The 461373-nt window shown below is 71.2% G+C and carries 398 protein-coding genes, 7 tRNA genes, 3 rRNA genes and 1 other RNA gene (2 of these 409 running past the window's edge); 293 read left to right on the top strand and 116 right to left on the bottom strand.

The genetic code is table 11. The features are described 5' to 3' along the window. Positions 1–719: the 3' portion of a stage II sporulation protein M gene (locus tag FFG40_RS14260; protein ID WP_138803726.1), read on the top strand. Its footprint begins 280 nt before the window's first position; only the last 719 of its 999 coding nucleotides appear in the window; its start codon lies beyond the left edge, outside the window; it ends in the stop codon at positions 717–719. Positions 720–732: 13 nt separating this feature from the next. Here FFG40_RS14260 and FFG40_RS14255 read toward each other — a convergent pair whose 3' ends face one another. From FFG40_RS14255 to FFG40_RS14235, 5 genes are read right to left on the bottom strand one after another with little or no spacing between them, the layout of a single operon-like run. After that, complete coding sequence (locus FFG40_RS14255; protein WP_138803725.1) at positions 733–2085, bottom strand: DUF58 domain-containing protein; 1353 nt, start codon at positions 2083–2085, stop codon at positions 733–735. Then, positions 2085–3092, bottom strand: coding sequence for an AAA family ATPase (locus FFG40_RS14250; protein ID WP_371836761.1), 1008 nt, complete (start codon positions 3090–3092; stop codon positions 2085–2087). Before FFG40_RS14250 ends, FFG40_RS14255 begins: the two co-directional genes overlap by 1 nt. A gap of 5 nt (positions 3093–3097) precedes the next feature. Continuing rightward, the gene (locus tag FFG40_RS14245; protein ID WP_138803724.1) at positions 3098–4366 is read right to left on the bottom strand and encodes a DUF4350 domain-containing protein; all 1269 of its coding nucleotides are present in this window, start codon (positions 4364–4366) and stop codon (positions 3098–3100) included. Further along, positions 4363–5046, bottom strand: coding sequence for a DUF4129 domain-containing protein (locus FFG40_RS14240; RefSeq protein ID WP_138803723.1), 684 nt, complete (start codon positions 5044–5046; stop codon positions 4363–4365). The genes FFG40_RS14245 and FFG40_RS14240 overlap by 4 nt, the downstream gene beginning before the upstream one ends. Further along, positions 5001–6209 carry a glycerophosphoryl diester phosphodiesterase membrane domain-containing protein gene (locus tag FFG40_RS14235; protein ID WP_185974193.1) on the bottom strand — a complete coding sequence of 403 codons (1209 nt, stop codon included), beginning with the start codon at positions 6207–6209 and terminating at the stop codon, positions 5001–5003. Before FFG40_RS14235 ends, FFG40_RS14240 begins: the two co-directional genes overlap by 46 nt. Positions 6210–6526: 317 nt before the next feature. Here FFG40_RS14235 and mtrA point away from each other — a divergent pair, with 317 nt between their 5' ends. From mtrA to secA, 6 genes are all read left to right on the top strand, one after another. Beyond that, positions 6527–7201 (top strand): MtrAB system response regulator MtrA, encoded by a 675-nt coding sequence (gene mtrA / locus FFG40_RS14230; protein ID WP_017888813.1) that lies wholly within the window; start codon positions 6527–6529, stop codon positions 7199–7201. Positions 7202–7206: 5 nt separating this feature from the next. Next, a complete protein-coding gene (mtrB, locus tag FFG40_RS14225) occupies positions 7207–8964 on the top strand; it encodes an MtrAB system histidine kinase MtrB (RefSeq protein ID WP_260678885.1) in 1758 nt (585 codons plus the stop codon). Beyond that, positions 8964–10646 carry a GerMN domain-containing protein gene (locus FFG40_RS14220; RefSeq protein ID WP_138803721.1) on the top strand — a complete coding sequence of 561 codons (1683 nt, stop codon included), beginning with the start codon at positions 8964–8966 and terminating at the stop codon, positions 10644–10646. The genes mtrB and FFG40_RS14220 overlap by 1 nt, the downstream gene beginning before the upstream one ends. A 97-nt stretch (positions 10647–10743) precedes the next feature. After that, complete coding sequence (locus tag FFG40_RS14215; RefSeq protein ID WP_138803720.1) at positions 10744–11406, top strand: ComF family protein; 663 nt, start codon at positions 10744–10746, stop codon at positions 11404–11406. A 158-nt stretch (positions 11407–11564) separates the two neighbouring features. Next, positions 11565–12281 (top strand): ribosome hibernation-promoting factor, HPF/YfiA family, encoded by a 717-nt coding sequence (gene hpf / locus FFG40_RS14210; RefSeq protein WP_138803719.1) that lies wholly within the window; start codon positions 11565–11567, stop codon positions 12279–12281. Between the two features lie 170 nt (positions 12282–12451). After that, complete coding sequence (gene secA / locus FFG40_RS14205; protein ID WP_138803718.1) at positions 12452–15232, top strand: preprotein translocase subunit SecA; 2781 nt, start codon at positions 12452–12454, stop codon at positions 15230–15232. Between the two features lie 68 nt (positions 15233–15300). On the opposite strand, the gene FFG40_RS14200 is transcribed toward secA, so the two are convergent. After that, positions 15301–15741, bottom strand: coding sequence for an Rv3235 family protein (locus tag FFG40_RS14200; RefSeq protein WP_138803717.1), 441 nt, complete (start codon positions 15739–15741; stop codon positions 15301–15303). A gap of 118 nt (positions 15742–15859) precedes the next feature. On the opposite strand from FFG40_RS14200, the gene FFG40_RS14195 reads away from it, so the two are divergent. Then, a complete protein-coding gene (locus FFG40_RS14195; RefSeq protein ID WP_138803716.1) occupies positions 15860–17359 on the top strand; it encodes a sensor histidine kinase in 1500 nt (499 codons plus the stop codon). A 169-nt stretch (positions 17360–17528) separates the two neighbouring features. Here the strand turns inward: FFG40_RS14195 and FFG40_RS14190 are convergent, their stop codons facing one another. Next, complete coding sequence (locus tag FFG40_RS14190; RefSeq protein WP_017888820.1) at positions 17529–17777, bottom strand: WhiB family transcriptional regulator; 249 nt, start codon at positions 17775–17777, stop codon at positions 17529–17531. A gap of 261 nt (positions 17778–18038) precedes the next feature. On the opposite strand from FFG40_RS14190, the gene FFG40_RS14185 reads away from it, so the two are divergent. After that, positions 18039–18470, top strand: a complete 432-nt coding sequence (locus tag FFG40_RS14185) for a hypothetical protein (protein ID WP_138803715.1) — start codon at positions 18039–18041, stop codon at positions 18468–18470. Between the two features lie 79 nt (positions 18471–18549). On the opposite strand, the gene bcp is transcribed toward FFG40_RS14185, so the two are convergent. Beyond that, complete coding sequence (gene bcp / locus FFG40_RS14180) at positions 18550–19020, bottom strand: thioredoxin-dependent thiol peroxidase (protein ID WP_138803714.1); 471 nt, start codon at positions 19018–19020, stop codon at positions 18550–18552. Between the two features lie 95 nt (positions 19021–19115). Here bcp and FFG40_RS14175 point away from each other — a divergent pair. Beyond that, positions 19116–19188: transfer RNA gene (locus FFG40_RS14175), tRNA-Lys, on the top strand. Between the two features lie 105 nt (positions 19189–19293). Here FFG40_RS14175 and FFG40_RS14170 read toward each other — a convergent pair. Beyond that, complete coding sequence (locus FFG40_RS14170; protein WP_302468277.1) at positions 19294–19944, bottom strand: YigZ family protein; 651 nt, start codon at positions 19942–19944, stop codon at positions 19294–19296. Positions 19945–20045: 101 nt separating this feature from the next. On the opposite strand from FFG40_RS14170, the gene FFG40_RS14165 reads away from it, so the two are divergent. From FFG40_RS14165 to FFG40_RS14135, 7 genes are all read left to right on the top strand, one after another. Beyond that, on the top strand, positions 20046–20486 hold the full coding sequence (locus FFG40_RS14165) for a hypothetical protein (RefSeq protein WP_051596928.1): 441 nt from the start codon (positions 20046–20048) through the stop codon (positions 20484–20486). Continuing rightward, positions 20483–20944, top strand: coding sequence for an ImmA/IrrE family metallo-endopeptidase (locus FFG40_RS14160; protein WP_027466515.1), 462 nt, complete (start codon positions 20483–20485; stop codon positions 20942–20944). Before FFG40_RS14165 ends, FFG40_RS14160 begins: the two co-directional genes overlap by 4 nt. Beyond that, positions 20941–21867 carry a hypothetical protein gene (locus tag FFG40_RS14155; protein WP_138803712.1) on the top strand — a complete coding sequence of 309 codons (927 nt, stop codon included), beginning with the start codon at positions 20941–20943 and terminating at the stop codon, positions 21865–21867. The genes FFG40_RS14160 and FFG40_RS14155 overlap by 4 nt, the downstream gene beginning before the upstream one ends. 161 nt (positions 21868–22028) lie before the next feature. Beyond that, positions 22029–22241: an SCO4848 family membrane protein gene (locus FFG40_RS14150; protein ID WP_027466517.1), complete on the top strand. Its 213-nt coding sequence runs from the start codon at positions 22029–22031 to the stop codon at positions 22239–22241. 48 nt (positions 22242–22289) lie between these two features. Beyond that, a complete protein-coding gene (locus FFG40_RS14145) occupies positions 22290–22967 on the top strand; it encodes a response regulator transcription factor (RefSeq protein WP_110865386.1) in 678 nt (225 codons plus the stop codon). Next, positions 22960–24360: a cell wall metabolism sensor histidine kinase WalK gene (locus tag FFG40_RS14140; RefSeq protein WP_138803711.1), complete on the top strand. Its 1401-nt coding sequence runs from the start codon at positions 22960–22962 to the stop codon at positions 24358–24360. Before FFG40_RS14145 ends, FFG40_RS14140 begins: the two co-directional genes overlap by 8 nt. A 49-nt stretch (positions 24361–24409) precedes the next feature. Continuing rightward, positions 24410–25066, top strand: a complete 657-nt coding sequence (locus FFG40_RS14135) for a PepSY domain-containing protein (RefSeq protein WP_185974192.1) — start codon at positions 24410–24412, stop codon at positions 25064–25066. A 79-nt stretch (positions 25067–25145) separates the two neighbouring features. Here the strand turns inward: FFG40_RS14135 and FFG40_RS14130 are convergent, their stop codons facing one another. Next, the gene (locus tag FFG40_RS14130) at positions 25146–25445 is read right to left on the bottom strand and encodes a hypothetical protein (protein WP_138803709.1); all 300 of its coding nucleotides are present in this window, start codon (positions 25443–25445) and stop codon (positions 25146–25148) included. A gap of 77 nt (positions 25446–25522) precedes the next feature. Further along, a complete protein-coding gene (locus tag FFG40_RS14125) occupies positions 25523–27055 on the bottom strand; it encodes an amino acid permease (protein WP_138803708.1) in 1533 nt (510 codons plus the stop codon). 138 nt (positions 27056–27193) lie between these two features. Here FFG40_RS14125 and FFG40_RS14120 point away from each other — a divergent pair, with 138 nt between their 5' ends. Continuing rightward, the gene (locus FFG40_RS14120; protein ID WP_035808876.1) at positions 27194–28357 is read left to right on the top strand and encodes a mechanosensitive ion channel family protein; all 1164 of its coding nucleotides are present in this window, start codon (positions 27194–27196) and stop codon (positions 28355–28357) included. Between the two features lie 124 nt (positions 28358–28481). Here FFG40_RS14120 and FFG40_RS14115 read toward each other — a convergent pair whose 3' ends face one another. Continuing rightward, positions 28482–28670 carry a hypothetical protein gene (locus tag FFG40_RS14115; protein ID WP_027466522.1) on the bottom strand — a complete coding sequence of 63 codons (189 nt, stop codon included), beginning with the start codon at positions 28668–28670 and terminating at the stop codon, positions 28482–28484. Between the two features lie 93 nt (positions 28671–28763). Between FFG40_RS14115 and FFG40_RS14110 the strand changes: the two genes are divergently transcribed. Continuing rightward, positions 28764–29915, top strand: coding sequence for an SLC13 family permease (locus tag FFG40_RS14110; RefSeq protein WP_111056266.1), 1152 nt, complete (start codon positions 28764–28766; stop codon positions 29913–29915). A gap of 45 nt (positions 29916–29960) precedes the next feature. Here the strand turns inward: FFG40_RS14110 and FFG40_RS14105 are convergent, their stop codons facing one another. After that, positions 29961–30932, bottom strand: coding sequence for a magnesium transporter CorA family protein (locus FFG40_RS14105; protein ID WP_138803707.1), 972 nt, complete (start codon positions 30930–30932; stop codon positions 29961–29963). A gap of 99 nt (positions 30933–31031) precedes the next feature. Next, positions 31032–33785 (bottom strand): hypothetical protein, encoded by a 2754-nt coding sequence (locus FFG40_RS14100; protein ID WP_138803706.1) that lies wholly within the window; start codon positions 33783–33785, stop codon positions 31032–31034. 228 nt (positions 33786–34013) lie between these two features. On the opposite strand from FFG40_RS14100, the gene otsA reads away from it, so the two are divergent. From otsA to FFG40_RS13975, 25 genes are all read left to right on the top strand, one after another. Further along, positions 34014–35606 carry an alpha,alpha-trehalose-phosphate synthase (UDP-forming) gene (gene otsA, locus FFG40_RS14095; protein WP_071246399.1) on the top strand — a complete coding sequence of 531 codons (1593 nt, stop codon included), beginning with the start codon at positions 34014–34016 and terminating at the stop codon, positions 35604–35606. Further along, entirely contained in the window at positions 35599–36381 is a 783-nt protein-coding gene (gene otsB, locus FFG40_RS14090; protein ID WP_138803705.1) for a trehalose-phosphatase, read from the top strand. The genes otsA and otsB overlap by 8 nt, the downstream gene beginning before the upstream one ends. A gap of 70 nt (positions 36382–36451) precedes the next feature. Next, a complete protein-coding gene (ilvD, locus tag FFG40_RS14085) occupies positions 36452–38146 on the top strand; it encodes a dihydroxy-acid dehydratase (RefSeq protein ID WP_138803704.1) in 1695 nt (564 codons plus the stop codon). 45 nt (positions 38147–38191) lie between these two features. Then, positions 38192–40015, top strand: a complete 1824-nt coding sequence (locus tag FFG40_RS14080; protein ID WP_027466529.1) for an acetolactate synthase large subunit — start codon at positions 38192–38194, stop codon at positions 40013–40015. Then, complete coding sequence (gene ilvN / locus FFG40_RS14075; protein WP_017888842.1) at positions 40012–40512, top strand: acetolactate synthase small subunit; 501 nt, start codon at positions 40012–40014, stop codon at positions 40510–40512. Before FFG40_RS14080 ends, ilvN begins: the two co-directional genes overlap by 4 nt. 71 nt (positions 40513–40583) lie before the next feature. Then, positions 40584–41609, top strand: a complete 1026-nt coding sequence (ilvC, locus tag FFG40_RS14070; RefSeq protein ID WP_027466530.1) for a ketol-acid reductoisomerase — start codon at positions 40584–40586, stop codon at positions 41607–41609. Between the two features lie 209 nt (positions 41610–41818). Then, positions 41819–43009 (top strand): mannitol-1-phosphate 5-dehydrogenase, encoded by a 1191-nt coding sequence (locus FFG40_RS14065; protein ID WP_111056057.1) that lies wholly within the window; start codon positions 41819–41821, stop codon positions 43007–43009. 59 nt (positions 43010–43068) lie between these two features. Further along, positions 43069–43533 (top strand): hypothetical protein, encoded by a 465-nt coding sequence (locus FFG40_RS14060; protein WP_027466533.1) that lies wholly within the window; start codon positions 43069–43071, stop codon positions 43531–43533. A 41-nt stretch (positions 43534–43574) separates the two neighbouring features. Further along, positions 43575–43913, top strand: a complete 339-nt coding sequence (locus tag FFG40_RS14055; RefSeq protein WP_027466534.1) for a hypothetical protein — start codon at positions 43575–43577, stop codon at positions 43911–43913. Between the two features lie 157 nt (positions 43914–44070). Continuing rightward, the gene (gene serA / locus FFG40_RS14050) at positions 44071–45660 is read left to right on the top strand and encodes a phosphoglycerate dehydrogenase (RefSeq protein ID WP_027466535.1); all 1590 of its coding nucleotides are present in this window, start codon (positions 44071–44073) and stop codon (positions 45658–45660) included. A gap of 13 nt (positions 45661–45673) precedes the next feature. After that, a complete protein-coding gene (locus tag FFG40_RS14045) occupies positions 45674–46747 on the top strand; it encodes a 3-isopropylmalate dehydrogenase (protein WP_138803703.1) in 1074 nt (357 codons plus the stop codon). Positions 46748–46762: 15 nt separating this feature from the next. Further along, a complete protein-coding gene (locus FFG40_RS14040; protein WP_138803702.1) occupies positions 46763–47872 on the top strand; it encodes a branched-chain amino acid aminotransferase in 1110 nt (369 codons plus the stop codon). A 30-nt stretch (positions 47873–47902) separates the two neighbouring features. Continuing rightward, on the top strand, positions 47903–48673 hold the full coding sequence (locus tag FFG40_RS14035) for a fumarylacetoacetate hydrolase family protein (RefSeq protein WP_138803701.1): 771 nt from the start codon (positions 47903–47905) through the stop codon (positions 48671–48673). A 520-nt stretch (positions 48674–49193) separates the two neighbouring features. Then, positions 49194–50715 (top strand): 16S ribosomal RNA (locus tag FFG40_RS14030). Between the two features lie 426 nt (positions 50716–51141). Then, positions 51142–54269, top strand: a 23S ribosomal RNA gene (locus FFG40_RS14025). A gap of 156 nt (positions 54270–54425) precedes the next feature. After that, positions 54426–54542 (top strand): 5S ribosomal RNA (gene rrf / locus FFG40_RS14020). Together the 16S, 23S and 5S rRNA genes form the textbook arrangement of a ribosomal RNA operon. 115 nt (positions 54543–54657) lie before the next feature. Beyond that, on the top strand, positions 54658–56145 hold the full coding sequence (gene gltX, locus FFG40_RS14015) for a glutamate--tRNA ligase (RefSeq protein ID WP_138803700.1): 1488 nt from the start codon (positions 54658–54660) through the stop codon (positions 56143–56145). Between the two features lie 6 nt (positions 56146–56151). Next, positions 56152–57183: an NAD(P)/FAD-dependent oxidoreductase gene (locus FFG40_RS14010; protein ID WP_138803699.1), complete on the top strand. Its 1032-nt coding sequence runs from the start codon at positions 56152–56154 to the stop codon at positions 57181–57183. 45 nt (positions 57184–57228) lie between these two features. After that, positions 57229–57300: transfer RNA gene (locus FFG40_RS14005), tRNA-Gln, on the top strand. 361 nt (positions 57301–57661) lie between these two features. Beyond that, complete coding sequence (locus FFG40_RS14000) at positions 57662–60445, top strand: AMP-binding protein (RefSeq protein ID WP_138803698.1); 2784 nt, start codon at positions 57662–57664, stop codon at positions 60443–60445. A gap of 427 nt (positions 60446–60872) precedes the next feature. Continuing rightward, the gene (locus FFG40_RS13995; RefSeq protein WP_260678884.1) at positions 60873–61817 is read left to right on the top strand and encodes a glycosyltransferase family 2 protein; all 945 of its coding nucleotides are present in this window, start codon (positions 60873–60875) and stop codon (positions 61815–61817) included. Further along, complete coding sequence (locus FFG40_RS13990) at positions 61814–62779, top strand: glycosyltransferase family 2 protein (RefSeq protein ID WP_071246821.1); 966 nt, start codon at positions 61814–61816, stop codon at positions 62777–62779. Before FFG40_RS13995 ends, FFG40_RS13990 begins: the two co-directional genes overlap by 4 nt. Then, a complete protein-coding gene (locus tag FFG40_RS13985) occupies positions 62776–66339 on the top strand; it encodes a glycosyltransferase (RefSeq protein ID WP_138803697.1) in 3564 nt (1187 codons plus the stop codon). Before FFG40_RS13990 ends, FFG40_RS13985 begins: the two co-directional genes overlap by 4 nt. A gap of 58 nt (positions 66340–66397) precedes the next feature. After that, complete coding sequence (locus FFG40_RS13980; protein WP_185974191.1) at positions 66398–68710, top strand: PIG-L family deacetylase; 2313 nt, start codon at positions 66398–66400, stop codon at positions 68708–68710. Next, positions 68695–69663 carry a glycoside hydrolase family 16 protein gene (locus FFG40_RS13975; protein ID WP_111056285.1) on the top strand — a complete coding sequence of 323 codons (969 nt, stop codon included), beginning with the start codon at positions 68695–68697 and terminating at the stop codon, positions 69661–69663. The genes FFG40_RS13980 and FFG40_RS13975 overlap by 16 nt, the downstream gene beginning before the upstream one ends. 20 nt (positions 69664–69683) lie before the next feature. On the opposite strand, the gene FFG40_RS13970 is transcribed toward FFG40_RS13975, so the two are convergent. The 4 genes from FFG40_RS13970 to FFG40_RS17170 all read right to left on the bottom strand — a co-directional run bounded on the left by FFG40_RS13970 (position 69684) and on the right by FFG40_RS17170 (position 73646). After that, positions 69684–70895: a glycosyltransferase family 4 protein gene (locus FFG40_RS13970; RefSeq protein WP_185974190.1), complete on the bottom strand. Its 1212-nt coding sequence runs from the start codon at positions 70893–70895 to the stop codon at positions 69684–69686. After that, a complete protein-coding gene (locus FFG40_RS13965; RefSeq protein ID WP_138803694.1) occupies positions 70892–72418 on the bottom strand; it encodes a lipopolysaccharide biosynthesis protein in 1527 nt (508 codons plus the stop codon). Before FFG40_RS13965 ends, FFG40_RS13970 begins: the two co-directional genes overlap by 4 nt. Then, on the bottom strand, positions 72415–73359 hold the full coding sequence (locus tag FFG40_RS13960; protein ID WP_138803693.1) for a beta-1,6-N-acetylglucosaminyltransferase: 945 nt from the start codon (positions 73357–73359) through the stop codon (positions 72415–72417). Before FFG40_RS13960 ends, FFG40_RS13965 begins: the two co-directional genes overlap by 4 nt. Positions 73360–73472: 113 nt before the next feature. Then, a complete protein-coding gene (locus FFG40_RS17170; protein WP_155896838.1) occupies positions 73473–73646 on the bottom strand; it encodes a hypothetical protein in 174 nt (57 codons plus the stop codon). 157 nt (positions 73647–73803) lie between these two features. On the opposite strand from FFG40_RS17170, the gene FFG40_RS13955 reads away from it, so the two are divergent. After that, positions 73804–75117: a glycosyltransferase family 2 protein gene (locus tag FFG40_RS13955; protein WP_185974189.1), complete on the top strand. Its 1314-nt coding sequence runs from the start codon at positions 73804–73806 to the stop codon at positions 75115–75117. 143 nt (positions 75118–75260) lie between these two features. Here FFG40_RS13955 and FFG40_RS13950 read toward each other — a convergent pair whose 3' ends face one another. Beyond that, complete coding sequence (locus tag FFG40_RS13950) at positions 75261–76589, bottom strand: glycosyltransferase (RefSeq protein ID WP_138803691.1); 1329 nt, start codon at positions 76587–76589, stop codon at positions 75261–75263. Between the two features lie 294 nt (positions 76590–76883). Here FFG40_RS13950 and FFG40_RS13945 point away from each other — a divergent pair, with 294 nt between their 5' ends. From FFG40_RS13945 to FFG40_RS13920, 6 genes are all read left to right on the top strand, one after another. Continuing rightward, positions 76884–78167 carry an ABC transporter substrate-binding protein gene (locus tag FFG40_RS13945; protein ID WP_138803690.1) on the top strand — a complete coding sequence of 428 codons (1284 nt, stop codon included), beginning with the start codon at positions 76884–76886 and terminating at the stop codon, positions 78165–78167. Between the two features lie 157 nt (positions 78168–78324). Then, positions 78325–79302 carry a carbohydrate ABC transporter permease gene (locus tag FFG40_RS13940; RefSeq protein WP_027465915.1) on the top strand — a complete coding sequence of 326 codons (978 nt, stop codon included), beginning with the start codon at positions 78325–78327 and terminating at the stop codon, positions 79300–79302. Between the two features lie 65 nt (positions 79303–79367). Then, positions 79368–80210 carry a carbohydrate ABC transporter permease gene (locus FFG40_RS13935; protein WP_051596808.1) on the top strand — a complete coding sequence of 281 codons (843 nt, stop codon included), beginning with the start codon at positions 79368–79370 and terminating at the stop codon, positions 80208–80210. A gap of 5 nt (positions 80211–80215) precedes the next feature. Next, complete coding sequence (locus FFG40_RS13930; RefSeq protein ID WP_138803689.1) at positions 80216–80713, top strand: hypothetical protein; 498 nt, start codon at positions 80216–80218, stop codon at positions 80711–80713. Between the two features lie 21 nt (positions 80714–80734). Beyond that, positions 80735–81751: a LacI family DNA-binding transcriptional regulator gene (locus FFG40_RS13925; protein WP_138803688.1), complete on the top strand. Its 1017-nt coding sequence runs from the start codon at positions 80735–80737 to the stop codon at positions 81749–81751. Between the two features lie 10 nt (positions 81752–81761). Further along, positions 81762–82397: an MBL fold metallo-hydrolase gene (locus FFG40_RS13920; protein WP_138803687.1), complete on the top strand. Its 636-nt coding sequence runs from the start codon at positions 81762–81764 to the stop codon at positions 82395–82397. A 112-nt stretch (positions 82398–82509) separates the two neighbouring features. Here the strand turns inward: FFG40_RS13920 and FFG40_RS13915 are convergent, their stop codons facing one another. Continuing rightward, on the bottom strand, positions 82510–83406 hold the full coding sequence (locus FFG40_RS13915; RefSeq protein WP_138803686.1) for a DUF72 domain-containing protein: 897 nt from the start codon (positions 83404–83406) through the stop codon (positions 82510–82512). 103 nt (positions 83407–83509) lie between these two features. Between FFG40_RS13915 and FFG40_RS13910 the strand changes: the two genes are divergently transcribed. The 5 genes from FFG40_RS13910 (at position 83510) to FFG40_RS13890 (ending at position 85233) form a co-directional block, all read left to right on the top strand. Then, positions 83510–83585: transfer RNA gene (locus tag FFG40_RS13910), tRNA-Glu, on the top strand. 33 nt (positions 83586–83618) lie between these two features. Next, a tRNA-Glu gene (locus FFG40_RS13905) sits at positions 83619–83694 on the top strand. Positions 83695–83798: 104 nt separating this feature from the next. Further along, positions 83799–84245: a CrcB family protein gene (locus FFG40_RS13900; RefSeq protein WP_138803685.1), complete on the top strand. Its 447-nt coding sequence runs from the start codon at positions 83799–83801 to the stop codon at positions 84243–84245. Beyond that, positions 84242–84631 carry a fluoride efflux transporter CrcB gene (gene crcB, locus FFG40_RS13895; protein WP_111056297.1) on the top strand — a complete coding sequence of 130 codons (390 nt, stop codon included), beginning with the start codon at positions 84242–84244 and terminating at the stop codon, positions 84629–84631. Before FFG40_RS13900 ends, crcB begins: the two co-directional genes overlap by 4 nt. Continuing rightward, positions 84628–85233, top strand: a complete 606-nt coding sequence (locus FFG40_RS13890) for a histidine phosphatase family protein (protein WP_027465908.1) — start codon at positions 84628–84630, stop codon at positions 85231–85233. Before crcB ends, FFG40_RS13890 begins: the two co-directional genes overlap by 4 nt. A gap of 407 nt (positions 85234–85640) precedes the next feature. Here FFG40_RS13890 and FFG40_RS13885 read toward each other — a convergent pair whose 3' ends face one another. After that, on the bottom strand, positions 85641–86708 hold the full coding sequence (locus tag FFG40_RS13885) for an FUSC family protein (protein WP_138803684.1): 1068 nt from the start codon (positions 86706–86708) through the stop codon (positions 85641–85643). A 180-nt stretch (positions 86709–86888) separates the two neighbouring features. On the opposite strand from FFG40_RS13885, the gene leuC reads away from it, so the two are divergent. The 6 genes from leuC to FFG40_RS13855 all read left to right on the top strand — a co-directional run bounded on the left by leuC (position 86889) and on the right by FFG40_RS13855 (position 93374). Then, positions 86889–88346, top strand: coding sequence for a 3-isopropylmalate dehydratase large subunit (leuC, locus tag FFG40_RS13880; RefSeq protein ID WP_111056299.1), 1458 nt, complete (start codon positions 86889–86891; stop codon positions 88344–88346). Beyond that, positions 88346–88942 (top strand): 3-isopropylmalate dehydratase small subunit, encoded by a 597-nt coding sequence (gene leuD / locus FFG40_RS13875; RefSeq protein ID WP_071244876.1) that lies wholly within the window; start codon positions 88346–88348, stop codon positions 88940–88942. The genes leuC and leuD overlap by 1 nt, the downstream gene beginning before the upstream one ends. Beyond that, positions 88942–90309: a UDP-N-acetylglucosamine 1-carboxyvinyltransferase gene (murA, locus tag FFG40_RS13870; RefSeq protein WP_071244875.1), complete on the top strand. Its 1368-nt coding sequence runs from the start codon at positions 88942–88944 to the stop codon at positions 90307–90309. The genes leuD and murA overlap by 1 nt, the downstream gene beginning before the upstream one ends. A 5-nt stretch (positions 90310–90314) precedes the next feature. Then, positions 90315–91139 carry a 1-acyl-sn-glycerol-3-phosphate acyltransferase gene (locus tag FFG40_RS13865; RefSeq protein WP_111056300.1) on the top strand — a complete coding sequence of 275 codons (825 nt, stop codon included), beginning with the start codon at positions 90315–90317 and terminating at the stop codon, positions 91137–91139. A gap of 79 nt (positions 91140–91218) precedes the next feature. After that, entirely contained in the window at positions 91219–92232 is a 1014-nt protein-coding gene (locus FFG40_RS13860; protein ID WP_138804022.1) for an NAD(P)H-dependent glycerol-3-phosphate dehydrogenase, read from the top strand. Between the two features lie 59 nt (positions 92233–92291). After that, positions 92292–93374: a D-alanine--D-alanine ligase family protein gene (locus tag FFG40_RS13855; protein WP_138803683.1), complete on the top strand. Its 1083-nt coding sequence runs from the start codon at positions 92292–92294 to the stop codon at positions 93372–93374. A 6-nt stretch (positions 93375–93380) separates the two neighbouring features. Here the strand turns inward: FFG40_RS13855 and FFG40_RS13850 are convergent, their stop codons facing one another. Continuing rightward, entirely contained in the window at positions 93381–93866 is a 486-nt protein-coding gene (locus FFG40_RS13850) for a DUF3515 family protein (RefSeq protein ID WP_027465901.1), read from the bottom strand. A 24-nt stretch (positions 93867–93890) separates the two neighbouring features. On the opposite strand from FFG40_RS13850, the gene thiL reads away from it, so the two are divergent. Next, positions 93891–94886 (top strand): thiamine-phosphate kinase, encoded by a 996-nt coding sequence (thiL, locus tag FFG40_RS13845; protein ID WP_138803682.1) that lies wholly within the window; start codon positions 93891–93893, stop codon positions 94884–94886. 93 nt (positions 94887–94979) lie between these two features. Here the strand turns inward: thiL and FFG40_RS13840 are convergent, their stop codons facing one another. After that, the gene (locus FFG40_RS13840; protein WP_138803681.1) at positions 94980–95540 is read right to left on the bottom strand and encodes an RsmD family RNA methyltransferase; all 561 of its coding nucleotides are present in this window, start codon (positions 95538–95540) and stop codon (positions 94980–94982) included. A 97-nt stretch (positions 95541–95637) separates the two neighbouring features. Here FFG40_RS13840 and FFG40_RS13835 point away from each other — a divergent pair, with 97 nt between their 5' ends. The 7 genes from FFG40_RS13835 to FFG40_RS13805 all read left to right on the top strand — a co-directional run bounded on the left by FFG40_RS13835 (position 95638) and on the right by FFG40_RS13805 (position 104810). Further along, positions 95638–97866 (top strand): ATP-dependent DNA helicase RecG, encoded by a 2229-nt coding sequence (locus FFG40_RS13835; RefSeq protein ID WP_260678883.1) that lies wholly within the window; start codon positions 95638–95640, stop codon positions 97864–97866. Between the two features lie 38 nt (positions 97867–97904). Further along, positions 97905–98390 (top strand): pantetheine-phosphate adenylyltransferase, encoded by a 486-nt coding sequence (gene coaD / locus FFG40_RS13830; RefSeq protein WP_071244868.1) that lies wholly within the window; start codon positions 97905–97907, stop codon positions 98388–98390. A 116-nt stretch (positions 98391–98506) separates the two neighbouring features. Continuing rightward, the gene (locus tag FFG40_RS13825; protein WP_071405664.1) at positions 98507–99079 is read left to right on the top strand and encodes a DUF177 domain-containing protein; all 573 of its coding nucleotides are present in this window, start codon (positions 98507–98509) and stop codon (positions 99077–99079) included. A 55-nt stretch (positions 99080–99134) separates the two neighbouring features. After that, positions 99135–99338 (top strand): 50S ribosomal protein L32, encoded by a 204-nt coding sequence (gene rpmF / locus FFG40_RS13820; protein ID WP_017888273.1) that lies wholly within the window; start codon positions 99135–99137, stop codon positions 99336–99338. A 13-nt stretch (positions 99339–99351) separates the two neighbouring features. After that, positions 99352–100077 carry a ribonuclease III gene (gene rnc, locus FFG40_RS13815; RefSeq protein ID WP_221935172.1) on the top strand — a complete coding sequence of 242 codons (726 nt, stop codon included), beginning with the start codon at positions 99352–99354 and terminating at the stop codon, positions 100075–100077. Between the two features lie 4 nt (positions 100078–100081). Continuing rightward, positions 100082–101053, top strand: a complete 972-nt coding sequence (gene mutM, locus FFG40_RS13810) for a bifunctional DNA-formamidopyrimidine glycosylase/DNA-(apurinic or apyrimidinic site) lyase (protein ID WP_138803679.1) — start codon at positions 100082–100084, stop codon at positions 101051–101053. A 31-nt stretch (positions 101054–101084) separates the two neighbouring features. Continuing rightward, positions 101085–104810 (top strand): AAA family ATPase, encoded by a 3726-nt coding sequence (locus tag FFG40_RS13805; RefSeq protein WP_138803678.1) that lies wholly within the window; start codon positions 101085–101087, stop codon positions 104808–104810. A gap of 97 nt (positions 104811–104907) precedes the next feature. Here the strand turns inward: FFG40_RS13805 and FFG40_RS17165 are convergent, their stop codons facing one another. Continuing rightward, positions 104908–105066 (bottom strand): hypothetical protein, encoded by a 159-nt coding sequence (locus tag FFG40_RS17165; protein WP_171907827.1) that lies wholly within the window; start codon positions 105064–105066, stop codon positions 104908–104910. Between the two features lie 83 nt (positions 105067–105149). Further along, positions 105150–106019: a signal recognition particle-docking protein FtsY gene (gene ftsY, locus FFG40_RS13800; protein WP_027465892.1), complete on the bottom strand. Its 870-nt coding sequence runs from the start codon at positions 106017–106019 to the stop codon at positions 105150–105152. A 217-nt stretch (positions 106020–106236) separates the two neighbouring features. On the opposite strand from ftsY, the gene FFG40_RS13795 reads away from it, so the two are divergent. After that, the gene (locus tag FFG40_RS13795; RefSeq protein ID WP_138803677.1) at positions 106237–107262 is read left to right on the top strand and encodes a TerC family protein; all 1026 of its coding nucleotides are present in this window, start codon (positions 106237–106239) and stop codon (positions 107260–107262) included. Positions 107263–107460: 198 nt separating this feature from the next. On the opposite strand, the gene lipA is transcribed toward FFG40_RS13795, so the two are convergent. Together lipA and lipB are read right to left on the bottom strand one after the other, a co-directional pair. Then, the gene (lipA, locus tag FFG40_RS13790; RefSeq protein ID WP_138803676.1) at positions 107461–108444 is read right to left on the bottom strand and encodes a lipoyl synthase; all 984 of its coding nucleotides are present in this window, start codon (positions 108442–108444) and stop codon (positions 107461–107463) included. Continuing rightward, complete coding sequence (gene lipB, locus FFG40_RS13785) at positions 108441–109184, bottom strand: lipoyl(octanoyl) transferase LipB (protein WP_138803675.1); 744 nt, start codon at positions 109182–109184, stop codon at positions 108441–108443. Before lipB ends, lipA begins: the two co-directional genes overlap by 4 nt. Positions 109185–109268: 84 nt before the next feature. On the opposite strand from lipB, the gene FFG40_RS13780 reads away from it, so the two are divergent. Together FFG40_RS13780 and ffh are read left to right on the top strand one after the other, a co-directional pair. After that, positions 109269–109970, top strand: coding sequence for a VOC family protein (locus FFG40_RS13780; RefSeq protein WP_138803674.1), 702 nt, complete (start codon positions 109269–109271; stop codon positions 109968–109970). A 44-nt stretch (positions 109971–110014) separates the two neighbouring features. After that, positions 110015–111565, top strand: a complete 1551-nt coding sequence (gene ffh / locus FFG40_RS13775) for a signal recognition particle protein (protein ID WP_027465889.1) — start codon at positions 110015–110017, stop codon at positions 111563–111565. A 257-nt stretch (positions 111566–111822) separates the two neighbouring features. Here ffh and FFG40_RS13770 read toward each other — a convergent pair whose 3' ends face one another. Continuing rightward, the gene (locus FFG40_RS13770) at positions 111823–112962 is read right to left on the bottom strand and encodes a glutamate--cysteine ligase (RefSeq protein WP_027465888.1); all 1140 of its coding nucleotides are present in this window, start codon (positions 112960–112962) and stop codon (positions 111823–111825) included. Between the two features lie 119 nt (positions 112963–113081). On the opposite strand from FFG40_RS13770, the gene aroA (FFG40_RS13765) reads away from it, so the two are divergent. The 8 genes from aroA (FFG40_RS13765) (at position 113082) to trmD (ending at position 122648) form a co-directional block, all read left to right on the top strand. Further along, complete coding sequence (aroA, locus tag FFG40_RS13765; RefSeq protein WP_138803673.1) at positions 113082–116339, top strand: 3-phosphoshikimate 1-carboxyvinyltransferase; 3258 nt, start codon at positions 113082–113084, stop codon at positions 116337–116339. Beyond that, positions 116336–117514: an acyl-CoA dehydrogenase family protein gene (locus tag FFG40_RS13760; protein WP_138803672.1), complete on the top strand. Its 1179-nt coding sequence runs from the start codon at positions 116336–116338 to the stop codon at positions 117512–117514. The genes aroA (FFG40_RS13765) and FFG40_RS13760 overlap by 4 nt, the downstream gene beginning before the upstream one ends. 67 nt (positions 117515–117581) lie before the next feature. After that, positions 117582–118427: an SDR family oxidoreductase gene (locus FFG40_RS13755; RefSeq protein WP_138803671.1), complete on the top strand. Its 846-nt coding sequence runs from the start codon at positions 117582–117584 to the stop codon at positions 118425–118427. Between the two features lie 4 nt (positions 118428–118431). Further along, positions 118432–120567: an FAD-dependent oxidoreductase gene (locus FFG40_RS13750; RefSeq protein WP_138803670.1), complete on the top strand. Its 2136-nt coding sequence runs from the start codon at positions 118432–118434 to the stop codon at positions 120565–120567. A gap of 164 nt (positions 120568–120731) precedes the next feature. Next, positions 120732–121145 carry a 30S ribosomal protein S16 gene (gene rpsP, locus FFG40_RS13745; RefSeq protein WP_027465884.1) on the top strand — a complete coding sequence of 138 codons (414 nt, stop codon included), beginning with the start codon at positions 120732–120734 and terminating at the stop codon, positions 121143–121145. Between the two features lie 3 nt (positions 121146–121148). Continuing rightward, positions 121149–121385: an RNA-binding protein gene (locus FFG40_RS13740; protein WP_017888258.1), complete on the top strand. Its 237-nt coding sequence runs from the start codon at positions 121149–121151 to the stop codon at positions 121383–121385. A gap of 19 nt (positions 121386–121404) precedes the next feature. Next, the gene (gene rimM, locus FFG40_RS13735; protein ID WP_171907871.1) at positions 121405–121950 is read left to right on the top strand and encodes a ribosome maturation factor RimM; all 546 of its coding nucleotides are present in this window, start codon (positions 121405–121407) and stop codon (positions 121948–121950) included. Between the two features lie 5 nt (positions 121951–121955). Then, a complete protein-coding gene (gene trmD / locus FFG40_RS13730) occupies positions 121956–122648 on the top strand; it encodes a tRNA (guanosine(37)-N1)-methyltransferase TrmD (protein ID WP_071244857.1) in 693 nt (230 codons plus the stop codon). A 158-nt stretch (positions 122649–122806) separates the two neighbouring features. Here trmD and map (FFG40_RS13725) read toward each other — a convergent pair whose 3' ends face one another. Continuing rightward, a complete protein-coding gene (map, locus tag FFG40_RS13725) occupies positions 122807–123598 on the bottom strand; it encodes a type I methionyl aminopeptidase (protein WP_027465881.1) in 792 nt (263 codons plus the stop codon). Positions 123599–123766: 168 nt separating this feature from the next. Between map (FFG40_RS13725) and rplS the strand changes: the two genes are divergently transcribed. From rplS to FFG40_RS13680, 9 genes are all read left to right on the top strand, one after another. Continuing rightward, entirely contained in the window at positions 123767–124123 is a 357-nt protein-coding gene (gene rplS / locus FFG40_RS13720; protein WP_017888254.1) for a 50S ribosomal protein L19, read from the top strand. A 122-nt stretch (positions 124124–124245) separates the two neighbouring features. Then, positions 124246–124989, top strand: a complete 744-nt coding sequence (gene lepB / locus FFG40_RS13715; RefSeq protein WP_138803669.1) for a signal peptidase I — start codon at positions 124246–124248, stop codon at positions 124987–124989. Next, entirely contained in the window at positions 124986–125693 is a 708-nt protein-coding gene (locus tag FFG40_RS13710) for a ribonuclease HII (protein WP_111056311.1), read from the top strand. Before lepB ends, FFG40_RS13710 begins: the two co-directional genes overlap by 4 nt. 45 nt (positions 125694–125738) lie before the next feature. Then, the gene (locus FFG40_RS13705) at positions 125739–126062 is read left to right on the top strand and encodes a DUF2469 family protein (protein ID WP_017888251.1); all 324 of its coding nucleotides are present in this window, start codon (positions 125739–125741) and stop codon (positions 126060–126062) included. A 117-nt stretch (positions 126063–126179) separates the two neighbouring features. After that, positions 126180–126530, top strand: a complete 351-nt coding sequence (locus FFG40_RS13700; RefSeq protein ID WP_017888250.1) for an Lsr2 family protein — start codon at positions 126180–126182, stop codon at positions 126528–126530. Between the two features lie 164 nt (positions 126531–126694). Further along, the gene (locus FFG40_RS13695) at positions 126695–127072 is read left to right on the top strand and encodes a YraN family protein (RefSeq protein ID WP_035808666.1); all 378 of its coding nucleotides are present in this window, start codon (positions 126695–126697) and stop codon (positions 127070–127072) included. Beyond that, entirely contained in the window at positions 127069–128592 is a 1524-nt protein-coding gene (locus tag FFG40_RS13690) for a YifB family Mg chelatase-like AAA ATPase (protein ID WP_138803668.1), read from the top strand. Before FFG40_RS13695 ends, FFG40_RS13690 begins: the two co-directional genes overlap by 4 nt. Next, entirely contained in the window at positions 128592–129827 is a 1236-nt protein-coding gene (gene dprA / locus FFG40_RS13685) for a DNA-processing protein DprA (RefSeq protein ID WP_138803667.1), read from the top strand. The genes FFG40_RS13690 and dprA overlap by 1 nt, the downstream gene beginning before the upstream one ends. A gap of 25 nt (positions 129828–129852) precedes the next feature. Continuing rightward, positions 129853–130785 carry a tyrosine recombinase XerC gene (locus tag FFG40_RS13680; protein ID WP_083404146.1) on the top strand — a complete coding sequence of 311 codons (933 nt, stop codon included), beginning with the start codon at positions 129853–129855 and terminating at the stop codon, positions 130783–130785. 74 nt (positions 130786–130859) lie between these two features. On the opposite strand, the gene FFG40_RS13675 is transcribed toward FFG40_RS13680, so the two are convergent. After that, positions 130860–131417 (bottom strand): murein hydrolase activator EnvC, encoded by a 558-nt coding sequence (locus FFG40_RS13675; RefSeq protein ID WP_138803666.1) that lies wholly within the window; start codon positions 131415–131417, stop codon positions 130860–130862. Between the two features lie 260 nt (positions 131418–131677). Between FFG40_RS13675 and FFG40_RS13670 the strand changes: the two genes are divergently transcribed. The 10 genes from FFG40_RS13670 (at position 131678) to FFG40_RS13625 (ending at position 140467) form a co-directional block, all read left to right on the top strand. Next, positions 131678–133120 carry a sugar porter family MFS transporter gene (locus tag FFG40_RS13670; RefSeq protein ID WP_260678882.1) on the top strand — a complete coding sequence of 481 codons (1443 nt, stop codon included), beginning with the start codon at positions 131678–131680 and terminating at the stop codon, positions 133118–133120. A gap of 322 nt (positions 133121–133442) precedes the next feature. Beyond that, entirely contained in the window at positions 133443–134360 is a 918-nt protein-coding gene (gene rpsB / locus FFG40_RS13665; RefSeq protein WP_027465874.1) for a 30S ribosomal protein S2, read from the top strand. An 88-nt stretch (positions 134361–134448) separates the two neighbouring features. Continuing rightward, positions 134449–135276 carry a translation elongation factor Ts gene (gene tsf, locus FFG40_RS13660; protein WP_027465873.1) on the top strand — a complete coding sequence of 276 codons (828 nt, stop codon included), beginning with the start codon at positions 134449–134451 and terminating at the stop codon, positions 135274–135276. 127 nt (positions 135277–135403) lie between these two features. Continuing rightward, positions 135404–136123: a UMP kinase gene (gene pyrH / locus FFG40_RS13655; RefSeq protein WP_027465872.1), complete on the top strand. Its 720-nt coding sequence runs from the start codon at positions 135404–135406 to the stop codon at positions 136121–136123. A 46-nt stretch (positions 136124–136169) separates the two neighbouring features. Further along, on the top strand, positions 136170–136724 hold the full coding sequence (gene frr, locus FFG40_RS13650) for a ribosome recycling factor (RefSeq protein WP_027465871.1): 555 nt from the start codon (positions 136170–136172) through the stop codon (positions 136722–136724). Between the two features lie 50 nt (positions 136725–136774). Next, positions 136775–137734 carry a phosphatidate cytidylyltransferase gene (locus FFG40_RS13645; RefSeq protein ID WP_260678881.1) on the top strand — a complete coding sequence of 320 codons (960 nt, stop codon included), beginning with the start codon at positions 136775–136777 and terminating at the stop codon, positions 137732–137734. 76 nt (positions 137735–137810) lie between these two features. Next, complete coding sequence (locus FFG40_RS13640; RefSeq protein WP_138803664.1) at positions 137811–138359, top strand: DivIVA domain-containing protein; 549 nt, start codon at positions 137811–137813, stop codon at positions 138357–138359. Positions 138360–138506: 147 nt separating this feature from the next. Next, complete coding sequence (locus FFG40_RS17325) at positions 138507–139406, top strand: lytic transglycosylase domain-containing protein (protein ID WP_260678880.1); 900 nt, start codon at positions 138507–138509, stop codon at positions 139404–139406. Between the two features lie 12 nt (positions 139407–139418). Continuing rightward, positions 139419–139721: a hypothetical protein gene (locus FFG40_RS13630; protein WP_111056315.1), complete on the top strand. Its 303-nt coding sequence runs from the start codon at positions 139419–139421 to the stop codon at positions 139719–139721. Next, positions 139718–140467: an alpha/beta hydrolase gene (locus FFG40_RS13625; protein ID WP_138803663.1), complete on the top strand. Its 750-nt coding sequence runs from the start codon at positions 139718–139720 to the stop codon at positions 140465–140467. Before FFG40_RS13630 ends, FFG40_RS13625 begins: the two co-directional genes overlap by 4 nt. An 87-nt stretch (positions 140468–140554) precedes the next feature. Here FFG40_RS13625 and FFG40_RS17235 read toward each other — a convergent pair whose 3' ends face one another. Then, positions 140555–142396, bottom strand: coding sequence for a hypothetical protein (locus FFG40_RS17235; RefSeq protein WP_138803662.1), 1842 nt, complete (start codon positions 142394–142396; stop codon positions 140555–140557). Positions 142397–142578: 182 nt separating this feature from the next. Here FFG40_RS17235 and FFG40_RS13615 point away from each other — a divergent pair, with 182 nt between their 5' ends. Next, the gene (locus FFG40_RS13615) at positions 142579–144321 is read left to right on the top strand and encodes a hypothetical protein (RefSeq protein ID WP_138803661.1); all 1743 of its coding nucleotides are present in this window, start codon (positions 142579–142581) and stop codon (positions 144319–144321) included. Then, positions 144318–145328 carry a tetratricopeptide repeat protein gene (locus FFG40_RS13610; protein ID WP_138803660.1) on the top strand — a complete coding sequence of 337 codons (1011 nt, stop codon included), beginning with the start codon at positions 144318–144320 and terminating at the stop codon, positions 145326–145328. Before FFG40_RS13615 ends, FFG40_RS13610 begins: the two co-directional genes overlap by 4 nt. 250 nt (positions 145329–145578) lie before the next feature. On the opposite strand, the gene glgB is transcribed toward FFG40_RS13610, so the two are convergent. The 3 genes from glgB to FFG40_RS13595 all read right to left on the bottom strand — a co-directional run bounded on the left by glgB (position 145579) and on the right by FFG40_RS13595 (position 152411). After that, entirely contained in the window at positions 145579–148131 is a 2553-nt protein-coding gene (glgB, locus tag FFG40_RS13605) for a 1,4-alpha-glucan branching protein GlgB (RefSeq protein ID WP_138803659.1), read from the bottom strand. Beyond that, positions 148128–150128, bottom strand: coding sequence for an alpha-1,4-glucan--maltose-1-phosphate maltosyltransferase (locus tag FFG40_RS13600; protein ID WP_027465863.1), 2001 nt, complete (start codon positions 150126–150128; stop codon positions 148128–148130). Before FFG40_RS13600 ends, glgB begins: the two co-directional genes overlap by 4 nt. A gap of 174 nt (positions 150129–150302) precedes the next feature. Continuing rightward, positions 150303–152411, bottom strand: coding sequence for a glycogen-debranching protein (locus FFG40_RS13595; RefSeq protein ID WP_138803658.1), 2109 nt, complete (start codon positions 152409–152411; stop codon positions 150303–150305). Positions 152412–152470: 59 nt separating this feature from the next. On the opposite strand from FFG40_RS13595, the gene FFG40_RS13590 reads away from it, so the two are divergent. The 3 genes from FFG40_RS13590 to FFG40_RS13580 all read left to right on the top strand — a co-directional run bounded on the left by FFG40_RS13590 (position 152471) and on the right by FFG40_RS13580 (position 154648). Beyond that, positions 152471–153652, top strand: a complete 1182-nt coding sequence (locus FFG40_RS13590) for a cysteine desulfurase family protein (RefSeq protein ID WP_138804019.1) — start codon at positions 152471–152473, stop codon at positions 153650–153652. Between the two features lie 108 nt (positions 153653–153760). Then, a complete protein-coding gene (locus FFG40_RS13585) occupies positions 153761–153970 on the top strand; it encodes a hypothetical protein (RefSeq protein WP_138803657.1) in 210 nt (69 codons plus the stop codon). Between the two features lie 183 nt (positions 153971–154153). Beyond that, a complete protein-coding gene (locus FFG40_RS13580) occupies positions 154154–154648 on the top strand; it encodes a GNAT family N-acetyltransferase (RefSeq protein WP_221935171.1) in 495 nt (164 codons plus the stop codon). A gap of 210 nt (positions 154649–154858) precedes the next feature. Here FFG40_RS13580 and FFG40_RS13575 read toward each other — a convergent pair whose 3' ends face one another. Continuing rightward, positions 154859–155881: a LacI family DNA-binding transcriptional regulator gene (locus tag FFG40_RS13575; RefSeq protein ID WP_071244843.1), complete on the bottom strand. Its 1023-nt coding sequence runs from the start codon at positions 155879–155881 to the stop codon at positions 154859–154861. A 68-nt stretch (positions 155882–155949) separates the two neighbouring features. On the opposite strand from FFG40_RS13575, the gene FFG40_RS13570 reads away from it, so the two are divergent. The 10 genes from FFG40_RS13570 (at position 155950) to FFG40_RS13525 (ending at position 164715) form a co-directional block, all read left to right on the top strand. Further along, positions 155950–156837: a sugar phosphate isomerase/epimerase gene (locus FFG40_RS13570; protein ID WP_138803655.1), complete on the top strand. Its 888-nt coding sequence runs from the start codon at positions 155950–155952 to the stop codon at positions 156835–156837. 2 nt (positions 156838–156839) lie between these two features. Next, positions 156840–157835 (top strand): Gfo/Idh/MocA family oxidoreductase, encoded by a 996-nt coding sequence (locus tag FFG40_RS13565; protein WP_138803654.1) that lies wholly within the window; start codon positions 156840–156842, stop codon positions 157833–157835. Positions 157836–157879: 44 nt separating this feature from the next. Continuing rightward, positions 157880–158989, top strand: a complete 1110-nt coding sequence (prfB, locus tag FFG40_RS13560; RefSeq protein WP_071244840.1) for a peptide chain release factor 2 — start codon at positions 157880–157882, stop codon at positions 158987–158989. Between the two features lie 61 nt (positions 158990–159050). Continuing rightward, complete coding sequence (gene ftsE / locus FFG40_RS13555; RefSeq protein ID WP_017888215.1) at positions 159051–159806, top strand: cell division ATP-binding protein FtsE; 756 nt, start codon at positions 159051–159053, stop codon at positions 159804–159806. After that, positions 159803–160717, top strand: coding sequence for a permease-like cell division protein FtsX (gene ftsX, locus FFG40_RS13550; RefSeq protein WP_027465852.1), 915 nt, complete (start codon positions 159803–159805; stop codon positions 160715–160717). The genes ftsE and ftsX overlap by 4 nt, the downstream gene beginning before the upstream one ends. A gap of 131 nt (positions 160718–160848) precedes the next feature. Continuing rightward, positions 160849–161325 (top strand): SsrA-binding protein SmpB, encoded by a 477-nt coding sequence (gene smpB, locus FFG40_RS13545; RefSeq protein ID WP_027465851.1) that lies wholly within the window; start codon positions 160849–160851, stop codon positions 161323–161325. Positions 161326–161420: 95 nt separating this feature from the next. Beyond that, positions 161421–161797: a transfer-messenger RNA gene (gene ssrA, locus FFG40_RS13540) on the top strand. A 162-nt stretch (positions 161798–161959) separates the two neighbouring features. Continuing rightward, positions 161960–162820 carry a hypothetical protein gene (locus tag FFG40_RS13535; protein ID WP_138803653.1) on the top strand — a complete coding sequence of 287 codons (861 nt, stop codon included), beginning with the start codon at positions 161960–161962 and terminating at the stop codon, positions 162818–162820. 48 nt (positions 162821–162868) lie between these two features. Then, positions 162869–164062 (top strand): sensor histidine kinase, encoded by a 1194-nt coding sequence (locus FFG40_RS13530; protein ID WP_138803652.1) that lies wholly within the window; start codon positions 162869–162871, stop codon positions 164060–164062. Continuing rightward, entirely contained in the window at positions 164059–164715 is a 657-nt protein-coding gene (locus tag FFG40_RS13525; RefSeq protein ID WP_138803651.1) for a response regulator transcription factor, read from the top strand. The genes FFG40_RS13530 and FFG40_RS13525 overlap by 4 nt, the downstream gene beginning before the upstream one ends. Positions 164716–164796: 81 nt before the next feature. Here the strand turns inward: FFG40_RS13525 and FFG40_RS13520 are convergent, their stop codons facing one another. The 6 genes from FFG40_RS13520 to FFG40_RS13495 form a co-directional block, all read right to left on the bottom strand. Then, positions 164797–165360: a heme-binding protein gene (locus FFG40_RS13520; RefSeq protein ID WP_138803650.1), complete on the bottom strand. Its 564-nt coding sequence runs from the start codon at positions 165358–165360 to the stop codon at positions 164797–164799. Between the two features lie 147 nt (positions 165361–165507). Then, complete coding sequence (locus FFG40_RS13515) at positions 165508–166812, bottom strand: LLM class flavin-dependent oxidoreductase (protein ID WP_138803649.1); 1305 nt, start codon at positions 166810–166812, stop codon at positions 165508–165510. Next, positions 166813–168198, bottom strand: coding sequence for an O-acetylhomoserine aminocarboxypropyltransferase/cysteine synthase family protein (locus FFG40_RS13510; RefSeq protein WP_138803648.1), 1386 nt, complete (start codon positions 168196–168198; stop codon positions 166813–166815). Between the two features lie 88 nt (positions 168199–168286). Next, positions 168287–169000: a M50 family metallopeptidase gene (locus FFG40_RS13505; protein ID WP_185974188.1), complete on the bottom strand. Its 714-nt coding sequence runs from the start codon at positions 168998–169000 to the stop codon at positions 168287–168289. Between the two features lie 163 nt (positions 169001–169163). Beyond that, positions 169164–170978 carry a glutamine--fructose-6-phosphate transaminase (isomerizing) gene (glmS, locus tag FFG40_RS13500; RefSeq protein ID WP_027465844.1) on the bottom strand — a complete coding sequence of 605 codons (1815 nt, stop codon included), beginning with the start codon at positions 170976–170978 and terminating at the stop codon, positions 169164–169166. 421 nt (positions 170979–171399) lie between these two features. After that, positions 171400–174099, bottom strand: coding sequence for a LuxR family transcriptional regulator (locus FFG40_RS13495; RefSeq protein WP_138803646.1), 2700 nt, complete (start codon positions 174097–174099; stop codon positions 171400–171402). Between the two features lie 525 nt (positions 174100–174624). On the opposite strand from FFG40_RS13495, the gene FFG40_RS13490 reads away from it, so the two are divergent. Beyond that, positions 174625–176157, top strand: coding sequence for an MFS transporter (locus tag FFG40_RS13490; protein ID WP_138803645.1), 1533 nt, complete (start codon positions 174625–174627; stop codon positions 176155–176157). A gap of 6 nt (positions 176158–176163) precedes the next feature. On the opposite strand, the gene hisN is transcribed toward FFG40_RS13490, so the two are convergent. From hisN to aroA (FFG40_RS13470), 4 genes are all read right to left on the bottom strand, one after another. After that, the gene (hisN, locus tag FFG40_RS13485; RefSeq protein WP_138803644.1) at positions 176164–176952 is read right to left on the bottom strand and encodes a histidinol-phosphatase; all 789 of its coding nucleotides are present in this window, start codon (positions 176950–176952) and stop codon (positions 176164–176166) included. A 19-nt stretch (positions 176953–176971) separates the two neighbouring features. Further along, a complete protein-coding gene (locus tag FFG40_RS13480; protein ID WP_138803643.1) occupies positions 176972–178144 on the bottom strand; it encodes a hypothetical protein in 1173 nt (390 codons plus the stop codon). A gap of 415 nt (positions 178145–178559) precedes the next feature. Continuing rightward, positions 178560–179606, bottom strand: a complete 1047-nt coding sequence (rsgA, locus tag FFG40_RS13475; protein ID WP_138803642.1) for a ribosome small subunit-dependent GTPase A — start codon at positions 179604–179606, stop codon at positions 178560–178562. A 3-nt stretch (positions 179607–179609) separates the two neighbouring features. After that, complete coding sequence (gene aroA, locus FFG40_RS13470; protein ID WP_138803641.1) at positions 179610–180995, bottom strand: 3-phosphoshikimate 1-carboxyvinyltransferase; 1386 nt, start codon at positions 180993–180995, stop codon at positions 179610–179612. Positions 180996–181076: 81 nt separating this feature from the next. Here aroA (FFG40_RS13470) and FFG40_RS13465 point away from each other — a divergent pair, with 81 nt between their 5' ends. Both FFG40_RS13465 and FFG40_RS13460 read left to right on the top strand, forming a co-directional pair. Next, positions 181077–181928, top strand: coding sequence for a sigma-70 family RNA polymerase sigma factor (locus FFG40_RS13465; protein ID WP_138804018.1), 852 nt, complete (start codon positions 181077–181079; stop codon positions 181926–181928). After that, complete coding sequence (locus tag FFG40_RS13460; protein ID WP_027465838.1) at positions 181925–182167, top strand: zf-HC2 domain-containing protein; 243 nt, start codon at positions 181925–181927, stop codon at positions 182165–182167. Before FFG40_RS13465 ends, FFG40_RS13460 begins: the two co-directional genes overlap by 4 nt. Before the next feature lie 28 nt (positions 182168–182195). Here FFG40_RS13460 and FFG40_RS13455 read toward each other — a convergent pair whose 3' ends face one another. After that, positions 182196–183644: a LamG-like jellyroll fold domain-containing protein gene (locus FFG40_RS13455; protein WP_138803640.1), complete on the bottom strand. Its 1449-nt coding sequence runs from the start codon at positions 183642–183644 to the stop codon at positions 182196–182198. A 68-nt stretch (positions 183645–183712) separates the two neighbouring features. Further along, entirely contained in the window at positions 183713–184294 is a 582-nt protein-coding gene (locus FFG40_RS13450) for a hypothetical protein (RefSeq protein ID WP_138803639.1), read from the bottom strand. A 114-nt stretch (positions 184295–184408) separates the two neighbouring features. Between FFG40_RS13450 and FFG40_RS13445 the strand changes: the two genes are divergently transcribed. After that, positions 184409–184849 (top strand): GNAT family N-acetyltransferase, encoded by a 441-nt coding sequence (locus FFG40_RS13445; RefSeq protein WP_027465835.1) that lies wholly within the window; start codon positions 184409–184411, stop codon positions 184847–184849. Between the two features lie 79 nt (positions 184850–184928). Here the strand turns inward: FFG40_RS13445 and FFG40_RS13440 are convergent, their stop codons facing one another. Beyond that, complete coding sequence (locus tag FFG40_RS13440; protein ID WP_185974187.1) at positions 184929–188675, bottom strand: multifunctional oxoglutarate decarboxylase/oxoglutarate dehydrogenase thiamine pyrophosphate-binding subunit/dihydrolipoyllysine-residue succinyltransferase subunit; 3747 nt, start codon at positions 188673–188675, stop codon at positions 184929–184931. 177 nt (positions 188676–188852) lie between these two features. Between FFG40_RS13440 and FFG40_RS13435 the strand changes: the two genes are divergently transcribed. Further along, a complete protein-coding gene (locus tag FFG40_RS13435; protein WP_110864009.1) occupies positions 188853–190292 on the top strand; it encodes a GuaB1 family IMP dehydrogenase-related protein in 1440 nt (479 codons plus the stop codon). A gap of 84 nt (positions 190293–190376) precedes the next feature. Here FFG40_RS13435 and FFG40_RS13430 read toward each other — a convergent pair whose 3' ends face one another. The 4 genes from FFG40_RS13430 to FFG40_RS13415 form a co-directional block, all read right to left on the bottom strand. After that, a complete protein-coding gene (locus tag FFG40_RS13430) occupies positions 190377–191414 on the bottom strand; it encodes a hemolysin family protein (protein ID WP_027465832.1) in 1038 nt (345 codons plus the stop codon). Further along, complete coding sequence (locus FFG40_RS13425; protein ID WP_111087819.1) at positions 191411–192811, bottom strand: hemolysin family protein; 1401 nt, start codon at positions 192809–192811, stop codon at positions 191411–191413. The genes FFG40_RS13430 and FFG40_RS13425 overlap by 4 nt, the downstream gene beginning before the upstream one ends. A 156-nt stretch (positions 192812–192967) precedes the next feature. After that, positions 192968–194050, bottom strand: a complete 1083-nt coding sequence (locus FFG40_RS13420) for an NADH:flavin oxidoreductase/NADH oxidase (protein ID WP_027465830.1) — start codon at positions 194048–194050, stop codon at positions 192968–192970. Between the two features lie 9 nt (positions 194051–194059). Next, positions 194060–194692, bottom strand: a complete 633-nt coding sequence (locus FFG40_RS13415) for an HAD family phosphatase (RefSeq protein WP_138803638.1) — start codon at positions 194690–194692, stop codon at positions 194060–194062. A 24-nt stretch (positions 194693–194716) separates the two neighbouring features. Here FFG40_RS13415 and FFG40_RS13410 point away from each other — a divergent pair, with 24 nt between their 5' ends. Further along, positions 194717–195577, top strand: a complete 861-nt coding sequence (locus FFG40_RS13410) for an ADP/ATP-dependent (S)-NAD(P)H-hydrate dehydratase (protein ID WP_138803637.1) — start codon at positions 194717–194719, stop codon at positions 195575–195577. A 214-nt stretch (positions 195578–195791) separates the two neighbouring features. Here FFG40_RS13410 and FFG40_RS13405 read toward each other — a convergent pair whose 3' ends face one another. Beyond that, entirely contained in the window at positions 195792–196502 is a 711-nt protein-coding gene (locus FFG40_RS13405) for a YceI family protein (RefSeq protein ID WP_138803636.1), read from the bottom strand. Between the two features lie 83 nt (positions 196503–196585). Between FFG40_RS13405 and FFG40_RS13400 the strand changes: the two genes are divergently transcribed. The 4 genes from FFG40_RS13400 (at position 196586) to FFG40_RS13385 (ending at position 199888) form a co-directional block, all read left to right on the top strand. Further along, positions 196586–197899 (top strand): glycosyltransferase 87 family protein, encoded by a 1314-nt coding sequence (locus tag FFG40_RS13400; RefSeq protein WP_138803635.1) that lies wholly within the window; start codon positions 196586–196588, stop codon positions 197897–197899. After that, complete coding sequence (locus tag FFG40_RS13395) at positions 197896–198204, top strand: thiamine-binding protein (protein WP_138803634.1); 309 nt, start codon at positions 197896–197898, stop codon at positions 198202–198204. The genes FFG40_RS13400 and FFG40_RS13395 overlap by 4 nt, the downstream gene beginning before the upstream one ends. Before the next feature lie 114 nt (positions 198205–198318). Further along, positions 198319–198498: a hypothetical protein gene (locus tag FFG40_RS13390; RefSeq protein ID WP_027465825.1), complete on the top strand. Its 180-nt coding sequence runs from the start codon at positions 198319–198321 to the stop codon at positions 198496–198498. Between the two features lie 124 nt (positions 198499–198622). Further along, entirely contained in the window at positions 198623–199888 is a 1266-nt protein-coding gene (locus FFG40_RS13385) for an MFS transporter (protein WP_071404571.1), read from the top strand. A gap of 168 nt (positions 199889–200056) precedes the next feature. Here FFG40_RS13385 and FFG40_RS13380 read toward each other — a convergent pair whose 3' ends face one another. The 6 genes from FFG40_RS13380 to FFG40_RS13355 form a co-directional block, all read right to left on the bottom strand. Then, positions 200057–200728 carry a response regulator transcription factor gene (locus FFG40_RS13380; RefSeq protein WP_017888182.1) on the bottom strand — a complete coding sequence of 224 codons (672 nt, stop codon included), beginning with the start codon at positions 200726–200728 and terminating at the stop codon, positions 200057–200059. Between the two features lie 87 nt (positions 200729–200815). Beyond that, complete coding sequence (locus FFG40_RS13375; protein ID WP_138803633.1) at positions 200816–202138, bottom strand: hypothetical protein; 1323 nt, start codon at positions 202136–202138, stop codon at positions 200816–200818. Continuing rightward, positions 202135–203292, bottom strand: a complete 1158-nt coding sequence (locus tag FFG40_RS13370; protein ID WP_111033735.1) for an ATP-binding protein — start codon at positions 203290–203292, stop codon at positions 202135–202137. Before FFG40_RS13370 ends, FFG40_RS13375 begins: the two co-directional genes overlap by 4 nt. A 133-nt stretch (positions 203293–203425) precedes the next feature. Continuing rightward, positions 203426–204628 carry a homoserine O-acetyltransferase gene (locus tag FFG40_RS13365; protein ID WP_138803632.1) on the bottom strand — a complete coding sequence of 401 codons (1203 nt, stop codon included), beginning with the start codon at positions 204626–204628 and terminating at the stop codon, positions 203426–203428. A 258-nt stretch (positions 204629–204886) separates the two neighbouring features. Further along, complete coding sequence (locus FFG40_RS13360) at positions 204887–206218, bottom strand: bifunctional o-acetylhomoserine/o-acetylserine sulfhydrylase (RefSeq protein WP_071404574.1); 1332 nt, start codon at positions 206216–206218, stop codon at positions 204887–204889. A gap of 177 nt (positions 206219–206395) precedes the next feature. Continuing rightward, complete coding sequence (locus FFG40_RS13355; protein ID WP_138803631.1) at positions 206396–207484, bottom strand: acyltransferase family protein; 1089 nt, start codon at positions 207482–207484, stop codon at positions 206396–206398. A 123-nt stretch (positions 207485–207607) separates the two neighbouring features. Here FFG40_RS13355 and FFG40_RS13350 point away from each other — a divergent pair, with 123 nt between their 5' ends. The 5 genes from FFG40_RS13350 (at position 207608) to FFG40_RS13330 (ending at position 211057) form a co-directional block, all read left to right on the top strand. Further along, entirely contained in the window at positions 207608–208381 is a 774-nt protein-coding gene (locus tag FFG40_RS13350; RefSeq protein WP_110895087.1) for an SDR family oxidoreductase, read from the top strand. 128 nt (positions 208382–208509) lie between these two features. After that, positions 208510–209037, top strand: coding sequence for a phosphoribosyltransferase (locus tag FFG40_RS13345; RefSeq protein ID WP_051596753.1), 528 nt, complete (start codon positions 208510–208512; stop codon positions 209035–209037). Next, a complete protein-coding gene (locus FFG40_RS13340; protein ID WP_111056349.1) occupies positions 209034–209753 on the top strand; it encodes a Type 1 glutamine amidotransferase-like domain-containing protein in 720 nt (239 codons plus the stop codon). Before FFG40_RS13345 ends, FFG40_RS13340 begins: the two co-directional genes overlap by 4 nt. A 5-nt stretch (positions 209754–209758) precedes the next feature. Continuing rightward, complete coding sequence (locus tag FFG40_RS13335; RefSeq protein ID WP_138803630.1) at positions 209759–210442, top strand: uracil-DNA glycosylase; 684 nt, start codon at positions 209759–209761, stop codon at positions 210440–210442. A gap of 9 nt (positions 210443–210451) precedes the next feature. Next, the gene (locus tag FFG40_RS13330) at positions 210452–211057 is read left to right on the top strand and encodes a GNAT family N-acetyltransferase (protein WP_138803629.1); all 606 of its coding nucleotides are present in this window, start codon (positions 210452–210454) and stop codon (positions 211055–211057) included. Between the two features lie 124 nt (positions 211058–211181). On the opposite strand, the gene FFG40_RS13325 is transcribed toward FFG40_RS13330, so the two are convergent. After that, on the bottom strand, positions 211182–211880 hold the full coding sequence (locus FFG40_RS13325; protein WP_185974186.1) for a FadR/GntR family transcriptional regulator: 699 nt from the start codon (positions 211878–211880) through the stop codon (positions 211182–211184). Positions 211881–212087: 207 nt separating this feature from the next. On the opposite strand from FFG40_RS13325, the gene FFG40_RS13320 reads away from it, so the two are divergent. Continuing rightward, positions 212088–213650 (top strand): GntP family permease, encoded by a 1563-nt coding sequence (locus FFG40_RS13320; RefSeq protein ID WP_216852362.1) that lies wholly within the window; start codon positions 212088–212090, stop codon positions 213648–213650. Continuing rightward, positions 213647–214219, top strand: a complete 573-nt coding sequence (locus FFG40_RS13315; RefSeq protein ID WP_138803627.1) for a gluconokinase — start codon at positions 213647–213649, stop codon at positions 214217–214219. Before FFG40_RS13320 ends, FFG40_RS13315 begins: the two co-directional genes overlap by 4 nt. Positions 214220–214235: 16 nt before the next feature. On the opposite strand, the gene FFG40_RS13310 is transcribed toward FFG40_RS13315, so the two are convergent. Together FFG40_RS13310 and FFG40_RS13305 are read right to left on the bottom strand one after the other, a co-directional pair. Beyond that, entirely contained in the window at positions 214236–215147 is a 912-nt protein-coding gene (locus FFG40_RS13310; protein WP_138803626.1) for a L,D-transpeptidase, read from the bottom strand. Between the two features lie 24 nt (positions 215148–215171). Next, a complete protein-coding gene (locus FFG40_RS13305) occupies positions 215172–216845 on the bottom strand; it encodes an ABC-F family ATP-binding cassette domain-containing protein (RefSeq protein WP_138803625.1) in 1674 nt (557 codons plus the stop codon). Positions 216846–216897: 52 nt separating this feature from the next. On the opposite strand from FFG40_RS13305, the gene FFG40_RS13300 reads away from it, so the two are divergent. Then, entirely contained in the window at positions 216898–217314 is a 417-nt protein-coding gene (locus FFG40_RS13300; RefSeq protein ID WP_185974185.1) for an HIT family protein, read from the top strand. A gap of 36 nt (positions 217315–217350) precedes the next feature. Here FFG40_RS13300 and FFG40_RS13295 read toward each other — a convergent pair whose 3' ends face one another. Then, entirely contained in the window at positions 217351–217650 is a 300-nt protein-coding gene (locus tag FFG40_RS13295; RefSeq protein WP_027465808.1) for a hypothetical protein, read from the bottom strand. A gap of 40 nt (positions 217651–217690) precedes the next feature. Here FFG40_RS13295 and FFG40_RS13290 point away from each other — a divergent pair, with 40 nt between their 5' ends. After that, entirely contained in the window at positions 217691–219136 is a 1446-nt protein-coding gene (locus tag FFG40_RS13290; RefSeq protein ID WP_138803623.1) for an amidase, read from the top strand. Positions 219137–219798: 662 nt separating this feature from the next. On the opposite strand, the gene FFG40_RS13285 is transcribed toward FFG40_RS13290, so the two are convergent. From FFG40_RS13285 to FFG40_RS13260, 6 genes are read right to left on the bottom strand one after another with little or no spacing between them, the layout of a single operon-like run. Further along, a complete protein-coding gene (locus FFG40_RS13285; protein ID WP_138803622.1) occupies positions 219799–220584 on the bottom strand; it encodes an ABC transporter ATP-binding protein in 786 nt (261 codons plus the stop codon). Continuing rightward, entirely contained in the window at positions 220581–221453 is an 873-nt protein-coding gene (locus FFG40_RS13280; RefSeq protein WP_260678879.1) for an ABC transporter ATP-binding protein, read from the bottom strand. The genes FFG40_RS13285 and FFG40_RS13280 overlap by 4 nt, the downstream gene beginning before the upstream one ends. Beyond that, complete coding sequence (locus FFG40_RS13275; protein ID WP_138803621.1) at positions 221450–222364, bottom strand: ABC transporter permease; 915 nt, start codon at positions 222362–222364, stop codon at positions 221450–221452. The genes FFG40_RS13280 and FFG40_RS13275 overlap by 4 nt, the downstream gene beginning before the upstream one ends. After that, on the bottom strand, positions 222361–223314 hold the full coding sequence (locus tag FFG40_RS13270; RefSeq protein WP_138803620.1) for an ABC transporter permease: 954 nt from the start codon (positions 223312–223314) through the stop codon (positions 222361–222363). Before FFG40_RS13270 ends, FFG40_RS13275 begins: the two co-directional genes overlap by 4 nt. Before the next feature lie 46 nt (positions 223315–223360). Then, complete coding sequence (locus tag FFG40_RS13265) at positions 223361–224905, bottom strand: ABC transporter substrate-binding protein (RefSeq protein WP_138803619.1); 1545 nt, start codon at positions 224903–224905, stop codon at positions 223361–223363. Continuing rightward, a complete protein-coding gene (locus FFG40_RS13260; protein WP_138803618.1) occupies positions 224902–225912 on the bottom strand; it encodes an alpha/beta fold hydrolase in 1011 nt (336 codons plus the stop codon). The genes FFG40_RS13265 and FFG40_RS13260 overlap by 4 nt, the downstream gene beginning before the upstream one ends. Before the next feature lie 66 nt (positions 225913–225978). On the opposite strand from FFG40_RS13260, the gene FFG40_RS13255 reads away from it, so the two are divergent. Both FFG40_RS13255 and FFG40_RS13250 read left to right on the top strand, forming a co-directional pair. Then, positions 225979–226881 carry a siderophore-interacting protein gene (locus FFG40_RS13255; protein WP_260678878.1) on the top strand — a complete coding sequence of 301 codons (903 nt, stop codon included), beginning with the start codon at positions 225979–225981 and terminating at the stop codon, positions 226879–226881. Beyond that, positions 226881–227699 carry an ABC transporter ATP-binding protein gene (locus tag FFG40_RS13250; protein ID WP_138803616.1) on the top strand — a complete coding sequence of 273 codons (819 nt, stop codon included), beginning with the start codon at positions 226881–226883 and terminating at the stop codon, positions 227697–227699. The genes FFG40_RS13255 and FFG40_RS13250 overlap by 1 nt, the downstream gene beginning before the upstream one ends. Before the next feature lie 428 nt (positions 227700–228127). Here FFG40_RS13250 and FFG40_RS13245 read toward each other — a convergent pair whose 3' ends face one another. The 5 genes from FFG40_RS13245 to FFG40_RS17380 all read right to left on the bottom strand — a co-directional run bounded on the left by FFG40_RS13245 (position 228128) and on the right by FFG40_RS17380 (position 233533). Next, positions 228128–228484: a Fe-S oxidoreductase gene (locus FFG40_RS13245; protein ID WP_185974184.1), complete on the bottom strand. Its 357-nt coding sequence runs from the start codon at positions 228482–228484 to the stop codon at positions 228128–228130. Positions 228485–228486: 2 nt separating this feature from the next. Continuing rightward, a complete protein-coding gene (locus FFG40_RS13240; protein ID WP_027465800.1) occupies positions 228487–229890 on the bottom strand; it encodes an NAD(P)/FAD-dependent oxidoreductase in 1404 nt (467 codons plus the stop codon). A gap of 55 nt (positions 229891–229945) precedes the next feature. Then, a complete protein-coding gene (locus FFG40_RS13235; protein WP_138803615.1) occupies positions 229946–230767 on the bottom strand; it encodes an arginase family protein in 822 nt (273 codons plus the stop codon). A gap of 44 nt (positions 230768–230811) precedes the next feature. Continuing rightward, positions 230812–231537 (bottom strand): PspA/IM30 family protein, encoded by a 726-nt coding sequence (locus FFG40_RS13230; protein WP_110859024.1) that lies wholly within the window; start codon positions 231535–231537, stop codon positions 230812–230814. A gap of 85 nt (positions 231538–231622) precedes the next feature. After that, complete coding sequence (locus FFG40_RS17380) at positions 231623–233533, bottom strand: TPM domain-containing protein (RefSeq protein WP_185974183.1); 1911 nt, start codon at positions 233531–233533, stop codon at positions 231623–231625. A 305-nt stretch (positions 233534–233838) separates the two neighbouring features. On the opposite strand from FFG40_RS17380, the gene FFG40_RS13220 reads away from it, so the two are divergent. Together FFG40_RS13220 and FFG40_RS13215 are read left to right on the top strand one after the other, a co-directional pair. Next, positions 233839–234042: a hypothetical protein gene (locus tag FFG40_RS13220; protein ID WP_017885770.1), complete on the top strand. Its 204-nt coding sequence runs from the start codon at positions 233839–233841 to the stop codon at positions 234040–234042. Positions 234043–234114: 72 nt separating this feature from the next. After that, a complete protein-coding gene (locus tag FFG40_RS13215) occupies positions 234115–234669 on the top strand; it encodes a 4'-phosphopantetheinyl transferase superfamily protein (protein WP_138803613.1) in 555 nt (184 codons plus the stop codon). Here the strand turns inward: FFG40_RS13215 and map (FFG40_RS13210) are convergent. After that, positions 234653–235420, bottom strand: a complete 768-nt coding sequence (map, locus tag FFG40_RS13210) for a type I methionyl aminopeptidase (RefSeq protein WP_027465797.1) — start codon at positions 235418–235420, stop codon at positions 234653–234655. The two genes, FFG40_RS13215 and map (FFG40_RS13210), sit on opposite strands and share 17 nt — an antisense overlap. 32 nt (positions 235421–235452) lie before the next feature. Here map (FFG40_RS13210) and FFG40_RS13205 point away from each other — a divergent pair, with 32 nt between their 5' ends. Then, on the top strand, positions 235453–235722 hold the full coding sequence (locus tag FFG40_RS13205; RefSeq protein WP_138803612.1) for a helix-turn-helix domain-containing protein: 270 nt from the start codon (positions 235453–235455) through the stop codon (positions 235720–235722). Positions 235723–235764: 42 nt separating this feature from the next. On the opposite strand, the gene FFG40_RS13200 is transcribed toward FFG40_RS13205, so the two are convergent. The 5 genes from FFG40_RS13200 to FFG40_RS13180 all read right to left on the bottom strand — a co-directional run bounded on the left by FFG40_RS13200 (position 235765) and on the right by FFG40_RS13180 (position 243418). Beyond that, on the bottom strand, positions 235765–237084 hold the full coding sequence (locus FFG40_RS13200) for a M1 family metallopeptidase (protein ID WP_260678877.1): 1320 nt from the start codon (positions 237082–237084) through the stop codon (positions 235765–235767). 14 nt (positions 237085–237098) lie between these two features. Beyond that, positions 237099–240995: a Pls/PosA family non-ribosomal peptide synthetase gene (locus FFG40_RS13195; RefSeq protein ID WP_138803610.1), complete on the bottom strand. Its 3897-nt coding sequence runs from the start codon at positions 240993–240995 to the stop codon at positions 237099–237101. A 44-nt stretch (positions 240996–241039) separates the two neighbouring features. Continuing rightward, entirely contained in the window at positions 241040–242101 is a 1062-nt protein-coding gene (locus tag FFG40_RS13190; protein WP_260678876.1) for a Gfo/Idh/MocA family protein, read from the bottom strand. Between the two features lie 164 nt (positions 242102–242265). After that, positions 242266–242337: transfer RNA gene (locus tag FFG40_RS13185), tRNA-Arg, on the bottom strand. Between the two features lie 505 nt (positions 242338–242842). Further along, complete coding sequence (locus FFG40_RS13180; RefSeq protein WP_138803609.1) at positions 242843–243418, bottom strand: hypothetical protein; 576 nt, start codon at positions 243416–243418, stop codon at positions 242843–242845. Positions 243419–243477: 59 nt separating this feature from the next. On the opposite strand from FFG40_RS13180, the gene argS reads away from it, so the two are divergent. From argS to prmC, 9 genes are all read left to right on the top strand, one after another. Continuing rightward, a complete protein-coding gene (gene argS, locus FFG40_RS13175; protein WP_056068838.1) occupies positions 243478–245148 on the top strand; it encodes an arginine--tRNA ligase in 1671 nt (556 codons plus the stop codon). A gap of 130 nt (positions 245149–245278) precedes the next feature. After that, on the top strand, positions 245279–246034 hold the full coding sequence (locus tag FFG40_RS13170; RefSeq protein ID WP_138803608.1) for an LmeA family phospholipid-binding protein: 756 nt from the start codon (positions 245279–245281) through the stop codon (positions 246032–246034). A 58-nt stretch (positions 246035–246092) separates the two neighbouring features. Beyond that, a complete protein-coding gene (gene lysA, locus FFG40_RS13165) occupies positions 246093–247514 on the top strand; it encodes a diaminopimelate decarboxylase (RefSeq protein WP_138803607.1) in 1422 nt (473 codons plus the stop codon). 65 nt (positions 247515–247579) lie between these two features. Next, positions 247580–248887 carry a homoserine dehydrogenase gene (locus FFG40_RS13160; RefSeq protein ID WP_027465790.1) on the top strand — a complete coding sequence of 436 codons (1308 nt, stop codon included), beginning with the start codon at positions 247580–247582 and terminating at the stop codon, positions 248885–248887. A gap of 87 nt (positions 248888–248974) precedes the next feature. Beyond that, positions 248975–250054 carry a threonine synthase gene (gene thrC, locus FFG40_RS13155; protein ID WP_027465789.1) on the top strand — a complete coding sequence of 360 codons (1080 nt, stop codon included), beginning with the start codon at positions 248975–248977 and terminating at the stop codon, positions 250052–250054. A gap of 32 nt (positions 250055–250086) precedes the next feature. Beyond that, complete coding sequence (gene thrB / locus FFG40_RS13150) at positions 250087–251070, top strand: homoserine kinase (protein WP_051596800.1); 984 nt, start codon at positions 250087–250089, stop codon at positions 251068–251070. Between the two features lie 179 nt (positions 251071–251249). After that, complete coding sequence (gene rho, locus FFG40_RS13145) at positions 251250–253565, top strand: transcription termination factor Rho (protein ID WP_138803606.1); 2316 nt, start codon at positions 251250–251252, stop codon at positions 253563–253565. Between the two features lie 3 nt (positions 253566–253568). Next, a complete protein-coding gene (gene prfA, locus FFG40_RS13140; protein WP_017885756.1) occupies positions 253569–254651 on the top strand; it encodes a peptide chain release factor 1 in 1083 nt (360 codons plus the stop codon). A gap of 25 nt (positions 254652–254676) precedes the next feature. After that, entirely contained in the window at positions 254677–255552 is an 876-nt protein-coding gene (prmC, locus tag FFG40_RS13135; protein ID WP_138804013.1) for a peptide chain release factor N(5)-glutamine methyltransferase, read from the top strand. 475 nt (positions 255553–256027) lie between these two features. Here prmC and FFG40_RS13130 read toward each other — a convergent pair whose 3' ends face one another. Continuing rightward, positions 256028–256681: an HAD family phosphatase gene (locus FFG40_RS13130; RefSeq protein ID WP_185974182.1), complete on the bottom strand. Its 654-nt coding sequence runs from the start codon at positions 256679–256681 to the stop codon at positions 256028–256030. Positions 256682–256718: 37 nt separating this feature from the next. Here FFG40_RS13130 and FFG40_RS13125 point away from each other — a divergent pair, with 37 nt between their 5' ends. The 22 genes from FFG40_RS13125 to FFG40_RS13020 all read left to right on the top strand — a co-directional run bounded on the left by FFG40_RS13125 (position 256719) and on the right by FFG40_RS13020 (position 284390). Continuing rightward, the gene (locus FFG40_RS13125; protein WP_027465784.1) at positions 256719–257393 is read left to right on the top strand and encodes an L-threonylcarbamoyladenylate synthase; all 675 of its coding nucleotides are present in this window, start codon (positions 256719–256721) and stop codon (positions 257391–257393) included. Then, a complete protein-coding gene (locus tag FFG40_RS13120; RefSeq protein WP_027465783.1) occupies positions 257390–258616 on the top strand; it encodes an MraY family glycosyltransferase in 1227 nt (408 codons plus the stop codon). Before FFG40_RS13125 ends, FFG40_RS13120 begins: the two co-directional genes overlap by 4 nt. Continuing rightward, positions 258613–259104 carry a hypothetical protein gene (locus tag FFG40_RS13115; RefSeq protein WP_260678875.1) on the top strand — a complete coding sequence of 164 codons (492 nt, stop codon included), beginning with the start codon at positions 258613–258615 and terminating at the stop codon, positions 259102–259104. The genes FFG40_RS13120 and FFG40_RS13115 overlap by 4 nt, the downstream gene beginning before the upstream one ends. A 107-nt stretch (positions 259105–259211) precedes the next feature. Further along, on the top strand, positions 259212–260072 hold the full coding sequence (atpB, locus tag FFG40_RS13110) for a F0F1 ATP synthase subunit A (RefSeq protein WP_027465782.1): 861 nt from the start codon (positions 259212–259214) through the stop codon (positions 260070–260072). 61 nt (positions 260073–260133) lie between these two features. Next, positions 260134–260370, top strand: coding sequence for an ATP synthase F0 subunit C (gene atpE, locus FFG40_RS13105; protein WP_027465781.1), 237 nt, complete (start codon positions 260134–260136; stop codon positions 260368–260370). 9 nt (positions 260371–260379) lie between these two features. Beyond that, positions 260380–260934 (top strand): F0F1 ATP synthase subunit B, encoded by a 555-nt coding sequence (locus tag FFG40_RS13100; protein WP_138803604.1) that lies wholly within the window; start codon positions 260380–260382, stop codon positions 260932–260934. A gap of 2 nt (positions 260935–260936) precedes the next feature. Continuing rightward, a complete protein-coding gene (locus FFG40_RS13095) occupies positions 260937–261731 on the top strand; it encodes a F0F1 ATP synthase subunit delta (protein WP_138803603.1) in 795 nt (264 codons plus the stop codon). Positions 261732–261839: 108 nt separating this feature from the next. Then, on the top strand, positions 261840–263468 hold the full coding sequence (atpA, locus tag FFG40_RS13090; protein WP_027465778.1) for a F0F1 ATP synthase subunit alpha: 1629 nt from the start codon (positions 261840–261842) through the stop codon (positions 263466–263468). Continuing rightward, positions 263469–264371 carry a F0F1 ATP synthase subunit gamma gene (locus tag FFG40_RS13085; RefSeq protein ID WP_027465777.1) on the top strand — a complete coding sequence of 301 codons (903 nt, stop codon included), beginning with the start codon at positions 263469–263471 and terminating at the stop codon, positions 264369–264371. 47 nt (positions 264372–264418) lie between these two features. Then, positions 264419–265873 carry a F0F1 ATP synthase subunit beta gene (gene atpD / locus FFG40_RS13080; RefSeq protein WP_017885744.1) on the top strand — a complete coding sequence of 485 codons (1455 nt, stop codon included), beginning with the start codon at positions 264419–264421 and terminating at the stop codon, positions 265871–265873. A 1-nt stretch (position 265874) separates the two neighbouring features. After that, positions 265875–266138, top strand: a complete 264-nt coding sequence (locus tag FFG40_RS13075) for a F0F1 ATP synthase subunit epsilon (RefSeq protein WP_027465776.1) — start codon at positions 265875–265877, stop codon at positions 266136–266138. Beyond that, positions 266135–266905 carry a peroxide stress protein YaaA gene (locus FFG40_RS13070; protein ID WP_313900878.1) on the top strand — a complete coding sequence of 257 codons (771 nt, stop codon included), beginning with the start codon at positions 266135–266137 and terminating at the stop codon, positions 266903–266905. Before FFG40_RS13075 ends, FFG40_RS13070 begins: the two co-directional genes overlap by 4 nt. 107 nt (positions 266906–267012) lie before the next feature. Beyond that, positions 267013–267570, top strand: a complete 558-nt coding sequence (locus FFG40_RS13065) for a hypothetical protein (protein ID WP_138803601.1) — start codon at positions 267013–267015, stop codon at positions 267568–267570. 25 nt (positions 267571–267595) lie between these two features. After that, complete coding sequence (locus FFG40_RS13060; RefSeq protein ID WP_138803600.1) at positions 267596–268429, top strand: FHA domain-containing protein; 834 nt, start codon at positions 267596–267598, stop codon at positions 268427–268429. A gap of 3 nt (positions 268430–268432) precedes the next feature. Beyond that, a complete protein-coding gene (locus FFG40_RS13055; protein WP_017885739.1) occupies positions 268433–269254 on the top strand; it encodes a PP2C family serine/threonine-protein phosphatase in 822 nt (273 codons plus the stop codon). Between the two features lie 130 nt (positions 269255–269384). Beyond that, entirely contained in the window at positions 269385–270797 is a 1413-nt protein-coding gene (locus FFG40_RS13050; RefSeq protein ID WP_138803599.1) for a serine/threonine-protein kinase, read from the top strand. Beyond that, positions 270794–276649 (top strand): Ig-like domain-containing protein, encoded by a 5856-nt coding sequence (locus FFG40_RS13045; protein ID WP_138803598.1) that lies wholly within the window; start codon positions 270794–270796, stop codon positions 276647–276649. Before FFG40_RS13050 ends, FFG40_RS13045 begins: the two co-directional genes overlap by 4 nt. A gap of 59 nt (positions 276650–276708) precedes the next feature. Beyond that, entirely contained in the window at positions 276709–277680 is a 972-nt protein-coding gene (locus tag FFG40_RS13040) for a MoxR family ATPase (protein ID WP_027465773.1), read from the top strand. 98 nt (positions 277681–277778) lie between these two features. Next, complete coding sequence (locus FFG40_RS13035; RefSeq protein ID WP_260678874.1) at positions 277779–279092, top strand: DUF58 domain-containing protein; 1314 nt, start codon at positions 277779–277781, stop codon at positions 279090–279092. After that, entirely contained in the window at positions 279089–281572 is a 2484-nt protein-coding gene (locus FFG40_RS13030) for a DUF3488 domain-containing protein (protein WP_138803596.1), read from the top strand. The genes FFG40_RS13035 and FFG40_RS13030 overlap by 4 nt, the downstream gene beginning before the upstream one ends. After that, a complete protein-coding gene (locus FFG40_RS13025) occupies positions 281569–283533 on the top strand; it encodes a zinc-ribbon domain-containing protein (protein WP_138803595.1) in 1965 nt (654 codons plus the stop codon). The genes FFG40_RS13030 and FFG40_RS13025 overlap by 4 nt, the downstream gene beginning before the upstream one ends. 65 nt (positions 283534–283598) lie before the next feature. Then, positions 283599–284390: a hypothetical protein gene (locus FFG40_RS13020; RefSeq protein ID WP_138803594.1), complete on the top strand. Its 792-nt coding sequence runs from the start codon at positions 283599–283601 to the stop codon at positions 284388–284390. Positions 284391–284424: 34 nt separating this feature from the next. On the opposite strand, the gene FFG40_RS13015 is transcribed toward FFG40_RS13020, so the two are convergent. Next, a complete protein-coding gene (locus FFG40_RS13015) occupies positions 284425–285417 on the bottom strand; it encodes an asparaginase (protein ID WP_138803593.1) in 993 nt (330 codons plus the stop codon). Between the two features lie 34 nt (positions 285418–285451). Between FFG40_RS13015 and FFG40_RS13010 the strand changes: the two genes are divergently transcribed. The 12 genes from FFG40_RS13010 to rbfA all read left to right on the top strand — a co-directional run bounded on the left by FFG40_RS13010 (position 285452) and on the right by rbfA (position 299948). Beyond that, complete coding sequence (locus tag FFG40_RS13010; RefSeq protein ID WP_138803592.1) at positions 285452–285961, top strand: OsmC family protein; 510 nt, start codon at positions 285452–285454, stop codon at positions 285959–285961. Between the two features lie 6 nt (positions 285962–285967). Beyond that, entirely contained in the window at positions 285968–286939 is a 972-nt protein-coding gene (locus FFG40_RS13005) for an FKBP-type peptidyl-prolyl cis-trans isomerase (RefSeq protein ID WP_138803591.1), read from the top strand. 2 nt (positions 286940–286941) lie between these two features. Beyond that, entirely contained in the window at positions 286942–288054 is a 1113-nt protein-coding gene (gene dxr, locus FFG40_RS13000) for a 1-deoxy-D-xylulose-5-phosphate reductoisomerase (protein WP_138803590.1), read from the top strand. Between the two features lie 124 nt (positions 288055–288178). Further along, positions 288179–289513, top strand: coding sequence for an RIP metalloprotease (locus FFG40_RS12995; protein ID WP_185974180.1), 1335 nt, complete (start codon positions 288179–288181; stop codon positions 289511–289513). 26 nt (positions 289514–289539) lie between these two features. Further along, positions 289540–291054: a cytosine permease gene (locus tag FFG40_RS12990; RefSeq protein ID WP_138803588.1), complete on the top strand. Its 1515-nt coding sequence runs from the start codon at positions 289540–289542 to the stop codon at positions 291052–291054. Further along, positions 291051–291611 (top strand): cysteine hydrolase family protein, encoded by a 561-nt coding sequence (locus tag FFG40_RS12985; protein WP_138803587.1) that lies wholly within the window; start codon positions 291051–291053, stop codon positions 291609–291611. The genes FFG40_RS12990 and FFG40_RS12985 overlap by 4 nt, the downstream gene beginning before the upstream one ends. Before the next feature lie 56 nt (positions 291612–291667). Continuing rightward, entirely contained in the window at positions 291668–292822 is a 1155-nt protein-coding gene (gene ispG, locus FFG40_RS12980) for a flavodoxin-dependent (E)-4-hydroxy-3-methylbut-2-enyl-diphosphate synthase (protein ID WP_173034028.1), read from the top strand. A 284-nt stretch (positions 292823–293106) separates the two neighbouring features. Next, positions 293107–294858: a proline--tRNA ligase gene (locus FFG40_RS12975; RefSeq protein ID WP_138803586.1), complete on the top strand. Its 1752-nt coding sequence runs from the start codon at positions 293107–293109 to the stop codon at positions 294856–294858. Positions 294859–295061: 203 nt separating this feature from the next. Continuing rightward, positions 295062–296057, top strand: a complete 996-nt coding sequence (gene nusA, locus FFG40_RS12970; protein ID WP_027465762.1) for a transcription termination factor NusA — start codon at positions 295062–295064, stop codon at positions 296055–296057. Between the two features lie 68 nt (positions 296058–296125). Further along, on the top strand, positions 296126–296437 hold the full coding sequence (locus FFG40_RS12965; protein ID WP_031259737.1) for a YlxR family protein: 312 nt from the start codon (positions 296126–296128) through the stop codon (positions 296435–296437). 74 nt (positions 296438–296511) lie between these two features. Then, positions 296512–299361 (top strand): translation initiation factor IF-2, encoded by a 2850-nt coding sequence (gene infB, locus FFG40_RS12960; protein WP_138803585.1) that lies wholly within the window; start codon positions 296512–296514, stop codon positions 299359–299361. Between the two features lie 113 nt (positions 299362–299474). Further along, entirely contained in the window at positions 299475–299948 is a 474-nt protein-coding gene (gene rbfA, locus FFG40_RS12955) for a 30S ribosome-binding factor RbfA (protein ID WP_071244776.1), read from the top strand. On the opposite strand, the gene FFG40_RS12950 is transcribed toward rbfA, so the two are convergent. Further along, positions 299945–300871 carry an A/G-specific adenine glycosylase gene (locus tag FFG40_RS12950; protein ID WP_395876409.1) on the bottom strand — a complete coding sequence of 309 codons (927 nt, stop codon included), beginning with the start codon at positions 300869–300871 and terminating at the stop codon, positions 299945–299947. The genes rbfA and FFG40_RS12950 overlap by 4 nt on opposite strands. 52 nt (positions 300872–300923) lie before the next feature. Here FFG40_RS12950 and FFG40_RS12945 point away from each other — a divergent pair, with 52 nt between their 5' ends. From FFG40_RS12945 to FFG40_RS12925, 5 genes are read left to right on the top strand one after another with little or no spacing between them, the layout of a single operon-like run. Next, positions 300924–301370 carry a hypothetical protein gene (locus FFG40_RS12945; protein ID WP_138803584.1) on the top strand — a complete coding sequence of 149 codons (447 nt, stop codon included), beginning with the start codon at positions 300924–300926 and terminating at the stop codon, positions 301368–301370. A 22-nt stretch (positions 301371–301392) separates the two neighbouring features. Further along, positions 301393–302355 carry a tRNA pseudouridine(55) synthase TruB gene (truB, locus tag FFG40_RS12940; RefSeq protein WP_071244775.1) on the top strand — a complete coding sequence of 321 codons (963 nt, stop codon included), beginning with the start codon at positions 301393–301395 and terminating at the stop codon, positions 302353–302355. Continuing rightward, positions 302352–302717, top strand: a complete 366-nt coding sequence (locus FFG40_RS12935) for a hypothetical protein (RefSeq protein WP_138803583.1) — start codon at positions 302352–302354, stop codon at positions 302715–302717. The genes truB and FFG40_RS12935 overlap by 4 nt, the downstream gene beginning before the upstream one ends. A gap of 45 nt (positions 302718–302762) precedes the next feature. After that, a complete protein-coding gene (locus tag FFG40_RS12930) occupies positions 302763–303218 on the top strand; it encodes a hypothetical protein (RefSeq protein ID WP_138803582.1) in 456 nt (151 codons plus the stop codon). An 8-nt stretch (positions 303219–303226) separates the two neighbouring features. Next, positions 303227–304189, top strand: a complete 963-nt coding sequence (locus tag FFG40_RS12925; protein WP_138803581.1) for a bifunctional riboflavin kinase/FAD synthetase — start codon at positions 303227–303229, stop codon at positions 304187–304189. Between the two features lie 99 nt (positions 304190–304288). On the opposite strand, the gene FFG40_RS12920 is transcribed toward FFG40_RS12925, so the two are convergent. Together FFG40_RS12920 and FFG40_RS12915 are read right to left on the bottom strand one after the other, a co-directional pair. Continuing rightward, on the bottom strand, positions 304289–305521 hold the full coding sequence (locus FFG40_RS12920; protein ID WP_027465754.1) for a DUF349 domain-containing protein: 1233 nt from the start codon (positions 305519–305521) through the stop codon (positions 304289–304291). Between the two features lie 113 nt (positions 305522–305634). Beyond that, on the bottom strand, positions 305635–306447 hold the full coding sequence (locus FFG40_RS12915; RefSeq protein ID WP_138803580.1) for a peptidylprolyl isomerase: 813 nt from the start codon (positions 306445–306447) through the stop codon (positions 305635–305637). Between the two features lie 129 nt (positions 306448–306576). Here FFG40_RS12915 and FFG40_RS12910 point away from each other — a divergent pair, with 129 nt between their 5' ends. The 23 genes from FFG40_RS12910 (at position 306577) to FFG40_RS12800 (ending at position 333425) form a co-directional block, all read left to right on the top strand. Then, complete coding sequence (locus FFG40_RS12910; protein ID WP_083404133.1) at positions 306577–307929, top strand: replication-associated recombination protein A; 1353 nt, start codon at positions 306577–306579, stop codon at positions 307927–307929. A gap of 234 nt (positions 307930–308163) precedes the next feature. After that, positions 308164–308793 carry a 30S ribosomal protein S4 gene (gene rpsD / locus FFG40_RS12905; protein WP_017887166.1) on the top strand — a complete coding sequence of 210 codons (630 nt, stop codon included), beginning with the start codon at positions 308164–308166 and terminating at the stop codon, positions 308791–308793. Positions 308794–308916: 123 nt separating this feature from the next. Beyond that, positions 308917–309099 carry a hypothetical protein gene (locus FFG40_RS12900; protein ID WP_027465751.1) on the top strand — a complete coding sequence of 61 codons (183 nt, stop codon included), beginning with the start codon at positions 308917–308919 and terminating at the stop codon, positions 309097–309099. 59 nt (positions 309100–309158) lie between these two features. Further along, positions 309159–311816, top strand: a complete 2658-nt coding sequence (gene alaS, locus FFG40_RS12895; protein WP_111023067.1) for an alanine--tRNA ligase — start codon at positions 309159–309161, stop codon at positions 311814–311816. 8 nt (positions 311817–311824) lie between these two features. Further along, complete coding sequence (gene ruvX, locus FFG40_RS12890; protein ID WP_185974240.1) at positions 311825–312268, top strand: Holliday junction resolvase RuvX; 444 nt, start codon at positions 311825–311827, stop codon at positions 312266–312268. Positions 312269–312361: 93 nt separating this feature from the next. Then, a complete protein-coding gene (gene mltG / locus FFG40_RS12885; RefSeq protein WP_260678873.1) occupies positions 312362–313924 on the top strand; it encodes an endolytic transglycosylase MltG in 1563 nt (520 codons plus the stop codon). A 43-nt stretch (positions 313925–313967) separates the two neighbouring features. Next, a complete protein-coding gene (gene aroC, locus FFG40_RS12880) occupies positions 313968–315188 on the top strand; it encodes a chorismate synthase (protein WP_027465748.1) in 1221 nt (406 codons plus the stop codon). Next, entirely contained in the window at positions 315185–315856 is a 672-nt protein-coding gene (locus FFG40_RS12875) for a shikimate kinase (protein ID WP_185974179.1), read from the top strand. Before aroC ends, FFG40_RS12875 begins: the two co-directional genes overlap by 4 nt. Beyond that, entirely contained in the window at positions 315853–316950 is a 1098-nt protein-coding gene (gene aroB / locus FFG40_RS12870) for a 3-dehydroquinate synthase (RefSeq protein ID WP_027465746.1), read from the top strand. Before FFG40_RS12875 ends, aroB begins: the two co-directional genes overlap by 4 nt. A gap of 328 nt (positions 316951–317278) precedes the next feature. Beyond that, complete coding sequence (locus tag FFG40_RS12865; RefSeq protein WP_138803578.1) at positions 317279–318970, top strand: AarF/ABC1/UbiB kinase family protein; 1692 nt, start codon at positions 317279–317281, stop codon at positions 318968–318970. 110 nt (positions 318971–319080) lie between these two features. Beyond that, complete coding sequence (efp, locus tag FFG40_RS12860) at positions 319081–319644, top strand: elongation factor P (protein WP_027465745.1); 564 nt, start codon at positions 319081–319083, stop codon at positions 319642–319644. 11 nt (positions 319645–319655) lie between these two features. Then, positions 319656–320108, top strand: a complete 453-nt coding sequence (nusB, locus tag FFG40_RS12855) for a transcription antitermination factor NusB (protein WP_027465744.1) — start codon at positions 319656–319658, stop codon at positions 320106–320108. A 24-nt stretch (positions 320109–320132) separates the two neighbouring features. Beyond that, the gene (gene pyrR, locus FFG40_RS12850) at positions 320133–320732 is read left to right on the top strand and encodes a bifunctional pyr operon transcriptional regulator/uracil phosphoribosyltransferase PyrR (RefSeq protein ID WP_017887177.1); all 600 of its coding nucleotides are present in this window, start codon (positions 320133–320135) and stop codon (positions 320730–320732) included. Next, a complete protein-coding gene (locus FFG40_RS12845; RefSeq protein ID WP_027465742.1) occupies positions 320732–321706 on the top strand; it encodes an aspartate carbamoyltransferase catalytic subunit in 975 nt (324 codons plus the stop codon). The genes pyrR and FFG40_RS12845 overlap by 1 nt, the downstream gene beginning before the upstream one ends. Further along, a complete protein-coding gene (locus FFG40_RS12840; protein WP_138803577.1) occupies positions 321703–323061 on the top strand; it encodes a dihydroorotase in 1359 nt (452 codons plus the stop codon). The genes FFG40_RS12845 and FFG40_RS12840 overlap by 4 nt, the downstream gene beginning before the upstream one ends. Next, positions 323058–323621 (top strand): hypothetical protein, encoded by a 564-nt coding sequence (locus FFG40_RS12835; protein WP_051596738.1) that lies wholly within the window; start codon positions 323058–323060, stop codon positions 323619–323621. The genes FFG40_RS12840 and FFG40_RS12835 overlap by 4 nt, the downstream gene beginning before the upstream one ends. Further along, entirely contained in the window at positions 323618–324817 is a 1200-nt protein-coding gene (gene carA, locus FFG40_RS12830) for a glutamine-hydrolyzing carbamoyl-phosphate synthase small subunit (RefSeq protein ID WP_027465740.1), read from the top strand. Before FFG40_RS12835 ends, carA begins: the two co-directional genes overlap by 4 nt. Further along, positions 324817–328110: a carbamoyl-phosphate synthase large subunit gene (carB, locus tag FFG40_RS12825; protein ID WP_138803576.1), complete on the top strand. Its 3294-nt coding sequence runs from the start codon at positions 324817–324819 to the stop codon at positions 328108–328110. The genes carA and carB overlap by 1 nt, the downstream gene beginning before the upstream one ends. Continuing rightward, the gene (gene pyrF, locus FFG40_RS12820; RefSeq protein ID WP_138803575.1) at positions 328107–329006 is read left to right on the top strand and encodes an orotidine-5'-phosphate decarboxylase; all 900 of its coding nucleotides are present in this window, start codon (positions 328107–328109) and stop codon (positions 329004–329006) included. Before carB ends, pyrF begins: the two co-directional genes overlap by 4 nt. Further along, positions 329003–329926 carry a guanylate kinase gene (gene gmk / locus FFG40_RS12815; protein ID WP_232536487.1) on the top strand — a complete coding sequence of 308 codons (924 nt, stop codon included), beginning with the start codon at positions 329003–329005 and terminating at the stop codon, positions 329924–329926. The genes pyrF and gmk overlap by 4 nt, the downstream gene beginning before the upstream one ends. Positions 329927–329953: 27 nt before the next feature. Continuing rightward, positions 329954–330217, top strand: coding sequence for a DNA-directed RNA polymerase subunit omega (rpoZ, locus tag FFG40_RS12810; RefSeq protein ID WP_017887186.1), 264 nt, complete (start codon positions 329954–329956; stop codon positions 330215–330217). A 5-nt stretch (positions 330218–330222) separates the two neighbouring features. After that, a complete protein-coding gene (gene metK / locus FFG40_RS12805) occupies positions 330223–331434 on the top strand; it encodes a methionine adenosyltransferase (protein WP_110858970.1) in 1212 nt (403 codons plus the stop codon). Between the two features lie 8 nt (positions 331435–331442). Continuing rightward, a complete protein-coding gene (locus tag FFG40_RS12800) occupies positions 331443–333425 on the top strand; it encodes a primosomal protein N' (protein ID WP_138803574.1) in 1983 nt (660 codons plus the stop codon). Positions 333426–333549: 124 nt separating this feature from the next. Here FFG40_RS12800 and FFG40_RS12795 read toward each other — a convergent pair whose 3' ends face one another. Next, positions 333550–334005, bottom strand: coding sequence for a DUF4383 domain-containing protein (locus tag FFG40_RS12795; RefSeq protein ID WP_071403720.1), 456 nt, complete (start codon positions 334003–334005; stop codon positions 333550–333552). A gap of 134 nt (positions 334006–334139) precedes the next feature. On the opposite strand from FFG40_RS12795, the gene fmt reads away from it, so the two are divergent. Further along, entirely contained in the window at positions 334140–335075 is a 936-nt protein-coding gene (gene fmt, locus FFG40_RS12790) for a methionyl-tRNA formyltransferase (RefSeq protein ID WP_138803573.1), read from the top strand. Beyond that, positions 335072–336640 carry an RsmB/NOP family class I SAM-dependent RNA methyltransferase gene (locus FFG40_RS12785; RefSeq protein WP_260678872.1) on the top strand — a complete coding sequence of 523 codons (1569 nt, stop codon included), beginning with the start codon at positions 335072–335074 and terminating at the stop codon, positions 336638–336640. Before fmt ends, FFG40_RS12785 begins: the two co-directional genes overlap by 4 nt. Before the next feature lie 24 nt (positions 336641–336664). Here the strand turns inward: FFG40_RS12785 and FFG40_RS12780 are convergent, their stop codons facing one another. After that, entirely contained in the window at positions 336665–337318 is a 654-nt protein-coding gene (locus FFG40_RS12780) for an NAD(P)-dependent oxidoreductase (protein WP_138803572.1), read from the bottom strand. A 62-nt stretch (positions 337319–337380) separates the two neighbouring features. Between FFG40_RS12780 and FFG40_RS12775 the strand changes: the two genes are divergently transcribed. From FFG40_RS12775 to FFG40_RS12695, 17 genes are all read left to right on the top strand, one after another. After that, the gene (locus FFG40_RS12775; RefSeq protein WP_138803571.1) at positions 337381–337983 is read left to right on the top strand and encodes a TetR/AcrR family transcriptional regulator; all 603 of its coding nucleotides are present in this window, start codon (positions 337381–337383) and stop codon (positions 337981–337983) included. Between the two features lie 47 nt (positions 337984–338030). Next, entirely contained in the window at positions 338031–338690 is a 660-nt protein-coding gene (rpe, locus tag FFG40_RS12770; RefSeq protein WP_138803570.1) for a ribulose-phosphate 3-epimerase, read from the top strand. A gap of 101 nt (positions 338691–338791) precedes the next feature. After that, on the top strand, positions 338792–339055 hold the full coding sequence (locus FFG40_RS12765; RefSeq protein ID WP_111084162.1) for a phosphoribosyl-ATP diphosphatase: 264 nt from the start codon (positions 338792–338794) through the stop codon (positions 339053–339055). Positions 339056–339125: 70 nt separating this feature from the next. After that, positions 339126–339965 carry an ATP phosphoribosyltransferase gene (hisG, locus tag FFG40_RS12760; RefSeq protein ID WP_027465727.1) on the top strand — a complete coding sequence of 280 codons (840 nt, stop codon included), beginning with the start codon at positions 339126–339128 and terminating at the stop codon, positions 339963–339965. Continuing rightward, a complete protein-coding gene (gene hisF, locus FFG40_RS12755; protein WP_138803569.1) occupies positions 339962–340732 on the top strand; it encodes an imidazole glycerol phosphate synthase subunit HisF in 771 nt (256 codons plus the stop codon). The genes hisG and hisF overlap by 4 nt, the downstream gene beginning before the upstream one ends. A gap of 25 nt (positions 340733–340757) precedes the next feature. Then, positions 340758–341156, top strand: a complete 399-nt coding sequence (gene hisI / locus FFG40_RS12750) for a phosphoribosyl-AMP cyclohydrolase (RefSeq protein ID WP_138803568.1) — start codon at positions 340758–340760, stop codon at positions 341154–341156. After that, positions 341153–342697: an anthranilate synthase component I gene (locus FFG40_RS12745; RefSeq protein ID WP_138803567.1), complete on the top strand. Its 1545-nt coding sequence runs from the start codon at positions 341153–341155 to the stop codon at positions 342695–342697. Before hisI ends, FFG40_RS12745 begins: the two co-directional genes overlap by 4 nt. Then, positions 342694–343392, top strand: a complete 699-nt coding sequence (locus FFG40_RS12740) for a Trp biosynthesis-associated membrane protein (protein WP_110858960.1) — start codon at positions 342694–342696, stop codon at positions 343390–343392. Before FFG40_RS12745 ends, FFG40_RS12740 begins: the two co-directional genes overlap by 4 nt. After that, positions 343389–343628 carry an HGxxPAAW family protein gene (locus FFG40_RS12735; RefSeq protein WP_017887200.1) on the top strand — a complete coding sequence of 80 codons (240 nt, stop codon included), beginning with the start codon at positions 343389–343391 and terminating at the stop codon, positions 343626–343628. The genes FFG40_RS12740 and FFG40_RS12735 overlap by 4 nt, the downstream gene beginning before the upstream one ends. 19 nt (positions 343629–343647) lie before the next feature. Beyond that, positions 343648–344433 (top strand): indole-3-glycerol phosphate synthase TrpC, encoded by a 786-nt coding sequence (gene trpC, locus FFG40_RS12730; protein WP_027465722.1) that lies wholly within the window; start codon positions 343648–343650, stop codon positions 344431–344433. A 127-nt stretch (positions 344434–344560) separates the two neighbouring features. Next, a complete protein-coding gene (gene trpB, locus FFG40_RS12725; RefSeq protein ID WP_071244754.1) occupies positions 344561–345775 on the top strand; it encodes a tryptophan synthase subunit beta in 1215 nt (404 codons plus the stop codon). Next, positions 345772–346566, top strand: a complete 795-nt coding sequence (gene trpA, locus FFG40_RS12720) for a tryptophan synthase subunit alpha (RefSeq protein WP_027465720.1) — start codon at positions 345772–345774, stop codon at positions 346564–346566. The genes trpB and trpA overlap by 4 nt, the downstream gene beginning before the upstream one ends. Before the next feature lie 96 nt (positions 346567–346662). Beyond that, the gene (lgt, locus tag FFG40_RS12715; protein WP_182066407.1) at positions 346663–347649 is read left to right on the top strand and encodes a prolipoprotein diacylglyceryl transferase; all 987 of its coding nucleotides are present in this window, start codon (positions 346663–346665) and stop codon (positions 347647–347649) included. A gap of 224 nt (positions 347650–347873) precedes the next feature. Continuing rightward, complete coding sequence (gltB, locus tag FFG40_RS12710; protein WP_395876399.1) at positions 347874–352478, top strand: glutamate synthase large subunit; 4605 nt, start codon at positions 347874–347876, stop codon at positions 352476–352478. 53 nt (positions 352479–352531) lie between these two features. Continuing rightward, positions 352532–353989 (top strand): glutamate synthase subunit beta, encoded by a 1458-nt coding sequence (locus FFG40_RS12705; protein WP_110858958.1) that lies wholly within the window; start codon positions 352532–352534, stop codon positions 353987–353989. Between the two features lie 179 nt (positions 353990–354168). Next, on the top strand, positions 354169–355614 hold the full coding sequence (gene pyk / locus FFG40_RS12700; RefSeq protein ID WP_017887208.1) for a pyruvate kinase: 1446 nt from the start codon (positions 354169–354171) through the stop codon (positions 355612–355614). A gap of 130 nt (positions 355615–355744) precedes the next feature. Then, the gene (locus tag FFG40_RS12695) at positions 355745–356839 is read left to right on the top strand and encodes a VIT1/CCC1 transporter family protein (RefSeq protein ID WP_138803566.1); all 1095 of its coding nucleotides are present in this window, start codon (positions 355745–355747) and stop codon (positions 356837–356839) included. A gap of 23 nt (positions 356840–356862) precedes the next feature. Here the strand turns inward: FFG40_RS12695 and FFG40_RS12690 are convergent, their stop codons facing one another. Continuing rightward, a complete protein-coding gene (locus FFG40_RS12690) occupies positions 356863–357402 on the bottom strand; it encodes an HdeD family acid-resistance protein (protein WP_163343589.1) in 540 nt (179 codons plus the stop codon). A gap of 151 nt (positions 357403–357553) precedes the next feature. Between FFG40_RS12690 and FFG40_RS12685 the strand changes: the two genes are divergently transcribed. The 6 genes from FFG40_RS12685 (at position 357554) to FFG40_RS12660 (ending at position 362198) form a co-directional block, all read left to right on the top strand. After that, complete coding sequence (locus FFG40_RS12685) at positions 357554–359095, top strand: aldehyde dehydrogenase family protein (protein WP_138803564.1); 1542 nt, start codon at positions 357554–357556, stop codon at positions 359093–359095. Further along, positions 359095–359493, top strand: coding sequence for a DUF779 domain-containing protein (locus FFG40_RS12680; RefSeq protein ID WP_138803563.1), 399 nt, complete (start codon positions 359095–359097; stop codon positions 359491–359493). The genes FFG40_RS12685 and FFG40_RS12680 overlap by 1 nt, the downstream gene beginning before the upstream one ends. Positions 359494–359545: 52 nt before the next feature. Then, positions 359546–360715, top strand: coding sequence for a helix-turn-helix domain-containing protein (locus tag FFG40_RS12675; protein WP_138803562.1), 1170 nt, complete (start codon positions 359546–359548; stop codon positions 360713–360715). Positions 360716–360770: 55 nt separating this feature from the next. Next, positions 360771–360852, top strand: a tRNA-Leu gene (locus FFG40_RS12670). Positions 360853–361012: 160 nt separating this feature from the next. Then, positions 361013–361618 (top strand): ANTAR domain-containing response regulator, encoded by a 606-nt coding sequence (locus tag FFG40_RS12665; RefSeq protein ID WP_017887240.1) that lies wholly within the window; start codon positions 361013–361015, stop codon positions 361616–361618. Positions 361619–361727: 109 nt separating this feature from the next. Next, complete coding sequence (locus tag FFG40_RS12660; RefSeq protein WP_111056409.1) at positions 361728–362198, top strand: GNAT family N-acetyltransferase; 471 nt, start codon at positions 361728–361730, stop codon at positions 362196–362198. Positions 362199–362222: 24 nt separating this feature from the next. Here FFG40_RS12660 and FFG40_RS12655 read toward each other — a convergent pair whose 3' ends face one another. Further along, on the bottom strand, positions 362223–362591 hold the full coding sequence (locus tag FFG40_RS12655) for a PaaI family thioesterase (protein ID WP_051596794.1): 369 nt from the start codon (positions 362589–362591) through the stop codon (positions 362223–362225). 128 nt (positions 362592–362719) lie between these two features. On the opposite strand from FFG40_RS12655, the gene polA reads away from it, so the two are divergent. The 7 genes from polA to FFG40_RS12620 all read left to right on the top strand — a co-directional run bounded on the left by polA (position 362720) and on the right by FFG40_RS12620 (position 373272). After that, a complete protein-coding gene (gene polA / locus FFG40_RS12650; RefSeq protein WP_260678871.1) occupies positions 362720–365362 on the top strand; it encodes a DNA polymerase I in 2643 nt (880 codons plus the stop codon). Positions 365363–365412: 50 nt separating this feature from the next. Then, positions 365413–367092, top strand: a complete 1680-nt coding sequence (locus tag FFG40_RS12645; RefSeq protein ID WP_138803560.1) for a DUF885 domain-containing protein — start codon at positions 365413–365415, stop codon at positions 367090–367092. A gap of 158 nt (positions 367093–367250) precedes the next feature. Continuing rightward, positions 367251–368726, top strand: a complete 1476-nt coding sequence (gene rpsA / locus FFG40_RS12640; RefSeq protein WP_027465699.1) for a 30S ribosomal protein S1 — start codon at positions 367251–367253, stop codon at positions 368724–368726. A 92-nt stretch (positions 368727–368818) separates the two neighbouring features. After that, positions 368819–369421, top strand: a complete 603-nt coding sequence (coaE, locus tag FFG40_RS12635; protein ID WP_138803559.1) for a dephospho-CoA kinase — start codon at positions 368819–368821, stop codon at positions 369419–369421. After that, on the top strand, positions 369418–370461 hold the full coding sequence (locus tag FFG40_RS12630; RefSeq protein ID WP_138803558.1) for a BPSS1187 family protein: 1044 nt from the start codon (positions 369418–369420) through the stop codon (positions 370459–370461). Before coaE ends, FFG40_RS12630 begins: the two co-directional genes overlap by 4 nt. 22 nt (positions 370462–370483) lie before the next feature. Continuing rightward, a complete protein-coding gene (locus FFG40_RS12625) occupies positions 370484–371980 on the top strand; it encodes a class I adenylate-forming enzyme family protein (RefSeq protein WP_138803557.1) in 1497 nt (498 codons plus the stop codon). After that, entirely contained in the window at positions 371977–373272 is a 1296-nt protein-coding gene (locus FFG40_RS12620; RefSeq protein ID WP_138803556.1) for an acyltransferase, read from the top strand. Before FFG40_RS12625 ends, FFG40_RS12620 begins: the two co-directional genes overlap by 4 nt. Before the next feature lie 135 nt (positions 373273–373407). On the opposite strand, the gene FFG40_RS12615 is transcribed toward FFG40_RS12620, so the two are convergent. Beyond that, entirely contained in the window at positions 373408–374736 is a 1329-nt protein-coding gene (locus FFG40_RS12615) for an MFS transporter (protein ID WP_138803555.1), read from the bottom strand. A 170-nt stretch (positions 374737–374906) separates the two neighbouring features. Between FFG40_RS12615 and uvrB the strand changes: the two genes are divergently transcribed. The 11 genes from uvrB to FFG40_RS12560 all read left to right on the top strand — a co-directional run bounded on the left by uvrB (position 374907) and on the right by FFG40_RS12560 (position 389087). Continuing rightward, entirely contained in the window at positions 374907–376979 is a 2073-nt protein-coding gene (gene uvrB / locus FFG40_RS12610) for an excinuclease ABC subunit UvrB (RefSeq protein WP_138804005.1), read from the top strand. Further along, positions 376969–377886, top strand: a complete 918-nt coding sequence (locus FFG40_RS12605) for an SDR family NAD(P)-dependent oxidoreductase (protein ID WP_138803554.1) — start codon at positions 376969–376971, stop codon at positions 377884–377886. Before uvrB ends, FFG40_RS12605 begins: the two co-directional genes overlap by 11 nt. 48 nt (positions 377887–377934) lie before the next feature. Further along, positions 377935–380991 carry an excinuclease ABC subunit UvrA gene (gene uvrA, locus FFG40_RS12600; RefSeq protein ID WP_138803553.1) on the top strand — a complete coding sequence of 1019 codons (3057 nt, stop codon included), beginning with the start codon at positions 377935–377937 and terminating at the stop codon, positions 380989–380991. Next, entirely contained in the window at positions 380992–383022 is a 2031-nt protein-coding gene (gene uvrC, locus FFG40_RS12595) for an excinuclease ABC subunit UvrC (protein WP_138803552.1), read from the top strand. Between the two features lie 103 nt (positions 383023–383125). Further along, positions 383126–384025, top strand: coding sequence for an RNase adapter RapZ (gene rapZ, locus FFG40_RS12590; RefSeq protein ID WP_027465691.1), 900 nt, complete (start codon positions 383126–383128; stop codon positions 384023–384025). 75 nt (positions 384026–384100) lie between these two features. Then, positions 384101–385081: a DNA-binding protein WhiA gene (gene whiA / locus FFG40_RS12585; protein WP_027465690.1), complete on the top strand. Its 981-nt coding sequence runs from the start codon at positions 384101–384103 to the stop codon at positions 385079–385081. A gap of 269 nt (positions 385082–385350) precedes the next feature. Continuing rightward, positions 385351–386355, top strand: a complete 1005-nt coding sequence (gene gap / locus FFG40_RS12580) for a type I glyceraldehyde-3-phosphate dehydrogenase (RefSeq protein ID WP_027465689.1) — start codon at positions 385351–385353, stop codon at positions 386353–386355. Positions 386356–386358: 3 nt separating this feature from the next. Continuing rightward, positions 386359–387576 carry a phosphoglycerate kinase gene (locus FFG40_RS12575; protein WP_071244734.1) on the top strand — a complete coding sequence of 406 codons (1218 nt, stop codon included), beginning with the start codon at positions 386359–386361 and terminating at the stop codon, positions 387574–387576. Beyond that, entirely contained in the window at positions 387573–388352 is a 780-nt protein-coding gene (tpiA, locus tag FFG40_RS12570; protein ID WP_138803551.1) for a triose-phosphate isomerase, read from the top strand. The genes FFG40_RS12575 and tpiA overlap by 4 nt, the downstream gene beginning before the upstream one ends. Positions 388353–388463: 111 nt before the next feature. Then, complete coding sequence (secG, locus tag FFG40_RS12565; protein ID WP_017887256.1) at positions 388464–388715, top strand: preprotein translocase subunit SecG; 252 nt, start codon at positions 388464–388466, stop codon at positions 388713–388715. 3 nt (positions 388716–388718) lie between these two features. Then, positions 388719–389087 carry an RNA polymerase-binding protein RbpA gene (locus FFG40_RS12560; protein WP_027465686.1) on the top strand — a complete coding sequence of 123 codons (369 nt, stop codon included), beginning with the start codon at positions 388719–388721 and terminating at the stop codon, positions 389085–389087. 789 nt (positions 389088–389876) lie between these two features. On the opposite strand, the gene pgl is transcribed toward FFG40_RS12560, so the two are convergent. From pgl to tkt, 6 genes are all read right to left on the bottom strand, one after another. Then, entirely contained in the window at positions 389877–390647 is a 771-nt protein-coding gene (gene pgl / locus FFG40_RS12555) for a 6-phosphogluconolactonase (protein WP_027465685.1), read from the bottom strand. A gap of 100 nt (positions 390648–390747) precedes the next feature. After that, complete coding sequence (locus tag FFG40_RS12550; RefSeq protein WP_071244913.1) at positions 390748–391692, bottom strand: glucose-6-phosphate dehydrogenase assembly protein OpcA; 945 nt, start codon at positions 391690–391692, stop codon at positions 390748–390750. Beyond that, a complete protein-coding gene (gene zwf, locus FFG40_RS12545; RefSeq protein WP_027465683.1) occupies positions 391689–393227 on the bottom strand; it encodes a glucose-6-phosphate dehydrogenase in 1539 nt (512 codons plus the stop codon). Before zwf ends, FFG40_RS12550 begins: the two co-directional genes overlap by 4 nt. 22 nt (positions 393228–393249) lie before the next feature. Beyond that, entirely contained in the window at positions 393250–394848 is a 1599-nt protein-coding gene (locus tag FFG40_RS12540) for a glucose-6-phosphate isomerase (RefSeq protein WP_138803550.1), read from the bottom strand. Continuing rightward, the gene (gene tal, locus FFG40_RS12535; protein ID WP_027465681.1) at positions 394848–395960 is read right to left on the bottom strand and encodes a transaldolase; all 1113 of its coding nucleotides are present in this window, start codon (positions 395958–395960) and stop codon (positions 394848–394850) included. The genes FFG40_RS12540 and tal overlap by 1 nt, the downstream gene beginning before the upstream one ends. Before the next feature lie 138 nt (positions 395961–396098). Further along, positions 396099–398192 (bottom strand): transketolase, encoded by a 2094-nt coding sequence (gene tkt, locus FFG40_RS12530; RefSeq protein WP_138803549.1) that lies wholly within the window; start codon positions 398190–398192, stop codon positions 396099–396101. 424 nt (positions 398193–398616) lie between these two features. Between tkt and FFG40_RS12525 the strand changes: the two genes are divergently transcribed. Beyond that, positions 398617–399543, top strand: a complete 927-nt coding sequence (locus tag FFG40_RS12525; RefSeq protein WP_071403755.1) for a heme o synthase — start codon at positions 398617–398619, stop codon at positions 399541–399543. Between the two features lie 353 nt (positions 399544–399896). Here FFG40_RS12525 and FFG40_RS12520 read toward each other — a convergent pair whose 3' ends face one another. Beyond that, a complete protein-coding gene (locus FFG40_RS12520) occupies positions 399897–400871 on the bottom strand; it encodes a heme A synthase (RefSeq protein WP_051596734.1) in 975 nt (324 codons plus the stop codon). A gap of 251 nt (positions 400872–401122) precedes the next feature. On the opposite strand from FFG40_RS12520, the gene sufB reads away from it, so the two are divergent. The 5 genes from sufB to FFG40_RS12495 are packed head-to-tail and all read left to right on the top strand — an operon-like array spanning position 401123 to position 405327. Next, complete coding sequence (gene sufB / locus FFG40_RS12515; RefSeq protein WP_071403757.1) at positions 401123–402541, top strand: Fe-S cluster assembly protein SufB; 1419 nt, start codon at positions 401123–401125, stop codon at positions 402539–402541. Next, positions 402542–403837, top strand: a complete 1296-nt coding sequence (gene sufD, locus FFG40_RS12510; protein WP_260678870.1) for a Fe-S cluster assembly protein SufD — start codon at positions 402542–402544, stop codon at positions 403835–403837. Next, positions 403837–404163 (top strand): non-heme iron oxygenase ferredoxin subunit, encoded by a 327-nt coding sequence (locus tag FFG40_RS12505; RefSeq protein WP_017887268.1) that lies wholly within the window; start codon positions 403837–403839, stop codon positions 404161–404163. The genes sufD and FFG40_RS12505 overlap by 1 nt, the downstream gene beginning before the upstream one ends. Before the next feature lie 58 nt (positions 404164–404221). Then, complete coding sequence (gene sufC, locus FFG40_RS12500) at positions 404222–404998, top strand: Fe-S cluster assembly ATPase SufC (RefSeq protein WP_017887269.1); 777 nt, start codon at positions 404222–404224, stop codon at positions 404996–404998. Then, positions 404998–405327, top strand: a complete 330-nt coding sequence (locus FFG40_RS12495) for a metal-sulfur cluster assembly factor (protein ID WP_017887270.1) — start codon at positions 404998–405000, stop codon at positions 405325–405327. Before sufC ends, FFG40_RS12495 begins: the two co-directional genes overlap by 1 nt. 303 nt (positions 405328–405630) lie before the next feature. Here FFG40_RS12495 and FFG40_RS12490 read toward each other — a convergent pair whose 3' ends face one another. Beyond that, positions 405631–406230, bottom strand: a complete 600-nt coding sequence (locus FFG40_RS12490) for a biotin transporter BioY (protein WP_111023032.1) — start codon at positions 406228–406230, stop codon at positions 405631–405633. Positions 406231–406345: 115 nt separating this feature from the next. Between FFG40_RS12490 and FFG40_RS12485 the strand changes: the two genes are divergently transcribed. Further along, positions 406346–407944 carry an ABC-F family ATP-binding cassette domain-containing protein gene (locus tag FFG40_RS12485; protein WP_138803548.1) on the top strand — a complete coding sequence of 533 codons (1599 nt, stop codon included), beginning with the start codon at positions 406346–406348 and terminating at the stop codon, positions 407942–407944. A gap of 742 nt (positions 407945–408686) precedes the next feature. On the opposite strand, the gene FFG40_RS12480 is transcribed toward FFG40_RS12485, so the two are convergent. The 3 genes from FFG40_RS12480 to FFG40_RS12470 are packed head-to-tail and all read right to left on the bottom strand — an operon-like array spanning position 408687 to position 410379. Next, on the bottom strand, positions 408687–409652 hold the full coding sequence (locus tag FFG40_RS12480; protein ID WP_138803547.1) for an SURF1 family protein: 966 nt from the start codon (positions 409650–409652) through the stop codon (positions 408687–408689). After that, positions 409649–409957: a hypothetical protein gene (locus FFG40_RS12475; RefSeq protein WP_371830589.1), complete on the bottom strand. Its 309-nt coding sequence runs from the start codon at positions 409955–409957 to the stop codon at positions 409649–409651. Before FFG40_RS12475 ends, FFG40_RS12480 begins: the two co-directional genes overlap by 4 nt. Next, positions 409957–410379 carry a DUF3099 domain-containing protein gene (locus FFG40_RS12470; RefSeq protein ID WP_051596733.1) on the bottom strand — a complete coding sequence of 141 codons (423 nt, stop codon included), beginning with the start codon at positions 410377–410379 and terminating at the stop codon, positions 409957–409959. Before FFG40_RS12470 ends, FFG40_RS12475 begins: the two co-directional genes overlap by 1 nt. Before the next feature lie 165 nt (positions 410380–410544). Here FFG40_RS12470 and fabG point away from each other — a divergent pair, with 165 nt between their 5' ends. Beyond that, the gene (gene fabG, locus FFG40_RS12465; RefSeq protein ID WP_027465673.1) at positions 410545–411258 is read left to right on the top strand and encodes a 3-oxoacyl-ACP reductase FabG; all 714 of its coding nucleotides are present in this window, start codon (positions 410545–410547) and stop codon (positions 411256–411258) included. Positions 411259–411270: 12 nt separating this feature from the next. Here fabG and serB read toward each other — a convergent pair whose 3' ends face one another. Then, entirely contained in the window at positions 411271–411909 is a 639-nt protein-coding gene (gene serB, locus FFG40_RS12460) for a phosphoserine phosphatase SerB (RefSeq protein WP_138803546.1), read from the bottom strand. A 98-nt stretch (positions 411910–412007) separates the two neighbouring features. Beyond that, the gene (locus FFG40_RS12455) at positions 412008–413249 is read right to left on the bottom strand and encodes a glucose-1-phosphate adenylyltransferase (protein WP_071244725.1); all 1242 of its coding nucleotides are present in this window, start codon (positions 413247–413249) and stop codon (positions 412008–412010) included. A 47-nt stretch (positions 413250–413296) separates the two neighbouring features. Here FFG40_RS12455 and glgA point away from each other — a divergent pair, with 47 nt between their 5' ends. The 3 genes from glgA to FFG40_RS12440 all read left to right on the top strand — a co-directional run bounded on the left by glgA (position 413297) and on the right by FFG40_RS12440 (position 415639). Beyond that, positions 413297–414496: a glycogen synthase gene (gene glgA / locus FFG40_RS12450; protein WP_138803545.1), complete on the top strand. Its 1200-nt coding sequence runs from the start codon at positions 413297–413299 to the stop codon at positions 414494–414496. A gap of 9 nt (positions 414497–414505) precedes the next feature. Next, on the top strand, positions 414506–415288 hold the full coding sequence (locus FFG40_RS12445) for an ABC transporter ATP-binding protein (protein ID WP_017887279.1): 783 nt from the start codon (positions 414506–414508) through the stop codon (positions 415286–415288). Between the two features lie 102 nt (positions 415289–415390). Beyond that, the gene (locus FFG40_RS12440) at positions 415391–415639 is read left to right on the top strand and encodes a type B 50S ribosomal protein L31 (RefSeq protein WP_017887280.1); all 249 of its coding nucleotides are present in this window, start codon (positions 415391–415393) and stop codon (positions 415637–415639) included. Positions 415640–415838: 199 nt separating this feature from the next. On the opposite strand, the gene FFG40_RS12435 is transcribed toward FFG40_RS12440, so the two are convergent. Continuing rightward, positions 415839–416585, bottom strand: a complete 747-nt coding sequence (locus FFG40_RS12435) for a 3'-5' exonuclease (RefSeq protein WP_027465668.1) — start codon at positions 416583–416585, stop codon at positions 415839–415841. Between the two features lie 35 nt (positions 416586–416620). Continuing rightward, positions 416621–418330: a maltose alpha-D-glucosyltransferase gene (treS, locus tag FFG40_RS12430; RefSeq protein WP_027465667.1), complete on the bottom strand. Its 1710-nt coding sequence runs from the start codon at positions 418328–418330 to the stop codon at positions 416621–416623. A gap of 113 nt (positions 418331–418443) precedes the next feature. Here treS and FFG40_RS12425 point away from each other — a divergent pair, with 113 nt between their 5' ends. Both FFG40_RS12425 and FFG40_RS12420 read left to right on the top strand, forming a co-directional pair. Further along, a complete protein-coding gene (locus FFG40_RS12425) occupies positions 418444–419436 on the top strand; it encodes an alpha/beta fold hydrolase (protein WP_250895647.1) in 993 nt (330 codons plus the stop codon). Between the two features lie 5 nt (positions 419437–419441). Next, the gene (locus tag FFG40_RS12420; RefSeq protein ID WP_027465666.1) at positions 419442–420512 is read left to right on the top strand and encodes a glycosyltransferase family 1 protein; all 1071 of its coding nucleotides are present in this window, start codon (positions 419442–419444) and stop codon (positions 420510–420512) included. A gap of 156 nt (positions 420513–420668) precedes the next feature. On the opposite strand, the gene FFG40_RS12415 is transcribed toward FFG40_RS12420, so the two are convergent. The 3 genes from FFG40_RS12415 to FFG40_RS12405 all read right to left on the bottom strand — a co-directional run bounded on the left by FFG40_RS12415 (position 420669) and on the right by FFG40_RS12405 (position 422996). After that, the gene (locus FFG40_RS12415) at positions 420669–421400 is read right to left on the bottom strand and encodes a hypothetical protein (RefSeq protein ID WP_138803544.1); all 732 of its coding nucleotides are present in this window, start codon (positions 421398–421400) and stop codon (positions 420669–420671) included. Positions 421401–421449: 49 nt separating this feature from the next. Next, on the bottom strand, positions 421450–422088 hold the full coding sequence (locus FFG40_RS12410) for a histidine phosphatase family protein (RefSeq protein WP_111192616.1): 639 nt from the start codon (positions 422086–422088) through the stop codon (positions 421450–421452). Positions 422089–422162: 74 nt separating this feature from the next. Next, positions 422163–422996 carry a Sir2 family NAD-dependent protein deacetylase gene (locus tag FFG40_RS12405; protein ID WP_138804003.1) on the bottom strand — a complete coding sequence of 278 codons (834 nt, stop codon included), beginning with the start codon at positions 422994–422996 and terminating at the stop codon, positions 422163–422165. A gap of 205 nt (positions 422997–423201) precedes the next feature. On the opposite strand from FFG40_RS12405, the gene FFG40_RS12400 reads away from it, so the two are divergent. Next, positions 423202–424020, top strand: coding sequence for an RNA methyltransferase (locus FFG40_RS12400; protein WP_138803543.1), 819 nt, complete (start codon positions 423202–423204; stop codon positions 424018–424020). Here FFG40_RS12400 and FFG40_RS12395 read toward each other — a convergent pair. Genes FFG40_RS12395 through FFG40_RS12385 form a run of 3 tightly spaced genes read right to left on the bottom strand, consistent with a single transcriptional unit; the run spans position 424017 to position 427389 of the window. After that, a complete protein-coding gene (locus FFG40_RS12395; protein WP_138803542.1) occupies positions 424017–425606 on the bottom strand; it encodes an AtzH-like domain-containing protein in 1590 nt (529 codons plus the stop codon). The genes FFG40_RS12400 and FFG40_RS12395 overlap by 4 nt on opposite strands. Further along, positions 425603–426715, bottom strand: a complete 1113-nt coding sequence (locus FFG40_RS12390) for an acetamidase/formamidase family protein (RefSeq protein WP_138803541.1) — start codon at positions 426713–426715, stop codon at positions 425603–425605. The genes FFG40_RS12395 and FFG40_RS12390 overlap by 4 nt, the downstream gene beginning before the upstream one ends. Further along, positions 426712–427389 (bottom strand): FadR/GntR family transcriptional regulator, encoded by a 678-nt coding sequence (locus FFG40_RS12385; protein WP_138803540.1) that lies wholly within the window; start codon positions 427387–427389, stop codon positions 426712–426714. Before FFG40_RS12385 ends, FFG40_RS12390 begins: the two co-directional genes overlap by 4 nt. Before the next feature lie 146 nt (positions 427390–427535). Between FFG40_RS12385 and FFG40_RS12380 the strand changes: the two genes are divergently transcribed. Genes FFG40_RS12380 through FFG40_RS12365 form a run of 4 tightly spaced genes read left to right on the top strand, consistent with a single transcriptional unit; the run spans position 427536 to position 432076 of the window. Next, positions 427536–428849: an amidohydrolase family protein gene (locus FFG40_RS12380; protein ID WP_138803539.1), complete on the top strand. Its 1314-nt coding sequence runs from the start codon at positions 427536–427538 to the stop codon at positions 428847–428849. Beyond that, a complete protein-coding gene (locus tag FFG40_RS12375) occupies positions 428842–429441 on the top strand; it encodes a DUF1097 domain-containing protein (protein ID WP_138803538.1) in 600 nt (199 codons plus the stop codon). The genes FFG40_RS12380 and FFG40_RS12375 overlap by 8 nt, the downstream gene beginning before the upstream one ends. Positions 429442–429466: 25 nt before the next feature. Next, positions 429467–430699, top strand: coding sequence for a D-alanyl-D-alanine carboxypeptidase family protein (locus tag FFG40_RS12370; RefSeq protein WP_138803537.1), 1233 nt, complete (start codon positions 429467–429469; stop codon positions 430697–430699). 42 nt (positions 430700–430741) lie between these two features. After that, on the top strand, positions 430742–432076 hold the full coding sequence (locus FFG40_RS12365; protein ID WP_185974238.1) for a serine hydrolase: 1335 nt from the start codon (positions 430742–430744) through the stop codon (positions 432074–432076). Between the two features lie 28 nt (positions 432077–432104). Here the strand turns inward: FFG40_RS12365 and FFG40_RS12360 are convergent, their stop codons facing one another. After that, entirely contained in the window at positions 432105–432899 is a 795-nt protein-coding gene (locus tag FFG40_RS12360) for an SGNH/GDSL hydrolase family protein (protein WP_138803535.1), read from the bottom strand. Between the two features lie 23 nt (positions 432900–432922). Between FFG40_RS12360 and FFG40_RS12355 the strand changes: the two genes are divergently transcribed. From FFG40_RS12355 to FFG40_RS12325, 7 genes are all read left to right on the top strand, one after another. Beyond that, positions 432923–434086: an acyl-CoA dehydrogenase family protein gene (locus FFG40_RS12355; protein ID WP_138803534.1), complete on the top strand. Its 1164-nt coding sequence runs from the start codon at positions 432923–432925 to the stop codon at positions 434084–434086. A gap of 396 nt (positions 434087–434482) precedes the next feature. Continuing rightward, the gene (gene dinB / locus FFG40_RS12350) at positions 434483–435727 is read left to right on the top strand and encodes a DNA polymerase IV (RefSeq protein ID WP_027465653.1); all 1245 of its coding nucleotides are present in this window, start codon (positions 434483–434485) and stop codon (positions 435725–435727) included. A gap of 236 nt (positions 435728–435963) precedes the next feature. Next, entirely contained in the window at positions 435964–437754 is a 1791-nt protein-coding gene (locus FFG40_RS12345; protein ID WP_138804002.1) for a DEAD/DEAH box helicase, read from the top strand. Positions 437755–437761: 7 nt separating this feature from the next. Next, entirely contained in the window at positions 437762–437971 is a 210-nt protein-coding gene (locus tag FFG40_RS12340; protein ID WP_017887301.1) for a hypothetical protein, read from the top strand. A 32-nt stretch (positions 437972–438003) separates the two neighbouring features. Further along, on the top strand, positions 438004–439332 hold the full coding sequence (locus FFG40_RS12335; RefSeq protein ID WP_138803533.1) for an NAD(P)/FAD-dependent oxidoreductase: 1329 nt from the start codon (positions 438004–438006) through the stop codon (positions 439330–439332). A gap of 156 nt (positions 439333–439488) precedes the next feature. Continuing rightward, positions 439489–440628 carry a zinc-dependent alcohol dehydrogenase gene (locus FFG40_RS12330; protein ID WP_138803532.1) on the top strand — a complete coding sequence of 380 codons (1140 nt, stop codon included), beginning with the start codon at positions 439489–439491 and terminating at the stop codon, positions 440626–440628. A gap of 11 nt (positions 440629–440639) precedes the next feature. Then, a complete protein-coding gene (locus tag FFG40_RS12325) occupies positions 440640–441224 on the top strand; it encodes a hypothetical protein (RefSeq protein WP_138803531.1) in 585 nt (194 codons plus the stop codon). A gap of 418 nt (positions 441225–441642) precedes the next feature. Here the strand turns inward: FFG40_RS12325 and FFG40_RS12320 are convergent. Further along, a tRNA-Leu gene (locus FFG40_RS12320) sits at positions 441643–441728 on the bottom strand. Positions 441729–441889: 161 nt separating this feature from the next. Here FFG40_RS12320 and FFG40_RS12315 point away from each other — a divergent pair. The 3 genes from FFG40_RS12315 (at position 441890) to mshC (ending at position 445352) form a co-directional block, all read left to right on the top strand. Next, positions 441890–443218, top strand: a complete 1329-nt coding sequence (locus FFG40_RS12315; RefSeq protein WP_138803530.1) for a M20/M25/M40 family metallo-hydrolase — start codon at positions 441890–441892, stop codon at positions 443216–443218. 62 nt (positions 443219–443280) lie between these two features. Next, entirely contained in the window at positions 443281–444111 is an 831-nt protein-coding gene (locus FFG40_RS12310) for an undecaprenyl-diphosphate phosphatase (protein WP_111055572.1), read from the top strand. After that, the gene (mshC, locus tag FFG40_RS12305) at positions 444108–445352 is read left to right on the top strand and encodes a cysteine--1-D-myo-inosityl 2-amino-2-deoxy-alpha-D-glucopyranoside ligase (protein ID WP_138803529.1); all 1245 of its coding nucleotides are present in this window, start codon (positions 444108–444110) and stop codon (positions 445350–445352) included. The genes FFG40_RS12310 and mshC overlap by 4 nt, the downstream gene beginning before the upstream one ends. A 229-nt stretch (positions 445353–445581) precedes the next feature. Here mshC and FFG40_RS12300 read toward each other — a convergent pair whose 3' ends face one another. After that, entirely contained in the window at positions 445582–446505 is a 924-nt protein-coding gene (locus tag FFG40_RS12300; RefSeq protein ID WP_027465645.1) for a proteasome assembly chaperone family protein, read from the bottom strand. Between the two features lie 147 nt (positions 446506–446652). Between FFG40_RS12300 and FFG40_RS12295 the strand changes: the two genes are divergently transcribed. The 9 genes from FFG40_RS12295 to FFG40_RS12255 all read left to right on the top strand — a co-directional run bounded on the left by FFG40_RS12295 (position 446653) and on the right by FFG40_RS12255 (position 457548). Then, complete coding sequence (locus FFG40_RS12295; RefSeq protein WP_260678869.1) at positions 446653–447402, top strand: HAD family phosphatase; 750 nt, start codon at positions 446653–446655, stop codon at positions 447400–447402. Continuing rightward, positions 447399–448535 (top strand): tRNA (adenine-N1)-methyltransferase, encoded by a 1137-nt coding sequence (locus FFG40_RS12290; RefSeq protein WP_138803366.1) that lies wholly within the window; start codon positions 447399–447401, stop codon positions 448533–448535. The genes FFG40_RS12295 and FFG40_RS12290 overlap by 4 nt, the downstream gene beginning before the upstream one ends. A 42-nt stretch (positions 448536–448577) precedes the next feature. Beyond that, the gene (locus FFG40_RS12285) at positions 448578–449498 is read left to right on the top strand and encodes an FKBP-type peptidyl-prolyl cis-trans isomerase (RefSeq protein ID WP_138803365.1); all 921 of its coding nucleotides are present in this window, start codon (positions 448578–448580) and stop codon (positions 449496–449498) included. A gap of 71 nt (positions 449499–449569) precedes the next feature. Continuing rightward, positions 449570–450622, top strand: a complete 1053-nt coding sequence (locus tag FFG40_RS12280) for a YafY family protein (RefSeq protein WP_138803364.1) — start codon at positions 449570–449572, stop codon at positions 450620–450622. Continuing rightward, positions 450615–451586 (top strand): YafY family protein, encoded by a 972-nt coding sequence (locus tag FFG40_RS12275; protein ID WP_027465640.1) that lies wholly within the window; start codon positions 450615–450617, stop codon positions 451584–451586. The genes FFG40_RS12280 and FFG40_RS12275 overlap by 8 nt, the downstream gene beginning before the upstream one ends. 709 nt (positions 451587–452295) lie before the next feature. Next, positions 452296–453048, top strand: coding sequence for a twin-arginine translocase subunit TatC (tatC, locus tag FFG40_RS12270; RefSeq protein WP_138803527.1), 753 nt, complete (start codon positions 452296–452298; stop codon positions 453046–453048). Continuing rightward, positions 453045–455483, top strand: a complete 2439-nt coding sequence (locus FFG40_RS12265) for an RNA helicase (RefSeq protein WP_071244709.1) — start codon at positions 453045–453047, stop codon at positions 455481–455483. Before tatC ends, FFG40_RS12265 begins: the two co-directional genes overlap by 4 nt. Before the next feature lie 11 nt (positions 455484–455494). Then, on the top strand, positions 455495–457087 hold the full coding sequence (gene lnt / locus FFG40_RS12260; protein ID WP_260678868.1) for an apolipoprotein N-acyltransferase: 1593 nt from the start codon (positions 455495–455497) through the stop codon (positions 457085–457087). A gap of 110 nt (positions 457088–457197) precedes the next feature. After that, positions 457198–457548, top strand: coding sequence for an RNA polymerase-binding protein RbpA (locus tag FFG40_RS12255; RefSeq protein ID WP_027465636.1), 351 nt, complete (start codon positions 457198–457200; stop codon positions 457546–457548). 72 nt (positions 457549–457620) lie between these two features. Here FFG40_RS12255 and FFG40_RS12250 read toward each other — a convergent pair whose 3' ends face one another. Together FFG40_RS12250 and FFG40_RS12245 are read right to left on the bottom strand one after the other, a co-directional pair. Further along, positions 457621–458826, bottom strand: coding sequence for an SPFH domain-containing protein (locus tag FFG40_RS12250; RefSeq protein ID WP_138803362.1), 1206 nt, complete (start codon positions 458824–458826; stop codon positions 457621–457623). Continuing rightward, positions 458823–459296: an NfeD family protein gene (locus FFG40_RS12245; RefSeq protein WP_071244706.1), complete on the bottom strand. Its 474-nt coding sequence runs from the start codon at positions 459294–459296 to the stop codon at positions 458823–458825. Before FFG40_RS12245 ends, FFG40_RS12250 begins: the two co-directional genes overlap by 4 nt. 154 nt (positions 459297–459450) lie before the next feature. Between FFG40_RS12245 and FFG40_RS12240 the strand changes: the two genes are divergently transcribed. The 3 genes from FFG40_RS12240 to FFG40_RS12230 form a co-directional block, all read left to right on the top strand. Beyond that, the gene (locus tag FFG40_RS12240) at positions 459451–460212 is read left to right on the top strand and encodes an SDR family oxidoreductase (RefSeq protein ID WP_138803361.1); all 762 of its coding nucleotides are present in this window, start codon (positions 459451–459453) and stop codon (positions 460210–460212) included. Between the two features lie 10 nt (positions 460213–460222). Next, complete coding sequence (locus FFG40_RS12235; protein ID WP_027465632.1) at positions 460223–460675, top strand: NUDIX hydrolase; 453 nt, start codon at positions 460223–460225, stop codon at positions 460673–460675. 91 nt (positions 460676–460766) lie between these two features. Beyond that, positions 460767–461373, top strand: the beginning of a protein-coding gene (locus FFG40_RS12230) for an excinuclease ABC subunit UvrA (protein WP_138803360.1). The gene runs 1787 nt beyond the window's last position; 607 of the gene's 2394 nt are visible here — the first part of the coding sequence; its start codon is at positions 460767–460769; the stop codon falls past the right edge of the window.

The raw sequence follows: 461373 nt of genomic DNA, 5'->3' as shown, positions 1-461373 counted from the left end.
CGCTCTACCGGATCCGCTGGGTGACCATCTGGGTCGCGCTCGCGACGGTGGCGATCGCGGCGATCGTCGCCGTCTGGATCACCACCACCCCCGGTGCGACGGCGACGTTCGGCAGCGACGAGGCCCTGCGCCGGTACGCCACGCAGGACTTCGTCGACTACTACTCCGACCGTGGCCTCGGGGCCTTCACCGCGCAGGTCTGGACGAACAACGCCTACATCGCCGCGACGATGGTGGCGTTCGGCATCACCGGCGTCTTCGTGCCGTTCTCGATCATGCAGAACGCCGTCAGCCTCGGGGTCTCCGCGGCGATCATGCACTCCCAGGGGCGCCTGGCCGACTTCTTCCTCTACATCTCCCCGCACGGGCAGCTCGAGCTCTACTCGGTGTTCCTCGCCGGCGGCGCGGGGCTGATGATCTTCTGGTCGTGGGTGGCACCGGGGCCCGGACGCACCCGCGCCCAGGCCCTCGCCGAGGACGGCCGTGCACTCATCACCATCGCGATCGGCCTGACCCTGACCCTGCTGCTGTCCGGCATCGTCGAGGGCGTGGTGACGCGGCAGGACTGGCCGTGGCCGATCAAGATCGGCATCGGTACCCTCGCCCTGGTCGCGGTGCTCGCCTACCAGTGGGTGCTCGGCGGCCGCGCGTACCGAGCGGGGGAGCGCGGCGACCTCGAGGAGTTCGAGCGCGGCTCCACCGCTCTGGTCGCCGGTTAGCGTCCGTCCTGGTTCAGAGCCGGCCGGTGGCCTTCGCCCGGATGTACGCGTCCGCGACGAGCGGCGGGACGTCCGCCGGTGCGCCGCGCACGACCTCGGCGCCGGAGCGCCGTGCGACGTCCGCCGCACCGTCCGCGTCGAGCAGGGTGCGTTCGGCGGCGGCGCGTCGGTAGACGTCGCGCTCCGCGCCGGTCGGGAGGCCCGGCACCCGTCCGCCTCGCGCGGTCCGGATCGCCGTGGCCGGGTCCACCCCGCGGCGCGCCATCCGCTGGACGGCCGGGTCCTCGATGCTCGTCACGACGACCGCGTGCCGTCGGGACAGCCGGGGGAGCACGGCGAGCAGGTCGCCCGAGGCACCGACGGAGTCGAGGCTCGAGGCGAGCACGACCAGGGCGCGCGAGGTCGTGATCGAGTCGACGAGTGCGGGCACGGATGCCCAGTCGGTCGCGGCGAGCCCGGGTTCGGCCATCGCGAGCGCCTCGCCGAAACGCTGCACGACGTCGGTGCGGGTGGCGCCGTGCACCCGGTCGTGTGCCGTGTCGTCGAGCACCACCAGGTCGACGCGGTCACCGGCGGCTGCCGCGAGGGCGCCGAGGAGCAGCGCCGACTCGATGAACGTGTCGAGTCGGGGTTCGTCGGCGACCCGGCCGGCACCCGCCCGGCCCGCGTCGACCACGACGACGACGCGCCGGTCGCGTTCCGGCCGCCAGGTGCGGACGACGAGGTCCTGCCGTCGTGCGGTGGCGCGCCAGTCGATGGACCGCACGTCGTCACCGCGCACGTAGTCGCGCAGCGAGTCGAACTCGGTGCCGTGCCCACGGAGCTGCAGCGTGGTCTCGCCGTCGAGCTCGCGCAGCCGAGCCAACCGTGACGGCAGGTGCCGCCGCGAGCGGAACGGCGGCGTCACGACGAGTTCGCCCGGTGCCGCGACGACCCGCTGCCGTGCGGCGAGGCCCAGGGGACCGAAGGACCGCACGGCGACCCCGGTCGTGCGGCGTCGACCACGACGGAACGGTGTGAAGCGCATCCGCGCCGTCCGTCGTTCCCCGGCGGGGACCGCCATCCGGATCCGGCGGGGACGGTGGCCGGCCGACGGCTCCCACATGTCGCGGACCACACCGCGGACGGTCCGGGAGCCGTCGTTGGCGAGCACGAGGGTGCCGTCCGCGGTGCTGTCGCGTCGAGCGAGCCGGGGCATCCGCCGCTCCACGCGGACCCGTCGCGGGTCGGCGGCGAGCACGACGTCGAGCGCCGCGGCGAGCAGCACCACCCCGACCCACGCCAGACCGGCCCACCCGCTGCCGAGCAGCACGGTGGGCACGAGGGCGACGGCGAGGAGCGCGACGAACCGGCCGGAGACCGCCACTAGATCGGCACCCGCACCTGCTCGAGCACCTGCTGGAGCACGCCGTCGGCGCCGACGCCCTCGAGCTCGGCGTCGGCGGCGACCCGCAGGCGGTGCCGCCAGACCGGCAGGGTCATGGCCTGCACGTGGTCCGGGGTGATCGCGTCGTAGCCGGTGAGCCAGGCCCAGGCCTTGGCTGCCGCGAGCAGTGCCGTCGCACCGCGGGGGCTGACACCGACGCGGACGGACGGTGCCTGCCGGGTGGCCCGGGCGAGGTCGACGATGTAGGCGAGCACGTCGTCGCGGGCGCCGACGGCGCGCACGGCACGCTGTGCACGGACCACCTCGTCGACGCCGACCACGGGGGTGATGCCGGCCGACCGGACGTCGCGCGGCACGAACCCGTCGGCGTGGCGACGGAGCACCTGCCACTCGACGTCGCGCGGTGGGATGTCGAGCGTGAGCTTCATCAGGAACCGGTCGAGCTGCGCCTCGGGCAGCGTGTACGTGCCCTCGAACTCGATCGGGTTCATCGTCGCGGCGACGAAGAACGGGTCCGGCAGCGCCCGGGCGTCACCGTCGACGCTCACCTGGCGTTCCTCCATCGCCTCGAGCAGCGCCGACTGGGTCTTCGGCGGCGTGCGGTTGACCTCGTCGGCGAGCAGGACGTTCGTGAAGACGGGACCCTCGCGGAACGGGAACGTGCCGGTCGAGGCGTCGTAGACGAGCGATCCGGTGACGTCGCCGGGCATCAGGTCCGGCGTGAACTGGATCCGCTTCGTGTCGAGCGTCATCGCGGCGGCGAGGCTGCGGACGAGCAGGGTCTTCGCGACACCGGGGACGCCCTCGAGCAGCACGTGCCCCTGCGCGAGGAGTCCGACGATCATGCCGGAGACCGCGCCCTCCTGGCCGACGACGGCCTTCGCGACCTCGGTGCGGACCCGGCCGAACGCGTCGCGCAGGTCGGAGACGGCCGCGGTCGTGGGGTCGTGCTCCGGCGCGGTGTGCTCGGTGGTGGCAGGGGGCAGGTCGGTCACGGTCGTGCTCCTGGTCGGTCGGGGTCAGAGGTCGGTCGGTCGCCGGAGGTCGCCCGGCGCACGGCGCGTTCGAGGTCGTCGAGCGCCGCGGTGCCGTCGACGAGCGCACGGTCGTCGGCGGTGGTCCCGCCGACGAGCACGGCACCGACACGGGTGTGCGGGATGCCGGTGGCCTGGGCTGCGGCCCGGACGACCTCGTCGACGTGGGCCGAACGGGGGAGTCCGAGCATCCGGCCGATGCGGCGGACGGCGGCGACGCGCAGGGTGTCGAGGGCGTGGGTGCGGTCACGGGTGCGGGCGTACATCCGGGCACGCCCCTCGGTGGTCTCGGCAGCACGGACGACGACGGGCAACCGCTCGACGACGAGCGGGCCGAGCCGTCGTCCCCGCCAGACACCGGCCGCGACGGCGACGAGGGCGAGCAGTGCGAGGGCGCTCGGGACCCACGGCGGGGCGAGCTCGCCGAGGGTCGGGGCGGCGTCGGGGGTGCCGACCGCCGGGGTGTACCAGACGAGCCGCTCGTCGGCGCCGAGCAGCCCGAGGGCGAGCGCGGCGTTCCCGGCGGTGGCGATCGTGTCGTTCCGGAACGCCGAGGTCGTGCCGAGCAGGGTGACGTCGCCGCCCGGCGTCGCGGTGCGCACGAGTCCCCAGACGCGCGAGCCGCCGTCGCCCGTCGGCGCGCACCGTTCGGCGGCGGCGTCGTCGTCGTCGTCGTCGTCCACTCTGTACCCGGAGCCGGCGGTGGTGACCCGGGCAGCCGAGGCCGCCGCCGGGATCCCGCACGAGGCCGTCGAGACGGTGGCGTCCCCGTCGACCTGGACGGCCGGGTCGACCGGGAACCCGAGCAGTGCCTCGAGTCCGGCGCCGCTCGTGCCGACGACCACGACGTGCCGCGCCGTGCGGGCGATCCGTTCCGCGACGTCGGGGTCGAGCGCCCCGTCGGCGTCGTCGATGAACACCGTGCCGCCGTCGATCCCACCGACGCCGTCGACGGTGTCGGTGACGGAGACAGCGGTACCCCGCTGCTCGAGCACCCGGACCAGGGCGGCCGAACCACTGGCCGTCGTCGAGGCCGGGTCGAGCGCGCGCGGTGCGTCCGGGTCGGTGCCCTGCACGAGGGCGGTCAGGGCGGCGAGCAGGACGCCGACCAGGACGATGGCGACCCAGAACACGACGCGGAACCGGCGTCCCTCGGCCGGGACCGGAACCGGAACCGGAGCCGGAGTCGGCCTGGTGCTCGTCCGCGTGGCGGTGTCGGTCGTCATGCCGGTACCACCGGTCCCTCGGCCCGGGCGGGGCGGGCCTGCCGGACAGAGCGCTCGGTGTCGAGCACGCGGAGGGCCGCGGCCTCGTCGGCCTCGCCACCGAGGTACCGGACCGCGTCGAACGCGGTCGCTGCCGCGTCGAGTGCACCGGCCGACGCGGGGAACGGCACGGCGCCCCGTGCGGCGATCGTCCGCGCGGTGGCTCCGGGCACGTCGGGCACCAGGTCGCGCTCGCCGAGGCCCCTGGCGATCGCGCGGAACCCGTCGAGCACCGCTGCTGACCAGTCGGCGCGGCGGACCGCGCCCTGGGCCGCCTCGAGGAGTTCCCGGGCGGAGCGCAGGTCGTCGGCGTCGAACACGCCGCCGGTCTCACCGTCACCGGCCCGGGCGCGCCGGCGGGGGAGTCCGCGGGCGACGACGACGAGCACGACGACCGCGACGAGGACCACGATCGCGATCACCAGCGCCGTGCGGGCCGCAGCGGGGGAGTCGATGCCGTCAGCGCGGAGCGACCCGAGCCAGTCGAGGAAGGAGCGCGAGGCACGGTCCCACCACGTCGCCTGGGCACCGTCGTAGGCGGACCGGTCGAGTTCGCGCTCGAGCAGGCGACGCGCCTCGTCCGGGTCGACCGCCGTCACGCGGAGCCGTTCGGCGGTGCCTGGCCCGGACCCTGCTGCCACGGCTGCTGCTGCTGACCGGGCTGCCAGGGCTGCTGCTGTTGCTGCTGACCGGGCTGCCAGGGCTGCTGCTGCCCGGGCCACTGCTGCGCTGGCCACGGTTGCTGCTGCGCCTGCCACTGCTGGCCACCCCACTGCTGCTGCGGCGGCCACGGTGGGCGTGCGACGGGCTCGGACGGCGCGAACGGGTCGGTCGGCTGCCCCGAGTCGAGGTGCGACGCGATCCGCTGGTCGAGCGCCTCGGTGCGGATCCGCCGGTCGATGGCGAGGAACGTGGTGATCGACGCGCTCAGCACGTCGGTGATGCACTGCACCGCGATCGCGAGCAGGCTCCCGACGACGATGGCGATGACCGCACCGGTACCCGCACCCGACGTGCCGCCCGTCTGCCCGAGGGGGTCGAAGGTGCCCCCGATGAGCACGGCCCCGATGGTGAGCGGGATGGACGCGATGGACGCGGCGAACCCGAACATGAGCTGCACGAGCAGCAGGATGCCGAAGGTCCGCCAGAAGGCCCCGCGGGTCAGGCGCCACGACTGGGCGGCAGCGGCGAAGACCGGCCGGCCCTCGAGCGCGATGGTCGGGACGGTGAGCACGAAGCGCGTGGCGAGCCACACGACGACGACACCGATCCCGAGCACGAACAGCACGAGCGCCAGCACGAACCACCCGGCGCCGGAGTCGGCGGCACCCATGGCCGCGAACACCCCGAAGAACACGAGCCCGGCCAGGATCGCGAGGACCACGCCGGCCCCGATCTGCACGAGCATCCACGCGACGACGGACCACCGGCGGCCGGCGAGCAGCGCCCACAGCCCCCGGAACGTGGCTCGACGGCCGAGCACCCGCTGCCCGGTGTCCGCGGCGACCGGCGCCACCAGGAACCCGCGACCGAGGTAGGCGAGGAACGGCAGCACGACCGAGAGCAGTGCCGTGAGCGTCAGCGTGCCCGCGACCACCGAGTCGGCACCGCTGCCGCCGTCGAGGGCCGAGAACATCCGCGACTGCAGCGCCTGCTGCCCGAATGTGCTGGCCAGCGTCGAGAGCAGGCCGAGCACACCGCTCAGCAGCACGCTCCAGAGCAGCAGCACGCGGGCGTTCCGGCGGAAGACCGTGAACGCGCCGGCCAGGACGTCACCGAGGCCGAGCGGGCGCAGGGGGATCACCGGACGCGAGCCGCCGGACGGGCCGCCCGGTCGCCCTGGACCCGGCCCCGGGGCGGGCAGCGGCGGCACGGAGAAGCGGGGCGGGCCTCCAGACAGGGGTCCTGGTCCGGACGCCGGCGGCGTCGGCGCACCCTGCTGCCCACCGCCCGGTGTGTGCCAATCGGACATGACTCCAGCCCCCTCGTCGTGTCGGACCGAGCCAGCGATGCACGGTCCACCTCCATCCTGGCGGAAAACCCGGCGCGGCGGGGCCTCGGCTATCGTGTGGGGACACGTGCCGACCACGGCACCCGCACGCCACCCGGAGTCCAGATCACATGACACCGCGCATCCTCGTCGTCGACGACGACCAGGCCCTCTCCGAGATGATCGGCATCGTGCTCCGCTCCGAGGGGTACGAACCCGAGTTCAGCGCCGACGGCAACGACGCCGTCGACGCGTTCCACGCCACCAAGCCGGACCTCGTCCTGCTCGACGTCATGCTGCCCGGCATCGACGGCATCGAGGTGTGCAAGCGCATCCGTGCCGAGAGCGGCACGCCGATCATCATGCTCACGGCGAAGAGCGACACCGCCGACGTCGTCCTCGGGCTCGAGAACGGTGCGGACGACTACGTCGTGAAGCCCTTCAACCCGAAGGAGCTCGTCGCCCGCATCCGGACCCGCCTTCGTCCGAGCGCGTCCGACGCCACCGTGCTGCACGTCGGCGACGTCACGGTCGACGTCGCCGGGCACGAGGTGCGCCGCGGTGACACCGTGATCGCGCTCACGCCGCTCGAGTTCGACCTGCTCCGGGCGCTCGCCGAGAAGCCGAACCAGGTGTTCACCCGCGAGATGCTGCTCGAGCAGGTCTGGGGCTACCACTACAAGGCGGACACCCGCCTGGTGAACGTGCACGTGCAGCGGCTCCGCGCGAAGATCGAGCACGACCCGGACAACCCGAAGACCGTCACCACGGTCCGCGGCGTCGGGTACCGCGCCGGAGGAGCCTGAGCACCGTGCCGCCCTCGACGCGCCCGTCGGGCTCGGCACGCTCGGGCCGGGCCGGCGGGGCCAACCGGGCCGGCCGGGCCAGCGGCGCCGGTGGGGCCGGCGGTGCCACCGTCTCGATCGGCGTCGTCGACCGCAGCCGCCGCCGGATGCGGCGCTGGCTCCGACGCGCCTGGCGTCCGATCGCGTACCTGTGGCGGCGCTCGCTCATGTTCCGCTCGGTCGCCATCACCGTGATGACGACGGGGCTCGCGGTGGGGATCATCGGCACCGCGGTCATGGTGAGCATCTCGACGAACGTCTACTCGCAGCGCCGTGACCAGATCGAGTCGGAGTCGGCCCGGGCCACCATCGTCGCCCAGGGGATCTTCGACGCGGCGACCGCGGGCGAGGACAACAACCAATCCGAGCTCGAGACGCTGCAGAACGAGGCACGGCAGGCGATCCTGTCGAACACGACGAGCCCGGGTGGCACGAGCATCGCGATCGAGCGGAGCCCGGACCAGTCCACCCCGCAGACGCTGCAGACCATCGCCAGCCAGGGCTTCCCGGACGCGGTGATCACCGATGCCCTGCGCAAGGAGGTCGCGCAGAACACCGGTCGGCTGAGCCTGCAGCCCGTCGAACTCGACGACGACGGGCGCCGGGTGCCGGGGCTCGCCGTCGGGTCCACGCTGCAGATCCCGAGCGCCGGCCAGTACGAGCTCTACCTGGTCTACGACCTCTCCGACGCGCAGCAGACCCTGGACTTCGTCTCCCAGACGCTCTCCATCGGCGGTGTGGCGCTCATGGTGCTCATCGCCCTCGTCACCTCGCTCGTCGTCCGGCTCGTCGTCGTGCCGATCCGCGGTGCCGCCGAGACGAGCCGGAAGATCGCCGCCGGACGCCTCGACGAACGCATCCCCGTGCGCGGCCAGGACGACCTGGCGACCCTGGCCCGGAGCTTCAACGGGATGGCCGAGGCGGTCAGCCGCCAGATCACCCAGCTCGCCGAGCTCTCCCGCGTGCAGCAGCGGTTCGTGTCCGACGTGTCGCACGAGCTCCGCACCCCGCTCACCACGATCCGGCTCGCCGGCGACATGCTCTACGACTCCCGGCACGCGTTCGAACCGTCGGTCGGCCGGTCCGCCGAACTCCTGCACGCCCAGGTGGAGCGCTTCGAGATGCTCCTCGCCGACCTGCTCGAGATCTCGCGGTACGACGCCCAGGCGGTGCAGCTCGACACCGCACCCGTCGTCCCGGCGTCCCTCGCCGCGGACATCGTCGACGAGTTCCGTCCGCTCGCCGAACGCGCCGGCGTCGAGCTGCAGCTGGCGACCCCCGGCGGCCACACGACGATGCGGCTCGACGCCAAACGGGTCCGCCGCATCCTGCGCAACCTCGTCGGCAACGCCATCGAGCACGGTGACGCCAAGCCCGTGCAGGTCGTCGTCGACAGCGACGCACGCACCGTCGCCATCGCCGTCCGCGACCAGGGCGTCGGCATGCCGCCGGAGGACGCCGCACGGGTGTTCGACCGCTTCTGGCGGGCCGACCCGAGCCGGAAGCGCACCATCGGCGGCACCGGGCTCGGCCTCGCGATCAGCCTCGGCGACGCGAAGCTCCACGGCGGGCGCATCGACGTGTGGTCCCGACCCGGCGAGGGATCGACCTTCGTGCTCACCCTGCCCCGCAACGAGCAGGGCACCACCGCCACCTCGGCCATCCCGCTGCCCGAGCTCGACGAGTCGTACGACGGCCCCCGCGCCGTGCGAGAGGAGTCCTGATGCGCCACCGGATCCGCCACGTCCTCGCCGTCGCGCTCGCCGCGGTCAGCCTGTTCGCGGTCACCGCCTGCGCGGCCATCCCGACCGACGGTGCCGTGCGCACCGGGCAGACGATCAAGGACGAGTCGCTCTCGGGCGTCGACTTCCGGCCGGACAAGCCGATCACCGGGTCCGACCAGACGGCGATCCTCCGCGGGTTCATCGCCGCAGCCACCGGTGCCCAGGACAACTACGCGATCGCCCGGCAGTTCCTGGCCGCCGACTTCGCCCAGCGGTGGAACCCGCGGCAGGGCGTCACGATCCGGGACGGCAGCGGCACCGTCGAGCGCGCCGACGACCGCGAGCTCACCTACACGATGACCGCCAGCGCCACGGTGGACTCCGACGGGGAGTACACCCAGGCGGTCCGCCCGACCTCGTCGACGCTGACGTTCCAGTTCGTCCGCGAGGACGGCGAGTGGCGCATCGCCTACGCCCCGGACGGCATCATCCTGTCGCCGGTCAGCTTCGAGTCGGTGTTCCAGTCGCACGCGCTGTACTTCTACGACCCGACCTACCGCTTCCTCGTGCCCGACCAGCGCTGGTTCCTCGCACGCTCCTCCACGAGCACGCGCATCGCCAGCGCCCTGCTCGCCGGCCCCGCCGACTGGCTGAAGGGCGCCGTCGTCTCGTCGTTCCCGGAGGGCACCCAGCTGTCCCTCAACGCGGTGACGATCGACAGCGGCACCGCCCTGGTCGACCTGTCGAGCGACGCCCTGCGTGCGAGCACCGTCGACAGGGTCCGGATGCGCGAACAGCTCAGCAAGTCCCTCGCCTCGGTCGCCACCATCTCCTCGGTCTCGATGACGATCGAGGGCGCGACGCTGTCGGTGCCGGACTCCGGGGGAGCGGACGCCCAGCTGAACCCCGACGTCGACCCCCGACCCCTGGTCGACGAGGACGGTGTCGTCGGCTACGCCGCCTCCGGCACCGGCAAGGTCGCCGAACTCGGCAGCGGCGTCGGGGACGCCATCGCCGGCCTCGACCCGACCTCGATCGCCCTGTCGGCGTCCGGCACCACCGCGGCCGTCGGCAACCGGGACGGCGTCGTCGTCGTGCGCGGCAAGGACCGTCTGCGCGTCGATGCCCGCGACGACCTCATCGCCCCCGCCGTCGACGACCTCGGCTTCGTCTGGGCGGGGCAGCGGTCCGACACCCGACACATCACCGCGTACGGTCTCGGCGGCGACCCCCACCAGGTCCGCACCACCCTGCCACGCGGCGACCTCGTGTCGTTCCAGGTGTCCCGCGACTCGACCAGGGCGCTCGCGCTCATCGAGACCGCGGACGGCCCCGGCCTGTACGTGATGGCGATCATCCGCGGGACCGACCGCTCACCGACCTCGTTCGGCGCCCCGGTCCGGGTGCAGGCCGCCAGCGGCACCGCGGTCGACGCCACGTGGGTGAACGACACCGACGTCGCCTCGGTCGGGCAGACGCCCACCGGTCCGAACATCGTCCGCACCACCATCGGCGGCAAGTCGAGCACCCTGCCGAAGCCCGACGGGCGCGCCACCGCCATCAGCGGGGGCAGCGGCGGCGCGCTGCTGCTCCGGATGTCGAACGGCGACGTCCTGCAGTCCACCGGGGGCGGCTGGGACACGACGGGCGTCACCGCCGACGTGCTCGGCGTCCAGCGCTGACACGACGGTCCTCCACACCCCACCCGGCCTGGAGGCCCGTCCACCGTCCGGCGCACCGGCCCACCGCCGTCGTCCGGTCACCGCCACGGTCGTGGGCATGCCCCCTGATGACGCCCCCACCCCGTGGCGCGACGCCCTGCTCGCCGTGCTCGGGCTCGTCCTGCCCGTCACCTGCCTGGGCTGCGGACGCCCGGACCGCGCGCTCTGCCCACCGTGCCGCGCGGCGCTCGCCGCACGGCCCCGGCGGGTCCGGCTGGTCGCCGGTGTCCGGCTCGACGCGGCCTTCGAGTACGAGGGGCTGGTCCGCACCCTGGTCCTCGAACTCAAGCTCCGGGGCCGGGTCGACGTCGCCCGTCCGCTCGGCGTCCGCTTCGGTGCACTCGTCCGTGCGGCGCTCGCGGCGGCCCCGGACGGCACCGTGGTGCTCCGGGTGCCGCCGTCCCGGACGGGTGCCCGACGGCGTGGGTTCGACCCGGTGGTGCTGCTGCTCGCCCGTGGTGGTGTCCGGCACACGGGGCGCCTCGTCCGCACCCCTGCCGGACGCCGGCGATCCGGACCCGGGCAGAAGGAGCGGTCGGCGGTGGAACGCGTCGCCGCGACCGTCGGGACCCTGCGTGCGACCGGTGTCGACGGCCGCGACGTCGTGCTCGTGGACGACGTCGTCACCACGGGCGTGACGATGGCTGAGGGCGTCCGGGCCGTGCGGGCAGCGGGCGGGCGGGTGGCGCGCTGCGTCGCCGTGGCGAGCGTCGACGACTGATGCTCGCTGAACACCCGGTGGCCGCTGTGTGTCCGGTGAGTGTCCGACGGACTCGCCGCCTCCCCGTGACGCCGAGGGTGCGCCGGGTCTAGCCTCGCGACAAGGCGTTCGGGTCGCCGGACGGAGGCGACGCGCCGACACTGGATGGGAGCCGCCACATGGACGTGACGATCACGGGCCGGAACGTCGGGGTCACCGACCGTTTCCGCACCTACGTCGAACAGAAGTCCGAGAAGATCGACGTGCTCGCCGACCGCGCCCTCGCCTTCGAGGTGCGCATCAGCCGCCACCACGAGAAGTCGAGCGGCAGCCAGGGCGAGGACCGCGTGGAGCTCACGCTGATCGGACCGGGGCCGCTCGTACGGGCCGAGTCCGCGGCGTCGGACAAGTACGCCGCCTTCGACCTCGCCTTCGCGCGGATCATGGAACGCCTCCGTCGGGCGCGTGACCGCCGCAAGGTGCACCACGGCCGGCACCGCCCCACCTCGGTCGCCGAGGCCGCGGGCAGCGGCTTCGACGGCATGGGTGTCGTCCCGGCCGACGGCAAGCTCATCGAGGACGTCGCGACCGGTGCCGTCCCGGTCGTCGACCAGGAGACCGCCGAGGACGAGAACGAGGTCTACAGCCCGGTCGTCATCCGGCACAAGGTCTTCGAGGCCGCCCCGATGACGGTCGACGACGCCCTGTACTACATGGAGCTCGTCGGGCACGACTTCTACCTGTTCCTCGACGCCGAGACCCGCCGTCCGAGTGTCGTGTACCGACGCAAGGGCTGGGACTACGGCGTGATCGGCATCGACGAGGTGCCCGCCGGCCAGGCGCCGGCCGCGGTCGACACGGACACCGAGGCGGAGCGCGCAGCCGCGATCGCCTGATCCCATGCGGGGCCTCCGGTCCCGCACCGTGTGCGCGGTCCGTTCGCGGGCCGCGCACACCCGTGTCCGCGAGAGCCGCGTCGCTCACAGCGCCGTGCGTTCGCGGGTTGCTAGCATGACTGGTCGATCGGGCGTGCAGGTCGCGCGCGACGACCTCGTAAGGAGTTCACGTGGCAAACGTGCTGGAGAAGGTCCTCCGCATCGGCGAAGGACGAACCCTCCGCCGGCTGAAGGCGTACGCCTCGGCCATCAACGACCTCGAGGACGACTTCTCGAGCCTCACCGACGAGGAACTCCACGACGAGACCAAGGAGCTGCGCGAGCGGTACGCCAACGGCGAGACCCTCGACGACCTCCTGCCCGAGGCGTTCGCCGCCGTGCGTGAAGCCGCGAAGCGGACCCTGGGCATGCGGCACTTCGACGTGCAGCTCATGGGTGGCGCGGCCCTGCACCTCGGCAACATCGCCGAGATGAAGACCGGTGAGGGCAAGACCCTCGTCGCGACGACCGCCGCCTACCTCAACGCCATCCCGTCGCGCGGCGTGCACGTCATCACGGTCAACGACTACCTGGCGTCGTACCAGTCCGAGATCATGGGCCGCGTCTTCCGCGCGCTCGGCATGACCACCGGCTGCATCATCGCGAACCAGAGCCCGGCCGAGCGTCGCGAGCAGTACGCCGCCGACATCACGTACGGCACGAACAACGAGTTCGGCTTCGACTACCTGCGCGACAACATGGCGTGGCAGGCCTCGGACATGGTGCAGCGCGGCCACTTCTTCGCCGTCGTGGACGAGGTCGACTCGATCCTCATCGACGAGGCCCGCACGCCGCTCATCATCTCCGGTCCGTCCTCGGGCGAGGCCAACCGCTGGTTCACCGAGTTCGCCTCGATCGCCAAGCGCCTCACCCCGGGCGAGGACTACGAGGTCGACGAGAAGAAGCGCACCGTCGGTGTCCTCGAGCCCGGCATCGAGAAGGTCGAGGACTACCTCGGCATCGAGAACCTGTACGAGTCGGCGAACACCCCGCTCATCTCGTTCCTGAACAACTCCATCAAGGCCGTCGCCCTGTTCAAGAAGGACAAGGACTACGTCGTGATGAACGGCGAGGTGCTCATCGTCGACGAGCACACCGGCCGCATCCTGATGGGCCGCCGCTACAACGAGGGCATCCACCAGGCGATCGAGGCGAAGGAAGGTGTCGAGGTCAAGGCCGAGAACCAGACCCTCGCCACCGTCACGCTGCAGAACTACTTCCGCCTCTACCAGAAGCTCTCCGGCATGACCGGTACCGCCGAGACCGAGGCGGCCGAGTTCATGTCGACCTACAAGCTCGGCGTCGTCCCCATCCCGACGAACAAGCCGATGCAGCGCATCGACCAGACGGACCTCGTCTACAAGAACGAGAAGGCGAAGTTCGAGCAGGTCGCCGAGGACATCGCGGAGCGCCACGAGAAGGGCCAGCCCGTCCTCGTCGGCACCACGAGCGTCGAGAAGTCCGAGTACCTGTCGAAGCTCCTCGCCAAGCAGGGTGTCAAGCACGAGGTCCTCAACGCGAAGAACCACGCCCGTGAAGCCGCGATCGTCGCCCAGGCCGGCCGCTTCGGCGCCGTGACCGTCGCGACGAACATGGCCGGTCGTGGTACCGACATCATGCTCGGCGGCAACGCGGAGTTCCTCGCCGTGCAGGAGATGCACGCCAAGGGCCTGTCGCCGACCGAGACCCCGGACGAGTACGAGGCCGAGTGGGACGACGTGTTCGCCCGCGTCAAGGCCGAGGTCGAGGAAGAGGGCGACAAGGTCCGCGCCGTCGGCGGCCTGTACGTGCTCGGCACCGAGCGCCACGAGTCGCGCCGCATCGACAACCAGCTGCGTGGTCGTTCCGGCCGTCAGGGTGACCCGGGCGAGAGCCGCTTCTACCTGTCGCTGACCGACGACCTGATGCGCCTGTTCAACTCCGGTGCCGCCGAGAGCCTGATGGGCCGCTCGAACGTGCCGGACGACCTGGCGATCGAGAACAAGCTCGTCGGCCGTGCGATCCGGTCCGCCCAGGCGCAGGTCGAGGGCCGCAACGCCGAGATCCGCAAGAACGTCCTGAAGTACGACGACGTCCTGAACCGCCAGCGCGAGGCGATCTACAGCGACCGCCGCCACATCCTCGAGGGCGACGACCTGCACGACCGTGCGCAGTCGTTCCTCAAGGCCGTCATCGACGACGTGATCGACAGCCACACCGGCGAAGGCTCCCCGGACGACTGGGACCTCGACGCCATGTGGACCGAGCTCGGCACGCTCTACCCGATCTCGATCTCCATCGACGAGGTCATCACCGAGGCCGGCTCGAAGGGCAAGGCGTCGCGTGACTTCCTGGCCCGCGAGATCCTCTCGGACGCCAAGCTGGCCTACCAGCAGCGTGAGGAGCTCCTCGGCGACGAGGCGATGCGTGAGCTCGAGCGTCGCGTGGTGCTCTCGGTGATCGACCGCCGCTGGCGCGACCACCTGTACGAGATGGACTACCTGAAGGACGGCATCGGCCTCCGCGCGATGGCGCAGCGCGACCCGCTGGTCGAGTACCAGCGCGAGGGCTACGCCCTGTTCCAGACGATGATGGGACAGATTCGCGAAGAGTCCGTCGGCTACCTCTTCAACCTCGAGGTCCAGGTGCAGTCCGACGGCGAGAACGCGGTGATCGAGGCCAAGGGTCTCGGCGAGGACGAGGTCTCCGGCCTCGAGTACTCGGCACCGTCGATCGACGGTGAGGTCGAGGTCCGTGACGAGAAGGGGCGCCTCGAGCAGGCCGCGACCGCTCGTGCGCAGCGCGCCCAGGCCGAGGCCGAAGCGGCCGCCGAGCCGGAGCAGGGCTCCGCGTTCGGCAACGCGGCCACGGCCTCCGGTCAGGCCGCGGCGAGCAACCGCGCCGAGCGTCGCCAGGCGGCCAAGAAGAACTAGCGTCCACACAGGACCGACAGGAGGCACGGTGCCGCTGGCACCGTGCCTCCTGTCCGTCCGCCACCCGGCTACAGGACCCCGATCGCGGTCGCCTGCCAGCGCCCGTGTCGCTCTTCGAGCCGCATGGCGACCGCTCGCGCGTGGCTGCGCGTGTGCACGACCACCGTCGCCTCGGCGACGCCCGCCGCGGGGCGGCAGACCAGGACGCTGCCGACCCGGAGCACCGGGCGCCCGCGTGCCCGCCGACCTGAGCCCCGGGCGTGCGCTGCCACCGCGGCCCGCTGCTGCAGGTGCCGCTGCACGTCGTCGCTGATCCACCGGGCGATGCTGTCGACCTCCCGCGCGCCGGTGAGCACCTCGGCGACGCAGAGCCCGAGCGCTCGTGCGGTCGTCGCCGGGTCCGGGGGACCGGTGGCCGCGGCAGGCTCCGGCAGCGGTTCGACGATCCGCAGTGGCGGTGGGTACGCCGTCGTCGTCTGGTGATCGATGCGGCGTGCCTGCTCTGCCACCCCTGCCCCTTCCGTCGTTGGAGCGAGCGTAGGGGGCGTGCGACATACGAAATACGAACCGGTCTGCCCTGTGGAGAGGGCGACGTTCTCCACAAGGCGGCGGACCTAGACTGGCGGGGTGTCGACCCTCAGTGACCTCGTCCTCGCGCAAGGCCGTTCCTCGGAAGCAGACGTGGAGTGGCTCCACCTGCTCGTGGGGGACTGGCAGCTCCTCGCCGACCTGTCGTTCGCCGACATGGTGCTCTGGGTCCCGACTGCCGAGGACGGCTCGTTCGTGGCCGTCGCGCACGCCCGGCCGAGCTCCGCGGCGACGCTGTTCTACCGCGACATCGTCGGGCAGGAGATCCGCGAGGAGTGGCGCGGCCAGGTGACCGAGAGCTTCGCAGGGTCCCGGGTCGTCGACTCGGCCGAGCCGGACTGGTACGAGGACACCCCGACCCGCGTCCGCGCGATCCCGGTGCTCCGCCGCCTGAGCCCGAAGAGCGCCGAGACCACCGAGCGGCCGATCGCCGTCGTCACCCGGCACTCCAACCAGGACGAGATGCGGACCCCGAGCCGCCAGGAGCTCAACTTCACCGCGAGCGCGAACGACCTGTTCGGCATGATCGCCACCGGTGACTTCCCCGACCTCGGTGCACCGGCGGGCCCGCGTCGTGGTGCGCCCCGCGCCAGCGACGGCCTGCTGCGCCTCGACACCGCCGGCATCGTCACGTTCGCGAGCCCGAACGGCCTGAGCGCGTTCAACCGCATGGGCTTCGAGGGGGAACTCGAGCGGAAGTCCCTCGCCGAGGTCACCACCGAACTCATCGGCGCCCAGCTCGACGTGGACGAGTCCCTGCCACTCGTCGTCACCGGTCGTGCACCGTGGCGGGCGGACATCGAGTCGAAGGGCGTCACGGTGTCGCTCCGCTCGATCCCGCTCCGCGACCACGGTGAGCGCATCGGTGCCATCGTGCTCTGCCGCGACGTGTCCGAGCTGCGGCACCAGGAGCGCGAGCTCATCACCAAGGACGCCACGATCCGCGAGATCCACCACCGCGTGAAGAACAACCTGCAGACGGTGGCGTCCCTGCTGCGGATCCAGGCGCGTCGCACGCACTCGGACGAAGCGCGGACCTCGCTGCAGAACGCGATGCGCCGCGTCGCCGCCATCGCCGTCGTGCACGACACCCTGTCGAGCGGCCTCAGCCAGACGGTGGACTTCGACGAGGTGTTCGACTCGGTGCTCAAGCTCGTCACCGAGGTCGCCGCGTCGCACAACACCACCGTGCACCCGAAGAAGACCGGCGAGTTCGGGGTGCTGCCGTCCGAGGCCGCGACGCCGCTCGCCCTCGGCCTCACCGAGCTCGTGACAAACGCCGTCGAGCACGGGCTGGACGGCCGTGACGGCGAGGTCGAGATCGTCGCCCGCCGCTTCGACGACCACCTGGAGATCGAGGTCCGCGACAACGGTGTGGGGCTCCCCGAGGGCAAGGTCGGCTCGGGCCTCGGCACGCAGATCGTCCGCACGCTCATCCAGGGCGAGCTCGGCGGCACCATCGACTGGCACACCCTGACGGGCAGCGGCACCGAGGTGACGATCACCATCCCGTTCCGCTGGTTGACCGCCCCCGCCTGACGCCGCTCGGCGGTTCGAGTCCGCAAAACACCGGTGTTCGCCGGTCGAACACCCGCATTCCGGTGTTCGATGCGTGAACACCGGTGTTTTGCAGAACCCGCCCCGCGCGCACGACGACGCCCGCCGCCCCCGAGGGGACGACGGGCGTCGTGGTGTCAGACGACCGGGGTCAGGACGCGCGGCGAGCGCGGGCGGCGCGGCGCTTCAGCGCACGACGCTCGTCCTCGCTGAGACCACCCCAGACACCCGAGTCCTGGTTGTTCTCGAGTGCGTACTGCAGGCACATCTCGGTGACCGTGCAACGCGCACAGACCGACTTGGCCTTCTCGATCTGGTCGACGGCGGGCCCGGTGTTCCCGACGGGGAAGAAGAGCTCGGGGTCTGCGGTGAGGCAGGCAGCCTTGTCACGCCAGTCCATGTGTGGTGCTCCTTGATGTCGATGCTCGAACGGCAGGCCGGGGCCGTGGTTCGGGGGATCGGAACGCTGACCATGCATGCGGCATGGAGGGGACAACTGTGGGGAGGAGTCCGCAGGAAGCGTGTCTGACGCCCGCGAGACGCTCGGGGGAGGAGCGATGAACCACGGGAGACGCACACCACATCGTGCCGTCCAAACGACCTCCAATATCGTTCCATACTGGTAGGGCCAAATCAAGGGTTCCGATGCTGGAGGATCACTGTGCACGACGACACCCCGAACGACACCGATCCCTCCGCACCCGTCGCGCGCCGGTCGCCGGCGATGCTGGGGTTGCTCGCCGTGGTCGGCCTCGAGTTCCTCGCGCTGGTGGTCGTGACCGTCGTCCTGGTGGTCGAACTGCTCGTCGCCCCGGCCACGAGCATCGCCTCCGGCATCGCCCTCACGATCCTCGTCGCCATCGCCGCGCTCTGGCTCGGTGCGCTGCTGAACGGCCTGTGGCAGGGCCGGGCATGGGTGCGCTCCGGGATCATCGTCTGGCAGGTGCTGCAGGGCGCCATCGCCATCGGGGCGTTCCAGGGCGTCTTCCGGGTCGCCGCGGTCGGCTGGTTGCTGCTCGTCCCGGCCCTGCTCGGCATCACGCTGGTGCTGTCGCGGTCGGTGACGGCCGCGCTCGCGCGTCCGGCCGAGTAGACGGTCTGGTCCGCCACACGCTGGAGGCCCGGTGCCGGTTCTCGGAACCGGCACCGGGCCTCCGGTGCGTGGCCGGTCCTCAGACCAGGCCGAGCTTCTTCCGCAGGTTCGCCACGTGACCGGTCGCCTTGACGTTGTAGAGCGGCAGCTGCACGGTGCCGTCCTCGTCGACCACGATCGTGGACCGGATCGTGCCGGTGACGATCTTGCCGTAGTTGTTCTTCTCGCCCCAGGCCGCGTAGGCCTTGTGCACGGCGAGGTCGGGGTCGCTCAGCAGCGGGAAGGTCAGCGCCTGCTCGTGCTGGAACGTCTTGAGCTTCGCCTGCTCGTCCTTCGAGACGCCGAGGACCTCGTAGCCGGCGGCCTGCAGCGACGACATGTTGTCGCGGAAGTCGCAGGCCTCGGTGGTGCAGCCCGGGGTGGACGCCGCCGGGTAGAAGTACACGATGACCTTCTTGCCGCGGAGGGCAGCGAGCGAGTGCTCCACACCGTCCTGGTCGGGCAGTGTGAAGTCGGGGGCGGTGTCGCCGGGGACGAGACGGTCGGTCATGGTGCTCCTGTTCGCGTCGTGCGCCCACGAGTGGTCGTGGGCGCGCGAAACCCATGCTATTGTTGATTCCCGTTGCGGCACGGAAGCCGGAACATGCACCTCTAGCTCAATTGGCAGAGCAACTGACTCTTAATCAGTGGGTTCTCGGTTCAAGTCCGAGGGGGTGCACCGCAGGACGAACGCCCCGGCTCATCGAGTCGGGGCGTTCGTGCGTTCCGGGCAGGTTTCCACGCCGAAGCGGAGACACGCCCGAGGTGTGCAGGAACCGCGGATTCAGTCGGCGGGGACGTCGACGATCCGCTCCTCGCCGATGACGGGTTCGAGCGAACCGGCCGACGCGGCGGCGAGGTCGGCCGTCAGGGCGCCGAGCGACTCGTGGGGGACCCACACCTCGAAGGTCGCCGCCTGCCCGTACTCGGTCGGGCCGAGCGTCGCGTGGTGGTGCCGGACCCAGTCGCGCAGCACGTTGTCGAGCCGCCCGGCGTCGGCGTGGTCGACGTCGAAGCGCACCTGCGTCAGGGCCTCGCGGCGGACGAGGACCGCCGTGTCGAGCGCCTCGGACACCGAGGTCGAGTAGGCCCGGACCAGTCCGCCGGCACCGAGCTTCACCCCGCCGAAGTACCGTGTGACGACCGCGACGACGTCGGTCAGGCCACGGCGTCGCAGGACCTCGAGCATCGGGACGCCCGCGGTGCCGGAGGGTTCCCCGTCGTCCGAGGAACGGGCCTGGTCCCCGAGCACGCCGGTGACCATCGCCGTGCAGTTGTGCCGGGCGTCCCAGTACCGCCGGCGGACCTCGGCGATCACGCGGTCGGCGTCCTCGACGCCGGAGACCGGCGCGACGGTGGTGATGAAGCGCGACTTCGTGATGACGATCTCGTGCTCGACCGGTGCCGCGACGGTGGCGGGGAAGCGGCGGGGCATGCCCACGAGGGTAGCGGCGCGCGTGGCGGGCGCCCGCGCTAGCATGGCGTCCACGCGCCGGACCCACACCTCGCGCGGACACGGCTGGGGAGGAGTCCGACATGGACACGGGTGATCTGAAGGGCGGGGCGCTCGACGCCGCCGAGCTCGCGCGCCGCCTCAACCTGCTCCTCGACTTCGAGGAGTCCCAGCGTGGCGCCCCGGTGCCGTTCTCCTCGATCGAGGAGTACGTCGCGGCCCACGGTGGGTCACTGTCGCGGGCGAAGTGGACCTACATGCTCTCCGGCGACGGCCGCCGCAACCGCGACACCGAACTCCTGCGTCTGCTGGCCGGGTACTTCGAGGTCGACGAACGCTTCCTGCTCGAGGACAGCGAGGTGCCGGAGCGGATCGGTGCCCAGCTCGCCCTCGTCCGGTCCCTGCGCTCCGCCCGCGTCAGCGGATTCGCGGCCCGGACCTTCCCCGGTGAACTCTCACCCGACGCGCTGCGGCGCATCGCCGAGGTGCTCGAGGAGGAATCGCAGCGGGGGAGCGTCGCATGACCGACGCCCTCGTCGAGGCGTTCTGGGCTCGTGGAGCCGCCGAGGGGTGGTCGGACGTCGACCAGGCCGTCGCCGCCGCCGCTGACGTCGTCGGCAAGCCGATCGTGGTGCGCGAGGAGTCGTTCCTGGCCGCCGAGCCCGTCTGCGGCTTCGTGGCCACGCTCGAGCACGCGCACCTCGTGATGATCTCACCGACGGCCTCGCCGACGTTCCGGTCGTTCGTCATCGGCCACGAGCTCGGGCACGTCCTGCACCGGCACCAGGAGCACGCCCCGCAGAGCGCGTACATCCGTGACGTCATCCCCGACCTGCCCGAGTACAAGGTCGAGCGTGCGCTGGCCCGTGGCATGTTCTCGAACACGTACGAGCACGAGGCCGAGGTCTTCGCCGACCGCCTGGCCACCGTGATCCGCCAGCACCGCGGCCGCCCGAGCGCCTTCCGAGGGGTCTTCGGGTGATCATCGCCGTCGTCCAGGCGGTGCTGCTCATCGTCGGGACGATCGTGCTGTTGGTCCTGCAACGTGGGCAGGACCGAACGCTGGCGTTCACGTTCCTGCTCTTCGCCGCCACCATCGTGACGAACGTCGACCCGCTGTACCGGTGGCTCGACCCGCTGCTCGGTGGGTACAACGTCGTGACCGTCATCAGCGACTGCCTCATGGTGGCCGGCACGAGCACGCTGCTGTGGGGCGTGGCGAAGGCGGTCGGCGCGGCGCGACCCTGGCTCCGGAACGCGGTCGTGGTGTCCTTCGCCGTGGTCGTCGTGGTGGTCGTCGTCGCGTTCACCGTGCTCGACAAGCCCGAGACCACGACGACCTTCATGCTCGACGCCGGCTCCCACCCGGCGGCCACCGTCTACTCGATCGCGCAGACCGTCTACCTCGGCGTCGCGCTCGGCGCGACGGGGTTCATCTGCGTGCTCCGGCTCCGCGAAGCCCGGACGACCACCGACCTGGTGGGCCTGTGGGTCCTGGTCCTCGGTGGGGTGCTCGGGGTCGTCCGCATGGTCGTGGTCGTCGTGATGGACGTCGCCCACGTCGCCGGTGACCTGGACGTCACGCACGCGCTCTCGCTGCCGTACGACGTCACCACGCCGGGAGCCGTGCTGTGCGTGGCGTCCGGCATGCTGCTGCTCGTCGTCGGCCACCGGATCTCCCGCCGACGCCGGGCCCGCCGCGTGGACGATGCGCTGCGCCGGCTGGCGCCGCTGCACGGACGGGTCGGGGTGGACAACGCCTACCCGCCGACCGAGGACCCCGCGACCCGGCTCAGCCGCCGCATCGTCGAGATCAACGACGGCGTCCGGGGTGCGCGGGCGTCACTGTCCGATGCCGAGCGTGCCGCCCTCGCCGACGCCGAGGCGGCCCTCGAGACGGCGTAGTCCCTCGACGCTGCCGGACAGGCCGTGTACAGTCTGTAGCAGGTGCTACAGATCCTGTGGCCTGCCGGGTCGGGACTCGGCCGCGTTGGGGGCGGCCGAGCACCACCCGCCCGGCATCGCCGGACCAGCACCACCCGCCCGGTGGTCAGTAGGATCGTCCCGTGCTCGTCTTCGCCGCAGTCGTCCTGTTCATCGGCGCCGTCTTCAACGTCGTCACCTGGCCGCGCTTCTTCCAGCGCGTCGCGAAGGACTCCCGTGCCCGCGACGCCGCCGGCAAGCCGACGACGTTCTACACGGTGCACCTCGTGCTCCTGCTCATCGCGCTCGCGATCGCGGTCGCGTCCGTGATCGCAGGGATCCTGCTGCTGGTCTGAGCCGGCCGCTTCAGCCCTGCTTCAGCGGGGCACGGCAGGATCGACCCCATGCGTGTGCTGGTGGTCGACGACGAGGTCCGGCTCGCCGACGGGGTGCGCCGCGGCCTCGAGGCCGAGGGGTGGGCGGTCGACGTCGCGAACGACGGCGTGGACGGTCTGTGGCACGCGCGTGAGTTCCGCTACGACGCGATCGTGCTCGACCTGATGATGCCCGGCCTGAGCGGCTGGGCCGTGTGCGCGCAGCTCCGCGCCGACGGCGACTGGACCCCCGTGCTCATGCTGACCGCCAAGGACGGCGAGTGGGACCAGGTCGAGGCGCTCGACGCGGGGGCCGACGACTACGTCACCAAGCCGTTCTCGCACCCGGTGCTCGTCGCACGGCTCCGGGCGCTCGTCCGACGAGGTGCCCGCGAGCGCCCCACTGTGCTGACCCTCGGCGACCTGGTGGTCGACCCCGCGGCGCGCACCGTGGCCCGGGGCGAGACCCCCGTCGAGTTGACCAGCCGCGAGTTCGCCGTGCTCGAGTACCTCGCACGGCACCCGGGGCAGGTCCGGTCGAAGCGCGACGTCATCGAGAACGTCTGGGACGTCGACTTCGAGGGCGACCCGAACATCGTCGAGGTGTACGTCGGGCACCTCCGCCGGAAGCTCGACCGGCCGTTCGGGCGTGCCGCGATCGAGACGGTCCGTGGCGCCGGGTACCGCTTGGCGGCCGACGGTGGCTGAGCGGCCGGACAACCCCCGTGCGAGCGGGGCCGCACGAAGCAGGCCACGGCGCCCCCGGTCGGTCCGGGCTCGAACCACCCTCGGCGCCGGGGTCGTCGTCCTCGCGGCCCTGGTCATCGGCGCCGTCGCGTTCGTCGTCGTGCTGCGGCTCGTGCTGCTCGACGGTGTGCGCACCTCGGCCGAGGCCGGTCTCGAGCAGGTGTCCTCCCGGGTCGAGGCGGACGGTGCGGCCGCGGTGACGGGCTACGAGGACGTCCTGGTGCAGGTGATCGGCGACGGCGGGGCGGTCCTGGCGCACGGCGAGGACGCCGACGGCGGTGCCCTGCCCACCGCCGACGAGTCCCGGTGGACCCACGACGGCGAACGCTGGTTGCTCGTGGCGGACGACGTGGACCTGCCCGGCGGCGGTGAGGCGACGCTCGTCTACGGTGCCACGCTCGACCAGGCCGACACCGCGGTCCGCACCGCCGTCGTGCTCCTCGCCGTCGGGGTACCCGTGCTGGTGCTCGTGCTCGTCGCGGTCACCTGGGCCGTCACCGGGCGCTCGCTGCGGCCCGTGGAGCGGATGCGCACCGAGGTGGAGACGATCCGAGCGGCCCGTCCCGACGCCCGGGTCGAGGTGCCGGACACCGGCGACGAGGTCGCCCGGCTCGCGAGCACCATGAACGCCATGCTCGACCGTCTCGAACGGTCCGCCGAGAGCCAGCGGCGCTTCGTGTCCGACGCCTCCCACGAACTCCGGTCGCCGATCGCGTCGATCCGGCAGCACGCCGAGGTCGCCGTCGCGCACCCGGAGCGGACCGAGGCGGCCGACCTCGCCGACGTCGTCCGGTCCGAGGCGGTGCGCCTGCAGGACCTGGTCACCGGGCTGCTCGAGCTCTCCCGCCTCGACGAGGGCGGGATCCGCACGCGGCGCCCCGTCGACCTCGACGACCTGGCGTTGGACGCGGTGGCCCGCGCGCGAGCACGTTCGACGGCCGGTGACGCACCCGCGCGGGACGGCGACGCCCCGGCGGTCCGGGTGGACGGTTCGGCGATCTCGGCAGCGCGGGTCCTCGGCGACGAGCGCGTGCTGGCGGGGGTGGTCCGGAACCTCGTCGACAACGCCGTCCGGCACGCGAGCGCACGCGTCGCCGTGTCGCTCACCGAGCACGACGGGTCCGCGGTGCTCACGGTGGACGACGACGGCACCGGCGTCCCCGAGGACGAGCGTGAGCGCGTCTTCGAGCGGTTCGTCCGTCTCGACGAGGCCCGCAGCCGGGACGCCGGTGGAGCGGGGCTCGGCCTCGCCATCGTCCGCGACGCCGTGCGGGCGCACGGCGGCGACACGACCGTGGTCACGTCCCCGCTCGGCGGCGCGCGGTTCGTCGTCCGCATCGCACTCGGCGGCTGAACAGGCGGCTTCAGGGCTGCTTCAGCACCCCGAAGCGATGCTCGTCCACATGAACTTCCGCACCCAGCACCAGAAGCCCTCCGCCCGCCGCATCGCCGCGTTCGCCGCCCTGCCGATCGTCGCGGCGCTCGCACTCACCGGTTGCGCCAGCGACGACTCCGACGACGACACCGGCTCGGCCGGCTCCGGCTCGGTCGGCTCGTCGGCGACGGACTCGTCGGGCTCCGGTTCGTCGTCGGCCGGTGCGTCCGGCGCCGCGTCCACCGGCTCGAACACGGCCCTGCTCGCAGCGGTCGCCACCGCACGCGGCGAGGTCGGCTCGGGCACCGTCATCTCGGTCGAGCAGGAGCAGGGCGCCTCCACCTACGAGGTCCTGGTCGTGACGAAGGACGGCAACGAGCACGAGGTGCACACGAACGCCGACGGCGCCTCGGTCGCCGGCAACCCGCAGACCGAGGCCGCCGACGCGGACGACAAGGCCGAGCACGAGCGCTTCGTCGCCGCCGCCGACCTGAGCGTCAAGCAGGCCGTCGACGCCTTCCAGGACCTGCACGCGGGGACCGTGACCGAACTCGGACTCGACGACCACGTCGGCACGGTCGTCTGGGAGGGCGACGTGCTCGACTCGTCCGGCACCAAGCACAGCGTGCGCATCGACGCCGGCTCCGGTGACGTCGTCACCGACCGCGTCGACACCGACGACTGACCCGGGCACCCGGGCACCCGGGCACCCAGCGACCCGGGCAGCCGGGCACCCGGCACCCGGGAGGTCGGCACCGGCGTCCTCAGGACTCCAGCGGCGGGCCGAGCACCTTCCGGATCGCGAGCGCAGCGAGCTGCTCGTCCGGGGTGTCGAGCAGCACCCGGTAGGTGTCCTGCCCGGCGAGGAACTCGACGCAGACGGCGTCCTCGTCGCACGGCCCGAGGCGCCACCCCTGCACCGCGTCCATCGGCACCGTCGTCCGCGTCTCGCGCTGGTAGTCGGTCTCGGCCTCGAGACGATCCGCGAACACCCGGAGGCGTCCGTAGGCACCTCGCCAGCTGAGCTGCAGGTCGAGGGTGGGAGAAGGAGAGCGGTCCGGCACCCGCTGATGGTAGCGACGGGTGCCGGACCGCTCGTGTTCGGCGCTGGGGGCCTTGCGTTCCGGGGACAAGCGGAGCGCTAGCTCCCGTCGTCGTCGCGTCGCACCGAGGCGGCGGGGTTGCGGACACCGATCGGGTAGGGACCCGTGACGCCCTCGCGCAGGGCGGCGATGCGCAGGATGCGGTCACGCTGCAGGAACCAGCCGACGACGAGCAGCGGGATGATGATGACGAGCGACGCGATCGTGTACGTGCCGACGGGGTAGTCGATCGCCATCAGGACGATGACCGAGGCGAGGAACGCCAGGGTGAGCCAGGCGGTGACCGGCGCCCCGGGGAGTTTGAACGAGGGTTCCTTCGCGAGCCCCTGCTTGGCCCACTGGCGCAGCCGCATCTGGCACAGGATGATCGTGCCCCACGCGGTGATGATGCCGAGGCTGGCGATGTTCAGCGCGATCTCGAACGCCTGGCTCGGCACGAAGTAGTTCAACACGACGCCCGCGACGGTGAACGCCGCGGTGAGCAGGATGCCGGCGTAGGGGACGCCGCCCTTCGACATCTTCGTGGTCCACTTCGGCGCCGAACCGTTCATCCCCATCGAGTGGAGCGCACGTCCGGTGGAGTACAGGCCGGCGTTCAGGGATGACAGAGCAGCGGTGAGCACGACGAAGTTCATGATGCCGCCGACGATCGCGCCGACGTGCGGGTTGCCGAGCGACGAGAAGAACGTCACGAAGGGGCTCTCGCCCTCCTTGTAGGCCGTGTACGGCAGCAGCAGGGAGAGCAGGACGATCGACCCGACGTAGAAGACCGCGATGCGGAAGACGACCGAGTTGATCGCGCGCGGGATGACCTTCTCGGCGTTCTGCGTCTCACCCGATGCCGTGCCGACGAGTTCGATCGCGGCGTAGGCGAAGACGACCCCCTGGATCACGATGACCGCGGGGAGCAGCCCGTTCGGGAACAGTCCGCCGTTGTCGCCCCAGATCGAGAAGCCGGTCCGGACGGCCTCGCCGCCGGCCTCGACCGGGAACGCGAAGACGAGCCAGATGATCGCGACGACGAGGAACGCCACGAGCGCGGCGACCTTGATCAGGGCGAACCAGAACTCGAGCTCGCCGAACACCTTCACGGCGACCATGTTCGCCGCGAGGACGACGACCAGGGCGATCAGCGCCAGCAGCCACTGCGGTGCGGCGGTGAAGGCCGACCAGTACTGCAGGTAGATCGCGACCGCGGTGGTGTCGACGATCGAGGTCATCGCCCAGTTCAGGAAGTACATCCAGCCCGCGGCGTACGCGAACTTCTCGCCGTAGAACTCACGGGCGTACGAGATGAACGACCCCGAGGACGGGCGGTGCAGCACCAGCTCGCCCAGGGCCCGCAGGATGAAGAAGGCGAAGATCCCGGCGACCAGGTAGGTCAGCGCGAGCGCGGGGCCCGCGGTGTGCAGGCGTCCACCGGCACCGAGGAAGAGGCCGGTGCCGATCGCGCCGCCGATCGCGATCATCTGCAGTTGCCGGGGCTTCAGACCGTGCTGGTAGCCCTCCTGCTCGTGCGAGAAGTCGTTCGCCGGCGCTCGGTTGCCACCCGTGTCGTTCTGCGCTGTCATGCGAGAGAACCTACATGCGCACCGGACCGGGCCGTCACGCAAACCCCGGTTCGGGCGAACCGCAGCTGCTGAACGTCCACACAGCCGACGGTGGCCCGATCCTGAACGACGACCGTCGTCCGTTGCTTGCATGGAGGGATGGACATCCTCCTCCGACTCCTCGTCGCGATCGGGTTCGCCCTGCTCGTCACCGCCGTCGTCGCCCTCGTCCTGCACCTGGTCCTCCGGGCGATCGCGCGCCGGGAACGCTGGGCCGGCGTGCTCTCGCGACGGACGAAGCACCCGTTCCGCACCGTGCTGCTGGTGGTCCTGCTCTGGATCGCCTTCACGTCGAGCATCCCGCGGAACGCCGACGCCTACCCGTGGCGCGACGAGGTCGCGCACGCCTTCCTCATCGTCACGATCGCGACCGGGTGCTGGCTCGCGTGCCAGGTCGCGATCTTCCTCGAGGACCTCGGGCTGCACCGCTTCCGCATCGACGTGCCCGACAACCGGCAGGCGCGTCGCATCCGCACCCAGGTGCTCATCATCCGGCGGCTCACCGTCGCCGTGCTCGTCATCATCGCGGTCGGCGCGATCCTGCTGACCTTCGACGGGGTCGAGGCGGCCGGCGCGAGCGTGCTCGCCAGCGCCGGCCTCATCTCAGTGGTCGCGGGCCTCGCCGCGCAGTCCACGCTCGGCAACGTGTTCGCCGGCATGCAGCTGGCGTTCTCCGGGTCGATCCGGGTGGACGACGTCGTCGTGGTCGAGCAGCAGTGGGGCCGGATCGAGGAGATCACCCTGACCTACGTCGTGGTCCACCTGTGGGACGACCGTCGGTTCGTGCTGCCGTCGACGTACTTCACGAGCACGCCGTTCGAGAACTGGACGCGGACCGGCAGCGAACTGCTCGGCGCCGTGGAGTTCGACCTCGACTGGCGGGTGAGCCCGGCCGACATGCGCGCGGAGCTCGACCGGATCCTCGACACCTCGACGATCTGGGACCGCCGGGTGAAGGTGCTCCAGGTCACGGACGCCGTCGGGGGACTCGTCCGGGTCCGCATCCTCGTGACCGCACCCGACGCCGGTGGCCTGTTCGACCTCCGCTGCTACGTCCGCGAGGAGATGGTCGAGTGGATCCAACGCACCCACCCGGACGCCCTGCCGGTCCAGCGGGTACAGCTCACCGAGCCGAGCGCGACGGCGCCGCGGCGACGCGGACGCCCGGCAGAGGGGGATTCGCAGCTGTTCGGCGACGACGAGCGCGGTGCGCTCTTCACCGGACCGATCCAGACCTCCGGCATCCCGGAGTCCGAGCGCTGACCCGCTGACCGGATCGGCGTGCCCTGCACGGCCAGGACGACGAACGGGAGGCACGGTGCCAGCTGGCACCGTGCCTCCCGGTCTCGAGGTCGGTCGTGTCTGCGACCGCCTGCCGCGTCTGGTCCTACTGGCGCGCCTTGACCGCGCGGTCGTCCTCGACGACCGTGCCGATCGCCACGATCGTCGTGGCGAGCCACGCGACCCAGGTCAGCGCGAGCCGCCAGTCACGCGGTCCCTGGCGGGTGGTCTGCAGCACGCTGTAGCCGCTGATGAGCGAACTCCACACCGCACCGTTGAACATGAACTTGCGCACAGAGGCCTCCTGTCGTCGTGCTGACAACGCTACCGGCCCGTACATTGGAGCGCCGCCGGTCACCCTGCCGCGGTGTCCGACGGAGGAGTGTTCGTGCGTCAAGCGGTCATCGGAGCGGCCCTGCTCGTGGTCGGCGCGGTCTGCGTCGTGTTCGGGCTGCTGCCCCTCGACGACCTCGCCGTCCTCGCCGACCGGGTCCTGCCGGTCCTCGGGTTCGTGCTCGGACTGACCATCGTCGCCGAGCTGGCCGCGGACGCCGGGGTGTTCGACCGCCTCGCCGACGTCGCCGCCCGGGTCGGTGGCGGACGCACCATCGGGCTCTGGGGTGCGGTCGTCGTGCTCGCCGTGCTCTGCACCGTCTTCCTGTCGATCGACACCACCGCGGTGCTCCTCACCCCCATCGTCATCTCGCTCGCACGGCGTGTGGGACTGCCCCCGATGCCGTTCGCCCTGACCACGGTCTGGCTCGCGAACACCGCCTCGCTGCTGCTGCCGGTGTCGAACCTGACGAACCTGCTCGCCGTCGACCGGATGGGGCTCGGCGGCCCGCTGCCGTTCGCCGGACTGATGGCCTGGCCCGCGGTCGCCGGGGTGGTCGTGCCGTGCGTCGTCCTGCTCGTGGTGTTCCGGGGCAAGCTGTTCGGCCGCTACTCGCCGGTGTCCGTCCGCACGCCGAGCGACCCCGTGTTCTTCTGGGCCGCCTCCGCCGTGCTCGTCGCGCTCGTCGTCGCCCTGACGGCCGGGGTGACCGTGTGGATCGCTGCGGTCCTGGCCGCCGTGGTGCTCGTCGTGGTCGCGGCGTTCCGTTCCCCGTCCGAGCTCCGGGTGTCCCGCGTGCCGTGGTCGACCCTGTTGTTCGCCGCCGGGCTCTTCGTGGTGGTCGAGGCGCTGCACACGACGGGCATCACCGACCCGATCGTGCACGCGCTGCAGGGCGGCACCGGGACCGGCCCGCTGCTGCTGCTCGGCGGTGCGGGCGCAGTCGCGGCGAACGGCATCGACAACCTGCCGGCGTACCTGGTTCTCGAACCGGCCGCCGGGCACGAGGCAGTGCGGTACGCGGCGCTGCTCATCGGCGTGAACGCCGGCTGTCTCATCACGCCGTGGGCGTCGCTCGCGACGCTCCTGTGGCACGCACGGCTGTCGGCCGAGGGCGTGCACCTGTCGTGGGGCCGGTACATGGCGCTCGGGTGCGTCGTCGCGCCGCTCACCGTCGTCGCCGGGGTCCTGGCACTCGCGCTCTGACGTCGGCGGGGCCTCGGACCGTTCGGGTGCCGGAGCCGTCCGTGGTCAGAGCCAGTCGCGGGTCTTGAAGACGCGGTAGAGCACGAGCGACGACGCGGTGATGATCGCGAGCGACGCCCAGAGCCCGCTCCAGGCACCCTCGCCCGGGAACTCGACGTTCTGCCCGAAGAAACTCGTCACCCCCGTCGGGATCGCGATGATCGCCGCCCAGCTCGTGACCTTCTTCATGACGGTGTTCTGCCGGTTCGACGCCAGGTTCAGGGTCGTGTCGAGCACGCTCGACACCGTGTCGCGGAGCTGCTCGACCGAGTCGGCGATCGAGACCAGGTGGTCCTCGACGTCGCGGAAGTACGGCCGGATGCCGTTCGAGATCGTCTCCGCGTCACCGTGCAGCAACGAGGCGACGCTGTCCCGCGTCGGGACGACCAGCCGCCGGAGCACCCCGAGGGTCTTGCGGAGCCGGAACGACCGCCGCTGGATCTGCTGCTCGCGGGGGTCGCCCGGCTCGAACAGGTCGTCCTCGAGCGCGTCGATCTGCCGCTCCAGGTCCTCGACGGTGTCGGTGGCCCGATCGACGACGGCGTCGAGCAGCGCCCAGACGAGCCAGGGCACGCCGTGTTCGGCGATGTCGGAGTTCGCGGTGAGCCGGTGTTCCATCGGGGTGGTGTCGACGTCGGACCCGTGGATCGTGACGAGCGCTCGTTCGGTGACGAAGGCCTTGACCTCGTGCGTGATCAGGTCGCCCTCGTCGTCCGTGCCGCCCACGTCGTAGACGACCAGGAACAGACTGTCCCGGTACCGGTCGAGCTTCGGCCGCTGTCCGTGCTCGACGGCGTCCTCGACCGCGAGCGCGTGGATGCCGAGCTCCTCCTCGATCTGCTCGAGGTCGGCCGACGTCGGGTCGGTGTAGTCGATCCAGACGAAGGTGTCCGGATCGGCGACGAGGTCGGAGATCCGGTCGACGGGGAAGTCCCGCTCGACCGTGTCGCCCTTGCACCACGCCCGTGTCCTGACCATGCTCGTCAGCCTACTGAGACGGCCGACCCGGGAGATCCCGGGTCGGCCGTCGTGGTGCTGCGGAGCCGCTGAGCCGGCTCCTGCTCAGCCGGCTCCTGCTCAGTAGGCGGAGACGAGCTTGCCGTCCTCCACCTTCAGGTACTGGTTCACATCGAACGAGTCCTCGCCGCGCTTCTTGTCGCCGAGGTACGAGGTGTAGCTGTACGAGACGCTCCCGTCCTTCGTGCTCGTCACCATCACGGTGCCGGCGCGGGACGCCTCGACCTCCAGCTCGGGCATCGACGTGACGTCGTACTGCACGCCGCCGTCGGCGTCGTAGGGCCCGTACCAGGGGCAACCGCTCAGGGCCCGGAGCTCGGTCTTCTCGGCGCAGTCGTCGATCAGGTCGGTCACGTACTGCTCGGCGTCCTGCTCGAGTGCCTTGGTCGCCTTCGGTGCGAAGTCGACGTAGCCGGACGTGGCCGCGCCCACGGAGACCTTCTCGGTGCCGCCGGTGAAGTACTTCGTCCCGCCGACCGAGACCTGGTAGGTGCCGGGGTAGGCGAGGGACGTGAACTTGCCCTCGCTGATCTTCCCGATCTCCTTGCCGCCGACGGTCACGGGTGCACCCTCGAGCACGTCGGAGGCCGTCAGGGTGACCTGCTGGGCGAGCGGCTGCGTGACACGCCACTCGTCCTTCACCAGGAACGAGGTGCCCGTGCGCCGCAACGACACCTGGCCGGAGCGGTTCTTGCCGTCCTGCGTGTAGCTCAGGGTGGCGATCGCGGTGTCACCGGTCCGGGCGACCCGGCCGACGCGGATGTCCGACGGGCGGTCCTTCGCGCTCCCGAGCACCTTCGAGTCGAGCATCGCGGCGTCGTCGGGGACCTCGCTCAGGTCGGCGGCGGTGTCGGCGTCACCGCTGGCGATGGCCTGCACGTAGGACTTGACGGTCGGGGCCGGACCCCACACGTTGGCGCGGAGGACGCTCGTCGTGACCGCGCCGGCGATGACGACGACGATCACGGCGCCGCCGGCGATGAGCGAACGGACCAGGATCTTCTTGGACCGCGGGGACATCGGTGCCGGAGCTGGGGCACCACCGCCGATGAACGGCTGCGACCCGTAGGCGGGTTGTGCGCCGTACGGGGGCTGCGTGCCGTAGGGCGGCTGCGACCCGTACGACGGCTGCGCACCGGAGATCGACTGCACGCCGTCCGCGGGCTCCTGGCCGGGCCCGGCCGGCGGGTACGGTGCCTGCTGGCCGGCGGCCGGGGGAGTGTTCCACGCGGCGGCGGCCGGAGCGTCGGCGGCGACCGGCGCGCTCGGCGCGGCGGGAGCATCGGGAGCGGCCGGGTCGACCGAAGCGGTGGGCGCCACGGGGGCACCCGGACCGGCGACGGGCCCGGCCGGGAACGCCTGCGGCACGACGGGGCGGGGGTCCGCACCGACCAGACGCGACGTCCGGAGCACCACGGCACCACCGAGGCGGGGCAGGAGCACCGGAGCGAGGTACCGGGCGACGACCTCGATCGCGCCGCCCCACAGGGCGAAGACGATCGGCGTCCACGGCGCGACGCCGATCGACCCCGATGCGTCCACGGAGTTCGTGCTGCTCACCTGGTACGAGGCGACGCCGGTGCCGAGGACGAAGAAGAGCAGACCGAGTGCGAACCACACCAGCGGCGTGACGACCCAGTCGAGGGTGGTGCGGATCCGGTCGTTGCGGCGGACGGCGAGTGCGAGCCCGGCCACGACCGAGGTGACGACGACGAACAGCACGACCAACCAGGTCCAGCCGCCGGCCCCGCCGAACACCGAGGCGGTGTCGCTGGCGGACCCGAAGCCGGAGGTCCCCACACCACCGAAGAACCCGAGCGCGGTCAGCCCGACCGCGACGTTGCCGAGCAGCAGCGGCAACGCGGAGCCGAAGGACGGCTGGGCGATGACGGCGACGACGAGGACGACGAGGGCGACCAGCACGACGAGGACCGTGAGCTGCGACGCGGCGACACGCAGTGTGCCGAGCAGTCGGGCGGCGAAGACGTTGCCACCAGCGAGGACGGAGGGCCGGGCGAGGAGCGCGGCCAGGGCACCGATGACGAACGCGCCGAGGATGCTCCCGACACCGACGGCGTGCACCGGCTCGATGACCGCGCCGGACACCGACGGGAACCGGATCGCGAACAGGGCGGCCGCGACGTTCGTGAGCACGGTGGTCAGGAGGCCGGAGACCACCGCGGTGACGAGCACCTGCGTGCGACCGAGGCCACGCGTGCGGATCCGGCGGGTGAGCACGACGGCCACGACGACCTGCGCGGCGAGCACCAGCGCGGGCACCACGGCGAGCGAGCCCGAACCGGAACCGAGGAACCCGATGGACCCGGACAGGTGCAGACGGCCGAGGTCGGCGAGGGCCACGAGCTGCGCCGGCGCACCGAGCAGGACGCTCACGCCGGAGAGCAGTGACTCCACGTCGGGGGCCGAGCCCGCGCCGAGGTCGGTGCCGGACCCGGTGGACGGAGCTGCCGAACCGCTGCCGCCGGACGCGAGCAGGCCCACGGTGATGAGCAGTGAGAGTCCCGCGACGACGTACGCCGCGACCCAACCGCCGACGGCGGCGAGCACGGCCGCCAGCCAGTCGCGACCGGACACGGAGCGCAGGAAGCGGCCGAACGCATCGGACGGCTGTGCGGCGGGGGCGGGCTGACCCGACCACTGCTGCGGGCCTCCAGGCTGCTGCTGCCAGGCGGGCTGGCCGGTCCCGGCGGGCTGGCCGGGAGCGTACTGGCCGGGACCGGGCTGGCCGGAACCGGGCTGGCCGGGACCAGGCTGCGACGGCGGGACGGGCTGGTTGGGCGGTTTCTCGCTCACGGCTGGGGGTCCTCTCCGACCGGGAGGCCGGCGCCGCACTCCAGCACCCGTGTCCCCCCGACACGTGCCTGCAGCGTAGCGGAACCGCCGATCCGCCGTGAATACGCTGTCCCCACGCTGGTAACTTCGGCATCGCGCCCGGCGCACCACGCCGGCCGTCGCACCCGTCGCACCCGACGCACCGACGCACCCGGCCCCGGCCGGGCGGAACGGAGATCACACCACCCCATGCCTGCAGACCGCACCGAACAGACCCGCTACTCGTTCGTCGTCGCCTCCAACCGACTCCCGGTGGACCGCGTCGTCGACCAGGACGGCAACGAGGGCTGGCGGCACTCGCCGGGCGGCCTCGTCACCGCCCTCGAACCCGTGATGCGCGCGAACGACGGCGCCTGGGTCGGCTGGGTGGGGCAGGCCGAGGTCGAGGTCGCGCCGTTCGACAACGAGGGCATCCACATCGTCCCCGTCCCGCTCTCCGACGACGACGTCGAGGAGTACTACGAGGGCTTCAGCAACGACACGCTCTGGCCGCTGTACCACGACGTCATCGAGCACCCGAGCTACCACCGCGACTGGTGGAACGCGTACAAGCGGGTGAACGAGCGCTTCGCCACGCAGATCGCCGAGATCGTCGAGCAGGACGGCATCGTCTGGGTGCAGGACTACCAGCTGCAGCTCGTGCCGGCCCTGCTCCGTGCGAAGCGTCCCGACCTGACCATCGGCTTCTTCAACCACATCCCGTTCCCGCCGGTCGGCATCTACGCGCAGCTGCCGTGGCGGGCGCAGATCCTCGACGGGCTGCTCGGCGCCGACGTCATCGGCTTCCAGCGCCACGACGACGCCAGCGACTTCCTGCGTGCGGTGCGGCACATCAAGGGCTACACGACCAAGGGCACCACGATCGACGTCCCGGTGGACGACCCGGCAGCCCCGCGCAGCCGCAAGGGCATCACGGTCCGCCACGTCGAGGCCCGGCACTTCCCGATCTCCATCGACGCCGAGAGCTTCGAGGCGATCGCCCGGAAGCCCGAGGTGCAGGAGCGTGCGCGCGAGATCCGCGAGAGCCTGGGCAACCCGAAGACGGTGCTGCTCGGTGTCGACCGGCTCGACTACACCAAGGGCATCCGCCACCGCATCAAGGCCTTCGGCGAGCTGGTGGAGGACGGCCGCATCGCGGTCGAGGACGCCACCCTCATCCAGGTCGCGAGCCCGAGTCGCGAGCGTGTCGACTCGTACGCGGCGCTCCGCGACGAGATCGAGCTGAGCGTCGGCCGCATCAACGGCGACCTCGGCGTCATCGGCCACCAGCCGATCTCGTACCTGCACCACGGCTACCCGCGCGAGGAGATGGTGGCGCTGTACCTGGCCGCCGACATCATGCTCGTCACCGCACTGCGCGACGGCATGAACCTCGTCGCGAAGGAGTACGTCGCCGCCCGCTTCGACAACGACGGGGTGCTCATCCTGTCCGAGTTCGCGGGTGCCGCCGACGAGCTCAAGCAGGCCGTGATCGTGAACCCGCACGACATCGGGGCGCTCAAGGACTCGATCGAGCGTGCCATCCAGATGCCGCGTCGCGAGCGGTCGACGCGCATGCGCGCGCTCCGCAAGCGCGTCCGCGACAACGACGTGGCGCGCTGGTCGCGCTCGTTCCTCGAGGCGCTCGACCGGCACGCGCCGCGGAACGCCCAGATCGACCCGTCCGCCGCCGACCCGCGCGAGCAGCACCGTGAGGCACAGACCGACAACATGTCGATCTTCGACCAGGACGCCCAGTCCGCCAGGGCTGCCGAGGACACCCGGGAGGCACGTGATGACTGAGACCACCACCGACCAGACCGCCATCGACGCGGCCCTCGAGACGCTCGCGGCTGCGCCGCGACTGATCGTCGCCCTCGACTTCGACGGCACGCTGGCCCCGTTCGCCGACGACCCCTCGCAGGTCGGCGCGCTGCCCGGCTCGTGGGCCGCGGTCCTGACCCTGCACCGTGCGAAGGACACCGAGGTGGTGCTCGTGTCCGGGCGTCCGCTCGGCAGCCTGGCCGCGGTGACCCATGCACCCGAGGACATGGCGCTCGTCGGCTCGCACGGTGTCGAGTGGCGCGTGGACGGCCACGACGAGGCCGCGCTGTCCGATGACGAGGTCGGTCGTGTGGCACGGATCGGCGCCGCGCTCGACGCGGTCGGCGAACGGTTCCCGGGCGTCGTCATCGAGCACAAGCCCGCCGGGCACGGGCTGCACACGCGCCGCGTGTCCGCCGAGGTCGCTGCCGAGGCGAACGCGGCGGCGAGCCGTGCGGCGCACGAGGCCGACCCCGAGGTGCTCGAGCGCGGTGGCAAGGACATCGTCGAGTTCGCGGTGCGCCACGTCACGAAGGGCGACGCGATCGCCCGGCTCCGCGAGTTGCACGGCGCCGACGCGGTGTTCTTCGCCGGCGACGACGTCACCGACGAGGACGCCTTCCGCGTGCTCGGCGACGGCGACGTCGGGGTGAAGGTCGGGCCGGGCCAGACCCGGGCCGGGTACCGCATCGCCGACCCGGCGGCCCTGACCGGGGTCCTCAAGCAGCTGGCGAGGCTCCGCGCCACCCGCTGATCGCGGTCCCGGAGCATGAGAATGCACGGGGGTGCACGGCTGGTATCCCAAAGCGTCCTAGACTCATCCCATGCCTGATATCGACGTCAAGCCGCGCAGCCGGGTCGTCACCGACGGGATCGAAGCAACCACCTCGCGTGGCATGCTGCGGGCCGTCGGTATGGGAGACGAGGACTGGAGCAAGCCGCAGATCGGCATCGCGTCCTCGTGGAACGAGATCACGCCGTGCAACCTCTCGCTCGACCGCCTCGCACAGGGTGCGAAGGAGGGCGTGCACTCCGGTGGCGGCTACCCGCTCCAGTTCGGCACCATCTCCGTCTCGGACGGCATCTCGATGGGCCACGAGGGCATGCACTTCTCCCTCGTCTCGCGTGAGGTCATCGCGGACAGCGTCGAGACCGTCGTCAACGCCGAACGCCTCGACGGCACCGTCCTGCTCGCCGGCTGCGACAAGTCGCTGCCCGGCATGCTGATGGCCGCGGCGCGCCTCGACCTGGCGAGCGTGTTCCTCTACGCCGGTTCGGTCATGCCGGGCTACGTGAAGCAGGCCGACGGCACGATGAAGGAAGTCACGATCATCGACTCCTTCGAGGGCGTCGGCGCCTGCAAGGCCGGCACCATGAGCGAGGAAGAGCTCAAGAAGATCGAGTGCGCCATCGTCCCCGGCGAGGGCGCCTGCGGTGGCATGTACACCGCGAACACGATGGCGAGTGTGGCCGAAGCCCTCGGCATGTCACTGCCGGGGTCCGCCGCCCCGCCGAGCGCCGACCGTCGCCGCGACTACTACGCGCACCGCTCCGGCGAGGCCGTGGTGAACATGCTCGAGCACGGCATCACCGCCCGCCAGATCCTCACCAAGGAAGCCTTCGAGAACGCGATCGCCGTCGCGATGGCCCTCGGCGGCTCCACCAACGTCATCCTGCACCTGCTCGCGATCGCCTACGAGGCCGAGGTCGAGCTGTCGCTGGACGACTTCAACCGCATCGGTTCCAAGGTCCCGCACCTGGCCGACATGAAGCCCTTCGGCAAGTACGTCATGGTCGACGTCGACCGCAACGGCGGCATCCCGGTGATCATGAAGGCGCTGCTCGACGCGGGCTTGCTGCACGGCGAGTGCATGACCGTGACGGGCAAGACCGTCGCCGAGAACCTGGCCGAGATCGACCCGCCGGCACTCGACGGCGAGGTCTTCCGCACGCTCGACAACCCGATCCACGAGACCGGTGGACTGACCGTCCTGCAGGGCTCCTTCGCCCCCGAGGGTGCCGTGGTGAAGACCGCGGGCTTCGACGCCTCCGTCTTCGAGGGCCCCGCCCGCGTGTTCGACCGCGAACGTGCGGCGATGGACGCCCTGACCGAGGGCACGATCCAGAAGGGCGACGTCGTCGTCATCCGCTACGAGGGCCCCAAGGGCGGCCCGGGCATGCGCGAGATGCTCGCCATCACCGCGGCCATCAAGGGCGCGGGCCTCGGCAAGGATGTACTACTCTTGACCGACGGTCGATTCTCAGGCGGCACAACCGGCCTGTGTATCGGCCACATCGCACCGGAAGCAGTGGACGCAGGTCCAGTCGCTTTCGTTCGTGATGGCGACCGCATCCGTGTCGACATCGCGGCTCGCTCGCTCGACCTACTGGTCGACCCGGCCGAGCTGGAGGCCCGCCGTGACGGCTGGGCCCCGCTGCCCCCGCGCTACACCCGCGGAGTCCTCGCGAAGTACGCCAAGCTCGTCAAGTCCGCCGCCCAGGGCGCGGTCACGGGCTAGCGTCCGACACCCGCACCACCGCCACCACTCAGGCAAGGACCACTCATGCCCACGGAAGCAACTCCGTTGTCCGCGGCCGCCGGTGCACGCCGGTCGCCGGAGATCCTGACCGGCTCGGGAGCCGTCCTCCGGACGCTCGAGCACCTCGGGATCACCGACGTCTTCGGCCTGCCGGGCGGCGCGATCATCCCGTTCTACGACGAGCTGATGGCGTCGACCACGATCCGCCACATCCTCGTCCGTCACGAGCAGGGCGCCGGCCACGCCGCCGAGGGCTACGCCTCGTCGTCCGGCAAGGTCGGCGTCGCCATCGCGACGTCCGGCCCCGGCGCGACGAACCTCGTCACGGCCATCGCCGACGCCTACATGGACTCGGTGCCGTTCATCGCGATCACCGGTCAGGTGTTCTCGACGCTGATGGGCACCGACGCGTTCCAGGAAGCCGACATCGTGGGCATCACGATGCCCATCACGAAGCACTCGTTCCTGGTGACCGACCCGGCCGACGTGCCGGCGACCCTCGCCGCGGCGCACCTCATCGCGACGACCGGTCGGCCCGGTCCCGTGCTGGTGGACATCACGAAGGACGCCCAGCAGAAGTCGGCGCCGTACGTGTGGCCGCCCAAGATCGACCTGCCAGGCTACCGGCCGGTGACCAAGGCCCACGGCAAGCAGATCACCGCGGCCGCGCAGCTGCTGTCCGAGTCGAAGCGCCCGGTGCTCTACGTCGGCGGCGGGGTCATCCGCTCCCGCGCGACCGCCGAGCTGCTCCGCTTCGCCGAGGCGACCGGTGCGCCGGTCGTCACGACCCTGATGGCGCGCGGCGCGTTCCCGGACTCGCACCCGCAGCACCTCGGCATGCCCGGCATGCACGGCACGGTGCCCGCGGTGCTCGGCCTGCAGGACAGCGACCTCATCGTCGCTCTCGGTGCCCGCTTCGACGACCGCGTGACCGGCAAGGCCGACGAGTTCGCGCCGGACGCCAAGGTCGTGCACGTGGACATCGACCCGGCCGAGATCTCGAAGATCCGCTTCGCCGACGTCCCGATCGTCGGTGACGCCCGCGAGGTCCTGGTCGACCTGCTCGACGCCTGGGGCGGCATCGCCGTCGAGGACCGCGCGTCGACCGACGAGTGGTGGGCGAAGCTCCACCAGCTCAAGACCGACTTCCCGCTCGGGTACGCCGAGCCGACCGACGGACTCCTCGCGCCGCAGGGCATCATCAAGCGCATCGGTGAGCTCTCCGGTCCCGAGGCCGTCTACGCCTCCGGTGTCGGCCAGCACCAGATGTGGTCCGCGCAGTTCATCAAGTACGAGCGGCCCAACGCCTGGCTCAACTCCGGTGGCGCCGGCACCATGGGCTACTCGGTCCCCGCGGCGATGGGAGCGAAGGTCGCCCAGCCGGACCGCGTGGTCTGGGCGATCGACGGCGACGGCTGCTTCCAGATGACCAACCAGGAGCTCGCGACCTGCGTCATCAACGACATCCCGATCAAGGTCGCGATCATCAACAACTCGTCGCTCGGCATGGTCCGGCAGTGGCAGACCCTGTTCTACGACGGCCGGCACTCCTTCACCGACCTCGAGACGGGGCACGCCTCGCGCCGCGTCCCGGACTTCGTGAAGCTGGCCGACGCCTACGGTGCCCTCGGCATCCGCGTCGAGAAGGCCGACGAGGTCGACGCCGCGATCGAGCTCGCCCTGGCGACCAACGACCGCCCGGTGGTGATCGACTTCGTCGTGAGCCGTGACTCGATGGTCTGGCCGATGGTCCCGCAGGGCGTCAGCAACTCCTCCATCGAGTACGCCCAGGCACTCGCGCCCACCTGGGACGACGAGGACGCCGACATGACGGGAGAAACCGCATGAGCCACGTCCTCTCCCTCCTCGTGGAGGACAAGCCCGGTCTGCTGACCCGTGTCGCCGGACTCTTCGCCCGGCGCGGGTTCAACATCGAGTCGCTCGCCGTCGGCAACACCGAGGTGGACGGCCTCAGCCGGATCACGGTCGTCGTCGACGTCGAGGACCTCCCGCTGGAACAGGTGACGAAGCAGCTCAACAAGCTGGTGAACGTCATCAAGATCGTCGAACTGGACTTCTCGCAGTCGGTCCAGCGCGAGCACATGCTCGTGAAGGTGCGCGTCGACAACCAGACGCGCTCGGCGGTGCTCGAAGCAGTGAACCTGTTCCGTGCCCAGGTCGTCGACGTGGCGACCGACTCCCTGATCGTCGAGGTGACCGGCGACCCCGGCAAGATCCAGGCGATCCTCCGCGTGCTCGAGCCCTACGGCGTCAAGGAGCTCGCCCGCGCGGGCCTCCTCGGCATGGGCCGCGGACCGAAGAGCATCACCGACCGGGTGCGCTGAGCGCCCGTCACACCCTTCCCGGGCGCCGATGGTGCCCGGCACAGACCACAGAACCAAGGAGACACACCCTCGTGACTGACATCGTGTACGACGCCGACGCCGACCTGACGCTCATCCAGGGCAAGAAGGTCGCCGTCATCGGCTACGGCTCGCAGGGCCACGCCCACGCCCTCAACCTCCGTGACTCGGGTGTCGAGGTGAAGATCGGCCTGCAGGAGGGCTCGAAGAGCCGGCAGAAGGCCGAAGAGGCGGGCTTCGAGGTCCACACCCCGGGCGACGCCACCGCCTGGGCCGACGTCGTCGTCATCCTCGCGCCGGACCAGGTCCAGCGCATCGTCTACGCCGAGGACATCCGCCCGAACCTCAAGCCGGGCGCGACGCTCGTCTTCGGCCACGGCTTCAACATCCGCTTCGGCTACATCGAGGCGCCCGAGGGCGTCGACGTGTCGCTCGTCGCGCCGAAGGGCCCGGGGCACACCGTCCGCCGCGAGTACGAGGCCGGCCGTGGCGTCCCCGTGATCGTCGCCGTCGAGGTCGACGCGTCCGGTTCCGCCTGGGACCTCGCGTGGTCGTACTCCAAGGCCATCGGTGGCCTCCGCTCCGGCGGCATCAAGACGACCTTCACCGAGGAGACCGAGACCGACCTGTTCGGCGAGCAGGCCGTCCTCTGCGGTGGCACCTCGCAGCTCATCCAGTACGGCTTCGAGACCCTGGTCGAGGCGGGCTACCAGCCGCAGATCGCCTACTTCGAGGTCCTGCACGAGCTCAAGCTCATCGTCGACCTCATCTGGGAGGGCGGCCTCACCAAGCAGCGCTGGTCGATCTCCGACACCGCCGAGTTCGGTGACTACGTCTCCGGCCCGCGCGTGATCTCGCCGGACGTCAAGGAGAACATGAAGGCGGTGCTCGCGGACATCCAGAACGGTGCCTTCGCGAAGCGCTTTATCGAGGACCAGGACGCCGGCGCTCCGGAGTTCAAGGCGCTCCGTGCCAAGGGCGAGGGCCACCCGATCGAGGCCACCGGCCGTGAGCTCCGCGCGCTCTTCGCGTGGAAGCAGAACGACGGCGACTACGTGGACGGCTCGGCCGCACGGTAGTCTTCCGAGAACCACTCGACGTCGAGGCGGCGGTGCACCTGCACCGCCGCCTCGCGATGTGACCCGAACGTTATGCAGCAGCTCTTCTCCAGCCCCGACGCCGCGGACCGGCGTCCCTCCGCCGTGCGCGCGGACGATTCCCGACACCCGTCGGCCCTGCTGCGCACCCGCGGTCAGGACCGCCCCGACCAGCATGGGATGATCGTTCGATGGCGGTGACGAAGCGAGCGGTCCACATCGGCGCCGGCAAGATCGGGCGTGGGTTCGTGGGCCAGTTCCTCGTGGCGAGCGGCTACGAGCTCACCTTCGTCGACGTCGACGAACGCGTGGTTTCGGCCCTCAACGAAGCCGGCCGGTTCGTGGTGCACGAGGTCGGCGAGATGCCGGTCGAGCACCTCGTCTACGGGTTCCGTGCGCTCAGCAGCAAGACCGACCGCGAGCGTGTGGTGCAGGCCATCGCCGAGGCCGACGTGGTGACCACCGCCGTGGGCGCACGCACGCTCCCGCTCGTCGCGCCGCTCATCGCCGAAGGGCTCGCGGCACGCCCGCTCGAGCGCGGTGACGTCACGATCGTGGCCTGCGAGAACGCGTTCAACGCGACCGACTCCCTGCACGCCAGCATCCGCCGCGCCCCCATCCTCGAAGACCGCGACATCGCCGCCGTCTTCGCGAACTGCGCGATCGACCGCATCGTCCCGGACCAGTCCGGTGTGCTCGGGCAGTCCGGCGGCCTCGACGTCGTGCTCGAACCGTTCTACGAGTGGGTCATCGAGCGCACCCCGTTCCTCGGCTCCGACGCCGAACCGCCGACGATCGAGGGCGTCACCTGGGTCGACGACCTGCAGCCATTCGTCGAGCGGAAGCTCTACACGGTCAACACGGCGCACGCCACCGCCGCCTACCACGGCTACGTGCGGGGCATCCGGCTCATCCGCGAAGCCCTCGAGGACGACGCCGTCCGCGCCGAGGTCGACGGGGTGCTCGCCGAGACCACCGCACTGCTGATCGCGAAGCACGGCTTCGACCCCGAGGACCACGCGCGCTACGTCGCCGCGAACCTCTCCCGCATCGCGAACCCGCACCTGCCGGACTCCACGGCACGCGTCGGCCGCAACCCGCTCCGCAAGCTCGGCCGTCGTGAACGCTTCGTCGGCCCGGCGTCGCAGCTCGCCGAGCGCGGCCTGCCCGTCGAACACCTGCTCGGCGCAGTCCGCGCGGCGCTCGCGTTCGACGACGAGAACGACCCGGAGTCGATCGAGCTGCACGCACTCCTGCGCTCCGGGGCGACCGCGCACGCGCTCACCGAGATCCTCACGGGCCTGATGGAGAGCCACCCGCTCTTCCCTGCCGTCCGCGACGTCGTCGCCGAGGTCCTCGCGACGCAGCCGGCCGACGTCTGACGTAGACCTCCCGGCCGTCGCTGGTCTCCCCGGGGTCGTGTCCCTCGTAGAATCGGGGCATGACCACGGCAGCATCCCCACCAGACGGGTCGATCGACCCGGACGTGCCGAACGCCGTCGACACCGACGACGCCGCCCTCAGCTGGGGTGACGCGGACGACGCCACCCACGTCGACGCGGCGCACAACCCGGTGGCGGTGCGTGACCGCGGAGCCCGTGACCCCGAAGCACCCGAGACCTCCGGCGCGCTCGTCGGGTTCGGCGTCTTCGGTGGCCTCTACCTGCTCTACACGGTGGCCTGGCTCCTCACCGCGTCGACCGCGTACGTCTCCGGCGTCGACACCGTCCTCACGCTCTTCGTCGAGGTGCTCCGCTTCCTCGCGATCCTCGCGCCGGCACTCTGGTTCACGGTGGTGCTCTGGGCAGCGCGCAGCAGCCGCACGCGGACCCGCCTGCTCTGGATGCTCCTCGGCGCCGTCGTGCTCTTCCCCTGGCCGTTCCTCCTGACGCGGAGCTTCGGGTGACCGGGGCAGTGCCGGCGGCGACCCGCCGGAACAGTGCCCCCGTGGTCGCGAAGATCGTGGTCTGGGTCGTGTTCGCGGCGCTGTTCGCGTACATGACGGTGCAGGCCGTCGGCAACCTGACGCAGATCAACCAGCGGGTGGACGCCTTCAACGCGTTCCTCCAGACGACCTCGGGTGGCGACTCGCTGCAGACCAGCACCCCGTGGCTGTGGCTCGTGCTCGACATCCTCATCGCGCCGGTCGCGTTCGTCGCGGCGATCGTCATCACCCGGCGCGCGAGCCTGCCCGTCACGATCGCGGTGTTCGTGGTCGCGTTCGCCGGTGCCGGCGCCCTCTGGCTCGACCTCCAGCTGTTCGTCCCGACGCTGCTGGACTTCTGACGCGCCCCGCCCACGGCCAGGAGGCACGGTGCGGCCCCGCCCCGCGCCTCCCGGCCGTCGTGTGGTTCTCCACAGGACCGCTCCCGCGGTCGTCACCACCGGCTCGCGTCGATAGCATGGTGGGATACCAACCGTCTCGAGTGAGGAAACAGCTGCTGTGTCGAAGCCGGTCGTCCTGATCGCCGAAGAACTCTCGCCCGCAACGGTCGACGCCCTCGGGCCCGACTTCGAGATCCGGAACGTGGACGGCACCGACCGTCCGGCGCTCCTGGCGGCGCTGTCCGACGCGCACGCCGTCCTCGTGCGGTCCGCCACCAAGATCGACGCCGAGGCGATCGCCGCGGCACCGAGCCTCAAGGTCGTCGCCCGTGCCGGCGTCGGCCTCGACAACGTCGACATCAAGGCGGCGACGACCGCCGGCGTGATGGTGGTGAACGCCCCGACCTCGAACATCATCTCGGCGGCGGAGCTCACGGTCGGGCACATCCTGTCGCTCGCGCGGCACATCCCGGCCGCCCACGCCTCGCTGGCCGCCGGTGCGTGGAAGCGCTCGTCGTACACCGGTGTCGAGCTCTACGAGAAGACCGTCGGCATCATCGGCCTTGGCCGCATCGGCGCGCTCATCACCCAGCGGCTGCAGGCCTTCGGCGTGACGGTCATCGCGTACGACCCGTACGTCACCACGGCACGTGCGCAGCAGCTCGGGGTCGAGCTCGTCTCCCTCGACGACCTGCTGCGCCGGGCCGACTTCACCACGATCCACATGCCGAGGACGCCGGAGACCCTCGGCATGATCTCGGACGCCCAGTTCGCCCTGATGAAGCCGACCGCGTTCGTCGTGAACGTGGCCCGCGGCGGCCTGATCGACGAGGACGCCCTGCACCGTGCACTCACGGCGAACACCATCGCCGGCGCCGGCCTCGACGTCTTCGTCGCCGAGCCCCCGAAGGACTCGCCGCTCCTGGCGCTCCCGAACGTCGTCGTGACGCCGCACCTCGGTGCCTCCACCGACGAAGCGCAGGAGAAGGCAGGCGTCTCGGTCGCCAAGTCGGTCCGTCTCGCCCTCGGCGGCGAGCTCGTGCCCGACGCGGTCAACGTCGCCGGAGGGGTCATCGACCCGTACGTGCGCCCCGGCATCCCGCTCGTCGAGAAGCTCGGCCAGGTCTTCACCGCCCTGGCGACCTCGCCGGTGACGAGCATCGACGTCGAGGTGCACGGCGAGCTCGCCGAGTACGACGTCAGCGTGCTGAAGCTCGCGGCGCTCAAGGGTGTCTTCACCGACGTCGTGAGCGACCAGGTCTCGTACGTCAACGCCCCGCTCATCGCCGAGCAGCGCGGGGTCACCGTCCGCCTCATCACCGAGACCGACAGCCCCGAGTACCGCAACGTGCTGACGATCCGCGGCGCCCAGTCCGACGGCCCGGCGATCAGCGTGTCCGGCACGCTCACCGGCCCGAAGCAGGTCGAGAAGCTCGTCGAGATCAACGGGCACGACGTCGAGGTGCCGCTCGACCGCCACCACGTCGTGATGGAGTACACCGACCGACCGGGCATCGTCGCGGTCTACGGCAAGGAGTTCGGCCAGGCCGGCATCAACATCGCCGCGATGCAGATCTCGCGCGAAGCCGCCGGTGGCCAGGCGCTGAGCGTCCTGACGGTCGACTCGCCCGTGCCGGCCGAGATCCTCGAGCACGTCCGCTCGGCGATCGACGCGTCCTCGCTCCGCGAGATCGACATCACGCTCTAGGGGAGTGGCGGACATGAGCAGCGCGCAGACGATCCGACTCGCGGTCATCCGTGGTGACGGCATCGGCCCCGAGGTCGTCGACGAGGCCCTGAAGGTCCTGCACGCGGTCCTGCCGGACGACCTCGTGGTGCAGGAGACCCCGTTCTCCCTCGGCGCCGCACGGTACCTGGAGACCGGCGACATCCTGACCGACGACGACATGGCAGCGATCGCGCAGCACGACGCGATCCTGCTCGGAGCGGTCGGCGGTGACCCTCGTGACCCGCGGCTCGCCGGGGGCATCATCGAGCGCGGGCTGCTCCTCAAGCTCCGCTTCGCGTTCGACCACTACGTGAACCTCCGGCCGACGATGGTGCACCCGGCCGTCCCGACGCCGCTCGCCGACCCCGGCGAGGTCGACTTCGTGGTCGTGCGCGAAGGCACCGAAGGGCCCTACGTCGGCAACGGCGGTGCCATCCGGACCGGTACCCCGCACGAGATCGCGACCGAGGTCTCGTTGAACACCGCCTTCGGTGTCGAGCGGGTCGTGCGGTACGCCTTCGCGCTGGCGGACCGACGCCCGCGTCGCCACCTGACCCTCGTGCACAAGAGCAACGTCCTGGTGCACGCCGGAGCCCTCTGGCAGCGCACCGTCGCGGCAGTCGGCGCCGAGTACCCGGACGTCACGGTCGACTACCAGCACGTGGACGCGGTCACCATCCACATGGTGCGCGACCCCGCACGGTTCGACGTCATCGTCACCGACAACCTGTTCGGCGACATCATCACCGACCTGGCCGGCGCGATCAGCGGCGGCATCGGTCTGGCGGCCTCGGGCAACATCAACCCGGACGGCACCTTCCCCAGCATGTTCGAGCCGGTCCACGGTTCCGCGCCGGACATCGCAGGTCAGCAGCTGGCCGACCCCACCGCCGCGATCCGTTCCGTCGCCCTGTTGCTCGACCACATCGGTCGCGGTGACCTGGCGGCCGCGGTGACGGCTGCGGTGGAGTCCGACCTCGCCGACCGGGGCACCACGCCGCGTCGCACGGCCGAGATCGGCGACGCGATCGCCGCCGCGGCCACGGCACGCACCACCACCGCCTGAGAAGGAGTCCTCCCCATGAGCAACGACACCGCCTTCGGACTCGAGTTCGCCAGCACCCCGTCCGCCGACCGCCGCGCGGCCGCCGAGCGTGAGCAGATCCTCGCCGACCCGGGCTTCGGCAAGCACTTCACCGACCACATGGCGACGGTCGAGTGGACGCTCGACGACGGCTGGCACAGCGCGTCGATCCACCCGTACGGGCCGCTGTCCCTCGACCCCAGCGCGAGTGTCCTGCACTACGCCCAGGAGATCTTCGAGGGGCTCAAGGCCTACCGGCACGCGGACGGCTCGGTGTGGTCGTTCCGACCGGACGCCAACGCCCGACGGTTCCAGCGGTCCGCCCGACGGCTCGCGCTCCCGGAGCTCCCGGTCGAGGCGTTCGTCGAGTCGATCCGGCAGTTGGTGCAGACCGACGTCGACTGGGTGCCCTCGGCGCCCGAGACCAGCCTGTACCTGCGGCCGTTCATGATCGCGACGGAATCGTTCCTCGGGGTCCGGGCGGCACAGGCCGTCGCGTACCACTGCATCGCGAGCCCGGCCGGTGCGTACTTCACCTCGGGCCCGAAGCCGGTGTCGATCTGGCTGTCGACGCAGTACGCCCGTGCCGGCAAGGGCGGGACCGGTGCGGCGAAGACCGGCGGCAACTACGCCTCGTCGCTGCTGCCCCAGCAAGAGGCCTACGAGCACGGCTGCCAGCAGGTGATGTTCCTCGACTCGGTGGAGGGCAAGTACCTCGAAGAGCTCGGCGGGATGAACGTCGTCCTGGTCAAGTCCGACGGCACCCTCGTCACGCCCGACTCCGACTCGATCCTCGAGGGGATCACGCGTGACTCGATCCTGCAGCTGGCCGAGGACCGCGGCCTGACCGTCGAGAAGCGCCGGGTGACCCTCGACGAGTGGCGCGACGGCGTCGCCGACGGCTCGATCACCGAGGCCTTCGCGTGCGGCACCGCCGCCGTGGTCACCCCGATCGCCGAACTCCGGGGCGACGGCTTCACGATCGGTTCGCCGACCGTCGGGGCGGGGGAGCTCACGATGTCCCTGCGCGACGAGCTCACCGACATCCAGTACGGCCGTCGTCCCGACCCGCACGGGTGGATGACCAAGCTGACCGACGCGTCCTGATCGACCGGCGGGCGTGGGTAGGGTCGAACGGTGAAGATCGCACGGTTCAGCAGCAAGGGTGAAGACCCCCGGTACGGCATCCTCGACGAGCGCGCTCTGGTGGTGCTCGCGGGAGACCCGATGTACCAGGGGTTCGAGACCACGGGGGAGCGCGTGGCACTCGCCGACGCCAAGCTCCTCGCCCCCGTCATCCCGCGCTCGAAGGTCATCGGCGTCGGGCTCAACTACTCGGAGCACGCCTCGGAGATGGACGAGCGCGCCGGCGACGACCCGGTGGTGTTCCTCAAGCCGAACACCTCGGTGATCGGTCCGGACGAGCCGATCCGGCTCCCGGTCGACGTCGGACGTGTCGACCACGAGGGCGAACTCGCCATCGTGATCGGCTCGCTCGCGAAGAACGTCCGGCGCGAGGACTTCGCGAGCGTCATCCTCGGCTACACGATCGCCAACGACGTGACCGCCCGTGACCTGCAGGCGCGCGACGGCCAGTGGACCCGGGCGAAGGGGTTCGACACGTTCTGCCCGCTCGGCCCCGTGATCGAGACCGAGATCGACCCGTCGGACATCCGCATCGAGACGCGCGTCGACGGTGACCTCCGGCAGGCGGCCTCGACGAACGAGATGGTGCACGACATCCCGTCGCTCGTCGAGTTCGTGTCCTCGATCTGGACGCTCCTGCCCGGCGACGTCATCCTGACCGGGACCCCGGCCGGTGTCGGACAGATCCGCGACGGCGAGATCGTCGAGGTCACCATCTCGGGCATCGGTTCGCTCAAGAACCCCGTCATCGCCCGGCACTGACAGCGCTGCCGAACGGCCCGTTCCCCCAGGTGGGGAGCGGGCCGTTCGTCGTTCTCGGGGGAGTGCTCAGCATGGGCCCAGTGGGCGACACGCCCGGGATGTGGCCCGGCTTGGCGCTGCCGTTCACCTCTGCGTAAAGTAATCACTCGTTGCCGCTGAGGCGGAGAACGGAACGGCCGAGACGATCACCGGGTTGAAAACCTGGAGATGCAGTCCGGACGGGGTCCCGCTCAGGCAACCAACTCCTCGGAACCACGACCTTTGGTTGTGCGCCCAGGATGTTGTACAAGACGAATGCCTCTCTGGCGGAACCTTTTGTGGGTCGAGCGGGGAGTGCGTCTGGTCCTTGAGAACTCAACAGCGTGCACATTGTCAATGCCAATTTATTGATTGACCTCGTGCCTGGTCGGCTTGCTGACCGGGTCATGAAGCAATTCCTTTTGGATTGAAGATTGTCAGTAGACAGTCAACAGTCAGAATCAACTCGGTCTGATGCCTTCGGGTGTTGGGTCTGTATTTTTTTACGGAGAGTTTGATCCTGGCTCAGGACGAACGCTGGCGGCGTGCTTAACACATGCAAGTCGAACGATGATGCCCAGCTTGCTGGGTGGATTAGTGGCGAACGGGTGAGTAACACGTGAGTAACCTGCCCCTGACTCTGGGATAAGCGTTGGAAACGACGTCTAATACTGGATATGATCACTGGCCGCATGGTCTGGTGGTGGAAAGATTTTTTGGTTGGGGATGGACTCGCGGCCTATCAGCTTGTTGGTGAGGTAATGGCTCACCAAGGCGACGACGGGTAGCCGGCCTGAGAGGGTGACCGGCCACACTGGGACTGAGACACGGCCCAGACTCCTACGGGAGGCAGCAGTGGGGAATATTGCACAATGGGCGAAAGCCTGATGCAGCAACGCCGCGTGAGGGATGACGGCCTTCGGGTTGTAAACCTCTTTTAGTAGGGAAGAAGCGAAAGTGACGGTACCTGCAGAAAAAGCACCGGCTAACTACGTGCCAGCAGCCGCGGTAATACGTAGGGTGCAAGCGTTGTCCGGAATTATTGGGCGTAAAGAGCTCGTAGGCGGTTTGTCGCGTCTGCTGTGAAATCCCGAGGCTCAACCTCGGGCTTGCAGTGGGTACGGGCAGACTAGAGTGCGGTAGGGGAGATTGGAATTCCTGGTGTAGCGGTGGAATGCGCAGATATCAGGAGGAACACCGATGGCGAAGGCAGATCTCTGGGCCGTAACTGACGCTGAGGAGCGAAAGCATGGGGAGCGAACAGGATTAGATACCCTGGTAGTCCATGCCGTAAACGTTGGGCGCTAGATGTAGGGACCTTTCCACGGTTTCTGTGTCGTAGCTAACGCATTAAGCGCCCCGCCTGGGGAGTACGGCCGCAAGGCTAAAACTCAAAGGAATTGACGGGGGCCCGCACAAGCGGCGGAGCATGCGGATTAATTCGATGCAACGCGAAGAACCTTACCAAGGCTTGACATACACCGGAAACGGCCAGAGATGGTCGCCCCCTTGTGGTCGGTGTACAGGTGGTGCATGGTTGTCGTCAGCTCGTGTCGTGAGATGTTGGGTTAAGTCCCGCAACGAGCGCAACCCTCGTTCTATGTTGCCAGCGGGTTATGCCGGGGACTCATAGGAGACTGCCGGGGTCAACTCGGAGGAAGGTGGGGATGACGTCAAATCATCATGCCCCTTATGTCTTGGGCTTCACGCATGCTACAATGGCCGGTACAAAGGGCTGCGATACCGTAAGGTGGAGCGAATCCCAAAAAGCCGGTCTCAGTTCGGATTGAGGTCTGCAACTCGACCTCATGAAGTCGGAGTCGCTAGTAATCGCAGATCAGCAACGCTGCGGTGAATACGTTCCCGGGCCTTGTACACACCGCCCGTCAAGTCATGAAAGTCGGTAACACCCGAAGCCGGTGGCCTAACCCTTGTGGAAGGAGCCGTCGAAGGTGGGATCGGTGATTAGGACTAAGTCGTAACAAGGTAGCCGTACCGGAAGGTGCGGCTGGATCACCTCCTTTCTAAGGAGCATCTGGCCTCGTGTTGTCCCTTATCGGGGCACGCATGGTCCAGGCGCCTGATTCGGACCGAACGTGTCCGACGGGTAGCTCATGGGTGGAACATTGACAGTGCAGTTGGGAGTGATGCTTCCGACCTCAGTACGCTCTGCTTGCAGGGTTGGGACGGGTCGGGGTGGAGCTGCTGGCTGGTGCACGTTGTTGGGTCCTGAGGGACCAGGCTTCCTGTCGTCACGTGAGTGGTGGTGGGGGTTGGGCCTACGGGTCCTTCGTCGGGCCAGGGTGAACCTACTGTTGTGGTGGGGGAGTGCTGGTGCCGATCGTATGTTGAGAACTACACAGTGGACGCGAGCATCTTTGATTCGCGTCATCCATGATCAGCCTTCGGGTTGTTGATTGGTGACGTTGGATCGCAATTTTAATCTTTGTGGTCAAGTTTCTAAGAGCAAACGGTGGATGCCTTGGCATCTGGAGCCGATGAAGGACGTAGAAATCTGCGATAAGCCTCGGGGAGCTGATAATCGAGCCTCGATCCGAGGATTTCCGAATGGGGAAACCCCGCCAGGCGTTTTGCGACCTGGTGACTCCCGCCTGAATATATAGGGCGGGTAGAGGGAACGTGGGGAAGTGAAACATCTCAGTACCCACAGGAAGAGAAAACAACATGTGATTCCGTGAGTAGTGGCGAGCGAAAGCGGATGAGGCTAAACCGATCATGTGTGATAGCCGGCGGGCGTTGCATGGTCGGGGTTGTGGGACACGTCACTCAGTTCTGCCGGACTGGGACGGTTACAGCGCATCATAGTCGAACCGGTTTGAAAGCCGGGCCGTAGTGGGTGCCAGCCCCGTAGACGAAATGGTGTTATGGCCGGATGTGTATCCCAAGTAGCACGGGGCCCGAGAAATCCCGTGTGAATCTGTCAGGACCACCTGATAAGCCTAAATACTCCCAGATGACCGATAGCGGACAAGTACCGTGAGGGAAAGGTGAAAAGTACCCCGGGAGGGGAGTGAAATAGTACCTGAAACCGTTTGCTTACAAACCGTCGGAGCCTCCTTAGTAGGGGTGACGGCGTGCCTTTTGAAGAATGAGCCTGCGAGTTAGTGATATGTGGCGAGGTTAACCCGTGAGGGGCAGCCGTAGCGAAAGCGAGTCTGAATAGGGCGTTTGAGTCGCATGTTCTAGACCCGAAGCGAAGTGATCTATCCATGGCCAGGTTGAAGCGACGGTAAGACGTCGTGGAGGACCGAACCCACTTCAGTTGAAAATGGAGGGGATGAGCTGTGGATAGGGGTGAAAGGCCAATCAAACTTCGTGATAGCTGGTTCTCTCCGAAATGCATTTAGGTGCAGCGTTGCGTGTTTCTCGCCGGAGGTAGAGCTACTGGATGGCCGATGGGCCTCAACAGGTTACTGACGTCAGCCAAACTCCGAATGCCGGTGAGTGAGAGCGCAGCAGTGAGACGGTGGGGGATAAGCTTCATCGTCGAGAGGGAAACAACCCAGACTACCAACTAAGGTCCCTAAGCGTGTGCTAAGTGGGAAAGGATGTGGAGTTGCACAGACAACCAGGAGGTTGGCTTAGAAGCAGCCACCCTTGAAAGAGTGCGTAATAGCTCACTGGTCAAGTGATTCCGCGCCGACAATGTAACGGGGCTCAAGCACACCACCGAAGTTGTAGATTTCGCACTATAGACAAGCCTTCGTGGTTCAGTCGTGCGGAGTGGTAGGAGAGCGTCGTGTGGCGAGTGAAGCGGCGGAGTGATCCAGCCGTGGACGCTACACGAGTGAGAATGCAGGCATGAGTAGCGAAAGACGGGTGAGAAACCCGTCCTCCGAAAGACCAAGGGTTCCAGGGCCAGGTTAATCCGCCCTGGGTAAGTCGGGACCTAAGGCGAGGCCGACAGGCGTAGTCGATGGACAACGGGTTGATATTCCCGTACCGGCGAACAACCGCCCAAGCTAATCCAGTGGTGCTAAGAGTCCTAACCCGGTACAACCGGATCCCTTCGGGGTGATGGTGGCCGGTCTAACGCTCGACCCCATGCTGGTGCGGTTAGCGTATGAACAGGTGTGACGCAGGAAGGTAGCTGAGCCAGGCGATGGTATCCGTAAGGTGAACCTGGTGTAAGGATGTAGGGCTGACGATAGGCAAATCCGTCGTCTGTGTGCCTGAGATCCGACGCGTACCCGTAAGGGGAAATCAGTGATCCTATGCTGCCGAGAAAAGCATCGACGCGAGGTTGCAGCCGCCCGTACCCGAAACCGACTCAGGTGGTCAGGTAGAGAATACCAAGGAGATCGAGAGAATCGTGGTTAAGGAACTCGGCAAAATGCCCCCGTAACTTCGGGAGAAGGGGGGCCGGACACGTGACCGGATTTACTCCGTGAGCGTTGAAGGCCGCAGAGACCAGTGGGAAGCGACTGTTTACTAAAAACACAGGTCCGTGCGAAGTCGCAAGACGATGTATACGGACTGACGCCTGCCCGGTGCTGGAAGGTTAAGAGGAAGGGTTAGCCTTTGGGCGAAGCTCTGAATTTAAGCCCCAGTAAACGGCGGTGGTAACTATAACCATCCTAAGGTAGCGAAATTCCTTGTCGGGTAAGTTCCGACCTGCACGAATGGCGTAACGACTTCCCAGCTGTCTCAACCGCGAACTCGGCGAAATTGCACTACGAGTAAAGATGCTCGTTACGCGCAGCAGGACGGAAAGACCCCGTGACCTTTACTACAGTTTGGTATTGGTGTTCGGAGTGGCTTGTGTAGGATAGGTGGGAGACTGTGAAGCGGGCACGCTAGTGTTCGTGGAGTCATTGTTGAAATACCACTCTGGTCACTTTGGATGTCTAACGTAGGACCCTGATCGGGTTCATGGACAGTGCCTGATGGGTAGTTTAACTGGGGCGGTTGCCTCCCAAAGAGTAACGGAGGCGCCCAAAGGTTCCCTCAACCTGGTTGGCAATCAGGTGGCGAGTGTAAGTGCACAAGGGAGCTTGACTGTGAGACTGACAGGTCGAGCAGGGACGAAAGTCGGGACTAGTGATCCGGCAGTGGCTTGTGGAAGCGCTGTCGCTCAACGGATAAAAGGTACCTCGGGGATAACAGGCTGATCTTGCCCAAGAGTCCATATCGACGGCATGGTTTGGCACCTCGATGTCGGCTCGTCGCATCCTGGGGCTGGAGTAGGTCCCAAGGGTTGGGCTGTTCGCCCATTAAAGCGGTACGCGAGCTGGGTTTAGAACGTCGTGAGACAGTTCGGTCCCTATCCGCTGCGCGCGTTGGAAATTTGAGAAGATCTATCCCTAGTACGAGAGGACCGGGATGGACGAACCTCTGGTGTGTCAGTTGTTCTGCCAAGGGCACCGCTGATTAGCTACGTTCGGACCGGATAACCGCTGAAAGCATCTAAGCGGGAAGCCGTCTTCGAGATGAGATTTCCATGCACCTTGAGTGTGAGAGGCTCCCAGCAGACTACTGGGTTGATAGGCCGGATGTGGAAGCGGGGACTAACGACCCGTGGAGCTGACCGGTACTAATAAGCCGAAGACTTGATAACACACTGATTTCCGTGCACTTGTTGCACGGGCTCGCGTCCACTTTGTGGTTCCCGACAGACGATCGGGAATCGAAACTGAATACACCGCTCTGCCCTCTTCACCGGGGGCAGCAGTCGGGACAGCTTTGAGACCAAGTATGATCTGGTCGAGAGTGTTCCGGTGGTCATAGCGAGAGGGAAACGCCCGGTCACATTCCGAACCCGGAAGCTAAGCCTCTCAGCGCCGATGGTACTGCAAGGGGGACCTTGTGGGAGAGTAGGACGCCGCCGGACTTAACGTAGAAGAACCAGGGAACCCCTGACCATTCGTGGTCAGGGGTTTTCTGCGTTTGCGGCCCGTCCACGGGGCAGGTGGGAGGGACAGGTGCCGCGGTAGGGTTGACGGGTCATGACTGCGCCTTTCACCACTGCCTCCGGCTCCGACATCCGCGTCCGCTTCTGCCCGAGCCCGACGGGGACCCCGCACGTGGGGCTCATCCGTACGGCGCTCTTCAACTGGGCGTACGCCCGCCACACCGGCGGCAAGCTCGTGTTCCGCATCGAGGACACCGACGCCGCCCGCGACAGCGAGGAGTCGTACGCGCAGATCCTCGATGCGCTGCGCTGGCTCCGGCTCGACTGGGACGAGGGGGTGGATGCCGGCGGCGAGCACGGACCGTACCGGCAGTCCGAGCGCACGGCGATCTACGACGACGTGATCGCGAAGCTCAAGGAGTCCGGCCACATCTACGAGTCCTTCGTCACGCCGGACGAGATGGAAGCCCGCAACAGGGCCGCCGGTCGTGACCCCAAGCAGGGCTACGACAACCACGAGCGTGACCTGACTGACGCCGAACGCCAGGCCTTCCGCGACGAGGGCCGCGAGCCGGCACTCCGGCTGCGGGTCCCCGACCGTGACCTGAGTTTCGACGACCTGGTGCGCGGCGAGATCACCTTCAAGCAGGGCACGTTCCCCGACTTCGTGGTGGTGCGCCCGAACGGCACGCCGCTGTACACGTTCACGAACCCGGTGGACGACGCCCTGATGGGCATCACCCACGTGCTCCGGGGCGAGGACCTGCTGTCGTCGACGCCGCGGCAGATCGCCCTGTACGAGGCACTGTACGAGATCGGCCTCGCGCCCTCCATCCCCGTGTTCGGGCACCTGCCGTACGTGATGGGGGAGGGCAACAAGAAGCTCTCGAAGCGTGACCCCGAGTCGAACCTGTTCCACCACCGTGCCGCCGGCATGATCCCGGAGGGGCTCGTCAACTACCTGGCGCTGCTCGGCTGGTCGATCGGTCCCGACCGCGACGTGTTCTCGATCGACGAGATGGTCGCGGCGTTCGACGTCACCGACGTGAACCCGAACCCGGCCCGCTTCGACCACAAGAAGGCCGAGGCGATCAACGGGGACCACATCCGTCTGCTGGCGCCGGAGGACTTCCGGTCGCGCCTGCTGCCGTACCTGTCGGAGTTCATCAGCGACCCCGCGACACCGGAGCAGCTCGAGGTCCTGACCAAGGCGGCTCCGCTCGTGCAGGAGCGCATGCAGCTGCTCGGCGAGGCACCGGCGATGCTCGGGTTCCTGTTCACCTCCGACGCCGACCTGGTGGTCGAGGACGACGCGCTGTCGTCGCTCAAGGGCGACACGGCGACGGTGCTCGAGGCGAGCATCGCCGCGCTCGAGGGCGTCCAGGACTGGACCACCGAGGCTGTCGAGGGCGCGCTCCGTGCGGCCCTCATCGACGAGCTCGGCCTGAAGCCCCGCGTCGCCTTCGGCCCGCTGCGCGTGGCGGTGTCCGGACGTCGGATCAGCCCGCCGCTGTTCGAGTCGATGGAGATCCTGGGCAAGGAGTCCACCCTGACGCGCCTCCGCGCCCTCGCGGCGCGCTGACCGACCGTGAGCAGCACGGAGCACGCCGTCCCGGTCGTGCACGACGTGGCGGTCATCGGCGCTGGTCCGGCCGGGCTGAGCGCTGCGCTCAACCTGGTCCGGGCGAAGCGCACCGTTCTGCTCGTCGACGCGAACCGCCCCCGGAACGCCGCGACGCTCCGGTCGCACGGGTTCCTGACGCGGGACGGCATCTCGCCGCTCGAGCTCCGGAAGCTCGGGCGGACCGAGGTCGAGGGGTACCCGGAAGCGACGGTCGTGCAGTCCGTCGTCGACCTGGTGACCCCGGACCCCGACACGGACACCTGGCGGGTGCACGGTTCGTGGCGCGGAACCGAACTCGACGCCCGAGCCCGGACGGTCGTCGTGGCGACGGGGTTGCGTGAGGAGTTCCCGGCACTGCCGATGCTCCGCGCGTTCTACGGCACCGCGGTGCACAGCTGCGTCGAGTGTGATGCGTACGACAAGGCCGGGCAGCCGCTCGCGTTCATCTGCGAGACCGACGACGTCGTCGACCGGGCGCTGCTCATCGCCTCGTGGACCGACGACCTGATCGTCTACACGAACGGGGTGGCGCCGCTCGACGACGCAGGCCGTGTTCGACTGGCGGCGGCGGGGGTCGTCGTGGACGAGCGGGTCGTCGCGGACCTCGAGGGCGATCGCTCCGGGATGACCGGCGTCCGGCTCGCCGACGGCCACGTCGAGCCGCGGACCGGTGGGTTCGTCCGACCGGTGTGGCACGCCGACCTCGACTGGCTGCGCACCAGCGCCACCACGAGTCCGGGCGCAACGAGCGGGAACACGGCCGCGAACGGCGACACGCCCGGAGCGCTCGAGGGGCTCCAGCGCGACACGCAGGGACTCCTCGTGGTGGACCGGGTGGGCCGGACATCCGTCCCGGGGCTCTACGCCGTGGGAGACGTCACGCCTCCCGGGCCGGAGCAGCTCATCGTCGCCGCCGGACACGGAGCCGCGACCGCCGCCGCCGTGCACCGAGACCTGGTGGGTGGTCTTGCGGACCTCCGGGATGCTGTACAGTAGTTGATCGTGCCCCGGGTGACCGGGCCAGAAGGCCGACAGGCCTTTTGGGGTATGGTGTAATTGGCAACACAGCGGTTTCTGGTACCGTCGTTCTTGGTTCGAGTCCAGGTACCCCAGCACTCGATGAACAGCCCCCGGGATCTCCCGGGGGCTGTTCTCGTTCCGGACCGTTCTCGTTCCGAGCGTCCTCATCGGGGATGCACGGCTCATCCACGGTCACGCCACGGCTGATCCGGAGGTTGCGCGGAACCGCACGATCCCGAGCCGGGGCGAGCCGCCGTGGGGAAGGCGCCCACGGCGGTGGTCCGGTCGTTCCGGAGCCGTACCGTCCGTGGCGGGCGCCGTCGCGCCTCCAGGCCGGTTGCGGTTCCCCGCACCGGGCTCTCGACTGCTCGCGGGCAGGGGGAGCGCGGACCTACGGTCGGAAGACCGTCGCGGGAGTCGTGACGGTCCGCTGCTGAGCACCCGAGGTGTCATCGTGACCTCCGTCGACCCGCTGACGACCGTCGATCCCTGGAACCACCCCGCAGCCGTGCCCGCGGCGGCCGACCACTCCGTGCTGGACCGCTGGGACCGCGTGGTGGCGCTCCGGGGCGACGCCGCCGCGCTCGCGGGCGACGGCCGCCCCTACACGTACACCGAAGCGGACCGGGCCTCGCGCGCGCTGGCCGCAGCACTGGCCGTGACGCTCCGACCCGACGACCACAGCGGCGCCGGCGTCGGCGACATCCCAGGCGGGGCGTCGAAGCCGGTCGGGCTGATGGCGGGGCAGTCGACCGAGGCCGTGATCGGCATCCTCGCGCTGGTGCGTGCCGGACGGACCGTGGTGGTGCTCGACGACCACCTGCCCGCAGCACGTCTGGCGCACGTGGCCAGGCTCGCCGGCGTCGACGAGATCGTGGCCGACACCGAGCGTGCGGCGCTGGCCGCTGCCGTCGTCGCGGAGCGGGACGGCCGGGTGCACGCACTCGGCGAACTGCTGGACGCGGGCGAACTGCTGGACGCGGGCGGTCCCGGCGCGGCCCCGTCGGCGGACACCGTCGGCGTGCGCCCGGGCGGTCGGGACCCCTTCGCCATCGTCTTCACCTCCGGCTCGACCGGCATGCCGAAGGGCGTCGTCCTGACGCACCGGCAGCAGATCGCCGATGCCGAGCAGGACGCGGTCGCGCTCGGCCTCGGCCCCGGCGACCGGCTCGGTGTCGTCCTGCCGCTGTCCTTCGCCGCCGGGCTCCTGTTCTCGTTCGACACGTTGCTCTGCGGCGGCACCATCGTGCTGCTCGAGCCGCGTGAACTCGGTGTCGAGCGGCTGCTCGGGCGGTTCCGGGACGACGACGTGAACGTGCTCGTCTGCACCCCGCACCTGCTGCGGTCGATCATCGGGTCGCAGAGCGCCCCCGGGTCGCACGGGACGGCCGCCGGGACCGCACCGGTGCTCGGCGGGCTGCGCTTCCTGATGACCACGGGCGAGTCCGTCACCGGCGCCGACCTCGCCGCGGCTCGACCCCACCTGGACCCGGACACGCTGCTCCTGAACGCCTTCGGCTCGAGCGAGACCGCGTGCGTCGCGTACTGCCCGGTGGCCCCGGGCGAGCCGGTGCCCGAGGGCGTCGTGCCCGCCGGGTGGCCGTTGCCCGGCAAGACGGTCCTCGTGCTCCGTGAGGACGGCAGCCCTGCCGACCCGGGGGAGACCGGCGAGCTCGTCGTGGTCTCCGACGCCCTGACCGCGGGCTACTGGGGCGCGCCGGAGAAGACCGCCGAACGGGCCGGACGCACCGGCGAAGCCGAGGCCGTCGCCGGCATCCCCGTCGGGACCCCGAGCTGGCGGCAGGGCGACCTGGCCCGCGTCGACCCCGACGGGCGGCTCGTGCTGCTCGGCCGATCAGACGACGCCGTGAAGGTCCGCGGCTACCTGGTCGAGCCGAGTGAGGTCGAGGCGGCCCTCCGCGCGGTCCCCGAGGTGCACGACGCGGTCGTGACGGCACAGGTCGACCCCGGTTCCGTCACCCGGCTCGTCGCCTACGTGGTCGGTCGCCCGGGGCACCGCACTCCGGCACCGGGCGCGCTCCGCCGGGCGCTCCGTGAGCGGCTGCCCGAGTACATGGTGCCGGCGTCGATCGTGCCGATGACCGAACTGCCGCGGAACGAGCGCGGCAAGGTCGACCGGGCCGAACTCCCGGGGGCGCCGAGCGTCGAGACCGAGATGGTCGAGGGTGAGTACGACCAGTGGGAGCTCGTCGTCGGGCAGATCTGGGCCGAGGTGCTCGGGCTCCGGGGCGTGCACCTGGACGAGGACTTCTCCGCGCTCGGCGGCGACTCGCTGTCCGCCGAGGAGATGCTCGCCGTCGTGCAGGACCGGCTCGGGGTCGACCTGCGCTCCTCGGACGTGCTCGAGCACCCGACGCTCCGCGCCTTCGCCCGACGGGTGCGGAGCGGGACGAGCGCGCTGCCGAGCCATCCCGACGTCGTGAAGGTGTCCGAGGCGCGCGAGGGCGGCCGTCCGCCGGTGTTCTGCTTCGCCGGTGGCGGTGCCCTGGCGCTGACGTTCCTGCCGCTCTCGCGGCACCTGCCCGCACACGACCTGTACGCGTTCCAGCAGCACGCCCTCGAGCGCCGTGGGATGCCGGACTGGAACATCGAGCGGAGCGCCCGCCGCTACCTCGCCCTGATGCGCATCGTGCAGCCCCGCGGCCCGTACCTGCTCGTCGGGCACTCGCTCGGCGGACTCGTCGCGCTCGAGATCGCCCGGCTCCTGACGGAGAGCGGCGAGCAGGTGGAGCACGTCGTCCTGCTCGACACCTACCTGCCCCGCACGAAGTCCGAACAGGCACGCCTGCACTTCGGCCGGATGGAGCCGCGCGACCAGCCGAACACCGCCGTCCGCGCCGTGCAGCGGGGGCTCGACCGCGCCGTCAGGCGGGTGCTGCCCGCGGGTGTGCCGTACGGAGCGCTGTTCGCCAAGCGGCTCCGTGCGTACACGGCCGGCGTGCTGCGGCACGGTGGGCAGAAGGACTTCGACGCGTTCTTCGACCAGGCCGAGATCGTCACCAGGCGCCACCACCCGACGCCGTTCCACGGGAGGGCCACCTACGTCCTCGCCGACGCCAACCCCGACGCCGCCGGGTGGTCCGCCCTGCTGCGCGGGCCCACCCAGATGGTGCGGATCGCGAGCGAGCACACGTCGCTGCTGCGGGAACCGCACGTCGCCGAGCTGGCGGTCGCGCTGCGGGCCGCCTTCGAGACGTCGGACGTGCCGCAGGTCTGAGACCGGCCCACGACCGGACGGGAGGCGCGGTGCCGGCTGGCACACCTCCCTCGCAGGCTCGGTCAGCGCGCCCCGCGCAACGCTTCGCGTTGCCGCTCTGCGGGGCGCGCCCGTCCGCTCGTCCTGCGTCCACCAGCCGCCGGCCGCCGCGCCGGAGGGCCGACCTGCACGAGGGTTGCGGGTTTCCGTATCCGCACCCGGGTGTCCGCAAGGGACCGCACCGCGCATTGACCCTCCCGCTGGCCACGGCGATGGTTGGAACCGCGGGGGAGAGTACCCACTCACCCGCGGCAAGCAGGCGGCGTCGTACCCGCGTCCCGCTGCTCGACCGACGACGGTCACCGTCGTCGATGCGTCAACCGAGGACGCGCCGCTCGTCTCGACGAGCCACCACCCGACAGCAACCCTGACCCGACAGGACCGCGCCATGCCCGCACGTACCGTTCGCCCTGCAGACCCGAGGGTCTCCGTCGTCATCCCGGCACGGAACGAGGCCCGCAATCTCGAGATCATCCTCCCGAAGCTCCCGCCCGTGTACGAGGTGATCCTGGTAGACGGCAACTCCGTCGACGACACCATCGCCGCCGCCCAGCGCGTGATGCCCGACATCCGCGTCGTGCACCAGACCCGCAAGGGCAAGGGCAACGCCCTGGCCTGCGGTTTCGAGGCCGTCACCGGCGACATCGTCGTCATGTTCGACGCCGACTGCTCCGCGGACCCCGACGAGATCCCGCGGTTCGTCCAGGCGCTCGTCGACGGCGCCGACGTCGCGAAGGGCACCCGGTACTCGCTCGGTGGTGGCAGCGACGACATCACGATCGTCCGGAACATGGGCAACCGCGGCCTGAACATGCTCTGCAACATCATCCTCGGCACCCGCTACAGCGACCTCTGCTACGGCTACAACGCCTTCTGGGCGGACGTCCTGCCGGAGATCGGTCTGCTGTCGTCCGAGCTGCCGAAGCCGGCCGACGGTTCGATGCTGTGGGGCGACGGGTTCGAGATCGAGACCGTCCTGACCTGCCGCTGGTCGGCCGCCGAGCTCGCGATCACCGAGGTGCCGAGCCACGAGAAGCTCCGGGTGCACGGTTCCAGCAACCTCAACGCCGTGACCGACGGCATCCGCGTGCTGAAGTCGATCATGCACGAGCGTCGTCGCGCCGCCATCGGCCGTGCCGAGGTCCGTCGCGCCGCGATGAGCGTCGTGCCGCCGGCCGAGCAGCTCGCCGCGCCGGCTGCTGCTCCTGTCGCTGCTGCGCCCGCCGCCGCGACGCCGGTCGCTGCGTCCGTCGCGACCCCGGTCGCTGCGTCCGCCGTTGCCGGGGCGTCCGTCGTCGCGTCCGTCGTCGCCCTCGAGGAGGACGTCGCGTGACGACCGTCGCGGTCGTCATCTGCGCCTACACCCAGCAGCGCTGGGGTGACCTGCAGGACAGCGTCGAGTCGGCCAAGCGCCAGCCCGAGGGCCCCGAGGTCGTCGTCGTCATCGACCACGAGCCCGAACTCCTGGCCCGCGCCGCCGCGCGCTGGCCGGAACTCCGGGTCGTCCCGAACACCGAGGACCGCGGACTCTCCGGGGCCCGCAACACCGGTGTCGCCCTGACCGACGCCGACGTCGTCGCGTTCCTGGACGACGACGCCACCGCGGACCCCGACTGGCTCGGGCACATGCTCACCGCGCTCGAGGACCCTGACGTCGTCGGTGTCGGCGGTCGTGCCACGCCGTCCTGGCCGACCGCGACCGGCCCCGGCCCGTACGCCGACGAACTGCTCTGGATCGTCGGGTGCTCGTACCGCGGGCTGCCCGAGACCCCGGGCGACGTCCGCAACGTCATCGGGTCGAGCATGGCGTTCCGCCGCGACGCGATCCTGCTCGCCGGCGGTTTCCGCTCCGGCATCGGCCGCGTCGGCAACCAGCCGCTCGGCTGCGAGGAGACCGAACTCTGCATCCGCATCGCCCAGGCCCGTCCCGGCGCGCGGATCCGGCACGAACCGCGCTCGAACGTCTCGCACCGGGTCTCCCCGGACCGTGTGACGATGCGCTACCTGCGCCGCCGCAGCTACTACGAGGGCATCTCGAAGGCCGTGCTGAGCCGTCGGGTCGGCACCGGTGACTCGCTCGCCAGCGAGTCGACCTACCTGACCCGCGTGATCCCGGGCGCCGTGCTGCGCGAACTGCGTCACGTCGGTCGTGGCGGAGGCCTGCGGGCGTACGCCATCGCGCTCTCCGTCGTCTCGACGGTCGCCGGCTACGCCGTGGGCCGGGTCCTCGGCACCGTCGTCGTGCGGACCCCGCCCGCACCCGCCCCGCTCCCGCAGCCGGTGGGCACACCGTGACCCGCGCGACCCTGGCGATGGTCCTCTCGCCGGTCGTGACCGGGCCGCTCGTCCCCACCTGGGACGGCGCGCTCTGGGTCGGCGAGGTCGACCGTGCCGACGTGCACGCGTCGAGCCACCGGGACGTCATCGCCCTGCAGGGATCGGCCGGGTACGGACGTGCACGACTGCTCGTCCGCGACCACGGCGAGCCGCTCGGCTTCGTCGAGGCCGAGATCACCGAACGCCGCCGCATCGGCGGCACCATCGACGTCCGTGCGCTGCAGCGCGCGATCCGGCCCATGCCGGCACCCGAGCGTCGGCCGGCAGCAGGTCTGGTGCTGCCCTCCGTCACCGTGGTGCTCTGCACGGACGGCGCCGCCGGCACGACCATGCGGTCGGTGCTCGCGAACGGACACCCCGACTTCGACGTCGTCGTCGTCTCGCACGGCGCCGACGACGGCGGTGTGGCGACCGTCGACATCGGCGGACGCCGCGTCACCACCATCCCCGCGCCCGACGGCGGCCTCGCCGCCGCGCGGAACGCCGGCCTGCTCGTCGCGACCGGCGACGTCGTCGCGTTCGTGGACGAGGGCGCCGTCGTGGACGGCGGCTGGATCGCCGCGATCGCCCGTGCCTTCGCGGCCGACCCGGACGTGGCCTGCGTCACCGGGCTCGTGCCGAGTGCCGAGCTCCGGACGCCGGCGCAGCGCTGGCACGACGACCGCACCCCCGGCGGGCGGACCGTCCGCCGCCGGGTGTTCCGGCTCGACGACCCGGTCGACGACCTCCCGCTGCACCCCTTCGCCGCCTCGGCCTACGGCACCGGCGCGAACCTCGCCGTGCACCGCGCGACCGCGCTCCGGATCGGTGGGTTCGACACCGCCTTCGGCCCCGGCACCCGCGTCGGCGGCGGCGACGACCTCGACCTCTTCACACGACTGCTGTTCGCCGGATCCGCGATCGCCGTCGAACCGGCCGCGATCGCGTGGCAGCGATCGGCGGACGACGTCGCGTCGCTCCGCGCCGCCGCTGCCGCGCACGGCCACGGACTCGGAGCCTGGATGACCAAGAACGCACTCGACCGCGACACGCTGACCGCCTCGGTGGACGCGGCACCGGAGGCCATCAGCGCCTTCGCGCGCCTCGGCCTCGAGCAGGGCGACGACGCTGCCGACGCTGCTCCGGCGAACGGCCACGGGACGGGCTCCGCGCGCGACGCGGACACCGTCGACGCCGTCGACGCGGAGTTCGCGGCGACGAAGCGTCGGTTGCGTCGCGTCGAGCGGCGATCCGTGCTCACCGCTCCGGTCCTGGCGCTCCGGGAACGCATGGGCGGCGCGGGAACGATCGACCGCACGGCGCACGGCCGCCACGAGCTGCAGCGCGGCCTCGACACCGCGGGGCCGGCGCGACCGACCCCCGGTGGCGCGATGGGGCCGGCGGCGCGACTCGGTGCCGCCGCGATCGTCGTGCTGACGCTCGTGCTGGCCGCCGTCGGCAGCGTCGTCGAGCTGCCCACCCTGCGGGCGAGCGCCGTCGCGGTCTTCCTGTTCGCCCTGCTCGGGGTCGCCCCGATGCTGCTCGTCCGCCCGATGTCCCTCGCACGGTTCGCCGTCCTCGCCGTCACCGGGTCGCTCGTCGGCACGATCGGCATCGGGTACACCATGGCGACCTTCCACATCTGGGCGCCGACGGTCCCCTTCGTCGGTGTCGTCGTGCTCACCGCTGCGGCGCTCGCCGTCTCGGTACCCCGTGACGTGGCGGAGCTCCGTCGCGCCGGACTCGAGCACCGTGCGACCGCACGGCCCCGGTGGAGCGCGACCGCCACTGTGACGGCGCTCTCGCTCGGCGGGCTCGTCGTCGTGGTCGTCGCCGCGCTCACCCACATGGGCGACCCGGTGCCGGCCGGCCTGTTCGGCTCGCTCGGCCCCGGCCTGGTCGTCGGCCTCGCGCTCGTCGTCGTCGCCGCGGTCATCGCCCTGGTGCGCGGCCGCGGGCTCGCCGTGCCCGTCGTCGTGCTCGGCGGTGTCGTGCAGCTCGCCCAAGCGATGACGTACGGCGTGCCGACCGTCACCGCCGCGGCCCGGCACATCGGTGTCGTCGAGTACATCCGCCAGTTCGGTGGGACCAACCCGTCGGCCGACATCTTCCAGACCTGGTCCGGCCTGTTCGCCGGCGCTGCCTGGGTCGCCGACGTCGGGGGCATCGTCAACACGATCCTCATCGCCGCCTGGGTGCCGGTCCTGCTCGCGTTCAGCACGACCATCGCGGTCGGGGTCCTGGCGGCGCACTGGCTGCCCGGTGCCCGTCGGCCGTGGATCGCAGCGCTGCTGACCGCGATGACCGGTTCGCTCAACACCACGTACTTCTCGCCGCAGTCGACCGGCATCCTGATGTCGATCGTGATCCTCGTGCTCGCCACCGGACCGCTGCGCGACGCCGCTGTCACCACCGCCGACGGCTCCGTCGCCGCCAAGCCGCGGGCACGGCGGGTGGGGCTCTCGCGGATCATCGCGATCACCGTCATCGGCGTCGTGCTCGCCGTGACGCACCAGATCTCGCCGTACCTGACGGTCGCCGCACTCGTCACGCTCATCGTCTTCCGGATGCTCCGCCCCTGGTGGCTGCCCGTCGTCGTGCTCGTGCCGGCGGTGGTCTTCGCCGCGCTGAACGGTGACATCCTCGGACGGTTCCTGTCGCTCGCGGCGGTCGGACGCGTGCTCGACAACGTGCAGCCGCCCGCGCACGACATGACCGTCCTGCCGAAGCCGCTCGTCACGCGCCTGGCGTTCGACATCCCGGCAGCCGCGCTCGTGGTGCTCGGGCTCATCGCCCTGGTGACCGTGCTGATGCGGCGCGACCGGACGCACTGGGCGCTCCTCGCCACCGCTGCGAGCCCGATCTCGCTGCTCGTCGCCACGAACTACGGCCAGGAGGGCGTCTTCCGCGTCGTGCTCTTCGCGACGCCGTGGATCGCGATCCTGGCGGCGGCGCTCCCGATGCCCGCCGGTCGGTTCGCCCCGGTCGGTGCGTTCCTGCAGCGGGGGATGCGTCCGTCCGCCGTGCGGTTCGCGGTCGCCGGAGCAGCGGTGGCGGCGCTCGTCGCGATCGGTGCGTTCGGGCAGACCTCGCTCGACTGGAACCGCGTCATGACCCGGAGTCAGTCCGCGGCGACGCAGTACTACGACCGCACGGCACCCGCGGGCTCCGTGATGCTGCTCACCGGTTCGGCCAACGCCGTCCCGAGCAACACCGGCGCACGGTACTTCGACGTGGGCTACCTGTCCCGCGAAGCACTCGGCCCGTACCCCGACCCGACCGGTGGCTACGACGCCGAGGCCGACCTGTCGAACGTGACGCGGGAGCTGGTCGTGAACTGGTCGGCAACCGGCTACTACGCCCTGGTCGCGGAGCCCTTCGGCGCCTACGACGAGCGGTACGGCTACCAGAGCGACGCCGACTACCAGGAGCTCGCCGCCGCCATGGCGTCCTCGCCCTACTGGAAGCGGGTCTGGTCGTCGGGGACGACCGCGATGTACGAACTGACGACGGAGGGCCTGCGCCATGCAACCGACTGAACCGACCTCCGACAGACCGCGACGGACGCGACGGGCCACCGTCGCGTCCGTCGCGGGCGTGGTCGCCACGGTGCTCGCCGTGCTGGTCGCGCCGAACCTCGCGGTCCAGCCCGCCGTGGCCGCGGCCGCGGACTGCAGCGCCGGGCGGGTGCTCAACGTCGTCGCCCACCCCGACGACGACCTGCTCTTCCAGGGCACCGACCTGCGGAAGGACATCGACGCGGGGCGCTGCGTCCGCTCGGTGATCGTCACCGCCGGTGACGCCGGAAAGCCCGACTGGTACTGGCAGGAACGCCAGGTCGGGCTGATGGCCGCCTACGCGAGCATGGCCGGCGTCGACCCGGCATCGACGACCGGCTCCACGACGGTCGCCGGACGGACCCTGCTCACCGAGACCCTGACGGCCGACCCCCGGATCAGCCTGGTCTTCATGGACCTGCCGGACGGCAACGTCGAGGGGAACGGCTTCTGGGCGAACGGGTACGAGAGCCTCCAGCGCCTGTACACGGGCGACATGGACACGCTGCACACCGTCGCCGACGCCCCGCACAGCGCCACGTACACGCTCGCGCAGCTCCGGGCGACGCTGCAGGGGATCGTGCAGGACTTCGCACCGACGGACATCCACACCCTCGACCACGAGGGCGAGTACGGCGACGGGGACCACAGCGACCACCACACGGTCGCCTACCTGACCGACCAGGTGCAGCGGCAGTACACCGGCGCGCACGGATTCACCGGGTACATGGGGTACCCGATCGCCGACCGTCCGGCGAACCTGACGACAGCACAGACCCAGGCGAAGGCCGACGCGTTCTTCACCTACGCCGCCCACGACGGTGAGACCTGCGCGTCGTACCAGGCCTGCTCGGCGCGACCGGAGACCTCGTGGCTCAGCCGGCAGTACACCGCCGGCTCGCCGGTGCCGACGAACCCCACCGACCCCACGGACCCGACCCCCACCCACACGGACGTGACGGGTTCGGCGTCGGTGACGGCGAGTGCGGAGAACCCGGCTGACGGTCAGACGGCCGTGAAGGCGGTCGACGGTGTGGTGAGCGGGTACCCGGATGCGCCGACGGCGGAGTGGGTCGCGCCGTCTGGTCGTGCGGGGACGTGGATCCAGCTCGGGTGGGCGAAGGCGACGGCGTTGGACGCGGTCGACCTCGCTGATCGGCCGAACACGGTGGACCAGGTGCTGGGCGGGACGTTGACGTTCTCGGACGGCTCGAGTGTGCAGGTGCCGGCGTTGAGCAACGGTGGTGCGGTGCAGCGGATCACGTTCGCGGCGCGCAGTGTCACGTGGGTGCGGTTCACGGTGACCTCGGTCAGTGGCGGGACGCAGAACGTGGGTCTCGCCGAGATCCGCGCACTGGCCCCGGCCGACACGACGCCGACACCGACCCCGACGCGGACGGACGTGACGGGTTCGGCGTCGGTGACGGCGAGTGCGGAGAACCCGGCTGACGGTCAGACGGCCGTGAAGGCGGTCGACGGTGTGGTGAGCGGGTACCCGGATGCGCCGACGGCGGAGTGGGTCGCGCCGTCTGGTCGTGCGGGGACGTGGATCCAGCTCGGGTGGGCGAAGGCGACGGCGTTGGACGCGGTCGACCTCGCTGATCGGCCGAACACGGTGGACCAGGTGCTGGGCGGGACGTTGACGTTCTCGGACGGCTCGAGTGTGCAGGTGCCGGCGTTGAGCAACGGTGGTGCGGTGCAGCGGATCACGTTCGCGGCGCGCAGTGTCACGTGGGTGCGGTTCACGGTGACCTCGGTCAGTGGCGGGACGCAGAACGTGGGTCTCGCCGAGATCCGCGCACTCTCGCCGGCGAGCAGCAGCGGCGGCACGACGCCGACGCCGACGCCGACCCCGACGCCCACGCCGACCCCGACGCCGACGCCGACGCCGACCCCGACGCCGACCCCCACGCCCACGCCCGCTCCGGGCCTGCGGGACGTCACCGGCTCGGCCACCCCGACGGCGATCGCCGACAACCCGGCCGACGGCCAGACCGTCGCGAAGGCCGTCGACGGCGTGGTGTCCGGCCACCCGGTCGACCACACCGCCGAGTGGGCCGTCCCCTGGGGACGGACCGGCATCTGGATCCAGCTCGACTGGGCCGCCCCCGTCGCGCTCCAGCGCATCGTCCTGCACGACCGTCCGAACAGCGACGACCAGATCACGAGCGGCACGCTGACGTTCTCGGACGGCAGCCAGGTCGCCGTGGGTGAGCTCCCGAACGACGGCAGTGCCCGGACGGTGGACTTCACCGCCCGGAACGTCACCTGGGTGCGGTTCACCACCACCGGGGTGTCGAACAGCACGATCAACGTCGGTCTCTCGGAGGTCCGCGCATGGGCAGCTGGATGACCCCGGACGAAGACGGCCCCCGCCCCGTCGCCGAGCAGTCGGCCGCCGCGCACGGCGCAGCACCCGCGCACGGCCTCGGCGCCTCCCGCCACCGCACCCCACTCCGGACGCGAGGACGACGGGTCGCGATCGTGGCCGCGGCCCTGGTGGTCGCCGTCGGCGCCGTCGCCGCGGCGACCACCGGCACGACGTCCGTCGGCCCCGGCCCCAGCGGGGTCGCGATGCCGACCGGCGACGGGGACGGCTGGAAGCGGGTGTTCTCCGAGGACTTCGACGACACCACCCCGTCCGGCGGGTTCGAGGCGGCCTACGACGACCGGTTCACCGTCTACCACGGCTTCGCGGACACCGCGGGGACCGGCCGGTACCAGGCGTCCACGCTGAGCGCCCACGACGGGATGCTCGACATGCACCTGCGCACGACGAAGGCGGGCACCCCGCTCGCCGGCGGTGTCGTCCCGCTCGTCGACGGACGATGGGGTGGTCAGACCTCCGGGCGCTACAGCATCCGGATGAAGAGCGACGAGGTCGACGGGTACGGGGTGGCGGTGCTGCTCTGGAGCGACGAGAACGTCTGGGCGCACGGCGAGATCGACTTCCCCGAGGGTGCGCTCGGTGCGCCCGCCTGGCTGAACGTGCACTGCCTGGTCGACCCGGCCGAGAAGTGCGTCCACCACGAGACCGACGCGTCGCTGGCCGACTGGCACACGTACACGATCGAGTGGACGCCCTCGCGGATGTCGTTCCTGGTCGACGACGAGGTCGTCGGGAGCACCACGCAGGACATCCCCGTGGAACGCATGCACCTGGTCGTGCAGACGGGATCCCTCGAGGGCCTGCCGCCCCGGGACGCCGCCGGGTCGTTGCTGGTCGACTGGATGACGATCGACGTACCCGCCGACGGCGAGAGCCCCCGGGCCACGCTGCCGTCCACGGGACCCGCCGCCGGCTGACGGCGGCGGGCCCGGCCCGGTCAGCGCCGGGCGTGTGCCAGCAGGGCCAGCAGCAGCGCTCGCACGTGCGGCTCGCGCCCGTAGCGGTCACGGACCCACGCGCGGCACCGTGCGGCGAGGGACGGGTCGAGCTCGGCTTCGTCGAGGGTGTCGAGCAGCTTCTCCGCCAGTGCGTCGGGGTCGGCCGGGTCGACGGTGTACCGCGCCCAGTCGCCCGACAGGATCTCCCCGGTGCCGCCCGATGCGGCGGCGACGACCGGACGGCCGGCGGACATCGCCTCGACCACGACCCGCCCGAAGCCCTCGGGCTCGAGGGACGGCGCCACCACGACGTCGGCGGCGTGCAGGAGCGGGACGACGTCGTCCCGCTCGGGGAGCACGAGCACGGAACCGGCGGGGAGCGCGTCGATCGCGGAGTGCACGGCGTCGGCCTCTTCCGGGTAGAGCGCACCGGCCAGCACGAGGAGCGGCGCGGGCGCCGCGTGACCGGCCACGGGGGGAGTGGTGACCGGCACGCGTGCCGCGGCCGCCGTGCGGACGCGACCCCATGCCTCCAGGAGGGCGAGCACGCCCTTCGACCGGGTGAGCCGACCGTAGTACAGCACCGTCGGGGTGTCCTCGGGGATGCCGAGTGCCGCGCGGGCGTCGAGCACCGATGCCGGGGTGGCGGCCGGGAACGCGTCGGTGTCGACACCGTTCGGCACGATCGTGATGCGGTCCGTCGGCACGCCGGACTCCGCCCAGGCGCGCGCCATCGCGTGCGAGACGGCGAAGTAGCGGGTGCGGCCGCCGGCGATCGGTCCGAGCCGCCGGTAGTTCGGCGCGTGGTGCAGGTGCACCGCGAGCGGGACGCCGGAGACCAACGACGCGACCCGGCCGAACGGCAGGTACTCGGGCCGGTTCAACCAGAGGACGTCGAGGTGCGATCGTCGGATCCGCAGCCCCTCGCGGGCGAAGCGCCAGGCGTCACGGAGCGCGGTCGTGATCCCGAACCGGTAGTCGGTGGCCTCCACCAGCGTCACGCCCATCGCCTCGTAGGGCGGTGGGCCCTCGGCGGCGCGCGGGGACTGGGCGTTCCGGTGCCAGACCTCGACCTCGTGGCCGGCGGCGACGAGCTCGCGGGTGTCCTCGAGCACACAGCGTTCGAGTCCGCCGGTGATGGCGAGTCCGGTCACCAGGACGCCGACGCGGAGTCGGCGGGTGCCGTCGTGTGCAGTCTGTCGCGGTCTCACGAGACACCACCCCTTGCGGTCTTCAGTCGGCGGAGGAACCAGGGGAGGCAGGCGACCACCCCGGCGATGCGGATCCAGTTCCAGAGGACGTCCTGCGGCAGGAGCAGGGACGCGGCGGCCACGACGAGCGCGGCGAGGGTCGTCAGGACGATCCGGGGCCCCGGTCCACGCCACTCACGGCGGTCGGGCAGGGCCAGCAGCTGCATGGCGGCGAGGATCGCGTAGGCGACGACGGTGGCCAGGCCCGCGCCGGCGATGCCGAGCACGGGCACGAGCACGAGGTTCGCGCCGATGTTCACGGCGCCGGCGATCGCGGCGATCACCCCGACGGCGACACCGCGGCGTTCGACCAGGAGCAGGCGTCCGGTCGCACCGCTGGCGACGACGGGGAACGCGGTGATCGCGACGACGAAGACGACGACCGAGAGCTCCTGCACGCGGTACGACGCCGGGGCGAGGATCGGCAGCGCGACCGGTGACACGAGGGTCACGGCGAGCAGGACCGGTCCGAGCATCTTGTACAGCTCGTCGCGGGAGTGCATCGCGAGCTGCCGGCGGGCGACCGGGTCGCGGAGGGCGGCGAAGTGCGGCGCCCACGCCTGGTTGGTGAAGGTCAGGAGCAGGATGACGGCCGAGCCGACGACGTAGGCGATCTGGTAGCGGGCCACCTCGTCCGGGCCGAGCAGTCGCTGGACGACGATCCGGTCGCCGGCGTTCAGCACGAAGTACGACAGGTTGCCGAGGGCGATCGGTACGCCGAGGCGGAACGCCCGGGCCGTGGTCTTGCGGTCGAACAGGCCGGCGAGACGCGGGCGGGTCGCCGCGATGCCGATGACCATCGCCACGCCCTGGGCGACGACGCCGCCCCACGCGTAGGTGGTCGCGTCGGCCTGCACCCAGGTGAGGAGCCCGAGGCCGATGACCGAGCCACCGATCGAGGACAGCAGGCTCGTCACCGCGAAGACCCGGATGCGGTCCTGGGCGACGAGCAGCGCGAGGGAGATCTGCACGATGGCGGCCGGGCCGGTCCAGAGCACCGCGACGAGGAGCAGCGGGTGGTTGCCGACGAAGCCGGCGGCGTCCGCCCAGACCGGGATCGTGGTGAGCGCCGCGACGGTGACGACGATCGCGGTGACCATGCCGACGGCGAGCAGGCCGCGCGCCCGGCGGTCGTCGCCGTCCTCGGCCCGCTGCAGCACCGACGCCTGGTCGATGCCGAGCACGGCCAGCACGACGAGCGCCTGGTACAGGGCGATGGCCGAGGCGAGGACGCCGAACTCGGCCGGCGGCATGAGGTGGGCGAGCACCGGGGAGATGAGCGACGAGACGACGAGCTGCATCGACCAGACGACGACGTACAGCAGGCCGCGGCCGAACAGGACGGAGGCGCCCTTCCGCACCGCGACCGACCCGGTGTCGAGCGACTCGGGCACGGGTGCGATGGGCTCCGCGGCGAGGGGCACGGGCACCTCGGCCTCGCGCGCTGCGCGGGCCTCGCGGCGGGTCTGCGGGGGGAAGCTCACGGCGCGACCACCGCTGTCGCATCCTGCCGTGCCGACGCCGACGCCGTCGCCGCGCCCGCGCCCTGGCGCAGCCCGAAGGCCGCGTCCACGACGTCGAGCAGGTCACCGCTCCGGTCGGTCGAGAACTTCCGTGCGAACAGGTGGTGCACCTCGACGTCCGCGTCGGTCCGACGCTCGAGCAGCTGCCCCGCGTCGGCGACGGTCAACCACGGCGGGCTCTTCCGCGCGGTGCCGTCCCACCCGATCCACCAGAGCGGCTGGGAGACGTGCTCGTCGGCGAACCCCGGCGTCAGCGACGGCGAGTTGAGCACCGACGGTACGAAGGTCTCGTCGGCGACCCAGGTGCGCTGCCAGAACCGGACGAGGTCGGGGCGCTGGTCGACGGTGTCCACGACGGCGGCGGCGTGCCGGCGGGCGAGGACCTTGAGCTGCGAGCCACCGGCGAAGGAGACGTTCGCCGGCACGCGGCGGGGGACCGGCAGCCGGAGCATGTGCTTCCGCCACGCCCAGTGCCGGAACCGGATGCGGGAGATGCCGCCGTCACGGCCCCACGGTGCGAACGGCAGCGGGTTGACCGAGATGAACGACTCCTCGCGGTGCGCCTCGAGCAGGGCCGTGATCTCGGCGGGGTTCGCGAGCGGGTAGTCGCTGCCGGTCAGCACAGCCACGTGCGAGGCGTCGGTCTCGGCCAGGGCGGCCCGGTAGCCGGACACCTCGGCGGCGACGTTCTCCCAGCGCGCCCAGCCGGTCCGGATGCGGGGGAGGATCCGGACACGATCCGGCAGTCCGTCGGTCATGGCGCGGAACACCGTCTCGGGGGTGCGCGCGTCGCAGTGCAGGAACACCGGGAACGGGTCGAGCGCCTCGACGAGTCGGCGCACGTGTGCCGGGTCCTCGTGGGCGAGGACGATGCACGCGGGGACCGCGGGGGAGATGGCCATGGACGCGACGCTAACCGCGCCGTTCCGGGGCCGACAAGGCGACCCGTGCCCGTCTGCGGGGAAGCGGCGGTTTCCCGCACCGCCCCCGATCGATCAGTGCCCGGAAGGCCTGATCAGCGCTTCTTGCGGAACTTCTGGCAGTCGCAGAGGGCGCAGTCCGTGCCCGGACGGTAGTGCTCGTGGGCGTCCTGCACGTGGCCGCAGACGCAGGTCACAGAGTCGACCACGAAGACGCTCTGTTCCGAGGGGAGCACGGCGCCGAGCTCGTCGGTGGGGCCCATCGACATGCGTCCTCCTCGTGCCCGGCGTGCTGCCGCCGAGTCGTCCTCACGATCCTACCGTCCGGGGGCGTGTGCTGGCGGCAAACCGCAAGTCGGACGACCGTCGCCGCAACCGCGGGCAGCCGCCGTTGACCCCGCAGCAGCCCCACCGGAGCATCGGACCATGACCGACCAGCAGGCCACCACCACCCGCGTGCTCACGCTCACGCCCGCGATGCCGTCCCCGGACGTGCCCGCCTGGGCCGGCGCGGCCTGGGTCGGCGCCGTCGACCGACAGGAGGCGCTCGCCGCGTCCGCCGTCGAACTCGCCGGCGCCACCGGCTTCCGCCGCGCCCGCCTGCTCGTCCGTGACGGACGCGAGATCGCCGGGTTCGTCGACGTCGGCGTCGACGCGGACGGCGGCGTGGACCCGGCCGAGCTGGGACCGGCCCTGCGCGCCCTGCGCACCACGGGCCTCCCGACCGCCCCCGCGGGGACGCCGGTCGGACGCGTCTCCGTCGTCATCGGGACCCGCGACCGGCCCGAGGACCTGCGCCGCTGCGTGCGCTCGGTGCTCGCGTCCGAGCACGACGACTTCGAGGTGCTGGTCGTCGACAACGCGCCCACCACCACCGCGACCCGCGACGTGGTCACGTCGCTCGCGGACCCGCGCCTGCGGTACGTCCTGGAGGCCCGACCCGGCGTCTCGCGCGCACGGAACGCCGGACTCGCCCTCGCGTCCGGGGCCGTGGTCGCCTTCGTCGACGACGACGTGGTCGTCGACCGGCACTGGCTCGCAGCGCTCGCCGACGCGTACGCCCGCGACGCGGACGTCGTCTGCGTGACCGGCCTCGTGCCCAGCGGCGAACTCCGGACCCCCACGCAGCGGTACTTCGACGAGCGCGTGACCTGGGCGCGCAACACCGACCGCCGGGTGTTCCGCACGTCGGCGCCGCCGGCGGACCTGCCGCTCTTCCCGTTCTCCGTCGGCGCGTTCGGCACCGGTGCCAACATGTCGCTCCGCCGTTCGGCCGCGCTCGCCCTGGGCGGGTTCGACGTGGCACTCGGCCCGGGCACCCTGGCCCGCGCCGGCGAGGACCCCGACCTGTTCACCCGGGTGCTGTTCTCCGGCGGCGCGCTCGCGGTGGAGCCCTCGGCCGTCGTCTGGCACAAGCACCGGCCGGACCGTGCGGCGCTGCGCTCACAGGCGCTCGGCTACGGCACCGGCCTCGGTGCGTGGGTCGCGAAGCTCATGCTGCGACCGCGCACCGCACTGGCCGTGCTCCGTCGGGCGGTCGGGGCGCTGCGGCAGCTCGGGGCGCTCGGACAGGGCACCGGCGCCGGTGCGGACCAGGTGTCCGCCGCGGTGGACGCCGTCGGCGGGTGGCCCGTCGACGACGCGTTCCGCGAGGCGACGGCCGGCCTCAAGCGCGTCGAGCTCGTGGCGGCGCTGGGCGGACCGTGGCGCTACGTCGTCGGGCGGTCGCGGCGCGGGTGACCGCGGCGCGGGTGGCCGCGCTCCGCGTGCACGGCACGCACCGCGTGCACTGCTCCACCGCACGCACCGGAACGGACGGGAGGCCCGTGGCGACGCCGCCACGGGCCTCCCGTCCGTTCCGGTGCGGACGTCTGCTGCTCCGCCTACGGACGGAAGCGGCCCTCCTCGACCTCGCGCCAGAACCGACGGCTGCGGAAGTAGGCAGCCGGGCCCGCCGGGAAGCCGCGGAACTCGTGGTACGCCAGCGAGCGCGGGATCCGGGTCGTGGAGGCCTCGGTGATGCTCTCGGCCGCGGCGTCACGCCGGCCGGCCAGTCGTGACACGAGCTGCTTCAGCTTGATCTTGCCGGCGCGGGGCATCAGCCGCGCGAGCACGATCGCGTGCCGGCGGTCCTTCGCGATGAGCTCGCACATCAGCGCCGTGAACCCGACGCCGTTCGAGTGGAGCTGCCCGTGCAGCCCGGCGAGGTCCTGCCGGTGCCGGTGGTGCACGACCGCGCGGGGTTCGAAGCCGATCCGGCCACCGCTCCACAGGATGTCGATGAAGATCGCCAGGTCCTCGCCACCGCGGGCGGGCACACCGGCCCCGAGCACGGGGTCGAACCCGCCGACGGCGTCGAACGCCGACCGTCGGACCGCCCAGTTCGCGCCGGCGCCGTAGCCGCCGATGCCGTACACGGCGAAGTGCTTCTGCACCGAGCCGTCGGGGCGGACGGCCCGGGCCTGCGCGTGACGCATGACCCCGGGGACGTCGTCCGGCACGATGGTCACCGGCTGGAAGGTGCGCTCGCCGCTGAAGCCGCCGTAGTACGCCTCGTACCAGATCTGCGCGGGGGTCTCGAGTTCGACGGGCAGGATCATCCCGGTGACCGCGGCGACCTCGGGCTCGCGGACGAAGCGCGTGCCGATGGACCGGAGCCACTGTGCGTCCACCCGGACGTCGTCGTCGGTGAACGCGATGATCTCGCCGTGCGCCGCGGCGACCCCGGCGTTGCGACCGGCGGAGCAGCCCGGACGGCGTTCGGTGACCAGCCGGACGTCGCGGCCCTCGAGCAGCCCGGGCAGGGCGTCGACCTCGGGCAGCTTCACGCGGTTGTCGACGAGGATGACCTCGTACCGCGGGTAGTCGAGGTGCTCGAGGAAGTCGAGCAGCTTCCGGATGTCCTCGACCCGGGTGACGATGGTCGACACGACGATCGAGATGAGCGGGAGGTCGAGGTCGGGGATCGGGGTCTGGGACGCACCGGAGGTCCGGGCGAGGCCGTCCACCAGGGGTGCGATCGCGCGGGCGGCGTCGGCCGGGTCCGCGGTGAGCAGCACGTCGAGGGTGGTGACGGGGAAACCGTCGCGGTAGCCGACGACGAGCGCGGAGGACCCCGACTCGTCGGCGACCAGGCGCGGCAGCGGAGCGTCGAGGTCGACGCTGACGACCCGACGGGGGCCGGGCACGGTGACGGAGGAGTGCAGGGTCATGGTCGGGACGCTACGACCGCCCGCGGTGTCCGGACAACGGACCGGACCAGCAGTAGCGGGGTTCGTGCGGGGTTCCGCAGCGCGGTGCGTGTGCCCCCGACGGGGGTGAGCGCTCACCCAGGAAGCCACGGGAACCTCATGGGTCACGCTCAGGTCACGGAACCGATGCAACCGGTTGCGCTCCCGCTGGACCGGGCGTAGCTTCCTCCACCAGCAGGCAGCGGCGCTTGCTCCAGGGCCGTGTCGTCGAACCCGGTCGATGCCCCCTGGTGATCTCAACGAGGAGACAACGCTGTGAAGACAACACGCTCAAGGGTGCGGTTCGCATCCGTTGCCGGGGTCGCCGTCATCGGCCTCGTGCTCACCGGCTGCTCGAGCGGGAGCTCCGGCGCCGGCTCGGACGACGCCAAGAGCGGCCAGGACAGCCGCGGACCCATCACCTACGTGCAGGGCAAGGACAACTCGAACGTCGTCCGCCCGCTCATCGCGAAGTGGAACAAGGCCCACCCGGACGAGAAGGTCACCTTCAAGGAACAGTCCGACCAGGCCGACCAGCAGCACGACGACCTCGTGCAGCACTTCCAGGCGAAGGACGAGAACTACGACGTCGTCGACGTGGACGTCGTCTGGACCGCCGAGTTCGCCGCGAAGAGCTGGCTGACGCCGCTGACCGGCGACATGAAGCTCGACACCTCGAAGCTCCTGCCGTCGACGGTGAAGACCGCCACCTACAACGACACCCTCTACGCCGCACCGCAGACCTCGGACGGCGCGCTGCTCTACTACCGCAAGGACCTCGTCAAGACGCCTCCGACCACGTGGAAGGAGATGATGGACGACTGCAAGATCGCGAAGGACGCCGGCATCGGTTGCTACGCGGGGCAGTTCGCGAAGTACGAGGGACTGACGGTGAACGCCTCCGAGGCGATCAACGGCTCCGGCGGTTCGGTGCTCGGCAGCGACGGCGCGCCCGACGTCGACACCGACAAGGCGAAGGCCGGCCTGCAGAACCTGGTGGACGCGTTCGAGGACGGGAACATCCCGGCCGAGGCGATCACGTACCAGGAGGAGCAGGGCCGCACCGCGTTCGAAGCCGGCAAGCTCCTGTTCCTGCGCAACTGGCCGTACGTCTACAGCCTCGCCAAGACCGACGGCTCGTCGAAGGTCAAGGACACCTTCGGCATCGCGCCGATCCCCGGTGCCGACGGCGTCGGTGCCTCCACGCTCGGTGGGCACAACGCGGCGATCAGCGTGTACTCGAAGCACAAGGCCACCGCGCACGACTTCCTCGAGTTCCTGACCTCGGACGAGACGCAGAAGTTCTTCGCGACCCAGGGCTCGCTCGCCCCGGTCGTCGGTGATCTGTACACCGACCCCGAGCTGACGAAGGAGCTGCCCTACCTGCCGACGCTGCTCAAGTCGATCGAGTCGGCGGAGCCGCGCCCGGTCACGCCGTTCTACCCGGCGGTGACGAAGGCGATCCAGGACAACACCTACGCGGCGCTCAAGGGATCGAAGTCGGTCGACGAAGCCATGAAGGACATGCAGGACGCCCTGAAGTCGGCGACCAGCAGCTGACACACAGCGGCTCACGCCGCGTCGGACGGGAGGCCCGTGGCGGGTCCGCCACGGGCCTCCCGCCCGCCCATTACTTGCGTTCCGACACCCCCGGCAAGGAGGCCGACACGTGTCAGCAGCAACCGAGATCCCCGCAGCCATCCCCAACCCGACGGGCATGGAACCGAAGCGCCGACGGCGCAAGGGCGGACTCAACGCCGAGCACGGCCGCTGGGCCGTGTACCTCATCGGCCCGACGATCCTGCTCCTCGCGATCGTCATCGGCTACCCGGTCGTCAGTGCGATCATCCAGTCGTTCCAGCTCGACCAGGGCCTCGACAAGGCCACCGGCCTGTTCGTGCAGGGCGGGTTCGCCGGCATCACGAACTACGCGCACTGGCTCGGCCAGCAGTGCGGCAACGTCACGTGTCCGCCCGGCAGCCTCGGTTCCCAGTTCTGGGTGTCGATGGGCAACACGTTCTTCTTCACCGTCGTCACCGTGCTCGCCGAGACGGTCATCGGCGTGTGGATGGCCATCATCATGAACCGCAACTTCAAGGGCCGCGCCCTCGTCCGTGCCGCGATCCTGGTGCCGTGGGCGATCCCGACGGCCGTCACGGCGAAGCTCTGGTACTTCATCTTCGACGCGAACGGCGTGCTGAACCACGTCCTCGGGCAGCAGATCCTGTGGACGAGCGGCGAGTGGGCGTCCCGGTGGGCGGTCATCATCGCCGACACCTGGAAGACCACGCCGTTCATGGCGCTGCTCATCCTGGCGGGGCTGCAGCTGATCCCGGAGGAGGTCTACGAGGCCGGCAAGATGGACGGCGCCTCGACGTTCCAGCGCTTCGTGCTCATCACCCTGCCGCTCATCAAGCCCGCGCTCATGGTCGCGATCCTGTTCCGCGTGCTCGACGCGCTGCGCATGTACGACCTGCCCGCGATCCTCACCGGCGGCGGCGGTGGTTCCGGCAACGCCACCACGACCCTGTCGATCCTGGTCGTCGAACAGATCCGGCAGGGCTTCAACTCCGCGTCAGCACTGTCGACCATCACCTTCCTGGTGATCTTCATCGTGGCGTTCGTCTTCGTCCGGTTCCTCGGCGCCAACGTCGTGCAGACGCAGGCCGCCCAGCAGAAGGGTGAACTCAAGTGACCCTCGCAGCAGACCGCCCCCGGTCCTCCGCAGCAGCACGCGACCGCGCCGTCGACCGCACCGAGGTGCGCGTGCGCCGCGACACCGGGCCTCGCATCCGCACGGCCGTGCAGGCGATCGTCATCGCCGTGTGGTGCCTCCTGCCGTTCTACTGGATGGTGGTGACGAGCTTCCGCGACGTCGGGTTCACGTTCGACGCCACCCCGTGGCCGACGCACGTCACGCTCGACAACTACGCGACGGCCTTCTCCACGTCGCTCGGCAACCACCTCGGTCGGGCGCTCGCCAACAGCCTGCTCATCGGTGGGGTCGTGACGATCATCGCCCTGCTCGTCGGCACCACGGCGGCGTACGCCCTCGCCCGGCTCGAGTTCCGCGGCAAGTCGCTCATCGCCGGCGCGATCCTGGCCGCGTCGATGTTCCCCGGCGTCGCCCTCATCTCGCCGCTGTTCCAGCTGTTCACCGACATCGGGTGGATGGGGTCGTACCAGGCGCTCATCCTGCCGAGCATCTCGTTCGTGCTGCCGCTGACCGTGTACACGCTCGCGTCGTTCTTCCGCGAGATGCCGTGGGACCTGGAAGAAGCAGCCCGCATCGACGGGTGCACCCGGGTGCAGGCGTTCCGGCGGATCATCCTGCCGCTCGCGGCGCCCGCGGTGTTCACCACGGCGATCCTGGCGTTCATCTCGAGCTGGAACGAGTACCTCATCTCGTCGCAGCTGTCGAGCGACGCGACCCAGCCGGTGACCGTGGCGATCGCCTCGTTCGCCGGGTCACAGCCGCACCAGGAGCCCTACACGGCGGTGATGGCCGCCGGCACGATCGTCACGATCCCGCTCGTGGTCCTCGTCCTGATCTTCCAGCGGCGCATCGTGGCGGGGCTCACCGCCGGCGGCGTGAAGGGCTGACGACCATGGCGCAGCGCGGACCCACCCGTCCCACCGCCCGCATCGAGGAGGCGATCGGCTTCGTCGGCATGTTCGGCGTCCTGTTCCTCGGCATGACGGTGTTCTGCGAGCTCACCGGGCGACCGGCGCTCGGCTGGGCGCTCACCCTGCTCGTGTGCGTGCTCGGCGTCGTCGCCCTGGACCGGTGGCGGGTCGCCGTCCTCCGCCGCACCACACCGCAGGACGGCACGGGTGCGTCCGTACCCCGGGGCGTCGGTGCTGCGCCCGCGGTGGCCCCGGTGCACACGTCGGTCACCGACCCCACCGGTCGCGGGCCTCGACCCGGCGCGGACGGACGGGTGCACCAGCACGCCGGCTGGGACGAGGTCACACCGGCTGCACGACGGCCGGTGCGCACCGCACGGGTACCGGAACGCCGGGCGGACCGCGGCGTGCCCGCGGTGGCGGCCCGACGCCGTGGACCCGACGCACCGGCGGACGTGACGCACGGCACGGACGGCTGACGGGCCTCCCGGGTCGCACCGATGGGGATCCAGGAGATCGCGACCGTCACGGGGCTGTCGAAGTCCACCGTGTCGCGGGCGCTCCGCGGCATGTCGAACGTGGCCGACACCACGATCGAGCAGGTGCAGCGGGTCGCCGACCAACTCGGGTACGTCCCGAGCTCGGCGGCGGCCGGCCTCGCCACCGGTCGTCAGCGCGCCGTCGGGGTGGTCGTGCCCGTCATCGACCGCTGGTTCTACGTCAAGGCGCTCGGCGGTGTCGACGCGGAGCTCCGCCAGGCCGGGTACGACCTGGTCCTCTACAACCTCGGCGGCCCGGGCGGCGACCGCGACCGGGCGTTCCGACGCTCGATGCTGCGGCACCGCGTCGACGGGCTCGTCCTGCTCTCCCTGGTGCTCGACGCCACCGAACGGGCCGAACTCGAACTCAGCCGGCACCCCATCGTCGTCATCGGCGGGCCGGCACCGGGCCTGCGGAACGTGGGCGTCGACGACCGCGAGGTCACCCGGATCGCGGTCGAGCACCTGCACGGCCTCGGCCACCGGCGCATCGCCTACGTCGGCGGGCAGGACGAGGCCGGCATGAACGTCGCCGTGCCGCACCTGCGGCGGGACGGGTTCCTCGACGCCGTGCGGTCGTCGGGACAGGCCGTACCGGAACGGTGGTCGCTCGACGGCCGGTTCTCGTTCGCCGGCGGGACCGCCGCCGGGGCCGTGCTGTTCGCCGAGCCCGCGTCGGAACGACCGACGGCGGTGCTCTGCGCCTCGGACGAGATGGCCCTCGGTGTCCTGCTCGCCGCACGCCGAGCCGGACTCGCGGTCCCGGAGGACGTGTCCGTGATGGGGGTCGACGGCCACGAGTACGGCGCCACCGTCGGACTCACCACCGTCGCGCAGGACCCGGTGGCGCAGGGACGGACCGCTGCCCGTGCGGTGCTCGCCGAGGTCGACGGCGGTGTCGCCGGCCCGATCGCGGCGGCACCCGCGCACCTGGTCGTCCGCGCGACCACGGGGCCCCGCCCGCACGGTGCCGCGTAGGGTCGCCCGCATGGAGGTCACCAAACTCGAACACGCCTGCCAGGTCATCGCCGAGGGGGACACCCGCCTTGTCCTCGACCCGGGGAACTTCACCCGACCGGTCGACGCGACCGGGGTCGTCGCCGTCGTCGTCACGCACGAACACCCGGACCACGTCACCCCCGAGCAGGTCCGGCGCATCCTCGACGCCAACCCCCGTGCCGTCGTCATCGGACCGGAGGGGGTCCGCGCGGCGCTCGCCGAGGCGGGTGTCACGGTGGACGTCGTCACGGACGGTGACCACCGGACGGTCGGCCCGTTCACGCTCACCTTCCACGGCACGCGGCACCAGCTGATCCACTCGTCCGTGCCGATCGTCGACAACACCGGCGTGCTCGTGAACGGCCGGCTGTTCCACCCGGGCGACTCCTACACGGACCCGGGCGTCCCGGTCGAGGTCCTCGCGGCACCCGTCGGGGCGCCGTGGCTCAAGGTCGCCGAGATGATGGACTACGTCGCCGCGATCGCGCCGTCCCGCGCGTACCCGATCCACGAGGCCACCCTGTCCGAGGTCGGGCTCGGCATGCACACGGGGCGGCTCCGCGAGGCCGTCGAGCCCGCCGGGTCGCTCGTCGTGCTGCGTCCGGGGGAGTCGCTCACGCTCTAGGGCTGCGCTGCGCTGCGCGGCCTGGAGGCCCGTGGCGGCGCCGCCACGGGCCTCCTGTCCGCATCGTGTGCAGGAACGGTCGGGTCCGTGCGCCCGAGGCGACCATTTCTACTCACGAAGCGCGGCGCAGTCGCGCCGCGACCAGGCGGTCGAGCGTCAGGGCGTCCCACGGAGCGTGCCGCTCGGCGTCGTTGTCGAGGTACACGTAGACGTCACGGCCGGCCTCTGCGTGCTCGAGGACCGTCGTCGCCCACCCGCCGAGCGCCCGGGGCGAGTACCCGTCGTGGTAGGTCCGGGGCGCGCCGTGCAACCGGAGGTAGGCGAGCGGTGCCCCGGTGTCCGCCCGGACGCGGGGGAAGTCGCCGGCGTGCGAGTCGACCAGGGCGACGCGGTGCCGGCGGAGCACGTCGAGGTGCTCGTCGCCGAAGCCGGCTGCCCGGACCTCGAGCGCGTGGTGGATCGACGTCGCCGGGTCCTCCGGCTCCACGAGACCGTCCGGTCCGGCGGGGACCTTGTCGTCGTGGTGGCGTGCGCGCTCGGCGGCCGCACCGTGCGTCCGGGGGAGCACCCGGAGGAACGCGTCGAGCACCTCCGGCGTCGGCAGCAGGCGCTCGGGCAGCTGCCAGAGCACCGGCCCGAGGGTGTCCCCGAGCTCGAGCGGACCCGAGGCGAAGAAGTTCGCCAGCGCGGTCTCGACGTTCCGCAGCCGCAGCATGTGCGTGACGTACCGGCCGCCCTTGACCGCGAACCGGAACGGCTGCCCGCCCGAGGCCGCACGCCACGCCCGGTAGCGCGCCGGACGCTGCAGCGAGTAGAAGGATCCGTTCAGCTCCACCGTCGGGAACCGCGACGCCACGTGCTCGAGCCACCGCCGCTTCGCGAGGCCCTCGGGGTAGAAGTCCCCACGCCAACCGTCGTACTGCCACCCGGACAGGCCGATCCGGACCGTGGCCGAGGGGCTGCCGCCGACGTGACGAGGCGCTGCGATCGCGTCGTCGTCGGCCGTCATCGACCCACCGTATGCCTGCTCCGACATGGCGGCACACCCGGGCGACACGCCCCGTTTTGGTGCGGATGCGGGCCTTGTGCAATACTTGTCGAGTTGTCGGAACGGCCCCATCGTATAGCGGCCTAGTACGCTGCCCTCTCACGGCGGTAACGCGGGTTCGAATCCCGCTGGGGTCACCACAGGTGACATGCTCCGAGTCCGACAACAGCCGCGGCCCCATCGTATAGCGGCCTAGTACGCTGCCCTCTCACGGCGGTAACGCGGGTTCGAATCCCGCTGGGGTCACCAGCACGCAAACCCCCGTCCAGCTCCGGCTCGGCGGGGGTTTCGTCGTCTCGGCTAGCCTGGATCGTCCCCGTCGTCCGGGGAGAACGCCTCGCGACGGGAGCACGATGCACGCCGAACGCCCACCGCACCTGCGCTGGAGGCTCGTCGCCCTCGTCGCCCTCGGCGGCGCGATCGGGACGGCCGTCCGCGCACTCCTCGCCACGGTGTTCCCCGCGCACGACGGGATCAGCTGGACCATCCTCGCGATCAACGTCGTCGGGGCGTTCTGCCTCGGGTTCCTGCTCGACGCGCTCGCGCGCCGCGGCCCGGACGTGGGTCGTCGTCGCGCGGTCCGGCTGTTCGTCGGCACCGGCGTCCTCGGCGGTTTCACGACCTACAGCACGCTCGCGGACGACACCGCGCAGTTGCTCGACCTCGGCCGCTGGACGGCGGGCGGCGGGTACGCCCTGCTGTCGGTCGTGCTCGGACTCGTCGCGGTCGTCGTCGGTCTGTGGGTCGCCGCGGCCACCCGGCCCCGCACCCGCCCCGAGCCGCTGCAGGACGCCCGATGAGCCCGGTCGAACTGGTCCTGGTGGCCGTCGGCGGGGGAGCCGGCGCCGCCCTGCGCTTCGTGCTCGACGGGGTCGTCAAGGGCCGCGTTGCCGGGTCGCGGTTCGCCGGGTTCCCGGTCGGGACCCTGCTCATCAACGTGTCCGGGTCGCTCGTGCTCGGGGTCCTGACGGGCCTCGGGCAGGCGGGCGCCGTCCCCGCCTCGACGGTCGCTGTGCTCGGGACGGGCATGATGGGTGGGTACACGACGTTCTCGACGGCGAGCGTCGAGACCGTACAGCTCCTCCGATCCGGCAAGACCCGGCTCGCCGTCCTGAACGGCCTCGGGATGCTCGTCGTCTCGGTCGGCGCAGCTGCGCTCGGCCTCTGGATCGGAAGGAACTCATGACCTCGGAACGCCCCGGCGAACTCGTCCTCGTCCGTCACGGAGAGACGGAGTGGTCGAAGAGCGGGCAGCACACCGGCCGCACCGACATCCCGCTCACCGACAACGGTGTCGAGCAGGCGAAGCGCGCGGGCCGGTACCTCGGGGACCGGTCGTTCGCGCTGGCGCTGTCGAGCCCGCTGCAGCGCGCCCGCGACACCGCGCACCTGATCGGCGTCGAGCCTGAGCTCGACGAGGACCTGTACGAGTGGGACTACGGCGCGTACGAGGGCCTCACCACCCCGCAGATCAAGGTGCTGCGCCACGGACCGTGGGACCTCTGGACCGACGGGGTCCCCGCCGGCGACACCCCCGGTGAGAACGCCGCCGAGGTCCGGGTCCGCGTCGAGCGCATCCTGAACCGTGCCCGACCGGTGCTCGCTGAGGGGCACGACGCCGTGTTCATCGCCCACGGCCACGTGCTGCGGGCACTCGGTGCTGCATGGATCCGGCTCGCGCCGCAGGACGGCGCCGTGCTGAAGCTCGGCACCGCCTCGGTCAGCATCCTCGGCTACGAGCACGGCCGCCCCGTCATCGACGCCTGGAACATCCAGCCGCGCGACTGACGCGGGGTGGGGTCGACGGGTCCGGCGGGTCCGGTGTGTCCGGCGGGTCGCGAAAGCGACAGGCCCGCGGTACGAGGGGCCGTCCCGTCCGCGAGGGCGACAGATCCCTGCGGATGGTCCGCAACGATCTGTCGCTTTCGACGGGCGCGGTGGTCGCGACCACGGACGGACGGGAGGCCCGTGGCGGCGCCGCCACGGGCCTCCCGTCCGCTGTCTGCGCCCGTTCCTTCCCCTGTCACGCGCGATGGCAGGTGGAATCGGGCGTTCCCGGTCGAAAGGAACGAGCAGGTACGCCCGGTTCGACCCGGTACGCCCGGTTCGACCCGGTACGCCCGGTTCGACCCGGTACGCCCGGTTCGACCCGGTACGCCCGATTCGACCCGGTACGCCCGGAATGACCGGGCGCGTCAGACGGTCCGGATCGCGCTCGTCGCACCCAGGGCACGCCCGCGCCGGCGTTCGATCGCACGCCCGACGAGCAGCAGCCCCACGCTGACCACGGCACCGAGCACGGTCTGCGCGATGCGGTCGAGCGCCAGCAGCTGGGGTGCCTCGGGCAGGCTCAACCACGACACCGCCAGGGCGAGCGGGGTGAGGAACAGCAGGCACACGGCGTAGTTCCGGGCGACGAAGATCTCTGCGAAGAACTGCCCGACGACGGCCAGCACGACGATCCACCAGGCCGACGGCTCGAGCAGCAGGATGCCGACCGCGATGACCGTGCCGCCGATCGTGCCGACCACGCGCTGCCCGGCGCGGACCACGGTGTGCCGCTGGCGGATCGCCGGCAGGGTCGAGACCACCGCGATGACCGCCCAGTAGGGGTGCCCGAGCCCGGGGATCGACTCCGCGACGGTCCCGGCGACGAGTGACCCGACGACGTTGAGCGCGACGGTCTCCCACAGCGCGGGCGTCCGCAGGACCGCGAGCGACCGGTGCTTGCGGTCGGCCAGTGGGCGGAACCGGTGCGGGGCGTGCGGGTGGAACACCCGGCGGAGCACCGCACCGGACATCGCGACGAGCCAGGCCCAGACCACCGAGCAGACGATGATCGTCGTGACGAGCGGGACGTCCGCCGGGCGCATCGGCACGAGTGCGGACACGACGAACGCGAACACCGGGAAGATCGGCTGCGCGGGGATCGCCCGGAGCGTCGAGAGGGTGCAGACCGCGACCACCAGGACGACGACGAGACCCACGGCCTGCAGCCAGAGCGGCGACCCGACGAGCCCGACCCCGATGCCGGCGAACATGCAGAGCGCCTGCAGAGCGCCCGCGACACCGGTGGTGACGGCACGCTGCCGGTAGGGCTCGGTCGCACCGAAGATGGCGGTGAACCCGGCGAACATGGCGAAGGCGGCGTACCCCGGCATGCCGAGGGCGATGAGCAGCGCGAGCGGTGCGCCACCGGCGATCGCGGCGCGTGCCGCGCCCTCGAGGTTGATGGTCCGGGTCGAGTGCGCAGGTGTCGTCATGTCGTCACCATCTTCCCACCGCGACGGGTGTCGGGGAGTCGCCACGGGCCTCCAGGCTGTGCCGCCACGGGGTGACGGACCCGCGACGCACGGGGTGCCGCGCGTTGGTATACCAATGGTAGAGTCGCCTGATCGGGCCGCGGTCGCGGCGCAACGACGAGGACGAGGAGGGCTGAGCTGATGGGAAAGACGCTCGCCGAGAAGGTGTGGGACGACCACGTCGTGGTCAAGGGCGAGGACGGCAACCCCGACCTCCTCTACATCGACCTCCACCTCGTGCACGAGGTGACGAGTCCGCAGGCGTTCGACGGCCTGCGGCAGGCCGGGCGACCGGTGCGTCGCCTCGACCTGACGATCGCGACCGAGGACCACAACACCCCGACGCTCGCCATCGACCGCCCCATCGCGGACCCGACGAGCCGGATCCAGATCGAGACGCTCCGTCGCAACTGCGAGGAGTTCGGCGTCCGGCTGCACTCCCTGGGCGACAAGGAGCAGGGCATCGTCCACGTGGTCGGCCCGCAGCTCGGCCTGACCATGCCCGGCATCACCGTGGTCTGCGGTGACTCGCACACCAGCACCCACGGGGCCTTCGGTGCGATGGCGTTCGGCATCGGCACGTCCGAGGTCGAGCACGTCCTCGCCACGCAGACCCTGCCGCTCAAGCCGTTCAAGACGATGGCGATCACGGTCGAGGGGACGCTGCGCCCCGGCGTCACCGCGAAGGACATCATCCTGGCCGTGATCGCGAAGATCGGAACCGGCGGCGGGCAGGGCTACGTGCTCGAGTACCGCGGCTCCGCGATCCGCGCCCTCTCGATGGAGGGCCGCATGACGATCTGCAACATGTCGATCGAGGCCGGTGCCCGCGCCGGCATGGTCGCCCCCGACCAGACCACCTACGACTACGTGCAGGGCCGTGACCACGCGCCCACCGGTCAGGACTGGGACGACGCCGTCGCCTACTGGGAGACCCTCGCCACCGACGACGACGCCGTCTTCGACGCCGAGGTGTTCATCGACGCGGACGATCTCGAGCCCTTCGTCACCTGGGGCACGAACCCCGGCCAGGGCGTCTCGCTGTCCGAGAGCGTGCCGGACCCGGCCGCCTACAGCGACCCCAACGACCAGGCCGCCGCCCGCCGTGCCCTGGAGTACATGGACATCACCGCCGGCACCCCGATGAAGGACATCGCCGTCGACGCGGTGTTCATGGGCTCCTGCACGAACTCGCGCATCGAGGACCTGCGGGCCTTCGCGTCGATCATCAAGGGCCGCACCAAGGCCGACGGCGTCCGGGTGATGGTCGTGCCCGGCTCCGCGCGGGTCCGGCTCGAAGCCGAAGCCGAGGGGCTCGACAAGGTGTTCACCGAGTTCGGTGCCGAGTGGCGGTTCGCCGGCTGCTCGATGTGCCTCGGGATGAACCCGGACCAGCTGGCACCGGGGGAGCGCTGCGCGAGCACCTCGAACCGCAACTTCGAGGGTCGCCAGGGCAAGGGCGGCCGCACGCACCTGGTGTCGCCGCTCGTCGCCGCGGCCACCGCGGTGCGCGGCACGCTGTCCAGCCCGTGGGACCTGGAGACCGACGACGAGATCGCGGCGGCGACATCCGCCACCGCCACCGAGGGGACCTTCTGATGGACAAGATCACCACCGTCTCCGGCATCGCCGCGCCGCTCAAGCGGTCGAACGTCGACACCGACCAGATCATCCCCGCGGTCTACCTGAAGCGCGTCACCAAGACCGGCTTCGAGGACGCCCTGTTCGCCGGGTGGCGGCAGGACCCCGACTTCGTGCTGAACCAGGAGCGCTACCAGGGCGCCCGTGTGCTGGTCGCCGGGCCGGACTTCGGCACCGGTTCGTCCCGCGAGCACGCCGTCTGGGCGCTCCGCGACTTCGGCTTCACGGTGGTCGTCTCGCCCCGTTTCGCGGACATCTTCAAGGGCAACGCCGGCAAGCAGGGCCTGGTCACGGCGATCGTGACCGAACCGGAGGTCGAGCGCCTGTGGGCCGCCATCGAGGCGAACCCGGGCATCGAGGCGACGGTCGACCTCGAGACGCAGCGCGTGTCGCTGGGGGATGTGGACGTCCCCTTCGAGATCGACGCTTACACTCGTTGGCGGTTGATGGAAGGGCTCGACGACATCGGGCTCACCCTCCGTGACGAGACCTCGATCACGGAGTTCGAATCCCGCCGCTCCAGTTGGCGGCCGAAGACATTGCCGGTGAAGTAGTGAACTCTCTCGTACAGGACGCAGCGGCCGCAGGGGCGCGCGTGGGCCTCAAGTCGGACGAGATCGTCATCCGCGGGGGCAAGCCGCTCGTGGGACGCATCGAGGTCCGTGGGGCGAAGAACCTCGCGACCAAGGCCATGGTGGCGTCGCTGCTCGGTGACACCCCGTCGATCCTCCGTGACGTGCCGGACATCTCCGACGTCAAGGTGGTCCGCGGGCTGCTCGAGGTGCACGGCGTGCGCATCACCGATCCTGCACGAGGCGAACTCATCCTCGACCCGTCGCGGGTCGAGTCGGCGCACTTCGCCGAGATCGACGCGCACGCCGGTTCGAGCCGCATCCCGATCCTGTTCTGCGGTCCGCTGCTGCACAAGCTCGGCGAGGCGTTCATCCCCGACCTCGGCGGCTGCCGCATCGGTGACCGCCCGATCGACTTCCACCTCGATGCCCTCCGCGCCATGGGTGCGGTCGTCGACAAGCAGGTCAACGGCATCCACCTGACGGCCCCGGACGGCCTGAAGGGCGCCTCGATCGAGCTGCCGTACCCGAGCGTCGGCGCCACCGAGCAGGTCCTGCTCTCGGCGACCCTCGCGAAGGGCGTCACGGAGCTGCGGAACGCCGCGATCGAGCCCGAGATCATGGACCTCATCGCGATCCTGCAGAAGATGGGCGCCATCGTCTCGGTCGAGCCGAACCGCGTCATCTTCATCGAGGGCGTCGAGTCGCTCCGCGGCTACACGCACCGCGCGATCAACGACCGCAACGAGGCCGCGAGCTGGGCCTCCGCCGCGCTCGCCACCAACGGCGACATCTTCGTCGAGGGCGCGAACCAGCAGGAGCTCATGACGTTCCTCAACGTCTTCCGCAAGGTCGGCGGCGGGTTCGACATCCAGGAGGACGGCATCCGGTTCTACCGCGAGCTGGACACCCTGAAGCCCGTCGTCATCGAGACCGACGTGCACCCCGGCTTCATGACGGACTGGCAGCAGCCGCTCGTCGTCGCGCTGACCCAGGCCGAGGGCCAGAGCATCGTGCACGAGACCGTCTACGAGAACCGCTTCGGCTTCACCGACGCGCTGAACGAGATGGGTGCCGACATCGTCGTGCACAAGGAAGGGCTGCCCGGTCACGACCGCCGCGTCGCCCGCCGCCCGTTCGAGCAGGCCGCCGTCATCACCGGTCCGACGAAGCTGCACGCCGCCAACGTCCGCGTCCCCGACCTGCGCGGCGGGTTCAGCCACCTCATCGCGGCGCTGACCGCCGACGGCGAGTCGCACATCACCAACGTCGGCATCATCAGCCGCGGCTACGAGCACTTCATCCCGAAGCTGCGCAAGCTCGGCGCCGACTTCGACTTCGCCGGGTAGGCACGGTGCCGGCAGAAGCGAGAGGCGACGGTCTGGAGGCCCGTGGCGGCTCCGACGCGCAGGTCACGACCGGCCTCCCCGTGCGTGGGCGCCGGTGGCGCCGCGGTGAGCTGAACACCGCGTTCCGGATCGTCGCCTCGATCGTCATCCCGACGTTCCGGTTCTCGGCGCGCTACCACTGGCACGGCCCGAACCGCCTGCCGGCGGAGGGCGCGTTCGTGCTCGCACCGAACCACTTCACGAACATCGACCCCCTGGTCGTGGGCACCGCCGTGTACATCTCGAAGCGGGCGCCGCGGTTCCTGGCGAAGGCGTCGCTGTTCAAGGTCCCCGTGGTCGGCAAGCTCATGTCCGGCATGGGACAGATCCCGGTCGAGCGCTCCGGTCGGACGCGCCTGAGCGACCCGCTCGGGGGTGGCCGGTCCCTGGTCGAGCAGGGCGGGGCGATCATCGTCTACCCCGAGGGCACGCTCACCCGCGACCCCGACCTGTGGCCGATGCGCGGCAAGACGGGCGCGGTGCGGATCGCGCTCGAGAACGACGTGCCGCTCATCCCGATGGCCCACTGGGGCACGCAGAACATCATGGCCAGGTACGGCAAGAAGCTCCGGCTGTTCCCGCCGTCCCGCGTCGACGTGATCATCGGTGACCCTGTCGACCTGTCGGCGTACCGCGGTCGGCAGATCGACCAGCAGATGCTCGGCGAGGCCACCGAACTCGTCATGCGCGAGATCACCGCGCTGCTCGAGGTGCTCCGTGGCGAACGGGCACCCGCGACCCGCTGGGACCCGGCGGCGAACAACCAGAAGGAGACCGGCCGGTTTGAGTGACCTCCGACCCCACGACGACCGACCCGACCCCGCCGCCGCGGCTCCGGGGGCCTTCGACACCGCCGCGATCCGGGTGGTCATGCAGTCGACCGACAAGCCCCGGGTGGCCGTGATCGGTGCCGGCAGCTGGGGCACCACGTTCGCGAAGGTGCTGGCCGAGGGTGGTGCGTCCACCGTGGTGTGGGCCCGTCGCCCCGAGGTCGCCCGCGAGATCACCGAGACCAAGCGCAACTCGGACTACCTGCCCGGCATCAACCTGCCCCGCACCCTGACCGCGTCGACGTCCCTGGAGCACGTGCTCGACGGCGCCTCGCAGGTGTACGTCTCGGTACCGTCGCAGACCCTGCGCTCGAACCTCGCCGCGATCCGCGAGCTGCTGCCCCCCGGCGTGCCGGTCGTCAGCCTGATGAAGGGCGTCGAGAAGAGCACGGGACTGCGGATGAGCGAGGTCCTGCTGCAGGGCCTCGGCATCGACCAGGACCGCATCGCCGTGGCCAGCGGCCCGAACCTGGCGCTCGAGATCGCCCGACGGCAGCCGACCGCCGCCGTGGTGTCGTCGTCGTCGCTGGAGACCGCCACCGACGTCGCCGCCGTCGCGACGAACCCGTACTTCCGGTCGTTCATCAACACCGACGTCATCGGCACCGAGTTCGGCGGCGTGCTGAAGAACCTCATCGCCGTCGCGATCGGCATCGTCGACGGGGTCGGCTACGGCGAGAACACCAAGGCCTCGATCATCACGCGCGGCCTCGCCGAGATGACCGACTTCGCGGTGTCGCTCGGCGCGCAGTCGTCCACGCTGTCCGGGCTCGCGGGCCTCGGCGACCTCATCGCCACGTGCCAGTCGCCGCTGTCGCGGAACAACACCGCCGGGCGGTTGCTCGGCCAGGGCTACCGGTTCGACGAGGTCGTCCGCCAGATGAACCAGACGGCGGAGGGGCTGGCTTCGGTCGCCCCGATCCTCGAGCTGGCCGCGGCGAACGGCGTCGACATGCCCATCGTCAGCCAGGTCGGCGAGGTCCTCGCCGGTAGGCTCGATCCGCGCAACATCGCGCCGCACCTCACCGAGACCGACGAGCCGCAGGGCGAGTGACCGGTCCCGCACCGAGTCACGAAGGGACTCCCGTGCCCACGATCCCCGAGGGAACCCCCATGCCCAGGACCACCGTCGCCGTGCTCTTCGGCGGTCGCTCGAGCGAGCACGAGATCAGCTGCGTGACCGCCGGCGGCATCATGGACGTCGTCGACCGGGCCGAGTACGACCTCGTGCCGATCGGGATCACCCAGGACGGTGCCTTCACGCTGCAGTCGGACGACCCGGCGCAGTGGACCATCCGCGACGGCGCGCTGCCGACGGTGCCCGACAACGGCACGCGGATCGCGTTCCCGACCTCGCCGGCGACCAACGAACTCGTCGTGTCCCACCCCGACGGCACGGTCACCGCGATCCCGGTCGACGTGGTGTTCCCGATCCTGCACGGCCCCTTCGGCGAGGACGGCACGATCCAGGGTCTGCTCGAGATCGCGGGGCTGCCGTACGTCGGCGACGGCGTGCTCGCGAGCGCCCTGGCCATGGACAAGCACGTCGCCAAGGCCGTGCTCGAGCACGCCGGGCTGCGGGTCGCACCGTGGACCACCGTGCTGCGCCGGCAGTGGGTGGCCGACCCGGTGGACGTCGCCGAGACGATCGCCGCGCACGGCTGGCCGCTGTTCGTCAAGCCGGCCCGCGCCGGGTCGAGCATGGGCGTCTCGCGCGTCGACGAGCCCTCGCAGCTGGGTGCCGCCATGGACCTGGCGTTCGAGCACGACTCCAAGGTGATCGTCGAGCCCCGTGTGGTCGGCCGCGAGGTCGAGGTCGCCGTGCTCGAGGGCCGTGACGGAGTGCCGCGCACGAGCCTGCCGGGCGAGATCGTCGTGGCCGAGGACGGCTTCTACGACTTCGCCTCGAAGTACCTGGGCGGCGACGAGTCGCTGCTCTGCCCGGCACCGCTGACCGACGACCAGACCGACGAGATCCGCTCCATCGGTGCCCGCGCGTTCGAGGCCATCGGTGGTTCGGGGCTCGCCCGTGTCGACTGCTTCCTGACCGACGACGGTTTCGTCGTGAACGAGGTCAACACGATGCCGGGCTTCACGCCGCTGTCGATGTACCCGCGCTGCTGGGCGGCGTCGGGGGTGTCCTACGGCGAGCTCGTCACCGAGCTCATCGAGCTGGGTCGCGCGGCCGTCCGCTGACGGGCGTCAGCCCTGCACGTCGTCGGGGTCGAGGCACTCGTGTCCGTCCTTCGGCAGCGAGGACACGGCGTCGGACAGCTCCTGCACCACCGTCGACGTGGTCTTCGTCGAGTCGACCACGACCTGCACCGCCGGCGACCGACCGAACGTCGTGAAGACGACCTGGTCGCCCCGGTCGTCGCGGATCCAGTCGACGCCGCCCTGCGAGAAGCACGGCAGGTCGGACACGGTGGGGACGGCGACACCGCAGTGGTAGATCGCCACCTCGGGGTCGCCCCAGGCAGCGGTCGCCTGCGCGTTCGTGTTCCGCAGGTCGAACTTCGAGTCCACGGTCGCGGGCAACCGGACCTGCACGGCGGCGCACGCCGCTGCGTTGGCCGACGGGGCTGCGGACATCGACACGGCGTTCGTGCACCCGGTCAGCCCGGCGGCGAGGGTGATCACGGCCCCCACGATCGCGAGGGTGCGAGGGGTGCGGCGCGCGGTGTCCATCGTCGTCCAGGCTACCGTTCTCGTGTGGATGCGACGGACGACGCCTGGGCCGGACCGACGGTGGGGGAACTCGGCGAACTCGTCGTCCTCGACCGGATCACGAGTCGCCTGCCCGCAGGCACACCGATCCTCGGCCCCGGAGACGACTGCGCGGTCGTTGCCGCCCCCGACGGCCGCTTCGTCGTGACGACGGACATGATGGTGCACGGTCCGGACTTCCGGTGGGCGTGGTCGTCGCCGACGGACATCGGCTGGAAGGCGGCCGCCACGAACCTCTCCGACGTCGCCGCGATGGGTGCCGTGCCGAGCGGCCTCGTGATCGCCCTCGCCGCACCGCAGGACACCCCCGTGGCCGTCCTCGAGGGCATCGCCGACGGCTTCCGGCTCGCCGTCGACGCACTCGCGCCGGGGTGCGGGGTCGTCGGGGGAGACCTCTCCACCTCGGCGACGTTCACGGTGGCCGTCACCGCCTTCGGCGACCTGCTGGGCCGAACGCCCGTGCTGCGGTCGGGTGCGAGCGTCGGTGACGTGCTCGCGGTGTCCGGCGAGCTCGGACGTGCCGCCCGTGGGCTGTCCCGGCTGTTCCGCGACGGCGTCGACGACCGGGGCGAGCCGGACCGTGCCGCGACGGTCGCGAGCGGCGCGGACGTCGACCCCGACGTCGGACGCCAGCGCCGCCCGGTGCCCCCGATCGCCGACGGGCCGCTCGCGGCCGGGGCCGGGGCCACCGCGATGCTGGACCTGTCCGACGGCCTGGCGATCGACGCCGGTCGGCTCGCCCGTGCCAGCCGGGTGACGCTCGAACTCGATGCCGCCACCGACCTCGACGAGGTCGCCCTGCACGGTGGCGAGGACCACGGACTGCTCGCCACGTTCCCGGCCGACGCGGTCCTGCCCGGGGGCTTCCGGCGCATCGGTGTCGTGCGGGAGCGCGGCGACACGGACCTGCTGCGCGCCGGTGCCGTCGTGCCGACGACCGGCTGGGACCCCTACGCCGACTGGGACGGCGCCGCCGGCTGATCCGGCCGGGTCGGTGCACGACCGTGTGGCGACAGAACACGCGTCGTTCGACAGGTGCACTGTCGCCGGGCGCGTGCACACGGGCAGGGCGCCTCAGCCGGCGGCGACGGCCTCCCACGCGACGGTCTCGCCGTAGCTGCGCTTGCTGAACGGCGCGAGCCCCGCTGGCCAGGTGGGCTCGGGGGAGCGCTTGCTCCGCTCGACCACGACCACGGCATCCGGCGTCAGCTTCGGCGCCAGGGCCTCGAGCACCTCGGCGAGCTCGTGCTCGGTGACGTCGTAGGGCGGGTCGATGAACACCAGGTCGAAGGTGCGGACGGTCCCGCGCAGGTACCCGAGCACCGGCTGCGGCTGCACGTCGATCCGGACGCCCGGCACCCGCTGCTGCACCGCCTTCGCGTTCGCCCGGCAGGCCTGCGCGGCGGCGGACGCCCGGTCGACCAGGACCACCTCGGCCGCACCGCGGGACGCCGCCTCGAGCCCGAGCGCGCCCGTTCCCGCGTACAGGTCGGCCACCGACGTGGCCTCGACGAGCCCCCGTGCGTCGAGCGACGAGAACAGCGCCTCGCGCACGCGGTCGCTCGTCGGGCGGGTGCCGGACTTCGGCACCCGGAGCGTCAGGGAGCCGGCGGCGCCGGCGATGATGCGGGTCATGCAGCCACCGTATCGGCCCGGCGGGTCCGGTCCGGTGTTCTCCACAGGCCGCTCGGGAGGCACGGGTGGGGTCGGTCGTGCCCGGTACCGTTGGAGCGTGGTCACCTCCGGAACCCCCGCTGCGCCGGCCGCGCCCGACCTCGGTCAGGCGCCGCTCGACGCGCGGCTCGCGAACGTGCTCGGCGGTCGGACGGCGACCGCGATCGAGAAGGCCTTCGGCTACCGCACGGTGGGGGAGTTCCTCGAGCACGCGCCCCGCCGTTACGCCGAGCGTGGTGCACTGACGGCCCTCGACTCGCTCGCGATCGGCGAACCCGTCACCATCGTGGCCGAGGTCGTCGACGTCCGTGAACGCACCATGCGCGCGCGCCGCGGTTCGATCCTCGAAGCGAAGATCGGCGACGGCAAGGGCCTGCTCACCCTCACGTTCTTCAACCAGGGGTGGCGCACGAAGGACCTCGTCCCCGGCGCCCGGGGCATCTTCTCCGGCAAGGTCAGCGACTACCGGGGTGCCCGGCAGCTCGCCCACCCCGACTACGAGCTGTTCGACCCGGACGACCCCCGCGCCACGGCCGAGCCCGGTTCCGACGAAGCGATCCGGTGGTCGCGTCAGCCGATCCCGATCTACCCGGCGACGGCCTCGCTCACGTCGTGGCAGATCGCGAAGTCCATCGGGATCGTCCTCGACACCCTGCCGGACCTGCCCGACCCGGTGCCGGCGTCCGCGCGGTCCCGGCTCGACCTCGTGCCGTTCCGCCGTGCCCTCGAGCTGCTGCACCGCCCCGAGAAGGTCGCGGACTTCAAGCGCGCGCAGGACGCCCTGCGCTACCGCGAGGCGTTCGTGCTGCAGACCGCCCTGGTGCAGCGGCGGATCGCGGCCCGTCGCACCGCGGCCACCCCCCGCGTGGCCGCCCCGGGTGGCATCCTCGAGCGCTTCGACGCCACCCTGCCCTTCACGTTGACGGACGACCAGCGGGCCGTCGGTGCCGACATCGACCAGGACCTCGCCCGCACCTGGCCCATGCACCGGCTGATCCAGGGCGAGGTCGGGTCGGGCAAGACCCTCGTGGCGATCCGGGCGATGCTCACGGTGGCCGAGTCCGGCGGCCAGTCCGCGCTCATCGCCCCGACCGAGGTGCTGGCGGCCCAGCACCTGCGCTCCATCGTGAAGTTCCTCGGGCCGGACCTGGCCGCCGAGCTCCGACCGGTGATCCTGACCGGGTCGCAGTCCACCGACGAACGTCGCCGGGCCCTGCTCGCCGCGGCGTCGGGCAGCTCACGGCTGGTCGTCGGCACCCACGCGCTCCTCGGGGACCGGGTGGACTTCGCCGAGCTGGGGCTCGTGGTGGTCGACGAGCAGCACCGCTTCGGTGTCGAGCAGCGCGAGGCCCTCCGCACCAAGGGCACGACCCCGCCGCACGTGCTCGTGCTCACCGCGACGCCGATCCCGCGCACCGTCGCGATGACGGTGTTCGGCGACCTCGACGTCTCGACCATCACGGGCATGCCGTCGGGGCGCGCCGGCGTCGAGACCTTCACGGTCCCGCTGGCGGAACACCCCGGGTGGGAACCCCGGATCTGGTCCCGCATGGCCGAAGAACTGGCCAAGGGCCGCCAGGCGTTCGTCGTCTGCCCGGCCATCGACGACGCCCACACCGAGGACGACGGCGAGCCGGAGCCGGCCGAGGGCGAGGACGACACCCCGAAGCGTGCCCCGGCGACCGTGCTCGCCACCGCCGAGCGGATGCGCACCATGCCGGTGCTCGACGGGCGCTCGATCGCGGTCCTGCACGGACGGATGACCGCCGACGAGAAGGACCGCGTGATGACGTCCTTCGCCGCCGGCGACCTCGACGTGGTCGTGGCGACGACCGTGATCGAGGTCGGCGTCGACGTCCCGAACGCGGCGATGATGGCCGTCCTCGACGCCGACCGGTTCGGGGTCTCGCAGCTCCACCAGCTCCGCGGCCGCATCGGTCGTGGGCAGTGGGCCGGGGTCTGCCTGCTGGTCACCTCGGCCGAGCTCGAGACCACCTCGCGCGAGCGCGTCGACGCGGTGGCCGCCTCGGACGACGGGTTCGAGCTCGCCCGGGTCGACCTCGAGCTCCGGCGCGAGGGCGACGTCCTGGGCGAACGGCAGTCCGGTGGGCGGTCCTCGCTCAACCTGCTCCGGGTGGTCGAGCACGCCGACCTCATCGTCGATGCGCGCGAAGAGGCCGAGCGCGTGCTCGAACCGGATCCCGAGCTCGAGGGGTCCCCGGCCCTCCGTGACGCCCTCGCCCGGCGCCTCGACGAGTCCGACGCGGCGTTCCTCGGCAAGAACTGACCCCGGAGCACGACGGCCCGCGCGGTATCGTCGCTGCCATGGCGCAGATCGCGGTGGTCCCCGGTTCCTTCGACCCCGTCACCCTCGGGCACCTCGACGTCATCGGCCGCGCGGCCGGGCTCTTCGACGAGGTGCACGTCCTCGTGGTGCACAACCCCGACAAGAAGCCGGCGATGTTCGAGGCGGTCGACCGGGTGCGGCTCATCCGCGACTCGCTGGTCGAGGTCGGCGCGCCGGACACGGTCACGGTGGGCGAGTGGACGTCCGGGCTGCTGGTGGACTACTGCCGCCAGGTCGGGGCGAAGGTCCTGGTGAAGGGCGTGCGGTCCGGCGAGGACGTCGCGTACGAGACCCCGATGGCCATCATGAACCGCCACCTGGCCGACGTCGAGACGGTGTTCCTGCTGCCCGAGGCGTCGCGGGCGCACGTGTCGAGCTCGCTGATCCGGCAGGTGTCGTCGCTCGGCGGAGACGTCACGCCCTACGTGCCGAAGACGGTCGCCGACGCGCTCGCGGCCCGCTGAGGGCGCCTGCACAGCCCGGCCGGCACGCGCACTGCGCCCACCGCGTCCGGACACGCCTGTCGCCACCTCGACTCTCGGCCCTGATCGCGCTAGGCTTGTCGATCGTGTCTTCCCCCGTGAACAGCCCCTACGCCCTGCGCGTGCGCGACCTCGCGCACCGGCCGGGTGAGATGCGCGAGCACTCGCTCGACATCGAGGTGCCCGACGCGATGGGGGCCGGTCTGATCGGCGTCCGACAGGGTGCCGAACTGCACATCGACGTCAAACTCGAAGGCCTGCACGAGGGTGTACTCGTGTCCGGACACGCTTCGGCCGACGCCACGGGGGAGTGCTCGCGCTGCCTCATCGACATCAGCGAACCGATCGAGGTCGATTTCGCCGAGCTGTTCGCGTATGATGCCTCGGAGGATTTCGACTTCTTCGTTCGCGATGACCACGTGGACACCGAACAGGTCGTTCGAGATGCGGTGGTGCTGTCGCTGCCGTTCCAGCCGGTCTGCCGACCGGACTGCCCAGGACTCGACCCGGTGACGGGCGAGCGTCTGGCCGACCTCGGCGAGCAGCCCGCTCGTCAGGTGCTGGATCCCCGCTGGGCAGCGCTCAGCGCGATCGAGCTCGACGACAGCACCGACGGTGACACCACCGCACCGAAGACCACCGAGGGCGAGGAGCGGGCCGAGACCGAGTAGGTCCCGACACCGCCAGCCCCCGTACCGACCACCGACCAACCGAAAGAGATTCACCATGGCCGTTCCCAAGCGCAAGCAGTCCCGTGCGAACACGCACGCCCGTCGTTCGCAGTGGAAGGCCACGCCGATCCAGCTCGTGAAGACGATCGAGAACGGTCAGGTCACCTACAGCCTCCCGCACCGCGCGAAGGTCGTCGAGGACTCGGCCGGCACGCCCCTGTACATGGAGTACAAGGGCCGCAAGGTCGCCGACGTCTGATCGGACCGAACGCATGACGACAACGTCCGGCGCTGCGGGGTCTCGCCCCGCGGGGCCGGACGTCGTTCGTCTGCAGGGCATCCTCGGGGCCGACATCGACCTCGAGCTGCTCCAGCTCGCCCTGACGCACCGCTCCTACGCCTACGAGCACGGGGGCATCAAGCACAACGAGCGCCTCGAGTTCCTCGGGGACTCGATCCTCGGCCAGGCCGTGACCGTGAAGCTCTACCGGTCCTTCCCCGACCTCGACGAGGGTGACCTCGCCAAGCGTCGGGCGAGCCTGGTGTCGACCGTGGCGCTGGCCGAGATCGCCCGGATGATCGGGCTCGGCAGCTACCTGCGCCTCGGCAAGGGCGAGGAACAGACCGGCGGGCGCGACAAGTCGTCGATCCTGGCCGACACCGTCGAAGCCGTCATCGGCGCCACGTACCTGTCGGCCGGTCCCGACCCGGCCACCGAGCTCGTGCTCCGCCTGGTCGAACCGCTCATGATCGACCCGGACCGCTTCGGCGCCGCGATGGACCCGAAGACGAGCCTGCAGGAGCTCGCCTCGAGTCGTTCCCTCGGCAACCCGGCGTACCGCGTCACCGAGACCGGCCCGGACCACGACAAGACCTTCATGGCGACGGTCGTCCTGCAGGGCGAGGACATCGCCACCGGCACCGGCTCGAGCAAGAAGGCCGCCGAGATGGCCGCAGCGCTCGACGCCTGGACCCGGCTGTCCGGCCGAGCGGCCTGACCGCGTGCCCGAACTCCCCGAGGTCGAGGTCGTCCGCGCCGGCCTCGAACCCGCCGTCAGCGGCGCGCGGGTCCTGCACGTCGACGTGGTCGACGACCGTGCCCTCACCCGGCACGACGGCCCCTCGGAAGACTTCGCCGACCGTCTGACCGGTCGCACGATCGCCGCTGCCGTGCGCCGGGGCAAGTTCCTCTGGATGCCGCTGCAGCCCGAGCACGACGGGGACCGCCCCGAGGCACTCGTCGCCCACCTCGGCATGAGCGGGCAGATCCTGCTCGGCCGTGGTCGACCGGCGGCCAAGCACCGTCGGATCCTCATCGACGTGCAGCCCGCGGGCACCGACCGCTCGGGTGCGGCGGAGCCCCCCGTGGAGCTCGAGTTCGTCGACCAGCGCACGTTCGGCTCGATGGCGATCGACGCGATGGTGCCGACGGTCGACGGTGCTCCCGCCGGGTTCGGCGGGCAGGTCGACGCGATCGACCCCGATGCCGTGTGGCGTCGGTGGGTGCCCGGGCAGGTGTCGCACATCGCCCGTGACCCGCTCGACCCCGCCTTCGACGACGACCGGTTCACCGCGATGGCGCGGAAGCGTTCGAGCGGCATCAAGCGGGTGCTGCTCGACCAGGGCGTCGTGAGCGGCATCGGCAACATCTACGCCGACGAGTCGCTCTGGGCCGCGAAGCTGCACTACGACCGCGCCGCCGACCGCCTCACCCGAGCCGACCTGCGTCGGCTGCTCGACGAGGTCCGCACGATCCTGCGCCGGGCGCTCGAGGACGGCGGCACGAGCTTCGACGCCCAGTACGTCAACGTCAACGGGCAGTCCGGGTACTTCTCGCAGCGCCTGAACGTCTACGGGCAGCAGGGGAAGCCGTGTCCACGCTGCGGCACGACGATCGTGCGCGAGGCCTTCATGAACCGGTCGAGCCACATCTGCCCCGTGTGCCAACCCCGTCCCCGCGCCCGCACGCGTTAGCCTGACGCCAACCAGAGCATCCGGAGACCGCATGTACTTGAAGAGCCTGACCATCAAGGGGTTCAAGTCCTTCGCGCAGCCGACGACGTTCGCGTTCGAGCCGGGCGTGACGTGCATCGTCGGCCCGAACGGCTCCGGCAAGTCGAACGTGGTGGACGCCCTGGCCTGGGTGATGGGGGAGCAGGGGGCGAAGACCCTGCGCGGCGGCAAGATGGAGGACGTCATCTTCGCCGGCACCTCGACCCGCGGTCCGCTCGGTCGTGCCCAGGTGCTGCTGACCATCGACAACAGCGACGGCCTGCTGCCGATCGAGTACTCCGAGGTGACGATCGCACGCACGCTGTTCCGCAACGGTGGCAGCGAGTACGCCATCAACGGCGAGAACTGCCGGCTGCTCGACGTCCAGGAGCTGCTGAGCGACACCGGCCTCGGCCGTGAGATGCACGTGATCGTCGGGCAGGGGCAGCTCGACAAGGTGCTGCACGCCACCCCCGAGGACCGCCGCGGCTTCATCGAGGAGGCCGCGGGGATCCTGAAGCACCGTCGCCGCAAGGAGAAGACCCTCCGCAAGCTCGACGCGATGCAGACGAACCTGACCCGCCTGTCCGACCTGGCCGGTGAGATCCGGCGGCAGCTGAAGCCCCTCGGGCGGCAGGCCGAGGTCGCACGCAAGGCCCAGTCGGTGGCCGCGGTCTTCCGCGACGCCAAGGCCCGCATCCTCGCCGACGACGTGGTGCGCCTGCGCCGTGAGCTGCACGACCACCAGGAGGTCGAGGCGGGCCGCAAGTCCGAGCGCATCGTCCTGACCGAGCGGCTCGACCAGACCCGGGTGCGTCAGCAGCACGTCGAGCAGAGCATGGTCGGCGACGACGTCGACCGCGCGCGCACCGTCGTGCACCGGCTCGAGAGCGTGCAGGAGCGCCTCCGTGGCCTGTCAAGCCTGGCGAACCAGCGCCTGATGTTCCTCGCGCAGCAGGCCGACGCGCCACAGCAGGGCCCGACCGTCACCCAGGAGCAGGTCGCCGGGGTCCGTGCCGAGGCCGACCGCCTCGCCGCCCGCGCCGACGAGATGCAGGGCGGCTCGGCGACGACCGCCCGCGCGGTGCAGGACGCCCGCGCCTCGCTGGACGTCCTGGACGAACGCATCGCCGCCCAGGCTGCCCGGGTCTCGCAGCACGACCTCGAGGCGCAGCGGCTCGCCAGCGCCGTCGACGTCGCCCGGTCGAAGCGCGGTTCCGCCGTCGCCGACCGCGAGCGGCGGGAGCGGGCTCTGGCCGAGGCGGGGGAGCGTGCCGAGCGTGCTGCGGCGGCCCTCGCCGAACTCGGTGTCGACCCGTCCGAGGGGGTCGACGAGACCGCGCTCGCGCAGACCCTCGAGCAGGCGCGCGCCGAGCTCGAACGGGCCCAGACCACGCGCGACGAGCAGCGCGACCGGCTCCACGCCCTCGAACGCGAGCGGGACGCCCTCGACGCCCGGGTCACCGCGCTCGGCATGTCGATCGAGGTCCGCGACGGTTCGCAGGCACTGATCGACGCCGGTCGCGCGGGCATCGTCGGTCGCCTGGCCGACAGCCTGACGGTGTCGCCCGGGTTCGAGGCCGCGATCGCCACCGCGCTCGAGGGACTCGCCGATGCCGTCCTCGCCGACGACCGCGGCGCGGCGCTCGACGCCGTCGACCACGCCCGCGCTGCCGACCTCGGCCGGATCGACGTCGTCGTCGCGGACGCCGCGTCCGCCCCAGCGGCCCTGCCCGAGACCCTGCCGGCCGGCGTCCGCCGTGCCACGGACCTGGTGCAGGGACCGCCGGCGCTCGCGTCGATCCTGCGGGACACGCTGGTCGCGGAGACCGACGACCTCGACCTGGAGGCCGTGCTCACGGCCGCCCCGCTCGCCACGGTGGTCACGCGGTCCGGCGACCTCGTCCGTGCGGTCCGCGTGACCGGCGGCGGGGAGCGCGTGACCTCGCGCATCGAGCTCGTCGCGGAGCGCGACGACGCCGTGACGCGACGCGACGCGATCGCGACCGACGCCGAGGACGCGGCCACGGGCCTCCAGGCCGCGCGCAGCGCCGTCGAGGACGCACGCCGCCGTGCGGACGAGGCCGACGCAGCATCCCGCGCCTACACGCGGGCGAAGGCCGAGTACGACCGCACGAGTGCGTCGACGCGTGCGAAGGCGGAGAACGCCGCGGCCGAGGTCGAGCGGCTGCGTGCCGCGCTGGCCGAGACCGACGGCGCCGTCGAGACCGCCGAGGCGGTGCTGGCCGAGGCCGAGTCGGCGCACCGTGCCTTCACCGACCAGGAGCGCCCCGTGGTCGACGCGTCCGAGCGTCCCGCGCTGCAGGACGCGCTCGAGGCCGCACGTGCCGCCGAGGTCGAGCAGCGGATCCAGGTGGAGACCGTGCGCGAGCGTGTGCGCGCCGAACGGAACCGCGCCGACCAGCTCGAACGCCAGCTCGAGGCCGAGCGCGCCGCCGCCGAGGAGGCCGCGCGCCTCGCCGTCATCCGCCGTGGCCAGATCCGGACCGCCGAAGCCGTCCTCGCCGACCTGCCCGGGGTGCTCGGTGCGGTCGACCGTTCGCTGGCCGAAGCCCGGGTGCAGCTGGCGACGGAGGAATCCGAGCGGTCGAAGCGCAACACCGAGCTGCAGACGGTCCGCAACGAGGAGCGCGAGCTCCGGGACCGCCTGCAGACCATCACCGACGGCGTGCACTCGCTCGAGATGGAGATCTACGAGAAGAAGCTGCACGTGTCCGGCGTCCTCGACCGGGCGCAGAGCGAGCTCGGGCTGTCCGAGGCCGTGCTGGTGGCCGAGTACGGGCCGCACGTGCCGGTGCCCGTCGACGTGCTCGTGGACCCGCGGGTGCGCGCGCGGAAGCACCGCGAGGCGGAGCGCGCGGCTGCGGCCGCCGCCGAGGCCGCGGGCGTGACCGAGCCGCAGGAAGCTGCGGCAGAAGCCGGCCCCGAAACCGACGACGTGGCCCTCGTCGACGCGGAGTCCACCCTGCCCGGCGGCCCGGCGCTGCCCGAGTTCGACACGACCGACGAGATCGACCCCGCCGATGTCGAGACCGTGCCCTACGTCCGTGCCGAGCAGGAGCGCCGACTCAAGGCCGCGGAGCGCGACCTCGGACAGCTCGGCAAGGTGAACCCGCTCGCGCTCGAGGAGTTCCAGGCGCTCGAGCAGCGGCACGCGTTCCTCGCCGAGCAGCTCGAGGACCTGCAGAAGACCCGGACGGACCTGCTGACGATCATCGACGAGCTCGACACGAAGATGCAGACGATCTTCGAGTCCGCGTTCAACGACACGAAGGAAGCGTTCGACGTCATCTTCCCGATCCTGTTCCCGGGCGGCTCGGGGTCCATCAACCTGACCGACCCGACCGACCTGCTCGGCACCGGGATCGACGTGCAGGTGAAGCCCGCCGGCAAGAAGATCGACCGCCTGACCCTGCTGTCCGGCGGCGAGCGGTCCCTGGCGGCGGTGGCGCTCCTCGTCGCGATCTTCACCGCGCGGCCGTCGCCGTTCTACATCATGGACGAGGTCGAGGCGGCACTCGACGACGCCAACCTGGGCCGCCTGCTGACCGTGTTCGAGCGTCTGCGCGAGTCGTCGCAGCTCATCGTCATCACGCACCAGAAGCGGACGATGGAGATCGCGGACGCCCTGTACGGGGTGTCGATGCGGCAGGACGGCGTCTCGGCGGTCGTCGGGCAGCGGGTGCAGAAGCGCGAGCCGGCGGACGCGGTCGCGTAGGCGTCCTGGTCGCGACCGGACGGCAGACGGGAGGCGCGGTGCCAGCTGGCACCGCGCCTCCCGTCTCTCAGGTGCGTCCGGACAGGACGACGGGTCGCTACGCGCGACCGCGGATCGTCCGGAGCAGCCAGCCGATGACCGCCAGCAGGATGAGCACGATGCCCACCCAGAGCAGGAACTTCAGCGCACCGACGAAGATGCCGCTGAAGAGCAGGACGAGGCCGACGATGATCGCGATGATCAGCAGTGCGGGCATGAGGGTCTCCTATCCCTGGAACGAGACCGAGCAGATGCCCGGGCCGTCAGGGACGCTACTCCTCGGCGTGCCGACGCGTTCGCTCAGCCGACGAGGTTCTGCACGAACACGTGCGGCGTGAAGCCGGTCAGGTCGTTGATGCCCTCGCCCTGCCCGATGAGCTTGATCGGGATGCCGGTCTTCTCCTGCACGCTCAGCACGAAGCCGGCCTTGGCCGAGCCGTCGAGCTTGGTGATGACGAGGCCGGTCACGCCGGCACCCTCGATGAAGGCCTGAGCCTGTGCGAGGCCGTTCTGGCCCGTCGTGGCGTCGAGGACGAGCAGGACCTCGCTGATCTCGGTCTGCTTCTCGACCACGCGCTTGATCTTGGTGAGCTCGTCCATCAGGCCGGCCTTGGTGTGCAGACGCCCGGCGGTGTCGATGACGACGATCTCGGTCTGGTCGCGGATCGCCTTCTCGACGGTCTGGTACGCCACCGACGCCGGGTCCTGCCCGGGCTGCGACGGACGGACGACGTCGACCCCGGCGCGCTGGGCCCAGGTGGCGACCTGCTCGACCGCCGCGGCGCGGAACGTGTCCGCCGCCCCGACGAGCACCGTGCGGTCGTAGGTCTTCAGGAACTTGGCGAACTTGCCGATCGTCGTGGTCTTGCCGACGCCGTTCACCCCGACGACGAGCACCACGGCGGGCCGCGCGCTGAGCTTCAGGGTGGTGTCGAGCTTCGAGAGCCGTTCCTCGAGGACCTCGCGGAGCATGCGCTGCAGGTCGGCGGGGTCGGTCGTGCCGTACCGGTCGACGCGGGCGTGCAGGTCCTCGATGATCTCCTCGGAGATGTCGGGCCCGAAGTCGGCGCCGATGAGGGCGGTCTCCAGGTCCTCCCACGTGGTCTCGTCGATCGTCTTGCGCTGGAAGAGGCCGCGCAGCCGTGAGGACAGTGACCAGGAACTCGCCATGCTCCCAGCTTAGAGCGCGGCACATGTCCGCTGTGCCCGGTATGCTCGGGAACACGAAGGGGAGTATTCCCTCTCGGTGACCCCGTCAGTACGGTCCGGAACGATCCGGCCCCGGGGCGCCGGTCGTGCGACACCGGTTCCGGTGCCGGGCGACGGAAGAGACCTTCAGGCCTCGGCGTACCCGCACATCAGCGGCGCGCCCTACCTGAAGGAAACCGTGGACGTCCCACTCTTCGTCTGGCTCATCACGATCGCCGGCATCCTCGCGCTGCTGGTGTTCGACTTCTACTCGCACGTGCGCACGCCGCACGTGCCCCACATCCGCGAATCCGCGTTCTGGTCCGCCTTCTACATCGGCCTGGCGATCCTGTTCGGCATCGGGATCCTGGTCTTCGGCGGCGGGCAGGCCGGTGGTGAGTACTTCGCCGGCTGGCTGACCGAGAAGGCGTTGTCGGTCGACAACCTCTTCGTCTTCCTCATCATCATGTCGAGCTTCGCCGTGCCGAAGGAGTTCCAGCAGAAGGTCCTGCTGGTCGGCGTCGCGATCGCGCTCGTCGCACGCGGTGTCTTCATCGCCCTCGGCGTCACGATCATCGAGAACTTCTCGTGGGTCTTCTACCTGTTCGGTGCGCTGCTGTTCTGGCTCGCCTGGTCGCAGGCCCGCAGCGGCAACGACCACGGCAGCGAGGGCGAGTCCCGGCTCATCCGGATCCTCAAGCGCATCATCCCGACCTCGGACCACTACGACGGCGACCGCCTGACCACCCGTGTCGACGGCAAGCGGCTGTTCACCCCGATGCTGCTCGTCATGGTCGCCATCGGCCTGACCGACGTGCTCTTCGCGCTCGACTCGATCCCCGCGATCTTCGGGCTGACGCAGGACGCCTTCATCGTGTTCACGGCGAACGCGTTCTCGCTGCTCGGCCTCCGGCAGCTGTACTTCCTGATCGCCGGCCTGCTCGAGCGCCTCATCTACCTGGGCCAGGGCCTCGCCGTCATCCTGGCGTTCATCGGTGTGAAGCTCGTCTTCCACGCCATGCACGTCAACGAGCTGCCCTTCATCAACGGTGGCGAGCACATCGAGTGGGCGCCGGAAATCCCGATCTGGTTCTCGCTGGGCTTCATCGCGCTGACGATCGCGGTCGCCACGACCGCGTCGCTGGTGGTCTCGAAGCGCCGCCAGGAGCGCGGGCTCACCCCGACCGGTCAGCCGAAGGAGTCGGTCGAGGCCGAGGCGAAGTAGCCGTCACCATCTGACGGCCGGGAGGCGCGGTGCCAGCTGGCACCGCGCCTCCCGTCCGTCCGCGCGTTGTCCGGACGCACCGAGTTTCGGCCTGAGCGACAGTTCACGTGCTCCGCAGTCCGTGAAGTGTCGCTCAGCGCGAAACGCCGGCCGCGCCGCGTACGCCGCGACGCGTACGCCGCGCGAGCCGCGCGAGCGTCAGACGGCCTGGCGACCGGGGGTCGCGTCGAGCAGGTGGGCCAGGTGCTCGGGAACCGAGCCGCCGCGGGCCACCGTCGCCCGTGCCCACAGCCGGCCCGCCCGGTACGACGACCGGACCAGCGGTCCGGCGAGCACCCCGGCGAAGCCCATCTGCTCGGCGACCTGACGGAGCTCGACGAACTCCGCAGGGCTGACCCAGCGGGCGACCGGCAGGTGCCGGGGCGACGGGCGGAGGTACTGCGTCAGCGTGATGATGTCCGTGCCCGCGTCGTACAGGCGCTGCAGGGCGTCCTCGATCTCGACGCGCTCCTCGCCCATGCCGAGGATCAGGTTCGACTTCGTGACCAGTCCGGCGTCGCGGCCCTGCGTGATGACGTCGAGGGACCGTTCGAACGTGAACGCCGGCCGGATCCGCTTGAAGATCCGCGGGACGGTCTCGACGTTGTGGGCGAAGACCTCGGGGCGGGCGTCGAACACCGGGCCGAGCTGGTCCGGTCGCCCGTTGAAGTCCGGCACCAGGATCTCGACGCCGGTGCCGGGGGAGTGCTCGTGGATCGCGCGGATGGTCTCGGCGTAGAGCCAGGAACCGCCGTCGGGCAGGTCGTCGCGTGCGACGCCGGTCACGGTCGCGTACCGCAGGCCCATCTCCGCCACGGAGTCCGCGACCCGGCGGGGCTCGTCGCGGTCGAGCGGTTCCGGCTTGCCGGTGTCGATCTGGCAGAAGTCGCAGCGACGGGTGCACTGCGAGCCGCCGATCAGGAAGGTGGCCTCGCGGTCCTCCCAGCACTCGAAGATGTTCGGGCAGCCGGCCTCCTGGCAGACGGTGTGCAGCTGCTTCTCGCGCACCAGGCTCGACAGCTCGCGGAACTCGGGGCCCTGCGTGGCACGGGTCTTGATCCACGCGGGCTTCGTCTCGATCGGGGTCTCGGCGTTCCGGGCCTCGACCCGGAGCATGCGGCGGCCTTCGGGGGCGAGGGTCATACGAGGGTCTCCTGTCGGGCGGGCGCGGTGCTGGTGCTCGTGCTGGTGCTGGTGCTGGTGCTGGGGGCCGTCGTGCTGATCCGGCGGCCGCTGTGCATGCCGTCGACGGCCTGTCGGACGCGGTCCGCGACCAGGGGTGCGAGGTCGTCGACGGTCACCTGGGCACACCCCACGTACGCCGCCGCGGCGCTCAACGTCGTGACCCCGGCGTCCGCGATGCCGCACGGGACGATCGCGGCGTAGGCGTCGAGGGCGTTGTCGCAGTTGATCGCGATGCCGTGGCTCGTCACGCCCTCGGCGACGTGCAGGCCGATCGCCCCGACCTTGGCGGCGGGGGAGCCGTCCGTGCCCGGCACCCAGGCGCCGCTGCGACCCGCGACCCGTTCGGCGTGCACCCCGACGGCAGCCGCGGCGTCGATGACGACCTGCTCCAGGTCGCGCACCCAGGCGACGACGTCGAGGGGTTCGGCGAGCCGGACGATCGGGTAGGCGACCAGCTGCCCCGGTCCGTGCCAGGTGATGCGTCCGCCGCGGTCGGTGTCGACGACCGGGGCGCCGTTCGTCGGCAGGTCGGACGGTTCGGTGCGGCGTCCGGCGGTGTACACGGACGGGTGCTCGCACAGCACGAGGGCCCCGGGGGAACGGCCGGCGACGACGTCGGCGTGCAGGTCCCGCTGCAGGGCGAGGCCGTCCGGGTAGTCGAGCAGGCCGTGGTGGCGGACGATCTCGAGTTCCGGCATGCGGCGAGCGTACGACAGTTTCTGGACGGCGTCCAACAACCAGATGCTTGACCTCAACAATGGTTGAGATGGTCCGATGAGGGCATGGACATCCGACAGGTACAGCTCGCCACCCGCTCGCTCGACGACACCGCCCGATTCTACGAACGGCTGGGGTGCTCGGTCGAGATCGTCGACGCCACGGTGCGGATCGTGGTGGGGTCGACGCTCCTCGTGTTCCGCGAACTGCCGGAGATGACCGGAGCCCTGCACCTGGCGATCACGATCCCCACGGGGACCTTCGACGCGGCCAAGGCCTGGATCGCCGGACTGACGACGGTGCTCGGTACCGCTGACCAGGACGAGTTCGAGGGGCCGCCGAACTGGAACTCGCGGTCGGTCTACTTCGAGGGGCCCGACCAGCAGCTCCTCGAACTCATCGAGCGGCGGGACCTGGAGCCGGGCGCCCGGCGCGTCGGCGTCGGCGCCGGCGACGGTACCCGCACCGGCACCGGCAGCGACTCCGACGCCGGCGTCCCGCTCGTCTCGGTCAGCGAGGTCGGCGTCCCCGTGCCCGACGTCCTCGGCGCAGCCTCGGCCCTGCGACGCGCCGGTCTCGAGCCGTACGCCAACCCGCCGGGGGAGTCCTTCGCGGCGGTCGGCGACGTGGACGGTCTCGTGATCCTGGTGTCGCCCGACCGGCGCTGGTTCCCGACCGGCGACCGGAGTCCGTCGAGCGCGCCGGTGGTCATCGACGTGGGGCTCGACGCACCGGTCGGACTGACCGAGGGTGTCCTCCTGCGGTGAACGGGCCGGTGCCGTCGGCGGGAGCCTTGTAGAATCGACGGATCATGGCGCAATTCGGTTCACTCTCCGATCGGCTGACCGAGACCTTCCGCAATCTGCGGAGCAAGGGTCGGCTGACTCCGTCCGACGTCGACGGCACCGTCCGCGAGATCCGGCGGGCGCTCCTCGACGCCGACGTCGCGCTCGAGGTCGTCAAGGCGTTCACCGCATCGGTGCGCGAGCGTGCCCTCTCCGACGAGGTCAACCGCGCGCTCAACCCGGCGCAGCAGGTCGTCCAGATCGTCAACGAGGAACTCGTCGGCATCCTGGGCGGGCAGCAGCGACGGCTCGAGTTCGCCAAGAAGCCGCCGACGGTCATCATGCTCGCGGGTCTGCAGGGTGCCGGTAAGACCACCCTCGCGGGCAAGCTCGGCAAGTGGCTCAAGAAGGACGGCCACACCCCGATGCTCGTCGCGGCGGACCTCCAGCGTCCGAACGCCGTGCAGCAGCTGCAGGTCGTCGGCGAGCAGGCCGGCGTGCACGTCTTCGCGCCCGAGCCCGGCAACGGCGTCGGCGACCCGGTCAAGGTCGCCAAGAACGCCATCAAGGCCGCGATCGACCAGCAGTACGACACCGTCATCGTCGACACCGCCGGTCGACTCGGTGTCGATGCCGAGCTGATGAAGCAGGCCGCGAACATCCGCAAGGCCGTCGACCCGGACGAGGTCCTGTTCGTCATCGACGCGATGATCGGTCAGGACGCCGTCAACACGGCCCGTGCGTTCCAGGAAGGCGTCGACTTCACCGGTGTCGTGCTCTCGAAGCTCGACGGTGACGCCCGCGGTGGTGCCGCCCTGTCGGTGGCCAGTGTGACCGGCCGTCCGATCATGTTCGCGTCGACGGGTGAGTCGCTCGACGACTTCGAGCCGTTCCACCCGGACCGCATGGCGAGCCGCATCCTCGACCTCGGCGACATCCTGTCCCTCATCGAGCAGGCGCAGGGCGCCTTCGACGAGGAAGAGGCGCGCAAGGTCGCCGACAAGATCGCGACCGACAACTTCACGCTGAACGACTTCCTGCAGCAGATGCAGCAGCTCCGCAAGGCCGGCTCCATCAAGGGCATGCTCGGCATGCTCCCGGGAGCCAAGGGCATGCGCGAGGCGCTCGACAACTTCGACGAGCGCGAGATCGTCCGCACCGAGGCGATCATCCAGTCGATGACGCCCCAGGAGCGCGAGCTCCCGAAGCTCCTGAACGGTTCGCGCCGTCTGCGCATCGCGCGCGGTGCCGGATCGACGGTCACCGAGGTCAACGCGCTGGTCAACCGCTTCGAGCAGGCCGCCAAGATGATGAAGACCGTCGCCCGCGGGGGCGTGCCGCAGATGCCGGGCATGGGTCCGATCCCGGGCATGCACGGCGGCAAGAAGCAGCAGCAGGGCGGCAAGAAGAAGTCGAAGGTGGGCAACCCCGCCAAGCGCGCGGCCTTGGCTGCCGGCGCGGCGGCTGCGCCGCAGCAGGCCCCGCAGGGGTCCGGCCTCGGCCTCGGGGGCGCCAAGGGCGGCAAGGCACCGACCGAGGAAGAGCTCGCGTCGCTGCAGAAGTTCCTGGGTCGCTGACGCGGCTCGCGATCGCGACCACCTGACGGACGGGAGGCCCGGTGCCAGCTGGCACCGGGCCTCCCGTCCGTTTCCGGTCGCGTTGCGTCGTTCCTTCCCATCGCACGCGCGATGGAAAGTGGAATCGGGCGTACCTGGTCGAAAGGAACGACCAGGTACGCCCGATTCGACCAGGTACGCCCGATTCGGCCAGGTTCGCCCGATTCGGCCAGGTACGCCCGATTCGGCCAGGTACGCCCGAGGCGGTGCGGTCGCGGCTAGAGCGCGTCGCGGAACTCGGTGACCAGGTGGCGGACCACGGCGCGCAGGTCACCGCCGTTCTCCTGCGCGACCTGCAGCTGCCGCTGGTACGAGGCGCCGCGCTCGATCATCGTGTCGAGGTGGTGCAGCTCGTCGAGGCAGCCGAGCCGTTCGGCGATCGGGTCGAGCCGCTGCACCAGGTCGTGCACCTCGTCGGTCACGAGCCGCTCGTCGCCGGCGACGTTCGTGATGATCTCGGCCTCCATGCCGTAGCGAGCCGCGCGCCACTTGTTCTCGCGGATGAACCACGGCTGCATGGTGGGCAGGGTCTCACCGGCGTCGAGGCGGTCCGAGCAGGCGGTGACCAGGCACTGCACGAGCGCGGTGACGGCGCCGACCTCGTGCAGGGTCGAGATGCCGTCGGAGACCCGGTTCTCCAGGGTGCCCCAGCCCGGCGACGGTCGGATGTCCCAGCGCAGGTCCTTCACGCCGTCGATGACGCCGGTGTGCGTGAGGTCGCCGACGACCTCTTCGAAGTTCGCCCAGGCGCCGAGCTGCGGCGGGAGCCCGCCGGTCGGGAGCTGCTGGAACATGAGGGCGCGGTTCGAGGCGTACCCGGTGTCGGTGCCGCCCCAGAACGGGCTCGACGCGGTGAACGCCTGCAGGTGCGGGACGTAGGCGAGCATCGCGTTCATGATCGGGACCGCCTTGTCGCGGTCGTCGATGCCGACGTGCACGTGCACGCCCCAGATGAGCATCTGGCGTCCCCACCAGCGGGTGCGGTCGATCAGCGTCGTGTAGTGCTCGCTGTCCGGGGTGATCTCCTGCTGGTCCCACACCGCGAACGGGTGCGTGCCCGAGCACATCACCTGGGCGTCGAGCGGTTCGGCGGCGTCGATGACCTCGCCGATGATGCCGGACAGCTCGCTCGTCGCAGCCCCCACGCGGTCGTGGACGCTCGAGACGACCTCGACCGTGTTGGTCAGCAGCTCCTCGGTGACGCGGTCGTGGTCGCCGAGCCGCTCGTGCACGGCGGCGATGACGGCGGGGGCGCGGGGAGCGAGGTCGCCGGTCGCCCGGTCGACCAGGGGGAGTTCCCACTCGACGCCGATGGTCGACGGGCGGGACTCGGTGAAGCGGATGTCCATGCCGTCCATCCTGCCCGGGTCCTTGTCGGACACGCACAACGAAGCGTTGTCCCGATCGTGCGGATCGTCCTCCAACTAGTTCCACTGTGGGCGTACCGTTGAAATGTTCCTACAGGGAAGAGGTACGCATGCAGTTGGTGGTGCGCGGGACGAACGCCCCGCTCGTCGGAGAACTCGACATCCCGGTCTCGAAGTACCACGCGCACCGCGCGCTGGTGCTCGCGTCGCTGGCGGAGGGGACGAGTGTCGTCTCCGGGGTCAGCGCGACGCGACAGGTGGAGTGGACCGTGGGCACGCTCCGCGCGCTCGGCGTCGACGTCAAGCGTCGCGGCAACGCGTACCACGTGACCGGATTGGGCGGCCGGTACCAGGCGACCGACGTCGTGGACCACGGTTCGCGGGGTGCCGACGGACTGCTCAACATGGGGTCCTCGGGCACCACGCTCTACTTCATGACCGGGCTCGCCTCGCTGGCCGACCGCCCGATGACCCTGTCGGGCATGAAGTACTTCCAGCGCCGCCCGATCAAGGCGCTGCTCACCTCGCTGACGCAGATGGGTGTCGAGCTCGAGGCGACGAACGACTGTCCGCCCGTCACCGTGCAGCCCAGGCGTCCGCGCGGCGGTGACGTGACGATCGCCGGCACCCTGTCGCAGTGGGTGTCCGGGCTGCTGCTGGTGGCACCGTTCGCCGAGCACGAGACCCGGATCCACATCACTGGCGGGCGGCTCAACGAGCAGCCCTACGTCGAGCTCACCGTGCGGATGATGCGGCAGTTCGGCCTGACGGTCGAGGTCTCCGACGACTGGCTCGAGTACCGGATCCCGGCGGGCCAGCAGGCCACCCCGCACGACTACGTCATCCCGCCCGACATCGGCTCCGCAGCGTTCGGCATCGCGGCGGCCGGCACCCGCGAGTCGAACGTGCTGCTGCGCGGCATGACGGCCACGACGACGGCCGAGACGGACCACCCGGAGAGCGAGTTCCTGGACCTCGCGACCGCGATGGGCGTGCCGATGCGGATCGACGAGGAGACCGGCTTCGTCCGGATCGAGCACGACGGGTCCCCGCTCCGGCCGCTGGACGTCGACTGCCGTCCGATCCCGGACCTGCTGCCCGTGCTGTCGACGATGGCCACCTTCGCCGAGGGCACGAGTCGACTGTGGAACGTGGCGCACATCCGCCTGAAGGAGTCCGACCGGGTCGCGGCGATGCTCCAGCTGAACCGGATGGGCGGCCGTGCCGAGCAGGGCGCGGACGAGCTGCGGGTCACCGGCGTCGGCGCGGCCGGGTTGCACGGTGCGCCGATGTCCTCGTTCAACGACCACCGTGTGCTGATGTCCCTCGCGGTCGCGGCGTCGAGTGCCGACGGGGTGTCCGGCCTGACCTACCCGCGTGCCTACCGGATCTCCTACCCGACGTTCCTCGAGGCGATGAACTCCGTCGGGCTCGACATGTCCGTCGGTGACCGGCTCGCAGCCCAGGTTGCGCGGGACGACCGGATCGACGCCGCCGAGGCCGACGGGGTCCGCACGCACCTCGGCACGCCCCTCGAGACGGCTGCGGCGCCCGAGCCGACCGACCAGCCGGTCGCGCAGCCCGCCGCACAGCCCGCCGCCCCGCAGCCCGCCGCCCCGCAGCCCACCGCCCCGCAGCCCGCCGTCGCCCTGCCCGAGCTCGCCGGCGTCGACGCCGACCCGCTCGTCCTGAGCGAGCGGGTCCGCGCCCTGTCGCAGACCGACCCCGGGGGCCTGGCCGTGATCGAGGTCGGCGGTGCGACCCCCGCGAACACCACGTGGAAGGAGCTGCAGGACGAGGCCGACCGGGTCTCCGCCCTGCTGCTCGAACTCGGCGTGCGCACCGGTGAATCCGTCGCGATGCAGCTGCCGAACTGGCGCGAGTTCGTGTCGATCACCCTCGGTGCGATCCAGATCGGCGCCGTCGCGACCCCGATCATGCCGGTGTTCGGTCCCCGCGAGACCACGATGACGCTGGCGCGTTCGAAGGCCCGCGTGGTCTTCCTGCCGAACGTGTTCCGGAAGCGCCGTCCCGCGCTCGAACTCCTCGACGTCATCGACGAGGCGGCCGCGCAGGACCGTCGCCTGTCGCTCGAGCACGTCATCGTGCTCCGCGCCGAGGCCCGCGGGCAGGGCGACACCCCGACGAACCAGCCGCCGCTGCCCGCCGACGCCCTGGAACGGGTCGTGGCGAGCGACTGGCACTGGCGCTACTTCGAGAACGCCCTCGCCGCCGTGCACGTCGACGTCGACGAGATCGCGTCGCACGCTCCCGGGCCGGACGACGTCTGCCAGCTGCTCTTCACCTCCGGCACCACGGGGGAGCCGAAGGGCGTGCAGCACCCGCACCGCACGCTCGGACTCGCGACCGCCATGCACGTGGCGCAGTCCGGGCTGACCAGCGCCGACCGCATCTACATCCCGTCGCCGCTCGCTCACCAGACCGGGTTCCTGTACGGCATGCTGCTGGCGTTCCGGCTCGGTGCCCCGCAGGTCATCCAGCCGGTGTGGGACGGCCGGGTCGCACTCGAGCAGGCGTTCGGCGTCGCCCGGGCGTCCTTCGTGCAGTGCGCGACGCCGTTCCTGACCGACCTCGTCGACCTGGTCGAGGCCGGTGCCGGGCAGCCCGAGTCGCTCCGGATCTTCGTGCCGACGGGCGCCGCGGTGCCCCGTGCACTGGCCCAGCGAGCGAGCACGGTGCTCGGCAGCGCCATCCTCGGCGCCTTCGGGACGAGCGAGACGTGTCTCGGGGCCCTGTCCAGCCCGAGCGACGACCCCGCCGACGCCCACGGCCACGACGGCCGGGCGCTGCCGGGCATCTCGATCCGCATCGTCGACGACGCGGGGATCGAGCTGCCCGCCGGCACCGAGGGCAACTTCGAGCTGCACTCGCCGACGATGTTCGCGGGCTACCTCGACCGCCCGGACCTGACCGACGACGTGTTCACGGCGGACGGCTGGTACCGCACGGGCGACCTGGCGAAGGTCGACGAGAAGGGCTTCCTGTCGATCACCGGGCGCGTGAAGGACGTCATCAACCGCGGCGGCGAGAAGATCCCCGTCGTCGAGATCGAGAACCTGCTCTACCAGCACCCGCTGGTCACGGACGTCGCGATCGTGGCGATGCCGGACGAGCGGCTCGGTGAGCGTGCCTGCGCCTGGGTCGTGAACGCCCGCGCGGACGAGCCGCTCGACTTCGCCGGGATGCAGCAGTACCTCGACACGGCCGGCGTGAGCAAGTACTACTGGCCGGAACGACTCGAGTACACCACCGAGCTGCCGCGCAACGCGGTCGGCAAGGTCCAGAAGAACATCCTGCGCGAGCAGGCGGCCGCGCTCGTCGCGACGAAGGAGAACGAGACACGATGACGATCCTCGAGCAGACGAGCACGGGCTTCGACGAAGCCGCCTTCCAGCAGCTCAAGGCCGAGGTCACCGAGTGGGTCCGCGGCCCCGGCGAGGCGTGGGCGGAGGAGATCGAGCGCACGGGCCGGGTCGCCCCCGAGCTGTTCCAGGAGCTCAAGGAGAACGGGTGGCTCAGCCTCGCCGCCCCGACGGAACTCGGCGGACGGGCGATCCCGTTCTCGCGCTACCTCGAGATCATGGAGGTCGTCTCCCGCTCGCACGCCTCCATCCGCATGCTCGTGCACGTCATCAACGGCACCTGGCGCGCGATGGCCCCCTACGCGACGCCGGAGCAGATCGAGCAGGTCGTCAAGCCGTCCGTCGCCGGTGACACGCTCGTCGCGTTCACCCTGACCGAAGCCACCGCGGGCACCGGAGCGGACATCCGCACGACGGTCCGGCGCGAGGGCGACACCTACGTGATGAACGGCGAGAAGCACCTCATCACGTTCGGGGTCACGGCCGACCACTGGCTCATCGCCGCTCGGCTGGAGGGCAGCACCGGCCAGGACGGCACGGTCGCGTTCCTGATGCCGAACAGCGGGCTGCCGGGTGCCGAGGTGATCGACGACTCCGACACCATGGGCATCCGTGGCACCGACCACGCGATCCTGCGGTTCACCGAGACCCCGATCCCAGCCAGCGCCCGCCTGGGCGCCGAAGGCCAGGGCCTCGAGGTCGCGCTCGGCGGCTTCCTGCTGCCGAGCCGGGTGTCCGTCGCGATGAGCGCCGTCGGTCTCGCCGAGCGGGCGAACGAGCTCGCCGTCGAGTACGCGAACAAGCGCGAGACCTTCGGCAAGCGCCTCTCCAGCCGCCAGACGATCCAGTTCTACCTGGCCGAGAACTACGCCGACATCGCCGCCGCCCGCGCCCTGGTGCTCGAGGCCGCCCGCGCCTACGAGGACGACCGTCCCGACGCCGGCACGCTCTCCAGCGCCTCGAAGATGGTCGCCGTCGACATGCTCGCCCGGGTCACCGACAAGGCCCTGCAGGTGCACGGCGGGCAGGGCTACTGGAAGCGCAACGCCATCGAGCGCGTCTACCGCGACGCACGCGCGCAGCGCTTCGAAGAGGGCACCAACGAGATCCAGAAGCTGATCGTCGGCCGCGCCGTCGTGACCGGCGCAGCCGGGTTCTGAAACCGACCGACGACCGCGGGCCCGCCCCGCGCCTCCAGTCCGTCTCCCACTCACCTGAAGGACCGCAGTGACCGACAGCACCAACGCACCCATCGCACTCATCACCGGCGCTTCGCGCGGCATCGGCCGCCTGCTCGCGCAGAAGCTCGGCCAGCGCGGCGTCACCGTCGTGGTGACGTACAAGGGCAACGCCGACCTGGCCGAGGAGTCCCTGGCCGACGTCAGGGCGGCCGGCGGCGACGGCATCACGGCGCAGGTCGACATCGAGCAGCCGGAGTCGATCGACGCCCTGTTCGACCTGGTGCGCGACACCTACGGACGCCTCGACATGTTCGTCGCGAACGCCGCGGCCAGCGCGTTCAAGCCCGTCGCCGACCTCAAGCTGCACCACCTCGACCGCAGCTACGCCACGAACGCCCGTTCGTTCGTGCTCGGCGCCCAGCGCGCGGCGGAACTGATGGACCGGGGTGGCCGCATCGTCGTCGTGACGTCGTACGGATCGCTCCGGGCGTTCCCGACCTACGCCGCACTCGGTGCCGCCAAGGCCATGAGCGAGGCGTACATGAAGTACATGGCGGTGGAGTTCGGTCCGCGCCAGATCACCGTCAACGCGGTGAACGGCGGCCTCATCGACACCGACTCGCTCGAGTACTTCTACACGAAGGTCCCCGGCCAGGCGCCGATGGACACCGTCCTCGAGAAGCTCCCGCTGCAGCGCCCCGGGTCGGCCGACGACATGGCCGACGCCGTCGACTTCCTGCTGTCGGACAAGGCCGGGTACATCACCGGGCAGGTGCTCTCGGTGGACGGCGGTCTGACGGTGATCGCCCCGCCGTACTGGTCGGACACGACGTCGCCCCTCCGCGACGCGGTGCTGCCGGCCGACGCTCCGGGCGCGGACACCGCAGAATAGGCGCATGAGCAGCGTCGCTTCCGCCCCCGTCGTGCCGGAGTCCCTCCGGACCGTCGCGTCACCCTGGACCCTCGGCCCCCTGCACCTGGCGAACCGGGTGGTGATGGGGTCGATGCACACCGGGCTCGAGGTGCACGACGACGGCGGCGCCGGCATGGCCGCCTTCTACCGCGAACGGGCGGCCGGCGGGGCGGCGTGCATCATCACCGGCGGCATCGCGGTGAACGACGAGGCCCGCGGCGGTCCGGACTTCGCGGTGTTCGGCGTCGGGGGAGCCGACGAGCGGTTCCGGGTGGCGGTCGACGCCGTGCACGACGAGGGTGGGACGATCCTGGCGCAGCTGTTCCACGCCGGGCGGTACGCGCTCGCGTCGGGCATGGTCGACCGGCACGGCGACCCGCAGCGCGTCGTGGCGCCCTCGGCCCTGCCGTGGGCGGCCGCCCGCGGTGTGGTGCCGACCGAGCTGACGTCGGCCGAGGTCGAGCGGACCATCGAGGACTTCGCCGCCGCGGCCCGCACCGCCCGCGCGATCGGGTTCGACGGCGTCGAGATCATGGCGTCCGAGGGGTACCTGATCAACCAGTTCCAGTCGCCGCTGACGAACCTGCGCGACGACGAGTGGGGCGGCGATGCGGAACGGCGTCGGCGCTTCGCGATCGAGGTCGTCCGGGCCGTGCGCGCCGCGGTCCCCGAGCTCGCCGTGACGATCCGGCTGTCCGGCGCGGACCTGATGCCCGGCTCGTCGACCGACGACGAGGTCGACGCGCTCGTGCACGACCTGCTGCCGCTCGGGCTCGACGGCATCTCGGTCGGCATCGGCTGGCACGAGTCCCGCACCCCGACCGTGCAGGCCTCGGTGCCGCACGGGGCCTGGCTGACGTACGCGGCACGGATCGCCGCGGTGGTGCGCTCGTCCGCGTACCCGGACGTCCGCGTGATCGCCTCGAACCGGATGACGGACCTGCGCGACGGTGAGGCCGTGCTCGGCGACGGACTGATCGACGCCGTCGCCCTCGCCCGGCCGTTCCTCGCCGACCCCGCCATCGTGTCGCGCTCGCTCGCGGGCGGGTTCGCCCTGGTGAACACCTGCATCGGCTGCAACCAGGCGTGCCTCGACCGCTCGATCATCGGCGCACCGGTGTCCTGCCTCGTGAACCCCCGTGCCGCCCGCGAGGTGGCCTTCCCCGCCCGGCCGACCGCGGACCCGAAGCGCGTCGACGTCGTCGGTGGCGGGCCGGCCGGACTCGCCGCCGCGGTGGACGCCGCACGCCGGGGTCACGACGTCACCGTCTGGGAGGCCTCCGACCGCCTCGGCGGCCAGTTCGGCCTCGCCGCACTCGTCCCGGGCAAGGAGGACTACGCCGCCACGGTGCGGTCCGCCCGCGCCGAGCTCGCCGAGCGGGGGGCCACGATCCACCTCGGACGCCCGGCCACGGCTCGGGACCTCGTCGACAGCGACGCCGTCGTGCTCGCGGCCGGGGTGGTCCCGCGGAGCATCGACGTCCTCGGCAGCGACCTGCCGCACGTGCTGTCCTACGAGCAGGCCCTGCGGAACGGCGTACCCGAGGGCACCGTCGCGATCATCGGCGGCGGCGGCATCGGCGTGGACACCGCGGCGTTCCTGACCGAGTCGCCCGACGAGGTCGTCCGAGCCGCCGAGTTCGCGGCCCGCTGGGACCTCGACGTGTCCGAGGAGCTCGTCGGCGAGGTGCCGCAGCGACTCCCCGCGGCACGGCGCACCACCCGACCGGGGTCCGAGGTGACGGTGCTCCGGCGTTCGGGCAAGTTCGGCCAGGGGATCGGCATCACCTCACGCTGGGTCGCGATCGGCCGGCTGCGGGACGCCGGGGTGCGGATGGTCGGCGGCGTGCAGGAGTACCTGCGCATCGAACCCGGGGTGCTCTGGATCCGCGACGAGCACGGGGACGAGGTCGGCGTGCCGGCGGACTCCGTCGTGGTCTGCGCCGGGCAGGAGCGCGCGACCGACGCCGAGGGTGACGCGCCTGGCGGACTCGCCACGGGCCTCCAGGCCGCCGGCGTGCCGTACGCCGTCGTCGGCGGTGCGCGGGACGCACGGAGCGTGGACGCGGTCCGGGCGACGTCCGAGGCCCTCGAAGCGGTGCGGCGCCTCGCGCCGTAGCGAGTCGGCTCGCATCACGGCCGGGAATCTGCAAGAATGAACGGTCGAATCGCCGCAGCTCGACCCTCTATCCAGCTGTGAGCGATCTCTCTCGAGCTTTCGCCGTGTGTGCCCCCACGCCCGCGGTTCCAGTTCAACCACAACGAAAGCAAACAGGAGCAATTGTGGCTGTCAAGATCCGTCTGAAGCGTCTCGGTAAGATCCGTGCGCCCTACTACCGCATCGTCGTCGCCGACTCGCGCACCAAGCGCGATGGTCGTGTCCTCGAGGAGATCGGTCAGTACCACCCGACCGAGGAGCCCTCGGTCATCAAGATCGAGTCCGAGCGTGCGCTCTACTGGCTCGGCGTCGGCGCGCAGCCGACCGAGCAGGTCGCGGCCCTCCTCAAGCTGACCGGCGACTGGGCCAAGTTCAAGGGCGAGAAGGACACCGAGTCCAAGGTCAAGGTCGCCGAGCCGAAGCCGGCCTTCCAGGTCGACTCCTCGAAGAAGGCCGTGCTCAAGCCGAAGTCGGAGAAGACGGCTCCCGCCGCCAAGGCCGACGACGCCGAGACCGCCGACGAGACGACCGAGGCGTAGTCCTTGCTCGAATCCGCGCTGACGCACCTCGTCAAGGGGATCGTCGATCACCCTGACGACGTGCGCGTCGCCAGCTCCACCTCCCCACGCGGCGAGGTCCTCGAGGTGCGCGTGCACCCCGAGGACCTCGGCCGCGTGATCGGTCGCGCCGGGCGCACCGCCAAGGCGCTCCGCACCCTCGTCACGGCCCTGGCCGACGGCAAGCGCGTGCGGGTCGACGTGGTGGACACCGATTCCTAGGGAGACGACCCAGCTCCGGGTGGGTCGAATCACGAAGGCGCACGGGCTCAAGGGCGGCATCAAGCTCGAGCTCTACACCGACGACCCGGATCGTCGGTTCACTCCGGGCGCCACCTTCACGCTCCAGGTCCCCGACGACTCCCCGTGGTCGGGCAAGACCCTCGAGCTGGACGAGCTCCGCTGGTACAACGGTCACCCCGTCGCGTTCTTCGCCGGGATCGACGACCGCACCGCGGCCGAGTCCCTGGCGCGCATCATCCTCTGGGTCGAGCAGGACGCCGACGCCGAGACCGGTGAGGACGACGCCTGGTACGACCACCAGCTCGTCGGGCTCAAGGTCCTGCGTGACGGCGTCGAGGTCGGCACGGTCGCCCGTGTGGACCACATGCCCGCCCAGGACCTGCTCGCGATCGACACGCCGTCCCGCGGCGAAGTCCTCGTGCCCTTCGTCTCGGCCATCGTGCCGGCGGTCGACATCGCGGCCGGCACCGTCACGGTCACCCCGCCGCAGGGGCTGTTCGAGGACCCCGAGGACACCTCGCGCCCCGAGACGGTCACGGACTAGTCCCCGTGCGGATCGACATCGTCACGATCTTCCCGGAGTTCTTCTCCGTGCTCGACGTGTCCCTGCTCGGCAAGGCCCGCTCCGGTGGACTGCTCGACCTGCACGTGCACGACCTGCGGTCGTGGACCACCGACCGGCACCGCACCGTCGACGACACCCCGTACGGCGGCGGCGCCGGCATGGTGATGAAGCCGGAGCCGTGGGCCCAGGCGCTCGAGGCGCTCTTCCGGCCCGACGGTTCGTCGACCCTGGTGGTCCCGACGCCGGCCGGCACGCCCTTCACGCAGTCGATCGCGCGGTCACTCGCGTCGACGTCGGAGCACCTCGTGTTCGCCTGCGGGCGCTACGAGGGCATCGACGCCCGCGTCTTCGAGTGGGCGGCGTCGCGCGCCACCGTCGTCGAGCTCTCGCTCGGCGACTACGTGCTGAACGGCGGCGAGGTCGCCGCGATGGCGATGATCGAGGCCGTCGGCCGACTCGTCCCCGGTGTCGTCGGCAACCCCGAGTCGCTGGTCGAGGAGTCCCACGAGGACGGCCTGCTCGAGTACCCCTCGTACACCAAGCCCGCGTCGTGGCGCGGCCTCGACGTCCCCGACGTCCTGCTCAGCGGGCACCACGCCCGCGTCGGCGCCTGGCGGCACGAGCAGCAGCTGGAGCGGACGCGGCGCGTCCGTCCGGACCTGCTGCCGCCTGCCTGACCGGCTGGCGCGCTTGTCCGCTGGACGATTTTCGGGCTGAGCGACACTCCTCGCGGTTCGTTCCGCGTGGACAGTCGCTGAGCACGAAACCCGGCCCCGCCGGCCCCGCCGGGTCTGCCTGGAGGCGCGGGGCGGGCCCGCACCGTGCCTCCAGTCCGTCAGACGGTCGGGTCGGCGCGCTGGGCGCGACGCAGGGTCAGGACCTCGGGGCCGGCCTCGGTGACCGCGACCGTGTGTTCGACGTGCGCGGCACGTGAGCCGTCGACGCTGCGCAGGGTCCAGCCGTCGTCGTCCTGGTAGAGCTCGTCGGTCGTTTGCATGAGCCACGGCTCGATCGCGACGACCAGCCCCGGCCGGAGCTTCAGGCCGCGACCCGGACGGCCGTCGTTCGGCACGTGCGGGTCCCCGTGCATGGTGCGACCGACGCCGTGCCCGCCGAACTGCAGGTTCACGTCGTGACCGGCCTCGTGTGCGACGTGACCGATGGCGTGCGAGACGTCGCCGAGCTTGTTGCCGGGAGCCGCCTGGGCGATGCCGGCGGCGAGTGCTCGCTCGACCGTGGCGATCAGGGCCTGGTCCTCGTCGCGCGGCGTGCCGACCTGGACGCTGACGGCGGAGTCCGCGACCCAGCCGTCCACGCTCGCGGCGAAGTCCAGGCTCACCAGGTCGCCGTCCTGCAGGGTGCGGTCGTGCGGCAGGCCGTGCAGGGCGGCGTCGTTCACCGAGGTGCAGAGGTTCTTGCCGAACGGCGACATGCCGAACGACGGGTGGTAGTCGACGTAGCAGCTCTCCGCGCCGCGTTCGGCGATCATCCTGGCCGCGACGCGGTCGAGGTCGAGCAGGTTGACGCCGACGTCGACGGTCTCGAGCAACTCGTCGAGGACGTCGGCCACGAACCGGCCGGCGACGCGCAGTCCGTCCAGCTCGGCGGGGGTGCGGAGTTCGATCATGGGTCCATCCTCGTCGTTTTGTCTCCCGCGCTCTCTGTGGCAGTATTGAACGCTGTGCCCTGGCTGGACTCTGCCACGGGGGAGTCGCCGACACCGGGCACGCACCACCACTTTCCGAACCTTCGATCCGCGGCGACCCGTGCGCGTCCGCAGAGAGTGAAACCCACCATGAGCCAGCTCCTCGACAACGTCGACGCAGCATCGCTGCGTACCGACGTCCCGGACTTCCGTCCCGGCGACACCATCAAGGTGCACGTCAACATCATCGAAGGCACGCGCTCGCGTATCCAGGTCTTCCAGGGCGTCGTCATCGGCCGTCAGGGCCACGGCATCGGCGAGACCTTCAAGGTCCGCAAGGTGAGCTTCCAGGTCGGCGTCGAGCGCTGGTTCCCCGTGCACTCGCCGATCATCGACCACATCGAGATCGTCACCAAGGGTGATGTCCGTCGTGCGAAGCTCTACTACCTGCGCGAGCTCCGCGGCAAGGCGGCCCGCCGCAAGATCAAGGAGAAGCGCGACGCCTGATCGCCTTCACAGTGAACGTCCGCGAGCCGGACGACGCTGCGAGCCCCTCGTCCATGTACGGTTGTGCATCGACGGGGGGCTCTTCCCATTGCGGGGAGTCAGTGGTTCGAACGAGAGCGGAAATGACGGACACGACAGAGGATTCCGGGCGCAGGCCACGTGCCGAGAAGCAACGGAACGGTGTCCTCACATTCCTCCGCGACCTCGTCATCATCTTCATCGCGGCGCTGCTCGTGTCGTTCCTGGTCAAGACGTTCCTGATCCGGTCGTTCTACATCCCGTCGGCGTCGATGGAGAACACGCTGCAGATCAACGACCGGGTGATCGTCAACGAGCTCGTCCCCGGCGCCGTGGCGCTGAAGCGGGGAGACGTCGTCGTGTTCAAGGACCCGGGCGGTTGGCTCACCGGATCCGAGGTGCCGAGCGTCACGCCGGACACCCAGCCCGCCAAGGCGATCGACTGGGCCCTGACCCAGGTCGGTCTCGGCACCGGCGACAGCGACGACCACCTGATCAAGCGCGTCATCGGTCTGCCCGGTGACAAGGTGTCCTGCTGCAACGACCTCGGGCAGATGTCGGTGAACGGTGTTCCGATCAAGGAGCCGTACCTGAAGCTCCCCGCCGGCGCCCCGGCCTCGGCGACCGACTTCTCGGTCACCGTGCCAAAGGGCACCGTCTGGGTGATGGGCGACAACCGGAACGACTCGAAGGACTCCCGGTACAACGGCGACACCCCGTCGAAGGGCTTCGTCCCGATGTCCGACGTCACGGGACGCGCGTTCGTCATCTCGTGGCCGGCGAGCCGCTGGACGTGGCTCGACGACCATCCCGAGGTGTTCGCCGGCGTGGAGGAGCGCGACGAGTGACCGCCGTCCGTCCGTCGCTCCGGCTCGAGAAACGTCTGCTCGCCGAGGGCCGCGTGACGGTCATCGGCATGGACGAGGTCGGCCGTGGCGCCATCGCCGGTCCGGTCGGCGTCGGTGTGGCCGCGGTGACGCTCGACATCGGTCGTGTGCCCCAGGGGCTCGCTGATTCCAAACTGCTCTCCGAAGCGCGCCGCACCGACCTGGTGCCCGTCGTGCAGCGTTGGGCACGCACGGCGGTCGGCATGGCATCGGCGGACTTCGTCGACCAGCAGGGCATCGTCCCGGCCCTCGGCGCAGCGGGTGCGCAGGCGCTCGGCTCCCTGGTCGCCGACGGGGTGTCGCTCGACGGCGCGGTGGTGGTGCTCGACGGCTCGTTCGACTGGTTGAGCCGCGCCCTGCCCGCGTCGCTCCGTCCGGCAGCCGATCCGCTCGAGGTCGTCGTCCGGGTCAAGGCCGACCGCGACTGTGCCTCGGTGGCCGCGGCGTCGGTGGTGGCGAAGGTCGCCCGTGACGCGCTCATGATCTCGGCGCACGACGAGGCTCCGCACTACGGGTGGGTGTCGAACAAGGGCTACGGGTCGACGGCGCACTACGACGCGATCCGGACGATCGGGGCGCACGCGCTGCACCGGAAGTCCTGGTTGCACCAGGCTTCGAGCGTCGCGCTGGACGGCTTCGACCAACTCGACGCCGTCGCGGGTTGAGCCCGTCGCCCGCTCGGCCCTGGGTCGCCGTAGACTGTGGGCGCAATGGATGAGGACGAATTCGACGACTACGACCGCGAGGTCGAGCTGGCCCTGTACCGCGAGTACCGAGACGTGGTGTCGCAGTTCCGTTACGTGGTCGAGACGGAGCGCCGTTTCTACCTGGCGAACGAGGTCGAACTCGTGCGCCGTGACACGGAGCACGACTTCTACTTCGAACTGACGATGAACGACGTCTGGGTCTGGGACGTCTACCGTTCCGACCGGTTCGTCAAGGGTGTCCGGGTACTCACGTTCAAGGACGTGAATGTCGAGGAACTCACGACGCGGGAACTCGAACTGCCGAAGGAACTCGCACTCGACGAGTGATCGTCAATTTACTTTCTTCTGCTTCTTTCTGGGTGAATCGCCGCTGATCCGGACCGGCGGTGAATTGTTCGCGCTATTCTGATGGGGATTTAACCGCCCCACGAACAGGAGCACCCCATGGCACAGAAGGTCACCGTCCAGCTCGTCGACGACCTCGACGATTCCCCCATCACCACCGGTGAAGGCCGGACGGTCGAATTCGCGTTCGACGGCTCGTCGTACGAGATCGACCTGTCGAACGACAACGTCGACAAGTTCCGCGAGGCGATCTCTGATTACATCGCCGCAGCGCGCAAGGTCTCCGGTCGTCGCACCGGCGGCGGTTCCGCCCCGAAGTCCGCGCCGAAGCGTGGCAACTCGGAAGAGCTCGGCAAGATCCGCGAGTGGGCCAAGGAGAACGGGTACGAGGTCTCGTCCCGCGGCCGCATCTCGACGCAGGTGCAGGAAGCCTACGCAGCAGCGCACTGACGCTCGTCGCAGCAGGACCCGGGTGATCTCGATCGCCCGGGTCCTTCTTCTTTCCTCCACAGAGGGCAATTCGCCCGTGCTGATTCCACAGACTCTCTGACTCCGCCGATCGTGGCGTTCGTTCTGGAGATCGTTGTCGTGGAGGCAACGACATGGAACAAGACGTGCAACGTCCACCGGGGCGGTCGCTCCGGAACGGTCGACTCGGACGATTCGGTGAAGAACGAGCGGTGGTCTGGCTCGAGGCGCGGGGATTCCGCGTGCTCGAGCGGAACTGGCGGTGTGCCCGCGGCGAGATCGACATCGTCGCGTGGGATTCCTGCACACTCGCGTTCATCGAGGTGAAGACCCGTTCCGGGGCCGCGACCGGTCACCCGTTCGAGGCGATCACCGCCGCGAAGCTCACCCGGATGCGACGACTCGTGCCCGAGTGGTTCGACGCGCATCCCGAGGTCTCGGCGCGCGCGGTCCGGGTGGACGTCGTCGCGGTCCACGTCGACGGTCCCCGCACCGTCGTCGAGCACCTGGCGGGTGTGCTGTGACGGGCATCGGTCGCGCTGCCGCGGTCGCGCTGCTCGGGGTCACCGGTCGCCGTATCGAGGTCGAAGCGCACCTGACCAGTCAGCTCCCGGCGTTCAGCATCATCGGTCTGCCGGACACCTCACTCGGAGAGGCACGGGAACGCGTGCGATCCGCGGCGGCGAACGCGGGGTGCCCGCTGCCCGCACGTCGGATCACCGTGAACCTGACCCCGGCGGCGATCCCGAAGCGCGGATCGGGGTTCGACCTCGCCATCGCGATGGCCGTGCTCGCCGGAGCCGGTCTCGCGCCGGACGTCTCGGAGCGCATCGTCTACATCGGCGAGCTCGGGCTCGACGGGCGGGTGCGTCCGGTCCCCGGGGTGATCCCGATGCTGGTCGCCGCGCGCGACGCCGGTGCGGACCGCGTGGTGCTGCCCGTCGGCAACCTGACCGAGGCCCGCGTGGTCGGCGGGGTGCGGATCAGCGGCGTGGACTCGTTGCGGGCGGCGGCGATCGACGCCGGGGCACTCCTGCCGGCGGTCGAGGTCGATCCGGTGCTGCCGGTCCCGGTCACGTCGGTGCCGCGTCCCGTGGCCGAGCTGTCGGACGTCGTGGGGAACCCGGTCGGCGTCCGAGCCCTCATCGCCGCGGCGGCCGGGGGACACCACGCACTGCTGCTCGGGCCACCGGGCGCGGGCAAGACCATGCTCGCCGAGCGGCTGCCCGGGTTGCTGCCCGACCTCGACGACGAGACCGCGCTCGAGGTCGCCGCGGTCCGGTCCGTCGCCGGGCTGGGTCCCGCCTCGTGGAGCACGAAGCCACCGTGGGAAGCCCCGCACCACTCCGCCTCGGCGGTCTCGCTCATCGGCGGCGGGTCGGGGGTCCTGCGCCCCGGGGCCGTGTCGCGCGCCACCGGGGGCATCCTGTTCCTCGACGAGGCGCCGGAGTTCCCGCGGGCCGTGCTCGACGCGCTCCGGCAGCCGCTCGAGTCCGGTCGGATCACGATCCACCGTGCGGCGGGCGCAGCCGAGTTCCCCGCACGCTGCCAGGTCGTCCTGGCGGCGAACCCCTGCCCGTGCGGCAACGCCGGTGGTGCGCACGGGCAGCCGTGCGAGTGCTCGCCGAGCACCGTCCGCCGGTACCTCGGCCGGATGTCGGGGCCACTGCTCGACCGGATGGACATCCGGGTCCTGGTGCCCCGGGTGACGACGGGTCGGATGCGGGACGCGGACGGCAGCACCCCGACGACGGCGGTCGCGCGTGCGGCGGTCGCGGCAGCCCGCGCCCGGATGGCGGAGCGCCTGCACGGGACGGGATGGTCGCGCAACGCCGAGGTCACCGGGGCGTGGCTCCGGGCCGAGGGGCGCATCGAACCGGGTTCGACGGCAGACCTCGACCGCGCACTCGACCTCGGCACCCTGACGATGCGCGGCTGGGACCGCGTGATGCGACTGGCGTGGACGCTGGCCGACCTCGACGCGGCCGAGCGGCCCACGGGTGCGCACGTCCGCGGCGCCTTGGCCCTGCGGAGCGCGCTGTGATGCCGGCAGGCACGGAACTCCTCGACACGGTGGCGCGCCTGCTCGGGCCGAGCGGTGCGGCGGTCGACCCGGTGCAGGCCGCGGCCCGCGTCGCCTGGTCGGCCATCGTCGAACCGGGCGACTCCGTGGCCGGCGAGCTCCTCACCGGACTCGGACCGGAGCGCGCGCTCGGTGCGGTGCTGCTCGCCGCTGAGAAGGACTTCGATTCGCTGCTGGGATGCTGCGTCGATGCCGAGGTGCCGGGCGCCGAGGACCCCGCGGTGCTGCTCGGGGTGCTGCAGACCGCGGTGGAACGGTGGCGGCCCCGATTGGCCACTGTCGAGGTGGGCGACGTGCTCGCGGCGGCCGGTGCGGTCGGAGCCGGTCTGCTGGTCCCCGGGAGCGACGGGTGGCCGTCGGCGATGGACGACCTCGGGCCGCACGCCCCGGTGGTCCTCTGGACGCGCAGCTCAGGGGCGCACCTCGGCGACGGGATGCCGGCGCTCGGGGTCGTGGGGTCCCGGGCGAACACGGTGGCCGGTGCCGAGGCCGCGGCGGAGATCACCTCGACGGCGGCGGACGCCGGGTGCCGCATCGTGAGCGGGGGTGCCTACGGCATCGACGCGGTGGCGCATCGTGTCGCCATCGCCGCCGGAACGCCCACCGTCGCAGTCCTGGCCGGCGGCATCGACCAGCTCTACCCCGTGGGGAACGCGCAACTGCTCCACAACGTGGCCCGGCAGGGGGCGTTGCTCGCCGAGTCGGCACCGGGGACACGACCGACGCGGTGGCGTTTCCTCGCCCGGAACCGGCTGATCGCCGCGCTGGCCGACGTCACGGTCGTGGTCGAAGCGGGCGCCCGGTCCGGGGCGCTCAACACCGCCCACCACGCCGCGCAGCTCGGCCGGCCCGTGTTCGCGGTGCCGGGAGCGTTCGCGTCCTCGGCCTCGGTCGGGTGCCATCGGCTCATCGCACAGGGGCGGGCGCAGATCGTCGTCCACCCCGGGGATCCGGCAGCGGCGGCGAGGCCCGCGACCGGGACCAGCGGGGGAGCGGTGCCGGACGAACCGCTCCTGTCCGGCCGGCAGGACCCAGAGGTGCTCCGGGTGCTCGACGCGCTCGGCCGTCGCGCCCTGCCCGAGGCCGAGATCGCCCGCCGGGCCGGCATGTCGACGGCCGACGTCGCCGACGCGCTCGCGCTCGCACAGCTGCAGGGACTCGTCGTCGCCACCGGCGGCGGGTGGGGTCGGGCATGACGTCCGGTCGCCGTACGCTGGCGTCGTGGTTGCGCGGACGGACGGTCGACTCGTGGTGGCGGTGGACGCCTTCCTCGGCCACGCCCGGCACGCGCGTGGCCTCAGCGAGCAGACCCTCCGCGCGTACGCCAACGACCTCGAACAGCTCGTGGCGTTCGCGGACGGTCGCGGCATCGACCGCGTCGCCGACGTCGAGCTCGAGCTCCTGCGCGACTGGCTGTGGGACGCCGACCACCGGGGGCTCGCCCGGTCGACCATCGCCAGGCGGTCTTCGTCCGTGCGGGCGTTCACGCGTTGGGCGAGCGAGACCGGGGTGACGACGACCGACGCCGGGGTCCGGCTCCGCGCCCCGAAGGGTGGGGCACACCTGCCTCGCGTGGTGTCGGCCGACCAGGTGCGCGCCCTGCTCGACGGACTCGGTTCCCGGGCGGCGACGGACGACCCGACGGCGCTGCGGGACCTGGCCCTCGTCGAGCTCCTGTACGCGGCGGCCATCCGGGTCAGCGAACTCGTCGGGATCGATGTGACCGACGTCGATCGCGGACGCTTGACCGTGCGGGTGCTCGGCAAGGGCGGCAAGGAACGCGTGGTGCCGTTCGGGGTTCCGGCACGGGACGCACTCGAGGCGTGGCTCGAGCGCGGACGGCCCACCCTCGCCGCACGGGCGGAGGGGCCTGCAGGCACGGCGCTGTTCCTCGGCGACCGTGGTGCCCGACTCGGCGTCCGCAGTGCCTACCGCGTGGTGGCCCGGTTGCTCGGTGACCTGCCGGGCGAGGGCCCGAGCGGTCCGCACACCTTCCGGCACACCGCGGCGACGCACCTGCTCGACGGCGGAGCGGACCTGCGCGCGGTGCAGGAACTCCTCGGTCACGCCAGCCTCGGGACGACGCAGATCTACACGCACGTGTCGTCGGCTCGGCTGCGTGAGGTGTACCGGACGGCACACCCGCGCGCCTGACCCTGCGCCGACGTGCGTCCCGTCCGGTTCCGGTCGGTTCCCGGTCGGTTCCCGGTCGGTCCAGGTCGTTCGGCTCACCCGGGCCAGGCCGACTCGGGCAGCAGCACCGGCCACTCGGCCGGTGGCAGGTACGCCATCGGATCGACGTAGCGACCGTCGACCCGAGCACCGAGGTGCAGGCACGGCGCCGACGCCGGACAGTGCCCGACCGAGACACGCCCGACCGGCGCGCCCTGCAGGACCTCGTCCCCGGCGGCGACCAGGGGCGTCACCGAGTCGAGCGTGCTGACCAGCCCGTCGCCGTGGTCGATCGTCACGACGGTGCGGCCGCCGACCGCGCCGGCGAACGCCACGGTACCGTCGTCCACCGCCGAGGCAGTGGTGCCGAGGGCGGCCGGGACGTCGATGCCCCGGTGTCCGGCGGCGTAGTCCGAGGACGGTGCTTCCCACGCGCGCTCGACCACCCGCGATCCGGTGGGCCAGACCCAGCGAGCCTCGACCCGGCCCGGCTCGGTCGCACTGCCCACCGACGCCCCGGCTTCCGTCGACGGCGCGGCACCGAACACCATCGTCCCGCTCAGCACCGCCGCGCACACCACGGACAGCAGGACGGGACGCGGGTTCGATCGCATGTCCCCAGCCTGGGCAGTGGAACCCGGCCCCGGGGCGGACCGGGGCGATCTGTGGAGGGGGAGTCGCGCCTCCAGGCCTCGGGAGGAACGGGCCCGCCCGACCTCGCGCCGTCCCGATCACGCCCCGGTTATGACCAGATCCTGAGCGAGGAGTACAGTCGGGGCCGCTCCGGAACACGCAACGCCGCTCGGACGGCGAACCAGCCGACCGCCGGGGCACCGTGCTGCACACCGGCACGGCGGCAGAACCCAGGAGCATCGTGTCCACCACGACCACCGGGCACGGCGAAGACCGTGCGTTCAAGGGGAAGGTCACCCTGTTCGCCATCGCGGCGGCGGTCGGTGGCTTCCTGTTCGGCTTCGACTCGTCCGTCATCAACGGCGCCGTCGACGCGATCAAGGGCGAGTTCAACCTCTCCGACGCGGCCAGCGGCTTCGCCGTCGCCTCGGCCCTGATCGGCTGTGCGTTCGGCGCCTACTTCGCCGGCCGCCTCGCCGACCGCTACGGCCGCACCCGGATCATGTTCTGGGCCGCCGTGCTGTTCTTCGTCTCGTCGATCGGTTCGGCGTTCGCGTTCGCGACGTGGGACCTCGTGATCTGGCGTCTCGTCGGCGGTCTCGGCATCGGTACCGCCTCGGTCATCGCACCGGCGTACATCTCCGAGGTCTCCCCGAAGGCGATCCGCGGGCGGCTGGCCTCGTTCCAGCAGCTGGCGATCACGCTCGGTATCTTCGCCGCGCTCCTGTCCGACCAGCTCTTCGCCGTCACCGCGGGCAGCGCCTCGGCCGAGGTCTGGGGCCTGGCGGCCTGGCGCTGGATGTTCCTGGTCGGGGTGATCCCCTCGGTCGTCTACGGCGTCCTGGCGATCACGCTGCCGGAGTCCCCGCGCTACCTGCTCACCAAGGGCCGGAGCGACGACGCCCGCGAGGTGATGGGCAAGATCGTCCCGCGCGACACCGTGAACACGAGTCTGGAGGAGATCCAGGACGGCATCGAGAAGGAAGCCAACGAGAAGAAGGGCTCCATCCGGGGCAACCGCTTCGGGCTCCAGCCGATCGTCTGGGTGGGCATCATCCTGGCCGTGCTGCAGCAGTTCGTCGGCATCAACGTGATCTTCTACTACTCGACGACGCTCTGGCAGGCCGTCGGGTTCAAGGAGGAGGACTCGTTCCTCATCTCCACGATCACCTCGGTGGTCAACGTCGCCGTGACCTTCATCGCGATCTTCCTGGTCGACAAGGTCGGCCGCAAGCCGCTGCTCGTCGCCGGTTCGGCGGGCATGTTCGTCTCGCTCACCATGGTCGCCATCGCGTTCTCGCAGGCGACGATCGTCGACGGCAGCCCGAGCCTCCCCGGCTCGTGGGGCGTCATCGCGCTGATCTTCGCGAACCTCTTCGTGGTGTCCTTCGGCGCCACGTGGGGTCCGCTCATGTGGGTGCTGCTCGGCGAGATGTTCCCGAACCGCATCCGCGCCACGGCGCTGGGCATCGGCTCGGCCGCCAACTGGATCGCGAACTTCATCGTCACGATCTCGTTCCCGGTGCTGTCCGGCTTCAACCTGACGGTCACCTACGGCATCTACGCGCTGTTCGCGTTGCTGTCGCTGTTCTTCGTCATCGCCAAGATCCCGGAGACCAAGGGCCGCTCGCTCGAGGAGATGGGCATCTCCGCCGACGGCGACACGGTGGACGCCAAGGCCTGATCGGCCGGTCGCGCACCGCGTCCGTTCCGCACGGATCGCCGGACAGGAGGCCCGGATCACGTCAGCCGCGAGGCGCGCGTGATCCGGGCCTCCCTTCTGTTAGCATCTATCCAGCAGCGTGCTGATGCGCGCTGACTTCGCGTGTCCACCAGGCCCTCACGGGCTCGGTACCCGACCACCGGTCCCGCTCTCATGAGCGGGCGGTCGCGTGCCAGGACACCAGGGACCACGACCGACGGTCGTGATCGACACAACCGCAACAGGTCCGCAGCGATGTGCGAGAGCACGGCTGTGCGCCGAGAACACAGAAGGAGGACGGCACATGGCCGTCGTCACCATCCGCCAGCTGCTCGACAGCGGCGTCCACTTCGGACACCAGACCCGTCGGTGGAACCCGAAGGTGAAGCGCTTCATCCTCGCCGAGCGCTCGGGCATCCACATCATCGACCTGCAGCAGTCGCTGGCCTTCATCGACCGCGCGTACGACTTCGTCAAGGAGACGGTCGCGCACGGTGGCACGATCCTCTTCGTGGGCACCAAGAAGCAGGCCCAGGGCTCCATCGCCGAGCAGGCGACCCGCGTCGGCCAGCCGTACGTCAACCAGCGTTGGCTCGGCGGTCTGCTCACGAACTTCCAGACGGTCTCCAAGCGCCTCGCGCGCATGAAGGAGCTCGAGGAGATCGACTTCGACGACACGACGAAGGGCTTCACCAAGAAGGAGCTCCTCATCAAGAAGCGCGAGCTGGACAAGCTCCACAAGACCCTCGGTGGTATCCGCAACCTCACGCGGACCCCGAGCGCGCTCTGGATCGTCGACACCAAGAAGGAGCACCTCGCCGTCGACGAGGCGCAGAAGCTCGGTATCCCGATCATCGGCATCCTCGACACCAACTGCGACCCCGACGAGATCACGTACCCGATCCCGGGCAACGACGACGCGATCCGCTCCGTCGGCCTCCTGACCCGCATCGTCGCCGACGCCGCGGCCGAGGGCCTGAAGACGCGCCACAACGGTGGCGACGAGGACGAGGCCAGCGAGCCCCTCGCCGAGTGGGAGCAGGAGCTCCTCGGTGGCGAGACCGCCGCCACGACCGAGGCGCCCGCCGCCCCCGTCGAGGAGAACGACGCTGACGCGCAGGTCGCCGCGAAGGAGATCGGCGAGCCGATCGCCGACGAGGCGAAGAACGCGGAGCCGACGGCCGAGGCCGAGGCAGCCGCGGAGACCACCCCCGCCGAGTGAGTCGCCGGGGCGCCGGACCCCACCGGGTCCGGCGCCCCGACTGCACTCCACTCTCCACACACGTACAGTCCAGAAAGGACTCCAGTCAATGGCAAACTTCACCGCTGCTGACGTGAAGAAGCTCCGCGAGGACCTCGGCGCCGGCATGATGGACGCGAAGAACGCGCTCGTCGAGGCCGACGGCGACTACGACAAGGCCGTCGAGCTGCTCCGCATCAAGGGTGCCAAGGCCGTCGCCAAGCGCGACGACCGTGCCACCTCCGAGGGTGTCGTCGTCGCGACCTCCGAGAACGGCGCCGCCACGGTCGTCGAGCTCGCGAGCGAGACCGACTTCGTCGCGAAGAACGAGAAGTTCACGACCCTCGCCGACAAGGTGCTGGGCGCGGTCGCCGCTGCCGGTGCCGCCGACGTCGCTGCCGCCAACGCCGCACCGCTGGACGGCAAGACCGTCCTCGAGGTCGTCAACGAGTCGGCCGCCGCGCTGGGCGAGAAGCTCGAGGTCCGCACGGTCCGCCGTGTCGAGGGCTCGGCCTTCGAGATCTACCTGCACAAGACCAGCCAGGACCTGCCGCCGCAGATCGCCGTCGTCATCGCGTACGAGGGTGACAACGCCGCCGAGGCACGTTCGATCGCGCAGCACGTCGCGTTCGCGAACCCGACGTACCTGACCCGCGACGAGGTCCCGGCCGAGGCCATCGAGAAGGAGCGTGCGACCGTCGAGGCGATCACGCGTGAAGAGGGCAAGCCCGAGGCTGCGCTCCCGAAGATCGTCGAGGGCCGGGTGAACGCCTACATCAAGCAGGTGTCGCTCCTCGACCAGGACTACGCGAAGGACAACAAGATCTCCGTCGCGAAGGCCGCCGAGAACGCCGGCATCACGATCCAGGGCTTCGCCCGCGTCAAGGTCGGCGCGTAACGAACCCGTGACGGGGTCAGGAACCAACCAGGTTCCTGGCCCCGTTTTTCGCGCGCACCGGCACGGCACGCGCGCGACACAGCCGCGAGTACATTTCCACGAGACCACGACGAAGGGTGCGGACCAGATGACCGACGAGAAGACCGGACGACGCCGCGTTCTGCTGAAGCTGTCGGGAGAGGCGTTCGGCGCCGGCTCCCTCGGGGTGAACCCCGACGTGATCGGCACCATCGCCAAGGAGATCGCCGTCGCCGCGCGCGAGGTCGAGATCGCGATCGTCGTCGGTGGGGGCAACTTCTTCCGCGGTGCCGAGCTCTCGCAGCGCGGCATGGACCGCGGCCGCGCCGACTACATGGGCATGCTCGGCACGGTGATGAACGCTCTCGCGCTGCAGGACTTCCTCGAGCAGGCGGGAGCTGCGACCCGCGTGCAGTCCGCCATCGCGATGACCCAGGTCGCCGAGCCGTACATCCCGCGGCGCGCCGAGCGGCACCTCGAGAAGGGCCGGGTCGTCATCTTCGGCGCCGGTGCCGGACTGCCGTACTTCTCGACCGACACGGTCGCGGCGCAGCGTGCGCTCGAGATCAAGGCGGACGAGGTCCTCGTCGCCAAGAACGGCGTCGACGGCGTGTACACCGCCGACCCGAAGAAGGACGCCTCGGCCGAGAAGCTGCACCACGTGACCTACCAGGACGCGCTGCTGAAGGGCCTGAAGGTCGTCGACGCCACCGCGTTCTCGCTCTGCATGGACAACGGCATGCCGATGCACGTCTTCGGCATGGAGGGCGAGGGCAACGTCCAGGCCGCGATCCGTGGCGAGCGCATCGGCACCGTCGTCAGCAACTGACCCCCGCGCTGACTAGACTCGACGCCAGTACCGAAGGAGTAACACCGTGATCAGTGATGTCCTGACCGAAGCCACCGAGAAGATGGCGAAGGCTGTCGAGGTCGCCAAGGACGACTTCTCGACCGTCCGCACCGGCCGCATCAACGCGGCGCTCTTCCAGAAGATCCCGGTCGAGTACTACGGCACGCCGACGCCGCTCGCGCAGCTCGCGTCGCTGCAGACGCCCGAGGCCCGCACGCTCATCGTGACGCCGTACGACAAGACGGCGCTCAAGGAGATCGAGCGCGCGATCGCGACCTTCCCGAACCTCGGCGCCAGCCCGACGAACGACGGCGACATCGTCCGCGTGACGATCCCGGAGCTCACCAAGGACCGACGCAAGGAGTTCGTCAAGCTCGTGCGGACGAAGGGCGAAGACCACAAGGTCGTCGTCCGGAACATCCGCCGCAAGGCCAAGGACGACCTCGACGCACTCAAGGGTGAGATCTCCGACGACGAGATCTCGCGCGGCGACAAGGACCTCGAGGCCCTGACGAAGAAGCACGTCGACCAGATCGACGAGTCGCTGAAGAAGAAGGAAGCCGAACTCCTCGAGGTCTGATGCGTCGCTCCGACCAGGGCGATGACCGCCCCACAGCAGAGCACGGGCCCGTGTCGAGCGGGCCCGTGAAGAAGGGGCTCCGTCAGGACTTCGATGCGCGTGCACGAGCGGCGCGCACGGACTTCGAGGCGCAGCTCCGCCAGCGCAAGGCCGACTTCGGCGCGCGCAACGAGGCGCTGACCGCGCGGACCGGGCGCAACCTGCCGGCCGCGATCGGCATCGCGCTCGCGTTCGCCGTCGTGATGCTCGGCACGCTGCTCCTCTGGCCGCCGTCCTTCATGGTGGTCGCGGCGTTCCTGCTCGGCGTCGGCGTCTACGAACTGACGAGCGCGATGCGGTTCGCCGGGCGCGACGTCCCGCGGATCCCGAGCGTCGCCGTCGCGATCGCGATCGTGCCGGCGGCGTTCCTGGTCGGGCAGGTGGCGGCGCTGTTCACCCTGCTCGGCGGCATCGTCCTGATCAGCGTCTGGCGCCTGGTCGAGGTCGCCGTCGCGCGGCAGAAGCCCCCGGCCGGCAGCGTCGCCCGTGACCTCACCAACGGGTTGTTCGTCCAGGCCTACATCTCCCTGCTCGGCGCCTGCGTCGTGCTGCTCTCCGCCCAGCCGGACGGCAACCTCTGGGTGATCGGGTTCATCCTCGTCGTCGTCGCGGTCGACACCGGCGCGTACGCCACCGGGCTGAACCTCGGCAAGCACCCGATGGCACCCCGCATCAGCCCCAAGAAGACGTGGGAGGGCTTCGCCGGGTCCGTGGCGGCGAGCATCGTCGTCGGCGTCCTGGTGGCCCTGTTCATGCTCGGGCTGCCCTGGTGGACGGGTGTCCTGCTCGGTGTGCTCATCTCCGGCTCGGCCACGCTCGGCGACCTGACCGAGTCGATGATCAAGCGCGACCTCGGCATCAAGGACATCTCGTCGTTCCTGCCCGGACACGGCGGCCTGCTCGACCGCATCGACAGCATCCTGCCGTCTGCCGCGGTCGCCTACGTGCTGTACCTGATCGTCAACCACTGACCGCGCTCGGGTCGGCTGAACGCCGCACTCAGCGCGTCCAGGTTGTGCCACGGGTCCGGACTGGCAGAATGACGCCGTGGCCACCACCTTCCCGACCGCAGCCCGTTCCGCCCTCGGTTACGACGTCGACGAGGTCGAGCGTTTCCTCGAGGACGCCCGGCGCGCGTACTCCGCCGACGACAGCGCCCCCGGCATCGAGGCCGCGAAGATCCGCGCCACGGCCTTCTCGATGCGCAAGGGTGGGTACTCCACGTCGCACGTCGACGCTGCGCTCGAGCGACTCGAGGACGCCTTCGCGGCCCGTGAGCGGGAGCGGGAGATGAGCGAGGTCGGCAAGAAGGCCTGGTACGCCGAGGCACGGACGAAGGCCTCCGACGTCGTGGCGCGGCTCGAGCGGCCCGACGGGCAGCGGTTCAGCCGGGTCAGCGTGCTCGGTGCCGGCTACCACCCGAAGGACGTCGACGCGTTCGCCGCCCGGCTGGCCGGGTACTTCCGCGAGGGCAAGCCGCTCAGCCTCACCGAGGTCCGCTCGATCGTCTTCCGCCCGAAGCACGGTGGGTACCGCGAGGCGCAGGTCGACGCGCTGCTCGACGCCGTCGTCGAAGTGATGCTCGCTGTCCGATGACGACGCGCTGTCCACAGGTGCTTCGCTTTCCGTGATCGTTCCGTTACCCTGGTCCTACTCATGGGCAGGCACACGGCAGACTCAAGCTCCGACCGCGATACCCGCGAGCACCTCAGCCTCCAGGCTTCCGGTGAGCGCCGCGCGGCAATGCAGCGAACCCGCACGACGGAGACGTCGGCGTTCGGGGTGACCCCGCAGGCAGCGCCCGCGACGACGGGTCCGGTCGCCACGCCGAAGTCGGTGGCGGCGAACCGCGTCTCCGACGAGCGCGTGGCGTCCTTCGCCCATGACGCCCTCGTCGACGCCGACCAGCGTCCCGCGAAGCAGCGCACCGCGACGGTGCAGCGCCGCACGACGCCGAAGCTCGGCAAGCCCGCCGCTTCGTCGGTGAACGCCGTGGCCCGCAAGCGCGCGACCGCCCCGATGATGTCCTTCGTCGGTGTGTTCCTGTTCGTCGGCGGCTCGCTGTTCAACCCGCTGCAGGCCGACGTGGCACAGGCCGCGGTCGACACCCCGGTGCTCGTGAAGACGCCGCCGGCGCCGCAGCAGTACACCGCGCACGGCACCTACGCCGTGGCCGCCGCCGACCGTGACGGCTACGACGTCACCGTCCCGGCGCCGAAGGTCGTCAAGCCCGTCGTCGAAGAAGACGAGGCTGACGCCGAGACCACCGACGACACCGCGGCGACCGAGACCCAGCCGGTCTCGGCCGCCAACACGCTCGCCGCCACCGCCGCGACGCCCGACCCGGGCAGCGCGCAGGCGATCGCCCTGCAGCAGGTCACGGCGCGTGGCTGGGGGACCGACCAGTACAACTGCCTGGTCTCGCTGTGGAACAAGGAATCCGGCTGGCGGGTGAACGCCTACAACCCCAGCGGTGCGTACGGCATCCCGCAGGCCCTCCCCGGCAGCAAGATGGCCACGGCCGGCGCCGACTGGCAGACCAACCCGGCGACGCAGATCACCTGGGGTCTCAACTACATCGCCGGCGTCTACGGCACCCCCTGCGGTGCCTGGGGGCACAGCCAGGCCAACAACTGGTACTGATCGGCTGCTCGGGTGCCGCGCAGCAACCGACCGCGGCGTCCCCGTGGTCGCGACGTCGAGCCTGACGAGGAGACCACCCTCGACCGGCTGATGAGCTCGTGGAAGCGCACCGAGGTCCGTCACGGTCGCGAGTACCAGGTGCAGCCGATCTCGGCCGCGTCGGCGCAGAAGGAGTACATCTGCCCGGGGTGCGGCGGAACCGTCGTGCCCGGTACCGCCCACGTGGTCGTCTGGCGCGCGGACGGCGTGCTCGGTGACGCCGCCGACCTGGCGTCACGCCGGCACTGGCACAACCACTGCTGGAGCATCGCATGACCGAGCACGACGTGAGGCACGACACCGAGATCCGGTCCGCCACCGAGCTGCCGGCCCGTCGCACCGAGGTCGAGCTCGTCACGGACGACCACCTGACGCTCGTCGGTGAGCTCGCCGAGCCTGCCGACACCTCGGCCCGCGGAACCATCGTCACGCTCCACCCGCTGCCGACCGCGCACGGGTTCATGGACTCACACGTGCTCAAGAAGGCTGCCGCACGGTTGCCCGCCCTCGCCGACATCGCGGTGCTGCGGTTCAACTTCCGGTCCGTCTCGTCGCCGCGCGGCACCTCCGAGGGCGTCTTCGGCGAGGGTGTGTCCGAGGGCTTCGACCTGCGAGCCGCCGTCGCCGAGGTCATCGACCGCGGCCTGCCGACCCCGTGGCTGGTGGGGTGGTCCTTCGGCACCGAGGTGATCCTCAAGCACGCGCTCGAACACGTCGAGGCCGGCACGGTCGCCGGGGTCGTCCTGCTGTCCCCGCCGCTGCACCGCACCTCGGACGAAGAACTCGCACGCTGGGCTGCCGTCGGTGTCCCGGTCGTGGCGCTCGTCCCGGAGCACGACGACTTCCTGCGGCCCGAGGCCGCGGCGGCACGGTTCGCGCTCGCCCCGAACGTCCGGGTCGTGCCGGTCGCGGGTGCGAAGCACCTGTGGGTGGGGGAGCGGTACGTGCGGATCGTCCTCGACGCGATCGCCGACCTCGTCGTGCCGGGCAGCGCGCCGCTGCCGACCCACTGGCCGGTCTGACGACGCCCGGAAGACGCCCTGCGGCCCGCCATCTGCACCAGGTGGCACTGCCTGGAGGCGCAGGTCGCGCCTCCAGGCAGTGGACCGTCAGCGTTCGGTCGCGTCCACGTCGTCGTCAGCGTCCGCATCGGACGCTGCGGCGGGTGCCGTGCCGAGCAGGCCGGTGGCGTTCGTGAGGACCCCGCGGAGGTTCTCGAGGTACCCCGCGACGGCTTCGCGTTCGGTCCGGATCGCCGCCAGGCGGTCCTCGGCCTCGGCGATGACGCCGGCGGTGCGCTCCTCGGCGTCCGCGACCATCCGGTGCACCCGGTCCTGCGCGTCGGCGACGATGGTGCGCGCGTGCTCCTGGGCTTCGGCCGTGCTGGTGCGCTCGAGGTCGTCGGCCTCCTGCTGCAGGCGCTCGGCGCGTTCACGGGCCTCGGTCGCACGACGCGTGGCCTCGGCGAGCTGCAGGTTCGCCTCGTCCAGGTACTTCTGCGTCTCGGTCACCGTCTCGTGGTGCTTCCGCAGGTAGTCCTGCTCGGCGTCGTCACGTCGGGAGGCGAGCTCCGACTCGAGCGTCGTGCGGGCTTCGTCGCGCTCCCGGGCGATCTCGGCGCGGACCTCGTCGCGCTCCTTCACCAGGGCGGCGCGGGCGGTGTCGATCTCCTGCCGCAGGGCGGTGCGCTCGGCCTCGAGCACCCCGAGCTCGGCGGTGCGGCGGTCGGCGATCTCGGTGTCGACCTCGGCGTGCTCACGCTCGCGTCGGGCGGCGATGGCGTTCTCGTGCTCACGGACAGCACGCTCGGCTGCCGCATCGGCCTCCGCGCGCTCCTGCGCGATCCGGGCGTCGTGCTCCTCGAGCTCACGGGCGATCCGGTCGGCGGTCTCCTGCACCAGGCGCGCGTTCTCGACGCGGGTCTGCTCCTCGTCGACGCGGAGCTGCGCACGGGCCGCCTCGGTCTCCTGTTCCAGTGCGGTGCGGGCGGCGGCGAGTTCGCGGTCCCACTGGGCGCGGGCGGCGGCGAGTTCCTCGTCGAGCTCGCGGCGGCGGTCCGCGACCTCGGTGTCGAGCTCGGCGCGGCGACGCGTGACCTCGGACTCGAGTTCGGCGCGACCGGTCTCGAGGGCCAGCGCGTGTGCCTGCTGCTCCTCGTCACGCTCACGGTGCCAGGCGGCACGACCCTCGGTGACCTCGCGCTCGAGGGCCTCGCGTCGGGTCGTCTCCTCGCGGTCGAGGTCCTCGGTGCGACGGGTGTGGTCGGCCTCGAAGACCGAACGGCGGTGCTCGGTCTCGCGGTCGAGCTCGGCGGCGGCGGTGCGGGCCTCGGCGGACTCCCGCTGGGCGATCTCGCGCAGCTCGGCGACCTCGTGCTCGACCTGGGCGCGCAGGGCGTTCGTCTCGCGGATGGCGATGGAGCGGACCTCGGCGGCCTCGGTCACGGCGGCACCGCGGATCGCGGCAGCTTCGTTCCGGGCGTCCTGCGTGAGCAGACCGGCTTCGGCGCGGGCGCGCTCGACGGTGTCGGCTGCCTCGGCGCGGGCGCGGGTGAGCTCGTTGGTGGCGCGGGTGCGGGCGTCCTCGAGGGTGTCGCGCGCTTCTTCCTGCGCTTCACGGACGGTGCGCTCGGCTTCGGTGCGGCTCGAGGCACGGAGCCGCTGGGCGTCGATGTCCGCCTGGCTGATGAGCCGGGTCGACTGCTCCTCGGCCACACGCAGCGTGGACTCGAGGCGGGTGCCGAGCCCGCTGTACGTGGGGGTGCCGGCTTCGTCGAGCTCGCCCTGCAGCTCGGAGACCCGGGCCTGCAGGAGACGGATCTCCTTCGCGGCGTCGGCGCGGTCGTTGTTCGACTTGATGAGCTCGCGTCGCAGGTCGTTCAGCGAACGCTCCACCTCGTCGCGGCGGTACCCGCGCAGCTCGGTTCCGAACTCGGCCTCGTCGTTCGCCACGTGTCGCTCCTGGGGTCGGCAGCGGGCCAGGTTCGGCCCGCGGTCGATTGTAGTGGGGGCCGGAGCGGGGCGTCTGAGTCCGGCGACAGCGCGGATTGATGCACTGTCCAGCGTTGCTCGCTATCCTGAGTCGCTGATTCGCGCGCCGACATCCCCACCCCGGCGCGGTAGGGAGAGAGTTCGTGCGATTCGTCCTGGCGATCGTCAGTTTCGTCATCGGTCTGCTGCTCGTGGCGCTGGCGGTGGGACAGCGGACCGTGTTCGCGCCGCCGTCCTCGCTCGTGGCCGAGAGCTCGACGACCAGTTCCGCCCCGGTGACGGTGATCCCGGGGACGACCCTCAACGCCAACCCCGGCTACCAGCGCATCAACGTGTCCGGCTCCGGCAAGGTCTTCGCGGCCTACGGCAAGACGGCCGACGTCGACGCCTGGATCGGTGAGGCCGAGCACACCACCCTCCGCTTCGACGCCGAGAAGGGTTCGCTGGTCGGGTCGACCACGGGCAGCGAGACCAGCGTCCCCTCGCCCAAGGGCAGCGACCTCTGGTACCAGGAGTACGACGGTGCCGGACAGTTCACCGTCCGCCTGCCGCAGGACGTCTCGGTCCTGGTCGTCAGCGACGGCAAGGCAGCAGCGCCCAGCGACGTGTCCGTCACCTGGCCGCAGGACACCGCGACGCCGGCGGTCGGTCCGCTGCTCGTGGCCGGCGGCGTGTTCGTCCTCGGAGGCCTCGTGCTGCTCGTCCTCGCCTTCCTGCACCAGCGCCGTGGCCGCGGTCCCCGCCGTCGCAGCGGGGGCAGCCGACCGCCGCGAGTGCGTGCCTCCCGTCGAGCCGCCGCCGCCGGTGCCCAGGTGCCGCGTCGCGGTCGTCGTGGCACGCGTGCGTTGATCGGCGTGCCGGTGCTGCTCGTCGGCGCCCTGACCCTGGCCGGCTGTTCCTCGGACTACTGGCCGCAGGGTGGCGACCCGTCGCTCGCCACGCCGACCCCGACGGCGACTGCCACGGGGGCTGCGGAGACGACCGAGCCGACGGCTGCGACCAAGCAGCAGATCACCCGTGTCGTGCAGCGCACCGCCGCAGTGGCGAAGCAGGCCGACGAGGCCCGCGACAGCAAGCTCGCCGGGACCCGTTTCACGGGTGCCGCGCTCGAACTGCGCGAGGCGAACTACGCGATCCGCGCGAAGGACGCGGACGTCAAGGCGCCGCCGGCGATCTCGGCCGCGCAGGTGTGCGTCGCGCTGCCGCAGCAGACCGACAGCTGGCCGCGCACGGTCTTCACGATCGTCGCCGAGGACTGCGACGCCAAGTCGGCGCCGCAGGCCCTGACCCTGGTGCAGGATAGCGCCCGTGATCCGTACAAGGTGGCGTACGACGTCTCGCTCGAGGCCGACGCGAAGATCCCGAGCCTCGCGCCGACGACGATCGGTGCCGCACTGCTCGCGCCGGAGTCGAAGCTCCTGACGATCCAGCCCGACCAGGTCGCGACCGCGTACGGCGACATCCTGTCGAAGGACACCGCCAGCGAGTACGCCGACCTGTTCGCGACCGAGGGCGATGCGCTCCGCACCACCATCGGCAAGGCGTACAAGGACAAGAAGGCCAAGGCCCTGCCGGACACGGCGAAGATCGAGTACTCGTCCGAGGTCCCCGCCGACTCCGCCGTCGCCATCGCGACCGACGACGCCGGTGCCCTGGTCTCCGCCGACCTGGACGAGGTCGAGAAGGTGACCCCGACCGCCTCCGGCGCCGAGGTGAACACCGAGGGTGCCGTCAAGGCACTGTCCGGCGTGGACACGAGCAAGAAGGGCATCAGCGCGACCTACAGCGTCCAGCTGCTCTTCTACGTGCCGCCGGTCGCCTCGGATGGCAAAGTGGTCCTGCTCGGGTTCACACAGGGCCTGACCGCAGCGAGTGAGGTGCAATGAGCAACATCCCCCCGACCCCGTCCGGGCTCCGCGGAGCCGTGGACCTGTCGTCCCTCGTCGACCGCGCACAGCGGCCGCCCCAGCCGCCCGGTGCTCCGGCCCCGGCGGGTGCTGCCGGCGGTGTCGCGCCCGGCACCGAGGCCGACGCCGTGAACGGCGCTGACCTGACCGTCCCGTCGCTCGTGATCGACGTCACCGACGCGACGTTCCAGGACGTCCTGCAGCTGTCGACCGTCGTCCCGGTCATCGTGGACATCTGGGCCGAGTGGTGCGGGCCGTGCAAGCAGCTCTCGCCGATCCTCGAGCAGCTCACCGCGGAGTACGACGGCCGCGTGGTGCTCGCCAAGGTGGACGCCGACACGAACCCGCAGCTCGTGCAGGCGTTCCAGGCGCAGTCGATCCCGACCGTGGCCGCCGTGATCGGCGGACGCCCGCTCGGGCTCTTCGTCGGGGCACTGCCCGAGGCGCAGGTCCGCGACGTCTACGAGCAGGTGCTCCAGGCCGCCGAGCAGAACGGCGTGACCGGTCGCGTCACCGTCGACGGCGCGGCAGCCCCCACCGACGCCGAGCAGGGCGAGCCGGAGCCGGAGCCGCTCCCGCCGCACCACCAGGCCGCGTACGACGCGATCGAGCGTGGCGACTACGCCACCGCCATCGAGGAGTACAAGACCGCGATCCTGCAGGACCCGCACGACCAGATGGCCGTCGCCGGACTCGCACAGGTGTCGCTGCTCGACCGGCTGAACGGTCGGACGGCCGACGAGATCCGTGCGGCAGCAGCCGCCGGCCCGCAGGACGTCCAGGCACAGCTGGCGGTCGCCGACCTCGACATCTCCGGCGGGCACGTCGACGACGCCTTCGGGCGTCTGCTCGACCTCGTGCCGACGGTGTTCGGCGAGGACCGCGAGGCCCTGCGTGTCCGGCTCGTCGAGTACTTCGAGCTCATCGGCAGCGAGGACCCGCGCGTCGTCGCGGCGCGTCGCCGCCTGGCGAACGCCCTGTACTAGCCCGAGCAGGGTCTGCGCGGCGAAGAAGACGCCGTCGTCACAGCGAGACGCCGCCGGATCCGGCGGCGTCTCGTTGTCTCCTGGGTGTCCCGAGGACACGACGGCGTCTCGCGGACACGACGGCGTCCCGCGGACACGACGGCGTTTCGCGCATCGCGGTGGACCCGGCAACGGACAGACGGGAGGCCCGGTGCCAGCTGGCACCGGGCCTCCCGTCTGGCGGTCGGTCGCGTCGCGGACGCTGGCCGGGCTACTGGGCCAGCTTCAGCCAGACGGCGCCGAGGGGCGGGACCACGAGGTGCGCCGAGGCCGGGCGGCCCGCCCACGGGGTGTCCTCTGCCGTGACGACGCCGAGGTTGCCGACCCCGGAGCCGCCGTACTCGGCCGCGTCGGTGTTGAGCACTTCATGCCACTCGCCCGCGGTCGGCAGCCCGAAGCGGCGCTCCACCGGCACACCGGAGAAGTTCACGAACACCGCGACCCGGTCGTCGCCGTCCTTCCGCAGGAACCCGAGGGTCGAGTGCGGTGCGTCGCCGCCCTCGAGCCACTCGAAGCCGTCGGCCGTCGAGTCGTGCGTCCAGAGCGCCGGGGAGTCCTTGTAGACGCGGTTGAGCTCCGCGACGAGGTCCTGCACACCGCGGTGGCCGGGCTGGTCGAGGAGCCACCAGTCGAGGCCCTTCGCCTCGGACCACTCGGCAGGCTGCGCGAACTCCTGGCCCATGAACAGCAGCTGCTTGCCGGGGTGCGCCCACATGAACGCCAGGTAGGCACGCACGTTGGCGAGCTTCTGCCACTCGTCGCCGGGCATCTTGCCGTACAGGGAGCCCTTGCCGTGCACGACCTCGTCGTGGCTGATCGGCAGCGTGAACTGCTCGCTGAACGCGTAGACGAACGAGAACGTAATCTCGTCGTGGTGGTAGCTGCGGTACGCGGGGTCGCGCTGCACGTACTCGAGCGAGTCGTGCATCCAGCCCATGTTCCACTTCTGGCCGAAGCCGAGCCCGCCGGCGCTCGTCGGTTGGGTCACGCCCGGCCACGAGGTGCTCTCCTCCGCGATCATCACGATGCCGGGGTAGCGCTTGTACGCCGTCGCGTTCGTCTCCTGCAGGAACGAGATCGCGTCGAGGTTCTCGCGGCCGCCGTGGATGTTCGGCAGCCAGTCGGTGCGGGAGTAGTCGAGGTACAGCATCGAGGCCACCGCGTCGACCCGCAGGCCGTCGATGTGGAACTCCTCGAACCAGTACAGCGCGTTCGCGACCAGGAAGTTGCGCACCTGCGGCTGCCCGAAGTCGAACACGTAGGTACCCCAGTCGAGCTGCTCGCCGCGGCGGGGGTCCGGGTGTTCGAACAGCGCGTAGCCGTCGAAGCGCCCGAGGGCCCACTCGTCCTTCGGGAAGTGCCCGGGGACCCAGTCCATGATCACGCCGATGCCCGCGGAGTGCAGGCGGTCGATCAGGTAGCGCAGGTCGTCGGGCGAACCGAAGCGCGCGGTCGGTGCGTAGTACCCGGTCACCTGGTAGCCCCACGAGCCGCCGAAGGGGTGCTCTGCGAGCGGCAGGAACTCCACGTGGGTGAACCCGGTGTACTCCATGTGCCCGATGAGCTGATCGGCGACCTCGCGGTACGACAGGCCGGGTCGCCACGAGCCGAGGTGCACCTCGTACACGCTCATCGGGGCGTCGTGCGTGGTGGTCTGCGCGCGGCGCTCCATCCACGCGGCGTCGCCCTCGGACCACATGTACGTGGACTCGGTGACGACCGAGGCCGTCGCCGGGGCGATCTCGGCTTCGCGGGCGAACGGGTCGGCCCGCTCCACCCATCCGGAGTCGGTGAGGATCTGGAACTTGTAGCGCTGGCCGACGACGGCGCCGGGCCAGAACAGTTCCCAGACGCCGAGGTCGCTCAGACGGCGCATCGCGGTGGTGCGGCCTTCCCAGCCCTCGAAGTCGCCGATCACGCGGACGGCGGTCGCCCGGGGTGCCCAGACGGCGAACGCGACGCCGTCGACGCCGTCGACGGTGCGGGCGTGCGCGCCGAGGTGGTGCCAGAGCTGCTCGTCACGGCCCTCACCGAACAGGTGCAGGTCGAGTTCGCCGAGCGTCGGGGCGAACCGGTACGCGTCGTCGGTCGTCCACGTGGCGTCGTCCTCGTCCGTGGACTCGTCGTAGTCGTACTCCGACTCGACGCGGTAGCGACCGAGGATTTCGGCGGTGGCGCCGGCCCAGAGCCCGTCACCCTCGTGCGTGAGTTCGATGTCGTCGCCGTCGGGGCGGACGATCCGCACCGCACGGGCAAGGTGCCGGACGACGCGGACGCTGGTGCCGCCGTCGACCGGGTGCGGGCCGAGGACGTCGTGCGGCTGGGACCAGCGGCCCTCGGCCACCTGCAGACGCAGCCAGTCCTCGATCGGAGCCGGACGCGGATCCGTGGCCGTGCCGGTGGCGGCGGGAGCCGAGGCAACAGCCGGCGCCGAGGCGGCAGCGGTGGGGGCGGCCGGAGCCTCGACGGAGGCCGGGCGGACCACGGGGGCGGCGCCCCCCGTCGGTGCCGTCGGGGCGTCGGACGCCGAGGCGGCCGCGACGGGCGGCTGCCGCGGGTGCGTCGGGTCGGCGGGGTGCCCGGCGAGCGTGGCGGACTCCGCCACCCCGCGGTCGGGAGCCTCGCGCTGCACCGGCGGGGCGCCGGGCAGGTCCTCGTCGGGCGCGGAGACCTTCGGTTCGTACCGCGGCACGGCCGGCGGCGGAGGCGGCACCGGCGGGACGGCCGGTCCGCGCTTCGTGGGGTCGGTCGGTTCGGGGGTCATCGGTGGGGTCCTTCCACGACGAGCAGGTGCACGGGCTCCTGGAACGCATCCAGGCGGACGTAGTTCGACGCGCCCCAGGTCCAGCGCTGACCGGTCACGACGTCACGGACGTCGAACAGGCCCTCGGTCGGCAGACCGAGTGCGGCGAGGTCCAGGTGCACGGTGGTCTCACGGGCGGAGTGCGGGTCGACGTTGGCGACCACGATCACGGTGTCGGGGCGTCCTGACCGGATGTACTCGCCCGACAGGTGCTTCGAGTAGACGACGATCGCCGGGTCCTCGGCGGCGTGCACGTGCAGGTTCCGCAGCTGCCGGAGGGCAGGGTGCGCCGCACGGAAGCGGTTGAGCATCGTGACGTACGGCGCGAGCGACGCCCCCTCGGCCTCGGCCAGGGCGAAGTCACGCGGCTTGTACTCGTACTTCTCGTTGTCGATGTTCTCTTCGGAGCCCGGTCGGGCGACGTCCTCGAAGAGCTCGTACCCGGCGTACATGCCCCACGTCGGTGCACCGGTGGCGGCGAGCGCCGCACGGACCTTGTAGCCCGCACGGCCGCCGAACTGCAGGTACTCGGTGAGGATGTCGGGGGTGTTCACGAAGAGGTTCGGGCGCAGGTAGTCGCTCGTCTCGTGCGAGAGCTCCGTGAAGTAGTCCTCGATCTCGTCCTTGGTGTTGCGCCAGGTGAAGTACGAGTACGACTGCTGGAACCCGGCTTCGGCGAGCGCGCGCATCATCGCCGGGCGGGTGAACGCCTCGGCGAGGAACACGGTGTCGGGGTGCTCGTCGCGGATCTCACGGATGACGCGTTCCCAGAACCAGAGTGGCTTGGTGTGCGGGTTGTCGACGCGGAAGATCCGGATGCCGAAGGCGATCCAGTGGCGCAGGACACGCTCGACCTCGGTGACCAGGCCCTCGGGGTCGGTGTCGAACTGGATCGGGTAGATGTCCTGGTAGCGCTTCGGCGGGTTCTCGGCGGTCGCGATGGAGCCGTCGGCGCGCTGCGTGAACCACTCGGGGTGCTGGGTGACCCAGGGGTGGTCGGGGGAGCACTGCAGCGCGAAGTCGAGCGCGACTTCCATGCCGGTGTTCTTCGCCGTCTCGACGAAGTCGCGGAAGTCGTCCTCGGTGCCGAGGTCGGGGTGGATCGCGTCGTGCCCGCCCTCGGGGGAGCCGATCGCCCAGGGGCTGCCGGGGTCGTTCGGCCCGGGCGTGAGCGTGTTGTTCGGCCCCTTGCGGGCGGTGGTGCCGATGGGGTGGATCGGCGGCAGGTAGATGACGTCGAAGCCCATCCGGGCGACGGCGGGCAGGCGGCGGGCCGCGGTGCGGAAGTCGCCGCTCTTCCAGGAGCCGTCGGGGTTCTTCTTCGCGCCTTCGGAGCGGGGGAAGAACTCGTACCAGGCTCCGACGCCGGCGCGGGTGCGCTCGACGTCGAGCAGCTGGGTGGCGGAGTGCGTGCGGAGCGAGGTGAGCGGGGCTTCCTCGACCTCGGCGACGATACGAGGGTCGTCGACGGCGGCCAGGCGTTCGGCCGGGTCGAGGTCGGTGTCACGGACGCGTGCGGCGGCACGGGTGGCGGCGGGGGAGTCGGTCTCCTCGGCCAGCCGGTCGAGCAGCACGGCACCGTCGAGCAGGGTCGCCTCGGTGTCGACGCCGGCCGCGATCTTCAGGCGTGCGCCGTGCAGCCAGCTCGCCCAGTCGTCGGAGTACGACTCGACGTGCCAGGTCCAGACGCCGACGTGGTCGACCTGCACGGTGGCTTCGTAGCGGTCGGTGCCGGGGGCACCGAGGGTCATGGGGACGGTGCGGGTTCCACCGTCTGGGCGTTCGAGGACGAGGTCGGCGCCGATGATGCCGTGTCCTTCTCGGAAGACGGTTGCACCGAACGTGATCACCTCGCCGTCGAATGCCTTGCCGGGGAAGCCGTTCGGCGTCCTCGGGGCGAGCTCGGTGATCGGGATGCGCCCGATCTTCGGGCGGCGGGGTCGGTCTGCGGTGGCCACGGAAGCGACGCTACCCGGCGGGCGGCTCCGCGTTCCCCGGAATCGGCCCGCTGTGGAGGGCCGGGCGCGCCGTGGAGCCTGTTGAGGACCGGACGCAAGGCCCGGGGCGGGGCCGCCACGGGCCTCCCGTCCGTCGGTCGGTCGCGACGCCGGGCCGCACCCGACTGCTCGGCGTTACGCCACCTCGAACAGGTGGATGCCGGGGCCGTAGGCGGTGAAGACCTGCCCGGCAGGTCGGAGCCGCTCGTGGTCGCGGTGCTTCTCGCTCGACCAGGCCAGGCGGTACCCGAGGACGTCCTCGCGCACCGGCAGGGTCAGGTCGCGGGTGCGGCCGCTGCCGTGCACGACCACCAGGACGCGGTCGAAGGGCTCGTGTTCGGGCGTCGACTCGACGAAGTACTGCAGGGCGCGGTGCACCGGCTGGTCCCAGCCCTCGATCGTCATCGGGTGCCCGTCCGGCCCGTACCAGGACATCCGCGAGGCCCCGGGGGTCTCCTGCCCCTCGACGCCGAAGCGGGTGGGGCGGAGGGCCGGGTGCGCCTGCCGGAACCGGGCCAACGCGGCGACGGCCTCGGTCATCGTCTCGGCGTCCTCGTCGTCGGACCAGTCCACCGGGGTCAGGTCGTCGGACACCACGTAGGCGTTGTTGTTGCCGTGCTGCGTGCGGCTCCGCTCGTCGCCGGCGGTGAGCATCGGCACCCCGGCGGACAGCATCAGGGTCGCCACCAGGTTGCGCATCGACCGGCCGCGCGCGGCGCGGACCCCGCGGTCGGCGGTGTCACCCTCGATGCCGTGGTTGAACGAGCGGTTGTCGTTCGAGCCGTCGCGGTTATCCTCGCCGTTCGCCTCGTTGTGCTTGCCGTCGTACGACACCAGGTCGAGCAGGGTGAAGCCGTCGTGCGCCGTGACGAAGTTGACGCTCGCGAGCGGGCCGCGGTCGGCGCCGAAGACACTCCTCGATCCCGACAACGCCTCAGCCAGCCGGCCGATCCCGGTCTGCGGCAGGCCGGTGCGGCGCTCCTCGGCGATGTCGGTGAGCCAGAACTGGCGGACCGTGTTGCGGAACCCGTCGTTCCACTCGCTCGTGCGCTGGCCGGCCGCGCCGAACTCCCCGGTCTTCCAGCCGTCCGGGCCGACGTCCCACGGCTCGGCGATCACCAGGGTGTCCTGCAGGTCGGGGTGGTTCCGGATGCGTTCGAGCAGCGGGTGCGACGGGTCGAACCGGTGCTCGCCGTCGCGGGCCAGGGCGGCCATCAGGTCGAAGCGGAACCCGTCGACCTGCACCTCGCGCGCCCAGTACACCAGGCTGTCGACGATGAGGTCCGCCGTCGCCTCGACCGAGGTGTCGAGCGTGTTCCCGCACCCGGTGGTGTCGTAGTAGGTGTCCCGGCGGGGCGGGTCGGTCTGCGCCCAGCGGTAGCGGTTCGCACCGTCGATGCCACGCAGGCTCGTCGTCGGACCACCCAGTCCTTCTTCTGCGGTGTGGTTGTAGACGACGTCCAGGACGACCTGGATGCCGGCCTCGTGCAGCAGCCGGACCATGCCCTTGAACTCGCGCAGGACGGCGTCGGCGCCCTCCCGCTGCGCCGGCGCCGAGGCGTGCGCTGCGTGCGGGGCGAAGAACCCGAGCGTGTTGTAGCCCCAGGCGTTCTGGCGGCCGGCGTCGCGGAGCCACCGCTCGGTGTCGAACGCCTGCACGGGCAGCAGCTCGAGCGTGGTGACGCCGATGCGGTGCAGGTGCGCGATCGTGCTCTCGTGGGCGACCCCGGCGTACGTGCCGCGCAGGTGCTCCGGCAGGTGCGGGTTCGCGGCCGTCAGGGTGCGGACGTTCGCCTCGTAGACGACGGCGCGGTCGAGCGGGACCTGCGGCTTCACGACGCCGCCCCAGTCGAACGCGTCGTCGACGACCACGCTGGTCCAGCGGGGGCCGACCGCTTCGTCGTCGCCGGTCGGCAGGATGCCCCGCGCGTACGGGTCGAGCAGCGGACGCGTCGGGTCGAACTCGTGCCGCGGCCCGACCGGCCCGTCGACGAGCAGGTGGTAGCGGTCGCCGGGCTCGATCCCGGGGACCTCGCCGGTCCACACGTCGGTGTCCGGCACGCGCTCGAGCGGGTGCCGGGTCGGTCGGCCGCCGGAGCGGTCTTCCCCGTCGGCCCCGTCGGCGCTTCCCGCGCTCGCCACCACCAGGACGACGTCCGTCGCCGTCGCGGACCGCAGGGTGAACCGGGGGACGGTCCCGCCCAGGGCGAACCCCGGCGTGAGGTCGATCGCTGTCTCGTGCACGCGACAAGGGTACGAGGACCGGCGCGTATCCTGGACACTGCTCGATCCAGGGGGTGCATTTGTCGGTCTACCTCGACCACGCCGCGACGACGCCGATCCTGCCGGAGGCGCTCGCCGCCTTCACCGATGCCCTGGGCACCGTCGGCAACCCGTCGTCCATCCACAGCGCCGGTCAGCGCGCCAAGATGCTGCTCGAGGACGGCCGCGCCGCCGTCGCCCGCTCGCTCGACGCCGACCCGGTGGAGGTCGTGTTCACCTCCGGCGGCACCGAGAGCATCAACCTCGCCGTGAAGGGCCTGTTCTGGGCTCGCCAGCGCGACCGCCAGCGGCCCCGCATCGTCGTCCCGGGTGGCGAGCACCACGCCACCGTCGACACCCTGACCTGGCTGGAGACCCACGAGGGCGCCGTCATCGACGTGGTCCCGTTGGACGCGCAGGGTCGCGTCGACCTCGCCGGACTGGAGGCGCGGCTCGCCGACGCCTCGGACGTCGCCCTGGTCACGTTCCTGTGGGCGAACAACGAGGTGGGCACCATCCAGCCCGTGTCCCGGATCGTCGAGCTCGCGCACGCCGCCGGCGTGCCCGTGCACAGCGACGCGGTCGCCGCCTACGGGCAGGTGCCGGTGTCGTTCGCCGGGTCCGGCCTCGACGCGCTCAGCGTCTCTGCGCACAAGGTCGGCGGGCCCGTCGGCATCGGTGCGCTCGTGCTCGGACGGAAGGCCACCGTCGAACCCCTCATCCACGGTGGTGGGCAGCAGCGGCAGGTGCGGAGCGGCACCCAGGACGCCCCGGCGGCTGCGGCCTTCGGTGTCGCGGCCAGCGTGGTCGTCGCCGAGCCGATGCCGCACCCGTCGCTCGTCGCCCTGAGGGACCGCGTGGTCGCCGGGGTCCGTGCGGCCGTGCCGTCAGCGGTGCTGATGGGGGACCCGGTCGACCGGCTGCCGGGCAACGCGCACTTCACGTTCCCCGGCTGCGAGGGCGATTCGCTCCTGTTCCTGCTCGACGCCGCCGGGGTCGCGGTCTCGACCGGGTCGGCGTGCCAGGCCGGCGTGCCCGAGGCGTCGCACGTGCTGCTCGCGATGGGGCTGTCGGAGCAGGACGCCCGTGGTGCGCTCCGGATCACGCTCGGCCACACGACGACCGATGCCGACGTCGACGCGTTCCTGACGGCGCTGCCCGATGCCGTCGCTCGGGCCGGTGCCGCGGGGATGGCGTCGAGGGAGCCGCTGCTCGGGCGGTAGGCCGCCCGCGATCCCGACGGTTGACTCCTGCAGTGATCGGGCCGCTAATATTCCAGCACGCACAACGGAGTGGTCGGAGCGTGACGGCGCAAGCGGAAGGAGTCGGTCATGATGAGCAGGTCAGCCCGAGCCGCCGTGCTCGCGATCGGGGCCGCGTTCGCGGTCGCCGGGATCGCACTGGTCGGTGTCGCTTGGTTCGCTTTCGCCCCCGACGACCCGGCGGCGATGACGCTGACGGTCGGCGCGTTCCCCGTCATCGGTCTGGGCGCCGTTGCCCTGCTGGCCGTTGTGACATCCGACCGTCGCAGGCGGAACTAGCCGCGGACAGGGTCGGGCTCTGCACCGAAGACGAGCAGGACCGCGCGCTCGCCGTGAGCAGACCCGTTCCAGCCGGGGCGCCCTCGGCAGTGCCTCGCGATGCAGCCCGAGCGCCCGACGCGATGTCCACGAGGGGATCGCCACCGACGCGCATCGTTGTGATACTTGGACATGCTCGAGTTGGTGAGACCGCAGACGGCGTTGTACGAGGCGTGGGCTGAAGCGCATGCCGAGTGGGGGCCGGGCGCGCACGAGGACGGGTTCGGGATCACCACCCACGACGACGTCGGTGACGAGGACGGGTTCCGCGCCTGGGTCGGCCGACTGCACGCCAGACCCGGTGCGCTCTGGTGGATCGTCGAGGACGGACGCGTCCTGGGCGGGATCGCACTCCGGGCACCGGGAGACGCCGCCGGAGTGCAGCGGTTCGGCCACGTCGGGTACGGGATCCGTCCGTCGGCGAGGGGCCGAGGCGTGGCGACCTGGGCGCTGGGCCAGGTGCTCGCGCACGCCTCGCGCGTCGGCATCGACCCGGTGATCGCCGTCTGCCGCGATGACAACGACGGCTCCATCGGGGTGTTGGAGCACTACGACGCCGTCCTGCTGTCGACCGAGCGCCGCGGGGGCATGCGGCTGCGGCGGTACGCGATCGCCAGGTCGCACCGGAGGCCCGGGTAACGAGGGGCGGGCGGTGATCCCCGAGGAACACGTGTCGCCGTCTCACGCGAACCCGCGCTCAGTGGATGCCCGGTCGATCCGGTCCTGGTGCCGCTGTCGACGTCCCCGTGACCAGCGGGACGGACCTGCGCCGGGCCTCCAGGTCGGCCTTCCGGGTGCGCGCCGGGCAGGCGGGCGCGCTGGGACCCCGGACCGTCGGCGACGCCGTCGTCAGCGGTCGCCGTCCGTCGGTCTCGGACCGCTCGTGGTGCGCCGCACCACGAGTGACACCGGCACTCGGTGCACGCGCGGCTCCGGGTCTCGCCCCTGCACGCGTTCACCGAGCCACCGTGCCGCCTGGGCCCCGATCGCGAACGTCCCGTTGTCGACCGTGGTGAGCGAGATGTGCCGGATGCTGCCGAGGTAGGTGTCGTCGTACCCGACGAGTGACACGTCGTCCGGGACGACGAGGCCGAGGTCGTCGGCCGCGGACAACGCGCCGATGGCGACGAGGTCGTTGTAGGCCACGAGCGCGGTCGGACGGTCGGCCGTGCCCAGGACTCGTCGGGCCGCCGCGTAGCCGCTCTCCTCGCTCATGCCGGCCGGCACCACGACGGCGTCGGCACCGTGGCGGGTCATGGTCGCGCGGAAACCCTGCTCGCGGAGCTCTCCGACGCGCCCCGGGCCGACGAGGTGACCGATCCGGGTGTGTCCGAGCGCGAGGAGGTGCTCGGTCGCGATCGATGCGCCGGCGTGGTCGTCGTTCACGACCACGTCGGCGTGCAGGTCGTCAGGCTCGTACGTCCCGGCGAGGACCACCGGCACCTCCTGGACCGCCCGACGGAGGGCGGCGTCGTCCTCTGTGGTGCCGACCACGACGATGCCGTCCACCTGTTGTCGCAGGAGCATGTCCACGGGCGAACCGCCCACGCGCCGTGTGGTCGCCGAGTCGACCAGGATGGGTGCCAGTCCGACGGTGTCGAGTGTCGCGGTGAGGCCGGCGAGCAGGTCGACGAACCAGGGGTTCCGCAGGTCGTTCAGGAGCACTCCGACCGTGCCCGTCCGCTGCTCGCCGAGGCTCCTGGCTGCGCGGTTCGGTCGGTAGCCGAGTTCGTCGACTGCTCGTTCGACGGCCGCCCGACGGGCGTCGCTGACTCCTGGGTCGCCGCGGAGCGCGAGCGAGACCAGCGACTTCGAGACCCCGGCGCGCTCGGCGACGTCCCGGATGGTCGGAGCGTGGTTCGGTCTCGACATGAGAGCAGGCTAGTCCTATTCTGGACCGGTCCAGACTGTTCCAGTGCTGTCCAACGAAGCGAGCGCAGATGCCCCCGAAGATCTCCATGAACGTCACGACGACGTTCCACGGCAACGTCGTCCAGGACGTCCGCCTCGCGAAGGAGGCCGGCTACGGCGGCATCGAGCTGCAGAGCCCGAAGCTCTACCGGTACCTCGACGCCGGGTACGACGTCCAGACACTGCCGCCGCTGCTCGAGGGTCTCGAAGTGACAGGGCTCGGTGCCGTGCTCGACATCGAGCGTCAAGGTGCCGGTCGCGACGAATTCGTCGCGGAGGTCGAGCGCATGTGCGGTGTGGCCACCGCCGTCGGTGCGCCCATCGTGCAGCTGTGCACCGGGCCGGTCGATTCCGCGGTCGTCCGTGACCACCGCGCTGGCCGACTGGCCGACGACGACACCCGGTACCGGGCGACGCTCGGACTCGACGAGGACGCAGCGGTCCGCATCACCGGTGCGAACGTCCGTCTGGCGGCGGACATCGCCGCGGACCACGGGCTCGAGGTCTACCTGGAGCCCCTCGCCTGGGCGCACCTCAACCGATGCCGGCACGCGCTGGACATCATCGAGGAGGCCGGGCGCGACAACGTGGGGATCGCACTCGACACCTGGCACTTCTGGACGACCGGGGACACGCTGGCCGAGGTCCGAGCGCTGCCCGCGTCGGTCATCAAGGCCGTCCACCTGTCGGACGGGTTCGACCTGGACCGCGACCGGACGGTTCCCGACCAAGCCGTCCACCGGAACGTCGTCATCGGGGGCGGTGCGATCCCGCTGCAGCAGTGGGTCGACGCGATCAAGGCGACCGGGTACGACGGATGGTGGGTCACCGAGATGTTCTCCGACCGGGCGAACGAACAGGATCCCGCCGTCGTCGCACGCACCATGCACGACCTGACCGCGATCCTGGTGAGCTGACCATGACGCAACGCTTCGCACTCGTCGGTGCCGGGTTCATCGGCGCCGTGCACGCCGCGTCCCTCGCAGCGCACCCCGACGTCGACTTCGTGGGGATCCACGACGTCGACCGTGACCGCGCTGCATCGCTGGCGGCACGGCACGGCACGCGGGCGCTCACCCAGGACGAGACGTTCGACGCGGCGCAGGTCGACGCGGTCTTCGTCGCTTCCTCCACCGACACGCACGCGCAGCACCTGCGCGCTGCCGCCGACGCCGGGATCGCCGTGCTCTGCGAGAAACCCATCGCTGCCGGGTACGCCGACGCGGTCGCGGTGGTGGAGCACGTGCGTGCCAGCGGCGTGCCGGCGATGCTCGACTTCAACCGGCGGTGGGATCGCGACCACGCCGAGTTGCAACGCATCGTCGCCGCGGGGGAGATCGGTGCGGTCGAACTCGTCCAGCTCAGCTCCCGCGGCCCGTCCCTGCCGCCACTCGACTACCTGCGGGTCTCCGGCGGCCAGCTCCGCGACCAGACCGTGCACTTCTTCGACCTCGTGCGGTGGATCACCGGCGAGGACCCGGTGACGGTCGCGGTCGCGGGTGCGGCGCTCGTCGACCCGGCCATCCGCGAGTTCGGCGACGTGGACACGTCGGTCACGACCCTCACGATGCCCTCCGGCGCGCTCGTGCAGATCGACAGCGTGCGGCGCACCGGGTACGGCTACGACGAGCGCATCGAGGTCATGGGGTCGTCCGGGCTCGTCGAGTCGCGGCGGAACCGCCGCGGGAACGTCGCGCGCTACACCGACGGGCAGATCGTCGCTGACGGACTCCACGACGGCTGGTTCGAGCGTGTGCAGCCCACCTACGCCGCGACGCTCGCCGCCTTCGTCGCGTCGCTCGAGTCCGGATCCGAGCCGCCGGTGTCCCTGGAGGACGGGCTGAGGGCCCAGGCCATCGCCGAGGCAGCCACTCGTGCCCTGTCGTCGGCACGGACGGAGCACATCGACTACTGACCCCGGTCGGCCGAGTCGGACTCGCGCCGGTAGGATCGATGACCATGGTCGAACTGGACTTCACCGAGCAGCTCTCCGCCCTTCGCGAGACCTTCGGCAACATCCGCTCGGTGGTCGACGTCGACCGCCTGCAGCGTGAGATCGCCGACCTCAGCGAGCAGGCCGGGGCCCAGGACCTCTGGGACGACGTCGACCACGCGCAGCAGGTGACGAGCGCGCTCTCGCACCGCCAGTCGGAGCTGAAGAAGATCACCGACACCGAGCAGCGCATCGACGACCTCGAGGTGCTGGTCGAGATGGCGAACGAGGGCGACGACCAGGAGTCCGCCGACGAAGCCCTCGCCGAGCTCAAGGCGATCCAGAAGATGATCGGCGACTTCGAGGTGCAGACCCTCCTCGACGGCGAGTACGACGACCGTCCCGCGGTCATCACGATCCGCGCCGGTGCGGGTGGTGTCGACGCGGCGGACTTCGCCGAGATGCTCCTCCGCATGTACCTCCGGTACGCCGAGCAGCACAACTTCAAGACCACCGTCATGGACACCTCGTACGCCGAAGAAGCGGGCATCAAGTCCGCGACGTTCGAGATCGACGCCCCGCACGCGTTCGGCACGCTCTCGGTCGAGGCCGGCACCCACCGCCTGGTGCGGATGTCGCCGTTCGGTGCCGCCGGCAAGCGCCAGACGTCCTTCGCCGCGGTCGAGGTCATCCCGCTCATGCCGGAGACCGCCGTCATCGACATCCCCGAGAACGACATCCGCGTCGACGTGTTCCGCTCGTCGGGCCCCGGCGGGCAGTCCGTCAACACGACCGACTCCGCGGTGCGCCTGACGCACATCCCGACCGGCACCGTCGTCTCGATGCAGAACGAGAAGTCGCAGATCCAGAACCGTGCTGCCGCCATGCGCGTGCTGCAGTCGCGCCTGCTCCTCCTGAAGAAGGAAGAGGAGAACGCGAAGAAGAAGGAACTCGCCGGCAACATCACGGCGAGCTGGGGCGACCAGATCCGCTCCTACGTCCTGGCGCCGTACCAGATGGTCAAGGACCTCCGGACGGAGCACGAGGTGAACAACCCCTCAGCCGTGTTCGACGGCGATCTGGACGGCTTCATCAACGCGGGCATCCGCTGGCGCAAGCAATCCGCCGCCGAGTAGGGATTCGTGAGCCGCGCGCCTCGCTTGCTTTCCAAGCGCGGCGACCTACCCTGATCCGGTCATGATCAAATTCGACCAGGTCACCAAGGTCTACTCGGGCAACCCGAGTCCGGCGCTCGACAACCTCACCCTCGAGATCCTCAAGGGCGAGTTCGTGTTCCTCGTGGGCGCGTCCGGTTCCGGCAAGTCCAGCTTCCTGCGCCTCGTGCTCAAGGAGGAGAAGCCCACCAGCGGGCAGATCCACGTGCTCGGGCAGCGCCTCGGGTCCCTGGCATCGCGGAAGGTCCCGTACTTCCGCCGCAACCTCGGCGTGGTCTTCCAGGACTTCCGTCTGCTGCCCAACAAGAACGTGTTCGACAACGTCGCGTTCTCGCTGCAGGTCATCGGCAAGAGCAAGGGCTTCATCAGTGAGGCCGTGACCGACGTGCTGAAGCTCGTCGGCCTCGCCGGCAAGGCCACCCGCATGCCGCACGAACTCTCCGGTGGTGAGCAGCAGCGTGTGGCCATCGCCCGCGCCGTCGTGAACAAGCCGGCGATCCTGCTGGCCGACGAGCCCACCGGAAACCTGGACCCCACCACGTCAGCTGGCATCATGGCGCTCCTCGAACGCATCAACCAGGGAGGCACCACCGTGCTGATGGCGACGCACGACGCCAGCATCGTGAACCAGATGCAGCGGCGGGTCATCGAGCTCTCGAACGGCACCGTCCTGCGCGACGAGCAGTCCGGCGGCTACCAGACCCAGGCCGTCCCGATCCAGCGAGGCACCGTGTCCAACACCACCGGCATCCAGACGATCCCGGGGCTCATCCGATGAGGCTCGGGCTCGTCATGTCCGAGGTCGGCTCGGGCCTGCGGCGCAATGCGTCGATGGTCGTCTCCGTCGTCCTCGTGACCTTCATCTCCCTGACCTTCGTCGGTACGGCGATCCTGCTCCAGATGCAGATCAACCAGATGAAGGGGTACTGGTACGACCGGGCGCAGGTCGCCGTCTACCTGTGCACCGACACCGACACCACGGGCAACTGCACCGGCGCGAAGGCCACCGCGGACCAGCGCGAGCAGGTCCAGGCGCAGCTCGACTCGTCGACGCTCAAGCCGTACATCGAGAAGACCTACTACGAGAACCAGGACCAGGCCTTCACCCGGTTCAAGGAGCAGTTCAAGGACTCGGCCGCGACGGAGTTCGTCAAGCCGGAGTACCTGAACGAGACCTTCTGGGTGAACCTGAAGAACCCCTCGCAGGCCGACGTCCTGGTCGAGAGCCTGTCGAAGGTCGCCGGCGTGCAGAGCGTCGTCGACCAACGCGGGTACCTGCAGCCGATCTTCAACCTGCTCAACGCCTCGTCGTACACGGCGATCGGCATCGCGGCCCTCATGCTCGTGGCGGCGGTGCTGCTCATCGCGACGACGATCCGCCTGTCGGCGTTCAGCCGACGGCGAGAGCTCGGCATCATGCGGCTCGTCGGTGCGTCGAACCGGTTCATCCAGACACCGTTCGTGCTCGAGGGGGTGATCGCCGCCGCCATCGGAGCCGTCCTGGCCGGTGGCGCGATCACCGCCGTGGTCTGGTTCTTCGTCCGGAACTTCCTGGCGGAGCGCTTCACCGGCACGGCGTTCATCGGCATGGGCGACGCGGCCATCGTGGTCCCCGCGGTGATCGTGATCGGGGTGCTCCTCGCCGCGGCGTCGGCGTCGATCGCCATCCGCCGGTACCTGAAGGTCTGACGCAGCACCGCATCCGCGAGCGGGCGGCGCGCCGGGAAGGTGCGCCGCCCGCTTCGTGTTGAGTAGTCTGTAGGGCTGCGCGGAACCACCCACGCAGCGCACTGCACCGGTCACCATCGAGAGGAGTCGTCATGGCGAAGGAACGCGGGGAGAAGATCGTCGCAACGAACCGTCGCGCCCGGCACGACTACCTCATCGAGGACACGTACGAAGCGGGCATGGTCCTGTCCGGCACCGAGGTGAAGTCCCTGCGGATGGGTCGGGCGTCCCTGGTCGACGGGTACGCCTACATCGACGGTGGCGAAGCGTGGATCGACGCCGTGCACATCCCGGAGTACACCGAGGGCACGTGGAACAACCACTCGCCCCGACGGAAGCGCAAGCTGCTCCTGCACAAGCAGCAGATCGTGAAGATCTCCCACAAGACGGCCCAGGGCGGGTACACCCTCGTGCCGCTGCAGATCTACTTCCACGACGGTCGGGCCAAGATCGAGATCGCCGTCGCGAAGGGCAAGCGCGAGTTCGACAAGCGCCAGGCGCTGCGCGAGAAGACCGACAAGCGTGAGGCCGAGCGGGCCATGCGCACCCGGAACCGCGTCGGCGAGTAGCGCCGACGCATCTCCTCGGCTAGACTGAGGGACTGCTCCGACAGGGGCATTGGCAACTCAACAGCGTGACAGCGGCTCGCACGTCCGGCCCGCATGGGGATGATCGGTTTCGACATTGCCTGTGTGCCGACGGGAAGCGGGCCGAGGACCCACGGTTATCTCGTAAACGATCCGTGGAAAACAACAAGTGCCAATTCCAAGCGCACTGACTTCGCTCTCGCTGCGTAAGCAGCCCAGCACATGAAGTCCGTCGGCCAGGTGACCGTCTTCTAACCTGATCCCGGCGTCATCCAGAGGACTTGCTGCACGGTTGCGCCTCAGGGCCGTGCGGGACTTGCACTGAGACTGGGCCCGTCGTCCTAGAAGCCGGTAGCAAAGGACGGGGCCGAGCAGAACGAACTATCCGGATACGCCCGTAGAAGACGTCGAATTGCAGCGATGGACGGGGGTTCGATTCCCCCCATCTCCACCATTCGCCGAACGACGAACCGCTGTCACGCTGCGCCACCTGAACGCCCCGGCACCGTCCCCTGGACAGTGCCGGGGCGTTCGCTGTTCCGCCACGTCCGAGGACTACGCTCCGGAGCAGGCGCGCAGAACACGCTCGCGTCGAACCCGAACGAGAGGTCAGCACGTGGTGCAGGAGATCGCGATCCGTGTCCGTCTGCGGGAGCAGGAACGAGTGGTGCTCAGCGAGTACGAGCGGATCGTGGGCTCCGTCGCCACGGTCGCCGCCCTCGCCGCATGGCTGCCGAACCCCGACACCCGCCTGGTCGTTCGCGGCCGCGGCGCGGAGCCGGTCCGCCTCGAGACCGTCACCTACGGCTCGGTGGTCGAGATGCTCGTCGTGCTCGACCAGCGCTCCGCCGGGGTCGAACGTGCCGCCGCCGCCATCGCCGCGCTCATCGAGTCGGTCCGCCACGAGCACGTCGCCGACGACGTCTCCGGGGTCGCCGGGGAACTCGATCGACTCGACCGCGCCGCACCGCGCGGACGCTCCGCCGTGGAACGTGCCCTGCGCACGTTCCTCGAGGGGGCACGGTCCGACGTCCTCGCGCGCAAGGCGACCACCCGGGTGCGGACCGCGCCGGCCCTGCTCCGGCTCGCCGAGGCGGACGCGGTGCTGACGGTCGAGCGGGTCGCCGACGCCCTGGCACCGGTGCTCGAGGAGCACGCGGTCGACGTCGAGCTGGACACCGGATCGGCCGTGGTCGTCGAGCCGATCGACGGGGTGGAGTCGCCGGAGACCGGTGCGCCCGGCGACGCCGACGCCGACGCCTCGCAGGCGGAGCCGGAGGCCGTGTCGGCCGTCCTGCCGCTGCCGACGGGTGCGAGCAAGGCGAAGTCCAAGAAGGACGACGACAAGAAGAAGTCCAAGAAGAACGACGACAAGAAGAAGAAGTCCAAGAAGAACGACGACAAGAAGAAGTCCAAGAAGGACGACGACAAGAAGAAGTCCAAGAAGGACGACGGCAAGAAGAAGTCCAAGAAGTAGCAGGAGCGGCACAGCCGATCTCCGACCGGGGGTCCGTACCCTGGTGCGGTGCCCCCGGTCCCACCCTCGTCGTCCTGGCACGGGCTGGGCCGGCTCCTCAGCCGCCGGGCGAGCACCCTCGCCGCCGCAGCCCTGGCGCTCGTCACCGCCGTCGGGACGCTGCGGTACCACCAGTACCACGCCGGTGAGCCGCTCCAGGTCGTCGCGGTGACCCTCGGGGTCGCCCTGATCGCAGCGGGCTCGGCCAATGCCGTCGTGCTCCTGGGCCGGCCCGTCCCCGTCGCGGTGCCCCTCGGGCTGACGCTGCTCGCGGTCGTGCTCGTCGTGGTCGCCCCGAGCGCCGCGTGGAGCGTCGTCCCGCTCGTGGTCCTGCTGCAGACGACCGCGCGGGTCGTGCCGGCCACGCTCGCCAGCGCTGCGGCGATCGTCGTCGCAGCGGTCTCGGTGCCTCGGCTGACCGGGAGCGACGACCCCGGGCTGCTCGTGGGGTGTCTGCTGTCCGGCTCGGTGTTCCTCGCCGCGATCGTGGTGTCGCGGGTGGCACTGCACGAGCGGTCGCGAACCGTCCGGCAGCTCGTCGCCACCCGCGCGCGACTCGTGGCCTCCGAGCGGCGGGCCGGCGCACTCGAAGCACGCCAGCACGTCGCCGCTGAGCTGCACGACACGGTGGTGCAGTCGGTGGCGGGCGCACTGTTCCTGACCGAAGCGGCGGAACGGTCCGGGGACGACGCCCTCGCGCAGCAGGCACGTCGTGCACTGCGCAGCGCGGTGGTGGACACCCGCGCGCTGGTCGACGGCCTCGGAGCAGATCACCCGGACGTCGGCGAGTCAGCGAACGGCGCGGCGGACGGGCCGACGGACTCGTTGACGGCCGCCCTCTCCACGGCCGCCGAGCGCGTGGGCGCCCGCTGGTCGGTGGTCGGGGAGCCGCAGACGGTGACGCCGATACGTGCAATGGCCCTGCTGCGGAGCGCGCAGGGGGCGCTCGGCAACGCCGAACGGCACGCCGGCGCTGCGTCGATCTCGCTGGAGTTCCGGAACCGGGACGACTCGGTCGCAGTCGTCGTCCGCGACGACGGCCGTGGCTTCGACCCGAGCCTGCCGGTCACGCCCGGGCCGACCGGGGGACACGGCCTGACGATGATGCGCCGGCGACTCGAGGCCGTCGGGGGCACGCTCGACATCCGCTCCGGCCCGGACGGTACGGTGCTGCGGGCGACCGTCCCGTTGGAGGAACCATGACCCGCGTCCTGCTCGTCGACGACCACCCGGTGCTCCGGTCCGGTGTCGCTGCAATCCTCGGGACCTTCCCCGACATCGAGGTCGTCGCCTCGACCGGCGACCCGGAAGCCGTGAGCGCCCTGGTCGCCGATGCAGCTCCGGACGTCGTCGTGCTCGACCTGGGCCTGGGGACGCGGAACGGCGTCGACCTGATCCCCGGACTGGTGCGGACCACTCGCGTGCTCGTGTTCACGGCCACGGCGACCGACGTGTCGATCATGCGGGCGCTCGATGCCGGGGCGACGGGGTACCTGCTCAAGGACGCGACCGCCGAGGAACTGGCCGCCGCGGTCCGGGCCGCGGCCACCGGGACCGCCGTGTACACGCGGGCCGTGGCGGAACGCATGCTTGACCGTGGTCGCCGACCGGACGAGACCCTGACCCCTCGTGAGCTCGACGTGCTCGAACTGCTCGCCGACGGCTCGACGAACCGGCTGATCGCGGGGCGGCTCTTCATGAGCGAGTCGACGGTGAAGACGCACCTGGTGCGGGTGTTCGCGAAGCTCGGTGTCGACGGCCGAGCCGGGGCGGTGGCCGAGGCGACCCGACGGGGCATCATCGCCCTCGACGGCCTGGCGCACCCCGCGCGGTCGCCGGACGGCCCGACGACGTGACGACGGCGGGGCGACCGATGGTCGTCCCGCCGTCGCCGTGACGGACTCAGCGTCGTCGGAGCACGCCCCGACGTCGCCGGGTCACTTCGTGATCGCGTCGAGCCCGGCCTGCGCGTACTCCTGGTCCGTGGCACCCGACGGGGTGCCGCCGACACCGATGCCGCCGATGGAGGCCTCGCCCGCCTTGACCGGCACGGCCCCGGCGAGGAACAGCGTGCCGGGCAGGTCCTTCAGCCCGGCGTTGTCGCCCGTGGCGCGCTTCGCGAGTTCGGACGTCGGCGACCCGAAGGCCGCGGCGGTGTACGCCTTCTGCCGCGAGGCGCTGATCGTGTGGGAAGCGGCGTTCTCGCCGCGGACGAAGGCCTGCAGCTGGCCGTTGCGGTCGACGACCGAGACGCTGACGAAGCCGGCGCCGTCCGCCTCTGCGGCGGCGAGGGCGGCCGAGGCCGCCCGCATGGCGTCGGCGGAGCTCAGCCGCTTGGACTCGACGACGGCATCGCCGGTGACGGCGACGGTGCGGGCGTCCGTGGTGGTGCGGACGTCGGCGGTGGCGCTGTTCGACGAGGTGACGGCGGCGCCGGCCGTGATGCCGGTGACGGCGAGGGCTGCGGCGGCAGTGGCGACGAGGGTGCGGGGGAGACGCATGGGGAAGGACCTTCCGTTCGGTGTGGTGGGTCCAGCCTCACGCCGACGGGCGGTGCCACACATCGACCGTCCGGACCGCGGATCCGGACCGAACGGTCGACGGGGCGCCCGTGCCGCCGGACAGCGACGCAGACGCAGCCGCTCCCGCTAGAAGTCGAACAGGTTCGCTCGGATCCCGCCGGCGCCGTACTCCCGTCGCAGCAGCCCACGGCGCCGGAGCACGGGTACCAGGTCGCCGAACATCCGGTGGATCTGCGCCGGGTGCAGGTCACCGGAGAAGATGATCCCGTCGTTGTCGGCGTCGCTGCCGAGCTCCTCGATGAAGTCCGCGAACTCGTCGGCGGTCCCCACGAACCCCGAGCGTGACGTGATCCGCCCCTGCCGCGCCTTGCGGGTGAGTAGCTCCCGGAGCGGTGCGTCCGGGGTGTCCCCGAGCAGCCCGCGGATCGTGCCGGCCGAGACGTGGTCACCGAAGGTCCCGTCGGGCACCGGGGCGTCCAGGTCGAGCGCGAGCAGGTCGGTCTCGGAGTCGCTCGACCACGCGATCGCCGCGGCACGCAGCGCGTCGTCGGTGGGGTGCTCGGACGCCGCGACGATGCGGTCGGCCTCCTCCGGCGAGGACACGATGACGGGCTTGAGCACGAACAGGATCCGCAGGTCCGCGGTGGACCGCCCGGCGGCCTCGGCTGCCGCGATCACCCGGGCACGGTAGTCCGTCACCGCGGCGGCGGACAGCGGCGCGAGCGCGAGCTGCACGTCCGAGTGGGTGCCGGCGAACGCGAGCCCCCGGCCCGAGCCACCAGGGGACACGACCACCGGGTCCGAGGCCAGCGGCAGGGCGTTGAGCGGACCGTCGGCGGTGAAGTGGGCGCCCTCGTGGTGGAACGCGTCGAGCGCGTCGCCGTCCGCGAAGTGCCACGAATCCGGAGCGCCGACGTACGCGTCGCCCCACGAGTGCCAGAGCCGGCGGAGCAGGGTGATCCACTCCTCGGCGCGGTCGTACGCCTGGTCGTGCGGCAGCGGCGGCAGGCCGGCGTGGCGCGCGCTGCCGACGTCGGTGACGACGTTGATGCCCAGCCGGTCCGAGGACAGGTGCGCCAGGGTCGCGAACTGCCGTGCCGCCAAGTACGGCGGGGTGATCCCGGCGTTGACCGTCGGCGCGATGCCGATGTGCGAGGTGGCGGCGAACAGGTACGGGGCGAGCAGCAGCGGGTCGTGCTTCGGGCCGCCGTACGCCTGCCGGATGCGCAGGTCGAGGGTCGCGGGGGAGCCGAGCGAGACGGCGTCCTCGGCGATGACCAGGTCCATGCCGGCCTGCTCGAGCGTCCGGACGGACTGCTGGTACAGGTCCGGCTTCGTCCAGTCGTGGCCCCAGTCCCAGTCGGACCGTCCCCAGGCCTGCGGGCCGAAGCCGCGCGAGAAGAAGTACCCGAAGTGCTGCAGCTCGGCCATTCAGCGCTCCTGCCGGTCGAGGGCCGGCCAACCGGCTGCCGTGCGCTGCGCGTCCGACGCTCCACGTGCCTCCAGGCCAGCGGCGGCGTCTGCGGACCGCACCGCGGCGAACCCGCGTTCCAGGTCGCGGAGCAGGTCCGCGACGTCCTCGATGCCGACCGACAGGCGGACCAGGCCGTCGCTGATGCCCTGCTCGGCTCGCTCTTCCGGCGTGCGGCCGGCGTGCGTGGTGGTCGCCGGGTGCAGGATCAGCGAGCGGACGTCGCCCAGGTGGGTCATCCGGCTGAACAGCTGCACGGCGTCGATGAACGCCCGCGCGGCGGCTTCGCCACCGGCGAGCGTGAAGGCGAAGACGGACCCGGCTCCGCGGGGCAGGTAGCGCTGGGCGAGGTCGTGGAACGGACTGGAGGCCAGGCCCGCGTGGTCGACGCTCGTCACCTCCGGCTGCTGGTCCAGCCAGGATGCGACGGCCAGCGCGTTCGCGCAGTGGCGTTCCACCCGCAGCGACAGCGTCTCGATGCCCTGGCGGAGCAGGAACGCGTTGAACGGGGACGGCGCCGGGCCGATGCGTGCGGCCACGACGTCGCGGGCGAACACGGCGAATGCCCGGTTGCCGTACCGCTCGACGTAGCTCTCGCCGCCGAGGGACCGTTCGGGGCTGGTCAGGTGGGTCCAGCGCTCGGGGGCGGCGGTCCAGTCGAACCGGCCGCCGTCCACGACCACGCCGCCGAGTCCGGCTCCGTGGCCGGACAGGAACTTCGACGCCGAGTGCACGACGATGTCCGCGCCGTGCTCGACCGGGCGCACCAGGTACGGCGTGGCGAGGGTGTTGTCGACGATCAGCGGGACGCCGGCGCGGTGTGCGGTCTCGGCGACGCCGGTGATGTCGAGGACGTCGTTCTTCGGGTTCGGGATCGTCTCGGCGAAGAACGCCTTCGTGTTCGGGCGGACCGCGGCGGCCCAGGCGTCGAGGTCGCGGGCGTCGGTGACGAAGTCGACCTCGATGCCGAGCCGGCCGAGGTTCTGCAGCAGCAGGCCGCGCGTGCCCTCGTAGATGCTCCGGGCGCTGACGACGTGGTCGCCGGCCTGCAGCAGCCCGAGGAACGCCACGGTCGCCGCGGCCTGACCGCTGCCGACCAGGATCGCCTGGACACCGCGTTCGAGCAGCGCCACGCGACGCTCGACGTCGGCGTTCGTGGGGTTGCCGAGGCGCGTGTAGGTGTAGCCGTCGTCGGTGTCGGCGAAGCGGTCGCGGGCCTGGTCGAAGTCGTCGAACAGGAACCCGGAGGACATGTGGATCGCGGGGACCCGGGCGCCGTGCCCGGCATCGGGCACGAAGCCGCCGTGTACCTGCTCGGTCGCGAAGCCGTGGTCGTCGGTCGCCATGGGACACCTCCGGGGGTCGTCTGGCGGTAGCCTCGCAGCCCCTCGCCGCGGACAGGCGATTGCGGCCCCCGGTTACGCGAGCGCAGCCTCAGACGAGCGCGCGGACCCCGGCGACGACGGTGTCCCAGACCTGGAGCAGCGGCTCGCGCGCCAGCCACACCGCGACGGCGTTCACGGCGACGAACAGCACGAACCACAGGGACGCCGGCACCCGCATCTCGGCCGCGGCGATGTGGAAGTCGGTCTGCACCCGGGCGCCGGTGACCAGCCAGCGGCCGACCTGCACCACCGAGCGCAGGCCGTCGACGACGAAGAAGGCCCCGACGCCGGCGACCACCAGGACGGTCGTCTCGGACGGGCGGACGGCCACCCACAGGGCGAGCGCGTCGAAGCCGAGCACGACGAGCAAGCCGAACCAGTTCCGGACGAACGCCAGCGCGACGAGCCCGATGACCGCGAGCACCACCACGGGCAGCCAGCGGGAGCCGTGCAGCACCCCGGTCACCAGGAGCACCCCCGCCCAGAGGGGTGCGCTGTACCCGGCGTACAGGTTCAGGATCCGGACGAGCCACCGGATGCCGCCGGGCACCCGGCCGAGCTGGACCCAGGCCTCGCCGGACCCGTCCGGGTGCAGCTCGATCCGCTGGATCCGCCCGCCGAACGGCACGACGACGATCGCGTGCCCGACCTCGTGCGCGATGGTCGCGGCGATGCGGGCCACCCGGCCGACGAACGGCACGAACGGCAGGACGGCGCCGACGAGGAGCGCGACGAAGACGAGGGGCGGGGCTGCGGTGGTCAAGTGACCAGCATCGCAGCCCCGCCCAGGAAGACCCTGCGGGACCGGCGTCAGGGGAGCACCGGCGTCGTCAGCACCACCGTGACCAGGACCACGGTGCCGGTGATCGCCAGGGCGGTGAGGACGGCGAGGAACACCGTCAGGCGGTTCACGCGTCGGCGCCCGGCTATTCGACCGTCACCGACTTCGCGAGGTTCCGGGGTTTGTCGACGTCGCACCCGAGCTGCAGGGCCAGTTCCCGCGCGAGCATCTGCAGCGGCACGACGGCCTCGAGCGGACCCCACGGCGCGGTCATCGCACCCCAGGCCAGGTCACCGGTGCCACGGCGGCCGAGCGCGGGGATGTCCGCCGACTCGCCGCCGATCGTGATGACGAAGCCACCGCGGGCCCGGACCTCGGCGATCGCCGACTGGATCTTCGGCTCACCGTGGTCGATGACGACCACCGGGGTGCCGTCGTCCACCAGCGCGAGCGGCCCGTGCTTGAGTTCGCCGGCGGGGTACGCCTCGGCCCAGCGGTAGCTGAGCTCCTTGAGCTTCAGGGCGCCCTCGGCGGCGTACGGCAGTCCGGCGCCGCGGCCGAGGAACAGGAAGCCCGTCGCCTCCTTGACGCTCGACACCAGCAGCGGCATCCGCTCGGCGGACACCCGCGCGGCGTGTTCGATCCGTGCGGGCAGGTCGAGCAGCTCGTCGACGAGCACCTGGGCGCGCGACGGTTCGATGCGGCCGGAGGCCACCATCGCCGAGATCATCGCCGCGACGCCGACGACGACCTGCGCCGTGAACGTCTTCGTGGCCGCGACCCCGATCTCCGGGCCGGCGTGGCAGTCCAGCACGGCGTCGGCCCGTCGGGCGAGCGAGGAGTGCATGTTGTTGGTCAGCGCGAGCACCGGGTGGCGGTCCTCGAACCGGTCCAGGGCGCGGAGCACGTCGGCCGTCTCACCGGACTGGCTGATCGCGACGACCAGGGTGCCCGGACCGAGCACGGCCTGGTCGGCCTCGCTCGCGACGACGATGTCGGTCGGCACACCACCGATCCCGCGCAGGGCGGTCGCGATCACCTGGCCCGCGTTCAGCGACGTGCCGCAGGCGACGATCGCCAGCCGGTGGAAGCCGGCCAGGCCGAGGCCCACCCACATGCTGCCGTCGGCGGTGCGGCGGGTCACCCGGTCCAGGATCGTCGCGACGACGTCGGCCTGCTCGCCGATCTCCTTCGCCATGTGGTCGGTGTGGTCGCCGAGGTCGAGCGCGGCGGCGGCGAACGGGGACGGCGTCGGGAACGGCACGGGAACCGTGATGCCGTCGGACGACCAGGTCCAGGCCTCACCGAGCTCGACGACGTCGCCGTCGCGCAGCGCCACGAACGTCTCGCACCACTCGGCGATCGCGCCGATGTCGCTCGCCACGAAGTCGCCGCGGCCGGAGCGGGCGACGACGAGCGGCGACCGGTCCGCCGCCACGACCATGCGGCCGTCCCGGGCGTCCAGGACCACGATCGCCCACGAGCCCTCGAGCTGCGCCGTCGCGATCTGCACCGCGAGCATCAGGTCCGGGTCGACCGCCAGCGCCCGCTCGACCAGGTGCGCGATGACCTCGGAGTCGACGTCGGACCGGAAGCGGTGGCCCTGCGCCTCGAGCGTCTGGCGCAGCCGGTCCGCGTTCTCGACGATGCCGTTGTGCACGATCGAGATCCGGCCGGTGCAGTCGGCGTGCGGGTGCGCATTCGCCTCGCGCACGGCACCGTGCGTGGCCCAGCGGGTGTGGCCGATGCCGACGCCGGTGAGCGCGTCACCGGAGCGTGCAGCGACGAGCGTGCGCAGGTCGCCGACGCGGGAGACCGAGCGGATCGTCTCGGTGCGGCCGACGGCCGTCCGGACGGCGATGCCGGCGGAGTCGTACCCGCGGTACTCGAGTCGTTCGAGTCCGTCGAGCAGGTAGGGGGTCGCGTCGTCAGACACGCGGGCCGCGATGATGCCGCACATCGGCTGTCCCTTCGGGGGAACGAGGGTGGGTGGAACGGGGAGGTGGGACTGGTGCGGCACCGACCGCCGTCGGGTCTGCCGCGCGTCCGGGGCCTCCCGGCCCGGGAACCGACGCCCGTCCTCGGATCAGGCGAGGACGGACGTCGGTGTCGTTGGGCCGAGGGGTTCGGGTACCGGACGGGGTACCGCGGGCTGGCCCCCGGGGGAGGGGCACGGCGGTCGGTGCAGGAGAAGCCTCACCCGCCGCCGACCACACGGCAACACCCGTCGGACGCTCTTGCGGTTCCCCGCGTGCGGGGGCACACCGCGCTGCGGTCGCGTGCGGACTCCCGCAACCGCCGTCGCACCAAGCGAGGGACGACGGACGGGAGGCCCGGTACCAGCTGGTACCGGGCCTCCCGTCCGTCCTGTGGTGCGTCTCCTACGTGAGGAGCGCGACCAGGTGCGATCGCGACCGCGCGCCGACCTTGCGGTAGATCTGCGTGAGCCGCAGCTCCACCGTGCGCTGCGACATGAACAGCGACGAGGCGATCTCGCGGTTGCGGTACCCCTCGGTGACCTTCTGCACCACCGCACGCTCCTCGGCGGTCAGTGACGTGAGCACCGCCGACGCGTCGGGGGCGCTGCGCGGCGTCCCTGGGAACGCCGGCGAGAGCACGGGTCCGGACCGGATCGACGACGAGCCCGTGCCGAACTGCGGCATCGCCGCAGCCGGCGCAGGCGTCACCAGCGGTCGACGCAGGCCGGCCGCCTCGTACGCCGCTGCGGCCGCCGCACCGAGGCGCGGACGCTCCGCCGGGTTGCCGACCGCGGCCAGCGCCGCGAACGTGCGAGCCCGCTCGTACTGCGAGTCGTGCGGCTGGAACAGCTCCAGCGCACGGCGACGAGCCGTCTCGCGGGTGGTGTCGTCGGCGACGAGCGCGAGGCTCCGCGCCAGCACGAGGGCACCCCAGCGCCCGGGGCGGGCATGGTGGTCCGCCGCCAGGCGGGCCGTGATCGTCCGCGCGTCGTCGGTCCGTCCGAGACGCACGTACGCCTCGACCAGGTCGCCGAGGTGTCGGAGCACCGCGGGGTTCCGGAGCGACCGACCGATGGCGTCGGCGGCCTCGAGCGCGGTGGCTGCCTCGTCGAGGCGGCCGTCGAGCAGCAGGACCTTGCCGCGGAGCGCGTGCAGCTTCGCCGTCGCACCCCAGAGCCGACTCGTCGATCGGTGCTCGAGGCACCGGTCCACGACGTCGAGCGCCTCGGCGGAACGGCCCTCGGCGAAGTGCCGCCACGCGACGGCGATCGCTCGGGAGGGCTCACGCAACCGCTCGGCGACGGACGAACCGGACTCCCACACGTCGATCGCGCGGAGCGCCTGCCGGAAGTTGCCGGAGCGCACCTCGTTCTCGGACGTCAGGTAGCGGGCCGCCTCGGTCCACACCGCCGCGGTTTCCTGCCCCCGGGCGAGCACGAGTGCGAACACCCGTCGCGCGCTCCGGTAGCGCTCGCCGATGCTCAGCGCGTGGGCGAGGAGCAGCAGGGCCGGGTCCGACATCGCCACGAGCTCCGAGGTCGCGAGCCCGTCGTGCAGCTCGGTGTCGGGCGGCAGCACGCCGTCCACGGCGGCGATGAGCTCCCGCGCGGTCGTCGCGATCTCGAGGGTGTGCGCGGACGCCGACCCCTCGAGCGGTTCGATCCGGTGCAGCAGGTCCTTGGCCTGGTCGAGCTCCCACGCCTCGGCACGGAAGCACGCCACCATGGCCATCAGCCCGGCGACGGCGTCCACCTCCGACGGTTCGGTCGCGTCGACGGGGACGAGCAGCTCGTCCGCGTGCACGGCGTCACCGCTGAGGTACTCGGCCGAGTACTGCAGCCGGAGCCGGCGGACCTCGTTCGGCGTCGTCCGGAACGGACGGAGCGCCGCGAGGTACCGCGCAGCGAAGCCGAGCAGGCGCTTGCCGAGCATGGCCTCCGCGACCCCGAGGAGCGCGACGTGCTCGTCCTCGGTCCCGCCACCGATGTGCAGGGCACGCTCGGTCAGCGCGATCGCGGCGTGCACGTTGCCGTCCACGACGTACGACCGTGCGGCCTGGAGCAGTGCGACCACGTCGGGGACGTCGTCGACGAAGCTCCGGTGCCACGCGGCCGACCGCGGGTCGGTCTCCGCGCTCGCCGTGGCCAGCTCGGCGTGTGCCGCACGACGGTCACGGGCGGGCATCCGCCAGTAGAGCGCGGAACGGACCAGCGGGTGCCGGACGGTGACGCTCTGCCCGCGGACGGTCGCGAGACCGGCCCCGACCAGGTCGTCCAGCTCGTCGCGGTCCCACGCCGTGGTCTTCGCGACGGGTACCAGGGCGAGCTTCGCGAGGACGTCCAGATCGCGTCCCGCGGCGGGCCCGAGTGCGAGCGCCGCGATGGCCTCGGTCGTCGGAGTGGGTCGGAGCGGGAGCACGATCGGCTCCGCGCCGGTGAGCTGCTCCCGGGTGAGCACCGCGAGCTGTTCGCGGAGCGCGCCGGGGTTGCCACCGGTCTCCTCGGCGAGGACGGCGAGGACGCCGTCGTTCGCCTCGGCCGGTGCCATGGCCCTGGCGAGGACCAGGGCCTCGTCAGACGGCAGCGGTTCGATGCGCAGGATCGGCAGGGCCGCGAGCGGACCGTCCGACGGCACCGAGCGGACCGTCGCCACGACGCGCAGGGCGGTGCCCGCGAGTCGTCCGGCGAGGAACGCGATGAGTTCCTGGCTCTCCGTGTCCATCCGGTCGAGGTCGTCGATGAGGACGAGCGTCGGCGGGAGGGTCAGTGCGTGCACGGCGTCGAGGAAGTCGTGCGCCGCCGCCAGTCCGGCCGTCACGGCCGCTGCGGTCCCGCCGGCCTGCAGCAGGTGGGCGATGTGTGCGGTCGCTCGGGGGTCGTCGAGCGCGGTGAACAGGGAGGTCACCCCGGCCAGTGGCCAGCGGGATTCACTCCCGTTGACACCGACCCGGACGACGGGGAGGGAAACGCGGTTCGAGACCGCGTCGAGGACGCTGCTGCGTCCGGAACCAGGGTCGCCGACCACGACCATCGCGGACTCCCGTGGGAGCACTGCGAGGGTCGCGATCCGGTCGACCTCGAGACGTCGACCGGTGAGTGCCATGACTCACCGGCCTCCGGGTCCGGAGGCGGATGCTGCGAGGAGGGCGTCGGCGAACACGGGGGCCGCTGCGACGGGGCGCACGGAGGCGGACCGGACTGCTGCACGGCGGGTGACCGTGGCGGAGTGCGGACGAGCGGCGGCGACTGAGCGCGCGCCGGAACTGTCGTGGATTGGATGCGGTCGACGAGTGTGGGTGCACTCGGTTCCGCTCGGGAACGATGATGTCATCGTCTGTATCACCCCTCGGGTTAGGGTCTTCGGACGAACACGACCGGTCTGTTCCGCCGTCCGGATCTAGGGAATCCGAGAGCATCACGTGACCTGCCGTCTGGAGCACGATAACTCAGGTACCGGCCCGCCGAGCGGACTCCGGTGAGTAGATGTCCAGAACGGTGCCCCCAGTACGGGGGGCCACGAGGGGGGTGTGGCACCCGCCCTCTGCACCCCGATCCGGGCCCGCCGGACGGAACCGGGGTACAGGTCTGTCCGGACCCCGTTCGTCGTCGCAGGTGTAGCACGGACGGGATGTCCAACGCCGAACCGACCGACGCCCGCCTCGATGACCGCACCCGCTGGCGGGCCTTCGCCGTCTGCGTGGCGGTCGCGGCCCTGACGATCCTCGACCTGTCCAAGGTGAACGTCGGGCTGCCCTCGATCGAGCAGTCCCTCGGAGCCACCAGCTCGTCGCTCCAGCTCATCGTGGCGGGGTACGCGCTGGCGTTCGGCCTCGCCCTCGTGCCCGCGGGTCGGCTCGGCGACCTGAAGAGCCGGCGCGTCATGTTCATCGTGGGGCTCAGCGCGTTCACCGGATCGAGCCTGCTGTGCGCCGTCGCCCCGAACATCCAGGTCCTCATCGTCACCCGGATCCTGCAGGGCTTCGCCGCCGGGATCCAGATGCCCCAGGTCATCGGACTGGTGCAGCAGCTGTTCCGCGGACCGGAGCGGGGTCGCGCGTTCGGGCTCTTCGGGGCGATGATCGGCATCTCCACCGCCCTCGGGCCGACCATCGGCGGTGGCCTCATCGCGATCGGCGGCGAGGAGTCCGGCTGGCGGCTGCTGTTCTGGATGAACGTGCCCCTCGGGATCGCCGCGCTGCTCTTCGCCGTCCGCCTGCTGCCGAAGGGCGCCCAGGGGAAGGCGCAGGACCGCGAACTGGACGTCGTCGGCATCGTGCTGCTCGGTGCCGCGATCATCACCCTGATGCTGCCGTTCGTGCTGACCAGCGGCGGTGGTGGTTCCGCGACCCGCTGGTTCTGGCTCGTCGGCTTCGCGGTGTTCCTCGTGCTGTTCGTGCTCTGGGAGCAGCGGTTCAAGCGGCAGGGCAAATCGCCCGTGGTGCACTTCGAGCTGTTCCGGCTGTCGTCGTACCGCAACGGGTTGTCGATCGTGGCCGTCTACTTCGCGGCGCTGCCGGCGTCGTTCCTCATGGTCACGCTGTACCTGCAGGAGGGCCTCGGGTTGTCGCCGTTGTTCGCCGGCATGGTGAGCATCCCCTTCGCCGCGACGAGTGCCGTGGGCTCCTACATCGGCGGACGGATCGTGGACCGGGTCGGGCGGGCGCTGGTGGTCGCCGGGCTCGGGATGGTCGTCGTCGGCTTCCTGCTGCTCATGGTCGCCGCCGTCGCCACCCCGCCGGAGGTCACGCCCTGGGCGATGGCCGGCGCGTTCCTGGTGGGCGGACTCGGTGGCGGGTTCGTGGTGTCGCCGAACCAGACCCTGACCCTGGCCGAGATCCCCGTCGAGCAGTCCGGGGTGGCGGGGTCGATGCAGCAGCTCGGGCAGCGCGTCGGCACGGCGATCGGCACCGCGGTCGCGACCAGCATCTTCTACGGGATCGTGCGGAGCGAGGCGGCGGGGTCGGGATCCGGCGGGTCGGGCGGGCGTCTCGACGCGTACCACGACGCGTTCCGCAGCGGCACGACGTTCACGGTGTCGCTGATGGCGCTGGCGCTCGTGCTGGCCGGCGTGGACCTGGTGGCGCGTCGGCGGGCGGCGCGGCGGTCCGATGAGGAGTCCGAGCACCGTGGCTCGGCTGCGGGGTCCGCCGAGCGGGGCTGACCGGGCCTAGGCGTCGCGGCGGATGATCTCGACGACGGCGTCGTGCACCAGGCCGTTCGAGGCGAGGGCGCTGCCGTGCCACGGCCCGGGGTCGCCGTCGAGCGAGGTGAAGCGGCCGCCGGCCTCTTCGACGATGGGGACGAGGGCCGCGATGTCCCACGGCTTCAGGTCCGGTTCGCCGGCGACGTCGAGGACACCCTCGGCCACCATCATGTACGACCACATGTCGCCGTAGGCGCGGGTGCGCCAGACCCGGCGCGACAGGTCGACGAGCGGCTCGAGGCGGTCGTCGTCGTCCCACTGCTGGATGCTGTTGTAGCTCAGGCTCGCGTCGGCGAGGTCGGACACCCCGGAGACCCGGAGCGGCCCGTCCAGCGAGAACGCGCCGGAGCCTTCAGCTGCCCACCAGCGCTTGCCGAGGGCGGGAGCGCTGACGACGCCGAGCACCGGGCGGCCGTCGACCGCGAGCGCGATGAGGGTCGCCCACACCGGCACGCCGCGCAGGTAGTTGGCGGTGCCGTCGATCGGGTCGACCACCCACTGGCGGTGCCCTTCGCTGACGGCCTCGGCCCCGGTGTCCGCCGTCGTCTCCTCGCCGAGGAACGCGTCGTCCGGTCGCTCGGCGGCGAGTCGCTCGCGCAGGGCCCGTTCGACGGCCTGGTCGGCGTCGGTGACGTGCGTGCTGTCGGCCTTCTTCGTCACGTGCAGGTCGGCGGCACGGAAGCGCTCGAGGCTGATCGCGTCGGCGGTGTCGGCGAGGGAGCGGGCGAAGTCCAGGTCGGCGCTGAGGTCCACGTCGCCCAACCTACCGTCGCTACGCGGCGACGACCTCTTCTTCCTCGAGCCGGGTGACCTCGCGCTCGCGAGCGATGCGGGTGCGGCGGGCGACGAGCCCGTGCACGACGACGCAGAGCAGGAGCGCGGCGGCCAGCCAGAGGGCGAGCACGAGCGACGACCGACCGAGCGAGGCGTCCGGGAAGTACTGCAGGTCCTGTGCGGCCTGCAGCCACGCGGCCCCGCTCCAGAAGGTGTGCAGGGCGGCGAAGAACCCGGGCTGGAACGCCGGCTGGAAGATCCCGCCGGACGACGTGAAGTTCAGCATCACGAACAGCATCGTGAGGATCGGGGTGGTCCACCGGCCGAGCACGGGGTGCAGCCCGACGCCGAGCGCGACGATGATCGCGTCGTAGAGCCAGGCGAACAGGAACACCTGCCAGTGGTGGGTGGTGATGACGCCGTAGATCGGTCCGGCGACGATCACGCCGATGCCGGCGACGACCCCCGCGGTGGCGAGCCCGATGACCGCGGTCCACACGGCACGGAGCTTCGTCGCGACCGAGGCCACGGCGATCGCGGACGCGTACCCGCCGACGCTCAGGGCCACGAGCAGGAAGAACAGCCCCTGGCCGGTGGTGTCCTGGTCGCCGGTGGGTACGACGTCGACGACCCGGAACGGCACGTGCTGGTCGTAGGCGATCGGTAGGAACACCTTCTGCGCGGCGCTCGCGGTGGTCTCCGACGCGGCGGTCGACACGTAGAGCGTGGCACCTGTCGGCGTCGGCGCGTACACGGCGGCGAGGTCGCGGTCACGCACCTGCTGCTCGGCCGCCTTCGTCGAGGCCACCACGTGGGCCACGAGGGCGCCGTCGGACTGGTCGGTCACGGTCTGGGCGAACACCTGGGTGGCCGCGCCCTGGCCGACGATGCCGACGGGCAGTTCCTGCGGGGCCGGGGCGTGGAAGGCGCCGAGGTACGCCAGACCCATGCCGGCGGCCAGGAACAGCGGCACGAGGATGTGCGAGGCGAACGTCAGCAGCACGCGACCGAGGCCGGCGGGCCGCAGGACGCTGTCGGACCGCTGCGACTTCGGGGCTCGTGGGGACTTGTGGGTGGGGGAGTGGTGCGCGTGCGACGTCGTCGTCGTGCTCGGGGACGGGGCGTCGACAGCGGGGGTCGGCGCAAAGTTGTACTTTGCAACTTCAGACACGACCGCAACTGTACAACCCCGATGCGCGCTTGTCGACGCCGGCCCGGTGCCGAGACGTCGTCCGGTCCGAGGTTGCCCAGTCGGTGCGAGGCCCGCGAGCTCGCACGGAGTGCACAACCTCGCACCGTTCCCGCGCCCCTCGCACGGTGCGAGGTCTGCGCGGTGCGAGGGGCGCGGGAACCGGGCGCCGGTGCGAGCAGGCGCCGGAGCGGTCACGACTCACCGTGCGCCGACGCTCGAGTGGTCACGAACTGTCGGGAGCCGCGTCGCCAGTCGACAGTTCGTGACCGCTCGACGCACACACCGCGGGGTGTTGTGACCAGCCGCCGACCAGCAGCCGACCAGCAGCCGACCATCCGCCGACCAGCAACTGACCAGCAGCCGACCAGCAGCCAACCAGCGCCAGCGCCGCGCGCTACTCGGAACCGGGGTCGGACGCACCCATCCCGGTCAGCAGCGCCCGGAACGAGTCAAGCCGCTCGACGCCGGTCGGCCCCAGCTCCCCGTCCTGCACCCGGTCGACAATCTCCCAGTCGTGCGCCTGCGCCAGCGGGATGCCGTCCCGCGCGGGCAGCACCGGCACGGCGTGCGACGCGAACGCCCGGAAGACGTTCGCGGGGTCGACGTGCCCCAGGCCGAACGACCGCACACCCGGCGTGTCGATGATCCACCCGCCGTCGCGGACCCGCAGCGCGATCGACGACGACGACGTGTGCCGCCCGCGACCGGTCACGGAGTTCACGACGCCGATCGCGCGCGTCGACCCGGTCAGGGCGTTCACCAGGGTCGACTTGCCCACACCGGAGTGCCCGACGGTCACGGTCACCTTGTCGTCGAGCAGCTCGTGCAGCGCCTCGAACGGGACGTCGTCCGATCGGCTCGTCACGATCCGAAGGTCCAGGCACGCGAAGTGCGCCAGGAACGCAGCGGGGTCGGCGAGGTCGGTCTTCGTGATGCAGAGGATCGGGTCGAGACCGGCGTCGAACGCGGCCACCAGGTACCGGTCGATCAGGCGGGTGCGCGGCTCGGGGTCGGCGGCGGCCACCACGATGAGCATCTGGTCGGCGTTCGCCACGATGACGCGCTCGACCTCGTCGGAGTCGTCGGCACTCCGCCGCAGCAGTGTGGTGCGCTCGGCGACCTTCACGATGCGTGCCAGCGAGCCGGGATCCCCGGAGACGTCCCCGACGAGCGACACGTGGTCGCCCGTGACGACGGACTTCTTGCCGAGCTCGCGGGCCTTCGTCGCCGTGATGACGTGGTCGTCGATCAGCACGCCGAACCGCCCGCGGTCGACGTTCGTCACCCAGCCGACCGGGGCGTCGTCGTACGTCGGACGGGTCTTCGTGCGCGGCCGGTTGCCCTTCGGGTTCGGGCGCACCCGCACGCTCGACTCGTCGTACTGCCCGTACGGCTCGTCCCCGTCGGAGTCGTCAGCGTCGGTGTCGTCCCACCAGCTCATGCGTCAGTCCCCACTCACCGGTGCAGTGGCCACCGAGGACGCCACGAGCGCCGCCCACAGCTCCGGGAACTGCGGCAGCGTCTTCGCGGTCGACCCGATGTCGTCGACGGCGACGCCGTCGACGACGAGCCCCACGATCGCGCCGGCGGTCGCCATCCGGTGGTCGTCGTACGCGCCCCAGGCGCTGCCGTGGAGTGGCGCCGGCTCGATCCGCAGGCCGTCGTCGAGTTCGTGCACCGCGCCTCCAGACCGGTTGAGGTCCGCCGCCAGCGCGGCCAGGCGGTCCGTCTCGTGCCCCCGCAGGTGACCGATGCCGGTGATCTCGCTCGGGCCGTCCGCCAGCGCGGCCAGCGCGACGAGCGCCGGGGCGAGTTCGCCGCCGCGGCTCAGGTCGAGTTCGAGACCCGGCAAGGAGGCCCCACCCCGGATCCCGACGCCGCCGTCGACGACCAGGTCGTCACCGTCACGGGCCACGCTCGCCCCCCACAGGGGCAGGAGCGTCTCGAGGTCGGCGCCGACCTGCGTCGTCTCGGTGGGCCAGGTGCGGATGCGGACCGTGCCGCCGGCGACGAGCGCGGCGACGGCGAACGGCGCCGCGTTCGACAGGTCGGGCTCGATCGTGACGTCGCGCGCGCCGATCGGGCCGGGGTGCACGACCCACTCGCCGACCGACGGTTCGTCGACGCGGACGCCGCGGGCACGGAGCGCCGCGACGGTCATCTCGATGTGCGGCATGCTCGGCAGACGTTCGCCCACGTGGGTGAGGTGCAGGCCCTCGGCGAAGCGGGGCGCCGACAGCAGCAGCCCGGAGACGAACTGCGAGGACGCCGACGCGTCGATCGTCAGGGCGCCACCGCGGACCGAGCCGGTGCCGGTGAACGAGAACGGCATCGAACCGCCGCCGTCGTCCGTGACGTCCACACCGAGGCCCACGAGTCCCTGCACGATGGCGTGCATCGGCCGCTTGCGGGCGTAGGGGTCACCGTCGACCGTGACGGGTCCGACGGCCAGGGCGGCGAGCGGCGGCAGGAAGCGCATCACGGTGCCGGCCAGTCCGCAGTCCAGGCGGACGTCGCCGTGCATCGGGGCGGGCGTGATCCGGAGGTCCGGGCCGTAGGGGTTCGGGGCGGTGCCGGCCGCCGGCTCGAGCTCCTCGATGCCGACGCCGAGCGCACGGAGGCCCGCGATCATCAGCGCCGAGTCACGGGAGTGCAGCGGGAGCCGGATCGTCGAGGGGCCGTCCGCGAGTGCCGCGAGCACGAGCTCACGGTTCGTCAGCGACTTCGACCCGGGCAGCGCGACGTCGCCGCGCAGCGGCCCCCCTGCGACCGGGGCGATCCAGGGGTCGGCGGGCTGGGCCCCGCTGTGGGAATGCGTCGTGTCTGCCATCGGTTCACCAGGGTACTGAACGCACCGGGAGGATCAGTGGCGACAGCAACACTCGCACGAGAGCGGACCGGCACGGCGACCGTGCTGACCGCGGTGCCGACGACGCTCGGCACGCTCGGCCTAGACTTGGCCGCGATGACGACCGACGAACCGCAGGCAGCTCCGCACCACCTGGTCGACGAGACCGAGGTGCAGCTCGACGCCGTCGAAGACGAGCAGACTGCCCTCGACGACGCAGCCGACGAGCCCGTGGACGCGAAGACCGTCTCCGAGGCGGAGCTGCGGTCCCTGTTCGAGGACCAGGCCCTGCCCTTCATGGACCAGCTCTACGGCGCCGCCATGCGGATGACCCGCAACCCGGCCGACGCGTCGGACCTGGTGCAGGAGACCTTCGTCAAGGCGTTCGCCGCGTTCCGCCAGTTCAAGCAGGGCACGAACCTGAAGGCCTGGCTGTACCGGATCCTCACGAACACGTTCATCAACACGTACCGCAAGAACCAGCGGAACCCGTACCAGGGCACCATCGACGAGCTCGAGGACTGGCAGCTCGGCGGCGCGGAGAGCGTCACCCAGTCGATCTCCGCCCGGTCCGCCGAGGCCGACGCGATCGACCACCTGCCGTCCTCCGCCGTGAAGGACGCCCTGCAGGCCATCCCCGAGGACTTCCGGATGGCCGTGTACTTCGCCGATGTCGAAGGCTTCTCGTACCAGGAGATCGCCGACATCATGAAGACCCCCGTGGGGACGGTCATGAGCCGCCTCCACCGTGGCCGCCGGCTCCTCCGTGGGCTCCTGGCGGACCACGCCCGCGAGACCGGCATCGTCCCGGACGCAGCGTCGACGGCGACGATGCGTGGACGGGGACGAGGCGCGGCACGGACGACGAAGGCAACCGCGGCCACGGGTCGCACCGGACGGAAGGACGCACGATGAGCGGCTGCGACTGCTCGAAGGCGAAGGCCGAGCTCGAGGAGTTCCTGCACGACGAGCTCCGCCACGAGGACGCTGCGGACATCCGCGAGCACATGGACGGGTGCGAGGACTGCCAGACCGAGCACCGCGTGGGCGTCGTGCTCATGGAGACCGTCCGTCGCGCCTGCAAGGAGACCGCTCCCGACCAGCTGCGCAGCGAGATCCTCGCGCGCATCCGGGTGGAGCAGGCGACGCACTGACAGCACGGCTCCGTCGAACGGCCGGGCTTCAGCGTCCTGCCTGGAACGCCCGTGTGATCGCGGCCGCATCGAGGACGCGCTCGTGCACCCGGACCGTGTCCACGTCGCCGGTGTAGACGTAGTCGCCGGCGTTCGGCCAACCGGCCAGTGTCTGGCGTGCTGCCCGCCAGTGACCCGAGTACTGCCGCAGGGTGACGGCGTCGGACCGGGTGCCCTGCAGCTCGCCGTCGACCCAGAGCGCCATCGAGCGAGCCTGGAAGGTGGCGACCGCGTGGTGCCAGGCTCCGTCGGTGACCGTGGAGGCCGACCCGAGCGTGAACTTGAACTGCGACCCGGAGCCCTCGACGCCGAAGCGCAGGACTCCGTCGGCGCCGATGTAGAGGTGCCGATCGCGGTACTGGGACGCCGCCGAGCGGTCCGAGCCGAAGCCGAACACCCGCCCACCGCCGGTGTCCTGGGTGCGGAACCAGACCTCGATCGTGAAGGCGTTCGGTGCGTTGACCGCGGTGTCGGTGACCGCCCACCCCTCGGCCCCGTCCTCGGTCCAGAACGTCGCGTAGGGGTTCGTCGCGCAGTCCGCATCGACCCGGGCGGCAGCGGCGGGCGTGAAGGCCCCGTCGGCGCCGGACCCGCTCGAGTCGACGACCCGTGGCCCGTTCTTCTCGGCGAAGTCCCACGCGAGTGACGTGCCCGGCGCCGGCTGGTGGAAGCACCCGAAGCCACCGGTGCCGAGCGCCGAGGCGGTCCCGGTCGAGCCGCTGAACCCGGCGCCCGCGCCAGCTCCGGCTCCTGCTCCGGCGAGCAGGGTGAGGGTGATGGCCGCTGCCGTGAACACCGCGACCGGCACGGTGGTCGACGTCGGAGCGGTGACGGTCGCCGTCCGGGGCTCCGCGACGACGGGTGAGCGAAGGTCACGGCGTGGCGTGCCGCAGGTGTGGCACGGGCGTCCGGCGACGATGTCCCGATCGGCCCGCCCGGCGACGACGAGCACGGCGGTGACGACGCCGGCCAGCAGCAGGGACGTCCAGTCGCCCCCGCGGATCCAGACGCCCGGCAGCCCGATCCACGGGAACCGCAGCACCCCGACACCGAGGACCGCCGCGGGTTCGACGGCCGTGCGGTCGGCCGTCGGGTTCGCGTCCCCGCGCAGACGCAGGGCCCCGTCCGGTTCGATGCGCTCCAGCCGGTGCAGACGGAGACGATCCCGGTGGTCCGGGTCCTCGACGAGCAGCACCCGTCCGGCTTCGAGGTCGTCCGGGTCGACGGGCATCGCGGCGACGACGTCCCCGGTCCGGATGCCGGGGGCCATCGAGTCGGAGACGACCGTCGTGACGTGCCACTCGAACGCCGCGGGGAGCGACGCCCACAGTGCGAGCAGCAGCACCGACCAGAGGACCGTCCGCGCCGAGACCGCGAGGAGCAGCCGGGGCAGGTCGCCGACGCAGCGGGCGTGACGGCGGGTGGCGACGTTCGGCATCGGCTGCTCCTCGGGTCGGGCGGGTCGGGCGGGACGGGCGGGTCGGGTGGGACGGATCGGGACGGGGATCAGTCGGTCTGCGCTTCCCACACGAACGAGGTGCCGGCTTCGGACGACTGCACGGTGTTCGGGGCGCCATCGCTCAGGTCGTAGCTGACGCGGTAGGTCGTGCTCGCCGTACCCGTCGCCGGCTTCCACGCGTCGACGCCGGTGCCGAAGGACTCGGACTCCATGAGGCCGGCGAGCGTCCCGTCGTGCACGGTCGTCGTCGCGGTGAACGTGCTGCAGTCGTCGGGGGTGCCGAGGCTGCCGCGCTCGACCGTCAGCCCGACGTGCTCGGCGAGTGCGTCGTCGTCGGCCGCGTTGGCGGTGAAGAGCTTCACGGTCGAGGCGTTGGTGGTGTTCGCCGTCACGGTGATGCAGTTCGATCCGGCGGACCCGGGCACCAGGTCGTCGACGTCGAACATCGCGACGCCCTGGTCGTCGTCGGTGAGGGAGACGGCACCGGTGCGCCAGCTGTTCGCGGCGTTGTCGGTGCTGCTCGAGAAGGCGGCGTACGAGGCCGTGGCGATGAGTGCGCCGCTGGCGACGACGGCGAGCGGGAAGGCGATCCAGGCGGCGGTGCGGCCGTGGCGGGAGGTGATGTGCATGGCTGTCCTGTCGGTCGGTTCACCCGGCGGGTGATATGACAGCAGAGTATATGAATATCAGTTGTTATGGAAGCCCGTCGCAACACGACCGACGGCCCGGGTAGGTTGGCCGACATGACCCTCTCCGTCGAGTCGACCACCACCTGGTCCGACACGGACGTCGCCGACGTCGCCGCCCTCGTCCGCCTGCTCGGTCACGACGTCGACGACGCGTCGATGCGCGCCCGCCTCGACCGGCTCACCCCCGAAGCCGGGCACCGCACCTGGGTGGTCCGGGGGGACGACGGACGGGTCGTCGCCGTCGCCGGCGCGCAGGTCACGTGGGCGTACGCCAGCGACGAGCCGACGGCGCAGCTGCTGCTGCTGGTCGTCGACGACACGGCCAGGAGGCTCGGCACCGGTTCGGCGCTCATCGGCACGTTCGAAGCATGGGCGGTCGAGCAGGGCGCGCGTCGCCTCAGTGCCGTCAGTGCGGCCGCGACGGACAGCGCGCACCGCTTCTACCAGAAGCGCGGGTACCACGACGCCGGGGTGCGGTACACGAAGATCGCGTAGCGCCGCCGCCTTCCCCACGAACGAGGAAGCGCCCTGTGCGGGAGTCCCTCGGACTCCCGCACAGGGCGCTTCCTCGTGGCTAGGCCGACGCGCTCAACGCGGTGCTGATGACCTCGGCGGCCTCCTGTGCGGAGCGCTTCGAGGAACCCGTCGCCGGTGCGGCACTCGCCGAGCGGGCCGCCACGGACAACGGGCGGCCGCCCAGGTGCGGCGACAGGTTCATGCAGACGAACGGCCAGGCGCCCTGGTTCTCCGGCTCCTCCTGCGCCCACACGACGTCGGCGTCCGGGTAGCCCGCCAGCACCTCGAGCAGGCGGTCGAGGGGGAGCGGGGCGAGCTGCTCGAGCCGGACGAGTGCGACGTCGGTGATGCCACGCTTGTCGACCTCGGCACGCAGGTCGTGGTGCACCTTGCCGGAGTGCAGCACGACGCGGCGCACGGCACCCTTGTCGGTGATCCGCCCGTCGTCGAGCACGGGCTCGAACGTGCCCGTCGTGAAGTCCTCGACCGCGCTCGTCGCCTGACGGAGCCGGAGCATCGCCTTCGGGGAGAACACGACGAGCGGCTTCTGCGGCCGGGCCCAGGCCTGACGGCGGAGCAGGTGGAAGTACGACGCCGGGGTCGACGGGCGCGCCACGATCATGTTGTCCTCGGCGCACAGCTGCAGGTAGCGCTCGATGCGTGCCGACGAGTGGTCCGGCCCCTGGCCCTCGTACCCGTGCGGCAGCAGCAGGACGAGGCCGGAGCGCTGACCCCACTTCTGCTCGGCGGACGAGATGAACTCGTCGATGACGATCTGGGCGCCGTTCGCGAAGTCGCCGAACTGTGCCTCCCAGAGCACGAGGGACTCGGGGCGCTCCACCGAGTAGCCGTACTCGAACGCCATCGCCGCGTACTCGCTCAGCAGGGAGTCGTACACGTAGAACCGGGCCTGGTCCTCGGTGAGGTTCGACAGCGGCAGCCATTCCTGGCCGTTCACCCGGTCGTGGAACACCGACTGGCGCTGGACGAACGTGCCGCGTCGGGCGTCCTGTCCGGCGAGGCGGACGGGCTTGCCCTCGACCAGGATCGACCCGATCGCCATGAGCTCGGCCATCGCCCAGTCGATGCCGCCGTTGCGCGTCATCTCGGTGCGCTTGGTCAGCAGCTGCTGCAGCTTCGGGTGGATGGAGAACCCGGCGGGCGGGTTGCTGTGTGCGTCGCCGATCGCCCGGACGAGTTCTTCGGACACGGCGGTCTCGTGCACCTCGACCTCGGAGTCGTCGCGCTGCGCGGCCGGGCGTTCGAGCCCCTGCACCGCACCGTCGTCGTCGACCTCGATCACCGGGATGGTGCCGGTCTGTGCCTCGTGCGTCTCGGCGAAGGCGCGTTCCAGGCGGTCCTGGAAGTCGCGGTGCGCCTCGTCGTACTCCTCTTGCGTGATGTCACCGCGGCCGACGAGCGCCTCGGTGTACAGCGTGCGGACGGAGCGCTTCGCCTCGATGAGATTGTACATCAGCGGCTGCGTCATCGAGGGGTCGTCGCCCTCGTTGTGCCCACGACGGCGGTAGCAGATCAGGTCGATCACGACGTCGCGGTGGAACTCCTCGCGGTACGCGAAGGCGAGTTCGGCGACGCGGGCGACGGCCTCGGGGTCGTCACCGTTCACGTGGAAGATCGGTGCCTGGATCGTCTTCGCGACGTCGGTGGAGTACACCGAGCTGCGCGCCGACTCGGGCGGGGTGGTGAACCCGACCTGGTTGTTGATGACGAGGTGGACCGTGCCGCCGGTGCGGTAGCCACGGAGCTGCGACATCTGCAGCGTCTCGACGACCACACCCTGACCGGCCATCGCCGCGTCGCCGTGCACGAGCACGGGGAGCACACCGAAGCTGCCGGGGGCCTCGCGGTCCTGCTTGGCGCGGACGATGCCCTCGAGCACGCCGTCGACGGCTTCGAGGTGGGACGGGTTCGCGGCGATCGTCACCGGGATGCTCGAGCCGTCGGACGTGCGGAACACGCCCTCGGTGCCGACGTGGTACTTCACGTCGCCGGAGCCCTGACCGGACACCGTTCCCGGCAGCGAGGACCCCTCGAACTCACGGAAGATCTGCCCGTAGGTCTTGCCGGCGATGTTCGTCAGCACGTTCAGGCGGCCACGGTGGGCCATGCCGATCGCGACCTCGGCCAGTCCGGCTCCGGCGGCGTGCTGGATCAGGGTGTCGAGGAAGGCGATGGTGGACTCGCCGCCCTCGAGCGAGAAGCGCTTCTGGCCGACGTACTTGGTCTGCAGGAAGGTCTCGAACGCCTCGGCCTCGTTGAGCTTGCCGAGGACCCGGAGCTGCTCTTCCTTCGAGGGCTTCGAGTACGGCACCTCGATGCGCTCCTGCACCCAGCGACGCTGTTCCGGGTCCTGGATGTGCATGTACTCGATGCCGACCGTGCGGCAGTAAGCGTCGCGCAGGATCCCGAGGACGTCGCGCAGTGGTGCCGAGGTGGTGCCGGCGAGCCCACCGGTGACGAACTCGCGGTCGAGGTCCCAGAAGGTCAGCCCGTGGCTCTCGATCTCGAGGTCGGGGTGCGTGCGCTGGCGGTACTCGAGCGGGTCGATGTCGGCCATCAGGTGCCCACGGACGCGGTAGCTGTTGATGAGCTCCTGCACTCGCGCGGTCTTGTTCACCCGGTGTGCCAGGTCGACGTTGATGTCGTTCGCCCACTGGATCGGCTTGTAGGGGATCCGGAGCGCCGCGAAGATGCCGTCGTAGAAGCCGTGCTCGCCGATGAGGCGCTCGTGCACGTGCTTGAGGTACTCGCCCGACCCGGCGCCCTGGATGACGCGGTGGTCGTAGGTGCTCGTCAGGGTGATGGTCTTGCCGATGCCGAGCTCGATCAGGGTCTTCGACGCCGAGCCCTGGAACTGTGCCGGGTACTCCAGGGCACCGGCGCCGATGATCGAGCCCTGCCCCTTCGTCAGACGCGGGACCGAGTGCACGGTGCCGATGCCGCCCGGGTTGGTGAGCGAGATCGTCGTGCCCTGGAAGTCCGCCGGGGTGAGCTTGTTGTCACGGGCACGCTTGACGAGGTCTTCGTAGGCGGAGAGGAACTGCCCGAACGTCAGGGTCTCCGCACGCTTGATGCTCGGCACCAGGAGCGAGCGGGTGCCGTCCTTCTTCGGGACGTCGATCGCGATGCCGAGGTTCACGTGCGCCGGGGCGACGACGAACGGCTTGCCGTCGCGCTCTTCGTAGAAGACGTTCTGGCTCGGGAAGTCCTTGATCGCCTGCACCATCGCCCAGCCGATCAGGTGCGTGAAGGAGATCTTGCCGCCGCGGGCGCGTCGCAGGTGGTTGTTGATGACGATCCGGTTGTCGATCATCAGCTTCGCCGGGATGGTCCGGACGCTCGTGGCGGTCGGGACCGTCAGCGAGGCGTCCATGTTCGACGCCAGCGTCTTCGCCATGCCCCGGAGCGGGGTCGCCACGTCCTCGTGGGTCTCTTCGTGGTCGTCGGCGGCGTCGTTCGCCTCGGCCGGGATCGGCTGCGGTGCCGGCTGGCGCGAGGTGGTCTTCGCCTGGATCGGGCCCGCCTTCGCCTCGCCCGGGGTGTCCCCGGTGGCCGGCTGCTGCGTCGAGGACTGCTGCTGGGTCGGCGCCTGCTGTGCGGGGGCCCCCGTCGGAGCCGGAGCGTCACCGACCTGCGTGCGGTGGTAGCTCTCGAGGACCGGCCACCAGGACTTGTCGACCGACTCCTTGTCCGCGACGAACTGCTCGTAGAGCTCGTCGACGAGCCACTCGTTCGCCCCGAATTCGCCCGCGGTCTCGTCCGTTCCGGTCAGATGGCTCGACACAGCCGATCGCCCACTCTCCGTCGATAGATGCTCGTGTGTGTCGTGCGGAGCAACCCTGCGCCGCACAGGTGCCAAGCCTAGCCGCTCCGACATGTCCGTTCCGTGTCAGCCGCGGCGCGAGTCGGCAGCCCCCGAGCACCCGGTCGGGGCCCTGACGGGAGCCGTACAGTGGAGCGCATGAGGTTCTACGAGACGCGGCCGACGCACGACCTGACCTACTCCGACGTCTTCCTCGTCCCGAGCCGTTCCGGCGTGACGAGCCGCTTCGACGTCGACCTCGCGGCGAACGACGGCAGCGGTGCCACGATCCCGATCGTCAGCGCCAACATGAACTCCGTCACCGGCCCCCGGCTCGCCGCCACCCTGGCCCGCCGCGGCGGTCTCGGCGTGCTGCCGCAGGACATGCACCTGCAGGACCTCGACGCCGCGATCCGCTGGGTGAAGGACCAGCCGGTCGACTTCGACACCGCCTACGACATGGGGGCGCAGACCACCGTCGCCGAGGCCCTCGAGCAGCTCCTGCCGGTGGCCGGCCGTGGTGTGGTCGTCCGCGACGCCGACGGGGAGTACCTGGGCTGCGTGCCCGCGACCCGCCTCGGCACCGCCGGCCCCGACGCCGTCCTCGGCGACCTGCTGCACGGCGCCTCGACCGCGATCGACGCCGAGGACGCCGGCACGCCCCGGCACGTGTACGACGTGCTCTCGGCCGCCGAGGTCGACTTCGCGCCGGTGATGCGGCACGGCCGGGTCGTCGGTACCACGAGCCAGACGAGCGCGATCCGCTCCGACATCTACACGCCCGCCGTCGACGGTTCCGGCCGGCTCCGGGTCGCCGCCGCGCTCGGCATCAACGGCGACGTCGCCGCCAAGGCGAAGGCACTGGCAGCCGCGGGCGTGGACGTCCTGGTCCTCGACACCGCGCACGGCCACCAGGACGGCATGCTCCGTGCACTCCGCACCGTCGCGTCGCTGCAGCTCGGCATCCCGCTCGTCGCCGGCAACGTCGTCACCGCCGACGCCGTCGCGCACCTGGTCGGGGCCGGAGCGGACATCATCAAGGTCGGCGTCGGGCCTGGTGCCATGTGCACGACCCGCATGATGACGGCCGTCGGTCGTCCGCAGTTCTCCGCCGTGCTCGAGACCGCCGCGGCGGCACGCTCGCTCGGCGCGCACGTCTGGGCGGACGGCGGGGTGCGCTACCCGCGCGACGTCGCCCTCGCGCTGGCAGCCGGGGCGTCCGCCGTCATGATCGGCTCGTGGTTCGCCGGCACGCTCGAGGCCCCCGGCGTCCTGCGTCGCGACGCTGCGGGCAAGGCGTACAAGGAGAGCTGGGGCATGGCCTCGGCCAAGGCCGTGCGCGAGCGGTTCGAGCGGCTCGACCCGTACGAGCGGGCCCGCAAGGCGCTCTTCGCCGAGGGGATCTCGTCGTCGACGATCTACCTCGACCCGGAGCGCCCGAGCGTCGAGGACCTGCTCGACATGATCACCACCGGCGTCCGCAGCTCCGCCACCTACGCGGGCGCGTCGTCCCTCGCCGAGTTCTCCGAGCGTGCGCTGGTCGGCATCCAGTCCGCCGCCGGGTACGAGGAGGGCAAGCCCCTGCCCGTCAGCTGGTAGCGCGGACGGGGCGCGCGTCGCCCTGGTCGCGACCACGAACGGACGGGAGGCCCGTGGCGGTGTCGCCACGGGCCTCCCGTCCGTCTACCGGCGTCGGGTCGCGTCCTCGACCTCGCCCACCAGTTCTTCGAGGATGTCCTCGAGGAACAGCACGCCTATCGTGCGGCCGTCCGCGTCGAAGGCGCGGGCCACGTGGCGCCCGGCGGCCCGCATGGTCGCGAGCGCGTCCTCGAGGTCCATCTCGGTGTAGAGCGAGATGAGCTGGCGGATGCGCTTCGGCGGCACCGGATCGTCGAACTCGTCCGGCCGCAGGTCGATGACGTCCTTCACGTGCACGTATCCCGTGGGGGAGCCGTCCTCGCCGACGAGCACGTAGCGGGAGAACCCGCGCTGCGCCACGGCGTGCTCGACGTCGGCCGGGGTGGCGTCGTCGGGCAGGGTGACGAGCTCGGCCATCGGCACGGCGACGTCACGGACCTTCTTCTCGGTGAACTCGAACGCCAGGGCGAGCTTGCCGTCGTCGGTCAGGGTGCCCTCGCGGCGGGACTGCTCCACGATGGTCTGCACCTCTTCCACCGTGAAGGCGCTCACCGCTTCGTCCTTGGGCTCGACGCGGAACAGCCGCAGCACGGCGTTCGCGACCTCGTTCAGGCCGACGATGACCCAGTGCAGGCCGTGACCGATGTACCAGAGCGTCGGCACCAGCAGCAGCGCGGCGCGGTCCGGCATCGAGAACGAGATGTTCTTCGGGACCATCTCGCCGAACACCACGTGCAGGAACGACACGAGCAGCAGCGTGAACACGAAGGCCACGGTGCCGATCACCTCGGCGCTCCAGCCGGTCAGGTGCAGCGGGACCTCGAGCAGGTGGTGGATCGCCGGCTCGGACACGTTCAGGATGAGCAGCGAGCAGACCGTGATGCCGAGCTGGGTCGTCGCGAGCATGCGGGTGGCGTGCTCCATCGCCCACAGCGTCATCTGCGCGGCCTTCGAGCCCTCTTCGGCGCGGGGCTCGATCTGCGAGCGGCGTGCGGAGATGACCGCGAACTCCGCCGCGACGAAGTACGCGTTGCCCATCAACAGGACGACGAGCCAGAAGATGCCCCACCAATCGGAGCTCATCGGGTGCTGCCCTTCGTCGTGGTGGCCGCGGCCTTCGTGGTGGTCGGGGTGCTCTTGGTGGACGGGATGATGATGGCGGTCGCCGCCGTGTCGGTCGACGGGCGCGTCGGGGTCCAGCGGATGCGGTCGATCCGACGGCCGTCCAGCCGCTCGACCCGGAAGACGCCGCCGTCCAGGGGCACCTCGTCGCCGACGACGGGCAGACGGCCCAGCGTCGACATGACGAACCCGCCGACGGTCTCGTACGGGCCCTCCTCGGGCACCTTCACGCCGGCGCGGTCCTCGAGCTCGTCGGGACGCAGCAGACCGGGAAAGGTCAGCCAGTCACGTGAGCGGACCACGTCGATGCGGGCGCGGTCGTGCTCGTCGGAGACCTCGCCGACGATCTCCTCGATCAGGTCCTCGAGCGTGACGACCCCGGCGGTGCCGCCGTACTCGTCGACGACGATGACCATCTGGTAGCCGCGACCGCGGACCTCGGCGAGCAGGGTGTCGCCGGGCATGGTCTCCGGCACGCGTTCGGCGTCGGTCATGAGGGCCCCGACGGGGACCTCCGGACGCTTCTCACGCGGCACGGCGACCGCCTGCTTGACGTGCACGATGCCGACGACGTCGTCCGCGTCCTCCTCGATGACGGGGAAGCGGCTGAAGCCGGTCTTGCGGGCGAGGGCGATGACGTCCTCGGCGGACTCGGACACGCGGATGGTGGAGAGCCTCGGGCGCGGGGTCATCACGTCGCTGGCGCTCAGCTCGGAGAACGAGATGGTGCGCTCGAGGAGCGTCGCGGTGTCCTGTTCGAGCGAGCCCTCGGAGGCCGAGCGGCGCAGCAGCGAGGTGAGTTCCTCGGCGCTGCGGGCACCGGAGAGTTCCTCCTGCGGCTCGATGCCCAGCGACCGGAGCACGGCGTTCGCGGTGCCGTTCAGCAGCGCGACGGCGGGCTTGAAGACCGTCGTGAACGCGATCTGCAGCGGGACCACGAGCCTGGCGGTCTGCAGGGGCAGCGCGAGCGCGAAGTTCTTCGGCACCAGTTCGCCGAGGATCATCGACAGCAGGGTCGCGATGACGAGCGCCACGATCGAGCCGACGGTCTCGACGATGCCCTCTGGCAGGTTCATCGCCAGGAACGGCGCCTCGAGCAGCTTCGCGATCGAGGGTTCGAGCAGGTAGCCGGTCAGCAGCGTGGTCAGCGTGATGCCCAGTTGTGCGCTGGACAGGTGCGTCGAGGTGACCTTCAGCGCGCCGATGACCGGTGCGAGGCCGGCTTCACCGCGGTCGCGCCGCGCTTCGACGTCGGCGCGGTCGAGGTTGACCAGCGCGAACTCGGACGCGACGAAGACACCCGTGCCGAGGGTCAGCAGGATGCCGCCGATCAGCATGACGATGTCGATCGGACTCATGATTCACCCCCGTTCGCGCACAGGGATGACGTGCAGCTCACCGAGTGAGCGGCGGATGAGTGAGGCGAAGAACTATTCGGGGGATCGTCCACAGTGCTGCCAATCGTACTGCCTGCGCGGTCGCTGAACCGTGAATCCGTACAGAACGGGTCGCGCCTACGCGGTGATCCGCGCGCGGTGGTACTGCTGCGGCTCGTAGTCGACCGGCACGCGGAGTTCGACGGCGGCACGGAGCGCGAACGACGGGTCGCGGAGCATCTCGCGACCGATCATCACGACGTCGGCCAGGCCGGTCGCGACGATCTGCTCGGCCTGGAACGCCTCGGAGATCATGCCCACGGCGATCGTCGGGATGCCGGCGTCGCGCTTGATCGCCGCCGCGTGCGGCACCTGGTAGCCGGGGCCGACCGGGATCGGCGCGCTCGCGACGTTGCCGCCGGTCGACACGTCGGCCAGGTCGGCACCGTGCTCCGCGGCCCAGCGGGCGACGACGGTGGTCTCGTCGAGCGTGAGCCCGCCGTCCACCCAGTCGGTGGCCGAGAAGCGGACGACGATCGGGAAGCCCTCGCCGACCTCAGCGCGCACGGCGTCGACGACCTCGAGCAGCGCGCGGGCACGGTTCTCGAGCGAGCCGCCGTACTGGTCGGTGCGCTGGTTGCTCAGCGGCGAGAGGAACTGGTGCAGCAGGTAGCCGTGGGCCGCGTGGATCTCGACCAGGTCGAACCCGGCCTCCACCGCGCGCCGGGCGGACTGCGCGAAGGCGAGGGCGACGACGCGGATGTCCTCGACCGCGAGTTCACGCGGGACGTCGTAGCCGTCGAAGGCGACGGCCGACGGAGCGACCGTGGTCCAGCCGCCCTGGTCGGCGGGGACGGTGCCGTGCGTGGTGTCCCAGGGGCGGTAGGTCGACGCCTTGCGGCCGGCGTGCGCGAGCTGGATGCCCGCTGCGGCGCCCTGCTCGTGCAGGAAGTCGACGATCGGCTTGAACGCGTCGCGCTGCTGGTCGTTCCACAGCCCGAGGTCCTGCGGGGTGATCCGTCCCTCGGGCACGACGCCCGTCGCCTCGACCACGACCGCGCCGGCGCCGCCCTTGGCGAACCCGCCCAGGTGCACGAGGTGCCACGGCGTCGGGACGCCGTCCTGCTGGTCCACCGAGTACTGGCACATCGGGGAGACCCAGATGCGGTTGCGGACGGTCAGGTCACGGACGGTGATCGGGTCGAACAGGGCGTGCGTCACGCGGGCTCCTCAGAGGACGGGTGCCGGCGCCTCGGCCAGTTCCGTCAGGAACGACCGCAGCGACGCCGGCGACGTGTAGTGGTGGCCGACCGCCCCGATCGCTTCCGCACCGGTGGCGTTCTCGGCCCTGTTGTCCACGAACACCATCTGACCCGGGTCGATTCCCAAGCGCGCACAGGTGTCGCGGTAGATGGATGCCGCGGGCTTCAGGACGTGCTCCTCGGCGCTCACCACGACGGTCTCGAACAACGAGCCCATCGGGGAACGGCGGTACGGGTCGCCGAAGTCGAAGCCCGCGTTCGAGAGCAGGGCGACACGGGTGCCGGCGTCGTGCAGCTCCTCGACGATGTCGAGGGTCTCCGGCTCGACCTCGAACCACCCGGTGAAGTCGATCGCCCAGAACCGGTGGATCTCCGAGATGCTCCAGGTCCGTCCGGTCCGTTCCGCGATCGCACGCCAGTACGCCACGACGGACAGGTCGCCGCGGTCCAGGTCGTGCCGGAGCTCCTGGTACACCGGGAACAGCTCGTCCGCCGGGACCCCGGTGGCGGCCACGAGGGCGTCCCGCGAGGCGTGCGGCGTCCGGCTGATCACCTCGCCGTAGTCGAAGACCACCACGCGACCAGGCAGGAACAGGCTCATGCGCTCCACCGTAACGTGGGGCCGGTGAACGACTTCGTGCCCGTCCGACCGTCCGATGCCGCCGCGTGGGTCACCGCGCCGACGGGGGAGTCCACCAAGTACCGCCGGGGAGTGCTCGGCGTCGCCACCGGCTCCGACCAGTACCCCGGTGCCGCGGTGCTCGGGGTCGACGCCGCCGTGCACACCGGCGTCGGCATGGTCCGGTACGTCGGACCGTCACGCGCCACCGACCACGTGCTGACCCGCCGCCCCGAGGTCGTGTCCGGAGTCGGCCGCGTGCAGGCCTGGCTCGTCGGCTCCGGCATCTCGGCACCGTCGCTCGGTGACCTGGACGCGACGACGGCGTCGGGCTTCTCGCATGCCTCCGACGACGGCGTCCCGGTCGTCGTCGACGCCGGGGCGATCCCGCTCGTCGACCTCGGGCCGCTCGCCGTGCTCACCCCGCACGCCGGCGAGCTCGCATCGTTCCTGGGGGTCGATCGCGCTGAGATCGAGCAGGACCCGGCCGCCGCGGCACTCCGTGCGGCGGAGCAGACCGGCAGCGTCGTGCTGCTCAAGGGGGAGCGGACCCACGTGGTCACCCCGGACGGGTCGGTGCGGCTCGTGGCTGCGTCCGCGACGCCGTGGCTCGCGGCGGCCGGTGCCGGGGACGTGCTGGGCGGGGTGCTCGGGGCTCTCGTCGCCGCGCGGCAGGGCGCCGTCGAGGCCGCCGGGTCCTCGCTCACGCCGGCGGACCTCGCCCACCTGGCCGCGTCGGCCGCCGTGGTGCACGGGCTGGCGGCGCGGCGGGCCTCCGGCGGCGGGCCGTTCCCGATGGCGACGCTCATCGCCGAGCTGCCGGGGGTCGTGCGGGACCTGGTCGTCGACGGGGATGCGCGCGGTTAGTCGTCGACGTGGAACGACGGTGTCGACGTCGTACGACATCGGCTTCGTCGTTCGTTGCAGGCGCGGGGTGACAACAGTGTCGGTGTCGTACGACGTCGGTGGTGTCGCTTGTTGTCGACGCGAGCGTGGGACGGACGGGAGGCCCGTGGCGGCGTCGCCACGGGCCTCTCGTCCGATTGCGGTCACGTCACGGGCGCGACGCGCGTCGCGGACGTCAGCTCGCGGGGGTCGCGTGCACCAGGAACTCGACGGAACCGGCGTCGTCGACCTTGACGAACCCCAGGCTCGGGGCCTGCACGCCGTAGTCCGAGAAGGTGATCGGGACCGAACCGGAGATGTCGACACCGTCGCCGTTCAGGCCGACCTGCAGCTTCGCGGTGACGTCCTTCGTGACGCCGTGCAGGGTGAGCTTCCCCGGAGCCGTCACGGTCGTCGTGTCGGAGCCGCTCGGGACCGCGTCGGCGATCGGCGCGGTGAGTTCGAAGGTGGCCTCGGGGAAGGCCGCGGCGTCCATCGCGGAGTCGCGGAAGTAGGCGTCGCGCTGGTCGGAGTCGGTGGTGATGTCGGCGACCTGCACCGTGATCTTCGCGGCGGTGATGCTCGTGCCGTCGACGGTCGCGGTACCGGAGACGCTGTCGGTGCGGCCGGTGACGGTGACGTCGGAGCCGTTCAGGACCTCGTGGACGCGGTACCCGGCCTCGGAGTCGCCGCCGACCGTCCACTCGCCGGACAGGTCCGTGTCGTCGAGGGTGGAGGCCTGGCGGGTGGCGGCGACGGACGGCGCGGCCGAGGCCTTCGCGTTCTCGGTGCTCGTGTAGACGTTCGTGAAGACCACCGCACCGACGACGCCGAGGACGACGACGGCGGCGATGACGGAGATCCAGATGACGGCCTTGCGGCGCTTGCGCGGGGTGTCGGAGGTCACGAGCTGAACGGTGACACGTCATGCTCGGGAGAGCCTGAGATCGTGACGGCGATCGCCCCCGGTCCGGCCGCTACGCTCGTCCGGTGCAGAGGACCTCGACCCGGTGGCTCGAACTCGCCGGCTTCGTCCTGGCGTTCGTCGCCGTGCACGGGTTCCTGTGGTGGCTGACCCTCGTGTCGGCGAACCTGCCGCTCGGTGACGTGACCATCACCTACAGCCGCTGGATCGAGACCGGGCGGACCGCGGACTTCTGGGTCGGCATCGACGGCGCGTGGGTGTACCCGATCCTGGCGATCGTGCCGATGGCAGCCGCGGCGCTCGGGGGAGTCGAGTCCATCGGTACCGGATGGCTGCTGCTGATGGTGGTGCTCGACGCCGTGGCGTGCGCGTTCCTGTGGCGGTTCCGGGCCCGCGTCGGGTCGTCCGACCGCTTCGGCGTGCACGGCGTGCGGGTCGTCTGGTGGTGGCTGCTGTTCCTGCTCGCGCTCGGGCCGATCGCGCTCGGTCGGATCGACACCGTCGCGACGGTGTTCGCGCTGGTGGGCGTGGCGTTCGTGGCCTCGAGGCCGGCCGTCGCCTCCGCACTCTTCACCGCCGGCGCGTGGACGAAGGTGTGGCCCGCGGCGCTCGTCGCGGTGCTGCTGCTCCTGCGACGCGGACACCGCCGGGGTGTGCTCGCCGGGGCCCTGGTGCTGAGCGCCCTGATCGTGCTCGTCGACGTGCTGTGGGGCGGTGCGCCGTACCTGCTGTCCTTCGTCGGTGAGCAGACCGGCCGTGCGCTGCAGATCGAGTCGCCGCTCGCAACACCCTTCATGTGGGCCGCTGCGTTCGGGGTCCCCGGAGCGGCGGTGTTCTACGACCAGGAGATCCTGACCTTCGAGGTGTCCGGTGCCGGCACGTCCGCCGCCGCCGCGGTGTCGACGCCGCTGATGGCCGTCGTCGTGGTGGCCGGGGTCGCGCTCGCGCTCTGGGCCGCACACCGGGGTGCCCGTCGGGCCGAGCTCGCACCGGTCCTCGCGCTCCTGTTCGTGGCCGCGCTCATCGCGACGAACAAGGTCGGGTCGCCGCAGTACATCGGCTGGTTCGCGGTGCCGATCGTGTGGGGGCTCGCGGCGGGCACCCCGAGTGCGCGTCGGTTCGTGCCCATCGCGGTGCTCGCGCTGCCGATGGCCCTGCTCACGCAGGTGGTCTACCCGGGTTACTACGACCAGTTGCTCGGCGTGCAGCCGTGGATCCTCGTGGTGCTCACGGTGCGGAACGTGCTCGAGGTGGCGATCCTGGTGTGGAGCGTCGTCGTGCTGGTGCGGATGGGGCGCTGCGCGGGGTCCGGACGGTTGTCGGCGCGCTCATCGCCGTCCGTGCGCGACCAGCCAGAGCCGGGCAGGATGGACGCATGATCGTCGCCTTCTCCGTCGCTCCGTCCGGTGGTCCCGCTGCAACGTCCGACGGGTCCGTGCACGAAGCCGTCGCGGCGGCCGTGCGCGTGGTGCGCGAGAGCGGGCTGCCGAACCGCACCTCGTCGATGTTCACCGAGATCGAGGGGGAGTGGGACGAGGTCATGGACGTCGTCAAGCGCGCCACCGAGGCCGTCGGTGCGTACGGCACACGAGTGTCGCTCGTGCTCAAGGCCGACATCCGCCCCGGGCACACCGGCGAGATCGACGGCAAGCTCGAACGGCTCGAGACCGCGCTCGGCGAGTAGCCCGCGGCGGCACGGACGACACGCCGGAGCGGTCCCTCGGATGTCGGTGGTCGGGTGTCTCATGGTCTGCATCGAGCCACATCGGGTGGCCTGCGAGACGACGAGGAGCGCGTGATGATGCACGACGGCTGGTGCCCCGACTGCGACCTGCGAACGGTCGTCATCGACACGGACGAACACGGCGACAACGCCTGGGCGACCTGCGCGGAGTGCGGCACCGGATGGGTGCACCGCGACGAGCTGCCCGAGCAGACCCCGGCACGGACCCGCACGCCGGAGCGCCAGGCGGCCTGATCTCGAGCGGGCTTTCGCTGGTCCGTTGGAGCGGTCTACACTCGACGGACCAGGACATCACGGCCGCCCCGTCCGGTGGGGTGCTGCACCGTCGTCCCGCTCCGCCCGCACGAGAACAGGCCCCATGTCACAGCTCACGCCTGCGCGTCGCACCCTCGCGCTCATCTCGCTCGCCCTCGGCGGGTTCGCCATCGGCTCGACCGAGTTCGTCGCGATGGGGCTGCTGCCGAACATCGCGCAGGCCCTGCTCCCCGAGCAGTACGGCATCGACCCCGACGCCGGGATCGCCCACGCCGGCTGGCTCGTCAGCGCGTACGCCCTCGGGGTCGTCGTCGGTGCGCCGACGATCGCGGCGATGTCCGCCCGGTTCCCGCGCAAGGGCCTGATCCTCGTGCTGCTCGTCGGGTTCGTCGTCGCGACGATCGCGAGCGCGCTGCTGCCCTCGTTCGGTCTGGTGCTCGTCGCCCGCTTCGTCGCGGGTCTGCCGCACGGCGCCTACTTCGGCATCGCGTCGATCGTCGCCGGCGACATGATGGGCCCGGGCAAGCGCGGCAAGGGCATCGCCATGGTGCTGCTCGGCCTGTCGGTGGCGAACGTCGTCGGGGTCCCGGCGATCACGTGGGTCGGACAGGTGGCCGGGTGGCGGGTCGCCTACGGCGTCGTCGCCGCGCTGTTCGCCCTGACGTTCCTGGCCGTCGCGGCCTTCGTGCCGAAGAGCGCCCGCGACGAGCACGCCACGATCGGCCGTGAGCTCCGGGCGTTCCGTGTGCCGCAGGTGTGGATCGTGATGGGCCTCGGCGCCGTCGGGTTCGGCGGGTTCTTCGCGGTGTACTCGTACATCTCGCCGCTCGTGCAGAACGTCACCGGGATGCCCGAGTCGTTCGTGCCGATCGTGCTCGTCGTCGTGGGCATCGGCATGGTCGTCGGCGGGGTGCTCGGCGGACACCTGGCCGACCACAGCGTGAAGCGCACGATCTATGTCGGCATGTTCGCGCTCATCGGCGCCCTGCTCATCACCGTCCTGACGGCGCAGTGGCTCTGGGGCATGCTGCTCGGCGCGTTCCTGCTCGGGGCGACCTCGTCGGCGATCCCGCCGGCGGTGCAGTCGCGCCTGATGGACGTCGCGGGGGATGCCCGCACGATCGCGGCGGCGCTGAACCACTCGGCGTTCAACATCGGCAACTCGATCGGTGCGGCCCTGGGCGGCGCGGTCATCGCCGCCGGCTTCGGGTTCCTCGCACCGGGCTGGCTCGGCATCGGCCTGGCGCTGCTCGGCGTCCTGGTGACGATGGTCAGCTACGCGGTCGAGCGGCGGAGCACCCGTCGTGCCGCGGTCCGCTCCTCGTCACCGTCCACCGGTCCGATCACCGCACCGGTCCCGACGGCCTGACACGCGGGGTGCGCGCACGCACCCACCGGACGGGAGGCCCGTGCCGACGCCGCCACGGGCCTCCCGTCCGTCACGTGGTGCGGCCACCGCACATGGTGAGCAGCAATGGTCGGGTCCCGTGACGGGACCCGACCATTGCTGCTCACGAAGCGGAACGCGCGACGCGTGCTAGAGCCCCAGGGGGCTGCCGTCCTGCACGATGATGCCGTCGGTGATCGCACGCTTCCGGAGCGCCACCTTGGTGCCCACGTCGAAGCCGGCGACGCGGTACTTCTCGCGGATGCGCTTGAGGTAGCTCTTCGCGGTCTCCTCGGAGATGCCGAGCTGGTAGGCGACGCTCTTGACGGGCTCGCCACCGCCGTACAGGGCCATCACGCGACGTTCCTGGGCGCTGAGCTTCGGGACACCGCCGACGTCGCCGCTGTTGATGGCGAGGTCGAGCTCGGCCGAGACGTACTGCTCGCCGCGCTGGGCGGAGCGGATCGCCTCGACGATCATGTCGGCGTCCTCGCTCTTGACGAGGTACCCGAGGGCGCCGGCGCCGAGGGCCTCGCGCACGACGTTCGGCTCCGAGTACGTGCTCATCACGACGGTCTTGACGCCCGCGGTCTTGAGCGTCGAGATCTTCAGCGACACCGGGATGGAGTCCTTGAGGTCCAGGTCCAGCAGCACCACGTCGACCGGGAACGCCGGGCTCGTCAGGAGCTCGGGCCAGGTCGTGACGGCGGCCACCAGGGTGATGTCGTCGGCCGCGTTCCGGATCCACTCCGTGAGCGCGCCGAGGAGCATCCTGTGGTCGTCGACCAGTGCGAGTCGGATCGGTTCCTCTGGAGTCGCCATGCTGGCGTCCTTTCTCGGTGCGGATTGCTCGGCCGATCCTAGGAGGATCCGGGCCGGAAGTCGGTCAGGCGTGCGGGTGTCCGGCGGCTACATCGACGGATGTCGGTTCACGACGCAGTGCGCGACGATGTGCAGCGCGCCGTCGCGGACGGTCTCGGTGTACGGGCCGATGCGCTGCAGGGCACTCCAGGCCGTCGGGCCGAGGCTGCGCCGGGGCACCCCGCGGGACTCGATGACGACGGGCACGTCCATGGTGTCGTCGCTGACCGGATGGCCGTCGGAGCCGATCGGGCCGAGCGTGACGGAGACGACGGGCATGCCGGGCTGGGCGGTTCGGCCGTCGCCGACCATCTGCCAGATCGCCTGCAGCAGCCCGTCGCGCTGGGTGGGGGAGAGGTGCCCCGCCAGGGCGGTCGGGTCGGCGACGCTCACCGAGCGACCGAGGTGGTCGGACTCGGTGATCGCGTGGTACAACCACGTCTCGCGACGGCCCTCGATCAGGTGCAGGCGGAGCTCGGTGGCGAGCGACGCGGCGACGGAGCTCGAGGCGTCGGACAGCGGCAGCGGGTCGGTGCCGTTGGCGACGGCGTCGAGCAGCTTCTCGGCGGCCAGGTCGAGGCGGGCGAGCTCGTCCGAGGCGAGCATGCCGACGGCGAACTGCGGCGCCTGCACGTTGCTCTGCACGAGCACCCGGTCGAGTTCGCGCTGCACGAGCTGGCGGAACCGCTGCACGACGTACAGCGCGAGCGACGGCGGCACCACGACGAGCGACAGCAGGGACACGATGCCGGGCATGGTGTCGTTCGTGATCGGCGTCGACACGACGGCCATCACGATGAACGCGATGCCGAGCACGCCGATGGCGACGGCGACCTCACGGGCGGGTCGGAGCGTGGCGATCGGCAGCAGGGCGAAGCCCGCGGCCATCGACGCGGTCGCGGTGTGCGCGATGTCGTGCTCGGGCCAGATGCCGATGAAGTCGAGCGTGACCACGCACGCCAGCACGACGCAGATCAACGCGAAGGCCGGTCCGGTCAGCCGTTCGCCGTAGGTCAGGACGCTGAGTCCGACCCCGACGGCGGCGACGACGTAGAGCCCCCAGGCGACGGCGGGCAACCACGGGTCGGAGTACTCGTTCCAGCGCACCAGGAAGAACGCGATGCCGGCGACGGCCTCGATCGCGGTGAGGACCGCGGCGCCGAGGCCGAGGTAGCCGGCACCGAGCGATGCGCCGGGCTTCGCGGCCTGCCGCAGGGACCGGGCGCCGGTGGACGTGGACGGGAGCCCTCTGGCCTGGCGACGTTCGCTCGTGCGGTACCGCTCGCGCGCCTCGCGGCGGGTGCGGGGTGCCGGCGGCGCGGTCTCGCCGGGCAGACGGCGGCCGATGGTGTCCTCGGGGACCCGGGTCATCGCGGTGCCTCCAGGACGACGGTGGTGCCGGAGCCCGGCGCGGAGAAGAGCTTCGCGTCGCCGCCGACCTCGCGCAGGCGGTTCACGACGCTCTCCTTGAACCCGAGTCGCTCGGCACTGACGGTGGTGAGGTCGAAGCCGACGCCGGAGTCGGTGACCATCGCGCGGACGACCTCGTTGTCGTGGACGATCGTGACGTGGGCTTCGCCAACGCCGGCGTGCCGACGGACGTTCTCGAGGCACTCACCGAGGGCGAGCAGGAACGCGTCGAGCACGTTCGACGGCAGCAGGACCTGCCCGGTGCCGTGCCAGCTGACCTCGAGCCCCATCCGGCCGAAGCGCTGCTTGACCGACTCGAGGGTCTGCCCGAGCGGTGACTCCTCTTCGCGGGTGAGCGAGTAGTCACCGGACTGCGAGGGCTGCGGGGTCGCACCGAGGCGCAGGTGCCGCAGCAGTCGGGCGTCCTCGGCGGCCTGCTCGCGCATCGCCTGCTCGGAGACGCCGACGCCGGAGTGCGCCAGCAGCGTCAGGGTCGCGAGCACGGTGTCGTGCAGCAGGCGGGCACCCTGGCGGCGCTGCGCCTCGGTCTCGCTGGCCTGCCGTTCGGCGCGGTGGGCGGTGCCGATGCTGTAGATGCGGCGGGCGACGCGGGGGATGCTGCGTGAGATCCAGATCGCCACGACGGCCATCAGGATCCACCCGAGCAGTGCGCCGCTGACCGGGGTCGACAGGAGCGAGCCCGACCCCCAGACCATGAGCACCACGACGGCGCCGCCCCCGGCGATGGTGATGCCGAGACCGACCGGGTGCCCGCGCTGTGCCATCAGCGGTGCCGAGAGCCCGCCGGCGGCCAGGGGCATCACGGCGCTGGCGACGAGGGGCCTGGCCGAGTCGTCGACGCCGGTGAAGAGCAGCACCATCGTGGCGAGCCCGGCGACGACGATGGCGGCGGTCCACCACACCTCGCCGCCGCGACCGAAGCACACGAGGGCGGTGATCATCGCGGCGATGCAGAGGAGTGCGCCGATGAGGGGCGGCGTGGGCACGGCGGCGGCGGAGAGGATGCCCACGACGCTGACGAGCGCGCAGACGATGCCCACGACACGGGTCGCCGACCGCAGCAAGCGGTCGCGTTCCTGTGCGATGAAGTCCATCGATGTCCTGGTTGGTGACGATCTGGGTGGTGCGGGAAACCGAGCGTCGGTCAGTGCCGGGCTCCACGCCATCATTCCACGCGCGCCACCCGTTGGGGGGTCTTCGGCGCGCCGCGGCGGCGGCAGGCCCCGCTCAGGACTCCAGCAACCGCCGCAGGTGCGCCCCGACCTGCTCGTGCTCGATGAGGAACCCGTCGTGTCCGAACTCACTCTCGATCACCGCTGCGGTGTCCCCGTCGAGCGCGTCCGGCACGCCCGCGGCGATCCGGTGCTGGTCCTCGACGGGGAACAGCCGGTCGCTCGAGATCCCCACCACCAGGGTCCGTGCGGTCACCAGCCCGAGGGCGGCCGACACCCCGCCGCGACCGGCACCGACGTCGTGCGAGTCCATCGCGTACGTCAGCGTGACGTAGCTCGAGGCGTCGAACCGCCGCGTGAACTTGTTGCCGTGGAAGTCGAGGTAGCTCTCCACCGAGAACCGGCCGTCGTCGCCGAGCGGGGAGACGTCGCTCTGCCAGGACCGCGCAAAGCGGCTGTTCAGCTCGTCCGAGGCGCGGTACGTCATGAGCGCCATCCGCCGGGCCAGCGACAGGCCCCGGTGCGGTCCCTCGCCGGCCTCGGCCTCGAAGTAGTCGCCGCCGGCGAACGCCGGGTCCATCTGGATCGCCGCCCGCTGCAGTGAGTTCGCCGCTATCTGGTCGGCGGTGGTCTGCGCCGTCGACGCCAGGACCGCCAGCCGCTGCACGCGCGCGGGGTGGGAGACCGCGAACTCGAGGGCGTGCATGCCGCCCATCGACCCGCCCACGACGGCCGCGAAGGTCTCGATGCCGAGCCGGTCGGCGAGCTGCGCCTGCACCTCGACCTGGTCGCGCACCGTCACGAACGGGAACCGAGCGCCCCACTCCGCGCCCGACGGCGACACCGACGACGGCCCGGTGGTGCCCTGGCAGCCGCCGAGCATGTTCGGCGCGATCACGAACCACCGGTCGGTGTCGATCGCCCGCCCGGGCCCGACGACGTCGCCCCACCAGCCGGCGGTGCGGTGGCCCGGGCCGGCGGCACCCGCGACGTGCGAGTCCCCGGTCAGCGCGTGCAGGACGAGCACCGCGTTGTCGCGGGCGGCGTTGAGCGTGCCCCACGTCTCGTACGCCACGCGCACGGACGGCAGGCGGCCGCCGCGCACCCACTGCTCGCCGAGGGACTCGAAGTGGCGTGCACCCGGGTGGTCACCGGGACGCCAGGCACCGGTCACGGGCGGCTTGCCGAGGGTGCCGAGTTCGGTGCCGGGCACCAGGGTGGACGGCACGGAGTCCTCGGGGGTCGTCTGCCAGTCCATCGTGCGTCCAGTCTGCCGGGAGGCGCGGGTCGCCGCCGCCGTGTTACGTCACGCCCGGCGCGTGGCCGGCCTTCGGACCGCGCTCGCCGTTCCGTGCGTGCGCATGTTCCGACATCGTGCGCGTCGTTCGACTCGTGGATCGTCGCACCATGCGCACGCACCGGATGCGTGTGCAACGAGCGACGTCCCACGCGTCGATCGACACGTGGGACGTCGCAACATGCACGCGCATCGCCAGGCAGGCAGGCCCCGCGGGCTCTACGCGCGCTGGCTCTCCTGCGCGATCGCCCGGGCCGCGGCGAGCCCGGCCTCGAGGTCGGCCTTCAGATCGGCGATGTTCTCGATGCCGACCGACAGGCGCACCAGGCCGGGCGTGACCCCGGTGGTGAGCTGCTGCTCGGGGGTGAGCTGCGAGTGCGTGGTCGACGCCGGGTGGATGACGAGCGAGCGGACGTCACCGATGTTCGCCAGGTGCGAGAAGAGCTGCAGGTTGTCGACGAACGCCTTGCCCGCGGTCACCCCGCCCTTGAGCTCGAACGACAGCACGGCGCCGACGCCCTTCGGCGCGTACCGGTTCGCGGCCGCGTACCAGGGCGACGTCGGCAGCCCGGCGTAGGCGACGGTGGCGACGTCGGGGTGCTGGTCGAGCCACTCCGCGATCTCCTGCGCGTTGGACACGTGCCGCTCGATGCGGAGCGACAGGGTCTCGATGCCCTGCAGCAGCGCGAACGCAGTGTCCGCCGAGTTCGACGCACCGAGGTCGCGGAGCAGCTGCACGCGGGCCTTCACGATGTACGCGAGCTCGTTGCCGACCGCCTCGGCGAAGACTGCACCGTGGTACGACGGGTCGGGCGTGTTGAACTCCGGGAACCGGTCGGCGTGCTGCGACCAAGCGAACTTCCCGCCGTCGACGATGATCCCGCCGATGACCGTGCCGTGGCCACCGAGGAACTTCGTGGCCGAGTGCACCACGATGTCGGCGCCGTGCTCGAACGGACGGATCAGGTACGGCGTCGCGATCGTGTTGTCGACGATCAGCGGGACGCCGGACTCGTGGGCGACGTCGCTGACGCCCGTGATGTCGAGGACGTTGATCTTCGGGTTGCCGATGGTCTCGGCGAAGAACAGCTTCGTGTTCGGGCGGACCGCGCGGCGCCACTCCTCGAGGTCGTCCTGGTCCTCGACGAACGTCGTCTCGATGCCGAGCTTCGCCAGCGTGTACTTGAACAGGTTGTACGTGCCGCCGTAGATCGACGACGACGACACGATGTGGTCACCCGCCCCCGCGATGTTCAGCACCGCGTACGTCTCGGCAGCCTGGCCGGACGCGACGAGCAGGGCCCCGGACCCGCCCTCGAGCGCGGCGATCCGCTGCTCGACGACGTCGTTCGTCGGGTTCATGATCCGGGAGTAGATGTTGCCCGGCTTGGCGAGCGCGAACAGGTCGCGTGCTTCGTCCGAGTTCGCGAAGACGTACGAGGTCGTCTTGTAGATCGGCGTCGCTCGGGCGCCCGTGGTCGGGTCCGGCTGTGCGCCGGCGTGGACCTGGGTGGTCTCGAACTGCCACTGCGCGGCGTCGTGCTCGGTCATCTTGGTGCTCCTGTCCGGTGCGGCTGGTCGTCGGGTCGCCCTGCGCTCGGCCCGGAGGCTCGGCGCTGCTGTGCGTCGGGTGTCACGGTACGCAGGTGGTCGGGCCCGCACCACCGCACCCGCCTCGGGACGTAACGCGCGCGCCCGACGCGCCACGGGCCTCCCGGCCAGGAAATGTCACGCGTCGCGGCGGAACAGCCAGTCGACCTTCGGTTCGAGCAGCCACCGCATCCCGCGCCGTACGAAGGGCTGCGCCAGGAACAGGCTGACGACGCACGCGATGCCGACCATGAGGAGCACGAACGGCCAGGCCGAGTGCTCGCCGGCCAGGACGCCGGACTCCCGGATCGGGTAGAGGACGAACGTGTGGAGCAGGTAGACGTACATCGTCGCGGCGCCGAACTGTGTGATCCAGACGTTCCGACGGGGGATGAGCACCAGGAACGACGCCGTCAGCAGGGTCGCGAGCAGCATCAGGCCGAAGCGCACCGCACCCGCCCACCAGGCATCCTCGCCGAGCCCCGAGTAGGAGTCGTCGTAGAAGAACCAGTGGTGCAGGTCGAACTCCTTGAACTGCGGGATCCAGACCGCGCACGACACCGCCCACGCGGTGAACACCACGACGGCGGCGATCCGCACCCGGACGACCGTGCGACGGGACGCCTCGTACCAGCGGTCGAAGACGCCCCACTGCTTGACCTGCCACCCGAGCAGGAAGAACGGCAGCAGGCTGATCGCGCGGGACAGCGAGAGCGTGGAGTCGACGTTGTCGAAGTAGCCGACGCCGATGCTGAACACGACCGCCCAGAACAGCGGCCACCGCAGCTGCGCCAGGTACGGCAGGATCAGCTTGAAGATGCCCAGGGCCAGCAGGAACCACAGGGTCCACGTCGGCTTCGTCGGGTTGAAGTCCTTGCCGCCCTCGACGATGCCCTGCACCACGGTCCAGATCGTCTGCATGATGATGTACGGCACCACGATGTCCGTGATCGTCCGGCGCATCCGCTTCGCCGTCGGGGTGTCCGCCGACGAGAAGTACCCGCTGATCACGCCGAACGCCGGCATGTGGAACGCGTAGATGAACGTGTAGAGGGCCAGGGCGTGCTCGCTCGCCGGCGTCTGCCGCTGGATCGCGTGCCCGATGACCACGAGCGTGACCGCGACGAACCGCGCGGTGTCCCACATCGGGATCCGGCGCGGGGCTCGACCGGGCTCGAGCTGCGTCGCCGGGGCCGAGGGGGCGGGAGGGGCGGCATCCGTCGTCATCGCCGATCACGTTACCGGATCGTGATCTGGACGGCCCGGTGCGGTGCCGGAAGCGTCCCGCTCGGTACGGTGGTCGGACCGGGCCACCACGCGCCCCGGTCACCGACGCAGGAGGCAGATCACATGGCAGCACGGCGCGCAGTCGTCACCGGAGCGAGCTCGGGCATCGGGGCGGCCACCGTCCGGCTGTTCCGGTCGCGGGGCTGGGACGTGCTCGCCGTGGCCCGCCGCGCCGCGAAGCTCGAGGCGCTCGCCGCGGAGACCGGGGCCGACACCCTGGTGGCTGACATCACGGACGCCGACGACGTGGCGGCGCTCGCCGCGCGCGTCGCGGACCTCGGCGGTGCCGACGTGCTCGTGAACAACGCCGGTGGGGCGTTCGGTTCGGCGAGTGTCGAGGAGTCCGACGTCGACGACTGGCGCGCCATGTTCGAGGTCAACGTGATCGGCACGAAGCGCGTCGTCTCCGCGCTGCTGCCGCACCTGCGCGACCGTGCTCGCGCGTCCGGGGGAGCGGACATCGTCACGGTGACCAGCACCGCCGGGTTCGTCGCGTACGAGAACGGTGGCGGCTACAACGCCGCGAAGTTCGCCGAGCACGCCCTGGTCGGCGCACTCCGGCTCGAGCTGAACGGCGAGCCGATCCGCGTCGTCGAGATCGCGCCGGGCATGGTGAAGACCGACGAGTTCGCACTCACCCGGTTCCGCGGGGACGAGCAGAAGGCCGCCGCGGTGTACGACGACGTGCCGGAGCCGCTCGTGGCCGACGACGTCGCCGAGGCGATCGTGCACGCGGTGGAGCTGCCGGCGCACGTGAACCTCGACCTCGTGACGATCCGGCCGGTGGCGCAGTCGGCGCAGCACAAGCTCGCACGCGGCCCGCTGACGCCCCGCTGAGCAGACCCCGCGCCGCACCCGCGCCCGACCCGCGCAGCGCCCCACGCCGGACCCACGCCGGACCCGCGCAGCGCCCGGGCGGCGGCCGCGGGTCGCGGGCGTGGGCTCCCTGCCGGTACCGTGGTCGGATGCCGATCAGCAGCGAACCCGAGCCCGCGGCTCCGTCCACCGTGACCGTGACGAGCGGGCCCGAGGTACTCGGCTGGCTGGAGTTCGGTGACGCCGCACGCCTGCTCGCCAAGGACGTCCTGTCCAGCGGCTTCGAGCCCGAGGTCGTCGTCGCCGTCGCCCGCGGCGGACTGATCATCGCCGGCGCCGTCGCGTACGCCCTCGGTACCAAGGAGTGCGGCTCGATCAACGTCGAGTTCTACACCGACGTCGAGCAGCGGCTGGAGGAGCCCGTCGTGCTCGCCCCCGCCCTCGACGCCCCGAGCCTGGCGGGCAAGCGGGTCCTCGTCGTCGACGACGTGTCGGACTCCGGCCGCACCCTGCGCCTGGTGGTCGACATCATCCGGAACGCCGGTGCCGACGTCCGGAGCGCCTGCCTGTACTCGAAGCCCGGCACCGTCCTCGAGCCCGACCACGTGTGGCGTCGGGTCGACGGCTGGATCACGTTCCCGTGGAGCGCCCTCGCCCCCGTGACGGCCGAGTCGTGAGCATCCACCTGGTCGGCGGCGGTCTGTTCGCCGCTTCGGACGCCGCAGCGCCGTTCCTCGCCGAGGCCACCGCCCGTTCGGCAGCGGTGGGCCGGAGCGTCCCGCGCATCGCCCTGCTCTCCGTGGCGGGCCCGGACGGCGGCAGCCCGTCGTCGACCGCCGACATCGCCGAGGTCCTCGGCGGCCCGCGCACGGCCGAGGTGCTCGTCACCGAGGTCGCGGCCGGTCAGGTCTTCGACACCACCGTCCTGAGCGACGTCGATGCCCTGGTGGTCGGTGGCGGCGTCACCCCCGACTACCTGGCGGCGATCGCCCCGCTCGTCGACCAGCTCCGGCTGCTCGTCTCCGACGGACTTCCCTACCTCGGCTACTCGGCCGGTGCGATGATCGCCGCCGACCGTGCCCTGGTGGGCGGCTGGCGCATCGGCGGCGTCGAGATCTGCCCCGAGGCGGCCTCCGAGGGGCTGGACGAGGTCGAGCTCCGCGAGGGCCTCGGCCTGGTCGACCTGACCATCGACGTGCACGCGGTGCAGGCCGGCACCCTCGCGCGGCTCATCGCAAGCGCCGAGGCCGAGTTCGTCACCGCCGGACTCGCGATCGACGAGGACACCACGCTCGTCGTCGGCGAGGGCGCGCTCGAGGTCCGCGGGACCGGCAGCGTCTGGCGCGTGATGGCCGGCGAGGAGTCGGTGGCCGTCGCCACCATGGGCGCGTAGCCGACGTGGAACCACGGCCGCTCGCCGACCTGGTCGACCCCGGCTGGGCTGAGGCCCTCGCACCCGTCGAAGCCGACGTGCACCGGATCGGCGCATGGCTGCGGGACGAGACCACTGCGGGCCGCCACTACCTGCCCGCTGGCGGCGACGTGCTGCGCGCCTTCACGAGCCCGTTCGACGCGGTCAAGGTGCTGGTCGTCGGGCAGGACCCGTACCCGACGCCCGGCCACCCGATCGGCCTGTCGTTCGCGGTCGACCCGGCCGTCCGTCCGGTGCCGCGCAGCCTGGCGAACATCTACCGCGAGCTCGCCGACGACCTCGGGGTGACGCCGCCGCAGCACGGTGACCTGCGGGCCTGGTCCGACCAGGGCGTCCTGCTGCTCAACCGGGTGCTCACCGTGCAGGCGGGCGAGGCCGGCAGCCACCGCGGCAAGGGCTGGGAGGCGGTGACCGACCAGGCCGTCCGCGCGCTGGTCGCCCGTGGCACCCCGCTCGTCGCCGTGCTCTGGGGCGCCCAGGCCGGGTCGGTGCGACCGCTCCTCGGCGACACCCCGGTCGTCGCCTCGGCCCACCCGAGCCCGCTCAGTGCGTCGCGCGGGTTCTTCGGCAGCCGCCCGTTCTCGCAGGTGAACGCGCTGCTCGAGTCGCAGGGCGCACCGCCCGTCGACTGGACGCTGCCCGCTCAGTAGGCTCGGCACGTGCTCGAGGAGGAATACCAGCGACGGCGGGTCCTGCCGCGACACCTGCGTGCCCCGGCTGCGACCGAGACCGCCTTCGAGTACCGCATCCGTGCGGCCGAGGTGGGGGACCTGCCCCACGTGCGCGAGATCCACACGCACTACGTCCGCAACTCGTCGGTGACCTTCGACCCGGCGGCGTTCACGTACGCCGCGTGGAAGAAGCGCTACGACGACATCCGGAAGCGCCGCCTGCCGTTCCTGGTGGCGGAGAACCCCGCCGGGCAGATCCTCGGGTACGCCCTGGTCGACGCCTGGAACCCGCGCGACCGCTCGAACCACGTGGTCGAGGACTCGATCTACCTCGGTGCCGCGTCCGGTGGCAAGGGGCTCGGCCGCGCGCTGATGGAGGCGCTGCTCGACGAGTGCCGCTCGGCCGGCGTGCGCGAGGTCGTCGCCGTCATCGCGGACCGCCAGGCGGAGGCGTCGATCCGGCTGCACGAGCGGCTCGGCTTCGAGGAGGTGGGCCGGATGGGCAAGGTCGGCTACAAGTACGACCGCTGGCTCGGCACCGTCACGATGCGGCTCCGCCTGCACGGCCCGCGGCTGTTCGCACGACGACGCTGACGGAACCGACGCGGTCGACGCGCGTCACGCAGGCGAACCTGGGCAGGGCGGACGGGAGGCCCGTGGCGGGCCCGGCACGGGCCTCCAGGCCGTCCCCTGGTCGCGCCGGACCGCCGTGGTCGGGTCAGTCCGCCGGGGCCTCGGTGACGAACTCGTCGCGGGTCACGCGGAGCAGCGCGGTGGCCGCCGCCGCCGCCGCGTCCGCGTCACCGTCGACCGCTGCGCGCCCGACGGCATGGTGCCGGAGCGCCGCCTCGCGCGTCCAGCGCGTGATGGGATCGCGCGACTCCGAGGTGCGGGTGCGGAGCAGGGCCTCGACCGTGCCGGCGAAGTGCGCGAACACGGCGTTCCCCGACCCGGCGAGCAGTGCACGGTGGAAGCGGACGTCGGCCTCCAGGTAGGCGCGGCTGTCCTCGCGCCCGCAGGCGTCGAGCATGTCCTCGGCGGCGGCGAGCACGGCGTCCGCGCCCTCGGAGCCGGCGGTCAGGGACGCCGCGACCGGTTCGACGCCGAGCCGGAGCTCGACGAGCTCCCGCTGCTGCACGAAGTACGCCGGTGAGGTACCGCGCCACCGGATCACGGTGGGGGCGAGCAGCTCCCACGCGGTGATGTCGCGGACGAGCGTGCCGACCCGCTGCCGGGGCTCGACCAGGCCGAGAGACTGCAGGACGCGCAGGGCCTCGCGGACGACCGAGCGGGACACCCCGAACTCGTCGGCCACCAGTTCGGGTCGGACGACGGCGCCTGTGGCCAGGTCGCCGTCGACGATCCGCTGGCCCAGGGTGTCGAGCACGTGGGCGTGCAGTCCGCGTGCGGTGGGCATCGTTTCCTCCGTGCAGTACGGGTCACGCGGTCGTTGTGACGCCGGTCCCATCGAAGCGGCAGACTCCGGGGACGGGCGGTTGGCGCGCGGGACGACGTCGTATAGTCTGATTAATCAGATTATTGAGGGTCGGCGTTCGTCGCGCCAGTCCACCCTCGACACGAAGGCGACGGAGCCGCGCAGCAGCGACTCCAGGAAGGGGCGCTGATGCCTCACGCTCTCCCGGACCACCTGCTCGCCGCGGGTGGCACCACCGAGACGGTCGACCCGTCCGGTTCGATCCCGCAGCTGATCATCGCGGCGCTGGTCGGCATCGTGGTGATCATCGCGCTCATCACATGGCTGAAAGTGCACCCGTTCATCGCGCTCACGATCGGCGCGCTCGGCGTCGGCATCGGCGCGGGCCTGGCGCCGGACAAGGCGGTCACGAGCTTCGGCGACGGCTTCGGCGCGACCATGACGAGTGTCGGCATCCTGGTCGGGCTCGGGGCGATGTTCGGCAAGATGCTCGTCGACTCGGGCGCAGCGGACCGCGTCGTGGACACCCTGGTGCGGAAGTCGTCGAAGGCGGCGCTGCCGTGGACGATGGCCCTGATCGGTGCGCTGATCGGGCTGCCGATGTTCTTCGAGGTCGGCCTCGTCCTGCTCATCCCGATCATCGTGCTGGTCGCCAAGCGGAGCGAGGTGCCGATCATGAAGATCGCCGTCCCCGCCCTGGTCGGCCTGTCGACGATGCACGCGTTCGTCCCGCCGCACCCCGGCCCGCTCGTCGCGATCTCCACCGTCGGTGCGAACCTCGGCACCACGCTCGCCTTCGGCATCGTGCTGGCGATCCCGGTGATCATCCTGGCCGGGCCGCTCTTCGCCCGGTTCGCGGCCCGCTGGGTCGACATCCCGGTCCCCGACATGTTCGGGTCGCGTGGGGCGGTCGCGACCGCCGGGCCGGGTTCGGGTTCGGGGTCGGGTTCCGGGTCCGCCTCCTTCGCCGACGACCCGGCACACCCCGGACGGGAGGCCCGGCGCGGCCCCGCCACGCAGGACACCGCGTCCCTGCCCAACGGCAAGAGCGACTTCACGCGCGTCATCAGCGAGCCGCGCAGCCCGTCGTTCACCGTCGCCCTGATCGGCATCCTGCTGCCGGTCGTGCTCATGCTCGCCCAGGCGATCCGTGAGGCCACCGCCCCCGACGCCGCCGGCTCGTGGGTGAGCCTGCTCGACTTCCTCGGTTCGCCGATGATCGCCATCGGCATCGCGGCCGTCTACGCGATGGTCTTCTTCGCGATCGGCGGTGGCATGGACCGCTCGGCGGTGTCGAAGTCGCTCGAGAGTGCCCTGCCCCCGATCGCCGGGGTGCTGCTCATCGTCGGTGCCGGCGGTGGCTTCAAGCAGGTGCTCATCGACACCGGGATCGGCGGCGTGATCGCCGACGCCGTCAAGGACTCCGGCGTCTCGGTGCTGCTCGTCGCCTGGGTCGTCTCGGCATTGGTCCGCGTGGCGACCGGGTCGGCCACGGTCGCCACCGTGACCGCCGCCGGCATCATGGCGCCGATCGCCGCCGACCTGTCGACGCCGATGACGTCGCTGCTCGTGCTCGCGATCGGTGCAGGCTCCGTGTTCCTGTCGCACGTGAACGACGCCGGGTTCTGGCTGGTGAAGGGGTACCTCGGCACCACGGTGGGGCAGACGTTCAAGACGTGGACGGTGCTCGAGTGCCTCATCTCGGTGTTCGGTCTGCTCGGGGTCCTGCTGGCCGGGGTGTTCATCCGATGAGCGGCGCAGCAGACCTCGGTCCGGCCGCAGCTGCCGGGGCGGCCGACACCGGGCTGGACGCACGTGTCCTGGTGGTGATGGGGGTCTCCGGGTCCGGCAAGTCGACCGTCGCCGCCATGGTGGCGGAGCAGGTCGGGTGGGAGTTCGCCGAGGGCGACGCCATGCACCCGCCGGCGAACGTCGACAAGATGCACGCCGGCACCCCGCTCACCGACGAGGACCGCTGGCCGTGGCTCGACGTCGTCGCCGGCTGGATCCGCGGACACCTGGACGCCGGCACGAACGGCGTCGTGACCTGCTCGGCCCTGAAGCGCTCGTACCGCGATGTGCTGCGGGCCCCCGGCGTGGTGTTCGTGCACGTGGCCGGTGACGGCGCGCTCATCGAGGAGCGGATGTCGCAGCGTTCCGGGCACTTCATGCCGACGTCGCTGCTGCAGTCGCAGCTCGCCACGCTCGAGCCGCCGCAGCCCGACGAGGCCCACCTGACGATCGCCGCCGACCGCACCCCCGAAGAGGAGAGCGCCGAGGTCGTGGCGCGGCTCGGACTGGTCCGGATCCCGAGAGCCTGATCCGCGGAACCGATGCTCAGCTGAACTGGATCGGGGTGCCGACGGGCAGCGCAGCCAGGGTCCGGGTCATCTCCGCCGAGATCCGGACGCAGCCGTGCGAACTGCCGGTCGGGTCCGGGTAGTAGTGCAACGCGGTCAGCGCAGCGTTGCCGCCGTACGACGGGATCCGGGACGAGTGCGCCCCGCTCAGGATGATCGGGTTGCCCTGCGTGTACGCGAGGCGGGTGTCGACGTACGCCGCCTCGACGTAGGTGGCGGTGTCGGCCGGCGTGGGGTCCTCCGGCGTCCCGAGCCGGGCCGCCTCGGTCGCGGTGACCTTTCCCGACCGGGTGACGACGGACACGGTGCTGGCGGCGACGTCGACCCGGATCATCCGGTCCGTCCCCGTCACGGTGAAGTCGGCCGCCCGGGCCCAGGCGAACGTCGCACTCGGCGCGTCCGGGTCGCCGCCGTCACCGGGGGTGCGGTTGCGGGACGGCGTCGACACCAGGAGCATCCCGCCGTCCTGGCCGGGGGAGCGACCCCACACCGCGGTCGCCGCGGGTCGGTTGATCGTCGACACCAGGTGGGACAGGGTCGCCACCGGTCGGGCGCGGCTGGACGGGCTCGCGTACAGGGCGACGAGCGGCGTGCGCGGGGTCGCGATCTGCCAGGTGTCCACGGGCTCCACGTCCCCGCCGTCGAGCAACTGCGGCACGACGGCGTCGTGGAACGCCAACGGCAGCGCGGCCAGGGTCGCGTCGGACGGTGCGGCGGGGACGGCCGCGAGCGTCGGGGTCGGCGTGGCGCTCGGGATCGGAGTCGTCGTCGCCCGCGCCGCCCGGGTCGGCTCCGGTGCCGGCGACCCGACGGTCACCCCCACCACGACGGCGGCGACGGCGAGCACCACCACCCCGGCGGTCGTCGCGATCCAGGTGCTGCGTCGCATGGTGCGTCCCCCTCGGTCGATCCGTCAGCGTTCGGTGACGGTGCCGCCCTCGACCCGCCACTGCCGGTCGAGTCGGACGGTCTCCAGCATGCGCCGGTCGTGTGTGACGAGCAGCAGGGTCCCGTCGTAGGACTCCAGCGCCTGCTCGAGCTGCTCGATCGCGGTCAGGTCGAGGTGGTTGGTCGGCTCGTCGAGCACGAGCACGTTCACCCCGCGGGCCTGCAGCAGTGCGAGCCCGGCCCGGGTGCGCTCGCCCGGGGAGAGCGCCGAGGCCGGTCGGCCGACGTGGTCCGCCTTCAGCCCGAACTTCGCGAGCAGCGTCCGGACGTCGGCGGTGGTGTACTCGGGCACGATCGCCTCGAACGCCGCCGCCAGGGGCTGGTCGCCGGTGAACGCCGCACGCGCCTGGTCGACCTCGCCGACCGCCACGCTGGAGCCGAGCGACGCCGTGCCCGTCGTCGGTGCCTGCTTGCCGAGCAGCGCCCGCAGCAGGGTCGACTTGCCGGCGCCGTTCGGACCGGTGATGCCGATCCGGTCACCGCCGTCGACCTGCAGCGAGACCGGGCCGAGGGTGAAGTCGCCCTGGGTGAACGTGGCGTCCGACAGCGTCGCGACGACGGCCGACGACCGGGGTGCACTGCCGATCGTGAACTCGAGCTGCCACTCCTTGCGCGGCTCCTCGACCTCGTCGAGCCGGGCGATGCGGGACTCCATCTGCCGGACCTTCTGCGCCTGCTTCTCGCTCGACTCCGAGGCGGCACGGCGGCGGATCTTGTCGTTGTCCGGGCTCTTCTTCATGGCGTTCCGGACACCCTGGCTCGACCACTCGCGCTGCGTCCGGGCCCGCGAGACCAGGTCGGCCTTCGTCGATGCGAACTCGTCGTACGCGTCACGCTTGTGCTGCCGGGCGATCTCGCGCTCCTCGAGGAACGAGTCGTACCCGCCGCCGAACAGCCGGTTCGACGACTGTGCCAGGTCGAGCTCGAGCACCGAGGTCACCGAGCGCGCCAGGAACTCACGGTCGTGGCTGACGAGCACCACCCCGCCGCGCAGCCCGCGCACGAACGCCTCGAGCCGGTCGAGGCCGTCCAGGTCGAGGTCGTTGGTCGGCTCGTCGAGCAGGACGATGTCGAACCGCGAGAGCAGCAGCGCGGCCAGCCCGACGCGGGCGACCTGCCCACCGGACAGCGCGGTCATCAGGGAGTCCGGGCCGACGCCGTCCACACCGGAGTCGCCGGTGCCGGGTTCGAGGCCGAGGTCGGCGAGCACCGCCGGGATCCGGTCCTCCAGGTCCGCGGCACCCGCGGCGAGCCAGCGGTCGAGCGCCGCCGAGTACCGGTCGGCCGCTGCGTCGCCGGCATCGGGGTCGCCGAGCGCCGCCGCCGCTGCGTCCATCGTCGTCGTCGCCTCGGTGCAGCCGGTCCGCCGCCCGAGGTACGCCGCGACGGTCTCGCCGACGATGCGCTCGTGCTCCTGGGGGAGCCACCCCACGAACGCGTCCGTCGGCGCCAGGGACACCGTGCCGGCCAGCGGCTCGTCGACCCCGGCCAGCAGCCGGAGCAGCGTGGACTTGCCGGCACCGTTCACGCCGACGACCCCGATCACGTCGCCCGGCGCCACCGTCAGGTCGAGGGAGTCGAACAGCGTGCGAGCGGCGTACCCGCCGGACAGGCCCTTGGCGACGAGCGTGGCGGTCATGCGCCCATCGTCCCACGCGGAGCGGGCACCCCACGTGCAGCAGACTGGGCCGATGGACTCCTGCGTCTTCTGTGCCGTGATCGCCGGTGACGAACCCGCCGTGTGGGTCGAACGCGAGGAGCACGCCGTCGCCTTCGCACCCCTGCCCGACTCGGCGCTGGCTCCCGGCCACACCCTGGTCGTGCCGGTCGAGCACACCGCCGACCTGCTCAGTGCCGCACCCACGGCGCTCGCCGCCACCACGGCCCTGGCGCAGCGTGTCGCCCGTGCGATGAAGGGGGCCCTCGGCGCGACCGGGACCGTCGTGCTGCAGGCATCGGGTGCAGACGCCGGCCAGAGCGTGCCGCACCTGCACCTCCACGTCGTGCCGTGCTGGCCGGACGACGCCACGACGCACTGGCCGGAGCGACGATTGGCGCACGTGGTCGACGGTGACCCGCACGCGCTCCTCGCCGAGATGTTCGAGTAGTCGCCCGAGCAGACCCTGCCCGGCCCGCCGCGACCCTCAGCCCCGCGGCGTCAGCCGACCCGCACCCACCGGCAGCAGCCCGCCCCGGTAGTCCAGCGCCGTCGCGCCGCCGACCGACACCGAGGCCGCCCCGAACCGCCACGCTCGGTTGAACAGGTACACGCCGATCACCGTGTCGCCGTCGTCCGGCACCGCCCACGTGCCGGTGCCCCACTGGGCCGGGTGCCCCACCCCGTCGACGGTGACGGTCGGCCGGGCGAACCAGGCGAACAGGGGCCGGACGAGCCGGAGTTCGATCCGGCGCTTCGTCGTGCCGGAGGGGAGAGTGGTGTCCACCGTCGAAGGATACGGGCCACCGTCGCCTAGGCTCGGAGCCGTGTTCGAACTCCACCACCTCTCCGCACAGGAACTCTGGGACTGGATCCGCCGGGGCGAGGCGACCGCCCTCGAGGTCACCGAGCACTACCTGTCCCGCGTGGAACGCCTGGACGCCGGACTCGGCGCCTTCGTGACGGTCACCGCGGACGCTGCCCGTGTCCGAGCCGATCGCCTCGGCCACCTGGTGCCGACGTCGAGACCGTTGTGGGGCCTCCCGTCCGCCGACAAGGACCTGTACGACCGCGCCGGGGTCCCCACGCGGAACGGCACCGCGAGTCTGCCGGAGCGGCCCGCGTCGGCCGACCACCCGCTCGTCGCCGCGCTCGACGCGGCCGGCACCGTCAGCCTCGGCAAGACCGCGTCACCGGAGTTCGGCATGTCCTCGTCGTCCGAGACCCGGCTCGGCGTGACGCGGAACCCCTACGACACCACGCGCGCGCCGGGCGGGTCGTCGAGCGGTGCCGCCGTCGCCGTCGCAGCCGGACTCGTGCCCGCCGCGGTCGGGTCGGACGGCGGCGGATCGGTGCGGATCCCCGCCGCGGCGACCGGCCTGGTCGGGCTGAAGCCGAGCCGCGGCCGCGTGCCGTCGATGCCCGGCCGCTCCGGCGTCGGCGGTCTGTCCGTCGCCGGGCCGCTCACCCGGTCCGTCGCCGACGCCGGTATGCTGCTCGACGCGCTGGTCGCGCCGACCGGGCTGCCGGAGCCGTCGCCGTACGCGCTCGTCACCCCCGACGTCGGCGAGGGGCCGTTCACCGCGGCTGCCGTCCGCGGCGAGGGCCGGTTCGTCGTCGGGGTGCTCGACGGCTCGCCGTGGGACGACACCGTCGACGTGGTCGTCGACCCCGCGGCCCGGGCCGCCGTGGAGACCGCCGTGCGGGTGCTCGGCGAGGTCGGGCACGGCGTCGAGGACGTCCGGATGCCCCGCGTGCCGTACGCCGACGCGTTCCGGGTGGCGTGGGAGAGCTCGGCCGCCCGCCTGCCGCAGGTGCCCGGCATCGACCTGTCGTCGCTGACCCCGCTCGTGGCGTGGCTCGTGGCCCGCGGGCAGTCGCTGTCCGGCACGCAGGTCCTCGACGCGATGTCGACGCTCGACTCCTTCTCGACGACGCTCATCGGCGCGTTCGACCGGTTCGACGCGGTGCTCACGCCGACCCTCGCGATGACGCCGCGGCCCCTCGGCTGGTACGGCGACGACCCGGACGAGGACTTCCGCCGCCAGTGCGCGTACTCGCCGTGGACGTCGATGGCGAACGTGTCCGGGCTCCCCGCGATCACCCTGCCGGTCGGCGTGACCGAGGACGACCACCCCGACGGTGGCGGGCTCCCGATGGGCGTGCAGCTGATCGGGCGCCCCGGCGGCGAGCGCGTCCTGCTCGCGATCGGCGCGCAGCTCGAGCGCCGGTTGCGCTGGCAGCGGCGGCACCCGGCTGCCTGGACCGCCTGACGGCGGGCCCCGGCGGCTCCGGTGCGCGGGGCGCGGGCGCTCGGCGCACCGTGTGGCGGGGCGCGCACGGTGCGGTTTCCTGCGCGTGGTGCTGCGTTGCTTGCTCGGTGCGGCCTTGTAGGCCGCCTCCGTGCGGGCAAGCCCGCACGGAGTGGCGGGGCGCGCACGGTGCGGTTTCGTGCACGTGGTGCGGCGTTGCTTGTTCGGTGCGGCCTTGTAGGCCGGCTCCGTGCGGGCAAGCCCGCACGGAGTGGCGGGGCGCGCACGGTGCGGTGGACTCGTGTGCGTCTGGTCTGGAGGCGCGGGGCGGGCCGGTGCCGTGCCTCCTGTCTGTCGCACGGTGCAGTTTCGTGCATGCGGTGCGGCGTTGCTTGCTCGGTGCGGCCTTGTAGGCCGGCTCCGTGCGGGCAAGCTCGCACCGAGTGTCGGAGCGCGCACGGTGCGGTGGACTCGTGTGCGTCTGGTCTGGAGGCGCGGGGCGGGCCGGTGCCGTGCCTCCTGTCTGTCGCACGGTGCAGTTTCGTGCATGCGGTGCGGCGTTGCTTGTTCGGTGCGGCCTTGTAGGCCGGCTCCGTGCGGGCAAGCTCGCACCGAGTGTCGGAGCGCGCACGGTGCGTCCCGCCCCGTCCCGCCCCGTCCCGCCCCGCTCAGCCCCGCCCCGCCTACGGCAGCGTCGGCGCCGCCGCCACCAACGCCCGCGTCACCGGGTGCTGCGGCGCGTCGAGGAGCGACACCGGCCCGTGCTCGACGATGCGGCCGTCGGACATCACCGCGACCGTGTCGCACAGCCGCTGCACCACGCCGATGTCGTGCGACACCAGCACGAGCGTCAGCCCGAGGTCGTCGGCGAGCGACCGGAACAGCTCGATCACCCGAGCGCGGACGACCACGTCGAGGGCACTCATCGGCTCGTCGCCGAACAGGATCCGGGGCGAGTGCACCACGGCCCGGGCGATCGCGATCCGCTGTCGCTGCCCGCCGGAGAACTCGTGCGGGTACCGGTCGACCGTGTCGGCGGGCAGGTCGACGCGCTCCAGCACGGCACGGACCAGGTCGTCGTGCGAGCCCGGGACCCGCAGGGCCCGCAGCGGCTCGGCGACGATCGCGCCGACGCGCATCCGCGGGTCGAGGGACGCGTACGGGTCCTGGAACACCACCCCGGTCTCGCGACGGAACCAGCGCAACGCACGCGCGGACCGGGACGCGACCACCGGACGGCCGGAGGCGGCGACGGTGCCTGCGGAAGGGGCCTCCAGGCCGGCGAGCAACCGGACCAGCGTGGACTTGCCGGATCCCGATTCGCCGACGATGCCGAGCCGTGCGCCGGGGGCGACCATCAGGTCGACACCGGCGACGGCGGTGCGGACCGGACCGGGCTCGAACGGGCCGCGGCGGGGGAGCCGGTAGGTGCGGTGGAGACCGGTGGCCTCGAGGACGGGGAGGGTCACGGGGCGGTCCTCCTGGCGGTGGCACGTGCGGCGTCGACGAGCGCGGCGGTGGCGGGGTGCTGTGGTGCGGCGAGCAGGTCCGCGACGCGGCCCTGCTCGACCACCCGGCCGGCGTCGAGCACCACGGTGGTGTCGGCGATGCGCGCGAGCACGGCGAGGTCGTGGGTGACGAACACCATGCCCGCCGGCAGGTGCTCGAACAGGTCGAGGATGCGGGCCTCGGTGGTGACGTCGAGCGCCGTGGTCGGCTCGTCGGCCACCAGGTACGACGGCTCGCCCGCCATCGCCATCGCGATGCAGATCCGCTGTCGCTGCCCGCCGGACAGCTGGTGCGGGTACTGCCGCAGCAGCGACTCCGGATCGGGCAGGCCCACGGACGCCGCCAGGTCGACGGCTGCCGCGCGGGCCGCACGCCGGTCGAGCCCGCGGTGGAGCCGGAGCGGCTCCGCGATCTGCGCGCCGACACGGCGCAGCGGGTCGAGCGCGGTCCCCGGCTCCTGGAACACCATCGCGATGCCCGACCCACGGTGCCTCGCGCGCTCGCGGTCGGGCAGGCCGACGAGTTCGGTGCCGTCCAGGCGGACGCTGCCGGTCACGACGGCGCCGGTGGGCGCAAGGCCCATCAGGACGAGCGAGGTCATCGACTTGCCGGATCCGCTCGCGCCGATCACGCCGACGCGCTGGCCGGGAGGCACGGTGAAACTGACGTCGTCGAGGATCGTCCGCCCCGTGATGCGGACCGACAACCCGCGCACCTCGAGCCCGGAGGCTGCGGTGGCGTGAGCGGTGCCGGTGCCGGTGGCGGTGCCCGTGCCGGTGGCGTGGTCGGCGCCGGCTGCGTCGGCGGTGCCGGCTGCGTGGTCGGTCATGCGGTCACCCCCGGCGTGGTCGTCGCCGGGTCGGCGCTCCGGTCGCTCGCGGTGCCGTCGGCCGTCGTGCCGTCGGTCGTCGTGCGATCGCTCGTCGTCAGCCGCGGGTCCGAAGCGTCACGCACCGCGTCGCCGAGCAACGACAGTGCCGCGACGACGATCGCGATGGCGGCTCCCGGCCAGGTCGCACTCCACGGGTGGACCCCGATGTAGGTCTGCAGGTCGGACAGCAGGCTGCCCCACGACGCGGTGTCCGACCCGGCGCCGTAGCCCAGGTAGGACAGCCCGGCCTCGGCGAGCACGGCCGTGGCCATCGCAAGCGACAGCTGCACGGTGAACAGCGGCGCCGCGTTCGGCACCAGGTGACGGAAGAGCACCCCGGCACCGCCGACGCCGGACGCCCGGGCCGCGGTCACGTAGTCGCTGCGGGCGATCCGCCGGATCTCACCGCGGGCCACGCGGGCGATCGTCACGCCGAAGGACAGCCCGACGCTGACGATCACCACGCCGAGCGACCCGCCGAACACCGCGGTCAGGAGCATCGCGGTGAGCAGGGTCGGGAACGCCACCAGGATGTCGAGCAGGACCGCGGTGCCCTCGCGCACCCAGCGGGCGGTGAGCGAACCGATCGCGGTGAGGACGATCCCGACGACGCTCGCGATCACCCCCGAGCCGACGGCGACGAGCACGGTGGTACGGGTGCCGGCGAGCAGGTAGCTCGCGATGTCGCGGCCGGCGGCGTCGGTGCCGAACCAGTGCGCGGCGCTCGGCCCCTCCCACTGGTGGAACGGGTCGGCGCGGAACGGGTTCTGCGGTGTCCAGACGAGCGACACGGCGGCGAGCACGAGCAGCAGGCCGAGCACGACGACGGCGAAGACGCCGGTCGGTCGGGACACCAGGCGGCGGATCATCCCTGCACCTCGCGCTGTCGGGGGTCGAGGGTGCGGTGCACGACGTCGACGGCGAACCCGACGAGCAGCACGAGTCCGGTGAGCACGAGCAGTTCCGACTGCACCTTCGTGATGTCGCGGCGGCCGACGTCGGTCACGAGCATCCGGCCCACCCCGGGCAGGGAGAACAGCTGCTCGACGACGACGGCACCGACGAGCAGCCCGGCGATCTGGACCCCGAGCACGGCGAGCACCGTGAGGGCGACGCTCGGCAGGCCGTGGCGGAGCAGCGCCTGCGTGCGGGTGAGCCCGACGGCGGCGGCGGTGCGCAGGTGGTCGGCGTCGAGGACGGACAGTGTGGCGGACCGGGTGAACCGCAGGATCACGGCGCCCTCGACCGCACCGATCGTCAGCGCGGGCAGCACGAGCGACGCGAACGCCCGCCCGGGTTCCGACCAGCCGTCGAGCGGGAAGCCCTGCGTCGGCAGCCAGTGCAGCGTCACCGCGAACAGGGCGACGAGGAGCATACCGGCCCACACGACGGGAACGGCGGCGACCGCCTGCGCCGCGAACCCGATCACCGCACCACCCGGGCGGCGACGGAGCACCGCGGCGACCACCCCGAGCGGGACGCCGATCACCAGCGCGGTCGCCAGCGACATCGCGGCGAGCGGCAGGGTGATCGCGAGCTTCTGCGCGATCTCCGGCGCGACGGCGCCGTTCGTCACGAGGGAGCGGCCGAGGTCACCGCGGAACACCCCAACGATCCAGTCGAGGTACTGCACCACGACGGGCCGGTCGAGTCCGAGCTGCTGCCGGAGCTGTTCCACCTGCGCGGGGGTCGACTGCGTGCCGGCGACGACCTGGGCGACGTCACCGGGCAGCACGCGGAGCGTGGCGAAGATGATGACGCTCGCCACGAGCAGGCCGACGACGAGCAGGAGCACCCGCCCGATGAGGAACCGGGTCACGACACCGATGCTACGGGGACGGACACCCCGCCGCGGCCGCTCCGGTTCACTTGACCGCGAGCTTCGCCAGGTCGAGGCGGGAGTTCCCGCCGTCGACCGGGAAGCCCGTCACGCCGGAGCGCACCGCGGTGATCTCGGTCGCCGTGTACAGCCACTCGCCGGCCGCGTCCTCGCTGACGATGCGTGCCGCCTTCCGGAGTGCCTCCGTCTTGGTGGCCTCGTCGGTCGCCGCGATCGACTGGGCGTAGAGCGCCTGCACCTTCGCGTTGTCGTACCCGAAGTAGTAGTCCGGGTTCGCCCAGTTGCCGAAGTCACGGGCCTCGACGTGGTCGACCATCGACAGGTCGAAGTCCCGCTCGCCGGTCTTCGGTGCCTGGAACACCGAGGACAGCCAGGTGGCGAAGTCGACACGCTTGACCGTCAGGGTGATCCCGACGTCGGCGAGCTGCGACTTCAGCACGTCGCCGATCGTGGTCGGGTAGATGTTCGCGTAGGTGAGCGTCAGCTTCAGGTCCTGCTGGCCGGCGGCGGCCAGGAGCTTCTTGGCGTTCGCGGGGTCGTACGCGTCGATGTCGGTGAGGTCCTCGTAGCCGGGGTCGAGCTCCGGGATCGGGCCGCCCTGCTCCACACCGGTGCCGCCGATCGCCTTGATGAGCGCCTTCGCGTCGATCGCCTGCCGGATGGCCCGGCGCACGCGCTCGTCCGTGAACGGTTCCTTGCGGTTGTTGAACGCCAGCGTGTACTTGTCGGTCGTCTTGCCGCTGTGCAGCGCGATGTCGGCGTTGCCCTGCAGCTGGCTCTTGAGCGTGCCGTCGACCGGGTTCAGGACGTCGAGGTCACCGTTCGCCATCGCGTTGACGGCGGTCGACGGGTCCGTGATGTACCGGAAGACGATCTTCGCGACCTTCGCCTTCGTGCCCCAGTAGTCCTCGTTGCGGTCGAAGGTGAGCGAGTCGCCCTGCTTCCAGTCGGCCACCGAGAACGGACCGGTGCCGTTCGCGCTGTCGGACAGGTCGTTGTCCGCGGCCTTCTCGAGCACCAGGCCGGAGCGGCCGGTCAGGTTCCAGAGCAGGTCGGAGTCCGGCTTCGCCAGTTTCAGCACGACGGAGTCGTCCGACGGCGAGGTGATCGACGTGACCCCTGCGAGCTTGGCGGAGTCGACGTACGAGTCGTTCGACTTGACCTGCTCGAGCGACCACACGACGTCGGCCGCGGTGACCGGCTTGCCGTCCTGGAACGTCGTGCCGTCCCGCAGCGTGAACGTGTAGGTCAGGCCGTCGTCCGAGACCTCGTGCGACGAGGCCAGCACGTCACGGATCTCGCCGTCGGCGGTCCGGCCGACGAGCCCCTGGTACACGTTGTCGATGAGCACCTGGTCGAGCGCCGCCCCGGACTGGGTGCGGATGTCGAGACTCGTCGGCTCGAGCACCAGCCCGACGCGCACCGTGGCGTCCTTGCCGCCGGTGGTGTCGGACGAGCCGGAGCAGCCGGCCAGCGCCAGGGCGGAGACGACGGCGACCGCGGTGGCGGCGAGGGCAGCGCGCCCGATGCGCGAGGTGCGCGCGGTGCGACGGAGCAGGAGCGGACTCATGGGGTGGTGGGTTCCTTCCGGGCACGAGGGCTGGGATCGGGCCTCGCGCTCGCACGAGGGTACCGGCGGCTGGCGCCGTCCGGCGACGGTTCTTCGATCGGGTGCAACAATCCGTGCCGCTCGGCCCATGCCCGGATCGCCGAAGCCAGTTCGAGGGGCGCCTGGTTCTGCACCGCGTGCCGCGAGGTGACCGTCACGATCTCGGCGTCCGGCAGGCGTTCGGCGAACCCGGCGTGCAGCTTCGGGGAGACGTACCCGCGGTCACCCCGGACGAGCAGGATCGGCACGTGCAGTGCCTCGAGGTCCGGCCACGCATCGGCGAAGCGCCCCACCGACGACGTCCGCCCGGCGGGCAGGTGCGGGAAGTGGTGACGGCGCACGAGTCGCCCGTCCGCACCGAGGGCTGTCGTGTGCCGGGCCTCGCGCAGCAGCACCTGCCGGTCGTCGCCGACCCGCGCCTCGATCGCCCGGTCGACGACCTGCTCGAGCGATTCGAACGGCTCCTCGGCCTCGAGCGCGCGGGCGATCCGGTCCACCGCACGCTGCGCGAAGTCCGGCGACATGTCGACGAGCACGAGTCCGGTCACCCGCTCCGGCGCGGTGGCCGCGAGTCGAGCGGACAGGATGGCGCCGAGCGAGTGGCCGACGACGATGCCCGGCGGCACCGCGAGCGCGTCGAGCGCGGCGAGCACGCTCGGCGCCGTCGCGGTCGCCGCGTAGTCCGCGTCCTCCCGCCACGACGACCGGCCGTGGCCGGGCAGGTCGAGGGCGACCGCCGGCTCGCCCACGACGAGTGCCGTGGTGTCGAAGCTGTGGGCGTCGATGCCGAGCCCGTGCAGGTAGGTGATCCGGGCCTCCTGGCCGTCGTCGCCCCAGCGGATCGCGGAGATCTCCTGCCCGTCCGCGGTGCGGACCACCTGCCTGGAGGCGCGGAGCCGCGCGTCCACGCCGCTCGCGCTGGCGAGGGCGGGCAGGTCGGCGAATTCGTCGTCGGGGGCTTCGGACACGGGGACGATCCTCGCACCGTTCCGGGGGCCTGGAGACGTTAGGTAAGGCATGCCATACTCGATTCCGTGGCAACCCGGTATCGCGTCTTCTCCGTCCGCGTGGCCGCCGTCACGTCGCTCACCCCGAACTTCGTCCGGGTGACGCTGACGGGCGACGTGCTCGCCGACTTCTCCTCGGTCGGTCTCGACCAGCGGATCAAGATCGTGCTGCCCCTGCCCGGCATCGGCTTCTCCGAACTGCCGGAGGACGAGGACTGGTACGCCGCCTGGCGCGCGCTGCCGGACGAGACCCGCAACCCGCTCCGCACGTACACGGTCCGCTCGTTCCGGCCGGACGCCCGCGAGCTCGACATCGACTTCGTCGCGCACGGCGACACCGGTCCGGCGTCGCGCTGGGTGTCGGCCTGCCGCGTCGGTGACGAGCTGCGCATCGTCGGGCCGCGGGTCCCCGAGTCGCCGGAGGACCTGCCGACCGGGGCAGCCGAGTTCGCTCCCGGGCACGCGAACCGGATCCTGCTCGCCGGGGACGAGACCGCCGCACCGGCCATCTGCGCCATCCTCGAAGCCCTCGACGTCTCGACCGTCGGCCACGTCTTCATCGAGGTACCCACCGACGCCGACCGGTTGCCGGTCACCGCGCCCGCCGGGGTCGAGGTCCGCTGGATCGCCCGCAACGGCGCCACCCACGGGGTCCGGATGACCGACCAGGTGCACGCCTGGGCCTCCACCGTCGCGCCGTCGTCCGCCGCCGCGTGCGAGCCGGCCGCCGAGTTCACCGACGTCGACGTCGACGAGCAGGTGCTGTGGGACGTCCCCGCTCCGGTCGACGAGCGCCCCGTGTACGCCTGGATCGCTGGTGAGGCCGGCTGCGTCAAGGAACTCCGCCGCCACCTGGTGCGCGGCGTCGGCATCGACCGCAAGCAGGTCGCGTTCATGGGGTACTGGCGGCACGGCAAGGCCGAGCACTGATGTCGGCCGCGGGCACCGCGCTCGGTCCGGTCCCGACCACCGCGCTGGGGGCCCGCGGGCTGACCCTGGCCTACGACGACCGGGTCGTGGTGGACACGCTCGACGTCGACATCCCCGACGGCGAGCTGACGGTCATCGTCGGGCCCAACGCCTGCGGCAAGTCGACGCTGCTGAAGTCCTTCGCCCGCACCCTGAAGCCGCGTGCCGGCACGGTGTTCCTCGACGGGGCGCCGATCGACTCGTACCGCCCGAAGGCCGTCGCCCGGCGGGTCGGCATGCTCCCGCAGACCCCGATCGCCCCCGACGGCATCACCGTGCGTGACCTGGTGTCCCGGGGCCGGTTCCCGCACCAGGACCTGCTGCACCCGTCCTCCGGGTCCGACCGGCAGGCCGTGCAGGCCGCACTCGAGCAGACCGAGACGGTGGAACTGGCGGACCGGAGCGTCGACGAGCTCTCCGGCGGGCAGCGGCAGCGGGTGTGGATCGCGATGGTGCTCGCGCAGCAGACCGACATCGTGCTGCTCGACGAGCCGACGACGTTCCTCGACATCGCGCACCAGTACGACGTGCTCGAACTCGCCTCGGCGCTGCACGCCGCCGGTCGGACGGTCGTCGCGGTGCTGCACGACCTGAACCAGGCTGCGCGCTACGCCACCCACGTCATCGCGATGCGCGACGGGGCCATCGTCTCGGCGGGGGAGCCGGCATCGGTGCTCACCGCGGACCTCGTCGAGGACGTGTTCGGCCTGCCGTGCGTCGTCGTCCCCGACCCCGAGACCGGCACGCCCCTCGTGGTGCCGCGGCGGCGCGCGGCCTGAGGCGCGGGCGGCGCCGCCGCCGGGCTGCCGCGCTGGGCCGGCCTGCCGCCGAGTGGTCACGACACGTCGTGCGCCGGACGCCGTGTGGTCACGAACTGTCGGCTGGCGGCGCCGCAGGCGACGGTCTGCGACCGCTCGCCGCGCTCCCGGCGGGGTGTTGTGACCGGCGGGCGTGTGCAGTGGGGCGGGGCGCGCCGGCCGGGAGGCCCGTGGCGGGCCCGCCACGCGCCTCCCGGCCGTCGACCGGTCGCGTTTCGTCGCCTGGCGGGCCTGCCGCCGAGTGGTCACGACACGTCGTGGCCCGGGCGCCGTGTGGTCACGAACTGTCGGTTGGCGGCGCCGCAGGCGACGGTCTGCGACCGGTCGCCGCGGGGTCGGCGGGGTGTTGTGACCCCGCCGCACCGCACCCGCCCCCGCCCGCGCACCCGTCAGCGGTAGCCGCCGTCCTCCAGGCCGGCCTCGACCTCGAACCGGTTCCGCAACGGGTCCCGTCCGGCGACGGCGTAGAGCAGCGGCATGAGCATCCCGTACCGGCGCCACTGCTCGACGTGCACCCGCTCGTGCCGGAGCACCCGCGGGCCGTCGTTGTCGCGGGTCAGGTACACCGAACCGACGCAGGTGCCGCCGCGCCGGAAGACCCAGCGCGGCAGCCCCGTGCAGACCACGAGCCCGTCCTCCACCCGGACCCGCCCGGTCGACAGGGGGACGCCCACGGCGAGCCCGACGGCGGTCGCGAACACCCACCCCGCACGGGACACGGGGGAGTCGAGCAGCGGGTTGCGCACGCTCAGGCCGGGCGGCCGTACGTCTCGAGCAGGCGGAGCCAGATCTCGTTCATCGTCGGGTACGCCGGCACCGCGTGCCACAGGCGGTCGATCGGGACCTCGCCCACGACGGCGACGGTGGCGCCGTGCAGCATCTCGGCGACGTCCTGGCCGACGAAGGTGACGCCCACGACGACCCCGCGGTCCTCGTCGACGACCATCTTCGCGCGGCCCGTGTACCCGTCGGCCTGCAGGGAGGACCCGGCGATCGCACCGAGGTCGTACTCGACCGCGCGGACGTTCAGCCCCTGCTCGCGGGCCTTCGCCTCGGTCAGGCCGACGCTCGCGACCTCGGGGTCGGTGAAGGTGACCTGCGGCGAGGCGGCGTGGTCGGCGGTGGCGACGTGTGCACCCCACGGCTCGGTGTGCAGCGGCGTGCCCTGGTACCGGGCGGCGATCGCCTCGCCGGCGGCCCGCGCCTGGTACTTGCCCTGGTGGGTGAGCAGGACGCGGTGGTTGACGTCACCCACGGCGTACAGCCAGTCCGTGCCGTGCACGAGCATGGTGTCGTCGACGTCGAGCCAGTCACCCGCGGTCAGGCCGACGGTCTCGAGCCCGAGGTCACGCGTGTGGGCGGCGCGGCCGGTGGCGGCGAGCACCTCACTCGTGATGACCGTGGTGCCGTCGTCGAGCTCCGTGGTGACGAGACCGTGCTCGTCGCGGTCGACACGGACCGGGTTGACGCCGGTGCGGACGTCGACGCCGAGTTCGCGCAGGGAGTCGGCAACGAGTTCCCCGGCGAAGGGCTCCATGCCGCCGAGCAGACCGTGCCGGGCGACGAGGGTGACCTTCGCGCCGAGGGACGCCCACGCGGTCGCGAGTTCCGAGCCGGAGACGCCGCCGCCGATGACGAGCAGGCTCTCGGGGACCTGCTGGGCGCTGGTGCCCTCGCGGGTGCCCCACGGCTTCGCCTCGGCGAGACCGGGCACCGGGGGCAGCGTGTGCAGCGAACCGGTGACGACCGCGACGGCGGCGCGCGCGGTGTGCGTCTCGCCGTCGACGTCGATGGTCTTCGGGCCGGTGATGCGGGCGTGCCCGCGGATCAGGTCGATGCCGGCGGACTCGAGCCACGAGACCTGGCTGTCGTCCTTCCAGTCGGAGGTGAACGAGTTGCGGCGGGCGAGCACGTGTGCGGCGTCGAGCGTGCCGGTCACGGCCTGCTTCGCACCGTCGAGCCGCTTGGCGGCGGCGAGGGCGTGTCCGCTGCGCAGGAGCGCCTTCGAGGGCATGCACGCCCAGTAGGAGCACTCGCCGCCGACGAGCTCGGCCTCCACGATCGCGACCGACAGGTCGCGCTTCCTGGCGTAGTCCGCCACGTTCTCGCCGACAGCGCCGGCTCCGATCACGATGAGGTCGTAGTCCGTCATGCTGCCGAGCGTACGCGGACCGGCAGGGGGTCCGCCGGTCGCGTCGTGCCCGTGGTCAGCCCACCCGGGAGGCGCTGGTCACCGCTCCGACGACGCGCAGGATCACGCCGAGGTCGTCCACCGCCCGGTCCGGGTCGACGGGGGCGAATCCGGTGAGCGCGGCGCCGACGAGGCGGCGGCCGCGCGTCGCGGCCTGGATGCGCTCGACGAGCGCTGCGCCGTCGAGGCCGAACGGGACGGGTTCGAGGAGTCCGTCGACCTCGGACGGGTCGAGGACGTCGAGGTCGACGTGCACGAAGACCGATGCGGCACCGGTCCGCTCGACCGCTGCGGCGAGGGCGTCCGGGGTGGTGGCGTCGACGTCGAGGTGCACGATCCCGGCCTTGTCGAGGGCGGCCCGTTCGGCGTCCTCGACCCCGCGTACCCCGGCGACGACGACCGAGGACGCCGGCACCACGGGCAGGCCGGGGAACAGGTCGTCGGGGCGGTCGACCAGCAGGCGCAGGGCGGCGGTCTCGGCGGCGACGGGCTGGGCTCGGTTGAGCGCGCGGTAGCCGCTGGATCCGGAGATCCGGACGAACGCGGTGTCCGGTGCGAGGGCGGCGGTCGCACCGAGGACGCTGGCGCCGTCACCGCCGACGACGAGCACCGGTTCGGTGGCGACGGTGGTTTCCTCGGCGACGCGTTCGGCGACGGCGAGCACCGAGGTGTAGCGGGCGACGGCGGTCTCGAGGCGGTCACCCGCTCCGGCCGGGACGTCGACCACGGTGGTGGACGCCCGGGGGAGGTCGGCCGCGATCGCCGACGCGCCGTCCCCGAGCCGCATCGCGCGCGACGACGCCGAACCCTGCCACTGACCGACCACGAGGAAGTGCATCGTCTCAGTCTGTCAGCTGGGGTCCGGCGTCGTCAGGGCGTTCGTCAGATGCTCGAGGATCCGCCGGACTTCAGCGCGGCGAGCCGTGCCTCGACCTCGGCGTCCTTGCCGACGTCCTCGAGGCTCTCGAACTGGGCGTCGAGGCTGGACGACTGCAGCTCCTGCTGGCCGAGCACCTTCGCCTCTTCGCGGCGGACCTTCTCCTCGAAGCGACCGAGGTCGCTCGTCGGGTCGAGCACGTCGATGTTGCCGAGGGCGTCGTTGACGCGGGACTGCGCCTCGGCGGTCTTCGAGCGGGCGACGAGGTTGTCCCGCTTCGCGCGGAGCTGCTCGAGCTTCTGCTCCATGCCGGCGAGACCGGTCTTGAGCTTCTCGACGGCCTCGTTCTGCGACGCCAGGTTCGGCTCCGCGTCCTTGACCTCCTGCTCGGCGGCGATCTGCTTGCCGATCGCGATCTTGGCGAGGTTGTCGAACTTGTCCGCCTCGGCCGACTTGCCCTCGGAGCGGTACTTGTCGGCGGCGGCGGATGCGTTGGCGGCCTTCTGGCCCCACTCCACCGCGGCCTTCTTGTCCTCTTCGTGGTCCTGCTCGAGCAGGCGCACGTTGCCGATGGTCTGCGCGATCGCGGTCTTCGCGTCCGCGATGTTGTTCGTGTAGTCGCGGACGAGCTGGTCCAGCATCTTCTGCGGGTCCTCGGCGTCGTCGATGATCTGGTTGATGTTCGCGCGCACGAGGGTGGAGATGCGTCCGAAGATGGTCTGCTTGGCCATTGCTGTTCCCTTTCGTGGAAGTCCTGTGGACGGTGTTGTCGGGTCGGGTCGTGTCTGGTTCTGGGGACCGGGGGAGTCCGTCGGGTCAGAAGCGGCCGCCGCCGGAGAAGCCGCCGCCGCCGCCCCCACCGCCGCCTCCGCCGAAGCCGCCACCGCCGCCGAAGCCCCCGCCGCCTCCGCCGAAGCCGCCGCCCCCGAAGGAGCCGCCGCCGTAGCTGCCGCCGCGACCGCCGAGCAGGCCGCCGAGGACGAGTCCGGTGACGAGGCCGCCGAGCTGGGCACCACCACCGCCTCCGCCCTGGCCGCCACCCCAGCCGCCGAGGTCGTCGTTGGCGGCGTCCATCGCTGCGGCGGCGTACTGCTCGGCCGCGCGGGCGGCGTTGAGTGCCTGGCCGGGGTTGCTCGGGGCGAGCTCGACGGCGTCGTCGTAGGCGCGCTGGGCCTCGGACAGCCGGGTCCGGGCGGTCGGGCCGATGCCGCCGCGGTGCAGGGAGACGTAGTCGCGGGCCTGGCTGATCCGGTTCCGGGCGTCGCGCAGGGCCGCGTCGAGCGCCTGGGTGGCGCGCTGGCGCTGTTCCTCGGCACCCCGTGCCGCGGCGATCGCCTGGTCGATCTCGGTGTTCGCCCGGGTCAGCGCGTCGACGGCCGCCACGGGGTCCTTCGGGTCGAGCCCCTTGCGGAGCACGGCCTCGGCGCGGGTGACCGCGGCGGCGAGGTCTGGGCCGCCCGAGCGCAGGCTGCGGGCGGCGGCGACGTCGCCCTGGATGTCGATGCGCATCGCCTCGGCGCGGGCGGTGGCCTCGTCGAAGGACTGCTCGGCGGCGAGTGCGCCGTCGGTGAGCTGCTGCACCTGGGCGAGCGCGTGCTGGGCGTCGCGCACGGCGACGACCGCCTCGCCCTTGTCGCCGGCGGCGATGGAGGCGGTGGCGGCGTTCGAGCGTTCGGTGGCGAAGGCGAGCACCTGGTGGGCCTGGTCGACGTTGTTCGCCACGGTGGCGAGGGTGCGGCCGGTGTAGCGGGCGCGGACGCGGTCGAGTGCGGCGGCGGCGGCCCCGACCGATGCCGGTGCGGCGGCCACGGCCTGGGCGAGCGACGCGGCTGCGTCCTCGATGCCGTCCTCGAGCGAGCGGAGCTGGTCGAACGCCTCGGTCTGCTCCTCGATCGCGGCGTGGGCCCGTTCGCAGATGACGATGATCTGGTTCGCCCACTCGGCGCGCTGCTGGGGGGTGTCGGGGATCTCGTCGTCGAGTTGCTGCCGGATCGTGAAGGCCTTGCGGACCTCGCGCTGGGCGGCCTGCACGGCGTCGGCGAACGGCTTGGCGGCGTCCGGGCCGAACTGCGCGCTCGCGAACCCGACCTCTTGCTCGGCGGTGCGGAGTTCGTCGTCGATGGTGACCAGGGCGCCGCCGGCGGTGCGTTCGAGGTCGGCGAGCGAGGCTTCCTGCGCCTTCGTCGCTGCGGCGGTGCGGCGCTTGTTCCGGGTCCGGATGACCAGGACCACGACGATGAGCCCGACGACCACGACGAGCAGCAGGATCCACAGCCAGGTGAGGTCCACCGGGGCCTGCGACTGGGTCAGCCCGTCGGCGAAGGCCACGGCGGCGCCGGACCAGTCGCCCTGCTTGAGCTCGGGGAGCAGCGCGTCGTTGACGGCGTTCTCCACGTCGGACGAGGAGATCGCGGTCTCGTTCGTCTGCTGGACGTCGTAGTTGCGCTCGTCGACCGCGACCGAGAGCAGGATGCCGTCGGTGTCGATCTGGTTCTGCTCCATCACGGCCCGGCCCCACTCGGTGTGGTCGGTGGGGTCGGTGAAGGACGGCACGAACACGACGAACAGCTGCGTCTGGGTCTCGGAGTACAGGTCCTGCACGGCCTGCTCGACCTTCGACTGCTGGGATGCGGTCAGCGCGTCGGCCTCGTCGAGGACGTACGCGCCGTCCAGGTCGACGGGTGCCGTGGCGTGGGCGGTCGCTGCCGGAGCCAGGACGATGAGCATCGCGACCAGGGCCGCCGTTACACGGCTCCACAGCCGCGTTGTCCCCCTGTGCCCGCTCGATCCGTCCGTGCCCGATCCGTGCTGGACCGCTCGCATCCGTCCTCCGTCCGTCGCCGGTCGGTACCCCGCGGCACCGCACCGGACCGCGCCACGAGGGCGCTGTCGCCCGGAGTCTATCCAGGCCACGCAGGGGCACCGCCAGACTCTGGGGGAACGCTCCGGACCGTGCTTCCTGTGGACGTCTTGTCCCCCGTACCGGGGTATGCTGGCGCCACTGTTCGAGGATGAACGGAAGGGGAAGAACGATGGAACGCACCACGAGCACCGAGGTCGTCCCGCTCGAGGACGGCTACCACCGGGTGTCGACTCCGGCGACGGGTGTGATCGGCTTCGTGCGCGAGCACGACGGCCGCTACGAGGTCCTGCGCGGACGAGTTCGCCAGGCGACCCGCTCCGAGGGTCAGTACAGCACCATGAACGTCGCGCTCATCGCGCTGACGCACGCCTGATCCGCTCTGGGCGCGACCACACGACCGACGGGCGCTACCCGGGTCGGTGGGTCGCGCCTCCAGACCGTCACGGTGACGCTCCGGACGCCGGCTGCTGACCGCGCGGACGACCGGGAGGCCCTGGTCGCCGCCGTCGCGTCGGCGACCGGCGTCGAGCCGGTCGCGGTGCGCGCGGGGCGCGTCTGCCCGCACTGCGCGGGGACCGACCACGGTCGTCCGTGGGCGACCGTCGCGGGCACCGCGGTGGGCGTGAGCCTGGCGCGCGCACCGGGGGTCGTCGCCCTCGCGGTCGGGCCGTCGGCGCTCGGCGTCGACGTCGAACGGGTGTCGCGGGTCGCTGCCGCACCGCTCGACGTCTTCACCCCGGATGAACTCCGTCGCGCCGACGGAGACCCGGCGCTCCTCGCCGCCGCGTGGGCGGCCAAGGAGGCCGTGCTGAAACGCGACGGTCGCGGGCTGCGCGTCGACCCGCTCGCGGTCGAGGTCGACGTTGCCGCCGGAACCGCCCGGTTCGAGGGTGTCGGACAACCGCTCACCGTGCTGTACCCCGCGCCGGACGTGGTGCTCGTCGTCGCGGCGGGTGGCCTGTCCGTCGAGGTGGTCGGGACGGTCAGCGGGGGAGCGTGAGCACCTCGGCGCCGTCCTCGGTGATCGCGATGGTGTGCTCGGTGTGGGCGGTCCGCGCTCCGGTGGCACTCCGCAGCGTCCACCCGTCGGCGTCGGTGACCAGGACGTCGGTGTCCGCCATCACCCACGGTTCGAGCGCGAGCAGGAGTCCGGGTCGGAGCGTGTAGCCGCGGCCGGGGCGCCCGGTGTTCGACACGTGCGGGTCCTGGTGCATGGTCGAGCCGATGCCGTGCCCGCCGAACTCCACGTTCACCGGGTAGCCCGCGGCTTCGAGGACCGTGCCGATCGCATGGGACAGGTCACCGATGCGGGCGCCCGGTCCGGCGGCGGCGATGCCCGCGGCCAGCGCGCGTTCGGTGGCGTCGATGAGGGCGAGGTCCTCGGGGCGCGGGGTGCCGACGACGAAGCTGATCGCGGCATCGGCGGCGATGCCGTCCAGGGACACCGCGAGGTCGAGGGTGAGCAGGTCCCCGTCGTGCAGCACCCGGTCGTGCGGCAGCCCGTGCAGCACCGCGTCGTTCACGGCCGTGCAGATGTGGTGGCCGAACGGACCGCGGCCGAACGAGGGCGCGTAGTCGACGTAGCAGGAGTCGGCGCCGGCGGCCTCGATCATCTGCTTCGCCCACCGGTCGATCTCGAGCAGGTTCGTGCCGACGCGGGTGCGTTCGCGCAGGGTCTGCAGGATCGTGCCGACGAGGGCTCCGGTGGCGCGGCCCTTGTCGACCTCGGCGGGGGTCAGGATCTCGATCACGCGGATGATCATACCGGTATTACTATGTGGTCATGGTCCGTCTCCCACTCCGCCCCGACGAGGTCGCGCGCGGTCGTCGCCTCGGTGCACTGCTCCGTCGTGCCCGTGGTCCGCGGTCGATCGTGGACACCGCCCTGGCCGCGGGGATCTCGCCGGAGACGCTCCGGAAGATCGAGACCGGCCGCATCGCGACGCCGGCGTTCTCGACGATCGCGTCGGTCGCGGGCGTGGTCGGACTGTCGCTCGACGCGGCGTGGTCCGAGGTCAGCTGCGACCCGGCCGACGGCGAGCTGGCCGGCTAGTCGACGCGGCGGCGTCGCGAGCTGGTCGACGCGGCGGCGGAGCTAGCCAGCGGGCAGCGTCGGCACCGACGCCTCGTCGATCCAGGGTCCGGTCACCGCCCGGACGTCCGCGACGGAGCGGCCGGTGGCGTCCGCGAACGCACGGAGCACGTCGGGCACGGTGACGGATCCGTGCCGGTGCCGCTCGGTGATGCTCCGCAGCCCGGTGAAGAAGGCGTCGTCGCCGATCGTGCGGCGGACGGCGTGCAGGGCGAGGGCGCCGCGCTTGTAGACGCGGTCGTCGAACATGTCCTTCGCGCCCGGGTCGCCGACCACCAGGTCCTCCGGCTGCTCGAGCAGTCCCTGCCGGTACCGCTCGGCCAGCTGGTCGGCGGTGTCGTCGCCGCGGTCCTCGGACCACAGCCACTCGGCGTAGCAGGCGAACCCCTCGTGCAGCCAGATGTCCTGCCACCGGGTGACCGTGACGGAGTTGCCGAACCACTGGTGGGCGAGCTCGTGGGCGATGAGGCGGTCGGTGCCGTGTTCGCCGTCGACGTGGTTCCGGCCGAACACCGCCAGGCCGTGGGCCTCGAGCGGGATCTCCAGGTCGTCGTCGGTCACCACGACGCCGTACGCCGCGAACGGGTACGGGCCGAACCGGTCACCGAACAGCGCCAGCATCTCCGGCATCTGGCCGAAGTCGGTCTTCGCGGCGGCGGCGAGGTCGGCGGGGTGGTGCAGCGTGACGGGGACCCCGCTCGTGCGCAGCTTCGTGGTGCGGTACCGGCCGATCTGGACGGTCGCCAGGTAGGTCGCCATCGGCTCGGTGGTGGCGTAGGTCCAGCGGGTGCCGACGCGGTCGCGCTCCTTGGCGAGCAGCTCCCCGTTCGCCAGGACGTCGTACGCCGCCTCGGCCGCGATCTCGATCCGGTACGTGGCCTTGTCGTCGGGGCGGTCGTTGCACGGGAACCACGACGGCGCTCCCGTGGGCTGCGCGGCGACGATGACGCCGTCGGACAGTTCTTCCCAGCCGAGCTGCCCCCACGCGCTCCGGACGGGGTGCGGGGTGCCGCGGTACCGCAGGTGCACGCTGAACACGGTGTCGGCGGCGATGGGGTCGGCCGGGGTGACCGTCACCTTGTGGGTCGCGGTCGAGACCTTCTTGGCCCGGCGTCCGTCGACGTCGACCCGGTCGACCGTGAGCCCGTGCAGGTCGATCACGACCCTGTCGAGCGGCTCCAGGGCGCGTGCGGTGATCGTGGCGGTGCCGTCCAGGCGGTTCGTGGCGACGCGGTAGTCGAGACGGAGCTCGTAGTGCTCGGCGCTCCACCGTCGGTCGCCGCTGTGCGGGGTGTACGGGTCTGCGGCGGGATCGGAGGGCACGGGGACAGTCAACCTCATGGCGCCGGTGGGGCGGTCACCGAGGGGGCTGCCGATGTCCACGGAGCGATCGGGTTGCCGGACCAGCGGGAGCCCGTCGGTACCTGCTCGCCCCGCATCACGAGCGAGGACGGCCCGACGGTCGCCCCGGCACCGATGCCGGCCGCCGGCAGGACCACGCTGTGCGGCCCGAGCGTCGCACCCGCGTCGATCCGGACGGTGTCGAGCTGCATCACGCGGTCGTGGAACAGGTGTGTCTGCACGACCGTCCCGCGCGCCACCGACGCCCCGGAGCCGATCGTGACCAGGTCGGCCTCGGGCAGCCAGTACGTCTCGAGCCAGGTGCCGCGGCCGATCGTCGCACCGAGGCTCCGCAGCCAGACGGCCAGCGCGGGGGTGCCGGTGGCCTGCTCGGCGAACCAGGGGCGCGCGACGGTCTCGACGAACGTGTCCTGCACCTCGTTGCGCCACACGAACGACGACCACAGCGGGTGCTCCCGGGCGGTGATCCGGCCGACGAACGCCCACTTCGCGATCGTCGACACCACGGCGGCGACCGCACCGGCGGCGATGAGCACCGGCCCGGCGAGCAGCACCGTCCACCCGATCCCGACGGCCGACCACAGCGCCAGCAGGGCTCCGGCCACGCCGAGCGCGATGGCGGCGGAGACCATCGGGGCCACCAGGCGCAGCAGCTCCCAGCAGCCGCGGGCGACCTTGAGCCGCCTGGACGGGCGGAACGTGCGCGCCTCGTCGAACTCCGTCGCCGCACGCCGCAGCCGCACCGGGGGCGACCCGAGCCACGACGACCCGCGCTTGGCCTTCTTCGGCACCGCGGACAGCACCGCCACCAGGGCCTCACGTGGCACCGAGCGTCCGGCGCCCGTCATCCCGCTGTTGCCGAGGAACGCCCGACGGCCGACCTTCGAACGACCGATCCGCACCCGACCGCCGCCGAGCTCGTACGTCGCCACCATCGTGTCGTCGGCCAGGAACGCCCCCGACGCGATCTGCGTCAACGCCGGGATGAGCAGCACCGTCGAGATCTCGGTGTCCCGACCGACCCGGGCACCGAGCAGCCGCAGCCACACCGGCGTCACGAGCGAGGCGTACAGCGGGAACAGCAGGGTGCGCGCCGCGTCGAGCACCCGCTCGGTCGACCACACCTGCCAGCCGATCCGGGAGCGCACCGGGTGCCGCCCCTCGTGCAGGCCGATGCCGAGCAGCCGCACCGCGACCACCACCAGCAGCGCGTACACCGCACCGGCGACGACCGTCGCCAGGGGGACCGTCACCAGCGCACGGAGCACCGCGTCGCCCAGGGTCGACGCACGCCCGACCAGGGCGAGGGCGACCAGCAGTCCGACCGCGACACCGGCCACCGGCAACCCGGCCACGGCCAGGGACCCGGCCCCGTACGCGAGCAGCCAGCGTCGACGGGTCGCGGGACGGGCCTCCCGGTCGTCACGAGCCGACCCGGTGCGCTCCGCCGGCGCCCCCGCCCAGCGTTCGCCAGCGGGCACCGTGCCGCCGACGGCGGAACCCGCCGTGATCTCGGCACCCGCACCGACGTGCGCCCCCGGCAGCAGCGTCGTCCGGCTGCGCACCACGGCGTCCTCGTCGACACGGACGTGCCCCAGGTGGAACACGTCGCCGTCGAGCCAGTGCCCGGCCAGGTCGACCTCGGGCTCGATCGACGCACGCTTGCCGATCGTGAGCATCCCCGTCACCGGCGGCAACGTGTGCAGGTCGACGTCCCTGCCGATCCGCGCACCGAGCGCCCGGGCGTAGTAGCTGATCCACGGGGCACCCGCCGTCGAGGGGCCGTCGACCGCCTCGGCGATGCGCTCGGCCAACCACACCCGCAGGTGCACCGAACCACCGCGGGGGTACGACCCCGGCCGGACCCCGGCGAGCAGCAGCCGCGCCAGCACCACCGTCAGCGCCATCTTGCCGATCGGCGTCACGAACACCAGGAGCGCCAGCACCAGCACCGGCCAGGGCAGCACCGGCAGGAACGGCAGCGTCGTCGCGTGCAGCACCGCAGCCACCAGGGCCGTCCACGTCAGCACCCGCAACCCCCGGAGCACCTGCACCGGCAGCCCGAGCAGCGTCATCAGCAACCCCGTCGCCGGCGGCACCGGCGTGACGTCACGCGACGACGCCTCGACCGGGCCGGACTCGTCCAGCGCCGCCGCCAACGCCCCGATCCGCGGGTGGTCGTACACGTCCGCCACCGTCGTCGTCGGGAACCGCTCGCGGATGGCCGACACCAGCTGCGCCGCCGTCAACGACCCACCGCCGTGCGCGAAGAAGTCGTCGTCGACGCTCGCCACCGGCACCCCCAGGATCGCCGACCACCGCTCGGCGATCCACGCCACCGTGTCCGGCAGCATCGCCGCGTCCGAGGCCCCCGGCAACGGCCACGGCAGCGCGGCACGGTCGACCTTGCCCGACGTCCGCGTCGGCAGCGACTCCACCACGGCCACCAATGGCACCAGTGCCGCCGGCAGCTCCTGCCGCAACCGGGCGTTCGCCGCAGCCACGTCCACCGTCGCCCCGGCCACCGGGGCCACGTACCCGACCAGCACCTGGTTGCCCGCCGGGGTCCGCTGCACCACCGCGGCACCACCCGCCACGTCGTCCAGGGCCTGCAGCGCCGCATCGATCTCGCCGAGCTCGATCCGCCGGCCACCGAGCTTCACCTGGTCGTCCGCACGCCCCTGGAACACCAGCCCCTCGGGCTCGTACCGCACCAGGTCCCCGCTCCGGTACGCCCGCTCCCACCCGAGCTCCGGGAACGGCGCGTACTTCTCCGCGTCCTTCGCCGGGTCGAGGTACCGCCCCAGCCCGACCCCGCCGATCACGAGCTCACCGACGCCGCCCGGCTCCACCCGCTGTCCGGCACCGTCCACCACGGCAAGGTCCCACCCGTCCAGCGGCAACCCGATCCGGATCGGCTGGCTCCCGTCGAGCAGGGACCCGCACGCCACCACCGTCGCCTCGGTCGGCCCGTACGTGTTCCACACCTCACGGTCACGACTCGCGATGCGCGCCGCCAGCTCCGGTGGGCACGCCTCACCACCGAAGATCACCAGCCGCACCTGCTCCAGCGCATCGTCAGGCCACAACGCCGCCAGCGTCGGCACCGTCGACACCACCGTGATCGTGTGCGCGATGAGCCACGGCCCCAGGTCCACCCCCGTCCGCACCAACGACCTGGGCGCCGGCACCAACGCGGCACCGTGCCCCCATGCCAACCACATCTCCTCGCACGACGCGTCGAACGCCACGCTCAGCCCCGCCAGCACCCGGTCACCCGGACCGATCGGCGCCGCCTGCAGGAACATCCGCGCCTCGGCGTCCACGAACGCCGCAGCACTGCGGTGCGTGACCGCCACACCCTTCGGCACCCCGGTCGACCCGGACGTGAAGATGATCCACGCGTCGTCGGTCTCGCGGGGGAGCTCGGCGCTCGCCGGAGGGTCCGTCACCGGCAGCTCGGCGCCGGCACGGTCCCGCAGGACGCCGCCTGCGCCGATCACCCCGACGACACCGGCCTCGCCGAACACCAGGGTGGCGCGCTCCTCGGGGTCGTCGGCGTCGACCGGCACGTACGCCGCTCCGGCGGCGAGGACGGCGAGGATCGACAGGTACAGGTCGCGCCCGCCGGAGGGGATCCGCACCCCGACCCGGTCGCCCCGTCGGACACCGCGGCGGGCCAGGTCGTCGGCCTGCGCGCGCACGAGGTCGAGCAGGGCGGCGTAGTCGACACTGCCGGCGGGGTCCTCGAGGGCGGTCGCGTCCGGGTGGGTCGCCGCGGTCGCCGCCAGGACGTCGAACAGGGTCCGTGGGGCGGGTGCGTCGCCGCCGCGGGCGAGTTCGAGCTGCGCGTTCCCGGTGCCGATGGTCATCGAGGCCTCTTCCCGGTCGCGTGCGGGACGACCGGCCCGCGATCCTAGAGGGTCGAGGTGTCCTGCTCGGGAACGGACGGTGCCGCACCGGTCGGGCCGAGCGCCGCGCGTGCCGCGTCGAGCGCCGTGGCGATCCCGATCGAGTCGTCCAGCGAGTGCACCGGCGACTCCGTGCGGCCGTCCGCCACGTACTGCGCGAGCGCCGCCGCCTGCCACACGAGTCCGTGACGGCCCCGCAGCCCCGTCGGCTCTGCCCAGTGGTCCTCCCCACCCGGGTGGTGCACCGCGAACGACGCGGGGAAGACGAAGTGGTCGGTGTACCGGACCGTGGCCCGGGTCCCGGCGATCACCGCCAGCCCCGGCGTCCACGCCGTCATCGACGTGGTCACCACCGACTGCGCGCCACCCTCCGCCGTCGACACCGTGACGGACTGGAGGTCCACCCCGCGATCCGAGACCGCTCCCGTCGTACTGCTGGTCACCGGGGCGCCGGTGGCGAACCGTGCGAACCAGTGCCCGTACACACCGGCGTCGAGGAGGGCACCCCCGCCGGCGGCGGGGTCGAACATCCGGTCCGCCGGGTCCGGGTCGTGCGGCCACCCGACGTCGACCGTCGCGAGCCGGACGTCGCCGAGGACCCCGTCCGCGAGCAGACGGGCGACGACGGTGGTGCCCGGCAGGTACCGGGTCCACATCGCCTCCATCGCGAGGACACCCGCGGCCCGTGCGGCGTCGGCGAGGGTGCGGGTGTCCGCCGACGAGGTCGTCATCGGCTTCTCGACGAGCACGTGCTTGCCGGCGGCGATCGCGAGTAGTGCGTGCCCGAGGTGCTGCGGGTGCGGCGAGGCGACGTACACCACCTCGACGGCGGGGTCCGCCACGAGGGCCTCGTACGAGCCGTGCACCCCGGGGACGCCGTGGCGGGCGGCGAAGGCCGCGGCACGCTCGGGGGAGCGGGAGCCCACGGCGACGACGCGCTGGTCGGAGTTCGCGTGCAGCGTCGTCGTGAAGTCGTTCGCGATCTCCCCGGGACCGATCACACCCCACCGCAGCACGGGTCCGCCCCGCAGTGCGTGGACCTCGGGCTCCGGGAGCGTCATCGTCATGCCCGAACGCTACCGGGCGGGCGCGTTGCACGCCGTCGAGGCACCCAGCCACGAGACCGGCGACGAACCCGGAGGAGTCTCAACGGGGAGAGGTCGCCGCAGGCGACATCGCGCGCAGCTGACTGAGCGAAGCGAAGACAACTGCTTGCGCGGAGATGTGACTGTGCCCCCAGGAGGATTCGAACCTCCGCCCCTGCCTCCGGAGGGCAGTGCTCTATCCCCTGAGCTATGGGGGCCAAGGGGTGTCAACAACCGTAGCAGGTCCGGCGGGTGGTCCTGGACAGCGCGTGTCGCGCCGTGGACGTCACGACGGGCGGCTTGGAGGCGCGGTGCGGGCCCGCCACGGGCCTCCCGTCCGCACCGTGCGAGCGTCGCGATCCGGTGCGAGGTTCCGTGTCCCGTGCGGCGCTGCAAGCGCGCACCACGCGCGCAACCGCGCACGGGGCGGCCGACTCGGCACCGTGCGTCCGTCGCGATCCCGTGCGAGGTTCCGCGTTCCGTGCAGCGCTGCAGACACGCACCGCGCGCGCAACCTCGCACTGGACGGCGGACCCCGCACCGTGCGTGGTCGCCGCCGGCCGGGAGGCGCGGTGCGGGCCTGCCACGGGCCTCCCGTCCGCACCGTGCGTCCGTCGCGATCCCGTGCGAGGTTCCGTGTCCCGTGCGGCGCTGCAGACACGCACCACGCGCGCAACCTCGCACGGACGGCGGCCCCGCACCGTGCGTGTCCGCAGTGCCGCGTCAGCCCGCGGGCGTGGCCGTCGCCGACGCGGACGGTTGCAGCGCTGCCCGCACCGCGTCGACGACGGGCTGCGCCCCACCTGGTTCGGTGAACAGCGTCGACTGCGCGGTGATCCAGTACGGGTCGGCGAAGGCGTCGGCCCGGCCGACGTCGCCGCTCAGGGCGAAGTACCCCTCCACGCGGTAGGTGGGGACGGACCCGCCCCGCTCGTACAGGGCGTCCTTCAAGTTGGTGAGCGACTTCTCAGGCAGGTCGGCCACCGCGAGCGTGATCGTCGTGGCCTCCGCGCCGGTGCTGACGAACCGGCACACGCGACCCTGCTGCTTCGCGATGGTCGCAGCGGGGGAGCCCTTCGCCGGGGTGAAGGAGTCGTCGAGCTCGAAGGTCTGCCCGTACACCGACAGCGCGCTCGTCGGCAGGAGCTCTGCGCAGGTCTCTGACACCGGCTTGCCCGCCGGGGTCGCGGTGGCCGACGGGGTGCTGTCCCCGCCGCCCGAGCACCCGGCGAGCACGACGGCTGCGGCGGTGGTGAGGGTGGCGACGGTGAGCGCCCGGGCACGGCTGCGGGGGGTCATCCCGACATGATGCTGCATCGACCGGTGCGGACCTGGGCGTCCCGGTAGGATCGGTCCTCGTGACTCCTGCCGAACTCTCCGCCGCGTACCTGTCGATCCTGACCGGGATCGTCGAGCGCCGAGGCGCGTCCGAGACCGTGACGATCGAGGAGTCCCACGTGGTGCTCGAGCGTCCGAAGAACCGCGCCCACGGCGACTGGGCCTCGAACGCCGCCATGCAGCTCGCGAAGCGGCTCGGCACGAACCCGCGCGAGCTCGCGACCGAGATCGCCGGCGAGCTGACCGAGCTCGACGGTGTGGACTCGGTCGACGTCGCCGGCCCCGGCTTCATCAACATCACGCTCGAGGCCGCCGCCGCGGGTGAGATCGCGCGCACCATCGTGGACGGCGGCGAGTCCTTCGGTACCGGCGACCTGTACGACGGCGTCCGGATCAACCTGGAGTTCGTCTCCGCCAACCCCACCGGCCCGATCCACATGGGCGGCGTCCGCTGGGCCGCAGTCGGCGACAGCCTGGCCCGCGTGTTCCAGGCGCAGGGCGGACTCGTCACCCGCGAGTACTACTTCAACGACCACGGCGCGCAGATCGACCGGTTCGCCCGCTCCCTCGTCGCCAGCGCACTCGGTGAGCCCACGCCCGAGGACGGCTACGGCGGCGCCTACATCGCCGAGATCGCGGCACGGGTCATCGCGACCCTCGAGCCGGGCATCGACGTCCGCGACCTGCCGCGCGACGAGGCGCAGGAGCTCTTCCGTCGCGAGGGCGTCGACTTCATGTTCGCGGACATCAAGTCGTCGCTGCACGACTTCGGCGTCGACTTCGACGTCTACTTCCACGAGAACGCCCTGCACGAGTCGAAGGCCGTCGAGCGTGCCATCGCCCGACTGCGGTCGGCCGGCGTGATGTACGAGGCCGAGGGTGCCGAGTGGCTGCGCACGACCGACTTCGGCGACGACCGCGACCGCGTCGTCATCAAGTCGGACGGCGAGCCCGCGTACATCGCCGGCGACCTGGCGTACTACCTCGACAAGCGCGAGCGCGGGTTCGAGCGGAACCTGATCATGCTCGGCGCCGACCACCACGGCTACGTCGGCCGGATGATGGCGATGTGCGCCGCGTTCGGGGACGAGCCGGGCAAGAACCTCGAGATCCTGATCGGGCAGATGGTCAACCTGCTCAAGGACGGCGAACCGATGCGCATGTCGAAGCGCAACGGCACCATCGTCACGATGGAGGACCTCGTCGACGCCGTCGGTGTCGACGCCGGCCGGTACGCCCTGGTCCGGTTCGCCAGCGACACCGCGATCGACATCGACCTCGACCTGCTCACCAAGCGCACGAACGACAACCCCGTCTTCTACGTGCAGTACGCCCACGCCCGCACGCAGTCGGTGGCTCGGAACGCCGCGGCGGCCGGGGTCGACCGGTCCGTGTTCGACGCCTCGCTGCTGACCCACGAGTCCGAGAGCGCGCTGCTCGGAGCCCTCGCCGAGTACCCGCGGGTGGTCCGGCACGCCGCCGAGCTGCGCGAGCCGCACCGCATCGCGCGGTACATCGAGCAGCTGGCCGGCCTGTACCACCGCTGGTACGACTCCTGCCGTGTCACGCCCCTCGGTGACGAGCCCGTGACCGACCTGCACCGCACGCGCCTGTGGCTGAACGACGCCACCGGGCAGGTCGTCCGCAACGGCCTCGGCCTGCTCGGCGTTTCGGCGCCGTCCCGCATGTAGCGGCACTCCTTCCGCAAAACACCGGTGTTCGCGCACCGAACACCCGCATTCCGCGGTGTCGAGCGCGAACACCGGTGTTTTGCATCCCGGCCGCAGCTGGGCCGCAGACCGGACTGGCAGGGTAGGACGCATGCCCGCAGCCACCGAACGCCCCACCACGCGCCGCCGCTGGCCCGTCGTCCTGCTCGTGGTCGTCGTCGTGCTCGCCGCCCTCGTCGTGCTCGCCGAGTTCGTGCTGCGCGGCGTCGTCGACCGGATCATCGCCCAGCAGGTCGAGCAGTCGCTGCCCGACGGCACGACCGGCGAGGTCGACGCCCACGCCGAGGGCATCGTCATCCCGCAGCTCATCAGCGGCACGCTCGACCGCGTCGAGATCTCCTCGGCGAAGCTCACGGTCGACGGCATCCCGCTCGCCGCCGACGTCACCGCGCAGGACGTCCCGGTGGACGGCAAGGGCGACGTCCGCGACGTCGACGGCACGGTCACCCTGGCGTCGTCGAGCGTCAAGGACCTGGCGAAGTACAGCCCGCTGTTCGACCGGCTGAACCTGGTCGACGGCGGCGTCGAACTGACGGGGTCGTCGTCGGTGCTCGGCTACGACATCACCTACGCCGCCAAGGGGGCCGTCGTCGCGCAGGACGACGGCCGCGGAATCACCATCACCCCGGAGAGCGTCCGGATCACGAACTCCGACCTCGGCCTCAAGGTCGACTCGATCCCGGGCGTCACCGGCGTCCCGGTGCAGGTCTGCACCGCGCAGTTCCTGCCCGAGGCGCTCCGGGTGCGCTCGCTCGACGTGTCGAAGTCGGACGCGACGGTCCGGATCACCGCGGACGCGCTGCCGCTCAACGAGGACGGCCTGCGGACCGTCGGCAGCTGCGGCTGAGCGGACGGGTGCGTAACGCGGCCTGGAGGAACGGCTCGCGTCGGTAGGATCGGGTCCCGTGAGCGAGAACCCCCTTGCACCGCCGCGGCTGCGGTTCCCGACGGACGCCTCCGAACTGGTGGACCGCATCTGGCCCGCGTCCGCGACGCGGACCGACGACGGCACCCTGGCGATCGGTGGCATCAGCGCGACGGACCTGGTGGCGCAGTTCGGCACGCCCCTGTACGTCGTCGACGAGCGTGACGTCCAGTCCCGCGCAGTCCGCGTGCGGAACGCGTTCGCCGAGGCGTTCGAGCGCATCGGCAGCCACGCGCACGTCTACTACGCCGGCAAGGCCTTCCTGACGACGCAGGTCGTCGCGTGGATGGCCGAGGCCGACCTGCGCGTGGACGTCTGCACCGCCGGTGAGCTCGCGGTCGCCCTGGCCGGCGGCATCGACCCCGGCCGGCTCGGCTTCCACGGCAACGACAAGTCCGACGCCGAGATCGCCCGCGCGGTCGAGGTCGGCATCGGCACGATCGTGCTCGACAGCCACGAAGAGGTGCAGCGCGTCGCCCGTGCCGCCGCCGACGCCGGGGTCGTGCAGCGCGTCCGCATCCGGATCAACACCGGCGTGCACGCGTCCACCCACGAGTACCTGGCGACCGCTCGCGAGGACCAGAAGTTCGGCATCCCGCTGTCCGAGGCCGTCGAGGCCGCGGCAGCCGTCCGCGCCGAGCCCTCGCTCGCCTTCGTCGGGCTGCACTCGCACATCGGTTCGCAGATCTTCGACGACGCCGGCTTCCGCGAGGCCGCACGCCGACTGATGGACGTGCACGCGACGCTCGTGGCCTCCGGTCCGGTGCCCGAGCTGAACCTCGGCGGCGGCTGGGGGATCGACTACACCGAGGCCGACTCGGCCTTCGCCCCCGAGGACGTCGCCGAGGCACTGGCGACGATCATCGGCGAGGCCTGCGCCGAGCGCGGCATCCCGGTGCCGGACATCGCCGTCGAGCCGGGCCGCTACATCATCGGCCCGCCCGGGGTGACGCTCTACCGCGTCGGCACGATCAAGCCGGTCACGCTCGAGACCGACGACGGCGGCAGCGCGACGCGCACGTACGTCTCGGTCGACGGCGGGATGAGCGACAACATCCGTCCTGCCCTGTACGGCGCCGACTACACGGCCCGGCTCGCCCGCACCTCCGACGCCCCGGCGGTGCTGAGCCGCGTCGTCGGCAAGCACTGCGAGAGCGGCGACGTCGTGGTGGACGACGAGTACCTGCCCGGCGACGTGCAGCGCGGCGACCTGCTGGCCGTCGCGGCCACCGGTGCCTACTGCTGGGCGCTGTCGAGCAACTACAACCACGTGGGCCGCCCGCCGGTCGTCGCCGTCGCGGACGGCACAGCCCGTATCCTCGTGCGGGGCGAGACGATCGACGACCTCCTCGCCCGTGACACCGGGGTCGCCGCCGTGCCCGCCGACGGCACCGGCCGCTGACCCCCGACCCGACCGGGTCCGCCCACCCCGCAGGGCGCACCCCCACCGACAGGAACCGCTACCAGATGATCGAATACCGCAACGTCCGTGTCGCGCTGCTCGGGGCCGGCTCGGTCGGTTCCCAGGTCGCGCGACTGCTCCTCGAGCACGGCGACGAGCTGGCCTCGCGCGCCGGTGCCGGGCTGGAGCTGGTCGGGATCGCCGTGCGCGACGTGGACGCCCAGCGCGACGTCGACCTGCCGGCGGAGCTCTTCACCACGGACGCGGCATCGCTCATCCTCGGCGCGGACATCGTCGTCGAGCTCATCGGTGGCATCGAGCCGGCGCGCACCCTCGTGCTCCAGGCCCTGCAGTCGGGCGCGGACGTCGTCACCGGCAACAAGGCGCTGCTCGCGACCCACGGCCCGGAGCTCTTCGCCGCGGCCGAGCAGGTCGGCGCGCAGCTCTACTACGAGGCCGCCGTGGCCGGGGCGATCCCGATCATCCGTCCGCTGCACGACTCGCTCGCCGGTGACCGCATCGTCCGGATCATGGGCATCGTCAACGGCACCACGAACTTCATCCTCGACCTGATGGACCGCAAGGGCTCCACGTTCGAGGACGCCCTGGCCACCGCGACGGAGCTCGGGTACGCCGAGGCCGACCCGACCGCCGACGTCGAGGGCTACGACGCCGCGCAGAAGGCCGCGATCCTGGCCTCGCTGGCGTTCCACACCTCGGTGCCGCTCGCCGCCGTGCACCGCGAGGGCATCACCCACGTGACGATCGACCAGGTCCGCGCCGCCCGCAAGGCCGGCTACGTCGTGAAGATCCTGGCGACCGCCGAGCGTCTGACCGACGAGGACGGCCGCGAGGGCGTCAGCGCCCGCGTCTACCCGGCCCTCGTGCCCGAGTCGCACCCGCTCGCGAGCGTGCACGGTGCGAAGAACGCCGTGTTCGTCGAGGCCGAGGCCGCCGGTGACCTGATGTTCTACGGCGCGGGTGCCGGTGGCGTCGAGACGGCCTCGGCGGTTCTCGGCGACCTGGTCTCCGCGGCCCGTCGGCACGTCATCGGCGGCCCGGGGGTCGCCGAGTCGACGCAGTCCGAGCTGCCGGTGTTCCCGATCGGCACCGTCCGCACGAGCTACCAGATCACCCTGCACGTCACGGACGCCCCCGGCGTGCTATCGACGGTCGCCGGCGTGCTCGCGAAGCACGGCGTCAGCGTCGAGACGGTCGAGCAGACCACCACCGGCGCAGCCGAGGGGACCGCGACGCTCGTCATCGGCACCCACCTGGCGCGTGAGGCCGACCTGGCGGACACCGTCGTCGCCCTCCGTGGCGAGGACGTCGTCCTGGACGTCACCAGCGTCCTGCGCGTCGTCGGTCGCTGACGCGACCACGGGCCTCCAGGCCGACCAGCAGGCCCACCGGGCCGAACCACCACCAGATCCACCCCACCGGACAGAGAGAGAAGCCTGATGGCCCACCAGTGGCAGGGAGTCCTGCGCGAGTACGCCGACCGACTCGACGTGACCGAGGCGACGCCCATCGTCACGCTGGGAGAGGGCGGCACGCCGCTCATCCCGGCTCGTCGGCTCTCCGAGCGCACCGGCGCCGAGGTCTACGTGAAGTTCGAGGGCATGAACCCGACGGGTTCGTTCAAGGACCGCGGCATGACGATGGCGATCTCGAAGGCCGTCGAGCACGGCGCGAAGGCCGTCATCTGCGCCTCGACCGGCAACACCAGCGCCTCGGCCGCCGCGTACGCCACGCACGCCGGCATCACCGCTGCGGTGCTCGTGCCCGAGGGCAAGATCGCCATGGGCAAGCTCAGCCAGGCCGTCGCCCACGACGCCCAGCTGCTGCAGGTGCAGGGCAACTTCGACGACTGCCTCGACATTGCCCGCGACCTGGCGGCGAACTACCCGGTGCACCTCGTCAACTCCGTCAACAACGACCGCATCGAGGGGCAGAAGACCGCCGCGTTCGAGGTCGTCGACGTCCTCGGTGACGCACCGGACTTCCACTTCCTGCCCGTCGGCAACGCGGGCAACTACACCGCGTACTCGCGCGGCTACCGCGAGGACGTCGCCGCCGGCCGCAGCACCAAGCTGCCCCGCATGTTCGGGTTCCAGGCCGCCGGTTCCGCCCCGATCGTGCACGGCGAGGTCGTCCGACACCCCGACACCATCGCGTCGGCGATCCGGATCGGCAACCCGGCCTCGTGGCAGTTCGCGCTCGAGGCGCAGCAGGAGACCGACGGCTACTTCGGTGCCATCACCGACGAGGCCATCCTCGCGGCGCACCGCATCCTGTCGGCCGAGGTCGGCGTGTTCGTCGAGCCCGCATCGGCCATCGGTGTCGCCGGGCTGCTCGAGCGTGCCGACGCCGGTGTCGTGCCGAAGGGCGCGAAGGTCGTCATCACGGTCACGGGCCACGGCCTGAAGGACCCGCAGTGGGCCCTCCGCACGCCGGACGGCGGCGAGGTCACCCCGACGAGCGTGCCGGTCGACACGAAGTCGATCGCCGACGTGCTCGGTCTGGTCAGCGAGCAGTGATCTCCGACCGCTCGTCCGGACCGGGTGAGGGCATGACCGCCCGCAGTGCTGTACCGGCCGGACGGGCGGTCCGTGCGCTGCCGACCGGATCGGCGGTGCGCGTCCGGGTGCCGGCCACGTCGGCGAACCTCGGCCCCGGCTTCGACTCGCTCGGCCTCGCGCTCTCGCTCTACGACGAGGTCGTGGTGCGCGTCCGCCGCGAACCCGGCGCGACCGTCACCGTCGAGGGCGTCGGTGCCGGCGAGGTCGCCACGGACGACACGAACCTCGTCGTCCGTGCGGTCCGCCGGGGCCTGGAGCACGCCGGTGTCGACCAGCCCGGTCTCGAGCTGCACGCCACGAACGCGATCCCGCACGGCCGCGGTCTCGGTTCCTCCGCCGCGGCGATCGTCGCCGGGCTGATGGCTGCCCGTGGTCTGCTCGAGGGCATCGTCGACCTGGACGCCTCGACGCTCCTGACCCTGGCCACCGAGATGGAGGGCCACCCGGACAACGTCGCGCCGGCGCTCTTCGGCGGCCTGACGATCGCGTGGATGACCGCCGAGGGCCCGGCCTACAAGCGGCTCCTGGTGCACCGCGGTGTCGCCCCGGTGGTGTTCGTGCCGACCTCGACGCTCTCGACCAAGCTCGCGCGCTCCCTGCAGCCCGAGCAGGTCCCGCACGCCGACGCCGCGTTCAACGTCTCCCGCTCGGCGCTGCTCGTCGCGGCGCTCATCCAGAGCCCCGAGCTGCTGCTCGCCGCGACCGAGGACCGTCTGCACCAGGCGTACCGCGCCAGCGCCATGCCCGAGACCGACGCCCTGATCCGGTTGCTCCGACAGCACGGCCTCGCCGCGGTGGTCTCCGGTGCCGGGCCGAGCCTGCTCGTCCTCGGCAGCGACCCGGCGCAGCGCCTGACCGCCGCCGAACTGGTGCAGCGACACGCCGAATCCGACTGGCGGCCGCTCATGCTGGCCGTCGATCTCGGTGGTGCTACAGTGGCAGCGCACTCGGCGCTCGAAGCCGAACCCGCGTAACCGTACGGATCGCTCGTCCTCAGGACAGCTCCTGCGACGTCGCAGGGTCCGGTGCGCGAGTGTGCATCTCTTTCTGATCACCGAATCCCGATCCGTCGTCTGAACGGCGGTCGATGCTCACCTGCATCCGGGACGGTGGAAACTCTCCGCGTTCTGCGGTTCGAAAGGAAACACCGACCTTGACCGACAACAACTCCGCCCAGGTGGAGATCCCCAGCGACCTGCGTGCCCTCCGTCTCCCGGAGCTCCAGCGCATCGCCTCCTCGCTCGGCATCACCGGGCTCTCCAAGCTCCGCAAGGGCGACCTGATCGCCTCCATCGAGGACAAGCGTCCCGTCGACGAGACGCCGGCCGCCCCGGCCGCCGCCGTCGCCGAGACCCCCGCCGAGCCGGCCGCCGCCGAGCAGCCGACCCTGCCGGAGCCCGCCGAGACCCCCGCGCAGCCCGCTGCCGAGGCACCCGTCGCCGACCCCGAGGCACCCGCCGAGTCGGCAGCCCCGAGCCGTGCCCGTCGTTCGCGCCGCGCGTCGTCCGGTGGCACCGTGAACGCCGCGCCGACCTCGGCCGCCGAGCACACCAACCACGGCCAGACCGGCACCGAGGACCTCCTCGCCGGGCTCGACCAGGTCCGCGCCGAGAAGGACGCCCAGGAAGCCGCGCAGTCCGGCGCGCAGCGCCGTGGCCGTGGCCAGCGGAACGCCGAGCAGCGTGGCACCGACCAGGGCCAGCAGGCGTCGACGCCCGCCGAGGCCGAGCAGCCGAGCCAGGCGGCCCAGCAGGGCCAGCAGGCCCCGACGTCCGCCGTCCAGGCCGACCAGGACCAGAACGAGTCCGGCGACCAGAACGAGCAGGGCGACCAGAACTCCGAGCAGGGCGAGGGCGGCTCGCGTCGCGGTCGTCGCAGCCGTGGTCGCGGTCGTGGCCGTGGGCAGAACGCCGAGAACGGCGAGCAGCAGAACGGCGCCGACCAGCAGAACAGCGGCCAGAACGGCGGCCAGAACGCCGGCCAGCAGAAGCAGAACGGCGCCGACCAGCAGAACCAGCCGAAGCAGAACGGCGGCGAGCAGCAGAACGGTCAGCAGAACGGCCAGCAGAACGGCGGCCAGAAGCAGAACGACCAGCCGAAGCAGGCCGAGGCCAAGCAGGACGACAAGGCCGACCAGAAGCAGCAGCAGAACGCCGGTCAGCAGAAGCAGCAGACCAGCGGCCAGCAGAAGCAGCAGCAGCAACAGCACGCCGACGAGGCCGAGAGCGGCCGCAGCCGTCGCCAGCGCGACCGCAAGCGCGGCCGTGGCGGCCAGAACGACGACTTCGAGCCCGAGGTCACCGAGGACGACGTCCTGATCCCGATCGCGGGCATCCTCGACGTCCTCGACAACTACGCGTTCGTCCGCACCACCGGGTACCTGCCGGGCCCGAGCGACGTCTACGTCTCCCTCGGCCAGGTGAAGAAGTACCACCTGCGCAAGGGCGACGCCGTCGTCGGTTCGATCAAGCAGCCGCGTGACGGCGAGCAGCAGAGCCGCCAGAAGTACAACGCGCTCGTCGCCGTCGAGTCGATCAACGGCCAGTCCGCCGACGAGGCCGCGGCCCGCGTCGACTTCAACGACCTCACCCCGCTGTACCCGAACGAGCGCCTGCGTCTCGAGACGGAGCCGGGCAAGCTGTCGACCCGCATCATCGACCTCGTGTCGCCGATCGGCAAGGGCCAGCGCGGTCTCATCGTGTCCCCGCCGAAGGCCGGCAAGACCGTCGTGCTGCAGGCCATCGCGAACGCCGTCGCCAAGAACAACCCCGAGGCGCACCTGATGGTCGTCCTCGTCGACGAGCGGCCCGAAGAGGTCACCGACATGCAGCGCACGGTGAAGGGCGAGGTCATCGCCTCGACCTTCGACCGTCCCGCCGAGGACCACACCACCGTCGCCGAGCTCGCCATCGAGCGTGCGAAGCGCCTGGTGGAGCTGGGCCACGACGTCGTGCTCCTGCTCGACTCGATCACCCGCCTGGGCCGTGCGTACAACCTGTCGACCCCGCCGTCGGGCCGCGTGCTCTCCGGTGGCGTCGACTCGGCGGCGCTGTACCCGCCGAAGCGCTTCTTCGGTGCCGCGCGCAACATCGAGGACGGCGGCTCGCTGACCATCCTCGCGACCGCGCTCGTCGAGACCGGCTCCAAGATGGACGAGGTCATCTTCGAGGAGTTCAAGGGCACCGGCAACATGGAGCTCCGCCTCAACCGTCACCTCGCCGACAAGCGGATCTTCCCCGCCGTCGACGTGAACGCCTCGGGTACCCGTCGCGAGGAGCAGCTGCTCTCCGCCGACGAGGTCAAGATCACCTGGCGTCTGCGCCGGGCCCTCGCCGGGCTCGACCCGCAGCAGGCCCTCGAGATCGTGCTGCGGAACCTCAAGGAGACGCAGTCGAACGTCGAGTTCCTGGTGCAGGTGCAGAAGTCGGTCCCCACGACCGGCGCCCACCACAACGGTCACCAGGAGTAACGCGTGTTCGAGTCGGTAGCGGGGCTGCTGGCGGAACACGAGGACCTGACGCAGCAGCTGTCGGACCCCGCGCTCCACGCCGATGCGGCCCGGGCGAAGAAGGTGAACCGGCGGTACGCCGAGCTCAACCAGATCAAGTCCGCGTACGAGGCCTGGCAGGCGGCGGGGGACGACCTCGCCGCCGCCCAGGAACTCGCGCGTGAAGACGCAGCGTTCGCGGACGAGGTCCCCGGGCTCGAGGAGCAGCTGTCGGAGCGCCAGGAGCGTCTCCGCCGGCTGCTCATCCCGCGCGACCCCGACGACGGCCGTGACGTCATCATGGAGATCAAGGGAGGCGAGGGCGGCGAGGAATCGGCGCTGTTCGCGGCCGATCTGCTGCGCATGTACTCGCACTACGCCGAGACCAAGGGCTGGAAGGTCGAGCTCCTCGAGCGCACCGAGTCCGACCTGGGTGGCTACAAGGACGTCCAGGTCGCGATCAAGTCGAACACGACCGATCCGTCGCAGGGCGTCTGGGCCCACCTGAAGTACGAGGGTGGTGTGCACCGCGTCCAGCGGGTGCCGCAGACCGAGTCGCAGGGGCGCATCCACACCTCGACCACCGGCGTGCTGGTGTTCCCCGAGGTGGACGAGCCCGAAGAGGTCCAGATCAACCAGAACGACCTCAAGATCGACGTCTACCGGTCCTCCGGCCCGGGCGGACAGTCCGTCAACACGACGGACTCCGCGGTCCGCATCACCCACCTGCCCACGGGCATCACGGTGGCGATGCAGAACGAGAAGTCGCAGCTCCAGAACCGCGAGGCCGGCATGCGCGTGCTCCGCGCACGCATCCTCGCGCGGCAGCAGGAGGAGCTCGATGCGATCGCCTCGGACGCGCGCAAGTCGCAGATCCGCGGGATGGACCGTTCGGAGCGCATCCGCACGTACAACTTCCCGGAGAACCGGATCGCGGACCACCGCACCGGGTACAAGGCGTACGACCTCGACCGCGTGATGAACGGTGCCCTCGAGCCCGTCATCCAGTCCGCCATCCAGGCGGACGAAGAGGCACGTCTGGCCGCCATCGGCGACCAGGACGCGTAACCGCTCACCCAGCCTGGAGGCCCGGATCACCGCCGACACGCCCCTCACGTACGCCGCGGATCGCCTGCTCGAGCAGGCGACCGCGGCGCTCGTCGCCGTCGGCGTCCCGACGCCCCGAGTCGACGCCGAGTTGCTGCTCGCGTGGGCGACCGACACCTCGCGCGGTGCCGTCCAGGCCCGTGCGCTCATCGGTGGCGGCATCGCGCCGGAGCACGTCGAGCGCTTCCGGCACGCCGTCGCGCGCCGGGCCACCCGTGAGCCGCTGCAGCACATCACCGGGCAGGCGTACTTCCGCGCGCTCACCCTGGCCGTCGGACCGGGCGTGTTCGTGCCCCGTCCGGAGACCGAGGGCGTCGTGCAGTTCGGCATCGACGCGCTGCGGGCGACCGCGGTCCCCGAGCCGATCGCCGTGGACCTGGGCTCCGGCAGCGGTGCGATCGCGATCGCGATGGACACCGAGGTGCCGAACGCCGTGGTCTACGCCGTCGAGCGGTCGGCCGAGGCCCTGCACTGGACCCGGCGGAACGTCGACGCCCACGGTGGGACGGTCCGACTCGTCGAGGGTGACCTCGCCGACGCGCTGCCGGAACTCGACGGCACCGTGTCCGTCGTCGTGTCGAACCCGCCGTACGTGCCGGACGACGCGATCCCGATCGACCCCGAGGTCCGCGACCACGACCCGGCGATGGCCCTCTACGGCGGTCCCGACGGCCTCGACGCCGTCCGGGCTCTCGCCGAGACGGCCTGGCGGTTGCTGGTGCCCGGGGGAGTCCTGGTCATCGAGCACGCCGAGCCGCAGGGCGCCGGTGTGCGGCAGGTCCTGGCGCGTCGGGGGTTCCGCACCCCGGAGACGCACGTCGACCTGACGGGGCGCGACCGCACGACCACCGCCACGCGCTAGCCGGAGCCGAGCCGCGCCTCCCGTCGCTCGGCCGTGCGTGCGTGTGCCGAGCGGATCCGGGCGTACCGGGTGAGATCGGGCGTACCGGGTCGTTCGGAATGACCAGGTATGCCCGTTCCTGCTTTCCAGCGCGACCGTGATGGGAAGGAACGGGCGTGGCGGGCGCGGGGCGGGCCTCCCGTCCCTCACTCGTGCGTGCGTGTGCCGAGCGGATCCGGGCGTACCTGGTGGGATCGGGCGTACCGGGTCGTTCGGGATGACCAGGTGTGCCCGTTCCTGCTTTCCAGCGCGACCGTGATGGGAAGGAACGGGCGTGGCGGGCGTGGGGCGGGCCTCCCGTCCCTCACTCGTGCGTGCGTGTGGTGGATCCGGGCGTACCTGGTGGGATCGGGCGTACCGGGTCGTTCGGAATGACCAGGTATGCCCGTTCCTGCTTTCCAGCGCGACCGTGATGGGAAGGAACGGGCGTGGCGGGCTACGCGACGGGGGAGGCCTCGCACTGCTGTGCCGCGACGAAGGCGCGGACGTGCTCGCGCAGGTCGGTGTCGTGCTCGACCAGGACCGCGTGGATGCCGATGCTCCGCGCTCCCGCGACGTTCTCGGGCATGTCGTCGGCGAAGAACGTGCGCTCCGCGGGGACGCCGTGGTGCGCGACCGCACGCTGGAAGACCTCGGGCTCGGGCTTCCGGGCACCGAAGTTGCTCGACGTGTCCAGATGTTCGCCGAAGACCTCGGGCAGGGACGGCGCCCACTCGTGGATCCAGCGGCCGGCGAGCGGACCGTTGTTCGTGAGCAGTCCGACACGCCCGTGCTCGCTCGCGATCCGGACCGCCTCGATGCGTTCCGGCAGCTCGGTCATGGCGGATCCGCGGATCCGGGCCCAGTCGGCCTCGGGGACATCGCACTCCATCGCGCGCTCGAACGCGGCCAGGTACTCGTCGCCGTCGGCGAACCCACCGGCCTCGGCACGCATCTCGTGGCCGCAGTCCCACCAGCGGCGACGGAGCTCCTGGAACTCGTGTCCGGTGAACTCGGAGAGTGCGGCCATGCGCACCTGCCAGTCGTACCGGACCAGGACGTCGTCCATGTCGAAGAGGAACAGGAGCGGGGGTGCGGGCGTCTCGTTCACGATGTCCACCATTGTGTCGCACTATCATCGTCGAGTCATGGCATCCCGATACGACTGCACCGACTCCGACGGGCTCCTGACCGGGATGCGGCTCGCACGCGCCGCCCTCGGACGCGGAGAGCTCGTCGTGGTCCCCACCGACACCGTCTACGGCCTCGCCGCGGACGCCTTCAGCGCGACGGCCGTGCAGCGGCTGCTCGACGCGAAGGGCCGCACGCGGCAGTCGCCGCCGCCCGTGCTCATCCCCGGTCCGCCCACGCTCGACGCCCTCGCCAGCGAGGTCCCGCAGCCGGTGCGCGACCTGGTGGCCGAGTTCTGGCCGGGCGGGCTGACCGTCATCCTGCACGCTCAGCCGTCGCTCGACTGGGACCTCGGCGAGACACGCGGCACCGTCGCGCTGCGGATGCCGGACTCGCGGATCGCCCTCGAGCTGCTGCAGGAGGTCGGGCCGCTCGCGGTCTCGTCCGCGAACTCCACGGGCGACCCGGCCGCGATGGACGTCGACGCCGCCGAGCGCATGCTCGGAGACAGCGTCGCGATCTACCTGGACGGCGGACCCGTCGAGGTGCACGACGGCTTCGAGGCCAGCACCGGGTCGACGATCGTCGACGCCACCGGGTTGTCGGACGGCGGGAAGCTCCGCATCGTCCGACACGGGGTGATCCCCGACGAGGAGATCATCCGGGTCGTCGGAGCCGACCTCGTCACATGAAGTACTACCTGCTCGCCGGGGCCATCGCCGCGGTCGTGAGCTTCGTGATGAGCCTGATCGTCTGGAAGCTCGGGCTGAAGTACAAGTGGTACCCGCAGGTCCGCGAGCGGGACGTGCACCGCACCCCGACGCCGCGGCTCGGCGGCATCGCGATGTACATCGGCGTCATCGTCTCGCTGCTCGCGGCCTGGTTCCTGTTCCCGTCGATAGCGGGGACCGACTACTTCCGGCTCGTGTTCTCCGAACCGGGTCGCGTGCTCGCGGTGCTCGGGGGAGCGACCATCATCGTGGTCCTCGGTGTCGCGGACGACATCTGGGACCTCGACTGGATGACGAAACTCGCCGGGCAGATCATCGCGGCGGGCATCCTCGCCTGGCAGGGCGTCGCGATCGTCTCGCTGCCCATCGGCAACACGCTGGGCGTCGGCTCGTCGTACATGAGCCTGATCTTCACCGTGCTGGCGGTGGTGCTCGTGATGAACGCGGTGAACTTCATCGACGGACTCGACGGACTGGTGGCCGGCGTCGCGATCATCGCCGGCGGGGTCTTCTTCCTCTACACGTTCTTCATCAACCGCGTGGTCGTGCAGACCGAGTTCTTCTTCAACCTGCCGTCGCTGCTCACCGCGGTGCTCGTCGGGGCCTGCTTCGGCTTCCTCATCCTCAACTGGCACCCCGCCAAGCTCTTCATGGGGGACGCCGGCGCGCTGCTCGTCGGGTTCCTGATGGCCACGAGCGCGGTGTCGGTCACGGGCAACATCGACCCGGCGGCGGTGCAGACACGCCAGGCGCTGCTGCCGGCGTTCATCCCGATCCTGCTGCCGTTCGCGATCCTGATCGTGCCGATCCTGGACTTCGGTCTCGCGGTCACCCGACGGCTCAGCGCGGGCAAGTCGCCGTTCTCGGCCGACCGCAAGCACCTGCACCACCGTCTGCTCGACATGGGGCACTCGCACTTCCACGCGGTGCTGATCTTCTACGCGTGGACCGCGACCGTCGCCTTCGGGTGCCTGCTGTTCCTCTTCGTGGACTGGTACTGGGTCGTCGTCTTCGTGTCCGTCGGCTTCACCGTCTGCGCCGTCGCGACGTTCGCGCCGCTCGGTCGGAAACGCACCGAGATCGCCGCCCAGACCGCCAACCGTTCCGCCGCCGTGGTGGACGCCAGCCTCGACCCGCTCGACCGGGCCGCCAACGACCGCACGATCCCTGGAGACATCACGTGACCGCACCGAACGCGCTCGACCACGTCCGGCCGGTGTTCCGCCGCATCATCACCTGGGGAGGGGTCCTCGCCGTCGCCCTGGCGGTGGTCGGCGGGCTCATCGGGTTCCTCGTCGCAGACGGCCCTGGGCTGGTCGGGGGACTGCTCGGCGCCGTGCTGAGCGTCGTGTTCCTCGGGCTCACGGCGGTCAGTGTCCTCGTCGCGCTGCGCGTCTCCAAGGGCCAGATGATCTCCGGTGCCTTCTTCGGCATCGTGATGGGCACCTGGCTGCTCAAGTTCATCGTCTTCATCGTGCTGCTGGTCCTGCTCAAGGACCGTGAATGGGTCGACTTCCCGGTGCTGGCGATCGTGATCATCGCGGGGGTCGTCGGCTCCCTGGTGATCGACGTCGTCGCCGTCGCGAAAGCCCGCATCCCGATCGGCGTCCGGCTGCCGGGCGACGGCCTCGACGACTCCGCGGACGCTGGGAACCCGACCCCCCGCGTCTGAGAAGCCGGGAAGCCTCTCGCACCTGATAGGCTTCTTCAAGTCCGCTACCGGAGCCTTTCGCTCGGGGCGGACGAGCCTCCACAACGTCCACCATCGCGTGCCATGATGTGCGCGCGCCGACACAGGAGACAGCGCTGCTATCCCACGCTCTTCCCCTGTCCCTCTCCGCTGCGGTTGACACCGTCGCGGCGGGGAGCAGCAAGGCCGCCGAGTTCCATGGTCCGTCGATCAACGAGTTCTTCCCGGATGCGATCTTCTTCGCCGGGACGCCGTTCGAGATCGATCGGGTCGTCCTCATCCGCTTCTTCGCCGTCGCCGTGCTCCTGGTGTTCGCGTTCGTGGGTACCCGTGCACTGAAGCTCGTGCCGAACCGCGGTCAGGCGTTCATCGAGTACGCGTTCGACGTCGTCCGTCGCAACACCTTCGACAACCTCGGAGAGAAGGACGGCAAGCGTTTCCTGCCGCTCCTCGCGACGATCTTCTTCGGCGTGCTGTTCATGAACCTGACCGGTCTGATCCCGGGCATGAACCTCGCCGGCACCAGCCGTATCGCGATGCCGATGATCCTGGCGATCGTCGCGTACCTCGCGTTCATCTACGCCGGTCTCCGCAAGCACCCGGGCACGTTCCTCAAGAACTCGCTCTTCCCGCCCGGGGTGCCGTGGCCGCTGTACATCATCGTGACGCCGATCGAGCTCGTCTCCACCTTCGTGCTCCGTCCCGTCACCCTGACGCTGCGACTCCTGATGAACATGGTCGTGGGGCACCTGCTGCTCGTCCTGTTCTTCTCGGCCACGCAGTTCTTCTTCTTCGACGCTTCGCTCGGCTTCAAGGCCTTCGGCGTCGGGACCATCGCGTTCGGCATCGCGTTCAGCTTCTTCGAGGTCCTCGTCGCGCTGCTGCAGGCCTACGTCTTCATGCTCCTCACCGCCGTCTACATCCAGCTGGCGCTGGCTGACGAGCACTGATTCCTCACTGACCCCCTACGGGACCGGCGACCGTCGGACCCGCACCTCGAAAGGAAAACACGTGGACGCAACGACCGTTCTCGCGGAGATCAACGGCAACATCGCGACGGTTGGCTACGGCCTCGCAGCGATCGGCCCGGCCATCGGTGTCGGCATCGTCGTCGGTAAGACGATCGAGTCCGTCGCTCGCCAGCCCGAGCTCCAGGGCCGCCTGACGACCCTCATGTACATCGGTATCGCCTTCACCGAGGCCCTGGCCTTCATCGGTATCGCCACGTACTTCATCTTCACCAACTAAGGTTCCTCGATGCAGAACGCACTCATCATCGCAGCGGAGGAAGCGCACAATCCGCTGATCCCGCCGGTGTACGACATCGTGTGGTCGGCGCTCGCCTTCGTCATCATCTTCCTGGTGATGTGGCGTGTCGTCACGCCGCGCATCACGAAGATGCTCGATGAGCGCACCGAGGCCATCGAGGGCGGCATCAAGAAGGCCGAGGCCGCTCAGGAGCAGGCCGCTGCTGCGCTCGACGAGTACAACAAGCAGCTCGCCGATGCACGTGCCGAGGCTTCGCGCATCCGTCAGCAGGCCCGTGCCGACGCCACGGCGATCGGTAACGAGGTCCGCGAGCAGGCGGCCGCCGATGCAGCACGCATCACGGCCAACGCCCAGGCGCAGATCGAGGCCGAGCGCCAGAGCGCCGTCCAGGCACTCCGGTCCGAAGTGGGCACCCTCGCGCTGGACCTCGCGTCCGGTGTGATCGGTGAATCCCTCAAGGACGACGCCAAGTCGACCGCAGTGGTCGACCGCTTCCTCGCCGACCTCGAGGCCTCGCAGGCCACGAAGACGGGGGAGCACTGAGCATGCGCAGCGCTACCAGAGAAGCACTCGCGTCCACCAGGGCGGTGCTGTCGGACCTCGGTCCGAGCGCCGGCCTGGCCGCGGGTGCCGAGATCCTCGCCTCCGGGCGTGCGATCGCCGGTGCGCCGCAGCTGCTCGGGCTGCTGTCCGACCCCACGGCCGACGCGGCCGGCAAGAAGGTCCTCATCGACCGTGTCTTCGCCGGACAGTCGGAGGCGACGCGTGCGGTCCTGACCGCGGTGGCTGGCTCGCGCTGGTCCTCGCAGCAGGACCTGCTCGCGGGCATCGAGGACGCGGGCATCCGCGCCGTCGCCGCCACCGCGGGTCCGGACTCGTCGATCGAGTCGGAGCTGTTCGCCTTCGAGACCGCCGTCCGCTCGGACGCCGGCCTCGAGCTGGCGCTCGGCACCAAGCTCGGCAGCCCCGAGCAGAAGGGCGCGCTCGTCGAGCGGCTCCTCGGTGCCAAGGCCTCGGAGCAGACGATCACGATCGTGTCGGCCCTGGTGCAGCAGCCCCGCGGCCGCCGCATCGGTGAGATCGTCCGCGACGCCTCGCGCATCGTGGCCGAGCAGGCCGGCAAGCTCGTCGCGACCGTCGTCACGGCGACGCCACTGACCCCCGCCCAGTCGGCCCGCGTCACGCGCGGTCTGTCCGAGCGGTACGGCAAGGACATCAGCATCAACCAGGTCGTCGACCCCACGGTCGTCGGCGGGGTCCGGGTGCAGATCGGCGGCGACGTCATCGACGGCACCGTGTCCACGCGACTCTCGGAGCTCCGGCTCCAGCTCGCCGGCTAGGCGTACGGTCGAAGCCGCTCCTCCCCAAGTCCACAACGGGAACTGCCGAGTCCGGCAGCGTCACCCTCTCGGAGCCGAAGGGCCCCGGAAAACCACAAGGAAAATCCCATGGCAGACATCACCATCAGCCCCGATGAGATCCGTGATGCCCTGAAGGACTTCGTCTCGAACTACGAGCCGACGAAGGCCTCCACGGCCGAGGTCGGGCACGTCACCGACGCCGGTGACGGCATCGCCCACGTCGAGGGTCTCCCCGGCGTCATGGCGAACGAGCTCATCCGCTTCGCGGACGGCACGCTCGGCCTGGCGCAGAACCTCGACGAAGACGAGATCGGCGCCATCGTGCTCGGCGAGTTCGGCGGCATCGAGGAGGGCATGGAGGTCACCCGCACGGGTGAGGTCCTCTCCGCCCCCGTCGGCGACGCCTTCCTCGGTCGCGTCGTCGACCCGCTCGGCGCCCCGATCGACGGTCTCGGCGAGATCGCCGCAGAGGGCCGTCGTGCCCTCGAGCTCCAGGCTCCCGGCGTCATGGCCCGCAAGTCGGTCCACCAGCCGCTGCAGACCGGCATCAAGGCCATCGACGCGATGATCCCCGTCGGCCGTGGTCAGCGTCAGCTGATCATCGGCGACCGCCAGACCGGCAAGACGGCCATCGCGATCGACACGATCATCAACCAGAAGGCCAACTGGGAGTCCGGCGACGAGGAGAAGCAGGTTCGCTGCATCTACGTCGCCATCGGTCAGAAGGGCTCCACGATCGCCTCCGTCAAGGGTGCGCTCGAGGACGCCGGTGCGATGGAGTACACCACCATCGTCGCCGCTCCGGCCTCCGACCCGGCCGGCTTCAAGTACCTCGCCCCGTACACCGGTTCGGCCATCGGCCAGCACTGGATGTACCAGGGCAAGCACGTCCTCATCATCTTCGATGACCTGTCGAAGCAGGCCGAGGCCTACCGTGCGGTGTCGCTCCTCCTGCGTCGTCCGCCGGGCCGCGAGGCCTACCCGGGTGACGTCTTCTACCTGCACTCCCGTCTGCTGGAGCGTTGCGCGAAGCTGTCCGACGAGCTCGGCGCCGGTTCGATGACGGGCCTCCCGATCATCGAGACCAAGGCGAACGACGTCTCTGCCTACATCCCGACCAACGTCATCTCCATCACCGACGGCCAGATCTTCCTGCAGTCGGACCTCTTCAACGCGAACCAGCGTCCGGCCGTCGACGTGGGCATCTCGGTGTCCCGCGTCGGTGGTGACGCCCAGGTGAAGTCGATCAAGAAGGTCTCCGGCACGCTGAAGCTCGAGCTGGCCCAGTACCGCTCGCTCGAGGCGTTCGCGATGTTCGCGTCCGACCTCGACCAGGCGTCGCGTCGTCAGCTGGAGCGCGGTGCGCGTCTGACCGAGCTCCTCAAGCAGCCGCAGTACTCGCCGTACCCGGTCGAGGAGCAGGTCGTCTCGATCTGGGCCGGCACGAACGGCAAGCTCGACACCGTCCCGGTGCCGGACGTGCTCCGCTTCGAGTCCGAACTGCTCGACCACCTGCGTCGCAACTCCGACGTCCTCACGACGCTGCGCGAAACGAACCAGCTCAGCGACGAGACCGTCGCCGAGATGGACAAGCAGATCGACGAGTTCACGAAGAGCTTCCAGACGAGCGACGGCAAGACCCTCGGCTCCGAGCAGTTCGACGCGGCTGACGCCGAGGACGTCGACCAGGAGCAGATCGTCAAGGGTCGTCGCTAGATGGCAGCGCAGGTCCGGGTCTACCGCCAGCGGATCAAGTCGGCGAAGACCACGAAGAAGGTCACCCGCGCCATGGAGCTGATCTCGGCGTCGCGGATCCAGAAGGCGCAGGCCCGCATGGCTGCGTCCGGTCCGTACTCGCGGGCCGTCACGCGTGCGGTGTCGGCCGTGGCGACGTTCTCGAACGTCGACCACGTGCTGACCACCGAGCCGGAGTCGTCGACCCGTGCAGCCGTTGTGCTCTTCACCTCGGACCGCGGCCTGAACGGCGCGTTCAGCACGAACGTCCTCAAGCAGGGCGAGGAGCTCGCCTCCCTGCTCCGCAGCGAGGGCAAGGACGTCGTCTACTACCTGGTCGGCCGCAAGTCCGTCGGGTACTTCGCGTTCCGTGAGCGTCCGTCCGAGCAGCAGTGGGTCGGCAACACCGACCAGCCGGAGTTCTCGACGGCCAAGGAGATCGGCGACGCCGTCGTGGCGAAGTTCCTCCAGGACACCGCTGACGGCGGCGTGGACGAGATCCACATCGTGTTCAACCGGTTCATCAGCCTGGCGACCCAGGAGCCGCAGGTCGTTCGCCTGCTGCCCCTCGAGGTCGTCGAGGGCATCGACGAGCCCGAGGGCAACGAGCCCCTGCCGCTCTACGAGTTCGAGCCGGACGCCGATGCGGTGCTCGACTCGCTGCTCCCGGTCTACATCGAGAGCCGCATCTTCAACGCCATGCTGCAGTCGGCTGCTTCCGAGCACGCCGCGCGTCAGAAGGCGATGAAGGCGGCCAGCGACAACGCCGACTCGCTGATCCGTGACTTCACCCGACTCGCGAACAACGCGCGTCAGGCGGAGATCACCCAGCAGATCTCCGAGATCGTCGGCGGCGCCGACGCCCTCTCGTCGAAGAAGAAGTAGTCCGCGTCGTTCGCGGACAGATACCCACCCTCAGGAAGGCACCAGCCATGACCGACACCGCAACCACCGCGGTCGAGACGTCGTCGGCGCCCGGTGTCGGCCGGATCGCCCGTGTCACGGGCCCCGTCGTCGACATCGAGTTCCCCCACGACGCAATCCCGGAGATGTACAACCTCCTGTTCACGACCATCACCATCGGTGACTCGTCGCAGGAGATCGGCCTCGAGGTCGCGCAGCACCTCGGCGACGACCTCGTCCGTGCCATCTCCCTGAAGCCGACCGACGGCCTGGTCCGTGGCCAGGAGGTCCGTGACTCGGGCGCTCCGATCTCGGTCCCCGTCGGCGACGTCACCAAGGGCAAGGTCTTCGACGTCCTCGGCAACGTGCTCAACACGGACGAGAAGCTCGAGATCACCGAGCGCTGGCCGATCCACCGCAAGGCCCCGGCCTTCGACCAGCTCGAGTCCAAGACCTCGATGTTCGAGACCGGTATCAAGTCCATCGACCTCCTCACCCCGTACGTGCAGGGTGGCAAGATCGGCCTCTTCGGTGGTGCGGGCGTCGGCAAGACCGTCCTCATCCAGGAGATGATCCAGCGCGTTGCGCAGGACCACGGCGGTGTGTCGGTGTTCGCCGGTGTCGGTGAGCGCACCCGTGAGGGCAACGACCTCATCGGTGAGATGGAAGAGGCGGGTGTCTTCGACAAGACGGCCCTCGTGTTCGGCCAGATGGACGAGCCGCCGGGAACGCGTCTCCGCGTGGCCCTGTCGGCGCTGACGATGGCGGAGTACTTCCGCGATGTCCAGAAGCAGGACGTGCTCCTCTTCATCGACAACATCTTCCGCTTCACGCAGGCCGGCTCCGAGGTCTCGACGCTGCTCGGCCGCATGCCGTCCGCCGTGGGCTACCAGCCCAACCTCGCCGACGAGATGGGTGTGCTCCAGGAGCGCATCACCTCGACGCGTGGTCACTCGATCACCTCGCTGCAGGCGATCTACGTGCCGGCTGACGACTACACCGACCCGGCTCCGGCCACCACGTTCGCGCACCTCGACGCGACGACCGAGCTCTCCCGTGAGATCGCGTCGCAGGGTCTGTACCCCGCGATCGACCCGCTGGCGTCGACGTCGCGCATCATGGACCCGCGCTACCTGGGTGCCGACCACTACGAGACGGCCACGCGCGTCAAGCAGATCCTCCAGAAGAACAAGGAACTGCAGGAGATCATCGCCATCCTCGGTGTCGACGAGCTCTCCGAAGAGGACAAGATCACGGTCGAGCGCGCTCGTCGTATCCAGCAGTTCCTCTCGCAGAACACCTACATGGCGAAGAAGTTCACGGGCGTCGAGGGCTCCACGGTGCCGCTCAAGGACACCATCGAGTCGTTCCGCGCCATCGCCGACGGCGAGTTCGACCACGTTGCGACCCAGGCGTTCTTCAACGTCGGTGGCATCAACGACGTGGAAGAGAAGTGGGCTCAGATCCAGAAGGAGAACCGCTGACATGGCGGGTCTCAGCGTGAGCGTCGTCTCGGCTGACCGTGAGGTCTGGTCGGGCGACACCACCATGGTCGTCGCACGGACGACAGAGGGCCAGATCGGAATCCTCGCCGGACACGAGCCGATGCTCGCGATCCTGGCGCAGGGTCAGGTCCGCATCACGCGGGCCGATGGGTCGACCGTTGCGGTCGACGCCGAGGACGGCTTCCTGTCGGTCGAGCACGACACGGTGACGATCGTCGCGCGGCAGGCCGCGCTGGCGTCCTGACCGGACTGACCGTCCTGCTCCCGCCTTCGGAGACGAAGCGGGAGGGCGGGGACACGAGCCGCACGCTCGATCTGCGTGCACTCTCGTTCCCGGAACTGGCCGATGAGCGGGCCGCGGTGATCACCGCGGCCCGCTTCGTCAGTTCCGAGGAGTCCTCGGCCAGGACGGCACTCAAGCTCGGTCCGAAGTCGATCGCCGAGCGCCTCCGGAACCTCGAGCTCGACACCGCGGGCACCATGCCCGCGATCGAGCGGTACACGGGGGTCCTCTACGACCCGTTGCGCGCGCAGGACGCGGACGCCATGACGCGTGCATGGTGGGCGGAGCACGTGATCGTGCAGTCCGCGATGTTCGGCCCGATCGGCGCCGGTGACCCGATCCCGGCGTACCGGCTGTCGCACGACTCGCGGCTCGGTTCGATCCGGTTGGCCGCGCACTGGCCCGCGGTGTCGACCCGTTCCCTGCTGACCCGTGCGGACGGCCTGGTACTCGACCTGCGGTCCGAGGGGTACCGGCAGCTCGGGCCCGTGTCCGGAGCGGTCACACCACGGGTGGTGAGCGTCGACGGCTCCGGTCGTCGTCGTGCACTGAACCACTGGAACAAGACCGCGAAGGGCCGCCTGGTGGCGTTGCTCGCCCGCACCGGCGCGAGCATCGGCAGCATGGGCGACCTGGTCGTCTGGGCGGCGGCGAACGGCGTGGTCGTCGAACGCAACGAGGGCGGCTGGGACCTGGTCGCCGAGAGCCTGGAGCCCGTCGCCGCCTGAGCGGTTTCCGCCTGCTCGTCCTCCACAGGCGTGGGTGGGGCAGCTCCGGTCCACAGATGGCCGGGGCGCCCCTGCCTGGAGGCCCGCAGCACGCTTCGATGGCGTGCATGATCCCTCTCACGGCAAAGTCCGGCCCCGGCTCCGCAGTCCGTTTCCCTCGCGAGATCGCCGCGGCGGTCACCCTCCCCGCCGCAGCGGCCGCGCTGGTCGCGCCCGGCCGGGCGGACCTGTCGACGGTGGCTGCGACGGCCGTGGTGACCGCGTGCGGCGCACTCGCGCCCCGGATGGCCCTGGTGCCGTTCATCGCGGCGCAGGGCACGCCGGACCCGCGGTCGATCCGGGTGTTCGACCCCTTCGCCGACCCGACACCACCGGCGCTCCACGGTTTCGGCCCGGCTCCCGATCGTGCCCGCGTGCGGCTCGCCGGTGACCGGTGCGCCGACGCGTGGCGAGTGTGGCGGGCGCAGGACGGCCCCTTCGACGGATCGTCGGGTGCCGCCGGTGCCCTGTCGCTCGGTGCCTGGTGTGCGTGGGCGCTGGGGTCCTGGGCCCGGGCGGAGACGCGTGCCCGGTACGCCCTCGAGACGCGCGCCGACGACCCGCTCGCGGGGCTCGTCCTGCGCTCGGTCGTCGCGGGCAGCGGGCCGTCGTGGGAGCGTCGATGACGTGGGGTCGACCGGATCGTCTACGGTGGGGGAGACCACACTGGGAGGGCTCCGGTTGTACGACGACGACATCGAGGACACCGTCATCCGGCGACCCCGACGATCGCCGGCGGGCGACCGGACGGCGGACGCCGTCGGTGACACCGTCATCCGCGGCGAAGGTCCCGTCCTCCCCGGAGCCGGAGCCGGAGCCGGCGCCGGTCGCGATCCTGACTCTGACTCCGACGACGGAGTCCTCGGTGACACGGTCATCCGACCCCCGGTCGGTGCACCCGGCCAGTCACCGGCAGCGGTGGACGACGTCGATCCGGAGGACACCATCGTCCGGGTGCCGGCGCGACCCGGCGCCGGAGCGGGCCCGCTCGTGGGTGCCGCCCCGGGCCTCCAGTCCGCCCCGTCGGCACCCGCCGCACCTGCGGCACGTGTGCCCTCGATCCGCATCGGCGACCGCACCTTCCGGCTCGACCACCCGGTGGTCATCGGCCGCCGGCCGTCGCTGCCCCGGGTCACCCGTGGTCCGCAGCCCGAACTCGTGACCGTGCGGTCGGCGTACGGGCAGGTGTCGTCGTCCCACGTCCTGATGCACGCCGAGGGCGAAGCCGTCGTCGTGCAGGACCTCCGGTCGACGAACGGCACCGTGGTCCGCCCGGCCGGTGCGCCCGCCTACCGCATGGCGTCGGGTGCGTCGATCGTCGCGCTGACGGGTACGGTAGTCGAGATCGGTGACGGCAACGCCATCGAGGTCCTCTCGCCGTACCTCCGGGTCGCACCGACGGCAGAGGGTCTGCCTCCGGTTCCCCCGTGGCCCTCCGATCAGACAGCACACGGCACGCCCCGACCCACCAGAGAGCGATCCTGACACGTGACCGAACTCGGCCGAGCAGCCACTGCGCACGCCATCGACGTCCCCGGTGCCGACGGCGCCACCCTGACGCTCTCGTGGGGAGCCGCGACCGACGTCGGTCGACGGCGTGACCACAACGAGGACAGCTACATCGTGGGCGCGCCGTTCTTCGTCGTCGCCGACGGCATGGGTGGGCACCTCGCGGGCGACCGCGCCAGCGACGCGGTCGTGCGTCGGCTCGAACAGGTGACGGCCGAACCGTTCACCACGCGCCAGGGCATCCAGCGTGCCCTGCTCCTCGCGACCGCCGACATCGAGCGCGCAGCCGGCGGCAACGCGATCGGCGCGGGCACCACCGTCACCGGGATCGCGCTCGTGGCCTCGCTCGGTCAGCCCGCTGCGCTCGTGTTCAACGTCGGGGACTCCCGCACCTACCGCATCGAGGACGGCGTGCTCCGCCGCGTCACCGTCGACCACTCGGTGGTGCAGGAGATGGTGGACGCCGGTCTGCTGCGCGCCGAGGATGCCGAGCAGCACCCGGACAGCAACGTCATCACTCGTGCGGTCGGCTTCGGCGAACCGCCGGCACCGGACTGGTGGACCCTGCCCCTGCGGGCCGGTGACCGCTACATCGTCTGCTCCGACGGGCTGACCAAGGAGCTCGGCGACGCCGGCATCGCGCGCATCGCGGCACGTGAGCCGGGTGCGCAGGACCTGGCGGAGCGCCTGGTGGGCGACGCCGTCGTGGCCGGCGGTCGCGACAACGTCACCGTCGTCGTGCTGCAGGTCGATGCCGCGCCGGACGACGGCGACCTCGAGGACACGCTGCCGCGGCACTAGCTGGCCCCCGAACTGGGGGAACACGTCGAACTGTGGGGGATCGGCGTGCGGAATGTCGGTCACCCACGCTTCGTACAATGACATGGCCACGTCGAGAGAGCTGGCCGCTCGGCCGGGGGAGGAGAGGACCATGGCGAGACGCCTGCCGTCCAACCCGCCCGTGATCGGCGGGTTCAGTCCCGTCCACGTCCTCGGGTCCGGTGGCTTCGCCGACGTCTTCCTCTACGAGCAGGACATGCCCCGACGACAGGTCGCGGTGAAGGTGCTGCTGGACGAGGTCGTCGACGACCGCGTCCGGCAGATGTTCCAGGCCGAGGCCAACCTGATGGCCCGGCTCAGCACCCACCCGTCGATCCTCACCGTCTTCCAGGCCAGCGTCGCCGCTGACGGCCGTCCCTACCTGGTCATGGAGCTCTGCTCCTCGTCCCTCAGCGAGCGCTACCGTCGCGAACCGATCCCGGTGTCCGAGGTGCTGTCGATCGGCATCCGCATCGGGTCGGCGCTCGAGACCGCACACCGTGAGGGCGTGCTGCACCGCGACATCAAGCCGTCGAACATCCTGCTGACGGCCTACGGCAACCCCGTGCTCTCCGACTTCGGCATCGCCGCGACGATCGGGGGCACCGACCCCGACGAGCCGATCGGCATGTCGATCCCGTGGTCCGCGCCCGAGGTCCTGATCGACGAGTCGCGCGGCACGATCCAGTCCGAGGTGTACTCACTCGCGGCGACGGTGTACTCGCTCCTCGCCGGCCGCAGCCCGTTCGAGGTCCGCGGCGGCAAGAACGGTGCGAACGACCTGATGCACCGGATCGACAAGGGCGGCGTGAAGCCCACCGGTCGAACCGACGTGCCGCCCTCGCTGGAGCGCCTGCTCGCCTCGGCGCTGTCCCGCAAGCCGCAGGGACGCCCCGCGACGGTGATGGAACTCGTACGGGGGTTCCAGCAGGTCGAAGCCGAGCTCGGCATCCCGCAGACGTCCGCCGACGTCGCGGTCGAGGCCTGGGCGATCTCGACGCCCACCGCGCACGGTGACCGCACCGTGATCCGTGAGCTGCAGCCACCCACCCGGGTCGGTGCGCGTCGTCGGACCCGCCGCGCGGTGCAGGGCGGGGTCGTGGCCGGCGGTTCGCACAGCGTCGGCACCGTGCACCGCACCGGGTCCGTGACCCGTGCCCGTCGCCGGACCCGTTCGACCCTGGTCTGGGCGACGTCCCTCGCCGTCGTCGTGGTCGCCGCCCTCGTGATCGCCACGGTCGTCGTCGTGGGTCGGCTCGGCGCGGGGGCCATCCCGGTCGTGGCCGAGGTCCGGGCCGAGCCGTCACCGCAGTCCGTGTCCTTCAGCTGGACCGACCCGGGGCTGCGCAGCGGCGACACGTACGTCATCTCGTCCAACGGGTCCTCGAGCCAGCAGACCGGCACGACCTTCGTCGTCTCCGGTGAACGCGGCGACGAGGAGTGCATCGCCGTCGCGGTGAACCGGGACGGCAAGACGGGCGCTGCGAGCGCGCAGAAGTGCGCGACGATCGGGAGCGCCGGGTGATCCGCGCCCTCCTCGCGAAGCACCGCTCCGCAGCCGTGACCACCGGCGCCTCGGTGCTCGTCGCCGCTGTCGTCGCGACCACGGCCATCGTCTCCACCGGGTACCACACACAACGCGTCGACCTCGGCGACGGCACCGTCTGGGTGCCCTCTGCCCAGTACGGCGCCGTCGGCCGGGCGAACACCGGCATCCTGCAGCTCAACACCGCGGTCGAGACCGCCAGCGACGACCTGTCCGTGCTGCAGCGCGGTTCCACCGTCTACAGCGTCGACGAGACCAAGGGCACGGTCGCCCGGGTCGACGTCGCCGACGCCACCGTGGGTGATGCGATCACGCTGCCTGCCGGGACGCCGCAGGTCTTCTTCGCGGGCAACACCGCGGTCATCGGCAACGCGGACACGGGCGAGCTCTGGTCGACCCCCGCGAGCGACCTCGCCGAGTTCGACGCGTCCGCCAAGGCCGACCTGACACTGGGCGCCGACACCGTCTTCGACGCCTCCGACGGCCACGTGGCGGTCTACTCCGCGAAGACCGGGACGGCGTCGCTGGTCGACGTCGGCGCGACACTCACCGTCGCCGAACGGTGGAAGGTCGACATGGACCGGGGCGACGACTTCCAGGTCGCCACGTTCGACGGGCACCTCGCCGTGCTCGACCGCACGAGCGGTGCCCTGTCGGTCGACGGCCGCACCGTCGAGCTCGGCGACCGGGTGGGGTCGTCGCCGGCCCTCCAGCGGTCGTCGGACCGCACGGCCCAGGTCACGGTCGCGGGCACGGCGGGCCTGGTCCGTGTCAGCGCCTCCGGCGCCGTGGACGCCACCGCGCTCCAGGTGTCCGGACGAGCCGCGCGGCCCTACGTCGACGGCTCCTGCACGTACGCGGCGTGGGCGGGCGGACAGGCGATCGACACGTGCGACGGCAGCGCGTTGCAGCGGCTGGCGAGCACCGGCGGCACGAGCGAACTGCAGATCCTGCACAACGGCGACACCGTGGTCGCCAACGACCCGACGAGCGGCCGATCCTGGGCGATCGACCGGAGTGGTCAGCTCATCGACAACTGGGCCGACCTGATCAAGCAGGACGACGAGCAGCAGCAGGAGCAGGTCTCCGACGACGACCCCGAGGTCGACAAGGACCAGAAGCCGCCGGTGGCGGTGGACGACGAACTGGGCGCTCGTCCGGGACGCACCACGAGCCTCCCGGTCCTGCTGAACGACTACGACCCGAACGGCGACCCGATCATCGTGAGCGAGGTCGGCACCATCTCGAAGTCCGCCGGACGCGTCGCGATCGTCGGCGACGGCCAACGTCTGCAGGTCACGCTGTCGTCGCGCGCCACCGGGACCGTGACGTTCCCGTACACGATCACTGACGGCAACGGCGGATCGGACACCGCGACGGTCCGGATCAGCGTGCGCCCCGACAGCGAGAACGAGGCGCCGCGGCAGGTCCGTGACACCTCGGCCGACGTCGTCCAGAACGGGCACGTCGTCTCGAACGTGCTCGGTGACTGGATCGACCCGGACGGCGACCCGGTGTACCTGGAGTCGGCGACCGCGTCGAACGGCGACCGGGTGTCCACCACACCGGACGGCCTGCTCGACTTCCGGAACGACAGCGGCCGCACCGGTGAGCGGTCGGTGCAGCTGGTCGTGAGCGACGGACGCGCCGACGGCCGAGGTGCCGTGACGGTGCGGGTGGCCAAGCAGGGCACCGTCCCGCTGCGCGCCGATCCGTTCCCCGTGTCCGGGTACGCCGGCAAGGCCTTCACGGTCGAGCCGCTCGACCACGTGCGTGGTGGCAACGGCACCGTGACGCTGACCAGCGTGTCGTCGGCATCCGGGCTGACCGTCACCCCGAGCTACGACGCCGGGACCTTCCGGGTGCAGGGAGAGCGGGCGGGCGACCACCAGCTCGAGTACACGGTGACCGACGGTGTGAAGACGTCGAGCGGCATCGTCCGGGTGACTGTCCTGGCGCCGCCGGACGCCTCGACGGCGCCGATCACCACGCCGAAGACGGTGTTCGTCAACACCCTGTCCACCAAGGACTCGGACGTCACCGCGACCGACATCGACCCGGCGGGCGGGGTGCTGCTCGTGACGGCGCTCGACGGACCCGAACGGGGCAGCGGCGTGCAGGCGAGCATCCTCGACCAGCACAAGGTCCGCGTCACGCTCACGGCGCCGCTCGACGGCCCGGTGTCGTTCGGGTACACGGAGACGAACGGGTTGGCGTCGTCCCCGGGCACGATCACCGTCGTCGAGATCCCGAAGCCCGACCGGATCCAGCCCCCCGTCGCGCAGCCCGACACCGCCACCGTGCGCGTGGGTGACGTCGCGAACATCGACGTGCTCGGCAACGACACCCAGCCCGAGGGCGAACCGTTGACGCTGCAGCCCGAGCTGGTGCAGAACGTGCCCGGCGACGGCGGCCTGCTGTTCGTCTCCGGCGACCACCTGCGCTACCTCGCTCCGAAGACCCCGGGCAACTACACCGCCGTCTACCGGGTGGCCGGCCCGGACGGCCAGTACGCCGACGCCGCCGTGTCGATCTCGGTGCGCGAGCGTGACGCCGCGACCAACAACCCGCCGGTCCCGCAGACCGTCACCGCGCGCGTCGTCGCCGGGTCGTCGGTGCGGATCAGCGTGCCGTTGAACGGGATCGACCCGGACGGCGACTCCGTCCAGCTCGTCGGCGTGGGCTCCAACCCCGACAAGGGATCGGTCGCCGACGTGGCCTCGGACGCCCTGACCTACGAGGCGGGCGACTACTCGGCAGGGACCGACGAGTTCACCTACACGGTCGTGGACGCTCTCGGGGCCCGCGCGTCCGGCACCGTGCGGGTGGGCATCGCACCCCGCGCCGAGCAGGCCTCGAACCCCGTGGCCGAGGCCGACCACGTCACGATCCGTCCCGGTGGGTCGGTGACGGTGCGTGTCCTGCAGAACGACTCCGACCCCGAGGGCGGGCAGCTCACCGTCGCACAGGCCGAGCCGACGGCCGAGGACGTCACCGCGAAGATCCTCCGGAAGCAGCAGATCCGTGTCACGCCCCCGAAGTCGGCGAAGCGCGGTGACTACGCGGTGCTCTACACCGTCGCGAACAGCAGCGGGGGATCGAGCACGGCCTTCCTCACGGTGACCGTCGACCCGGACGCACAGCCGCTCCGGCCCGAGGTCGACGACACGACCCTCGACCTGCAGGACATCCTGCGGCGGCAGAGCGTGACCGTCGACGTGCTCGACAACGTCTTCTTCGCCGAGGGCACCGCGGCCGACCTCCGGGTCGGGGTCGTCCCCGGCTACGGCGACACGGCGACGCCCACCGACGACGGCCGCATCACGGTCCGGTTGACCGACGAATCGCAGGTGATCCCCTTCTCGGTCGCCCGGCTCGACCACCCGGACATCGTCTCCTACGGCTTCATCAACGTGCCGGGCTTCGACGACGCCCTGCCCCAGATCAACCGCAGCGCCGGCGCGGTCACGGTGAAGAGCGAGGCCACGGTCCGCATCCCGCTGCAGGACTTCGTCGTGACGGCGAACGGCCAGACCGCGAAGATCACCGACCGCGGCACGGTCAAGGCCACCCACGCGAACGGGCAGGGTCTGGTGGTGGACTCGTCGACGCTGCAGTTCACGTCGTCGAAGCTCTACTACGGCAAGGCGTCGATCTCGTTCGAGGTCACCGACGGCTCGTCGGCGAACGGCGGCAAGGGTCGCGTCGCCACCCTCGTGCTCCCGATCACGGTCACGCCCCGGTCGAACCAGCCGCCGGCGTTCGCGGGTTCCTCGATCGAGATGCAGCCGGGCGAGACGCGGAAGATCGACCTGACGAAGCTCACCGACTACCCGTACCCGAAGGACCTGCCGGAGCTCCGGTACTCGATCGTCGGCCGGCCCGCCGCCGGGACGACCGCGTCGATCGCGAAGCAGCAGCTCACCATCGCGGTCGCCGACACCGCGAAGAAGAACACCACCGCGTCGATCGGGATCGGGGTCGCGGACGACGCCAACGCCGGTCGCGCGGGCACGGTGACCGTCGGCGTCGTCGCCTCCACCCGGCCGGCGGTCCAGCCCGGCGCCGACCGCGCGGTGACGAAGCGCGGGTCGACCACCACCATCGACGTCCTGAGGAACGACCAGCCGACCAACCCGTTCCCCGGCGAGCGGCTGCGCGTCGTGAACATCCGCGGTCTGTCCGGCGGACTCCCGAAGGGTGTCACCGTCACGCCGAGCGGTGATCGCTCGCGTCTGCAGGTCGCGGTCGCCGGAACCGCGAAGCCCGGCGACGCGCACCTGCAGTACCAGGTGGCGGACGCCACGAACGACCCCGACCGGTACGTCTGGGGCGACGTCACGATCTCGGTGCAGGACGTCCCGGACGCACCGGGTGCGCCCACCCGCACCGGCTCCTACGTCGGTGGCCAGGCCACGCTGACGTGGGCGACCCCGCAGGGCAACAACTCGCCCATCACGGGCTACCGCGTCATCGGGACCAACGGCGTCTCGAAGAACTGCGGGACCGCGACGGTGTGCACGGTCACCGGCCTCGACCCGAAGGCGTCCTACCGGTTCCAGGTCGTGGCGACCAACGCGATCGGTGACTCGAAGCCGTCGGCCCGCTCGGGTCCGATGAGCGCGGACTTCGTGCCGGCACCGCCGAAGGGCATCACGGTCACGCCCAGTAGGTCGACGCCGAACCAGCTCGACGTCAAGTGGGGGAAGGTGTCCGCGCCGAACAACGGCAGCGCGGTCGACAACTACGTCGTGACGATCGAGGGTCCGGGCTTGTCCGACACCCGCAACACCGGCACCGCCACGAGCACCTCGTTCACCGGTGCCCAGAGTGCCGCCCAGTACACGGTCACCGTGTCAGCCCGCAACGCCGCAGACCGCAACGGCACGGTGGTGCAGTGGAACTCCGCGTCCGCCACCGGGAGCGCAGTCGGTGTACCGACAGCCGTCTCCGTGGGGGATCCGAACGTCGATGCGTCCTCCGGTCGCACGGTCGTCAGCGTCGATTACTCCAAGTCCGACGGTCAAGGTGCGCCGATCCAGTCGTACGCGCTCGTCCGGGTCGGGGGGCAGGTCACCTGCGGCCCGATCGGCGGCGGTCAGCAGGTCGACAGCACGGGCCCCGGAGGCGGGACGCTGCGCGACGGCAACGCTGCGGACGGCAGCACGACCAGTTACGTCGTCGTGGCGTCCAACACCTACGGGTTCTGCAGCGTCAGCCGAGCGACGACGTCCGTGACGAGCTACGAGCGTCCTGGCCAGGCCAGCACACCCTCGATCCGTGTCGTGAAGACCGACCGGGACAACGGCGTGTACCAGCTGGTCGCAGAGGGGTACGGCGTGAAGTCCGGACGCGCCGATCACTACCGTGTTCGCTACAACGGTGGTGGATGGCAGGACGCACCTTCCGGGCCCACGGCAGCACTGGGCTACGGGACGGCGGTCTCGATCGAGGTGCAGGGCTGCCGCGGACCGAGCAACAACTACGACTACTGCGGTCCCGCGTCTTCGGAATCCAACTCCGCAACCCCGATCATCACCAAGCCGATCGTGCAGCAACCCGTCGAGGGCGCGGCCCTCAACGTTCAGGATCCCTCGAACGGTCGCGCCACCCCCACGTACACCGTGCGCTTCGACGGTCGTGGGAGCGACGATCAGGACGTGGCGTACACGACGAACTCGGTCGTGCCGACATCTGCCCTGTCACCGCTCCGGACCACCACCGTGACCATCGAGGTGCAGATCGCCGGGCAGACGGACACCTGGACGTACGAGTCGGACGCGGCCCCCGCTCCCGAGCAGCCCGCCCCGGAACCAGCCCCCGGCGGCTGACCCCCGCCGCTCCGACCCGCCAACGCCGCCCTCCCGCCACGACCGAAGGACCACCCCGCATGAGCATGACCCCGGAGCAGGCCACCTGGTTCGCCGACGTCGCAGGCCGCATCGTGACCAACGTCGAGCAGGTGCTCCTCGGGAAGACGTTCGTGATCCGCCTCGCGGTCACGGCGATGCTCAGCGAGGGGCACCTGCTCCTCGAGGACGTTCCCGGAACGGGCAAGACGAGCCTCGCCCGAGCGATGGCGCAGAGCGTGCAGGGCACCACGAACCGCATCCAGTTCACCCCCGACCTGCTGCCGGGCGACATCACCGGCATCAGCGTCTACGACCAGCGGACGCAGGAGTTCGACTTCCACCGCGGGCCGGTCTTCGCGAACATCGTGCTCGCCGACGAGATCAACCGTGCGAGCCCGAAGACCCAGTCCGCGCTGCTCGAGGCGATGGAGGAGTCCGCGATCACGGTCGACGGCGTCAACCACCGTCTCGCCGCGCCCTTCATGGTCATCGCGACCCAGAACCCGATCGAGCAGGCCGGCACCTACCGCCTGCCCGAGGCGCAGCTCGACCGCTTCCTCATGAAGACGTCCATCGGTTACCCGGACCACGCCGCGACGGTGAAGATCCTCGAGACCTCGTCGGCTCCGTCGGCGTCGGTCCCGCTGGCGAGCGTCGTGCCCGCCGCGACCATCACCGAGATGGCCGCCCTGGCGCGCACCGTGCACGTCGACGCCGTGATCGCCGACTACGTCGCCCGCCTGGTGGACGCGACCCGCTCCGCGAGCGAGGTCCGGCTCGGCGTCAGCGTCCGCGGGGCGATGGGCCTGATCCGCGCTTCCCGTGTCCTCGCGGCGCTGAGCGGTCGCCACTACGTCACACCGGACGACGTGAAGGCGCTGGCCGTCCCGGTCCTCGCGCACCGCCTGGTGCTCGACGCCGAGGCCGAGTTCGACGGCGTCAGCGCACCGAGCGTCATCGCGCAGCTCCTGGTGGAGACCCCGCCGCCCGCCGACCGAGTCACGACGTGACGGACCGCCGGCCCGTCTCCACGCGCTCGCGCCGTCCGTCCTCGACGCGGTCGCGTCGTGGCACGACGGCGTACGAGCGCACCGGGACGGTCACCGGCATGACCAACGTCCGGACGCGGATCGTCGGTGACCGCGAGGGCGTCGCAGCGGATGCGGTCATCGGGATCGTCCGGCTCTGGGCAACGGCCTGGAGGCTCGTCCTGCGTCTCTGGGGCGAGGTCTCGTCCGTCGTCACCGGGCTCGGGTGGACGGTCGCCGCGCTGACGCTCGTCGCGTTCGTGGCCGGGTACCGGTTCGGTCTTCGGGAGATCGTCGTGGTCGGGTTCGCCGGCGCCGTGCTCGCGGTGGTCGCTGCGGTGGCCTTGATCGGCCGATCGCGGCTGGTGATCCGGATGCGGCTGCCGCAGCACCGTGTCGCCGTCGGTGACGACGCCGGCGTGATCATCACGGCGGAGAACCCCACGCGACTGCCGTCGGTGCCGACCACCGTCGAGGTGCCGGTCGGGTCCGGTCTGGTCGACGTCGCGATCCCGGCCATCGGGCCGCACGGCACCTTCGAGCGGCAGATCCCCGTCCCGACGCTCCGCCGCGGGGTGCTCGACGTCGGTCCCGTGACGGGGGTCCGCGCCGACCCCGTGGGACTCGTCCGCCGCGAACTCGTCTGGACCGCCCGCGAGCAGGTCATCGTGCACCCGCGCACCATCGCGATCCCGTCGACGAGCACCGGCCTGGTGCGTGACCTCGAGGGGCAGGCGACCACGGACCTGTCGCCCGCGGACATCGCCTTCCACGCCATCCGCGAGTACATGCCCGGCGACGACCCGCGCACCATCCACTGGAAGTCGACCGCGAAGTCCGGCGCCCTCATGGTCCGGCAGTTCGAGGACACCCGCCGCTCGCACCTCGTCGTCGCGCTCGGCATCGCGCGCGGTGAGTTCGCCGACGACGAGGAGTTCGAGCTCGCGGTGAGCGCGGCCGCGTCCCTCGGCGCGCGGGCGATCCGCGACGGCCGCGAGGTCTCGGTGGTGGTGTCCCAGCGCACGCCGGAGTTCGCGAAGCGCGCGGTGTACGCCGTCCGGACGCTCCCCACCGTCACGCCGACGCGCCTGCTCGACGACTTCGCCTCGGTCGGCCTCGCCGACGCGTGCCTGCCGATCGCCGAGGTCTCCCGGATCGTGGGGAGCGACACCGACGGCATCTCCGTCGCGTTCCTCGTCGTGGGCTCGACCGTCGGCCTGCCCGCGCTCCGACTCGCGGCCACGCGGTTCCCCGTCGGGGTGGAGGTCGTCGCGGTGATCTGCGAGCCGGAGGCCCAGCCGCGGTTCCTGCGTGTCGCGGGTCTGACGGTGATGACGATCGGCTACCTGGACGACCTCCGGCACGCCCTGCACCGATCGGCGTCGGCAGCATGAGCGCCGCACCCGTGACCACCCCGGCCCCGGCGCCGGCACCGGACCGCGCGAGACGCTCGACCCGACGGTCCGACCGTCGCGATGCCCGCCGGCTCGTCCCGTTCCGCCTCGCCGGTGGCACACTGGCGGTCTGGCTGTTGCTGGCCGTCGCGAGCACATCCTGGTGGCCGGTGTACCGGGACGGCGCGATGATCACCGCCGCGGTCACGGCGATCGTCATCGGGACGGTCGTCGCGCTCCTCGGCACCCTGCTCCGGCTCCCGATGGCCGTCGTGGCGATCGCGACCGTCGCCGCGTTCACGCTGACCGGCGTTCCCGCCGCCGTGCCGAGCCAGGCGAACGGCCTGCTGCCCACCGGACACGGACTCCTCGATCTCTTCGCCGGTGTCGCCCTCGGCTGGAAGCAGCTGGTGACCATCAGCCTTCCGGTGGGCTCCTACGAAGCGCTCCTCGTGCCGTACTTCGTGACGCTGCTCGTGGCGACGGTGACCGCCGTGAGCGTGGCGACCCGCGCCTCCAGGCAGGAACTCGCGAGCATCCCGGCACTGGTGCTCTTCGCGGTGGGCGTGGTCGTCGGGCCGAGCCGGCTCGACACCTCGATCGTGACGGCGGTCGTCCTGGTCGGCCTCGCCCTCGTCTGGGCGCTGACGGTCCGGCACGCGCGTCGCGCGGTCGCCGTCGCGACCACCATCGGTTCCCGCGTGCCGGTCGCACGGTCCATCGTCCGACCCGCGCTCGTGGGCACCGGCACCATCGTGGCCGCGGCGGTCGTCGCGACCGGGCTCGGCCTGGTCGCACCGCCCTCCGGCGACCGCACCGTCGCTCGCACCGACGTCGTGAAGCCGTTCGACCCCCGCGACTACGTCAGTCCGCTCAGCGGGTTCCGCGCCTACGAGGAATCCACCGCCTCGGACGCGACCCAGCTCCGGGTGACCGGCCTGCCCGAGGGCGGGTTCGTCCGCATCGCGACGCTCGACACCTACGACGGCGTGGTCTACCGGGTCGGCGGTGCCGACGGCTCGGCGGGCTCGGGCACCTTCGAACGCGTGCCGACCTCGGTCGACGTCCGTGGCGTCCGGGGCACCACGGTCGACGTCGGTGTGACGGTCGACGGGTACCGCGGTGTGTGGCTGCCGACGGTCGGCGACCTGGAGCGCGTGGAGTTCACCGGGCAGGACGCCGACGACGAGCGCGGCGCGTTCTTCTACAACGGGTCGACCGGCACCGGCGCCGTGGTCGGCGGAGTGGGGGACGGCACGTCCTACGACCTGACGGCGGTGCTGCCCGACCAACCGACGGAACGGCAGCTGGCCACCGCGCGGCCGGGGAACGCCGCCGTCCCCACCGCACGGGACGTCCCCGACGCCGTGCGGGACACCGTGGAGTCGACGACGAAGGACGTCTCGGCACCCGGAGCGAAGCTCCTCGCCGCCGTGCAGGCACTGCAGCGGAAGGGGTACGTCAGTCACGGTGTCGGAGACGATCGGATGAGCCGGTCCGGCCACGGTGCCGACCGTGTCCAGGAGCTCCTCACCGCGCCCCTGATGATCGGTGACCAGGAACAGTACGCCGCGGCGGCCGCGCTGATGGCCGACCAGATCGGGTTCCCCGCGCGGGTCGTGATGGGCTTCACGGCCGGGGGTGACTCGGGCAGCGACGGCACCGCAGCGCGTGGCGGGACGACGACCTTCCGCGGGTCCGACGTCACGGCCCGCATCGAGGTGGACACCGCGCAGTGGGGGTGGGTGATGCTCAACCCCAACCCCGAGGTGCGCGAGATCCCGGACGAGCAGCAGCAGACCCCGCAGCCGGTGACCCGTCCGGAGACGGTCGTGCCGCCGCCCCCGGTGGACCAGCAGGACCAGGACCAGCAGACGCCTCCGGAGAGTGACCGGAACACGCCGCCGGTGCAGCCGCTCTGGCTCCGGATCCTGCTCGCGGTGCTGCCCTGGGCCCTCGGGACCCTCGGCGTCGTCGCAATCGTCCTGCTGCCGTTCGCCGTGATCATGCTGCTGAAGCGACTGCGACGGCGACGACGCCGGAACGCCACCACGCACCGGGGTCGCATCGTCGGTGCCTGGGACGAGTACCGCGACGCGCTGCTCGACCGCGGGCACGACGTGCGGCGTTCGGCCACCCGGCGTGAAGCCGTCGTCGGTGCACCGGGTGACGGCGGCACCGGACTGGCGGCGCTGGCCGACCGTGCGGTGTTCGGTCCGAGCGACGCTGACCAGACCACCGCCGATCGCATGTGGGCGGCGACGGACGACGCGATCGGTTCGCTCCGGACCGGGCGGACCCGGCGGGAGCGGTTCCGCACCGCCGTGTCGCTCCGGTCGCTGCGGGGAACCGGGCGTCGTCCGACGGCACGGTCGCGTCGTGGAACCGACGGCCAGACTGCGTCGGGGCACGGCGACTACGATGTCCAGAGGCCGGACGAGCGTCGTGGACGGCCGAGTGAGGACAGAGGCACCACGTGATCAGATGCGAACACTGCGGATCGATGCTCCCGGACGGAGCGATCTTCTGCGGTGAGTGCGGACGCGCGGTCACCGCCGCGGCGAGCCGTCGCCCGGTCGCGCCGACCCCCGTCGAACAGGCACCGCCGCCACCGTTGCAGCAGCCCGACGCGCACGGCCGACGGTCCGACCCGGCCTCCGACGCCTGGTTGCCCGAATCCACGCTCGACCCCGCCACCCGCGCCTGGCTCACCGGTGCCGACCGCCGGGGAACCGAACCTCCGGCACCCGTGCCGGTGCAGCGTCCCGACGACTTCGCGCCGCGCCAGGCACCCTCCCACGTGCACGGCGCCGGATCCGGACTCGGGGACTGGTCGGGCGCGCCGGGCCAGTCGGATCGGGAGCCGGCTCTCGACCCCGACGCCTACCCGTCCGAGCCCCTCGACGCCGACGACCCCGAACGCACCCGCATCGCCCCGGCTCCCGGTCGCCCGGCGACGCCCGCGGCCCCGGTGCGCGATGCCGCGACACCTGGTCCGGAGCAGACGGCGCAGCAGCCCGTCGCGCCCCCGCACACCGCAGAGACGGCTCCGCCCGTGTGGGCACCGCCGGCCGCCACCGCACCCCCAGCGGCACCCGCCGGTCCGTCCTGGTGGGTGGGCCGTGGTACCCCGGCTGCCGAGACGCCGTCCGAGCCGGTCGTTCCGCCGGTGCCAGGAGCACCTGCCGACCCGGTCGCCGAGCAGGGCTCCGCGGCTCCTGCGTCGGACCCACAGGACGGACAGGACCCACAGGGCGCACAGCATGCCTTGCCCGGCTCCGAGCCGGAGCGCGACGAGGTGATCGTGGCGGCGTCGGAGACGAGTGCCGCCGACGACCAGCCCGCCGTCGTGTCGCCCCCGCAGCCCGGGGACACCGCCGTGGTCGAGCCGCTCATCGACCGACGGCCGCCGCGTCCGGCCCCGCTCGTCACCCCCGGCATGCACGAGACGACCATCTGCCACGTCTGCGGCAACCGGCTCGAGCCCGACGACATCTTCTGCGGCGAGTGCGGAGCCGTCCGTCCGGCGGTCACCGCGGCCTTCACCGGCCCGGTCATGCCCCTGCCGATGACCCGACCCGACTGGGCAGCAGAAGGCTCCGACGAGACCCATGGGTCTGACGGCACCCATGTGTCTGACGGCACCCATGGGTCTGACGGCACTACGACGTCCGGAACAGCCGACGATGCGGACGAGTCCGACGAGAGCGGCTCCGACGAGAACAGCGCCGACGAGAACAGCGCCGACGAGAACAGTGCCGGAGAACTCGCTGCGCACGACGAGCAGGGCGATGAGCCGGTCCGCGCCGGGGTCGAGCAGTCCGGTTCGGGCCGTCGCGCCCGACGGGCGCACGCTGCCCCGGTCGGCGAACCCGAGGCGTCCGCCGTGCCGCGCACCTCGATCCCGCCGGTGCCCGGTTCCGTGACCGTCCCGTCCTCCGCGCCGTCCGCCACCACGGCCGGTGCGCCCCTGGCTGCGCCGCTGCCCCCGATCCCGGGAGCGACCGGACCCGCGCTGCCGCTCCCGCCGGCGAGCCCGTCGGAGTCGAACGCCGGAGCCGAGGCGCCCGACGACGACGTCGACGAGACCCGCATCGTCGCGAAGACGCCGACCCGGGCGCCGTTCGTCCTGCACTTCAGCACGGGTGAACGGCTCGGGGTGCACGGCACCGGCCTGCTCGGCCGCCTGCCGCGACCGCAGCCGGGGGAGCGGTACGACGACCTGCTGACCGTGCACGATCCGGGAAAGTCCGTGTCGAAGACCCACCTCGAGCTCGGCCGCGACGGCGACGACCTGTGGGTCTCCGACCGGTTCTCCGGCAACGGCACGGTGGTCCGGCACATCGACGGATCGATCCGCCGCTGCGAGCCCGGTCGCCGGTACCGCGTCGAGCGTGGTGCCCGCGTCGACATCGGCGAGCAGTTCTTCCTCGTGCAGTAGGCGACTTCTCCACAGATCCCGTCGCGGACCAGCGCTGGGCCGTTCGCACCTGGTGCGATGGGGACATGTCCCGTTTCGCCGCCCGCTGTGTGATCGTGGGGGCAGCGGTCGCGCTCGTCGTGGCCGGTGTCCTCGCGCCGATCAGCGGTGCCGGGCAGAGCGTCCTGCTCGGCGCGGGCGCGTGCTGCGCCCTGGTCGACGTGGTGCTGCACCGATCGGCGCCGCTGGGTACCGGAACCCGTGCGGCCCAGGTCGTTGCGCCGGGTGGGCCGGACCAGCCCGCCGCGGCGGACCCCCTCGGCTCGCTGGAGCAGCCGACCGGCACGACCCCCGAGGACGATGACGGCACCCCGGCACTCGTCCTCGGGCACGGCTCGGGCGGCAACCTGCTCCGCGTCGACGCCTGCTCCCACATCGTGGTCGTCGGGGCCGGAGCACTCGCCGTCGCGGTGTTCCGTGGGCTCGCCGAGCAGCTCCGCGTCGCTGCCGTCCACGCCGACGACGATCTGCGGTGGGCCGTCGCGCCAGGACTCCTCGACGCCGCGGGCTCCGGCAGCGACGATCCGTCCCCGACCACCTCAACCACCTCGACCACCTCGACCACCCCGACCATCCCGCCAGTGGAGACCCTCCCGTCGGGGACCTCGGTCGCGGTGTGGATGGGCATCGACGGCCGACCGCACGGCACGGTGGTGCTCGTGCCCGGACTCGGAGCAGCGCCCCGACACCGGGACGTCACCGTCGAGGTCTCGCGGTACGGCTGCTCCGTCCGTCGACTCGACGGCCACAGGGCCGTCCGCGTGTCCCCGGCGCTGCCGGTCCTCGCCCCCGACCCGGTCAGCGCGGACCCGGGATGATCAGCGCGGACCCGAGATCAGCACCCGCGACGGATCAGCGCAGCCCGGCGCCGACGCGCACCGTACCGACGGGGACGCCACCACCGAGTACCCGCTCACCGGTCGCCTCGAGCACCTCGGCCACGCCGTCGGACGCGACGAGCCCGTTCCGCTCGAGCAGGGCCAGTGCCGCCAGGGTGCCGGCCCGCTGCGAGCCGTCGAGCACCTTCACCGCCACCGCGGCACCGCCGGGCAACCCCATGACCATGACGCCCTCGGCACCGAGCTTCGCCAGCACCTGCAGCCGCTCGATGGTGACCGTGTTCGCACGCCCGACACCGTCGATCGCCCACGGGTGGGCCAGGACCGCGTCGGTCAGCGCGGCGGAGTCGTCGTCGGCCCGTGCCACGACACCGGCGAACCCGCGTGCCAGCCCCGTCAGGGTCAGCGGGAACACGGGTGCGCCGCAGCCGTCCGTGCCGACCAGGTCGACGGTCTCGTGCGTGTACTCCTCGACCACGGAACGCACCCGCTGCTGCAGCGGGTGCTCGATGTCGAGGTACGTGGGCTCGTCCCACCCGTTCACCCGGCAGGCCGCGAGCATACCGGCGTGCTTGCCGGAGCAGTTCATCGCCAGACGGCGGGGTCCGTCCATCGTGCGGGCGGTGCCGCGGTCGAACGGCATGTCGGGCGGGCAGCCGAGGTCGGCCTCGACGTGGTCGAAGGACTCGAGCATGTGCAGGGCGAGCGCCTGGTGCGCCGCGGTCCCGGCGTGGCTCGCGGTGGTGAGGACGAGCTCCTCGTCCGAGAACAGCGCGCCGGCGCGTCGGACCGCCAGTGCCTGGAACGGCTTCATGGTGGACCGCGGGTAGATGCTCGCCGTCACGTCACCCACGGAGTCGATCACCGTGCCGGTCGCGTCGACGACGACGCCGGCGCCGACGTGTCGGCTCTCGTCGAACCCTGAGCGTTCGAGCACCGCCAGCTCGACGGAACCGTCGGCGGTGAGAGGATGGCGATCACTGCGGACTTCGGGGCTCACCGTCATGCCGCCATGCTAGCCAAGGCGAAGGGGCGCACCCGTGCACGACCACTCCTACGAGGTCTCCGTCAGCTGGACCGGCGACCGCGGGACCGGCACGTCCGGGTACCGCGACTACGGCCGCGAGCACGTGGTCTCGGCGACGGGCAAGCCGGACGTCCCCGGCTCCGCCGACCCGACGTTCCGCGGGGACCGTGACCGCTGGAACCCCGAGGAGATGGTGGTCGCGGCGCTGGCCCAGTGCCACATGCTCAGCTACCTGCACGTCGCGGTCACGAAGGGCTTCACCGTCGTGGACTACCAGGACACCGCGACCGCGTCGCTCCGCCTGAACCGTGACGGTTCGGGTGAACTGACCGAGGCGACCCTGCACCCGGTCGTCACGATCCTCGAGGCCGATCGCGTCGCGGACGCCGAAGCCGCACACGTCACCGCCAACCAGCTCTGCTTCATCGCGCGCTCCGTGGCGTTCCCGGTGCACCACGAGCCGCGGCTGGTCGTCCGACCTGCGTCATTGGCAGGGGACTCTTCGACTGGTGGGGCAGACTAGGTCCTCGTGAAGCGTCTCCGCCTGCTCCCGATCGCCATCGTCCCCGCCGTCGTGCTGGGACTCGCCGCCTGCTCCGGCTCCGGTTCGAACGGGTCCTCGGCCTCGCCGACCCCGTCGGCCAGCGCCACGGCCTCGGCGATCACCTCCTGCCCCGACCCGGGCAAGGCCTCCGACGCCGTCCAGGCGACCGGGTCGTTCGGTGGGACGAAGGCCCCGACCGTCGAGTTCGTCTCGGGCCTGTCCGCGAAGACGCCGCAGGCCACCCGGCTCGTGAAGGGCAAGGGTGCGGCGCTCGACGAGGGCGACTACGCGCAGGTGTCGTACAGCGTGTACAAGACGTCGGACGCCAAGAAGCTCGGCACCGTCGGCTTCGACGAGGGCAACCCGCAGGTCCTGTCCGTCGGCGGGTCGGGCTTCGGCGCACTCCTCGCCTGCTCGAAGGTGGGCGACCGGATCGCCGCGGTCGGACAGTCCTCGGCACTCGGTTTCAACACCGGCGGCGAGATCGTGGTCGTCGCCGACGTCGTCGCGCAGACCCCCACCAAGGCGAACGGCACCCCGAAGGACCAAGATCCGGCCCTGCCCACGGTCAAGGACAAGTCGAGCGGCGAGCCGGAGATCACGATCCCCGACGGCGTGAAGGCACCCACGAAGACCACGGTCGAGGTCCTCAAGCAGGGCAACGGCTCCGCGATCGCCGACGGCGACACCGCACTCGTGCAGTACAAGGGCGTCGTCTACGACACGGGCAAGGAGTTCGACTCCTCGTGGTCGAAGGGCGTCCCCACCACCTTCACCGTGTCGGAGAGCGCACTCATCAAGGGCTTCGTCACCGGGCTCGTCGGGCAGAAGGTCGGCTCACAGGTCCTGATCGTCGCCACGCCGGAGGACGCCTACGGCGCCAACCCGCAGGAGGGCTCGGGCATCCCGAAGAACGCCACGCTCGTCTTCGTGGTCGACATCCTCGCCAAGGGCTGATCGTGACGGACGGTCGCCTCGGCAGCACCGGTCCGGCCCGCAGACGCATCATCGTCCTCGGCAGCACCGGTTCGATCGGCACCCAGGCGCTCGACGTCGTCGCCCGCAACCCCGACCGGTTCGAGGTCGTCGGCCTCACCGCGGGCAGCAACCGCGACCTCGTCGCCGAGCAGGCCGCCCGTTTCGGCGTGCGCGACACCGCGTTCGGCGCGGCCGACTCGGAACGGCTCGTCCGGAGCGTCAAGGCCGACGTCGTCCTCAACGGCATCACCGGTTCGGTCGGGCTCGGTCCGACGTTGGCTGCACTCGAGAGCGGTGCCACCCTCGCCCTCGCGAACAAGGAGAGCCTGATCGTCGGCGGCTCCCTCGTGCAGCAGGCCGCGGCACCCGGGCAGATCGTGCCCGTCGACAGCGAGCACTCCGCGATCGCGCAGGCGCTCCGCTCCGGCGTCGACACCGAGGTGCAGCGGCTCGTCCTCACCGCGAGCGGGGGCCCGTTCCGCGGGCGCACCCGCGAGCAGCTCCGCGACGTCACCCCTGCCCAGGCGCTGGCGCACCCCACCTGGGACATGGGGCTCGTCGTCACGACGAACTCCGCCACCCTGGTGAACAAGGGGCTCGAGGTCATCGAGGCCCACCTGCTCTTCGACGTGCCGTACGACCGCATCGACGTCACCGTGCACGCGCAGTCGATCGTGCACTCGATGGTCGAGTTCGTCGACGGTTCCACCATCGCCCAGGCGTCGCCGCCGGACATGCGCCTGCCGATCGCACTCGGCCTGGCCTGGCCGGACCGGGTGCCCGGCGTCGGCGTGCCGCTCGACTGGACGACCGCGAGCACGTGGACGTTCGAACCCCTCGACCAGGACGCGTTCAGCGCCGTCACCCTCGCCAAGCGGGTGGGCGAGCTGGGTGGGACGTTCCCGGCCGTGTTCAACGCCGCGAACGAGCAGGCCGTCGCCGCGTTCCACGCCGGCGCGATCGGTTTCCTGGACATCGTCGACACGGTCGAGCGCATCGTCGAGGAGCACACCGCGGGGGAGCCGTCACTCGACGGCGTGCTCGCGGCGGAGCAGTGGGCGCGCACCGCTGCGGACCGCGCGCTGACCCGCTGACGCGAGTCGCGCCTCCCGTCCGACGCGGCGGTGGCAGACCGCGGACGGCGACGAACGGGAGGCCCACATCACCTCTCAGACGGCGCTCGGCTCCGTCATGGAATCAGTCCCGTACTCTTTCCCGGTGACCGTCGAATCCGTCCTGCTCTTCGTCCTCGGCGTGGTCGTCTTCATCATCGGCCTGCTGGTCTCGATCGGACTCCACGAGCTGGGACACCTGTCCTTCGCGAAGCTCTTCAACGTCAAGGTGACGCAGTACTCGCTGGGCTTCGGCAAGGCGATGTGGTCGTTCAAGCGGGGTGAGACCGAGTACGGGATCCGTCCGATCCTGCTCGGTGGGTACATCTCGATGGTCGGCATGCTCAAGCCGCGCGCCTCGGGCCGGGCGAACGCCATCACGAACACCGGCATGTACGGCGCGTTCGTGCAGGACGCCCGCCAGGCCAGCGCCGAGCAGATCGCGGACTCCGGTGGCGACGACTCCCGTGCCTTCTACCGCCTGACGCCGTGGAAGCGGATCATCGTGATGGTCGCGGGTCCGGCCATGAACCTGGTGATCGGCATCGTGCTGTTCGGTGTCCTGCTGTGCGGGTTCGGGGCGCCGACCACGACCTTCACGTCGAGCGTCGGGTGCGTGCTGCCGAACAGCCGGACGACCGAGTGCTCGCCCGGCGACGCCGTGTCCCCGGCGAAGCAGGCGGGCATCGAGTCCGGCGACGTCGTGCTCTCGGTGAACGGCGAGCAGGACCCCACGATCACCCGCGTCTCCGAGGTCTTCCAGGAGTCCGCCGGTGAGCAGGTCACCGTGGTGGTCGAGCGCGACGGTGCCCGGAAGACCCTCGAGATCACCCCGACGACCGCCACCCGCGACGTCTACGACGCCGAGGGCAAGGTCGTGAAGAACGACGACGGCACCACGAAGACCCAGCGTGTCGGCGTGGTCGGCGTCAGCATCGGGCAGTCCCTGGTGCGGCAGTCCCCGGCCGAGGTGCTGCCCGCGACCGGCGCCCAGATCGCGGCGTCGGCGCACCTGATCATCGACCTGCCGCAGCGCCTGGTCGCGGTGTGGAACGCCGCGTTCGGCGCCCAGGAGCGGTCGCAGGACAGCCCCGTGTCGGTGGTGGGCGTCGGCCGTGCGATCGGCGAGGTCTCGTCGATGAGCGGTGTCCCCGTGGTCGACAAGGCGTACACGATCCTCGGGCTGCTGGCCTCGCTCAACATCGGCCTGTTCGTGCTGAACATGGTGCCCCTGCTGCCGCTCGACGGCGGACACATCGCGGGTGCGCTGTGGGAAGCGATCAAGCGACGGTCGTTCAAGCTCGTCGGCAAGGCGGACCCGGGGCCCATCGACCTGGCGAAGACGATGCCGCTGACGATGGTGGTCGTGGTGCTCCTGGCGGGCATGAGCGCCCTGCTCATCTACGCCGACATCGTTCGTCCGGTGAACCTCTTCGGGTAGGCCTGCCGAGCCACTACGCTCAGCGCATGAGCACAGCCGCCACGAACCCGCCCGAGGTTCGCGCCGTCGAACGCCAGGGGCTCGACGTCATCGCCGAGTCCGACCGGAAGGGCACCCCGAGGGGGCTGTTCTGGCCGTGGTTCGCCGCCAACATCTCCGTCCTCGGCCTGAGCTACGGCTCCTTCGTCCTCGGCTTCGGCATCTCGCTGGCCCAGGCGACGATCGTCTCGGTGATCGGGGTGGTGTTCTCGTTCCTGCTGTGCGGCGTCGTCGCGATCGCCGGCAAACGCGGGTCCGCGCCGACGATGGTGCTCAGCCGCGCGGCCTTCGGGGTCCGCGGCAACCGGGTGCCGTCGTTCCTCAGCTGGGTCCTCACCGTCGGGTGGGAGACGTCGCTCGCCGCGCTGGCGGTCCTGGCGACCTCGACGGTGTTCACCGAGCTCGGCTGGGACGGCGGGGTGCTGACGAAGATCGTCGCGCTCGTCGTGGTCGCCGCACTGATCGTCGGAGCCGGCATCGCCGGGTTCGACGTCATCATGCGCCTGCAGACCGTGATCACCGTCGTCACCGCCGTGTTGACCGTCGTCTACATCGTGCTCGCCGCGCCGACGATCGACTTCGCAGCGCTCGGTGCCCTGCCGTCCGGCAGCGGGCAGAACGTCATCGGGGCGCTCGTCCTCGTGATGACCGGGTTCGGACTCGGCTGGGTGAACGCCGCCGCTGACTACTCGCGGTACCTGCCACGGAACGCCTCGACGGGCGGCGTCGTCGGCTGGACGACGTTCGGCGGTGCCCTCGCACCGGCGGTCCTCGTGGTGATCGGCGTGATGCTGGCGGGGTCGTCACCGGACCTGAACGACGCGATCGGAGCCGACCCGATCGGCGCGCTCACGACGGTGCTGCCGGTCTGGTTCCTCATCCCGTTCGCGATCGTGGCGATCCTCGGGCTCGTCGGGGGAGCCGTCCTCGACATCTACTCGTCGGGCCTCGCACTGCTGAGCGTCGGTGTGAAGATCTCGCGTCCGGCCGCCGCGGGCGTCGACGGCGTGATCATGGTCGCCGGTGCCGTCTACGTCGCCTTCTTCGCGCAGGACTTCATCTCGCCGTTCCAGGCCTTCCTCGTGACCCTCGGTGTCCCGATCGCCGCGTGGGCCGGGATCTTCGTCGCCGACGTCCTGCTCCGTCGACGCGCCTACGCCGAAGCCGAGCTCGACGACCGCCGCGGGCGCTACGGCGACGTCCGGTGGCTGCCCATCGCGCTCGTCGTGCTCGGTACCGTGCTCGGGTGGGGCCTGGTGACGAACACCTACGGCGTCCCGTCCTGGCTCAACTGGCAGGGCTACCTGCTCGGCCCGTTCGGCCTCGGTGGCCGCGAGGGGCCCTGGGCGTACGCGAACCTCGGTGTCCTCGTCGCCCTGGTCGTCGGGTTCCTCGGCACGCTGCTGTTCGCGCGCGGGTCGATCCGCCGGCAGGAAGCACTCGGAACCCCGGAAGCACTGCACACCCCGGAAGCACTGCGCACCCCGGACGCCCTGCGATGAGCGAGGAGATCCCCGACGACGCCTGGCTCGTCGTGATCGACATGCAGCAGGTCTTCACCGGCGAGAACCCGTGGGCCGCACCGCGGTACGACCACGCCGGCGCCGGCATCGAGCGGCTCCTGCCGCGGTTCACCGGCCGCACGGTCTTCACCCGCTTCGTGGCTCCGGCGCAGCCCGAGGGTGCGTGGGTGCCGTACTACCGGGACTGGCCCTTCGCACTGGTCCCGGACGCCGACCCGCTGTACGCGCTCACCGAGCCGTTCGCGTCGGCGGCAGCGGACCGGAACGACCCCGTCGTGACGGAACCGACCTTCGGCAAGTGGGGGACGAGCCTCCAGGCCGTCGTCGGCGACCACCCGCACCTGGTGCTCACGGGGGTCTCGACCGACTGCTGCGTGCTGTCGACCGCGCTGGCGGCGGCCGACGCCGGTGCGACGGTGACCGTCGTGGCCGACGCCTGCGCCGGCGGGACCGACGAGGACCACGACCGTGCGCTCGCGGTGATGCGGCTCTACGCCCCGCTCATCACGGTCGTGGACTCGGTCAGGGAGCTCTGAACGGACGCACGGGGACCGGACCCGGCACGGTCAGACCGAGCGCGTAGAGTGCTCACGTGCCCGCAGTCAACCTCGGTATGCCCAAGTCCCCCGAAACCCTCGCTCCGCGTCGCAAGTCGCGGCAGATCCGGGTCGGCAAGGTGCTCGTGGGCGGCGACGCCCCGGTGTCCGTGCAGTCGATGACCACGACGCAGACCACCAACATCAACGCGACGCTGCAGCAGATCGCCGAGCTCACGGCCTCGGGCTGCGACATCGTCCGGGTCGCCGTGCCCACGCAGGACGACGCCGACGCGCTGGCGATCATCGCGAAGAAGTCGCAGATCCCGGTGATCGCCGACATCCACTTCCAGCCGAAGTACGTCTTCCAGGCGATCGACGCCGGCTGTGCGGCCGTCCGCGTCAACCCGGGCAACATCCGCAAGTTCGACGACCAGGTCGGCGCGATCGCCAAGGCAGCCAAGGACGCCGGCGTCTCGCTCCGGATCGGCGTGAACGCGGGGTCGCTCGAGCCGAGCCTGCTGCAGAAGTACGGCAAGGCCACCCCTGAGGCGCTCGTCGAGTCCGCCGTGTGGGAAGCCTCCCTGTTCGAGGAGCACGACTTCCACGACTTCAAGATCTCGGTCAAGCACAACGACCCGATCGTGATGGTCAAGGCCTACCGGCAGCTCGCCGCAGCCGGTGACTGGCCACTGCACCTCGGCGTGACCGAGGCCGGCCCGGAGTTCCAGGGCACCATCAAGAGCGCCACCGCGTTCGGCATCCTGCTGGCCGAGGGCATCGGCGACACCATCCGCGTGTCGCTCTCCGCCCCGCCCGCGCAAGAGGTCAAGGTCGGCCTGCAGATCCTGCAGTCGCTCAACCTGCGCGAGCGCAAGCTCGAGATCGTCTCCTGCCCGAGCTGCGGTCGCGCGCAGGTCGACGTCTACCAGCTCGCGAACGACGTCACGAAGGGGCTCGAGGGCATGACCGTCCCGCTCCGCGTCGCCGTCATGGGTTGCGTCGTGAACGGCCCGGGCGAGGCGCGCGAGGCCGACCTCGGTGTCGCGTCGGGCAACGGCAAGGGGCAGATCTTCGTCAAGGGCCAGGTCGTCAAGACCGTGCCGGAGGCCGAGATCGTCCAGACGCTCATCGACGAGGCGAACCGCATCGCGGACGAGATGGGTCCGGCAGCCGCCACGGGCACGCCCCAGGTGATCATGGCGCCGTAGGCGCGACCACCCTTCCGACCGGAGGCCCGGTGCCAGCTGGCACCGGGCCTCCGGTCCGTCGTCGGGCGGTGTCGGCGCGCGCGCCAGCGCCGGTCGGCACGGTGCGCGCTTCGCGCTGCCGTGCCGGGTTGCTCGCCCGGTGCGAGCCTGCAGGCGCGCACGCAGCGGCTGGTGCCGCACCGGCCAGCGAACCTCGCACCGTGCCGAACGGCGCGGCTCGCGCCCAGCGGCGGGGACACCGCCGGGAACCCGCGCCGTCGGCCCGCCGCCACTAGGCTTGCCCCGTGGTCACACGGCTTTCGCATCTGTTCCTCCGTACGCTCCGCGACGACCCCTCCGACGCCGAGGTGACGAGCCACAAGCTGCTCGTCCGCGCCGGGTACGTCCGTCGCCAGTCCCCGGGGATCTTCGCCTGGTTGCCGCTCGGACTCCGGGTGCGCGCCAAGATCGAGGCGATCATCCGCGACGAGATGGTCGCCGCCGGCGCGCAGGAGGTCCTGCTGCCGGCGCTGCTGCCGCGTGAACCGTACGAGGCGACGAACCGCTGGACCGAGTACGGCGACGGCATGTTCCGCCTGCAGGACCGCAAGGGCTCCGACTACCTGCTCGCCCCCACGCACGAGGAGATGTTCGCGCTCCTCGTGAAGGACCTGTACTCGTCGTACAAGGACCTGCCGGTGACGCTGTTCCAGATCCAGGACAAGTACCGCGACGAGGCCCGCCCCCGCGCCGGACTCCTGCGCGGCCGCGAGTTCACCATGAAGGACGCGTACTCGTTCGACCTCACCGACGAGGGCCTCGAGCGCAGCTACCAGGTCATGCGCGACGCGTACGAGAAGATCTTCGCCCGCCTCGGCCTCGACTACGTCATCGTCAAGGCCGACGCCGGCGCGATGGGCGGCTCCAAGTCCGAGGAGTTCCTGCACCCGATCGGCGTCGGCGAGGACACCTTCGTCCGCAGCGCCGCCGGCTACGCGGCCAACGTCGAGGCCTACGTCACCCCCGTCCCCGAGTCGCTGCCGATCGAGGGCCAGCCCGAGCCCGTGCTGCTGCCGGCGTCGGACACCCCGACGATCGACACGCTCGTCGCCCACGCGAACCAGGTCGCGCCGCGCGAGGGCGCCCCGTGGACCGCGGCCGACACGCTGAAGAACGTCGTCCTCGCGCTCACCCACCTCGACGGCACGCGCGAGGTCGTGGTCGTCGGCCTGCCCGGTGACCGCGACGTCGACCTGAAGCGCGCCGAGGTGTCGTTCGCCCCGGCCGAGGTCGAGGCCGCCGGCGACGACGACTTCAAGAAGCACCGCGGCCTGGTGAAGGGCTACATCGGCCCGCAGGTACTCGGCGCCGACAGCGCCACCGGCCTCCGCTACTTCGTCGACCCCCGTGTGGTCGACGGCACGAGCTGGATCACCGGCGCCAACGAGCGCGGCGTGCACGTCTCCGGCCTCGTCGCCGGCCGTGACTTCGTGGCCGACGGTGTCGTCGAGGTCTCCGACGTCCGCGCCGGTGACCCGTCCCCGGACGGCTCCGGCCCGCTCGAGACCGCGCGCGGCATGGAGATCGGGCATGTGTTCCAGCTCGGTCGGAAGTACGCCGAGGCGCTCGGCCTCAAGGTGCAGGACGAGAACGGCAAGCTCGCCACGGTCACGATGGGCTCGTACGGCATCGGCGTGACCCGCATCCTCGCGATCCTGGCCGAGTCCCACAACGACGAGAAGGGCCTGGTCTGGCCGAAGAACGTCGCGCCGTTCGACGTGCACATCGTCGCCACCGGCCGTGACCAGGTCGCCTACGAGCTGGCGGCCTCCGTCGTCGCCGAGCTCGAGGGCGAGCGGTTCGACGTGCTGTACGACGACCGCCCGAAGGTGTCGCCCGGCGTGAAGCTCCGCGATGCCGAGCTGCTCGGCATGCCGATCGTCGTCGTCGCCGGCCGCGGTGCCGCCGAGGGCGTCGTCGAGCTGTGGGACCGCGCGACGGGCGACCGCCGCGACGTGCCGGTGGCCGACCTGCTCGACGCGGTCCGCGCGATCTAGACGCGACCCCTGACGGACGGGCGCGCCCCGCTCAGCGGTGACGCGCCAGCGCCACGCGGGGCGCGCCGACCGAGCCTGCGAGGGAGGGGTGCGACGCCGCCACGGGCCTCCTGTCCGTCTCCTGGTTCTGGGGTACGCTTGTGGCCGACTTCTGCGCAGTTCCACCCCGCAGGAGCGACTCATCTGAATACGGAGGCACCTCGGTGAAGATCGATCTCGCAGTCCTGCGACTCATGGAGCGCGAGCGGGAGATCCCGTTCGACGAGCTCGTCCAGATCATCGAATCTGCCATCCTGACCGCCTACCAGAAGCACGCCGACGAGAACGGCGAGCCGGCCCACGCGCAGTCGCGTGTGGAGCTCGACCGCAAGTCCGGCGAGGTCAGCGTCTACGTCCCCGAGCTCGACGACGAGGGCACCGTCATCGGTGAAGCCGTCGACCAGCCGAGCGACTTCGGTCGCATCGCGGCCTTCGCGGCGAAGCAGGTCATCAACCAGCGCCTGCGCGACATCGGCGACGACAAGATCCTCGGCGAGTTCCGCGGCAAGGAAGGCGACATCGTCGCGGGCGTGGTCCAGCAGGGCCCGAACCCGAAGATGGTGCACGTCGACCTCGGCACGATCGAGGCGATCCTGCCGCCCGAAGAGCAGGTGCCGGGGGAGTCCTACACGCACGGCTCCCGCATCCGCGTCTACGTGACGAGCGTGGCCCGTGGCAACAAGGGCCCGCAGATCATCGTGTCGCGCACGCACCCGGGTCTGGTCCGGAAGCTCTTCGCGCTCGAGGTCCCGGAGATCGCGTCCGGTGTCGTCGAGATCACCTCGCTCGCCCGCGAGGCTGGGCACCGCACGAAGATCGCCGTCAAGGCGAACGAGCCCGGCGTGAACGCGAAGGGTGCCTGCATCGGCGAGCTCGGCGCACGTGTCCGGGCCGTCACGAACGAGCTCGGTGCCGAGAAGATCGACATCGTCGACTACTCCTCCGACCTGGCGTCGTTCGTCGCGAGCGCCCTGTCGCCCGCCAAGGTGACGAGTGCGTTCGTGCTCGACGCCTCGACGAAGGCCGTCCGGGCGCTCGTGCCGGACTACCAGCTGTCGCTCGCGATCGGCAAGGAAGGGCAGAACGCCCGCCTCGCCGCGAAGCTCACCGGTGCCCGCATCGACATCCAGCCGGACTCCATCCTGGACGGCGAGGACTAGGACGGTTTCGCTCCCGGCGCGCCCTGCGAGGGCGCGCCGGATCGCGCACGTCCGAGGCAAGGAGTAGAGTGGTTCCCGTCAGAACGTGCATCGGCAGTCGTCGTCGCGCTTCCCGATCCTCCCTCCTCCGAGTCGTCGCCCTGAGCGACGGTCGTGTGGTGGCGGATCCGAAGGCAGTCATGCCGGGGCGGGGAGCATGGCTCACACCGACCGTCGATGCCTACGATCTGGCCGTCAAGCGCAGGGCTTTCCGCCGTGCGCTCCGGTTGGATCGCGATCCCGACACGTCCGCGGTGCTCGACCACATCGTCGGTCTCCCACAGGAACCGGCCGAGCGCCCGGACATGACAGAACAGGCTGAACGGCTTATGGACAACTGATGAGCGGCTCGAAATGAGACCCGTCATCCATTGAGTCCTGCCCCTTCACGGGGTGGGACCCGTGAAGGAGAACAGTGGCTAAACCACGCGTACACGAGATCGCAAGCGAACTCGGCGTCGACAGCAAGACCGCACTCGAGAAGCTCAAGGAGCTCGGCGAGTTCGTCCGGGGTGCCAGCTCGAGCATCGAGCCCCCCGTGGCACGGAAGCTCCGTGCCGCCCTCCAGGCAGACGGCGCCCCCGCGGCGAAGCCCGCCGCCTCGGCCTCCGCGCCGAGCGCACCCGCCAAGGCCAGCGCGCCGAAGTCGAGTGCACCCAAGCCCGGCGGCCCCCGTCCGGGTCCGGCTCGTCCGGCACCGGCTCCCGAGCCCGAGGCCCCGGCAGCACCCGCTGCCGACGTGCCCGCGCCGGCCGCACCGAAGTCCGTCGCCCAGCGACAGGCCGAGGCCGAGGCCGCGCAGAAGGCCCGCGCCGAGAAGCAGGCCGCTGAGAAGCAGGCCGCCGAGGCTGGCGGGACGACCGAAGCGGCGCCGAAGTCCGACGCCGTGAAGCCGGGCACCAGCCCGAAGGCTCCCGCGGCCGCCGGTCCGAAGCCGGGTGGCCCCAAGCCCGGTGCACGTCCGGGCAACAACCCGTACTCGTCGAACCAGGGCATGGGCTCGCGCCCGCCGCGCCCCGGCAACAACCCGTACTCGTCCAACCAGGGCATGGGCCAGCGCCCGGCCGCCGGCGCAGCCGGTGGCGGTGGCATCCCGCGTCCGCAGCCCCCGCGTCCGGGCACGCCCCGTCCGGGTGCTCCGCGTCCGGGTGGTCCCGGTCAGGGCAACCGTCCCAACGGCTTCGGGCAGCGCCCGGGCCAGGGTGGTGGCCGTGGCGGCCCCGGTGCCCGTCCGGGTGCCGGCGGCGGTGCCGGTGGCGGCTTCCCGCGTCCGGCCTTCAGCGGCCCGCGTCCCGCCGGTGGCGGTGGCCGTGGTCGTGGCCCCGGTGGTGGTACCGCCGGTGCGTTCGGTCGCGGTGGCGGCAAGAGCCGTGCCCGCAAGTCGAAGCGGACGAAGCGCGCCGAGTACGAGATGCGTCAGGCACCGTCGCTCGGCGGTGTGCAGGTCCCTCGCGGCGACGGCAACACGGTCGTCCGACTCCGTCGTGGTGCGAGCATCTCGGACTTCGCGGACAAGATCGACGCCATGCCCGGCAACCTCGTGACGGTGCTGTTCCACCTCGGTGAGATGGCGACCGCGACCGAGTCGCTGGACGAGGCCACGTTCGAGGTCCTCGGTGACGAGCTGGGCTACAAGATCCAGATCGTCTCGCCCGAGGACGAGGACAAGGAGCTCCTCGAGGGCTTCGACATCGACCTCGACGCAGAACTCGAGGACGAAGACGACGACGTGCTGCAGCAGCGGCCGCCGGTGGTCACCGTCATGGGTCACGTCGACCACGGCAAGACCCGCCTCCTCGACGCGATCCGCAACTCGAAGGTCGTCGAGGGCGAGGCCGGTGGCATCACCCAGCACATCGGTGCGTACCAGATCGTCGCGCAGCACGAGGGCATCGACCGCCCGATCACCTTCATCGACACCCCGGGTCACGAGGCCTTCACGGCCATGCGTGCTCGTGGTGCCCAGGTGACGGACATCGCGATCCTCGTGGTCGCGGCGGACGACGGCATCATGCCCCAGACCATCGAGGCGTTGAACCACGCGCAGTCGGCCGGTGTGCCGATCGTCGTCGCGGTCAACAAGATCGACAAGGAAGGCGCGAACCCCGCCAAGGTCCGCCAGCAGCTCACCGAGTACAACCTGGTGGCCGAGGAGTACGGCGGCGACGTCATGTTCGTCGACGTGTCGGCGCGGCAGAACATCGGTATCCAGGAACTCCTGGACGCCGTGCTGCTCACCGCGGACGCCGGTCTCGACCTGCGTGCGAACCCCGACAAGGACGCCCGTGGTGTCGCGATCGAGGCCCGGCTCGACAAGGGTCGCGGTGCAGTCGCCACGGTCCTCATCCAGTCCGGCACGCTCCACGTCGGTGACGCCATCGTGGCGGGCACGGCCTACGGCCGAGTCCGTGCGATGACGGACGAGAACGGGGTCGCGGTCAAGGCCGCGACGCCGAGCCGCCCGGTCCAGGTGCAGGGTCTGTCCTCGGTGCCCCGCGCCGGCGACACCTTCCTCGTCACCGAAGAGGACCGCACGGCTCGTCAGATCGCCGAGAAGCGTGAAGCCGCCGAGCGCAACGCCCTGCTGGCGAAGTCGCGCAAGCGCATCTCGCTCGAGGACTTCACCCGTGCGCTCGAAGAGGGCAAGGTCGAGTCGCTCAACCTCATCATCAAGGGTGACGTCTCCGGTGCCGTCGAGGCACTCGAGCAGTCGCTCCTGGACATCGAGGTCGACGACAGCGTCCAGCTCCGCATCCTGCACCGCGGTGTCGGTGCGATCACGGAGTCGGACATCGACCTCGCCACGATCGACAACGCCATCGTCATCGGCTTCAACGTCCGTCCGGACGTCAAGGCCCGTGAGCGTGCGGCGCGTGAAGGCATCGACGTGCGCTTCTACTCGGTCATCTACAACGCACTCGACGACATCGAGCAGTCCCTCAAGGGCATGCTCAAGCCCGAGTACGAAGAGGTCCAGTCGGGCGTCGCCGAGATCCGCGAGGTGTTCCGTTCCTCGAAGTTCGGCAACATCGCGGGTGTCATCGTCCGCTCCGGCACGATCACGCGCAACGCCAAGGCGCGCGTCATCCGTGAAGGCGTGGTGATCGCCGATGGCCTGGCCATCGAGTCGCTGCGTCGCTTCAAGGACGACGTGACCGAGGTCCGCACGGACTTCGAAGCCGGTATCGGTCTGGGCAAGTTCAACGACATCCAGATCGGCGATGAGGTCGAGACGACCGAACTCGTCGAGAAGCCGCGCGACTGATCGCGTGACTCCTCTGGGCCCCGGCCTCCCCGTGCGGGAGGCCGGGGCCCGACCCCTTTCCCACGCAGGACCACCGGCGGGAAGCGTCCCGCCATCGCCTCAGGAGGCACCCAATGGCCGATCCGCAGCGCGCACGCAAGATGGCGGACCGCATCAAGGAAGTCGTCGCACGTCGACTCGACAAGGGTCTGCGGGACCCGCGACTCGGGTTCGTCACGATCACCGACGTCCGTGTGACCGGCGACCTGCAGCACGCGTCGATCTTCTACACCGTGTACGGCACCGACGAGGAGCGTGCGGACTCCGCCGCGGCGCTCAAGGCCGCGACCGGCATGCTCCGGTCCGAGGTCGGCAAGAACATCACCGCCCGGCTCACGCCGTCGCTCGAGTTCATCGCCGACGCCCTGCCCGAGACCTCGGCGCACATGGAGGACCTGCTCGTTCAGGCCCAGGTCCGTGACGAGCAGGTGCGAGCAGCGTCGGTCGGCGCGACGTACGCCGGCGACGCCGATCCGTACAAGCGCGACGAGGACGACGACACCGACGACGCCGCCGAGACCGACGGCTCCGCCGAGCCGCGTTCCTAGATCCCGGGCAGCTGGTAGCCGCTCGCGTCGTCCCCGACGGCCAGTCCGTCACGCAGGAGCGACGCGAGCGCCCGGTCGCGCTGGTCGGCGTCCGGCCACACCGGTTCGATCTCGTACCGGGTGACCGGCACGTCGCTGGCGCGCAGCTCGGCCATGATCAGGCCACGCACCTGGCGGTCACTGCCGGCGAACCTCGCCTGCCGCGGAGCCCGCGGCCCGTCGTGCTCCGGGTACCCGGCCGCACGCCACGCGCAGCGGTCCGCGATCGGGCACGCATCGCACGCGGGGGAGCGGGACACGCACACGAGCGCGCCGAGCTCCATCACGGCCGCGTTCGTGGCGGCTGCGTCGTCGCGGTCCGCCGGCAGTACAGACTCCATCAGCGGGAGGTCCTGCTTCGCCTTCGCCGGCCCGGGTTCGCCCTGGCCGAGGACCGCACGAGCGAGCACGCGGCGCACGTTGACGTCCACCACCGGGTGCCGGTCGCCGTACGCGAAGACCGCGACGGCCCGCGCGGTGTAGTCGCCGATGCCCGGCAGCGCGAGCAGCGCGTCGACGTCTCGCGGCACGACGTTGCCGTGGTGGGTCGCGATCGCGGTCGCCGCCGCGTGGAGCGCGAGCGCGCGTCTCGGGTAGCCGAGCCGGTCCCAGGCGCGCACCGCCTCGGACGGCGGCGAGTCCGCGAGGTCGCGAGGCGTCGGCCACCGGGTGAGCCACGCCTCCAGACGGGGGATCACGCGCGCGACCTGCGTCTGCTGCAGCATGATCTCGCTGACGAGCGTCCCCCACGCGGGGAAGCCGGGGCGGCGCCACGGCAGGTCCCGCGCCTGCTGCCGGAACCACGCGATCAGCGGGGTCGCGATGTCGGGCCGTTCCGGCGTGGCCGGCTCCTGCACACCGCGTCGCGCGGTCGGTTTGTCCACATCCGGTCTGGAGGCCCGACTCGCGTTCACCTCGACAGCCTACGGTGGAGGCATGGCACGCTGGGCACCCGAAGAGACCGACACGATGGCTGCGATCGCCGCAGAGGCGATCGCGCAGGTCGGCACGAACCGCACCGTCATCGGCGTCGACGGGCAGGACGGCACCGACCTCGAACGGGTCGCGGCCGCGCTCGTCAACGGTTTCGAGCAGCACGGGGTCTCCGCGATGGCGGCCGCCGCGCCGTCCGCCGACCAGGACACGCTGCGGTCCGACCTGGTGACGCCCTTCCGCACGACCGGAGCCGGCGACGGTGTCCTGATCGTGCACGGACGGGGCGTCCTGGCTCCCGGGGTGCGCACCCTGTGGCGCTGGTCGCTGTGGGTGGAGCAGGAGTCCGGCCGGCTCGAGCGCCGCGCCGATGTAAAGATCGCTGCCTCCGCCGTGCTCGACGTCACCGATCCCGAGCACCCTCGCCGCGAGTGGAACGACGCCTGCTGACCGGCGCTGGTAATCTCGCCTGGTGCTCGAAACCGCGCCGGACGGCATCCTCCTCGTCGACAAACCGCAGGGGATCTCCAGCCACCGGGTGGTCTCCATCGCCCGACGGCGCCTCGGCCTGAAGAAGGTCGGCCACGCCGGGACCCTCGACCCCATGGCCACCGGGCTGCTGCTGCTCGGCATCGGGCCGTCCACCCGGTTGCTGACGCACCTGGTGGGCCTCGACAAGACCTACACCGCGACCATCCGGCTCGGCGTCTCGACGGACTCCGACGACGCCGACGGCACGCCGACCGCTGCTGTCGGTGTGGCCGCTGCCGACGTCTCGGACGACGCCGTCGAGACCGCTGTCGCAGCACAGCGGGGCGTGATCGACCAGGTCCCGTCCACGGTCAGTGCGATCAAGGTCGACGGGCGCCGCGCCTACGACCTGGCGCGCAAGGGCGAGGCGGTGGAGCTCAAGTCCCGCACGGTGACCGTCTCGCAGTTCGACGTGACGACCCGGAACGAGCGGACCGTCGCCGTCGACGGCACCGACGTCGCCGTGGTGGACCTCGACGTCGTCGTGACCTGCTCGTCGGGCACCTACGTCCGCGCACTCGCCCGTGACGTCGGCGCTGCCCTCGGCACCGGGGCGCACCTCGTCGCGCTCCGGCGGACCCGCGTCGGACCGTTCGACGTGCAGGACGCCATCGACCTCGAGGACGACGCCGTCGACGTCCGCGCCGCGCTCGCACGTCCGGCGGACATCGCCCGGCGACTCTTCTCGTCCGTGACCCTCGACGCAGCCTCGGCGAAGGACCTCACCGACGGCAAGCGCGTCGCGGCCGAGCACCCCGACTCGGACGGTCCGGTGGCAGCGGTCACCGCGTCCGACGACCGGCTGGTCGGCCTCGTCTCCGTCCGCCGTGGACTGCTCCGGGTCATCACGAACTTCCCGACGCCCGGTGCGTCGTCCTCCTCGCAGACCGGAGCGCGCGCGTGATCGAGTGGTACATGTGGGTGCAGCTGGTGCTCGCCGTGATCGTGGGGCTCTTCGCGGTCGTCGTGGGGTTCATCGGCTGGAAGCCGAACGACTACACCGTCGGCGCCCTCGTGCTCATCGAACTGCTGCTCCTGGTGCAGGGCGTCATCTCGATCGTGCTGCCGGCGACGGGCAGTCCGCCCGACGGCAACGCGCTCGAGTTCGGGGTGTACGCCGTGTCGGTGCTGCTCGTCCCACCGGCCGCGGTCGTGTGGGCACTGATCGACCGCACGAAGTGGAGCACCGTGGTGCTCGGTGCCGGCGCCTTCACCGTCGCGGTGATGGTCTACCGGATGTACCAGATCTGGTTCGCGTTGAACTGACGCCGGAGGTCATGCGCGGAGCCGCGCGTCGGTAGAATCGGTGCAATGGCGACCAGATCCTCACTCGCGACCGGCATCGGCCGCGTCCTCATCGCCGTGTACGGCATCCTCGCGCTGGCGGCGACCGGACGCAGCGTCGTGCAGATCATCGAGAAGTTCTCGTTCGCACCGTTCGCCTACACGCTCAGTGCCATCGCTGCCGTCGTCTACATCGTCGCGATGATCGCCCTGATCGTGCCCGGCCGGTTCTGGTACCGGGTCGCCTGCGTCACGATCGTGTTCGAGATGACCGGCGTGCTCGTCATCGGCACCCTGTCGCTGTTCGACCGCCAGCTGTTCCCCGACGACACCATCTGGTCGTACTACGGCATGGGCTACGCCTTCGCGCCGCTCGTGCTGCCGATCGCCGGGCTCTGGTGGCTCCGCAAGCACCACCGCACCGCCATCACCGAGTCGGCGGCACCGGCTGCGTCCTCGTCCACCGCCCCGGCGAGCGAGTAGGAGCCACCGTGCAGTTCTACGAGGACACCGCCGACGTGGCGGACGGGTTCGGGCCGAGTGCGGTCACCATCGGCAAGTTCGACGGCGTGCACGTCGGGCACCGTGCCGTCATCGCACACCTCGAGCGTGCCGCCCGCGAGCACGACCTCGTGGCCACCGTGGTCACGTTCGACCGCCACCCGCTCAACGTCATCGACCCGCCGCACGTCCCGCCGGCCCTGACGAGCACCGCGCAGCGCCGCGAACTGCTCGAGGACGCCGGGGTCGACGCCACCCTGCTGCTCCGCTTCGACCAGGAACTGCAGTCGAAGTCGCCCGAGGCGTTCGTGTCCGAGATCCTCGTCGACACCCTGCACGCCCGGCTCGTCTTCGTCGGCAGCGACTTCCGCTTCGGCGCGAAGGGCGCCGGCGACGTCGAGCTGCTGCGTGCCCTGGGGGAGCAGCACGGGTTCACGGTCGAGCTCATCGACGATGTGGACCTGATCGACGACGTCCGACCCGACGGTGAGCGCCGGGTGTCCTCCACCTGGATCCGGGAGCTCCTGGGCCAGGGCCGCGTGGCCGAGGCCGCACGACTCCTCGGGCGGGAGCACGCCGTGCGGAGCGTCGTGGTGCACGGCAACCAGCGCGGCCGGGCGATGGGGTACCCCACCGCGAACCTCGACCCGGCGTGCGAGGGCTTCGTCCCCGCCGACGGCGTCTACGCCGCCCGGGTGCTGCACGACGGCACCGTCTACCCGGCAGCGGTGTCGGTCGGCAACAACCCGACGTTCGAGGGCGTGCCGGCGAAGCAGATCGAGGCGCACCTGCTCGACGTCGACATCGACCTGTACGGGGACCGGATCTCGGTGCTCTTCGTGTCGTACGTGCGCGGCATGGTGAAGTTCTCGTCGATGGACGAGCTCGCCGCGCAGATGCGGCAGGACGACCTCGACATCCGACTGCTGCTCGGACTGCCCACGCCGGTCTGACCTGCCGGCACGCTGGCCTGGTTCGCCCGCTGGTGCCCCTGGTACGGCGACGCCCCCGTGACCGATCGGTCACGGGGGCGTCGTTCGTGGTGCGGAGGCTCAGCCGCCCAGGGCGTCGAGCCAGATCTTGCGGGCGTCGAGGGCTTCCTGCGCGTCCTTGATCTTCCGGGCGTCGCCGGTGGCCTGTGCCGCCGCGAGCTCGGACTGGAGCTTGCCGATCGCGTCTTCCAGCTGGCTCGCCAGACCGTTCTGACGGGCCTTGCGCTCCGGGTTCGATTCCTTCCAGTGCGCGTCCTCGAGCCCACGGACGTGGTCCTCGACGGCGCGCAGGCGGTCCTCGACCCGACGGACGTCGCCGCGGGGGACTTTGCCGATCTCGTCCCACCGGCGCTGGATGCCGGTGAGGGTCTTGCGCGCGGCGACCCGGTCGGTCGCCTGCAGGAGCGGCTCGGCCTCGGTCAGCAGGGCCTGCTTCGCCTCGAGGTTGGCGGAGAACTCTTCGTTCTCGGCTGCGCTCTCGGCGTGGCGCTGCTCGAACAGCACGTCTCCGGCGGCCTTGAAGCGCGCCCAGAGCGCGTCGTCGTGGCGCTTGCCGGCACGCCCGGCGTTCTTCCAGTCGTCGAGGAGCTGGCGGTAGTCCGGGATCGCATCGGAGCCGCGGGGCGCGAGGGCCTCGGCCTGCGCCACGAGCTCCTGCTTGCGGGTCCGGGCGTCACGGTGCTGTGCGTCGAGCTCGGAGTAGAAGGCACGACGGTGCTGGTCGACGGTGGACCGCGCTGCGCGGAACCGCTTCCAGAGGTCGTTGGCCTCGTTCTTGGGGATCCGCGGCCCGTCGTGCTGGTGCTGCTGCCAGCGCGCGAACACGTCGTCGAGCTGCGCCGTGATCTGCTTCCACTGCGCGCGCGCCGGGTCCACCGCGGCGAGTGCCTCGGCTTCCTCGACCAGGGCGGTGCGGTGCGCCAGGGCGTCCTGCAGCGCCTGCTGCGCCTGTTCCGCCTGCTCCTTGGTGAGCGAGCCGAGCTGCTCGGTGAGCGCGCCCACGCGGGTCTCGAGCGACTTGATGTCACCCACCACGCGTGCATCGGCGACCAGGGCGGTCAGGTGCTCGACCGTCCGGGCGACGTCGTTCGCCGACGCACCACGCTGGACGCGCTGCTCGGCGATCTTCACCTGCCCCTCGAGGTCGGCGTACTTCCGCGCGAAGTAGGCGAGGGCTTCTTCGGGGGTGGCGTCCGGGTACTCACCGACAGCACGTTCGGTCTCTTCGTACCGGACGTACACGGTCCCGTTCTCGTCGACCCGCCCCCAGGTCGTTGCTTCGTCAGATCCCACAGGTCTCGCCTCGATCGTGGTCGTGCATCGCCGACGTCACCGTCGGCACGGTCAGGTCGTCAGCCTATTGCACGGACGGGCTCCGCCGCCCGACCGGTGCGACGGGTTGTGGACTACTTCTGCTCCGCGATGGTCGCGTCGGTGATCTTCGTCGCCACCTTCGGCTCGCCGGTGCCGTCGCTGCCGGGCGACGCGATGCCCTTCGCGGCGATCTTCGACTCGAGCTCGGACAGCCCGCTCGTGACCTTGCCGACGACCGTGTATCCGCCAGTCGAGCCGTCGAGCGTGGTGTCCCCGTAGACGATGAAGAACTGCGTCGACTGCGAGTACGGGGAGTCCGACCGTGCGATCGCGATCGTGCCCTTCTCGTAGACGCCGTCCTCCGGCACGTTCTCGAGCGGGCCGTACTCGAAGCCGGCGTCGCCGGTGCCGTCGCCGTTCGCGGAACCGCACTGCAGGAACTTCAGCCCGTCGCTGTCGGCGAGCCGGTGGCAGGTGGTGCCGTTGTAGAACTGCTCACGGATCAACGAGATCTCGGCACTCGTGGCCTGCGGCGCCTTCGCGCCGTCCAGCTCGATGCCGAGGTCGATGTCCTTGTTGAGCGTGAGGGTGCCGGTCCAGGTCGCGCCCTTCGCGATCGACTTGCTCGGCACGTCGCCGGTGTTGCCGGCCGTGGCACTGGCCGACGGCGTGGCCGTCGACGACGCGGAGGCGCTCGGGGCCGGGGCGTCCGACCCCCGCGATCCGGCGAAGGCGAGCTGCGACCCGGTGGCGAGGGCCGCGACGAGGACGAGGGCACCGGCGCCGATCAGGTTGTCCCGCACGCGGCGGCGTCGCTGCCGCTCGTGGAGGCCCTGGCGGGCCTGGTAGAGGCGGAGGCGCTCGCGTGCCTCACGGTTGTCACGCGCTGGGTTCTTCGGTGCCACGGTGCTGGTCTGCCCTCTCGTCGCAGTGTGCAACGAGCGTAGCCGAACGGTCGCCGTCACCAGCAGGGAGGCGCGGCCTGCGTCGGTGGACCGGCCTACGATTGCAGGATGGCAGCGGATCGTTCGGGAATGCACGCGCCCACCACGGGTGGTCGCGCCGGTCTCGCGCAGGGTTCCGTCCCGCTCGCCGTCCGGATGCGCCCCACCAGCCTCGACGAGGTCGCCGGTCAGCAGCACCTGCTCGGCCGGGGTTCGCCCCTGGTGCAGCTCGCCACCGGCACGCGTGAGAACCCCGGCGGGGTCTCCGTGATCCTGTGGGGACCGCCCGGCACCGGCAAGACCACGCTGGCGCAGGCCATCGCACGGCAGTCCGGTCGCGAGTTCGTCGAGCTCTCCGCCGTGACCGCCGGCGTGAAGGACGTGCGCGAGGTCATGGAGAAGGCGCTGACCCACCGCGACCTGTACGGGTCGACCACGGTGCTGTTCCTCGACGAGATCCACCGGTTCAGCAAGGCCCAGCAGGACGCCCTGCTGCCCGGTGTCGAGAACGGGTGGGTCATCCTGATCGCCGCCACCACCGAGAACCCGTCGTTCTCGGTGATCTCGCCCCTGCTGTCCCGCTCGCTGCTCCTGACGCTCAAACCGCTCACCGATCCCGACCTCGGCATGCTCGTCGACCGCGCCGTGGAGGACCCCCGCGGGCTCGGCGGTGCCGTCGTCCTCGGTGACGAAGCCCGCAGCGCGATCATCCGGCTCGCGTCCGGTGACGCCCGACGCGCCCTGACGGCGCTCGAGGCCGCGGCGGCGTCGGCCACCGCCGCGCAGGACGAGGACGACGACACCGTGCCCGTCGTCGACGCCGACACCGTCGCGGCGGCGGTCGACCGGGCCCTGCTGCGCTACGACCGACAGGGTGACGAGCACTACGACGTCATCAGCGCGTTCATCAAGTCGGTGCGGGGGAGCGACGTCGACGCCGCCCTGCACTACCTCGCCCGGATGATCGAGGCCGGCGAGGACTCGCGGTTCATCGCCCGGCGGATCATCATCTCCGCGTCCGAGGACATCGGCATGGCCGACCCGCAGGCCCTGCCCATCGCCGTCGCGGCGGCCCAGGCCGTCCAGCTCATCGGGATGCCCGAGGGACGGATCCCGCTGGCCGAGGCGGTCGTCTACCTGGCGACGGCGCCGAAGTCGAACGCCGCCTACAACGGGGTCAACCAGGCGATGGCCGACGTCAAGGCGGGGCGCATGGGCACGGTCCCGATGCACCTGCGCGACGCGCACTACGCCGGGGCGAAGCGCCTCGGGCACGGCAAGGGGTACGTCTACTCGCACGACGCCGAGCACGGGGTCGCCGAGCAGCAGTACCTGCCGGACGCACTCGAGGGCACCGAGTACTACACGCCGACGGCCAACGGCTACGAGCGCGAGGTCGGGCCGCGGCTCGAACGGCTCCGGAAGATCACACGCGGCCACTAGCGTCGGTGCTTCTGCGCTCGCCCCGATGCTGCTAGCATTACCGGGCCTACGTCCTGGTCCTCGAGCACGGCTGCGTCGAGGACAGAGTGCCACTCCGGTGGTACGGGGGCAGAGGTTCGGACTGTAGCCGTCCGATCCCACAGGCTCATCCCTCTGGATCCCGTCGTCGGGGCCACCGGCACTCGCGTGCCCGGCCTCCGGTGAGTATTCAGTTCGAACAGAGAAAAGGACCCTGTGTCTACCAAGTCACGTACCCGCAGCAAGACCCGTCTGTCGCGCGCACTCGGCATCCCGCTGACGCCGAAGGCTGCCCGTTACCTCGAGAAGCGCCCCTACGGGCCCGGTGAGCACGGCCGTACGCGCCGTCGTGCGGACAGCGACTACGCCGTCCGCCTCCGTGAGAAGCAGCGTCTGCGCGCCCAGTACGGCATCCGCGAGAAGCAGCTCCGCATCGTCTTCGAAGAGGCCCGCAAGACGAAGGGCCTGACCGGTGAGAACCTGGTCGAGCTCCTCGAGCAGCGCCTCGACGCCCTCGTGGTCCGTGCCGGCTTCGCCCGCACCACCGCGCAGGCCCGTCAGCTGATCGTGCACCGCCACATCCTGGTCGACGGCAAGCTCGTCGACCGCCCGTCCTTCCGCGTCAAGGAGGGCCAGCTGATCCACGTCAAGGCGAAGTCCGAGTCGATGGAGCCCTTCCAGGTCGCCGCTGCCGGTGGCCACCAGGAAGTCCTCCCGAAGGTCCCGGGCTACCTCGAGGTCGAGATCGAGAAGCTCCAGGCCCGCCTCGTGCGTCGCCCGAAGCGCGCCGAGGTCCCCGTGACCTGTGAAGTGCAGCTCGTCGTCGAGTACTACGCAGCTCGCTGATCCACTGATCACACCCGAACGGCGGGTCGTCCTCTCGAGGGCGACCCGCCGTTCGGCGTTCCGGCACCGGCGACTAAGCTTGTCCGGGCATGCACCGCCCGGGTGCACAGAGGGAGAGGCACCGTGAAGCAGCTGTTCTTCGTCGCCGTCGGCATCGTCATCGGGTTCGCCGTCGCACACCGGGTCGCCCAGACCTCCGGTGGCGCCCGGCTCTTCGCCGAGGTGAACGCCAAGACGAAGGCCTTCACGGGAGCCGTCGCGGACGGCTACCGGTCGCGCGAGGCCGAGCTCCGTACCGACGTCTGAGCGCTCCGACCGAGCAGCCACGACCCTCCTCCACCCACGACCTGAACCCAGGAAGCACCATGCAGACCGCAGAGATCCGCCGCCGTTGGCTCCAGTACTTCGGTGACCGCGGCCACACCGTCGTCCCGTCCGCGTCCCTCGTTTCAGACGACCCGTCGCTCCTCTTCACGGTCGCCGGCATGGTGCCGTTCATCCCGTACCTGACCGGTCTCATCCCGGCCCCGTTCCCGCGGGCGACGAGCGTGCAGAAGTGCATCCGCACGAACGACATCGAAGAGGTCGGCAAGACCCCTCGCCACGGCACGTTCTTCCAGATGAACGGGAACTTCTCGTTCGGCGACTACTTCAAGGAGCAGGCGATCCAGTTCGCCTGGGAGTTCCTGACCAAGCCGGAGACCGACGGCGGGCTCGGCTTCTCGCCGGACGACCTCTGGGTCACCGTCTACGAAGAGGACGACGAGGCGATCGGCTTCTGGAAGCAGCACTCCTCGCTGCCCGACGAGCGGATCCAGCGCCTCGGCAAGGACACCAACTACTGGTCGACCGGACAGCCCGGACCGGCGGGTCCCTGCTCGGAGATCTTCTTCGACCGTGGCCCCGAGTACGGCATCGACGGCGGCCCGGCGACGGACGACGACCGGTACGTCGAGATCTGGAACCTCGTCTTCATGCAGTACCAGATCGCCGACGTGCGGTCGAAGTACGACTTCGAGATCACCGGCGAGCTGCCGAACAAGAACATCGACACCGGCATGGGGCTCGAGCGCGTCGCCTTCATCAAGCAGGGCGTCGACAACATGTACGAGATCGACCAGGTGCGCCCGGTGCTCGACCGCGCGGCCGAGATCTCCGGCCGGCGCTACGGTGCCGTGCACGAGGACGACGTGCGGATGCGCGTCATCGCCGACCACGTCCGTTCCTCGCTGATGCTCATCGCCGACGGCGTGAGCCCGTCGAACGAGGGCCGCGGGTACATCCTCCGTCGGCTGCTCCGTCGCACCGTCCGCGCGATGCGCCTGCTCGGTGTCGAGGCCCCCACGTTCCCCGAGCTCTTCCCGGCGTCCCGCGACGCCATGCGCGACGCCTACCCCGAGGTGGCGTCCGACTACGACCGGATCTCCCGCATCGCCTACGCGGAAGAGGAGACCTTCCTCCGCACCCTGGCGCAGGGCACCACCATCCTCGACGTCGCCGTCGAGCGCGCGAAGCAGGACGGCGCCCCCTCGATCGGCGGCGACACGGCGTTCCTGCTGCACGACACCTTCGGGTTCCCCATCGACCTGACGATGGAGATGGCCGAGGAAGCCGGCGTCCACGTCGACCGCACGGCGTTCGAGACCCTGATGTCCGAGCAGCGTGCCCGGGCGAAGGCCGACGCGAAGAGCAAGAAGACCGCGATCGCCGACCTCAGCGTGTACAGCGCGTTCCGGGCGAAGGGCGAGACGACGTTCCTCGGCTACGACGCGCTCGAGGCCGAGACGCGCGTGCTCGGCATCATCGTCGGCGGCGTGAGCGTCGACCGTGCGGTCGCCGGCGACATCGCCGAGGTCATCCTCGGCGAGACCTCCCTGTACGCCGAGTCCGGCGGCCAGGACGCCGACCAGGGGTCGATCGTCGGCAACGGGTTCGACCTCGAGGTCCTCGACGTCCAGCGACCGGTCTCCGGACTGTGGAGCCACACCGTGCAGGTCCGCTCCGGTGAGGTCGGCGTCGGCGACGCCGCGAGCACCGTCGTCGACGCGGAGTACCGCCGCGGTGCGACCCAGGCGCACTCCGCGACGCACCTGGTCAACGCGGCCCTCCGCGACATCCTCGGGCCGGAGGCGCTGCAGGCCGGTTCGTACAACAAGTCCGGCTACATGCGCCTCGACTTCTCGTGGTCGCAGCCGGTCTCGCTCGAGACACGCTCCGAGATCGAGGAGGTCGTGAACACCGCGATCCGCACCGACCTCGAGGTCTCCACGCGCATCCTGCCCATCGACGAGGCGAAGGCCCTCGGGGCACAGGCCCTGTTCGGTGAGAAGTACGGCGCCGAGGTCCGCATGGTCGACATCGGCGGCCCGTGGTCCCGCGAGCTCTGCGGTGGCACGCACGTCGCCTCGAGCGCGCAGATCGGGCTCGTCAACCTGGTGGGGGAGTCGAGCGTCGGTTCGACGAACCGCCGGGTCGAGGCACTGGTCGGGCTCGAGGGGTTCCGCGACCTCGCCGTCGAGCGCACGATCGTGTCGCAGCTCTCCAGCGCGCTCAAGGCCCCCCGTGCCGACCTGCCGGCCCGCGTCCAGAACCTGATGGAGGACCTCCGGTCCGCCCAGAAGAAGCTCGCCGAGTACGAGTCGGCGAACCTGCAGCAGCGCGTGCCCGCCATCGCCCGCAACGCCACGACCGTCGGTGCCACCACCGTGGTCGCCGAGACGGTCGACGGCCTGCAGTCCGGCGACGACCTGCGCTCGCTCGCCACCGGCGTGCGAGGCCAGCTCGGTGACGGCGCGGCCGTCGTCGTGCTCGGGGCGGTCGTCGGTGGCAAGCCGATCGTGATCGTCGCGACCAACGACGCTGCTCGTGCTGCGGGCGTGCAGGCGGGCCCCCTCGCGAAGGAGGCCGCCGGCGTGCTCGGTGGCGGTGGCGGCGGCAAGCCGGACCTGGCGCAGGGCGGCGGGACCGACGCGGCCGCGCTCCCCGCGGCGCTGCGTGCCGTGACCGCACGGCTCGCGGGCTGACCGTGGGCATCCGGTCCGGGCGTCGCCTCGGCGTGGACGTCGGACGCGCCCGGATCGGGGTCGCCGTGTGCGACCGCGACGGCCTGCTGGCGACGCCGGTCGAGACCGTCCGGCGTGACGACTCGGGGGACCTCCGGCGGATCCTCGAGCTCGCGGACGAGTACGACGTGCTCGAGGTCGTCGTCGGGCTGCCCCTGTCGATGTCGGGTGGGGACACGGCCTCGACCGAGGACGCCCGTGTCTTCGCCGCCCGGATCGCGGCGCGACGGCCGGTGCGTCTGGTCGACGAACGACTGTCGACCGTGACGGCCCAGCGGGGGCTGCACCAGGCCGGCAAGAACACGAAGAAGTCCCGGGCCGTGATCGACCAAGCAGCCGCTGTTATCATTCTGCAACACGCGCTCGACCACGAGCGCAGTGCCGGTGCCCCTCCGGGCACCACGCTTCCCTGACAGGGCTGCCCGGTACCGCACATGGGTGCTCTCGTCGTCAGCTGCGAGGACGACGGTGCCCAGGTGGAGTTCCCGACCGAGAGACCGAGGACGTTGGCAGACGATCTGGACTGGAACGCGATCATCGCGCCCGGCAACGACGCCGAGCGGCGGAAGACGACTTCCGACCGCACGACAGGCACCGATGACCGCGACGACGCTGGTCAGGTGACCCCACCGCCGGTGCCTCCGATGTCCCGACGCGAAGCCCGAGCCCTCGAGGCCGAACGGGCCCGCGTCGCAGCGACCGACGAGTCGCCGGTCGCCGAGCGGACCATCGATTCCCCACCAGCCGCACGTGACGAACGCCCCACGTCACCCGCCGACGCGCCGATCGCCACCCGTCCCGAAGACCTGCACCCCGAGGTCGCCGCACTGCTGACCGGCGAGCTGCCGACGGAGCGCGCGGCGACCGCTGCGGGCGGCGGATCCGGGGCCGACGGGACGGACGACGGTGACGTGACCGGCGGCGGTGGCGCCGCGGGAGGCGGTGGCCGCGGGGGACGAGGCGGGGGAGGCCGCGCCTCCAGGCCGCCCCGGGAGCCACGGCCGAAGCGCCGACGCGGACCGCTCGTCGCCGGACTCGTCATCGTCGCGGTGGTGCTCGCCGCCGGCGTCGGCGCCTACACCTTCGCCGCACCCAAGTTCCAGCAGCTCATCGCGGCGATCAGCGGCGCGCAGGAACCCGACGACTACACCGGCGACGGCACCTCGAAGGTGACCATCACCATCAAGCAGGGTGACATCGGCGAGAACGTCGCCGCGACGCTGCAGCGCAGCGGCGTCGTCAAGGACTCGAAGGTGTTCTACAAGCTCCTGCTGGCCTCGCCGGACGTGCAGTTCCAGCCCGGTTCGTACGCGCTGAAGAAGCAGATGAGCTCGAAGTCCGCGCTCGCGGCACTGCAGGACACGAAGAACCGGGTGCAGGCGTCGATCATCATCCCCGAGGGCACCGCACTCGCCGACATCGAGGCCGGGATGGTCTCGAAGGCCGGCCTGACCAAGCAGGAGGTCGACGCGGCCGCGAAGGACCTGACGGCCTACGACCTGCCGTCCGGCGTCACCACGCTCGAGGGTTGGCTCTTCCCCGCGACCTACCCGATCAACCCGGGCTGGACCGCCGAGCAGTACTTCAAGTCGATGGTCGACACCATGAAGGAGCACCTGTCCGCCGCCGGCGTCAAGGAGGCCGACCAGGAGCGCACCATCGTCTTCGCGTCGCTGGTGCAGAAGGAAGCCGGCCTCGCGGCCGACTACCCGAAGGTCGCCCGGGTGTTCCAGAACCGCCTCGACCAGGGCATGCGCCTGCAGTCCGACGCCACCGTCGCCTACGGCACGGGCAACACGCACACCGTGACGACGACCGACGCCGAACGGGCCGACGAGTCGAACGCGTACAACACGTACGTGCACGAGGGGCTGCCGCCGGCACCGATCTCGAACCCCGGGGACATCGCGATCAAGGCCGTGACGAACGAGGCTCCGGGCAAGTGGCTGTACTTCGTGACGGTGAACCTGGAAACCGGCGAGACGGTGTTCTCGAACACCTACGACGAGCACCTCGTCGCAGTGAAGCAGTTCCAGGCGTGGCTCCGGGCGCACCCCGACTACCAGTAGGACGGCGACGTCGCACGGCGGTGCGCTGTGGGAGGATTGCCGCATGCTTCGTTGGTTGACTGCTGGTGAGTCCCACGGACCCGAACTGATCGCCATGCTCGAGGGCCTGCCCGCGGGTGTCCCGGTGTCGTTCGAGTCCATCCGTGCCGATCTCGCGCGCCGCAAGCTCGGCTACGGCCGTGGCTCGCGGATGAAGTTCGAGCAGGACGAGCTGCACGTGTCCGGCGGCGTCCGGCACGGCTACTCGCTCGGCAGCCCCATCGCGATCCGCATCGGCAACACCGAGTGGCCGAAGTGGGTCGAGGTCATGAACCCCGAGCCGATCGAGTCCACCGAGATGTCCCGCGGGCGGAGCGCCCCGCTCACCCGACCGCGTCCGGGTCACGCCGACCTGGTCGGCATGCAGAAGTACGGCTTCGACGAGGCCCGCCCGATCCTGGAGCGCGCGAGCGCCCGCGAGACCGCTGCCCGTGTGGCGCTCGGCGCCGTCGCGAAGTCGTTCCTGGCCGAACTCGGCATCCGCTCGGTGGCGCACACGCTGCAGGTCGGGACCGTCCGGGTCCCGGACGGCACGGAGCTGCCGCTGCCCGACGACGTGGACCGGCTCGACGAGGACCAGCTGCGCTGCTTCGACCCCGAGACCTCGGCACGGATGGTCACCGAGGTCGAGGCCGCGAAGAAGGACGGCGACACCCTCGGCGGCGTCGTCGAGGTGCTGTTCTACGGTGTTCCGCCGGGCCTCGGCTCGCACGTGCACTGGGACCGCCGGCTCGATGCCCGCCTCGCCGCGGCGATCATGGGGATCCAGGCCATCAAGGGCGTCGAGGTCGGCGACGGCTTCGCGACCGCCGGGCGCCGGGGCTCCGCCGCCCACGACGAGCTGTACCGCGAGGACGGCGAGATCTACCGCACGAGCGACCGCGCCGGTGGGACCGAGGGCGGGATGTCCACGGGCACCGTGCTGCGGGTCCGCGCCGGCATGAAGCCGATCGCGACCATCCCGCACGCCCTGCACACCGTGGACGTCGTCTCCGGTGAGGACGCCTCGGCGCACCACCAGCGTTCGGACGTCTGTGCCGTGCCCGCGGCGGGCGTCGTCGCCGAGGCGATGGTGGCCCTGGTGCTCGCCGATGCCGTGCTCGAGAAGTTCGGCGGCGACAACGTCGTCGAGACGAAGCGCAACCTCGACGCCTACCTCGCCGCGATCCCGGAGACCCTGCGGACGCGCCGGACCGAACCGTCGGCGACCTCGACCGACCTGTGAGCACCGACATCCGACGCGCCGATGCGCCCGTGGTCGTCATCGGCCCGATGGGCGCCGGCAAGTCGAGTGTCGGCAAGCGGGTGGCGAAGGTCCTCGGCGTCCCGTTCACGGACACCGACCGGGTCATCGTGCGCGAGCACGGGCCGATCCCCGGGATCTTCGCCGACCGCGGTGAGCCGGCGTTCCGCGCCCTCGAAGCCGAGGCCGTGCGGGCAGCGCTGGCCATCGGCGGCGTGATCGCCGTGGGTGGCGGAGCCGTCACCCACGCGGACACCCGGCAGGCCCTGAGCGGGGCGCGCATCGTCCTGCTCACCGTGTCGCCCGAGGCCGTCGCCGACCGCATCGCCGGGTCCGACCGGCCGCTGCTGGCGAACGGCGGGATTGACGCCTGGCAGACGATCATGGATGAGCGGGCCGCCACCTACGCCGAGCTCGCGCACGTCGTGGTCGACACGTCCCGCCGGCCGATGTCCCGCGTGGTCGACGAGGTTGTCACGTGGCTGCGGAGCGACGCCGGCACCACCGAGCGCAGCGACGCCGGCACCACCGAGCGCAGCGACGCCGGCACCACCGAGCGCAGCGACGCCGGCACCACCGAGCGCAGCGGCACCACCGCCGCGCCCGGCAGCACGACCAGCAGCACCACCAGCACCGAAGGAGCACCGTGACCGAGTCGACCCTGCCCGCCGGGACCACCGAGATCCGGGTCGGCGGTGACGACGGCTACACGGTGGCCGTCGGCACGGACCTGCTCGGCGCCCTGCCCGCGATCCTGGGCCCGCGTGTCGCCAAGGTCCTCATCGTGCACTCGCCGACGCTCGGTGCCCGGGCGAACGAGCTCCGTGCGCTGCTGGTCGAGGCCGGGCTCGAAGCCCTGATCGCCGAGGTCCCCGACGCCGAGGGCGCCAAGCGCGTCGAGGTCGCGGCGTTCTGCTGGCAGATCATGGGGCAGGCCGACTTCACCCGAACCGACGCGGTCATCGGCCTCGGTGGCGGTGCCGTCACCGACCTGGCGGGCTTCGTCGCCGCGACCTGGCTGCGCGGTGTGCCGTACGTGGCCGTCCCGACCAGCGTGCTCGGCATGGTGGACGCCAGCGTCGGCGGGAAGACGGGCATCAACACGAACGAGGGCAAGAACCTGGTGGGCGCGTTCTATGCCCCCCGCGCCGTCGTCGTGGACCTCGACCTCGCCCGCACGCTGCCGCGCAACGAGATCCTGACCGGCTTCGCGGAGATCGTGAAGGCCGGGTTCATCGCCGTGCCCGAGATCCTGGACATCGTCGAGGCCGACGTCGACCGGGTGACCGACCCGACGACGCCGGAGTTCCGCCGGGTCGTCGAGCTCGCCATCGCGCTCAAGGCCGAGGTCGTCTCGGACGACTTCACCGAGCAGGGCCGACGCGAGATCCTGAACTACGGACACACCCTCGGGCACGCGATCGAGCACGCCGAGCGGTACCAGTGGCGCCACGGGGCGGCGGTGTCGGTCGGCATGGTGTTCGCCGCCGAACTCGCCCGGCTCACCGGCCACCTGGACGACGCCACGGTCGACCGGCACCGGGCGATCCTCGAGTCGCTCGACCTGCCGACCTCGTACGGTGTCGGTCGGTGGCAGGGGCTGCTCGCCACGATGCGTCGCGACAAGAAGGCCCGTGCCGGCATGCTGCGGTTCATCATCCTGGACGGCGTCGGCAAGCCCGTCGTGCTCGAGGGACCCGAGGACCACCTGCTCTTCACCGCCTACCAGGAGGTCGGCGTCTAGCCACGCCGGTCATCGCAGGACCCGTCGCGTCCTGCGCCACCACCAGGTGACACGCGTCGAGACGGTGACCCAGGTGAACCGATGCCAGGCCACGCCCCGAACCGGCTGACGACGGCCGCGACGATCGCCGCTCCGGCGGCGATGCACGCCGCGATCAGTGCGGTCTCCACGGCACGAGTGTCCGCTCCAGGACCGAGCCCCGCGCCGGGCCCGCGCCGACCTGTGGAAGCCGCGCCGGGCCTCCAGGCTGTGGAGGAGGACGGGACCACGTGACGGACCGCACCACCCGCACGCTGCGGACCCAGCACCGGGGAGCAGACTGGCGGGCGTGCCCACCCCACCCCGACTGAGCGACCTCTCCGGCCCGCGCGATGCCGACACCGGCACCCTGCGCTCCCGTGGTCGGCGCTTCACCGAACTCCTCTCGATCGCCCGCCGCCACCACCTGGTGCCGTTCCGTCGTCTCGACTTCTCGCACGACCCGGCCACCTCGGACCTGCGTCGTGACCAGGCCGAGCACCTGCGTCGGGCCCTCGAGGAAGCCGGCGGTGGGTTCGTGAAGATGGGCCAGCTGCTCTCCACCCGCGACGACCTGCTGCCCGAGGAGTGGACCGAGGGACTTGCACACCTGCAGCGGAACGTCACGGCGGCGCCGGCGGACGAGGTCCGTGCGCTCCTCGAGCAGGAGCTCGGTGCCCCGGTCGACCAGGTCTTCGCGACCTTCGACCCGGTGCCTGTCGCAGCGGCGTCCATCGCGCAGGTGCACCGCGCCCGGCTGTCCGACGGCACCGCGGTCGCCGTGAAGGTGCAGCGGCCGGGGATCGACGCCGCGGTGCGTCGCGACGTCGACATCGCGCTGCGGGTCGTCCGGTTCATGGCCCGGTGGTCGACCGAGGCGCGGCAGGTCGGGGTGCAGGACATCGCCGGCCAGTACGCGGACGACCTGATCCGGCAGGTGGACTTCGTCTCCGAGCTCCGGAACCTCACGGCGCTGCGTGCGGCCCAGGCCCGCAGCGCGCGTCCGGACGAGGTCCGGTTCCCGGACCCCTACCCGGACCTGTCCGGCCGGCGTGTGCTCGTGATGGAGTTCCTGGAGGGCGACACGCTCAGCGCGATCCGCGCCGAGCGTTCCGAGCGGGACCTCGACGCGCCGATGCGCGCGATCCTCCGCGCCTTCCTGCGCCAGGTCGTCTTCGACGGCCTGTACCACGCGGACCTGCACCCGGGGAACGTCCTGGTGCTGCCCGACGGGCGGCCCGCGTTGATCGACTTCGGATCGGTCGGGAGGCTCGACCCGGGTCTCCGGGACACGGTCCAGGACCTGTTGGCCGCCTACCTGCAGGACGACACGTCGCGGATCGCCGATGCCGTCCTGCGGATGGCGCCCGTGCGCGATGCGCACGACGAGCCCGACTTCCGTCGGGACATCGCCCGCTTCGTCGCGGACGAGCTCGGCCCGGGTGCGCGCATCGGTGTCGACACCGTGGACGACGCGGTCGAGGTCTTCGGGCGGTACCGGTTGAAGCCGCCGCCGGACTTCGTCGCCGCGGCCCGCGCCCTGGCCATCTTCGAGGGCACCCTCCGCACGCTCGCACCGTCGTTCGACCTGCTCGAGGAGTCCCGCGGACTCGCCCGGGAGCAGATCACCGACCAGCTCCGGCCCGGCAAGCTCCGCGACCTGGCGGCGAAGGAACTGCTCGGCGTCGTGTCGGCTGCCCGACGCCTGCCCCGCCGGGTGGACCGCATCGGCGAGGCGATCGAGACCGGACGGTTCACGGTGAACATCCGGCTCTTCGCGGACAGCCGCGACCGGCAGCTCGTGTCCGGCATGATCCGGCGCATCCTGCTCGTGCTGCTCGGCGCGGGAGCGGGGATCCTGGCGATCGTCTACCTGGCGTTGCCGGCACGACCGACGGCGGCCCTGTCCACCGGGGTCGCGGGCGGGTTGCTCGGGGGAGCGGCGGTGGTGCTGCTCGGCTGGGCGGCGATCGACGCCTGGCTCGCCCGACGGCGACGCTGACCGCGGCGCGTGCCGCTCCGGCCGCCGGGCGGGCGTCCGCTACACTCGTCCGGGGCCGTCCGCGGCCCGAGGACACTTCACAACACGACCGAACGGGACACCGACGACTCATGGCCAGTACCACAGACATCAAGAACGGCGCCGTTCTCATCATCGACGGCCAGCTGTGGTCGGTCGTCGAGTTCCAGCACGTCAAGCCGGGCAAGGGCGGCGCGTTCGTCCGCACGAAGCTCAAGAACGTCGTCTCCGGCAAGGTCGTCGACCGCACGTTCAACGCCGGCGCGAAGATCGACACCGCGACCGTCGACCGTCGTGACTACCAGTTCCTCTACGAGGACGGCGACTCCTACGTGTTCATGGACACCGACACGTACGACCAGATCCCGGTCTCCGCGACCGTGGTCGGCGACGCCAAGAACTACCTGCTCGAGTCCGCGATGGTCACCATCGCGATGAACGAGGGCAACCCGCTGTACGTCGAGCTCCCGACGTCGATCGTCACCGAGGTCGAGACCGAGCCCGGCCTGCAGGGCGACCGTTCCTCCGGTGGCACCAAGGACGCGACCATCATCGCGACCGGCCACCGCATCCAGGTCCCGCTGTACCTGGAGAGCGGCACCCTGGTGAAGATCGACACGCGCGACGGCAGCTTCCTCGGCCGCGTCAACTCCTAGGCGCTGACCGTATGAGTGCTCGTTCGAAGGCCCGCAAGCGCGCCCTCGACATGCTGTACGTGGCCGAGGTGCGTGAGCTGCCGATCGCGGACGTGCTCGCCACCGAGACGGTCCGGCACCTGGACCAGCCGGAGCGTGCCTCCAGCTGGGACTACGCGCGCCAGATCGTCACCGGTGTCGACGACGCCCGTCACGAGATCGACTCCGTCATCGTGGACCACGCCCAGGGCTGGTCGATCGCCCGGATGCCGGTCCTCGACCGCTGCATCCTGCGGATGGCCGTGTGGGAACTCCGGTTCAACCCTGAGGTCCCCGACGCCGTCGCGATCGCCGAGGCGGTCGAACTCGCGCAGTCGCTGTCCACCGAGGACTCGGCGGGCTTCGTCAACGGCGTGCTCGGGGCCGTCGCCGGCGGTCGCGCACCGTCCGGTCGGACGGTCGCAGGAGACCAGGAGTCCCGGTAGGGTTGACCACGTCAGCATCCTTTAATGCCGTCCAGTGAGGCGGGGAAGGGGGTCGACGTGGGAACCAGAACGGTCCTGCAACAGCCCGACATCACGCGTGCCCTGACACGCATCGCGCACGAGATCCTCGAAGCCAACCACGGGGGCTCGGACCTCGTGCTCCTCGGCATCCCGACCCGCGGCGCCGTCCTGGCCGAACGTCTCGGCCGGATCCTGGCCGGCATCGAGCCGGAGTGGTCCTCGGCCGCCGGCGGCATCGGGACGGAGCGTGTCGGCACGCTCGACGTCACCATGCACCGGGACGACCTGGGCCACGGCATCGGTCGCGCGCCGCACCGGACGGTCATCCCCGCCGGCGGCATCGACGGCAAGGTCGTCGTGCTCGTCGACGACGTGCTCTACTCCGGGCGCACCGTCCGTGCCGCGCTCGACGCGCTGCAGGGCATCGGGCGGCCGCGTGCCGTCCGGCTCGCCGTGCTCGTCGACCGTGGCCACCGCGAGCTGCCGATCCGCGCGGACCACGTGGGCAAGAACCTGCCGACCGCGTCCGACGAGCGGGTCACGCTGCACCTGGCCGAGACCGACGGCGACGACACCGTGTTCATCGAGCAGGGGGTGGCGTGATGCGGCACCTGCTCTCCACCGCCGACCTGTCCCGCGACCAGGCCGTCCACATCCTCGACGTCGCCGAGGAGATGGCCGAGGTCAACACGCGCGAGGTCCGGAAGCTCCCGGCCCTGCGCGGCAAGACCGTGGTGAACCTGTTCTTCGAGGACTCCACGCGCACGCGCATCTCGTTCGAGGCCGCCGCGAAGCGCCTGTCGGCCGACGTCCTGAACTTCGCCGCGAAGGGCTCGAGCGTCTCGAAGGGTGAATCCCTGAAGGACACCGTGCAGACCCTCGGCGCGATGGGCATCGACGGCATCGTCATGCGCCACGGTGCATCGGGCGCCCCGCGGGTGCTCGCCGACGCCGACTGGATCGACGTCCCCGTGGTCAACGCCGGTGACGGGACCCACGAGCACCCGACGCAGGCACTGCTCGACGCGTTCACCATGCGCCGTCGCCTGCACGGCGCCGGGTCGCGCGGCCAGGGGCTCGACGGCGTGCGCGTCCTGATCATCGGCGACGTGCTGCACAGCCGGGTCGCCCGGTCGAACGCGTGGCTGCTCCGCACCCTCGGGGCGAGCGTGACGTTCGCCGCGCCGCCGACACTGCTGCCTGCCACCCCGACCCCGTTCGGCGCCGCGGTGCACCACGACCTCGACACCGCCCTGGCCGAGGACCCGGACGTCGTCATGACGCTCCGCATCCAGCAGGAACGCATGAACGACGCCTTCTTCCCGAACCCGCGCGAGTACACGCGGCACTGGGGCCTGACGGCGGCGCGCTTCGGGCGGCTGTCCGAGCGCACGCTGATCATGCACCCCGGTCCGATGAACCGCGGGCTCGAGATCGCTGGCGTCGCCGCCGACGACCCCCGCTCGACCGTCGTCGAGCAGGTCGAGAACGGCGTCTCGGTCCGGATGGCCGTCCTCTACCTCGCCCTGACGGGCAGTGCCGGCAACGGCACCGACGCGAAGGAGTCCGCCGCATGACCGCTCACCTGATCCGTGGCGCGCAGCTGGTCGACGGCTCGCGTGCCGACATCCGCCTGGAGGCCGGGCGCATCACCGCGGTCGGGTCCGGTCTCGACGCGGCCGGCGCCACCACCGTGGACGCGGACGGCCTCATCGCCCTGCCCGGTCTCGTGGACCTCCACACGCACCTGCGCGAGCCCGGTCACGAGGAGTCCGAGACGGTCCTCACCGGCTCGCGTGCCGCGGCTGCCGGCGGGTTCACCGCCGTCAACGCCATGGCGAACTCGAGCCCCGTCGCGGACACCGCCGGGGTCGTCGAGCAGGTCCAGGCGCTCGGTGACGACGCCGGCTACGTGACGGTCCGCCCGATCGGTGCCGTGTCACAGGGGCTGCAGGGCACCCACCTGTCCGAGATCGGCGCGATGGCGACCTCCCGGGCGAAGGTCCGGGTCTTCTCGGACGACGGCTCCTGCGTGGCCGACCCGCTGCTCATGCGCCGCGCACTCGAGTACATCAAGGGCTTCGGCGGGGTGCTCGCGCAGCACGCCCAGGAGCCCCGGCTGACCATCGGCGCGCAGATGAACGAGGGGCGACTGTCCTCGGAGCTCGGCCTCGCCGGCTGGCCCGCCGTCGCGGAAGAGGCGATCATCGCCCGCGACGTCCTGCTCGCCGACCACGTCGGAGCACGCCTGCACGTCTGCCACGTCTCGACGGCCGGCAGCGTCGAGGTGATCCGGTGGGCGAAGTCCCGTGGCATCGACGTCACGGCCGAGGTCACGCCGCACCACCTGGTGCTCACCGAGGACCTCATCGCCGGCCACGACGGTGCCCCCGGGTACGACGCCCGCTACAAGGTGAACCCGCCGCTCCGCGCCCGCGAGGACGTCGAGGCACTCCGCGCGGCCCTGGCCGACGGCACCATCGACATCGTCGCGACCGACCACGCACCGCACACCGCCGAGGCGAAGTGCTGCGAGTGGCCCGCCGCCGCGAACGGCATGGTCGGGCTCGAGTCCGCGCTGAGCGTGGTGCAGGCCGCGGTGGTCGACGACGGCCGGCTCGACTGGGCCGACGTCGCACGGGTGCTGTCCGAGGCACCGGCGCGGATCGGCCAGGTCGAGGGGCACGGGCAGCGGATCGCCGCGGGCGCTCCCGCCGAGATCACGCTCTACGACCCGTCGGCCAGTCGCGAGTTCGCGGTCACCGACCTCGCAGGGCAGTCGCAGAACTCGCCGTACCTCGGCATGACGCTGCCGGGCCGGGTCGTCGCCACCTTCCACCAGGGGTACGCGACGGTGCTCGACGGCAAGGTCGTCGACGCGGAGACGATCGCGGCGCACGCCGCGGCGTTCCGGACGGGGGCGCGCGCATGAGCGGCGACGCCCAGCGCTGGCTCCTCGGCGCGGTGATCCTGCTCGCGGTCGCCGCCCTGTTCGTGGCGATGGCGCGCACCTGGCGGACGCGGACCAGGAAGCAGGCGGAAGCCGTGCCTCCGGTCCGGGTGCCGGCCGACCTGGCGCCGGCGGTCGGGTCGTGGGACGGGTTCACCGTCGCGACGACCCGTGCCGACCAGCCGCTGGAACGCATCACCGCAGGCGGCCTCGGGTTCCGCGGCCGCGGCGGGGTGACGGTCCACGCGACCGGCGTGGTGATGCGCCTCGCCGGCACCGACGACCGCTGGATCGCGCGTGACGCGGTCCGCGGCGCCGACCGCTCCACGTGGGCGATCGACCGAGTGGTCGAACCCGGGGGACTGGTCCGTCTGCGATGGACGGCGACCGGCGCCGCAGGTGCGACGGACCTGGACACCTACTTCCGGTTCCCGGAGGGCGACGCAGCCGCGCTGCACGCCCTGCAGGGACTGACCGAGACCGGGCCGCAGGCGACTGCGGCCGATGCTCCGCGAACCGCGGGCGAAGGGAAGAAAGCATGACACGCGAACGGGCCGTCCTGGTCCTCGAAGACGGCACCCGGTACGACGGCTGGGCCTACGGCGCCCGTGGGCGCACGCTCGGTGAGGTGGTCTTCGCGACCGGCATGACCGGCTACCAGGAGACGCTGACCGACCCCTCCTACGCCGGACAGATCGTGGTGCAGACCGCGCCGCACATCGGCAACACGGGCGTGAACGACGAGGACCCCGAGTCCCGTCGCATCTGGGTCGCCGGGTACGTGGTGCGCGACCCCAGCCGCGTGGTGTCGAACCACCGCGCGAACGCCACGCTCGACGACCACCTGGTGCGCGACGGCATCGTCGGCATCTCCGGCATCGACACCCGCGCGCTCACCCGCCGCATCCGTGACGCCGGCGCCATGAAGGGCGGCGTCTTCAGCGGTGCGGACGCCGCACTGCCCGCCGAGTCGCAGCTGGACGCGGTCGTGTCGCAGGCGACGATGGCCGGCGCGAGCTTCTCGGCGGTCGTGTCCACCCCGGAGCCCTACGTCGTCCCCGCAGTCGGCGAGCAGATCGGCACCCTGGCCGTGCTCGACCTCGGCGTGAAGGCCTCGACCACCCGGTACCTCGCCGCCCGCGGCTTCGAGGTGCACGTGGTGCCGCAGGACATCTCCGCCCCGGAGCTGGAAGCCCTCGCACCGGACGCCCTGTTCTACTCGAACGGCCCCGGCGACCCCGCCGCGTCGGACGCGCAGGTGGAACTGCTGCAGGACAGCCTGCGTACCGGCCGGCCCTTCTTCGGCATCTGCTTCGGCAACCAGCTGCTCGGCCGTGCGCTCGGCTTCGGCACCTACAAGCTGCCCTTCGGTCACCGCGGCATCAACCAGCCGGTGCTCGACACGACCACGGGCAAGGTCGAGATCACGAGCCAGAACCACGGCTTCGCGGTCGACGCACCCCTCGGCGAGGTCCTCGAGTCGCCCGCCGGGTTCGGTCGGGTCGAGGTCTCGCACTACTCGCTGAACGACAACGTGGTCGAGGGCCTCCGCGCGCTCGACGTGCCCGCGTTCAGCGTGCAGTACCACCCCGAGGCCGCCGCCGGACCGCACGACAGCATGTACCTCTTCGACCGGTTCGCGGACATGGTGCGCGAGCGTCGCGACGGGGAGCCGCTCGACGCGGCCACCGCCGATGCCACGACCCCCGCAGCAGACATCACCAAGGAAGCGAACTGATGCCCAAGCGCGCAGACATCAACTCCGTCCTCGTCATCGGTTCCGGCCCGATCGTCATCGGTCAGGCCGCCGAGTTCGACTACTCCGGCACCCAGGCGTGCCGCGTCCTCCGGGCCGAGGGCGTCCGGGTCATCCTGGTCAACCCGAACCCGGCGACGATCATGACCGACCCCGACTTCGCCGACGCGACCTACATCGAGCCGATCACGAACGCGTCGCTCGAGGAGATCATCCGCATCGAGAAGCCGGATGCCGTCCTGCCGACCCTCGGCGGCCAGACGGCCCTGAACGCGGCCATCGCGCTCGACGAGGCCGGCATCCTCACCAAGCACGGCGTCGAGCTCATCGGTGCCAAGGTCGAGGCGATCCAGCGCGGCGAGGACCGTCAGCTCTTCAAGGAGCTCGTGCTCGAGTCCGGTGCCGACGTCGCCCGCAGCCACATCGCGCACACGCTCGAAGAAGCGAAGGAGTTCGCGAAGGACCTCGGGTACCCGCTGGTCGTCCGCCCGTCCTTCACCATGGGCGGCCTCGGCTCGGGCTTCGCCTACAACGAGGCCGAACTCGTCCGCTTCGTCGGCGACGGGCTGCAGTCCAGCCCGACGACCGAGGTCCTGCTCGAGGAGTCCATCCTCGGCTGGAAGGAGTACGAGCTCGAGCTGATGCGCGACAACTACGACAACACCGTCGTCATCTGCTCCATCGAGAACGTCGACCCCGTCGGTGTCCACACCGGTGACTCGATCACGGTCGCCCCCGCGCTGACCCTGACCGACCGCGAGTACCAGAACATGCGGAACATCGGCATCGACATCATCCGTCGCGTCGGTGTCGACACCGGCGGCTGCAACATCCAGTTCGCCGTCGACCCGTCCGACGGCCGCGTCATCGTCATCGAGATGAACCCCCGCGTGTCCCGCTCGTCGGCCCTCGCGTCGAAGGCCACGGGCTTCCCGATCGCCAAGATCGCCGCGAAGCTCGCCATCGGCTACCGGCTCGACGAGATCGAGAACGACATCACGAAGGTCACCCCGGCGAGCTTCGAGCCGACGCTCGACTACGTGGTCGTGAAGACCCCGCGGTTCGCGTTCGAGAAGTTCCCGGCCGCCGACGCCACCCTCACCACGACGATGAAGAGCGTCGGCGAGGCGATGGCCATCGGCCGGAACTACGCCACCGCACTGCAGAAGTCGCTGCGCTCGCTCGAGAAGCGCGGGTCGAGCTTCCACTGGGACACCCCGGCGGCCGAGCTCGACAAGGACGCCCTGCTGACGAAGTCGTCGATCCCGACCGACGGTCGCATCGTGACGGTCCAGCAGGCCCTGGTCGCGGGTGCCACCGCGGACGAGGTCTTCGAGGCCACCAAGATCGACCCCTGGTTCATCGACCAGATCGTGCTCATCAACGAGGTCGCGGACGAGGTCCGTGCCGCCGAGTCCCTCGACGCGGACACCCTGCGCTGGGCGAAGGAGCACGGCTTCAGCGACACCCAGATCGCGAGCCTGCGCAGCTCGGACGCGGCACCGGTCTCCGAGCAGCAGGTCCGTGACGAGCGGCACGCCCAGGGCATCCGGCCCGTCTTCAAGACGGTCGACACCTGCGCCGGCGAGTTCCCGGCCCTGACGCCGTACCACTACTCGTCGTACGACACCGAGACCGAGGTCGTCCCGAGCGACCGCAAGAAGGTCGTCATCCTCGGCTCCGGCCCGAACCGCATCGGGCAGGGCGTCGAGTTCGACTACTCCTGCGTGCACGCGTCCTTCGCGCTGAGCGCCGCCGGGTTCGAGACGATCATGATCAACTGCAACCCCGAGACCGTGTCGACCGACTACGACACCTCGGACCGCCTGTACTTCGAGCCCCTGACCGCCGAGGACGTCCTCGAGGTCATCGAGGCCGAGGCCGCGTCCGGCGAGCTCGTCGGCGTCGTCGTGCAGCTCGGTGGTCAGACCGCCCTGGGCCTGGCGAAGCCGCTCGAGGCTGCTGGCATCCCGATCCTCGGCACCAGCCCGACCGCGATCGACTCGGCCGAGGAGCGCGGACAGTTCTCCGCCATCCTCGACGCCGCCGGTCTGCTCGCACCGCGGAACGGCACGGCCCACGACCTGGCGAGCGCGACCACGGTGGCCGAGGAGATCGGGTACCCCGTCCTCGTCCGCCCGTCGTTCGTGCTCGGCGGCCGCGGCATGGAGATCCTCTACGACTCCCCGTCGCTCGCGGACTACTTCGACCGGATGGCCGACCAGGCGATCATCGGCCCGGAGCTCCCGCTGCTGGTCGACCGGTTCCTGGACGACGCCGTCGAGATCGACGTGGACGCGCTCTTCGACGGCGAGCGGCTGTACATCGGCGGCATCATGGAGCACCTCGAAGAGGCCGGCATCCACTCCGGCGACTCGGCGTGCACCCTGCCTCCGGTCGGCCTCGGCCGCGCGGAGATCCAGGGCGTGGTCGACGCGACCGAGAAGATCGCCCGCGGCATCGGCGTGCAGGGCCTGCTCAACGTCCAGTTCGCCATCGGCGCCGGCGTGCTCTACGTCCTCGAGGCGAACCCGCGCGCCAGCCGCACGGTGCCCTTCGTCTCGAAGGCGCTCGGCATCCCGCTGGCCAAGGCCGCGTCCCGCATCATGACCGGCACCACGGTCGCCGAGCTCGTCGCCGAGGGCATGCTGCCCGAGCGTGACGGCGCGTTCGTGCCCGCGCAGTCGCCGGTCGCCGTGAAGGAGGCCGTGCTGCCCTTCCGTCGCTTCCGCACCCGCGAGGGCCAGGTCGTCGACTCGGTGCTCAGCCCCGAGATGCGCTCCACCGGCGAGGTCATGGGCATCGACCGCGACTTTCCGCGGGCCTTCCTCAAGTCGCAGGACGCCGCGTACGGCGGCCTGCCGACCAGCGGCACGGTCTTCGTGAGCGTCGCCGACACCGACAAGCGTGCGATCGTGCTGCCGGTGCACCGCCTGCAGCAGCTCGGCTTCACGATCATCGCGACCGAGGGCACGGCGGAGATCCTCCGCCGCAACGGCATCGAGGTCGGGATCGTCGGCAAGTACAGCCAGGGCGGCGAGAGCGTCGTCGACCTGCTCGCCACGGGCGAGGTCGACATCGTCATCAACACGCCGTCGGGTGCCGCCGGTCGTGCGGACGGGTACGAGATCCGTGCGGCCACGGTGGCGGCGGACAAGCCGCTCTTCACGACGATCGCGCAGATCGGGGCGGCCGTCGCGGCGATCGAGACGATCGGTTCGCCGCTCAACGTCCGCAGCCTGCAGGACTACGCGCGCGAGCGCGCGACCTGGTGACGGCTGCCGGCGTGGACACGCCCCGGTCTGGAGGCCCGGCCTCCTTCGGCGTACGCCTCGCGTCCGCCATGGGGGAGCGTTCACCGCTCTGCGTCGGGATCGACCCCCACGCCGCCACCCTGGCGGCGTGGGGGCTCGCCCGCGACGAGCAGGGCCTCACGGCGTTCGGCGCGACGCTGGTCGACGCGGCCGCCGGCCGCGCGGCGATCGTGAAGCCGCAGGTCGCCTTCTTCGAGGCGGCGGGGGTGGCGGGCTACCGTGCGCTCGACGCGACGATCCGCCGGGCACGCGATGCGGGCCTCCTGGTCGTCGCCGACGTGAAGCGGGGCGACATCGGGACCACCGGTGACGACTACGCGCTCGCGTGGCTCGACCGTGACGGGCCGTTCGCGGCTGACGCGATGACCGTGTCGCCGTACCTCGGGTACGGCTCGCTCCGGGGCACGATCGACGTCGCGCGCCGGAACGGTGCCGGGGTCTTCGTGCTCGCGGCGACGAGCAACCCCGAGGCCCGGGTGCTCCAGACCGCGGTGCTGGCAGAGGGACCGCGTACCGGCCGGACGGTCGCGGCCGGTATCGTCTTGGACGTGGCAGACGACAACCGGTCCGTGGGCGATCAGGCCCTCGGCGACGTCGGGCTCGTGCTCGGCGCGACCCTTCACCTCGACGACTTCGGCATCGACGCGGACGCGATCGGCACGGCGCCGGTCCTCGCCCCGGGCTTCGGTGCCCAGGGCGCCCGCATCGAGGACCTCCGTGCGCTGTACGGCGCGCGTGCCGAGCAGGTGCTCGTGAGCGAGTCGCGCGGCCTGCTGACCGACGGTCCGGACGGTGCTGCGGCGCTCGTCGCCGACCGCGCGGACCGCATCCGCACCGCACTGGCGGCGGCAGCGTGACCGACGACCACGAGGGCCTGCCCGCCCACCGCACCCCGCCAGAGGTGGACCGCGTCGCCGCGGCGAAGGCCGCCGTCGCCGCGCGACGCGCCCGGGCCGCGGTGAAGGCCGCGATCGCGTCGGGGGAGCGCTCCGCGCTCGACGTCGCCCGTGCCGCGTGGGACGACTCGCTGGTCGAGACGACCTCGGCGGAACGCTCGCTGCGGGTCCGTGACCTGCTGGTGAGCCTGCCGGGCATCGGCCCCGCGCGGGCCGAGGCGATCATGGGGTCCCTGCGGATCGCACCGTCGAAGCGCCTCGGTGGCCTGGGGACCCGGCAGCGCGCGGCCCTGGCCGACTGGCTCGCCGCCCGCGGTCGCAAGCGTGGTGCCTCGAAGCTCGTCGTGCTCGCCGGACCCACCGCGGTCGGCAAGGGCACGGTCAGCGCGCACATCCGACAGCACTACCCGGACGTCAACCTCAGCGTCTCCGCCACCACGCGGAAGCCGCGCCCCGGCGAGGTCGACGGCGTGCACTACTACTTCGTGGACGACGACGAGTTCGACCGCATGATCCGCGACCGTGAGCTGCTCGAGTGGGCGACCGTCCACAACTCGTACCGCTACGGCACCCCGCGCCCGCCGATCGACCGCGCGCTCGACGCCGGCGAGAAGGTCATGCTCGAGATCGACCTGCAGGGCGCCCGGCAGGTCCGCGACGCCATGCCCGAGGCGGTGCTCGTGTTCCTGCTGCCCCCGACGTGGGAGGAACTGGTGCGCCGGCTCATCGGCCGCGGGACCGAATCCGCGGAGGAACAAGCGCGTCGCCTCGAGACCGCGAAGGTCGAGCTGGCCGCCCAGGACGAGTTCGACGTGCGGATCGTGAACTCCGATGTCGGCACCGCGGCACGTGAGGTCGTAGACTTGTTCTCTGCGCCCTGACGGGTGCACTGACTTCGAGGAGACACCATGGCCAACCCCCAGGGCATCATCGACCCGCCCATCGACGACCTGCTCAGCAAGGTCGAGTCGAAGTACGCGCTCGTCATCTTCGCGTCCAAGCGCGCCCGCCAGATCAACGACTACTACGCCGACCTGCACGAGGGCTCGCTCTTCGACAACGTCGGACCGCTCGTCGACTCGACGATCGACGACAAGCCGCTGTCCGTCGCGCTCCACGAGATCAACGAGGACAAGCTCACCGTCACCAAGCAGCAGCAGCCCACCGACTGATCCCGGTGACTGCAGCTGCTCTCCGCCTCTTCACGTCCGAGTCGGTGACCGAGGGGCACCCCGACAAGATCTGCGACCAGATCTCGGACAGCATCCTCGACGCACTGCTCACGGTCGACCCGAACGCGCGCGTCGCCGTCGAGACGATGGTGACCACCGGGCTCGTGCACGTCGCCGGCGAGGTCACGACCTCCGGCTACGTCGAGATCCCCAAGCTCGTCCGTGACGTCATCACCGGCATCGGCTACAACTCGTCGGACGTCTCGTTCGACGGTGCCACGTGCGGTGTCGAGGTCTCGATCGGCGCGCAGTCGCCGGACATCGCGCAGGGTGTGGACGAGTCGCTCGACTCCCGCACCGGTGCGGTCGACCCGCTCGACCGTCAGGGCGCCGGCGACCAGGGCATCATGTTCGGCTTCGCGACGAACGAGACCCCCGAGTACATGCCGGTCGCGATCTGGCTGGCGCACCGCCTGGCCGAGCGCCTGGCCGCGGTCCGGAAGTCGGGCGAGCTGTCGTTCCTGCGCCCGGACGGCAAGACCCAGGTCACCATCGGGTACGACGGCGTCGTTCCGAAGACCGTCGAGACCGTCGTGCTCTCCACGCAGCATTCGCCGAGCGTCACGCTCGACGAACTCACCGCCGCGATCACCGAGCACGTGATCCGTCCGGTCCTCGACCTGGTCGACCTCGACTCGTCGCACGTCGACGTCATCGTGAACCCGACCGGCCGCTTCGAGATCGGCGGTCCCCAGGGCGACGCCGGGCTCACCGGCCGCAAGGTGATCGTCGACACCTACGGCGGGGCCTCCCGTCACGGTGGCGGCGCGTTCAGCGGCAAGGACCCGTCGAAGGTCGACCGTTCGGCGGCGTACGCGCTGCGCTGGGTCGCCAAGAACGCGGTCGCCGCGGGGCTCGCCGACCGGCTCGAGGTGCAGGTCGCGTACGCGATCGGCCGTGCGAAGCCCGTCGGGCTCTACGTCGAGACCTTCGGCACCGGACACGTCGACGACGCCACGATCGAGGCCGCCATCCGCCAGGTGTTCGACCTGCGTCCGGCCGCGATCATCCGCGACCTCGACCTGCTCCGACCGATCTACGCGCAGACCGCGACCTACGGCCACTTCGGCCGCGAGCTCCCCGGGTTCACGTGGGAGCAGCTCGACCGTGTCGAGGAACTCCGCGCCGCCGCAGGACTCGTCGCCGCGACCGTCTGAAGCACCGCGTGACCACCGTCGCGCGCGTCGTCCTCGACTCGCCGCTCCCGCAGTTGGACCGTCTGTTCGACTACCGGGTACCGGCCGAGCTCGAGGACGACTGCGTGGCGGGGGTCCGCGTCAAGGTGCCGCTGCGCACCGGGGCGCGGATGTCCGACGGCTACGTGGTCGAGATCGTCACCGAGGGTGAGTACCCAGGTGAGTTGAGCCAGATCGAGGCCGTCCTGTCCCCGGTGCCCGTCCTGGCGCCGGAGATCTGGACCCTCGCGCGCGCCGTCGCCGACCGGGCCGCGGGGGTCGCCTCCGACGTGCTGCGCCTCGCCGTGCCCCCGCGGCAGGTGCGCGCCGAGAAGGCCTGGCTCGCCCGTGACACCGCGTGGTCGCCGCCGCCGGTGACCGCCCCGCCCGTCACCGGCTACGCCGACGGCGTCCTGGAGGCCGTGGTGACGGAGCACGGACGCGCTGCGGTCGCCGCCGTGCCCCAGCCCGTGGCGTTGGGTGACGCGGACGCGCCGGTCTGGGTCCCGGGGTGGGCCGCCACGCTCGCCCAGGCGGCCGCGCACACGGTGGCGGCCGAGCAGTCCGCGGTGATCGCCGTTCCGGACTTCCGCGACGTCATCGACCTCGAGCGTGCCCTGCTCGCCGTGATGCCACCGGAGCGGGTGGTGCGCTTCGACGCCAAGCAGACGAACGGGCAGCGCGCGAAGGCACTGCTGCAGGCCCGCACGCACCCGGTGGTCGCGATCGGCAACCGCACCGCGATGTACGCACCGGCGACGGAGCTCGGCCTGATCGCCATGTGGGACGACGGCGATGCCTCGTTCATCGAGCAGCGGGCGCCCTACGTGCACACGCGCGACGTCGCTCTGGTGCGGGCCGCCCAGTCCGGTGCCGCGCTGCTGTTCGTTGCACACGCGCGCAGCACCGACGTGCAGCGCCTGGTCGAGCTGCACTGGCTGCAGGACGTCGCGCCGTACCGCGTGAAGACCCCGAAGGTCATCCCCACCGTGCAGCAGACCGGGGCCGAGGGGTTCGCCGCGCAGGCGCGCATCCCGAGCTCTGCGTGGCGTGCCGCGCGCGAGGCCAGCCAGCACGGTGCCGTCCTGGTGCAGGTCGCGAGCCCGGGCTTCGGCACCGGGCTGGTCTGTGCCGAGTGCGGCGAACGCGCGCACTGCCGGGTCTGCGGCGGGCCGCTCGGCAGCCCGCACCGTGGCGCCACGCCCCAGTGCCGGTTCTGCGGAGCGCTGGCCGTCGGGTTCCGCTGCCCGACGTGCGGCAACGGCACCGTCAAGCCGGTCGGTCAGGGAGCGCAACGGACCGCCGACGAACTCGGGCGGGCGTTCCCCGGCACGCGGATCGTCGTCGCCGACGGCTCTCGCCCGCTCGACGAGGTCCCCGCCCGCCCGTCCATCGTCGTCGCCACCCGTGGGGCCGAGCCGTCGGTGCCGGGGGGCTACGCCTGCGTGCTGCTGCTGGACGGTGAGAAGATGCTCGCCCGCGAGGGGCTGCGCGTGCAGGAGGACGTCCTGCGCTTCTGGACGAACGCGGCGGCGAAGTCGGCTCCCGGAGCCGAGGTGTACCTGGTCGGGATCGGCGGTCGGCTGGCCTCGGCGATGGCCCTGTGGCGACTCGACGGACCCGCGCACGACGAACTGACCGACCGCCGCGAACTGCACTTCCCGCCGGCGGTCCGGGTGGCGACGATGACCGGTACCGACGAAGCCGTCACCGCGGCGGTCGAAGCGCTCGGCGACGCCGTCGTCGGTCCGGTGCTCGGCCCGGTCCCGGTCGAGGACGACGCCCTGCCCGGCACGGTCCGGGCGATCGTGCGGTTCCCGTACGCACACGGGGCCGAGGTCGCCGCGACGCTCAAGGCCGAGGTCATCCGGCGCTCGTCGACCCGGCGGGTGCTCAAGGGCGGCAACCGCCGACGCGCCGCTCCGACGCTGCGGGTGCGGTTGGACGACGCCGAACCGTTCTCCGAGGTCTGACGCCGTCGGGCCCGCTTGGGCACGACTGGTGGCCCAAATGCAGAACGACACCGTCGACGTCGTGGGACGTCGGCGGTGTCGTTCGGGGTCTACCGCCGTGCGGCGACCGGCTGGTTCGGGTCGGTCAGGCGTTGGCGGGTCGGCGACGCTCACGCGGCAGCACGACGCCGAGGGCGACCATGCCGATGGCGAGGACGAGGTGCAGCCAGTTGTCGGCGTTGTTCAGCGGGACGAAGTTCGCACCCGAGCTGTGGCCGGCGGTGAACAGGCCGTAGATCCACAGCACGAAGTAGACGATCCCGCCGATCACCAGGTACATCCGCGAACCGGAGGCACGGTTGGCGGCGAGCAGTCCGACGACGCCGAACAGCAGGTGCACGATGTTGTGCAGCACGGACACCTGGAAGATGCCGAGCAGCATGCCCATCGACTCGTGTCCGGCCCCGGCCAGGTCGCCGGTCGTGATGCCGGGGACGAACCCGGCGATCCCGACGAGCAGGAACACGATGCCGACCACGAGGGCGGCCTTCTGGACGGACGAACCGGCGTAGCGGTTGGTGGCGGTGGTGACGTCGCTCATGGGGTTTCCTCTCCTGATGTGGTTCAGACCGTACGCAGCCGATGCTCTGCTGTCCCCAAGGTGAGCCGGAACGCGCACCGTGACGCTGGCGACCGGGCAAGGCGCAGTGGCTCGCGCGTGGGAGGATCGAACCCATGCGTCTCGTCGTCGCCGGCAGCCCCGCTGCGGCCGTCCCCACCCTCCGCCGTCTGGCGGCGTCCGACCACGAGATCGTCGCGGTGCTCACCCGGCCGGCCACTCCGCAGGGCCGCAAGCGTGTCCTCACCCCGACCCCGGTGGCCGTCGTCGCCGCGGAGCTCGGTCTGCCGGTCATCGAGGCCTCGCGGGTCGACGACGCCGTCACCGCGCGGATCGCGGACCTCGGCGTCGACCTCGGCGTGATCGTCGCCTACGGTGCACTGCTCCGCCGCCCGGCGCTCGACGCCCCGAGGCACGGCTGGATCAACCTGCACTTCTCCGACCTGCCGGCGTACCGCGGCGCGGCTCCCGTGCAGCGTGCGGTGATCGCCGGCGACACCCGGACCGCCGCGACGGTCTTCCAGCTGGTCGAGGCGCTCGACGCCGGCCCGGTCTACGCCGCGCGGCCCTTCGAGATCGACCCCGATGCCACCTCGGGCGAGGTCCTCGCGGCGATGGCCGAGGTCGGCGCCGACGTGGTGGCCGATGTCGTGGACGCCATCGCCGACGGCACCGCCGTCGCGACCGAACAGTCCGGCGAACCCACGGTCGCCCCGAAGCTCACGATCGACGACGGCCGCATCGACTTCGCCGCGCCCGCCACCGTCGTGCACGCGCGGCTGCGCGGGGTCACGCCCGAGCCCGGCGCGTACGCCCACCTGGGCGAGACCCGCGTGAAGCTGCTCCGCAGCAGGACGGAGCCGGGAGGCGCGCAGGACCCCGCCCCGTCTCTCGCGCCGGGTGCGCTCGCACTCCACGGCGGTCGGCTGCTGGTCGGGACCGCCGACACCCCGCTGGTGCTGCTCGAGGTGCAGCCGGCCGGCAAGAAGGCGATGGACGCCGCCGCCTGGGCCCGTGGCCTCGGCGAACTGGACGGGAAGGTCCTCGCATGAGCCCCCAGACGAAGCCCCAGGGTGCCCGCCGCGGCCCGCGTCCGGCCAGCGCCCGCCGCGTGGCCTTCGACGTGCTCCGCGCCGTGCAGGTCGACGACGCCTACGCGAACCTGCTGCTGCCGACGCGCATCCGCCGCGCCGGGCTCACGGCCCGCGACGCCGGGTTCGCGACCGAGCTCACCTACGGGTCGATCCGGATGCTCGGCCGCTACGACGTGATCATCGCGCTGGCCTCCGGTCGCCGGGCCGAGAACATCGAGGCGGACGTCCTCGACGTGATGCGCCTCGGTGCGCACCAGCTGCTCGCCATGCGCACGCCGACGCACGCCGCAGTCGACGCCACGGTCGAGCTCGCCCGCGAGGTCGGTGCCCGCCGCGCGACCGGGTTCGTGAACGCCGTGATGCGCAAGGTCGCCGCCCGCACCGACCAGGAGTGGGACGCCCTGATCACCGAGGGCCGCGCCGGTGACGCCCTGCTCGCCACCCGGTGGTCGCACCCCGTCTGGGTCGTCTCGGCGCTCCGCGACGCCCTGGCCGCCGAACGCTCCCGCGACGAGCTCGCCGCCCTGCTCGCCGCTGACAACGCCGCACCCCGGGTGCAGCTCGCGGCCCTGCCCGGACTCGCCACCGACGAGGACATCGCCACCGCGACCGCCCGCACGGCCCCGGACGACGACACCGACGCCGCGTTCGCCGACGCGACCGGTGCGGACGACGTGCCCGCGGCCCTGGTGCCCGCGGACGACGAACCGGAGGCCGACGGCGCGACCGGCACCGTGCCTCCCGTCCGGGCCGAGGAGCCCGTCGTGCAGGCGGACGCCGCGCCGGTGTCGCCCGTCGGCATCCGCGGCATCAGCGGCGACCCGGCGCGCGTGCCGGGCGTCGCCGCCGGACGCCTGCGCGTGCAGGACGAGGGGTCGCAGCTCGCCGCGCTGGCGCTGAGCCGCTCGTCGGACGTGCGTGCGGGGGAGCGGTGGCTCGACATGTGCGCCGGGCCCGGCGGCAAGGCCGCGCTGCTCGCCGCCGAGGCGCAGCAGGGCGGGGCGACCCTGGTCGCCAACGAGCTCGTGCCCGCCCGCGCCGGACTCGTGCGGAACGCCCTCGGCGTGTTCGGTGACCACGTGCGGGTCGTCGAGGGCGACGCCCGTCGGTACGGCCGCGACGGCACCGGGATGACCTTCGACCGCATCCTGCTCGACGCCCCGTGCACCGGGCTCGGCGCGCTGCGTCGCCGACCGGAAGCACGCTGGCGAAAGCTCCCCGAGGACGTCGAGGAGCTCGCTGCCCTGCAGACCGAACTGCTCGACGCCGCCGTCCGGGTGCTCGCACCGGGTGGGACCCTGGCGTACGTGACGTGTTCGCCGCACCTGGCCGAGACCCGCGGGCAGGTCGACGCGCTGATGGGGCGGCACGGGGACCGGCTCGAGCAGCTCGACACCGCCACGATCGTCCGGGTTGTCGCCGCGCGCGACCCCGAGATCGCGGACGGTGCCACGGCGCAGCTGTGGCCGCACCGCATCGGGACGGACGCGATGTTCATCGCGCTGTTCCGTCGCGTCGACTGACCACCCCGCCGACCGGGATCGGGCTCAGCGCGACCGTCGGTAGGCACTGCCGTCGCACGTGTGCACGGCCGTGTCGTCGAACAAGGTGCGCAGGTTGTACGCGGCGCAGTCCCGGAAGGTACCGATGCTGATCCACCGCGCCGAGCGGCGCAGCTCGCCCTTGGATGGGCCGTCCGAACCGATGCCGGCGCGGTGGACCGTCCAGGCGATGTCCTGCGCCTCGGCGTCGAGGTAGCGCATCACCGACTCGTTGTCCGCGTGCTGTCCGATGTACTCCCGCGCGAGCGTCGACCGGACGAGGCGGAGCACGGGCGCGAGCCGCTTGCCGGGAGGCGCACTCAGCCCACCGGCCTGGTAGAGCAGCCGCCGGCTGCCGCTCCGGCGCATGGCCGGCACGAGCGTGCGGACGAACGCGGTGTTGACCGGTCGCTCGCGCTGCGCGGCGACGTCCCCGAGCATCACGACCACGCCCGTCACGCCCTCGAGCAGCGCGTCGAGGTCGAGGCCGTCGGTGACCGAGCCCTGCACGACCTGCAGGTCGTCGTGCTGGACCGCCAGCTTCGACGGTGTCCGGACGACGGCGCGGACACGGTGTCCGGCATCGAGTGCGAGCCGGGTGAAGTGCTGGCCGGTCTGTCCGGTCGCGCCGAACACGAGGAGGGTCTGTTGCGAAGGCATGTCGTCAAACTAGGCGTTGCCTAGAAAATAGTCAATGCCTAGTTCGGGACTAGGATGTCCCCATGACCGAGCGGCCCTTCCACCACGGGAACCTGCGGGCGGTGCTCCTCGACGAGGCTGTCGCGGTGCTTCGGGAGTCAGGGGTCGACGGACTCTCGCTCCGCGACCTCGCCCGCCGCGCCGGGGTCAGTCACGGCGCCCCCCGGAGTCACTTCGTCGATCGGCAGGCGCTCCTCGACGCCCTCGCCGAACTCGGCTTCGACCGGTTGACCGCTGCCGTGCGCCGGGCACTGTCGGGTGCCGACGGGCTGGAGGACCGGTTCCGCCGGGTCGCCCTGGCGTACGTGGACTTCGCGATCGACGACGCGGCGCTGATGGACCTCATGTTCCAGGCGCAGACGACCGGCCGGACAGGCCCCGTGCAGGCTGCCGCGGAGTCGCTGTTCGCGGTGCTCGAGGGTGCCGTGGGAACCGCGACGACGGGGGACGACGGTGCGGACGCCCGACTCCTCTTCAAGCTCCTGTTCGCGGCGACCATGCAGGGGATCGCCACCCTGGTCGTCTCGCACCGGATCGACCGGGTGCAGGGCGAACGGCTCGTCGACGCCGCGCTCGAGACGATGCTCGGCTCGGAGCTCGGCACCCGGGTGGTCGGCGGGCGCTGACGTCGCCACGGAGCGGCCCGGCAGGCTCGCGCCGGTAGGCTTGCCCGGTGACGATCCGCATCTCGCCGAGCATCCTGTCCGCAGACTTCGCGAACCTCGAGCGCGAACTCCAGCGCATCGAGACCGCCGACCTGGTGCACGTCGACGTGATGGACAACCACTTCGTCCCGAACCTGACGCTCGGGCTGCCGATCGTGGAGCGCTTGCAGCAGGTGTCGCCGGTGCCGCTCGACGTGCACCTGATGGTCACCGACGCCGACCGCAACGCGCCGAAGTACGCCGAGACGGGCGCGTCGAGCGTCACGTTCCACTTCGAGGCAGCCGACGACCCGGTGGCGACCGCCGCGGCGATCCGGTCGAACGGTGCTCGGGCCGCCGTCGCCGTGAAGCCCGGTACCCCGATCACGCAGGTGCTGCACCACCTCGACGCCTATGACATGATCCTGCTGATGACGGTCGAGCCCGGGTTCGGCGGCCAGTCCTTCATGCCGTCCGTGATGCCGAAGCTCGCCGACGCCCGCGCCGCCGTCGACGCGTCCGGGCTCGACGTCTGGCTCGAGGTGGACGGCGGGATCGCGGTCGACACCGTGCCCGAGGCCGTCCGGAGCGGTGCCGACACCCTGGTGGCGGGCTCCGCGGTGTACGGCGGCGAACCAGCCGCGCGCATCGCCGACCTGCGCGAAGCCGCCGCCCGGGCACGCTCGTGACCGGGGGAGCGCCGGAGCGCACCGGCGTCACCGAGGCGACCACTGCCTCCCGTCCGGACGGTGCGTCGGCAGCGTCGGCGGAGACCGGTAACCTGGACCGCGTGAAGACGTTCGACGACCTGTTCCAGGAGCTCACCGAGAAGGCGCGCACGCGCCCCGAGGGCTCCGGCACCGTCGCCGAACTGGACGCCGGCGTGCACCAGATCGGCAAGAAGATCGTGGAAGAAGCGGCCGAGGTCTGGATGGCGGCCGAGTACGAGGGCGACGAGCGCACCTCGGAGGAGATCTCGCAGCTCGTGTACCACCTGCAGGTCCTCATGGTCGCGAAGGGGCTGTCCCCGGCGGACATCTGGCGACATCTGTAGGACGCGCTCGGGCACCGCCCGCGCACCGACCTCGATCCGCCACGACCCCGACCAGAAAGCAGACCCCCTGATGCTCCGCATCGCCGTGCCCAACAAGGGCTCCCTGTCCGAGACCGCGTCCGACATGCTGCGCGAGGCCGGGTACGCCGGTCGCCGCGACCCGAAGGCGCTGCACCTGCTCGACGAGCGCAACGGCGTCGAGTTCTTCTTCCTCCGCCCGCGGGACATCGCGACCTACGTCGGCTCCGGCGCACTCGACGTCGGCATCACCGGCCGCGACCTGCTGCTCGACTCCGGGTCCGAGGCGCACGAGGTCGACGCGCTCGGCTTCGCCGACTCCACCTTCCGGTTCGCCGGCACCCCGGGTCGGTTCGCCTCGCTGCAGGACCTCGACGGCGTGCGGGTGGCCACGAGCTACCCCGGACTGGTCGGTGCGTTCCTCGCCGAGCACGGGGTCAGCTCCACGCTCGTGAAGCTCGACGGCGCGGTCGAGAGCGCCGTCCGGCTCGGGGTCGCCGACGCCGTGGCCGACGTCGTGTCGACGGGCAGCACGCTCCGGCAGGCGGGCCTCGAGATCTTCGGCCCGGTGATCCTCGAGTCGACCGCGGTGCTCGTCTCCACCGACGAGACCATCCCCGGCATCGACGTGCTCCGCCGACGCCTGCAGGGCGTGCTCGTCGCCCGTGGCTACGTGATGCTCGACTACGACGTCCCCACGGCCCTGCTCGAGCAGGCGACGGCGGTGGCGTCCGGCATCGAGTCGCCCACCGTGTCGCCGCTGCACGACCGCGACTGGGCGGCCGTCCGCGTGATGATCCCGCGCGACGACGCGAACCTCATCATGGACGCGCTCTACGACCTCGGCGCCCGGGCGATCCTCGTCAGCCCGATCCACGCGGCACGCCTGTGACCGCCGGTGGCGTGTCGGTCCGGGTCGTCCCGTGCCTCGACGTCAAGGGCGGCCGCGTCGTCAAGGGCGTCAACTTCCTGGACCTCCAGGACGCCGGTGACCCCGTCGAGCTCGCGGCTCGGTACTACGAGCAGGGTGCCGACGAGCTGACCTTCCTCGACGTCGGCGCCACGGTCGAGAACCGGGCGACGATGTACGACACCGTGACCCGGACGGCCGAGCAGGTCTTCATCCCGCTCACCGTCGGTGGTGGGGTGCGCAGCGTCGACGACGTCTCGCGCCTGCAGCAGTGCGGCGCGGACAAGATCGGCGTGAACAGCGCAGCGATCGCCCGGCACGAGCTCATCGGGGAGATCGCCGACCGGTTCGGTGCCCAGGCCGTCGTGCTGTCGCTCGACGTCAAGCGCTCTGACCGGATGCCCTCGGGTTTCGTGGTCACCACCCACGGCGGGCGGACCGAGTCCGACCTCGACGCCATCGCGTGGGCACGCGAGGCCGTCGAGCGCGGCGCGGGGGAACTGCTCGTCAACTCCATCGACGCCGACGGCACGAAGAACGGGTTCGACCTCGAACTCGTGGCCGCGGTGCGCGCCGTCTCGTCCGTCCCGGTGATCGCCTCGGGAGGCGCGGGTCGCGTCGAGCACTTCGCCCCGGCCGTCGACGCGGGAGCGGATGCAGTCCTCGCCGCCAGTGTCTTCCACCGTGGCGAGATGACCGTGGGGGACGTCAAGGCCGCGCTCCGCGCGACCGGCCACGCCGTCCGCTGATCCGCCGCCGTAGGCTAGGAGTCTCATGACCGACAGCACCAGCACCGACACCGAGGCGGTCCTCGACCGCGCACGCTTCGGTGCGGACGGCCTGCTCCCCGCCATCGTGCAGGAGGAATCGTCGAAGGACGTCCTCATGCTCGGCTACATGGACCGGGAAGCCCTCCGCCGCACCCTCACCGAAGGCCGTGTGACCTTCTGGTCGCGGTCGCGGAACGAGTACTGGCGGAAGGGTGACACGTCGGGACACGCCCAGTACGTCCGGGGCGCTGCACTGGACTGCGACGACGACACGCTCCTCGTCACGGTGCACCAGGTCGGGGCGGCGTGCCACACCGGTGCGCACCGGTGCTTCGACGTCGACCCGCTCGCGCCCGTGACCATGTCCGCCCCGGCGGACACGGCCGTGGAGCCGACCCGATGACCACCGCGACGATCTCCGAGACCCCGCACACGACCTCCCGACCGGAGTTCGACGGCCTGCTCGGCGACCACCGCGTCCTGCCGGTCGTCCGCGCGCTGTACGGCGACAGCGAGACGCCGGTCGGCGTCTACCGCAAGCTCGCCGACGGCCGCCCCGGGTCCTTCCTGCTCGAGTCCGCCGGTCAGGGCGGCCTGTGGTCACGCTGGTCGTTCGTCGGTGTGCGGAGCTTCGGCGTCCTGACGCAGGACGGCGACCGAGCGGCCTGGATCGACACCGGGATCGACGCCGAGCGCGCCGTCGGGTCGCTCGACGGCGCCCCCCTCGAGGTCCTGGCACGGTTGCACGAGCGCTGGGCGACGCCCCGCGTGCCCGGCTCGCCGCCCCTCGTCGGCGGCACCGTCGGCTTCATCGGGTGGGAGGCCGTGCGCCAGCTCGAGCACCTGCCGAACGTGCCGCCGGCCGACTTCGACGTCCCCGGACAGGCGCTGTCGTTCGTCTCCGAACTCGCCGCGCTCGACCACCGCACCGGTCTCGTGCTGCTCGTCGCGAGCGTGCTGAACGACGGCACCGACGACGCGGACACCCTCTGGGCGGACGCGCAGCAGCGCCTCGACCGCATGCAGGGCGACCTGGTGCAGCCGAGCGTCGCGACCGTCGCCGAGGCGTTCGAGATCGCCGAGCCGACCCCGACACACCGCACGAGCCCGGCCGACTACATGGCGTCCGTCGAGCGCTCGAAGGGCTTCATCCGCGACGGTGACGTGTTCCAGGTCGTCATCTCGCAGCGGTTCGACCACGAGGTCACGGCCGACCCGCTCGACGTCTACCGGGTGCTCCGGACACTGAACCCGAGCCCGTACATGTACTTCCTCGCCCTCGCGGACACCGCCGACGAGCGGTTCTGGATCGTCGGCGCTTCACCAGAGGCTCTGGTCAAGGTGCAGGGCGACCGCGCCATCACGCACCCGATCGCCGGGTCCCGCCCGCGTGGTGCGACCCCGGAAGCGGACGTCCACCTCGGCGAGGACCTGCTCGGCGACCCGAAGGAGCGCGCCGAGCACCTGATGCTCGTCGACCTCGCCCGCAACGACCTGCAGAAGGTGTGCGAGCCGGGCACCGTCAGCGTCACCGAGTTCATGACCGTCGAGCGGTTCAGCCACATCATGCACCTGGTGTCGAGCGTCGAGGGGCGGGTGCGTCCCGACGCCTCGGCGATCGACGTGTTCCGGGCGACGTTCCCGGCCGGCACGCTCTCGGGTGCACCGAAGCCGCGTGCGCTCGAGATCATCGACGAGCTCGAGCCGGCGAAGCGCGGTGCGTACGCCGGTGTCGTCGGGTACTTCGACTTCGCCGGTGACGCCGACCTGGCGATCGCGATCCGCACCGCCCTGATCAAGGACGGGGTCGCCCGCGTGCAGGCCGGTGCCGGACTCGTCGCGGACTCCGACCCGGAGACCGAGCACGTCGAGGCGGTCAACAAGGCCGCCGCCCCGCTGCGTGCCGTCGCCACGGCCAACCGGATGCGCGAGGTCCGCTCGTGAAGCGCTCGCGTCCGATCGTGGTCGTCGCCGGACTCCTGGTCGCCGGCGTCATCATGCTCGCCTGGACCCAGACCTGGTTCACCGTGCGCCTGCACGCGGGCGCCGCCGTCACCTCGACGGTCTCGGCCGACGGGGCGGCGGTCGTGCCGCAGTACACGGCGCTGGCGATCGCCAGCCTCGCGCTCTTCCTGGCGATGACCATCGCCGGACGTGTGCTGCGCATCGTGCTCGCCGCCGTCGAGATCTTGCTCGGCCTCGGGGTCGTCGTCAGCGGGATCACCGCACTCGGTGACCCCATCGCCGCTGCACGCGGCGCCGTCGGCGAGGTCGCCGGGGTCAGTGACCTCGGCGCCGTCCGCGGTGTCGTGTCGAGCGTCTCCGTCAGCCCGTGGCCCGCCGTCGGGATCGCGGGCGGCGTCCTCGCCGTGCTGCTCGGCGTGGTCGTCATCGTGGTCCAGCGCGCCTGGCCCGGCCCGAGCCGGAAGTACGGCGCCGCGACCGCCGGAGCCGCCGCGGCGGCACGCGCGGCAGCACCCGTCCAGCGCGACGCGGTCGTCGACTGGGACGACCTGAGCGCGGGCGTGGACCCGACCACCGCCGACGGCGCGGGCGCGGGGGCGCCGAGTGACGACACGGTAGGATCGACAGGGCGTCGCTCGACCGACGACGCCGGAGCAGAACGAGGAGCACCGTGAGCAACACTGAGCCCGCAGAACTCGGCGAAGGCCACTCGCCGGCCGCCTGGACCGCCGTCGTGATCATGCTGATCGGATTCGCGGCAGGCACGCTGTTCTTCTGGTTCGACCAGCCGTGGGGCGTCTGGGCCTCCGCTGGCGTCGTCCTCATCGGCCTCATCGTCGGTGGCGTGATGAAGAAGGCCGGCTACGGCGTCGACGGTCCGAAGTTCGTCCCCAAGCACCACGGCGAGTAGGGGTCTCCCGATGCCGAACGTGCTCGAGACCCTCGTCGCGGGCGCGCTCGAGGACGCCGCCGCCCGTCGTGTCGACCGTCCGTACTCGGACGTCGAACGCGACCTCGACCGGGTGGCGTCGCCGCTCGACGCCCTCGCGTTCCTCAGCCCGGGCGACCGGGTGAAGATCATCGCCGAGGTCAAGCGCGCCAGCCCGTCCCGCGGGTCGATGGCCGCGATCGCCGACCCGGCTGCCCTCGCCGCCGACTACGAGCGTGGCGGGGCCTCGACGATCAGCGTCCTGACCGAGGGCCGCAAGTTCCTCGGCAGCCTCGCCGACCTCGAAGCCGTGAAGGCCCGCGTCGGGGTCCCCGTGCTCCGCAAGGACTTCATCGCCGACCCATACCAGGTGATCGAGGCCCGGGCGTCCGGAGCCGACGTCGTGCTGCTCATCGTGGCGGCGCTCGAACAGGCCCGCCTGGTCGAACTGCACACCCTGGCCGAAGAACTCGGCATGCGCGTGCTGGTCGAGGCGCACTCCGGTGACGAGGTCACGCGTGGCCTCGACGCCGGCGCCCGCATCCTCGGCGTCAACGCCCGTGACCTGACCGACTTCTCGCTCGACCGCGACCTGTTCGGGTCGCTCGCCGACCGCATCCCCACCGGGGTCGTGCGGGTCGCCGAGTCCGCGGTCTCCGGTCCCGCCGACGTCGCCCACTACCGGGCAGCCGGCGCCGACGTCGTGCTGGTCGGCGAAGCGCTCGTGACGGGCGACGACCCCGCCGCGACCCTGGCGTCGTTCGTCGACGCCGCCGACCAGGCCTGACCGGCTCACCGGGCCGCTGACCAGCGGCCCGGACCGCCAACGCATCGAGGCCGCCGACCGCGGCCGCACGTTCCACCCGTCCGACGCGGCCCACCAGCCGCGTCGGACTCGTCCCGGGAGACACATCGTGACCTCACTCCGCGACCTGCACGGCCCCTACTTCGGTGACTTCGGCGGACGCTTCGTCCCCGAGTCCCTCGTCCTCGCGCTCGACGAGCTCGAGGCCGCCTTCCGCCAGGCCTGGGCGGACCCGGCGTTCCGTGCCGAGCTCGACGAGCTGCAGCGCGACTACACCGGGCGCCCGTCGATCATCACCGAGGTGCCGCGGTTCGCGAAGCACGCCGGTGGTGCCCGGGTGATCCTGAAGCGCGAGGACCTGAACCACACCGGGTCCCACAAGATCAACAACGTCCTCGGCCAGGCCCTCGTCGCCCGTCGGCTCGGCAAGACCCGCCTGATCGCCGAGACCGGTGCCGGCCAGCACGGCGTCGCCACCGCGACCGCTGCCGCACTGTTCGGCATGGAGTGCGTCGTCTACATGGGCGCCGTGGACACCGAGCGACAGGCCCTCAACGTGGCGCGGATGCGCCTGCTCGGCGCCGAGGTGATCCCCGTCGAGACCGGTTCGCGCACCCTGAAGGACGCCATCAACGACGCCCTGCGCGACTGGGTCGCCAACGTCGAGTCGACGCACTACCTGCTCGGCACGGTCGCCGGTCCGCACCCGTTCCCCGAGATGGTGCGCGAGTTCCACAAGGTCATCGGCGAGGAAGCGCGCCAGCAGGTCCTGGACCGCGTCGGGCGCCTGCCGGACGCCGTCGCGGCCTGCGTCGGCGGCGGATCGAACGCGATGGGCATCTTCGAGGCGTTCCTCGACGACGAGTCCGTCGCCCTGCACGGCTTCGAGGCCGGCGGCGACGGCGTCGAGACCGGTCGGCACGCGGCGAGCATCACGCTCGGTCGCGAGGGCGTGCTGCAGGGCGCGAAGTCGTACCTGATGCAGGACGAGGACGGCCAGACGATCGAGAGCCACAGCATCTCCGCCGGACTCGACTACCCGAGCGTCGGACCGGAGCACGCGTACCTGGCGTCGATCGGCCGCGCGAAGTACCAGCCGATCACCGACACCGAGGCGATGGAGGCGTTCCGCCTGCTGAGCCAGACCGAGGGGATCATCCCGGCGATCGAGTCGTCCCACGCCCTCGCCGGTGCCATGAAGCTCGGCAAGGAGCTCGGCCCCGAGGGCGTCGTGCTCGTGAACCTGTCCGGCCGGGGCGACAAGGACGTCGCGTCCGCCAGTCGCTACTTCGGCATCCTCGACGAGAACGCGGTGCAGCTGTGACCACGAACCGGACCGTCGCCACGACGATCGACACCGCCAACGCCGAGCGCGCCGGAGCCGTCGTCGGCTACCTGCCCGCCGGGTACCCGAACCTGCAGACCAGCGTCGACGCCGCCGTCGCCCTCGCCGAGAACGGCGTGGACGTCATCGAGTTCGGCCTGCCGTACTCGGACCCGGTGATGGACGGCCCCGTGATCCAGCGGGCGGCCGAGGAGAGCCTGGCGAACGGCTTCCGGGTCGCACAGGTCTTCGACGCCGTGCAGCAGATCACCGAGCGGGCCGACGTGCCGGTGCTCGTCATGACCTACTGGAACCCGGTGCTGCGCTACGGCGTGGACCGCTTCGCCGACGACCTCGTCGCCGCCGGAGCCGCCGGCCTCATCACGCCCGACCTCATCCCCGACGAGGCCTCCGCGTGGACCGAGGCCTCCGAGCGGACCGGGCTCGACCGGGTCTTCCTCGCCGCACCGTCCTCGTCGGACGAGCGCATGCGCCAGGCGGTCGAGGCCAGCCGTGGGTTCGTCTACGCCGTCTCCACGATGGGTGTGACCGGTGCACGGGCCGGGGTCGACGTCGCCGCACGCACGGTGGTGTCGCGCCTGCGCGACGCCGGGGTCGAGCGCACCTGCGTGGGTCTCGGGATCTCGACGGCCGAGCAGGTCGGCGAGGTGCTCGAGTACGCCGACGGCGCCATCGTCGGGTCCGCGTTCGTCCGCGCGCTGGCCGACCTCGGTGTGCAGGGTGTGGCCGACCGTGCCGCCGACCTCGCCACCGGCGCCCGCCGCCGCTAGTCCAGTTCCTGTCGGGCCCGCGACCCGCGCTACAGTGAGCGAGGCCGACGCCACGTCGACCGCGCCCCGTCAGTTCCGAAAGGCGACAGCACCTCCATGCCCCTCCTGAGCATCCCGAGCCCGAGCACCGCCTGGCAGTACTTCGACCTGACCGCCTGGCTGCGCGACGCGTTCGGCTGGTCGCTGCCCCTCGACTTCCGCATCCACGCGTACGCGATCTGCATCCTGATCGGGATCGTCGCCGCGGTCGTCCTGGCGAACCGCAGGCTCAACGCCCGCGGCGTCGAGCGCTGGATCATCATCGACATCGCGATCTGGGCCGTGCCCGCCGGCATCATCGGCGGTCGCCTCTTCCACGTGTTCACCCACGTGTCCGACTACTTCGGCCCTGGCATCGACCCGCTGTCCTTCCTGTACATCTGGGAGGGCGGGCTCGCCATCTTCGGCGCGCTCATCCTCGGGTCGGTCGGCGCGTGGATCGGCTGCCGCCAGGTGGGCCTGCGGTTCACGTCGTTCATCGACGCCGTGGTGCCGGGCGTCCTGCTCGCGCAGGCCTTCGGTCGGCTGGGCAACTACTTCAACCAGGAGCTCTTCGGCATGCCGACGAGCCTGCCCTGGGGCCTCGAGATCGACTCGAGCAACGCCGCGTTCCCGAAGGGTCTGCCCGAGGGCACGCTGTTCCACCCGACGTTCCTGTACGAGATCATCTGGAACGTCCTCGGTGTCGTCGTCATCCTGTTCCTCGCGCGCAAGTTCACGCTGCAGTGGGGCAAGGTCCTCGGCCTGTACCTGATCTGGTACGGCGCCGGACGCTCGGTGCTCGAGTCCATCCGCGTCGACACGAGCGAGACCTTCTCCGGGGTCCGCACCAACGTGTGGGTGGCCCTCGCCGCGGTCGTCATCGGCATCCTGATCTTCGTGGTGCAGAGCCGACGGCACACCGGCAAGGAGCCGAGCCCGTACCTGCCGGGTCGCGGGCCCCGTCCGGCCTCCGTTGTAGACTCCGAGGACACCTTCTCGGAGCACGACGACGACGCAGCAGACGGCGTCACGAGCGACGAACCGGTCACGACCACTCGCTGATCCCGTGGTGGGAGCACCCGCTCCCGACGACCACCGGTCACGTGCAGCACCACCAGCAGCAGCAGCACCAGACGGTCTCCGCCACAAGCGGGGCCCAGCAACCTCGCCGGCCGGCAGGGCAACTCACTGACGGCGGGCACGGGCACCAGTCCCGCCCGCTCGGGCGGAACGCACCACCGGGCCACCGCTGTCCCTGTTCCACTTCCTCGTGAGGACGGTTCCCCATGGCGCTCCAGCCAACCCAGCCCTCGGCACCGACGAGCCTCGTGCCGCCGCACCGCCGCTTCTCCGCGATCCCGGACGCCACGGGCATGTACGACCCGGCGAACGAGAAGGACGCCTGCGGACTCGCGATGGTCGCGACCCTGCGCGGCACACCCGGTCACGACATCGTCGACGCGGCGCTCGGTGCGCTCCGGAACCTCGAGCACCGCGGTGCCGTGGGCTCCGACGCGGGCACCGGTGACGGCGCGGGCATCCTGTGCCAGGTGCCCGACGAGTTCCTCCGGGCCGTCGTGCCCTTCGAGCTGCCGGCGGCGGGGGAGTACGCCGTCGGTACCGCCTACCTGCCCCTGGACGACGACGCGCGCCACGCGGTGAAGGGCGCCGTCGAGCGGCTCGCCCGCGAAGAGGGCCTGAAGGTCCTCGGGTGGCGCGAGGTCCCGGTGCGTCCGGAGGTCCTCGGCACGCTGGCCCGTGCCGCGATGCCGGCGTTCGAGCAGCTGTTCGTCGCCTCCATCCGGCACGACGTGCACGGTGCCTCGTGGAGCGGCATCGCGCTGGACCGCCAGGCCTTCCGGCTCCGCAAGCGCGCCGAGCACGACAACGACCTGTACTTCATGTCGCTGTCGAGCCGCACCATGGTCTACAAGGGCATGGTCACGACGCTCCAGCTCGAGCCGTTCTACCCGGACCTCAGCGACGAGCGCTTCGCGTCGAAGCTCGCGATCGTGCACTCGCGCTACTCCACCAACACGTTCCCGTCGTGGCCGCTCGCGCAGCCGTTCCGGACGATCGCCCACAACGGTGAGATCAACACGGTGCGCGGCAACCGCAACTGGATGCGCGCCCGCCAGTCGCAGCTCGAGAGCGAACTGCTCGGCGACATGGCCCCGCTGCTGCCCATCGTGAGCCCGGGGGCGAGCGACTCGGCCTCGTTCGACGAGGTCCTCGAGCTGCTGACCCTGACCGGCCGGACCCTGCCGCATGCCGTGTCGATGATGGTTCCAGAGGCGTGGGAGAACCAGGTCGGGATGGACCCGGACCTCCGCGCGTTCTACGAGTACCACTCGATGCTCATGGAGCCGTGGGACGGCCCCGCCGCGATCACCTTCACCGACGGCTCGCTCGTCGGCGCCACCCTCGACCGCAACGGCCTGCGCCCCGGACGCTTCCTGGTCACGGACGACGGCCTCATCGTGATGGGCTCCGAGACCGGAGTGATCGACGTGCCGGCCGCCAAGGTCGTGCGCAAGGGGCGCCTGCGTCCGGGCCGGATGTTCCTGGTGGACACCGAGGCCGGCCGCATCATCGAGGACGACGAGGTCAAGCGCGAACTCGCCGCCTCGGGTCCCTGGGGCGACTGGCTCGAAGCCGGCCGCATCAACCTCAACGACCTGCCGGAGCGCGAGCACATCGTGCACACCCCGGCCTCGGTCACCCGTCGGCAGCGCGCGTTCGGGTACACCGAAGAAGAGGTCCGGATCCTGCTGCGCCCGATGGCGGCAGCGGGGGCCGAACCCCTCGGCGCGATGGGCTCGGACACCCCGATCGCCGTGCTGTCGGAGCGTCCGCGACTGCTCTTCGACTACTTCACGCAGCAGTTCGCGCAGGTGACCAACCCGCCGCTCGACTCGATCCGTGAGCAGGTCATCACCTCGATGGGGATGGGGCTCGGTCCGGAGCGCAACCTGCTCTCCGCCGGTCCCGAGCACGCGAAGCAGATCACGCTCGACTTCCCGGTGATCGACAACGACCAGCTCGCCAAGGTCCAGCACTTCGAGACCGAGTCGGGTCGCCACCTGACCGTCACGATCAAGGGCCTGTACCGCGTCGACGCCGGCAAGAAGGCCATGCAGAAGCGCATCGCCGCCGTGTGCGACGAGGTCGACGCCGCGATCGAGTCCGGCAAGCAGTTCATCGTGCTGTCCGACCGCGACGGCAACTCCGAGCAGGCACCGGTGCCGAGCCTCCTGCTCCTCGCCGCGGTCCACCACCACCTGATCCGCACCGAGCAGCGGATGAAGGTCGGGCTCATCGTCGAGGCCGGCGACGTGCGCGAGGTCCACCACGTGGCGACCCTCATCGGGTACGGCGCGTCGGCGATCAACCCGTACCTGGCGATGGAGACCTGCGAGAACCTGGTTCGTGCCGGCATGATCCCCGGCATCACCCCGGAGCAGGCCGTCAAGAACGTCATCAAGGCGCTCGGCAAGGGCGTGCTGAAGATCATGTCGAAGATGGGCATCTCCACGGTGTCCAGCTACGCCGGTGCGCAGGCGTTCGAGGCCGTCGGGCTCAGCCAGGAGTTCGTCGACAAGTACTTCACGGGCACCTCGTCGATCCTGGGCGGCGTCGACATCGACGTCATCGCCAAGGAGAACGCCGAGCGGCACGCCCAGGCGTACCCGCAGGACGGCGCGGTGCTCGCGCACGAGCGACTGCAGGTCGGCGGCGAGTACCAGTGGCGCCGCCAGGGCCCACCGCACCTGTTCAACCCGGACACGGTGTTCCGCCTGCAGCACGCCACACGTGCCCGCCGGTACGACATCTTCCGCGAGTACTCGAGCGCCGTGGACGACCAGTCCGAGCAGCTCATGACGCTCCGCGGGCTGTTCCGGTTCAAGCAGGGCGCGCGGAAGCCCATCGCGCTCGACGAGGTCGAGTCGCTCGAGTCGATCGTCAAGCGGTTCAACACCGGTGCGATGTCCTACGGGTCCATCTCGAAGGAGGCCCACGAGACGCTCGCCATCGCGATGAACCGTCTCGGTGGCCGTTCGAACACGGGCGAGGGCGGCGAGGACGTCGACCGGCTCCTCGACCCCGAGCGCCGCAGTGCGATCAAGCAGGTCGCCTCCGGCCGGTTCGGCGTGACGAGCATGTACCTGACGCACGCCACCGACATCCAGCTCAAGATGGCGCAGGGCGCGAAGCCCGGCGAGGGCGGGCAGCTGCCCCCGGCGAAGGTCTACCCGTGGGTGGCCCGCACCCGGCACGCCACCGCGGGCGTCGGCCTCATCTCGCCGCCACCGCACCACGACATCTACTCCATCGAGGACCTCAAGCAGCTGATCTTCGACGTCAAGCGCGCCAACCCGGCCGCCCGCGTCCACGTGAAGCTCGTGAGCCAGTCCGGCATCGGTGCGGTCGCGGCCGGCGTGACGAAGGCCCTGGCCGACGTCGTGCTCGTGTCCGGCCACGACGGCGGCACCGGCGCGAGCCCGCTGAACTCGCTCAAGCACGCCGGCACCCCGTGGGAGATCGGCCTGGCCGAGACCCAGCAGACGCTCATGCTGAACGGCATGCGCGACCGCGTCGTCGTGCAGGTGGACGGGCAGATGAAGACCGGGCGCGACGTCGTCGTGGCCGCGTTGCTCGGTGCCGAGGAGTACGGCTTCGCGACCGCGCCGCTCGTGGTCGAGGGCTGCATCCTGATGCGCGTCTGCCACCTGGACACCTGCCCGGTCGGCGTCGCCACGCAGAACCCCGAGCTCCGCAAGCGGTTCTCCGGCAAGCCCGAGTTCGTCGTGAACTTCTTCGAGTTCATCGCGCAAGAGGTCCGCGAGCTCCTCGCCGAGCTCGGCTTCCGCAGCCTCGACGAGGCCATCGGGCAGACCGGGGCGCTCGACGTCGACCGTGCCGTGGAGCACTGGAAGGCCTCAGGGCTCGACCTCGCGCCGGTGCTCAAGGGGCCGCACTTCGACGACGCCGAACCGCGCCGCCACCACCGCGAGCAGGACCACGAGCTGGACCAGCACTTCGACGTGCAGCTCATCCAGCAGACCGCGGACGTGCTCGACCACGGCGGTTCGATCGCGCTCGACCTGCCCATCCGCAACACCGAGCGCGCCGTCGGCACCATGCTCGGCCACCAGGTGACCCTGCGACACGGCGAGCACGGCCTGCCGAACGGATCGATCGACGTGACGCTGCGCGGTTCTGCCGGGCAGTCGCTCGGCGCGTTCCTGCCGGCGGGCATCACGCTGCGGCTCATCGGTGACAGCAACGACTACGTCGGCAAGGGGCTCTCCGGCGGCCAGATCGTCGTCCGCCCCGACGCCGGTTCGGGCTTCGACCCCGCCGAGAACGTCATCGCCGGCAACGTCATCGGGTACGGCGCCACCCAGGGCAGCATGTTCATCCGCGGCATCGTGGGCGAGCGGTTCCTGGTGCGGAACTCCGGTGCCACGGCCGTCGTCGAGGGCGTGGGCGACCACGCGCTCGAGTACATGACGGGCGGGCTCGCGCTCATCCTCGGCGAGACCGGCCGGAACCTCGGTGCCGGCATGTCCGGTGGCACGGCGTACGTCCGTGGGCTCCGCGAGGAGCACGTGAACACCGACGCCCTGGCGTCCGGCGAACTCCGGCTCGAGGCGCTCGACAGCGCCGACGTCGAGATCGTCACCGACCTGCTCACCCGGCACGCCGACGAGACGGGGTCGACGCTCGCGTCCGACCTGCTGGCGTCCGGAGACCTGAGCGACTTCGTCAAGGTGCTGCCGCGCGACTACGCGGCGGTGCTCGAGACGCGCAGACAGGCCGTCGACGAGGGGCTCGACCCCGACGGTGACATCGTTTGGAACAGGATCATGGAGGTGACCGGTGGCTGAGCGTCACGCACGTCCGGAACAGGCAGCGCCCAACACGACCTCGGAGGTGACCGGTGGCTGACCCCAAGGGATTCCTGAAGGTCCAGGAACGCGAACTCCCGCCCCGGCGGCCCGTGCCCGTGCGACTCATGGACTGGAAAGAGGTCTACGAGCAGCAGGAGTCCGGTGTCCTGAAGCGCCAGGCCGGCCGCTGCATGGACTGCGGCGTGCCGTTCTGCCACCAGGGCTGCCCGCTCGGCAACCTGATCCCGGAGTGGAACGACCTGACCTGGCGCGGTGAGGGCCGGCAGGCGATCGAGCGCCTGCACGAGACGAACAACTTCCCGGAGTTCACGGGCCGGCTCTGCCCCGCCCCGTGTGAGTCGTCGTGCGTGCTCGGCATCAACCAGCCCCCGGTGACGATCAAGCAGGTCGAGGTCTCGATCATCGACCAGGCGTTCCAGAACGGCTGGGTCACCCCGCACCCGCCGGAGCGCCTGACGGGCAAGACCGTCGCCGTCGTCGGCTCCGGCCCCGCCGGACTCGCCGCCGCGCAGCAGCTCACGCGTGCCGGCCACACGGTCGCCGTCTACGAGCGGGACGACCGCATCGGCGGCCTGCTCCGCTACGGCATCCCGGACTTCAAGATGGAGAAGCGCCAGATCGACGCGCGCCTCGCCCAGATGCAGGCCGAGGGCACCCGGTTCCGTGCCGGGGTCGAGATCGGCAGGGACATCACCTGGGACGACCTGAAGTCGCGCTACGACGCGGTCGTCGTCGCCACCGGTGCCACGGTGCCGCGCGACCTGCCGATCCCGGGGCGCGACCTCGAGGGCGTGCACTTCGCCATGGACTACCTGGTCCAGCAGAACAAGGCGAACGCGGGCACGACGGTCGACAACCAGATCACGGCCGAGGGCAAGCACGTCGTCGTCATCGGCGGCGGCGACACCGGCGCGGACTGCATCGGTACCGCCCACCGCCAGGGCGCGTTGAGCGTGACGAACCTGGCGATCGGCAAGCAGCCGCCGCTCGAGCGTCCGTCCGACCAGCCGTGGCCGATGTTCCCGACCGTGTTCGAGATCACGAGCGCCCACGAAGAGGGCGGCGAGCGGCACTTCCTCGCCTCCACCGTCGAGTTCCTGTCGAACGACGCCGGCGAGGTCCGCGCACTGCGGGTCGCCGAGACCGAGTACCTCGACGGCCGACGGGTCCCGAAGGCGGGCAGCGAGCGGGAGATCCCGGCCGACCTCGTCCTCATCGCGATGGGCTTCACCGGCCCCGAGTCGGACACGATCGAGCCGCAGCTCGGTCTGCCGACCACGGTCTCCGGGGCGCTCGACCGCCGTGCCGACTACGCGACCAACGAGGCCGGCGTGTTCGTCGCCGGCGACGCGGGTCGCGGGCAGTCGCTCATCGTGTGGGCGATCGCCGAGGGCCGTGCCGCGGCCGCACAGGTCGACGAGTACCTCGAGGGCTCCACGATCCTGCCGGCACCGGTCAAGGCGACCGACCGGGCGATCTCCGTCTGATGTCGGACGCGCACCAGATGTCGGGCCGCCGCCAGACGGCGGACCGTCTCCACCAGATGCTCACGCTCCCGTGAGCATGAGGCCACCAGCACTCGGTAGGGTGCTGGTGGCCTCGCTTCGTTCCGCGCGGCCCCACAGCGCGGAAACCCAAGCTCCATCCACCACCACGAAGGAATCCATTGAGACGCGCAAAGATCGTTTCGACGCTCGGACCGGCAACGTCGGACTACGAGACCGTCAAGGAGATTATCGAGGCGGGCGTCGACGTCGCCCGCCTCAACCTCAGCCACGGTGACTACAGCGTCCACGAGGCCAACTACGTCAACGTCCGTCGTGCCGCCGAGGAACTCGGCAAGCCCGTCGCGATCCTCGTGGACCTGCAGGGTCCGAAGATCCGTCTGGCACGCTTCGCCGACGGTCCGCACGACCTGGCGGTCGGTGACATCTTCACCATCACGACCGAGGACGTCCCCGGCTCGAAGGAGATCTGCGGCACGACGTTCAAGGGCCTGCCGCAGGACGTCAAGCCCGGTGACCCGCTGCTCATCGACGACGGCCGTGTCCGCCTCCGTGTCCTCGACACCGACGGCGTGCGGGTCCGCACCGAGGTCGTCGTCCCGGGCACGGTGTCCAACAACAAGGGCATCAACCTGCCCGGTGTCGCCGTCAACGTCCCCGCGCTGAGCGAGAAGGACGAGGCCGACCTGCGTTGGGCCATCCGCCAGGGCGCCGACCTCATCGCGCTGTCGTTCGTGCGCAACGCGAGCGACGTCGTGCGTGCCCACGAGATCATGGACGAAGAGGGCAAGCGCCTGCCGGTCATCGCCAAGGTCGAGAAGCCCCAGGCCGTCGACGCCCTCGAGGAGATCATCGACGCCTTCGACAGCATCATGGTCGCCCGCGGTGACCTCGGCGTCGAGCTCCCGCTCGAGGCCGTCCCGATCGTGCAGAAGCGCGCCGTCGAGCTGTCCCGCCGCATGGCGAAGCCGGTCATCGTGGCGACGCAGATGCTCGAGTCGATGATCTCGTCGCCGATCCCCACGCGCGCCGAGACGTCCGACGTCGCCAACGCCGTCCTCGACGGTGCCGACGCGGTCATGCTGTCCGGTGAGACGAGCGTCGGTGAGTACCCGGTGCAGACCGTCCGCACCATGGCGCGCATCGTCGAGTCCACCGAGGACCACGGGCTCGAGCGCATCGCCCCGCTCGGCACCAAGCCGCGCACCCTCGGCGGAGCGATCACCCTCGCCGCCGTCGAGATCGCCGAGTTCACCGAGGCGTCGTACCTCTGCGTCTTCACCGAGTCCGGCGACTCGGCCCGCCGCATGTCACGCCTGCGCCACGGTCTGCCGATCATCGCCTTCACCCCGAACGAGGCCACGCGCCGCCGGATGGCCCTCACGTGGGGTGTCCGTTCGTTCCTGGTGGAGCGGAAGACCCACACCGACGAGCTCTTCTCGCAGGTGGACGACGTCCTCCTCGAGAACGGCCTGGCCGCCCCCGGCGACCGCGTCATCGTGACGGCCGGGTCCCCTCCCGGCATCGAGGGTTCGACGAACGACCTGCGCGTGCACCGGGTGGGCGACGCCCACGCCGAGGCCGCGCCGGCGTACGTCCGGGACTGATCCCGAGGATCCGTCGCCACCAGGGCGCGGACTGGAGGCCCGGTGCGAGCAGCGCCGACCGCTTCCGGTCCGCGCCCTGCCGCGTCTCCACGGCCCTGGTGGTGACCGGACGTCGGCCGCAGGCGGCAGGATGGTCGCTGTGAGCCTCCGATCCGACACCCCGGCGCCGCGCGCCGACGTCCGCCGCTGGCGTCGCTACCTGGCCGACGAACGTGCCGAGGCGGCCGTGTACCGCAACCTCGCTGCCCGCCGTTCCGGCGAGGAGCGCGAGATCCTCGCCGCGCTGGCCGAGGCCGAGGGACGCCACGCCGACCACTGGCTCGACCTGCTCGGCGACGACGTCGGCCGGCCGCGGCGGGGGAGCCTGCGCACCCGGGTGCTCGCCGTGCTGGCCAAGCGGTTCGGGTCGGTCTTCGTCCTCGCGCTCATGCAGCGCGCCGAGGACCGCTCGCCGTACGCCGACGACTCGGACGCGACCGCGCGGATGGCCGCCGACGAGCGGATCCACGGCGAGGTCGTGCGCGGGCTCGCGAACCGCGGCCGGATGCGGCTGTCCGGCACGTTCCGGGCGGCGGTGTTCGGCGCGAACGACGGCCTGGTGTCCAACCTGGCGCTCATCATCGGCATCAGCGCCTCCGGTGCCGACCGGCACTTCGTGCTGCTGAGCGGCATCGCCGGCCTGCTGGCCGGCGCGTTGTCGATGGGGGCGGGGGAGTACGTCTCCGTCCGGTCGCAGCGCGAGCTGCTCGAGGCGTCCGCGCCGCACCCCGAGGCAGGCAGGGCGGTGTCGGACCTCGACGTCGACGCGAACGAGCTCGCCCTGGTCTACCGGGCGCGCGGGATGTCCGAGGCCGAGGCGACCGAGCACGCCGCACAGGTGCTGTCCGGCATCGGTGAGCGGCGTCCGGCGACCGGTTCCACCGCGGTCGCGGACGACCACGAGGCGGTCGGCACCGGGCTGAGCGCCGCGGTGTCGAGCTTCTGCTTCTTCGCGTCGGGCGCGATCATCCCGGTGCTGCCGTTCCTGTTCGGCATGCAGGGGTGGCCGGCGATCGCGGTGGCCGGCGGGCTGGTGGGCATCGCCCTGCTCGGCACCGGTGCCGTCGTCGGCGTGCTGAGCGGAGCGTCTCCCGGCAAGCGCGCCTTCCGGCAGCTCGCCATCGGGTTCGGTGCGGCGATCGTCACCTACGCACTCGGGCTGCTCTTCGGCACCGGGTCGGCCTAGCGGCGGACGGCGGCGCGCCGCGGCTACCGGCGGACGGCGGCCCGCGGCGGCAGGAGCAGCAGGGCCGCGGCCCCGACGACGATGAGCGCGATGCCCGCGAAGACCATGAAGACGGTGAGCGCGAGTCCGGGCGCGACGAGCACGACGACGCCCCCGATGATCGACAGCACGCCGCTGACGACGGTCGGGACGCGTGACGAACCCGGGTGGCCGACGAAGCCGCCGACGATCGCGGCGACCCCCTCGATCAGGAACCCGACCCCGGCGAGCACGGCGTAGACGACGAGCGGGATCGCCGGGTCGAGCAGCGTCACGAGCCCCGCGACCGCGACCAGGCCGCCGACGATGCCGGACGTCCACCGCCACACCGGCCGAGTGCCGTGGCCCCGCACCGCGGCGAAGACGCGCAGTGCCCCGGCCACGACGAGGTACACGCCGAACAGCAGCGCCACGAGCACGAGCGACGGGCGGGGCCAGACGATGGCCACGATGCCCAGTGCGATGGCGACGACGGCGGTGACGACGACGAACACCCGGAACGTCCTGACGGCACGAGAATCCACGAGCGCTCCTCCCTGATCGCCAGCGCTGGTGTCCAGCACGCTACCCGTCCGGACTCCGGACCGTGCAACGACCTGCAACCCCCGCGGTCGTACCGTGCGGAGCAGGCGCGCGACCCGTGCGCCCCGACAGCGTCGTCGAAAGGGCACCACCATGACCATCGCACCCTCGCCCACCAGCTACGCCGCACCCGGCGAGCCCGGCTCCCTGGTCGCGTACCGATCCCGGTACGACCACTTCATCGGCGGCGAGTACGTGCCGTCCGCCAGTGGGCAGTACTTCGAGAACCCGACGCCCGTCACCGGCAAGGTGTTCACCGAGGTCGCCCGCGGCGACTCCACGGACGTCGACCGCGCCGTCGCCGCCGGATGGAAGGCGTTCCCGGCCTGGGGCCGGACGAGCGCGGCCGAGCGCGCCGTCATCCTCAACAAGATCGCGGACCGCATGGAGGAGCACCTCGAGATGCTCGCCGTCGCCGAGACGTGGGAGAACGGCAAGCCGATCCGCGAGACCCTCGGCGCGGACATCCCGCTCGCGATCGACCACTTCCGGTACTTCGCCGGGGCGATCCGTGCGCAGGAGGGCTCCGCCGGCGAGATCGACCACGACACCGTGGCCTACCACTTCCACGAACCGCTCGGCGTCGTGGGGCAGATCATCCCGTGGAACTTCCCGATCCTGATGGCGGTGTGGAAGCTCGCACCGGCCCTCGCCGCCGGCAACTGCGTCGTGCTGAAGCCCGCCGAGCAGACCCCGGCGTCCATCCACGTGCTCGTCGAGCTCATCCGCGACCTGCTGCCCGCTGGGGTGCTCAACGTCGTCAACGGCTTCGGCATCGAGGTCGGCGCACCGCTCGCGCAGCACCCGGACATCCGGAAGATCGCCTTCACCGGGGAGACCACCACCGGCCGCCTGATCATGCAGTACGCCTCGCAGAGCCTCATCCCGGTGACGCTCGAGCTCGGCGGCAAGAGCCCGAACGTGTTCTTCCCCGACGTGGCGGCCGAGAAGGACTCCTTCTACGACAAGGCGCTCGAGGGCTTCACGTTCTTCAACCTGAACCAGGGCGAGGTCTGCACGTGTCCGTCCCGGGCACTCGTGGCGAAGGAGATCTACGACGGGTTCGTCGCCGACGGCCTGGAACGCGTCCGTGCCGTCAAGCAGGGACACCCGCTCGACCTGTCGACGATGATCGGCGCCCAGGCGTCGAACGACCAGCTCGAGAAGATCCTGAGCTACATCGACATCGGCAAGCAGGAGGGTGCGACGCTCCTGACCGGTGGTGAACGCGCGGACCTGGGCGGCGAACTCTCGGGCGGCTACTACGTCACCCCGACCGTGTTCGAGGGCGACAACTCGATGCGGATCTTCCAGGAGGAGATCTTCGGGCCCGTGCTCGCCCTGACGTCCTTCAGCGGCTACGACGACGCGATCGCCACGGCCAACGACACCCTGTACGGGCTCGGTGCCGGGGTGTGGAGCCGTGACGTCACGACCCTGTACCGCGCCGGACGGGACATCCAGGCCGGGCGGGTCTGGTCGAACACCTACCACCAGTACCCGGCGGGTGCGGCCTTCGGCGGCTACAAGCAGTCCGGCATCGGGCGCGAGAACCACAAGATGATGCTCGACCACTACCAGCAGACGAAGAACCTGCTCGTCTCCTACGCCGACGGACCGATGGGCTTCTTCTGATGCCCGACACCGCACGCGTCGCGGTGACGCCGGCGGCGGGGGAGCTCCTCGGCACCCTCACCGCCCGGCACGGCCCGCTGATGTTCCACCAGTCCGGCGGCTGCTGCGACGGCTCGAGCCCGATGTGCTACCCCGTCGGCATGTTCCGGACCGGTCCGGGGGACGTCCTGCTCGGCGCGTTGCGTGTCGACGGGCTGGACCCGGTCGAGGTCTACATGTCGGTGTCGCAGTTCGAGTACTGGAAGTACACGCACCTGACGATCGACGTCGTCGACGGTCGGGGCGGCGGGTTCTCCGTCGAGGTCCCGGAGGGCAAACGGTTCCTCACCCGGTCGCGGATGTTCGACGACGCCGAGCTCGCCGATCTCGGCCTGGTCCCGCGGGTGGCCCGGACGTAGGCTGACCGCACGCGTCGCGACCCTGCGGCGGGTGGGGTCGATCGGAGGACGCATGCGCGCACCCGGTCGGCTCCGCCCGCTCGTCGCCGCGTCGTGGCAGCGGTCCGCCCGGGTCGACCCCGACGCCGCCCCGGTCCTCGCCCTCGGCGACGACGAACTCGACGCCGTCCGGCGCGACGGTCCCCTCGCCACCCTGCTGCCGGTGGTCCGCCGGCTGCTACTCGACGACTCCCGCTCGGCCGGGTGCGTCGTCGCCGTCGCGGACGCCGCGGGACGTCTCGTCTGGGTCGACGGAGCCCGCTCCACGCGTCGCGCCGCCGAGGACATGGGCTTCGTCCCCGGAGCCGACTGGTCGGAGGACCGCGTCGGCACCAGCGCGCCCGGCACGGCACTGCGCCTGGACCGTCCGGTGCAGATCCGCTCCGACGAGCACTACGCGAACGCCGTCAAGCCGTTCTCGTGCACGGCCGTCCCGGTGCACGACGCGAGCGGCGCCACGGTCGGGGTGCTCGACCTGACGGGTGACGACCGCGCCGTCGAGCGGCACACGCTGTCGCTGCTCGCCGCCACGGTCGCCGCCGCCGAGGCCCAGCTGGCCCTGGCCGCGGTCCGCCCACGCGCGCGGACGCCCCGCGTGCCGTCGGCCGAGCTGACCGTGCTCGGGACCGACACCGCCGTGCTCCGGATCGCCGACCGCCGGGTCGAGCTGTCCGCCCGGCACTCCGAACTGCTCGTCGTGCTCGCCGCACACCCCGACGGCCTCGCGGCGACCGACCTCGCTGCCGCGGTCTACGGTGACCCGCGCTCGGTCGTCACCCTGCGCGCCGAGGTCGTCCGGCTCCGACGGGTCCTCGCGCAGCACGCGCCGGACGTGACCGTGACGTCGCGGCCGTACCGGGTGACCGGAGTCCGGACCGACGTCGACGGCGTGCTGTCCGCGCTCGAACGCGGGGCGCGCCTCCAGGCCGTCGACCGCTACGCCGGACCGGTCCTGCCGGGCTCCGCCGCACCCGGCGTCGACGCGGTCCGTGACCTGGTGCGGCTGCGGTTCCGCGAGTCGGTCGTCGCCGACGGCGGCGTCGACGCCCTGCTCGCGTGGGCGCGCACCCCGGACGGTGCGACCGACGCGCTCGTGCTCCGCGCGCTGCTCGCGGTGCTGCCGCGGCGGTCGCCGCGACGGGCCGGTCTCGTGGCGGCGATCGAGGCGCTCGAGGGCTCCTGAGACGGTCGACGACGGGCCGGGAGGCGCGGGTCGGGCTGGTAGTGTTGGCCTCCTCGCGAGTGTGGTGGAATCGGCAGACACGGGGCACTCAAAATGCTCTGCCTCACGGCGTGCGGGTTCAAGTCCCGCCACTCGTACGAATTGGCTCACGGCGCGCGGGGCACTTCAGGCCCGCGTCCCGCCACTCGTACGAATTGGCTCACGGCGTGCGGGGCAGTTCAGGCCCGCGTCCCGCCACTCGTACCAAACCGGTGGGTCTGGGATACGGCACTTCCGTCGTCTAGTAGGCTTTCGTCCGTGAGTGACACAGAAGCAACAGCACCAGCACCCCGTCGCGTCGTCGTCGCCGAGGACGAGTCGCTCATCCGCCTCGACATCGTGGAGATCCTCCGCGACAACGGGTTCGACGTGGTCGGTGAAGCCGGTGACGGTGAGACCGCCGTCCAGCTCGCGACCGACCTCCGCCCCGACCTCGTCGTGATGGACGTCAAGATGCCCCAGCTCGACGGCATCTCCGCAGCCGAGAAGCTGTCCAAGAACCACATCGCGCCAGTCGTCCTGCTGACCGCGTTCAGCCAGAAGGACCTCGTCGAGCGTGCCACCGAAGCCGGCGCGCTGGCCTACGTGGTCAAGCCCTTCACCCCGAACGACCTGCTCCCCGCGATCGAGATCGCCCTCTCGCGGTACCAGCAGATCATCACGCTCGAGGCCGAGGTCGCCGACCTCGTCGAGCGCTTCGAGACCCGCAAGCTCGTCGACCGCGCCAAGGGCCTGCTGAACGAGAAGATGGGCCTCACCGAGCCCGAGGCGTTCCGCTGGATCCAGAAGGCCTCGATGGACCGCCGCCTGACCATGCACGACGTCGCGAAGGCGATCATCGAGCAGCTCAGCGCCAAGAAGTAGTCCAGCGCTCCACCGTCGCTCACGGAACGCCGCCGGCCCCCCTGGGGTCGGCGGCGTTCCTGCGTCCGGGGGCGGGGCGTGTGCCGCGACCACCTGGCAGGCTGGAGCCATGGACGACGTGGTGATCCGGGCCTCCCGGCCTGACGACATGCCGGCGGTGGCCGACCTGCGGTGGCGGTGGAGCGTCGACGAGGACGGCCGCACGCCGGTGCAGACGCCGGACGAGTACCGCCGTGCGATGACGGGGTTCGCGGTCGACCACCGGGAGTCGCACCGGTGCGTCGTCGCCGAGCGGGACGGTGTGGTGCTCGGCATGGCGTGGTTGGCGGTCAACCCGCGACCGCCGGCGCCGCACGTCGACGGCGACCGTTTCGCGGCTGAGCTGCAGACGGTCTACGTGCACCCGGAGCTGCGCGGTTCCGGCGTCGCCGGACGGCTCGTCACGGCCCTGCTGGAGCTCGCCGACGAACTCGGCGTGGAGCGGACGTCGGTGCACTCGAGCGTGGACGGCGAGCGGCTCTACCGGAGGCTCGGGTTCGGCGACGCCCGCCTGTTGCTGCAGCGGCCGCCGGAGGACTGAGCCGTCGGTCCGTCGGTCCGTCGGTCAGCGACGCTCGCGGATCATGTTCGTGATCCGGACGGTGGAGCACCGGCGACCCTGGTCGTCGGTCAGGACGATCTCGTGGGTGGTGAGCGTGCCGCCCAGGTGGATGGCGGTGCACGTGCCCGTGACGATGCCGCTCGTGGCGCTCCGGGAGTGCGAGGCGCTGAGCTCGATGCCGACGGCGTAGCGGCCGGGCCCGGCGTGCACGTTCGCGGCCATCGAACCGAGGCTCTCCGCGAGGACGACGTAGGCACCGCCGTGCAGCAGGCCGACCGGCTGGCGGTTGCCCTCGACGGGGATCGAACCGACCGCGCGCTCGGCCGAGAGCTCGGTGATGACCATGCCCATCTTCTCGGCCAGCTCGCCCATGCCGCGTTCGTCGATGCGGGGATCGATCGTGGTCGAGGTGGTGTCGTCGGTCACGGTCTGCGTCGACCTTCCGTGTCAGCGGGCGTCGGTAGGCTGTCCGGGTGTCGGACTCCGCAAAGCCTACCCTCATGGTCATCGACGGCCACTCGCTCGCCTTCCGGGCCTTCTACGCGCTGCCGGTCGACAGCTTCGTGAACCGCGAGGGGCAGCACACCAACGCGATCCACGGCTTCATCTCGATGCTGCTGATGCTCCTGCAGCGCGAGAAGCCCACCCACCTGGCGGTGGCGTTCGACATCTCCCGGTTCTCGTTCCGCACGCGTGAGTACGCCGAGTACAAGGGCACCCGCTCCGAGACCCCGGCCGAGTTCAAGGGACAGATCCCGCTCCTGCAGCAGGCGCTCGAGGCGATGGGCATCACCACCGTCACGAAAGAGGACTACGAGGCCGACGACATCCTCGCGACCCTCTCCAAGCAGGGCGCCGACCAGGGCTTCACGGTCTACGTGGTCTCCGGTGACCGCGACTCGATCCAGCTCGTCAACGACGACGTCACGCTGCTCTACCCGTCGGTCCGCGGTGTCTCCGAACTCACCCGCTACGACCGCGACAAGGTCTACGAGCGGTACGGCATCGAACCCCACCAGTACCCGGACATCGCGGCCCTGGTCGGCGAGACCAGCGACAACCTGATCGGCATCGACAAGGTCGGCGAGAAGACCGCGGTCAAGTGGGTGACCCAGTACGGGTCGCTCGACGGCGTCCTCGAGCACGCCGACGAGATCAAGGGCGTCGTCGGCAACAACCTGCGCGAGCAGCGGGACCGGGCGATCCGGAACCGCCGGCTCAACCGCCTGGTCACCGACGTCGAGCTGCCCGTCGGTCCCGCCGACGTCGCGCTCCGCCCGGTCGACGAGACCGCGGTGCGCGAGCTCTTCGCCAAGCTGCAGTTCCGCACGCTGCTCGACCGCGTCTTCAAGGTGGCCGGGTCGGGCGACCCCGCCGAGCCGGCGGCCGAGGGCACCGTCACCGACGGCGCGCCGACCCCGCCGCCCGTCAAGACCCTGATCGACGAAGAACTCGGCTACTGGCTCGAGCGCCGCAACGCGACCGAGGCGGCGAACGGCTACGGCGTCGCGGTCGAGGTCATCGACGGACGCCTCAGCGCCATCGGCATCGCGACCCACGACGACGCCGTGCTGGTGCCGGGCGGCAGCGGCGCGAAGGACTACGAGCAGCTCTCGGCCTGGTTCGCCTCCGACGCCCCGAAGCACTTCCACGACGCCAAGGCCGCCGTCAAGGCGCTCGGCACCGCCGGCTTCGTCGTGAACGGCATCGCCGGCGACGCCCGGATCATGGGGTGGCTCGCCCAGCCCGGCAAGCAGGGGCAGCCGCTGTCCGACCTCGTCTACCAGGAGCTCGGCGAAGAACTGCCGACGGCCGACCCGAACCAGCTGGTCCCCGAGACCGACCCGGTCAACGTCGGGGTGCACGCGTGGTTCGTGCTCCGCGTCACCACGGCCCTGCGCGCCCGGATCGACGCGTCCTCGCTGCAGGTCCTCGACGACATCGAGCTGCCGCTCGTGTCGGTGCTGGCCGGCATGGAGACCATCGGTGTCGGCATCGACCGCCCGGTGCTCACCGGTCTGTCGAAGGAACTCGGGGAGCGCGCCGCCGAACTCGCGCAGCAGGCCTTCGCCGAGATCGGGCACGAGGTCAACCTCGGGTCGCCGAAGCAGCTGCAGGAAGTCCTGTTCACCGAGCTCGCGATGCCGAAGACCCGCAAGACCAAGACCGGGTTCTCGACCGACGCCGCGAGCCTGGCCGACCTGCAGGAACAGCACCCGCACCCGTTCCTCGGGCTCCTGCTGCAGCACCGCGACGCCACGAAGCTCCGGCAGATCGTCGACACGCTCGACGCCGCCGTGGTCGACGGGCGCATCCACACCCGCTACGAGCAGACCGGTACGAGCACCGGCCGGGTCTCGTCGACCGACCCGAACCTGCAGAACATCCCGGTGAAGACGGCCGTCGGTCGCCGGATCCGGTCGGCGTTCGCGGTCGCCGAGCCGTACACGACGCTCGTGACCGCCGACTACTCGCAGATCGAGATGCGGATCATGGCGCACCTCTCCGGCGACCCGGGGCTCATCCAGGCCTTCAACGAGGGCGAGGACCTGCACCGCTTCGTCGGCGCCCGGGTGTTCGGCGTCGACCCGTCCGAGGTCTCCAACGAGATGCGCACCAAGGTCAAGGCGATGTCCTACGGCCTGGCCTACGGGTTGAGTGCCTTCGGTCTGTCGAAGCAGCTGCGCATCGAGCAGTCCGAGGCCCGAACCCTGATGACCGAGTACTTCGCCCGCTTCGGTGCGGTGCGCGACTACCTGCGCAACGTCGTCGAGCAGGCGCGCGAGGACGGCTACACCGAGACGATCTTCGGTCGCCGTCGCCCGTTCCCCGACCTGAAGAGCCCGAACCGGGTCCTGCGTGAGAACGCCGAACGCGCCGCGCTGAACGCCCCGATCCAGGGTTCGGCCGCCGACATCATCAAGATCGCGATGCTCGGGGTCGCCGACGACCTGCGCGAGGGCGAGCTGCAGTCCCACCTGCTGCTCCAGGTGCACGACGAGCTCATCCTCGAGGTCGCGCCCGGTGAGCAGGAGCGTGTGGAGGAGATCCTCCGCACCCGGATGGGCGGCGCTGCCGAGCTGAGCGTCCCGCTCGACGTCTCGGTCGGCGTGGGGCCGAACTGGGAGAGCGCCGCCCACTGACCCGGGCGACCCGGGGGTCCTGTCGACCCACGGGTCGGTAGGGTCGGGGCATGAGCGAAGAGCGTCCTGTCCGCCAGCCGTCCGCCGTCGACCGCGTCGCCGAGGACTGGGTCACCACCCTCGTCGACCTCGACCCGACGACCGCCACGTACATCGGCGTCCCGGGGCGCACGGGGGAGTACGGCGACACCTCGCCCGCCGGTGCCGCCGCGATGGCCGAGGCCGCGCGCGGTGCGAAGCGTGCGCTCGACGCCGCTCCCGCCGTCGACTCCGTGGACCAGGTGACGAAGGCCGACCTCGGCGCCGAGCTGCACCTGGTGCAGGAGTCGTACGAGCGCAAGCTGCACCTCCGCGACCTCAACGTCATCGCGAGCCCGGCACAGTCGGTCCGCGAGATCATCGACCTGATGCCGACCGCGACCGAGGGCGACTGGCAGGACATCGCGAGCCGGCTGCACGCGCTGCCGGACGCCCTCGAGGGCATCCGCGAGACCCTGCTCGAGGGCACCCGCGAAGACGTCACCCCGGCCAAGCGCCAGGTCGCCCTGGTCGCCGAGCAGGCAGCGCGGAACGGCGCCGAGGACGGCTTCTTCGCGCGCCTCGCCGAAGGCGCCGCGTTCGACGACGGTTCGCCGGTGCCGGACACGCTCCGCACCGAGCTCGCCCACGGAGCCCAGGTCGCCTCGGCCGCGTACCGCTCGCTCGGGCAGTTCCTGGAGCACGAGCTGCTGCCGCTCGCCACCCCGGTGGACGCCGTCGGTCGCGAAGCCTACGAGCTGCACTCGCGCCGGTTCCTCGGTGCGGTCGTCGACCTCGACGAGACGTACGAGTGGGGCCTCGAGGAACTCGCGCGCATGCGGGACGAGCAGGAGCGCATCGCCGACCGCATCGAGTCCGGCGCGAGCGTCGCCCGGGCGATCGAGGTGCTCGACACCGACCCGTCCCGGATCCTGCACGGAACCGACGCGCTGCAGCGGTGGATGCAGGAGACGAGTGACGCGTCGATCGCCGCGATGGCCGGGACCTACTTCGACATCCCGGACCCGATCCGTCGCCTGGAGTGCCGGATCGCCCCCACGCAGGAGGGCGGCATCTACTACAGCGGCCCCTCCGACGACTTCTCCCGTGCCGGCCGCATGTGGTGGTCGGTGCCCGAGGGCGTCACCGAGTTCGGCACCTGGCGCGAGAAGACGACGGTCTACCACGAGGGCGTCCCCGGACACCACCTGCAGATCAGCCAGGGCGTCTACAACCGCGGCGAGCTGAACACCTGGCGCCGGCAGCTGTCCGGGTCCTCCGGGCACGTCGAGGGCTGGGCCCTGTACGCCGAGCGGCTGATGGAGCAGCTCGGGTTCCTCGACGACGACGGCGACCGGCTCGGCATGCTCGACGGGCAGCGGATGCGTGCGGCCCGCGTCGTGCTCGACATCGGCGTGCACCTGCAGAAGACGAACCCCGACGGCGGCGGCTGGACCTGGGAGTACGCGCTCGACTTCATGGGGCAGAACGTCAACATGGACCCGGCGTTCGTCCGGTTCGAGGTCGCCCGGTACTTCGGGTGGCCGGGGCAGGCACCCTCGTACAAGGTCGGCCAGCGTGTCTGGGAGTCCATCCGCGACGAGGTTGCCGCGCGCGAGGGAGCCGAGTTCGACCTGAAGGCGTTCCACCACCGGGCGCTCTCGCTCGGCAGCATCGGCCTCGACACCCTCCGGACCGCGCTGGTCGGGTGACGCGCCGTCGACACGCCCGGTTGTGGGGCCTCCGCCGGTGCGGTTAGACTTGTGCGGCGCAATCCGCGCCACTCAATCAATCGCCACGGCGGTGCACCACGGGGGCCGAGTCCCCGCACGCCATGGCCCGACTCATGTCCGTTCGGAGCAATCTCTACATGACAACCACTACGACCAAGGCTCCTAAGCAGGTCGCCATCAACGACATCGGTTCGGCTGATGACTTCCTGGCCGAGGTCGAGAAGACCCTGAAGTTCTTCAACGACGGTGATCTCATCTCCGGCACCGTCGTGAAGATCGACCGCGACGAGGTCCTCCTCGACGTCGGTTACAAGACCGAGGGCGTCATCCCCTCGCGCGAGCTCTCGATCAAGCACGACGTCGACCCCAACGAGGTCGTCGAGGTCGGCGACGAGGTCGAGGCCCTGGTTCTCCAGAAGGAGGACAAGGAAGGCCGCCTCATCCTGTCGAAGAAGCGCGCGCAGTACGAGCGTGCGTGGGGCGACGTCGAGAAGATCAAGGAGTCCGACGGCGTCGTGACCGGGACGGTCATCGAGGTCGTCAAGGGCGGTCTCATCGTCGACATCGGCCTCCGTGGCTTCCTCCCCGCATCGCTCATCGAGCTCCGTCGTGTCCGCGACCTCACGCCGTACCTCGGCCAGGAGATCGAGGCCAAGATCCTCGAGCTCGACAAGAACCGCAACAACGTGGTCCTGTCGCGCCGTGCGCTCCTCGAGCAGACGCAGTCCGAGTCCCGGACGACGTTCCTCAACAACCTCCACAAGGGCCAGGTCCGCAAGGGCATCGTGTCCTCGATCGTCAACTTCGGTGCGTTCGTGGACCTCGGCGGCGTCGACGGTCTCGTCCACGTCTCCGAGCTCAGCTGGAAGCACATCGAGCACGCCAGCGAGGTCGTCGAGGTCGGTCAGGAAGTCACCGTCGAGATCCTCGAGGTCGACCTGGACCGCGAGCGCGTGTCGCTCTCGCTCAAGGCGACGCAGGAGGACCCGTGGCAGGTCTTCGCCCGCACCCACGCGATCGGTCAGATCGCACCGGGCAAGGTCACGAAGCTCGTCCCGTTCGGTGCCTTCGTCCGCGTTGCCGACGGCATCGAGGGTCTCGTGCACATCTCGGAGCTCTCGAACAAGCACGTCGAGCTCGCCGAGCAGGTCGTGTCGGTCAACGACGAGGTCTTCGTCAAGATCATCGACATCGACCTCGACCGTCGCCGCATCTCGCTCAGCCTCAAGCAGGCGAACGAGGGCGTGGACCCGGAGAGCGACGAGTTCGACCCGGCGCTCTACGGCATGCCGACCGAGTACGACGACAAGGGTGACTACAAGTACCCCGAGGGCTTCGACCCGGAGACCAACGAGTGGCTCGAGGGCTACGACACGCAGCGCACCGAGTGGGAGGGCCAGTACGCGGCCGCCCAGGCGCGTTGGGAAGCCCACAAGGCGCAGGTCGCGAAGACCATCGCCGACGAGGCGCAGGGTGGCTTCGACCTCCCGGCCACGGCTTCCTCGTCGTCGTCGACCTCGTCGTTCGCCGGCGAGACGGGTGGCGCAAGCCCCCTGGCCGACGACGCGTCGCTCGCTGCACTCCGCGAGAAGCTCAGCTCGACCAACAACTGATCGAGCGGTTCGTCACGACCGGAAGCCCGGCACCCCTGACAGGGTGCCGGGCTTCCGGCGTTTCCGGGCATCGGGGTCGTTACCCTGTTGCCGTGCACATCATCGGACTCACGGGCGGCATCGCCGCGGGCAAGTCGACCGTCTCCCGGCGCTGGACCGAGCACGGGGCCGTCGTGGTCGACGCCGACCGACTCGCACGGGATGCCGTGGCACCGGGCAGCCCGGGCCTGGCGCAGGTCGCCGAGCGGTTCGGACCGTCGGTGATCGCCGCCGACGGTTCCCTCGACCGGCCGGCGCTCGGGTCGATCGTGTTCGCGGACCCCGCGGCGCGGAAGGACCTCGAAGCCATCACGCACCCCGAGGTCTGGCGGCTCGCGCAGCAGGCGTTCGACGCCGCCGAGGCCGCCGACCCCGACGCCGTGGTGGTCTACGACGTGCCGTTGCTCGCCGAGGCCCGCGGCTCGCGCCCGCTCCGGTTCGACGCGGTCGTGGTGGTCGACGCCCCCGCGGCGCAGCGCATCGAACGGCTCGTCGAGCACCGCGGGATGGCCCGTGACGAGGCCGAGCGTCGCGTCGCCGCCCAGGCGAGCGATGCCGAGCGTCTCGCCCTCGCCGACCACGTCGTCGACGCCACCGGGACGCTCGAGCAGACGATACGCTCCGCTGACGAGGTGTGGGCGCGGATCACGGCATGAGTCACCGTCTGCTGCTGGTCCTCGCCGCGATCGTCCTCGTGGCGATCGGGGCCGGTTCGCTCGTCGCCGCGAACGTCCTCGGTGCCCAGCGTGTGGCGGACAACGGCCGGGTCGCGGTCCACGAGCGGCCGTCGGGTGACGAACACGGGCCTGACGGCGAGTTCCACCGGTTCCGGCTCGGCACGGTGAACGGTGAGCGGCTCACCCCGAACCGCGACGACTTCGCCGCGCGCACGTCGGCCGACGGTCCGCTCCTGTTGTTCCTGCCCGCGACCCGGGCCCGTCCGGCCGAGTACCAGCGGTTCCTGGCGGCCGCGTTGGCCGACGGCTACCACGTGCTCGGCCTCGACTACTGGAACCTCGGTCGTACGCTGTCCGGCACGTGCGAGGCGGACGCGCGCTGCTACGGCATGGTCCAGCGGAACCGCTTCGACGGCACCCGGCCGTCGGAGTTCAGCGCGGTCAGTCCGGCAGGGTCCATCGTCTCGCGCTTCCGTGACGCCGTCGCGTACCTCGACGACCACGACCCCGACGGCGGCTGGGGGCGGTTCGTCCAGGGCGACGACCGCATCGTCTGGAACGACGTCGTCGTGGCCGGACACTCGCAGGGCGGCGGAGAGGCGGCGTACATCGCGCACATCCGCAGTGTCCACGGCGCGCTGATGTTCTCCTCGCCCGTCGAGTCCCGCGGGCCGTCGCACGCAGCGTGGATGGACCGCCCTGGCCGGACACCGGTCGACCGGATGTACGCCATCGACGACGTCAGTGACACGTTCGGCCCCCGCATCACCGGTTCGTGGGACGTCCTCGGGCTGAGTGGCGTGTCCGGGCCGTTCGAGACGGACACCACCCCGCCCGTCGCCGGCGCGGACCCGCACGCGATCCTCACCGACCTCGGCGGCGACGGCAAGGCGCACTCCCTGATCATCAAGGACTCGACACCGCTCACCCGTGACGGCGTTCCCCGGATGCTCCCGCTCTGGCAGTGGATGCTGCACCGGTTCTCCACAGATCCCGCTCTTCCCTCCGACCGCTCATAGGGTCGCGCAATAGCCTTTCCGCGTGCAGCCCGTTCGCGATGAACCCGATCTGCGCTCGCTCATCCGGGCCCGTGCGGTCGACGGGGGCGAGCGCCACTTCCTCGAGGACGCTCGCTCCGAGCGCGTCCTGACGTACCGTGCGCTGGACGACGCGGTCACCGCCTGGTCGCGGACCTTCGACGCGATCGGCATCGCCCCGTCGGGTGCCGTCGTGGTCGACGTGGGCGACCCGCTCGCGTTCACGGTCGTGCACCTCAGCGCCGTCGCCGCAGGCCGCCGGGCGATCCCCGTCGACACCGGCCAGCCGGCCACCGAGCCCGGCCGTCTCGCCGACCTGATCGGCGGCGCGTCCATCGTCGTGTCCGACCGCGCGGTGGACGCGACCGTCCCCGGGGCACCGGCCAGCGGGATCGACCCCGCCACGTTCCTCCCGACCGCCGTCCGTGACGGCGACCTGCCCGCCGACAGCCCGCACGCGCCGGGTCAGGGGTCCGTCGTGCTGTTCACCTCCGGGTCGACCGGTACGCCGAAGGGCGTCGAGCTGCCCGAGGCACAGCTGCTGTTCGTCGCGCGGGCCGTCGCGCGGCACAACCGGCTCGTACCGGACGACCGCGGGTTCAACTCGTTGCCGCTGTTCCACGTCAACGCCGAGGTGGTCGGGCTGCTCGCGACGCTCGTCGCCGGCGCGACCCTGGTGCTCGACCGGCGCTTCCGTCGCACCGGGTTCTGGGACCTGCTCGCCGAACGACGGATCACCTGGCTGAACGCCGTCCCGGCCGTCCTGGCCGTGCTGGCGAAGACCGGGCCGCTCGAGTTCCCGTCGGGCCTGCGGTTCGTGCGCAGCGCGTCGGCACCGCTGCCCGATCCCGTGCGCGCCGCCCTCGGCGACGTGCCGCTCGTCGTGAGCTGGGGCATGACCGAGGGTGCCTCGCAGATCACGGCGACCCCGCTGGACGAACCGGCCCGGCCGGGGACCGTCGGGGTACCGGTCGGGTCCGAGGTGCAGGTCCGCGGCGAGGACGGCTCGCTCCTGGCCGCCGACGAGATCGGCGCCCTGTGGGTGCGTGGTCCGGGGATCGTCCGCGGGTACCTCGGGGGCCGTGCGTCCGAGCGGTTCGACGCCGACGGCTGGCTCCACACCGGTGACGTCGGCTCCGTGAGCGCCGACGGCTGGGTGTCCCTGGCCGGGCGTTCGGACGACGTCATCAACCGCGGTGGCGAGAAGGTCTACCCGTCCGAGGTGGAGGACGTCCTGCTCGGCGATCCACGTGTGCTCGAGGCGGTCGTCGTCGGCCGCCCCGACGACGTGCTCGGTGCGGTCCCGATCGCCTACGTGATCCCGCAGCCCGACGAACCCGTCGACCACGCAGCCCTCGTGGCCGACCTCGTGGCCCGGGCCGAGGCGCACCTGACGCGGTTCCGCCGACCGGTCGAGGTCATCGTCGTGCCCGACCTGCCGCGTGCACCCACCGGCAAGGTGCAGCGCGCGGAGGTCCGGACCATGGCCCGACCCTCGTGAGCCGACCAGCACGCGTGTCCCCGGAGTCGACCGGCGCTGAGCCGGGGGTGCAGACGCCGACGCGCACGGCCGAGGGCAAGCCCCGGCACCTGTACGAGGTCGACGTGCTCCGCATCCTCACGTTCGCGTGCGTGATCGGGGTGCACACCACGAGCCACACCGCCGCCGCCGACGACGTCGGGCTGAACGCGCTGCTCGCCCTGCTGCACTTCACCCGGCTGGTCTTCTTCTCGCTGACCGCGTTCGTGCTCGTGTACAGCTACACGTTGCGCCCGCGGCCGATGGCGCAGTTCTGGCCGAAGCGGTTCCTGCTCGTGGGCGTGCCGTACCTGGCGTGGTCGTTCGTCTACGTCGGGTCGGCGTGGCTGCTGAGCCCGACCCGCCGTGGCGACGTCCCGGACCTGGTGCGCACCGCGGCCGAGGGCATCGTCACCGGCACCTCGTGGTACCACCTGTACTTCCTGCTCGTGACGATGCAGGTGTACCTGCTCCTGCCGGTGATCGTCTGGCTGGTGCGCCGGACCCGCGGGCACCACGTCACCGTGCTGGTCGTGGCGTTCCTGGTCCAGCTGGTGGTGTTCGCCGGGTACAAGTACTTCCCGGCGAGCGACGCGTGGATGCACGGGTACCAGAAGCAGTTCTTCTTCTCGTACGTCTTCTTCATCGTCTCCGGGGCGATCGCCGCCGACCACGCGGACGCGTTCCTGCGGTTCATCCGGGTCCACCGGCGATCGGTGCTGTGGGCCTTCGCCGGCGTCGGTGGACTCACCCTCGGCGTGTGGGCGCTGCAGGTCGGCCTCGGGCAGTCCCTCTACGCCGCGGGGACACCGCTGCAGCCGATCCAGGTGGTCTGGAGCACCGCGGTGTTCGTCGGGTTCCTGGCGATCGGCGCCGCCTGGGCGGACCGCCGGCGACCCGGCAGCCGGACCGCCCGGTTCGTCGACTACGCGTCCGATCGCTCGTTCGGCATCTTCCTGAGCCACCCGTTCGTCATCTGGATCCTGCTCTACGGCGACAGCTGGCTCGAGGCCGTCGTGCCACGGCCGTGGCTCACCCTCGTCGCCTACGTGCTCGTTCTGGTGCTGTCCGTCGCGGTGACCGAGCTGTTCCGGCGGACGCCGTTCAGCGTGCCGCTGACCGGCCGGACGTCGTTGTCCTCGCGGGCGTCGCGAGCAGCGCGGGCGCGTCGTTCCGCAGGCGCGACGGTGCCCCGGCGGTCGCCGGAACCGGTGGAGCCCGACGATGCCCTCGTCGGCGAGACGGACGACGTCGGGCGGCGCGCCGCGCGCTGAGCGCCGCCTCGCACCAGCCGTGCGGAGCGGTGGACGCGGGGCGGGCAGCCTGGAGGCACGTGGCGGGCCCGCCACGTGCCTCCCGGCCGTCGCGCGCGGACCACCAGGGCCGGCGCCCGTTCCGCGCGTCGCCCGTCAGGCCGGGCGCTGCTCGGCCTTCGGGGTGCCGATCTCGAGGACGCCGTCGGTGGAGGTCAGCCGCTGCGGCTTCATGAACCAGGCGACGACGGCCGCGGCTCCGAGCAGGACGCAGGAGAGCGCGAAGGGCACCTGCCAGCCCGAGGCGTCGATGAGCAGGCCGAACACGATGGGCGAGACCACACCGGCGATGCCGAACCCGGTGTTCATGAAGCCCGAGGCCGTGCCGGACCACTGCGGCGCGACGTCCATCGGGATCGCCCAGAGGTTGGCGTTGCAGAGTTCGAGGAAGAAGAACGACAGGGCCAGCGAGATCGTCGCGACGAGCAGGCCCTGCCCGATCACGAGTGGGATGAGGCAGAGGAGCGAACCGCCGAGCCCGATCACCAGGATGGTCCGGCGGGCGTTCCGGGTGTTCCCGCCGCGGTGGATGATGCGGTCGCTGAGCATCCCACCGACCGTGTCCCCGACGACACCGGCCAGCAGGATGAGGGTGGTGAACAGCGCGAAGTCGCCGATCTCCAGGCCGTAGGTGGAGCTGAGGAACGTCGGGAGCCACGTGAGGAACACCCACAGCGTCCAGCCGTACCCGAAGTCGACGAAGGTGACCGGCAGGATCTGCTTCGCCATCTGTCGCCACGGCACCGGGGGACGGGTCGCGCGGGTCTCGACCGGCGGGAGCTCGGCGAGCTCGACCTGCGTGATGCCCTTCGCGGACTCGGGCTCGTCGCGGAACCAGACGAACCAGACGACGGCCCACGCCAGGGACAGCACCGCGGTGGCGAAGAACGCCCAGCGCCAGCTGCCCGTCGCGCCGATCACCCAGGCGACGATGAGCGGCGCCAGGGCGTTGCCGAGCCGTGCCGCCGAGTGGACCACGCCCTGGGCGAAGCCGTTCCGGTCACGGGGGATCCACCGGCTCATCGCCTGCGTGGCGGTCGGGAACGCGGCGGCCTCGCTCAGCCCGAGCAGGGCCCGTGCGGCGAAGAGGGTCCAGAAGCCGACCGCGAACCCGGTCCAGAGCGTCGCGACGCCCCAGATCACCGTGATGACGAAGAGCGCCCTGCGCGGTCCGAACTTCTCGCTGATCGTGCCGCCGAACACCTGCAGCAGGGCGTACGGCAACGAGAACGCGGAGACGATGAGGCCGGCGGTCGCCTCGTTGAACCCGAACTCCTCGGTGATGTGCGGCAGCGCGGTCGAGATGTTCGTCCGGTCGATGTACGAGATCGCGTACATGCAGCAGAGCAGGACGAGCACACGCCCGCGGATGCGTCCGCGGAACGGGGTGCCCTTGATCGGTGCGGCCGGGGTCGCCGTGGTCATGAGGCCTCTTCGGGGGAGTGGGAAGGAGTCGGGTGACGGAACGGATCGGACGGTATGCCCGGCCACCATCAGTCGACTTGGAGCCTGCTTGCAGCGGACAATACGCCGAGGGCGAGCAGGGGCCCTCGGTGTCAGGGGTGCCGACTACCGTTGTCCCCATGGGTGTTGCGATCGAACCGACCCGAGCGGTGCGTCCGTTCGAGGTCATCAGCGAGTACTCGCCGAGTGGCGACCAGCCCGCGGCCATCGCGGAACTCGCCGGGCGGATCAACGCCGGTGAGACCGACGTCGTGCTGCTGGGTGCGACCGGTACCGGCAAGTCGGCGACGACCGCGTGGCTCATCGAGCAGGTGCAGCGGCCGACGCTGGTGCTCGCGCACAACAAGACCCTGGCGGCGCAGCTCGCCAACGAGTTCCGCAGCCTGATGCCGAACAACGCGGTCGAGTACTTCGTCTCGTACTACGACTACTACCAGCCCGAGGCGTACGTCCCGCAGACGGACACCTTCATCGAGAAGGACTCCTCGGTCAACGCCGAGGTCGAACGACTCCGGCACTCCACGACGAACTCGCTGCTCAGCCGGCGCGACACCGTGGTGGTGTCGACCGTCTCCTGCATCTACGGTCTCGGCACCCCCGAGCAGTACATGAACGCATCGGTCGCGCTCCACGTGGGTCAGACGATCTCCCGCGACCAGCTCGTCCGCAAGTTCGTCGCCATGCAGTACCAGCGCAACGACGTCGACTTCGCCCGGGGCACGTTCCGCGTGCGCGGCGACACCATCGAGATCATCCCGATGTACGAAGAGCACGCGATCCGCATCGAGATGTTCGGCGACGAGATCGAAGCGCTCTCGTCGCTGCACCCCCTCACCGGCAACGTCATCGACGACCTGCCCGCCGTGTCGATCTTCCCGGCCTCGCACTACGTCGCGGACACCGACGTGATGCACCGGGCGATCGCCTCCATCAAGGAAGAACTCGCGGAACGGCTCGCCGAGCTCGAGGGCCAGGGCAAGCTGCTCGAGGCCCAGCGCCTCCGGATGCGCACCACGTTCGACATCGAGATGATGGAGCAGATCGGGTTCTGCTCGGGCATCGAGAACTACTCGCGGCACATGGACGGCCGTGGTCCGGGCGAAGCACCGCACTGCCTCATCGACTACTTCCCCGACGACTTCCTCATCGTGATCGACGAGTCGCACGTCACCGTGCCGCAGATCGGCGCGATGTACGAAGGCGACGCCTCGCGCAAGCGCACCCTCGTCGAGCACGGGTTCCGCCTGCCGAGCGCGATGGACAACCGCCCCCTGAAGTGGGAGGAGTTCCTCGAGCGCGTCGGGCAGAAGGTCTACCTGTCGGCCACCCCCGGGCGCTACGAGCTCGGTGTCACCGACAGCGTGGTCGAGCAGATCATCCGCCCGACCGGCCTGATCGACCCCGAGATCGTGGTCAAGCCGAGCGACGGCCAGATCGACGACCTGCTCGAGGAGATCAAGCAGCGGGTCGAGAAGGACGAGCGCGTCCTCGTCACCACGCTGACCAAGCGCATGGCCGAGGAACTCACCGACTTCCTCGGGAACGCGGGCGTGCGTGTCCGGTACCTGCACTCCGACGTCGACACCCTCAAGCGCGTCGAGCTGCTGACCGAGCTGCGGCAGGGTGTCTACGACGTGCTCGTCGGCATCAACCTGCTGCGCGAGGGCCTCGACCTGCCCGAGGTGTCGCTCGTGGCGATCCTCGATGCCGACAAGGAAGGCTTCCTCCGCTCGTCGACGTCGCTCATCCAGACGATCGGTCGCGCTGCCCGCAACGTGTCGGGCCAGGTGCTCATGTACGCCGACAAGATGACCGACTCGATGAAGACCGCGATCGAGGAGACCGATCGCCGTCGTGAGAAGCAGGTCGCCTACAACCTGGAGCGGGGCATCGACCCCCAGCCGCTGCGCAAGAAGATCGCCGACATCACCGAGGTCCTGCAGCGCGAGAACGACGACACGAAGGCGCTCCTGCAGGGTCGCCCGGGCAGTGACGGCCGTCGGTCGCCCACGCCGAACCTCAAGCGCGGCGGCATCGCGGGCGAGGGCGCGACGCAGCTCGGCGCCACCATCGCCGACCTGAACGACCAGATGCTGCAGGCTGCGGCCGAGCTGAAGTTCGAGCTCGCGGCGCGACTGCGCGACGAGGTGCAGGACCTGAAGAAGGCCCTGCGCCAGATGGAGGCGGCCGGGCATGTCAGCTGACGGCGCCCGCACGGTCGTTGTCACCGGTGCGAGTGCCGGGCTCGGGTACCACGCCGCCGAGCAGCTCGCCGCGGCGGGGCACCGTGTGGTGCTGGCCACGCGCGACCGCCACCGGGCGGAGGCCGCCGAGCGCAGCATCCGGCGGCACGTCGACGGGGCCTCGCTCGCCCACGTCCACCTCGACCTCGCCGACCTCGACTCGGTCGACGCTGCCGCCGACGAACTCGCCGCGCTGGAACCCGGCGGCGTCGACGCGGTCGTGAACAACGCCGGGGTCGTCGGGGCGTCCACGCGGGGGAGCACGGCGCAGGGCACCGAACTGCAGATCGGCACGAACCACCTCGGACACTTCGCGTGGACCGCGCTGGTCCTGCCCCTGCTCGAACGACGAGCCGGCCGGGTCGTGCACCTCGGGTCTATCGCCCACCGGTTCGCCCAGCTCGACGCGACCGATCCGCTCGGGGTCGGTCGGTACTCGAGCCATCGCCAGTACGCCAGGAGCAAGCTCGCGGTGATGCTGTTCGGCTTCGAGCTCGCCGAACGACTGGCCGACTCGGGGTCGTCCGTGTCGAGCGTCGTCGCGCACCCCGGCCTGTCGCTCGACCGACTGTCACCGGCACGCCCGGACGTCAGCCCGACACGACCCGAACCCGAGTGGATCCGCCCGGCACAGCGCATCGTCGCCCAGGGCAAGGACATCGGCGCCCAGCCGCTCGTCCACGCTGCCGTCGGTGCGGACGTGCGCTCCGGGGAGTACTGGGGCCCGGCAGGCTGGATGCAGCTCCGTGGCGCGGCCACGGTGGTCGCGGCCGAACCACGGGCGCACGACAGGACGGTCGCAGCGCAGCTCTGGGCGGCGAGCGAGCGTGCATCCGGTGTCGCGTTCGCTCTCGACGCACTCGTCTGACCCTCCATCCCGGCCGAATGTCGGTGCCGCTTCGTAGAATCGACGACGATGACCATCACCTCTGACCCCGGTACCTCGACGTCGGGCCGGAACGCCTTCGGCGAGCCCGCTGACCTCCACCTCCCCGGCGGGACCGCACCGCACAGCACCTCCACGCTCAGCGTGCGCGGCGCTCGCGTGCACAACCTCCGTGACGTCGACCTCGAGATCCCCCGCGACTCGCTCGTCGTGTTCACCGGCCTGTCCGGCTCGGGCAAGTCCTCGCTGGCGTTCGACACGATCTTCGCCGAGGGGCAGCGCCGGTACGTCGAGTCGCTGTCCGCCTACGCGCGCCAGTTCCTCGGCCAGGTCGACCGCCCCGACGTCGACTTCATCGAGGGGCTCTCGCCGGCGGTGTCGATCGACCAGAAGTCGACCAACCGCAACCCCCGGTCGACCGTCGGCACGATCACCGAGGTCTACGACTACATGCGTCTGCTCTGGGCGCGCATCGGGGTCCCGCACTGCCCGACGTGTGGCGAGGTGATCAGCAAGCAGACCGTGCAGCAGATCGCCGACCAGCTCATGCAGTTCGAGACCGGCACCCGGTTCCAGGTCCTCGCGCCCGTCATCTCCAAGAAGAAGGGCGAGTTCGTCGACCTCTTCCAGGAGCTCGCGGCGTCCGGTTACGCCCGCGCGATCGTGGACGGGGAGCGCATCCAGCTCAGTGACCCGCCCAAGCTCAAGAAGCAGGTCAAGCACGACATCTCGGTCATCGTCGACCGCCTGGTGGCGGGCGACGACATCCTCGGTCGTCTCACCGACTCGCTCGAGACCGCTCTGCGCCTGACCGACGGCACCGTCGGCATCGACCTGGTGGACCACGAGGGGCCCGGAGCGGTCCGGACCTACTCCGAGAACCTCTCGTGCCCGAACAACCACCCGCTCGCGCTCACCGAGATCGAGCCGCGCACGTTCTCGTTCAACGCGCCGTTCGGCGCGTGCCCCGAGTGCTCCGGCCTCGGGACGCGCATGTCGGTCGACCCCGACCTGGTGCTCGGCGACCCCGAGGCCTCGTTGCGTGACGGCGTCCTGCTGCCCTGGACGGGGACGAGCGGGCTGTACTCCTACTTCGACAAGCTGCTCGGCGGCCTCGGCAAGGAGCTCGGCTTCTCGCTCGACACCCCGTGGAACCAGCTCGACCCCGCGGTGCAGGCGTCGATCCTGACCGGCAAGGACTTCCAGGTGTCCGTCTCCTGGCGCAACCGGTTCGGCCGCGAGATGCGGTACACGAGCGGGTTCGAAGGCGTCATGCCCTACATCGAGCGCAAGTTCGCCGAGGCCGAGTCGGACTCGCAGCGCCAGCGCTTCCAGGGCTACCTGCGCGAGGTCCCGTGCCCGGTGTGCGAGGGAACCCGCCTCAAGCCCGAGGTGCTCGCGGTGACGGTCAACGACCGCAGCATCGCGGACGTCACCGACATGTCGCTCGACAACGCGTACTCGTTCATGGACGAGCTGACGCTGACCGACCGTGAAGCGCACATCGCCGCCGCGGTCCTCCGCGAGATCCGCGCACGCCTCGAGTTCCTGCTCGAGGTCGGCCTGAACTACCTCACGCTCGCGCGTGGTGCCGGTGGTCTGTCCGGCGGCGAGGCGCAGCGCATCCGACTCGCGACGCAGATCGGTTCCGGGCTGACCGGTGTGCTCTACGTGCTCGACGAGCCCAGCATCGGCCTGCACCAGCGCGACAACCGTCGACTCATCGACACCCTGGTCAAGCTCAAGGACCTCGGCAACACGCTCATCGTCGTCGAGCACGACGAGGACACGATCCGCACGGCCGACTGGGTCGTCGACATCGGCCCCGGCGCCGGCGTGAACGGCGGCAACGTCGTGCACTCCGGCTCGTACGAGGGCATCATCGAGAACCGTGAGTCGATCACCGGCGACTACCTCGCCGGCCGACGCGCGATCGAGGTGCCGGCCGAGCGCCGCAAGGTCAACCTGAAGCGCGCCATCACCGTGCAGGGTGCCCGCGCGAACAACCTCAAGTCGATCGACGCGGACTTCCCCCTCGGTGTGTTCACCGCGGTCACGGGCGTCAGCGGGTCCGGCAAGTCCACGCTGGTGAACGACATCCTGTACAAGGTGCTCGCCAACCAGCTCAACGGTGCACGGCACATCGCGGGCAAGCACACCCGGGTGAAGGGCCTCGACCAGCTCGACAAGGTCGTGCACGTCGACCAGGCACCGATCGGCCGGACGCCACGGTCGAACCCCGCGACCTACACGGGCGTGTTCGACCGCATCCGTCAGCTGTTCGCCGAGACGCAAGAGGCCAAGACCCGCGGCTACCAGCCCGGCCGCTTCAGCTTCAACGTCAAGGGTGGCCGCTGCGAGAACTGCGCGGGCGACGGCACGATCAAGATCGAGATGAACTTCCTGCCCGACGTCTACGTCGCGTGCGAGGTCTGCGGTGGTGCGCGCTACAACCGCGAGACGCTCCAGGTCCACTACAAGGGCAAGAACATCTCCGAGGTCCTCGACATGCCGATCAGCGAGGCGGCCGAGTTCTTCGAGCCGATCTCGGCGATCCACCGGTACATGGCGACCCTCGTCGACGTGGGCCTCGGCTACGTGCGCCTGGGCCAGAGCGCGACCACGCTCTCCGGCGGCGAGGCGCAGCGCGTCAAGCTCGCCACCGAGCTGCAGCGTCGCTCGAACGGCCGCACGGTCTACGTGCTCGACGAGCCGACCACCGGTCTGCACTTCGAGGACGTCCGCAAGCTGCTCCTCGTGCTGCAGAGCCTGGTCGACAAGGGCAACACCGTCATCACGATCGAGCACAACCTCGACGTCATCAAGTCCGCCGACTGGCTGATCGACATGGGTCCCGAGGGCGGGTCCGGCGGCGGGACGGTCCTGGCGACGGGCACCCCGGAACACGTGGCGACCGTGCCGGAGAGCCACACCGGTGTCTTCCTGCGCGAGATCTTCGACGCGCAGGACGCCCGGGTCGGCAAGCAGCAGGCGGTCGGCGCACGCCAGGCCACCCAGAAGCAGCAGGGCGACAAGCAGCAGGGCACGACCAAGCAGGCGAGCAAGCAGAAGGCGGGTGCTCGCTAGGTGGCGGACACCGTCCCGTGGCGTCCGAAGGCGGGGGAGATCCCGACCGACCCGGGCGTCTACCGCTGGCGTGACGAAGCCGGTCGGGTGCTCTACGTCGGCAAGGCGAAGAACCTCCGCGCCCGGCTGAGCAACTACTTCGCGCCGCTGCCGACGCTGCACGAGCGCACGCGGCGCATGGTCCTGACGGCGCGCAGTGTCGAGTGGACGACGGTCGGCTCCGAGATCGAGGCACTCCAGCTGGAGTACACCTGGATCAAGGAGTTCGACCCGCCGTTCAACGTCAAGTTCCGAGACGACAAGTCGTACCCGTACATGGCGGTCACCCTGGGTGACGAGGCGCCGCGGGTGATGGTGACGCGCAACCGCAGGATCAAGGGCGCGAAGTACTTCGGTCCGTACCCGAAGATCTGGGCGGTGCACGACACCATCGACCTGATGATCAAGGTCTTCCCGATCCGCACGTGCTCGGACTCGTCGTACAAGAAGGCGATGCAGACCGGCCGCCCGTGCTTCCCGGGGCAGATCGGCAAGTGCGGTGGCCCCTGCTCGCAGAAGGTCACGATCGAGGAGCACCGCGCCCTCGTCGAGGAGTTCGTGCGCTTCATGAACTCGTACGACCGTCGGGTCATCACCGAGCTCCGGCAGCGCATGGGGGCTTCGGCCGACGCGATGCAGTACGAGCAGGCCGCGAAGTACCGCGACCAGGTCGAGGCGCTCGAAGCCGTGCTCGAGAAGTCCGCCGTGGTGCTCCGCGACTCGGTCGACCTCGACCTGTTCGGCATCGCGGAGGACGAGCTCGCCGCGGCCGTGCAGCTGTTCTCCGTCCGTGGTGGCCGCATCCGCGGTGTCCGCGGCTGGGTGGTCGACAAGGAGCTCGACATCGCCACGGGCGACCTCGTCGAGCAGATCGTGCAGGGCGTCTACGTCACCGACGAGCCCCCGCGCGAGGTCGTCGTCCCCGAACTGCCGGAGGACGCGGACGCGCTCCAGGAGTGGCTCAGCAAGCGTCGGAACGGGCGCGGCACGAAGCTGAGCACCGCACAGCGCGGCGATCGCGCCGGTCTCGCGCGGACGGCCGCGCAGAACGCCGGGCAGGCGCTCATGCTCTACAAGACCAAGCGTTCGGCCGACTACACCACCCGGGCCGCGGCACTGGCCGACATCCAGGATGCCCTCGGCATGACCGAGGCGCCGCTCCGCATGGAGTGCTACGACATCTCGCACCTGCAGGGCACGAACGTCGTCGCGTCGATGGTGGTGTTCGAGGACGGTCTGCCGCGCAAGGACCAGTACCGCCGGTACTCGATCGCCGAGACCACCGACGACACCGACAGCATGTACCAGGTGCTCTCGCGGCGCCTGGCGCGGCTGGACGAGGACGCCGAGCTGCCGGACGTCCCGGACGTCACGACCGACGAGGTCGTCGAGGGGTCGAAGCCGACGAAACGGTTCGCGTACCGCCCGCAGCTGCTCATCGTCGACGGCGGCCAGCCCCAGGTGCAGGCCGCGAAGCGCGCGATGGACGAAGCCGGCGTGCACGACATCGCCCTGGTCGGCATCGCCAAGCGGCTCGAGGAGCTCTGGCTGCCCGACGACGACTTCCCGGTCATCCTGCCCCGCAACTCCGAGGCGCTCTTCCTCATCCAGCGCATCCGTGACGAGGCGCACCGGTTCGCGATCACCCACCAGCGCAGCAAGCGGAAGCGGGACGTCCGGTCGCGGTTGTCCGAGATCCCCGGTCTCGGCCCGAGCCGCGTCAACGCCCTGCTGAAGCACTTCGGTTCGGTCGCCCGGCTGCGCGAGGCCACGGCCGAGGACATCGGCGAGGTGAACGGGATCGGCCCGGCGACCGCTGCCGCCGTGGTCTCGAAGCTGGCCCAGACGCCGACGAGCGCACCGGCCACGAGCGCGTCGAGCGCCCCCGAACCGGACGCCGACGCGATCGCGGACACCGGAACCGTCACCGATCCCGGAGGCCCCGTGCGGGTCCCCGAGGTGACCGACGACGGTCCGCAGCGACCGTCGTGACGAACCCCGCGCCTCCCGGCCGTCACCGGGCGGTAGCCTGGTCCGGCAGCCGAGACCTCCCCGGGCGACGCGCCCGGGCCGCCACGACGGAGCCCACTCCCAGATGACCGACAGCGCCACCGCGACCACCCACGCGTCGCAGCACGACATCCTCATCGTCACCGGCATGTCCGGTGCCGGGCGGTCCACCGTCGGCAAGGCCCTCGAGGACCTGGGCTGGTACGTGGTCGACAACCTGCCCACGCAGATGCTGGCCCCGCTGACCGAGCTGGCCGACCGCGCGGGGGAGAAGATCCCGAAGATCGCCACGGTGGTCGACGTCCGGGGCGGGCGGTTCTTCACCGACCCCGAGCACGCGGTCGAGCAGGTCCGCTCGAGCACGTCCGCGCGGGTCCGTGTGCTGTTCCTCGAGGCCACCGACGCCGTGCTGGTCCGGCGCTTCGAGCAGGTCCGTCGACCCCACCCGCTCCAGGGCGAGGACACCCTGCTCGACGGCATCGCCCGCGAACGGGCGCGTCTCGCCGGCCTCCGCGAGGCGTCCGACGTGGTGATCGACACCTCCGACCTCAACATCCACCAGCTCGCGAACACCGTGATCGAGCACTTCGCCGACGAGCACTTCGTGGGTGTCCAGGTCACGCTGATGAGCTTCGGGTTCAAGTACGGACTGCCCGCCGACGCCGACATGGTGGCCGACGTGCGGTTCCTCCCGAACCCCTACTGGGTGCCGGAACTGCGGCCCCACACCGGGCTCGACCAGCCGGTTTCGGACTACGTCCTGGCCCAGGCCGGAGCCCGTCCGTTCGTCGATCGCTACGCCTCCGTCCTCGAGCCGGTGTTCGAGGGGTACCAGCGCGAGAACAAAAGACACGCTACGATCGCCATCGGCTGTACCGGCGGGAAGCACCGCTCGGTCGCCATCGTCGCCGAGTTGGCGAACCTCCTCCGCGGGATGCCAGGCGTCGCCGTGCGTGTGAAGAACCGAGATCTCGGCCGGGAGTGACCGTCCCTCCGGCCGCTCCCACGCCCGTGCCGCCGGACCTGCGGGAACCACTGAACGAACGTTAGGAATGATGCTGTGCCGTTGACTGCCGAGGTCAAGGACGAACTGGCCAGGGTCGCCGTGAACCGCAACACGGTCCGCGCCGCCGAACTGGCCACGATCCTCCGGTTCGCAGGTGGTCTGCACGTCATCTCGGGCCGCATCGCGGTCGAGGTCGAGCTCGACACCCGGATCATCGTGCACCGGGTCCGCAAGGACCTCGCCGAGCTCTACGGCGTGCGCAGCGAGGCGTCGGTGGGGTCGTCCGCGTCCGCCCGCCGTGGCACCCGCTACCTGGTGCGCGTGCTCGAGGCGGGGGAGACCCTCGCCCGCCAGACCGGCCTGATGGACGCCCGTCGCCGCCCCGTGCGCGGGCTGCCGAACCGCCTCACCACGGGCAACCGCGAAGACCTCGCCGCCATCTGGCGCGGCGCCTTCCTGGCCTCCGGCACCCTGACCGACCCGGGTCGGGCCGCAGCGCTCGAGGTCACCTGCCCCGGCAACGAGGCCGCGATGGCCCTCGTCGGTGCCGCGTCGCGTCTCGGGGTCGCCGCCAAGGGCCGCGAGGTCCGCGGGGTGCACCGCGTCGTCATCCGCGACGGCGAGGCCATCGGTCAGATGCTGACCGTCATGGGTGCTGCGCGCACCACCGCCGACTGGGAGGAGATGCGCCAGCGTCGCGAGGTCCGCGCGACCGCGAACCGCCTGGTCAACTTCGACGACGCGAACCTCCGCCGTTCCGCGCAGGCCGCCGTGGCCGCCTGCGCCCGGGTCGAGCGTGCGCTCGAGATCCTCGGCGACGAGGTCCCCGACCACCTGCAGTACGCCGGCACCCTGCGCCTGCAGCACCGTGACGCCTCGCTCGACGAGCTCGGCCAGCACGCGGACCCGCCCATGACCAAGGACGCCATCGCCGGTCGCATCCGTCGCCTGCTGGCGATGGCCGACAAGCGGGCCTCCGACCTCGGCATCCCGGGCACCGAAGCGAGCGTTCCCGAGGAGCTCGAAGGGGCCTGAGAGCGGTCTGTCGACCCTGCGGACGGGAGGCGCGGTGCCAGCTGGCACCGCGCCTCCCGTCCGTTTCCCGGCCCGTTCTCGGACCTGTTCCCGGCCTGGTCGGCGACCGTCCGGACGGACCGTCATCCCGCTCGGGCACGCAGTGTCCGACTGCTAGGGTCGTTACGGCGACGTTACGGGGCGTATCGTCCACCACACGCGGGCCCGCCAGGGTGCGCGACTCCCGAAAGCAGCGCCCCCTGGGCGCTCCACACTCACCAGGAGATCCATTGACCGTCAAGATCGGTATCAACGGCTTCGGCCGCATCGGCCGTAACTTCTTCCGGGCCGCCCTCGCGAAGGGCTCCGACCTCGAGATCGTGGCGGTGAACGACCTCACCGACAACGCGTCGCTCGCCAACCTGCTGAAGTTCGACTCCATCACGGGCAAGCTCCCCGCGACCGTCGAGCTCGACGGCGACAACATCGTCGTCGACGGCAAGGCCATCAAGGTCCTCGCCGAGCGCGACCCCGCCAACCTCCCCTGGGGAGAGCTGGGCGTCGACATCGTCATCGAGTCGACCGGTTTCTTCACCAAGGCCGCCGATGCGCAGAAGCACATCGACGCCGGTGCCAAGAAGGTCATCATCTCCGCCCCGGCCTCGGGTGACGACGTCACCATCGTGCTCGGCGTGAACGAGGGTCAGTACGACCCCGCGAACCACCACATCATCTCGAACGCGTCCTGCACCACGAACAGCCTCGCGCCGCTCGCCAAGGTGTTCCACGACAAGTTCGGCATCGAGCGTGGCCTCATGACGACGGTGCACGCCTACACCGCCGACCAGAACCTGCAGGACGGCCCGCACAAGGACCCCCGTCGTGCCCGTGCCGCCGCGCTGAACATCGTGCCGACCTCGACCGGTGCTGCGAAGGCCATCGGCCTCGTGCTCCCCGAACTCGCCGGCAAGCTGGACGGCTTCGCGCTGCGCGTCCCGGTCCCCACCGGGTCGATCACCGACCTCACCCTCGAGACCAAGTCCGAGGTCACCGTCGACGAGATCAACGCCGCCTACAAGGAGGCCGCAGAGGGCCCCCTCAAGGGCATCCTGCTCTACAGCGAGGACCCGCTGGTGTCGACCGACATCACCACGGACCCGCACTCCTCGATCTACGACTCCGGCCTGACCAAGGTCATCGGCGGCCTCGTGAAGATCACCTCGTGGTACGACAACGAGTGGGGCTACTCGAACCGCCTCGTCGACCTCACCGAGTACGTCGGCGAGCGTCTGTAACACATGGCCCTCCGCACCCTCGAGGACCTCGGCGACCTCGCCGGCAAGCGCGTCGTCGTCCGTTGTGACCTGAACGTCCCGCTCAAGGACGGCACCATCACGGACGACGGCCGCGTCCGCGCGTCGCTGACCACGCTGAACACCCTCGTCAACGCCGGCGCACGCGTCATCGTGATCTCGCACCTGGGCCGCCCCGACGGGGAGCCCAAGCCCGAGTTCTCGCTCGCACCGGTGGCCCAGCGGCTCTCCGAGCTGCTCGGCAAAGAGGTCACGTTCGTCGGCGAGACCGTCGGCGACGAAGCGACCGCCGCGGCCGAGGCCCTCGAGGACGGCGACGTCCTGCTGCTCGAGAACCTCCGCTTCAACCCGGAGGAGACCTCGAAGGACGCCGCCACGCGCGGTGCCTTCGCGGACCGCATCGCCGCCCTCGGTGACGCCTTCGTCTCCGACGGCTTCGGTGTCGTGCACCGAAAGCAGGCCTCGGTCTACGAGCTCGCGTCCGCACTTCCCAGTGCAGCCGGTTCGCTGATCGAGACCGAGCTCCGCGTGCTCGAGCGACTGACCAAGGACCCGGAGCGCCCCTACACGGTGGTGCTCGGCGGCTCGAAGGTCAGTGACAAGCTCGGTGTCATCGACCACATCCTGCCGAAGGTCGACACCCTCTGCATCGGTGGCGGCATGCTCTTCACGTTCCTCGCGGCCCAGGGCCACGGGGTCGCGAAGTCGCTGCTCGAGGCCGACCAGCTCGACGTCGTCCGCGAGTACCTCTCGCGGGCGAAGGAGCTCGGTGTCACCATCGACCTGCCGACCGACGTCGTCGTGGCCTCCGGCTTCGCGGCCGACGCCGACCACGAGACCGTGGCGGCCGACGCCATCGAGTCCTCGTCGTTCGGCACGGACGGCATCGGTCTCGACATCGGCCCGGAGACCGCAGCGCGGTTCGCCTCGGCCGTCTCGGGTTCGAAGACGGTGTTCTGGAACGGCCCGATGGGCGTGTTCGAGTTCCCGGCCTTCGCCGCCGGTACGAAGACCGTCGCGCAGGCGCTCACCGAGGTCGACGGCCTCGGTGTCGTCGGGGGTGGCGACTCCGCTGCCGCCGTGCGGTCGCTCGGCTTCTCGGACGACCAGTTCGGCCACATCTCGACCGGTGGCGGTGCGAGCCTCGAGTTCCTCGAGGGCAAGTCGCTGCCCGGTCTCGAAGCTTTGGGGTGGACCGCATGACCCGGACGCCACTGATCGCCGGCAACTGGAAGATGAATCTCGATCATCTCCAGGCCATCGCCACCGTGCAGAAGCTCGCGTGGACGCTCAAGGACGCCCGGCACGACTTCGACGACGTCGAGGTCGCGGTGTTCCCGCCGTTCACCGACCTGCGGAGCGTCCAGACGCTCATCTCGGCCGACAAGCTGCCGATCCACTTCGGTGCGCAGGACCTGTCGCAGTTCGACTCCGGTGCCTACACCGGTGACGTCTCCGGCGCGTTCCTCGCGGCGCTCGACGCCCAGTACGTCATCGTCGGCCACTCCGAGCGGCGCACGCTGCACGGTGAGACCGACCAGGTCGTCGCAGCGAAGACCGCAGCGGCCGTCAAGCACGGTCTCGTCCCTGTCGTGTGCGTCGGCGAGACCGGCGAGCAGCGCGAGGAGCGCGGCGCCGGCGTCGTGCCGGTCGAGCAGCTCCGCGTCGTGCTCGACGCGGTGAAGCCCGCTGACATCGTCGTGGCGTACGAGCCCGTCTGGGCCATCGGATCCGGCCAGGCGGCCACGGCCGAGCAGGCGCAGGACGAGTGCGCGGCCATCCGTCGTGGCATCGCGGCAGCGTGGGGCGACCAGGCTGCTGCCGACACCCGGGTGCTCTACGGTGGCTCGGTCAAGTCGGGCAACATCGCGGGCTTCCTCCGCGAACCCGACATCGACGGTGCGCTCGTCGGTGGTGCTTCGCTCGACGTGCAGGAGTTCGCGGCCATCGCGCGGTTCCGTCAGCACGTCGGGCTGTAGTCCACAGGCGACCTCGTCGCGGGCAGTCGTCCGCACCACTCCCGTCCAGGTACCGGCCGTGCTCCGCGCGGCCGGTACACTGGTACGGCTGACTGACACGAAAGGTACGTCGTGGCGATACTCTCCGTCGTGCTGCAGGTCCTGCTCGCAATCACGAGCCTCCTGCTCACGCTCCTCATCCTGCTGCACAAGGGCCGCGGTGGTGGCCTCTCCGACATGTTCGGCGGTGGGGTCACGAGCAACCTCGGTGCGTCCGGCGTGGCCGAGCGCAACCTCAACCGCATCACGGTGATCCTCGGTCTGGTCTGGATCGTCTCCATCATCGTGCTCGGTCTCATCAACAAGTTCACGGCGGGGGTCTGATCCATGGCAAGCGGAGGCAGTGCAATCCGAGGGTCTCGCGTCGGTGCGGGCCCGATGGGCGAACAGGACCGCGGGGTCCAGGCCGAGCGCGTGGCGATCTCGTACTGGGACGCCCTGGGCAACGAGGTCGTGCGGTACTTCGCCGCGAACCTGCCCGACGAGGAGATCCCTGAGACGGTGGACTCGCCGTCGAGTGGTCTGCCGGCCGGGCGCGACAAGGAGAACCCTCCCGTGGTCTCCAAGACGGAGCCCTACAAGACCCACCTCGCGTACGTGAAGGAACGCCGCACCGAGGAAGAGGCAGCGCAGCTCCTCGAGGACGCGCTCCAGCAGCTCCGTGAGCGTCGCGGCACCGCGGCGAAGAAGGCCTAGCGCACTCACACTGACGAAGGCCCCTGCACCCATGGTGCGGGGGCCTTCGTGCGTCCGGGGGAGTGCTGGCAGCGCTCTGCGCGCGGGTGCCGGGTTCGCCGAGTGGTCACGACACGCCGTGTGCGGGGCGCCGTGGTGGCCCGTTCTGTCGCCTGCGGCGCCCGCAGCCGACAGTTTGTGACCACTCGGCGTCGCGCCGGCGGGGCGTCGCGACCGTTCGCCGCCGGAGTGCGGCGTCCGGGTGCCGCGCGGAGTGCCGGTTCGCCGGGTGGTCACGACACGCCGCGTGCGGTGCGCCGTGGTGGCATGTTCTGTCGCCTGGGGAGCCGGCGGCCGACAGTTCGTGACCATTCGGCGTTGAGTCGGCGGGGTGTCGCGATCGTTCAGCGTCGGGGTGCCGCGCGGAGTGCCGGTTCGCCGAGTGGTCACGACATGCCGCGTGCGGTGCGCCGTGGTGGCGCGTTCTGTCGCCTGGGGCGCCCGCCGCCGACGGTTCGTGACCACTCGGCGTCGCGCCGGCGGGGTGTCGCGACCGTTCGGCGCAGGAGTGCCCCGCCGGGGTGCCGCGCGGAGTGCCGGTTCGCCGGGTGGTCACGACATGCCGCGTGTGGTGCGCCGTGGTGGCGCGTTCTGTCGCCTGGGGCGCCCGCGGCCGACGGTTCGTGACCACTCGGCGTCGCGCTGGTGGGGTGTCGCGACCGCTCGGCGCCGGCAGTGGGCGCGACCATAGACGGACGGGAGGCCCGGTACCAGCTGGCACCGGGCCTCCCGTCCGTCAGGAACTCGCGTCTAGTACGTCGACGCGATCAGGTTCTCGGGGACGTCGCGCGCGGCGTCCTGGTCCACGAAGAAGACCGTGCGCTTGCGACCCTGCACGCCACCGACGGGGACGTCTTCGATCGACGCACCCGCGAGGGCCAGCCCGAGGACCGAGGCCTTCTCGGCACCGGAGAGGATCACCCAGACGCGCTGCGAGGCGTTGATCACCGGGAAGGTGACGGTCAGACGCTGCGGCGGCGGCTTGGGGGAGTCGTCGACCGACACGACGGCACGGTCGGTGACGGTGAGCTGCGGGAACTCCGGGAAGAGCGAGGCGGTGTGTCCGTCAGGGCCGACACCGAGCAGCGTGATGTCGAAGCGCGGAGCGACGGCACCCTCGGGCGCGGCGTCCTGCAGCTCGCGCTCGTACTGGGTCGCAGCGGCCTCGATGTCGAGCCCACCGTCCGACGCCGGCATCGGGTGGATGTTCGACGCGGGGATGTCGACGTGGTCGAAGAAGTCGGTCTGCGTGCCGATCGTGTTGCGGTCGGCGTCGTCCGCCGGAACCCAGCGTTCATCGACCCACCAGACGTGCACCTTCGACCAGTCGACGCTCTCACGCGCCGGCGACTGGCCGATCGCGGCGAGGACCAGGGAGGACACCGAGCCACCGCTGATCGCGATGTCGGCACGCTCCTGCTCGTCGAGCACGTCGATGATCTTGGTGATGAAGCGTGCGGCGACCGAAGCGCCGAGGGCCTGCTTGTCCGGGTGCACGAGCACCCGCCGTTCGTTGGTCACGTGACTCCCGTGTTCGTGGCGGCCGACCGGTCGTCCGACCGCCTTCGGTCCGGTCGGGCCGCCTGCAGCAGACAGGCGGCCCGACCGTGTGGGGTGTTGATCAGCGGGCGATGGTCTCGCGCAGCTGGGGCACCCCGTGCTTGACGACGTCTCCGAAGAGGACGTCCGGGTCGAGTCTACGGAGTTCCTCGGCCAGGCAGTCGCGCAGGTTGCGGCGTGGCAGCGACAGGTCGTGCGTCGGCTGCCCGGGCATCGAGAGCGTGGCGACGTCCACCAGGGACCGCTCGAGCTCGATGGTGCCGGACTCGCGCACGAGCTTCACGCCGTGGATGCCGCTCGACCCCGTCGCGCGCGGCGACGTGACGACGGACACCGGTACCCGGAGCTGCAGCTGGAGCCAGGCGGCAAGGAGGATCGTCGACGGGCTGTCGGACGCTCCGGAGACCTCGACCGCGGTGATCGGCTCGTACGGCGGCTGGTCGAGCGCCGCGGCGAGCTGGTTCCGCCACAGGGTCAGACGGGTCCACGCGAAGTCGGTGTCGCCCGGCACGTAGGACGCACCGAGCGCCTCGATCGCGCCGTTCGGGTCCTTCTGCGCGGCCGCGTCGGTGATCCGTCGCTGCGCGATGCGGCCGAGGGCCGACGCCGCGGGCTGCTCGGGAGCGGTCTGCGGCCACCAGGCCACGACGGGTGCGTCCGGCAGCAGGAGGCCGGTGACCAGGCTCTCCTCGTCGGTCGCGGTCTCGCCGTACGCACGGAGGACGATGACCTCGCTCGCTCCCGCGTCGCTGCCGACGCGGATCTGCGCGTCGAGGCGGCCGGGGGACTTCGTGTCACCGCTGTTCTTCGAGACGATGATCACGCGCATCGGGTGCTCGCGGGACGCCTCGTTCGCCGCCTCGATCGCCTCTTCCTCGTGGCCGAGGGCCGTCGAGATGATGAGGGTCAGCACGCGGCCGAGGGCGACGGCGCCGCCCTCTTCGCGGATGCGGACGAGCTTCTTCTGGATCTTCGACACCGTGGTGTCGGGCATGTCGATCTTCACGGACGCCTCCAGGTCCGACCGTCGCGGGCGAGCAGGGCGTCGGCGGATGCCGGGCCCCACGTGCCGGGACGGTACTGCTCGGGCTGGCCCTGCGTGGCCCAGAACTCCTCGATGGGGTCGAGGATCTTCCAGGACAGCTCGACCTCCTGGTGCCGCGGGAACAGCGGCGGGTCGCCGAGGAGCACGTCGAGGATGAGTCGCTCGTACGCCTCGGGGGATGCCTCGGTGAACGCGTGGCCGTAGCCGAAGTCCATCGTCACGTCGCGCACCTGGGTGCCGACGCCGGGGACCTTCGAGCCGAAGCGGAGCGTGACGCCCTCGTCCGGCTGGACACGGATGACGAGCGCGTTCTGACCGAGCGGGGACTGCGTGTTGCCGTAGACGTCCTCGGGGACGCGCTTGAACACGATCGCGATCTCGGTCACACGACGACCGAGACGCTTGCCGGCGCGCAGGTAGAACGGCACGCCCTGCCAGCGGCGCGTGGCGATGTCGAGCTTGATCGCCGCGTAGGTCTCGGTGCCGGACTCGGGGTTCATCCCGGCCTCTTCGAGGAAGCCGAGCACCTTCTCGCCGCCCTGCCATCCGCCGTCGTACTGCCCGCGGGCGGTGGCGGTCGACAGGTCCTCGGGCAGGCGCACGGCGGAGAGCACCTTCTCCTTCTCGGCACGCAGGTCGGCGGCCTTGAACGAGACGGGCTCCTCCATCGCGGTGAGCGCGAGGAGCTGCAGCAGGTGGTTCTGGATGACGTCGCGCGCCGCACCGATGCCGTCGTAGTACGCGGCACGCCCGGCGACGCCGATGTCCTCGGCCATCGTGATCTGCACGTGGTCGACGTAGTTCGAGTTCCAGATGGGTTCGTACATCTGGTTCGCGAACCGGAGCGTCAGGAGGTTCTGGACGGTCTCCTTGCCGAGGTAGTGGTCGATGCGGAACACGTCGTCGGGCGCGAAGACGCTCTCGACGATCGCGTTGAGCTCGCGCGCGGTGCGGAGGTCGGAGCCGAACGGCTTCTCGACGACGACGCGGCTCCAGGAGCCCTCGCGCTTCTCGGTCAGCCCGGACAGCTTCAGCTGCTCGGTGACGACCGGGAACATCTTCGGCGGGATCGACAGGTAGAACGCGTGGTTGCCCAGCGTGCCGCGCTCGGCGTCGAGGTCGTCGACGGTGCGCTTGAGCTCGCGGAACGCCTCGGGGTCGTCGAACGAGCCCTGCACGAAGCGGATGCCCTGTTCGAGCTGACGCCAGACGTCCTCGTCGAACGGGGTGCGGGAGTGTTCCTTGACGGCGTCGTGGACGAGCTGGGAGAAGTCTTGGTCCTCCCAGTCGCGACGAGCGAACCCGACGAGCGCGAACCCCGGGGGCAGGAGCCCCCGGTTGGCCAGGTCGTAGACCGCGGGCATCAGCTTCTTGCGTGACAGGTCGCCCGTCACGCCGAAGATGATGAGCGTGCTCGGTCCCGCGATCCGGTTCAGTCGACGATCCGTCGGCAGCCGGAGCGGGTTGTGCTCCGGGGTGATTGCCACCGGTGACATGAGTCGGTGAACTCCTTACGAGTCAGTGGGAGACGGCGGAGGCGATCGCCGTGGTGGCGGCGTGGACGTCCGACGTCGTGAGGGTGAGGACCGGCCGGCCGTGCTCCGCGAGGACACTCGCGTCGCCGGCTGCCTGGGCCCGGAGGAGCTGCCCGAACGTGAACGGCCGACCCGGGATCGCCAGGTCGTCTGTTTCGTCGGCCACGATCTGCAGGAACACTCCCGTGGCGGGGCCGCCCTTGTGGTACTGGCCGGTCGAGTGCAGGAACCGCGGACCGTACCCGAAGGTGACGGGTCGCTCCGTGCGCGCCGCGATCGCGTCGCGCAGCGACTCGAGGCCGCTGTTCGTGGTGCGGTCCACATACGCCTGCACCGACACGTAGCCGGTCGGGTCGAGCGCGGACAGGAGGCCCGACACGGCTTCCGAGAGCGTCGCACCGACCGCGAGTCCTGGCGTCGCGCGGACGGCGATGCCGTCCTCGGAGAACGCCGGCTCCGCAGGAGCGGGGCGGTCGTCGAGCAGCGCGCGGGTCGCGACCTTGGCGGCCTCGACGTCGGGCTGGTCGAACGGGTTGATGCCGAGCAGGCGACCGGCGACCGCGACGGCGTACTCCCAGACGAGGATCTGGCCACCGAGCGTGCCGGTGATCTCGACCTCGCCCTCGGCCACGTGACGCTCGTCCTCGCGCGAACCGACCAGGCGGATGACCTGGACGTCGGGCAGGCCGGCGGTGACCTCGGGGGAGTCAGTGTGCAGCACGACGGGCAGCAGGCCACGGCCGTCCTTGCCGGTCGACTCCGCGATCAGCTGTTCGACCCAGTCGCCGAAACCGACGATGTGCGTGCCGTCGGGCACGATGGCGATCTTGTCGCGCAGCGGCTCGGTGCCGGCGAGGACCGCACCGAGCACGAGCCCGGGGTTCTCGTCCAGGTCGACCGAGAGCAGCGCGGAGATCGCGTCGGCCTCGTCGAGGAGCTCGGCGATGTCCGCTCCCGCGAGCCCGGACGGCACGAGGCCGAAGGCGGTGAGCGCGGAGTAGCGTCCGCCGACCGTGGGGTCGGCGGTGAAGACGCGGTACCCGGCGTCGATCGCAGCGGCCTCGAGCGCGGAGCCCGGGTCGGTGACGACGACGATGCGGCGGGCGGGGTCGATGCCGGCGTCGCGGAAGGCCTGCTCGTAGACACGACGCTGCGAATCGGTCTCGAGGGTCGAGCCGGACTTCGACGAGACCACGAGCACCGTGCGCTCGAGGTCGGTCGTCACGGCCGCGCGGACCTGTGCGGGGTCGGTCGAGTCGAGGACCGTGAGGGGCACGCCGGCGGTGCGCGTGATGACCTCGGGTGCGAGGGACGAGCCGCCCATGCCGGCGAGGACGACGTGGTCGACCCCTTCGGCACGGAGCGACTCGCGCAGCGCGGTCACCTCGGCGACGAGCGGGCGGGAGACCGAGACGGCCTCCACCCAGCCGAGGCGCTTCGACGCCTCGGCCTCGGCGGCGGTTCCCCACAGATCGGCGTCCTGGGCGGTGATGCCCGAGGCCACCAGGTCAGCGACGAGCCGCGGGACCACCTGTTCGATGGCCCGCGCGGCGTCGCCGCTGGCTGCGATGGAAACCGTCACTACTTGGCGCCCTCGAGCGCTGCCTTGACGGTGTCGACGAGCTCGCCCCAGGAGACGATGAACTTGTCCACGCCCTCCTTCTCGAGCAGTGCGACGACCTCGTCGTAGTCGACGCCCTGTGCGGCCAGCTGGTCGAGGACCTGCTGCGCCTGGTCGAACGTGCCGGCGATGGCGTCGCCGTGGATCTCACCGTGGTCGAACGTGGCGTCCAGCGTCTTGCCCGGCATCGTGTTGACGGTGTTCGGGGCGGCGAGCTCGGTCACGTAGAGCGTGTCGGGGAGCGACGGGTCCTTGACACCGGTCGAGGCCCAGAGCGGACGCTGCGTGTTGGCGCCGGACTCGAGCAGGCCGAGGGCACGCTCGGAGGCGAACGCCTCGGTCCAGACCTGGTAGGCGAGCTGCGCGTTGGCGATGCCGGCCTTCGACTTGAGGGCCTTGGCCTCGTCGGTGCCGACGGCGTCCAGGCGCTTGTCGATCTCGGAGTCGACGCGCGACACGAAGAAGGACGCGACCGAGTGGATCTTGGAGAGGTCGTGGCCGGCGGCCTTGGCCTTCTCGAGCCCACCGAGGTAGGCGTCGATCACGGCGCGGTAGCGCTCGAGCGAGAAGATCAGGGTGACGTTGACGGAGATGCCGGCGCCGATCACCTCGGTGATCGCCTCGAGACCCTCGAGCGTCGCCGGGATCTTGATGAGGACGTTCTCCTTGCCGACCTTCTCGAACAGGAACTTGGCCTGCTCGATGGTCTTGGCGGTGTCGTGCGCGAGGCCCGGCTCGACCTCGATCGAGACGCGGCCGTCGAAGCCCTTGGTCTCGTCGTAGATCGGCTTGAAGACGTCGGAGGCGTTCGCGACGTCCTGCGTGGTGATCTCGAAGATCGCGTCGGTGACGTCGGTGCCCGCAGCGGCGAGCTCCTTGACCTGCGAGTCGTAGCGCTCACCCTTGGCGAGGGCCGACGCGAAGATCGTCGGGTTGGTCGTCACACCGACGACGTTCTTCTGCTCGATGAGCTCGGTGAGCTTGCCGGTCTCGAGGAGCTCGCGGGAGAGGTCGTCGAGCCAGATGCTCACGCCGACCGCGGAGAGGGCGGCGGTGGGGGTGTTCTCAGCCATGTGTTTCTCTTCTTCTTTCATCGACGGGTCCGTGAGGACCGTGAGTCGGGGTTTCGGGGACGGGAGGCCCGTGGCGGAACCGAGCCGGGCCTCCCGGAAGAAGGGCCGGATCCGGAAACCGGACCCGGCCCTTGCAGGTCAGGAAGCTGCGATCGATTCCTTCGCGGCGGCCACGACGTGCTCCGTCGTGAAGCCGAACTCCTTGAAGAGCGTCTGGTAGTCGGCCGAGGCACCGAAGTGCTCGATCGAGACGCTGCGGCCGTTGTCGCCGACGATGTCGCGCCAGCTCATGGCGATGCCGGCCTCGACCGACACGCGAGCGGTGACGTCCTTCGGGAGCACCTGGTCCTGGTAGTTCTCGGACTGGGCGCGGAACCACTCGATCGACGGGGCGCTCACGACGCGGGCGTTGATGCCCTCGGCCTTGAGCTGCTCGCGTGCCTCGACCGCGATCTGGACCTCGGAACCGGTCGCGATGAGGATGACGTCCGGGGTGCCGTTGGGCGCCTCGGCCAGGATGTACGCACCCTTGGCGACGTTCTTCGCCGAGGCGAAGACCTCACCGGAGGCGTCACCCTCGCCACGCTCGAACACGGGGAGGTTCTGACGGCTCAGCGCGATGCCGGCCGGGCGGTCGGTGTGCTTGAGCATCTCGAGCCACGCGTACGCGACCTCGTTGGCGTCGGCCGGGCGGACGACGTCGAGACCGGGGATCGCACGGAGCGAGGAGACCTGCTCGATCGGCTGGTGCGTCGGGCCGTCCTCGCCGAGGGCGATGGAGTCGTGGGTCCAGACGTAGATCGCCGGCGCCTGCATGAGTGCGGCGAGACGGACCGCCGGACGCATGTAGTCGCTGAAGATGAGGAACGTGCCACCGAAGGGGCGGGTGTTCCCGTGCAGGACGATGCCGTTCAGGATCGAGCCCATGGCGTGCTCGCGGATGCCGAAGTGCAGCACGCGGCCGTACGGGTCGGTGCTCCACGTCGACGTCGAGGCCTCGGCCGGACCGAAGGACTTGGCGCCGTCGATCGTGGTGAGGTTCGACTCGGCGAGGTCGGCGGAACCGCCCCAGAACTCGGGCATCAGCGGCGCGATGGCGTTGATGACCTTGCCGGAGGCGGCACGGGTCGAGACGGCCTTGTCGGTCGGGAAGACCGGGAGCGCTGCTTCGAGGCCCTCCGGGAGCTCCTTCGACTGGACACGGTCGAACAGTGCCTTCTTGTCGGCGTTGGCCGCGGCCCACGCGTCGAAGGACTTCTGCCACTCGGCGTGCTCGGCCTGGCCCTTGGCGACGGCGCCGCGGGTGTACTCGAGGACCTCGGGGGCGACCTCGAAGGTCTTGTCGGTGTCGAAGCCGAGGATCTCCTTGAGGCCCTTGATCTCGTCGGCGCCGAGCGCCGAACCGTGGATCTTGCCCGAGTTCTGCTTGGTCGGCGACGGCCAGCCGATGATCGTCTTGAGGACGATGAGCGACGGCTTGTCGGTGACCTGCTTGGCGGCCTCGATCGCGGCGTGGAGCTCCTCGACGTCCTCGGAGTACTCGCCGGTCTTCTTCCAGTCGACGATCTGGACGTGCCAGCCGAGCGCCTCGTAGCGGTCGGCGACGCTCTCGGAGAACGCGATGTCGGTGTTGTCCTCGATCGAGATCTGGTTCGAGTCGTAGAACGCGATGAGGTTGCCGAGCTGCTGACGGCCGGCGAGCGAGCCGGACTCGTTCGTCACGCCTTCCTGCATGTCACCGTCGCCGGCGATCACGTAGGTGTAGTGGTCGAACGGCGACTGGCCGGCCGGGGTCTCCGGGTCGAACAGGCCGCGCTCGAAGCGCTGGGCGTAGGCGAAGCCGACCGAGGACGCGAGGCCCTGGCCGAGCGGGCCCGTGGTGATCTCGACACCGTCGGTGTGGCCGTACTCCGGGTGACCCGGGGTCTTCGAGCCCCACTTGCGCAGGTGCTGCAGGTCGTCGATCTCGAGCCCGTAGCCGTGCAGGTAGAACTGCACGTACTGGAGGATCGAGGCGTGACCGGCGGAGAGGATGAAGCGGTCGCGGCCGATCCAGGTGGAGTCGCTCGGGTCGCGACGCATCACCTTCTGGAAGAGCAGGTGGGCGAGCGGAGCGAGGCTCATCGCGGTGCCGGGGTGACCGTTGCCGGCGGCCTCGACCGAGTCGGCGGCGAGAACGCGGGCCGTGTCGACGGCCTTCCGGTCGATGGCGTCCCAGGTGAATTCAGCCACTTGGATGTTGACCCTTCTTGATGCGACATGTGCGAGGGCTCGTGCCATCGCACGGACATGTGGCCATCCCGGGGCCGAGTCGTGTCGCCGTCTAGCGGCGGCCGACCGGCTCATCGCGGCCGACGTCATCGGGGCGCGCACTGCGGGAGGGCGTGTCCAGCATAGTGACCCGGTACTCAGAAGGGGTTCAGGTGACCCCCGATGTTCACACCGGGGTGGCCGTCGACGGTCGATCCGGGCGTGTCGAACGCGTCCGGATCACGCCGGGATGTCGGAGCGGGGCACCGTCGCGGCGCTTCCATCCCGTAAACTGATCGGGACCCGTGGACATTCCGGGTCAGCGCATGCCCGGACGCCGTCGCAGTCGTCCACCGAGTGTGCGAGCTGATGCGAACAGACTGAGGTTCTCTTGCCGACTGCCACCGTGACCCGGCCCGACACCGATCGACCCCGATCGCCGCTGTCCCGCAAGGTCCGTGCGTACGTCTCGTTGACGAAGCCGCGCGTGATGGAGCTGCTGCTCGTCACCACGGCGCCGACGATGTTCCTCGCCGAACGTGGCGTCCCCGACCTGTGGCTCGTCTTCTGGACGATGCTCGGCGGAGCGATGTCGGCCGGTTCGGCGTCGGCCTTCAACTGCTACATCGACCGCGACATCGACCGGCTGATGAAGCGGACCAGCACCCGCCCGCTCGTCACCGGTGAACTGTCCGATCGCGAGGCCCTCGTGTTCTCGTGGGTGCTCGGCATCCTGTCGACCGCGGTGCTCGGGTTCCTGGTGAACTGGCTCGCGGCGGCGCTGAGCGTCATCGCGATCCTCATCTACGTGTTCGTCTACACGCTGTGGCTCAAGCGCCGCACCCCGCAGAACATCGTCTGGGGCGGCTCGGCCGGCTGCATGCCCGTGCTCATCGGCTGGGCGGGCGTCACCGGGTCGCTGACCTGGACCCCGGTCATCCTGTTCATGGTGATCTTCCTCTGGACGCCGCCGCACTACTGGCCGCTGTCGATGAAGTACCGCGACGACTACGACGCGGCCGACGTGCCGATGCTCGCCGTGGTCCGTGGCCGTACCGTCGTCGGCCTGCAGGTCGTGCTGTACGCCTGGGCGACGCTCGTCTGCTCGCTGCTGCTCATCCCGGTCGGGCACATGGGGCCGCTCTACACGGTCGTCGCGCTGGCCGGCGGCATCTGGTTCGTCGTCGAGTCCCACCGCCTGTACTCGCGGGCCATCCAGCACGTCGAGCACGTGCAGCCGATGCGGGTCTTCCACAGCTCGATCACGTACCTGACGCTGCTCTTCATCGCCGTGGGCATCGACCCGCTGCTGCCGCAGGTCTTCACCTTCTAGGCGGTCGAGCGGGCGCCCGCGCGCGCTCGGTCCGCACGACGCCGTCGCGTCCTGTTGACGCCGTCGTGTGGGTACGACGCCGCCAACCCGCCGAGACGCCGCCGAATCCGGGGGCGTCTCGCGCGTTCGGCGGCGTATCGGCAGGGCACCGGCGTCCTGCGTCGGGCACGGGGCGGACTGGAGGCACGGTGCGGGCCCGCCACGGGCCTCCTGTCCGGTGTCGCCGGCGTCGGCCGCGGGGCGCGGACCGCGGCGCCCTCCCGTCCAGGCCCACCACGAACGCGACACCCCACGAGTCGAACGACTCGTGGGGTGTCGGAGAACGGGTGTCGAGCGCGCGACGCGCCCGGGCGTCAGGCGTCGATGGGTTCCCGGACGGCGTCTCGGCCGGCCGAGGCCCGCGTCGACAGCACCACGGCGGTCACCGCACCGACGAGCAGCCCGGCGAGCACCATGTGGGTGCCGACGAGACCGACGGGCAGACCCGTCCGTGCCTGCGTGAGGCCGACCGCGATCTGCAGGAACTCGACGACGAGCAGCAGCAGCGGCCACTTGCTCGGGCGACCCAGGCGGACGGCTCCGATGACGAGCACCAGGGTCAGGGCGAAGAGGGCGTACGCCGGCCAGGCGTGCACGTGCTCCATGACCGCGGGGTCGAACCCGGTGCGGTGCAGGCGTCCACCGTCGACGGCGGCGTCGGCTCCGGCGTGCGGGCCGCTGCCGGTGGTCAGGATGCCGACGAGGACGGTCACGACGACGGCGGCGACGGTGCCGCGGACGACACCCGTGTACCAGCCTGGGACGAGCCGCTGGGCGGTGCGCGGGCCGTGCGTGGTGCGGTAGACCAGCGCAGCGGTCACCGAGGTGAGGGCGGCGGAGACGACGAAGTGCAGCCCGACCACGAAGGGGTTCAGGTTCGTCCAGACGCTCATGCCGCCGATGACGGCCTGCACGGGGATCGCGACGCCCTGAGCGAACGCCAGCCAGAAGAGTTCGGGGCGCGTGCGGAGCATCCGGACGACCGCGAGGAACATCGCGACGGCCACGATCACGAGCACGAAGGTGAGCAGACGGTTGCCGAACTCGATGATGCCGTGGATGCCCATCTCCGGCGTGGAGACGAGCGAATCCGCCGTGCACTTGGGCCAGGTGGGGCATCCGAGGCCCGAGGCGGTGAGGCGCACGAGGCCTCCGGTGCCGATCAGCACGACCTCGACCACGAAGGACGCCCAGGCCAGGGCGACCACGCGACGGTCGACCACGCGGGGGAGCGACCACCACCGTCCGGTCCGGAGATCCTGCTCGACGGGGGATCCGACGCGTGTCACGAGGGTGGTGCCTTCCTGTTGTTCCGTGCAGTGAACCTGTAGGATTCGAGGGTTCAGCAGCAGTCAAGTCTAGGCAGGCGCCGGCTCCGAATGGGCCGAGATCGCCGATCACTCCACGGACTGCGTGGAACCATTGTCGTTGCGAGGGAGCAGCACCGGGTCCGCATGTCAGCGGTCCGCGGTGGAATGGCGTCCAGACGCCACGGGTTCACACCTGTAACGCTGTCCCGCGAGAAGGAAACGAGGAGACCATGTCCGACGTGCTCATCGACCGTCCCGAGCTCGAAGGGCTCGGCCAATACGAGTTCGGCTGGTCCGACTCCGACTCGGCAGGGTCCTCCGCCCGTCGTGGGATCTCGGAAGAGGTCGTCACCGACATCTCGAACCTCAAGGACGAGCCCGAGTGGATGCTGAAGAACCGCCTCAAGGGGCTGTCGCTCTTCGGCCGCAAGCCGATGCCGACGTGGGGTGCCGACCTGACGGGCATCGACTTCGACAACATCAAGTACTTCGTGCGCTCCACCGAGAAGCAGGCGCAGTCGTGGGAGGACCTCCCCGAGGACATCCGTGCGACCTACGAGAAGCTCGGCATCCCCGAGGCCGAGCGCCAGCGCCTCGTCGCCGGTGTCGCCGCGCAGTACGAGTCGGAGGTCGTCTACCACCAGATCCGCGAGGACCTGGAGCAGCAGGGCGTCATCTTCATGGACACCGACACGGCGCTCCGTGAGCACCCGGAGCTGTTCGAGGAGTACTTCGGCACCGTGATCCCGGCCGGCGACAACAAGTTCGCCGCGCTGAACACGGCCGTCTGGTCCGGTGGCTCGTTCGTCTACGTCCCCAAGGGCGTCCACGTCGAGATCCCGCTGCAGGCCTACTTCCGGATCAACACCGAGAACATGGGCCAGTTCGAGCGGACGCTGATCATCGCGGACGAGGACTCGTACGTCCACTACATCGAGGGCTGCACCGCCCCGATCTACAAGTCCGACTCGCTGCACTCGGCCGTCGTCGAGATCATCGTGAAGAAGAACGCCCGCGTCCGGTACACGACGATCCAGAACTGGTCGAACAACGTCTACAACCTCGTCACCAAGCGTGCGATCGCACACGAGGGCGCGACGATGGAGTGGATCGACGGCAACATCGGGTCCAAGGTCACGATGAAGTACCCGTCGATCTACCTCGCCGGCGAGCACGCCAAGGGCGAGACGCTCTCCGTCGCCTTCGCGGGCCCCGGTCAGCACCAGGACGCCGGCGCGAAGATGATCCACATGGCGCCGTACACGACGTCCTCGATCGTCTCGAAGTCCATCGCCCGTGGTGGCGGTCGTGCGGGCTACCGCGGTGAGGTCCGGGTCGACCCGGCCGCGCACCACGCCGCCAACACCGTGCGCTGCGACGCCCTGTTGGTCGACACGATCAGCCGGAGCGACACCTACCCGGCGATCGACATCCGTGTCGACGACGTGCAGCTGGGACACGAGGCCACGGTCTCGCGTGTCAGCGAGGAGCAGCTCTTCTACCTCATGTCCCGCGGCATGGCCGAGGACGAGGCGATGGCGATGATCGTCCGTGGCTTCATCGAGCCGATCGCCCGCGAGCTCCCGATGGAGTACGCACTCGAACTCAACAAGCTCATCGAGATGAGCATGGAAGGATCCGTCGGCTAGATGTCCAGCACCACCCCTCCCCACATCGACCAGCCGATCGAGCCCGCTGCCGCAGCGCAGGGCGGCACCCAGCACGGCGCCGGAGCCCACTCCGACGGCGGCTGGGACGCCCCCGACAAGAAGGTGCCGGTCCAGACCCGCTCCGAGCGGTTCCAGTCCGGCGACGTCGAGGCGTTCCCGAAGGTCACCGGCCGAGAGGTCAACTGGAAGTTCGCGCCGCTCGCCAAGCTCCAGCCGCTGCTGGACGGCGGACTCGACGGATCCGCCTACCCGTACCTCGCCCGCCAGTCCGAGGGTGCCGACGTCGAGTGGGGTCGCAGCGACGACCCCCGCGTCGGCGCCGCCGGGCTGCCCGAGGACCGTGCCTCGGCCGCGGCGTGGACCGCACGTGACGCCGTGCTGGCGATCACGATCAAGGCCACCGAGGCACACGAGTTCATCACCCTGACCCGCTCCGACTTCGGGTCGCAGCCCCGCGCCGCGCACACGGTCATCACGGCCGAGCCGAACGCGCAGGGCATCGTCGTGCTCGACAACCGCGGCAGCGCCCTGCTCAGCGAGAACGTCGAGATCGTCGCGCAGCAGAATTCGCGACTGACGGTCGTCAGCCTGCAGGACTGGGACGACGACGCCGTGCACGTCGCGACGCACTTCGCCGAGGTCGGCCGCGACGCGTTCCTCAAGCACGTCGTGGTCTCGCTCGGCGGGGACGTCATCCGGGTCAACCCCTCGACGCACCTCGGTGCGCAGGGTGCCGACACCGAGATGTACGGCGTGTACTTCGCCGACGCCGGCCAGTACATCGAGCAGCAGGTCTACGTGAACCACGACGCGCCCAACACGCGCGGTCGGGTCAACTACAAGGGCGCGTTGCAGGGCCAGGGCGCGCACACCGTCTGGATCGGTGACGTCCTGATCGGTCGCGCCGGCGACGGCACCGACTCGTACGAGCAGAACCGCAACCTCGTGCTGACGGACGGCACGCGTGCCGACAGCATCCCGAACCTCGAGATCGAGACGGGCAACATCGAGGGCGCCGGACACGCGAGTGCGACCGGTCGCTTCGACGACGAGCAGCTGTTCTACCTGCAGTCCCGCGGCGTCCCGGAAGAAGAAGCCCGACGTCTCGTCGTGCTCGGCTTCCTGGTCGAGGTCATCCAGAAGATCGGTGCTCCCGAGCTCGAGGAACGCCTCATCGCCGCGGTCGAGCAGGAGCTGGCCGAGGGCCGTTCGGTCATCGCCGCACCGGCCGAAGCGGGCGCCACGCAGTCCGACGGCGCGGAGGCCAGCGCCTGATGGCCGAGAAGGTCTGCGCCGAAGCCGACATCGCGGTGGACAGCCCGATGCGGGTGGTCGTCGGTGGCACGGCGGTCGCGATCGTGAAGGACTCGTCCGGCACGGTCCACGCCATCGGCGACACCTGCACGCACGGCGACATCTCGCTGGCCGAGGGCTTCGTCGAGGGTGACTCGCTGGAGTGCTGGGCCCACGGGTCCCGCTTCTCGCTGACCACCGGCAAGCCGCAGAACTTCCCGGCCTACGAGCCCGTCCCGGTCTTCCGGGTCGAGGTCCGCGACGGCGACGTCTACGTCGACGTGCAGGACGTCGTCCCGGTCGACTGAGCACCCCCAACACTTCCCGCGGCTGACGCCGCACCACAGCTGCAACCGAAGGAACGCAATGTCCACTCTGGAAATCCGTGACCTCAAGGTCTCGATCGACACCGATCAGGGCACCAAGGAGATCCTGAAGGGTGTCGACCTCACCATCAACGAGGGCGAGATCCACGCGATCATGGGGCCGAACGGCTCCGGCAAGTCCACCCTGGCGTACACGATCGCCGGGCACCCCCGGTACAACGTCGTCGGTGGCACGATCACCCTCGACGGCGAGGACGTCCTCGCGATGAGCGTCGACGAGCGCGCCCGTGCCGGCATGTTCCTGGCGATGCAGTACCCGGTCGAGATCCCCGGCGTGACGGTGTCGAACTTCCTCCGCACCGCCAAGACGGCGATCGACGGTGAGGCTCCGGCGCTCCGTGGCTGGATCAAGGAACTCCGCCAGTCGATGGCCGACCTGAAGATGGACTCGTCGTTCGCCGAGCGCAACGTCAACGAGGGCTTCTCCGGTGGCGAGAAGAAGCGCCACGAGATCATGCAGCTCGAGCTCCTCAAGCCGAAGTTCGCCGTCCTCGACGAGACCGACTCCGGCCTCGACGTCGACGCGTTGAAGATCGTCTCCGAGGGCGTCAACCGCGCCAAGGCCGCGACCGGCCTCGGTGTGCTGCTCATCACGCACTACACGCGCATCCTCCGCTACATCAAGCCGGACTTCGTGCACGTGTTCGTCGCCGGCAAGATCGCGGAGCAGGGCGGCCCCGAGCTCGCCGACCGCCTCGAGAACGAGGGCTACGACCGCTACGTCCAGGCCGTCGCCGCCGCCGAGGCGCAGGCCTGATGATCGCCGCACTCGCTCCCGACAAGTTCGACGAGGTCGTCGAGGGCCTGAAGGAGGTCCAGGACCCGGAGCTCGGCGTGAACATCGTCGACCTCGGCCTGATCTACGACCTCGCCTGGGACGACGACGCCAACGCGCTCGTCATCAGCATGACGCTCACCAGCGCGGGCTGCCCCCTGACCGACGTCATCGAGGGTGACACCGCGAACGCCCTCGACGGCATCGTGGACGCCTTCCGGATCAACTGGGTCTGGATGCCGCCGTGGGGTCCGGAACGGATCACCGACGACGGACGCGAGATGATGCGCGCCCTCGGGTTCGCGATCTAGTCGCGACCCACCACGGACGGGAGGCGCGGTGCCAGCTGGCACCGCGCCTCCCGTCCGTCTGTGCGCACGCCACGCGCGGGGCGCGCCGCCGAGTGGTCGCGCCCGCCCGCTCACGTTCGCCGGGCGGTCACGTTCTGTCGGCTGACGATGCTCCAGGCGACGGAACGTGACCAGTCGGCGTACGGCCGACGGGGAGTCGTGACCGACCGACGCCCGGCACGGCCCCGCACGGACTGTTCATCACCGCACCGGACGCAGAACGGCCCCGCACCGATCGGTGCGGGGCCGTTCTCGTGCGAAGCGTCAGCGGCGGCCGACGGCCTTCCACGCGAGCGGCAGGATGCCGGCGGCGATGAGCGCCTTGGCGATGCCACCGACGATGAACGGGTACAGGCCGGCGGCGAGCACCGACTGGACGTCGTTCGGGGCACCGAGCTGGCCGAGCGCCACGGCCAGGTACGGCAGACCGGTCACGAACGGGATGGCACTCGCGAGCAGCATCGCGACCGCCGCGCGACCGACGTGGCGGTCCCAGTTGCGGCGGGCGAGCCAGCCGACGAGCCCGGCGGCCGGGATGAAGCCGATGACGTACCCGAAGCTCGGCAGGGCCAGGGCCTGCAGGCCGCCCTGCATGTCGGCGAAGAACGGGGCACCCGCGAGTCCGGCGACGGCGTAGACGAGCAACGAGAGCATGCCGCGGCGTGCGCCGAGCGTCGCGCCGACGAGCACGACGGCGAGCGTCTGCCCGGTGATCGGGACCGGCCACATCGGGACCTCGAGCTGCGCCATGGCGGCGGTGAACAGGGCTCCGCCGGCGACGAGGGCGGCGTCGGTGGCCAGCCCGTGCGTGCGCAGACGGTCGGCGAGGACTGCGCGGGGAGCGAACCCGGTGGCGTTCGTCATGGATTCTCCTAGAATGGACTGCTGGTTCCGTTCGGAACCATCGGTCCCGTCAGCGTAGCGGTGCACCTCACGCACACACCGTTGTGCAAACCCACCAACTGATTGGACGTCCACTGTGCTTGCCGTGCACGAACTCGAGATCCGCGTCGGAGCTCGTCTCCTCATGGAAGACGTGTCCTTCCGTGTCGAGAAGGGCGACAAGATCGGACTCGTCGGCCGCAACGGCGCGGGGAAGACGACGATGACCAAGGCCCTCGCGGGCGAGACGCAGCCCACCGGCGGCAAGATCGAGCGCGGTGGCGAGATCGGCTACCTGCCGCAGGACCCCCGCTCCGGCGACCCGGAGGAGACCGCGCGGAAGCGCATCCTCGACGCCCGTGGGCTCGGTGAGCTCGTGGAGGGCATCCGCCTCGCGACCCTCGACATGGCGAGCGACGACGCGGCCGTGGCCGAGAAGGCGATGCGGCGCTACAGCCGCCTCGACGACCAGTTCAACGCGCTCGGTGGCTACGCGGCCGAGGCCGAGGCTGCCTCGATCGCGTCGAACCTGAAGCTGCCGGACCGCATCCTCGACCAGCAGCTCAAGACACTCTCGGGTGGTCAGCGCCGGCGCATCGAGCTCGCCCGGATCCTGTTCTCGGACGCCGAGACGATGATCCTCGACGAGCCGACCAACCACCTCGACGCCGACTCCGTCGTGTGGCTCCGCGAGCACCTGAAGACCTACCCCGGTGGCGTCATCATCATCTCCCACGACGTCGAGCTCGTCGACGAGGTCGTGAACCGCGTCTTCTACCTGGACGCCAACCGCCAGACCATCGACATCTACAACATGGGCTGGAAGCTGTACCAGCGGCAGCGCGTCGCCGACGAGGAGCGTCGCCGCAAGGAGCGCGCGGGAGCCGAGAAGAAGGCCGCCACGCTCAAGGACCAGGCCGCCCGGTTCGGTGCCAAGGCCTCGAAGGCCGCGGCAGCCCACCAGATGGTCGCGCGTGCCGACAAGCTGCTCGCCGGTTTGGAGGACGAGCGCGTCGCCGACCGGGTCGCGAAGATCCGCTTCCCCACCCCGGCGCCGTGCGGCCGCACCCCGCTGATGGCCGAGGGGCTGTCGAAGTCCTACGGGTCGCTCGAGATCTTCGCGGGTGTCGACCTGGCGATCGACCGCGGTTCGCGCGTGGTCATCCTCGGCTTCAACGGCGCGGGCAAGACGACGCTGCTGCGCATCCTGGCGGGTGCGGACCTGCCGGACACGGGCGAGATCCAGCCCGGGCACGGTCTGCGCATCGGCTACTACGCGCAGGAGCACGAGAACATCGACATCAACCGCACGGTGATCGAGAACATGGTGTCGGCGTCGACCGACCTCAACGAGACCGAGGCACGTCGGGTGCTCGGGTCCTTCCTGTTCACCGGCGACGACGGCTACAAGAAGGCCGGAGTCCTGTCCGGTGGCGAGAAGACCCGTCTGTCGCTCGCGATGATCGTGGTCTCCGGCGCGAACGTCCTGCTGCTCGACGAGCCGACGAACAACCTGGACCCGGCGTCGCGCGAGGAGATCCTCAATGCCCTCGCCGGCTTCGAGGGCGCGGTCGTCCTGGTGTCCCACGACGCCGGCGCGGTCGAGGCGCTCAACCCCGAGCGCGTGCTGCTGCTACCGGACGGTACCGAGGACCACTGGAACAAGGACTACGCGGAGCTCATCGAGCTCGCGTAGCCGGAGCGGCGCGCCTCCCGTCCGCACGGTGCTGCGTTCGCGGGCTGGGTGCCCGCTTGTGGCGCAACCCCGTGCGCGCAAGCGCGCACGGGGTTGCGAGGTGCGCACGGTGCGGCCTGGAGGCGCGGTGCCGGTGGAGCGCCGCGCCTCCCGTCCGCACGGTGCCGCGTTCGCGGGCCGGTGCGGCGTCGCGTGTTGGGTGCCTGCTTGTGGCGCTGCACGGTGCGCGCAAGCGCGCACGGGGTTGCGAGGTGCGCACGGTGCGGCCTGGAGGCGCGGTGCCGGTGGAGCGCCGCGCCTCCCGTCCGCACGGTGCCGTGTTCGCGGGCCGGTGCGGCGTTGCGTGTTGGGTGCCCGTTTGTGGCGCTGCACGGTGCGCGCAAGCGCGCACGGGGTTGCGAGGTGCGCACGGTGCGGCCTGGAGGCGCAGTGCCGGTGGTGCGCTGCGCCTCCCGTCCGCACGGTGCTGCGTTCGCTGGCCGGTGCGGCGTCGCGGGCTGGGTGCCCGCTTGTGGCGCTGCACGGTGCGCGCAAGCGCGCACGGGGTTGCGAGGTGCGCACGGTGCGGCCTGGAGGCGCGGTGCCGGTGGTGCGCTGCGCCTCCCGTCCGCACGGTGCCGTGTTCGCTGGCCGGTGCGGCGTTGCGTGTTGGGTGCCCGCTTGTGGCGCTGCACGGTGCGCGCAAGCGCGCACGGGGTTGCGAGGTGCGCACGGTGCGCTGACGCGCACACTCGGCCGCGCGTCAGCGACGTGACGCGATGAGCTCGTCCTCGATCTCGGCGTCGGTCTTCGGCTTCGCGTTCTTGCGGCGTTCGCGCTCGAGGGCGCGCTCGCGCTCCTCGGGGTCGTCCTGGTTGAGATTCCGGTGCTCCTGCACCATCACGTACGCCAGGAAGCCGAAGCCGCCAGCGGCGAACAGGAACCACTGGATGAAGTAGCTCAGGTGCAGCCCGGTGTCGGCGGTCGGACGCTCCCAGCCGAGCGGGCGGGCCTCGGTCGGGGCGGGGGACTCGGAGGCGAGCTGCCCGTACGCACCCGTCCAGATCGGGTCGTCGACCTTGTCCGCCACGTCGGCCAGCGTGACCGACTGCACCTGGTCGGTGTCCTTCGGGTCGGAGCGGCCGGGGATGCGCGGTTCGCTCTGCTGCAGGCGGACGATCGCGGTGACCTCGCCGGACGGGGGAGCGGGCACGTGGTCGGGGGCGTCCTGGGCGTTGCCGGTCGGCACCCACCCGCGGTCAACGATGAAGGCGCGGCCCTCGGACGTGACCAGGGGCGTCAGGACCTCGAACCCGGGCTGCCCGTTGTGCACGCGGTTGCGCACGAGCAGCTGCGAGTCGACGTCGTAGCGGCCGGTCACGGCGACCCGGAGCCACTCCTGCTCGTCCTGCCAGCTCGAGGCCTTCGGCAGCGCGCGGTCGAGGGGGACCGGGGTGTGGTCGTAGTTCTGCGCGACCTGCTCGTTCTGCCGGACGGCCTCGTTGCGCCGGTCCCACTGCCACATGCCGAACAGCGCGCAGACGACGGCGAAGGCGACGGCGATCGCGAAGTAGCCGAGCCAGCGGCGGCTCCGGACGAAGCGCCAGCCGACGAACGGTTCGCGGGGGTCGTGCTGCTGCGCCGGGGCACCCGACTCGGCGGACGCGCGCTGCAGCTTGGCGGCGTGCTTGCGGCCGTACCGGGACTGCGGGTCGAAGCCGTCGGTCATCGCGAGGTGCCGGTGGAGCGCACCCCGACGTCGTTCTTCGGCGCCGCGGTCGACTCGCGCTCGTCGTCGAGGTGGTCGACGTCCTCGTGCATGCCGGTGACGCGCACCGGGAACGAGCGGGAGCGCAGGTAGTCGGCGAGGAAGTCGCGGTGCTCTTCACACGCGGCCCAGATCTTCACGCGGTCGATCGCGTGGATCCGGGGGTTGCGCCAGTTCACACGCCACCCGGCGGTCGACACGCAGCCGGCGCGTGAGCAGACGGGGGTCGAACCCGGTTCGGTCTGCAGGTCGAACGTCGCACCCATCAGCGGGGCCCCCACATCTTCGATCGGTCGCCGTTGCGCTGCCACTCGTCCTGCGCGTGCTGCGCCTGCTGGCGGAGGCGGTCCTGCTCGTCGCGGTAGGCCTGGGCCCGGGCGTCCTCCTGCTGTTCGCGGAGACGCGGGTCGACGGCGTCGTAGAGCTCGATGGACCCGGCGGGGGAGATCATGTCGCTCTCGGTCCGGCTGCCGGCGTTCGCGATGACGACGGCGACCCAGGGGATCACCGCGGCCAGGACGATCGGGATGACCGCCAGCCACGAGTGCCAGATCGAGTACACGAGCACCGCGGAGATGAAGAGGACCACTCGGATGGCCATCTGCCAGACGTAGCGGGACAGGCGGTGCGCCCGGTCCTGCTCCGGTGTGTCCGGCAGCGACGTGATGCTCGTGTGCGTGCTCTTCATACAGATGGTCTCCGTCTACCCGTGGTCAAGCCTAATCCCGCCGGACCGATCGTGGGTGCGCCGCGCGCGAACCGGCGGGGTGGTCCGCTCCGGTACGCTCGTCCGGGCGTGTCCGCCGGGTCCCCGGCACCGCGTGCCGAGCAGATCCCACCGAACGGAGCGACCATGAGCACCCCCCGTACCGTCCTCATCACCGGCGGCAACCGCGGCATCGGCCACGCGCTGGCCGAGCGGTTCGTCGCCGCCGGCCACCGGGTCGCCGTGACGTCGCGCAGCGGTCAGGGTGGTCCCGAGGGCGCGCTGACGGTGCAGGCCGACATCACCGACACGGCCTCCGTCGACGCCGCGTTCACGCAGGTCGAGGCCGAGCTCGGCCCGATCGAGGTCCTGGTCGCGAACGCCGGCATCACGAACGACCAGCTGCTCCTCCGCATGTCCGAGGACGACTTCACCAGCGTGGTCGACACGAACCTCACGGGCACCTTCCGTGTCGTCAAGCGCGCCACGAAGGGCATGATGAAGGCCAAGTTCGGCCGCATCGTGCTGATGTCGAGCGTCGTGGGTGCCTACGGCCAGATCGGCCAGGTCAACTACGCGTCCTCGAAGGCCGCCCTGGTCGGCATGGCCCGGTCGATCACCCGTGAGCTCGGCTCGCGCGGGATCACCGCCAACGTCGTCGCGCCCGGCTTCATCCAGACGGACATGACCGCCGCGCTCTCCGACGAGCTGCAGGCCGAGTTCAAGAAGGCGATCCCGGCCGCCCGCTACGGCACGGTCGACGACGTCGCCGACGCCACGCTGTTCCTGGCGAGCGACGGCGCCGGGTACGTCTCCGGTGCGATCATCCCCGTCGACGGCGGCCTCGGGATGGGCCACTAGCCCTCGGACTGATCAGCCGCGCAGCCCGAGCGTCGCGAGCACGGCGGACAGGTCGCGGTCGACGACCGCGACGTCCGCCTGCTCCCGCACGCGCGGCTTCGCGTCGAACGCGACCGACAGCGCCGCGACGCGCATCATCTCGAGGTCGTTGGCGCCGTCCCCGATCGCGATCGTCCGTGCCGGGTCGACCCCGTCGGCGTCCGCCCACTCGTGGAGCGCGACGGCCTTGGCGTGTGCGTCCACCACGTCGCCGAGCACGCGACCGGTGAGCACGCCGTCGGTGACCTCGAGGCGGTTCGCCCGGCAGTGGTCGAGGCCGAGCTGCTCGGCGAACGGGTCGAGCACCTCGTGGAACCCGCCGGACACCACGCCGACGGTGCCGCCGGCGGCGTGCACCGCGCGGACGAGCTGGTCGGCGCCCCGCGTCACACGGACCGCCTGCTGTGCGCGGATGAAGACGTCTGCCTGGAGGCCCGCCAGGGTCGCGACACGCTCCCGGAGGCTCTCGGCGAAGTCGAGTTCCCCGCGCATGGCGCGCTCCGTGATCGCCGCCACCTGTGGCCGGGTCCCGGCGCTGTCGGCGAGCAGTTCGATCACCTCGTCCTCGAGGAGGGTGGAATCGGCATCGAGGACGACGAGGAAGCGGGGCACGCACCAACGGTACCGACTGAAGGAGGCACGGCTGCGTCCGTGACGCGAGCCGTGCCTCCAGGCCGTCCGATGGGGCTGCGCCCCGGGTGTCTGCTTCCCTACGCGTCGACGCGGACGCCCTTGCCGACCACGGTGATGCCCGACTCGGTGACGGTGAACCCGCGTGCCTCGTCGGCCTCTCGGTCGACGCCGACCTGCGCACCCGGCGCGAGGACGACGTCCTTGTCGAGGATGGCGCGGTTGACGACCGCTCCGGCACCGATGGTGGCGCGCTCGAACACGATCGAGTCGAGGACCTTCGCGCCGGAGTCGATCGAGCACCAGGGCCCGATCATGCTGCGCTCGACCTGCGCACCCGACACCAGGCAACCGAGCGACACGAGCGAGTCCACCGTGGACCCGGTGTTGCCGTTCGCGTCGCGGACGAACTTCGCCGGCGGCAGGTTCGTCTGCTGGTTGAAGATCGGCCAGTCCTGGTTGTACAGGTTGAAGACCGGGACCGGCGCGATGAGGTCCATGTGGGCGTCGAAGAACGAGTCGATGGTGCCCACGTCGCGCCAGTAGTACTTGTCGCGGTCGGTGGAACCGGGGACCTCGTTGCGCTGCAGGTCGTACACGCCGGCGTCGCCGCGGTTGACGAAGTCGGGGACGATGTCGCCGCCCATGTCGTGGGCCGAGGTCTCGAGCTGGCCGTCGCGCAGGACCGCGTCGACGAGGGCGTCCGCGTTGAACACGTAGTTGCCCATCGAGGCCAGGATCTCGCCGGGCGAGTCGGCCAGCCCGACGGCGTCCTTCGGCTTCTCGAGGAACGCCTCGATCTTCGTCGGGTCGTCGTCGGCCACCTGGATCACGCCGAACTGGTCGGCGAGCCCGATCGGCTGACGGATCGCCGCCACCGTGGCACTCCGGCCGGAGGCGATGTGCGCCTCGACCATCTGGTGGAAGTCCATCCGGTACACGTGGTCAGCACCGACGACGACGACGATGTCGGGGCGTTCGTCGCGCAGCAGGTTGAGCGACTGCAGGATCGCGTCGGCCGAGCCGGCGAACCAGCGCTTGCCGAGTCGCTGCTGCGCGGGGACGGACGCGACGTAGGAGCCGAGCAGCCCCTCCATGCGCCACGTCTCCGCGACGTGCCGGTCGAGACTGTGCGACTTGTACTGGGTCAGGACGACGATCTTCTGCAGACCGGAGTTGACCAGGTTCGACAGTGCGAAGTCGATGAGACGGAAGTTGCCGCCGAACGGGACGGCGGGCTTCGCGCGATCGGCCGTGAGCGGCATGAGTCGTTTGCCCTCGCCGCCGGCGAGCACGATGCCGAAGACCTTCTTTGGTGCCATGCCGCTCACAGTAGGCGTCAGCACTGGGAACCGGTTACGTTGAACCAGTGCGAGTCGATCTGCTGACCAGGGAGTATCCGCCGGAGGTCTACGGCGGAGCGGGTGTCCACGTGTCCGAACTCACCGCCGCGTTGCGGTCGGGGACGGACACGGAAGTCCGTGTCCGGGCCTTCGGGGCCTTCCGTGACGAACCCGACGTGTGGGGCTACCGGACCCCGGACGGCCTCGGCCAGGCGAACGGCGCGCTGCAGGCCCTCGGCACCGACGTGGCCATCGCGGCCGACGTCGAGGGTGCCGACCTCGTGCACTCCCACACCTGGTACGCGAACTCCGCGGGCCGGATCGCGCAGCTGACCTACGGCATCCCCCACATCGTCACCGCCCACAGCCTCGAGCCGCTCCGCCCGTGGAAGGCCGAGCAGCTCGGCGGCGGCTACCGCCTGTCCAGCTGGATGGAGCGCGAGGCGTTCGAACACGCCGACGGCGTCATCGCGGTCTCCAAGGCCATGCGTGCGGACATCCTGCGCTCGTACCCGTCGATCGACCCGGCGAAGGTCCACGTCGTCTACAACGGCATCGACATCGACGCGTGGAAGCCGACCGTCGACGAGGACGCCGTGCGCGCCCTCGGCATCGACCCGACGCGCCCGAGCGTCGTGTTCGTCGGACGCATCACCCGCCAGAAGGGCCTGCCGTACCTGCTCCGTGCCGTGGCGTCGCTGCCGTCGGACGTGCAGATCGTGCTGTGCGCGGGCGCGCCGGACACCCCCGAGATCCTGGCCGAGGTCACCGAGCTCGTCGACGGGCTCCGAGCCGACCGTGAGGGCGTCGTCTGGATCGACCGGATGCTCGCGCACCAGGAGATCGTGAACGTGCTGTCCTCGGGCACCGTCTTCGTGTGCCCGTCGGTCTACGAGCCGCTCGGCATCGTGAACCTCGAGGCGATGGCGTGCGGCATCCCGGTCGTCGGCACCGGCACCGGCGGCATCCCCGAGGTCGTCGCCGACGGGCTCACCGGCCGCATCGTCCCGATCGAGCAGGTGCAGGACGGCACCGGCACCCCGACCGACCCCGACCGCTTCGTGGCCGACCTCGCCGCGACCCTCACCGAGGTGCTCGCCGACGAGGGGCTGGCGAAGCTCATGGGACGCGCCGGACGGCTCCGTGTCGAGACCGAGTTCACCTGGGACGCGATCGCCACCAGGACACGGCAGGTCTACGACCAGGTGCTCGGCCAGAACCCGTAGGCTGGTCGCATGCCCTCGGTCGTGCGCTTGTCAGACGTCTCCGTGGTCCGCAACGGGGCCACCATCCTCGACGCGATCTCGTGGGAGGTACAGGACGACGAACGCTGGGTCGTGCTCGGCGCGAACGGTGCCGGCAAGACCACGCTGCTGCAGGTCGCCGGCGCCCAGACGTTCCCGACCTCGGGCGACGTCGAGGTGCTCGGCACCGAGCTCGGCGGCGCCGACCTGTTCGAGCTCCGCCCGCGCATCGGCTTCGCGTCGACCGCGCTGGCACGTCGCATCCCGGTGACCGAGAAGGTCATCGACGTCGTGCTCACCGCGGCGTACTCGGTGACGGGTCGCTGGAACGAGGAGTACGAGGAGCTCGACGTCCGCCGTGCGCAGCGCGTGCTCGAGGAGTGGGGCCTGGGGTCCTTCACCGACCGCACGTTCGGCGACCTCAGCGATGGCGAGCAGAAGCGCGTGCAGATCGCCCGCGCCGTGATGACCGACCCGGAGATCCTGTTCCTCGACGAACCGGCCGCGTCGCTCGACCTCGGCGCCCGCGAGAGCCTCGTCCGCACCCTCGGCGGCTACGCCCAGAGCGCGGACTCGCCGGCCATCGTCATCGTGACCCACCACGTCGAGGAGATCCCGGCCGGGTTCACTCACGCGCTCGTCCTCGCCGACGGCCACGTGCAGGCAGCCGGCCCCATCGACGAGGTCCTGACGGACCAGACCCTGACCGAGGCGTTCGGCATCGACCTCTCGGTCACCAAGGACGCCGGTCGCTACACGGCACGCGCCGCGTAGCGCTGCGATCCCGCCGTCTCTCTGGTATCGTGGACGGCTGGCGCAAGCCGACGACTTCCCGCGCAGTTCGCGCAATCCCATCACCGCTATCGAGGAATCTCCATGAAGACCGACACCCACCCCGAGTACCGCGCCATCGTCTTCCGCGACCTGGCCTCCGGTGAGACGTTCCTGACGCGTTCGACCGCGAACAGCGACAAGACCATCGAGCTCGACGGTGCGACCTACCCGGTCATCGACGTCGAGATCTCGTCCGCCTCGCACCCGTTCTACACGGGCAAGCAGCGCATCCTCGACTCGGCCGGTCGCGTCGAGAAGTTCAACCAGCGCTTCAAGGGCTTCAGCAAGTAAGCAGCCCCCACGCAACGCCCACGGGCGGTCCTCCTGCAGGAGGGCCGCCCGTTCGCGTTGTGCGGCCGTGGGCCCTGGGCCGCAAGACACCTGTGCGGCCGTGGGCCCTGGGCCGCAAGACACCGGTGTTCGCGCGTCACGCCGCGTTCTGCGGGTGTTCGGCGCGCGAACACCGGTGTTTTGCGGGGGCTGTGCGTGGTCAGGCGCCGTTGCGGTGCGGCCAGCGGCCGTCGGCGGTGAAGTTCGGGTCGCGCTTCTTGCGCATGTAGTCCTGGAACGAGGTGGCCTGCTCGGCACACCAGCCGACCTGCTTGCGGTGGAGTTCCTCGGCGGAGATGCCGAGCTCGTCCGGGTACTTGCCCGCGATGGCCTGGGCGACACGCCCGGCAGCGATCGCGTCGGCTCCGGCGTCGTGGGCGTCGTCGAGCGTGACGCCGTAGAGCTCGGAGGCGGCTTCGAGCGTGCGCTTGCCCTTGCGGAAGGTGTCGAGCGCCTTGTCGATCACCAGCGGGTCGACGACGTTGCCGATGACGGGGGAGGCGAACCCGTGGCGCTTCGCCTCGCGGTCGAGGACGGTGAGGTCGTACGGGGCGTTGTAGATCACCAGGGGGATGCCCCGGGCGAACACGGCCTCGATCGCGGCGATGATCTCGGCCACCACCTCGGCCGCGGGACGTCCCTCGGCCTGGGCACGCTCGGTGGTGTACCCGTGCACGGCGGCGGCGCCCTCGGGGATCGGCACGCCGGGGTCGGCGATCCACGCACCCTCGACGATGGAGGCCCCGGTCATGTCGATGAGGCCGACGTGGGCGGTCACGATGCGGGCCGTCTCCACGTCGACCCCGGTGGTCTCGAGGTCGAAGACGCCCAGCGCGTGCCACCAGGGGCGACCCGTGAGGTCCTGGGACGGAGCGGGCGCGTCGAGCTGTGCTGTGGGGAACGTCACGCGGTCAGGCTAACGGGACGCACCGACACCCCCGACTACCGGGTCGGCGCGCCGACGTGCAGCCAGTAGAACGACTGCGTGCCCATGGTGAGCGTGACGTTGCCGTCCTCGTCGAAGGACGGGAACGAACCGCCGCCGAACAGGTCGTAGAGCGGACGCCCCGCGAACTCCGGAGCGGACACCGTGACCGAGGTCGGGTTCGTCGCGAACGAGAACACGCAGAGGACGTCCTCGGCGGACGGGCCGAACTGCTGGCCGGAGCCCTCCCACGAGCGGACGAAGGCGAGGACCGAGTCGTTGGAGGTCTCCTGCACGTGCAGGGACCCGAGGCCGAACACCGGGTGGGCCTTGCGCGTGTGGATGACGTTCCGGACCCAGTGCAGCAGCGAGCGCGACTGGGCGAGCTGCGCCTCGACGTTGACCTGCGCGTAGTTGTACACGAGCGACTGGACGACGGGCAGGTAGAGCTTGCCCGGGTCGGCGGTGGAGAAGCCGGCGTTGCGGTCCGGCGTCCACTGCATCGGTGTGCGCGACGAGTCGCGGTCCGGCAGCCAGATGTTGTCGCCCATCCCGATCTCGTCGCCGTAGTACAGGAACGGCGATCCGGGCAGCGAGAACAGCAGCGCGTGGATGAGCTCGAGCTCGGCGCGCGAGTTGTCGAGCAGGGGAGCGAGGCGTCGGCGGATACCGATGTTCGAGCGCATCCGCGGGTCGTAGCCGTACCAGCCGTACATCGCCTGCCGGTACTCCTCGCTCACCATCTCGAGCGTGAGCTCGTCGTGGTTGCGGAGGAAGACACCCCACGCCGCGCTGGCCGGCACGTCGAGGGTCTCGGACAGGATCGCCTTGAGCTCGGCGGCGTGCTGGGCACGGAGCGAGTAGAAGATGCGCGGCATCACCGGGAAGTCGAACGCCATGTGGCACTCGGGCTCCTCGTCGGTGCCGAAGAAGGCCGCCGTCTCGCGCGGCCACTGGTTCGCCTCGGCCAGGAGCACGCGGCCGGGGTACTCGTCGTCGACCATGGCGCGGAGCTTCTTGATGAACTCGTGGGTCTCCGGCTCGCCCTCGCCGTTGCCCTCCTCGGACTCGAACAGGTACGGGATCGCGTCGAGCCGGAGCCCGTCGACGCCCATGTCGAGCCAGTGCCGGACGACGTCGTAGATCGCCTCGATGACCGCGGGGTTCTCGAAGTTCAGGTCGGGCTGGTGCGAGAAGAAGCGGTGGAAGAAGAACTGGCGTCGGACCGGGTCGAAGGTCCAGTTGGACTCCTCGGTGTCGACGAAGATGATGCGGATGTTCGAGTAGTCCTCGTCGGTGTCCCGCCAGACGTAGAAGTCGCCGTAGGGTCCGTCCGGGTCCTCGCGGGACTGCTGGAACCACTCGTGCTGGTCGCTGGTGTGGTTGATCACCATGTCGATCACGATGCGCATGTTCCGCTCGTGCGACTTCGTGACGAGCTCGCGGAAGTCGTCGAGCGTGCCGAACTCCGGCAGGATCGCCCGGTAGTCGGCGATGTCGTACCCGCCGTCGCGCATCGGCGACTGGAAGAACGGCGGCAGCCACAGGGCGTCCACGCCGAGCCACTGCAGGTAGTCGAGCTTGCCGATCACGCCCTGGATGTCGCCGATGCCGTCTCCGTTGGAGTCGACGAACGACCGGATCATGCACTCGTAGAAGACCGAGCGCTTGTACCACTGCGGGTCGAGCGTCAGGCCGGGCAGCTGGATCGGGGCTGTGAAGGTCACCGTGCTCCTCGTCGTCATCGACGGACCGGTCGACGGCCCGCCCCGGACACGATAGGCGCGAGATGCTGCGGGTGTCCGGGGTTTCGTGCGGTTCGCTCCCTAGACTGGCGCGGATGCAACCGCCCGTGCTCTCCCCGTACCAGTCGTTGATGGCCGCCACCCCGGTCGTGCACCGGGCCGTCCAGGTCGACGGCCGGACCACGCACTACTGGGTCTACGGGCCCGAGGACTCGGATCGCACCGTGCTCGCCGTGCACGGGTTCCGCGGGGACCACCACGGCCTCGAGACCATCGCCGCGCACCTGCAGGGTGTGCGGGTGATCGTGCCCGACCTGCCCGGCTTCGGCGTGTCCGATCCGCTGCCGGTGTCGGACATCGACGCGTACGTGGCCTGGCTGACCGGGTTCCACGCCGCGCTCGGGCTCGGCCGCGACACCGTGGTGCTCGGACACTCGTTCGGGTCGATCGTGGTGTCGGCCACCGTCGCCGCCGGGCTCGACACCCGACTGCTCGTCCTCGTCAACCCCATCGCCGCCCCGGCCCTGCAGGGACCGCGTGCCGTGGGGACCGCGATCGCGATCGGGTACTACCGCGCCGGCGCGGTGCTGCCGAAGCCGATCGGGCTCGGGATCCTGCGGAACGGCGCGATCGTCCGGGCGATGAGCATCGCGATGCTGAAGTCCCACGACCCCGCGGTCCGCCGGTGGGTGCACGACCAGCACGACCGGTACTTCTCGGCCTTCGCGAACCGCACGAGCGTGCTCGAAGCGTTCCGCACCTCGGTCACCCACGATGTCTCCGAGTACGCGGACCGGATCACGGTGCCCGTGCTGCTCGTCGCGGCCGAGCACGACGACATCACCGCCGTCCCCGAACAGCGCGCACTCGCCGAGCGCCTGCGTGACGCCGAGCTCGTCGTGATCCCGGGTGTCGGCCACCTGGTGCACTACGAGACGCCGGCTCCGGCCGCGGCGGCGGTGCTCCGCCGGATGGCGGACACGACCCGACGGACCGGACGCCAGGGACGCCCTGGACGGGGCGCGGCCACGACGGACAGCCGACCGTCGGGGGCGGGGCGGGCCTCCCGGACGGCGGACGCGTCGTGACGCGCCTGCGCATCGGCATCGACTGCCGGTACGTGCGGATCGGTCGGCACGACGGCATCAGCCGGTTCACCGCCGGGGTCGTCGCGCACCTGCCGGACCGTCACGAGTACGTGCTGCTCGTCAGTGACGAGCGCCAGCTCGAGTCGCTGCCGAGCGACCTGCCGTGGGAGCTGCTGCCCGCGCCGACGGATGCGGGGGAGCCGCTCGTCGCCCGGCGCGTCAACCGGCTCGGGCTCGACGCGGTGTTCTCGCCGATGCAGACGATGGGGTCGCGGGGCCGTCGGTACGCGCTCGTCCTGACGCTGCACGACCTGATCTACTACCGCAACCGCACGCCCCCGCGGGAGTTCTCGTGGCCGCTGCGGCTCGGCTGGCGGGCGTTCCACCTGTCCTGGGCGCCGCAGCGGTTCCTGCTGAACGGCGCCGACGGGGTGGTGACGGTGTCGGAGACGACCGCCGGGCTGATCACCGAGCACCGGCTGACGCGACGACCCGTGACCGTGGCCTACAACGCGGCCGACCCGGCGACACCACGGTCGGCCGGAGCGCCACGTCGACGCTCGCTCGTCTACATGGGCTCGTTCATGCCGTACAAGAACGTCGAGACCCTGGCGGCGGCGCTGCCGCTCCTCGGGGCGGACTGGACGCTGCACTGCATGTCGCGGGTGTCCGACGCCGACCGGGCACGGCTCGAGGGGCTCGCGCCCGCTGGGGCGATCGTGTTCCACGACGGCGCCACCGACGAGGAGTACCTGTCCGTGCTCCGTTCGGCCACGGCGCTGGCGACCGCGTCGTACGACGAGGGGTTCGGCATCCCGCTCGTCGAGGCGATGGGCGTCGGGACCCCGGTCGTCGTCAGCGACATCCCCATCTTCCGCGAGATCGGCGGCTCCGCTGCGGAGTACTTCGACCCGGCGTCGCCGTCCGCCGTCGCCGCGGCCGTCCGGCGGGTCGAGGAACGGTGGGACGAGGCCTCGCGGCAGTCGATCGAGCGTGCCGGCCGGTTCCGGTGGCAGGACTCGGCGGAGCAGGTCGTCCGGGCCGTCGAGCGGGCCGTGGGGGACCGGCGGGGCTGAGGGCTGGTGCTGGTGCGGTGCTGGTGCTGGCGCTCGCGCGGTCTCGCGGTTGGTGCCGATGCCGAACGACGAGGTCGATGTCGTACGACGGCGACGGTGTCGTTCCGCGTCGTCCGCGCCCGCGCTCCCGCCCCCTCACCGGCACCCGCCGCACGATCACTTCGCCGCGATGACCTGCACGTCCGCCCCGGGGAACACCTTCTGGGTCTCCTGGGTCGCCCGCGCCACGATCGGCGGCACCGCGGCTCCCCGACCCGGGGTCCGCACGACGACGAACTGGTCGCCTGGGGTGTCGGACGGGTCACCGCCGCGCTCCCACGAGCAGCGGACCTCGGTGACGCCGCCGATGTGGTCGAGCGTGTCCGCCAGTGCCAGACGCTTCGCCGCGACCTCGCCGGCACCGGTGACGCCGATCTCCAGGTTGCCGAGGTCGGCGATGACCACGACCCGGACGCCGTTGCCGCCCGACTCGTCGGCTGCTCGGCTGATGGCGGCGACCAGGTCACGCCGGGCGGCGGTGTCGAGCGTGGGGTCGGCGCGGACGGTGGCGATGGCGTCGTAGCTCGCGAACGCGGTCTTCGACGGCGTGTGGTGCAGCACGTCGGTGACGCCGGGCAGGTCGCTCACCCGCGTGTCGAACCGGTCGAGCGCGACATCGGGCCGCGGGAAGACCCCGCCGATGCCGTTCTGGACGCTCCCGATGACCGAGCCGAGCACCACCGCGATGACCGCGGCGACCGCCAGGACACTCCCGCCGATGATGAACCAGGTGCGCGCCCGGGTGCGGGTGGGGACGCTGGCCGTCCCGGGACCGAACACCCGGTCGAGGTCGTCGTCCTGCTGGTCGAGGGCGTGCTGGCCGTGTCGGCTGGTTCCGTCGTCGGACATGTCGCTCCCCTCACCCCGGCGTGCGGGTGCGTCGGAGCCTAGTCCCCGGTCAGCCCCGGCGCTCCAAGGGGTTCTGGTACTCGAACGCCGAGCCTCCGGTGGCATCGGACACGTCGTCGATCGGGTCGTCGAACCGGACGAGTTCGGCGTGGAAGCGCTCGGGGTCCCACCGGAACGAGTGGATGGACCCGTTCCGGATCGGGGTGTGGCGGCGGTCGGCGGTGCCGGGGGCTGCGGCGTTCACGACGCTGCGGATCACCGCGCCGTGGGTCGCGACCACGACGACGCCGGCGTCGAACCGGACCGCGATCTCGCCGAGGGTCTCGGTGACGCGGGCGAGCAGCGCGGAGCGGGACTCCCGGCCGGGGATGTCGTCGTGCGGGTACCGTGCCGACACCTCGTCGTCGGTCAGGCCCTCGGCCTCGCCGTAGGAGCGCTCGGCCAGGCCCGGGTACGTCGTCGGTGCGTCGAGGCCCAGGCGGTCGGCGATGATCGCGCCCGTCTCGGCCGCACGCGACAGCGGGGACGCGACGACCGCGTCGAACGGCCGGCGGGTCAGGAGCTCGGCGGCCTCGGCGGCCTGCCGTCGTCCGGTGTCGTTGAGCGGGATGTCGGTCGAGCCCTGGATGCGGCGCTGCGCGTTCCAGTCGGTCTCGCCGTGCCGGACGAGGTACAGGAGGGTCGTCACCCGTCGATCTTCGCAGACGCACCCGGCAGGCCCGTCCGGGGACCGCGCAGCCCCGTCCGCCGACCGCGACCGCGCTAGTCGGTCGAAGCCGCCGCGCTGAGCCGCTCCGCCAGGTGCACGAGCGTCTCGGTGGTGCCGGCCTCGAGCTTCACGGCCGCGCGTCGGTCGCTCCGGGTCTCGCCGCGGTTCACGATGACCACCGGGTTCTTGCGGCGTGCAGCGTGGTCGACCAGCCGCACACCCGAGTTCACGGTGAGGGAGGAACCGACGACGAGCAGCGCGTCGGCGTCGGCGACGATCGACACGGCCTCGCGGAACTTCTCGGCCGGCACGAACTCGCCGAAGAAGACGACGTCGGGCTTCAGGTCGCCGCCGCACACGGAGCACGCGGGGACGACGAACCGCTCGACGTCGGCGATCTCGACGTCGCCGTCCGGCTGCAGCTGCACGGACCCGGGCTCGTCGATCCAGGGGTTCGCCCGGTCGATGGTGGCGGCGAGGTCGGAGCGGGAGAACACCTGGCCGCACCGCAGGCACACGGCGCGGTCCATCGAGCCGTGGATCTCGACGACGCGGCGGGACCCGGCGCGCAGGTGCAGACCGTCCACGTTCTGCGTGATGACCCCGGCGACGATCCCGGCGTCCTCGAGTGCGGCGAGCGCCCGGTGCCCGTCGTTCGGCACGGCGGCCGCGAAGCTCCGCCAGCCCAGGTGTGATCCGGCCCAGTAGCGCTGACGCTTGGCGGGGTCGGCCAGGAACTCCTGGAACGTCATCGGCTTGCGCACCACCCGCCCGGCGCCGCGGTAGTCGGGGATGCCGGAGTCGGTGCTCAGACCGGCACCGGAGAGCACGGCGATGCGCTTGCCGCCGAGCACCTCGACGACGCGGTCCAGGTCGTCGGCGGTCACCGATCCGGCGGCCGCCCCGGTGGTCGGTCCGGTCGTCGACGCAGCATCATCCAGCACCCTGTTCACGGTACCCTCAACACCCGACCGTCCCGGTCGCTTCCCAGGCGGAGCGGACCATCCACGGATGCGCTCCAGCGCCGCCCCACCGGACCCACGCCGCGCCCCACACCACCCACACTCCCCGCACCACACCGAAACGAGCCCCGTGCACCCCGTCCGCATCGACTCCCTCGACGATCCCCGTCTCGACGACTTCGCCCGGCTCACCGACGTGGCGCTCCGCCGGGTCTCGGAGCCCGAGGGTGGCCTGTACATCGCCGAGTCGAACACGGTCATCGAGCGCGCGGTCCGAGCGGGCCACGTGCCCCGGAGCATCCTCGTGCAGGAGAAGTGGCTCGACAGCGTCCTGCCCCTGGTCGCGGAGCACGACGGCCCCGTGTTCGTCGGTGCCGACGCCCTGCTCGAGGAGCTCACCGGGTTCCGCATGCACCGCGGTGCGATCGCCGCGATGCAGCGCCCCGAGCTGCCGAGCGTCGCCGACGTGGTGCGGGACGCGAAGGTCGTCGTCGTGCTCGAGGACATCGTCGACCACACGAACGTCGGCGCGGTGTTCCGCAGCGTCGCCGGCCTGGGCGCCGACGCGGTGCTCGTCAGCCCGCGGTGCGCCGACCCGCTCTACCGCCGGAGTGTCCGCGTGAGCATGGGCACGGTCCTGCAGGTGCCGTGGACCCGCATCGGCGACTGGCCCGCAGCGGGCGAGGAACTCCGCGCGCAGGGCTTCCACCTGGCCGCGATGGCACTGACCGACGAGTCCGTCGACCTCGACGCCTTCGTGGCTGATCTGCCCGACAGGGTCGCGCTCCTGATGGGCACCGAGGGGCAGGGGCTGACGCCGGCCGCGATCGCGTCGGCCGACACGACCGTCCGGATCCCGATGGCGCACGGCGTCGATTCGCTCAACGTGGCCGCGGCGAGCGCCGTGGGTCTGTGGGCGGTCACCCACGCCCGGCGGCTCGCCTCCTAGCGCACCACCGAGACCGTCGGGAGGCCCGGGGCGGCCTGGTCGGGCAGCATGCCCCCGGCGCGGATCACCAGGGCACGGTCGGTGGCCGGCCCACCGACCAGGCAGACGCCGACGGGCGCGCCGTCCACGGTCAGCGCCGGTGCGCTCAGCGCGGGCAGCCCACCGACGCTCGCGAGCGCGGTCATCGCCGTGGTGGCGGTGCGGGTGCGCTCGAGCGCCGCGGTGTCCGCGTGGAGCAGGGGTGCGGGTCCGGGGACGGTCGGGAACAGCAGGGTCCGACCGTCCAGGGCACGGCGGATCGTCGCACGGACCTCGTCGAGACGTGCCACGGCGTCCGCGGTGGCGTCGGGGTCGTTCGCCCGTGCCACGCGGAACCGGTCACCGACGACGGTGCTCAGGGCGCCGGGGTGCGCGTCGATCCAGGGGCCGTGGGCGGCGAGGGCCTCGGCGGCCTGGACGAGGCGCATCTGCTCCTGCAGCGCTGCGGGGGCCGGGATGCCGAGGTCGCGCAGTCGGACGGTCGCGACGGGTTCGTCGAGCGCTTCGACGAAGGCGGCGAAGGCGCGGGCGACGGCCGGTTCGACGAGTGCGACGAATTCCTCCGGCACGACGAGCACTGTCGCATCGAGCGTCCCGCCGGGCGCCGACGGTGGCGGGACGGTGGCGTCGAGTGCGGCGAGCAGCACCACCGGGCTCCGCGTGAGCCACCCGACGGTGTCGAACGACGGCGCGAGCGGGAGCAGCCCGTCGCGGGACACCGAGCCGTGGGTCGTCCGGAGGCCCCAGAGCCCCTGGTACGAGGCGGGGACCCGGACCGATCCCGCGGTGTCCGTGCCGATCCCGATCTCGGCCGTGCCGAGGCCGACGGCCGACGCGGATCCGCTGGACGAGCCTCCAGGCAGTCGGGTGGGAGCCGCGCTGTTCGGCGGCGTGCCGTGGTGCGCGTTCCGGCCCGTCAGGTTGTACGCGAACTCGTCGGTGCGCGCGATCCCGCGGATCGAGGCACCGGCGGCGAGGAGCGCGGCGACCGCTGCGGCGGGCGCGGTCTCGACCGGTGCTTCGCGCAGGTACGTCGGGTTGCCCGCGCCGACCGGCTGGCCGGGGACCGCGTAGAGGTCCTTGACGGCGACGGTCAGGCCGTCGAGCGATCCGGAGGCGGTGGGGGCGACGAGCGGGTCGCCGACGGCCCGCCAGACGGTGGTGTCGACGGCCCTGGGGCGGCCGGTGACGTGCGCCGCTTCGATGCGCCAGCCGGTGCCGCCGTCGCGGCACCAGAGCTGGGTCTGGAGGCCCTGCCCACCCGCGGCGAAGCGGGACACCGACACGACGAGGGCGCGGTCCTCGGTCAGGGGGCGGACCTCGACGTGCGTCAGCGACCGGGTGGCGACCCCACCCCGTGCCCCGCGGAACGCGCTGATCGCGTCGTGCCCGACGAGCAAGCCACGGTCGTCGCCGCGCATCGTGCCGGGGGAGTCGACGAAGGCGGCGTCGAGGGCGTCGAGGTCGTTCGCCAGCAGGGCGGTCTCGTAGGCGTCGAGCGCCTCGAGCAGTCCGTCGGGCGCCGTCGACGTGGCGGACGTGGTCATCGGACGGGCTCCTCGAAGTCGGCCTTGCGGATGCGGGCGTGGACACCGGTGACCAGGTCCACCACCTGCGAGATGTTGAAGTCGGTCGCCGCGGACAGGTACGCGTACGCCAGGTGGCGTTCCATGCCCCAGCGCGCGCCGAGGATCGCGACGGCGTGCCGGACGCACTGCCGGACGGCCTCGTCGAGGTCGGGGTCCATGCCGGTGGGCACGAGGAACTCCTGCGTCTCGGCGACGGGCCAGACCAGGTCCCCGAACCGCGCGGTCGCCTCGGCGGCCGGGGTCAGGTCGAAGCGGATCGTGGCGCGGAGCGAGGCCTCCATCGCGGTGAGCGCCACCTCGCCGTCGCCCTGGGCGAAGTGCGGGTCACCGACGTGGGCGAGCGCGCCGGGGACGAGCACCGGCAGGTGCAGCTGCGAGCCGGCCTGCAGCAGGTTGACGTCGATGTTGCCGCCGTGGCGACCGGGCGGGACGGAGTGCAGCCGCTCCCCGGGGGTGGCGACGCCCATGATCCCGAGGAACGGGGCGAGGGGGAAGTGCGCGAAGCGGTCGCGGGCGGCGGTGAGCGGGATGCGGCCCCGCCGGCCCTGCTCGGTGTCCACGACGTCGGCGAAGACGCTCACCGTCGTGCCGTCGACCGGGAACTCACCGTGCAGGGCACCGCGGCCGTGCCGGTTCGACACGACGCCGTAGTGCACCCGGGGCAGGGTCTCGAGGACCGTCATGGTCAGCACGTCCCCGGGACGGGCACCGCGCACCGCGATCGGCCCGGACACCACGTGTGGACCGTCCGCCGCGGGGTCGCGGTGGCCGGAGCGGGCGATCGCGACGGCGTCAGCGAGAACGTGCTCCGGTGCGACGCCGTGGTCGCCGAACCAGGCAACGGGGTCGCTGCCCTGGTCGGGGAGGATCCCCTCGTGGCTGACCGTGTCGATGGTGACCGACTCACCCGGGGCGATGGTCAGGGCCGGGGTGTCACCCCCGCCCGGCAGGCGACCCCACAGGACGGTCTCCGGGTCGACGGGCAGGGAGTGGTCGCCGCGGACGGGTCCGGCGCCGGGCTGCAGGGTCGCCACCGCCGGGGCGGTGGTCTCGTGTGCGGTGGTCATCGGTCCGTCCTCCGTCCGACCAGGTGGGCCACGTCGGCGAGGTGGTCGGCCATCGCCTGCGTCGCGCCCTCGACGTCGTGCTCCCGGATCCGCCCGAGGATCCGCTCGTGCCACTCGAACGACGACCGGCGCCCCTCGCTGGTGCTGTGCGAGCGGGCACGGACGTCCTGCACCCAACCGCTGCTGAGCTCGCACAACGACACGAGCAGGGGGTTGCCCGAGGTGCGGGCGACCTGCACGTGGAAGGCGACGTCCTGGGCGAGCGACTCCTCCGGGCTCAGACCAGCGTGCGTCGCGGCGAGGATGCGTTCCAGGGTCAGCAGGTCGGCCTCGCCAGCCCGCGCCGCCGCGAGTCCGGCGACCTGCGGCTCGACGACGGTCCGGAACTCGGCGACGTGCTCGGCCCGGTGGTCCAGGTCGTCGCGGTGGTGGTCGAGCAGGGCGGACGCCTCCTCCGGTCGCGGCAGCACGACGGTGCCACGGCCGGGGGTCCGGGAGACCAGGCGCCGGCGCTCGAGTTCCTGCAGCGCCTCGCGGATGGTCGTGCGGGACACGGCGAGGTCCTCGGCGAGGGTGCGTTCCGGCGGCAGCTTGTCGCCGGGCTGCAGGTCGTCGAGCACGAGCGTGCCGAGGTGGGCGGCGGTCGCCGCGCTCAGGGTCCGTCCACGGTGCATGCCCTCGACCGTAGGGCCGGTTGGTCTGCTTGGTTCATTGGTACGACCATCTTTTACACGGCCGTCACACGCGGCGTCGGAACCCGAAACACGGCGGGCGAATGGTGGAGCACGTCCCACCCGCACCGACCGGAAGAGGGTTCGACGTGGACCTGGTCCTCACCAACGCACGGCTGACCGACGGCCGCTCCGTCGACGTCGCGATCGCCGACGGCGTGATCGTCAGCGTGACCGACGCGCTGCCCGGTCCGGGCTCGGCGCACGGCACCGCCACCGGTGCTGCTCCCACCCGCGTGGTCGACTGCGCCGGGCGCGTGGTCATCCCCGGGCTCATCGAGGCACACCTGCACGTCGACAAGGCCCTGCTCGACCGGGAACGCCCGAACCCCGACGGCACCCTCGCCGGCGCCATCGCCGTCACGGGGGAGCTCAAGCGCGGCTTCACCCACGCCACCGTCCGCGACCGCGCCCGCACCCTGCTCGACCAGGCCGTCACGAACGGCACGACGCTCGTCCGCGCACACCCCGACGTCGACCCGATCGTCGGGCTCACCGGCGTCGAGGTGCTGCTCGGCCTGCGCGACGAGTACCGGGACGCCCTCGACCTGCAGATCGTCGCGTTCCCCCAGGAGGGCATCGCCAAGGCGCCGGGCACCCTCGCACTGCTCCGTCAGGCGCTCGCCGCGGGGGCGGACGTCATCGGGGGCTGCACCTACAACGAGCACACCCTGGCCGCGTGCCACGAGCACGTCGAGACGGTCCTGGACCTCGCCGAGGAGTTCGGGGTGCCGGCCGACCTGCACGCCGACTTCGCCGACGACACCTCCGACCCGCGGTACGCCCTCGCCGGGCACATCGCCGACCGCGTGACCGCCCGCGGGCTGCAGGGACGGGTGGCGCTCGGTCACGTGACCTCGGTCGCGAGCCTGCCCCGCGGCGAGCGCCGGCTGCTGTTCGACCGCCTCGCTGCCGCCGGGGTCGCCGTCGTGCCGCTGCCCGCGACCGACCTGCACCTCGGGGGACGGTCCGACGACCACGACGTGCGGCGCGGGGTCGTGCCGGTCCGCGAACTCTGGGACGCCGGTGTGACGAGCGCCTACGCGTCGAACAACGTCCGGAACGCCTTCACCCCGTTCGGCAACGCCGACCTGCTCGACGTCGGGCTGCTCCTGGCGCAGACCGGGCACCTGTCCGGCCCGGACGACCTGCGCCGGGTGCTCGCCATGGCCACCACCGGCGCGGCCGAGGTCGTCGGCGTCGCGGACAACCACGGCATCCGGCCCGGCGCCGCCGCCGACCTCGTCGTGCTCTCCACCACCGACCCGGACGGCGTCCTGCTCGACCGGCCGGACCGTGCCCTCGTCCTCAAGCGCGGCCGGGTCGTCGCCGAGACCACCCGGACCGTCCGTCTCACCACCAGCCGCACCACGAACCGATCGAAGGAACTCAGCCATGCGTGAACGGATCCCGCACGAGATCGTCGCCTCCGTCCTGGCCGGTGCCACGGCGTTCATCGGGGGCAACGCCCTGCACCTGCCGACCTGGGCGATCTTCATCAGCTGGGCGGGGATGTTCCTGCTCGGCGGCAAGCCAACATTGCGGAATGCCACCCGCCTGTGGGCCGCGATGCCGATCGGGTCGGCGTTCGGCCTGGTCATCGTCCTGCTCGACCAGCGGTTCGGCACCCTGCTCGGCGAGGGGCAGGCGGCGCAGAACACCGTGCTGGCGCTGCTCATCCTCGTCGTGAACTGCGCTCTGATGTACACGGGGCGGACGAAGCTGTTCGGGCTCGTCCCCGGGATGTTCCTCGGGTTCGCCTCGTTCTTCGCGACGTGCTTCGGCGGCTTCGGCTTCGACCCGGGGAACGCCTGGGCAGCCTGGGTGTCGGTCGTGCTGATGAACGCGCTCGGTCCGGTGTTCGCGTACCTGTCCCGCCGCCTGACCTTCGCCCGGCCCGAGCCGGCCGGCACCGTCGTCGCGGCCGACGCCGGTGGCGCAGCGGCCCCCGCTCCGGAACGCCAGCCCGACCAGCCCGTCGCAGCCTCGGCCTAGGAGCGGACCGGTACGCTCGGGTCCCGTGTCACCAGTCGTCCGCCGCCCCCGCTCCGCCGTCCGGAGGCCGGTCACGATCTCGGTGGTCGCCGTCCTGATCCTGGTGGCCGGGTACCTCGTCGCCGCGGCCGTCGTGCCGTTCGGCCCGGCGAGCGCCAGCACCACCACCTACTCGGCACCGAAGACGACCGTCCCGGCCCTGAGCTTCCCGGGGTACGGCGCGACGGCGGTCGAGGCGACGGACTTCCCGGAGAGCCTGCGCACCAGCGGCGACACGAAGCCACGGTCGATCGCGAGCATCACGAAGGTCGTCACGGCGCTCGTGGTGCTCGACGAGAAGCCGATGGCCGCGGGGGAGTCGGGACCGTCCATCCGCTTCACGAAGCAGATGGAGGGCCTGTACGCCAAGTACGCGGCGCAGAACGGCGAGGTCGCCCCGATGCCGGCCGGTCTGCAGCTCACCGAGCACCAGGCGTTCCAGGTGATGCTGATGAAGTCGGCGAACAACTACGCCGGCGCGCTCGCGATCTGGGCCTTCGGGTCGATCGCCGCCTACGAGCACGCGGCGGACGACTGGCTCGACGAACACGGTCTGGACGACACGACGATCCACGAGCCGACCGGCCTCGACCCGGACAACACCTCGACCGCCACCGACCTGGTCGAGCTCGGGCAGCTCGCGCTGGCGAACCCGGTCGTCAAGGACATCGTCGGCACCAAGGACGTCACGATCCCGACGGTCGGTGAGATCGAGAACTCGAACAAGCTCCTCGGGCTCGACGGTATCGAGGGGATCAAGACCGGCACCCTCGACGAGGCCGGCGCCTGTCTGCTGTTCGCGGCGACGTACGAGCGCGGTGGCAGGGACGTCACCGTCGTCGGTGTGATGCTCGGCGGTGTCGACCACGATTCCCTCGACGTCGACGTGCAGCGGTTGCTGCGGTCCGTGGCGGACAACTTCCAGGTGGTGACGCTCACCCACCAGGGGCAGACCTTCGGCACCTTCTCGACCCCGTGGCAGGACGAGGCCGACGCGGTCACGACGAAGGCCGCCGAGGTACTCGTGTGGGGCAAGACCACCGTCACCGCGAAGGCGAAGCTGCAGCAGGTGACCTTCGGCACGAAGGGCGAGCGGGTCGGGCAGGTCCGGTTCCGCATCTCCGACCACGACCCGGTCACGGTGCCGCTCGCGCTCGAGCGCACGATCGACGACCCCGGCGTCTGGTGGCGCTGGACGAACCCGTTCCAGGGGGCGTGACGCCCGTCGACCGCCGACCGTAGAGTCGGTCGGGTGACGACGATGACGACGTTCCCCCGGACCACCCCCGCCGCCCTCGGCATCGATCCCGGCGGCGTGACCGCCCTGCTCGACGCCCTCGAGTCCACGCCCGACGTGGAGCCGCACAGCATCATGCTGCTCCGGCACGGCCAGGTGGCGGCCGAGGGCTGGTGGCAGCCCTACGCCGCCGGCCGCGTGCACCTGCTCTACTCGTTGAGCAAGAGCTTCACCGCCGCCGGGGTCGGCATCGCCGTCCGGGCGGGCCTGATCGACCTCGACGCGACCGTGCTGTCGTACTTCCCGGAGCTCGACGCCGACGTCACCGACGAGCGCAGCCGCCGCATCCGCGTCCGGCACCTGCTCGCGATGGCGAGCGGCCACCGCGAGGAGACGATCGACCGCGCCCAGGCCCTCGACCCGACGAACACGGTGCGCGGGTTCCTGCTGCTCCCGCCGGACGCGGAGCCCGGCACGGTCTTCGCCTACAACCAGCCGTGCACCTACACCCTCGCCGAGATCGTCCGGCGGGTGACCGGCGGTTCCCTCGTCGCGTGGCTCCGCCCGCACCTGCTCGACCCGCTCGGCATCGACGACCTCGCCTGGCGCCGCGACGACACCGACGCGGAGCTCGGGTACAGCGGGTGCTACGCCCCGACCGACGCGGTCGCCAAGCTCGGCCAGCTGTACCTGCAGGGCGGCGTCTGGGACGGCGAGCGGATCCTCGACGCCGACTGGGTCGAGCAGGCGACCAGCACGCAGGTCGCCAACCCGGACGAGGCCAACCCCGACTGGTCCCAGGGCTACGGCTTCCAGTTCTGGATGGCCCGCCACGGCTTCCGCGGCGACGGCGCCTACGGTCAGTTCTGCGTCGTCCTGCCGGAGCAGGACGTCGTGCTCGCGATGACCGGCCAGAGCCTCGACATGCAGGCCGTCCTCGACGCGGTCTGGGAGCACCTGCTGCCCGCCGTCGACCGCGCGTCCGACGCGGCCTCGGCATCCGCCCTGGAGGCCCGGCTCGCCTCCCTGGGACTGCCCGCCGTGGACGGTGGTCCGCTGCAGGGCCTCGCCGACGTCGGTCCGCTGGCCCGCGACGGCGACGGGTGGCGGCTCACGCTCGACGTCGACGGCGGCTCCCTGTCGGTGCCGGTCGGGCAGGGGGAGTGGGCCGCCGAGGGCCCGCTCGCCGCGAGCGGTGCCGTCGCGGACGACGGGACGGTCCGTGTCGACGTGCGGTTCGTCGAGACCCCGCACCTGGCGCACGTCCGGATCGACCCCGCCACGGGATCGACGACGACGAGCTGGCAGACCGAGCCGCTGCACGACGGACCGCTCACGCTGCGGCGCCCCGCGGACTGAGGGCCCGCGGCTCCGCGCCGCGTTGCGTCTACGGGGTGTCGGAGGGGTGCTCGGTCACGATCTGCAGCTCGGGTCGCTTCGCCGACACCCCGTCGCCGGACGAGGTGTGCTTGATGCGCCGGACCACCCACGGCACCAGGTACTCCCGGGCCCAGCCGAGGTCCTCGGCGCGGGCCTCGCGCCACGGCCGAGCCTCGAGCGGGTCCGGGTTGAACGGTTCGAGCCCGTGCGGCACGCCGAGGGTGTCGAGCACCGCCGCGGCGATCGTCGAGTGGCCCATCGGGGAGTGGTGCAGGCGGTCTGGAGCCCACATCCGCGGGTCCCGGAGCACCCGGAGTGCCCACATGTTCGCCACCAGGGCGCCGTGCTTCAGGGCGATGGCGTGCAGGTTCTCGTTGTAGATCGCCGTCTTGCCGCGGACCATGCCGAGCACCGGGGTCATCCCGACGTCCGGGCCGGTGAACAGCACGACGGTGGCTCCGTCGCGGCGCAGGTCGGCGACGAGCCGGTCCACGCGCTCGGCGAGCTCGTCCGGGTCCGAGCCGGGGCGGATGATGTCGTTGCCGCCGGCGGACACCGTGATGAGGTCCGGGTGCAGGGCGACGGCGGCCTCGGCCTGCTCGTCGACGATCTGCTGCAGCAGCCGCCCGCGGATCGCGAGGTTCGCGTACGCGAAGTCGTCGGTCTGGTGTGCGAGCACCTCGGCGACGCGGTCCGCCCAGCCGCGGTTGCCGCCCGGGACGGTGGGGTCGGGATCCCCGATCCCCTCGGTGAACGAGTCACCGATCGCGACGTACCTGGTCCAAGGATGACGATCTGACACGTTCCGGACCCTAGTCTCGTGGCATGACGAAGGCCAACACGCACGCCGTCGGCTGGTCGGTGCCGGACGAGCTGCTCGACCGCATCGCCGAGCGCGCCCCCGTCTACGACGCCGCGAACGCGTTCTGCACCGAGGACCTCGACGAGCTCCGCGCCGCCGGCTACCTGCGGATCGGTGTCCCCCTCGAGCAGGGCGGGGCGGGGCTCGGCCTCCGTGGCACCGCGCGGGTGCAGCGCGCCCTCGCCCAGGCCGCGCCGGCGACGGCACTCGGCCTCGGCATGCACCAGGTGTGGGTGCAGGCGGCCCGCGCCGTGCGTGCGCGAGGCGAGTCGTTCCTCCAGTCCGTCACCGACCACGCTGCGGACGACCACCTGCTCGCCTTCGGGGTGAGCGAACCCGGCAACGACGCCGTGCTGTTCGACTCGTCGACGACGGCGGAGCCGGACGGCGACGGCGGGTACCGGTTCACCGGCACGAAGGTGTCCACGTCCCTCGCACCGGCGTGGGACGTCATGAGCGTCTTCGGCAAGGACACCTCGGGGTCGGAGCCACGGCTCGTGCACGGGTTCGTCCTGCGGTCCGACGGTGACGTCGAGCACCTGGACGACTGGGACACGCTCGGGATGCGCGCGACGCAGAGCCGCACCACGAAGCTGCACGGTGTGCACGTCCCCGCCGACCGCATCGTCCGGTCGCTGCCGGTCGGGCCGAACCAGGACCCGCTCGTGTTCGGGATCTTCGCGTCGTTCGAGCTCCTCATCGCGTCGGTGTACGCCGGGGTCGCGGAGCGGGCGATCACGCTCGCGACGGCCGCCGTCGCAGGTCGCACGGCGGCCGACGGCACCAGGCGGTCGCAGGACCCCGACGTGCGCCGGGCGATCGCCGACCTGCGCGGTGCGGTCGACGCGATCACGCTGCAGATCGACTCGCTGGCGCGGTCGGTCGACGAGCTCGACGACCTCGGTGCCCGCTGGTTCCCGCTGCTCGTCGGCACGAAGGCCCGGGCCGTGGACACCGCGCAGCACGTCGTGGACGAGGCCATGCGAGTCGTCGGCGGCTCGGCCTTCCGGTCGTCGAGCGAGCTGGCGCGGCTGTCGCGTGATGTCCGGGCGGGGCAGTACCACCCGTCGTCGCGGGACTCCGCGGCGCGGACGATCGCCGCGTCGGTGCTCGGCCCGCTCGGCTGAGCGCTGCGCGCTTGCCGCCTGCCGCCTGCCGCCGGCCTGGTGCGAGGTTGGCGTGGCGGCGCACGGTGCCGGGTCCGTCGGCCGGTGCGAGCGTGGTCGCTCGGTGCTGCCCTGTGGCGCCGCACGGCGCAACTAACTCGGCACCGAGTTGTGAAGGGCGCACGGTGCGGTGGGCGATTGCGTGGCGGCGCACGGTGCCGGGTCCGTCGGCCGGTGCGAGCGTGGTCGCTCGGTGCCGCCCTGTGGCGCCGCACGGCGCAACTAGCTCGGCACCGAGTTGCGAAGGGCGCACGGTGCGGTGGGCGAGCAACAGCGCACGACGGGACGAACCTCGCACCGAGCGGCCGTGAGCACCCCCGGCACGGCGATGTCGGCGGCGCCTGGCATCATCTCGGTGTGAGCAAGCAGGACGGACGGAACCGCCTCGTCTCCGACGCACCGGTGGACGACGTCTCGGCGACCGTGCTGCACGTCGACATGGACGCCTTCTTCGCCTCCGTCGAACTGCTCGACCGCCCCGACCTCGTGGGCCTGCCGGTCATCGTCGGGCACGACTCCGACCGCTCCGTCGTCACCGCCGCCACCTACGAAGCCCGTCGCTACGGCGTCAACTCGGCGATGCCGATGGCCGTCGCCAAGCGCCGCTGCCCGAACGCCGTCATCGTCGAACCGCACTTCGAGAAGTACCGGGCGCAGTCCGCCGCGGTGATGGCGATCTTCGACCGGTTCACCCCGCGGGTCGAGCGCCTCGGCATCGACGAGGCGTTCCTCGACGTCGCCGGCGCCCTCCGGCTGTACGGCACCCCGTGGCAGATCGGTCAGGCCATCCGCCGCACGGTCCTCGCCGAGACCGGTCTGCACTGCTCCGTCGGCGCGGCGTCGACCAAGTTCGTCGCGAAGCTCGCCTCCAGCCGGTCGAAGCCCGACGGCCTGCTCGTGGTCCCCGCCGCCGACACCGTGGCGTTCCTGCACCCGCAGCCGGTGTCCGCGCTCTGGGGCGTCGGCGGCAAGACGCAGGAGACGCTCGAACGCCGGGGCATCCGCACGGTCGGCGACCTGGCGAACACCCCGCTCGGGTCGCTGGTGTCGGCACTCGGCCCGGCCGGCGGGCAGCGGCTGCACGACCTGTCCTGGGGTCGGGACCCCCGCGTGGTCGACACCGGCGTCGGCGAGAAGTCGATCGGGCACGAGGTCACGTTCGGCCGCGACCTGACCGAGCGCGACGACGTCGCCCGCGAACTCCTGCGCCTGGCCGACAAGGTCGCCGTCCGCCTGCGCCAGGCCGACGTGCAGGCCCGGACCGTGGCACTCAAGGTCCGCTACACCGACTTCACCACCCTGACCCGGTCGCGCACCCTGGCGGAGCCCACCGACGTCGCCAAGCGCCTGCACCGCGAAGCCGTCGAGCTGTACGACGTGCTGCACCGTCCGGGCAACCAGATCCGGCTGATCGGGGTGCGTGGCGAGAACCTCGTGCCCGCGGCCGCGAGCAACGCCCTGTGGGACGACGACGCGCCGTGGCGTGACACCGAGACCACGGTCGACGCGGTCGCCGCACGCTTCGGCGCCGGCGTGCTGCGACCGGCATCCCTGGTCCGCCGGACCCCTGACGGCGGCGTCCCGCACGCTCGGCAGGACTGACGGTGGCGGTAGAATCGGGTTCAGTGAGCGCAGCGGAGTACGAAGACCAGCAGCCCGCCACGCTGTGGGCGGAGTCGGGTGACGACCAGTCCGGCGCAGGCGGATCGTCGTCGACGCACGACGGCAGCCAGGCACATCAGACCCCGGCACACCAAACCCCGGCACACCAAACCCCGGCACACGAGACGGCGCAGGCGCAGGGTGACGCGGCCCGTGACGAAGCCGACGCCGCAGCCCTGGCCGAAGCGGCCGGCAACTCGGCCGTCCAGCACCTGTCGCCGGCGTTCCCGGACCGGGCCGCCTGGGGCACGGCGTCGAAGCTCCGTGCCTGGCAGATCGAAGCGCTCACGAAGTACTTCGAGAAGGAACCCCGCGACTTCCTCACGGCCGCGACCCCCGGCGCCGGCAAGACCACCTTCGCGCTGCGGCTGGCGACCGAGCTCCTCGCCCGCGGCACCGTCGACCGCATCGTCGTCGTGGCCCCGACCGAGCACCTGAAGCGCCAGTGGGCCGACTCCGCCGACCGTGTCGGCATCCGGATCGACCCGATGTTCAAGAACGGCGACGGCATGTTCGGCCGGCACTACCAGGGCGTCGCGATCACGTACGCCCAGGTCGGCATGAACCCCGAGGTGCACAAGCGCATCACCGAGGGCGGCCGCACCCTGGTCGTCCTCGACGAGGTCCACCACGGTGGCGACGCCCTGACGTGGGGCGACGGCATCAGAGAGGCGTTCTCCGGCGCGACCCGCCGACTCTCGCTGTCGGGGACCCCGTTCCGGTCCGACACCGCACCGATCCCGTTCGTGCAGTACGCCCCCGACGAGCAGGGCATCCGCACCTCGATCTCCGACTACAACTACGGCTACGGTCGAGCCCTGAAGGACGGCGTCGTCCGCCCGGTGCTGTTCATGGCCTACGCCGGACAGATGCGCTGGAAGACCCGGATGGGCGACGAGATGTCGGCCTCCCTGGGTGAGCAGGTCACGAAGGACATCACGGCCCAGGCCTGGCGCACCGCGCTGTCACCCGAGGGCGAGTGGATGCCGGCCGTGCTCTCCGCCGCCGACAAGCGCCTGACCGAGGTCCGTCGCGGTGTGCCCGACGCCGGCGGTCTGGTCATCGCCACCGACACCACCACGGCACGCGCCTACGCCCGGATCCTGCAGCAGATCACGGGGGAGCGTCCCACCGTGGTGCTGTCCGACGAGGCCGCCGGGTCGAGCCGCATCAGCGCGTTCGCCGAGGACACCTCGCGCTGGATGGTGGCCGTCCGCATGGTCTCCGAGGGCGTCGACGTCCCACGGCTCTGCGTCGGCGTGTACGCCACGAGCGCGAGCACGCCGCTGTTCTTCGCCCAGGTGATCGGACGTTTCGTGCGTGCCCGTCGTCGCGGTGAGACCGCGAGCGTCTTCCTGCCGAGCGTCCCCGGCCTGATGGCCCTCGCCGCCACCCTCGAGCTCGAGCGCGACCACGCCCTCGACCGCCCGAAGGACGCCGACGACGGCATGTACAACCCCGAAGACGCGATGGTCGCCGAGGCCAACAAGGAAGACCGTGCGTCCGAGAGCCTGCTCGAGGTCCAGCCGTTCGAGGCGCTCGACTCGCAGGCGTCGTTCGACCGCGTCCTCTACGACGGCGGTGAGTTCGGCACCGGCGGCGAGGTCGGTTCCCTCGAGGAGCTCGACTTCATCGGCATCCCCGGGCTGCTCGAACCCGACCAGGTGCGCGACCTCCTGCGCGCCCGGCAGGCCACCCAGGCCAAGCGCTCCAAGGGCCGCACGGCCAAGGACGGCATGCCCAGGGCGCCCGAGCCCGACCGCCCGATGTACATGACGATCAAGGAGCAGCGCACCGAGCTCGCCCGGCTCGTGTCGATCTGGTCCCGGCACTCGAACGAACCGCACGGTGCGATCCACGCCGAACTCCGGCGGATCAGCGGTGGCCCGGCCGTGGCGCAGGCGAGCATCGAGCAGATCCAGAAGCGCATCGACATCCTGCGCTCCCGCATCGGCGGACGACGGTGACCGCGGCGTGATCGAGCCGGTCGACGACCGAACCTGGTACGTCAAGCGCGATCCCGAGGCATCACCCGAGGCGATCATCGACCGCTTCGGCGGCGGCTACCGATTGCGCCGCTTCTCGCTCACCGAGTCCCGCCGCACCCCGCACGGGGTGTTCACGGGGCCCGAACTGGCCGAGACCGCGTGGTGGCGGCTCCGCGACAGGCCGCGGAACTCATGACGCGCCAAGCCAAAGTCCGGTAGACCGGAGGAATGGCAGACTCGATCCCTCACGTCCTCGTCCTCGGCGGCGGCTCCGCTGGCTACACCACGGTCAAGCAGCTCCAGAAGCACGCGGCCACGGTGCCCATGCGCATCACGCTCGTGGACCAGAACACCTACTACACGTACCTGCCGTTCCTGCCCGAGGTCGCCGGTGGCCACATCGCGCCGAAGGACGTCACCGTCGAGCTGCGCCGTGCACTGCGCAAGACCCGCGTGATCCAGGGCAAGGTCACCGCGATCTCCTCGGCCGACAAGACCGTCTCGATCGCGACCGCCGGCGGCGACGACCGCACCCTCGGCTACGACCACCTCGTCGTCGCCCTCGGTTCCGTCACCCGCACCTTCCCGACCCCCGGGCTCGAGGAGTACGGCGTCGGCTTCAAGAGCGTCGAAGAGGCCGCCTACGTGCGCGCCAAGCTCCTCGACAACATCGCGAAGGCCGCCGCCACCCGCGACGAGGACGAGCGTCGCCGTCTGCTGACCAGCGTCTTCGTCGGCGGTGGCTACACCGGCGTCGAGGCGATCGGAGAGCTGTTCGACGTGTCGCAGGCCGCCATCAAGACCTACCCGTCGCTCGCCGGCGAGCAGCCCCGCTGGGTGCTCATCGACGCCCTCGACCGCGTCGCGCCCGAGGTCGGCCCGGAGCTGTCCAAGTGGACGCTCGAGTCGCTCCGTGCACGGGGCATCGACGTCCGCCTGAAGACCACCATGCCGAGCGCTGAAGGCGGTGTCGTCAAGTTCTCCGACGGCGACGAGTTCGCCACCGGTCTGCTCGTCTGGACCGCGGGCGTCAAGCCGAACCCGCTCCTCGACGCCTCCGACCTGCCGCGCGGGCCGAAGGGCCACCTCGCCGCGAACGCGAAGCTCCAGGTCGAGGCCGAGGACACCCACCAGGTCGTCGACGGCGTCTGGGGTCTCGGTGACGTCGCGCAGGTGCCCGACCTGACCGCCGACAAGCAGCCGGCGTTCTACCCGCCGAACGCGCAGAACGCCGTGCGTCAGGCCGTGGTCGCCGCCGACAACATCGTCGCGACGATCACCGGCAAGCCGCTCGAGGAGTACCGCCACCCCTCCATCGGCACCGTCGCGTCGTACGGTGTCGGCAAGGGTGCCGCGAACATCAAGGGCATCAAGATGACCAACCTGCTCGCGTGGCTCGCGCACCGCGCGTACCACGTGTACGCGATGCCGACCCTGAACCGGAAGGCCCGCATCATCATCGGCTGGATCACCGGTGCCGTGTCGGGTCGCGACGCGACCTCGCTCATCAAGGAAACGGACCCGCGACGCAACTTCGTCGAGGCGTCGAAGAGCTAGACGCACCCACAGATCGGACGGGAGGCGCGGTGCCAGCTGGCACCGCGCCTCCCGTCCGTCTGTGCGGACGCCCACCGCCTGTCCGCGATCTGCGGTCCTGTGTCCGCTCCAACGTGGCGCGCGCCAGCGTGGACGCGACGAACGAGAGGAGCGTCCATGCGCGCCATGACGTACCGCGGCCCCTACCGGGTCCGCGTCGAGGAGAAGCCGGATCCCCGGATCGAGCACCCGAACGACGCGATCGTCCGGGTGGAACGGGCGGCGATCTGCGGGTCGGACCTGCACCTGTACCACGGCATGATGCCCGACACCCGCGTCGGGCACACGTTCGGCCACGAGTTCATCGGGGTCGTCGAGCAGATCGGCTCGTCCGTCGAGACCCTGTCGGTCGGGGACCGCGTGATGGTCCCGTTCAACATCTTCTGCGGGACGTGCTGGTTCTGTGCCCGCGGACTCTTCGCGAACTGCCACAACGTGAACCCGAACGCGACCGCGGTCGGCGGGATCTACGGGTACTCGCACACCACCGGCGGGTACGACGGCGGGCAGGCGGAGCGCGTGCGGGTGCCGTTCGCCGACGTCGGACCGCAGGTGATCCCGGACTGGCTCGACGACGAGGACGCCCTCCTCATGACCGACGCACTGAGCACCGGGTACTTCGGGGCGCAGCTGGCGTCGATCCGCGAGGGCGACACCGTCGTGGTGCTCGGTGCGGGGCCGGTCGGACTGTTCTCCGCGGCGTCGGCGTGGTTCATGGGAGCCGGCCGGGTGATCGTCGTCGACCAGCTCGAGTACCGGCTCGAGAAGGCCCGGAGCTTCGCACACGCCGAGACGATCAACTTCGCCGAGGTGGACGACGTCGTGCTCGAGATGAAGAAGCAGACCGACTTCCTGGGGGCGGACAGCGTGATCGACGCCGTCGGAGCCGAGGCGGACGGCAACTTCACCCAGCAGGTCACCGCCTCGAAGCTCAAGCTGCAGGGCGGGTCCCCGACGGCGCTCAACTGGGCGATCGACGGCGTCCGCAAGGGCGGCACGGTCTCGGCGGTCGGTGCGTACGGGCCGATCCCGAGCGCGGTGAAGTTCGGTGACGCGATGAACAAGGGCGTCACGATCCACACGAACCAGGCGCACGTGAAGCGCCAGTGGCCGCGGTTGCTCGAGCACATCCAGGCCGGGCACTTCAAGCCCAGCGACATCATCACGCACCGCATCCCCCTCGAGCACATCGCCGAGGGCTACCACCTGTTCTCGTCCAAGCTCGACGGTTGCATCAAGACCGTCGTCGTGCCGTGAGGAGGCCCGACATGTCCGACCACACCCCGTACATCGCCGATCCGCCCCGACGGGTGCCGTCCGCCGAGGAGCTCCGTGCCCGCATCCCGGGGTGGGGGAGCGACCTCGCCCCGGCGGACCGGCCGTCCGTGCCGAAGCTCTCCCGCGAGGCCGGTTCGGCCACCGGAGCCCACTGGGACCTCCCGCCGCAGCAGGACGGTGCGCACGGCCGGGAGCGCTCGATCGAGCACGCCCACGTGACGCCGGTGTTCGGCACCGCGCAGCCCCTGCACGGCGTCGCCGGGATCGTCCGGCGGTACGCCTACCGGCGGTTCAGCGAGGGGCGCCTGGCGCACTGGATGCTGCTCGTCGTCGGGGACCGCCTGGACGTCGCGACGCACCGGGTGACCGATGCCCTCCGGGGCCGGCCGGACCGGCTGATCAGCGAGACCGGCGTCGCGGCGGAGCGTGGGCACCACCCCGTTGCGTCGCGCCTGGGGTCGAGTCGGTCGGACTGGCGGCACCAGGTGCTCGACCCGGTGGTCGCGAACTGGGGCTGGCTCGCGGCGCTCGGTGCCGTGGTGCTGGTGGTGCGGCGGGTGCGCCGCTCGCGCTGACCGCGCAGGCCGCCGCGTTTGCACCCTGGTGCGGCGTTGCCCACTCGGTGCGACCTTGTTCCGTCACACGGAGTGCGCAACGTCGCACCGGTCCGTGACGTGCGCACGTTCCGGCCTGGAGGCGCGTTGCGGCCCCGCCCCGCGCCTCCAGTCCGCACGTCCCGCGTCCACCGCCCCCACCTGCCCCCGGTCTCGCCGCCCCGAGCGCAGCAGGGCGGCGGCGTCAATGGCCCTGAGCGATGCGAAGTGGCGCGGAGATCGCCCTGAGCGCAGCGAGGTGGCGCGGAGATCGCCCTGAGCGCAGCGAAGTGGCGCCCCAGAGGCGGTGACGCCCTGAGCGCAGCGATGGCGGCACTCGCCGGGAAGACACAACAGAAAATGCCCCCCGACCGAAAGGTCAGGGGGCACGCATTTCCTGTGTCCGAGAGGGGACTTGAACCCCTACGCCCTAATACGGGCACTAGCACCTCAAGCTAGCGCGTCTACCAATTCCGCCACCCGGACAGGGTGTCTGGTGTCTGTTTCCCGGTTTGAACCCGGCGTTCCTGCCGAGAGAAGACACTAGCACGGGTCTGAACGCGCGATGAACACGGTCGCGCATCCCGGGCGAGTCCTGTGTGTCCGGCCTCGGCGACGGGGTCGGTGCTGACCGATACCGTGGAGCCATGACGAACCCGGAGCCCTCCGAGCCGCAGTCCGTGCCCGAGCTCGAGGCCACCGCGGCGATCGCCCGCGACCTCATCCGCATCGACACGACGAACTGGGGCGAGGGGAAGTCCCGTGGGGAGACCGAGGCGGCCCACTACGTCGAGGACAAGCTCCGCGCGCTGGGTCTCGAGCCGCAGTTGTTCGAGTCCGAGCCGGACCGGGTGAGCGTCGTGGCACGGGTGCCCGGCCGGAACCGTGGCAAGCCGGCGCTCGTGGTGCACGGGCACCTCGACGTCGTGCCGGCCGACCCGGCGAACTGGTCGGTCGACCCGTTCGGCGGTGTGGTCAAGGACGGATCGCTGTGGGGTCGGGGTGCCGTCGACATGAAGAACATGGACGCGATGATGCTCACGTCGCTGGCCGACGTCATCGAGCAGCACGGTGCGCCGGAGCGTGACCTGGTGATCGCGTACTTCGCCGACGAAGAGGCCGGGGGAGTCCTGGGGTCCCACCACGTGGTCGACCAGCACCGCGAGGTCTTCGCGGGGGCGTCGGCGGCGATCAGCGAGGTCGGCGGGTACTCGATCACGCTCGGTGACCGTCGCGCCTACCTGTTGCAGACCGGCGAGAAGGCGCTCATGTGGGTGAAGCTGATCGCGCGCGGCACCGCCGCCCACGGCTCGCACGTGATCCGCGACAACGCCGTGACGAAGCTCGCGGCGGCGGTCGCCCGGATCGGCAGCGAGGAGTGGCCCGTCCGGCTCTCGGCCACGACGGACGCGATGGTCGCCGAGGTGGCGCGGTTCCTCGGGGTCGACCCGACGGTGACCGGCCCGGACGAGGTCGCCCTGGCCACCGGCTCGGCGTCGCGGTTCATCCACGCCGCGCTGCACACCACGTCGAACCCGACGGTGGTGACCGCCGGCTACAAGCACAACGTGATCCCGGACACCGCCGAGGCCCTGGTGGACATCCGCTGCCTGCCGGGTGACGAGGAGTCCGTGCTCGAACGGGTGCGGGAGCTCGCCGGACCCGACGTCGAGGTGGTCATGTCGTTCCGCGACATCGGCCTCGAGCAGGACTTCGGCGGCCCGCTGGTCGATGCCGTCCGCGACGTCCTCGGCCGGCACGACCCGGGCGCACCGGTCCTGCCGTACCTGCTGTCCGGCGGCACCGACAACAAGGCGCTCTCGACGCTCGGCATCGCGGGGTACGGGTTCGTGCCGCTGCAGCTGCCGGCCGGTGTCGACTTCCCCGCGATGTTCCACGGCGTGGACGAGCGGGTGCCGCTCGACTCGCTGGCGTTCGGCCGGCGGGTGCTGGGCGACCTGCTCGCCACGTACTGATATTGTTCATGGTCGCCGTCGTGGCGGTGCCCTGACCGACCTCCCCCTGAAAGGCCCGTGCGATGCACATCCTCGAGGCGATCTTCCTCGGCTTCGTCCAGGGGCTCACCGAGTTCCTGCCGGTGTCCTCCAGCGCGCACCTGCGCATCGTGGGGCTCTTCCTGCCCGACGCGAAGGACCCCGGTGCGGCCTTCACCGCCGTGACGCAGCTCGGCACCGAGACCGCGGTGCTCATCTACTTCTGGAAGGACATCACCCGGATCATCGGGCGGTGGTTCCGGTCGGTGGTCAAGCGTGACGTGCCGAAGGGCGACCCCGACGTCCGCCTCGGCTGGCTGGTGATCCTCGGCACGATCCCGATCGGGATCGCCGGGCTCCTGCTCAAGGACTCGATCGAGACCACGTTCCGGTCCCTCTGGATCGTCGCGATCGTCCTCATCGTGTTCGGTGTCGTGCTCGGGGTGCTCGACCGGGTCGGCCGCAAGGAGCGGCGCATCGAGCAGATGACGTTCCGCGGTGGTCTGCTCATCGGTCTCGCGCAGATGCTCGCCCTGGTACCCGGTGTGTCCCGTTCCGGTGCGACCGTGTCGATGGGTCTCGCCCTCGGGTACACCCGACCCGCCGCTGCGCGCTTCGCGTTCCTGCTGGCGATCCCGGCGGTGTTCCTGTCCGGGTTCTACGAGGCCGCGACGAGCCTCGGCGACCACGGTTCGCCGTTCGGACTCGCCGACACGCTCATCGCCACCGTCGTCGCGTTCGTGGTCGGGTTCGTCGTGATCGCGGCGTTCATGAACTACATCAGCAAGCGCAGCTTCATGCCCTTCGTCGTCTACCGGATCGCACTCGGTATCGTGCTCATCGTGTTGTTGTCGCTCGGAGTGATCCAGCCGTGAGGGCCTGGCAGGCCCCATCCGTCCCCGACGTCCCCGGCGCCGCGCCCCGACCGGTCGTCCACGACACCGCAACGGGCAAGCCGGTGGACCCCGCCCGCGATGAGGACCGCGCTGCGCTGTACGTCTGCGGCATCACGCCGTACGACGCCACGCACCTCGGCCACGCGGCGACCTACCTGGCGTTCGACACGCTCGGCCGCGCCTGGCGTGACGCGGGGCTCGACGTCGAGTACGCGCAGAACGTCACCGACGTGGACGACCCGCTGCTGGAGCGTGCAGCCCGCGACGGCGTCGACTGGCGTGCCCTGGCGGCTGAGCAGGTCGACCTGTTCCGCCGCGACATGGAGTCACTGCGGATCCTGCCGCCGGACGACTTCGTGGCCGTCACCGACGAGGTCGAGCGCGTCGCCGAGGCGGTCTCGTTCCTGCAGGAGTCCGGCTACGCGTACGAGGTCCCGACGGACGGCGCCGAGGGCGACGACCTGTACTTCGACGTGAACCGACCCGCCGACGCGTGGACCCTCGGTGACGAGAGCGGCCTGGACCGCGAGACGATGCTCGCCCTCGCTGCCGAACGCGGCGGCGACCCGGAACGTCCGGGCAAGCGGGATTCGCTCGACCCGCTGCTGTGGCGCGCCGCGCGCGACGGCGAACCGGCCTGGGACACCGAGATCGGCCCCGGTCGCCCCGGCTGGCACATCGAGTGCAGCGTCATCGCCGGTGACCGTCTCGGGCTGCCGATCAGCGTGCAGGGCGGCGGGAGCGACCTGGTCTTCCCGCACCACGAGATGAGCGCCGGGCACGCTGCCGCCCTCGCGCACCAGCCCCTCGCGAACGCGTTCGTGCACACCGGGATGATCGCCTACCAGGGCACGAAGATCTCGAAGTCGCTCGGCAACCTCGTCACCGTGCGCGGGCTGCTCGACGACGGTGCCGACCCCCGGGCCATCCGGCTCGCACTGCTGTCGCACAAGTACTCCGACGACTGGGAGTGGTTCGACACCGAGCTGACGAGTGCCCAGACCCGGCTCGCCGGCTGGGACGCCTGGGCCTCGGGAGCCTCCGCAGGGCACGCCGACGACGCAGCGGACGTCGCGGCACGCATCCGCGCGCGGGTCTCCGACGACCTCGACACCCCTGGTGCCGTGGCCGCGGTCGACACCGCGATCGCGGGCGGTACAGCGTGCACGGCGGAGCTCCTCGACCTGATCGACGCGCTGCTCGGCATCCGCCTGGCCTGACCTCGGCGCACCGGCCGTCGAGCCGGTGCTGCGACCGTCCGCGGAGTGGTTGTGACACGTCGCGTGCGTGCCGCCGAGGGGTCAGGAACTGTCGTCCGGGCGGGCCGCAACCGACAGTTCGTGACCACTCGCCGGAGGTGAGCGGGGTGTTGTGACCGCACGCCCCGCTGACGGACGGGAGGCGCGGTGCCAGCTGGCACCGCGCCTCCCGTCCGTCAGCGGGTGACGACTACTGCTGGGGCCGCCACGGCCCCTCGCCACCGGCGGTGCCGCCGTCCTTGCCGTCCTTGCGCTCACGGCGACGGAGGTACTGCTCGAACTCCTGCGCGATGGCGTCGCCCGAGGCCTCGGGGGAGTCGACCGTGTCGCGCGCCTGCTCGAGCTGCCCGATGTAGGACGCCATGTCCTCGTCGTCGGCGGCGAGGGCGTCGATGCCCTCTTCCCACTCGGTGGCGTCGTCGAGCAGCGACCCGCGCGGCACCGTGACGTCCGTGAGCTCCTCGATCTTGTCGAGCAGCGAGAGCGTGGCCTTCGGCGAGGGGGAGTTGTGCACGTAGTGCGGCACCGAGGCCCACAGGGACAGCGTGGTCAGCCCGGCCTTGTCCATCGCGTCGGCGAGGACCCCGAGGATGCCGGTCGGGCCCTCGTACGAGGACTTGTCGACGTCGAACGCGGCACGGACCCCGGCGTTCTCGCTCGACACGAAGACCGAGATCGGTCGGGTGTGCGGGACGTCGGCGAGCATGGCGCCGACGAAGACGACGGCGTCGATCGAGTAGACGTCCGCCAGGTCGATGATCTCCGAGCAGAAGCCCCGCCAGGTGCGCGAAGGTTCCGGGCCGACGAGGACGAAGACGTCACGGTCGGTGGGGGAGCCGGTGGCGCCGATGACCGGACGCCCCTCGGCACCGGGGCCGTGCAGCACGATCCGGGGCCACTGCACGCCGCGGTCGCCGTTGTCGTCGGTGCCGACGGTGGGCCGGTTGAACTGGTAGTCGACGTACCGCTCACCGTCGAGTTCGCGCAGCTCGTCGAGTCCGAGCGACTCGACGATGCGACGCGCCAGACCGCTCGCGGCCTCGCCGGCGTCGTTCCAGCCCTCGAAGGCGACGACGAGCAAACGACCGTCGCTGAAGGGGGAGTGCTGTGGCACGGAGCGGACCTCCTGGTGGTGGAGCGGAGCGGGGCGGGGGCGATGCCCCCGGCCGGACACGATTCAGGCATCCACTGTAGGCCCAGGGGGTGTCGGCGCACGCGCGCGTCCGCGCCCAGCGGAACGGCCCCGGTAGACTCGTCGCCCGTGACCGCGCATCCTCCTGCCCTCGTCCCGCCCGCAGCCGTGCTGTGGGACATGGACGGCACGATCATCGACACCGAGCCGATCTGGCAGCGGTCCCAGGTCGACCTGACGAACCGCTACGGCGCCGAGTGGACCCACGAGGACGGACTGTCCCTGGTGGGCAGCGGTCTCGAGCGCTCCGGTGAGCTCCTGCGCGCCAAGGGCGTCGACATGGAGGTCGAGGAGATCATCCAGTGGATGACCGACTACGTGATGGAGCACCTGCGCGCCGGTGAACTGCCGTGGCGGCCGGGTGCCCGTGAGCTCGTCGAGGAGCTCCACGCCCGCGGCATCCCGACGGCCCTGGTCACGATGTCCCGTCGCAAGATGGCGCTCGTCGCCGCCGAGGCCCTGGGTGAGCGCGGCTTCCGCGTCGTCGTGGCCGGCGACGACGTCGACCGCCCGAAGCCGTTCCCGGACGCGTACCTGTCCGCCGCCGCGCAGCTCGGCGTCGAGCCCACCGCGTGCGTCGCGATCGAGGACTCCGCCACCGGCGTCGCGTCGGCCGTCGCCTCGGGCGCCGTCACGGTCGCCGTCGAGCACATGGTCCCGCTGTCCGAGATCGCCGGCGGCGACGTGCACCTGACCACCCTGGCGGGGGTCGACGTCGACCGGCTGGTCGAGTTGACGACGCCGGCACTGGCCGCACGGGCTGGAGGCGCGGTGCCGGACCCGGCGCACGCTGCGGACACCGAAGGGGTCACCCGATGAGCCACACCGACGACGCACGCGACGAGGCGGACGCGAGCAGCGCCTCCAGTCCGACCGCGGACCCGACCGCAGCGCTCCCGCACACCGCGGGCGGCGCACCGCACACGCCACCGCGCGGCCCGTTCCGGGCCGGCGACCGCGTGCAGCTGACCGGTCCGAAGGGCAAGCTCACCACGCTGTCGCTCGAGACCGCGGGTGAGTACCACACGCACCGCGGGGTGCTCCGGCACGACGACGTCATCGGGCAGCCCGACGGGTCGGTCATCCGGGCGAGCACCGGGGACGAGTACCTCGCACTCCGCCCGCTGCTCAACGACTACGTGATGTCGATGCCGCGTGGCGCCGCGATCGTCTACCCGAAGGACGCGGCGCAGATCGTGGCCTTCGCGGACGTCTTCCCCGGGGCCCGCGTGGTCGAGGCCGGCGTCGGCTCGGGGGCGCTGTCGCTGTTCCTGCTCCGCGCGATCGGCCCGACCGGGCAGCTGCAGTCGTTCGAGCGCCGCGAGGAGTTCGCGGCGATCGCGAAGGGCAACGTCGGCACCTTCCTCGGCGCCGTCCCGGACAACTGGTCCGTCACCGTCGGTGACCTGGTCGAGTCGCTGCCCGACGCGACCGAGCCGCAGAGCGTCGACCGCGTCGTGCTCGACATGCTCGCGCCGTGGGAGTGCGTGGACGCCGCGGCCGACGCCCTCGTGCCCGGCGGACTCATCGTCTGCTACGTCGCGACCGTCACGCAGCTGTCCCGCACGGCCGAGGCCCTCCGCGACACCGGACGCTTCACCGACCCGATGCCGAGCGAGACCCTGGTGCGCACCTGGCACGTCGAGGGCCTCGCCGTCCGCCCGGACCACCGCATGGTCGGGCACACCGGGTTCCTCATCACGGCACGACGTCTGGCCGACGGGACGGTGCTGCCGAACCTGAAGCGCCGCGCGGGCAAGGCGGAGTTCTCGGACGAGGACATCGAGGCCTGGACCCCCGGCGCCGTGGGCGAGCGGGCGACGAGCGACAAGAAGCTCCGCAAGGTGGCACGGCAGTCGGCGGCGCAGGCGCGCAAGGTCGCGGCGGCCGAGGCGTCGTCGGCGGTGGATGGTGCTGCGGCGCCGTCCGGGGCCGTCGAGGGCGAACGGTAGGCTGAGGGCGTGCCCGTCCTGCATCGAACGGAAAGAGGGTCCGTGCGCACCATCCCCGCACTCCTGGTCACCATCGGTCTCGCGGTGTCGCTCACCGCCTGCGCCTCGAACGGTGCCGGCACCACGCCCTCGAGTTGTGCCGCTCCCGGCGCCGCGTCCGAAGCGGTGACCGCCACCGGCAAGTTCGGCTCGGAGCCGAAGGTCAACGTGCCGAAGGGCCTGACCACCAAGGGCACGCAGGTGTCCGTGCTGAAGCAGGGCAGCGGTCGCACGATCGACGACGGCACCCCCGTCCTGGTCGAGTACACCCTGGTCGACGGCTCCACGGGCGAGGTCGCCCAGACGAGCGGCTACTCGGGCCAGACGGCACCGATCACCGCCGGTGCGAGCAACTACGGGGCCCTCGGTGCCTCGCTGCAGTGCGCCCGCGTCGGCGACCGCCTGGCGGTGGCCCTGCCGAAGAGCGCCCTGAGCAGCACCAGCGGCACCGGTGCCAGTTCCTCATCGAAGAAGACCGAGGACGCCGTGATCGCCGTGATCGACGTCAAGCGCGCGTTCGACGCCCGCGCCACCGGCACCCCGCAGCTCGCCGGCGACAAGATGCCGGCCGTGGTGCTCGCACCGTCCGGCGCCCCCGGCATCACGATCCCGTCGTGGAGCGCCCCGAAGTCGAACGAGACGCACCTGCTCCGCAAGGGCGACGGGCGCGAGCTCACCGCGAAGGACACCGCGGTCATCAAGTACACCGCCGTCACCTGGGGTGCCGACCCGTCCGTCGCCGGCTCCAGCTGGACCGACGGTTCCGGTGCGCAGGCCATCCCGCTCACCAAGGGCCAGGTCGACGAGGGCGTCCGGACCGCGATCGTCGGGCACCACGTCGGCGACCAGGTCCTGGCCATCGTCAACCAGCAGGGGACCGCGTACGCGTACGTGATCGACGTCCTCGGGGCGATCTCGAACTGACCCCGTCCGACCGTCCACGGACCGCGGCGCGGGTGCACTCCGGTGCACCCGCGCTGCCGTAGGATCGGCTCGTGCCAGCGACCCGTGTGCCCCGTGTGCCCGCCGAGGAGCGGCTGTTCAGCCTCGTGCTCGCGCTGCTCTCGACGGAGTCCGGGCTGACCAAGGCCGAGATCCTGGCCAACGTGCAGGGGTACCGGCAGCGGTTCTCGACCGGTGGCGACAACGCCTCGCTCGAGCGCCAGTTCGAACGCGACAAGGACGACGTCCGCGAGCTCGGCATCCCCCTCGAGACCATCGAGACCCCGGGTGCCGCGGGCAACAACCAGACGCTCCGGTACCGGATCCCGAAGGGCGAGTACGACCTGCCCGTCGACGTCCGCTTCAGCCCGGACGAATCCGCGTTGCTCTCCCTGGCCGCGATGGCCTGGCGCGAAGGAGCACTGTCCGCCGACTCCCGCCGCGGTCTGCTGAAGGTCCGCTCGGCCGGTGCCGAGGACGACGACGGTGCGCTGCAGCTCGGGGTCGACGCGTACGCCCCGCGCCTCCGCGCCCGTGATGCCTCGTTCGAGCCGCTCCGTTCCGCGCTCGACCGCGGTGCAGCCGTGCGCTTCGACTACATCACGCCGGGGCAGCACGACGCCCGTCGGCGCGACGTGGCTCCACTCGCCCTGGTGCAGCACGGCGGTCGGTGGATGCTCGCCGCCCACGAGTTCGCGACGGACTCGGACAAGAACTACCTCCTGGCCCGCATCGTCGGACCCGTCACCCAGTACGAGGTCGGGCAGCACACCGCTCCCGTCGGCGCGGGAGAGCGCACCCTCGCTGAGCTCGAGCGGATCTGGGCCGAGCGCACCGCGCGCATCGCCGTGACGCCGGGTTCCGACGCCGAACGCCGACTGACCCGTCGCCGCGACACCGAGACCGACGCCGACGGCGCGCTCGTGCTGCACCACGTCGACCCGCAGATCCTCGCCGAGGAACTCGCCGCCTTCGGGCCCGAGGTCCGGGTGCTCGAGCCCGACGACCTGCGGGCACGGGTCGACGAGCGCCTCCGTGCACTCGTGCGCGACCACACCGATGACGATCGTGCCGCAGCCCCCGGAGAGGACCCCGTTCGTGGCTGATGCCCAACCCCTGCAGGCGCAGGACAAGCTCGCGTTCCTGCTCGCCCTGGTGCCGTACCTGATCGACCGCGAGCGGGTCTCGGTGGCCGAGGCCGCACGGCACTTCGGTGTGCCCGAGGCACGCATCCGGCGCGCCGTCGAACTCATCGCGGTGTCCGGGGTGCCCGGCGAGACGATGCAGTACCAGCACGGCGACCTGTTCGACATCGCGTGGGACGACTTCGACCAGAACGACATGATCGTGCTGACCAACCTGGTGGCGATCGACGACTCACCGCGCCTGTCGGCTCGTGAAGCGTCGGCGCTCATCGCCGGCCTGCAGTACCTGTCCGCGCTGCCCGAGGCCGCCGACCGTGACGCCATCCGCGCCCTCATGGCCAAGCTGTCCCGCGGTGCCGGGGGAGCGGCGTCGACCGTCGCCGTCGGGCAGGACCTGCACGACGTCGCCCTCGCCACCATCCGCCGGGCGATGTCCGACGGCCGCGGCCTGGTCTTCGAGTACGCCGGACCGCGGACCCAGGGCGGCACCCGACGGGTCGATCCGCTCCGGGTCGAGTCCATCGACACCGACTGGTACCTGCGCGCGTGGGACCTCGACCGGCAGGCGCTCCGGACGTTCCGGCTCGACCGGATGTCGGAGGCCCGTGTCGACGACCGCCCGGCCGAGAAGACCATCGACCAGGTCGTGATCCCGGACACGCTGTTCCAGCAGGCCGCCGACGACGTCATCGTCACGGTGGAACTCGACTCGACGTCGCTGCCCCTGGTCGCCGACTTCCTGTCCGACACCGCCGACGCGCCCGATGGTGAGGGTCGTGTGCGCATCCGGCTCGCGGCGTCGCACGGGTTCGACGGCGTGGTCAGGCTCGTCGCCGGGTTGCCCGGTCGTGCCGTGGTGCTCGATCCGCCCGCGGCCCGTGACGCCGTGCGCGACTTCGCGGCCGCGGCCCTCGCCGCGGGCTGAGGTCTGCCGCTGCGGCCTGTTCGAGCGCTGCACGTTCCGACCAGGTACGCCCGATCATGCACGGTGGACTTCGTGCACCTGGTCGTTCGGGGCGTCCCTGGTGTGTTGCTCTGACCAGGTACGCCCGATCTCGCCGGGTATGCCCGATCTCGCCGGGTATGCCCGATCTCGCACGGGACGCCCGATCTTGCTAGGTATGCCTGATCCCGCACGGTTGACCTCCGGTACCTGGTCGTTCCGGGCGTACCTGGTGTGTTGATCCGACCAGGTATGCCCGATCTCGCCAGGTACGCCCGATCTCGCCGGGTACGCCCGATTCCGCCGGGTACGCCCGACCTCGCATGGTGCACTTCGGGTACCTGGTGATTCCGGGCGTCCCTGGTGTGTTGCTCCGACCACGTATGCCCGATCAAGCCAGGTATGCCCGATCCCGCCTGGTACGCCCGATCTCGCACGGTGGACTTCGGGTACCTGGTCGTTCCGGGCGTACCTGGTGTGTTGATCCGACCCGGTATGCCCGATCTCGCCAGGTATGCCCGATCTCGCCAGGTACTCCCGCGCCGGCCCGCCCCGCCCACTCGCCACGCGACCGCGCCGACCCCCGGCGGACTGTCGGTCCCGACCCCGTAAGATCGAGCACATGGCTTCGACGACCGCGCGCGGGCGAGCGAAGCGGCAGGGGCGCCAGAAGACCGACGCCGAAGGCCGCATGTCGCTCGGGCAGCACCTCATCGAGCTGCGCAACCGGCTCTTCCGCGCAGTCGTGGCGATCGTCGTCGGTGCGATCGGCGGCTGGTTCCTCACCCCGTGGGTGCTCGACTCGCTGCGGGCACCGGTGACCGAGCTCGCCAAGGTCGGCGGACACACGGCCGAGCTGAACTTCCCGATGATCACCGGGGCGTTCGACCTCAAGCTGCAGATCGCGATCACCATCGGCATCGTCATCGCCAGCCCCGTCTGGCTCTACCAGATCTGGGCGTTCATCGTCCCCGCGCTCGTCCGGCGCGAGCGGCAGTACGTCTGGGGCTTCCTCGGCACCGCGATCCCGCTGTTCTTCGCCGGGTGCTACTTCGGGTGGTACATCCTGCCGCACGTGGTCGGCATCCTCGGCAGCTTCGTGTCGAGCCAGGACACCTCGATCGTCGATGCGAAGGCGTACTACGACTTCGTCATCAAGCTCATCGTCGCGGTGGGCATCGCCTTCGTGCTGCCGGTCTTCCTCGTGCTGCTGAACTTCGTCGGCGTGCTGTCGGCGTCCGCGATCATCAAGAGCTGGCGCGTCGCGATCCTCTGCATCCTGGTGTTCTGCGCCATCGTCACCCCGAGCGCCGACGTCATCTCGATGTTCCTGCTCGCCGTCCCGATGGTGGTGCTCTACATCGCGGCCTGCTTCATCGCGTGGCTCCACGACCGCCGTGTGGCCAAGCGCCAGGCGAAGCTCGACGAGGAGTACGGCCTGTGAGCGGCACGAGTGCGGCCGAGCGGTTCGCCGCGGCCAAGGTGCGCAACCGGTCGCGCAACCTCGAGCTCTTCCGGACGGACCTGCGGTTCGACCTCGACCCGTTCCAGTTCGCCGCATGCGACTCGCTCGACCAGGGCCGCAGCGTCCTGGTCGCTGCCCCGACCGGCGCCGGCAAGACCATCGTGGCCGAGTTCGCCATCTGGCTCGCCATGCGCCAGCCGACGGCGAAGGTCTTCTACACGACGCCGATGAAGGCGCTCAGCAACCAGAAGTACGCCGAGCTCGTCGACGTCTACGGTGAGTCCGAGGTCGGGCTGCTCACCGGTGACACGAACGTGAACCCCCGAGCCCGCGTCGTCGTGATGACGACCGAGGTGCTCCGGAACATGATCTACGCCGACTCGGACCTGCTCGACGACCTCGCCTGGGTGGTCCTCGACGAGGTGCACTACCTCGCCGACCGGTTCCGCGGGGCCGTGTGGGAAGAGGTCATCCTGCACCTCCCGACCGAGGTCCGCCTGGTCTCGCTCAGCGCGACGGTGTCCAACGCCGAGGAGTTCGGCGACTGGCTGCAGACCGTCCGCGGCGACACGGACGTCATCGTCTCCGAAGACCGCCCGGTGCCGCTCGAGCAGCACGTCCTGGTCGGTTCGAAGATGGTCGACCTGTTCGACTCGAGCGGTGCCGCGGCGACGAACCGCGTGAACCCGGAACTGCTCCGCATGGTCGGCGGCGGTTCCCGGAGCGAGCGGAACGGTGGCGGCCACCGCGGTCGGCGCGGTCGTGGTGGCTACCCCGAGCGTCGCGGGCCCCGCACCGAGAAGGTGCACCGCGAACAGATCGCGCACATGCTCGACGAGCGGATGCTCCTGCCCGCGATCTTCTTCGTGTTCAGCCGCAACGGCTGCGACCAGGGTGTCCGAAACGTCCTGCGCTCGGGTTTGTCCCTTACGACGGTGCAGGAGCGCAACGAGATCCGCGAGACGGCGGAGTACCACTGCCGCACCCTGCTCGACGAAGACCTGGCCGTCCTCGGCTACTGGGAGTGGCTCGAAGGGCTCGAGCGCGGGGTCGCGGCGCACCACGCCGGCCTGCTCCCCGCCTTCAAGGAGGTCGTCGAGAACCTCTTCCAGCGCAAGCTCCTCAAGGTCGTGTTCGCCACCGAGACCCTGGCACTCGGCGTGAACATGCCGGCGCGCACCGTCGTGCTCGAGAAGCTCGAGAAGTTCAACGGCGAAGCCCGTGTGCCGATCACCCCGGGGGAGTACACGCAGCTCACCGGTCGTGCCGGTCGTCGTGGCATCGACGTCGAGGGGCACTCGGTCATCCAGTGGACCGACGGGCTCGACCCGCAGGCCGTCGCGTCGCTGGCCAGCCGGCGCACGTACCCGCTCAACTCGTCGTTCAAGCCGACCTACAACATGGCCGTCAACCTGATCGACCAGTTCGGCCGGCAGCGCACGCGCGAGGTCCTCGAGACGTCGTTCGCCCAGTTCCAGGCCGACCGGTCGGTGGTCGACCTCGCCCGCAAGGTCCGCTCGCAGCAGGAGTCCCTCGACGGCTACCGCGAGGCGATGCAGTGCCACCTCGGCGACTTCACCGAGTACTCGGCGCTCCGCCGTGAACTCTCCGACCTCGAGCGCACGAACGTGCCCGGCGGTCGCGAGGCGTCGCACGGCGCCCGCCAGGAACGCCAGGCCGCGATCACGGCGGTCCGCCGCCAGCTGCAGCGCCACCCCTGCCACGCCTGCCCGGAGCGCGAGGCGCACGCCCGCTGGTCCGAGCGCTGGTGGAAGCTCAAGCGCGCCAACGACAAGCTCGTCCAGCAGATCCGGTCCCGCACGGGCGCCGTCGCCACGACGTTCGACCGTGTCACCGAGGTGCTGCTCGAGCTCGGTTACCTGGTGGACGCCGGCAACGGCGAAGCCACGGTGGCCGCGGGGGGCCGTCGCCTGCAGCGCATCTACGGCGACCGCGACCTGCTCGTCGCCGAGTGCCTCGAGGCGGGGGTCTGGAAGGACCTCACCCCGGCACAGCTCGCCGCCATGGCCGCGACGATCATCTACCAGCCCCGCCGCGAGGACGCACCAGGCACGGAGCACGCCCTGCCCCGCGGTGCGTTCCGCCCCGCGCTCGACGAGACACTGACCATCTGGTCGCGCCTCGACGACATCGAGCGTGCCGCGCGTCTGGCCGGTTCACAGCCGCCGACCCCGGCGATGGCGGTCGGCATGTTCCGCTGGGCCTCGGGCTCGGCCCTCGACGACGTCCTCCGCACCCTCGACCTGCCGGCCGGCGACTTCGTGCGCTGGTCGAAGCAGGTCATCGACCTGCTCGACCAGATCCGGAACGCCGGCGACGACGAGCTCGCCCAGACCGCCCGACGGGCGACGGACGCGGTTCGCCGCGGCATCGTCGCCTACGCGGCGGTCTGACTGGAGGCACGGTGCGGGTTCCGGAGACCGGTGTGCGCGGGCTGCCCGCGCGCGTCGGCCGCGGGGCGGTCAGGACCGGCCCGTTCGCCGCGTTGCCGCTCGGTACCGCGGTGCCGTTGGCCGTCATCGGTGGGATCCTCTTCGCCCTCGCGTTCCCGTCGCCCGGGTGGTGGTTCCTCGCCTACCCGGCACTCGCCTGCATGCTGCTCGCGGTGATGGGGCAGCGGGCGCGGCGCGCGGCGTGGATCGGCTACCTCGCCGGCGCGGCGTTCTGGATCCCGGCCATCTCGTGGGCCGGTCGTTACCTGGGCCCGGTCCCGTGGTTCGCACTCGCCCTGCTCGAAGCCGCGTTCTTCGCACTCGGCAGCGTCGCCATCGCCCTGGCGTACCGCTGGGTCGCGCGCGTGGTGCCCTCGACCGCCGGACGCGTGTGGGGCCTCCCGGCCGTCGTCGCCGCACTCTGGACCGGACGCGAGTGGTTCTCGGGGAGCTGGCCGTACGGTGGCTTCGCCTGGGGGCGCGTCGGCCTGTCGCAGTCGCAGGGGCCGTTCACACACCTGGCCGCGTACGTCGGCGTCCTCGGCCTGACGTTCGTCGTCGTGTACTGCGTCGCGGTCGTGGTGTCGCTCGCGCTCGTGGCGCCCCGTGTGCCGGGCGTCACGCTCCGGCTGCCCGTGCGGGTGGCCACGGCGGGTCTGCTGGTCGCGGCAGTCCTGGCCGTGCCCGCGTGGCCGACGGCGACGAGCGGCACGATCCGGGTCGAGGCGGTGCAGGGCAACGGTCCTGCGGGGTACTTCGACCGTGCGGAGCCCGGCGACGTCCTGGCCGCGCAGGTCGCGGCGACGGACGTGGATGCGAAGGGGGTCGACCTCGTCGTGTGGCCCGAGGCCGGTGCGGAGTACGACCCGCGTCAGCAGCCGGTCATCGCGTCCGCCCTCGACTCGGTGGTGGGGTCGCTCGACGCCCCGATCGTGGCGGGTGCCATCACGCAGACCCCGTCGGGGGTGCTGCACAACACGTCGTTCGTGTGGACCGCCGACGGCTGGCAGTCGTCCTACGACAAGAAGCGCCCGGTGCCGTTCGGTGAGTACGTGCCCGACCGCTGGTTCTTCTCCAAGCTCGCGCCGTCCCTGATCGGACTGCTGCAGCGCGACTACACGCCGGGGACGAAGCCGAACGTCCTGTCGGTGGCGGGGATCCGTGCCGGTATCTCGATCTGCTTCGACATCGTCGACGACGGGCTGACCGCCGACATGGTGCGCGGGGGAGCGCAGGTGATCCTCGCGCAGACGAACAACGCCGACTTCTCGGGCACCGACGAGAACCTGCAGCAGCTCGAGATCGCACGGATGCGGGCCATCGAGACCGGTCGGTCGCTCGTGAACATCTCGACCGTCGGAGCGTCGCAGGTCATCGACCCGAGCGGTCGCACGATCGACCGGGTACCGGAGTACACCGCGACCTCGATGGTGACCGATGTGCCGCTCGGCACGTCCACCACCCCCGCGTCGATCCTTTCCGGCTCGATCACGCTCCTGCTCTCCCTCGGCGGACTCCTCGTGCTCCTCGCCTGCGCGCCCTGGGGTCGTCGAACCCGCTCCTGATCGGACTCGCCGCGCCCAGCCACTGGGAACGGACTGTGAATGCGCCGGTACGGGATTGATGGGGCGTGGGACAGTGTTGTGGAGGGCAGACGAGCGAGAGGAGCACACACATGGCTGATCGGAGTCTCCGCGGCATGCGGCTCGGGAGTCAGAGTCTCCAGAGCGAAGAGGGCGTCGAGCTCTCGGATCGCAAGCGTGCGGTCTACCAGACGGATTCGGGTGAGACGTTCGACATCGTCTTCTCCGCTGACGCGGACGTCCCCCAGACGTGGTCCGAGCCCCGCTCCGGCCGTGAGGGCCGGCTGCTCGGTGACGACGGGATCCCCGTCGAGGTCGCCGAAGAGGACGTGAAGGCACCCCGCACCCACTGGGACATGCTGCTCGAGCGCCGCTCGCGCGAGGAACTCGAGGAGCTCCTCGAAGAGCGCCTGCAGGTCCTCCGCGCACGACGCGGCGCCTGACCCCACCGAACACACGACGACGCCCGCCCCGGTTCCCCGGGGCGGGCGTCGTCGTTCGTTCGTGCCGAAGCGTCAGCGCCGGCCGGAACCGTCGCTGGTCCGGTGACCGGAGGCGTCGTCGCCCGGCGTGGGCGGAGTGTCCTCGACCTGCTCGGCGGTCGCGTCGTCGGCGGCCGCCAGGTGTGCGTCGACACTGCGGTTCGACTCGGCCAGGCGCGCGTCGAGGTCGGACTCGGGGACGATGTCCGCCGCGGTGGCATCCGCGCGCGGCATCGTGGTGTCCGCGGCTGCGGTGTTCGCCAGGCTCTCGTTCGCGAGCTTCGAGATGCGGGACAGGAAGTCCGTCCCGCCGGCAGCGCCGCCGACCGGACCGGCACCACCGCCACCGCGGCTGGCACTGAAGCCCTTCGCGATCCCGGACAGGGCCTCGGTGAACTCGCTCGGGATCATCCAGAGCTTGTTCGACGTGCCCTCGGCGATCTTCGGCAGGGTCTGCAGGTACTGGTAGGAGAGCAGCTTCTCGTCCGGGTCACCGGTGTGGATGGCCTCGAACACGGTCGCGATGGCCTGGGCTTCACCCTCGGCACGGAGCACCTGTGCCTTGGCGTCACCCTCGGCGGCCAGGATCGCTGCCTGCCGCTGCCCCTCGGCCTCGAGGATCTGGGACTGCTTGGTGCCCTCGGCCTGCAGGATCGCGGCACGACGGCTGCGCTCGGCACGGAGCTGCTGTTCCATGGCGTCCTGGATGGACACGGGCGGCTCGATCGCCTTGAGCTCGACTCGGCCGACACGGATGCCCCACTTGCCCGTCGCCTCGTCGAGGACGACGCGGAGCTGGCCGTTGATGTTGTCGCGGCTGGTCAGCGCCTCTTCGAGGTTCAGGCCACCGACGACGTTGCGGAGCGTGGTGGTGGTGAGCTGCTCGACGGCGCCGAGGTAGTTCGCGATCTCGTACGTCGCGGCACGGGCGTCGGTCACCTGGAAGTAGACGACGGTGTCGATCGAGACCACCAGGTTGTCCTCGGTGATCACGGGCTGCGGCGGGAACGAGACGACCTGCTCACGCATGTCGAGCAGCGGCCGCAGGCGGTCGATGAACGGCACCAGGAGGTTCAGGCCCGGGTTGAGGGTCTTGTGGTACTTGCCGAGTCGCTCGACGATCCCCGCGGTGGCCTGGGGAACGATCCGGATCGCCTTCGCCAGGACGACGATCACGAAGATGACGACGACGAGGATGAGCACGAGCAGTGCGATCGTCCCCGGGGAGATGCTGGTCACGAGGTGGCCCTTTCTGCGAGGCGCACGACCGCGGTCGACCCCTCGATCGACTCGACGACCACGGGGGTCCCGAGTGGCGGTGTGCGGTCGACGGAGTCCGCGGCGAACCGCGCACTCCAGGTCTCGCCGTTGGCCAGGCGCACCTGACCAGGACTGGAGGAGGTGAAGGCGACCGCGACCGTGCCGGCGAGCCCGATGAGCCCCTCGACGTTGGTGCGGTGCGGGTCGGCACCACGGCCGAGCGCCACGAGCAGGCGCGGCCGGACGAGCGACAGCAGCACGAGGGCGGCGACCGCGGCGACGATGGCGGACAGCCACCACGGGGCGCCGAGCAACGCGGCGATCAACCCGCCGGCGGCACCCGCCGCGAGCATGATGAAGATGAAGTCGAGGGTGAAGATCTCGACCACGCCCAGGAGCAACACCAGGCCGATCCAGACGGTGCTCTGGATCCAATCGATTCCGTTCACGCGATCTCCCTCCCTCGGTCGCGCGCGGCGGCTCGCTGCGTCGCGACAGCCGGTACAACTCCGTTCAACATATCAGGGCCGTCCGACGGCCGTGCAGGCGATTGGTAGGCTCGGTGCGCCCGACCGGCCGGAACCAGACCTGGAGAACACGACTGTGAGCAACCCCCTCGCCCCCGGATCCCTCACCGACAAGCGCGCCGTCGTCACCGGTTCGTCCCGTGGCATCGGCGCTGACACCGTCGGGTACCTCGCCGAGGCCGGTGCGAAGGTCGTCGTGAACTACCGCAACAAGGCCAAGCGCGCGGAGCAGATCGCCGAGAAGATCGTCGAGGCGGGCGGTTCCGCCCTGGCCGTCGGCGCCGACCTCACCGAGCACGCCTCCGTGCAGGCGCTCGTCGACACCGTCGTCCAGGAGTGGGGCGGCATCGACCTGCTCGTGCTGAACGCCTCCGGCGGCATGGAGTCCGGCGTCGGCGATGACTACGCGCTCCGCCTGAACCGCGACGCGCAGGTCGACATGCTGCAGACCGCCGTGCCGCACATGCCCGCCGGGTCCCGCGTGGTGTTCGTCACGAGCCACCAGGCCCACTTCGTCGAGACCGCCGAGACGATGGACGAGTACGTCCCGGTCGCCAAGAGCAAGCGCGCCGGAGAACTCGCCCTCCGTGAGCTCATCCCGCAGCTCGAGGCCGCCGGCATCGAGTTCGTCGTCGTCTCCGGCGACATGATCGAGGGCACGATCACCGCGACGCTGCTGAACCGTCTGAACCCCGGCGCGATCGAGGGTCGTCGGCAGGAGGTCGGCAAGCTCTACAGCGTGTCCGAGTTCGCGGCCGAGATCGCCCTGGCCGCCGTCGAGCCGATCCCCGCCGACCACACCAAGCTGGTCGGCGACGTCAGCGGCTTCGTCGGCTAACGTCGGGCGGGTGACCGCCAAGTCCGGCCTGCGCCGCACCTCCCGCATCCTGCTGCTCGACCCCGAGGGCCGCGTGTTCCTGATGGACACGAAGTCGCCCTCGTCGGACGGTGCTCACCGCTGGATCACGCCGGGTGGCGGGGTCGACCCGGGGGAGTCCCACCGCGACGCCGCGATCCGCGAGCTGCGCGAGGAGACCGGGATCGTCATCGACGAACCCGGCGAGCCGGTGTGGTCCTGGGACTTCACCGTCGAGTGGGACCTCGCCGACCACGACCGCGGGCACGCCGAGTTCTACGTCGTCCGCACGCCCGGCTTCGAGCTGTCCGACGCAGAGTGGACCGACGACGAGCGCGTCGACATCCTCGCCTCGCGGTGGTGGACCGCCGACGAACTCGACGCGACCGACGAGGAGTTCGAACCCGCCGAGCTGCCGGACCTGGTGCGCCGTCACGGTGCCTGAGCACCGCACCACGGCCTGAGGGCCGACCCAGGACCGGACAGGAGGCCCGTGGCGGCCCCGCCACGGGCCTCCCGTCGGTACGCTGACGCGCATGCACACCGATCCGGTCGACGACGACCCCACCGGCGCCGACGCGCACCCTGCCGACCGGCACGACCGGATCCGGGTGCGCGGTGCCCGCGCGAACAACCTGCGCGACGTCGACGTGGACCTGCCGAAACGGCGGCTCACCGTGTTCACCGGCGTCTCCGGCTCGGGCAAGAGCTCGCTCGTGTTCGGCACCGTCGCCGCCGAGTCGCAGCGGATGATCAACGAGACCTACAGCGCGTTCGTGCAGGGGTTCATGCCCTCGCTCGCGCGTCCGGACGTCGACCTGCTCGACGGCCTGACCACCGCGATCGTCGTCGACCAGGAGCGCATCGGTGCCGACCCGCGCTCCACCGTCGGCACCGCGACGGACGCGAACGCGATGCTGCGCGTGCTGTTCAGCCGACTCGGTCGACCGCACATCGGGGGGCCGAACGCGTTCTCGTTCAACCTCGCCACCGTGACGGCCGGGGGAGCGATCACGGTGCAGAAGGGTGCGGACGCGAAGGCCCAGAAGGTCTCGTTCACCCGGCTCGGCGGGATGTGCGCCGACTGCGAGGGTCGGGGGCTGGTCAACGACATCGACCTGACACAGCTCTTCGACGACACGA

Source organism: Curtobacterium sp. KBS0715 (assembly GCF_005938005.2).
Lineage (GTDB): Bacteria > Actinomycetota > Actinomycetes > Actinomycetales > Microbacteriaceae > Curtobacterium > Curtobacterium flaccumfaciens.
The sequence above is the reverse complement of the archived record's forward strand: the minus strand, read 5'-3'. Positions and strand labels throughout refer to the sequence as shown.

Bases quoted from the DNA above. Each gene is read 5' to 3' on its own strand.
- FFG40_RS14245 (WP_138803724.1), bottom strand. From the start codon at position 4,366: ATGACGACCGACACCGCCACGCGGACGAGCACCAGGCCGACTCCGGCT.
- mtrA (WP_017888813.1), top strand. From the start codon at position 6,527: ATGACACCGCGCATCCTCGTCGTCGACGACGACCAGGCCCTCTCCGAG.
- FFG40_RS14220 (WP_138803721.1), top strand. From the start codon at position 8,964: ATGCGCCACCGGATCCGCCACGTCCTCGCCGTCGCGCTCGCCGCGGTC.
- FFG40_RS14215 (WP_138803720.1), top strand. From the start codon at position 10,744: ATGCCCCCTGATGACGCCCCCACCCCGTGGCGCGACGCCCTGCTCGCC.
- hpf (WP_138803719.1), top strand. From the start codon at position 11,565: ATGGACGTGACGATCACGGGCCGGAACGTCGGGGTCACCGACCGTTTC.
- FFG40_RS14190 (WP_017888820.1), bottom strand. From the start codon at position 17,777: ATGGACTGGCGTGACAAGGCTGCCTGCCTCACCGCAGACCCCGAGCTC.
- bcp (WP_138803714.1), bottom strand. From the start codon at position 19,020: ATGACCGACCGTCTCGTCCCCGGCGACACCGCCCCCGACTTCACACTG.
- FFG40_RS14170 (WP_302468277.1), bottom strand. From the start codon at position 19,944: ATGCCCCGCCGCTTCCCCGCCACCGTCGCGGCACCGGTCGAGCACGAG.
- FFG40_RS14165 (WP_051596928.1), top strand. From the start codon at position 20,046: ATGGACACGGGTGATCTGAAGGGCGGGGCGCTCGACGCCGCCGAGCTC.
- FFG40_RS14160 (WP_027466515.1), top strand. From the start codon at position 20,483: ATGACCGACGCCCTCGTCGAGGCGTTCTGGGCTCGTGGAGCCGCCGAG.
- FFG40_RS14145 (WP_110865386.1), top strand. From the start codon at position 22,290: ATGCGTGTGCTGGTGGTCGACGACGAGGTCCGGCTCGCCGACGGGGTG.
- FFG40_RS14135 (WP_185974192.1), top strand. From the start codon at position 24,410: ATGAACTTCCGCACCCAGCACCAGAAGCCCTCCGCCCGCCGCATCGCC.
- FFG40_RS14125 (WP_138803708.1), bottom strand. From the start codon at position 27,055: ATGACAGCGCAGAACGACACGGGTGGCAACCGAGCGCCGGCGAACGAC.
- FFG40_RS14120 (WP_035808876.1), top strand. From the start codon at position 27,194: ATGGACATCCTCCTCCGACTCCTCGTCGCGATCGGGTTCGCCCTGCTC.
- FFG40_RS14105 (WP_138803707.1), bottom strand. From the start codon at position 30,932: ATGGTCAGGACACGGGCGTGGTGCAAGGGCGACACGGTCGAGCGGGAC.
- otsA (WP_071246399.1), top strand. From the start codon at position 34,014: ATGCCTGCAGACCGCACCGAACAGACCCGCTACTCGTTCGTCGTCGCC.
- otsB (WP_138803705.1), top strand. From the start codon at position 35,599: ATGACTGAGACCACCACCGACCAGACCGCCATCGACGCGGCCCTCGAG.
- ilvD (WP_138803704.1), top strand. From the start codon at position 36,452: ATGCCTGATATCGACGTCAAGCCGCGCAGCCGGGTCGTCACCGACGGG.
- FFG40_RS14080 (WP_027466529.1), top strand. From the start codon at position 38,192: ATGCCCACGGAAGCAACTCCGTTGTCCGCGGCCGCCGGTGCACGCCGG.
- ilvN (WP_017888842.1), top strand. From the start codon at position 40,012: ATGAGCCACGTCCTCTCCCTCCTCGTGGAGGACAAGCCCGGTCTGCTG.
- FFG40_RS14065 (WP_111056057.1), top strand. From the start codon at position 41,819: ATGGCGGTGACGAAGCGAGCGGTCCACATCGGCGCCGGCAAGATCGGG.
- FFG40_RS14060 (WP_027466533.1), top strand. From the start codon at position 43,069: ATGACCACGGCAGCATCCCCACCAGACGGGTCGATCGACCCGGACGTG.
- FFG40_RS14045 (WP_138803703.1), top strand. From the start codon at position 45,674: ATGAGCAGCGCGCAGACGATCCGACTCGCGGTCATCCGTGGTGACGGC.
- FFG40_RS14040 (WP_138803702.1), top strand. From the start codon at position 46,763: ATGAGCAACGACACCGCCTTCGGACTCGAGTTCGCCAGCACCCCGTCC.
- gltX (WP_138803700.1), top strand. From the start codon at position 54,658: ATGACTGCGCCTTTCACCACTGCCTCCGGCTCCGACATCCGCGTCCGC.
- FFG40_RS13995 (WP_260678884.1), top strand. From the start codon at position 60,873: ATGCCCGCACGTACCGTTCGCCCTGCAGACCCGAGGGTCTCCGTCGTC.
- FFG40_RS13975 (WP_111056285.1), top strand. From the start codon at position 68,695: ATGGGCAGCTGGATGACCCCGGACGAAGACGGCCCCCGCCCCGTCGCC.
- FFG40_RS13960 (WP_138803693.1), bottom strand. From the start codon at position 73,359: ATGGCCATCTCCCCCGCGGTCCCCGCGTGCATCGTCCTCGCCCACGAG.
- FFG40_RS17170 (WP_155896838.1), bottom strand. From the start codon at position 73,646: ATGTCGATGGGCCCCACCGACGAGCTCGGCGCCGTGCTCCCCTCGGAA.
- FFG40_RS13955 (WP_185974189.1), top strand. From the start codon at position 73,804: ATGACCGACCAGCAGGCCACCACCACCCGCGTGCTCACGCTCACGCCC.
- FFG40_RS13950 (WP_138803691.1), bottom strand. From the start codon at position 76,589: ATGACCCTGCACTCCTCCGTCACCGTGCCCGGCCCCCGTCGGGTCGTC.
- FFG40_RS13940 (WP_027465915.1), top strand. From the start codon at position 78,325: ATGGAACCGAAGCGCCGACGGCGCAAGGGCGGACTCAACGCCGAGCAC.
- FFG40_RS13930 (WP_138803689.1), top strand. From the start codon at position 80,216: ATGGCGCAGCGCGGACCCACCCGTCCCACCGCCCGCATCGAGGAGGCG.
- FFG40_RS13925 (WP_138803688.1), top strand. From the start codon at position 80,735: ATGGGGATCCAGGAGATCGCGACCGTCACGGGGCTGTCGAAGTCCACC.
- FFG40_RS13920 (WP_138803687.1), top strand. From the start codon at position 81,762: ATGGAGGTCACCAAACTCGAACACGCCTGCCAGGTCATCGCCGAGGGG.
- FFG40_RS13915 (WP_138803686.1), bottom strand. From the start codon at position 83,406: ATGACGGCCGACGACGACGCGATCGCAGCGCCTCGTCACGTCGGCGGC.
- FFG40_RS13900 (WP_138803685.1), top strand. From the start codon at position 83,799: ATGCACGCCGAACGCCCACCGCACCTGCGCTGGAGGCTCGTCGCCCTC.
- crcB (WP_111056297.1), top strand. From the start codon at position 84,242: ATGAGCCCGGTCGAACTGGTCCTGGTGGCCGTCGGCGGGGGAGCCGGC.
- FFG40_RS13890 (WP_027465908.1), top strand. From the start codon at position 84,628: ATGACCTCGGAACGCCCCGGCGAACTCGTCCTCGTCCGTCACGGAGAG.
- FFG40_RS13885 (WP_138803684.1), bottom strand. From the start codon at position 86,708: ATGACGACACCTGCGCACTCGACCCGGACCATCAACCTCGAGGGCGCG.
- leuC (WP_111056299.1), top strand. From the start codon at position 86,889: ATGGGAAAGACGCTCGCCGAGAAGGTGTGGGACGACCACGTCGTGGTC.
- leuD (WP_071244876.1), top strand. From the start codon at position 88,346: ATGGACAAGATCACCACCGTCTCCGGCATCGCCGCGCCGCTCAAGCGG.
- FFG40_RS13860 (WP_138804022.1), top strand. From the start codon at position 91,219: ATGCAGTCGACCGACAAGCCCCGGGTGGCCGTGATCGGTGCCGGCAGC.
- FFG40_RS13855 (WP_138803683.1), top strand. From the start codon at position 92,292: ATGCCCAGGACCACCGTCGCCGTGCTCTTCGGCGGTCGCTCGAGCGAG.
- FFG40_RS13850 (WP_027465901.1), bottom strand. From the start codon at position 93,866: ATGGACACCGCGCGCCGCACCCCTCGCACCCTCGCGATCGTGGGGGCC.
- FFG40_RS13840 (WP_138803681.1), bottom strand. From the start codon at position 95,540: ATGACCCGCATCATCGCCGGCGCCGCCGGCTCCCTGACGCTCCGGGTG.
- coaD (WP_071244868.1), top strand. From the start codon at position 97,905: ATGGCGCAGATCGCGGTGGTCCCCGGTTCCTTCGACCCCGTCACCCTC.
- rpmF (WP_017888273.1), top strand. From the start codon at position 99,135: ATGGCCGTTCCCAAGCGCAAGCAGTCCCGTGCGAACACGCACGCCCGT.
- rnc (WP_221935172.1), top strand. From the start codon at position 99,352: ATGACGACAACGTCCGGCGCTGCGGGGTCTCGCCCCGCGGGGCCGGAC.
- FFG40_RS13805 (WP_138803678.1), top strand. From the start codon at position 101,085: ATGTACTTGAAGAGCCTGACCATCAAGGGGTTCAAGTCCTTCGCGCAG.
- FFG40_RS17165 (WP_171907827.1), bottom strand. From the start codon at position 105,066: ATGCCCGCACTGCTGATCATCGCGATCATCGTCGGCCTCGTCCTGCTC.
- ftsY (WP_027465892.1), bottom strand. From the start codon at position 106,019: ATGGCGAGTTCCTGGTCACTGTCCTCACGGCTGCGCGGCCTCTTCCAG.
- lipA (WP_138803676.1), bottom strand. From the start codon at position 108,444: ATGACCCTCGCCCCCGAAGGCCGCCGCATGCTCCGGGTCGAGGCCCGG.
- lipB (WP_138803675.1), bottom strand. From the start codon at position 109,184: ATGCCGGAACTCGAGATCGTCCGCCACCACGGCCTGCTCGACTACCCG.
- FFG40_RS13780 (WP_138803674.1), top strand. From the start codon at position 109,269: ATGGACATCCGACAGGTACAGCTCGCCACCCGCTCGCTCGACGACACC.
- ffh (WP_027465889.1), top strand. From the start codon at position 110,015: ATGGCGCAATTCGGTTCACTCTCCGATCGGCTGACCGAGACCTTCCGC.
- FFG40_RS13770 (WP_027465888.1), bottom strand. From the start codon at position 112,962: ATGGACGGCATGGACATCCGCTTCACCGAGTCCCGCCCGTCGACCATC.
- aroA (WP_138803673.1), top strand. From the start codon at position 113,082: ATGCAGTTGGTGGTGCGCGGGACGAACGCCCCGCTCGTCGGAGAACTC.
- FFG40_RS13760 (WP_138803672.1), top strand. From the start codon at position 116,336: ATGACGATCCTCGAGCAGACGAGCACGGGCTTCGACGAAGCCGCCTTC.
- FFG40_RS13750 (WP_138803670.1), top strand. From the start codon at position 118,432: ATGAGCAGCGTCGCTTCCGCCCCCGTCGTGCCGGAGTCCCTCCGGACC.
- map (WP_027465881.1), bottom strand. From the start codon at position 123,598: ATGATCGAACTCCGCACCCCCGCCGAGCTGGACGGACTGCGCGTCGCC.
- rplS (WP_017888254.1), top strand. From the start codon at position 123,767: ATGAGCCAGCTCCTCGACAACGTCGACGCAGCATCGCTGCGTACCGAC.
- lepB (WP_138803669.1), top strand. From the start codon at position 124,246: ATGACGGACACGACAGAGGATTCCGGGCGCAGGCCACGTGCCGAGAAG.
- FFG40_RS13705 (WP_017888251.1), top strand. From the start codon at position 125,739: ATGGATGAGGACGAATTCGACGACTACGACCGCGAGGTCGAGCTGGCC.
- FFG40_RS13700 (WP_017888250.1), top strand. From the start codon at position 126,180: ATGGCACAGAAGGTCACCGTCCAGCTCGTCGACGACCTCGACGATTCC.
- dprA (WP_138803667.1), top strand. From the start codon at position 128,592: ATGCCGGCAGGCACGGAACTCCTCGACACGGTGGCGCGCCTGCTCGGG.
- FFG40_RS13675 (WP_138803666.1), bottom strand. From the start codon at position 131,417: ATGCGATCGAACCCGCGTCCCGTCCTGCTGTCCGTGGTGTGCGCGGCG.
- rpsB (WP_027465874.1), top strand. From the start codon at position 133,443: ATGGCCGTCGTCACCATCCGCCAGCTGCTCGACAGCGGCGTCCACTTC.
- tsf (WP_027465873.1), top strand. From the start codon at position 134,449: ATGGCAAACTTCACCGCTGCTGACGTGAAGAAGCTCCGCGAGGACCTC.
- pyrH (WP_027465872.1), top strand. From the start codon at position 135,404: ATGACCGACGAGAAGACCGGACGACGCCGCGTTCTGCTGAAGCTGTCG.
- FFG40_RS17325 (WP_260678880.1), top strand. From the start codon at position 138,507: ATGCAGCGAACCCGCACGACGGAGACGTCGGCGTTCGGGGTGACCCCG.
- FFG40_RS13625 (WP_138803663.1), top strand. From the start codon at position 139,718: ATGACCGAGCACGACGTGAGGCACGACACCGAGATCCGGTCCGCCACC.
- FFG40_RS13610 (WP_138803660.1), top strand. From the start codon at position 144,318: ATGAGCAACATCCCCCCGACCCCGTCCGGGCTCCGCGGAGCCGTGGAC.
- glgB (WP_138803659.1), bottom strand. From the start codon at position 148,131: ATGACCCCCGAACCGACCGACCCCACGAAGCGCGGACCGGCCGTCCCG.
- FFG40_RS13585 (WP_138803657.1), top strand. From the start codon at position 153,761: ATGATGAGCAGGTCAGCCCGAGCCGCCGTGCTCGCGATCGGGGCCGCG.
- FFG40_RS13575 (WP_071244843.1), bottom strand. From the start codon at position 155,881: ATGTCGAGACCGAACCACGCTCCGACCATCCGGGACGTCGCCGAGCGC.
- FFG40_RS13570 (WP_138803655.1), top strand. From the start codon at position 155,950: ATGCCCCCGAAGATCTCCATGAACGTCACGACGACGTTCCACGGCAAC.
- FFG40_RS13565 (WP_138803654.1), top strand. From the start codon at position 156,840: ATGACGCAACGCTTCGCACTCGTCGGTGCCGGGTTCATCGGCGCCGTG.
- prfB (WP_071244840.1), top strand. From the start codon at position 157,880: ATGGTCGAACTGGACTTCACCGAGCAGCTCTCCGCCCTTCGCGAGACC.
- ftsE (WP_017888215.1), top strand. From the start codon at position 159,051: ATGATCAAATTCGACCAGGTCACCAAGGTCTACTCGGGCAACCCGAGT.
- ftsX (WP_027465852.1), top strand. From the start codon at position 159,803: ATGAGGCTCGGGCTCGTCATGTCCGAGGTCGGCTCGGGCCTGCGGCGC.
- smpB (WP_027465851.1), top strand. From the start codon at position 160,849: ATGGCGAAGGAACGCGGGGAGAAGATCGTCGCAACGAACCGTCGCGCC.
- FFG40_RS13525 (WP_138803651.1), top strand. From the start codon at position 164,059: ATGACCCGCGTCCTGCTCGTCGACGACCACCCGGTGCTCCGGTCCGGT.
- FFG40_RS13520 (WP_138803650.1), bottom strand. From the start codon at position 165,360: ATGCGTCTCCCCCGCACCCTCGTCGCCACTGCCGCCGCAGCCCTCGCC.
- FFG40_RS13515 (WP_138803649.1), bottom strand. From the start codon at position 166,812: ATGGCCGAGCTGCAGCACTTCGGGTACTTCTTCTCGCGCGGCTTCGGC.
- FFG40_RS13510 (WP_138803648.1), bottom strand. From the start codon at position 168,198: ATGGCGACCGACGACCACGGCTTCGCGACCGAGCAGGTACACGGCGGC.
- glmS (WP_027465844.1), bottom strand. From the start codon at position 170,978: ATGTGCGGCATCATCGCGGCCCGCGTGTCTGACGACGCGACCCCCTAC.
- FFG40_RS13495 (WP_138803646.1), bottom strand. From the start codon at position 174,099: ATGGCACTCACCGGTCGACGTCTCGAGGTCGACCGGATCGCGACCCTC.
- FFG40_RS13490 (WP_138803645.1), top strand. From the start codon at position 174,625: ATGTCCAACGCCGAACCGACCGACGCCCGCCTCGATGACCGCACCCGC.
- rsgA (WP_138803642.1), bottom strand. From the start codon at position 179,606: ATGAGCTGGTGGGACGACACCGACGCTGACGACTCCGACGGGGACGAG.
- aroA (WP_138803641.1), bottom strand. From the start codon at position 180,995: ATGGCAGACACGACGCATTCCCACAGCGGGGCCCAGCCCGCCGACCCC.
- FFG40_RS13460 (WP_027465838.1), top strand. From the start codon at position 181,925: ATGAGCGGCTGCGACTGCTCGAAGGCGAAGGCCGAGCTCGAGGAGTTC.
- FFG40_RS13455 (WP_138803640.1), bottom strand. From the start codon at position 183,644: ATGCCGAACGTCGCCACCCGCCGTCACGCCCGCTGCGTCGGCGACCTG.
- FFG40_RS13450 (WP_138803639.1), bottom strand. From the start codon at position 184,294: ATGCACATCACCTCCCGCCACGGCCGCACCGCCGCCTGGATCGCCTTC.
- FFG40_RS13445 (WP_027465835.1), top strand. From the start codon at position 184,409: ATGACCCTCTCCGTCGAGTCGACCACCACCTGGTCCGACACGGACGTC.
- FFG40_RS13435 (WP_110864009.1), top strand. From the start codon at position 188,853: ATGAGGTTCTACGAGACGCGGCCGACGCACGACCTGACCTACTCCGAC.
- FFG40_RS13430 (WP_027465832.1), bottom strand. From the start codon at position 191,414: ATGAGCTCCGATTGGTGGGGCATCTTCTGGCTCGTCGTCCTGTTGATG.
- FFG40_RS13425 (WP_111087819.1), bottom strand. From the start codon at position 192,811: ATGAGTCCGATCGACATCGTCATGCTGATCGGCGGCATCCTGCTGACC.
- FFG40_RS13415 (WP_138803638.1), bottom strand. From the start codon at position 194,692: ATGAGCCTGTTCCTGCCTGGTCGCGTGGTGGTCTTCGACTACGGCGAG.
- FFG40_RS13395 (WP_138803634.1), top strand. From the start codon at position 197,896: ATGATCGTCGCCTTCTCCGTCGCTCCGTCCGGTGGTCCCGCTGCAACG.
- FFG40_RS13390 (WP_027465825.1), top strand. From the start codon at position 198,319: ATGATGCACGACGGCTGGTGCCCCGACTGCGACCTGCGAACGGTCGTC.
- FFG40_RS13385 (WP_071404571.1), top strand. From the start codon at position 198,623: ATGTCACAGCTCACGCCTGCGCGTCGCACCCTCGCGCTCATCTCGCTC.
- FFG40_RS13380 (WP_017888182.1), bottom strand. From the start codon at position 200,728: ATGGCGACTCCAGAGGAACCGATCCGACTCGCACTGGTCGACGACCAC.
- FFG40_RS13375 (WP_138803633.1), bottom strand. From the start codon at position 202,138: ATGACCCGGGTCCCCGAGGACACCATCGGCCGCCGTCTGCCCGGCGAG.
- FFG40_RS13370 (WP_111033735.1), bottom strand. From the start codon at position 203,292: ATGGACTTCATCGCACAGGAACGCGACCGCTTGCTGCGGTCGGCGACC.
- FFG40_RS13365 (WP_138803632.1), bottom strand. From the start codon at position 204,628: ATGGACTGGCAGACGACCCCCGAGGACTCCGTGCCGTCCACCCTGGTG.
- FFG40_RS13360 (WP_071404574.1), bottom strand. From the start codon at position 206,218: ATGACCGAGCACGACGCCGCGCAGTGGCAGTTCGAGACCACCCAGGTC.
- FFG40_RS13355 (WP_138803631.1), bottom strand. From the start codon at position 207,484: ATGACGACGGATGCCGCCCCTCCCGCCCCCTCGGCCCCGGCGACGCAG.
- FFG40_RS13350 (WP_110895087.1), top strand. From the start codon at position 207,608: ATGGCAGCACGGCGCGCAGTCGTCACCGGAGCGAGCTCGGGCATCGGG.
- FFG40_RS13345 (WP_051596753.1), top strand. From the start codon at position 208,510: ATGCCGATCAGCAGCGAACCCGAGCCCGCGGCTCCGTCCACCGTGACC.
- FFG40_RS13325 (WP_185974186.1), bottom strand. From the start codon at position 211,880: ATGCCCACCGCACGCGGACTGCACGCCCACGTGCTCGACACCCTGGGC.
- FFG40_RS13320 (WP_216852362.1), top strand. From the start codon at position 212,088: ATGCCTCACGCTCTCCCGGACCACCTGCTCGCCGCGGGTGGCACCACC.
- FFG40_RS13315 (WP_138803627.1), top strand. From the start codon at position 213,647: ATGAGCGGCGCAGCAGACCTCGGTCCGGCCGCAGCTGCCGGGGCGGCC.
- FFG40_RS13310 (WP_138803626.1), bottom strand. From the start codon at position 215,147: ATGCGACGCAGCACCTGGATCGCGACGACCGCCGGGGTGGTGGTGCTC.
- FFG40_RS13305 (WP_138803625.1), bottom strand. From the start codon at position 216,845: ATGACCGCCACGCTCGTCGCCAAGGGCCTGTCCGGCGGGTACGCCGCT.
- FFG40_RS13300 (WP_185974185.1), top strand. From the start codon at position 216,898: ATGGACTCCTGCGTCTTCTGTGCCGTGATCGCCGGTGACGAACCCGCC.
- FFG40_RS13280 (WP_260678879.1), bottom strand. From the start codon at position 221,453: ATGACCGACCACGCAGCCGGCACCGCCGACGCAGCCGGCGCCGACCAC.
- FFG40_RS13275 (WP_138803621.1), bottom strand. From the start codon at position 222,364: ATGATCCGCCGCCTGGTGTCCCGACCGACCGGCGTCTTCGCCGTCGTC.
- FFG40_RS13265 (WP_138803619.1), bottom strand. From the start codon at position 224,905: ATGAGTCCGCTCCTGCTCCGTCGCACCGCGCGCACCTCGCGCATCGGG.
- FFG40_RS13250 (WP_138803616.1), top strand. From the start codon at position 226,881: ATGTCGGCCGCGGGCACCGCGCTCGGTCCGGTCCCGACCACCGCGCTG.
- FFG40_RS13240 (WP_027465800.1), bottom strand. From the start codon at position 229,890: ATGACGGACTACGACCTCATCGTGATCGGAGCCGGCGCTGTCGGCGAG.
- FFG40_RS13235 (WP_138803615.1), bottom strand. From the start codon at position 230,767: ATGCACTTCCTCGTGGTCGGTCAGTGGCAGGGTTCGGCGTCGTCGCGC.
- FFG40_RS13230 (WP_110859024.1), bottom strand. From the start codon at position 231,537: ATGGCCAAGCAGACCATCTTCGGACGCATCTCCACCCTCGTGCGCGCG.
- FFG40_RS17380 (WP_185974183.1), bottom strand. From the start codon at position 233,533: ATGCTCATCGTCCTGGCTCCGGCAGCGACCGCCCACGCCACGGCACCC.
- FFG40_RS13220 (WP_017885770.1), top strand. From the start codon at position 233,839: ATGGAACGCACCACGAGCACCGAGGTCGTCCCGCTCGAGGACGGCTAC.
- FFG40_RS13205 (WP_138803612.1), top strand. From the start codon at position 235,453: ATGGTCCGTCTCCCACTCCGCCCCGACGAGGTCGCGCGCGGTCGTCGC.
- FFG40_RS13195 (WP_138803610.1), bottom strand. From the start codon at position 240,995: ATGACCATCGGCACCGGGAACGCGCAGCTCGAACTCGCCCGCGGCGGC.
- FFG40_RS13190 (WP_260678876.1), bottom strand. From the start codon at position 242,101: ATGACGATGACGCTCCCGGAGCCCGAGGTCCACGCACTGCGGGGCGGA.
- FFG40_RS13180 (WP_138803609.1), bottom strand. From the start codon at position 243,418: ATGACCCCCCGCAGCCGTGCCCGGGCGCTCACCGTCGCCACCCTCACC.
- FFG40_RS13170 (WP_138803608.1), top strand. From the start codon at position 245,279: ATGCCCGCAGCCACCGAACGCCCCACCACGCGCCGCCGCTGGCCCGTC.
- FFG40_RS13160 (WP_027465790.1), top strand. From the start codon at position 247,580: ATGATCGAATACCGCAACGTCCGTGTCGCGCTGCTCGGGGCCGGCTCG.
- thrC (WP_027465789.1), top strand. From the start codon at position 248,975: ATGGCCCACCAGTGGCAGGGAGTCCTGCGCGAGTACGCCGACCGACTC.
- thrB (WP_051596800.1), top strand. From the start codon at position 250,087: ATGACCGCCCGCAGTGCTGTACCGGCCGGACGGGCGGTCCGTGCGCTG.
- FFG40_RS13125 (WP_027465784.1), top strand. From the start codon at position 256,719: ATGGCATCCCGATACGACTGCACCGACTCCGACGGGCTCCTGACCGGG.
- FFG40_RS13120 (WP_027465783.1), top strand. From the start codon at position 257,390: ATGAAGTACTACCTGCTCGCCGGGGCCATCGCCGCGGTCGTGAGCTTC.
- FFG40_RS13100 (WP_138803604.1), top strand. From the start codon at position 260,380: ATGCAGAACGCACTCATCATCGCAGCGGAGGAAGCGCACAATCCGCTG.
- FFG40_RS13095 (WP_138803603.1), top strand. From the start codon at position 260,937: ATGCGCAGCGCTACCAGAGAAGCACTCGCGTCCACCAGGGCGGTGCTG.
- atpA (WP_027465778.1), top strand. From the start codon at position 261,840: ATGGCAGACATCACCATCAGCCCCGATGAGATCCGTGATGCCCTGAAG.
- FFG40_RS13085 (WP_027465777.1), top strand. From the start codon at position 263,469: ATGGCAGCGCAGGTCCGGGTCTACCGCCAGCGGATCAAGTCGGCGAAG.
- atpD (WP_017885744.1), top strand. From the start codon at position 264,419: ATGACCGACACCGCAACCACCGCGGTCGAGACGTCGTCGGCGCCCGGT.
- FFG40_RS13075 (WP_027465776.1), top strand. From the start codon at position 265,875: ATGGCGGGTCTCAGCGTGAGCGTCGTCTCGGCTGACCGTGAGGTCTGG.
- FFG40_RS13065 (WP_138803601.1), top strand. From the start codon at position 267,013: ATGATCCCTCTCACGGCAAAGTCCGGCCCCGGCTCCGCAGTCCGTTTC.
- FFG40_RS13050 (WP_138803599.1), top strand. From the start codon at position 269,385: ATGGCGAGACGCCTGCCGTCCAACCCGCCCGTGATCGGCGGGTTCAGT.
- FFG40_RS13040 (WP_027465773.1), top strand. From the start codon at position 276,709: ATGAGCATGACCCCGGAGCAGGCCACCTGGTTCGCCGACGTCGCAGGC.
- FFG40_RS13035 (WP_260678874.1), top strand. From the start codon at position 277,779: ATGACCAACGTCCGGACGCGGATCGTCGGTGACCGCGAGGGCGTCGCA.
- FFG40_RS13030 (WP_138803596.1), top strand. From the start codon at position 279,089: ATGAGCGCCGCACCCGTGACCACCCCGGCCCCGGCGCCGGCACCGGAC.
- FFG40_RS13020 (WP_138803594.1), top strand. From the start codon at position 283,599: ATGTCCCGTTTCGCCGCCCGCTGTGTGATCGTGGGGGCAGCGGTCGCG.
- FFG40_RS13015 (WP_138803593.1), bottom strand. From the start codon at position 285,417: ATGACGGTGAGCCCCGAAGTCCGCAGTGATCGCCATCCTCTCACCGCC.
- FFG40_RS12990 (WP_138803588.1), top strand. From the start codon at position 289,540: ATGAGCACAGCCGCCACGAACCCGCCCGAGGTTCGCGCCGTCGAACGC.
- FFG40_RS12985 (WP_138803587.1), top strand. From the start codon at position 291,051: ATGAGCGAGGAGATCCCCGACGACGCCTGGCTCGTCGTGATCGACATG.
- rbfA (WP_071244776.1), top strand. From the start codon at position 299,475: ATGGCCGATCCGCAGCGCGCACGCAAGATGGCGGACCGCATCAAGGAA.
- FFG40_RS12945 (WP_138803584.1), top strand. From the start codon at position 300,924: ATGGCACGCTGGGCACCCGAAGAGACCGACACGATGGCTGCGATCGCC.
- FFG40_RS12930 (WP_138803582.1), top strand. From the start codon at position 302,763: ATGGCGACCAGATCCTCACTCGCGACCGGCATCGGCCGCGTCCTCATC.
- FFG40_RS12910 (WP_083404133.1), top strand. From the start codon at position 306,577: ATGCACGCGCCCACCACGGGTGGTCGCGCCGGTCTCGCGCAGGGTTCC.
- alaS (WP_111023067.1), top strand. From the start codon at position 309,159: ATGCAGACCGCAGAGATCCGCCGCCGTTGGCTCCAGTACTTCGGTGAC.
- aroC (WP_027465748.1), top strand. From the start codon at position 313,968: ATGCTTCGTTGGTTGACTGCTGGTGAGTCCCACGGACCCGAACTGATC.
- efp (WP_027465745.1), top strand. From the start codon at position 319,081: ATGGCCAGTACCACAGACATCAAGAACGGCGCCGTTCTCATCATCGAC.
- nusB (WP_027465744.1), top strand. From the start codon at position 319,656: ATGAGTGCTCGTTCGAAGGCCCGCAAGCGCGCCCTCGACATGCTGTAC.
- pyrR (WP_017887177.1), top strand. From the start codon at position 320,133: ATGCCGTCCAGTGAGGCGGGGAAGGGGGTCGACGTGGGAACCAGAACG.
- FFG40_RS12845 (WP_027465742.1), top strand. From the start codon at position 320,732: ATGCGGCACCTGCTCTCCACCGCCGACCTGTCCCGCGACCAGGCCGTC.
- FFG40_RS12840 (WP_138803577.1), top strand. From the start codon at position 321,703: ATGACCGCTCACCTGATCCGTGGCGCGCAGCTGGTCGACGGCTCGCGT.
- FFG40_RS12835 (WP_051596738.1), top strand. From the start codon at position 323,058: ATGAGCGGCGACGCCCAGCGCTGGCTCCTCGGCGCGGTGATCCTGCTC.
- carA (WP_027465740.1), top strand. From the start codon at position 323,618: ATGACACGCGAACGGGCCGTCCTGGTCCTCGAAGACGGCACCCGGTAC.
- carB (WP_138803576.1), top strand. From the start codon at position 324,817: ATGCCCAAGCGCGCAGACATCAACTCCGTCCTCGTCATCGGTTCCGGC.
- rpoZ (WP_017887186.1), top strand. From the start codon at position 329,954: ATGGCCAACCCCCAGGGCATCATCGACCCGCCCATCGACGACCTGCTC.
- FFG40_RS12795 (WP_071403720.1), bottom strand. From the start codon at position 334,005: ATGAGCGACGTCACCACCGCCACCAACCGCTACGCCGGTTCGTCCGTC.
- fmt (WP_138803573.1), top strand. From the start codon at position 334,140: ATGCGTCTCGTCGTCGCCGGCAGCCCCGCTGCGGCCGTCCCCACCCTC.
- FFG40_RS12785 (WP_260678872.1), top strand. From the start codon at position 335,072: ATGAGCCCCCAGACGAAGCCCCAGGGTGCCCGCCGCGGCCCGCGTCCG.
- FFG40_RS12780 (WP_138803572.1), bottom strand. From the start codon at position 337,318: ATGCCTTCGCAACAGACCCTCCTCGTGTTCGGCGCGACCGGACAGACC.
- FFG40_RS12775 (WP_138803571.1), top strand. From the start codon at position 337,381: ATGACCGAGCGGCCCTTCCACCACGGGAACCTGCGGGCGGTGCTCCTC.
- hisG (WP_027465727.1), top strand. From the start codon at position 339,126: ATGCTCCGCATCGCCGTGCCCAACAAGGGCTCCCTGTCCGAGACCGCG.
- hisI (WP_138803568.1), top strand. From the start codon at position 340,758: ATGACCGACAGCACCAGCACCGACACCGAGGCGGTCCTCGACCGCGCA.
- FFG40_RS12745 (WP_138803567.1), top strand. From the start codon at position 341,153: ATGACCACCGCGACGATCTCCGAGACCCCGCACACGACCTCCCGACCG.
- lgt (WP_182066407.1), top strand. From the start codon at position 346,663: ATGCCCCTCCTGAGCATCCCGAGCCCGAGCACCGCCTGGCAGTACTTC.
- gltB (WP_395876399.1), top strand. From the start codon at position 347,874: ATGGCGCTCCAGCCAACCCAGCCCTCGGCACCGACGAGCCTCGTGCCG.
- FFG40_RS12695 (WP_138803566.1), top strand. From the start codon at position 355,745: ATGGTCGCTGTGAGCCTCCGATCCGACACCCCGGCGCCGCGCGCCGAC.
- FFG40_RS12685 (WP_138803564.1), top strand. From the start codon at position 357,554: ATGACCATCGCACCCTCGCCCACCAGCTACGCCGCACCCGGCGAGCCC.
- FFG40_RS12680 (WP_138803563.1), top strand. From the start codon at position 359,095: ATGCCCGACACCGCACGCGTCGCGGTGACGCCGGCGGCGGGGGAGCTC.
- FFG40_RS12675 (WP_138803562.1), top strand. From the start codon at position 359,546: ATGCGCGCACCCGGTCGGCTCCGCCCGCTCGTCGCCGCGTCGTGGCAG.
- FFG40_RS12660 (WP_111056409.1), top strand. From the start codon at position 361,728: ATGGACGACGTGGTGATCCGGGCCTCCCGGCCTGACGACATGCCGGCG.
- FFG40_RS12655 (WP_051596794.1), bottom strand. From the start codon at position 362,591: ATGGGCGAGCTGGCCGAGAAGATGGGCATGGTCATCACCGAGCTCTCG.
- polA (WP_260678871.1), top strand. From the start codon at position 362,720: ATGGTCATCGACGGCCACTCGCTCGCCTTCCGGGCCTTCTACGCGCTG.
- FFG40_RS12645 (WP_138803560.1), top strand. From the start codon at position 365,413: ATGAGCGAAGAGCGTCCTGTCCGCCAGCCGTCCGCCGTCGACCGCGTC.
- rpsA (WP_027465699.1), top strand. From the start codon at position 367,251: ATGACAACCACTACGACCAAGGCTCCTAAGCAGGTCGCCATCAACGAC.
- FFG40_RS12630 (WP_138803558.1), top strand. From the start codon at position 369,418: ATGAGTCACCGTCTGCTGCTGGTCCTCGCCGCGATCGTCCTCGTGGCG.
- FFG40_RS12615 (WP_138803555.1), bottom strand. From the start codon at position 374,736: ATGACCACGGCGACCCCGGCCGCACCGATCAAGGGCACCCCGTTCCGC.
- FFG40_RS12605 (WP_138803554.1), top strand. From the start codon at position 376,969: ATGTCAGCTGACGGCGCCCGCACGGTCGTTGTCACCGGTGCGAGTGCC.
- uvrA (WP_138803553.1), top strand. From the start codon at position 377,935: ATGACCATCACCTCTGACCCCGGTACCTCGACGTCGGGCCGGAACGCC.
- rapZ (WP_027465691.1), top strand. From the start codon at position 383,126: ATGACCGACAGCGCCACCGCGACCACCCACGCGTCGCAGCACGACATC.
- FFG40_RS12575 (WP_071244734.1), top strand. From the start codon at position 386,359: ATGGCCCTCCGCACCCTCGAGGACCTCGGCGACCTCGCCGGCAAGCGC.
- tpiA (WP_138803551.1), top strand. From the start codon at position 387,573: ATGACCCGGACGCCACTGATCGCCGGCAACTGGAAGATGAATCTCGAT.
- FFG40_RS12560 (WP_027465686.1), top strand. From the start codon at position 388,719: ATGGCAAGCGGAGGCAGTGCAATCCGAGGGTCTCGCGTCGGTGCGGGC.
- zwf (WP_027465683.1), bottom strand. From the start codon at position 393,227: ATGTCACCGGTGGCAATCACCCCGGAGCACAACCCGCTCCGGCTGCCG.
- tal (WP_027465681.1), bottom strand. From the start codon at position 395,960: ATGGCTGAGAACACCCCCACCGCCGCCCTCTCCGCGGTCGGCGTGAGC.
- sufB (WP_071403757.1), top strand. From the start codon at position 401,123: ATGTCCGACGTGCTCATCGACCGTCCCGAGCTCGAAGGGCTCGGCCAA.
- sufD (WP_260678870.1), top strand. From the start codon at position 402,542: ATGTCCAGCACCACCCCTCCCCACATCGACCAGCCGATCGAGCCCGCT.
- FFG40_RS12505 (WP_017887268.1), top strand. From the start codon at position 403,837: ATGGCCGAGAAGGTCTGCGCCGAAGCCGACATCGCGGTGGACAGCCCG.
- sufC (WP_017887269.1), top strand. From the start codon at position 404,222: ATGTCCACTCTGGAAATCCGTGACCTCAAGGTCTCGATCGACACCGAT.
- FFG40_RS12495 (WP_017887270.1), top strand. From the start codon at position 404,998: ATGATCGCCGCACTCGCTCCCGACAAGTTCGACGAGGTCGTCGAGGGC.
- FFG40_RS12490 (WP_111023032.1), bottom strand. From the start codon at position 406,230: ATGACGAACGCCACCGGGTTCGCTCCCCGCGCAGTCCTCGCCGACCGT.
- FFG40_RS12480 (WP_138803547.1), bottom strand. From the start codon at position 409,652: ATGACCGACGGCTTCGACCCGCAGTCCCGGTACGGCCGCAAGCACGCC.
- FFG40_RS12475 (WP_371830589.1), bottom strand. From the start codon at position 409,957: ATGGGTGCGACGTTCGACCTGCAGACCGAACCGGGTTCGACCCCCGTC.
- FFG40_RS12470 (WP_051596733.1), bottom strand. From the start codon at position 410,379: ATGAAGAGCACGCACACGAGCATCACGTCGCTGCCGGACACACCGGAG.
- fabG (WP_027465673.1), top strand. From the start codon at position 410,545: ATGAGCACCCCCCGTACCGTCCTCATCACCGGCGGCAACCGCGGCATC.
- FFG40_RS12455 (WP_071244725.1), bottom strand. From the start codon at position 413,249: ATGGCACCAAAGAAGGTCTTCGGCATCGTGCTCGCCGGCGGCGAGGGC.
- FFG40_RS12445 (WP_017887279.1), top strand. From the start codon at position 414,506: ATGCCCTCGGTCGTGCGCTTGTCAGACGTCTCCGTGGTCCGCAACGGG.
- FFG40_RS12440 (WP_017887280.1), top strand. From the start codon at position 415,391: ATGAAGACCGACACCCACCCCGAGTACCGCGCCATCGTCTTCCGCGAC.
- FFG40_RS12425 (WP_250895647.1), top strand. From the start codon at position 418,444: ATGCAACCGCCCGTGCTCTCCCCGTACCAGTCGTTGATGGCCGCCACC.
- FFG40_RS12415 (WP_138803544.1), bottom strand. From the start codon at position 421,400: ATGTCCGACGACGGAACCAGCCGACACGGCCAGCACGCCCTCGACCAG.
- FFG40_RS12395 (WP_138803542.1), bottom strand. From the start codon at position 425,606: ATGACCACGTCCGCCACGTCGACGGCGCCCGACGGACTGCTCGAGGCG.
- FFG40_RS12390 (WP_138803541.1), bottom strand. From the start codon at position 426,715: ATGACCACCGCACACGAGACCACCGCCCCGGCGGTGGCGACCCTGCAG.
- FFG40_RS12385 (WP_138803540.1), bottom strand. From the start codon at position 427,389: ATGCACCGTGGACGGACCCTGAGCGCGGCGACCGCCGCCCACCTCGGC.
- FFG40_RS12375 (WP_138803538.1), top strand. From the start codon at position 428,842: ATGCGTGAACGGATCCCGCACGAGATCGTCGCCTCCGTCCTGGCCGGT.
- FFG40_RS12365 (WP_185974238.1), top strand. From the start codon at position 430,742: ATGACGACGTTCCCCCGGACCACCCCCGCCGCCCTCGGCATCGATCCC.
- FFG40_RS12355 (WP_138803534.1), top strand. From the start codon at position 432,923: ATGACGAAGGCCAACACGCACGCCGTCGGCTGGTCGGTGCCGGACGAG.
- FFG40_RS12335 (WP_138803533.1), top strand. From the start codon at position 438,004: ATGGCAGACTCGATCCCTCACGTCCTCGTCCTCGGCGGCGGCTCCGCT.
- FFG40_RS12330 (WP_138803532.1), top strand. From the start codon at position 439,489: ATGCGCGCCATGACGTACCGCGGCCCCTACCGGGTCCGCGTCGAGGAG.
- FFG40_RS12325 (WP_138803531.1), top strand. From the start codon at position 440,640: ATGTCCGACCACACCCCGTACATCGCCGATCCGCCCCGACGGGTGCCG.
- FFG40_RS12315 (WP_138803530.1), top strand. From the start codon at position 441,890: ATGACGAACCCGGAGCCCTCCGAGCCGCAGTCCGTGCCCGAGCTCGAG.
- FFG40_RS12310 (WP_111055572.1), top strand. From the start codon at position 443,281: ATGCACATCCTCGAGGCGATCTTCCTCGGCTTCGTCCAGGGGCTCACC.
- FFG40_RS12290 (WP_138803366.1), top strand. From the start codon at position 447,399: ATGAGCCACACCGACGACGCACGCGACGAGGCGGACGCGAGCAGCGCC.
- tatC (WP_138803527.1), top strand. From the start codon at position 452,296: ATGTCGCTCGGGCAGCACCTCATCGAGCTGCGCAACCGGCTCTTCCGC.
- FFG40_RS12255 (WP_027465636.1), top strand. From the start codon at position 457,198: ATGGCTGATCGGAGTCTCCGCGGCATGCGGCTCGGGAGTCAGAGTCTC.